The sequence below is a fragment of the Rhizobium rhizoryzae genome (assembly GCF_011046895.1).
Lineage (GTDB): Bacteria > Pseudomonadota > Alphaproteobacteria > Rhizobiales > Rhizobiaceae > Neorhizobium > Neorhizobium rhizoryzae.
The window spans coordinates 2,666,576-3,122,184 of record NZ_CP049250.1 but is presented as its reverse complement, the minus strand read 5'-3'; the positions used below and the strand labels follow the sequence as shown (position 1 = coordinate 3,122,184).

Genomic DNA, 455,609 nt, shown 5'->3' with positions numbered 1-455,609 from the left:
GGCGAAGAGGTGCGTGGAGTTCAGCGGTTTTCGGGTTCAGCGTCTGTGTTGCATTCTGGCTCATGAGTTTTCCTCCAAAAACGATTCTTTTGCCGCCTGTGCGGGCGGACTGTTTCGGAGAGGAAACAGGCGAAAATTTGTCTTGTCCAGAGTCAGAATAAAATTTGATATATTTTTTTAATTATTAATAATTCGTTATTTGTTGAAAGTGGCGTTAAGTATTGTCTCTTATTGCAGCGCAGCATTGCTGCTGCGTTGCATCAAACGTTGGCGTGATCGTCTTCAATAGTCAGTGTGCCATACCGCTTCTTCCAGGCACTGGCAGAGAAGGGCAGGAAGCAGAGATAGGCGGCGGCAGTCAGGGCCAGGATCTGCCAGGTGAAGCTCATCAGCAGGGCAACATAGACGACAACGCCCAGAAGGAGCGGCAGCATCAGGTCGCGTCTCACACGCGTTTCGGATTTGCCAGACCACACGGGGACACGGCTGACAAGCAGATAGCCTATCAGGAGAGTGTAGCCGGTCGCAACAATCGCGAATGACCGATCAAGATCGAGCCCGAGAAAGCCGAGATAGACCGGCAGCATGACAAGCATGGCTCCCATAGGTGCAGGCACGCCGACGAAAAATTCGGATTGCCATTTCGCCTTGAACTCACGCTCGGCCATCACGTTGAAACGTGCGAGCCGCAAGCCAGCCGCAATGGCGTAGATGAGCGCTGCGATCCAGCCGATCGAACCGACCTTGTCGAGAATGAACACGTAGAGAACCAGCGCGGGCGCAACGCCAAAGTTGATGATGTCGGCGAGCGAATCCATCTGTACGCCAAATTTTGACGTCGCCTTGAGCGCGCGCGCAACGCGACCATCAATTCCATCCAGAAAGGCTGCCAGCAGGACCATGGCGACGGCAAGTTCGAAGCGGCTTTCGAAAGCCAGCCGAATGCCGGTCAGACCTGCGCAGATGGCCAGTACGGTGATGAGGTTGGGCACCATCAACCGAAGCGGGATCTCGCGCAAGCGAGGGCCGCGCGCATCGTCGTTGTCCTGCTGGTCCGTTCTGGCTTGATCCTGCATGTCTTTTTCCCGGTGTCTCTCGATCAGTTGCGACGGCTGATCGTGGGGCCCTTGTTGGAATTGAACTCCGCAATTACGGTCTCGCCGCAAATGGTGCGCTGACCCAGTGAAACGCGTGGCTGGCCGCCTTCCGGCACGTAGATGTCGAGCCGCGAACCGAAGCGGATGAGGCCGAAGCGCTCACCGGCGTCCAGCGGCTCGTTCTGGTGCACGAAGCAAAGGATACGGCGCGCGACGAGGCCGGCAATCTGCACGACACCCAGCTTCCCGTGCTTGGTTTCGATCACCAGACCGTTGCGTTCGTTGTCCACGCTCGCCTTGTCCAGTTCTGCATTGACGAACTGACCGGGACGATAAACGATCTGCGACACGCGTCCGCGCGCTGGCGAGCGGTTCACATGGCAATCAAACACGTTCATGAATACGGAGATGCGCAGCATCGGCTCTGACCCAAGGTCGAGCTCGGCCGGAGGAACAACCATCTGTACCGAGGAGACGCGCCCATCCGCGGGGCTGACGATGATGTCGTCATCCTGTGGGATCACGCGCTCGGGATCCCGGAAGAAGTAGGCGCACCAGAGCGTCAGTACGAGGCCGATCCAGAACAGCGGCGCGGCAATGAGGCCGAGCAGCAGGGACGCCACGAAGAAGGCGATAACAAAGACATAGCCTTCCTTGTGAATCGGGACCAGCGTGTTGCGGATCGTGTCGAGCAGATTGACCAATGGTGTCTCCAGAATGTCGAGCTTCTTGATGCTTGGCTTAGCTGACTACAGGCAAACCGTTTTGGGGGCAATCCGGTTCCGGGATGGATGCATTCAGGAGATCCCGAGAAAGACGGTGAGTGAGCCCTCACCTTAGCTCGCGGGCTCGCGCCGCACCACAACGCCCATATCGTCACTTTCACGCACCTGACGAAGATGCTCTTCGGCTTGCGTTGCTTCCCGCTGCCTGTTCCACATGGAGGCGTAAAGACCGTTCTGCTCCAGAAGTGCAGCATGTGTGCCGCGTTCAGCGATCTCGCCGTGGCGCAAGACGATGATTTCATCAGCATTGATGACGGTTGAAAGCCGGTGTGCGATGACAAGCGTTGTCCGGTTCTGGGAAACGAGATCAAGCGCCGACTGGATTTCCTGTTCCGTGGTCGTATCGAGCGCAGAGGTAGCCTCATCGAGGATGAGGATTGGTGGCGCCTTGAGGATGGTCCGGGCGATTGCGACGCGCTGCTTTTCGCCGCCGGACAGCTTGAGGCCTCTCTCACCGACCATGGTTTTGAAACCGTCCGGCAGGCTGCGGATGAAGGTGCCGATTTGCGCAATTTCGGCGGCTTTCAGCACTTCGTCTTCGCTGGCGGAGATTCGTCCATAGCGAATGTTATAAGCAATCGTGTCATTGAACAGCACCGTATCCTGCGGAACCATCCCGATGACGGATCGAAGGCTGGTCTGGGTGATATCCCGCACATCCTGCCCGTCGATGGTGATTGCGCCCTGCTGAATATCGTAGAACCGGTAAAGCAGCCGCGAAATCGTGGATTTTCCGGCTCCTGATGGCCCGACAATGGCAACCGTCTTCCCAGCTGGGACCTCGAAGGAAATGCCCTTCAGGATGGGACGCTCGGGATCATAGGCAAAATGAACATTCTCGAAGCGAATGGCGCCCTGCGCAATCGCAAGCGGCTTCGCATCCGGCTTGTCGACAACTTCGGCCTTCACGTCCAGCAGATCGAACATCTGCTCGATATCCGTCAGGCCCTGTCTGATTTCGCGGTAAACGAAGCCGATGAAGTTCAGTGGCACCGATAGTTGAATGAGCAATGCATTCACGAACACGAAATCGCCGATTGTCTGTTCGCCGCGTTGAACGGCGAGGGCAGACATCACCATCATGATCGTCGTGCCAAGACCGAAAATCACGCCCTGGCCGAAGTTCAGCCAGCCGAGAGAGGTCCAGACCTGCGTGGCGGACTTCTCGTAGCGCGCCATGGAGGCGTCGAAACGCTCGGCTTCCATCTTCTCATTGCCGAAGTATTTGACGGTCTCGAAGTTCAGAAGCGAGTCGATTGCCTTGGTGTTGGCATCCGTATCACTCGCATTCATGGAGCGGCGGATGCTGATACGCCAGTCGCTGGCTTTCACGGTGAACCAGATATAGGCCCAGACGGTGATCGCTGTGATCGCCACGTAGGTGAAGCCGTAGCTGATCCAGAAAATGGCAGCCGTCAGGAGGAATTCGATCAGCGTTGGCGCCGAATTGAGGATGGTGAAGCGAACGATCGTTTCAATGCCCTTCGTGCCACGCTCGATGATGCGCGAAAGCCCGCCTGTCTTGCGTTCCAGATGAAAACGTAGAGAGAGCTGATGCATGTGCACGAAGGTGCGATAGGCTAACTGGCGCACCGCATATTGGCCAACGCTCGCGAACAGCGAATCGCGCAACTGGTTGAGGCCGAGCTGAATGATCCGCGTCAGATTATAGGCAATGACCAAAGCGACGGCGCCAAGCAGGAACATCGGCAGCACGCCGGCCATATCCAGCTTGCCGTTCAGGGCATCGGTGGCCCACTTGAAGAAGTAGGGAACCCCGATCAGGACGAGCTTCGCAACAATCAGAAAGACTGTCGCCCAGACGACGCGTGCTTTCAGATCGCTTCGGCCTGCTGGCCACATATAGGGCCAAAGGTTCACGATCGTTGCGAGCGGATTGCTGGCGTCCGCCGATACGGTCTTCTGTTTGTTCTGCATGACTGCCTCCGGAAGGAGGTTCTGTTTAAGGCCTGCTTGCGCTGACCGCAACGCAATTCAGGGATTCGCGGCACGCCAGTTCATCATAAATGAGAGCCGCAGAAGCGGCCCCAATCTCGTTTCAGGTCTTGTTCAGGCGCTGCCGATGCAGTTTTTCTGCTTCCGTTTCCGGCATGGCGTCCTTCGGGACGCCGAAGATCTGACCTGGCTGGATCACATCCGGGTTTGCGATCTGATCCTGGTTTGCCAGATAGATCGTCGTGTAGCGGACACCCTGGCCGTAGACGCGACGGGAAATCTGCCAAAGCGTATCCCCACGACGAATGATGACTGAGGCGGCCTCGCTCTGGGTCAAGGGCGCCTGCGCAATTGTCCTCGGCGCGCCCGCATCCTGATTGGTCGCAGGTGGGGTAGCCTGCGCTGTCGCAGGCGCAGATGGCAGGGTGGACGATGTAACGCGCGCGATCATTGCGCTCAGGGTCCCCAAGTTCTTGCGAATGGCTTCGACATCCTTCGGCAGCACTTCCAGAGCAGCCAGAGCATCCGCCGCTGCCTTGATTGTCGTATCGGCAATCGCTGCGGCGTTGGCGCTGACACCGGCAGGCAGGCGGTACTCCGTCAGCGACCGGAGTGAAATGGTCACGGCGGAACGCGCCGCGGCAACCTGCTCCATGCTCGGCGTTGCACCATTGGCATAGAGGTTCTGCAGCAGTTGGAAGGCCTTGGCCACTTCATTGCGCAGCTTGTCGAAGGCCCCGGCATCGATCGGCGTCAGGCTCGCCGCAGAATTCTGTTGTGTCGCAACTGCAGCCACCTGATCTCCTGCGGGACGATTGAACGGAACCTCGACGCGAACAATGATCTTGTCGTCTGCGCCGATCTGATCGACGGCAATCGTATGCTGACCGACCGTCAGTTCACGAACGCCATCGATGACGAAACTTCCGTCGCTGCCTGCGATCGTCTGGCCAATGACCTGTCCATCCGCATAGGCCTTGAGGCGCGAACCGGGCTTGGCGACGCCCGCGACGAAAAGCTTGCTCCCTTCCACCTCTACAGCACTGATCTGAAGATCAGCCTTGCCAGTATCCGACGACTTCGGCACCGCAGGTGCGACAGCCAGGGCACTCGCGTTTTGCTGTGCTGGAGCTGTTCCTGTTGCAGGCGCCGCGACCGTAGGCTGTTGCGGCTGGGGCTCGGTAGAGGGTTGGGCAACCGGAGCATTCATCACCTGCGGCACAGGTTTTGCGGGTTCGGCGGAGGCTTGCGCCGTGGATGCATCAGGCGCAGTCGTTGCAACACGGTCGGTCTTCGCAGGCGCTGTCGGCTTGGCGATAATGCGGCTGGCTTCGCCCGGTTTGGTGACCATGGCCAGCAATTCAGATTCCTTGCCCTGGGGAACCGAGACCGTCGCTATTTCTTCGGAGATTACCGTCTTGCCGTCGGGGCTCGTGGCTTTGAGAACCAGTTGGTGGTCGCCCGGAGAAAGCGGCTTGTCGAGAATGGCAACGAACTCGCCCGCCTTGTCGACTGTGGTCGTGGCAACCGTGTTCGCCTGATCCGTTACTTCCAGCTTGGAGCCTGGAGCCGCGCGACCTGCAATGACCGTGGAGCCATCGGGCTCGACACGAAGCACGTCGAAGGTCGGAATAATGACCGGAGCTTCGGCTTTCTGCGGTGCAGGCGAGGCTGGTGCCGCAGCGGGCTTTTCCGGTGCGGGCAGTACATCCTGCTTCGTCTCGGCTTGCGGCTTTGCACCCTTGTCAGCCGTTGCGGATTGTGACGCCGAAGTTTCCGGTGCGGCAGGTGTCGGCGCCTGCGTTGCCGGTGCTGCAGGAGTCATGGCTGTCGTCTGCGGCTTCTCATCGCCCGATAGCCGAGGCATGACGAAAAACACCATCAACAGGGTTGCGACAGCAAGAACAGCAAGAGCGAGCCAACCGGCACGATTATGGATCATCAAAACCTCTCCTGGCGTCACGGCGCCAACGGTTCCGGATTACAGTGTTCATTGAGAGTTAACAAGGATTCGCCGCCTTTTGCACTTGCTCACAGCTTGATTCCCCGTCACTTTTGACGACGGAGCCGTGAAGTTCGGCATCCGATACATGAAATACGGAGAACGCTGTGCCAATTCGATCCATTTGTGCTTATTGTGGCTCACAGCCGGGACGTGATCCGGCCTATGTCGCGGCAGGCAGAACGCTTGGCAAATCCATCGCCACACACGGTCTTAATCTCGTCTACGGCGGCGGAACAAAAGGTATCATGGGCGCGGTCGCATCTGGCGTTCTGTCCAATGGCGGAAAAGTCACCGGCATCATTCCGGAATTCCTGGTGGACATGGAGGCCACCCGCCACTCGCTTGGACAGCTCAACGAACTGATCATCACGAAGGATATGCACGAACGAAAACACAAGATGTTCGAGCGCGCCGATGCGTTTGTGACACTGCCTGGCGGGATAGGCACTCTGGAGGAGATCGTCGAGATCATGACCTGGGCGCAACTCGGTCGCCACGGCAAACCCATGGTCTTTGCCAATATCGGTGGATTCTGGGATCCTATGCTGGAACTGATCGATCACATGAAGCGTCAGGGCTTCATTCACAACGCCAATCTGGTGCAGCCACTCGTCATCGACAGGGTCGAGGATATCGTTCCTGCGATAGTGGATGCGTGGGGTGACGCATCGCCATCCGATGGTGACAAGGCAATCATGGATCGTCTCTGAGGGTGATCGACGGAGGGTCTGATTAGGGCCCAGGGATGCACGAAGCTCAATGGGCATAGCCCGGTGAAGTGCGGCTGAAGCATGTCGTAGCCAAAAGTCTGCAGCGGTTTTGCGAAAACGACATGCGATAAAACAAAGAGTTAAGGCGTCGGGAGTGAATCTGAAAGATCGCGACACCCTTTAACGGATGCGCCGTCAGAAGTCTGGCTTCTGGCGGCGCCCGGCTCCAGTTATCTACCCGGCCATCAATCTGTCATTCCGGGATCTTCCAATCTTCCCAGTTCGCTGACTTACGGTATTCCTCGACCTTGGCTCGGATGGCTGCCCAGTCTTCGGGGGTGAGTGTCCGTTCTGCGTTGTCATCCTTGTAAGGTTGACCGTTGCGATCCCGGTCGCGGGATTTGATGTCGTAGAATGACATATTCGTCCCGATCAATCGCGCCATATCCGCGTCCAGCGCGTCCTTCGTCTTGTTATAGGCTTTTTCCGCCTTGACCAGCTGCCAGATGGCATAGCCACCCCAGGCGATCCAGGAGACCGCGGAGGCGGCAGTAAAGATGGTGCTTGACAGCAGGCCTGAGAAGAAGCGGAAAGGCGCGGCTGCGCTGGCTGCTCGGCCCGCTGCCGCCGCTGCGGGACCGGCTCGGTTCAACCAAGTGGAATTAATCAGCACTTCTCCAAGGCCGGCCAATCCTTGTACTGCAAGAATGGAATCGGAGACGGTTCCGATACCCATCAGTGCGAGATCTACCGGGTTGCCGCCATCCTTCAGTGCCTTTGCGAACTGATAGATCTCCAGTGGTGCATAGCCGAAACCGGCGGCATTACCGACGACCTTCGCAGCGGTACCAAGATTCTTGGCCAGCGCCTTTCGGCTTGCATTGATGACGTCTGGCTCGCCCGGCAACATGGCCTCCATGTGGGGGATCAGTTTGCTCGCATAGGTGGATCCACCCTTCAACAAGGCCGAAAGACCACCCATGGCATGCATGACGCCAAGGCCGATCGTATCCCAGGTGGCATCTGGATTATGGTCGGCAAGCCAGGAGGTGCGCAAGGAGTTGACAATTGTGGTCGCGCCGCTGACGACCATTGACCGGTAACGCGAGATTTCGATTGAGGGAGGCGCCGACTTGATATTGGTTTCCGCCCAGGCTGTCAGGTTGGCCTTCAGTGTGTGAATGTCACCGCCCGGTTTGGTGAGCCCCCACACCGCGCCCAGCATGGTCGACATGTTGGCTGTGAAGGTTTTCGCTTCTTCGGGGTTGTCCTTGAAATACGATGCGGCCAAAGCTTGCGCGGATGGAGCAACGATTTTTGCAATCGCATCCAGCTTGCTCTGTCGGGTGAATATCTTCGGATCCGTGACCCCGTCTTCCAGACCTGTTCGGTTGCGCAACCCTGCGGCTACGCTCTTGCTCATCTTCTCGACGCTTTTGTCCCAGAATTCGGTGGCCATCGTCGATGGCGCCGCGCTAAAAACGGCTGCACTCCAGCCTCGGCCATTGTCGTCGTTTCCGAACAGTTTTTTCATGGCGGCTGCATCGCGCGCACTGAGGCCATCCGTTCCGGCGACAACCAGACTTTGGCCAGCGAGACCTGTCCCAATAGTAATGGCCGCGGAAATGTCGTTGACGGAATAGGTGCCAATTTCACGACCTTTGTAATTCGGGTCGGCAGTGGCATCGGCGTTCATCGTATTGATCGCGCTCGCCCCCATGACTAGGCCGCGAAGAGCCTGGACCATATCCTGCTTGGTAAAATCGCCGGTTGCAGCGGAAGGGGTGAATGTGAGGCGGTCCAGATAGGCATTCATCGCATCAGGCGATTGGGTTGTTCCCATGAATGTCATCAGCGGATCGATCTGGTTCATAACCGCATCCGTGAATGCCTTCCGGTGTGCAGCGGCATTGGCATCCGGTTTCCCGCCCGCCGTAGCGGCATCAGGGTATCTGAGATTTGCCATGATCTCGACGGTCGGACGGAAAAGGTTCTTTAAACCAACGCCTTCCTTCCAGGCGACATCTCTTTTCGCAACTTCGCGAAGGGTGTTAACGTCGACCGAGAGATTGCGGAATATGACGCTGTGAGGACTGATATTACTCGGATCGAGTTGCGGAAGTACACTTGGACCGAGGCCGCCGAATTCGCGCTTGACCTGTTCGTCGAAGATTTCCTTGAAAACATCCCCTGGGTTAGGTGCATTTGGAAGGATGTGGGTCGCAAAGAATTCCTTGTATTTTTCCTCCGCCTTCGTCATTCGCTCCTGGAAGCTCGCGCCTCCGATCAGTGGAATGTCCGTTGGCTCAAGGGTCTGCTGCATTCTGCCAAAGACGTCCTGTTCCGGCAGGATGGAGAGATAGGCACCGAGCGTAGTATTGTATTCCTCCATGATCGCTTTGGCATCCTTGCCGGCCTCCAATCCCTTTTTGAGCAAGCCGCCTTCCACGATGTCTCTGTCAAACGCTGCCAGGACCGCATCCAGTGTCGGCTTCATGGCTGCGTCTTTTTTCTTTCTTTGCTCGATCTGGTCCAGGGGATCGTCGTTCTCAAATGGCGTCAACTGGTTCCAGTTGAATCGCAGTTTGAAGGCATCCATGATCATCTTCACGTAGCCGGACTGAACATCCTTGTCTGATCCGAGGATGGCCAAAGCCTGCTTGAAGTCTTCGCCTATTTCCTTCTGGTTGTTGATACCATCGCGCCACTTGTCGGCTTCACCCTTGAAACCATCATATCTTGCTCTGGTGTAGAGCAGGTCCATGTACATGAGAGTCTTCTGCTCTGCGGTATACTTTTCCGGATTCCGGATCACATCCATCGTGGCGAAAGACATGTCTTTCGTACTGAGCTTCGTCGCCAGATATTGATGAACCTCTCCCATCAGACTGGAGCCCATCAGGTTTTGAATGAGGTCTCCTGCATTGTCGTAGCCCTTTGTATTGGCGGGCGGATCACCGGCCGCAGCCGTCGATGTCGTCGATGGTCCTTTGGCAGATGTCGTCGTCGAGCTACTATTGGTGTTCTGTTCCGGCGCTTCTGAAGACGCTCCCGATGAACTGATGGAATGTTGCGTGCGAGTGCCACCGCTTGCATCCGATGTGTTGAGCTTGACTTGCCCTTTGCTCCCCGGCGATGACGTCGAGCTCAGGCTGGTCGGTGCGGATCCACCAGTACGCGCGCCCGATGTCATGAGGGTGGGTGCGCCCGACAGTCTGGAGAGTGGCTGAGATGTGGGACTGCTTGGTACGCTTCCGGTAGATGATCGCTGCTGCGGTGCAGTCAACGGACCACCGCGAGGACTGACATCTTTGTTGTCTGACAATCCTGTTCGAGAGGGTATTATTGACGGTGCGCGGGTGTTTCCGGAGCTCCCGCCGGTGCCGGAACTCGTCCCGCTGGAAGGTCTCGACGTTTGACTCGAACCCGTCCCGGAACTGCTGCTGGTGCGGGGCGATGAACCCGAGCTTGTACCGGAAGAGCTGCCGCCGGATGACGTGGAGGAATTCGCAGGGCGTCGTTTGGACGGAGAACTGTCTGGCGAAACTTTTTTGACGGACCCTGTCTCGGTTTGAACTGGTCTGTCTGAGGTCTTATCGTCTTGATCAGAACTGGAAAAAGAACGAGTAGGTGCGCTGGAAATCGATGTTTTCACAGTAGGTTATCCCCTCGAAATATTTTATATCTTTAATTAACCGTAAATTTTAAGCAAATTTCACAAAATTGTCAATAATATCATATATTGTAGTTGTCTAAACTACAGGATGGAGCAGAGTATTTAATTGCAGCTAAAGTATTGTTTCCTTAAATTTCTGGTTAAATGGCTGAGAATAGGCTGTTCACGCCCCTGCGCAGTGGCAATTTTCCACAAATTCGATGTGTAAAAAATTTACGCTTTAGCTCGAGACGGGCGAGTCTCTGAGCGAACGGACGGCGTCGTCAGCTTTTCAGAGCAGGATGTTATCAAAGCCGAAATGCACGGTCGGAATCGTCGGCGATTCCGCAGTTTTGCCTATCGGGCTCGATAGTTCCGCAGCATGGAAAAACTGTAGAGTGCAAGGGCCGACCAGATGAGCACGAATGCGAAAAGCTTGACGGGGTTCATGGGTTCCTTGAAGACGAAGATCGCAATCAAGAACACAAAGGTGGGCGTCATGTACTGCATGATGCCAATCGTTGAAAGCCGGAGCAATTTCGCGGCGTTGGCATAGATCATCAACGGAATGGCGGTCGCCAACCCCGCTGCCGACAAGAGCCATGTGTCAGAGACCGTGCCATGCGTAAAATGGCCGGTTCCACTCATTTCGAGCCAGATGATGTACGGCAGGGCGAAGACCGTGAGGATGGCAACCTCAAGGAAGAAGCCTTGATTGGGGCCAACCGGCAACGTCTTGCGAAACAGCGCGTAGAAACCCCAGCTGATGCTCAAGGTCAGCGAAATCCAGGGCAGTCGACCGGCATCCCAGGTCAGGATTGCCACAGCGATCAGCGCAATGACAATGGCGGCTTTCTGCGCAGGCGCCAGTTTTTCTTTCAAAAGGGTGGAGCCCAGCATGATGCTGAAGAGCGGATTGATGAAGTAACCAAGCGCGGCTTCGATCGCATGGCCTGAAGCAACCGCGTAGACATAGGTGCACCAGTTCACCGTGATCAGGCAGGCGGTCACGAAGGCCATGGCCATGGTCTTGCCGGACGCGAAGGCTGCCTTCAGGTCGCCGAAGCGCCGTGTCACCAGAAGCACGAGGGCGGCCAGCGGAAGAGACCACACTACCCGGTGTGCCAATACTTCGAAAGGCGACAGATGAGACAGCATCTTGAGGTAGATGGGCATGAAGCCCCAGAGGCCATAGGCGGCAAAGGCATAGGCAAATCCCTTCGGGGTATCGCCGTTCAGGGCAGGAGTTGTTTCGCTGCTTGCCATTCTGCATGCCTTTCGTCGCCACAAGGCGGATGGTCTACGCCTGAACCACAGGCGTAACCAATTCATTTCGCTGAAGCTAACATTCCATTTGGTGAAGCGCCGAAACGCTATTCGGCGGCCAGCCGTCCGGCCATGTGCCGGTTCTTCATCAGCTTGTAGATGATGGAGTCGATCAGCGCCTGGAAGGAGGCATCGATGATGTTTTCCGAAACGCCGACCGTCCACCAGCGGGTTCCGTCCCCGTCCATGGACTCGATGAGAACGCGGGTAATCGCCTCGGTCCCGCCATTGAGAATGCGCACCTTGTAATCTACCAGTTCGAGTTCTTCGATCTCCCGGTTGAATTTGCCGAGATCCTTGCGCAACGCCAGGTCCAGCGCGTTGACCGGACCATCGCCCTCTGCCACCGACATGATGCGATGCCCATCGATGATCAGGCGAACGACAGCTTCGGACACAGTCTTCAACTGGCCGTTGGCGTCGAAGCGCCGTTCCACCATGACGCGGAAACCGTCGATATCGAAGAAATGCGGAATTGTGCCCAGAGTGCGCCTCGCCAGAAGCTCGAAGCTCGCATCTGCACCCTCATAGGCATAGCCTTGCGCCTCACGCTCCTTGACGATGGAAATCAAGGTATCCAGGCGCGGGTCATCCTTCGCAACGTCCAGCCCGATGCGCTTCAGCGCGTTGAGGAAGTTGGATTTGCCACCCTGGTCCGACACCATGACCTTGCGGAAATTGCCGACACTTTCCGGCACGACATGCTCGTAGGTACGGGGATCCTTGAGCAATGCGGAGGCATGAATGCCCGCCTTCGTTGCGAAGGCGGATGCGCCGACATAGGGTGCCTGGGCATAAGGTGAACGGTTCAGCAATTCATCGAAGGCGTGGGACAATCGCGTCAGGCCCGTCAGGCGTTCCGCATCGATCGCGGTCTCGAACCGGTCCGAATACACCTTTTTCAAGGCGAGGGTGGGGATGAGGGTGATGAGGTTTGCGTTGCCGCAGCGCTCACCGATGCCGTTCAGCGTTCCCTGGATCTGCCGCACGCCCGCCTCAACGGCCGCCAGTGAATTGGCAATGGCCTGCCCCGTATCGTCATGCGCATGGATGCCAAGCGAAGTCCCGGGAATGCCGGAGGCGATGACGGCGGAGACGATTCTGCGCACTTCGTCCGGCTGCGTGCCGCCATTGGTGTCGCAGAGCACCACCCAGCGTGCACCGGCCTCATAGGCGGACTTGGCGCAGGCAAGGGCGTAATCGGGGTTTGCCTTGTAGCCATCGAAGAAATGCTCGCAATCGATGAGCGATTCCCGCCCCGATGCGACCACCGCCTTCACGCTGTCCCGGATCGATTCGAGATTCTCTTCGTTCGTGCAGCCAAGCGCGACCGCGACATGATAGTCCCAGCTCTTTGCGACAAGACAGATCGCATCGGTTTTCGATTGCAAGAGGGCGGCGAGACCAGGATCGTTTGCGGCCGAGACCCCCGCACGTTTCGTCATTCCGAAAGCGGTGAATTTGGCCGCATGCGTTTGCTTGCGTGCGAAAAATGCGGTGTCAGTTGGATTGGCGCCGGGGTAGCCCCCTTCCACATAATCGATGCCGAATTCATCAAGCAGCTTCGAAATCGCGATCTTGTCCTCGACCGAGAAATCAATGCCGGGCGTCTGCTGCCCGTCACGCAGTGTCGTGTCGAAAAGATAGATGCGTTCCATGCTCATCAGTTGCGCCTCCCCGGGCCGCAAATCGTTCAATCAGAGGGCCCAAAACGGGCCGCAAACCGTATTCCTTAGTCCGTCTTGCCGGCAAAACGGTCCGTTGCCCGGATCAGTTGATCCAGAATTCCGGGCTCCAGGTAGGCGTGACCGGCTCCTTCGATGAGGTGAAAATCAGCCTTCGGCCAAGCCTTGTGCAGCGCCCAGGCATATCTGGCCGGGCAGGGCATGTCATAGCGGCCATGGATAATCACGCCCGGGATATCTTTCAGCTTGGAGGCATCGCGCAGAAGCTGCCCTTCCTCAAGCCAACCGGCATGAACGAAGTAGTGGTTTTCGATGCGCGCAAACGCCAGTGCATAGGCGTCTTCCTCGAAGGTGCCGGAATAGGTGGGGTTTGGCAGAAGCGTGATCGTCTCACCCTCCCAGATGCTCCAGGCGCGCGCGCAACGCAACTGCGCCTCGCGATCGTCGCCGACCAGACGGCGGCGATAGGCGACCATCATTTCGTGGCGCTCATCTTCGGGAATGGGTGCCTGAAAACGCTCCCACTTGTCGGGGAACATTTCAGATACGCCAAACTGATAGTACCAGTCGAGCTCGGCCTTGGTGAGTGTGTAGATGCCGCGCAAGACAAGTTCGGACACGCGGTCAGCATGGGTTTCCGCATAGGCTAGCGCTAGCGTCGATCCCCAGGAGCCGCCGAAGACCAGCCATTTTTCGACGCCCATCATCTCGCGTAACCGTTCGATATCGGCCACAAGATGCCAGGTCGTATTGTTTTCCAGGCTAGCATTCGGCGTGCTTTTGCCGCAGCCGCGCTGATCGAAGAGGATCACATCGTATAGCGCGGGATCGAAAAGGCGTCGCTGCGTCGGGCTGATCGTGCCACCGGGACCGCCATGCAGGAATACCGCAGGCTTTGCTCCCTTCGTCCCGACCCGCTCCCAGTAGACCCGGTGACCGTCGCCGGTCTCCAGGAAACCGGTCTCGAAAGGCTCGATCTCGGGATAAAACGTCCGCAACTCGTTCATGTCATGCATCCTTTGGCGGCCACTCGGCCGTATCGTGATCCGGGTGCTGGTAGCTATCCACCAGGCTCTCATCAAGGCTTTGTGCTACCGCGCGCTTCTCGAACAAATGGTCGATCCAGGGCAGGCGCTTGTCGTGGTTAACCTGAACTTCCGGTTCAAACAGCTCCGGTTGATCGAAAGCGCCAATCGCCAGCTCCACACCATCTGGATGATGGTAGGTCAGCGGCGTTCCGCACTTCGGGCAAAAACCACGCTTCACCTTGGCGGAAGAGCGAAACAGGCTGGGCTGCCCGCGCGTCCAGGTCAGATGCGCCTGATCAGCGGAAATCAAGGCCGCGAAAAAGCCGCCGAACGCTTTCTGGCACATGCGACAATGGCAGATGGACGGGCGACCAAGTTTCTCAGCCCGAAACCGCACTGCGCCGCATTGGCATCCGCCGGTAAATACGCCTTCCATCATGCCTCTCCTACCTCAAACGTACATAGGCAACCACGCCGATCGTGATCGCGGCAACCAGAACACCTTTTGCAATGAGCCCGTAAAGCAGCCATTTCGGCATTTTGGTATTCGGGTTCTCAGCCATCGGTCCGTCTTCCTCTCAGCGCTTCATGTCCCACGTGGTCACACGCTCGCCGGTATCCTTGGCCTTGCCATCCTTGAGCTGAATGCCCTTGGCGGCAAGTTCATCGCGAATGCGGTCGGCCTCGGCAAAATTCTTTGCCTTGAGAAGTTCGAGCCGCATTTCGACAAGTGCATCAATGCCCGCGGCAATGGCTTCGTCGACTTCCGTTGCCTTTGGCAGCAGCCCCAGCAGATTGGCAGAAGCCGCAAAGCGTGCCTTCGCATCTTCATCCGAATGCGAGGCCTGCGCCAGTGCATGGATGGCCTGGACGGCTGCGACGGTGTTCAGGTCATCCGCCAATGCATCCAGTACGTTTTCGCAAGGCTTGGCATTTCCGACCTCGACCACCGGCCATTTGGCCAGAAGGCGTTCTGCCTCTTCCAGCCGCTTGACGGAAAAGTCGATCGGCTCGCGGTAATGCGTCATCAGCATGGCAAGCCGCAGAACTTCGCCTGGCCATGTGCGGCCACCAAATTTCTCGGTTTCCAGCAACTCGTTCATCGTGACGAAATTGCCTTCCGACTTCGACATCTTGCGGCCTTCGACCTGCACGAAGCCATTGTGCATCCACACATTCGCCATCACATGCGTGCCGTGCGCGCAACGGGACTGGGCGATTTCATTTTCATGATGCGGGAAGATGAGGTCCAGTCCACCGCCGTGGATGTCGAAGGTCTCGCCCAGATAACGGGCACTCATGGCTGAGCATTCGATATGCCAGCCGGGACGGCCACGGCCCCAGGGGCTTGGCCAGCCGGGTTCGCTTTCGCTGGACGCCTTCCACAGCACGAAGTCGCCGGGATTTTTCTTGTGGGCATCGACCGCTATGCGTGCTCCTGCCTGCTGCTCATCCAGCGGACGCTTGGAAAGCTGGCCGTAATCGCTCATGGAGCGGGTATCAAAGAGAACCTCGCCCTCTGCCGCATAGGCGTGGCCGCGCTCGATCAGCTTCTCGATGATGCCGATCATCTGGGCAATGTTATCGGTTGCGCGCGGCTGGACGGTCGGTTCAAGGCAGCCGAGGGCAGTCACATCCGCCTGAAACTGCTTCTCGGTCCGTTCCGTCACCAGCCGGATCGCCTCGTTCAGATCGAGGCCCGGATGATCGCGCAGGGCACGCGCGTTGATCTTGTCATCCACGTCGGTGATGTTGCGGGCATAGGTCACCTGAGGCTCGCCATAGACATGACGAAGCAGACGAAACAGCACGTCGAATACGATGACGGGGCGCGCATTGCCGATATGCGCGAAATCATAAACGGTGGGGCCGCAGACATACATGCGCACATTGCTCGGGTCGATTGGCTGAAATTCAGCCTTCTCGCGGGTCAGCGTGTTGTAAAGCTTGAGCTTGAGGCTCATGGACAGTCTCTCCCGAATGAAATTCACCCACCGGCCGGAACCGGTTCCCTTGTCTTCTTGGAATTTCGAGAGACGAGAACGGCCAGGCCAGCGAAACGCTAGCGAATAATAATCCCGCAAATGATGCAGCAGTTGGCCTTGTTCATGGGGCAAAGCTTATGGCGCGACAGGCAGGGATGGTCAAGGGGGCGTCAAGGCGCAAACGTTCGCCGGATCCGATCCCGACAGAATATTCTTTCTAGCGGGCCGCAGGCGCGCGAGAGAAGCTCAAGGCTGAAGCGGGATCTTGTCCTTGGCGGGAAAAATACCGAGTACCAGTGCACATCCTGCAATGATAACCGCACCACCGATGAATTGCAGGATGGTGATGGGTTCATTGAGTGCGAAGGCTCCCACAAGCACCGCAATCACTGTGACCACGAACTCCACACTGATTGCGCGCGTGGCGCCAATGCTGCTGACGAGGCCGAAATACAGCACATAGGTGAGGGCGCTCATCACGCCGGCCTGAACGAGCAGATAGAGATAATCGATGGCGTGCGGCACGCCCGGAACCGGAACGAGAAACAGGAGCGGCAGCGCCATGACCCCGCCGAACAGGAAGGCGCCGATCGTCACTTCCCAAGGGCCGGTGTCGCTCAGGTAGCGGCTGGCATAATTGCTGCCAAAGGCCGCGCAGAAGGTGCTGAAGACCATCGCAACGCAGCCGAGAATGAAATTCCTGTCGACAGGCACCGCCGGAAAGCCGACGAGCATGATGATGCCAATGGTTCCCAGAGCAAGCCCGGCAACGCGCGAAGGCGTGATGAGCTCCGTTCCCCACACTCTTGCAATGACCATGGAGAACAGGGGTATCGTGGCGACGAAGATCGCCGCCATGGCGGTGCCGATCAGCGGCGTGGCGTAGGAAATGCCGATGAGCTGTCCGGCGACTGTTGTCGCACCGACAACGGCGAGCGGCCTCCAGCTCGCCGGGAACCGCAGCTTGCGTCCCATAACTCGCGAGATACCCAGCAGAAGCGCCCCCGCCAGCAGACAACGGAATGTTACCGATCCGACCCAGCCGAAGGCAGCAATGACATGCAGCAGCAGCAGGAAGGACAGACCCCATGCGACTGAAAGAAAAATGTAAATCAGGATGTCGCGAGGGCGCATGAGGACTGTCTGAAACGAGGCTGCCGGAGTTATTCCGGCAATTTATAATCTACGAATTTACCCTCGCGAACAACATAGAGACGGCCTGTTTCCGTCATGTCCGGCGCACAGAGCGGCAGGAGCTTTTCCGCGACTTCGGATGGGTGGGGAACGGTTTTTGGATCTTCACCTGGCATGGCCTGCGCCCGCATAGCTGTGCGGGTGGCTCCAGGATTGACGTTGTTGACGCAGAGCTTGGTATGCGAGGTTTCCGCCGCCCAGGTGCGCCCCAGCATTTCGACAGCCGCCTTGCTGGTGGCATAGGCACCCCAGAAAGCACGAGCATCATTGGCAACGCCAGAGGAAAGCAGCAGTGCACGCCCCGCATCCGACTTCAAAAGAAGCGGTTCGACCGAGCGAATGAGCCGCCATGTCGCAGTGACGTTGGTCAGCATGACCTTCTCGAAGACCTTTGCTTCGACATGGCCGAGTGGGGAAATGACGCCCAGAATACCGGCGTTGGCGACCAGAATGTCCAGCTTGCCCCAGCGTTCGAAAATCGAAGCGCCCAGCCGGTCGATTGCTTGCATGTCTGTGATGTCGAAGGGAACGAGGGTCGCCGTGCCGCCTGCCGCCTGAATGGCATCGTCCAGTTCTTCAAGGCCGCCCACCGTGCGTGCACAGGCAATCACATGCGCACCGGCTTTGGCGAGCGCCAGTGCCGTGAAATAGCCGATACCACGCGACGCGCCGGTGACCAGCGCGATCCTGCCCTTCAAGTCAATGCTCATATCCGTCCCACTATGAATGATCCGGCAGAGGCGATCCGCTCTGCCGGATTGTCTCAGCCGTTGCTGGCGAGAACCGAAACCTTCCGTCCCATCGTCTCGGCTGCTTTGTCAAGCAGGCGCGTCGGATAGTCGCCGGTAAAGTAGTGGTCGGTAAATTGCGGACGGGCCGGGTTACGGTCTTCACCGCCAACGGCACGATAGAGACCGTTGATGGAAAGGAACTGCAGGCTGTCTGCGCCGATATAGCGGCACATGGCTTCCACGCCGTCATATTGATTTGCCAGAAGCTTTTCCGCATCTGGCGTATCAATACCGTAGAAATCCGGATGGAAAATCATCGGGCTGGCAACACGCAAGTGCACTTCCTTGGCGCCCGCATCGCGGATCATCTGCACGATCTTCAGCGACGTCGTGCCGCGAACGATGGAATCATCCACCAGCACGACGCGCTTGCCTTCGATCATCGCCCGATTGGCCGAATGCTTCAGCTTCACGCCGAAGGCGCGGATCTGCTGCGTCGGTTCGATGAATGTACGGCCGACATAATGATTGCGGATGATGCCGTATTCGAATGGAATGCCGCTTTCCTGCGCATAGCCAAGGGCTGCTGGTGTGCCGCCATCCGGCACGGGCACCACGACATCAGCCTCGACCGGCGCTTCCTTGGCGAGATTGATGCCCATGTTCTTGCGGGCGACATAGACGCTGCGACCGCCGACGACCGAATCCGGACGGGCGAAATACACGTATTCGAACAGGCAGAGGCGTTCCGGCTGCGCTGTCGGAGACTTGCGCGAATCGATCTCGATCGAGCCATCCGGCTGGATTTCGCAAATGATGATCTCGCCGTTCTCGACGTCACGGACGTATTTCGCGCCGATGATATCGAGCGCACAGGTTTCCGAGCAGAAGATCGGCTTGCCGTCGAGTTCACCCATGACCAGCGGACGGATGCCCGTGGGGTCGCGTGCGGCAATCAGCTTCGTGCGGGTCAGCGCCAGCATCGAATAGCCGCCTTCCATCTGGCGGATGGCATCGATGAAGCGATCCGTTGTCGATGTATAGCGGGAGCGGGCGATGAGGTGCAGAACCACTTCCGTATCGGACGTGGACTGACAGATGGCGCCACCGGCTATCAACTGGCGACGCAGGGTAAGGCCATTGGTGAAATTGCCGTTATGGGCGACCGCAATGCCGCCGACTTCGAGTTCTGCAAACAGCGGTTGTACGTTGCGCAGAGCAACTTCGCCGGTCGTCGAATAGCGCGTGTGGCCAATCGCCATGTCGCCCGGCAGTTTCGCCAGCGTTGCGGGGTTGGTGTAGTGGTCTCCCACCAGACCCATATGCTTTTCAGTATGGAACTGTGTTCCATCGAAGCACACGATACCCGCTGCTTCCTGACCACGATGCTGCAAGGCATGCAGGCCGAGGGCTGTCAGTGTTGCTGCATCGGGATGACCGAGAATACCAAACACGCCGCATTCTTCATGCAGGGTGTCACCATCAAGATCATGGAATGCGTCATGCGAAACCGGCTGATTCATCTGCAGGTCCTTGCCAACTCAGAAAAAACTGAAAGAGGCCGGTAGGGTTCGCAAGGAACATCATCCGGCCTTCTGTCATGGGGTTGTAACACAAATGGAGGCTTTTGGCTTCCCTCGGTAGTCCAGGTTCGTCAATTATTTGTAACAGGTGCGTTCGGAGCTTCGTCAGACGGAGCCGCCTCATTACCCTTCGCCTCGCCACGTCCCAGGATGCGCGCGCGGATCTGAGGTTCGATATCCGTTGGCAGAACGGTCTCAAGCCGCGCAACGAGCGTATCCAGGAACGGCTTGGACTTGGCTTGCGTAACCCAGGCAGGTTGCGACCTGACATCGACCAGCCAGTTCCAGAAGGCGACGGCAACGACGAGCAGCAGAATGCCGCGCGCTGCCCCAAACAAGAAGCCGAGCGTGCGATCCAGCGCCCCGATCCGGCTGTCGATGATGAAATCGGCAATGCGTGTCGTAATGAAAGTGATGATGATCAGCGCAACGAGAAAGATGACGCCTGCGGACCCGGCAAGAGCGATACGGTCGTCGGCTGTATAATTCTTGGCATAGGGCAAGAGCAGCGGGTGCAGATAATAGGCTGCAGCGATGGAGCCGGCCCAGCTTGCGATGGACAGCACTTCGCGGGAAAAGCCGCGAACCATGGCGAGAACCGCCGAAAACAGCGTGACGCCAAGAACAATGCCGTCAAAAATCGTGATGGGCATAGATGATCTACTCCAAGACTGATCGGTCCCGCGGCGGGGATGCATGATGTGGCCTTAGCGGAACTCCGCAGAAAGGCAAGAATTTTGCGCACCTCTTACAACAGTGGCGACGCCGGGGGAAGATCAATCCTCATCTGTCTGCTTGCCGAGCTTGCGCGCGGAGCCTGCAATCTGCACCACGAGATCGGGTAGCCCCTCGATTTCGGTCAGGCCTTTGCGACCCTTCGGCAGTTCGGCAGAGGATGAAGGCAGTGTCGCGCGTGCAAAACCAAGCTTTTCCGCTTCCTTCAGACGTTGCGCGGTTTGTGAAACAGGACGCACCGCTCCCGAAAGGCTCACCTCACCGAAGAAGACCGAATCGACGGGCAAGGGCGTGCTGGCAAGCGACGATACGAGGGCCGCAGCCACGGCAACGTCCGCAGCCGGTTCGCTGATCCTGTATCCACCGGCCACGTTCAGATAGACATCGTGTTGTCCGAGCCGAACGCCACAATGCGCCTCCAGAACCGCCAGGATCATGGCGAGACGGGAGCCATCCCATCCGACCACTGCACGGCGCGCCGTGCCAAGCGACGTTGGCGCTACGAGGGCCTGAACCTCAACCAGAACTGGACGCGTTCCCTCCATTCCGGCAAACACAGCGGCTCCGGGGGCCTTGGTATTGCGTTCGCCCAGGAAAAGTTCGGATGGGTTTGTCACTTCCCGCAGGCCCTTATCGGACATTTCGAAGACGCCGATCTCGTCGGTCGGTCCGAAGCGGTTCTTCACCGTCCGCAGGATCCGGTAGTGGTGGCCGCGATCGCCTTCGAAATAGAGAACGGCGTCCACCATGTGCTCCACAACGCGCGGTCCGGCAATCTGACCCTCCTTGGTCACATGGCCCACCAGAACCATGGCGGCACCGGTCTGCTTGGCAAACCGGATCATGGCCTGAACACCCGTGCGCACCTGCGTCACCGTACCGGGTGCCGAATCGACAATGTCGCTCCACAGTGTCTGGATGGAATCGATGATGACGAGGTCTGGCCGCTTGCCCTCGGCAAGCGTGGCGAGGATATCTTCCACATTGGTTTCGGCAGCCAGAAGCACATCGGTGGACGCCGCCCCAAGGCGTTGCGCCCGAAGCCTCACCTGCGCCACGGCCTCTTCCCCCGAGACATAGATGATTCGGTGCCCGCGTCTGGAGAGGGCCGCAGCCGCCTGCATGAGCAGAGTAGATTTGCCGATGCCGGGATCGCCGCCGACCAGCACCGCAGATCCCCTCACGAAACCGCCGCCAGTCACGCGATCCAGCTCGCTGATGCCCGTTTGAACGCGAGGCGCTTCTTCGGTCTCCCCGGAAAGCGTTGTCAGCGCAACGGCACGGCCCTTCTTGGGTGTCTTGCCCGGACCCCCGCCGATGCCGCCGAGGGGATCATCCTCGATGATCGTGTTCCATTCGCCGCATCCATCGCACTTCCCGGCCCAGCGCGTGTGCACCGTGCCGCAGTTCTGGCAGACGAATTGGGTTTTTGCCTTGGCCATGACTATCCAATGCTTGAAGGCCTCGGAATTCACGGCCCATTTTGATCATGTTTTGTTCTCGTATCCTCTTGGCAACAAGTTTGCAAGAGGATCGGACAACTCAGACTTCGTCGCCGGTGTATCGACGCTCATAGCGCAGGCCGAAACCTGTCAGGAGTTCGTAGCCAATGGTGCCGCCTGCTTCTGCAACGTCATCCAGTGGCATGTTCGGCCCGACAAGTTCGACATAATCGCCGGTTCGCAGAGCTCCGCTGGGTAGATCCGTCGCATCGAAGACCGTCAGATCCATCGTGATACGCCCAAGGACCGGCAACTTGTACCCGTCAAACGCGGCGGCAGCACCGCCTGCTGTTCCGTTGCGCAAGGGAACGCCTGAGCCTGATAGCGAACGCATATAGCCGTCTGCATATCCAACGGAAGCAACAGCAAGCCGGCTGTCACGAAGAAGCCGGTGCGTACCGCCATAGCTCACTGTCTCGCCTGCTTTTGCATCCCGGATCTGCACAATGCGGGCCTCCGCCGTCGCCACGGTCCTTAGAGGTCGGTCCATCGCCAGCGAGGCCTTGCCTCCGTAAAGTGCTATTCCGGGTCGCGTGAGATCGAAGTGGTAACGTGGTCCGAGGAAAATTCCGGCCGACGCCGAGAGGCTTGATTCAACACCTTCGAAAGCAGCGCTAACCTGCTGGAAAAGATCAAGCTGGTTGCGTGTCGTCTCCGCATCGGCGGCATCGGCTGTGTGCAGGTGAGATAGCACGAGGACCGGATCGAAACTCGTCGGGCGAGAAACATCCTGCGCCAGGGCCATCGCGTCGTCAAAGGAAAGCCCGAGCCGGTTGAAGCCGGTATCTACCTGCACCGCGCAGGGATAGGCGCCCACCTCGGCAATCACCGACATCCAATGCGTCATCTGCTCTTCAGAGGCGAGAACGGGCACCAGGTCGTTCTCCAGAAACAGGCGCTCCTGTCCGGGCCAGATCCCTGATAAAACGAAGATCCTGGCATCGGGCGCATAGGCACGAAGTGTTGCGCCTTCGGAAGCGGCGGCCACGAAGAAGTCCCGCGCTCCGGCTTCGTAGAGTGTCAGACCGCAGTCTTCGATGCCGAGACCGTAGGCATCGGCCTTCACCACGGCGCCGGTTCTTGCGCGACCGGAGCGTTTGGAAAGCTCGACCCAGTTCTCGGCCAAAGCCGTCAGGTCGACGGTCAGGCGCACCGGCGCAATGTCAAACGGATCGGCTTCTTCGATCAGCGGCTCGGTGTCGGGCATTCTTGGATCCTTCTGCTACGTCCTGCGGACCCTATCACTTTTGTTCAAGACGATCATAACGAACACGTCTATTCTGCAGTCATGCACAATGTTTCGCAGCAGCAAGCCGCCGAGGCAACGCCCGTATCGGGAACGGAAAGAACACGCTTCTGGCGGGCAAGGCACTTTCGTGACATGGAATGCCTGACCGCCTCCTTCATCACGCATGAATTTTCTCCGCACTCGCATGATACGTTTTCGATCGGTGCCATAGAAAACGGGTGTCAGGTCGCCAAGATTCGGGGAGAGCGGGAAGCAACGGGTCCGGGCGCCTTGTACCTCATCAATCCCGGCGAGATTCATGACGGCCAGCCAGGCGGACCGGAGGGCTACCGCTACCGGATGATCTACCCGGATACGGCGCTTCTGGTCGATATCATAGAGGATATGACAGGGCGTGCCTTTCACGGATCTCCTAGTTTCTCCCGGCAGTTGCTGACAGATGCGCCACTGGCTGCAGCCTTCAATCGCGCTCATCGCGCCGTGGAAGAAGAGACAGGGCTTGCCGGAGAGCAGGGCATGTATGGGGTGCTCGCCAACATGTTCAAGAGACATGGCAGCGTCATCATCCATCTGCCGGATTACAGTGAACCCGTCGCCATGCGCCGGGTGCGAGACTACATCGCCCAGAATTTCGATCAGGATATCGGGCTTGAAGTCTTGGCCCGCATTGCCGGCCTCAGCCGCGCCCATATGATCCGCGCCTTCCGCAAGCAGTACTTCATTACACCGCATGCCTATCAGACCGATCTCCGGATCCGGCATGCGCGTCATTTGCTGCGAGAGGGAGCAACCCCGTCGGATACGGCCCTTGCCTGTGGATTTGCCGACCAGGCGCACCTGACCCGTCACTTCAAAGCCCGCACAGGCCTCACCCCAGCTGTCTTCAGGGCCGGTTGAACATCACTTTCGTTCAAGACCGATTGATACGTGATGGCTAAAGCCTCTTTCGAATGGAGGCATCGATGCATCATCAATCGCGCCGGGCAGAGTTTTCTGCAGGCATCAAATCAATTCTCCCTCTTGTGCTGGCTGCCCTGCCGATCGGCTTCGTATTCGGCACGGTCGCAAGCGGCAACGGGCTCTCTCCGCTCGAAACGACCTTGATGAGCGCACTCGTTTTCGCAGGCGGTTCGCAATTCGTCGCGATGGATCTGTGGCAGCATCCGGCGTCCTGGAGCGCGCTTGGCCTTGCCGCGCTTCTGGTCAATCTGCGCCATATCCTCATGGGCGCATCCTTCGCGCGGAGCCTCGGACTTTTCAGGATCTGGCAAAAAATACCGGCCTTGCTGGTGATGGCGGATGAAAACTGGGCACTGGCGGAAGCGCGTGCCAACAGGCAGGCTTTGACGCCAGCCTTCTATCTTGGTCTCGCGCTGCCCTTCTATCTGGGCTGGATCATGGCAAGTCTCAGTGGCGCCCTGTTTGGCACACTTCTGGGAGATCTTGCCGTCTATGGCCTGGACTTCGCATTCCCTGCCGTTTTCATCGTGCTGCTGATGGGCTTCTGGAAGGGTCGGCAGACGGGGCTGGTGCTCCTTGCCAGCGCCTCGGCCTCGCTTGTCGTTCACACGCTTGTTCCGGGTGCCTGGTATATCGCCGCCGGTGCATTGGCCGGATTGGCAGCGGCGCTCATGCCGGATCGCAGGGCGGAGGTGCGGGCATGACGCTCGAGCCATCGACCCTTGCCGCCATACTCGCCATGATGCTGGCGACTGTTTTCACCCGCTTGTTCGGCGCGTTTCTGATAGGCCGGATGAGCCTTTCAACCCGAACTGAAAAAGCGCTGAAAACGGTTCCGCCCGCTGTCTTGATGGCATTGGTTGCGCCAACAGCCTTGGCAACCGGCATCGCGGAATCCGTTGCCTGCGGTGTCACCGCCCTTGCAGCTCTCCGCCTGCCGTTTCTTCCAGCCGCAGGTGCAGGCGTCTTGACCGTTGCCGGTCTGAGAGCCGTCGGTCTATAGCGAAAACGCCCCGATGCTGATCGGGGCGCTCATCCTCGAGCATCAATGTTCTTCGTACTGGATGAAACTCGGGTCAGCCAGATCAGCAAAGCGCGTGAACTCGGACTGGAAGGCGAGCTTGACCGTGCCGGTCGGTCCGTGACGCTGCTTGGCAATGATCACGTCGGCCGTGCCCTTCACTTTCTCCATCTGTTGTTCCCACTCAGGGTATTTAGGGTCGCTGATGTCGCGTGGCTCCATGTTCTTCACATAGTATTCTTCGCGGAATACGAAGAGAACCACGTCGGCATCCTGCTCGATCGAGCCGGATTCACGGAGGTCTGAAAGCTGCGGACGTTTGTCTTCGCGGCTTTCCACCTGACGCGAGAGCTGCGAAAGCGCAATGATCGGCACATTCAGTTCCTTGCCGAGCGCTTTCAGGCCGGTCGTAATCTGCGTCACTTCCTGCACGCGGTTTTCGCCGGATTTGCCGGAGCCGGTCATCAGCTGGATATAGTCCACCACCAGAACATCAAGTCCACGCTGGCGCTTCAGGCGTCGGGCGCGAGCGGAAAGCTGCGCGATGGAAATACCACCGGTCTGGTCGATGAACAGCGGCACCTTCTGCATCATCTGGCTGCAGGCAACCAGCTTTTCGAAATCCGCCTCGGTGATGTCACCACGACGAATCTTCGAGGAGGAAACCTCGGTCTGTTCGGAGATGATACGCGTGGCCAGCTGTTCGGAGGACATTTCAAGCGAATAGAAGCCCACAACGCCGCCATTCTTGGCTTTGAAAGAGCCATCGGGAAGCACTTCCGGCTCATAGGCTGCCGCAATATTGTAGGCAATATTCGTGGCCAGAGAGGTTTTACCCATGCCGGGGCGTCCGGCGAGAACGATCAAGTCAGACCTTTGCAGCCCGCCCATCTTCGCATCCAGCGACATGATACCGGTTGAGATGCCGGACAAGTGGCCATCGCGCTCGAACGCGGTGCCAGCCATGTCGATGGCCTGGGCCACGGCATCGGAAAAGGTCTGGAATCCGCCATCGTAGCGACCCGTTTCCGCAAGCTCGAACAGGCGACGCTCGGTATCCTCGATCTGCGTCTGCGGCGGCATGTCGAGCGGCGCGTCATAGGCGATGTTCACCATGTCCTCGCCGATGGTGATCAGCGCGCGACGCAGAGCCAGATCGTAGATCGCGCGGCCATAGTCTTCCGCGTTGATGATGGTGACGGCTTCCCCGGCCAGACGACCGAGATATTGTGCCAGCGTCAGATCGCCGACCTTGGTTTCGGCGGGAAGAAAGGTCTTGATCGTCACCGGATGGGCGATCTTGCCCATGCGTATGATGTCGCCTGCAACCTCGAAAATCTTCCGGTGCAGCGGTTCATGGAAATGACCCGGCTTCAAAAAGTCGGAAACGCGATAATAGGCGTCATTATTGACCAGGATCGCGCCCAGCAGAGCCTGTTCTGCCTCAAGATTGCTTGGGGCTTCGCGGTAGTGAGGCTCGTTAGAGAGAGCGGGCGCAAGTTTGCGCGCGGCTTCGTTCATCGTTTCGATCCAATCATGATCATGTTCGGTATGCTGCCACTTTACCTGTCCCGGAGGGAGATAACAGACGCCAGCGCATAACTCACATCGATTCACAGCCCTCAACCGCCGAATGACGGAAAAGCGTGAGTGATGCGAGTTATCCGTTGACTGTGCTTTTCCCCGAATCAGGTCGCGGAGCCCGCATTATAGAGATCTCTTTTCCCCGGTGCAGATGCCGGTTGCATCTTTTGCAAAACTTGGTGAACGCGCGCATGGGACGTCTTTGATGTCTGTCAAATTTGCATAGCTGCGTCCTGACATGAATTATTGAATATCATTATGCTCTGACATACGTAGGCTATAAATTATTAGTAACCTAATCATCAGGGATCAATAACAATGTCGCGTCACACGATCAATGAGCGGTTGTTCGACGAGATGTCGGCCTTCAACAGGCGGCTGCGTGCGATGTTCGACATGCGAACGCGCGAGACGGGCCTGACATTGACGCGGGCGAGAGCGCTTTTTGCGCTGAGCCGACGGGGTCATCTTTCGCAAAAGGATCTGGCGCAGGAACTCGAAATCGAGACGCCAACACTGGTTCGCGTGCTTGACGGCATGGAGAAGCAGAACCTGATCGAACGACGCGCTGGTGAGGGTGACCGACGAGTCAAAGAGATCCATGTAACCGCGGAAGGAGAGATTGCCGGACGTGCGGTTCAGACCCTGGCGCGCGATCTGAGGGCACGGCTTGTGGAAAACATTTCGCCTGAGGATCTGGAAGTCACTCTGCGCGTTCTCTTGCAACTCAACCGGAACCTTGCCGTTTCGAGCGCCGAGGAGCAGCGTTTATGAGCAGTGTCAGTGCAACGATGGAACGTCAGGCGGACACGCCCGAACCCGTCAGCGAACCCTCGCCGACGCCGGTTGGCTTTCTGTCTTCCACCTTTCGTCCGCGCCAGCCTGTGCCGGTTGAAGAGCGACCGGTATGGTTGACGCTTGCCTATATCTTTTCTGGGCTTCTAATGTTCCTGACCCAGGGTCTGGGTATGAACATTGTTACCGCCAATATCTATCAGTTGCAGGGAACCTTCTCGGCAACAATTGCGGAAGTTGCCGCCCTGTCTGCGGCATACATGGCGCCCTATGCCAGCCTTTCGCTCGCGCTCTTCAAGATCCGTGTGCAGTACGGTCTGCGTCCCTTTGCCGAACTGAGCATCGCCGCCTTTGTTCTGGCCTCCTGCCTCAATCTTTTCGTGACTGACTTCCATTCGGCGCTCGTCGTCCGGTTTGTCAGCGGTATGGCGGCTGCTCCGCTGTCGTCTCTCGGCTTTCTCTACATTCTGGAAGCATTCCCTGTGCAGAAGAAGCTGACAGTCGGCCTCAGCATTGCCCTGACTGGAACCCTGCTCGCAGCGCCCGTTGCGCGGATCATTTCTCCGGTCCTGATGGATATTGATGGCTACCAGACGCTCTATACGATGGAGCTGGGCCTTGCCTTGCTGGCTCTGCCGCTGATTTTCGTTCTGCCTCTCACAGCGCCGCCTCGCGTCAAGGCAATCGAACGCATGGATGTCTTCACCTATATGCTTCTGGCAGTCGGTCTTGGCTCTTTCGCCGTCTTCTTCACGCTGGGTCGCTTCTATTGGTGGTTTGAGGCCCCATGGCTCGGCATCCTGCTGGCGACCAGCATTGCGACGCTGACGGTCTTTGCCATGATCGAACTGCGCCGGACCAATCCGTTGCTCGATCTGCGCTGGATCTTCTCCTGGCAGAATCTGCATCTGGCGGCCGTGTTGATCATCTTCCGCGCGGTCACGGCGGAACAATCCAGCACCATGGTCGGCTTCCTGCAGCAGCTTGGAATCCAGAACGACCAGATGGGTGTTCTCTTTGGCTACATCCTTCTTGCCTCGCTTGTCGGCGGTGCGGTCTGCGCCTTCCTGATGTCACGGCAATATCTGGGCACCGCCCACGTGATCGCGCTTGCCATGATTGCGATCGGCGCGTTCCTGGACAGCCAGTCGACGAACCTGACAAGGCCGGAGCAGTTCTATGTCAGCCAGTCCATGATCGCCTTCGGCGCAGCCATGTTCCTGCCTCCCGTCATGGCGCGTGGCTTTGCTTCGGCCATCCAGAAAGGGGCTCCCTATCTGGTGAATTTCATCGCGATCTTTCTGTTCACCCAGATCAGCGGTTCGGTCATCGCAACGGGTCTGCTCGGTACTTTCGTGACAATACGTGAGAAGTTTCACTCCAGCATGCTGGTTGAAAACATACTTCTCACCGACCCGGATGTTGCACAGAGAGTTGCCCAGCTGTCCGCGGGCTATTCTAAGGCGTTGACTGACAAGACGCTTCTGAACGCCGAGGGTTTGATGCTGCTTGGACAGCAGGTTTCGCGCGAAGCCTACATCCTCGCTTACAACGACACCTTCCTGCTGATCGGCATTGCCACATCGGCCGCACTCATCGGTCTCCTCATTCACCTCTCCTGGGATAGCGCGAAAGCGGCATTGGCCGTGCGGCGCATCGAGAAAACCTCCCAGGCAGAGGCAACAGTTCAATCTCAGGTATAAAGACATGTTGAAGAAACTATTTTCCCCAGTCACGCTCATTATCCTGCTCGTGGGCCTCGTTGGTCTTGGCCTCGTTCTTTACGCCTGGAGGCTCCCGCCGTTTACCAGCAGCGTGGAGATGACGGACAACGCTTATGTGCGCGGCTATGTGACAACGCTGAGCCCACAGGTCAGCGGTTATGTGGTCGAGGTTCCGATCAAGGACTACCAGAAGGTCAAGGCAGGCGATGTGCTGGCCAGGATCGATGACCGCATCTATCAGCAAAAGCTGGCGCAGGCGCAGGCAACTCTGGCCAGCCAAAAGGCCGCACTGGACAATTCCCACCAGCAGGAAGTTTCTGCCAAGGCAAACATCACCTCCAGCGAAGCATCCCTGACCAGTGCGAAGGCTGCCCTGACGCAGGCAAGTCTCGCAAGCGAGCGACAGCAGAATCTCAGCCGCAGTGGTGTCGGCACGACCAGTGTGCAGGAACAAGCGGAAGCAGCACTGGAAAAGGCGAGGGCTGGCGTGCAACAGGCAGAGGCTGCCCTTGAGGTTTCTCGTCAACAGCTGCAAACGATCGTTGTCAATCGCGGCTCGTTGGAAGCTGCCGTCTCGAGCGCGGAAGCAACCGTGGAACTTGCGAAGATCGACCTCGCCAACACCGAAATCCATGCACCGCGGGACGGACGCGTGGGTGAGGTCGGCGCGCGCATCGGCCAGTATGTCACGGCTGGTACTCAACTGATGGCCATTGTGCCGGATGACGTGTGGATCATCGCCAATTTCAAGGAAACCCAGCTGCAGGGCATGCAGGTCGGCCAGCCGGTCCAGATCACCGTCGATGCTCTCGGCCATCGTGAACTGCGCGGGACAATCGAGCGCTTTTCCCCGGCAGCGGCGTCCGAATTCGCTGTCATCAGGTCGGACAACGCGACAGGCAACTTCGTCAAGATCGCGCAACGTGTCGGTGTGCGCGTGAAACTGGATGCGGCCCAGCCTGCGGTCGAAGATCTTCAGCCCGGGCTATCCGTTGTTGTGCGTGTCGACAAGACCGAGCAACCGGTCAGAACCGCAGCGAACTGAAAAGACCCCTTACCATGACAACAAAAAACCCCGGTTCGCTGAACCGGGGTTTGTTGCGCCAGAAATGGCGAAAGCAATCAAGCTTCGTCTTCGTCGCGGTCTGCATCCGGATCGAAGAAGTCTTCCGGACGAAGCGCGTCTTCGTCAACGCCGTAGATGGCATCAGCGGAGGTGAGGCTTTCGCCCTTGGCCTGACGCTCGGCTTCTTCAGCGGAACGAGCAACGTTCAGTTCGACTTCCAGTTCGACTTCAGCATGCAGATGAAGCGTAACCTTGTGCAGGCCGATTTCCTTGATCGGGTTGTTCAGGTCGACCTGGTTACGGCCAACGTTGAAGCCGTTTGCAATCAGAACGTCAACGACGTCACGAGCAGCGACAGAACCGTACAGCTGACCGGTTTCGCCAGCGGCGCGAACAACGATGAAGCTCTTGCCTTCGAGGGCTTCAGCAACCTTCTGGGCTTCAGACTTGCGCTCAAGGTTACGGGCTTCCAGCGTTGCACGCTCGGCTTCGAAGCGCTTCTTGTTGGCTTCGTTGGCGCGCAGCGCCTTGCCCTGCGGCAGCAGGAAGTTACGAGCATAACCATCGCGAACCTTTACGGTTTCGCCCATCTGGCCAAGCTTGGCAATGCGTTCAAGAAGAATGACGTCCATCTTCGTGTCCTTTCGAGTTCAATTTCAGGAGTTGGTGTTGTCTGTGGGGCGGGCAGGCGTCAACGCGATTGTCCGCCGCGTATCGGAAAGTCCGACGATCACGATGGCGATCATCGGCAATAGCATCATGGTCGAGAGATAGGCCAGAACGAGCGCAGGCACGCGCCAGTCCTTGCCGCGCAGCCGGAAATGCAGGGAAGCAAACCCGGCCATCAGGAAGCCGGCGCCGAATGTGCCGCAGATCGTGGCGCCGATCATGGCCGGAACGCCGCCTGCAAACATCAGGACGATGCCGGCGAGGAAAACGAAGATCGCATTGCGGTTCATGCGCAGGGCAGACGGCATGTCCTCACGTGGGCGAAGCGCGCGGCCGCTGCGGGATACGATCCGGATGGCGAGATAGAAGGCGGTAAACAGCAAGGTCACCCAGATGCCGCCCTGGATCATCGGCAGCATCAGCACGATCAGAACCTTGGTCTGGGCAAGGCTTTCAGCGTTCGGTGCAAGGCCCGGGCTCTGCTGGTTGAAGCTCTCCGCCATCAGGTCGACCATGCGGTCCGTCAACTGCGGTCCGTAGCCGATGACCATGCCTAGAATGATGACCGCCGCCGTTACAAGCCCGCACAGATGCAACAGGATGTCCGAGATCGGGTACCAGGCCATCAGATGGTCAGGACCGCCAAGCTCAGAGGCAGGGCGAGCGAGATTGGCCAGATGTGAAAGCCAGCCAGCCGGGATCAGGGTGAAGATGGCCATGGCCAGTGCGAACATGGGTGTCACGAGAACCGCGCCCAGAATTGCGGCCGTGATAATGGCAATGATCGCCGTACGATTTCCCCAGCCGAGACCGGCCACGAGAACGGGAAGCGCGGAAGAAGCATAGAGAACAGACGCAAAAGACGGCTGCGCATTCGCGCCCATGACGAGCAGCGTTGCGGCAATACCGGCAATGATGCCGGTCGTCAGCACTGTCTGGTTCAATCCGTTCACGTCTCGCTGTCCTGCCGGTTCAAGCAGTTAGGGGAGGCACCTGAATCAAAGTCTCAGGTCGCGTGGTCCCCAACATGGGTTTTAGAGGTTCCGATCCACGCCCATCGCGGAAGGGAGACGCCGCCGAAGAGTTGAGCCCCGGCGGCGACTGTTTCAATTAGGAAACGACGTAAGGCAGCAGGCCGAGGAAGCGGGCGCGCTTGATGGCCTGGGCCAGCTCGCGCTGCTTCTTCTGGGAAACAGCTGTGATACGCGAAGGAACGATCTTGCCGCGTTCGGAAATGTAGCGCTGCAGAAGACGAACGTCCTTGTAGTCGATCCGCGGTGCATTTGCGCCCGAGAAGGGGCAGGTCTTGCGGCGGCGGTGGAACGGGCGGCGTGCCGGAGCAGAGGATGCGTCAGCCATTGGTAATTCTCCTTAAGCTCTCGAAATTACGCGCGGTCTTCGCGCGGTGCGCGCGGACCACGGTCACGGTCGCCATCACGCGGCGGACGCGGACCACGATCGCCGAAGTCACGGCGCGGGCCACGGTCATCGCCATCACGACGCGGACGATCGTCACGATCGCGCTTCTGCATCATGGCAGATGCACCTTCTTCGTGCTTTTCGACAGCAATGGTCATGTAACGAAGAACGTCTTCGTTGATGCGCATCTGACGCTCCATTTCGTGCACGGCAGCAGCCGGTGCATCGATGTCCATGAGCGCGTAGTGAGCCTTGCGGTTCTTCTTGATGCGGTACGTCAGGGACTTGAGGCCCCAGTTTTCAATGCGCCCGACCTTGCCGCCGTGAGCTTCGATAACACCCTTGTACTGTTCTACGAGGGCGTCAACCTGCTGAGCGGACATATCCTGCCGGGCAAGGAATACATGTTCGTAAAGAGCCATTGTAGCTTGCCTTTCTTGCGGTTGTCTTGGCCCGGTAATCGGCGGCTAAGCCTCAACGACTGGTCTTGGAAAGAGCAAAAGCCCAAGCAAGAAAAGCGTTACGATCGAGACGGTCGAGAGCGGAGACACGGGAGGCCGGAACCCTTGTGGTTCCAACGGTTCCATTTGTGAAACCGGCCCTCCGTTCAGCCACCAGCCAGAAGACCGGGCATTTCGAACAGGCGGGCTTATACGCTCATTTCGCGCGAATGCAAGCCGTCTGGGGAAATTACCGGTTTTGCCGGATCAGTTTATCCGCAGCATCGTCTGTCCGTCCTTGACGGCAAAGCTGAAGCTGGCGGTTGTCTTGCCGTCCAGCGTGATGGTGATGCGATCCTCGCTGCCCTTGATGGATGCGGTCAGGGTGTTTCCGGAAACTGCGATGTCCAGGTCATTTGCCGTGAGGCTTCCGAGTGCGATGGCAAGACCTGATGTGCTGCGAACGGTGTCCTGCCCGTCACCTCGACCAAACCCATACTCGATCAAGGGATCGGCGCCGGTAGCCTTGATGCTGACAGTGTCATTACCCAGGCCGCCGCGCGCAAAGATCCGGTTGCCTTCCAGAACCAGATTATCGTTGCCGTCCCCGGCATCCAGATTACGGATCGTGTCGGCTGCGACCTTCATCGTATCATCGCCAGCTCCGCCAAGGAGGTCGAGGGCGAGTTTTGCCTTGATCTGAATATCGTCCTTGCCATCGCCGCCGTCGATCGATCCGACAAAGGCACCTGCGGCCTTGATGCTGTCATCGCCGCTGACGGTGCGAATGTCCGAAATGGAGTCACTCTTGAGGATAAGGCTGTCATTGCCTGCACCTGCATCGATGTTGGTGATGCCGCGACCGGTGACCGTCAGCGTGTCGTCACCCTCACCACCGGTGCCAGCGGTGACATAGCCCAACTGTTTCTCCATGGTCGCCTTGTCCTGCGCTTCGGAGGAATTGAGAGTGATGATCTCGATGATTCGGGAGAGCGCACGCTGGCTGGCATTCGGCTCGTTATCGGCGGGTACGGCAGGCGGACGATTGCCTGCATATGTGGTGCTACTGGCGGCTTTTGGGGTTGAAAACAGCAGATCGATGTCGCGCGCTGCATTCGGGCTGCGAAAGAAGCCGCTGATCGTGCTCATGAATGCCTGCTCCCCGGACGAGATCGATACTGCAGCCTCATGACGCATTGCGCTGAGGTGCTTGCTTCAGCTTACAATCGGGGCTTGAGACGATCCAGCAACACCACGGGACTAGGTTAGCATTCAGTGAAACGGCAGCCACTGAGAAGGGCTGCCGCTTGGCTCAGCTTACATGCATATTTTCAGATCGGCATCGGATACTGACGGTGGATCTTGTTGATCTCCCGCAGGATCTCGTCGGACAATGTGACGTCAGCCGCACCGATATTGATCTTCAACTGCTCCATCGATGTTGCGCCGATGATTGCTGCCGCCATGAAAGGGCGGGTGAGGCAGAAGGCCAGTGCCAGTTGGGAAGGATCGATCCCGTGCCTGGCCGCCAGATCCACATAGGCCTGCGTTGCCGCCTGCTGATGCTGGACAAGACGCCCGCCGATATCGCCATTGATGGCGCCGCGTGAACCGACTGGCTTTTCACCGGAGAGATACTTGCCGGAAAGAATGCCGCCTGCGAGCGGCGAATAGGCCAGCAGGCCCACATCTTCATGATGGGAAAGCTCTGCGAGGTCCAGATCGAAATGTCTGCACAGCAGGCTGTACTCATTCTGGATAGTGGCAACGCGTGGCAGACCCTTCTCTTCGGCAAGCGAGAGGAATTTCTGCGTTCCCCAGGTCGTTTCGTTGGAGAGACCGATAGCGCGGATCTTGCCGGCCTTCACGCAGGCGTCCAGCACGTCCAGCTTTTCTTCGATCTCACCCAGCGTCTGCGATTTGTCCTGTTTGAAGGGATCGTAACCCCAGTTGGCACGGAAGTGATAGCTGCCACGATTCGGCCAGTGGATCTGGTAGAGATCAATGTAATCGGTCTTCAGGCGCTGAAGGCTTGCATCCACGGCATCCTGTATGGCTTGCGCCGTAATCGGTGCACCGCCGCGAATATAAGGGCGTCCCGCACCGGCGACCTTCGTTGCCAGAACGACCTTGTCTCTCTTGCCGGTCTTCTCGAACCAGTTGCCAATCATGCGCTCGGTATCGGCATAGGTCTCGGCAGAGAGGGGCGTGGTGGGATAGAGTTCGGCCGTGTCAAAGAAATTGACCTGATGGTCGAGCGCGTAGTCCATTTGCTCGAATGCTTCGGCTTCGCTGTTCTGCGAGCCCCAGGTCATCGTTCCGAGGCAGATTTCCGAAACGGAAATGTCGGTTCGTCCAAGTTTCTTGAATTTCATGAGGTGTATCCGTGGTGGGCATGATGGGAGGGCGGCTGCAATGTAGGCCGCTTCTCGGTCAACGCAAGACGCATCCCGAAAATGCAACTTCGAGAAAACCGTCTCGTCCATAGACGTTCATAAAGTGTGGCCTACCTGACCTTGAAGCCTAGTCTATTGGCCGAAAGTCTTGACTTGCTCGGCCAGAATGTGAATGGAAGGCAAAAATAGGGAAGGATACAGGCCCGATGAGCATCGCTTTCACATTCCCCGGTCAGGGCAGCCAGGCTGTCGGCATGGGCAAGGATCTCGCCGAAGCATTTCCGGAAGCGCGCGCCGTCTTTCAGGAAGTTGACGATGCGCTTGGTCAAAAACTCTCCGACATCATGTGGAATGGTCCCGAAGATCAGCTAACACTGACGGCCAATGCCCAGCCCGCATTGATGGCGGTTTCCATGGCTGTGATCCGTGTGCTGGAAGCCGGTGGCCTGAAGCTCGCCGACAAGATCTCCTATGTGGCTGGTCATTCGCTGGGCGAATACTCTGCCCTGGCGGCTGCCGGAACGTTTTCCATAGCCGACACCGCGCGCCTGCTGCGCATTCGCGGCGACGCGATGCAGTCTGCTGTGCCTGTGGGCGAGGGTGCCATGGCTGCCATCATCGGTCTCGAACACGCTGACGTTCAGGCGGCATGCGAAGAGGCGAAGGCGGCGGGGGTCTGCCAGATTGCCAATGATAATGGCGGCGGGCAGCTCGTGATTTCCGGCTCCAAGGCCGCGGTCGAGAAGGCCGCAGTTCTGGCAACCGAAAAGGGCGCAAAGCGGGCCATCATGCTGCCTGTCTCCGCGCCATTCCATTCCGATCTGATGGCGCCTGCCGCCACCGCCATGGCTCACGCCCTGGACAAGGTGGCCAAGCAGGATCCGGTCGTTCCGGTCGTCGCCAATGTGCGCGCCGCCCCTGTCACGCATGCGGACGAGATCGTCAAGCTGCTGGTGGCGCAGGTTACCGGACAGGTTCGTTGGCGCGAAACCGTTGAATGGTTTGGTGCGAACGGCGTGACGACATTGTACGAGCTGGGTTCCGGCAAGGTTCTGACCGGTCTGGCGCGTCGCATCGACAAGAACGTGACTGGCATTGCCGTCAACACACCTGCTGATATTGATGCGGCGCTGAAGACGCTGCTCGGCTGATCTCGAAGGATTACGAACATGTTTGATCTGACTGGCCGCAAGGCTCTTGTGACGGGTGCGACGGGCGGTATTGGCGAAGAGATCGCCCGTGCCCTTCATGCGCAGGGCGCCATCGTTGGTCTGCACGGAACGCGCGCCGAGAAGCTGGAAGCCCTGGCAGCCGAGCTTGGCGAGCGCGCCCATGTGTTCCCGGCAAATCTCGGCGACCGTGATGCCGTCAAGGCGCTCGGTGAAAAGGCCGAAGCCGAACTCGGCGGCGTCGACATTCTGGTGAATAATGCCGGCATCACCAAGGACGGCCTGTTCGTGCGTATGAGCGATGAGGACTGGGACAATGTCCTGGAAGTCAACCTGACCTCCACATTCCGTCTGACTCGCGAACTGACGCATCCCATGATGCGCCGCCGCTTCGGCCGCATCATCAATATCACGTCGGTCGTTGGCGTGACCGGAAATCCCGGTCAGGCGAACTATTGCGCGTCCAAGGCAGGGATGATTGGCCTTTCGAAGTCGCTGGCTCAGGAAATCGCCACCCGTAACGTAACGGTAAACTGCATTGCTCCCGGCTTTATCGAAAGTGCGATGACCGGAAAGCTTAATGACAAGCAGAAAGAAGCCATTCTGGGCGCAATCCCGATGAAGCGCATGGGCATCGGCGCCGACATCGCTACGGCTGTTGTTTACCTTGCCTCGAACGAAGCCGGATACGTAACGGGTCAGACCCTGCACGTAAACGGTGGCATGGCAATGATCTGAACAGCTTGCATTCCATTGCCTCTGCCCACAGTTTTGGCTGTTGGCGGCGGTAAAACCGGTCATTTTCTGGCTTTGCGGCGCGGTGAAACCGTGTTAATCGGGCCAATGACTGGCTACAGTCACCCCGAATGCGGACCTCCTCGGTGCGATTGACGCATGACTAGGTCGCAGTCTAGCTTCGGGTTGAGTGAGTTTGCCCAGGAGCCGTTCTGTAAAAGACGGCCATGGGTTCCAACAGGGTACGGCTGCCGTGACGGCGGTCCGAAAAGATAAAGGTCGAGGAAACCGACATGAGCGATATCGCAGAGCGCGTTAAGAAAATTGTCATTGATCATCTCGGCGTCGATGCCGACAAGGTTGTCGAAGGCGCGAGCTTCATCGACGATCTGGGCGCTGACTCCCTCGACACCGTCGAACTGGTCATGGCTTTCGAAGAAGAGTTCGGCGTTGAAATTCCGGATGACGCTGCTGACTCCATCCTGACCGTCGGCGATGCCGTGAAGTTCATCGAGAAGGCTCAGGCCTGATCTGAACTTAAGAGTTAGAGCACGCCTTGATGGCGGTCGCTCTTCAACGGCCCGGCATGTTCGGGCCGTTTCAGTCATATGACATCATCAATTCTTGGCGGGTGGGGCGCTGGCATGAGGCGTGTCGTTATCACCGGTACCGGTATGGTATCTCCTCTCGGCTGCGGTACGGAAATCAGCTGGTCCAGGCTGATTGCCGGTCAAAACGCAGCAAGGCTGGTTACGGAGTTTGAGGTCGAAGATCTCCCCGCAAAGATTGCCTGCCGCATTCCGACAGATCCTTCCATCGAAGGTGCCTTCAATCCGGATGACTGGATGGAGCCCAAGGAACAGCGCAAGGTCGATCCCTTCATTTTATACGGTGTAGCTGCTGCCGACATGGCGCTGGCAGATGCAGGTTGGCACCCGAAAACAGATGATGACCAGTGTGCAACTGGCGTTCTCATCGGTTCCGGCATTGGCGGCCTGGAAGGCATCGTGGAAGCAGGTTACACGCTGCGCGACAAAGGCCCTCGGCGCATCTCGCCATTCTTCATCCCGGGCCGTCTGATCAACCTCGTTTCCGGCCAGGTATCGATTAAGCACAAGCTGCGTGGTCCAAACCACGCCGTCGTCACCGCTTGCTCGACCGGCGCGCATGCCATCGGCGATGCAGCGCGGCTTATCGCTTTCGGTGATGCGGATGTCATGGTGGCTGGCGGTGCAGAATCGCCGATCTGCCGTATTTCGCTCGCAGGCTTCGCTGCCTGCAAGGCGCTCTCCACGCAGCACAATGACAATCCGCAGAAGGCTTCACGCCCCTATGATCGTGACCGCGACGGTTTCGTAATGGGTGAGGGCGCAGGTATCGTCGTGCTTGAAGAGCTGGAGCATGCCAAGGCGCGCGGCGCGAAGATTTATGCCGAAGTTGTCGGCTATGGCCTCTCTGGCGATGCTTTCCATATCACCGCACCTTCGGAAGATGGTGACGGGGCTTTCCGCTGCATGACGGCTGCCCTGAAGCGGGCAGGCATCAGCGCCTCCGAGCTCGATTACATCAATGCGCATGGGACATCGACCATGGCCGATACGATCGAGCTGGGCGCGGTGGAGCGGTTGGTGGGCGATGCGGCCTCCAAGATTTCCATGTCCTCGACCAAGTCGGCCGTCGGTCATTTGCTTGGTGCGGCCGGTGCAATCGAAGCCATTTTCTCGACGCTGGCGATCCGCGACAACATCGCGCCGCCGACTCTCAATCTGGATAACCCGGACGTGGAGACGGCTATCGATCTGGTGCCGCATGTCGCGCGCAAGCGCGAAATCAACGTGGCACTCTCCAACTCCTTCGGCTTCGGCGGCACGAACGCATCGCTGGTCCTGCGTCGCTACGAAGGCTGATTTCGAAGTGGGAGCCGCGTCGTGACCGACCGGTTCCCGCTTACAATCCCTGTTTTCGCCGCATTGCTTGGTCACAGACCGGCATTGTTGAGCTGATTTAAGGAGTAGCGGTGACCGATACGAACAGCACAAGCGAACCGAATTCGGCAGGCGGCAGCTCCGGCAGTGGCCCGTTCATGCCAAAATCGCCAAACGAGGCTCTGAAGCCGGAGCGGGTGCCCGAACCACCGCGCCGTTCCCGCAAGGCCCGAAGCCAGTTGGTCATCTTCCTGAATTTCCTGATGACCTTGATCGTCCTCGTCAGTGTTGTGGCCGTCGCCGCGTTCTACTACGTCATATCCGCTTATCAACAACCTGGACCGCTCACCACGAACACGCATTTCGTCGTGCCGGATGGTGCAGGTCTCGCCCAGATCTCGCAGATGTTGGAGCGCAATGGCATCGTCTCCGATGCCCGTGTCTTCCGGTATATGACGGCGAGCTATCTCCAGAAGGAGCAGACACTGAAGGCGGGCGAGTACGAGATCAAGGCAGGGATGTCGATGAAGGACATTGCCCTGCTGCTGGAATCCGGCAAGTCCATTCTCTATTCAGTCTCCATGCCCGAGGGGCTGACCGTTCAGCAGATGGTCAAGCGCCTGGCGGATGATCCAATCCTCGAAGGTCCGGTGCCGAATGAACTGCCGCCGGAAGGAAGCCTGCGTCCGGATACTTACAAGTTCTCTCGTGGTACGACCCGCGGCGAAATCCTGGCTCAGATGCGGGCAGCACAGGAAAAGCTAATCGATCAGATCTGGGCCAAGCGCGATCCGGATCTTCCTATCAAGACGAAGCAGGAATTCGTCACGCTCGCCTCAATCGTGGAAAAGGAGACCGGTAAGGACGATGAGCGCGCGCATGTCGCTTCGGTCTTTATGAACCGTTTGAACAAAGGCATGCGCCTGCAATCGGATCCGACGATCCTCTATGGCCTGTTTGGTGGCGCTGGGCGTCCTGCCGATCGGCCGATCATGCGATCTGATATCGACAAGCAAACGCCGTTCAATACCTATCAGATCAAGGGACTTCCTCCGACCCCGATCGCAAACCCCGGGCGGGCAGCACTGGAAGCTGTTGCCAATCCGTGGCGGACGAATGACCTGTATTTCGTTGCGGATGGAACCGGCGGACACGCTTTTGCGGCGACGCTCGACGAGCACAATGCCAATGTGCGGCGTTGGCGCAAGATCGAGGCCGAACGGGCCAACGCCTCGGGTGATACGCTCAATGGCGGTTCACCGGGCGGGGCCGATGCCGAGAAGCCGCCGAAGGGCAACTGACGCGGCATGCACATTACCAATTCCAGGCGTCGCTCCGGCGGCGCTTTTCTTTATCAACGTAGCCGGTTCCGGTTGCAGCATGAATTCTGAGGCCAGATGATGAATGTACAATCCATGACAGGGTTTGCCCGCTGCGAGGGCACCAGCGGTCGCTTTCGTTGGGTCTGGGAGTTGCGTTCTGTCAACGGTAAGGGGCTCGACTTCCGTCTTCGTCTGCCGCCAGGTTTCGAAGCGATGGAAAGTGAAATCAAGGCGCGTGCCTCGAAGCATCTGAGCCGTGGCAACATTCAGGCTACGCTATCCGTTTCCGTGGCGGAATCCAGAATGGAGGCCGTTCTCAACCGCGACGCGCTGGAGGCCGTTCTCAAACTTCGAGAAGAGTTGGGAGGTCTTGTTGATAACGCACCGCTCAAGCTCGATACCGTGCTTTCTATTCGTGGACTTGTTGATATTCGGGAAGCTGGCGAAGAACTAGCAGCACTCGAGATCAGGGATCGGGATATTCTCGCAGGTTTGGAGACGGCTCTGTCCGATCTGGTGTCCATGCGGATCCATGAGGGAAACGCGCTTGCCTTGGTTTTGCGTCAGCATTTGGAGACAATCGCGCGGCTGACGACGGTTATTGAGTTGGATCCCTCCCGTTCGCCGGAAGAGATCACCCGGCGCTTGGCAGCTCAAGTCGCAAGCCTCCTCGATGGCAATGGGGGGCTGGAGCGGGAGCGGCTTTACGCAGAGGTCGCGCTGCTTGCGACCAAGGCCGATCTACGGGAGGAGGTCGATCGGTTGAAGGCCCATGTCGGCGCAGTCGAGGAACTTTTGCAGAAAGGTGGCCCGGTCGGCCGCCGTCTCGATTTTCTTGCACAGGAATTTAACCGCGAGTCGAATACGATCTGTTCCAAATCGAACTCTTCCGCGGTAACCGCAGCCGGTATCGAGTTGAAAGTGGTGATCGACCAGTTTCGCGAACAGGTTCAGAATTTGGAGTAGCCAATGAGCCCGGTGTCTTCCGTGCCAACAAAAATCGCCCGGCGTGGCCTGATGCTGGTGCTGTCGTCACCATCGGGCGCTGGCAAATCCACAATTGCCAGCAACCTGCTGCGGGACGACCACAGCCTGGAAATCTCCGTCAGCGTCACGACGCGCGCGAAGCGCCCGAGCGAGATCGCAGGCAAGCACTATCATTTCATCTCCATCCCGCAGTTCGAACGCATGCGCGATAATGGCGAGCTTCTCGAATGGGCGGAAGTGCATGGAAACTATTACGGCACGCCCCGTGAACCTGTCGAAAAGGCCATGGCCGAGGGCCGTGACATGCTGTTCGATATCGACTGGCAGGGCGCGCTACAGCTTCAGGAAAAAATGAAGGCAGACATCGTCTCCATCTTTGTCCTGCCGCCCAGCATGACGGAACTCCAGTCGCGCCTGCATCGCCGCGCTGAGGATACCGAGGAGGTCATCCGTACACGCTTGGCAAATTCACGCGCCGAAATCGAGCACTGGCGCGAATATGACTATGTCATCGTCAATGATGATCTCGATGAGGCTTTCGGTCACGTGAACTGCATCGTGAATGCGGAGCGCGTTCGCCGCGATCGCCGCCATGGTCTCTTCGATTTCGTTCGGGAGCTGCTTGAGGAAGAGCCGGTGCTACCGCGCTGAGGTCCAGCTGAGTGCATCAATAGGCGCCGTGGCTTCTGCAACTAAAGCATGGCGCGCAAAAGTGTGCAGCGGTTTTGCGATGACGACATGCGATAAAACAAAGAGATAAAGCGTCAGGAGCGAATCTGAAAGATCGCGACACGCTTTCGAGCCTTTTTGTGCCATCAGAGAAGGTTGGCCAGCGCGACGAACTCGTGGACGGAGAGTGTCTCAGCACGGCGTGTCGGATCAATCTCGGCTCTTGCCAGAAGAACCTCGCCACCAAGGGGCTTCAGGCTCTGCCGCAGCATTTTCCGGCGCTGCCCAAAGGCGGCTTCCGTGACCTTTTCAAGCTTCTTCACGTCGCACGGAAGTGGATTCTGGTTCGGCACCAGGTGAACGACAGAAGAGGTCACCTTCGGCGGCGGTGTGAACGCTTGGGGCGGTACGTCGAAAGCCATACGAGCATCCGTGCGCCATCCGCACAACACGCCCAGGCGGCCGTAATGGTTATCATCTTCGCGTGCGACAATGCGCTGGCCCACTTCCTTCTGGAACATGAGCGTCAGCGATTCCCAGAAGGGTGGCCATTGATGCGGCAGCAGCCAGTTGATCAGCAACTGCGTTCCAACATTGTAGGGAAGATTGGCGATGATCTTGACCGGACCTTCGGGCGCTAGCGCTGCAAAATCCGTTTTCAGCGCATCCCCTTCGATGACCTCAAGCCGTCCCGGATAGAAGTCTGAAATCTCCGCAAGAGCGGGTAGGCAGCGGGAATCGCGCTCGACTGCAATGACCTTCTTCGCACCGAGAGACAGGATTGCGCGCGTGAGACCACCCGGACCGGGGCCGACCTCGAAGACAGTGACACCTTCCAGAGAGCCCGCAGTACGCACGATCTTCTGCGTGAGATTGAGATCCAGTAGAAAGTTCTGTCCAAGAGCCTTGCGCGCATCAAGCCCATGCCGGTTGATGACATCGCGCAGCGGCGGAAGCCCGTCCAATGTGCCCATCAGTTTTGCTGCGCCTCATGTGCGGCCAATCTGGATGCGAGTCTCAAAGCAGCAATCAGACTGGTGTCGCGCGCGATACCGGTGCCCGCAAGCGAGAAGGCAGTGCCGTGATCCGGAGACGTCCGAATGAAGGGCAGGCCAAGCGTCACGTTGACGGAATCGTCGAAGCCAAGAGCCTTAGCCGGTATGAGGGCCTGGTCGTGATACATGCACACCGCCACATCATAGCGGCTACGCGCATCATCGTGGAACATGGTATCGGCGGGCAGAGGGCCAAATGCATTGATACCGCGCGCGCGCACCTGCTCGATGGCTGGTGCAATGACATCGCGATCCTCGGTGCCCATGGCGCCGTCTTCGCCCGCATGCGGGTTCAAGCCTGCAACGGCTATCCGCGGAGAAGCAATGTTAAAGCGATAGCGCAGGTCGTGATACGCAATCGAGCATGTCTCGATGATTGCGTCGGCTGTCAGTCTACGTGGGACGTCCGCCAGCGGTATATGGATCGTGACGGGAATTGCCCGGAGCTTTGGCCCGGCCAGCATCATGACAGGTCTGCAATCCTTGCCGGTGGCGCGCTGCGCAAGATCGGCGAGAAATTCCGTGTGGCCCGGAAACTTGAAACCAGCCTCGTAGAGCACCGACTTCGCGATCGGATTGGTCACAACCGCGGCGGTGATACCCTGCATGGTGAGCGAGACTGCGTTTTCAATCGAGCTAATGATTGATCGGGCAGCAACGATATGGGGGCGTCCCGGCGCGATCACGCTGCCAATGGCCACCGGAAGAATCGGCAAAGCCTGATCAAAATGCTTCCAGGCGTCTTGTGCATCCGTCTCGCGGATCTGGATCTCTTCACCGAGCAGGCGCGCGCGTGCGGCAAGGGCTTCCGGGTCGCCGATATAGACAAAGGGATGCAGGCCCAGATCTTTGCGCTTCAGCCAAGCCGAGATTGCAATGTCCGGACCGATGCCGGCCGGATCGCCTTGCGTCAATGCCAGCGGACGTTCAACCAATTTCAGTCTCACGGATTTACGATCTGCGCCTTCTTGCGCAGTTCTTCAAGATACTTGGCGCTGTTGGGGTCTTCGCCGCCCTTCTTGGCCTTGCCGATGTCTTCCGCGCGGAACACGACTTCCGCCGCCGCATCATCCGAGACCTGACGCTGATTGCAGATGGCCAGGAATTCGACGCCCTTTTCAGTCACGCGGGTGCCTGTCGTACCATTGGCTGAGGCCTTCTCGATCAGCGGCTTCCACTCTTCCGGCAATTCCGGCTTCATCAGACGGCCCAGATCGCGCACCGAGACATCGCGCATGGTCTTTGCAAAATCTTTTGCCTGTGCGCAGCCCGGGAAGCTGGAGCGGGATTTTTCCGCCTCAGCCTTGCGCTGTGCAGTAATCTTTCCCTTTTTGGATTCCGGGATCACGAAAATGATCTGCTGGAGGAAATATTCCGTTGTGACCGGCTTTTCCTTGTTCTGCATCATGCGCTTGACCAGTTCGTCATTCGACATGCGGCCAGCGCCGTAACGCGCGTTGACAAGACGAGGCCAGCTCATCTGCACCGCGATAAAGGCTTTGAAATGCTCGACGCCGACACCGGCTTTATTGAGGATCTCGCTCATTTGCGCTGGCGTCAGCTTGTTGCTTGCGGCGAATTTTGCGAATGAACGATCCACGTCATCGGTGCTCACCGACATGCGAACGCGCGCAATCTCATCGCGCTTGAGAGCTTCTTCCACCAGTTCGTCACGGGCCATCTTCTGCAGATTGCCGGTTTTCCGCTGCAGTTTCAGGAACGCGACGCGCTTTGCCACATCAGACGATGTAATTGGAGTCTTGTTGACGACAGACACAACCTCGGTCGCTGCCGAGGCAGTCTGCGTCATGGGCTCAGCAACAAAGGATATGGCGAGCGCCGTTGTGGCAAGGGCAATCCGGCGCCATGCTACGCTTGCGAACATTTCTCATCCTCTTCCTGGCAGCGAGGCGGCATCGACGCCGCCTGTCCAATTAACGCGCTTTGTGTGTTCGATTGCACATTTCATGCGGCAAAACAATGACGTTCCGCACGCATGTCCAGGGTCGACCTCTATCGGGTGGTATCGCCACCGATATTGATGTCGCCCAGTGTGCGGAAGCTCAACCGAGCCGTGACCGTCCAGTCATTGGCATCCGTGCTGGCCGGCTTGTCCGTGTAGCCAACTGTGAAGATCGTGCACTCGTCCGCGTAGGTTACGCCGATACCACGCCGAATGACGCGATCATTGTTGAGATCCCACGTCGCTGAGGTGCCGAGTGACCAATTTTCGTTGATGCGGAAATTGGCGGCACTCTTCAGGTACTGGCTATCCGTGTTCAGACCATAATCAGGCTGCGCCTGTATGTTCGTATAGATCAATGATCCGCTCACCCGTGGAAGCGAATAGCTGATCGAGGCATCGGCACGGCGCAGTTCGAAGGACTTTTCGTCGAAACGACCCTGGCCCTGGAAACTGTAGCCCTGCGGAAGATCGATCGCAGCCATGGCAACGAAATCGGAAACATCCGATTCCAGGCCGGATTGCGCGCCAACATTGACGAGATCCGCTGTCGCGAACGAATTCAGGCCTGCGATCCGATAGGACTGACCAAAGATACCGCGAACGCCGATGCCATTGTCGAAGCTGCCGTTGTAGCGAATGCCGACATTGGCGCGCGTGCCGCCTTCGATACGGTCAAAGCCGGAAAACTTGTCCCGGTCGAACAACGAAGTCGCATCGAATACGAAGCTCTGGGCATCTTCATTGGGCAGGCGACCGGCGAGTTGCTCATCCGGACGTGCGAAGATCTGCGCCATCGGTTCGATGATGTGGCTGCTGCCCGCACCTTCGATCAGGATCGGGTAGCGTGCCTCAAGACCTGCCGTCAGCATGTAGCGCGTGCTCGCGCTGTCGCCTTCAAAACCACCGGCATAGGTCACGCCGTTGAAGCCAGGCGCAGCATCACCCGTGTGGCGCAACACATCACCGCGTGCAGCGAGAATCGGCGTCAGCAGAAGGCCTTCATCCGTTGTGAACGTCCGCTTCCATTCCGCCTCGCTGGAGAAGCGGCTGTAGCTGCCTTCCAGGCCACGGAAACGCGTTGACGTACCTTCGGTGTAGAAGTCGTCAAGGCGGCGCGACAAGTTTGTGAAGTTGGAGGTTACCTTCAACTCGCCACCCGCGACCGATTCCGGCGCGTAATAGAGATAGTCCAGAGACGGATAAACGATGGCCTGCTGCTTTTCAGCCGTACGGCGAGCATCCGTGTCCTGGATATCGAAATAGTAGTTGTGCAGGTCGAAGTAGTTCCGCTGCCCGACCCCTGTCAGGTAGATGTCGTTGGTAAACGGCGTTCCTGCAACATCGGTCAGCTTGTAGGTCTTCGAGAAGTTATTGTCCGTCTGGGCCATGACATTCCAGCCAAAAGCCCAGCGAGGATTGATCTCGAACCGTGCCTTCGATGCGACCATGGCACGCTGATCGGCACGTTCATCGCTCGTGCCCTTCACGAAGGCGCCCGGATCCTTCTGATCGATATAGGCGAAACGGAACGTATGGTCGCCGTTTTCAAAGCGGTTGCGAACCTCACCCTGCAGCAGAAGACCCTGCTTGGTGTAGTAGGTTGGGCTGATCGTCGCATCCATGCTCGGTGAGAAGACATGGTAGTAGGGAACGGTCAGACCCACGCCGAGTTTGTCGGTCACAGTGGCGCGCGGGAAGATGAAGCCTGACTTGCGCTCAACCGTTTCGTCGGGAACCGTTACGAAAGGAACATAGCCGATTGGCATGCCGAACAGTTCGAACTGGGCGTGCTCAAGCCGGATGGTGTGCGCCTTTCCGTCACGGATGACACGCTGCGCCTTCACCTGCCAAAGCGGGGCTTTGTCCGGGCGCTGGGCGCAGGGCAGACATGCCGTGTACACGCCGTTGTTCAGCACCATCTTGTCGTCGGGAAGTTGTTCGGCACTTTCCGCAACCAGGCGCGTATTATCGGTCGTTTCGACGCGAAGCGAGTTCACGAAGCCTTGGCCGAAGTTATCCGTCACGTCCATCGCATCGGCATAGACACGGGTTCCACCGGGCTCGATCAGCTCGATATTGCCCGTCGCCATTACGCGACCGGATTTCTGGTCGTATTCGACACGCTGCGCCACCATGCGGTAGCGATTGTAATAGATCTGAACGCCACCGACTGCCGTGACGCGCTGCGAATCCTGATTGTAGGTCAGTTCATTCGCGCGCAGGAGCATCTTTGCTCCATCGGCAACTGCGGGTGCGAGGGGTGAATCCTGCGCAGAAACAGGCAACGGGTAGGCAGCCGCAACACACGCAGCCGTGCTTGTCAGCAGGGCAGCGAAAAGCCGTCTGATATTCCCGCGGTCATTTACCGCCACTAGCCATCCTCCTGATGGAGCAGGATCGTTGCACCGAGCGCCAACGCAACAATCACTGGAATCCAGACTGCTACGAAAGGTGGCACGACACCGCTACTCCCAAATGCTTTCACAAGCACAGACACAACATAAAGCACGAAGCCGCAAACGATTCCACCCAGAATCACCGAGCGCGATTGCGCCATTCGGCTGAAACGAAGAGATACGGTTGCTGCAATGAGCGTCATTGCCACCAAGAGGAGCGGCAAGGACAAGAGCGAATGGAACTGAGTTTCCAGAGCCTTTGTAGAGATACCGAAGGATCGGGCAACCTCAATTTTTCGTAAAATGTTAAAGAAAGCAACGCTTTCGGGCTTTGACAGAGACTCCTGCAGAAACTCCTGTTTCAAGTTGGTCCGAACCTGCGCCGTTTCTTTTCGGGATGCCGGAGCATCGGTTCGGGTATCGAGAACGTTGTTAAGCTTCCAGTAACCATTTTCCAAGGTCGCCGAGTCTGCATCCTGCCGGAGCGTGATGCGACCATTCTTGTCAAAATGGAACACGACGACATTGAATAGACGCGTTCCGCCGTTGTCAAAGCTCTTGGCACCAATAACCGTATCGCTATCCCCATCAATCTGTCTCAGCCACGGCAGAAAGTTCGAAGGCTTCGATGCGTTGCTAGCCTTGCGCCAGTCTGTCTCCATGGAGGTGGCCAGATCCTGGCCCCAGGCGCCGAGGGGATTGATCACTGTCGTCGTCACGATACCGATCACGAAGGCGCCAGCAACGAAGGGCAGAACGAACTGCCAGACGGAAAGGCCTGCTGCGCGTGTGACCACGAGTTCCGAGCGCCTGTTCAGTGCAATCAGCGTTGTCATGCCGATGAAAAGGGTGAGAGTCGGAATGGTCTGCTGAAGGATAAGCGGCAGGCGAAGGGCACTCATCAGCAGGCCGCCGGTGACGCTGTAGCCAACGAAGCCGGACATGCGACGGCTCGTCTCGCTGAAATCGGCGAGAAAGATAATGCCGCAGACGCCGAGCAGGAACCAGACGGAAGTGATGATGTAGCGCTTGAAAAAGTAGCGGCTGAGGGTCGGCGCTGCAATCATTGCGAACCTCCCTGTGCCGAGTTGACGCTCGCCAGGCGACGGCGCGCCAGATCCGAAAGGCGACCCAGTGGCTGCGAAATGAAGCGCGGCATTGCAAGCTGCCTGTTGGTCACCAGCATGTAAGCGCATATCAGGCCGAAACCGATCGGAACGGCGTAGACGAGTGGAGTGACCGCGGGATTGTTCTTCGAAAGATTCGTCACATAGAACGAGAGCCATCGAAGGGTAAAGCAGAAGATGAGCGCCAGGACCATGGGATGAAGTCGTGCTCGACGGCTTGAGCGAGCGCCGCCTGCCACGACCAGTGAAATCAGGGCGAAGGCAACAGGCAAGAGCCAATCGGACATGCGCCTATGCAACTCCGAGCGGAAGCTGCCCGGCGAGAACAGGAAGGTTTTGTCTGTCGGGTCGGGTTTCAGCAGGAAGGACAGGCTTCTGTCACTGGCAAACACAGGTGCACCGTCAGTCGATTCGGTCATGGAGGACAAATCGAATGCATAGGACACGAACTTGACGATGGAGATGCGACCTTCCTTCGTCTTGCGGTGAACCTCACCATCGCGCATCGTGAGCGTCTTGCCGTCTTCGGCAATCGATCCCTCGCGGGCATAATAGATGAGATCCATGTTCGGATCGCGATAGTCGACCATGTAAATCCCGGTCAGAACACGACCGGAATGCCGCTCGGAGATCTGGACGTAAAGTCCGTCCTCAATGCTGCGGAACGTTTTTTCCTCAATGACCGAAGACAGAAGATCCGCATAGGCTGCGGCGACCATTTCGCGCGCTTTGACGCGCGCGGCGGGCTCGACGAAATTCGTGATCAGGAACGAGAATGCTGCCATGGTAATCGCAAGGATCATCACCGGACGATAGATGATCGACCGTGCAGAACCTGCGGCATCGATGACGGCAAGCTCCGAATCGTTGTTCATCGCATTCAGCGTTTGAGTGATGCCGATGACAATTGCGAAGGGCAGGACGACAGGGATGATCGTTGGCAGGATAAACGTTGCCAACGTCATGAACGAGCCCATGGACTGACCGGTATCAGTCACCAGATTGATGCGTCCCAACACCTGGATCGTCCAGATGATTGTCAGGACCGGCACCAATGTGACCAGAAACATCTGGAAAGCACGCCGGAAAATGTAGAGTTCGAGTATTTTCATACGGATCCGATACGCCAACATTTGCTGCGGCTTCATGCGCAGCCCAATGAAATTGAGCTACGCCTTAATCGGCTCTTACGCAATTTATGTGGTCAAGGCGACAGTTGCCTGCTCACAAAGCCGTTTTCGACCACCGATTTTTTTCTTTCTGTGTCTCGTAGTACACCGCGACCGCAGCATAGACCACACAGGAGGAAAGGAAGCCTAGCGTCACATCCGATAGATAGTGCCCGCCGAATGCGACCCTGAGATAGGGCGAGACAAGACACAGCATCAGGATGACTGGCCCGAAGATGACTCTCAAACGTGGCGGCAGCAGGACAATGAGACATGCCAGCCAGCCGGCACCGGCTGCCTCGCCGGATATAAAGGAGCAGTTTGACAAGCAGGATCCATCCAGCGTCCCGGCCGAAGCGAAGGCGTGGGTGCCGCCAAACAGATCTGTTTCGTAGGGGCGAGGCCGGCCCGATATGGTCTTCAGGATCAGGTTGACCAACAGATAGGGACCGAGGATCGAAGACAGAAGAGCGACCGAATAGCGTCGGGTTCTTGTCGCATCGTAGGTAGCTCCGTGATGCTGGAAATTGCGGATCATCAGCAGAATGATCACCATGGCCACAGCAATCGGAACATAGAAGTAGAATTTCCGGACAAAAATCAGGACTGGCTCCCGCGCCGCCGGAAAGTAGCCACATGTCCTTAAATCTGTACTTCCAAGTGCACACCCGCTCTCACGAAAGAACGCCTTGGCCGCCCACAGGTCGATCTGTGGGAACGCGTAGAACACGCCGAGCAATATCCACCAAAGCGCGAACAACGAAACGAACCAGGTCACAGGCCGACGAAACAACTCGACGGCTGCATCCTTAGATGACAGAGAGTTAGATTGTAAGATATACGCCACTTTCTATTTCCCGGCCCCGATCGCGGCCGACAATAGCCACGAGAACTGTCTTCTAGCAAGGGATAGAACCGTGCGGTAAACTACACCTGAACGATTCAGGGCTTGTCGCCGTGCGCCTGCACACCAAATGCCTGTCAAATCAATCCTGCCTCTTTAGTCTACGGAGAAGACATGTCTTCCAAACTCGATATCCGTTTTGCCTCCCGCACGGAGCGGGCCGATCTTGCAATCCTGTTCCAGGCCTCGGATGAGAAGCAGCCTTCAGGGGCAAGTGAAGCCGATCCTGCGGAGATCCTCGAAAGGGCTGCGGGTGTAGCGAAGTTTCATGGAAAATCGATGACGGTGCTGGATTTGATTGCTCCGCATCAATCACCCTTCGATCGCGTCTCTGTGATTGGCCTTGGCAAGACGCAGGCTCTGAGCGATCACGATTGGCTGCGTGCGGGAGGCAAGGCGGCGAGTCTCATCAAAAAAGCCGAGACAGTCGCGGTCTATCTTGATGCGCCGGGCACGGTTCCAACGCCCCGTCAGGTCGCGGACGTTGCGCTTGGAATGCTGCTTCGCGCCTATTCCTTCGACCGGTTCAAAACCAAGAAGGGCGATGATGAAGAAGGCGACGTGAAGACCGTCTCCGTCACCATCATCAGCGCAGTGTCGGATGAAGCCGCCGCATTGCTTGGCGACGTGCAAGCGGTAGCGGGTGGCGTCAATCTGGCGCGCGAACTCGTCAACCTTCCGCCGAATGTCCTTGGTCCCATAGAGTTCGCCGATCATGCGAAGGCACTGGTCACACTTGGTGTCGAGGTCGAAATTCTGACTGAAACCGAGATGAGGGCGCTCGGAATGGGTGCGCTGCTGGGCGTGGCCCAGGGTTCGGAGCGGCCGCCGCGACTGGCGGTCATGCAGTGGAAGGGCGGCAAGGCCTCAGACAAGCCGCTGGCCTTTGTCGGCAAGGGAGTGGTCTTCGATACGGGCGGCATATCCATCAAGCCAGCTGCCAACATGGAAGACATGAAAGGCGATATGGGCGGCGCGGCGGCGGTCATCGGCCTGATGCATACACTGGCGGCTCGCAAGGCAAAGGTTAATGCGGTCGGTATTCTGGGGCTGGTGGAAAACATGCCCGATGGCAAGGCCCAGCGCCCCGGCGACATTGTCACATCCATGTCGGGCCAGACCATCGAAATCATCAATACCGATGCCGAGGGGCGCCTCGTTCTTGCAGATGCTCTTTGGTACTGCAACGACCGCTTCAAGCCGAGATTCATGGTAAACCTTGCGACCCTGACTGGGGCTATTGTCGTCGCACTCGGCAATCTCCACGCAGGCCTGTTCTCCAATGACGATCCCTTGTCCGAAGGACTTCTTGCCGCTGGAGAGAAGACCGGTGAAAAGGTCTGGCGCATGCCGCTCGGCAAGGAATACGACAAGCTGATCGATTCCAAGTTCGCCGATATGAAAAACACCGGTGGCCGCTATGGCGGCTCAATCACCGCCGCCCAGTTCCTCAAGCGCTTCGTTGGAGAAACTCCCTGGGCGCATCTTGATGTTGCAGGTACGGCCATGGCATCTCCCTCGACCGAGATCAATCAGTCCTGGGGTTCCGGTTATGGCGTCCGCCTGCTCGATCAGTTGATCCGGGATCGTTACGAAGGCTGACCTATCGCATGACAGAGGTGCTTTTCTATCATCTGACCGAATCCAAGCTGGAGGATGCCCTTCCGGCCCTCCTGGAAAAGAGCGTGGAGCGGGGATGGCGTGTCATCGTCCAGACGGTCGGCAGGGATCGTGTGGACATGCTGGATCAGCACCTCTGGACGTTTCGAGAGGACAGTTTCCTGCCCCATGGCGCGGATGGGGATGCGTTTGAGCGCGATCAGCCTGTTCTGTTAACGGAGAGTTTGGCCAACGCCAACGCAGCAAGCGTGCGCTTCATCGTGGATGGAGCGCAGCCTCCTGAACTTGCGCCCTATGAGCGCGTGGTCTTCATGTTCGATGGCTACGACAATGCCCAACTGGAGGGGGCGCGAGAGCAGTGGAAGAGCCTGAAGGCTCAAGGCCATGCTCTGACCTATTGGCAGCAATCTCCGGAAGGCCGTTGGGTCAAAAAAGCCTGAGTTAATTCGTCCGGAAAGCAACTCTCCCTCGCTTGTGCGATGCGAAAGGTATTGCTAGCTGATGGGCGGGAGTTTTTGGTAATCCTAGTTGGAGCCGCTTAATGACGACAAATACCCGCAAGGCCGATCATCCTGTTTCAGACATTTTTCCAGCCCGCTGGTCGCCCCGTGCATTTACCGAGGCAACAATCAGTGAAAATGACCTTCAGACCATTCTGGAAGCAGCACGCTGGGCGCCCTCTGCCTTCAACGCGCAGCCTTGGCGTTTCATCTACACCCTGCGCGGCGATGCTGCATGGGATGCAATTCTCGGCGCTCTGCTGCCGTTCAACCAGACCTGGGCAAAGACTGCATCGGCTCTCGTGATCGTCGCCAGCGAAACGAAGATGGTACCTCCGGGCAAGACCGAAGCTGTCGATAACGGCAGCCACACGTTTGATGCCGGCGCCGCCTGGGGCTATCTCGCGCTGCAGGCGCATATCTCCGGTTTTGCCGCGCATGCCATGGCTGGCTTCGACAAGGACGCGATGGCAAAGGCTGTCAATCTGCCCGAAAATCATGTGCTGCACGCATCGGTCGCTATCGGCAAGCAGGGCGATGCGTCTCTGCTGCCCGAGGCATTGCAGGCGCGTGAAGTGCCAAGCCCGCGTCATCCGGTGGGCCAGATTGCCTTCCATGGCGGCTTCAAGAGCTGAACTTCCTCATAGGGAATAGAGTAACATTGAGGGTGCCTGATTGCGGCGCAATTACTTCAAGATGGCTGCCCTCGATGTACTCAAGTAGATACGCTTAGAATCTGGTTGAAAATTTCTATTTTTGCGATAGCCTGCTCTCAGCTTTTGGGAGAGTGGGATGAAGCCATTATTTCTACAGATTGTGCTAGCTTTAGTATTGGCACCTATTCAAGTACACGCTTCCCCAGGATGCAGGGGTGAACCAATAGGGGGTATAAAAGGTCTCAACTCCGCTATTGTTTTAGACGACGATACGATCCTTGGTACGTCCAAGCTGCATATTAACATCGATGGCTACGCTAAAGCATATCATCCTCTAAACGCCGCGGCAGGAGCCCTTATTCATCTTTGTAATGCGGGTGAAGTTAACCTGCCTACCGGTGATAAATATCACGGCTCCATCGATAATCGCACATGCACCGGCAAATTTATGCAGGATGTAGCTAAGATTGGATCTTCGAAATGGAAAGATCCATCGGTCGGTGTGGTTCGTTGGTACGGCATTTTAGGGGTTGATGCGGTTACCATCAACAGCAAGCTTGTAAAGGGAGTTGTTCCTGTCGAGCAAGCTGACGGTAGTGGTTTTTATGTATCGCCAACAAAACTGGCAGACGAAACCATTAAAGACGTCGCGGCGCAGCAACGCTACGTGCATCCCTTAAGAGTACCTGCGGCAGTGATCCCATCTAGTAAGGTCCTGACTAAGCATGGTGTCCTGATGGGATCCTTCGGAGTTGCCATTCGAACAGACACAAAGATTCCTGTTCCATTTGTTGTAGGCGATGCCGGCCCACGTATAGGCGAGGGTACTCCAGCGCTCGCTAGAGCTTTGGCGGGCTTGCCGATCACAGATAACATAACTCGCGCCAATCGTTTTGCAGGCCAAATGGACTCTGGTGTGATTTGGGTTTTCTTTGGCTCAAGCATCCCCCGGGTCAAGTATGAGGCAAATCAAGAGGCGGCGATGGTGAAGGCGACGCAAGCTGCATTCCTCAAGTGGGGCGGTCAAAAACGCCTTGAGGAATGCTTGAAATAGCTGACTTACGGTTGCCTTCACGGCTTCATGATCGTCTGTCGGAGGAAGCTGTAGCCCATGGCGGTACGTCGAGCCATTTCGGCGGAATTTCCGGCACCACCGTGCCCGCCTGAACCATATTCATGGAACAGAGGCTGATGTCCGGCCTCTTCCAGACGCTTTGCAACGCGTCGAGCATGGGAAGGGTGAACGCGGTCGTCATTGCTCGAGCTTTCGATATAGATCGGCGGGTAGCGTTTGACGGCAGCAGGCTGCACATTCTGGAGCGGAGAATAGTCGAGCAGGAAGGCTCTATCCTCCGGCTTGTCAGGATCGCCATATTCATCCATCCATGCCCGTCCTGCCGGGAACTCGTGAAAGCGCATCATGTCGAGGACCGGGACACGGCACCACACAGCGCCGAAATCATCAGGATAGCGCGTCAACATGACACCTGTCAGCAGGCCGCCATTGCTGCCGCCGGTGCAGGCAATGCGCGCTGGTTTCGAATAACCGCGCTTTACGAGATCTCGCGCGATGGCCACAAAGTCCTCGAAGGCCTTGTGTCTGCCCTCGCGCTTGGCAACGGTGTGCCAGTCAGGGCCGAGCTCGCTTCCGCCACGGATATAGGCTTGCACGTAGGCACCGCCCTGTTGAAGCCAACCACCGGTTACGCCGGAGTAGCCGGCGGAAAGGGGTACGCTGAACCCACCATACCCGTAAATGAGTACCGGAAGCTCGCCGTCTTCCCAGGTTTTCGGCAAGACCAGATGATAGGGAACCTGCGTGCCATCTTCGGAAGTCGCTTCCAGAAGGAGAGACTGCATGCCCTCCGCATCAAAATAGGCTGGAGCCGAGCGGCCATTCTTCAGGATAGGCAGTGAAGAGTGATCCGAAAGATCCAACTCGAAGCAGGTGGGGGGCGTGAGAAAGCCTCGCCCGGTGACCCATACACGGTCAGTTCCCAGATGAAGATCGGAGTATTGCGATGAGAATGATACGGCTTCGAATCCATCCGGCAAATCGATCCTGATCGGCTGTGCATTCGCATCGGTCAGATCGAGCACGAAAAGAGACGGCTGGAGCCGGTCTTCGATAACATAGACTATCCAGTCCCTCAGTAGTGCAAACTGGCTGATCGCGCTGCCTGGCTTTGGCTCGAACAGAATACGCCGGTTCTGATCCAGGGGCTCGCTCGAGAAAGGCGTGAGCTTCTGCAAGGCCAAGGTTCCGATCGCCAGTTGCTCATCGCTTTTCGCAAGCCAGACCAAGAAACCGCGATTGATGTCGAAATCCATGTCAACCGGCAGAGGCAGGCGTTTCAGGTCGGCAGGAGAGGGGCCGACGTGAACGCTGGATTTTCCGATCTGATGGTTGGCAACAAAAACATGGATCGACCGGGTCTCAGCTTGGCCAGTCATGTTGAACTCCGGATGCAGAACGAATGCATAGGCACTGACGTCAGCCTTCTCGCCCGCATAGAGCGGTGGCGCATCTTCGGGCCGGGTTCCGCGGGTCAGCCTGCGTCCAACGCGCGGCCATCCGGATTGGGTGGCCGAGTCCTCATCGATCGAGCCGAAATAGCAGATCTCGTCGGCATTCAGCCAGCTGGCATGGGAGCGGACAGCTGGCGTGTCGAAGCCGCCTTCGACGATGGCTCTGGTTTCCGTATCGAATTCCAGCAGCCTCGAAAGGTCGGAACCGCCGTCGGAAAGGCGGAGGAGAACTCGTGTCGGCCGGAGAGGGCAGGTGATTGCACCGCCGAAAATCCAGCGCTTGCCTTCGAGCTCGCAGAAGGCGTCGACATCGAATACGGTTTCCCAAGGCGCGTCCGGCGATGGCTCCAGATCTGCGGGCAGGCGACGCCACAGACCGAGCGGATTGGTAGCAGTGCGGTGAAAATCGAAATACCAATTGCCGCGCCGGCTTGGGATGATGAGTCGGTCTTCGCGCTCCATCAAGGCCTGGATTGCCTTGGCGGTCTCTTCCATGTGCGGCGTTGTCAGTACGCTGGCTGAGGCATCATTGCGGGCCTCCACGAAGGCAAGGGTTTCAGGATCCGTGTCCTGCTCCAGAAAGAGATCCTCTGCGACGGGCTTTTCCATGGTCAACTCCTGCAAATCACAGGCAGGACCATAGAGCATCGCAAGACAAAGTGAATCCCGTTGCGAATTGATCTTCCGTCCAAAAGACCGACCGGACGCCGAAATGCGCCCGGTCAGTTGGTCATTTTGAAATCAGCCTCTACCGGCGGCAACCATTGGAACGCTGCCCGACCGGGAGTTGCTGTTCGCGAACCCCTGTTGCGAGCCGTGGCCAGCTCGCTCCAGCTTGAACCGCGCAATCAGATTGGAGAGGTGGTAGGCATCGTCCGCCAGCTTGTTGGTGCTGGCGGTCGTTTCCTCCACCATCGCCGCATTGCGCTGGGTTACCTGGTCCATCTGGCCAAGCGCCTGGTTGATCTCCATCAGGCTGCTCGATTGCTCGTTGGAAGAGCTGGCGATGGAATGAACTTCCTCGTTGATGCTTTCCACATGCGTTCGGATCTGGGATAGAGCCTGACCCGTCGCTGTCACGAGACGAACTCCGGCACCCACTTCCTCGCCCGACTTGGTGATGAGCGCCTTGATATCCTTGGCCGCATTGGCGGAACGCTGGGCAAGTTCGCGCACTTCCTGCGCAACAACCGCAAAGCCCTTGCCCGCTTCGCCCGCGCGTGCCGCCTCGACGCCCGCGTTCAGAGCGAGGAGATTGGTCTGGAATGCAATCTCGTCGATAACATTGATGATCTGTCCGATCTGCCCGGAAGCGGCCTCGATTCGCTCCATCGCGGCAATGGCATCACCCACGACGACACTTGAATTCTCCGTGCTGACGCGAGCGTGATCGACTTTCTTGGCGGCATCACCAGCACGCTGCGTCGACTGACGAAGAGCCGATGTAATGACTTCCAGCGCGGACGAAGTTTCTTCAAGGGCTGCGGCCTGCTGTTCTGTGCGCTTCGCCAGATCGTCGGACGCATAGCGCAATTCGCCGGAGCCGGAATTGATCTGGTCAATGGAATAGCGAACCTCGGAAACGATGGCGCGCAGCGTGTCCATTGTGGAATTCACGTTCTGCTGCAATTCGAAGAAGGCCCCGCTGAACTTGCCCTGCATGCTCTCGGTCAGGTCACCGGTTGCAAGCGCGCTCATCACTCTGCGGGTTTCAGAGAGACCTGCTTCAATGTTGCCCACCAGTTCGTTCATTCCAGAAGCGAACGCATTGAGCTCCTTGAAATGATAGGTGATGGTCATACGGCGAGAGAAATCTCCCTCGATCGCCGCCTGAACCATATGGCCGATATCCTGGCGAAGTTCGTCGCATTTTTCGCCGAAAGCGGCTTCCTGCTCGGCAATCTGCTGAACCCGGATACCATTCTCCTTGAACACCTGAACAGCCTTGGCCATGTCGCCGATCTCGTTTTTCCGGTCGAGGTAGGGGATCTCGACCTTGAACTCCGCATTGGCCAGCTTGCGCATCAGCTTTGTGATCCGGTCGATAGGGCGGGATACTTCCCGCGACACGAAAATGGTGGCTCCGATACCAGCGATCATACCAACCAGGAGGACAAGCCCGTTCGAAATGAGGGATTTATTGAACTGGGTGGCACTTTCCGCATACATCCGTTTGGCTTCGTCGACATTGGCATCGCGAAACTCGTCGGCATAGTTGTCCATCAACTCGTAGCTTTTCACCATGTCGCCCGTAAGCAGCGATGCTGCGGCTTGCTTGTCGCCGGCGCGCGAGAGGCTGACGAGTCTGTCGTTAAGCTTGAGATATTCGTCGGCAGCAGCGGTAAACCCGGCGAAAGCCTTGCGTTCGACATCAAGCGAGATCATGGGCGCATAGGTCGCCATCCGGTCCTTCAGCTTCTTCACTTCCTTCGTCAAGGCAGCGTCAGCATCCTTCATCGCCTGCGGATCGGTTGTCAGGATGTGGCGTGTCTGCAGACCGCGCAGATTTGCGATGGAGATATTCAACCTGTTCGTAATGTCGACGCTTGGAACCGCATCGTGGGCAAGCCCATCAACATTCCCGAAGATGTTTCGCATGGTCGAAAGTGCGAAGCCGCCTTGCAGAAGCAGCAGGCAAAGAAGCAGCGCAAAGGCGGAGGTCAACGACGTTTTCAGCGAGATTGTCCGAAGCATGTATGTGTCCAGTTCAATCAGGGAAAGCGGTCCGCTCCATCATGGAGATTACGCACGAAACAACCGGGCGAGCGTTCATTCGCTCGACGCAAGACGCACAGACGCATCGCGCGATGCTGTGCAGGCACGCTGAATGCTGCGCGCACCAGGGGCACACGCCAATGATCAAATGTTATCGAAATGCGCTTTGAGCGCACAGTGCGCACCCTGCACGAGGCAATACCTTTCCGTGCATTCTGCGCAGCTTTCTAAACCATGATGTGTTCCAAGCTTTAAGATATTCCTAAAGCTGCAATAGGATTTCTACACACCTAAAAAACGCAATCGCAGTGTTCTGGCAATAATCGATGCCCCACGCAAGGAACGTGAAGCAGATCTGTAGTCATATTTAATCAATCCGCCAAAGCGTCATGAAGACAGAGCTTCTTCGTACTGAGAAGAAAGTTCGAGCCAGAGTTCTTCTGTTTCAGCAAGTTTTGCAGCAGCATCACTTCGCTGCTTTGCTTTCTCCGCCGCCTTGGCGGGTGATTTCTCGTAAAGCTTGGGATCTGCCAGTTCAACGTCCAGAGCCTGGATCAGCTTTTCAAGCTTCGCAGTCAGTGCTTCCGCTTCGTTGATGCGCTTCTTGAGCGGAGCGAGGGATGCGCGCTTTTCTGCGTTTGCTTTGCGCTGATCGGACTTGGAGACACTATCGTCAACACCCGTCGAAAGTTTCTCGTCCTTCTTGCGTGATGAAGCAACAACGATGGAGCGATAGTCTTCCAGATCGCCGTCGAAGGGCGCGACCGTTCCCCCGTTCACAAGCCACAAGCGATCCACCGTGGCCTCGATCAGATGGCGATCGTGTGAGATGAGGATCACAGCGCCGTTGTAATCATTCAGCGCTTCGATGAGCGCCCTGCGGCTATCGATATCCAGATGGTTCGTCGGCTCGTCGAGAATGAGAAGGTTTGGAGCGTGAAACGCGGCAAGCCCCATGAGCAGGCGAGCCTTTTCTCCGCCAGACAGATCCTTGGCGGCAGTGTCCATCTTCTCTGTTGCCAAGCCCATCTGGGCCACGCGGGCGCGAACCTTCGCTTCGGGCTGATCCGGCATCAGCCTGCGTACATGATCGGCAGGCGATTGTTCCGGTATCAGATCGTCCAACTGGTGCTGCGCGAAGAACCCGATCTTCAGGTTCGGGGCGACCCGCAGGTTGCCGGACTGCGCTTCCAGTCTTCCGGAAATAAACTTCGCGAAAGTGGACTTGCCGTTACCGTTCGACCCGAGAAGGGCAATGCGATCATCGTTGTCGATGCGCAGATTGATGCCCTTCAGAATCGGCTTGTCTGGCTCATAACCCACGACACCCTTGTCGATCGCGACAATGGGCGAAGACGGTTGCTTCTCAGGCTCCGGAAACGTGATCGGCTGAACGTGATCCTCGATGACCGCCGCGACAGTGCCCATGCGCTCCAGTGCCTTGATGCGGCTCTGGGCCTGACGCGCCTTCGTGGCCTTCGCCCGGAAACGGTCGATGAAGCTTTGCAGATGCTTGCGGGCGGCGTCATTTTTCGCCTTGGCCTTCATCTGTAGTTCGTCGTTTTCCGCTTTCTGTCGCTCGAAGCTGTCGTAGCCGCCGCGATAGAAGGTCAGCTTCTTCTGGTCGAGGTGGACAATGGCGTTCACGGCGTTGTTCAGAAGATCGCGGTCGTGGCTGATGATGACGACCGTATGCGGATAGCGCCGTACGTAATCTTCAAGCCAGAGCGTGCCTTCGAGATCGAGATAGTTCGTGGGCTCGTCCAGCAGCAAGAGATCCGGCTGCGAGAAGAGCACCGCTGCCAGGGCCACGCGCATGCGCCATCCGCCGGAAAATGATGAGGCCGGACGCGCCTGTGCTTCGGCGTCGAAACCGAGACCCGCCAGAATGCTGGCCGCGCGAGCTTCCGCAGAATGCGCATCGATGTCGACGAGGCGCATCTGGATTTCAGCTATCCGGTTCGGGTCCGTCGCAGCTTCCGCTTCCTTCAGAAGAGCCGTCCGTTCCTTGTCGGCTGCCAGAACGATTTCAATCAAAGGATCCTCGGTGCCGGGGGCCTCCTGTGCGACCTGACCGATCCGCGCATTCTTTGGGAGAGATACAGAGCCGCTTTCGGAGGCCATCTCGCCGGTGATGACGCGAAAGAGCGTGGACTTGCCCGCGCCATTGCGCCCGACAAGGCCGGCTTTCGTGCCGGTGGGAAGGCTGACGCTGGCGTGATCGAGAAGAAGGCGGCCTGCGACGCGTGCGGAAAGATCGGTAATCGTAATCATGGCCGCGGTTTTGGCCGAAGAATCAGGGGTTGGCAAGAGAATGAGTGGATCAGGTGCAGGCGAAGGAACGTTTGGCTGAGGCTTCGATTATCTTTGCAGATGAGACCGATCAAAAATGATGATTTGCAGGACGGTGCGCCAGGCGCTTGAATGCCGCACCAACCAGATGAGGGGACCAATGCCATGACCAGAATTCTCTACTCGCTCTGCGGTCGCGATGTGAGCAGGCCTTTCTCGCCGCACTGCTGGAAGATCGTCATGGCTCTGGAGCATAAGGGGCTTGAATATGTCGAGCGGCCGGTGCCGTTCACTGAAGTTCCCAAGCTGGAAAACGGGTTCTCCAAAACCGTGCCGGTTCTGCGCGACGGTGATCTCCTGATCCGCGACAGCTTCGATATTGCAGTTTATCTTGAAGATACCTATCCCAACCGTCCGACGCTGTTTGGCGGCGAGGGTGGCAAGGCACTGGCACGCTTCGTAGAAGGTTACTCGCAGATGCTGGTCCATCCGGTGCTTTCGCGCATTGCGATCAAGGATATCCACGACATGCTGGACGAGAAAGACCAGACCTATTTCCGCACCAGCCGTGAAGAGAGGTTGGGTCGCAAGCTGGAGGAGTTCGAAGCCGGTCGTCCGCAGGCGATAACCGATCTCACTGCGCAACTGGAGCCGATGCGGCATATGTTGAAGTTCCAGCCGTATCTGGGCGGAGAAACACCTCTGTTTGCGGACTATATCCTGTTTGGTGCGCTCCAGTGGTTGCGGATCACGACCGGCTCGCTTGCAATCTCGAGGGATCATTCGGTCGCTGAATGGTTCGAGCGGTGCCTGGACCTGCATGGCGCAAAGGGCAGGGCGGTCGCCTGAAGCTCAATCTTCTCAGCTCTGACGTATGACGGCTGCGTGAAATTGCCGGAACCCCCTTGTTTTCGCGATTCGGGGCGGCTAAACACCGCCCACTTATCCCTACAACTGAGGAATTTCAGGCAATGGCGATTGAACGCACCTTCTCCATGATCAAGCCGGACGCAACCAAGCGTAACCTGACGGGCGCTATCACCAAGGTTTTCGAAGAAAATGGCCTTCGCGTCATTGCTTCCAAGCGCGTCTGGATGAGCAAGCGCGAAGCTGAAGGCTTCTACGCTGTTCACAAGGAACGTCCTTTCTTCGGCGAACTCGTTGAAGGCATGACCTCCGGCCCGACGGTCGTTCAGGTTCTGGAAGGCGAAAACGCGATCCTCAAGAACCGCGAAATCATGGGTGCAACCAACCCGGCTCAGGCTGCTGAAGGCACCATCCGCAAGACCTTTGCTCTCTCCATCGGTGAGAACTCGGTTCACGGCTCTGACGCTCCGGAAACAGCCGCTCAGGAAATTGCTTACTGGTTCGCTGAAACCGAAATCGTCGGCTGATCAATCGATCCGAAAGCCAATTCTCAAGCCGTCCGGGAAACATCTCGGGCGGCTTTTTACGTGGTTTTCTTTCCGTCTCGCGCCCTTATATCCTCGCTGATATGATTGAAAAAGGAAATCGAGATGAAGGCTATTGCGTATCAAACTGCGGGTTCGCTGGATCGAGCAGATGCCCTGATGGATGTCGAGCTAGACACGCCCGCCGCCAGTGGCCGTGACCTGCTCGTCAAGGTAAAGGCCGTTTCTGTCAATCCTGTCGATACAAAGGTTCGCCGCCGGGCCTCCGCTGAAGACGGCCAATGGAAGGTTCTCGGTTGGGATGCTGCTGGCGAGGTGGTGGCCATAGGTGAAGGCGTCCAGGACTTTGTGGTGGGCGACCAAGTCTACTATGCAGGGGCATTGGATCGTCAGGGTGCCAATAGCGAATTTCATCTGGTCGATAAACGTATCGTGGGACGAAAGCCCTCCACGCTTTCCTATGCGGAGGCAGCTGCCCTGCCGCTGACAGCCATTACGGCGTGGGAAATGCTTTTCGACCGGCTCAAGGTCAGTACGCCGGTGCCAGGTGCTGCGCATTGCGCACTGATCATTGGTGGCGCGGGCGGTGTCGGCTCTATTGCGATCCAACTCCTGAGGGCAATGACGGATCTGACAGTCATTGCAACGGCATCACGTCCGGAAACCCAAGCCTGGGTAAAAGAGCTTGGAGCCCACCACGTCATCGACCACAGCCATCCGATTGCACCGCAAGTCGCGGAGCTCGATATCGGCCAACCGGCTTTTGTCTTTTCCACCACCGAAACGCAATTGCACGTCGCAGATATAGCGGACCTGCTTGCCCCACAGGGCCGCGTGGGGCTTATCGATGATCCTGCCGTGATGGATATAATGCCCTTCAAGCGAAAGTCGGCCTCCGTCCATTGGGAATTCATGTTTACACGCTCGATGAACGAGACCGCCGACATGGACGAGCAGGGCAAACTGCTCAACGAAGTCGCAGCCATGGTGGACGCAGGCAAAATCCGGACGACGCTGACCGAGGTCATCCGTCCGATCAATGCGGAAAACCTCAAAGCAGCGCATGCGGTTCTTGAAAGCGGAAAAGCGCGGGGCAAGCTGGTGCTTGAGGGCTTTTAAGCGGGCTGTCGCTCCCGGTCTTTCTCAGCGCAACTCGTCCAGCGCCGCCTCTATGCGAGGTCTGGCGCTCGCGGGAACGGGCAGGACAGGGCGAGGAGGTTCGGCTTCAAACAGACCGAGCAGCGAGCCGATCGCATACATGACGCGAAAGCTGCCAAATTCCTTGAACAGCGACCACAGAGGTTCGAACATAGCATTCAGCCGTTCTGCCTCGGCTCGGTCTCCTGCGATAGCCGCCTGCGTCAATGCCAGCGCAGGTTGGGGGAGCAGGCCCGCCACAACGCTATACCACGCTTCAGCACCGGCCAGCAGGCCATCGGCCGCACCCCAGTCTCCGCTGTAGCCGATGCTGAAGCCGGATGGAGCAAGGGCGCGCAAGCTTCTGATTTCGTCCGCGAAAGCGGTCTCACCCGGCAGCGGCATCTTGATCGCTGCGATGTTGGGAATTATCGCCAGCTTCTGGATGAGGTCGAGGCTGAACTGGAATCTGGTCGTCGTCGGGTTGTTGTAGATCACGATCGGCAGGCCGGTCGCATTCGATACAGAAACAAAATGCTGATAAACCTCTTCCTGTGTGAGGGGCGCGTAGGAGACCGGTGCCAGCAAAAGCGCATCGGCTCCCGCCGCCTCCGCATCTCGTGCCAATTGCTGTGCGTGATCCGTCCGCAAAGCTCCTACGCCCACAAGCAGCGGAACGCGCTCGCCAATGCTTTCCTTTGCAGCCTCAACCGCACGGCGTCTTTCTTCGCGTGAAAGGTAGGCATAGGCACCGGTGCTGCCGAGCAATCCAATGGACCCTACCTTCGCCTCCGCCAGTCGGTCCAGAACTCGGGCCAATGCAACGGCATCGACTTCTCCGTCTGCATTGGTCGGCGTAGTCGGAAATGCGGACAAACCTTCAAACATTGTGATGCATCGCTCCCCTTCATCTATGGATATGATGTATCGGGAAGCGTGTGACGAGACAAGATGATCTCGTCACCAGTCCCTAGGCCGGGCATCCCTGGACAGGCGAGAGATCGACGGCATCATTTGGCTTGAACACCTGTGGATTGAGGTCATAAGCCGGACCAACGACCAGGGAATTGGCCGGAAGAACACTCTGATCGATGGTCGCGACGAGATCGGTTTCCAGTGTCTGGCGAACCCTGCCATCTGAACCCGCTATCTCAACCCTGATGTGGTAGGCTTTGCCTTCCTTGACGCATTGGAGGTCGGGACTCTCCAGAACGATCTTCGTCATATTCGGATAGAGTGTTTGGCGAGCTACGAGGGGATCACCGCCGCGCGGGTTGTCGAAATAGGCCGTTGCAGTTCCCGGTCTCAAGGGCTGCTCCAGAGGCCGGAGAGTGACGACATAGTTCGCCTTCGAAAGCCTGTAGTTGAAAACGAAGATATGACCGCTGAACTCGGCAATCTTGTTTTCCGTTTCTCGCTGGCAAGCCGTTAGTGGAACGAGTGTGAGGCATAAGGCTACAACCTTTCTAATCATGCCGTATCTCCAGTCTTCTTGCGGCGATAATGGCGGTTGGCCTTGGTACGATTGCCGCAGACGGCCATGTCGCACCAGAAGCGGCTCTTGTTCTTGCTGCGGTCGAGGAAAAGCCAGCCGCAGTGGCCGCAGATCTTCAGACGTTGCGGATCAGGAAGGCTGAGGAGCCGCAGGGCTGAATGAACCGTTTCCGCTTCCAGCGAGCCGGCGGTGGGATTGCTGCGCAAAAGCTTTGATCCCTGATCCAGCAGATCGGCAAGTAAAAGCTGTGCATCGTTCGCTGTCGCGAGGCCGCGAAAATAGCGGTCAACTGCCTCGCGGAATGTCAGAAAGGTCTGCTCATTGCCGGATTGAACCGGCCGCAACTGCGCCCAGCGTTCCCGCTCTGCGGAAAGAACACAAGCAGCATTCGCAAAACTCGCCAATTGCTCCGGCACGGCGAAGCGATCCAAGCTGCGTGCGGGGTCCATGCGCAGAATGACGCTATTGGCAACATCCAGTGCCAAGGCGCCGCCGACAAAACGATGGGGTGTCCAGGAAAAGCTCATATCGGAAATATAACTGGCAAAAGACGTTTTACCAGTTATATTTCGAGCCTGGAGGACGGGCATGGACTACGCACTTCAACAGTTTGCAAACGCGGTGCCACTGTCCGCGCTCTATGCGCTCCTCGCATTTGGCTACGCCCTGTCGGTTGCACTCACCAAGCGGGCGGATTTAACCTACGGCGCGCTGTTTGCTTTTTCCGGTCATGCATTCCTGCTCGGGGCCCATGCCGGATGGAACATCCTGTTTCTGACATTCGCCGCCTCGCTGGCCGCCGGAGCCGTTCTTACGCTTGCACTCGTCGTGCCTCTGAGCGTTCTCATAGGTCACCGGATCGCAGCGCCACTCTCGGCAGTTTCTCCAAATGCCTTCACGGTCGCGTCGCTTGGGCTCTTGTTGGTGTTGATGGAGGGCGCGCGGCTTGCCTCCGGAACACAGGAACTCTGGCTGCCGCCTTTCCTCAACCAAGGCATCGCAATCATGCCAAACCTCGCGTCGCCCGTGACATCGACCGTTTTGCAACTGGTGAATACCGGCGCCGTGCTGATCCTTCTCGTATCAGCCGCCGTATTTGTGGCGCTGTCACGATGGGGTCGCAACTGGAGAGCCGTGTCGGAGGACCGGCTGGCGGCGGAACTGTGCGGCGTAAATTCCCGCGCGATGTTTACGCAAACCTACGTGTTGAGCGCTCTACTGGCGGGGCTGGGCGGCATTCTGGCCACCATGCACTACGGTACGATGGGCTTTGGTGCCGGATTGATTTTCGGATTGAAGATCGTTCTGATTTCCGCGGCGGGCGGGCATCTTCACCCGTGGCGTGCAGCTGTGGGTGCGGCTATCTTTGCCTTCGGTGAGACCTTCTGGAGTGCCTTTGCACCCATGGTGTGGCGAGATGCGGCCCTGATTTCCCTGCTCGCTTTGCTGCTGGTGATAACGCGCCAGCAAAAGCCTATGGCTTGAGCCACTTGTCGCGCGCGGCGTCATCGGCATCCTTTGCCGCGACCCAGTTGCCCGTGGAGCCATTTGCAAGGTGCTCCTTCTTCCAGAAGGGAGCTGCCGTCTTCAGAAAATCCATAACGAAATTCGCACCATCGAAGGCGGCCTGTCGATGAGATGCGGCGGCAATGACCAGTACGATGTTCTCGCCAGGAGCAATCTTGCCGTAACGATGGACGGCTGAGAGGCCGAGAAGGGAAAAGCGTGCGATCGCCAGTTCTGCGATGCGGGCCATTTCCGCTTCCGCCATGCCGGGATAGTGTTCCAGTTCAAGAGCGTTCAGACTTCCGCCTTCATCACGGCAGAGGCCAGTGAACGTCACGACGGCGCCAATGTCCTGTCGCCCTTCTGTCAACATCGCGATCTCGGTTTGCAGATCGAAATCTTCGCGCTGGACGCGGATGAAGGGCTTCAGAGCCACCATTTTCTTATCCACCCGTCATCGGTGGGAATATGCCGATTTCGCGCGCTCCGGTGATGGGTTCGTCGTGGTCGACATGTTCCTGATTGATGGCGAGGCGGATCACCTCCGGATACTGAAGTGCCGCTTCATATTCTTCGCCCAAGGTCTTCAGGTGATTCAGCAAATCCCGGCCAGTCACGACCGTCTCCGGAATGTCGATTTCCTCTTCCGGCTTGTCGATCCGCTCCCGAACCCAGGCAAAATAGACGAGCTTTACCTTCATTCTTCATCCACCACATGTCTGAGACCGGCGCGGAAATAATCATAGCCGGAGTAGATCGTGAGAATAGCCGCGATCCAAAGGAAGGCACGACCGATTTCGGTGGTGTAGGGCAGAACCTTGTCCCCGGCATCCCCTGCCAGCAGGAATGCGATGGAGACCATCTGCAAGGTGGTTTTCCACTTGGCAATGCGCGTCACAGGCACGGCGACCTTCAACGCGGCCAGATACTCTCGCAGGCCCGACACCAGAATTTCGCGGCAGAGTATGGTGATCGCCGCCCATAGTGACCAGCCCGCAATCGTGCCATCTGCTGCCATCAGCAACAGGACCGAAGCAACCAACAGTTTGTCGGCAATCGGATCCAGCATACGCCCGATGTTCGATGTCTGGTTCCAGATGCGCGCCAGATAGCCGTCGAGGTAGTCCGTGATGGATGCAACAACGAAGATTGCAAGAGCGGTCCAGCGTGCCACATCGGAGCTTTCGAGGCGCCCTTCGACGAAGAAGCACGCCACGACGACCGGTACGGCTACGATACGCGCATAGGTCAGAAGATTGGGAATGTTCAGTGCGCGCGATGCCATGGTCAACCTGTCAGTTGCAATTGCCTTTAAGTGATGCTTCGGGCTCGAAGCGTCAACTCAAAATTCTCGTGTCGTATCTGTCTTCTGCCGTTCAACTCGATCTGTTCTCGTGGAAATGATTGTAGATCTGCTTTGCCACCGACTCCGAGATTCCCTCCACCGTCATCAGATCGGTTATTCCGGCTCGGGAGACGGCTTTTGCGGTTCCGAAATGCTGGAGAAGAGCCCGCTTTCGCGAAGGGCCGATGCCCGAAATCTCATCGAGCGGGTTCTTCACCATCTCTTTCTTGCGCCGTGCCCTGTGAGAGCCGATTGCAAAACGGTGAGCCTCGTCCCGAAGTCGCTGGATGAAGTAGAGTACCGGATCCCGCGGCGGCAGTGAAAAATCGCTGCGGTCATCGGCGAAGAATCGTTCGCGCCCCGCATCGCGGTCCACACCCTTGGCAACGCCAATGGCCGTGACGACCTGCCTTATACCAAGCTCATCGAGAATCTTGCGCACCGCAGACATCTGTCCCTGGCCGCCGTCGATGAGGATGACATCCGGCCAGGCAGGAAAGCCCGCGTCGACGGCATCTTCTTGAGAAGGCAGAGCGCTGCGATCCGGTAGGCCTTCCTCCTTCAGGAGACGTGAGAATCGCCGCGTCATCACCTCGCGCATCATGCCGAAGTCATCGCCGGGGGTGATGTCCGTCGATTTGATATTGAACTTGCGGTACTGGCCTTTCATGAAGCCTTCCGGTCCGGCAACCACCATGCCACCCACGGCATTCGTGCCCATGATATGGGAGTTATCGTAGATCTCGATCCGGCGCGGCACATAGGGCAGGGCAAAGGTTTCCGCGAAACCCTTCAGCAGGCGCTCTTGCGATGCCGTTTCCGCAAGGCGGCGTCCATGGGCTTCGCGCGCATTGGCAAGCACATGGTCGCTGAGATCCTTTTTCTCGCCGCGCTGCGGCACGGAGATGGTGACCTTGTATCCGGCCTTCTCACTTAGCGCGTCCGCAAGCAGAGCCTGTTCCTCGATCGTCTCCGATAGAAGGATCTGACGCGGCACCGGCTTGTCGTCGTAAAACTGCGCCAAGAAGGCATTCAGAACTTCCGAGCCTTGGAGCTGCGGGTCCGCCTTGGGGAAATAGGCCTGATTGCCCCAGTTCTGGCCCGCCCGGAAGAAGAAGACCTGAATGCAGGTCAATCCGCCCTCATGATAGATCGCAAAGACATCGGCCTCTTCAACGCCTGCCGGGTTGATGCCCTGATGGCTTTGGACATGACTGAGCGACGCCAGCCGGTCGCGATAGACGGCGGCACGTTCGAAATCCAGATCGGCAGAGGCCTCCGCCATCTGGCTGGCGATGGTCGCCTTGACGCTCTGGCTCTTGCCGGACAGGAAGTCCTTCGCTTCCTGCACCAGAAGCCCGTAGTCCGAATCGCTGATCTCATACGTGCAGGGGCCGGAACAGCGCTTGATCTGAAACAGCAGACACGGACGGGTGCGGCTCTCAAAGACGCTGTCGGTGCAGGTTCTCAGCAAAAACGCACGCTGGAGGGAATTGATCGTGCGGCCGACCGCACTGGCAGAGGCAAAGGGCCCGAAGTAATTGCCCTTGCGAGCCCGAGCACCCCGATGCTTGTAGATGGCCGGTGCCCGATGATCGCCCGTGATCATGATGTAGGGAAAGCTTTTATCGTCGCGCAAGAGGACGTTGAAGCGAGGGCGCAGCCGCTTGATGAGGTTCGCTTCCAGAAGCAGGGCTTCGGTTTCCGTGCGAGTGGTGACGAATTCCATCTGCGTGGTTTCGCGCACCATCTTCGACAGACGGTTGGAATGAACCCGACCTTGCGCATAATTCGAGACACGCTTCTTCAGGCTGCGGGCCTTGCCCACATACAGCACATCGCCTGCTTCGTTGAACATGCGATAAACGCCCGGTGCGTTCGGCAAATGCTTCACGAACTCGGCAATAAGATCGGCGCCCTTGAGGCCCGACTCGTTCTTCCAGCCCTCGTTCCACTGGACGCCAGCCAGCGATGACGCCGCTTCCGCTTCCGGCTGGATTACGTCGTCTTCATCGTCATCTGATTCGTCGTAGAGAACGCCGCCGTCAGGCAGTTTCGTTCCATTCATTCAATGATCTCCGCCACATCAGGCGTTTCCCAGGCCAGATGCTGGCCACCATCCAAGGCTATCATTTGGCCCGTGATGGACGGAGTGTCAAAAAGAAAACGGATCGTGCGGCCGAATTCGTCCCGTGATGGACCCTGTTTCAGCGGCAGACCGGCAATCTGCTTTGCGAAATCTTCTTCCGCCTGACGTTCGCTCTTGAAGGAAGGGCCGGGACCGATGCCGTTGACGCGGATGCGCGGCGCATAGGCCTGTGCGAGCGTCTGGGTGGCGGTCCACAGTGCGGCCTTGGAGAGGGTATAGGAGTAGAACTGAGGCGTCAGCTTCCAGACACGCTGATCGATGATGTTGACGATGAGCCCGGTCTCGCCCTCCGGCAACTGTGCCAGAAGACCAGCCGAAAGAATGGACGGAGCCCGGACATGAATGGCAAAATGCTTGTCGAAGACATCCGGCTCGAAGCGATCCGGCTCATCCTTGAGAAAGATCGAGGCGCTATTCACCAGCCCGGTGAGGGGCCCGAGTTCCGCAGCCGCTCTCCCGATCAGCATTTCCGTCTGACGGTCATCCAGCAGATCGGCCTGCAGGGCCACAGCCTGACAACCCTCATTTCGAAGATTTGCGGCGAGCGCTTCCGCCTCGGCGAGCGACGCGTTCGCGTGGATCGCAATGGCATGTCCGTGACGGGCAAGATCTTCGCAAATTGCCCGGCCCATGCGCTTCGCGCCGCCGGTCACAAGTATGGTTTGTCTTTTGTTCACGCTGTCACTCGCATTTGAGGGAGTTTTCACTAAAGTTTTTCATGATTGAGCTTTACGGTTCGCGCCAATCAACAGATCGGGCGACAGGCCTGTTTTTGTTATACATGAATCTATTGATGTATTCACGTCGATGCGAATAATAGTTCTTATGAATAGCAAACGTATACGCTCTCTTATGGTTAACAAAGTGCATGTTGCCCTGAAGCAACATCCAGATTCAGCCATCGCTCTGCCACAATCAATTCACATTTCGGTACTTTCAATTCCTCATTTCCCCACCAATTTCACTGTCAACGCGACGGGAAACCAAAAGCCTGCTGGAAACAAAGGCAGCTTCTCCCTCACGGCAATGAAAAGGAGAATTAAGTATGCGTACTCTTATCGCGACCCTCATGGCATCTGCCGCTGGTCTCATCGCTGTTTCGGCCCATGCGGCTGATGCTGTCACCCAGATTCCGGAAGCACCTGCTGCCGTTGAAACTGCGGCACCTGTCAGCAACTGGTCTGGCTTCTACCTTGGTGGTTACGGCTCGTACGACATGGGCAAGTTCAAGGGTGGCTCCAGCCACACCGATGCTGACGGCGCAGGCGGCGGCGTATTCGGTGGTTACAACTGGCAGAGCGGTCAGATCGTTTACGGTGCTGAAGCAGACCTCGGCTATAACGGCCAGAAGGGCGCTGCAGGCAATGGCACCGTTGGCAAGGAAAAGCTCAACGGCTCTGTTCGTGCCCGCGTCGGTTACGACCTGAACCCCTTCATGATCTACGGTACGGCTGGTCTGGCCGCTGCTGACCATGAACTCTCGAACGCTCGCGGTACCGACAGCAACACGGCTCTCGGCTACACGGTCGGCGCCGGCGTTGAAACCATGGTAACGAACAACATCACCGCTCGCGTTGAGTATCGTTACACGGACTATCAGGACAAGGATTACAACCTCGGCGGCACGAACTTCTCGCGCGGCTTCGACGACCACTCGGTCAAGGTTGGTATCGGCGTCAAGTTCTGATCCGCGTATTCTGGATCAAGAAGCGGTCGGAGGGAAACCTTCGGCCGCTTTTTTTATGCTGGTGATCAGGCAGCAGGCTTCACAGTCGCAAATTCGGGGAACAGCTTCGAAAACTGGTCTGGCCAGGCAGCAAGCTTTGGCCTGCCATTCGCCCATTTGCCGGCAAAGCGCAGATCAAGATAGCCGATCAGCGCAGCAAGGGCGAAGTGACCGCCGTGCAGGGTGTCGCCGACGACAGGAAGGTTGGCCTCGAGATAATCCAGACCGCGTGTCACCTTGCTCCACTGCTTGTCGATCCACGACTGCTCGACCTTATCCTCGGGCCGGAACCGGCGTTCGTAGATGATGGCGAGCAGGCAATCCGTAATACCATCCGCCAGTGCTTCCAGCACTTCCGCGTCAGTTCGGGCTTGCGCCTCTGCCGGATAGAGCTTGCCGCCGGACTGGCGGTTGAAGAACTGCATGATGGCGACAGAATCATAGACAGGCTTTTGGCCATCGCGCAGCAGGACTGGGATCTTGCCCAGCGGATTGTTATCGATGAGTTCCGGCGGTTCGGCATTGGTGTCGACACGAACTTCTTCGACCCCGAGTGCAAGATGGCGCGCCGCCATGCGGCACTTCGCGGAGTAGGGGGAAGCTGGGGACACAAGCAGTTTCATGGCAGTTCCTTACAGTTTACTGTGCCGGCGGCACGGTGATGCGTTTGATCTTGCAGCCACCCCGGTCAACCTGCGTGCAGGGGCGGAAGCCCAGATCCTTGGTCATGCAGATCCGCACCTCCTCAAACTTGGAGGCTTCGCAATTAACGGCGATGGAGTCCGCGGTGAGGCCAGGATTGATCTCGGTGAATTTCTGCTCGATCACTTCGGCCGAGAAAGTCCCGGCGGTTGTGAGAGAAGTCAGATCCTGCGGCAGCTTGATCTTGTTGTAAGCGCTGCGGATTTTCTCCAGATAATCCTTTTGGGAAAGGCCCGTGCAGGTTCCATGCTTGCGCCATTGGTGCCCGATGAGGCCCATGGACGGCATGATGTCGAAATAGGGGCGCCCAACAGCATCCGGCACCGTTCGCGGTTCGGAACTGGCGCAGGATTGGGGGTAGCCGCTTTCATTCTGCGGCCAAAGCCCATGGACGATGAAGGAGAATTTCTTGTCGGTGCCGCATTGCTGCGGGCTCTTCTGTCCCCGCTCGCCTGAGCAGAAGGTGGGTGACCAGGACAGGGCCAGAACGTAGAAATCAAAGGCTCCGGCCTTGTCCTCCGCACGCGTCTGCGGTGCGATGGCGAACGTACTTGCGGCAAGGGCGGTGAGGGCAATCAGTTTTGAAAAAATAGAACGGAACATGAATCAAATCTCCGATGCACGGAGAAGATGTCCCGGCGTGCGTGCTGGGTCAAGCACCGTTCCGTCACGGCTGGCGACTAAGTGTCTATCCGTTCTTCCCCACGCAGCCAGAATGCGCGCGCAGATGCAAAGCGATCCTGAGCAAGCAGATCCTTCAGGGGAGGAAGAAGACGGTGCAGGTCATCTTTCAGCGTGAAGGGTGGATTGACGATGATGAGGCCCGAGCCAGACAGGCCGGTGCCATCACGGTCACTCTTCACTGAAAGCTCTGCGCAAAGCATCTTGGGAATGTCGAGCGCCTGCAATTCCTCATGGAAGCGCCGGATCGGCGCTCCTTTCTTTAGCGGATACCAAAGGCAGTAGGTGCCGCCGGAAAAACGACGATAGGCTGTTGCCAAGCCCTGAACCAGCCGTTCGTATTCTCCTTCGATCTCGAAAGGCGGATCGACGAGAACGATGCCGCGCTTTTCTTTCGGAGGGAGGTGGGCGCCCAGCGACAGCCAGCCATCCAACTCGGTAGCGCGGACCTGGAAGTCACCTTCGAAAAGACGTGCCAGACGGCGGTAATCATCCGGATGGAGTTCCATCGCCGCAAGCCGGTCCTGTGGGCGAAACAGGTTGCGCGCCAGGCGGGGAGAGCCTGGATAGTAAGTGAGGCCACCTTTGGGATTTTCGGCACGAACCGCGTCGAGATAGGGCTGCAGAAGGCCAGCAACCTGAGCGTCCAGATCGGCTTCCAGCAAGCGGCCGATACCATCCCGCCACTCGCCCGTCTTCTGCGCTTCTTCCGAAGATAGGTCGTAGAGCCCAATGCCGGCATGGGTATCCAGCACACGAAAAGCCTTGTCCTTCTTCTGCATGTGCCGGATCAAAAGAGCCAGGACTGCATGCTTGAGAACATCGGCAAAATTGCCTGCGTGATAGATGTGCCGGTAGTTCATTCCAAACCCTGCTGGATGATTTCAATAGATTTGATGCAACGCAAATGCCGCTTTCTGCGAGCCTTCGCATGTCCTATAGGAAAGACATGAACGTTGCGACCCCGATCACACTCAAAAATTCCACCGGACACACTGTCTGTCCGCATGACTGTCCCTCGGCCTGCGCGCTGGACGTTGATCTGACCGATGATGGCCGGATCGGACGCGTGCGCGGTGCCAACGCCAATAGCTACACGGCAGGCGTCATCTGCGCCAAGGTCGCTCGCTATGCGGAACGGCTCTATCACCCCGACCGCCTCATGACGCCGAAAAGACGTATAGGCGCAAAAGGTGACGGCAGCTGGCAAGAGATCTCCTGGGACGCTGCACTGGACGAGATTGCGGAAGCCTTCGTGAAAGCCGAAGCCCAGCACGGCAGCGAGGCAATCTGGCCTTATTTCTATGCCGGAACCATGGGGCAGGTGCAGCGCGATTCCATCGAACGTCTTCGGCACGCCAAGCGTTATTCCGGCTTCTTCGGTTCCATTTGCACCAACATGGCCTGGACAGGCTATGTGCTGGGAACAGGCGCTTTGCGTGGGCCCGATCCGCGCGAAATGGCGAAATCCGACTGCGTGGTGATCTGGGGCACGAACCCGGTGGCAACGCAGGTCAACGTGATGACCCATGCGGTGAAGGCGCGCAAGGAGCGGGGCGCGAAGATTGTCGTTATCGACATCTACGACAGCCCGACGATGAAGCAGGCGGATGTGAAGATCATCCTGAAGCCGGGTACGGATGCAGCACTTGCCTGCGCCGTCATGCACATTGCTTTCCGGGATGGTTACGCCGACCGTGACTACATGGCGAAATTTGCCGACGATCCCGCAGGATTGGAAGCGCATCTTCAGGCGAAGACGCCAGAATGGGCGTCTGCCATTACCGGGCTCTCGGTCGAAGAGATCGAGGCTTTCGCGCGTCTCGTCGGCACGACGAAGAAAACCTTCTTCCGCCTGGGCTATGGCTTTACGCGCCAGCGCAACGGAACCGTGTCGATGCACGCGGCGCTTTCGATCGCCACAGTGCTCGGCTCCTGGCAATACGAGGGCGGGGGTGCCTTCCATAACAATGGGGAACTCTTCCGGCTCGACAAGCGCGAACTGATGGGCACAGCCTATGTCGACCCCGATATCCGCATGCTGGACCAGTCGCAGATCGGTCGCGTTCTGACGGGCGATCCGGTTGCGCTGCGCCATCGTGGTCCGGTCACGGCTCTTCTCATCCAGAACACAAATCCGATGAACATCGCGCCGGAGCAGCGGTTGGTGCGGCAGGGTTTCCTGCGCAATGACCTGTTTGTCGCGGTCCATGAGCATTTCATGACAGACACCGCGCAGGTGGCCGATATCGTGTTGCCCGCGACGATGTTCGTTGAACATGATGATCTGTACCGCGCTGGCGGTCAGAACCATATCCTGCTCGGTCCGAAACTGGTGGAGCCACCGGCCACCGTGCGCACCAATCTTTTCGTCATCGAGGAACTCGCCAAGCGCCTTGGCGTGGATCACTATGCGGGCTTCGGTTTGAGCGAACGCGAACATATCGATCGCATGCTGCTGCCGAACGGCTACCCAGGTTACGATCAGTTGCTGGTCGACAAATGGATCGATTGTCAGCCGGGCTTCGAAGAGTCTCACTATCTGAATGGCTTTGGCTATCCCGATGGGAAGTTTCGCTTCAAGCCGGATTGGGCAAACGGTCCATCCCCCAACAAGACGCCAGCCAGCATCGGTCCGCTCGGACCCCACGCGGAACTTCCGACATTCCCCGATCAGGTCAATGTCATCGAACTGACCGATGACGAGCATCCTTTCCGGCTGGCCACGTCGCCTGCGCGCAACTTTCTGAACTCCACGTTTGCGGAGACAAAAACCTCGCGCGACAAGGAAGGGCGTCCAGAGGTCATGGTTCACCCGGATGATGCCGCCAGCCATGATCTTGAAGACGGCAGCATCGTTCGCATCGGCAACCGGCGCGGGGACCTGCGCATCCACGTCAAGATCGTTGCGACTGCCCGGCGCGGCGTTCTGATTGCCGAGGGGCTCTGGCCGAATGGTGCACATATGGATGGTGAGGGGATCAATGTCCTGACCGGGGCTGACCCGGTGGCACCCTATGGCGGTGCCGCCGTTCATGACAATCGGGTTTGGCTCAAGAAGGAAACGGCATGACGCAGCCAATACAACCCGAGGTGACCATCGTCGAGAAGAAGCTGCTTTCCGATAACTGGTATTTTCTCCACAAGGTCAGCTTTGACTATACGGGTCGCAACGGCAAGACGAGCAGGCTCGACCGCGAAGTCTATGATCGGGGCAATGGCGCAACGATCCTGCTCTATGATCCGAAGCGGGACCTGGTGGTTCTGGTCCGCCAGTTCCGCATGCCTGCCTATATGAACGAGACCGACGGATTGCTGATCGAAACCCCGGCCGGCCTTCTTGATGGCGAGCACCCGGAAGAAGCTATCCGCCGCGAAGCGATTGAAGAAACCGGCTATCAGGTGCGCGATGTGCGCTTTCTGTTCAAATGTTTCATGTCGCCCGGCGCCGTGACAGAACTCATTCACTTTTACGCCGCCATTATTGATGTGGAGGACAGGGTGAGTGAAGGAGGCGGTCTTGAGGAAGAGAACGAGGACATCGAGGTCCTGGAAATTCCGCTCTCGCAAGCTTTGACCATGGTGGAGAGTGGCGAGATCCTCGACGGCAAGACGATCATGCTGCTGCAATGGGCGCTCCTCAATCGCGATAGGCTTCGATAGGGTCAGGACGGAACGCAGATCGGAAAACTGCGTTAAACGGGGGCAATCCAGCGAAAGGATCCCCCGATGACCATGATCAAGACCCGGACCGGAACAGAACTCTACGTGAAGGATTGGGGGCAGGGTCGCCCGATCGTCCTGCTTCATGGCTGGCCGCTGACCTCAGACACCTGGGATGACTTCGCCATGGAAGCGGCCAATGCCGGCTTTCGCGCAATTTCCTATGATCGCCGCGGCTTCGGACGTTCTGAACAACCATGGACGGGTTACGACTACGATACCCTGTCCGACGATCTTGCAGATGTCATCGAAGGGCTTGGCCTTTCAGATGTGACGCTCGTCGGCTTTTCGATGGGTGGCGGGGAAGTGGCGCGCTACATGTCTCGCCATGGCGGGAAGGGCGTCGTCAAGGCGGCGCTCGTGGCTTCGGTCGTTCCCTTCATGCTGAAGACGGAAGACAATCCGGAAGGCACGTCCGAGGCAAAATTTGCTGAAATGACGGAAGGCATGAAGGAAGATCGCGCCCAATTCTTCCGCTCCTTCTTCAAAAGCTTTTACGGCGTGGGCGTCTTTACCGGATCGGTGAGCGACGCGGTGCTGGACTGGTCTTTCAATCAGGCCATGATGGCCGGCCTGAAGCCGACGCTCGCCTGCGCGGAGGCCTTCGCAACCACGGATTTCCGTCCAGATCTTGCACATTTCCGCGTGCCGACGCTGATCATTCATGGAACAGGTGATGAAACGGTCCCGATCGATGCATCTGGGCGTGCTGCTGCCGACGGTATCTCAGGTGCAGAACTGATTGAGTATGAAGGGGCGCCTCACGGGCTATTTGCATCCCACAAGCAGAGATTGACTGAAGATCTTCTAAATTTTCTAAAAAAATGAAGGAAATCGTGTCCCGATTAACCCATCCTTCGACATATATACTCTAATTTTAGTATATTGCCGCCCTGACCGCTATACATTATCGTAACATGTATAGCGGTTAGAGTTTGAGCTCTCTGGCACCCTGACACTGTAACGATCATTCAGGGTGTCAACCAACAGGGGGTCAACGCCTCAGGCATGTCAAATCGGTCATTCTGACAATGGCTTGGCACGCGCAAGACCGCCTTCTTGGATGGAGTGGGTCATGACGTACATAGCGAGCAATGTCGCCTTTGAAGTTGAAAGTCTGGCTTCGGACACGCCACAGGCGTCTGAAGTTATCAGTCACCTCAAATCATTGGCCCATCCAGTGAGACTGAAAATCGCATGCGCACTGATGGAAAACGAGTATTCGGTCGGCCAGCTTGAGCAACAGGTGAACGTCCATCAGCCAACCCTTTCGCAACAATTGACGGTTCTGCGCGAGGGCGGTCTCGTCGATACGCGGCTTGAAGGGAAGCAGATTTTCTACCGTATGAAGGAGGAGAAATCTGTGGCGCTCATCGTGGCATTGTCTCGGATATTTGCCTGAGCCGCGATCTGCCGCTGTGAGCAACTGGCTTCAGAGTAAACTCCGGAAGATCTCCGTCAAATGCTGATGATATATTGATCGGGACCGAATGCAGGTTCCCGGGGCTGGCCCTTCGAAAGAGCGATCTTCTGTAAGGCAAGTCTATAGGTTTTATGCTCGACGATCAGGACGCGATCTGCCAGAGACTGTGCGGTGTCATCGTGAAGAATGGGCACAGCCGCCTGCGCGATGATCGGTCCCTCATCCATACCTTCGGTCACTATGTGAACCGTGCAGCCCGCCACCTTCATGCCTGCCTCGATTGCACGTTGATGCGTGTGCAAACCCGGAAAGAGCGGCAACAGTGATGGATGGATATTCAGGATGCGCCCCTCATAAGGACGAATGAAGTCCGAAGAGAGCAGGCGCATGTAGCCCGCCAGACAGATCAGGTCCGGCTTCAACGTCGCGAGCGCCTCAAGCACCGCACCTTCATGCTCAGCCTTGGAACCGAAATCCTTGCGCTCGAAGGCAAAGGTCGGGATGCCGCGTGCTTCGGCTTTGGCGAGGCCACCTGCGTCCTTGCGATCCGAAATCACGCCGACGATCTCGGCAGGAAAATCGTCCGCCGCACAGGCATCGGCGAGCGCCAGCATGTTCGAACCGCCGCCCGAAATCAGGACAACAACGCGTTTGCGGATCTGCCTCATAGAGCAAGCGTTCCCTTGTAGATGGTTCCGGGAGCGCCCGCTTCCCGGGCAACCATCCGGCCAAGCGGTACCACCACTTCACCTTCACGATTGAGAACCTCTGTCACCGCCTGCGCATTTTCTGCCGAGACAACGGCGATCATGCCGACGCCACAGTTGAAGGTGCGCAGCATTTCGATGGCGACAACGCCGCCCGTTTTGGCAAGCCACGAGAAGACGGGCGGAACCGGGATGCTGTCGAGATCGATTTCTGCGGCCAGATGATCCGGCAGAACGCGTGGAATATTATCAGGGAAACCGCCGCCGGTAATATGTGCCAGGGCCTTGAGCGCATTCGTTTCGCGGATCGCTTTCAACAGTGGCTTTACGTAGATGCGGGTTGGTGTCAGCAGGGCTTCGCCAAGCGTCTTGCCGTCAGAGAACGGAGCCGGATCGCTCCATGAAAGGCCTGAGACGTCCACGATTTTGCGGACAAGCGAGAACCCGTTGGAGTGAACGCCGGACGAGGTCAGACCGAGAATGACATCGCCAGCCTGAAGATCGCCGGTCGGCAGCAACTGTCCGCGCTCGGCAGCCCCGACAGCAAACCCTGCCAGGTCATAGTCGCCATCGCGATACATGCCGGGCATTTCAGCGGTTTCACCGCCGATCAAGGCGCAACCAGCCTGACGGCAGCCGTCCGCAATGCCGAGAACGATTGCGGCACCCTGTTCCGGGTTTAGTTTGCCGGTCGCGAAATAATCCAGGAAAAACAGCGGTTCAGCGCCCTGCACGACAAGGTCGTTGACGCACATGGCCACGAGGTCAATGCCGACAGTATCGTGACGGTCGGCGTCGATTGCGATCTTCAGCTTGGTGCCGACGCCATCGTTGGCCGCAACGAGAACCGGGTCGGTGAAGCCTGCTGCTTTCAGATCAAACAGGCCGCCGAAGCCACCAATCTCGCCATCGGCACCCGGTCGACGCGTGGAGCGGACGGCGGGCTTGATCTTCTCGACCATGAGATTGCCCGCATCGATATCGACGCCGGCATCGCTGTAGGTAAGACCATTCTTGCCTGCTTCACTCATCATGCGTCTCCAATACGGGTTTGGCAGGTGCTGCAGCACTGACCCGGAGCGGCAGTCGTGCCTTGAGCGGAAACCTGCAATCTTGCTCAAAATCCCGGCCTCGCCACCGTGATGGCGGCGGTTCCATTCTTGCGGCTGGCCATGGCACGGAGTGCCGCCAGATGCAAGAGTTTGCCGGTGTTTGCCCCTGTTTTCGAACCTCCGCCGGCCAGATTTCCCCTTGGTGTAATCCGGCTTGACCTTGATGGCAGGTGCAGCCTATCCCACTTCATGAATGCAGTGCAGCAGGGAACCCTTTCATGGCCTATCACATCAGCGGTGCAAGCCTTCGGCGTTACGTGCTGTTCTGGCTTTGCGCGTTCGTCGCCTTCGTCATCTTTCTTCTGGCCTTCAGGACGATCCTGTTGCCCTTCGTGGCGGGTATGGCATTGGCCTATTTTCTCGATCCGGTTGCCGACTGGCTGGAGCGGCGAGGCCTCAGCCGACTGATGGCAACCATAGTCATTCTCATCAGCTTCATCCTGATGTTCGCGATCGCGCTGGTCGTCGTCGTGCCCCTCATCATCAGCCAGTTCAGCCAGTTCGCGCAGGTCTTGCCCGATTACGTCACGCAGCTGCAGCAACTGATCGCCAATCCCGAGAACTCTTACCTTCCGAAGTGGATGGTAACGCAGATCCAGAACGCCAAGCAGAATTTCTCCGGCTTGATGTCGGAAGGCGCGGGCTTCATCGGCGGATTGCTGAACCAGCTGTGGAATTCAGGCAAAACGCTGATCGACGTGATTTCGCTTCTCGTCGTCACCCCCGTCGTCGCATTCTATATCCTGCTGGATTGGGACCACATGGTTGAGAAAGTGGACAGCTGGGTTCCGCGGGATCAGGTCCATACCATCCGCCAACTGGCGCGAGAGATGGATGATGCCGTCTCCGGCTTCATTCGTGGGCAGGGTTCGCTCTGCCTCATTCTGGGCATCTATTATGCCGTTGGCCTTTCACTGGTCGGTCTGAACTTCGGCCTGCTGATCGGCTTCGTCGCGGGTATGATCAGTTTCATTCCCTACATCGGTTCGCTGGTCGGACTCATCCTGGCGGTGGGTGTAGCGCTCATGCAGTTCTGGCCGGATTACGGCTGGATCATCGCCACCATGGCCGTGTTCTTTTCCGGGCAGTTTATCGAAGGCAATATTCTTCAGCCAAAGCTCGTGGGGTCCAGCGTGGGCCTGCATCCGGTGTGGCTGATGTTTGCGCTTCTGGCCTTCGGTGCCATGTTCGGTTTCGTTGGCTTGCTGATTGCAGTGCCCGCCGCCGCAGTTGTTGGCGTGCTTGTGCGATTTGCGATCTCACGCTATCTTCAAAGCGACATATATTTCGGCCATTCGACTGCCCTGCCTTGGGATGAAAAGGCGGAAGTCGCAACAAAGGCCGTGCAAGAGCCCCAAATTTCGCATGACAGAGACGCTTGATAAGACAAGGCGCCAGCGCGCGGAGCAGCTTCCGCTGGCGCTGAGCCATGATGCCGCAATCGGCCGCGAGGATCTTCTCGTCGCGGAACCGGTGAGTGCTGCCGTTGCAATGATTGATGCATGGCCGCACTGGAATGCTCCGGTCGTGATTTTGACCGGGCCTGCCGGCTGCGGAAAGACGCATCTGGCCAATGTCTGGCGAGAGAAGGCCGGTGCAGAGATCATTCAGCCGAAAGCGGGCGCAGAAGCCGCAACGATCGCGGCGACAGGACCGGTTCTCTTCGAGGATGCGGACCGGGTTGCTTTCGACGACAACGAGCTGTTTCACGTCATCAACAGTGTCCGGGAAAACGGTCACAGCCTCCTGATGACCGCGCGGCTCTGGCCCATGTCATGGCCCGTCACCCTGCCTGATCTGCGCTCTCGCCTGAAGGCGGCCACGGTGGTTGAGATCGGCGAGCCGGACGAAGACCTGCTGGGACAGGTCATCATCAAGCTCTTTGCAGACCGTCAGCTGCACATCGATGATCGGATCGTGGCCTATATCGTGGCGCGTATGGAGCGCTCCATGCAGGCAGCACAAGGTGTTGTTGAGCGGCTGGATCATCTGGCTCTAGCCAGGGGCACGAGGATTACGCGCAATCTCGCGGCCGAAGTGCTGGAGAGTTTCTCGACGGACGATGCGGAAGATTGACTGTCATCTTTCCGTCGTTGAAAAGTTATAGGGCCGGGAGGAAGGGCCGGAACAGGCGTTGATTCCGGCTGACATGAACTACGCCATGCGGCGCAAGTCGTGTCGGGAAACTCCTGTTCAGACTTTGGGAAGGGTCGTCAATGGATCAGATGTCGGAAACCAATGTGCTGCCGCCTGTTGCGGAGGCACCGGGCATCGACCTGCTGAGCAGCCCTGAGAGGTTTATCAACCGAGAATTTTCGTGGTTGCAGTTCAATCGGCGTGTTCTCGAGGAAACCTTGAATACAGCCCATCCGCTTCTGGAACGGGTCCGTTTCCTGTCAATCTCTGCGGCCAATCTCGACGAGTTCTTCATGGTCCGCGTCGCGGGCCTGGAAGGGCAGGTGCGTCAGGGTATCGTCGTTCGCAGCCCTGATGGAAAGACTCCCGCGGAACAGCTCGAGGATATCCTGAAGGAAATCGACAATCTTCAGATGGAGCAGCAGGCGTCTCTCGCCGTTCTGCAACAATATCTGGCCAAGGAAGACATCCTGATCGTGCGGCCAGCCGCCCTGTCCGACGAGGACCGAAGCTGGCTGGCAACCGATTTCGAGGATAATCTTTTCCCGATCCTGACGCCGCTTTCCATTGATCCGGCCCATCCGTTCCCGTTCATCCCGAACCTCGGCTTCTCCATGGGCCTGCAGCTGGATAGCAAGAGTGGTCGCGAACCGATGACGGGCCTGCTGCGTCTGCCGCCGACGCTGGATCGGTTCATCCGTCTGCCGGATGAGGGGGCGACGATCCGCTACATCACTCTCGAAGATGTCGTGAGCATGTTCATCGACCGCCTGTTCCCGGGCTATGAGGTAAAAGGCGCCGGTACCTTCCGCATCATTCGCGACAGCGATATCGAAGTCGAGGAAGAGGCCGAAGATCTTGTCCGCTTCTTCGAGACGGCGCTGAAGCGCCGCCGCCGTGGCAAGGTTATCCGGATCGAAACGGATAGCGAAATGCCCGCATCGCTGCGCCAGTTCGTGGTGCAGGAGCTTGGCGTGCCGGATAACCGTATTGCCGTTCTGCCCGGATTGCTGGCGCTTAATACCCTGTCAGAAATCACCAAGGCACCACGTGATGATCTGCGGTTTGAGCCCTACAACGCCCGCTTCCCGGAGCGTGTGCGCGAACACGCGGGCGATTGCTTTGCCGCCATTCGCGAAAAGGACATGGTGGTTCATCACCCCTATGAAAGCTTCGATGTCGTCGTGCAGTTCCTGTTGCAGGCAGCGAGAGATCCGGACGTGCTTGCGATAAAGCAGACGCTGTATCGTACCTCGAACGACAGCCCGATTGTCCGCGCCCTGATCGATGCCGCCGAAATGGGCAAGTCCGTCACCGCGCTCGTCGAGCTCAAGGCGCGCTTTGATGAAGAGGCCAACATTCGCTGGGCGCGTGACCTGGAGCGTGCGGGTGTGCAGGTCGTGTTCGGTTTCATCGAATTGAAGACGCATGCGAAGATGTCAATGGTCGTGCGTCGCGAAGATGGCAAGCTGCGTACCTACTGCCACCTCGGCACCGGGAATTACCACCCGGTCACCGCCAAGATCTACACGGATCTTTCGTTCTTCACGTGCAATCCGAAGATTGCGCACGACATGGCCAATGTCTTCAATTTCATCACCGGCTATGGCGAGCCCGAAGAGAGCATGAAGCTGGCGGTTTCGCCCTATACATTGCGGCCCCGAATCCTGAAGCACATCGAGGAAGAGATCGTCCATGCCACTGAAGGACGTCCTGCGGCGATCTGGATGAAGATGAACTCGTTGGTCGATCCGGACATTATCGACGCGCTCTATCGCGCCAGCAGGGCAGGCGTCGAAGTGGATCTCGTGGTACGCGGCATCTGCTGCCTTCGGCCACAGGTCGAAGGTCTCTCGGAAAATATTCGCGTGAAATCGATTGTCGGTCGCTTCCTCGAGCACAGCCGCATCTTCTGTTTTGGCAATGGCCAGGGCCTGCCTTCTGAAAGGGCGCTCGTCTATATCGGGTCAGCCGACATGATGCCGCGCAATCTTGACCGAAGGGTCGAAACGCTGGTCCCGCTTCTTAACCCTACAGTGCATGAGCAAGTCCTTTCACAGATCATGCTGGGCAACCTGATTGACAACCAACAGAGCTACGAGATACTGCCCGACGGAACATCGCGCAGGATTGAAGCACGCAAAGGTGAGGAACCTTTCAACGCGCAACACTATTTCATGACCAATCCGAGCCTTTCGGGCCGGGGTGAAGCATTGAAGTCAAGCGCGCCAAAACTCATCGCGGGCATCATGTCCGGACGTAAGAAATAGGGCTTTATGGTACGATCTGATGCACAGGGGCGTCTCCCCGGAAGCGCTCCTGTTTCCGTGGTGGATATTGGGTCCAACTCTGTTCGCCTCGTGGTCTACGAAGGCTTGTCTCGCGCACCTGCCGTTCTCTTCAATGAGAAGGTTCTCTGCGGTCTCGGCAAGGGCATCGGCCTTACCGGAAAGATGGACGAACAGGCGGTTGAACGCGCGCTCAATGCGCTGCGTCGTTTTCGTGCGCTTTCGGATCAGGCGCAGGCAAAGCGTATTTTCATCCTGGCGACAGCTGCAGCCCGTGAAGCGAGCAATGGACCTGCGTTTATTGAAGAGGCGGAGCGCATCCTCAGCCATCCCGTCCAGGTGCTGTCCGGCGAAGAGGAAGCTCTCTACTCGGCCCTCGGTGTCATTAGCGGCTTTAGTGAAGTTGATGGAATTGTCGGCGATCTGGGCGGCGGTTCGCTGGAGCTCATAGACATCGAGGCCGGAAAGGTCGGCAAGGGCATCACCCTGCCGCTCGGTGGTCTGCGCCTTTCCGAAGTGTCCGGTGGATCGCTTGCGAAGGCACGCAGTCTTGCGAAAGGACATGTGAAGGATGCCGCCCTTCTCGCGAAAGGGGCAGGGCGCACCTTCTACGCTGTCGGAGGAACCTGGCGCAACATTGCCAAGCTGCACATGGAGATGACGCATTACCCACTGCACATGATGCAAGGGTATGAGTTGCGTTTCGACGAGATCCAGAACTTTCTTGAGCAGGTCGTGCTTTCGAAGGACAGCAAGGATCCGGCCTGGCAATCGGTTTCCAAAAACCGCAGGGCGCTTCTGCCATTTGGTGCAGTTGCGATGCAGGAAGTGCTGAGCGTCATGAAGCCGGCGCGCGTGATCTTCTCCGCTCAAGGCGTGCGCGAAGGCTATCTCTATGCCCAACTGCCCAAGGAGGAGCAGGCGGAGGATCCGCTTCTGATAGCTTCCGATCAGTTGGCCATCCTGCGCGCCCGTTCGCCGGAGCATGCACGCGAACTGGCGGAGTGGACCGGTCGTATGGTGCCCTCCTTCGGGATCGATGAAACGGAAGAGGAGAGCCGTTACCGGAGAGCTGCATGCCTTCTGGCGGATATCAGCTGGCGTGCTCATCCGGATTATCGCGGGCTTCAGGCTCTTAACCTGATCGCGCATTCGTCACTGGTGGGTATCACGCATCCGGGGCGCGCCTATCTCGCGTTGGCGAATTACTACCGCTTCGAAGGTCTGCATGACGATGGCGCAACGGAGCCTCTGGCGCAGATTGCCACGCCGCGATTGCTGGGCCTTGCCAAACTTCTGGGCGGGCTGCTTCGCGTGGTCTACCTCTTCTCGGCGTCCATGCCGGGCGTCGTCAACCACCTGTATTTCCGCAAATCCAATCAGCCGGATCTGGATCTGGAACTGGTCGTCCCCCACGAATACATCAACTTCGCGGGCGAGCGTCTGGATGGGCGTCTCCAGCAACTGGCGAAGCTGACGGGCCGTCGTCTCGCATTCGTCTTCGAATAGTCCGCGATTTCAGGCGGTTGGCTGTCTCAGCGCGAAGACGGTAAGGGGAGCATCATGACCTTTGATCGTATGCGCGCCGCAAGCATGGGCGGTCACATTGTCTGGAAGCTTCATGCGGCCCAACAGCTCGGCTGATATCAGAACAGGTTCTCCAAGGGTCTTGCAGAGGCCCTCTATGCGCGCCGTCGTATTCACGACATCGCCGAAATACGTGATTTTCTGGTGAAATAGACCGATTGCGGCGGTAACCACAGTGCCGCCATGGAGAGCCGCACAAATTTTCGGCGCCCTGCCAAACTGATGAATCCACCAGTCCTTATTGCTTTCCAATTCGCTCAGGATCGCGCAGAGACATGAGACGCAGCGCGCCCCGTCTATGCCCGCTTTCAAACGCCATGTGATGATGGCGCAATCGCCAACATAATCGTCTATCTCTCCATCATGAGCCCGCACATGTTCTGCAAAACTTGCGAAGATTTCTCCCAGAAATTCCTGCGCCCGCAGATCGCCGAACTCACGCGCGTAGCTCGTCGAACCGACGACATCGATAAAGAGAAAGATGCGTTCCTCTTTCAGAGGCTTTCTATAGCGACCCGTAATGAGGCTGGAAAACACCTCCCGGCCCAGCAACTGCCTGATCCGCAACAGTGTGATCCCCACGAAGAAGAAGGCCATCGTGTAGAGAAAGCTTGTCAGTCTGAGGATAAGGACATCGCGCCACTCGGCATCAGCAAGACCCAAAAGCTTCAAACTGGCGCCTGCGATGCCAAAACCCGTTCCCGTCAAAACCAGATAGGCAAGCAATGTGCTGCCGAAGTAGGCCGGTGTGGAAAGCTTCTGTATGCGTGCGTGAAGGCCTGGCAGTAGCCGGCCGGATTCGAAGAGAATGAGTGGAAGGCTGCACGCGAGAGCGTAGATCGCACCGATGTAGTAGGCTTTGCTGTCCGTAAACAGCACCATGTAAAGCACGCCTGTAAGCGCGACAAACAGGCAGAGCAGGATCCATCGCGAGAGGGGCATGACAGCCCTGCCGCTTGGCGTTGCGAGGCGCTTCCTTGTCGGTCTCTGCATGACTTCCGCCAAGTTTCCGGCTGCAGGTTTCAGATGATGGCCTTTACTATTCCTCACTCAAGGACAGATGAATGAGCCTCACGGAAACCCATGAACTCCGGTTCATGGTCCCAGCTCGACCGCCTCGACCCGCTTGTCTACGAAGCGAAGCGCAACCTCGCCCGAGATCAGCTTGAGAGCGGGATCCCCGAAGAGATCCTTGCGCCAGCCCTGGAGAGCAGGCACATCTGCTGATGCGCCATCGGTCGCAATCTTGTCGAGATCGTCACTGCTGGCGAGAACCTTGGCGGCAACGCCGTGCTTCTCCGAAACCAGCCGCAACAACACCTTCAATAGTTCTACGGCAGACTGTGCGCCTTCAGGAACATGCGTGTGCTTTGCGGCCTGTGGCATGTCCGATCGCGGCAGGCTCAAAGCCTCGTTGACCGCAGACAGGATCGAAGTGCCGGAGGAAGAGCGCTCCCAGCCTTTCGGGATCGTGCGCAATCGGCTCAGCGCATCCACGTCCTTTGGCTGTTGCTGGGCAATTTCGAAAATCGCGTCATCCTTGAGCACCCGGGAGCGAGGAACATTGCGGCTGCGCGCTTCGCGTTCTCTCCACGCGGCGACATATTTCAAAACCGCCAGTTCCTGCGGTTTGCGCAGACGCGATCGCAGACGCAGCCACGCATCATCCGGATGCATGTCGTAGGTTTCAGGCGATTCCAGAACCGCCATCTCCTCACTCACCCAGGTTGTACGACCTTCCGCTTCCAGCTTGTTCTTGAGGAAGAGATAGACATCACGCAGATGGGTTACATCGGCGAGTGCATAGTCCAGCTGCTTTTCCGAAAGAGGGCGCCTGCTCCAGTCCGTGAAACGAGACGACTTGTCGATCTGCACATTCTTGATCCGCTGTACGAGCTGGTCATAGGAGATCGAGTCGCCAAAGCCGCAGACCATTGCGGCGACCTGCGTGTCGAAAATGGGATGTGGTATCAGATTTCCGAGATGGTAGACGATTTCCAGATCCTGACGTGCGGCATGAAAGACCTTCACGACTTCCGGATTTGCCATCAGCTCGAAAAAAGGCTTGAGGTCCAAACCCTTGGCGAGTGGATCGACGATGACTTCAAGATCCGGGCCTGCCATTTGTATGAGGCACAGCTCTGGCCAGAAGGTCGTTTCACGCAGGAACTCCGTGTCAACGGTCACGAATTGCGAGCGGGCAAGTGTTCGGCAGGCTTCCTCAAGGGCAATTGTCGTATCGATCATCAGCTTCGTCGGCAGGAGTTGAGAATAAACGTTCTACCTTCCTTCTCCTTTCGTCAGCCAAAGTCAACAGAAGGACCGTTGCGATGGATCAACCCCCGGTATTATCCGCTGCTTTGTCGTCCAGACGGCAACAATGTACAAAATTCAGGTGACCCTAACGTAAGATGTCATTCCGCTCTTCTGATGCTCGATGATGTGGCAATGCAGGACCCAGTCACCCGGATTGTCGGCAACTAGCGATAGTTGTACCTTCTCGTCTGGCATGGCGAGATAGGTATCGGTGATCAGGGGCGGAACCTGTCTCATATTGGAAGCGACGACCTGGAAGTTCATTCCGTGCAGATGGATCGGATGGATGTGCGGCGTCAGGTTTTCCAGATTGAAGATATAGCTCTTGCCCAGTTTCAGCTCCGCAAGCGGCGCGGTCGGATCGACGCTGTCCCCAGGCCAAGGCACACGATTGATAGCCCAGAACGTATATCCAAGCGAGCCGCAGAAGGATTCCTTTGCGCCACCTTCTGCCGTAGCGCTGAGGATCAGCGGTATCTGCTCTGCATTCTTGAGATCAGGCTCCTGCCATGGATTGGCTGAGAGAGGTGGCAGCTCCTCGAGCCGGTGCTTGAGGCTTTGGCCGATGGCCTGGAAGGTCGCAACAGTTTTTGCGGTGGAAGGCCGAGTGTCCAAAAGCGACACGACACTGCCTTCGACATCCGGCATACGCATCGCAAGGTCGAGACGCTGACCGGGCCCGATGACCGCCGTTTCCAGTCGGAAGCGGTTTGGGACAGGCTGGCCGTCGATGGCAATCACATCGGCATCGGCACCGTCCAGCCGAAGCTGATAGATGCGCGTCACGTCACTCGCAACAAGCCGCAGTCGTACAATTCCGCCCGATGGCGCCTCATAGGCAGGCTGGACCTGCCAGTTCGCTCCCCTCACGGTGCCGAATGTGCCGTTTCGGGCAGCGTCGCGCGGCTTGAACTGCTCGATGAACTCTCCCTTTGCCCCAAGCCGCCAGTCCCGCAGATTGAGTGCGATTTCCGCATCGAATTGCGGGTCTTTCGGGTCCTCGACGATCAGCATTCCTGTCATGCCGCGACCCATCTGCGTCAGTGTATTGCAGTGGGGGTGGTACCAGAAGGTGCCTGCATCCGGTGCCGCAAACCGATAGTCGAAGCTGTCGCCCGTATAGACATAGGGTTGGGTCAGAAAGGGAACGCCATCCATCCGGTTCTCGATGCGCAGGCCATGCCAATGAATGGTCGTTGGTTCATTGAGACGGTTCATGAGCTTCGCGGAAAAGGGTTCACCCCGCTTTACGCGCAAAGTCGGCGGCATCAACGCATCCGGCTCGCCAAGGGAGCGGTAGGTCATGACGCCATCAGTCAGATGCTGACCGTCCAGCAGAGCTTTGGCGTTCACGGCCTCCAGTTCGATTTCATTGGCGGCGTTCGCTGTTCTGCTGGAAACTATCGCAGCACCCAGCCCCGTTCCATAGGCCGCGATGCCAAGCCCAGCTTTCAGCACGTTCCTGCGGTTCATCCGGATCATGGTGGCGCGTCCTGCTTCTTGTCGCCGCCTTTTAAACCTGAGTGCGCAAATCATCAATGAGCTGACGCGGGCAGAGTGACACAGTGCTCACGTCCGGGGTGGCCGGCCCTCGTCATCGGGTGTGCCAGCGAGCTTGTTGAAATAGGCCGACGTTCTCAGCAGGGCTCGAAAGCGACCCGGCCTTTGTTCTGGCGGAATGGCGGGCCGGGTTCTCATTCTCAGGAATGTATAGGCAAGGAACCCGGTGAAGATGAACGAGGTGTAGATGAAGAACACCTTGGGTCCGATGAACTGCAGCAGAAGCGATGCAAGCAGCGGCCCGATGGTCGCCCCGATAGACCAGAAGAAGAGAAGCCCTGCGGAAACCAGAGCGTGCTCGCCCGGCTTTGCGTGATCGTTCGCATGGGCCGAGCAAAGGGAGTAAAGCGGCATGGCAAAGGCACCATAGACGAAGATGCCGATGATGTTCGCGGTCTGGTCAAGGCCAGCGACGAATGAAAGGTATCCGCCTGTGAGGATCGTTCCGATCGTGGCCCAGATGATAACCTTTCGACGGTCCAGCCTGTCGGAATAAAGGCCGAGGGGATATTGCAGAACGACACCGCCGATGATGCCCGCGCTCATGAAGGTGGCAATCCCTGTGACGCTCATGCCGATATCCTGGGCGTAGATCGGTCCGATATTGCGGAAGGCCGCCATGGCGAGGCCCACCGCTATGACGCCGACCACGGATAGCGGCGAGATCCGCCAGACGGCGCGAATATCATAGTTGATCGCTTCCGGTGGAGAGGGGTGCGAGCGGTCTGCAACCGAGATGGGAACCAGTGACATTGCCATCGCAATTGCCACCAGCGAGAAGATGACCGGACCTTCGACGCCGATGGCAGGAATAAGATATTGGGCAAGCGTTACCGATGACAGATCGACCAGGCGATAGACGGAAAGAGTCCTGGCCCGATTGGCATTGGTGACCTTGGCATTGATCCAGCTTTCGATGACGGCGAAGAGACTGGCCACCGCAATGCCGATGATAAACCGCATCAGCATCCAGAAACCGGGCTCGATAAAGAGCGGCATGAGAATGCTGCAGCTTGCCGTGATGGCCGCCATGGCCGCGAAGCTGCGAATATGCCCGATGGATCGCAGGATGCGGGTCACATAGAGGCAACCGATGGCAAACCCGATGCTGTAGGCAGCACCGATCATTCCAATCGTTGATGGTGAAAAGCCCTCGGCGGACCCGCGAAGCGCAATATAGGTCCCTTGCAGGCCATTGCCGCCAATCAATATGCCGGCAGTGACGAGCAGGGGGATCAGCGGGCGTATGGTGGACATGGTTTGAGGCCATCTGCTGTGCTTGACGAGCGAGGGGCCATTCCCATGCGTCGTTCCACTGTTTTAGCCACGCCTTGAGGCGGAAGATAGTTCAGAGCTTAGATCGATCCATCACGGGAACTGATGATTGCGGCTCGATAAGTCTCATCTCAAAGGAACGGCTGACCGCTGAGAGCTTGAACAAAGGTCATGACCACAACCGCGATCGATACTAGAGCACCGCCGAGAATCATCCAGCGAGCGTGCTGCGCAACAAGACAATCCGCCAGCAGCCCCAGAATCGGCAGAGCCTGCATGATGTGCGTTGCGAAGAAGTGCGGAACGCGCAGATCGCCACCGGTTCGCGACCAGCCGAGCAGAAGAAGGCCGCCTGCATCGCTGCGAATTCCGCCTACCCAGTGACCGGGTCCGGCAATCTGGCCGCTCCCGAGAACGAATGCCGTAATCAAGGTCAGGATGCTGCCCAGAATCAATCCCCAGCCAGCCCCAAGCCGCAGGCCCGCCTGGACGGAGCGGTCCGGGCGACGAAGGATGTAAATTCCGATGACCAGGCTTGAGAGAACAAGCAGGGCGGCACCCACGCCCATCAGGCTATAGGCAAGGGCCTCCGTCGCCGTGGATGTGTTGAAATGGGAGGCGCGGCCACGCGCAGCCTGCAGCGTGATGTAGGCAATCTCACCGGTTGCTGTGGCGGCGGCGACCATGCATGCAAGCCAGACGCCACGGCCTTCACGGACACGTCTTTCGATCAGTGGCAGCAGCAAAAGCAGCGTTCCAAGCATAACGATGAGCGACGCCTGAAATTTGAGCGGCTTGATCCAGACACTGATCTCATTGATCAGCCGGTCGTCGATGACGAGGGCGACCAGACTGGGAACAGCGAGTCCCAGTTGCAGCCCGATGCTGACGATCAGCAAACGCCGTGTCTTGTCTGCCGAGCTCTGGATGTTGCGTGAGAGGGCAGGTGAAATGCTGTCGTCAAAGCCTATCGTCATCGGTCAGACCTTTCGGAGCGTCAGCGCCGCCTCGCTGGCGCGGGTGATGGAGAAGAGCAGAAGGCCGAGTGGACCGAACATGAAAGTGACAACAAGCAGAGGCCCCTGCAGCAGCCGGTTATAGCCACGCCTGTCGGCTTCGATAGCGATCCAGGTGCCCACGAAGAGATCGAAGGCAAGGTAGTGCACCCAGCCGGCCGTCAGCACCGCATCGCTCAGAAACAGAGCGCGGACTTCGGCAATCGAGCCGAACCCGCCATCTTCAACCCGAAAGAAATAGACGAAGACCAGGACCGCATAGGTGAGCGACAGCGCCCCGATCAAGCCTGACCGGATGAAAGCGACCAGTGCTGGCCATCGGGGCGCAAAAATGAGCAGCAGCCAGCCACCCAAAGCAACGCTGCTGGCAAGTGAAAATACGGTATCTACGTGCATGAGCGCCTCATCTTGACGGTGACAAGATTTAGCATGAGGCCAAACTTGGCAATGTCAAGATTATTTTGACACGCCCTGTGCTTCAGCGGTAAGAAGGTGGAATGGCGAGACAAAAAGCGTATCATCATGGGGATCTGCGGCAGGCGCTCATCGAGAATGGCCTAGCCCTGCTGGAGGAACTGGGGCTTGAGGAATTGTCATTGCGCAAGCTGGCGGCCCGGGTGGGCGTGTCTCATGCTGCGCCGGAGCATCATTTCCCAAGCCTGCGTCATTTATTGAACGCTCTGGCCGCGGAGGGCTTCAAGGCGTTCCGACTGTCAATGACAAGCGAGATGTCAACGGCCGCGCCCACTGCTGCCGAGCAACTCCGTGCTGCCCTGCGGGGTTACACGGCCTTTGCCGCGTCGAATCCTCATCTTTTCCGGCTGATGTTCAATAAGAACAGGCTGGATTGGGACGATCCGGTTCTCGGCGAAGCAGGGCAGGGCGCGCGCGATGTGCTGGCGGAAGTTTCCCGTTCTGTGGCTGAACGCCTGGGTCTGACAGGCGTCGAGGGCAGACTTTCCGTCGAACATCTAGTCTGGGCTCACGCCCATGGTTACGCACACCTTCTGATTGATCAGAAGATTGCGCGGGATAGCGCCTGCGCAGACCTTTCCCCGGTTCCGCCTCTGGATCTCGTGCAGTTTCTCCTGCCGGAGTAACCTCGTCTGAGTCGCGACCGCGCAGAGGATAAAGGCCCGCCTTTCTGCGTTGAATGGCACTTCTGCTTGACAAATCTGGCGCACCATGCGCTTTTCCGCCCGATTTTAAACGCTGGCCGGAATCTGTGTTTCGAGCTGGCTTACCCGATTCCAGGATTTTGAAATGCACCCTTATCGCAGCCACACCTGTGCCGCTCTCAGGAAGTCCGATGTCGGCGCGACCGTTCGCCTCTCCGGCTGGGTCCACCGTGTTCGTGACCACGGCGGCGTTCTGTTTATCGACCTTCGCGACCATTATGGCATGACCCAAGTGGTCGCCGATCCCGATAGCCCGGCCTTCAAGGTCGCCGAGACCGTTCGCGGCGAATGGGTCATTCGTATCGATGGCGTGGTCAAGGCCCGCACCGACGAAACCGTCAACAAGAACATGCCAACGGGCGAAATCGAGCTCTATGCCAAGGAGATCGAGGTTCTGTCGGCTGCCAAGGAACTGCCGCTGCCGGTCTTCGGTGAGCCGGAATACCCGGAAGATGTTCGCCTGAAGTATCGCTTCCTCGATCTGCGCCGCGAAACGCTGCACAAGAACATCGTCAAGCGGACCCAGATCATTGCGGCCATGCGGTCCGGTATGACGTCTTCCGGATTTGCCGAGTATTCGACGCCTATCCTCACGGCCTCTTCGCCTGAAGGTGCGCGAGACTTCCTGGTGCCGAGCCGTATTCACCCCGGCAAGTTCTTTGCCCTGCCGCAGGCGCCGCAACAGTACAAGCAGCTTCTGATGGTGGCTGGCTTCGACCGCTACTTCCAGATCGCGCCTTGCTTCCGCGATGAGGATCCGCGCGCAGACCGTCTGCCGGGCGAATTCTACCAGCTCGACGTCGAGATGAGCTTCGTCACCCAGGAAGATGTCTGGGGCACGATGGAGCCGATGATGACGGCGGTGTTCGAACAATTCGCCGAGGGCAAGCCTGTAACAAAGAACTGGCCACGCATTCCTTATGATGAAGCGATCCGCAAATACGGCTCTGACAAGCCGGATCTGCGCAACCCCATCACCATGCAGGCTGTCACCGAGCATTTCGCTGGCTCAGGCTTCAAGGTCTTCGCGAACATGATTGCGTCGAACCCGAAGGTCGAAGTCTGGGCAATTCCGGCGAAGACCGGCGGAAGCCGCGCTTTCTGCGACCGCATGAATGCCTGGGCGCAGGCGCAGGGCCAGCCGGGTCTCGGTTACATTTTCTGGAAGGAAGAGGACGGCAAGATCGCCGGTTCCGGTCCGCTCGCAAAGAACATCGGCGAAGAGCGCACCGAAGCAGTTCGCACGCAGCTTGGACTGGAAGCTGGTGACGCCTGCTTCTTCGTGGCGGGCGATCCTGCCAAGTTCTACAAGTTCGCTGGTGAAGCCCGCACGCGCGCAGGCGAGGAACTGAACCTCGTTGATCGCGATCGCTACGAGTTCTGCTGGATCGTCGACTTCCCGTTCTTCGAATACAACGAAGAAGACAAGAAGATCGATTTCGCTCACAACCCGTTCTCGATGCCGCAGGGCGGATTGGATGCTCTCGAAAACCAGGATCCTCTGACGATCAAGGCCTATCAGTACGATGCCGTCTGCAACGGCTTCGAGATCGCCTCGGGCTCGATCCGTAACCAGTCGCCGGATCTGATGGTCAAGGCCTTCGAACTGGTTGGTCTCTCCAAGGCCGACGTCGAAGAGCGCTTTGGCGGCATGTACCGCGCATTCCAGTATGGTGCGCCTCCACACGGTGGTTGTGCCTTCGGTATCGACCGCGTCGTCATGCTTCTGGTGGGCGCGAAGAACCTGCGCGAAATCACGCTGTTCCCGATGAATCAGCAGGCCCAGGATCTTCTGATGAATGCACCGTCGGAAGCAACCCCGACACAGCTTCGCGAGCTTTCGCTGCGCGTCATCCCGCCGCAGAAGAAAGACTGATCTTCAGGCTGATTATCGTCTTCAACGCCGCCGCTTGCAGAAAGCGGCGGCGTTTTTGTTTATCCGCCGATGGGTCCATCGCGAGGGAACCAAGTCACCATCCCGGTGTTGTCTGGCAGAACAAACACAGGGAGAATTGGAATGTTGAAGTCGATGATTGTCGCATCTGCGACCCTTTTCATGTCGACTGCGGCCTTTGCGCAATCCACCGTGATCGTATCCGAACCGCCTCCGCCAGGCGCGGTCGTCGTTCGCGAAATGCCCGCGCAGGTACGGACTTACGTCATGCAACAGAGCGTCCCGTCCGTTTCCTATCAAGGCGACGTTCTGGTCGGGCGCGTGCTGCCGCAGGATGTCGATGTGCATGTGGTCGATGGGTATAATGACTATGCCTACACAGTCGTGAACGAGCGCCGTGTGGTTGTCGATCCGGGCACGCGTCGTGTCATCCAGGTTCTTGATTGAACGAGAAGCTCCCGGCGTGAACCGAGTTGGGTTCACGCCGAGACAAACTTATATTTAATAAATCATAAATTTATTATGTAATGTGAGTAGTATTCGTATATCGAGAGCTGATTTGTATTTCGAATGAACTTAATCTCTTCAACGAAATCTCAACAGATTTAATACATAGTCATTGTATTAATCTGGGTTGGAGAGCTTATGGATTATCTTTACGTCACCAAGGGATCTGGAAACTGCATCAAACCTTATCTTGCAGCTTCCTATTGCGGGTATCAGCTGGATATCATCGAATTGAACCTCTTGGGTGGCGAGCATCGTTCGGATGCCTATCTGCGAATAAACAGCCGTGGACAGGTGCCTTACCTCGTCACCAAGAGTGGCGTTGGGATCGGTGAATCGAATGCGATGCTTTGGTTGATTGCAGACGGTTCCGACCTCATGCCGGATACGGCTGTCGAACGAGCCCGCAGTCTGCAGTGGATGTTCTTCGAGCAGTCCAAATTGGAGCCGTTCATTTCACCTGCCCGTTTTCTCACCTTCATTGCTCCGCAGCTTGGGCAGGGCAGGGAGGCCGATATTGCCGTCTGGTTGGAAAAAGCCAGAAGCGGCCTCTCTAGCCTGGAAGCTCATCTGGGTAACAGCAGCTTTATGCTGGGAGAGCGCTACGGAATCACGGACATCGCTGTCTTTGGCTATGTGCACGTGGCACACGAAGCAGGAATAGACATGGCCGAATTCCCAGCCGTTCAGCGGTGGATCGGCCGCGTTTCCTCCACGCCCCGGTTCCGACCGTTGGCCGAACTCTGCACCACTGCGCGCCCGTTCTCACAGGGCCTCGTCTGAATGAATATAGCGGGGAGGACGCTGGATGCCCAAGGTGAGTGTAGCGGAAAGAGTGACGCTTCAGCCCGAAGAGCAGCCCGTTGTCTGGCAGGGCGGCGATTTGCTGGATCGGCTTTCAACCGCGGTCTGGATTTTCGACATTGATGAAGGACGTGTTGTCTGGGGCAATGAGATGGCGCTGGAAATCTGGGCCGCCATCAACCTTGAGGAACTGCGCGCCCGGCGCATGAAAGACAATATGTCGCCCGCAGTGTCTCGCCGCCTGCTTCAGTATCAGACGGACTTCATCGACAAGGATGCCGTTTTCACCGAAATGTGGACGCTGTACCCGCGTGGCGTCCCACGCCCGCTACAGGTCCGCTTCAGTGGCTTCCGTCTGCCTGATGGACGCATGGCCATGCTCTGCGAGGGGCGGGACGAAATGAGCCTGGTGCCGGAGGCTATCCGTAGTGCCGACGTTCTCCTCCACACCCATCTCATGATCTCTCTGCATACGATTGAAGGGAGAACTCTTTATTGCAATCCGGCTGCCAGAGCTGATTTCGATATCCGGTATGGCTCGCTCAGTGATCGTTTCGTCAATCCGCAAGACTTTGAATCCCTGTTGCAACGATTGAATGGTGGTGGTGAGGCAAGGCTGATCGCTGAAGTCTACACAGCTCAGGGAAAGCGCTGGCATGAACTCATTGCGCGTTCCTGCTTCGACCCGGTGTCAGGCTCGCCCTCCCTCATCCTCAGCGAATCGGACGTCACCGAACTCAAGGAAGCTGAAGCGCTGGCGCAGAAGCTTGCGCATCATGACCCCCTGACGGGCCTGTTCAATCGACTGAGCCTGCCGATTCGCTTTGAGGAACTGACAACCAAGGCAGAGCTTACGGGTTCGCGCATCAGCCTGCTTTTCATTGATCTTGATCAGTTCAAGACAGTCAACGATACGCTGGGGCATCTCCAGGGAGATAACCTGCTGCGGGATGTCGCGGGTCGGCTGCGTGAAATCTGCAGCGAAGACGACATTGTCGTGCGTCTGGCAGGCGATGAATTCCTGTTCTTGCTATTTCAGCACAACGACATGCCATGCCGGGTGAAGTTGATCGCAGACCGGGTGCTGGACAAACTGGCGATTTCCGTCGAAAGCGACCGGCACCAGATCGTGGTGACGCCAAGCATCGGAATTGCACATTACCCCGATCACGGAACCGATATCCAGACGCTGATGCGCCGGGCAGATCTTGCCATGTACCAGGCGAAGGCCGCAGGCAGGAACCAGGTCTTCGTCTACAACGAAGCTCTCAGCCGGGCTCGAGAAGAGGAAATCGAACTGCTGACCGGCCTTCGCGACGGCCTTCGATATGGGCAGATCGTTCCGTTCTACCAACCTCGTGTCAGCGCCGTCGATGGAAGCATCATCGGTATGGAGGCGTTGGCACGATGGAAACATCCGAAGCTCGGGATGGTGCCACCGTCGACCTTTATACCTCTCGCGGAAAAGGCTGGCCTCATCAACCAGATCGGGACGATCGTTCTGGAACAGGCCGTCGAGCAGCGCGAGAAATGGATGCGCAATGGGATAGACCTGACGATTTCCGTCAACCTGTCCCTCCGTCAACTTTGCGAAACAGACTTCAGCGCCGTCGTCGAAGCCTGCCTCAACCGGCATTCCTGCCCACCGGAGCGCCTGGAGCTGGAATTGACCGAGACACTCTTCTCCGACAGTGATCCCATCATCCAAGAGAATCTCAACAGGATCAGAGAGCTGGGCGTCCGGATCGCGATCGACGATTTCGGGACTGGCTATTCCAATATCGCCCGACTGAACGAGCTGGCGGTCGATTGCATCAAGATCGACCGAAGTCTGGTCTCACAACTTCCAAAAAATGAGGAAATGGTCAGCCTCGTCATTGCGATGTGCAAACTCATGCAGGTGACGATTGTCGCAGAGGGTATCGAAAACGAAACCGTCGCTGAATGGGTGCGATCCCATGGCGTCCACGAACTGCAAGGTTACCTTTACGGAGCGCCGCTTCCGGCAGCTTGCGCGGAAAAACTCGCCCGCAACAGCAATCTGCGGTTTGCGGACATTTCGGTCGAGCAAGACCACTTTGTCGCTGCCGGGATTTAGAGAATTAAAAAATGGCGCCGATCAGCAATCGGCGCCAGTGAGGCTCGGAAGATTGCGTGACGCTCAATCGTTGGCTGAGATCGAAACGCCCAGCATGTCCGGGAGCGAGTTCGGAGCCGCCTGCGCTGCGCCAATGATCATGGGAAGCGGAACCGGATTGGCAGGTTCTGCCGTGATCGTGATGTTCTGCGGATTGTCGAGGTAGGCATTGACTGCGCTGGAAACAGCGTTCTGGAGCTTGGGCAGGTTCGCCTGGGCCATTGCCAGCGGCACCATTCCCTTGAGCATCATCGCCATTTGTTCGCCTGAAACATTCTGGCTCTTGCCTGCATAGTTCAGGGATCTCTTGGTGATACCGTCGTCCGAGAAGCTGATCTGCGCGCTGTTGAAGGTCAACTGCTGGAGAAGGCCAAGCATGGCAAGGCCCGCAGCCTGCTGGGCAGCTTCCTTGTTCGGGTTGGCTTCCATGGCCGCGGTCGTATCGCGCAGCGACTTGAGGAAGCTCGGCGTATAACCGGACAGGCTGAACGTCATATCGAGACGACCGATATTGGCGAAATCGAAGGCATATTCCGTAATGTCGATCGTTCCGGGGCCAACTTCCCATTCGCCTTCCATAGTGATCGTACCATCGATCTTGGTCAGGCCAAGGCTTTCAATGGTCGCCTTGGCATTGGCATCGTCAACGGTAGAGAGATCGACCTTCACGCCATCGACAGAGGCGCTGAAGCTCAGGCTGGAATTGTCGTCCGAGCGTTCGGTCGTCACTTTGGATTCTGCGACAGCAACGACCTGCTTCCCGTCAACTGTTACCTCAACCGGGCCGCTGTGCGCTTCGTCATAGACCATCAGGGAATCAATGGTGTCACCATTGGCATTGCCGGGAATGTAGAGGCCTGCGAAGTAGAGATCCTTTGCGGTGATCTTGGTCTTGTCTTCGCTGGCGTTGATGTTGGCGAACGTCATCTTTTCAACGGTGTAGCCGCCGCCCTTGGCATCTTTCACGCCGGTCAGTTGCACGTCGCCGATATTCAGACGCGAGCCACCCTTGGTATCGCCGACGGTCACACCCTTCAGGGTCACGTTGGAGCCGTTGATGTCAACGGACGCTGGAGTGATGTTGCCGGGCTGAAGATTGAAGCCGGCGGTCAACTTCTTCATGAGGTCGGCGCCGTCGAGGGCAAACGCAGGAGAACTGACAAGCCACAATGCAGCCCCGACGGAAAGAATTTGTTTGGAACGAATATGCAGCATCAAGCGATCCTCCAGCGGTCGGCATGGCAAACTGAACTCTGATTCCCGCCCTTTATATGCGCTCCGCTCAAAAGGTCCATGGGGCACACAGGACAGCGGTCGACCTATCGCTGCTTCGTGCTCATCCACAGGCCGATTGCATCGCTTTGTTGCCGGGAATCAGGGTTTCCGATAGTCAAGGGCCATGGGAAAAAATCTGACACCTCCGCCCGACGACGATGGCGGCGATAACATTCTGCCGGTGGACCTGAAGGCCGCCCTTGAGGAGCGTTATCTCGCCTACGCCTTGTCAACGATTATGCACCGCGCGCTTCCGGATGTGCGTGACGGCCTGAAGCCGGTGCATCGCCGCATTATCCATGCCATGAGCGAGATGGGGATCAGGCCCAATTCCGCATTCAAGAAGTGCGCCCGTATCGTCGGCGATGTGATCGGTAAGTTCCATCCGCATGGCGACCAGTCGGTCTATGATGCGCTGGTTCGCCTGGCGCAGGATTTTTCGCAGCGTTACCCCGTGGTCGACGGACAGGGGAACTTCGGCAATATCGATGGCGACAGCGCCGCTGCCTATCGATACACCGAAGCCCGCATGACCGAAGTAGCGGCTCTGCTGCTGGAAGGCGTCGATCAGGACGCCGTCGATTTTCGTGCCACCTACAACGAGGAAGACGAAGAGCCGACCGTTCTGCCGGGCGCTTTCCCAAACCTTCTGGCCAATGGCGCATCGGGAATCGCGGTGGGCATGGCAACATCCATACCCCCTCACAACGCACATGAACTCTGTGACGCGGCTCTGCATCTCATCAAGCATCCGGATGCGCCGGTTGAAAAGCTGGTCGAGTTCGTGCCAGGACCGGATTTCCCGACCGGGGGTGTCATCATTGATGGTCGGGAGTCGATCATTGATGCCTACAAGACTGGTCGCGGTGGTTTCCGCGTCCGTGCGAAATGGGAAACCGAGGATCTGGGCCGTGGCGGCTATCAGATCATCATTACGGAAATTCCATTTCAGGTTCAGAAGTCCAGGCTGATTGAAAAGATCGCGGAGCTTCTCATCGCCCGCAAGCTTCCGCTGCTGGAAGACGTGCGCGACGAATCGGCCGAGGACATCCGCGTCGTGCTGGTGCCAAAGAACCGCACCGTCGATGCGACGCTTCTCATGGAATCACTCTTCCGCCTGACGGAACTGGAAAGTCGGTTCCCGCTGAACATGAACGTGCTGTCCATGGGCAAGGTGCCCAAGGTGATGGCTTTGAACGAGGTTCTGCTGGAGTGGCTGCAGCACCGTAAGGAAGTCCTGATCCGCCGCTCGCGCTTCCGCCTGGCTGCCATTGAGCGTCGGCTGGAAATCCTCGGCGGTCTGTTGATCGCCTACCTCAATCTGGATGAAGTAATCCGCATCATCCGCGAGGAGGATGAGCCGAAGCCGGTGATGGTCGCCAAATGGCAACTGACCGATGTGCAAGTCGAAGCCATCCTGAACATGCGCCTGCGCAATCTGCGCAAGCTGGAGGAATTCGAGATCCGCAAGGAGTTCGATGAACTCACGAAGGAGAAGGCCGATATCGACGCCCTGCTTGCCTCCGACGACAAGCAGTGGAAAGTGATCGAGCATGAGATCCAGGATGTTCGCAAGAACTTTGCCAAGGGCAAGGGAAAGCCGTTTGCACGCCTGACTCAGTTTGCGGACGCGCCAGAGGCCGATATCGAAGCCATCCAGCAGGCCATGATCGAGAAGGAGCCGATTACGGTCGTCATTTCCCAGAAGGGCTGGATTCGTGCGCTGAAGGGTCATATCGGCGATACGTCCGGTCTGACGTTCAAGGAAGGTGATGGATTCAAGATCGCTTTCCCCGCGCAGACGACCGACAAGATCCTGCTCCTGACCACCGGAGGCAAGGCCTATACGCTGGGAGCCGACAAGCTGCCCGGTGGACGTGGCCATGGCGAACCGATCCGCATCATGGTCGATATGGAAAACGACCAGGATGTTCTGACGGCCTTCGTGCACGACCCATCGCGCAAGCTTCTGCTGGCCTCGACGGCTGGCAATGGGTTCATCGTGCCGGAAACCGAACTCGTGGCAAATACCCGCAAGGGCAAGCAGGTCATGAATGTTTCCATGCCTGACGAGGCAAAGCTGGTGATCACCGTGGCGGGTGATCATGTGGCGATCGTGGGAGAAAACCGGAAACTGCTGGTGTTCCCGATGGCGCAACTGCCGGAAATGAACCGCGGCAAGGGCGTGCGTCTGCAGCGCTACAAGGACGGCGGTATTTCCGACATCAAATGCTTTGCCATTGCTGAGGGTCTGACCTGGGAAGATAGTGCCGGGCGGGTGTTCTCCAAGAACAAGGACGAACTGCTTGAATGGCTCGGTGACCGTGCAACCGCTGGCCGCTCCGTGCCGAAGGGCTTCCCGCGTAGCGGAAAGTTCAGCGGCTGATCAAGGATAGGAGACGGTGTGATCGCGCAGTAAGCGTGCCGCACCGTCTGCATCGATCTCGCCGGGCGCGACAGCGCGAGCGAGCATGTTTAGTTATCATTTCCTAAATCATACCGTTCCCAGCCTCTCGGAGTCAGATGCTCCTGCGGCTGGTAGCGCGTCTTGTAATGCATCTTTGCAGAACCCTTTACCCAGTAGCCGAGATAGACGTGGGGCAGGCCCAACTGCCGGGTCCGATTGATGTGATCGAGAATGATGAAAGTGCCGAGTGATCGCTTCTCCATGTCCGGCTTGAAGAAAGAGTAGACCATGGAAAGGCCATCGCTCATCAGATCGGTCAGCGCCACGCCGATGAGTTCCCCTTGCGGCTTGTCTCCGATGCCTTGGCCCGGCACGCGACGGCGATACTCAACAAGGCGCGTGTTGACATGGGTGTCTTCCACCATGATCGCATAGTCGAGCGCCGACATATCCGACATGCCGCCGCGCTGATGGCGGCTATCGAGATATTCCCGGAAAAGGGTGAACTGTTCGGTAGAAGGTTGGGTCGGGACCATCGTCCCCACCAGATCGCGGTTCGCACCCAATACCTTGCGCATGGTTCGGTTTGGCTCGAACTCGTTCGCCAGAATCCGAACCGAAACACAGGCCCGGCATCCCTCGCAGGCCGGACGGTAGGCAATGTTCTGAGAGCGGCGAAACCCGCCCTGTGTCAAAAGGTCGTTCATCTCGGCGGCGCGAGGACCAACAAGGTGAGTGAAGACCTTGCGTTCCATCTCGCCCGCAAGATACGGGCAGGCTGCCGGTGCCGTCAGATAGAACTGAGGAGATGGCGTTGCCTGGGTATTCATGCGTAGAGCTTGACCTTTGCTAACATCCAGTCGGCACACATGCCTTCCGAGCCTGAATCAATAGCATGGCGCAACTTCCCAAAAGGTCAACAGAAGCCGCGCAACTTGACGCGATCAAACCGTTCGCACGACCACCGTTCCGAGCAGCATGTCGTGCACCAAACGTGAGCGATCCGTGAAAAGGCCAGCCAAGAGTATCAGCGGGGTGAGGATCGAGTTCAAGATCCAGAAGAGCACCATATGAACGACTGCCGTCAGGAAATCCAGGCGACGACCATCGACCCGCATCATCGCGATGCCTGCTGCCCGCATGCCGGGGCTCGCCTGCGAGCGACCACCAAGCGTCATGCCGAAATAAATCAGCGCGACGATGACGAAGAGAGCCGGATAGAGGAAGAAGCCAAGTCCGAGCGTGATGATGCCGAGGAAAAAGACCACGATCGCCGCCGGAATGCAGAGAAGCAGAACCAGCATGTAATCGATCACGAAGGCAAAGATCCGGCGAGACAGCACGCCGCGATAGGCGCGCCAATCTTCCGGTGCGGCAACGACAGTGCTGTTATCCAACGACATCAATAGTCTCCCTCAGTTCAGTAAATGAGATATGGGAAGCCTTGATGAACTCTACAATATGGCTTCGCTGAAGGGGACTTTAGCTCCGCGCCAGCTTTCTGGCGACCTCGATCGCGAAATACGTCAGGATCCCGTCACAGCCCGCGCGTTTGAAGCAGAGCAAGGTCTCCATCATAATGCGCTCGCCATCGATCCAGCCGTTCATAGCAGCGGCCTTGATCTGCGTATATTCACCGGAAACCTGATAGGCATAGGTCGGGAGGCCGAAGGCTTCCTTCATGCGCCAGCAGATATCGAGATAGGCAAGCCCGGGCTTCACCATCAGCATATCCGCGCCTTCTTCTACATCGAGTGCGGCGTCGCGCAGGGCCTCGGTGCCATTGGCCGGATTGATGTAATAGCTGTTCTTGTCGCCCTTCAGCAGACCGCCGGTGTTGATGGCCTCGCGGTAAGGGCCGTAAAAGCCGGACGAAAACTTGGTGGCGTAGGACATGATGCCGACATCCTGATGCCCTGCCGCATCGAGTGCGCGGCGAATGGCGCCAATCCGTCCATCCATCATTTCCGACGGCGCTATGATGTCGGCTCCGGCATCGGCCTGCATGATCGCTGCGCGGGACACCTGATCCACCGTCTCATCATTGATGATGACGCCGTCGCGAAGAATTCCATCATGTCCGTGGCTGGTGAAGGGATCGAGCGCCACATCCGTGATGATGCCGAGGTTCGGAACGGCCTGTTTGACGGCGCGGGTGAACTGATTGATGAGATTGTCCCGCTCAAGGATCTGCGAGCCTGTGGGATCCCGCTTTTCCATTTCGATGTCGGGGAAAGGGGCAACAGCCGGAATACCAAGCTCGGCTGCCTCGCGTAGCGCTTCCACCGCCTTGTCGACACTCATACGGTTGACACCCGGCATCGCCTTGATCGGATCAACGATGTTTGTCCCCGGTACGATGAAAATCGGCCAGATCAGATCATCGACCGTCACCCGGTTTTCTTGCGTCAGCCTGCGCGTCCAGTCCGCCTTTCGGTTGCGTCGCATGCGACGGTGGCCGGTGATCTCATCGACAAGATGCGTCTTGTTGCTCATGGCTGACCTCATTGCATTTCAATTATGGTGCATGGCCTACCATGTGAGCCGGTTGAAGGCGAGGGGCAGGGGAGCACGCTCTGGCATGGAGCACCCAACGCGGCTATTCTGCATGGATGGAGATTGATTCACCCGCCTCGCCGAAGCGCAGTATCGCTGAAATTCTATTTGTCGTGTTCCTGCGCGGCATCGCTGTTGTGTGCCTGTGGTTTGGTCTCCAGTATTGGAGCATGCTGGTCGGCTATTCCTTCGGTGGGCGTGCCAGGTTCGATCTCCTCACGCTGCCCTGGCGTGTTGCAGGCTCGGCACTGGCTGTCGTCTTTCCGGTTGCATCGCTCGGTCTATGGATGGCGACTTCCTGGGGGCCGGTGCTCTGGGTCATCGGTGCCGGTACGCAGATCCTCATGTATCAGGTCTGGCCCGAAATCTTTGGCCGTAATCTCGTTGTTCCGCTGCTCCATGGGCTTGTTGCTGCGCTGTATATCCTGTTCCGGATCGCACTTTGGGTGGAAGAAAAACGGAAGTTCGAGGAGCGGGTAAGGATTGATTTACCCTGATTTTCAAGCTTTTACGGCTGGATTTGGCTAAAAATTTAAACGTAAGCGACTGAATAAAAAGCAGAATTTATTATTCCGGTATGGGCGGGGCCAATCGGTCGGGCTGGGGAAAAGATGCGTTAGGGTTTCATTAGCCCTGTGTTTTAAGTCGAATTTTATGAGCATTCGATAGTGTCACTCACAAGGCGGGAAGAAAAACCAACACCGCCAAACAAAACAGTGAGGCAGACATGTTGAACAACCAGATCAAGCCGCAGGCAACTGCAGCAGCCGACAGTCATGAAGAAACTATTCGCAATCTTTACATGGAATCCCTGCACCTCGTCGAGCGCCTGCATCGCCGCCTGCTCGATGTGATCAAGGACGAGTTCGATCGTCAGGGACGCGACGATATCAATGCCGTCCAGGCGCTCCTCCTCTTCAACATCGGCAATTCCGAACTGACCGCCGGTGAACTTCGCTCTCGCGGCTACTATCTTGGCTCGAACGTATCCTACAACGTCAAGAAGCTGGTCGACCTCGGCTTTATCAACCACCAGCGTTCGCGTATCGACCGTCGCTCGGTTCGTATCAGCCTGACCAAAAGCGGACAGGAAATCGCAGAAGTTGTTGGCAAGCTCTACGAGCGCCACATCGGCTCCATCGAAAAGGTGGGCGGTATCGGCGAGCCTGAGTTCGTCCAGATGAACAAGCTGCTCCAGCGCCTCGATCGCTTCTGGAACGACACCATCGCCTATCGCATGTGATGAGGCAGTGCAGTCCGATCCACCGGACTGGCCTGCCACACCACAGACGACCTCCACTTCGAAAACCGGACGTGCCCAGCGCGTCCGGTTTCGTGCTTTCTGGGTCTATATGGTCACGAATTTTACACACCGCTGTGACCGAAACGCTCCTGACAAGAATTGGCCATATTGCTATGGGACCGCGAACAAGTGTTGTGGCGCAACCTGTCCTCCCTGTTTAGAGGCTCCCAGCGTCATGAAGAACGTGGATATTCGGGACAGCCTGATCTCCACGACGCTTTATTAACCATATCCGGTATAGGCATTGACGCTGTGCTGTCGGGTTAGATGGATTGAGTGATGTCGAACAAGAACAACTTCGAACTTATCTCGCGCAGATCGCTCCTGCGGTCGGCAGTCTCGCTTGGAGCCGCTGCGGTGGCTGCGCCGGTTCTGGCTCAGGACGCGCTTCAGGACATCATTTCCGCTCCTCGCCGCGGCGCATGGGACGATCAGTTCGACGCCAGCGCTGCTTCGCGCGCAACGGTCAATGTTGTTTCCAACAATCCCGTTCTCGGGTCACAGGCGCCGGGTTACATCCAGCAGGCGATTGGCGAATATCAGGGCATCGTCTCCAACGGTGGCTGGCCTCGGGTAACGCCCGGGCAGGCGGGATTGCGAATCGGTAATGCCGATCCGGCTGTGCAGCAGCTTCGTCAGCGCCTCATGATCTCTGGTGATCTGGCGCGCAACGCCGGTATGTCCACCTCGTTTGATTCCTATGTCGACAGCGCCGTCAAGCGTTTCCAGGTTCGCCATGGTCTGCCGGCGGACGGCGTCCTAGGTGAGTTCACGCTGAAGGCGTTGAACGTTCCGGCAGAAACGCGCCTCATGCAGCTTCAGACGAACCTTGTTCGCGTTCAGTCGATGGCGGGCGATCTCGGCATTCGCCATGTCATGGTGAACATTCCGGCGGCCTATATCGAGGCAGTCGAATCGGATCGCGTCGTTCTGCGCAATACGGCCATCGTCGGCCGTATCGACCGCCCGACCCATCTTGTGAATTCCAAGATCTACGAAGTCATTCTCAACCCTTACTGGACGGCTCCTCGCTCGATTGTCGAGAAGGATATCGTGCCGTTGATGCGTAAGGACCCGACCTACCTGAAGCGCAACAACATCCGTTTGTTCGACGGTAGGGGCCAGGAAGTCGCGCCGGAAACGGTTGACTGGAATGCGCCGAAAGCACCAAACCTGATGTTCCGTCAGGACCCGGGCAAGATCAACGCCATGGCCTCGACGAAAATCAACTTCCACAACAAGAACGGCGAGTACATGCATGACACCCCGCAGCAGGGGTTGTTCAACAAGCTGATGCGCTTTGAATCGTCCGGCTGCGTTCGTGTCCAGAACGTGCGAGATCTTGTGACCTGGCTGCTTCGCGATACGGCGCCGTGGAGCCGTCAGGAAATCGAGCGGGTTATCGCAACGGGCGAAAATACGCCGATCAAGCTGGCACAGGAAGTTCCGGTCTATTTTGTCTACATCACGGCATGGTCCGCAAGGGATGGTGTCGTTCAGTTCCGCGACGATATCTACCAGCGTGATGGTGCAACTGAACTTGCACTGCAGACCAAGACCGGTACCGAGCAAAATCCCGGCTCGATCGAACAGGACATGCTGCCGCAGCAGTAAACATTTGGATTTGTCAGACCCGGAAGGCCGACCTCCTCGCGAGGCCGGCCTTTTCATTTGTCGCCTCATCACTTTCATGATCGAGATTGGCTCTTGCATTCGAGACATCCATCTGATTTCCCGGATAGAGGGAATTTCAGGGGCAAGGGTCAGCATGAAGCCGCACGGAGCTGTTGCAGCGATCAAATCGGGCAAGCACTGGTTTGCGCCTTGTCTGTTGCTTATTGTTGCACTCGTCAGCCTTGCGACGCTCGTTCCCAAGATTGCAGCTGCGCAGACAAAAGCCATAGATCCGGCGCTGGAATGGGCGAAGACCGCCCAAAGAGCCGAGCAGGCCCTGCAATCGGGTGAGGCGTCGTCCGATGCTTTCGAAGTTCTTCGATCCGAACTGGCCACCCAGCGGGCAGACGCCGATGCGATCGTCGACGGGGCAGGGCTTTCCATACGATTGCTGGAGGCGCAACTGGCAACACTGGGGCCCGCTCCCGGCAAGGACGACAAGGAGCCGGATCTGGTTGCGGCACGGCGCAAGCAGTTAGGCGATGAACTGGCCAAGGCGCGTGAGCCGGTGATGAACGCCAAGCAGGCATCGGCCCGGGCAAACGTTCTGATCGAGGAAATCGACAGGCTTGTGCGTTCGCGGTCGGCGACCAGTCTTTTCGAACTCAGACCATCGCCGCTCTTCCCTTCAAGCTGGTCGGCCATGATGAGCGATTTCGATCGGCTGGATGCAAAGATAACCGACGACATCACCCGTTTGCGATCACCTTCGACCGAGCCGTTCGATTTTGTCGGCGATCGGCTCATTCCAGCCGCCTTGCTTTTGCTCGCAACCTTCCTTTTGCCAGTCGGCCTCGGCCACTTGCTGCTGGTCTATCTCGAACGTCGTATATCGGCGCCTGCGGGGTCTGTGCGGTTTGTCGGACAGGCTCTCGGCGTGCACGTGATCCGGCTGGTGTTCTCGCTGGTCGCCGCCAGTCTTGTCGTTATCGCGGCAGTTCTGCTGGAAGACGGCATCAAGTCAATCCAGAACACCTCCGGTGCAGCCATCGCGATTGCCATCGCATTTGTCATCGCAAACTCGATTGGCAATGTCCTCTACGCGCCTAGCCAGCCTGCGCTGCGTCTTATCCGGTTAAGCGATGGTCTTTCCCGCTCCTGCTATTGGCTCGGCATGGCGTTTGCCGGATCCATGGGGCTTGAGCTTCTGATGGAAGGACTGACAGAGGACTTCGCATTCTCGCCGGGTGGAAGTTCGGCCCTGCAAAGCGTCAGCATCGTGATCGGCTGCGTTATCCTTTTCGTCTTCGCAAACATCCTCCGGAAAGTTGCGCTGGAAGTAGCGACGGATGAGGATGATGACGCTCCCTTCGGTCCCGGCTTTTTCCGTATCGCCGGTCGAGCGGTGCAGGTTGTCGCGGTTCTATCCCTTATCGCTGCGGCGATTGGTTACGTGCCGCTGGCGCGCGCGGTGCTCGCACCCATCATGGGCAGTATCGCGATCTTCGGCCTGGCCTTCATCCTGCACTATGTGGTTATGCTGCCGGTGCGCGGCGCCTTGCGTGGCCAGCAATCATCGCTGGAACTGGCATCCATGGTCATTGCGGCGGTGATCGTCCTGGTCAGCCTGCCGCTTCTTGCAATCGTTTGGGGTGCGCGTGAAGCGGAACTCGCAGAGCTGTGGCGGCTCATTCAGAACGGCGTCGATCTCGGCGGTGCACGGCTGTCACCCAAAGTTCTTGTCGTTCTCATCGTCACCTTCCTCTTCGGCATGCTGCTGACACGCTGGGTCCAGCGGCTGACCGAGCGTTTGGTATTACCCAAGACCAGGATCGACAGTGGCGGGCGCAACGCAATTCGGACCGGGCTCGGTTATGTTGGCTTCATCGTCTCGGCGCTGATGGCGATTTCTGTCGCAGGGCTCAATCTTTCGAACCTCGCCATCATCGCGGGCGCACTTTCAGTCGGCGTCGGTTTTGGCATGCAGACCATCGTGTCGAACTTCGTGTCCGGCATCATCCTCCTGATCGAGCGACCGATCAAGGAGGGTGACTGGATCGAGGTATCGGGCTTTTCTGGAATTGTCCGGAAGATCGCGGTCCGCTCGACGCGGATCGAAACCTTCGACCGCCATGATGTCATCATCCCAAATGCCGACCTGATTGCCGGAACGGTCAAGAACATGACCTTGAGCTCGCGCGCAGGGCGCATGATCATTCCGATCAATGTTTCACGCCATGCGGATATCGACGGCATTCGCCAGATCCTGCTGGACACCGCGAAAGGCCATCCGGCCATCCTTGCACAGCCTGCGCCGCAGGTTTTTCTGCGAAACCTTGGCGCCAGCATGCTGAACTTCGAACTTCGGTGCTATCTGCGCGACGTCGGAACCGAAACAGGCGCGCGCTCCGATCTGCTGCTGACCCTCAACCGGACCTTCGCTGATCTGGGTGTGGACATGCAGTCTGCCTGAAGGCTTCCTGAGGGCTTTTATTCTCGGATAATCTTTGAGCAGCGGATGAGAATCATCAGATGCTTTTCAAGCCTGTCCGGAATTGATCCGCAAATGTCGCTGTCCGTATTGCGCTTGTGAAGGCAGACCGTTAAGACGCCATCGCATCAGTTGTTCCAGGAGCCCTGTCATGTCGCATAGAGATGCATTCTTCTCCCGCCCGCTTGCTGAATCCGATCCGGAAATTTTCGGTGCGATCGAGAAGGAGTTGGGTCGTCAACGTCACGAAATCGAATTGATCGCCTCGGAAAACATTGTTTCGCGCGCCGTTCTGGAAGCGCAGGGCTCGATCATGACGAACAAGTATGCCGAAGGCTATCCGGGCAAGCGCTACTACGGTGGCTGCCAGTTCGTTGATATCGCGGAAGAACTCGCCATCGAACGTGCCAAGAAGCTGTTCGGCGTCAACTTCGCCAACGTTCAGCCGAACTCCGGTTCGCAGATGAACCAGGCGGTGTTCCTCGCGCTGCTTCAGCCGGGTGATACCTTCATGGGTCTCGACCTGAATTCCGGCGGTCACTTGACCCACGGTTCGCCGGTCAACATGTCCGGCAAGTGGTTCAATGTCGTGTCTTACGGTGTTCGTGAAGAAGATCACCAGCTGGACATGGACGAAGTTGCCCGCAAGGCTGAAGAGCATAAGCCGAAGCTCATCATCGCCGGTGGTACCGCCTATTCCCGTATCTGGGACTGGAAGCGTTTCCGCGAAATCGCAGATTCCGTTGGCGCTTACCTGATGGTCGACATGGCGCATATCGCCGGTCTCGTGGCCGGTGGCGTTCATCCGTCGCCGTTCCCGCACTGCCATGTGGCCACAACGACGACGCACAAGTCTCTGCGCGGTCCGCGTGGCGGCATGATCCTGACGAATCATGAGGATCTGGCGAAGAAGTTCAATTCCGCCGTCTTCCCGGGTCTCCAGGGTGGTCCGCTGATGCACGTCATCGCTGCCAAGGCCGTTGCTTTCGGCGAGGCGCTTCAGCCGGAATTCAAGGATTATGCGGCGCAGGTCGTGAAGAACGCCAAGGCTCTGGCCGATACGCTGATCAAGCACAATCTCGATATCGTTTCCGGCGGCACAGACAACCATCTGATGCTGGTCGATCTTCGCAAGAAGAACGCCACCGGCAAGCGTGCAGAAGCAGCGCTTGGCCGCGCCTACATCACCTGCAACAAGAACGGTATTCCGTTCGACCCCGAGAAGCCTTTCGTGACATCCGGCGTTCGTCTTGGCACGCCGGCCGGTACCACGCGCGGCTTCAAGGAAGCAGAATTCACCGAAATCGGAAACCTGATTGTCGAAGTTCTCGACGGTCTGAAGGTTGCCAATTCGGATGAAGGCAATGCAGCCGTGGAAGAGGCAGTGCGCGGCAAGGTCGTCTCGCTGACGGAACGCTTCCCGATGTATCCGTATATGTAAGAGGCAACCGAGATGCGCTGCCCCTACTGCGGTTCCGAAGACACTCAGGTCAAGGATTCGCGCCCGGCGGAGGATTTCACCTCCATCCGTCGGCGGCGCATCTGCCCGGATTGCGGCGGTCGCTTCACGACATTCGAACGCGTACAACTGCGCGAACTGATGGTGGTGAAGAAGACCGGCCGCAAGGTTCCTTTTGATCGCAACAAGCTGGTGCGGTCGTTCCAGATCGCGCTTCGCAAGCGTCCTGTTGATGCCGATCGCATCGAGCGCGCCGTGTCGGGTATCGTCCGCCGCCTCGAAAGCTCTGGCGAGAGCGAAATCAGCTCCGAGCAGATTGGGCTTCAGGTTCTGGAAGCCTTGAAGAGCCTCGATGACGTAGCATTCGTGCGCTACGCGTCCGTCTACCGCGACTTCAGCCATGCGGATGACTTCGAAAAGGTCATCTCTGAAATCACAGCCAAGATCGGTCGTGATTCCACTGCGGAATCCTGATCCGTGTCCGCTTCGCCTGATGATGAGCGCTACATGGCGCAAGCCATCGCGCTGTCGCGAACGCACACCGGACAAACCGGTACCAACCCATCCGTCGGATGCCTTATCGTCAAGAATGGTGTGGTGATCGGGTCCGCTGTTACTGCAGTCGGTGGACGCCCTCATGCGGAAACACAGGCCCTGGCCATGGCCGGAGAGGCGGCAAGGGGTGCGGTGGCCTATGTCACCCTTGAGCCATGTTCTCATTATGGGCGCACACCCCCTTGCGCTAACGCGCTTGTCGAGGCGGGCATTGCGCGCGTTGTCGTCGGGTTGAAGGATCCTGATCCTCGCGTTTCCGGCAAGGGTCTTGCGATCTTGCAAAGTGCGGGCATCGAAGTGGTAACAGGTGTCTTGCAGGGTCAATCCTGTGATGCGCTTCGGGCCTACCTGATGCGGCAGATGAAGGCACGGCCCTATGTGACTCTGAAACTTGCGGTTTCCACCGATGGCATGATCGGTCGGAGAGGCGAGGGGCAGGTGGCTATTACCGGTCCCCTTTCTCGGCAGGAAGTGCACCGCATGCGTGCGGAAATGGACGGCATCCTGGTGGGGATAGGGACCGCCATCGCTGATGATCCGCAACTGGATGTCCGGATTGCAGGGCTGGAGCATCGCTCTCCGATCCGTATCGTGCTGGATCGTCATCTGCGGCTTCCGCTCGATGGTAAGCTGGTTGCAAGCGCGCAGCAAATTCCGGTGATCGCAGTTGGAGACCGGTTTGCCGAAACCGCACCGGCGTTGACCAACGCCGGTGTTGAAATTCTGGATGTGCCCGATTTGCCAACCCTGTTGACGCTGCTTGCCGATCGAGGCCTGTCCTCGGTTCTGGTCGAAGGTGGCGCTACGGTTGCCAAGGCATTTCTGGATGCCGGGCTCGTCGACCGTATCGTGCTCTTTGAAGGCCCGTCAGCGATTGGCGAAGGCGGGATTGAATCTCCGCTCACGCATGACGACATACCGCAGGATTACAAGCCGGTTCGCCGATTGAACTTCGGCCCAGACCAGTGTTGCGAATACGAGAGGAAATTTGAATGTTCACAGGCATCGTAACAGACGTCGGATCGGTTTCCGCCCTCACGCCGCTGGATGAAGGCATTCGGTTGCGCGTGACCACAAGTTACGATCCTCGCACCATCGATATCGGCGCCTCGATTGCGCATGCGGGCGTGTGCTTGACGGTAACGAAGCTATCGGAAACCGACAGCAACGAGCGTTGGTATGAAGTTGAGGCCTGGGAAGAGGCGCTACGTCTGACCACGATCTCTTCGTGGACAGTCGGGACACGCATCAATCTTGAGCGCGCCCTGAAAATTGGCGACGAGCTTGGTGGTCACATCGTCTCCGGCCACGTGGACGGAAAGGCCGAGATCCTATCCATCACGTCGGAAGGCGAGGCGGTGCGTATCCGTCTGAGGGCACCTCAGCAGTTCGCTCGCTTCGTCGCACCGAAGGGGTCCGTGGCGCTTGATGGAACCTCATTGACCGTGAATGCGGTTGACGGCACGGATTTCGATATTCTGCTGATACGCCACACACTCGAAGTCACCACCTGGGGCGATCGTAAAGCGGGCGATTTCGTCAATTTCGAGGTCGATACGATGGCGCGCTATGCAGCCCGTCTGGCGGAATTCCCGGCGAACAACTAACCTCTGGCCGTTCACCAAAACCGAGGAAAATGCGCTTCGGCATCCATTCGCGCGTTCCGCGCATGGCTGACCCGTGGAAAATCACTTGCCATTCGACGCGTGGCATGGTTTGACGCGCCCAACTCCCAACATCTTATTTCGCAGAATTGCGACCAGGACGACCATGACCGATTCACACAAGCCTCACCTGTTGATTGTCGAAGCGCGCTTTTACGACGATTTCGCCGACGCGCTTCTGGATGGCGCAGTCAGCGCCCTGCAAGAGGCTGGCGCCACGTACGATCTGATCACTGTGCCTGGCGCGCTCGAAATTCCGCCTGCAATTGCCATGGCGCTTGATGCCGCGGAGCAGGGTGGCGTCAATTATGATGGCTTCATCGCGCTCGGCATGGTCATCCGTGGTGAGACCTATCATTTCGACATCGTGGCGAACGAATCTTCCCGTGCGCTGATGGATCTTGCCGTGTCGGAGTCGCTGGCTATCGGCAATGGCATCCTGACCGTCGAGAATGATGAACAGGCCTGGGCACGTGTCCGCAAGTCGGACAAGGACAAGGGCGGTTTTGCTGCGCGTGCAGCTCTCACCATGATCGCGCTTCGTGAGAAACTGGGCGCCTGATCCATGTCTAAAGATCCTGCACAGCCTATCAAAACAGCAAACCAGCGCGGCGCCGCCCGTCTTGCTGCCGTTCAGGCCCTCTACCAGATGGATATTGGCGGCACTGGTGTCCTGGAAGTCGTTGCTGAATATGAAGAGCACCGTCTTGGTCAGGAACTCGATGGCGATACCTATCTGAAGGCGGACCCCTCTTGGTTTCGTGCGATCGTCGCCGGTGTCGTGCGCGATCAGTTGAAGATTGACCCGGTTATCGGTGCCGCGCTTCTGGATGGCTGGCCGTTGTCGCGCATTGATTCGACGCTCCGCGCGATCCTGCGCGCTGGCACGTTCGAAATCCTTGACCGGAAAGATGTCCCGGTCGCGGTCATCGTGACGGAATATGTCGAGATCGCACAGGCCTTCTTTGAAGGAGAAGAGCCCAAGATCGTCAATGCGGTTCTCGATCGCATTGCCAAGCAGGTTCGCGGCGAGAAGAAGTAGCAGGAACGGAAGCCATGGAAAACGCAGGCGGCACGGCACTGGACAGGCAGTTGGGTGCCGCCAAACGCAATGTTTTCCTGCTTGCGAGTGCGCAAGCGGTGCTCGGCTCGGCAGCCCCGCTTAGCATTTCCGTTGGCGCGTTGGCAGGCTACCAACTGCTCGGCGCTGACAAGTCTCTCGCGACGGCTCCGGTGACCGGCTTTAATGTCGGCACCGCACTCGGGGCCGTTGGTATCGCAATCCTGTCCCGCTTCCTTGGGCGCCAAGCCGCCTTCATGGTTGGAGCATTGTTGGGTGCCGTCGGTGGTGGTCTGGCGACCGCCGCACTCTTCCAAATGAATTTCTGGCTCTTCGCGATAGCGCTAATGCTGATTGGCATGAGCGGAGGCTTCACCCAGAAAATCCGTTTTGCAGCCGCAGATGCTTCCCCCTCTTACTTTAAGCCGAAGGCCATTTCGTGGATCTTGGGCGCTGGCATCGTGTCAGCAATCATCGGGCCGCAATTGGCAATCTGGGCGAAGGATATCTTCGCGCCGGTGACATTTGCCGGAACGTTTCTGGCTTTGCTGCCGCTTTGCGCAATCGCGCTCGTGATTCTGACCTTCCTGAAGCTGCCGCCCATGGCGAAAGCCGGAAGTGCGGACACGCCAGCGCGCCCGTTGATGGAGATCATTTCCAACCAGCGTTTCGCCACGGGAATGATTTGCGGCATAGGCTCCTATGCGCTCATGACCTTTGTGATGACCGGTGCGCCGCTGGCTATGGTTGTCGGCTGTGGCTTTCCGACGGAACTGGCTACGCTGGGCATCCAGTGGCACGTGATCGCCATGTTCGGTCCAAGCTTTTTCACCGGCATGATCATCGCGCGGGTTGGGGCTGAGAAGGTCGTTGCACTTGGTCTTTTCACGCTTATGGGCTGTGCTGTCATCGCGCACATGGGGATCGAACTCTGGAACTTCTGGGGCGCCCTGATCCTCCTCGGTATCGGGTGGAACTTCGGCTTCATCGGCTCCACGGCGATAGTTGCCTCCACTTACCGGCCACACGAGGCAGACAAGGTGCAGGGCTTTCACGATATCTTCCTGTTCGGAACGGTTGCACTGTCTTCTTTCTCATCCGGCAAGGTGTTCACCAATTATGGCTGGAGCTTCATGAACCTGTTCATCTGGCCGGTTTCCGTTCTCTGCCTCGTTCTGATCGTGCTGCTGCTGATCCGCCGGAGGCGCGCGGCACCTGTTTGACCAGGTAAAACTGACATTTGCTCAGTCTTCGGTGTGCAGCCGGATGCTCGCACCGTTTATTCCTTGACGCAATTTATTAACGAACGCACTCTCGCGTCTAACTGTCGGGCCTATGTCCTTGGGAGGGGATCTGTCTGATGGTTCTCGCCGGCACAATTCTTGTGGCCGGTCCATTGGGAGAGGAAATTCGTATGACAGTGATACTGGGAGTGATCGTCTGCGGGTTCTTGTCAGTGGCCTACGCTGTGTGGGCCACTCGGTCGGTTCTGGCGGCGGATCAGGGCAATCCCCGCATGCAGGAAATTGCCGGATATATTCGTGAAGGTGCGCAGGCTTACCTGACGCGTCAGTACATGACCATTGCCATTGTTGGCGTGGTCGTGACTTTGGGAACATGGTGGCTGCTGTCCGCGCTTGCGGCTATCGGCTTCGTCATCGGTGCTGTCCTGTCGGGGGCGGCAGGCTTTATCGGAATGCACGTCTCGGTTCGCGCCAATGTTCGCACGGCGCAAGCCTCGTCTCACAGCCTCGCGGCGGGTCTTGATATTGCCTTCAAGTCCGGCGCCATTACTGGAATGCTCGTGGCGGGCCTCGCCTTGCTGGGAGTGTCCATCTATTACGGTATCCTGACTTCCGGTCTCGGCCATGCGCCGGGTTCACGTGAAGTGATCGATGCTCTGGTTGCGCTTGGCTTTGGTGCCTCTCTCATCTCTATCTTCGCGCGCCTTGGCGGCGGCATTTTCACCAAGGGTGCCGATGTCGGGGGCGATCTCGTCGGCAAGGTCGAAGCGGGCATCCCGGAGGATGATCCGCGCAACCCGGCAACAATCGCTGACAACGTTGGGGACAATGTTGGCGATTGCGCTGGCATGGCGGCCGATCTTTTCGAAACCTACGCCGTCTCGGTCGTCGCAACCATGGTTCTGGCTGCCATCTTCTTTGCCGGCGCGCCCAACCTCGCTGCGATCATGGTCTATCCGCTGGCCATCTGCGCAGCCTGCATTCTCACATCGATCGTGGGAACATTCTTCGTCAAACTCGGTGCCAATGGCTCCATCATGGGCGCTCTTTACAAAGGCCTCATCGTAACAGGCGCTCTCTCCATCGTCGGCCTGGGTGCTGCAACGTCCTTCACGATAGGCTGGGGCGGTATCGGTACGGTTGCGGAGAAGCAGATAACCGGAACCAACCTGTTCTTCTGCGGTATCCTCGGTCTCGTCGTGACGGCTCTGATCGTGGTGATCACGGAGTACTACACGGGCACCAACAAGCGTCCGGTGAATTCCATCGCGCAGGCGTCGGTCACCGGCCACGGCACCAACGTGATCCAGGGCCTGGCAGTATCACTCGAATCGACGGCGCTTCCGGCCATCGTCATCGTCGGCGGCATCATCACCACCTACCAGCTTGGCGGCCTTTTCGGCACCGGCATTGCCGTTACGGCCATGCTTGGTCTTGCCGGAATGATCGTGGCACTCGATGCGTTCGGCCCGGTGACCGATAATGCTGGCGGGATCGCCGAAATGGCAGGACTTCCGCCGGAAGTGCGCAAATCCACCGATGCGCTCGACGCCGTCGGTAACACAACGAAGGCCGTGACCAAGGGGTACGCCATCGGCTCTGCCGGTCTCGGAGCGCTTGTGCTTTTTGCAGCCTATGCCAACGATCTGCAATACTTTGCAGCCAATGGTCAGAAATATCCGTACTTCGCGGATGTCGGTGCGATCTCCTTCAGTCTCGCCAACCCATACGTGGTTGCGGGCCTGATCTTCGGTGGTCTTATTCCCTACCTCTTCGGTGGGATGGCCATGACGGCCGTCGGAAAGGCAGGCAGCGCCGTTGTGGAAGAGGTGCGCAGGCAGTTCCGCGAAAAGCCGGGCATCATGCAGGGTACGGATCGCCCGGATTACGGACGAGCCGTCGATATGCTGACCAAGGCCGCAATCCGGGAAATGATCCTGCCTTCACTTCTGCCGGTTCTGGCGCCCATCATCGTCTACTTTGGCGTTCTCTTGATTTCGGGATCGAAGGCGTCGGCTTTTGCCGCACTCGGAGCGTCGCTGCTCGGCGTCATCATCAACGGACTTTTCGTCGCGATTTCCATGACCTCCGGTGGCGGTGCCTGGGACAATGCGAAGAAGAGCTTCGAGGATGGCTTCGTCGACAAGGATGGCACGCGCCATATGAAAGGATCGGATGCGCACAAGGCTTCCGTGACCGGCGATACCGTGGGTGACCCCTACAAGGACACGGCCGGCCCGGCAGTCAATCCGGCGATCAAGATCACCAATATCGTGGCCTTGCTGCTTTTGGCGATCCTCGCCGCATGAGTGACTGATCGATGATGAAAAGCCCGCGGCATCAGAAGATGCCGCGGGCTTTTGCCTGTGGAGTCGATTTCTGAGTTAGTTCCCGCCCAGTATGTTGCGAACGGCTGCGGCGCCGCTGCTGCCTGTGCCGCCGCCACCCGACAGAAGCTGCTGCAGGAATGTTAGGTCGCGACCGCCGGTCGGCGTTGTGCGGCTGATATTGTCGAACACCTTGCCATCCTGCAGCGTGTAGACCGCGCGTCGGGCAACGGTGCCTTCCTTGTTGAAATAGATGGCAACAATGGTCTGCTCTACCAGCTTCGGCTTCATGAAGGCAGCCGAGCGATGGCGCTTCTGCGAGATGTAATAGAAGACTTCGCCATCAAAGGTCGCGGTAGTGGAGGGCGTGCCCATGCTGAGCAGAACCTGTTCGCGGCTCGAACCCTCCGGAATGAGATCAAGCGAATCCTTGTCGAGAACATAGCCATTGTACATCGTCTGGCCGATGTCCATGCTGGTGCAGCCGGAAACGCCAAGCGCGAGTGCGACGGCGGCAACCGCAACTGTGCCCCTCAAATTCACGTCAGAACCAAACACGCGCTTCTTCAACACTTTGTCCTCATGTCTTCCTGCCGGTCAACGACAGCAAACCTGCTGCGATAGCATTGTGGCTATTCCGCGAAACCCGCAACGGCAATCGGCATTTTACAGCCATATTCTCGCGCGAAGCCTCGCCGATCGCGATCGCCATTGCAATTCGTGCCTGCTTCGGTAAACCACCTTTTGTTTCCATGCAACAAGGTGGCGCGCCTTCATTGGCTGCTTTGGCAGCAAAGAGTGTGATCACGTACAAAACATGATCGAGTCTCGAGCCCCATGATCTTCAATCTCTTCAAAAAGAAGAATAGCAACCGCGCAATTGTCGACCGCCAGTACGCAATATTGACATCTTCGGCCCGCATCCCCTTCTTCTATTCAGATCTGGATGTGCCGGATACCGTAATGGGTCGGTTCGAGATGCTGTCGCTGGTGATGATTCTCTTCTTCCGGCGAACATCCGGCTCAGGTCAGAGCGGCAAGGAACTGGCTCAGGAGATCATTGACGCGTTTTTTCAGGATATCGATCATTCCATCCGGGAGCTTGGTGTCGGCGATCAAAGCGTGCCCAAACGAATGAAGAAGTTTGCAGGCATGTTCTACGGTCGCGTCCAATCCTATGGGGAGGCTCTCCAGGCCGAGGATGGAGCGGCACTTGCCCAAGCATTGCGCCGGAACATCCACCCGGATATGAGTGAAGCACCTTCGATGGAAGGGCTGGCCGCCTGGGCGCTGAGGACGGAGAAGAGGCTGGCGGCGCTTTCGGACGATGATATTGCGCGGGGTGCCTTGCAGTTGCCCGTGCCAGGACAAGAGGACTTGCAGTGAAGACATCACCCGACGCCAGATCCAGACCGCCCTTTTCCTATGCGGTCAAGGTTGGGCATATTTCTGCCAATCCGGTGACAGTTCGAATTTCTGCAGACGAGCGTGAACGAGAAGGACTGGCGGAACTCTGGAAGGTTTCCTCCGTGGAAGAACTCAGCGCGGAAATGCAGATTGCCCGCTGGAAGAAGGATGGAGTCCGGGTTCGCGGCCACATCACTGCCCGTTTGACCCAGAGCTGCGTCGTGACGCTGGAGCCCGTCGAGAGCGTGGTATCGGAAGACTTCGAGCAGATCTTTGTGCCTGAAGGCTCCAAGCTTGCGCGTATGATGACAGGGGAAAGCGCTGAAATGGTACTGGACCCTGATGGTCCCGATCTGCCGGAGACATTCGAGGGCGACACGATTGATGCAGGCGCCACCGTTGCGGAAATGGTTGCCCTTGGCATTGATCCCTATCCTCGAAAAGCTGGCATCGAATTCGCCGATCATATCGAGTCGGATCCAACAGCGAAGGACGACAAGCCAAACCCGTTTGCCGTCCTGAAGGACTGGAAAAAGAAGGAATAGCGTTTGCATTCGCTTGCGAATGAGTTGTATGGGGCGAATGAACCAAGATTTTGGCCGCGACACAGCCAGGCCGGCGGCAGAAGGACCAGGAACGCGTGATCAGAATTTCTCTTGATGCCATGGGCGGTGATTTCGGTCCTGCCGTGGTCATTCCAGGTGCAGCCAAGGCTCTGGAGCGCCATCCGGACATGGTTTTCGTCATGTACGGACTTCAGCAGGAATGCGAGCCAATTCTCGCCAAATTCCCGAAGCTGAAGGAAAAGACGACATTCCATCATTGCGATGTCGCAATCACGATGGACGAAAAGCCAAGCGCGGCGCTGCGGCGTGGTCGCTACGTTTCAAGCATGTGGCGCTCCATTGAGGCCGTGAAGTCCGGTGAGGCCGATGCCGTTGTGTCTGCCGGGAATACCGGCGCGCTGATGGCCATGGCAAAATTTTGCCTCCGGACGATGGAGAATATCGAACGCCCTGCGATTGCCGGTATCTGGCCGACGCTGAAGGGCGAAAGCATCGTTCTCGACATTGGCGCCACCATCGGTGCTGACGCGCAGCAGTTGCTGGACTTCTCGTTGATGGGCGGCGCCATGGCGCGCGCGCTGTTTGAAATTGAGAAGCCCACCGTCGGTTTGCTGAATGTCGGCGTGGAAGAGGTCAAGGGACAGGAAGAGGTCAAGGAAGCCGGGCGCATGCTGCGTGAGGCCAATCTGTCGACAATTTCCTACCACGGTTTCGTTGAAGGCGACGATATCGGCCGCGGCGTCGTGGATGTGGTGGTGACGGAAGGTTTTACCGGAAACATCGCTCTCAAGACGGCGGAAGGCACAGCCAAGCAGATGGCTGAATTGCTTCGCTCGGCAATGTCCCGCACACTGATGTCGAAGATCGGTTATCTGCTTGCAAAGGGTGCCTTTGACCGGTTGCGCGAGAAGATGGACCCGCGCAAGGTCAATGGCGGCGTGTTCCTCGGCTTGAACGGCATCGTCATCAAAAGTCACGGCGGAACGGATGCCGAAGGTTATGCGGCTGCCATCGATGTCGGCTACGACATGGTGCGGAATGCGTTGAACCAGAAGATCGTACAGGATTTGAAAACATATCATGCCCGCCGCCTGCCTCCTGCAGGCCCGGAAGAAGCGGCGTGACCAAAGGAATTTGCATCAGATGATTCGCTCTGTCGTCCGCGGCTTTGGTTCCGCACTGCCCCAACGCGTCGTCACGAACAAGGAAATGGAAAGCCTTGTCGAAACCTCCGACGACTGGATTGTCCAGCGCACCGGAATTCGCCAGCGTTACATTGCAGGCGAGGGAGAAACCACAGCGTCTCTCGGGGAAGCCGCGGCACGGGACGCCCTGCAGCGCGCAGGCCTTACGCCAGACGACATCGACCTCGTTATCGTTGCGACGTCCACGCCGGACAACACGTTTCCGGCAACTGCCGTCAATATTCAGAATCGCCTTGGTATGACCAAGGGCTACGCCTTCGACGTACAGGCTGTCTGCACGGGCTTCGTCTATGCCATGGCCACCGCCGACGCGCATCTGCGGGCAGGGATGGCGAAGCGCGCCCTGGTCATCGGTGCGGAAACCTTCTCCCGCATTCTGGACTGGACGGATCGCACAACCTGCGTTCTCTTCGGTGATGGCGCCGGTGCGCTGGTCCTGGAAGCGCAGCAACAGGAAGGCAAGGTGTCAGATCGCGGCGTTCTGACGTCTCATCTGCGGTCTGACGGATCGCACAAGGAAAAGCTCTATGTCGACGGTGGGCCGTCGACGACGGGCACCGTCGGTCATTTGCGGATGGAGGGCCGGGAGGTCTTCAAACACGCCGTCGGCATGATTACGGATGTTATCGTCGCTGCTTTTGAGGCGACCGGGACAACGGCTGAAGATCTGAACTGGCTTGTGCCCCATCAGGCGAATCGCAGAATCATCGATGGCTCAGCGAAAAAGCTTGGCATCCCTCTCGAAAAGGTTGTGGTGACAGTCGATCTGCATGGCAATACGTCGGCGGCATCCATCCCACTGGCCCTGTCTGTGGCCGCCAGTGATGGCCGCATCAAGCAGGGCGATCTCGTGATGCTGGAGGCCATGGGCGGGGGCTTTACCTGGGGTGCTTTGCTGGTCCGTTGGTAGAAGCCGCAAGAGAGGCGCTTGACCCTAGGCATTAACGCACATAGTGTTTGAAAAAATTGATCAATACAGCTTCAGACGGGCGAGGATCATGGCTGGCAAAACAGTAACACGGGCAGATTTGGCAGAGTCGGTGTTTCGCAAGGTCGGCCTGTCCAGAACAGAATCCGCCGAGTTGGTGGAGACAGTGATCGACGAGATCTGCAACGCCATCGTACGGGGCGAGACGGTCAAGCTGTCTTCCTTCGCGACCTTCCAGGTTCGAGCCAAGAATGAGCGCATAGGTCGCAATCCGAAGACCGGGGAAGAGGTTCCAATTTCGCCCCGCCGGGTGATGACGTTCAAAGCATCGAACGTTTTGAAGCAGAGAATTCTGAAGTCTCACTTGTCACGCAAGGCGAAGCAGAAGCCTGCGAATCCAGCGTCTTGATCGCGCCAAAATCAAAACATTAAACTCTGTTGGTTCGCGACCACTGCACTTGATCCGATGATGCAGTGTCGCTGAAATGCATTATGACTGGATGCGTTGTCGTGATTCGGCACGACGGTTCCTCGGAGATATGTAAACGTGGATAAGAGCCCCGACGCGTTCCGCACGATCAGCGAAGTTGCGGATGATCTTGATCTTCCGCAGCACGTGTTGCGCTTCTGGGAAACCCGTTTTCCGCAAATCAAGCCCATGAAGAGGGGCGGCGGACGTCGCTACTACCGCCCGGAAGACATCGACCTCTTGAAGGGAATTCGCCATCTTCTCTACGATCATGGCTACACGATCAAGGGCGTCCAGAAGCTCCTGAAGTCCAACGGCAACAAGTTCGTAACAGCAATTGCCACGGGTGATATGGCAACCATGGAAGCCATCATGGCGGCCAACAGCGACCGGCATGAGGAGCCAAAGGGCCTCAGCCATGCAGATGAAGATCAATTGCTTGGCAAACCGAAAGCAAAACCCAGCGGTCGCTTCTTTGGCTTCGGTGGATCGAGTGATGACGAGGTCTCGATCGGCAAGAACTCAATTGGCAAGGAAGACCGTGCCTTACTGCAGGAAGCGCTTTTTGATCTGCTTGAATGCAAACGGCTACTTGATCAGGTTCGCTGATATCCAAGCGTGCATAAGAGGTTCCCAACCGGAATCGACAGTTTTCACAAGAGTGGCGAGTTACACTGTCGCTGGTCGCAACAAAGACAACTGAACGCGTCAACAAGGTCCGCCGTTTGATCGTCGCCGTTGGGTGTTATTTTTCGCCGTTAAGCGCGAACCTTGGCCATTAATGCCATATTGTGCTGGCGGGCGTCTGCTTCAGCCTTCTTTGCAGCCAGTGGCATGCAAATCGTGAACAACACCAAGCCAAATACGAAAATCCGTCCCTGAAGCGCCATATCGACCCCGTCCCAATGTCGTCTGGATCTTCATAGTAGATTAAAATTAATCGAAACTGAAACACTAAAATGCATGCAGTGTGATCAAACTTTGATTGTCAATGTTACACAACGATTTGATCAACGGTTTTATCCGTGTCTCAACAGCGGTTGGTGTAGCAATGTCTCTGCCGCCGGGAACGACGGTCGAGGATTCTGAGTAGCGTCAGACTTGCTTGTCGCCGGGGGACTTTCCATCTGAGCTTCTGGAGCGTTCTTCAACGCGTTCTGCGCCTTTACGAAGATCTGACCCCTTGAGGTTTTCCGTTCGCGTCTCTTCCGCTTTTGCGGATCGGTGCAATCCTGTTGCAGATTCGGTCGCAGTCGCTTTTGTCTTACCCTGGTCCGTCATGATGATCTCCTGTCTGTGGAAGCAAACCGGAGATGAAGCCGATTGTTCCCCCGGCATTGCGCAGGCAAACGTCTGTTCAGAAGTAAGAAGGCGAAGAGGATGAGAAAGCCAATGCTGGGGTAATGGCTTAAAAAGTTAAATGGTCGGGACGACTGGATTCGAACCAGCGACCCCTTGACCCCCAGTCAAGTGCGCTACCGGGCTGCGCTACGCCCCGACCCGCTTCCGAAGAAGCCTGATCTCCATACTGGCTTGCCGACTGCTTCGCAAGTCTAAACTGTCGAAATAACCAGTTCAGCGATAAAGTGGCGTCCGGCTGGCATTCATCAGAAGTTCCTGTTCGCTTGCGAAGGGACCAAGCAGCTTGAGCAGGCGATTTTCCTCCTGCGGATCAAGGCGATAGCGCTTGGCGAATTCGGCGACATTCCAGACTTTCCTCAGTCCGGATGTTTCGGTGAGATGCTGATCGACGTGCGTTGTCATGATTTCCCCCATCTGAATCTGACGCAACAACGATACTCGGCTCGACTTGTTCCAATGATCTATCCAAATGGTTGAAAAATAAAGTCCAAATTCAATGATGAGTGTAATAATACGCTAGCCGAGTTTTGGACCGCTCCGAGGAGACCTGCAGGGGGGGGAGCGATTCCAGCCACTAATCGTCGTTCGTTGAGTTCAGATTTTCCGGACGGGTTCCCTGATCAAGAGTTTGATCTCTCCATTGAATTCCCGGTCCAATGCCGGGATCGGCCTGTCCTCTCTCGAAGAAGACAATACCACGGCTTTCCAGAAACGCCCGAATCCGCTCTGACGCCTGAGGGTCCAGGTCACCACCGCCGCTTTCAGAGGCGATGATCTTGTGCGCTTCCACGCCGGTAAAGCCGGCAATGTCTTCCAGGGAAAGGTTTAGCGCTGCACGTGCAGCCCGCATTTGCTGAATGGTCATCATGCAAGATGAACTGGGGCAGGAGTGGGACTTTTCAAGCTATCCCGGCATTGGCAAGCGAACTTTGCCGTGTCCGTTTTTGCCAGTTGTTTTCGAGCGCGAAACAGCCCCAAATGATCCCGAAAAGCATATAGACATGTCGCCAGTGATCGAGATCGATGACATTTCCGATCAACGCGTGACCTGCGAGGACAATCCAGGCGACCATCAGGAAGGGCTGCCAAGGCCGCTCCCGCAGCAGCGAGCGGAAGCCGATGAAGAGTGTCGACCATAGCAGGATGAGATAGCACACGAAGCCCAGCCAACCGTAGGTCGTCAGGGTCTTGAGCCAAATGTTGTGCTCATCTTCGCCAAACATCTTGCCAAGTACCATGGGCCCCATGCCGAGGGGGCGTTCCATCGCCATCAGGAAGCCGATCTTGTGACGTTCGAAGCGACCCAGTCTTGCTCCGTCATACTCCTGAACGAGCTTGGCGCGGTTCATGAACAGGTCGGATACCTTCTTCGATTGCATCGCACCGGCAATCGCCATCATCAGAATAACGACTGCTGTCAGGCTCAGCGTGAAGATCTTCATCCGAAATGCCGCTGTGCGTTCCTTGAGAAGCATCACGACGATCAAGGCAATGGCAGCAAAAGCGAACAGACCCCAGGCTGCACGCGAAAAGGATAGAAAGATTCCAAGCGCCAGAATCAAAATGCCCGGAACGTAGAAAACAGCACGGCTTAAGCGGGTCGTGAGCAGCCGATACATCAGGTAGATTGCCGGTGCCACCAGATAGGGGCCGAAGACGTTGGGATCCTGAAAGGCACCCATGGCTCGGTCATAGCGTGTGAAAATTTCCGCACCGGGAAAGGCGTGGAAGTAGCCAAGGATGCCGAGGAGGGCGGTAATAACAGCGCCCGCCACCCAGGCCCTGAAGATCAGCAGAAGGCGATGGTGCCCGTCTTCGATGATGGCGGCATAAAATACCGAGGTAAGAGCCAGAAACGTTGAGACCGCCATGTAAAGCGGCGCCCCGGTCATGTCGTTCATGACGGTCAGCGAAAACATACCGCCGATATTGAACAAGAGCATCAGCACGAGCAGCGGAGCGACCGATCGCGAAATCTTGAGGCCGAGCAGAAACCAGATCGCAATCTGCACGGCCAGCATCACTTCGTAGGGAGCTGGCTCACGAATGACGAAGCCCGAGAGAAAAACACCAAAGGCAACCATGGCGGACCCGATGATGCGTAGGGCCGCCATTTGTGGGTTGAATGGCTTGGCAGAAACCGGGGCCTCGAACGCGACGCTCAATACGCATTCTCCGTGTTCAGCAGCCTGATGGGCGTCAGGAACAGGATCTTGAGGTCGAGCCAAAGCGACCAGTTCTCGATGTAGTCGAGATCAAAAGCGATGCGGGCCTTGATTTTTTCGTCGCTGTCGAGCTCCCCGCGCAGGCCATTGATCTGCGCCCAACCCGTTACGCCAGGCTTGACCCGGTGACGGGCGAAATAGCTTTCGACCACATCGACATATTTCCTGTCGCCGGTCTGGGCCTGGACCGCATGCGGTCGCGGCCCAACGAGGGAAAGTTCACCGCGCAGCACATTGAACAATTGCGGAAGTTCATCCAGCGACGACTTGCGAATAAAGCGCCCCACAGGTGTCACACGCGGATCGTGCTTCGTCACCGCCTTCTTCGCAGTCGGATCGCTCTGCTCGGTATACATGGAGCGGAACTTCAGGACGTTGATGACCTCATTGTTGAAACCATGGCGCTTCTGAATGAAGAGCGCGGGGCCCTTTGAGGTTGCTTTAACAGCAATGGCACAGCCGATCATGATCGGCCAGCACAGCAACAATGCGAGGCTTGAAAAGAAGATGTCGAAGGCGCGTTTTGAAACCGAGTCCCAGTCCCGAAGCGGTTTGTCGAAGATGTCGAGCATCGGCACGGCGCCGACGTGACTATAGGCGCGGGGACGGAAACGAAGCTGGTGTGCGTGTGCGGCGAGGCGAATATCGACCGGCAGAACCCAGAGCTTCTTCAGCAGTTGGAGGATTCTCTGTTCTGCGGATGCCGGTAGCGCGATGATCAACATGTCGATCCGCGCGAGGCGGGCAAAGGTAACCAACTCGCCGAATGTCCCAAGCTTTGGATAGCCGGCGACCAGATCCGGCGAGCGGGCGCTGCCACGATCATCAAAGATACCACAGATGCGGATGTCGTTTTCAGGCTGCGCTTCGAGCGCGCGCACAAGATCCTTCGCTGGCTGGCCGCCGCCAACGATCACAGCGCGACGCTCCATGATGCCGTTGCGTGCCCAATGCCGAATGGCAATCGCCATCAGATAGCGCACCGCAATCATGGCTGCAGTGCCAAACACCCACCACGCAAACGTATGCACATCAGGCGTGTAGGACAGCAGAAGCCAGTTCAAAAGCCCAACGGCACCCCAACCAAGGCTCCAGCAAATGACGACGCGGATGACCATGCGACGAGGCATTCGCAGTGAGGGAATTTGGTAGGTATCCGCAATTTGCAGGCTCAGTATCATCAGACCGGCTGCAAATACGGAAGTGAAGAACTGGATGATGAGCGATTCCAGATCCCGGTTGTCGCTGAGGTAATGGGCGAGAAGACTGATGAGGACAACGACCATGCCTTCCAGAAGTCGGAACTTGCCGATGAGCATGGATGGTGTGGTATTCGTGTCGCGAAACTGCTCGGCGATTTGCTGTGCAAAATCGTTCAACTGGGCTGGAGGCTCTTCCTGCCCGGTTTCAGATCGGCTTTGGATCTCGGAAACCTGTCGACGCAATGCCTCGACGTCGAATTCCTGCTTTCCTGCCGGCTCGCTCATTGCTCGGATCCCATTGATCGCAAACGCGCCCAGGCACCGCCTGTTTCATTCTGCGCATTGCCGAGCATTAGCAGCAAGATGCTAAGAAAGTTTTGAACCTTTGGTTAGAGTATCTTGATATAGCTCGAGCATGGAAGACGCCATCGCATCGGCTGAAAAGCGGGCGCGAAACTGTTCAGGCAGCGGCATTACCCGTTCTCGCCATCCGTTCTCGCTTCTTGATTCAACCATCAAGCGCGCCAGATCCTCTGCACTTCCGGGTATGGCAAGGGCGCGGCTCTGCTCGCCAAGAATTTCCGGAATGCCGCCGACCCTGCTGGCAAGCACAACTTTGCCGGCGGCGAGAGCCTCAAGAACGATATAGGGCATCGCTTCGGCACGGGATGGCACCACGACGATGTCCGCCATCGAAAATGCAGCCGCAGCCGGCATCGCATTGTCCATCGAGATGCGGTCCGACAGCCCTCTTCCACGGATGGTCCGGATATAGGTTTCCTTGTCGGGTCCGTCGCCGACCATTGCAGCGGACAGGCGTCGTCCGAGCATTTTCTCGGCCAGCTCGAACGCAGTGATGAAGACATCTGGACCTTTGAGATCCCGCATCATCCCGATGTACAGGAAATCTGCCCCGTTCGGCACAGTCGCAATCGGTTTAAACTCGGTGTCGTCGATCCCGTTATAGATTACTTTACCGGCGACACGGGGCCTGCCTACCTTCTGCTCGTAGACGCGCCGCTCGTAGTCACAGACGAAGACCAAGCCGTCGGTGAAGTACTCCTGCATGCGCTCCAACCACATGACCGCCTTGCCGGAAAGGCGCTTTTCATCATAGTGCAGACTGCCGCCGTGAGGCGAATAGAAGCGGGCTACGCGATACCTGTTGACCCGCAGGGCTGAGCCGATGAGACGGGCAAGGACGCCACCTTTGGCGCCATGTCCATGCAGAACATCCGGCTGCAAGCTCTTGATATGTTTGTAACTGTCATAAAGTGCGAGAAGATCTCCCGGCGACACTGACCGCTGGATGGGCAAGCGCATCAATCCCAGTGCCAGTTTTGGTTTGATCCGATCGAACAGGGCCTCCTCATGTGCTCCGCCTGTCGAACTGTCACAGAGGATGCCGATCTGATGACCAGCCTCCGAATGCGCGTCTACCAGATCGCGCACATGCCGAAAGATGCCGCCGACGGGCGACCTGAAGCAGTGAATGATGCGGAGCGGTCGTGACGCAGCCATATGATCAGAAGAGACGTTCTTTGACGTAGATAGTGTCTCCAGCCAGGATCGGCGCAGAGATGGTCGTCTTGCCAGTCAGGATCTGTCCGTTGATCTTGCGCGTGACGTCAATTTCGCGCTGGTTGCCGCGGGGCGTAAAGCCTCCGGCAATGGCAATGGCGTTCTGCGCCGTCATTCCAGGAACGTAAGAATATTGTCCGGGGCGACCAACTTCACCCATCACGAAAACCGGGCGATAGCGGTCGACTTCGATGGATACATCGGGATCGCGCAGATAGCCTTGCTTGAGTTTTGCCGCGATGGCTCCGGAAAGTCCGCTTAGTGTCTGGCCGCGTGCTGTTACCTGACCGACGAGCGGGAAGGAGATGTAACCGGCCTGGTCGACAGTGTAGGTGTTGGAGAGGCTAGGCTGCTCAAAAACGGTCACACGCAGGCGATCACCACTATCCAGGCGATAAGGCTGGATAGTGGCCTCGTGAAATGCCTTGGGCGCAGGTGCATAGGAGGTGCATCCGGCAAGCGTGGTTGCAGAAAGGGCTGCAAGCGCCAGAGCTACAACTGATTTAAAACGGGCGAACTCCATCCGCGCGAACTCCGCTGGAAGAAACTGATGGCCCGTTATGGAACTGTTAGGGTTAATGTCTGGTAAAAGTGTCCACGGCCAGCCCTGATTTGACGTAGATTCGTGCATTCGTATGAGCTTTCGAACGTTAACCGGACGCTTACCATAGTCCTTTACGCTCGCGCCCAAATGAAATCGTGGAGTGCGCAATGTCTGGCGTAAGCGGAAATCAGGACGCAGATATCGACATCGGCCAGTTGATGAGCGCGGTGTGGGAACGCCGCATGCGAATTCTGGCCACGACGATCCTGGCCGGTGGCATTGCTCTGGCAATTGCCGGCACCATGACGCCAGCCTACAAGGCTGAAACGCGCCTGCTGATCGAAACGCGAGAAAACTCCGTGGCAGGTCGCGAAACGCAAGGCGCCTCCGAACCGGTGCTCGATCAATACAATATCGTGAGCCAGGCGCAGATCCTGCAGTCAGCGGATCTCATCAAGGCGGTCGCAAGAGATCTGAAGCTGGCCGATCTCAAGGAGTTCGATCCGGAAGCGCATTCCTTCCTGTCCGGGCCACTCGTTGCGATAGGTATGAAGTCCAATCCGATGGACACGGCACCCGAGGAGAGGGTGCTGAAAGCATTCCGAGAGAAGTTGCAGGTCTACCCGGTCGAAGGCTCACGCATCATCGCAATCGAGTTTTCGTCGCAAGACCCCAAGCTGGCGGCTGCTGTGCCTAACCGGATGGCAGATCTTTATCTCTCCATGCAGAGCGGCGCGAAGATCGATACGCATACTGAGACCACTCGTTGGCTGGAGCCGGAAATCCAGGCTCTGCGAACAAAGGTTCAGGAGGCCGAAAAAAAGGTCGCGGATTATCGAACATCGGCTGGCCTGTTTCGCTCCTCGGATAACACCAGTTTCTCAGAGCGCCAGTTGAACGATATCTCCACTGAGATCGCAAGGGTGCGAACTGAGAAGGCAACCGCGGAAGCCAAGGCTCAGAACGTCAAGCGGGCGCTGGATGCTGGAACTGGCTACGATACGTTGAATGATGTCATCGCTTCGCCGATGATTCAGCGGCTGAAGGAAACCGAAGCAAACCTTCAGGCGCAGATTGCCGATCTTTCGATCTCCATGATGGACGGACATCCCCGCCTGCGTGGACTGAAGGCGCAATTGGCGGGAATTCGCCAACAGATCCAGGCTGAGACCCGAAAAATTCTTGCGGCAGCCGAAAGTGAAGCGCAGGTTGCAAACGCGCGTGAAGTTCAGTTGAATCAGCAACTGACCACGATTAAGGCGGATTCTGCCCGTGCAGGCGAAGAAGAGGTTGGCCTACGCGCCCTGGAGCGCGAAGCGGCGGCACAACGGCAGTTGCTTGAAAGCTATCTCTCCAGATACCGCGAAGCTGCATCGCGCGCAGATCGGGCGGCAACGCCAGCCGATGCTCGCGTGATTTCAACCGCTGTAGAGCCGTCCGAACCCTATTTCCCCAAGGTCGTGCCGATCACCATTGTCGTGGCGCTGGCCACACTCATATTGTATGCGCTTGGCATTGTCGTTGCGGCTCTCTTTAGCGGGCGCGGCCTTCGCCCTGCCGCAACCAGCAACGAAGACCTTGTTGTGGTTCGGTCGACAAAACCTGTCGATACTCATGCAAGGGTCGAATTGCCCGATACAGCAATAAATTCGGCACACGCTTCCTCTTTCGAACAGTCAGGCGAGCAGCCCCTTGTCGTCCGGAAAAAGACGACAACCGAGATTGAAGCGATCAACGAAAAGCCCGACGATACATCGGTGCGAACCTTCAGTGCTCTGGCCAAACTGCGCGCGCGCTCCGCCGTGGCGAAGGAGGACAGTGACGAGAAGGTAATCGTGACGCCCGCACCCCAGCCCTCAAAGTCTGTTTCTGACGCGGCAGATGCCGTTTCTATAGACGAGATGCGCACGGACCCCTTCCGGGAGCTCAAGGAGTCGCTGTCTTCAAAGTCTGGCGACGAGGTAGAGATTCAAGAAGCCGCGCGAGATGAGATGAGCGTTGCACCAACTGTTTCGAATTCGGTGGAGCCACCGAAGCAGGATCAGGAAGAACCTGTTGAGGTTTTGTCCCTGAGCGTTGAAAACGTTCGTGATCTGTTGACGCGCACAGGTCTCCCTATGGCAATCAGCGTATCGCCAACCGGCGACGATGGTTCCACGGCGACGGTGCTGCTGGCGCGCGAGATCGCAGAAATGGGTCGCAGTGTGGTGCTCATCGATATGTCAGGCTCCGCATGTCCGACCCGACTGATGGCACACAATGCCCAACTTCCCGGCATCACGGACCTTCTCTGTGGCACGACGCCGTTTGGTGAGACCATTCATCCCGATCGTCTGTCCGATGCTCACATCATCCCGCAGGGCGGCGCTGATCCCGCCCAGGCCATGCGCGGTGCTGACAGGCTGGGGATGATTTTCGATGCCCTGACCGGCGCCTATGACATTGTGATTATCGAATGCGGGCGGGCAGAGCCTCGCAGCCTCGCTCGGCTGACGAAGAACAACCCGATGCAGATCGTTCTGTCGCTGGCAGGCGCAGGAGACGAAATCATCGCAAGCCAACTCGAGGCATTCCGGAAGGCCGGTTACGGCGATGCACTTGCGATGACTGCGAGCGTGACCGACAACCCGGAAAATCGCGGGCGGCACGCGGCCTGATAATCCTGAGATCCAGAAATGATACGACTGGATCACATCGTACCGTTATAAAGCAGAGCCCGCTGGCGCGTGTAGTGTCAGCGGGTTTTCAGCCTTCTGGGGAGGCAATCTTTGAGGCTCTGATTCGCTGTAGCAGACGGTAGATGGTCTGACTGCGTTTCAGCCGCGATTTTAGGCGGATCTGCGCCTGCCTTGCGATGGCTGCCAGATGGCCTCGACCGGAAACCGGAACCATCAGATCATAGTGCACCGTTTCTACCGGGCACCAACTGCGTTTGTAGAGTTGATCACCCAGTCCAAAATCGAAAAGTTTCGCGCCCGTGCTGCAAGCATTTTCGATGACATGCCAGAACAGCAGTTCACCCGGGCTCGTTTCCGGCACGCGACTCTCATCAATCGAACCAAATTGGCAGATTATGTGATTGCCCTTACGCGTCAGGCCGCAGATTGCTGGGATTGCGCGGTCGCCACCCGCCGTTAGCTTGATTGCTGAAAGCCTTAAGGGATAGTTTTCTGCATCGGCGGGCTCATCAAGAAGCGCATGAAAAAAATGCTGTATGGAAGCGCTGGCAAAGACATCCGGCAATCCCTGGGACCGGAAGCGTTCGCGCTTTTGTTCAAAGAAAAGGTCGAGAAGTTCGTGTTGCTCACCTGCGTGCTCAGGCGTGCAGACCTCATACCCTCCAAGTTCGCTGATCCGCCGCGTCTGTTGGCGAAACTTCTTGCGCCTGCGCTTGGCGTTGATCTGCGCCAGGGTCTCGTCAAACGATCCGAGAAGCGGCAATTGGAAGGAATGGTTGACATGCTCTACGGCTGAAAGGCGGTGCAAGGGCAGTCTGGCACCCTGCCATTCCTTCGGGATCGCACGCATGTGCAAAACGTCAACGTGCTCAGACAAAGCGCTTTTGATCTGTGCGATACAGTGCACCAACGCCGATTCCGAGAAGTCGCAACCTGCGGCGAACAGGCCAGTGTTTATGTTGTTGAACGAACCGCCGGGAAAGCCAGCGGACCGAATGCCGTGGCTGGAGGTAACTGCAAGCGGTAAAACGAACAGGGGCTTTCCCATGTCAGAGCCCAACAGGAAGAGCGGCTTGTCGGCTTGCGTCGCATACCAGGCCTTGCACCACTCAATAGACTGGTGCGGACTGTTCCATGCGATCTGCTGCAGGTCCCGCCACGCATCCACAACCTGCTCGATTTCCTGATGAAGGCTTACGACCAGATCATGGTCTTTCGCTGCGTCCGCAGCGCAGTTGTCCTGATCTATCCGTGCCGTCACTGCGCTCATGGCAAATCCGTCCATCTGAAGGTGGCGGCCCAAGCTTTACCGGCAAACGCCGCATAAGCTGTTAGCACGAGAACGCCATCGATCAACTTTTAGACAGATGGTTAAGGCGCTCTAAAGCGATCCTCAAACATTTCTCGGCCCCGCCATCCAGCGGATAATCAGCATCGCGGGCAAGATCCAGATAACGCCTGTCAGCAGGAAATAGAGGAGGTGGACATACCAGGGCGCTGTGGAAAGGGTTAGCGTGGCGATGGTTGTCGCAACGATTGCATAGACCGATACAAGGACGATAATCAGGATCGTGCCAATGAACTTTTTGAGCCGCAGAGGCATTCGTCTGTCTCCTTGTTGAACCTCTCCCGTACCGCGACGGCATGCCGCAAAGGGCGAGGACTTGTTTTGCACCGAAGGGTAGGGCAAATCAACGCCCAATAACCATGTTGACGAATGTCAGGAGATCTCATGGCGACGTCGCAGACGACGGAAGTGATGCAGGCGCCAGTAGGGCGCGTCGAGACCAATCGAACCGCGCTGAGATGGTGGCTGAAAACGGTCATTGCAACGCTGTTCTGCCTCGTTCTGGTTGGCGGAGCAACCCGGCTGACGGATTCCGGTCTCTCGATCACTGAATGGAAACCCATTCACGGCGTCATTCCGCCCTTGAGCGTTGCAGACTGGGAGGAGGAGTTTCAGCTCTACAAGCAGATTCCCGAGTACCAGCAGATCAACAAGGGCATGGCGCTGGATGAGTTCAAGTCCATCTTCTGGTGGGAATGGGCTCACCGTTTGCTGGCCCGTGCGGTCGGACTGGTTTTCGGCCTGCCGCTCCTGTTTTTCTGGCTAAGCGGTCGTGTCGAAAAGCGCCTGCGTCTGCCGCTGGTTGGTCTTCTGGCCCTGGGCGGCTTTCAAGGTTTTGTCGGCTGGTGGATGGTGTCTTCCGGTCTATCAGTGCGAACCGATGTGTCGCAGTACCGGCTTGCTACCCATCTGACAATCGCCTGCATGATCTTCTCGGCCTGCGTATGGATCATGCGCGGCCTGACGCCGCAACAGGTAGACCGGCCACCAACTGCACATTCACATCTGGCTGCAGGCGGGTTGGCTTTTCTCGCTCTGTTCCAGATCTACCTGGGTGCACTGGTGGCAGGTCTCGACGCTGGCTTTACCTATAACACCTGGCCGTTGATGGATGGCGCGATCATCCCGCCTGACCTCTTCGTGCAGAACCCATGGTGGATCAACCTGTTTGAGAACCCGAAGACAGTGCAGTTCGTCCATCGCTGCGGCGCCTACGTGCTTCTCGCATTGACTCTGGTTCATATGATTCAGTCCATCCGACTGACACCCGGAACGACGCATGCGAAGGGTGCCATCGTTCTGTTCGGACTGGTCTGTCTTCAGGCCGCCATCGGCGTTACGACTTTGCTCCTGCATGTACCCATTGAGATGGGGCTTTTGCATCAGGCCGGCGGCCTCGTTGTGCTGGGCTATGCTATCACTCACTGGCGTGGCTTCTACGGCGAGTTCCCGAAGGATCAGGTTGTTTCAGCCTGATCCTTAACGTTCAGCCGAAGCGATAGGCGGAATAAGGCTTGCCGAGGAATTCGGTCGTGAATATCCGTTTTCCGGTATCGCTCCCGGCCGCACCCGCCGCGACAAAAAGCGGAACAAGATGATCGTGGTCCGGCACATGACAGGCGAGCGCATCAGGGTTCTTGTCCCAGTGCGACAAGCGAGCTGCCCTGTTTTCTGAATCTGTTTCCTCAATGACCTCGGCGAGCCAGGCGTCGAATCGCGAAGCTTGCGCGACATGTTCCGGATCCGCTTTCCGGAACATTGGCATGTTATGATAGGTCATTCCCGACGCGATGATCAGGACACCTTCATCACGTAGCGGCTCAAGCGCCTTGCCGATCTCCAGATGGCTTGGCGCATCCAGCGTATTCTTGAGTGAGATCATCGTGATCGGTACATCCGCCTTCGGATAGATCAGCATGAAGGGGATGAAGACGCCGTGATCAAACCCTCTGGCTTCATCTTCTGCTGATTCAATACCGGCATCTGAAAGCAGTTTACGAGCGCGCACGGCAAGTTCAGGAGATCCGGGGGCCGGATAGCTTAGTTGGTATGTATGGGCTGGAAAGTTGTAATAGTCGAACAGCATGCCGGGTTTGGAAGCGGTGCTCAGAGTTGGAACCGGCTCATTCTCCCAGTGACCCGATATAACCAGAACTGCCTTCGGGCGCCTGCCGACATCGTCCGCAAGATTGCGTAAGAAGGCACCGAGATCATCCCATGGTCCTTTTCCCTCATTGTTTTTAGGAAATTCCATGAATGGCCAGGGCCCACCGCCGTGCGGAATGAAATAAACTGGAAGTTTGTGCGACATCAGCGCCTCCGAAAGCTCTTATAGAAGGCGTATCAGTCGGCAAGATCATCGCATAGCTAGACGCATACCGACAATTCGTTCAGTAAAATTGAACAATAAAAAAGCTGCCACCTCGCGGCGACAGCTTTCTTCAAGTCAACAGCGAAAACTTATGCCGAGAGCATCAGATCCATGTTCTGGACCGCTGCTCCGGAGGCGCCTTTGCCAAGATTGTCGAGAAGCGCGACGAGATTGACATGCGCGCCGCCCGCTGTTCCAAACACGAACAGCTTCATCGTGTCCTGTCCGGCCAGTTCCTCGGCGTCGATACGGCCCAGCTTGCTGCTCTCTTCAAGCGGAACCACGCTGACAATGTTCTGGCCGACATAATGGTCTACCAGAGCGGCATGGATGCTTTCGACCGTTGCACCCTGTTTCAGGTCATCCAGGAAAAGCGGTACCTGAACGATCATTCCCTGTGGGAAACGTCCGACGGACGGCGAGAACAATGGCGCGCGGTCAAGCAGGCCGTGGATCTTCATCTCAGGCACATGCTTATGCTTGAGGGTCAGACCATAAAGGAAGTTATTGGCCGAAATGGCATCGTCGCGCGTCTGGTCTTCCATCTGGGCAATCATCTGCTTGCCACCGCCCGTATAGCCGGAAACGGCATTCACGCTCACAGGATAGCCGTCTGGCAGAAGACCTGCGGCCCGCAACGGACGAATGAGCGCAATCGCGCCGGTTGGATAGCAACCCGGATTGGCCACGAGCCGCGCGGACTGGATCTTGCTTCTCTGGGCGCTATCCATTTCGGCAAAGCCGTAGGCCCAGTCCTCGGCAACGCGATACGCCGTCGAGGTGTCGATGATCCGAACCTTGTTATTGCCGCTCAGCATCGCAACAGCCTCGCGAGATGCATCGTCAGGCAGGCAAAGGATGGCGATGTCCGCACTATTGAGCAGATCCTCGCGCATGGCAGCGTTGCGACGTTCCGCTTCGGGAATGGACAGGAGTTCCACGTCGCGGCGACCAGCCATGCGGGTGCGGATCTGCAGTCCCGTTGTGCCGTGTTCGCCGTCGATGAAGATTTTCGCGCTCATGTCCTTGTCCAGATTTTCAATGGGTTACGGGTGCAGGCGGAATCAGTTTAGCCGCCGGTTGATTCATTTTGTTAACGACCGTGCCAGTCGTTCGGCACGCAAACCCAGCATATACATGGCTACCGTCGCACCGGCAATGGCGGTGATATCCCCATGGTCGTAGGCAGGCGCCACTTCCACGATATCCGAGCCGCGAATGTCGAGCGGGCCGAGTTTCCGGAGAACCGATAGCATCTTTGCGGAAGAGGGGCCGCCTGCGACGGGCGTGCCGGTGCCAGGCGCAAACGCCGGGTCAAGGCAATCGATGTCAAAAGTGAGATAGCAGGGTGCTTCGCCGACATGGGAGACGATCATGTCTGCAATGGCCTGTGCACCCAGATCCTCGACTTCGTAGCCGTGGATGATCCGAATGCCGAAATCGTCCGGAGCTTCGGTTCTTATGCCAATCTGGATAGAGCGGGCAGGATCGATGACGCCCTCGCGGACGGCTCTGCACACAAACGAGCCATGATCGATGCGCTTTCCGTCATCATCCCACGTATCCTGATGCGCATCAAAATGCACGAGCGCCAGCGGGCCGTGTCTTGCAGCATGCGCTTTCAGCAAGGGCCAGGTCACGAAATGATCGCCACCCAGCGACATTAGATAGGCATTCGAGGAAAGGATGTGCGCCGCTTCCTGTTCGATGAGGGCAGGCGTCTCTTGATGATTCCCGTAGTCGAGGAGCACGTCGCCGTAATCGATGACTGCCATCTGCTCGAACAGATCCCGCGCAAACGGGTATTGGGGATCATTGTCGAAGATCGCGGATGCGCGACGGATCGCCTGCGGTCCAAAGCGGGCGCCCGGTCTGTTGGAAACAGCGGCGTCAAACGGAATGCCTAAAATGACTGCATCGACAGCCTCGAGACTTTTGGTGTACCGGCGTCGCATGAAGGACAGGGCGCCCGCATAGGTGGGATCGGTAGCGGCACCACGTATTGTTTTTGCCATAAAAGCGTTATCGATGGATTTCGAAGCCATGGGATCAATCCTTCACAAAGCCATAGGCGCGCTGCACAAGGGCGATCCGAACCTCATAACGTTCATACCAGTCCCTCCGGCCCTGTTCCTGCGCGGCAAGGTGGTCTACCACTTGTTTCCACGCGATGATGCTGGCCTCATCGATCCAGTAGGAATTGGCTATCCCAAATCCGTCAGCGCCGCGCACGCTCTCATAGCCGAGATAGCCCGGTTGCTGCTCGGCAAGATCCAGCATGGTCTGGGCCATGTCTGCGTATCCGCAATCACCAACAGTTCGATGAGAACTGAAAGCCACCACGAAATAGGGTGGCTTTGGCAGCGCTGCGAAACGATCTTTCGGTTCCGCTGACATAGTGATCTCCCGTTAGAAGCCTCGTTCAAAACGATGCCTGATGATGCCCAGATGGCTTCTCCGGACAAGCCTGATTATTGATGAAGCCATAACGAAAAAAGGCGGAGCCGAAGCCCCGCCTTTCCAATCCAGTATCCAGCAGAAGCGATTAGCGCTTCGAGAACTGGAACGAACGGCGGGCCTTAGCCTTACCGTACTTCTTACGCTCGACAACGCGGCTGTCGCGGGTCAGGAAGCCACCCTTCTTCAGAACCGAGCGCAGGCCTGGTTCGAAGTAGGTGAGAGCCTTAGAGATACCGTGACGAACGGCACCGGCCTGACCGGAAAGGCCACCGCCAGCAACGGTTGCGATAATGTCGAACTGGCCATTGCGGGCAGCTGCAACGATCGGCTGCTGCAGGATCATCTGCAGAACCGGACGTGCGAAGTATGCCGAATAGTCCTTGCCGTTGACAATGATCTTGCCGGAACCAGCCTTGACCCATACGCGGGCAACGGCGTTCTTGCGCTTGCCGGTAGCATAGGAACGGCCCTGTGCATCAACCTTGCGCTCACGTGCCGGAGCGGAAGCCTGACCAGCGACGCCGAGGTCCTTCAGGGAAGAAAGGTCAGCCATGCTTAGGCGCTCCTTGTGTTCTTGTTGCTGAGCTTGGCCACATCGAGCGTGACCGGCTGCTGTGCTTCATGCGGATGGTTGGAGCCAGCATAAACGCGCAGGTTCTTCATCTGGCGACGTCCGAGCGGGCCGCGCGGGATCATGCGCTCAACAGCCTTCTCGAGAACACGCTCAGGGAAGCGGCCTTCGATGATGGCGCGTGCAGTGCGCTCCTTGATGCCGCCCGGATAACCGGTGTGCCAGTAGTACTTCTTGTCGGAGTACTTCTTGCCGGTGAAGACGACCTTCTCAGCGTTGATGACGATGACGTTGTCGCCGTCGTCGACGTGAGGCGTGTAGGTAGCCTTATGCTTGCCGCGAAGATGGTTTGCGATGATGGTGGCGAGGCGTCCGACAACGAGGCCTTCGGCGTCGATCAGCACCCACTTCTTCTCCACCTCAGCGGGCTTCTGTACGAAGGTAGACATATGTGCTCTCTTCTTTTCATGATCCCGTAGCGAGGAAACCTCATCTCGGGCGTTTCTTGTTGCTTGGTTTTGACCCGCGAGCAGGCCAACAGGGCAGGAAAGTCACGCTTTCACGACCTGCGGCGGCTTATAGGGACAGATGCCGCTATCGTCAAGATAGCTGCAATTGGCGGTCTGGAAATAAAACGATAAAAATCAATGGCTTAGCATTGTGGTTCTATGATACCACAAAAATCAACCGAAACTGTTGCATGAGACCGTGGTTTATCGCCGACCAAAACATCCTTCGTCCAGAAAACTGTCGCAGTCCCCGGGGGAAGGGCGCATTTCGCACTGACGGACAGGGCAGTTGCGGACATCCTTGGTCGGAATGCTATCGGACTTTGCATACTCGCCACCGGCACAATAGCGGTCGCTCGAAACGTAGCGATCATAGAGCGTCATCCCCGTCCTTCCGGGGTAGCGGAAGATAACTGCGCCTTCGCGTGCAATACGCTCCTGTGCTGCGGCGCAGGTCATGGATGTCGAGTTATAGCGTGAGATAGCGGCCGCTGGCTGGCTGCTTGCGATGATGGAAAACGCGGCGCTTGCGGCAATCAAATAGTGACCTTGCATTTGATCTTTCCTTTTAAGCCTTGCGGAACCTAAATAGCGCAAACTGTTTCTCAGCCAAGAGCATGAACTGATGCTTTGGAGGATCACGCGATGGATCACAATTTCTATGACGACGGCTATCTGACGGACATCTTGAAATCCGTTAAATCAATCGCTCTCGTGGGGGCGTCTCCCAACCCTAGCCGACCCAGCCATGGCGTAATGGGCTTCTTGCTCTCCAAGGGGTACCACGTCATTCCCGTCAATCCGGGTCAGGCTGGCAAGATGATTCTTGGCCAGAAGGTGTATGGTCACCTGGGCGATATTCCCGAACGGATCGACATGATCGATGTGTTCCGTGCCTCGGAATATCTGGCTGAAGTTGTCGATGAAGCGCTTGCGCTTTCTCCGCGCCCAAAAGTCCTCTGGACCCAGTTGGGCGTGAGGGAAGAAAGTTCGGCGGTGCGGGCAGAGCAAGCTGGTGTGCAGGTTGTCATGGATCGGTGTCCGGCAATCGAATATCCTCGACTGCTCGGGCACCATCCAGTGCATTGAACCGACACGGGTCGAGAGGTTCGGGAGCGCTAGTCCACCAGCAAATCCGGCTGTACCCGAAGCGCGTTCATCTCGCCTGCGTTCACGCAGTATGCGGCAAAGTTTTCCGGTGCCTGATGCATGCCAAGGTCGTGTCGGCATTGCTCCTTCGACGCGCAGTGCGAGCAATTCGACTGCATCTCGCGGAACTGGTTCGGTGACAGAAGGCGCACCTCGACCGGATCGATATGCAGGGCCTGCATCAACCGTTCCATTTCTTCCGCGCCATTCGCGGCCAGGCGGTTCAGCTCCAGCAGCCGGTGACGGTCTATACCCAGATCTGCTGCAATTTCGCTCTGGAGCTCCGGTCCCAGCTCATCCAATTCCGATAAGGTTTGGAAACAGTTGCGAATATTTCCGTAGAGATGCGACAAGCGCGCTGCGAAACTTCCCGATGCTTCGTTCATAGCCATGCTGATGCCTCCTGACGATCCGGCTCGCAGTGTGGCACGTCTGTGAGCAGCCACCTTGATCCGGATCAAGTCCTTATCGGGGAAGCAGCAGTTCCGTCTGCAGCGTCGAACCGCGCAAAGAATTTCTCAATGCAGTCCGGTTTATGGCGTTTGGCGGTTTGTCGCCGGAGCATGGCGCTGTCTATAGTGTGCCTCAGTCAGCCGAACACGGCGGTATTCGTTCAAGGGAGGAACCACTATGACAACCGACAATCCGGGCTTTTCCACACTTGCAATTCATGCAGGCGCAAAGCCTGATCCGGCCACAGGCGCCCGAGTGACGCCTATCTACCAGACAGCGTCCTACGTCTTCGAAAGTGCCGATCATGCCGCGGCTCTTTTCGGACTGCAGCAGTTCGGAAACATCTATACGCGAATTATGAATCCCACTCAGGCGGTACTGGAGGAGAAGGTTGCTGCCTTGGAAGGCGGCACCGCGGCTCTTGCCGTCGCTTCGGGCCACGCAGCGCAGATGCTCGTTTTTCATACGATCATGAAGCCCGGGAGCAATTTTGTCGCTGCACGCCGTCTCTACGGAGGCTCCATCAACCAGTTCGGACACGCCTTCAAGAATTTTGGCTGGGACGTACGTTGGGCAGACCCTGCAGATCCGCAAACCTTCTCCGCGCAAGTCGACGAGAACACGCAGGCGATCTTTATCGAGAGTCTTGCCAATCCTGGCGGCACCTTTGTGGACATTGCGGCGATTGCAGAAGTCGCTCAGAAGCATGGCCTTCCATTGATCGTGGATAACACTATGGCTAGCCCCTATCTGGTTCGTCCCCTTGAGCACGGAGCCGATATCGTCGTGCATTCCCTGACCAAGTTCCTCGGCGGGCATGGCAATTCGATGGGTGGCATCATCGTGGACGGAGGCACCTTCGACTGGACCGCATCAGGACGTTATCCGATGTTGTCCGAGCCGCGGCCTGAATATGCCGGTGTCGTGCTGCATCAGACGTTCGGCAATTTCGCTTTTGCCATCGCTTGCCGCGTTCTTGGCCTGCGCGATCTTGGACCTGCGATTTCACCCTTCAACTGCTTCATGCTGCTGACCGGTATCGAGACGCTTCCGCTTCGTATGCAAAGGCATTGCGACAATGCCCTGGCGGTGGCGAAGTGGCTTAAAAAGCACGAGAAAGTTTCCTGGGTTTCCTATGCCGGACTGGAGGATGATGCGAATCATGGTCTGCAGCAACGCTATTCACCATCTGGCGCCGGCGCGGTCTTCACCTTCGGCCTGAAGGGCGGCTATGAGGCTGGCAAGACGTTTGTGGAAGGGTTGAAGCTTTTTTCGCATCTGGCCAATATCGGCGACACACGTTCGCTGGTCATTCACCCCGCTTCAACGACCCATCGACAATTGACGCCCGAACAGCAGACGGCTGCCGGGGCAGGGCCGGACGTCGTGCGCTTGTCGATTGGCATCGAGGATCTGAAGGATATCATCGCCGATCTCGAGCAGTCGCTCTCGAAGGTATGAGGATAAGATGAACGACGTCGTCCGCTTTGATATTGCATCCATTGAGCCGGAGGAGGGCGCGCCAGCGCCTGATCGGCTGATTTCCGGTGAGCCGCGGTTCCGGACATGGAATGTTGAAGAGGCGGATGGCGGCGTCTATGCCGGGATTTGGGAATCAACGCCCGGCAAATGGCGTATTCTTTATGACGAATGGGAGTATTTCCATATTCTTGAAGGCCATTCCGTCGTGACCCCAGATGGTGGCGCGCCCATTCATCTCAAGGCGGGCGACAGGCTGATCCTCAGACCAGGGTTCAAGGGAACCTGGGAAGTCATTGAAACGACTCGCAAGGACTACGTGATTCGACTGTGATCACCGCTGCTGCTGCCGTGCCTCTTTCAGCATCAGCGACAACGACGCCCCCAGAATAAGCAGTGCGCCCAGCCACAGATACCCGCTCGGCGCATAACCAAACACGACCCAGCCAGCGAGCACGTTGAGCGGCAACTTCAGGTCATCGAACGGCTGCACGTAAGCGGCGTCGGCAACGCTGTAAGCGAGCGTGAGTAGATATTGCCCGATAGCGGTCAAGAAGCCCGCCAGAACGAGTAGCCAAAGCGTTGAGGCCTGTGGCAGGGCAAAGCCGGTACCAAAGGCAAGAGCGGCATTGATGGGTGTCAGCAGCACGAACAACCAGATCGTGACGGTCTCGGCCGGTTCATGATGCGTCAGGTTCTTCATGATCAGGGATGAACCGCCCCAGAGCAGAGCAGCCAGAACGGGTAGGAGCGCGGTTGCTGAAAAGCTGTCTGCCCAAGGCTGTAGAATGATCATAGCGCCTGTAAAGCCGATTGCGGTTGCCGACCAACGGTGCAGACCAACAGTCTCGCCCAGAAACAGACGGGCGCCGATGATGACGAAGAACGGCGACGTCATGACAAGGGCAATCGCCTGCCAGATCGGGACAGTCACCAGACCGTAGGCCCAGGCCTGAACTCCCAGAGCGGCCAGGACGACGCGAAGCAGGTGACGGATCGGATGGCGCGTTCGCATTGCCCTGATCCCAAGCTTCATCAGCAAGGGCAAGGAGAAGGCTGTTGCAATGGCATATTGCCAGAACGCCATGGAGGAGGCTGGAAAGTGCAGTACCATGGCCAGCCATTGGGTCAGAACATTGATCGCTGCAAACACAATCCCTGCCAGGATCATGAAGAGCGCGCCCAGTATGGCAGGAGAGCGGATCAGGCTTTTCGGCTGGTGCGCGTTCATGGAGATATCCGTCGTTACTGCTGGCCGCAACTGTCGACCCCGGATCACACCGATAACAAGTCAACGGTTCGCCATCAAATGGAAAGCCCGGCACGATGGCCGGGCTTGGATCTTCAAAACAGCTGCGCTTCGGAAAACGCATGCTAAATAGCCTTAGCTGTTGACGGCGTCCTTCAGGCCCTTGCCGGCCGAGAACTTCGGAACGTTACGAGCCGGGATATCAACTTCAGCGCCGGTCGATGGATTACGGCCCTTCGAAGCTTCGCGGCGCGATACGGAAAAGCTACCGAAGCCTGCGAGACGAACATCGCCACCGTTCTTCAGTTCAGCCTGAACGGCATCGAGAACTGCGTCAACAGCCGATGCGGCGTCTGCCTTGGACAGACCAGCCTTTTCAGCAACGGCGGATACCAATTCGTTCTTGTTCATGTTTCCACCCCTTTCAATGGTTTCACACAAATGGACCTAGTCGGGGCAACGATTCATGCCGCCCTTCGCCCAACCAAAAGCTCTGCGATTGCCTGAAAAACAAGGGGCTCTCAGCAGTTTTCACAAAAAAGGCCGGTGAAATACCGGCCTTTTTCCACAAGAGGTGCATAATCTACACCCTATGATGCTCAATGAGCGACAGTCGCACCCGTATCGTCGCTGCCGTCAACAGCAGCAATGACCGTCGTTTCAACCGTTCCATCCCATTCAATCGGCTCCGGTTTGCGCAGGAGCGCATGCTCCAGAACCTCACCCATCCGCGATACAGGGATGATCTCCATGTTGTTCTTCACGTTGTCCGGGATATCCGCCAGATCCTTCGCGTTCTCTTCCGGGATCAGAACCTTCTTGATGCCACCGCGCAGTGCAGCGAGAAGCTTTTCCTTCAGACCACCGATGGGCAGAACCCGACCACGCAGGGTGACTTCCCCCGTCATGGCGACATCCTTGGAGATCGGAATTCCCGTCATGATGGACACGATGGCAGTTGCCATTGCGATACCAGCGGACGGACCGTCTTTTGGCGTTGCGCCTTCCGGAACGTGGACATGGATGTCCGATTTGTCGAAGAGCGGCGGCTTGATTCCGAAGTCGACAGCACGCGAACGGACATAGGATGCCGCCGCAGAAATCGATTCCTTCATCACGTCCTTCAGGTTGCCGGTTACGGTCATGCGACCCTTGCCCGGCATCATGACGCCTTCGATCGTCAGCAATTCGCCTCCGACCTCGGTCCAGGCAAGACCGGTGACGACCCCGACCTGATCTTCACGCTCAGCTTCACCGTGGCGGAACCGCGGAACGCCGAGATAATCGTGAATGTTCGCGGCGGTGACCTCGACGGTCTTCGTGTTGCCCTTTATGATCTCCGTCACGGCCTTACGTGCGAGTTTCATCAGTTCACGTTCGAAGTTACGGACACCGGCTTCACGGGTGTACTGCTGAATGATCGCGGTCAGGGCGTCGTCGCTGACGGAAAACTCTTCCGGCTTCAACGCGTGCTCCTTGATTGACTTCGGCAGAAGGTGGCGCTTCGCGATCTCGCGCTTCTCATCTTCCGTGTAACCGGCGATCCGGATGATCTCCATGCGGTCCATGAGCGGGGCAGGGATATTCAGCGTGTTCGCGGTCGTGATGAACATCACGTCAGAAAGGTCATATTCCACTTCCAGGTAGTGATCCATGAAGGTGGAGTTCTGAGCCGGATCGAGCACTTCGAGAAGAGCCGATGATGGATCGCCACGGAAGTCCATGCCCATCTTGTCGATCTCGTCGAGCAGGAAGAGCGGGTTCGACCGTTTTGCCTTCTTCATCGACTGCACGACCTTGCCGGGCATGGAGCCGATATAGGTGCGGCGGTGACCACGAATCTCGGCCTCATCCCGCACGCCGCCCAGCGCCATGCGCACATATTCGCGGCCGGTCGCCTTGGCGATCGACTGTGCGAGCGAGGTTTTGCCGACGCCCGGAGGACCTACGAGGCACAGGATTGGCCCCTTGATCTTGGTCGCGCGGGCCTGCACGGCGAGATACTCGACGATACGCTCCTTGACCTTGTCGAGACCAAAATGGTCCTGATCCAGGATCTTTTCCGCATTGTGCAGATCGATCTTGACCTTCGACTTCTTGTTCCACGGAATCGTCAGCAGCCAATCGAGGTAGTTGCGAACTACCGTCGCTTCCGCAGACATCGGGCTCATCTGGCGCAGCTTCTTCAGTTCAGCATCCGCCTTCTCGCGGGCCTCCTTGGAGAGCTTGGTTTTGTTGATGCGCTCTTCCAGTTCGGCCATCTCGTCACGGCCGTCTTCGCCGTCGCCGAGTTCCTTCTGGATCGCCTTCATCTGTTCGTTCAGGTAATATTCGCGCTGCGTCTTTTCCATCTGGCGCTTGACGCGCGAACGAATGCGCTTCTCGACCTGAAGCACCGAGATCTCGCCTTCCATGAAACCGAGCGCCTTTTCGAGACGCATCTTCACGCTCACCGTTTCCAGCATTTCCTGCTTCTCGGTGATCTTGATGGAGAGGTGGGATGCAACAGTGTCCGCCAATTTCGAATAATCTTCGATCTGGCTAGCCGCACCGACGACTTCCGGAGAAATCTTCTTGTTCAGCTTCACGTAGTTTTCGAATTCCGAAACCACAGAGCGTGCAAGGGCTTCGACTTCAACCGGATCCTCGACGGGTTCGCTGAGAACGGAGGCCTGCGCCTCATAAAATTCTTCCCGGGCGGTGTAATCCGAAATCTCTGCACGCGCCCGGCCCTCGACCAGAACCTTTACGGTGCCGTCGGGTAGCTTCAGCAGTTGCAGCACGTTCGCGACTGTACCAACCTTATGGATGGCGGAAGGATCCGGGTCGTCATCACCCGCATTGATCTGGGTGACGAGCATGATCTGCTTGTCAGAACCCATAACCTCTTCCAGTGCGCGAATGGATTTCTCGCGCCCGACGAACAGAGGTACGATCATGTGGGGGAAAACCACAATATCGCGCAGAGGCAGAACCGGATAAATACTTCCGTCCTGATGCGCCGACGCTGTATTCGTCATAACATTTCCTTTCACTCTTCCCGTTTCCGGGAGCCGTCCAGTTAAAGGCTGGACTTTCTGTCTTCTCCAAAGTGGAGGTTCCGGACGCAGTTTTCAAGCCTTGCACAGCTATCCGCGAGGCGGCTGTGGAAAGGTCGAGCATAGGGCCGGATGCTTACGCGTGACTGATTTCAGCATACAGAATCAGGAGCCAGCAGTGCCATGAAGTTCTGGCCAACGCTCCTGATCGTTCGGGCCGGTCAGGAAGCAACGCTCCGACACCTATCGCCCCACCCTCGACGGGATTGAACCCTGCGCGGGTGTTAAAGATAGCGAAGGGGCCAGCAGGCCCCCTCGCAAATCGAAGTAAGATCAGGCTGAGACGTTTGCCTTTTCTTCCTGACGGTCGGCGTAGATGTAAAGCGGACGCGCCGTACCGCGGACGACCTCTTCAGAGATAACGACCTCGCGAACGCCTTCCAGCGCAGGAAGTTCGAACATGGTGTCCAGCAGGATCTTTTCCATGATCGAGCGCAAACCGCGCGCCCCGGTCTTGCGAATGATGGCCCGACGAGCAATCTCGCGGAGCGCATCTTCGTGGAAGGTCAGTTCGACATCTTCCATCTCGAACAGACGCTGATACTGCTTTACCAGAGCGTTCTTCGGCTCGGACAGGATCTGGATCAGAGCATCCTCGTCCAGATCTTCCAGCGTCGCCAGAACCGGCAGACGGCCAATGAATTCCGGAATAAGGCCGAACTTCACCAGATCTTCTGGTTCCAGTTCGCGCAGAACCTCGCCTACGCGGCGGTCATCCGGCGCCTTCACGGTCGCAGCGAAACCGATAGAGGTCTTCTCGCCACGCGCCGAAATGATCTTGTCCAGGCCCGCAAATGCGCCGCCGCAGATGAAGAGAATGTTTGTCGTATCAACCTGCAGGAATTCCTGCTGAGGATGCTTGCGGCCGCCCTGAGGTGGAACGGATGCAACAGTGCCTTCCATGATCTTCAGGAGGGCCTGCTGAACGCCTTCGCCCGACACGTCTCGCGTTATCGACGGGTTGTCAGACTTGCGCGAAATCTTGTCGACTTCGTCGATATAGACGATTCCGCGCTGTGCCCGCTCGACATTGTAGTCGGCAGCTTGAAGCAGTTTCAGAATGATGTTTTCGACATCTTCACCAACATAGCCAGCTTCCGTCAACGTCGTTGCGTCAGCCATGGTGAATGGCACGTCGATGATTCGCGCGAGCGTCTGGGCGAGGTAGGTCTTGCCGCATCCGGTTGGGCCGACAAGCATGATGTTGGACTTCGCCAGTTCCACATCGCCGTTCTTTGAAGCGTGCGCCAGGCGCTTGTAGTGGTTGTGGACGGCTACGGACAGGATCTTTTTCGCCTGCTGCTGACCGATGACGTATTCATCCAGAACCTTGATGATGTCCTGCGGCGTCGGAACGCCATCACGGGACTTCACCATTGAGCTCTTGTTCTCTTCGCGGATGATATCCATGCACAGTTCAACGCATTCATCGCAGATGAACACGGTCGGTCCGGCAATCAGCTTGCGGACCTCGTGCTGGCTTTTGCCGCAGAAGGAACAATACAACGTGTTTTTCGAGTCGCCGCCGTTGCTGCCGCTGACCTTGCTCATATCACTTTCCTTCCAGCACACCGATCGCCTGTCCCCAGGCTCGGAGAGTTCCTATGCCGGTGGGCCGGCTCTCGTGCTAAGAGCCACGCCAACCCGTTTCTGGGGCACTCTACCGAACAGGAACTTAACGGTCCCTGATGCGGTGGCAACGCAACCCCTTCAATACCGCATGCTATGTCATAATAATTCAACACAGCATTAATAGATATTATTACCGCGTTCGTCGTCAGTTGAAACCCCGTTGCGGTCGAATACGGGGTAACACTTTGTCGACTACAGCTTTGCCTTAAGAGGCAGAGCCACCTTCCAGTTCCAGGCGCGTGGTGAGGATCTTGTCCACAACGCCCCATTCGAGCGCTTCGTCGCTATCCATGAAGTGGTCACGATCCAGCGTCTTTTCCACTTCTTCGTATGTACGGCCGGTATGCTTCACGTACACGTCGTTCAAACGCTTTTTCATCTTCAATATGTCGCGAGCATGGCGCTCGATGTCAGATGCCTGGCCCTGGAAGCCACCGGATGGCTGATGAACCATGATACGGGAGTTTGGCATGGCAAAACGCATGCCCTTCTCGCCAGCAGCCAACAGCAGCGAGCCCATAGACGCAGCCTGACCGATACAAAGCGTGGAAACAGCTGGCTTGATGAATTGCATCGTGTCGTAGATCGACATACCGGCGGTCACAACGCCACCCGGCGAGTTGATGTAGAGCGCAATTTCCTTTTTCGGGTTTTCCGCTTCCAGGAAGAGCAACTGCGCGCAGACCAGAGACGCCATATGATCTTCGACAGGGCCTGTCAGGAAGATGATCCGCTCTTTCAGCAAACGCGAGTAGATATCGTAGGAGCGCTCGCCGCGGTTGGTCTGCTCGACGACCATCGGCACCAAGGCCATAGCGGTATCAACTGGATTTCTCATGGTGTTCCTTTGTCTCATCCGGCGCCCGACGGCGTTTCCGCCCGGAATCGTCTCTGATTTGGTCTCATCCCTACATAGAGTGTGAAAGCCGGGTACTTCAAGACTCCGTACCGGATATCCTTAACTGCTTGTAGTTTTCACCTCTTCTATAGCGTGATCGTTAGCAAACAGATCACAACCGAAACGAGGTTTTAAGCTCTGCCCTGCATAAACTGCGGCAACAATCACGCAGGATGATGACTATGGATGCGATGACAGGCATGCTTCTGTGGGCAGCAGAAGCGCTTACGCTCGCGTTTTTACTGATCGCAGCATGGCTGCACAATCGAAGCCACACCGTCATGGGGCTGTGGGGACTCGGTTTTGCCTGTCATGGGATTGGCGTATGTCTCGTCGGCCTGCGTGGTATCATACCGGACTTCACGTCCATCGTTCTCGGCAACGAGCTGATTCTTCTCGGCATTGCCTGCTGGGGACTAGGCGTTTGCGTCTACGACGGAGTCAAGGTGCGGGTGTGGCTCCTCGTTCCTGCTTTGCTCTATCCGATTGTCGTATGCTTGCCGCAAATCTATCCGTACTTCTGGCTACGATCGGCGCTGATACAATGGGCTTCGGCCGCAGGATACCTGATACTTGCCTATCTCCTTCTCACTGGCCAGAGGCCAGTTCCTTACGTGCGGCGTGTGTTCGCGCTGGTCGCTTGTTGCCAGTCGCTGATCATGATCAACATGGGCGTCCAGGTTCTGGTCAGCAAGCCGGTCGCCTTCGCGCAGATGCCCAACCTGCTTATGTCTTCGGTGGGCAATATCATATGTCTGTTGGCGGGGCTGATGCTCGGGGCGAGAATGTTGATGGTGAAATCCGAGGAGCGACTTGAAAGAGCTGCTGTCACCGATCCTCTCACGGGCGTTTTGAACCGACGCGGCTTCCTGCAGCGCTTTGACATAGTGCGGCAACACGTTGCCAGCCAACGCACTCAACTCGCACTCATCCTGTTTGACCTCGATAATTTCAAACAGATCAACGACCAAAGCGGTCATATGACAGGTGATCGGGTGCTGGCCGAGTTTTGCGCCACCGCCCAATCGTGCATAGGTCTGCGAGGCGAGTTTGGGCGAATGGGCGGTGAGGAATTCGCCTGTGTCGTGCCAATTGGAAGTCGTGCGGAGGCAGTAGGCCTGGCGGAAGCGATTCGCCTGACCTTCATGAGACAGCAGATTGCAACGGAACAAGGGACTCTTCTATCTGCGACGGCCAGCGCAGGCATTGCAATTGCTGGCGGGCCGATTCCAATTATCCTGGACGAAATGCTGTCCCGCGCCGACAAGGCGCTCTATTTTGCCAAGAATGCCGGACGAAACCGGACTGCGCTGCACGATGGCCTGAATATTTCCTGCGTCACGAATCAACGCGGAGAGGACGCAAGATCCGGCAAACCACTTCAACTGAATACCGCAATATCGCTCTCTCACCGTACCGCAGGCGCTCAATGAAGGCCGTGTCAGACCAACTTTAGCAAGCTGCCAAGGAGAGGTGCCAACCCGGACTGTTGCTTTGCAGCAATGATTGTACTCTTATCCCGGCCGATTAACGGGAAGCTTTTTCACACATGCACTATCTTGTAACGGGTACGGCCGGGTTTATCGGTTTCCATCTTGCACGCCGTCTGTTGGAGGATGGGCATCGGGTGACCGGCTTCGATGGTTTGACACCCTATTATAATCTCAAGCTCAAGGAAGGTCGCCACGCCGCACTGGCGCAATTTCCGTCCTTCCGTCCGGTCATCGGCATGCTTGAGGATCGTGAAACGTTGTACAGTGCGTGCGACCACGGCCAACCTGATGTGATGATCCACCTCGCGGCCCAGGCCGGCGTTCGCTACAGCCTTGAAAACCCTCGCGCCTATTTGGATTCAAACCTGCTCGGATCCTGGAACGTCCTTGAACTCGCGCGAGAGGTGGGTGTTCGGCACCTCATGCTGGCTTCGACATCGTCGGTCTATGGCGCGAACGAATCAATCCCGTTTTCAGAAAGCGACAAGACTGACGAACCGCTGAGTTTCTACGCAGCGACAAAGAAAAGCATGGAACTGATGGCGCACACCTATGCGCATCTGCATCGCTTGCCGATCACCGCCTTCAGGTTCTTCACTGTCTACGGGCCGTGGGGGAGGCCTGATATGGCACTTTTCAAGTTCGTGAAGGCGATACTGGAAGACAGAGAAATCGAAATCTACGGGGAGGGGCGCATGAGTCGCGACTTCACTTACATCGACGATCTCGTCAGCGGTATAATCGATCTGTCGCACGTGGTTCCCGCGGAGGGGAATCGGGTTACGGCAAACGGGGTGCGGGACACTCTCTCGCATCAGGGGCCATTTCGGGTTGTTAATATCGGCGGTGGTCAGCCCGTCAGCGTCCTGGATTTCATTGAAACCATCGAATCCGTGCTGGGCATGAAGGCCAAGCGCAAAATGCTACCGATGCAGCAGGGGGATGTGCCGCGAACCTATGCGTCACCGGATCTGCTGGTGGCGTTGACAGGTAAAAAGCCTGAAATCGACCTGAATGCGGGCGTCGCCGCCTTCGTGGATTGGTACGTGACGCACAGTCGCGAATTACAGCTTTGAATGAGGTTCAAGTCTTTCCGACACGCGCGCGGCAGAACATGCCGCGCAGGGCGACAGCCGAAAGACTCGAAACAGACACCAGTACCTGGCGACCGCAAGAGATGACCTAAGACAAGGGGAATTAATGGTGGGCGATGAGAGACTCGAACTCCCGACATCTTCGGTGTAAACGAAGCGCTCTACCAACTGAGCTAATCGCCCTGACGTCCGCGGCTTGTGTCCGCTGCGTCGGTGGCCGTGATGTATTCAGATCCGAAAAAAACCGCAAGAGCGTTTGCGAAGTTTTTTTGATTTTTTTGGACGACGAGAGAGGCGGGTTTCTCAAAAGCCCTGAAACTGCGGGGTTTTAGCCTCAAAGTTTTTTTCGTCTTCCACAGGGGCTTATGCTGAAGAGGGGGCCTGTTGAAAAGAAACGAACATTCGTCACCGAATTGTCTTGAAACCTGCTTGACACCTCAGAACGAACGCCTTAGAGAGCCGGTCATCGACTGGCGCTGCCGGTTGGTGACGGGGGTTTCTCCCTTGTCTGGAAGAATGCGGGTGTAGCTCAGTCGGTTAGAGTGCCGGCCTGTCACGCCGGAGGTCGCGGGTTCGAGCCCCGTCACTCGCGCCATTCCAGTCAAAAACGAAACAATGCGCGGGTGTAGCTCAGTCGGTTAGAGTGCCGGCCTGTCACGCCGGAGGTCGCGGGTTCGAGCCCCGTCACTCGCGCCATTCTAATTCAAATTGCTTTGGAACAGTGCGGAACTCAAATGGGTTCCTCTGTTTCCCATTGGGCGGTATCCCACTCGTTTTCCTTCGATGCGACCCGGCGTCGCAAGGCCGTCGTTTTGTTCTCGAACGGACCTATCGCCCTCAGGTTTCGCTGATACGTTGCTTTCACGACAATGCCTCATTATCTGACGGTGATAAAAGGCCGATCTACAGGATTCTCAGGTCTCATCATTTGCGTCATCTTCCCTTGATGTTAACATGCAGATGGATTTGTACCATTTTGGTGCGGGAAGCTTGATTCAAAGGTCTTGCGCGCGGCTTCCGCCTGCGCTAGTCACGCCTTGTTGCAATGCACGTTCGCTTGCCGCGCATTCGCTTTTGTGCCGCCCGGCACCGCTTGGCAAGCAAGGATGGAATACGATGACTGAACTTCTCAGTTCCTATGTTCCGATCGCGATTTTTATTGGAATTGCCCTCGTGATCGGTCTGGCGCTTCTAATTGCTCCGTTCGCTGTTGCCTACAAGGCGCCGGATGCGGAAAAGCTGTCTGCCTACGAGTGCGGTTTCAATGCATTTGACGATGCCCGAATGAAGTTCGACATCCGATTCTATCTCGTGTCGATTCTGTTCATCATCTTTGACCTGGAAGTTGCTTTTCTGTTCCCTTGGGCTGTGTCCTTCGGAGAAATCGGCTGGTTTGGCTTCTGGTCCATGATGGTGTTCCTCGGCGTCCTGACCATCGGCTTTATCTATGAGTGGAAAAAAGGAGCGCTGGAATGGGAGTAGTCGATAACGGCACCACCCTGGTTGCGCCACAGGCGAAGGGTATCATTGATCCCCGGACCGGCAAGCCGGTCGGAAGCGACGATGCATTCTTCGGCGAGATCAATAACGAACTTGCCGATAAGGGTTTTCTGGTCACTTCGACTGACGAGCTGATCAACTGGGCGCGCACCGGCTCCCTGATGTGGATGACGTTTGGTCTTGCGTGCTGCGCTGTGGAAATGATGCAGCTTTCAATGCCTCGCTATGATGTCGAGCGCTTTGGTTTCGCGCCTCGTGCGTCGCCTCGTCAGTCTGACGTGATGATTGTGGCGGGCACCCTGACGAACAAGATGGCGCCTGCTCTGCGCAAGGTTTACGACCAGATGCCTGAGCCACGTTACGTCATTTCCATGGGATCGTGCGCTAACGGTGGCGGCTACTACCATTATTCCTATTCGGTGGTCCGTGGCTGCGATCGCGTCGTACCTGTTGATATCTATGTTCCCGGCTGTCCCCCCACAGCGGAGGCGCTGCTGTACGGCGTGCTTCTGCTGCAGAAGAAGATACGCCGGACCGGAACGATCGAGCGCTAAGGGCGAGGACTGAATATGAGTGAGGCCCTGAACGACTTCGCGGCTTATGTGAACGAGGCTCGACCTGGCTTGGTCGCGTCTTCGGCTATCGCATATGATGAGTTGACGCTCAACACGACACCGGAAAACCTGATCGCGCTGTTGACGTTCCTGCGTGACGATGTGCAGGCACGTTACGTCAACCTCGTAGATATCGCCGGCGTCGACTGGCCGAAGCGTGCGCGTCGCTTCGATGTCGTCTATCATCTGCTTTCGCCAAGCCAGAATGCGCGCATTCGCGTCAAGGTGCAGTGCGGAGAAGATGAAGCGGTCCCATCGGCATGCGCAGTCTACCCGGGTGCAGACTGGTTCGAGCGGGAAGCGTGGGATCTCTACGGCATTTTGTTTACAGGTCACCCGGATCTTCGTCGTATCCTGACCGATTACGGCTTCGAAGGTCATCCTCTCCGCAAGGATTTCCCGCTGACTGGCTTCGTCGAAGTTCGCTATGATGATGGTGCAAAGCGTGTCGTTTACGAGCCGGTGCAACTGCGCCAGGAGTTTCGTAATTTCGATTTCCTGAGTCCCTGGGAAGGTACGGACTACGTGCTTCCCGGCGACGAGAAGGCCAAGGTCTGATTCAGGCGGCGTCTCGGCGCCGCTTTAACAAGGAACGTCATCCCGCTGGCGCTTTTGAGCCGTCCAGCATGGAGTAGGCAGAAATGACTGAACACAACGTCCGCAATTTCAATATCAATTTCGGACCGCAGCATCCTGCGGCGCACGGCGTTCTGCGTCTGGTCCTTGAGCTGGATGGTGAAATCGTCGAGCGCGTCGATCCCCATATTGGCCTGCTTCATCGCGGCACGGAAAAGCTGATCGAGGCCAAGACCTATCTTCAGGCCCTGCCGTATTTCGATCGCCTCGACTACGTTGCTCCGATGAATCAGGAGCATGCCTACTGTCTCGCGGTTGAGAAGTTGCTCGGCATCCAAGTCCCGATCCGCGGTCAGCTCATCCGTGTCCTCTATTCCGAAATCGGTCGTATCCTGTCGCATCTGCTGAACGTGACGACGCAGGCCATGGACGTCGGTGCGCTTACGCCTCCGCTTTGGGGTTTCGAAGAGCGCGAAAAGCTCATGGTGTTTTATGAGCGCGCTTCCGGTGCTCGCATGCATGCGGCCTATTTTCGTCCGGGTGGCGTGCACCAGGATCTTCCTCAGGATCTTGTCGAAGACATCGGTAGATGGTGTGACGAGTTCCCGCGTGCCCTTCAGGATATCCATGGCCTGATCACCGACAACCGCATTTTCAAGCAGCGCAACGTCGATATCGGTGTTGTTTCGCTGGAAGATGCCTGGGCATGGGGCTTCTCGGGCGTCATGGTTCGCGGTTCCGGCGCGAAGTGGGATCTTCGCAAGTCGCAGCCGTACGAATGTTACGCCGATCTCGATTTCGATATCGCAATCGGCAAGAACGGTGACTGTTACGATCGTTACTTGATCCGCATGTTCGAGATGGAGCAGTCCTGCAAGATCATGAAGCAGTGCGTCGACCGCCTGCTCGGCGATGCAAAGACCGGTCCCGTATCGTCTATCGACGGCAAGGTTGTTCCACCGAAGCGCGGTGAGATGAAGCGCTCCATGGAAGCGCTGATCCATCACTTCAAGCTCTACACCGAAGGTTTCCATGTGCCGGAAGGCGAGGTGTATGCCGCAGTAGAGGCCCCGAAGGGTGAGTTTGGCGTTTATCTGGTTTCTGACGGAACGAATAAGCCGTACCGCTGCAAGATCCGCGCTCCGGGCTATGCACATCTGCAGGCAATGGATTTCCTGTGCCGTGGACATCAGCTTGCTGACGTTTCCGCGGTGCTCGGATCACTCGATATCGTGTTTGGAGAGGTTGACCGCTGATGAAATGCGTCGCCTTCGCAGCCGGATTGTTTATCCTGTCCAGCTTTGCAGCTGAAGCTCAGAGCTTTCAGACAGGGGCAGACACCGCGCGAGGTGCTGATGCGACCATGGCGGAACTCCTAGCCAAGGAATATGAAATCAAGTCGGCCGTACCCAATGGATCGAAGTTGATCGTATTCATGCAAAAGGGAAAATCCGGCTACGCCTGCGAATTCGTCAATGTGGCGAACACGCGGTGCGCATCCATCAATTGATAAGGCGTGAGAAGAAATGTCTGTTCGTCGACTAGCCGAAGATCAGTTTCAGCCGGCAGCTTTTGCCTTCACTGCGGACAACGCAGATTGGGCCGAAGCGACGATTCGCAAATATCCGGAAGGTCGCCAGCAATCAGCGGTGATTCCGTTATTGATGCGCGCCCAGGAGCAGGATGGCTGGGTGACGCGGGCAGCAATCGAGTTTATCGCCCAGAAACTGGCTATGCCCTACATTCGCGTGCTGGAAGTTGCGACCTTTTACACGCAGTTTCAGCTGAAGCCGATTGGCACGAAGGCTCACATCCAGGTTTGCGGTACAACGCCTTGCATGCTGAGAGGTTCCGAAGCCTTGATGGACGTGTGCAAGCGCAAGATCAATGCCGAGCCTTTCGAGCGCAACGCATCCGGCACCCTGTCCTGGGAAGAAGTCGAATGTCAGGGTGCGTGCGTCAATGCGCCGATGGTGATGATCTTCAAAGATGCTTATGAAGATCTTACGCCTGAGCGTCTTGAAGAGATTATCGATGAATTCGAAGCAGGTCGTGGCGCAGATGTCAGAACTGGTCCCCAGATCGACCGGCATTTGTCTGCACCCGAAGGTGGGTCGCTGACGCTCCTTGAGGAGACAAAGCCGGTCCGTACCAATCTGGAGGCTCAGGCTCCTGCAGAGGGTGCTTCCGTACCGCCTGCCGAGGCTGCTCGTCCGAAGGATACGGGTGCGGAAACCAATGCTGCGCTCAAGACACCGGTGACTGCGCCGGCAGAAGCGAAAGCGAATGCCGCGAAAGCTGAGACGCAGCCGCTTTCCGGGACAAAGGCTTCAGAGCCTGACCCCAAGGCTGTTGGGAGCACGGGCGAGGGCGCACCGGCTGAAGGCAGCAAGGTAGCGGGTACAGACGACAAGACATCCGGTGGCGACAAATAACTCTGCCGCATCGGTGAAACGCCGCATTCCGCGGTGAACAGGTATTCATAAAGCCGGCCTCGGGGCCGCGGACTGGTGGAACACATCATGTTGAAAGATCAGGATCGCATCTTTACCAACATTTACGGCCTCAAGGACAAGTCGCTGAAAGGCGCGATGAGCCGTGGCCACTGGGATGGTACGAAGCAGATCATTGAAAAAGGCCGCGACTGGATCATCAACGAGATGAAGGCGTCCGGTCTGCGTGGGCGCGGTGGCGCTGGCTTCCCGACCGGTCTGAAGTGGTCCTTCATGCCGAAGGAATCGGATGGCCGCCCTCATTATCTCGTGGTCAATGCTGACGAATCGGAGCCTGGTACCTGCAAGGATCGCGAGATCCTGCGCAATGACCCCCATACGTTGATCGAAGGCTGCGTGATTGCAGGCTTTGCGATGGGTGCTCATACCGCTTACATCTATGTGCGCGGTGAGTACATGCGTGAGCGCGAGGATCTGCAGAAGGCCATCGACGAATGCTACGATGCTGGCCTGCTCGGCGCCAACAACAAGTGTGGCTGGGATTTTGATGTCTACGTCCATCATGGCGCAGGCGCCTACATCTGCGGTGAAGAGACTGCACTTCTGGAAAGCCTTGAAGGCAAAAAGGGTCAGCCGCGCCTCAAGCCGCCGTTCCCGGCAAACATGGGTCTTTATGGCTGTCCGACGACGGTGAATAATGTCGAATCGATCGCCGTTGCCCCGACTATCCTTCGCCGTGGCGCTTCGTGGTTCTCGGCTATTGGTCGTCCCAACAATGTCGGCACAAAGCTGTTCATGGTTTCCGGCCACGTCAACAAGCCCTGCACCTTCGAGGAAGCCATGGGCCTATCCTTCCGTGAGCTGATCGAGCGCCATTGCGGCGGTATTCGCGGCGGCTGGGACAATTTGCTTGCTGTCATCCCCGGCGGTGCCTCGTGCCCGGTTGTCCGCGGCGAGGACATGGCCGATGCGATCATGGACTTTGACGGCATGCGCGAAGTGAAGTCGTCCTTCGGGACAGGCGGCATGATCGTGATGGATAAATCCACGGATATCATCAAGGCGATCTGGCGTATTGCTGCGTTCTTCAAACACGAAAGCTGCGGTCAGTGCACGCCTTGCCGGGAAGGCACCGGCTGGATGATGCGTGTTCTCGAGCGGATGGTGAAGGGGCAGGCGCAGAAGCGCGAGATCGATATGCTGTTCCAGGTGTCGAAGCAGATCGAGGGCCACACAATCTGTGCACTCGGCGATGCTGCGGCTTGGCCTATCCAGGGTCTGATCCGCAATTTCCGATCTGACATCGAGAAGCGGATCGATCAATACACGGCAAACGCTACCAGCCATGGCGCTGTCATGGAAGCTGCGGAGTAATCAATGGTCGGTGCGGGCAACGAAAATGGTAATTCTGATGCGAAGAAGAATTCTTCGCTCGGGTTCACTTTGCCTTTTTCCGACCATGCACCGGCGAGTCCCTTGGAGTTGATGACGGCTGCCACCGCCGCTGGTCTTGCGTTGAGCAACCAGTTCGCGGGCGCCTTTTTCGGCATCATGCAGGCCGCTATGGCGGCAACTGCAACTACCGAGCAACGGCAGGCAGAAGATGACAAGCTTTCTGGTGCGGTGAAGGACGCGGGTCGAACCGACGAAGTCAGGACAGTTGCGGTAGCGATGGATGTGGCTTCGGATGCATCGCAAGAGGTATCTCCGAGCACCAGCGCTCCCGCGGTAAAGCTTCAAGCAAAGTCAAAGCAGAAGGTTTCTGAGACGCAAGGTGCACCCAAGCCCGCCAAGGTAGGGCGTAGCAAGGCTACCGCTTCACCGGCTTCGGTCGGTGGGAGCAAGCGTCTCAGCAGCAGAACTGGAAAGCAGCCGGATGATCTTAAGGCAATTTCGGGTATCGGCCCGAAGTTGGAGGTATTGCTCAATGGCATGGGTGTCGTGCGCATTGAGGATATTGCAGCATGGACTGATAAGGAAGTAGAGCATTTCGACCGGGAGCTGGGACTTGACGGTCGGATTGCCAAGGACGATTGGATCGCGCAGGCAAAGGCGCTGCTGCGGTAACGGAATGTGTCACCAGCCTGAAAGGGCAGGGGACTGGAAACAGGACGTAAGTGACGATGGTTAAGCTCAAGGTTGACGGCAAAGAGATAGAGGTTCCCGATCACTTCACGCTTTTGCAAGCGTGCGAGGAGGCGGGTGCCGAAGTGCCGCGTTTCTGTTTCCATGAGCGCTTGTCGGTGGCGGGCAACTGCCGCATGTGCCTTATCGAGGTAAAGGGCGGACCGCCAAAGCCGGCTGCCTCCTGCGCCATGGGCGTGCGCGATATTCGCGGTGGTCCGAACGGCGAACTTCCTGAAGTCTTCACCAACACACCGATGGTGAAGAAGGCCCGGGAAGGGGTCATGGAATTCCTGCTCATCAATCATCCGCTTGATTGTCCGATCTGCGACCAGGGCGGCGAGTGTGATCTGCAGGATCAGGCAATGGCCTTCGGTATGGACGCTTCCCGCTATGCCGAAAACAAGCGGGCTGTTGAAGACAAATATATCGGCCCGCTCGTCAAGACGGTGATGAACCGCTGCATCCATTGCACGCGTTGCGTTCGTTTCACGACGGAAGTGGGTGGCATCTCCGAGCTAGGCCTGATCGGTCGCGGCGAAGACGCGGAAATCACGACCTATCTCGAGCATGCAATGACGTCCGAACTACAGGGCAATGTCATTGATCTCTGCCCGGTCGGTGCACTGACGTCACGTCCGTTCGCCTTCACGGCGCGTCCTTGGGAACTGGGCAAGACCGAATCGATTGATGTGATGGATGCTGTTGGCTCTGCAATCCGGGTCGATACGCGCGGTCGCGAAGTGATGCGCATCATGCCTCGCGTGAACGAGGAAGTGAATGAAGAATGGATCTCTGATAAAACCCGCTTCATCTGGGATGGTCTGAAGACCCAGCGTCTCGATCGTCCCTATGTCCGTCGCGACGGTCGCTTGCAGCCCACCACCTGGGCGGACGCTTTCCAGACGATCAAGACGGCGGTTTCGGCAACGACCGGTGCCCGTATCGGCGCGATCGCAGGTGATCTTGCGAGCGTTGAAGAAATGTACGCGCTCAAGCAACTCCTGAACGCACTTGGTTCGCAGAATCTCGATTGTCGTCAGGATGGTTCGAAGCTGGATCCGGCCTTTGGTCGTTCAAGCTACATCTTTAATCCGACCATCCAAGGTATTGAAAACGCTGACGCACTCCTGCTCATCGGCGCCAATCCCCGAGTGGAAGCTGCCGTTCTGAACGCCCGTATCCGTAAACGCTGGCGTCGCGGCAATTTCCCGATTGCTGTGATCGGCGAAGCGGCTGAGCTGCGTTACCCTTATGAGTATCTCGGTGCTGGTCCGGAAACCCTTGCCGAACTGGCCAACGGATCCCATGGATTCCTCGAGAAACTGCGCAACGCGAAAAAGCCCATGATTGTCGTGGGACCCGGCGCTCTGACGAGAGACGACGGAGCGAGCATCCTTGCTTCTGCCGCCTCGATCGCAAGTGCTGTTGGTGCAGTGAGCGAAGACTGGAATGGCTTCGGTGTGCTCCATACTGCCGCTTCGCGTGTTGGTGGACTGGATCTCGGTTTCGTTCCGGGCGCTAACGGTGCCAATGCCGCCACCATGCTGCGGTCGATGGACGTACTCTTCCTGTTGGGCGCTGACGAAATGGAGTTTTCCACAAAGCATGCCAAGTGCACCGTCTATATCGGTAGTCACGGCGATGCTGGCGCGCATGGCGCAGACGTGATCCTCCCCGGCGCTGCCTATACGGAAAAGTCCGGCACTTGGGTCAATCTCGAGGGGCGGGTGCAGATGGGTAATCGTGCGGGCTTTGCGCCTGGCGATGCTCGCGAAGAATGGGCCATCATCCGTGCGCTTTCGGACGTTCTCGGCAAGAAGCTACCCTTTGATTCGCTTTCGGCTCTTCGTCGCCAGCTGTATGTAGCGCACCCTCATTTCAACGCGCTGGACGAAATTGCTCCGGCTCCGAGCAATGAGATTGCAGAGCTTGCAAAAAAACCGGTGAGCTTGGGCAAGTCTGGGTTTGCGTCTTCGGTCAAAGACTTCTATCTCACGAACCCAATTGCACGTGCTTCGGCCGTGATGGCGGAATGTTCGGCACTGGCCCGCAACAATTTCAAGGCTGCGGCAGAGTAAAGGCTGGAAAACATGGACTCCTTCTTTTTGACTTACGTCTGGCCAGCGATTGTTATGATCGGCCAGTCCCTGTTGCTCCTCGTATGCCTGCTCGTGTTCATCGCCTATATCCTGCTGGCCGATCGCAAGATCTGGGCAGCGGTACAGTTGCGCCGTGGACCTAACGTGGTGGGCCCGTTCGGCCTTTTCCAGTCGTTTGCCGATCTTTTGAAGTTCGTATTCAAAGAGCCGATCATTCCGGCCGGCGCGAACAAAGGCGTGTTCCTGCTGGCGCCGCTCGTGTCGGTTACCCTTGCGCTCGCGACCTGGGCCGTCATCCCGTTCAACGAAAACTGGGTAATCGCCAATATCAACGTCGGCATCCTTTACGTCTTCGCCATTTCCTCGCTGGAAGTCTACGGCGTAATCATGTCTGGCTGGGCGTCCAACTCCAAATATCCCTTCCTTGGCGCACTGCGCTCTGCGGCGCAGATGGTATCTTATGAAGTCTCGATCGGCTTCGTGATCGTGACGGTTCTGCTGTGCGTCGGTTCTTTGAACCTGACGGACATTGTCCTTGCGCAAAAGACCGGCATAGGCACGGCAGTCGGATTGCCAGCCTCGTTCCTTGATTGGCACTGGCTCGTCCTGTTCCCGATGTTCGTGATCTTCTTCATTTCCGGCCTCGCTGAAACGAACCGCCCTCCGTTCGATCTACCGGAAGCAGAATCCGAACTCGTGGCCGGCTACATGGTGGAGTACTCCTCTGCGCCTTACATGATGTTGATGCTCGGCGAATACGCCGCCATCCTGCTGATCTGCTCGCTGACGACCATCCTGTTCCTGGGAGGCTGGCTCCCGCCGGTTGATGTCTGGTTCTTGAACTGGGTGCCGGGCATCGTGTGGTTCATCCTCAAGGGAACATTCGTCTTTTTCATGTTCGCAATGGTCAAGGCGTTTGTTCCGCGTTACCGCTACGACCAGCTGATGCGTCTGGGTTGGAAAGTCTTCCTGCCGCTCTCGCTCGCTATGGTCATCATCACTGCATTCGTACTGAAGCTTACCGCTGGCGCCTGATTGCGCCTGACCGGAAGCTCATTGGAGAATACAAATGGCAAGTCTGGCTCAGTCGATCAGCTCGCTTTTTCTGAAGGAATTCGTGTCGACCTTCTTCTTGTCGATGCGCTATTTTTTCAAGCAGAAGGCGACGATCAATTACCCCTTCGAAAAGGGTCCGGTCAGTCCGCGATTTCGGGGTGAGCATGCACTGCGTCGTTATCCAAACGGCGAAGAGCGGTGCATCGCCTGCAAGCTGTGCGAGGCAATCTGTCCCGCCCAGGCCATCACCATCGAGGCTGGCCCGCGTCGCAATGACGGGACGCGCCGAACAGTCCGTTATGACATCGACATGGTGAAGTGCATTTATTGCGGCTTCTGCCAGGAAGCATGCCCGGTTGACGCAATCGTCGAAGGTCCCAACTTCGAGTTCTCGACAGAGACGCGCGAAGAGCTCTATTTCGATAAGCAGCGTCTGCTCGATAACGGCGACCGATGGGAGCGCGAAATTGCGCGCAATATCTCCATCGACGCTCCTTATCGTTGAGCGTTTGAATTGTCGGCGTCCGCGAGGGCGCCGAGTAAACTGAAGACATTACCTACCTGGCTGGTCGTTCCGCCGGGTTTTGACAGTGGGGAGAAGGTTCCTCGCTGGGGAAGACGAAAAGGCACCACCATGGGTTTGCAGGCTGTTTTCTTCTATTTGTTCGCCTTTGTAGCGGTCGCATCGGCCTTCATGGTCATCTCGGCCAAGAATCCCGTTCATTCGGTGCTTTTCTTGATCCTGGTGTTCTTCAACGCGGCAGGGCTCTTCCTGCTGACGGGTGCTGAATTCCTGGCCATGATCTTGCTGGTCGTTTACATCGGTGCTGTGGCGGTGCTCTTCCTGTTCGTCGTCATGATGCTCGATATCGACTTTGCTGCCCTGCGCTCCGGAATTCTCCAGTACGCGCCGGTTGGAGCTCTGGTCGGGTTGATTGTTGCAGCAGAACTTATTGTTGTTGTTGGCGGGTCGGTGCTGACGCCCGAAGCGGCCAAGGCCATCACGATGCCGATCCCGTCGCCGGCAACACGCACGAACACTGCAGCACTCGGCGATGTTCTCTACACAAACTACGTCTACTTCTTCCAGGTGTCGGGTCTGGTACTGCTGGTCGCAATGATTGGTGCAATTGTCCTGACCCTGCGTCACCGCGAAAATATCAAGCGCCAGAACATTTCGCAGCAAGTTGCTCGTACGCCTGCGACAGCTATCGAAGTGGTCAAGGTCAAGACCGGCCAAGGCATCTAAGAGCGCGATCAAGGAACTGAGATATGGAAATCGGACTTTCCCATTACCTGACGGTCAGCGCGATACTCTTCACGCTTGGCGTCTTCGGCATCTTCCTCAATCGGAAGAACGTCATCATCATTCTGATGTCCGTCGAATTGATCCTGCTGTCGGTCAACCTCAACATGATCGCGTTCTCGTCGTTCCTCAACGACATCGTCGGTCAGGTTTTCGCACTCTTTATTCTGACCGTTGCAGCTGCGGAAGCTGCGATCGGTCTCGCGATACTCGTGGTCTTCTACCGCAATCGTGGTTCGATTGCTGTTGAAGACGTCAATATGATGAAGGGCTGATCGGGTTATGATCTACAAGGCTATTGTCTTTCTTCCCCTGATCGGCTTTCTGATTGCTGGCCTCTTTGGCCGCTCCATCGGTGCGAAGGCTTCTGAGTACGTCACAAGTGGTTTGATGATCGTTGCGGCGATCTTGTCCTGGATCGTATTCTTCAAGGTCGGGCTTGCTCATGGCGAAGGCCATGAAGTGATCAAGGTAACCGTCCTGCGTTGGATTCAGTCCGGCGGTCTTGATTTCGAATGGGCTTTCCGGATCGATACATTGACCGTGGTCATGTTCGTGGTCGTGAATTCTGTCTCGACACTCGTGCATATCTATTCCATTGGATATATGCACCACGATCCGCATCGGCCGCGTTTCTTCGCCTACCTCTCATTGTTCACCTTCGCGATGCTCATGCTGGTAACGTCTGACAACTTGGCTCAGATGTTCTTCGGTTGGGAAGGTGTTGGTCTGGCCTCTTACTTGCTGATCGGTTTCTGGTTCAAGAAGCCCTCTGCGTCTGCAGCCGCCATGAAGGCGTTCATCGTCAATCGCGTCGGCGACTTCGGTTTTGTGCTCGGTATTTCCGGTGTTTTCGTTCTATTCGGATCCATCAATTTCGAGACCATTTTTGCAACGGCGCCGACCTATCTTCCGGCTGCGGGCTCAGCAGATGCCAACCAGGCAGTCATCAACCTGTTCGGCATGCATCTGGATAAAGCACATGCACTGACAGGCGTCTGCCTGCTTCTGTTCATGGGCGCCATGGGTAAATCCGCGCAGTTTCTTCTGCACACATGGCTTCCGGACGCCATGGAGGGGCCGACCCCCGTGTCTGCGCTCATTCATGCGGCTACGATGGTCACCGCTGGCGTCTTCCTCGTTGCTCGTATGTCGCCGATCTTTGAACTGTCGCCAGATGCACTGACGGTTGTTACGATCATCGGCGCGATCACGGCATTCTTCGCGGCAACGGTCGGTCTCGTGCAGAATGACATCAAGCGTGTCATTGCCTATTCGACCTGCTCGCAGCTTGGCTACATGTTCGTTGCGCTGGGTGTCGGTGCCTATGGTGCTGCTGTCTTCCATCTGTTCACGCACGCCTTCTTCAAGGCCCTTCTCTTCTTGGGCGCCGGTTCCGTGATCCACGCTGTGGATGGCGAGCAGGACATGCGTTACATGGGCGGGCTGCGGAAGCATATTCCATACACATTCTGGGCCATGACGATCGGTACCCTTGCTCTGACAGGCGTGGGTATCCCGGGGACGATGATCGGTTTCGCCGGTTTCTTCTCCAAGGACGTCATCATTGAATCGGCCTATGCCTCGCATTCGGCTGTGTCCGGCTTCGCTTTCACACTGCTTGTTATTGCCGCGTTGTTCACGAGCTTCTATTCGTGGCGTCTGGCGTTTCTCACATTTTTCGGAAAGCCGCGGGCTTCCTCGGATGTCATGCACCATGTCCATGAGTCACCGCTTGTCATGCTTCTGCCCTTGGCCTTCTTGACGGTTGGTGCGGTCCTCGCAGGTGTCGTTTTCGAAGGGTACTTCTTCGGGCACGAGTACAACGAGTTCTGGAAGGGTGCCCTGTTCACACTGCCGACGAATGAAATTCTCGAAGAGTTTCACCATGTACCGCTTTGGGTGAAGTGGAGCCCATTCGTTGCCATGCTGACGGGTTTCGTTACCGCTTGGTTCATGTACATCAAGTCGCCGGAAACACCGAAGCGTCTGGCTGAGCAGCACAGGGTTCTCTATCAGTTCCTGCTGAACAAGTGGTACTTCGACGAACTTTATGACCTGCTCTTTGTCCGCTCTGCCAAGGCGCTTGGTCGTTTCCTCTGGAAGCGCGGCGACGTGGGTATCATCGATGCCTATGGACCTAACGGCATCGCGGCACGCGTCATGGATGTGACGCGCGGTGTTGTCCGGCTTCAGTCCGGTTATCTTTATCATTATGCGTTCGCCATGCTCATCGGCATTGCTGCGCTCGTCACCTGGATGATGCTCGGGAGTTCCCTCTAATGACCGATTGGCCGATTCTCTCAACGGTCACCTTTCTGCCGCTCGTTGGTGTCGTTCTCCTGCTCTTGACGCGGGAAGACGGTCCTCACGGCCGCCGGAATATCCTGAATGTTTCCCTCTGGACGACTGTCGTTACCTTTTTGGTGTCTCTGCTGATCTGGATCGGGTTCGACAACTCGAATCCGGGTTTCCAGATGGTAGAAAAGCATCAATGGCTCAACACCGGGATCGCCTATCATTTGGGTGTCGACGGCATATCAATGCTGTTCGTGATCCTCACAACGTTCCTCATGCCATTCTGTGTTCTGGCAAGCTGGGAATCTGTCGAGAAGCGTATCAAGGAATACATGATCGCCTTCCTGCTTCTGGAAGTCGTGATGATCGGCGTGTTCGTCTCGCTCGACATCGTCTTGTTCTACGTCTTCTTCGAAGCAACCCTGATCCCCATGTTCGTCATCATCGGTGTCTGGGGCGGGAAGGATCGCGTCTACGCATCCTATAAGTTCTTCCTCTACACGCTCCTCGGCTCAGTTCTGATGATGCTGGCCATCATGGCGATGTACTGGCAGGCCGGCACGACAGATATCACTGAACTCCTGAAGTTTGGCTTCCCGGCTGGAATGCAGACCTGGCTTTGGCTTGCTTGCTTTGCGGCCTTCGCTGTCAAGATGCCGATGTGGCCGGTGCATACCTGGCTGCCGGATGCGCACGTTCAGGCACCGACCGCCGGGTCTGTTATCCTGGCGGGTGTGATGCTGAAGCTCGGCGGTTACGGGTTCATCCGTTTCTCCCTGGCAATGTTCCCATTGGCCTCGGATTACTTCGCTCCCTTCGTGTTCACGCTGTCTGTTCTTGCCATCATCTACACGTCGCTCGTCGCAATGATGCAGGACGATATCAAGAAGTTGATCGCCTATTCGTCGGTCGCTCACATGGGATATGTCACCATGGGCATCTTTGCGGCCAACGCGCAGGGTGTGCAGGGAGCTATCTTCCAGATGCTGTCGCACGGTATCGTATCCGGCGCGCTCTTTCTCTGTGTCGGCGTCGTCTATGATCGTCTCCATACCCGTGAAATCGCGGCCTATGGCGGTCTGGTCAACAACATGCCGAAATACGCGGTTGCGTTCATGGTCTTCACCATGGCCAATGTCGGTCTTCCAGGCACTTCCGGCTTTGTCGGCGAATTCCTGACGATCATCGGTGTGTTCCGCGCGAATACATGGGTTGCGCTTTTTGCAGCGACGGGTGTGATCTTGTCGGCATCCTATGCTTTGTGGCTCTACCGTCGGGTGATCTTCGGTGCGCTGGAAAAGGAAAGCCTGAAGGGGCTGCTCGATCTGTCGACACGCGAGAAGATCATACTGTATCCGCTCGTTGTTCTGACGATCTTCTTCGGCGTCTATCCTGCACCGGTTTTCGATGCGACTGCCGCATCCGTCGATTTGCTGCTCAATAACTACTCCGCTGCCCTGCAGGCCGCGCAGAAACTTGCACTTGTCGTGCATTGACAAGGGGACACGATTTCAAATGACTGCTGAACTTCTCATTACGAGCCTGCAGATCTCGACGCCGGAACTGATCCTCGCGGTTGGTGCTCTTGCGTTGCTCATGATCGGTGTCTTCTCTGGTGACAAATCTGCTCCGACTGTGACGGGACTTGCCGTTGCAATCATGATCGCAGCCGGACTGTGGCTGGTCTTTTCTCCAATGCAGGGCGAAGCCTGGGGAGGCGCTTTCGTACTCGACTCCTTCAGTCGCTTCATGAAAGTCATCGCGCTGATCGGTTCGATCACGGCCATGATTATGACAGTCGGCAACGCGCGGTCGGAACAGCTGGATCGGTTCGAGTTTCCGGTGCTCCTGACGCTTGCAACGCTGGGAATGATGCTGCTCATCTCGGCCAACGACCTTATCGCTCTCTACCTTGGCCTCGAGTTGATGTCGCTTGCACTGTATGTTGTTGCTGCGATCAATCGTGACAGTCTCCGTTCAACGGAAGCTGGCTTGAAGTACTTCGTCCTTGGTGCCTTGTCCTCGGGCATGCTGCTTTATGGTATGTCGCTGGTCTATGGCTTCACGGGCAATACGGGCTTTGACAATATCGCGGCTGTTCTGACGGCAGAAACGCGGTCGCTTGGCGTTGTTTTCGGACTAGTGTTCATTCTGGCCGGACTTGCATTCAAGATTTCTGCGGTTCCCTTCCATATGTGGACGCCGGATGTGTATGAGGGCGCGCCAACACCGGTCACGGCGTTTTTCGCAGCTGGCCCCAAGGTTGCTGCGATGGCAATCTTCGTGCGGATCGTGACAGATGCATTCATGCCTGTTTTCGCGGATTGGCAACAGGTCGTGGTCTTCATCTCGATTGCGTCCATGCTTCTGGGATCTTTCGCGGCGATTGGTCAGAAGAACATCAAGCGCCTGATGGCCTACTCGTCGATCGGACACATGGGCTATGCTCTGGTAGGCCTGGCCTCCGGTTCTGAGACCGGCGTTTCTGGCGTCGCTCTTTACATGCTGATTTACATGGTCATGACGCTCGGTACTTTTGCCTGCATCATGTCGATGCGTCGGAAGGAAGGTGCGGCTCTCGAGAGCGTCGATGATCTGGCAGGCCTTTCCTCGACGAACCCCTTCATGGCGGTGGTTCTGACGGCTCTCATGTTCTCGCTGGCCGGTATTCCGCCCTTGGCAGGCTTCTTTGCAAAGTACTTTGTCTTTGTTGCCGCGATCGAGGCGAAGCTTTATGCGCTTGCCATTATCGGTGTCCTCTCCTCAGTTGTCGGCGCCTACTACTACCTTCGCATCGTTAAGGTCATGTGGTTCGACGCAGCAAACGGCGAGTTCGCTCGGACTGCCGGCGAACTGAGACTCGTCTTTGGCATTTCGGGTCTCTTCGTCACTGCCTATGTGCTGTTTGGCGGCCCGATCGGCCTTGCCGCAGAAGCTGCTGCGAAGGCGTTCTTCTAATGCGCAACGAACGAGGGGGATCTTACTCCCTCGAGAATTTCAGACACCTCGCACTTGGCGAGGTGTCTTCGACAAATACGGAATGTTTGACGCGGGCTCGTCAAGGCGAAGCCTCCGGACTTTGGATTACTGCCGAGCGCCAGACCGCAGGCCGAGGACGTCGTGGACGGGCATGGACCTCCGAAGTCGGTAATCTTTACGCAAGTCTCCTCCTGATTGATCCTTCACCACCTGAACTCCTGAGCTCGCTTCCGCTCGCCGTGTCACTGGCTGTTCACTGGACGCTGCGGAGAGTTTTGCCAGCGACCGCAGAAGCTGTTGAGATCAAGTGGCCGAATGACGTTCTTATAGGGCGCAAGAAATCATGCGGCATTCTCCTCGAAGCTGAAATTCTTCCCGATGGCCGCCGTGCCGTTGTCTGTGGCATCGGGATCAATATTCGTCATCGTCCCGAAACGGCACCTTATGGCGTGACTTCTTTGCAAGAGCAGGGCGCTACGAGTTCTGCTGGAGAGGTGTTTACGCATCTGTTCGATGAGATGATTCAGATCTTGAACATCTGGGATCACGGTCATGGCGTGGCTGAGGTAACTCGTTTCTGGCGGTCTGCTGCATGTGGGATAGGCACGATGATCCGCGTTAATTTGCCGGACCGGTCTTTGGATGGTGTGTTTGTCGGTATCGATGATGATGGACTTCTGATACTGGAGACCGAGAACCGCCTGCACCATATTGCTGCGGGCGATGTTTTTCTTCTTGAAACGGAATGAAAGTGTAATGGCGAAACAGGACGAACTGGTATTTCTGCCACTGGGCGGCGTGGGTGAGATTGGTATGAATCTAGCCCTTTATGGCTTTGGCCCGGCTGAGAAACGCCAGTGGATCATGGTGGATTGCGGAGTAACGTTCGCGGGCCCGGAATTGCCCGGAGTGGACCTGGTCCTGCCGGATATCTCCTTTCTCGCCAAGCAGCGTGAACGGTTGAAAGCAATCATTATCACGCACGCGCATGAGGACCATTACGGCGCGCTGAATGATCTATGGCCTGGTTTGAATGTGCCCGTCTATGCGTCTCCGTTCACCGCCGGCATGCTTGAGGCAAAGCGGGATTATGAAGGAACGCGGGCAGATATCCCGATTACCATCTTCAAGGCAGGTGACCGCGTCAACATCGGTCCGTTTGAAATCGAAGCGGTCGGCGTCAACCACTCGATTCCCGAGCCAATGTCGCTTGTGATCCGCACTCCGCTCGGCAACATTGTTCATACCGGTGACTGGAAAATTGATGCGGAGCCTTCGCTCGGGCCTCTCACTGACGAGAACCGTTTCCGCGCTATTGGTGATGAAGGCGTTCTCGCACTAATGTGCGATTCGACGAATGCAGTTCGTGATGGTGTCTCTCCCTCGGAAGAGGCTGTGTCTGAAGGTCTGCGTCAGGTTATCGAACAGGCAGAAGGCCGCGTCGCGATTACGACCTTTTCCTCCAATGTCGGGCGCATACGATCAATCGCCCAGGCTGCCGAGGCGGCGGGTCGTGAGGTTCTCCTGCTTGGCTCGTCGTTGAAGAGGGTGGTAAACGTTGCCCGCGACGTCGGGCTGATGGAAGGCATCAAGCCGTTCATCGCTGAGGATGAATACGGCTACATTCCGCGCGATAAAGTGGTCGTCATCCTGACCGGCAGCCAAGGCGAAGCGCGCGCGGCACTGGCCAAACTTTCCCGCGATGAGATGCGCCACGTGGCTTTGGCGGCCGGTGATACTGTCGTCTTTTCATCGAGAACGATTCCGGGCAACGAGAAGGCCATTCTCGAGATCATGAATGGCCTGATTGACCAGGGCATCAAGATTGTGACGGATTCTCAGGCGCTCGTTCATGTTTCCGGTCATCCGCGTCGCAACGAATTGCTGAAGATGTACGAGTGGATTCGCCCGCAGGTACTTGTACCCGTGCACGGCGAAGCAGCACATCTGACGGCCCAAGCAGATTTGGCGCGTGGTGCCGGGATCGAGATCGTGCCCCGTGTTCGAAACGGCAATATCTTGCGCCTTGCGCCCGGTGAGGTTCAAGTCATCGATGACGCACCTCATGGCCGGATTTTCAAGGACGGCAAGCTCATCGGCGATGTAGACGAAATGGGCATATCCGATCGCAAGAAGCTTGCTTATGTTGGCCATGTTGCAGTCAGTGTCTTGCTGGATGCGCGATATGATTTCATCGGCGATCCCGATGTCGTACCCTTCGGTCTTCCGGAATTTGACGACGAAGGCGAGGATATGGAGGACACGCTCTATGATGCTGTACTTGGAGCTGTTGAAAGCATCCCGCGCAGTCGTCGGAAGGATCTGGATACACTGAGAGAGGCGGTGCGCCGCTCCGTTCGTTCAGCAGCGAATAACGCTTGGGGCAAGAAACCTGTGGTCACTGTTTTCGTGAACCGGATAGCCTGACTAGCGCCAGCAAGCAGCGACGGCGACGCCCAGAAGGTTTGACTGGGCCTCGTAAATCGACCGAGATGTGCCGAATTGATTTTGGGGGCGGAGGAAATGGATGCTTGGTAGAGTGAACCATATCGCAATTGCCGTTCCGGACCTCAGTGTCGCGGCTGCCAGTTACCGTGACACGTTGGGTGCGCGAATCTCGCAGCCTCAGGCTCTTCCAGAGCATGGCGTGACCGTCGTGTTTGTGGAGTTGGATAACACGAAGATTGAACTGCTGGAGCCTCTTGGCGACGATTCACCAATTCGGTCTTTCCTGGAAAAAAATCCATCCGGTGGCATGCACCACATATGCTACGAGGTGCAGGATATCCTCGCATCGCGGGATCAATTGAGCCAAGCGGGCGCTCGGGTGCTTGGCTCCGGTGAACCGAAGATCGGCGCCCACGGCAAACCTGTACTGTTCCTGCATCCCAAGGATTTCCAGGGAACCTTGATCGAGCTCGAACAGGTCTAGGCGCAGACAGCCGACCACTAAGCGCGACAGGCTCATCTGCAGATGGACCGATTGACGCAGTGAACACTAAGCGGGGAAATGGTAAGTCTGCGGAGATGAGGCTATAAAAGCTCCGCTTCATTACGATCAAGCTCACTGGTTTGCGCCTGTGCAATCAAACAAATATGGATATGGTTGCGCGGAGACTAGCCTGCCTGCCGCAATCCGGGTGGGCAATTGCTTTAGGGATCAGGAGAGGCCCCGTGACTCAGTTTATGTCTGCCTTTGCAGTCTATTTCATTATCTGGTGGACTGTGCTGTTCATGGTGTTGCCAATCGGGCTGAGAACGCAGGCTGATGAAAACGAAGTGGTGCTTGGAACTGTTGAAAGCGCCCCGGCTCGATTTCGTGGCGCGCGCGTTGTTCTGCTGACCAGTGTCATTTCAGCAGCGATTTATGGCGCATGGTATGTCGCGTCGACATATTTTGGCTTCAGTATGAATTCTCTACCGCGCATCGTTCCGGATTTCGGTCGTACCTGACGGGAACGTCCTGCAGGTAGAAGCCCGCATTCAGTCGAGCTCTGACAGGAGAGAGGTGCGGGGCGCATAGTGCTCCGCGCTATAGAAAGGGCTGTAATAGCGCCAGAAACGACGGCAAGATCCGGTGTAGAGCGTATATTACGCACCGAATAAGCAAAAAAAAACAAGGCGAAAACGCCTTGTTCAAAGTTTCGCGTGATCTTCAACCGTTACCGGGGCTGCGTACGAGCGCGCCTAAGATCTGATCCTCCCAAGACTTGACCGCGATTGGCAAAGATTTGAACTCCCTGCCTCTTTTATGAGCCGAACCTAGCTTAACGTTTGAGCTTTGTCACTAGCCTTTTTGACAGTTTTGACACACTCCCATAATTTTTTTCCAATAACGCATATGTCATACTTTTCGTCACAGAACTGGCGCAATTGTGGCGCGGGTAGCTGCAAATCACCACTTTTCCGCTGTGTGTGAACGCGCCTTTGACCAGCGTGGCGGGTTCCAATTGACACGCTAAACCGCTATGTAGCCCTCAACTCTCTAGCTTTTTTCAATTGCTGATTCCTGTCGTTCGGGATCAGCTTACAACGACGGAAAACGCAATGCGTCTCTCCCGCTACTTTTTGCCGATCCTCAAGGAAAATCCCAAGGAGGCTGAAATTGTCTCGCATCGTCTCATGCTTCGTGCGGGGATGATCCGCCAGCAGAGCCAGGGCATTTACTCCTGGTTACCGCTCGGCAAGCGTGTGCTCGACAAGGTCAATGCTATCGTGCGGCAGGAACAGGATCGTGCCGGCGCAGTCGAGTTGCTGATGCCGACATTGCAGTCTGCGGAGTTGTGGCAGGAAAGCGGGCGCTACGATGCCTATGGCAAGGAAATGCTGCGGATCAAGGATCGTCAGGATCGGCCCATGCTCTATGGTCCGACGAATGAGGAAATGATCACCGACATCTTCCGTTCCTATGTCAAATCCTACAAGAACCTGCCGCTGAACCTTTATCATATTCAGCTGAAGTTTCGTGATGAAATCCGGCCACGGTTCGGCACGATGCGCTCCCGCGAATTCCTGATGAAGGACGCATATTCCTTCGATCTGACACGCGAAGGTGCGCTTCACTCCTATAACAAGATGTTCGTAGCTTACCTCCGTACGTTTGCCCGCCTGGGTGTGCGCGCCATTCCTATGCGCGCGGATACGGGCCCCATCGGCGGCAATCACAGCCACGAATTTATCATTCTCGCGGATACCGGCGAATCGGAAGTCTATTCGCACAAGAGCTTTATCGAGTTCGATATCCCTGGTGAGAATACTGATTTCGACGATGTCGCTGGATTGCAGGCCATCTTCGAAAAGTGGACATCCGCCTACGCAGCCACTTCAGAAATGCATGATGAAGCTGCATTCAACGCCATTCCGGAAGGGGACCGCCTGTCTGCCCGTGGTATCGAGGTTGGCCACATTTTCTATTTCGGAACCAAGTATTCCGAACCCATGGGTGCGAAAGTACAGGGGCCAGATGGCAAAGAGCATCTTGTCCACATGGGATCCTATGGCATTGGGCCGACGCGCCTTGTTCCTGCCATCATAGAAGCCTCGCATGACGAGAACGGAATCATCTGGCCTGCTTCGGTTTCGCCGTTTGACGCGATGGTCATTACCATGAAAGCGGGTGACGAAGCCTGTGATCGGGTCTGTGGACAACTGTACGACGGCCTGACCAATGCCGGTCTCGACGTCTTGTATGACGATACCGACGACCGCGCTGGAACCAAGTTCGCGACGGCGGATCTGATCGGCGTTCCAGTACAACTCATCGTTGGTCCGCGCTCCGCGGCCACGGGTGAGGTCGAGGTGAAGGACCGGAAAACGGGTGCTCGTGAAACGATGACAGTCGAAGCGGCACTGAATCGCCTGACCGCCTGAACCGCAACTTCAGGCAGACGGTCTCAGGGGCAGGAGAAATCATGGCGAAGGCCGAGGCGAACAAAGCAGTGCAACAGCAAGACGTTACTCCATCTGCTGGACCTTTTTCGGCCTTCGAGCGCATGGTTGCGTGGCGATACCTGCGTTCTCGGCGCAAGGAAACTGTCATATCGGTCATTGCGGGTTTTTCCTTTGTCGGCATCATGCTCGGCGTCGCGACGCTCATCATCGTCATGGCCGTGATGAACGGATTCCGCACCGAGCTGATCTCTCGCATCCTGGGCATTAACGGGCACATGATTGTTCAACCGGTAGACAAGCCTCTAACCGACTATGCGCAACTGGCGCAGAAATTTGCGGGCGTATCCGGCATCACTATGGCCCTTCCACTTGTCGAGGGGCAGACCCTGGCCTCGGGCCGGCAGGGGGCAGGTTCGGGAGCCCTCGTTCGCGGTATTCGAACGGAAGATCTCGAAAAGCTGAAAGAGGTCTCGACCAATATCCGCTCTGGCGATCTGACGGGATTTGCGACAGGAGACGGAGTTCTCGTTGGCTCGAGACTGGCAGCGTCCTTGGGCATCTCTGCCGGTGAACGAATTACGCTCGTCTCCCCCGAGGGTGACGTAACGCCTATGGGGATGACGCCGCGCGTCAAATCCTACCGTGTCTCAGGCGTCTTCGAGATCGGCATGTCCGAGTACGATGCTTCCATCATCTACATGCCTTTGGCCGAAGCGCAGGCCTATTTCAATGCTGACGGTATCGTGCAGTCGATCGAGCTTTTCCTGCAGGACCCGGACAAGGTTGATGAGCTTCGACCAAAGATCGAAGAAGCCGCAGGGCGGCAAGTGTTTCTGACCGACTGGCGCCAACGCAACCAGACATTCTTTTCGGCGCTGCAGGTGGAACGAAATGTCATGTTCATGATCCTGACACTTATCGTGTTGGTCGCTGCGCTCAATATCATTTCGGGCCTGATCATGCTGGTGAAGGACAAGGGACGCGATATTGCCATCCTGCGGACGATGGGCGCGAGTTCAGGTGCCGTGATGCGCATCTTCTTTATGACGGGTGCCGCGATCGGCATCGTTGGCACGATCGCAGGCGTCATTCTGGGCGTCGTGGTTTGTCTGAATATCGAGTCGATTCGGCAGTTCTTTTCCTGGGTCTCGGGCACGGTCCTGTTCGATCCGCAGCTCTATTTCCTTAGCCAGTTGCCAGCAGAAATGAGCTTCAGTGAAACCCTGTCTGTCGTTATCATGGCACTCGTTCTGTCTTTCCTTGCCACCATATTCCCCGCCTGGCGCGCCTCACGGCTCGATCCGGTTCAGGCATTGCGTTACGAATAGGATCGGAACATGGCGCGAAAGACCGTTCTCAAGCTTGCCGCAGTGGACCGTCAATACGGTCAGGGCGAGCAAGTTCTCTCGATCCTCAAAAACGCAGATTTCGAACTGCGTGCTGGAGAGATCGTGGCGCTTGTCGCACCGTCCGGAACCGGTAAGTCGACATTGCTGCATCTGGCAGGCCTTCTCGAACATCCGGATGGTGGCGAGATATACATCAACGGGGAAGCGTGTGGCGGATTGCCGGACGACAGGCGCACGGCTATTCGCCGGGGCGACATAGGATTCGTCTACCAGTTTCATCATCTTCTTCCGGAATTCTCGGCGCTTGAAAACATCATGATGCCGCAGTTGATTTCTGGGCTTTCGCGCAAGGAAGCCAAGGAAAGGGCCGCGCAGCTGCTGGACTATATGCGAATCGGCCACCGCGCCGATCATCGCCCCGCCGAGTTGTCCGGAGGTGAGCAGCAGCGTGTGGCGATTGCGCGTGCCGTCGCCAATGCACCATTGATTCTGCTTGCAGATGAGCCGACCGGAAACCTTGATCCGGAAACGGCTTCCTACGTCTTCGATGCCTTGGAAGCGCTCGTGCGGCAGTCCGGTCTTGCTGCCTTGATCGCAACACATAATCACGAACTCGCAGGCAGGATGGATCGGCGCGTCACCATTGAAGGTGGCAAGATCCGCGAGTTCTAATCGGTTTCCCAGCCGCTCTTTCAAATTTTGCCGTTACGCAACCTGCCTGCAATGCTAGGCGGGTTGATCGGATGCTGTATCCGTATGTGGCTATCCCGATTGATGATCAGGCGGCTCTCCATCACGCTCTCATAATTTATTCACTAAAAGCGTTCTGCGAATGTTCTGCTTATTGACGAAGGAACAAAAAAAGAACAAATTAAAAACATAACGGAAAGGGAGAGCGTGATGACTGACTTGCTCCGGGATGTTGCTGCATTTGCTTCGATGATGACCTTTCTCGCCAGCCTCTGCGTCATTGTCTTGTCCATGTAAGGACAGAACGCCGTTTTCCGGTTGATTGATCACTCCATTGCTGGACTTTGGTGACCGTTCCGTCGACAATTGGGAGGAGACTCTTTGAGGCAGAACGGCAGGTAAATGGCAGATCAGGTTCACGACACGGCGACAGCAGAAACGGCGGTATCGCCAGGTTTTGTTCATCTGCGTGTGCACTCGGCTTACTCTCTGCTGGAGGGAGCCCTGCCGCTCAAGAAAATTCTGGCCAAAGCGACCGCGGACAATCAGCCTGCGATCGCGATCACCGACACGAACAACCTTTTCGTGGCGCTGGAATTTGCCGAAAAGGCTACCGGTGACGGCATCCAACCTATCATCGGCTGCCAGATGTCCATCGATATGGAAGATCAGGGGGACGAAAAGCGGGGTGGCAACGGAGGCTTCGTCAAGCTTCCATCAATCGTACTGCTGGCGGCCAATGCGGTTGGCTATGAGCGGTTGGTCGACCTCGTTAGCCGCGCCTATCTCGGTGGTGAAGGGGGACATGCCGTTCACATCCGGATGTCGTGGCTCGAAGAGGGTGGCGCGGACGGTATCATCGCTCTGACCGGTTTCAGTTCCGGACCCATAGACCCACTGCTGAAAGAAGGGCACGTTTCCCAGGCTGAGCAACGATTGCTCCGGTTGAAGTCAGTGTTCGGCGATAGGCTCTATGTCGAGTTGCAGCGACACACGGGATATAGCAGGCTGCATGAGCGAAAGCTGGTGGACCTTGCTTACGCCCATGATCTTCCGCTGGTCGCGACCAACGAGGCGTTCTTCCCGTCCAAGACCGAGTACGATGCACACGATGCACTAATGGCGGTCGCCCATAACGCTATTGTCTCCGATGACACGCGCTTCCGCCTGACGCCGGACCACTGCCTGAAGAGCCGTGCTGAAATGCAGGCCTTGTTTGCGGATCTCCCCGAAGCGCTTGAAAATACGATCGAGATTGCCCGCCGCTGTTCTTTCGTTCTGAAAACGAGAAAGCCCATTCTTCCTCGCTTTACCGGCGGTGCCAGTGATGCGGAGGAGGCGGAGCGCGCAGAGGCGGCAGAACTGCGTCGCCAGTCCGTGGAGGGACTGGAAGGACGCATTGCGGCGCTCGGAATGGCAGCCGGTTATACGGAGCAGGATTATCGCGAACGCCTCGATTTCGAACTGTCGGTCATCGAGAGGATGAAGTTTCCGGGTTACTTCCTGATCGTTTCTGACTTCATCAAATGGGCAAAGCAACATGACATCCCGGTCGGACCGGGCCGAGGCTCGGGTGCAGGTTCGCTGGTGGCCTATGCGCTGACCATCACAGACGTGGACCCACTGCGATTCTCGCTGCTTTTCGAACGCTTCCTCAATCCGGAACGCGTTTCGATGCCCGATTTCGATATCGATTTCTGTCAGGATCGGCGCGAAGAGGTCATTCGCTACGTCCAGCAGAAGTATGGCCGCGAGCAGGTGGCGCAGATCATCACCTTCGGTTCGCTTCAAGCGCGCGCCGCATTGCGCGATGTCGGGCGTGTTCTCGAGATGCCGTACGGTCAGGTCGACAAGATCTGCAAGCTGGTGCCCAACAATCCAGCCAATCCGACACCGCTTTCGAAGGCCATTGAGGAAGAGCCGCGCCTGAGGGAAGAGGCTGAGAAGGAGCCGGTCGTTGGTCGGCTGCTGGATATCGCGCAGAAGATCGAAGGCCTCTATCGTCATGCGTCGACGCATGCCGCAGGTATTGTGATCGGCGACAGGCCGCTTTCAAAACTCGTGCCGATGTATCGCGATCCGCGTTCCGACATGCCGGTCACCCAGTTCAACATGAAATGGGTGGAGCAGGCCGGACTCGTAAAGTTCGACTTCCTTGGCTTGAAGACACTGACCGTCCTGAAGACTGCCGTGGATTTCGTCGCCAAACGCAACATCCATGTCGATCTGGCCACGATTCCGCTCGATGACAAGAAGACTTACGACATGCTGTCGCGCGGCGAAACCATCGGCGTGTTCCAGGTGGAAAGTGTCGGCATGCGCAAGGCACTGCTGGGCATGCGACCGGACTGTATCGAAGATATCATTGCTCTGGTGGCGCTTTACCGACCGGGACCGATGGAAAACATTCCCGTCTACAATGCGCGTAAACATGGCGAAGAAGAAATCGAATCCATCCACCCCAAGATCGACTTCCTGCTGAAGGAGACGCAAGGCGTTATCGTCTACCAGGAGCAGGTCATGCAGATCGCTCAGGTTCTGTCCGGTTACTCGCTTGGAGAGGCTGATCTGCTACGCCGCGCGATGGGCAAGAAGATCAAGGAGGAAATGGACAAGCAGCGCGAACGCTTTGTTCAGGGCGCCATCAAGAACGAGGTTTCCAAACCGCAGGCAGATCTTATCTTCGATCTTCTGGCCAAGTTCGCGAACTACGGCTTCAACAAGTCGCACGCTGCCGCCTATGCTATCGTCTCCTATCAAACGGCATATATGAAGGCTCATTATCCGGTCGAGTTTCTCGCCGCATCCATGACCTATGATATGGCCAATACGGAGAAGCTGAATGATTTCCGACAGGATGCTCAGCGCCTCGGCATCAAGGTTGTTCCGCCGTCCATTCAGACCTCGTTCCGAATGTTCGAGACGGGTGACAATTGCATCTTTTACTCGCTGGCTGCGATCAAGGGTGTCGGCGAGGCCGCTGTCGAACACATCGTCGCGGTACGTGGTGAGAAGCCGTTCAGCAGCCTGGAAGATTTCTGCCTGCGCATCGATCCCAAGCAGGTCAATCGGCGCGTTCTCGAAAGCCTGATCTTCGCTGGAGCGTTTGATTGTTTCGGCAAGGATCGTGCAGAGCTTGTCGGCGGTTTGGACCGGATCATTGGCTATGCGCAGCGGGCGGCTGAAGGCAAAACCAGCGGACAGCATGATATGTTCGGCGCTTCCTCTGCCGCCGGACCGGAGAAGCTCATTCTACCCGCGTTCGACCCTTGGACAGCGTCTGAAAAGCTGCTGCGCGAATATCAGGTGCTTGGATTTTATCTATCTGCACATCCGCTGGATACCTACGCGCAGGTGCTGGCAAAAATGCGCGTTCAAAATTTCGCGGAGTTCTCCGCTGCTGTGAAAGCCGGGGCAGGGGCTGGCAGGCTTGCAGGCACGGTCACCGCGCGGCAGGAACGCAAGACACGTACTGGCAACAAGATGGGGATCGTCACCTTTTCCGATGCAACTGGTCAGTTCGAAGCCGTGCTGTTTTCCGAAGCCTTGAACCAGTATCGCGATCTGCTGGAGCCTGGAAAATCGCTGGTGATTACGGTGCAGGCGGATGAGCGACCGGAAGGGATCGGGCTGCGCATCCAGACGGTTCAGTCGCTGGAGGAGATGTCGATCCAGATGCAGAAGGCGCTTCGCGTCTACGTCAAGGACTCAAGTCCCCTGAGATCGATCGTGAAGCACCTGAATGCGAGAGGAGACGGGCTTGTTTCCTTTGTGGTCGTCAAGGACGATGGCAAGCGGGAAATCGAGGTCGAACTGACGGAGAAATATCGCATCTCCCCGGAAATTGCCGCGGCGCTGAAAACTGCACCTGGTGTCCTGGATGTCGAACTCGTCGTTTAAAGCATGTCGCGCAAAAGTGTGCAGCGGTTTTGCGATAACGACATGCGATAATGCAAAGATCTAAAGCGTCAGGAGCGAATTTGAAAAATCGCGATACGCTTTAGCCCACGTCGAGAAACGCTGACACAGATCTTTCTGTGAAAGCGCCACTGGAGAAGCAGCTACATTATCCAGTGGCTCGGAGATCGCGTCAGCGCGTCAGTGTAATGAAGTCGGTTCCCTGGGGCGCGGTCTCGGGGCTAACACCGTTGTCTGTAATGGTGATTGATGTGCCCTCGGTGAGCATATCATTGATCTTGGTGCGGATCCGTGTTGGTATCTCGATGCGATCCAGAACGCTCTGGCCCGTTGCTTCAAGCACGGAGGCTTCCGGGGCAATGCCCAGCCTTTTGCGCGTGCCGTCGCTAAGCTCGTTTCGGAGTCCGATCGCCTGCCAGACGGCTTGACCGTTCTTCGGATCGATATCGGCTACGGTATAGAGGTATGTTCCAAGCTCGCGCTCCGGGTCCCGGATGGCAACCGGTGTCGAGAGCACTTCCTTGAAGCCTTGGCGGATGTAGAGCTGGCCTTGCGGAGCGGGTTCGCGACCAGCCGCTGCATATAGGGCTGCCAGCATCTCTTTCGATATCAGCGTGCCTTTGGAGGGCAGGTTCTTCCACCGTTTGAAGCCGGATATGGCACTGCGCGTCATTTCGCCTGCAAAGCCATCCGGTACCCCTGCATCAAAGCCGAGTTCGGTCAGCATCGTCTGAACATCTGCAACGAGTTCGCGGTCGCCTCGACGCGTAATCAATATTCGAAGCGGCTGGGACTCCTCCGGAGTCCGGACCAAGGGTTCTGGTTTGGGTACCAGAAGCGAACGGTCGGGATTGTTCATTGCCAGTTCGACGGGACCAGTAGTCTTTTTTGACGGACGCAGCGGCACATCCGAAAGGATCTGCACATCGGTTGTCGGCTGGAATAAGAACGGGTGCCTTACCACGACTGGTGCCACATCTTCATCAGCGATGATGACATGAGCCCCACGCTCGGTCATGGAGAAGAGGGTTTTGGCGAAGCCGGAAGGCAGCCGCACGCAGCCATGCGATGCCGGGTAGCTCGGCACCTTGCCTTCATGGAGGGCGATACCTGACCATGTCAGGCGCTGCATCCAGGGCATAGGCGCATTGGAGTAGATATTGGACTCGTGGTATTTTCGTTTCTCCAGGATCGAGAAAATACCCGTTGGCGTATCGTGGCCGGGCTTACCTGTAGAAACCTTCGAGGTCGCGATTATCTTGCCATCATCATAGACGGTCAGGCTCTGCTTTGCCCTGGACACAATGATCTGAATCGTTCGTCCATCCTCTGCCGCGAAGCTGAAACCCGCAAGGCTCGGAAGAATGGCAAGCGCCAGCGCCGCGCGTCCAAACATGACATACCTCATACGCGATACCAAAACGATACATTACGCCACGGAGTTTAATGAAGGTTTGAGTATATGCGAGCAGATGCCAGATTCTGACGCCCTCATGTTTTCGAGCGGGCAGGATATCAGAGACCTGGCCTCAACGCTGAGTGAAGTGCGCCAGAAGGAAGCGCTCGACATCCGACCAGTTCTGCGCAGAAAGCACCATGGGGTCTGGCTTCGGCGCGTGGTTATGCATCTCTGATTGCGGCATGAGATGAACCAGCAAACATTCGGGCACCGCTGCGGCAACGGAATGATGATTGTGAGCCATATCATCGATGAACGCGACAGGTAGATCACGGGTGCCGTGTATCTGGCGAAGAACAGGGCCTTTTGGGCTCTCCGTTGCGAGCAGAGGGTAGGTGAGATCGAGGCTATCCAGCAGGCGCCTGCGCATATGCGTATAGCGCGGCGGCATGGCTGTGAGAAAGACGACGTCGGCTTCTGCAGCGAGCCGGCTCAATGCCTGTACCGCATCGCCAAAGGGCCGTTGCCAGGCTTCCTGCGCCGCAAAGAAATCCTGGATCAACTGCGTCACATTATCGTCTGCCAGAGGACGATCGTCCAGCGTGGAAAGAATATTGCCATGCAGCCGATAGGAGCGGGGCACCAAACGGTGGCCCAAGCTGCCAAGGAAGCCTTCGAAAGGAGACAAAAATTCGAGGACAACATCGTCGACATCGCAAACGACAAGCGGACGGTCGCCAAGACGCAGATGGTCGATGTCAACGATTTCGCTCATTCGTGTTGCCCCGAATCAAGTCCTGGTCCGGAGTAATGTCGCCAAGCGGCAACGACATCCTCTGGCTTCCATTCCGAAACCTTGCAGAATTCGAGGAGCGTGGGTTCATGCGACATGACGAAGTCGAGGAGGCCTGCCAGGAAGCCGGGATCGTTCAGCGCACTGCGCAATTGCATTGGCTGCACCCCGGAAAGCGCCAGAAAGCGACCCAGCATATCCGGCTCATTGGCCAGCCACTGCAAAACGGCGGCCGCTGTTTCATCTGGCTTCGGGCTGTTTACAAATTCTGAACGCATCAACGATCCAGTTACCTTTTCTTCAACCAAATCCGCTTACTGTTCCGAAAGCCGGAGCATGGAATCGAGCGTTTGGAGCCTTATATCTCAATATAGGCGCGATCGCCCGAAATGAAGGATAGAAAGTATGCCCAAGCGGGTGATGATTGTTGAAGACAATGAGCTGAACATGAAGCTCTTCCGCGATCTGATCGAGGCTTCGGGGTATACGACGATCCAGACCCGCAATGGGATGGAGGCGCTGGATCTCGCGAGAAAGCACCGCCCCGATCTGATCCTCATGGATATCCAGCTCCCGGAAGTCTCGGGCCTTGAAGTCACCAAATGGCTTAAGGAGGACGATGAGCTTCACGTCATTCCGGTCGTTGCGGTCACGGCCTTCGCGATGAAGGGAGATGAGGAGCGCATCCGCCAGGGTGGATGCGAAGCCTACGTTTCCAAGCCTATTTCGGTGCCGAAGTTTCTCGAAACGATCAAGACCTATCTTGGGGACGCCTGAGGCGGGGAGGCGGACATGACAGCGCGTATTCTCGTAGTGGATGACATTCCGGCGAATGTGAAGCTGCTGGAAGCACGGCTGCTTGCCGAATACTTCGATGTATTGACGGCCGAGAATGGCTTCAAGGCGCTGGAGATTGTCGCCAACACTCATGTGGACGTTATTCTGCTCGACATCATGATGCCGGGTATGGACGGTTTTGAAGTGTGCGAGCGGCTGAAGGCCAATCCGAAGACCATGCACATTCCGGTGGTCATGGTGACGGCGCTTGACCAGCCAGCAGATCGTGTGCGTGGCCTGAAGGCCGGTGCCGATGATTTTCTCACCAAACCCGTCAACGATCTGCAACTCGTTGCGCGCGTCAAGAGTCTCGTACGTCTCAAGACGCTCAGCGACGAACTTCGCATCCGCGCCGATACCGCACGAACGATTGGTTTCGAGGATCTGACCCGGTTTGATGGTTTCGATATCAGCGGGCAGGTTCTGCTGGTGGACGGCCGTGGAAGCTCCCAGGAGCGCATAATCAGGGCGTTGAAGCCGGTAGCTGAAGTCACAGCCATGTCGGATCCACAGGCCGCGATTTTCGAGGCAGCCGAGTCTCCAGTCGATCTCGTGATCATCAACGACAATATCGAGGATTACGATCCCCTCCGGCTATGCTCGCAACTTCGCCTCCTGGAACGAACGCGCTTCCTGCCACTCCTGCTCATCACGGAAAGCGGACGTGAGGATCTTATTGTCAGGGCTCTGGACCTCGGGGTGAACGACTATCTGACGCGTCCCCTCGATCCGAACGAGCTGGTGGCGCGAACCCTGACACAGATCCGACGCAAGCGCTTCAATGACAAACTGCGATCGAGCGTTCGTCAGACGATCGAACTGGCGGTCACCGATGGCCTCACAGGCTTGCATAATCGCCGCTACCTCGACAATCATCTGAAGACGCTGTTCAATCGTGCCGCCGCCAGATCGCGCCCTCTGTCTGTATGCATCACCGATATCGACCGATTCAAAAGCGTGAACGACACTTACGGACACGATGCAGGGGATGAGATCCTGCGCGAATTTGCCCGGCGCATTCGCTCCACGGTTCGCGGGGCAGATCTTGCCTGTCGTTACGGAGGCGAAGAGTTTGTCGTCGTGATGCCGGATACGGACGCGCATTCAGCTGCCTCCATTGCAGAGCGCCTTCGTGGAATCATCGAGGCCGCTCCGTTTGCCCTTCCTTCGGGCGGTTCGCTGCAGATCACTGCGTCCTTGGGGATCGCGAGCTTTACTGCAGGCGTGGAGACACCCGAACAACTCCTGAAAAATGCTGATCGGGCCTTATACGAGGCAAAGAACAGCGGACGAAATCGGGTTGTTGCGGCGGCGGCATAGTAACTCAAACCCCTAATCAGGCGGTTGCCATGGGCCGATCGTGCGAGAGCAACGATATGATTCGGGCAATGTGAGATTACGGTGAATTGGCTTCAGCAACAGAAGGCGAATTCCGGACAGATTTTGAATTGCACTTGAAAGTAGAAGTCGTTGCTTCCAGTGACCGACGACCAAAATACGAGCATGAGTTATATTGATACCTGCTGCGCTTGAGTACTCTTAGTAAAGTGATCAAATATCAGCATTCAACCTCTTTTAGTTAGGTCTAGCTTTATTAACTTTCTCAACTAAGCTTGGTCATGTCTTAACTTCCAAGGCCGATTCTCGGTTTCGATCTTGCTGTTTTAACCATGTCACGCATCAATTGGCGCGCTAGTTAAGAATGGGTTGATTTCGTCCCGGTTTTACGCGAATTTGTTGTCAGCGGAATAAGTTCCTGATGGAACACAGAGATACCCCATGATGCTCAGGTCCGCCGCATCTCCTGGGTCGTGGGGTCGGTCGATCGGCGTGCAGTTTTGCGGTTCCTCGTGCCGCTTTGCATGCCGATCGGCCCCCTAAGGTCTAAGAACCTTTGGCAGCGGCCCAGGCTGCGTCTGCGCTTCCGCCATTCCCGCATCAAGCATCAACAGAAATCTGGCAAGCAAGCCGCTTGCGTGGCTTTACACGCCTATCGCCGTCTAAAGGAGCGTCAACCACACACCGTGATATTGGGGGACCGGTTGCAGGCGGTTGTCGACACGTGCACACAACAAAAAAGCGCGACACCGAGGTGCCGCGCTTTTTAAACGGAATTCAGATCAAATTACTTGATCTTGGTTTCCTTGAACTCGACATGCTTGCGAGCGATCGGGTCGTACTTCGTCTTCGTCATCTTGTCCGTGAACGTACGGCTGTTCTTCGTCGTCACGTAGAAGAAACCTGTATCGGCCGTCGACAGCAGCTTGATCTTGATGGTCGTAGCTTTCGCCATGGTCTTCCTGCCTCTAATAAAAAATCAAGCCGCGGACGCCTTCACTTGGTCCACGGCAAATTCTGGCGCGAAACTACAAATCGCGCCCGAAAAGTCAAGTCCGTTGACGGCTGAAAACCGTCCGAACGATGAATATCACCACATATAGGGCAAAGAAACCGGCAAGTGCCCACGCAAACCCGTTGTTGCCTGCCAAATCGATCGAAACTCCGACAGCCTGCGGTCCGGCGACTGTGCCGACTGCATAGCTGAAAACGAAGGCAGCATTGGCGGCAGCGAGATCAGATCCTGTGAGTCGAGATCCGAGGTGCGCAAGCCCGACTGTATAGAGGCCGGACACGCAGCCACCCCAGACCAGCAGCAGGCCTGCCATCAGCCACCAGTGATGGATAAGGTAAGGAAGTGCCAGAGCGCCTAGCAGGCCCGCCAGAGCCATCAGGAAGAGCATTGGTCTGCGGTCCTTGAGGCGGTCGGAAATCATGCCAAACGGGATCTGGAAGACCATGTTGCCAATTCCCATGATGGTCAGCAACTGTGCGGCGCTTGCTTCTGGCAGGCCTACACGGTTTGCGTAGACCGGGAAGAGTGACAATCCGCCCACTTCAACGGCACCGAAGACAAAGACGGCTGCTGTCGCCATGGGAACGAGAAAGACATAGCGCAGGAAATGTTGCTGCGGTTTCTCGTCAAGAACCGGATTTTCGCCGCGCGCAATATAGATCGGGATGAAGGCCAACATGATCGCCGCAGCGCCGACAGCGAAGGGAAGGATGCCTTCGCTGCCGATCTTCGAGAAGATCAGCGGCCCGATGGCAAAGCCAACGGCAAGTACGGTCGCATAGATACCGAGAACCAGTCCCCGCTTGCGGGGCGGTGCGGCGGCATTGATCCAGAACTCCGAAAGAATGAAGAGCGTTGTCGTGGCGCCGTGAAAGCCCACGCGCAGCGGAAACCACATCCAGAACTCTGTCGCGTAGTAGAACCCCAGCGCACTGACAGCGGCCAGCACCACGGCCCAGAGCATCGTTCTGGCAACGCCAAAATCATGGGCCAGCTTGGTGGTTATCGGAGCAGCGGCCATGGCTGCCACGCCGGCCATGGCCGAATTGAGCCCAATCAGTGTCGATGATATGCCGCGCTTTTCCAGGATGATGCTGAGCAGGGGCAGCCCTAGTCCGATCGCGATGCCAACGGCGCTGATCGCCGAGATCGCAGCAAACAGCGAAGGCCAGTGGATCTCTTCCGGGTGGCAGCTATCGCCGTCTCCCTGGCTGGGATTGTGCTTGTCCTTCGAATATGAATCCATCTGCCCGTCGCTTAGGTTTTACGCGCAAATTCGGCGCGGCCGAGGTCGATATAATCTGCAATCGACACGTGGTGAAGCGGTACCGGCAAAATCTTCAATGAAGAAGGCTTCCGTTCTGAGCAATCATGCAGCCTCATAACGTGCTTGCATGACTGCTGGATGTCAGGTGACCGCGAGTTTCGTCGATGTCTTCATTGTTAAAGATTGGGGCATCAGGATGTTCACGCTTTGACGACGTGTTACCAGTCAATCAATTGGGCCGCCTCGGCCGGGGTCGACACTCTCATCTTCTTTTCCGAAACCGTGCATTTTCAGCGCCCACTGCAGGCCGATCACGCCCCCCTTGATTGGCTGCATCATCAGCAGCGCCATAAGGATTGTGATTGGCGTCCAGATCGCCAGATGCGTCCAGACGGACAATTGCCAGACCATATCTGTCATCATGAATCCACCGACGGTCACGTGACCCACGATGAAGATGACGAGGTAAGGGGGCAGGTCATCGGCCCGCTGGTGGTGCAGATCTTCACCACAAGCAGAGCATTGCTCCACCGGCTTCAGAAACGCCTTGAACAGACGACCAGTGCCACATCTAGGACAGGTACAACGCAGTCCACGCATGATGGATTGACCCAGTTGCCGCTCAGGCTCCTGCGCGCCTCCAAACCGAACTGGCTTTACAGGAGTTGATAATGCTTGCTGCTCGGCCATTGCCTTCTCCTATACACGAATAGACCACGAACCAGATCTGACGCCGCTGGCGGCGCCAACCAATGTCAGTTGCGGCGCGGTGGTCTGGTCCCTGGTCGTTTTGGTGCTGAACGACTGCGCCGTCCAGATTTGTGGAACGAGCGAGTTGCTACGCCCATCTTCTGGCCTTCGCTCAGCATTTCGAAGCGCAGTGCGCCCGCAAGAGGTATCGCCTCTGCCAGACGCACGTCGACAGAATCGCCCAACTGGTAGCCAAGACCATGCCGTTCGCCGATGAGTGCCTGTCTGGCTTCATCATAGACAAAATAATCCGACCCCAGCGTGGATACCGGCACGAAGCCATCTGCACCATAGGTCGGCAGCGTGACAAATAGTCCCGCTTTCGTCACGCCAGAGACGCGGCCTTCGAACTCTTGGCCGACCCGCTCTGCTAGATGATGGGCAATCAGACGGTTAATCGTGTCGCGCTCGGCCGCCATGGCGCGTCGTTCGAAAGTGGAAATCTCTGCGGCAATGTCGTCGAGCTGCGTTTCTTCCTCAGGCGAAAGTCCGCCTTCGCCTAGACCCAAAGCGCGCACGAGGGCACGGTGAACAATAAGGTCCGCATAGCGGCGGATTGGCGAGGTGAAGTGCGCATACTTCATCAGGTTCAGGCCGAAGTGGCCAAGATTGTCAGGGCTGTAGACGGCCTGGCTCTGGCTGCGCAGAACCATCTCGTTGACCATCACCTGATGCGGCGTGTCTTCAGCCTTCGCGAGAATGCCGTTGAAGGAGTTTGCCCGCACCTGTCCGCCTTTCGCCATCGGGATGCCGAGCGTGGCCAGGAATTCCCGCAGGACCTCCTGCTTGGCAAGCGACGGCGCATCGTGCACACGATAGATCAGCGGCTGACGCTGCTTCTCCAGTGTTTCCGCAGCAGCGACGTTGGCCTGGATCATCATCTCTTCGATGAGTTTGTGCGCGTCCAGACGCTCCGGGATGACAACCTTGTCGACGGTGCCATCCGGCTTCAGCAGGATCTTGCGTTCCGGCATATCCAGTTCCAGCGGCTGGCGCCGGTCGCGGCCACGCTTCATGATCGCATAGGCATGCCAGAGCGGCTTCAGGATGGGATCCAGAAGCGGCCCGGATTTGTCGTCCGGTTTGCCGTCGATGGCCGCTTGCGCTTGGTTGTAGGAGAGCTTGGCGGCACTCTTCATCATGATGCGATGAAAGGTGTGGCCCGCCTTCTTGCCGTCCTTGGAGAAGACCATACGGACTGCGAGCGCCGGCCGATCTTCGCCCTCGCGCAGCGAGCAGAGGTTATTTGAAATGCGCTCCGGCAACATCGGCACGACGCGATCCGGGAAGTAGACCGAATTGCCACGTTTCAACGCTTCGCGGTCGAGTGGCGATCCCGTCCGGACATAATAGGACACATCCGCGATTGCGACCGTGACGATGACGCCATCCGGATTATCCGGCGATGGGTCGGGTTCAGCATAAACGGCGTCGTCATGGTCCTTGGCATCGGCCGGATCGATGGTGACCAGCGGCACATGCCGCCAGTCCTCCCGTTTCGTCATGCTGGCGGGCTTTGCGTCTCCCGCCTCATCCAGAACCTGCTTCGGAAAGACGTGCGGAATGCCATGCGAATAGATGGCAATCATCGAGATTGCCTTCTCGGACGCAACAGAGCCGATCACCGATAGTACCTTCGCACGGGTCAGTCCGAAGCGATTGCCACGCAGAACATCAGCCTCGATCAGATCGCCGTCCTTGGCATCGCCAAGATCACTGGCGGAAATCTGCATTTCCTCGCCGCGGCGATCAATCGGCATCAATCGCGCTCCACCCTCCGGCATCATGCGAATGACACCGAGGGAAGCATTACGGTGCTTGTCGATGATCTTGACGACGCGCGCCGTATAGGCGGGACCGGATCGATCCTTGTTCGGGAAGATCTTCGCAAGCACGCGGTCGCCAAGTCCGGCAGCGGGCGTCTTGCTCTTGCTGCGGTTATCGGAGGACTGCCGGATCAAAACCGCAGGCGCAACGCCACCATCATCTGGCCATTCGGCAGGCCGGGCAATCAGTTCGCCGTCCTTGCTGCGGGTCGTGATGTCCAGCACTGTCATGGGCGGCAGGCCACCCGGCCGCATCAGCGCCTTGCGGCTCTTCTGAAGAAGACCTTCGTCTTCCAGATCGCGCAGCACATCCTTGAGCTCGACGCGGGTATCACCCTTGAGACCGAAGGCCTTGGCGATTTCCCGCTTTGAGGCGCGGTCCGGGTTATCGGAAATGAATTGCAGCAGAATATCGCGGGGCGGAACAACGCCGTGGACGATCACATTGGGATCGCCCAGAGCGGCCTTTTCCGCGCGAAGGGCGGCTTTGCGGCCAACCGGAACGGGTTTTCTGTCTTCGCGCGGTTTCTTGCTCACGTGTCCGTCTTCTTTGCTTTCGTAGCTGCCTTCGGCTTGGCGGCAGATTTTGCCTTGGTTGCCGTCTTTTTCGGCTTGGCGTCAGCGGCTTCTGCTTTGGTCGCCTTGGTGGATTTCGTAGCCTTGCCCTTTGCGGCCGGTGCCTTGCCAGCCTTCTCGGTCAGAAGCGCAAGAGCCTCTTCAACGGTCACACTTTGCGGATCCTTGCCCTTTGGCAGTGTGGCATTGACCTTGCCCCAATTGATATAGGGACCGTAGCGTCCCTCGCGAACCGTCATGGCGCCACCGCTCGGATGATCGCCCAGTTCTTTCAGAGCTGCGGCGGCAGTCCGCCCGCGCCCTGCGCCCTTGCTCTGCTTCTCAGCGAGGACTGTCACAGCGCGGTTCAAGCCAATGCTGAACACATCCTCGATGCTTTCAAGGTTGGCATAGGTGCCATCATGCAGCAGGAAAGGCCCGTAGCGACCAAGGCCGGCCGAGATCATCTTGCTGGTTTCGGGGTGTTGGCCCACATCCCGCGGAAGATTGATAAGGGCCAGAGCCTTCTCGTGATCGATGTCTTCGGGCTTCCATCCGCGTGGCAGCGAAGACCGCTTCGCGTCTTTGCCGTCTCCGCGCTGAATGTAAGGTCCAAAACGACCGGATCGCAGGGTCAGTTCCTCGCCGGTCATCGGATCCTGGCCTAGCGCCTTTGGTTCGTTGAGGGCCGCAGCTTCCGCTTCAGCCCCGTCGGAGGACAGCTGACGGGTGTAGTTGCATTCAGGATAGTTGGAGCATCCGACGAAGGCACCGTACTTGCCGAGCTTCAGGGAAAGGTTACCCGTCCCACAGACCTGGCAGATGCGCGGATCGCTGCCATCTTCCCGCTTCGGGAAAACCAGGGGAGCCAGAGCTTCGTTCAGCGCGTCCAGAACATTGGTAACGCGAAGTTCCTTCGTATCTTCGATCTGGGCGAAGAAGGCGTCCCAGAACTCTCTGAGCACCTGCTTCCAGTTCAGTTCGCCAGCTGAAATCTTGTCGAGCTTCTCTTCCAGATCGGCGGTGAAATCGTATTCCACATACTTCGTGAAGAAATTCTCGAGGAAGGCAGTAACCAGCCGACCCTTGGAATGAGGGATCAGCTTGCGCTTTTCAATAACAATGTATTCGCGGTCGCTGAGCGTCTTCAGTGTCGCAGCGTAGGTCGAAGGACGCCCGATGCCCAACTCTTCCATCTTCTTGATCAGAGACGCTTCCGAGTAGCGTGGCGGCGGCTCCGTAAAGTGCTGGCTTGAATTGACCTTCGATTTGTCCAGCTTCTCCCGCGCATTGATTTCGGGGAGGCGGCCATCCTCGTCGTCCTCACCCGCGTCACCATCGTCGCGATGATCCATATAGGCAGCAAGAAATCCGTCGAAGCGGACAACAGAGCCGACAGCCCGCAAGCCCGCGCGGTCTGAGCCGTTTACGGCGTTAATCTCGACTGTCGTGCGTTCCATTTCGGCAGACGCCATCTGGCTGGCGATACCGCGCTTCCAGACGAGTTCGTAGAGGCGAAGCTGATCGCCATCCAGGAACTTGCGGACCTTGTCCGGCGAGCGATTGAAGTCGGTGGGACGAATGGCTTCGTGCGCTTCCTGCGCATTCTTGGCCTTCGTGGAATAGAAGCGCGCCTTTTCGGGCAGATAGCGCTCACCGAATTGATCGCCGATCGCGCGGCGGGCCGCATCGATCGCCTCCGGCGCCATCTGCACGCCATCGGTACGCATGTAGGTGATCAGACCGACTGTTTCACCGCCGATGTCCACGCCTTCGTAGAGCTTCTGTGCGACCTGCATGGTGCGCGAAGCAGAGAAACCGAGGTTCGAGGAGGCAGCCTGCTGCAGGGTAGAGGTCGTGAAGGGAGGGCCGGGATTGCGCTTGACGGGCTTTGCCTCGACCGATTCGACCGAATAGGCAGCGCCTTCCAAGAGCGCCTTCAGACGGCCAGCATCCTCACCGTTCTTGACGCCCTTGCTTTGTATCCGCTTCCCATCGGCAGAAACCAGCTTGGCTTCGAATTCATCGCCCCGCGGCGTCTTCAGAAGCGCGGAGATGTTCCAGTATTCTTCCGGAACGAAACGCTCGATTTCATTTTCCCGATCACAAACGAGACGCAAAGCAACGGATTGCACGCGGCCAGCAGAGCGAGCACCCGGAAGCTTGCGCCACAAAACCGGCGAAAGGTTGAAACCGACAAGATAATCCAGCGCACGACGGGCGAGGTAGGCATCCACCAGCGATATGTCGATATCGCGCGGGTTTGCCATTGCATCGAGCACGGCCTTCTTCGTGATGGCGTTGAACACCACGCGCTTGACTGGCTTATCGCCAATGACCTTCTTTTTCTTGAGAAGATCGAGAACGTGCCAGGAAATGGCCTCACCTTCGCGATCCGGGTCGGTCGCGAGAAAAAGTCCATCGGAGCCTTTCACGGCATCCGCAATATCTTTCATGCGCTTGGCGGATGCGCTGTCGACTTCCCAGGACATCTCGAAATCCTGATCGGGCAGGACGGAGCCGTCTTTCGCGGGCAAGTCACGGACGTGGCCAAAGGAAGCGAGAACCTTGAAGCCTGATCCAAGATACTTGTTGATTGTCTTGGCCTTGGCAGGGGATTCTACAACTACGACATTCATAACTTTTTTCTCTGAGAGGTGCGACAAAGCGAGAAAATAGCGCTTCGGCTTGAAACTGACCTCCCGACATGGAGGGCGTTTTGTCTGCGGTCAAGAGGGAGGCTGCATTTTTGCCTCTCGCGTCGATACAACCATAAGAGGATTAATGCGATATTGCAATCTTAGATGAGAAATGTCACATTGCGAGCGCGCTCAGGAATGCACACCCTGGACGTGCATTATTTTAAGTTATTTTAGCGAGGCCAAGATGGTTGAACCATCTTTAAAGCAAACCAATAATGAGGAGTGGCGATCCAACATCGCCTATGTTCGGCACATGCTGGGTCAATTGCGGCAGGTGGCCCACAAGGAGAATGCAGATATGCTCTGCTATCTCCTTGAAATGGCCTATGTCGAATCCGGCGATATGTTGTCCGGGCGACGCCCGCGGTCAGTTCTGCATCAGGAGAGAAACTAAACCGCCCGGATGCCGGTGAAGCCGTCCGGCTAGATCAAGTTCCAGCAGCACGAGGTAAACCGTCGCTGCTGGAATTTCCGTATGACGAATAATGTCGTCGATTTCGACAGGTGTGGGACCAAGAGCATTGGTGATCCGCATGCGATCACTGTCATCAAGGGGATGCATCAACGGCGACGCTCCATCTTCGCCTGGTTCTGCAATGGTAGAACCGTTGAAAAGATCCAGTTGTGAAATGGGAGCCAGCGCCTCCAGGACGTCCTGCGATGAGGTGGTGACAATGCCGCCATTTTTCAGAAGATCGTTGGTACCATGGCATCTTGGATCGAGCGGTGAGCCGGGCACCGCAAAGACCAGACGTCCAAAGTCGCCCGCCAGCCGAGCCGTGATCAGAGATCCGGAACGCTGGGCTGCTTCAACGACGACCACCCCAAGAGATATCCCTGCAATAAGCCGGTTACGGCGCGGAAAATCGCGGGCGCGGGGCTCCCATCCAAACGGCATCTCGCTCACGCACAATCCAACGCCGCCGGTAATATCTCCAAGCAGTGGAATATTCTCGGGCGGGTAGGGCTGATCAAGGCCGCCCGCCAGCACAGCAATGGTTCCCGTGTCCAGGCTCGCCCGGTGGGCGGCCGTATCGATGCCGCGCGCGAGACCCGAGGTAATCGTGTAACCGGCGCGACCGCAGTCTCGTGCGATCATCGCCGCGATTTTCGCTCCGCTGATCGAGGCGTTGCGTGAGCCGACGATGCCCACCGAAGGGCGGTTGGCTGCGGCAAAGTCTCCCTTCATCGCCAATAGGGGCGGGGCGGCGTCAATCTGGCGAAGTGCGAATGGGTAGTCCGGCTCTCCAATGCCCACAAGCCTGGCATTGAAACGAGCAGCTATCTCCAGTTCCTGCTCCGCCTGCTGGACGGTCGCCACGCGTATGGCACGTGCCGCGCCACCCCGGCGCGACATTTCAGGGATCGCAGCCAGAGCCGCGTCGGCGGAGCCGAAATGATTGATGAGGTCACGGAAGGTCGCAGGTCCCACATTGTCGCTACGAATCAGCCTGAGCCAGGCGGTCCGTTGAGCGTCCGTGAGTGCAACCCCCCTCCGATTTTCTTTGCCGGAGGACACAGAGGAACTTATCCCTTCTGGCCGATCTTGCTTTCTGTTCCGTTGATCAGACGCTCGATGTTGGCCTTATGCTTCCAATAGGTAATCAGGGTCATGATGGCCATGACCAGTGCAATTTTTGGTTCCCCGATGAGCCAGAGCACGACGGGGATAAGAAGTGTGGCGACGAGCGCCGATAGAGATGAATATTTGCTGAGCTTTGCGACTGTCAGCCATACAAATGCAAATACCAGAACCATTGCCGGTGCAATACCCAGCAGTGTGCCAATATAGGTTGCAACACCTTTTCCACCCTTGAAACCGAGCCAGACCGGAAAAAGATGGCCGAGGAAAGCCGCAAAGCCACCCAGCAACCCGGCTTCCTGACCCCAAAGGGCTGCGGCAAGAAGGGCAGCGACCGTAGCCTTCAATGCATCGAGCAGAAGCGTGGCGGCAGCCAGCTTCTTGTTGCCGGTGCGCAAGACGTTTGTGGCGCCGATATTGCCTGAACCGATGGAGCGGATGTCGCCGAGACCGGCCGCCTTCGTCAGGAGGAGCCCAAAGGGGATCGAGCCCAGCAGATAGCCAAAGGCAAGTGCGGCCAGCGCGATGGGAAGCGTGATTTGCCAGTTAAACAGCTCTGCCATGCTTAATTTCCTTACAGCGAGTGTACCAGACGGCCAGCGACATAAGTCGAGACAACCCGTCCGCTAATACGCGCATCCTCGAAGGGCGTGTTCTTGGAGCGGGACTGGATGGTGTCCTTCGTCACGATCCATGGTTCGTCAATGTCGATCAAGGCAATATCTGCCTTCGCGCCCGGTTTCAGCGTTCCAGCGTCTAGCCCGAAGATCTGGGCAGGCCTTGTGGACATGGCGTCGATGAGGCGCATCAGCGAAACCTGACCGGAGTGGTGGAGCCGCAAGGCGGCCGCCAGCATGGTTTCAAGCCCGATGGCACCATCCGCCGCATCTCCGAAAGGAAGACGCTTCGTGTCGACATCCTGAGGATCATGCGACGAGACGATGATATCGATCGTCCCATTCGCCAGAGCATCGACCATGGCCTGACGGTCGTCTTCCGTGCGCAGCGGCGGTGAAAGCTTGAAGAAAGTCCGATACTCGCCGATATCGTTTTCATTCAGCGACAGGTGATTGATCGACACGGCGCAGGTTGCGTTCGCGCCTCGATTGCGGGCGACACGGACTGCTTCGACAGATTCCGGCACCGAAATCTTCGCGGCATGATAGGCGGCCTTTGTGAGGGCAGCAATCCGCAGGTCACGCTCGAGCGGAATGAGTTCTGCTTCGCGCGGGGCGCCTGCAAGGCCGAGCCAGCTGGCAAACAGCCCTTCATTCATGACCCCGTTGACGGCGAGGTAGGGATCGCGGGCTTCGAGTGAAATGACAGCGCCGAACTCGCGCGCATAGGTCATGGCGCGGCGCAGAACCTGCGTATCGGCCAAGCCATGCCGGCCCTGGGTGAAGCTGACGGCGCCCGCCTGCTTCAACAGGCCGATCTCAGTCATCTCCTCGCCCTTCAACCCGCGTGTCAAAGCGGCAGCGGGGTGAATGTTGACGAGAGCCTTGTCGCGGGCCGTCTTGAGGACGAATTCGATGAGGGCGATATCGTCAAGAACCGGGTCCGTATCCGGCATCATGATGAAGCTCGTTACACCGCCCGCAGAGGCGGCACGGCTGGCGGAAAAGATGGTCTCCCGATGTTCCGCACCCGGTTCGCCAACAAAGACGCGCGCATCGACAAGACCCGGTGCCGCAACGAGCCCTTGGGCATCGCGGATCTCGGCACCGTCAGGATGTCCCTGATTGAGGGCATCTGCGCCAGACGCAAGAATACGACCGTCATCACCGATGATGATCGTGCCGACCTCGTCCAGATGCCGGGAAGGATCGATGATACGCGCGTTTTTCAGAACAAGCGGCTTCATGCGACCACTCCTTCGCTTCTCGGCCCCTGGTTCTGGGAAATCAGCAAGGCCTCCATCACAGCCATGCGGACGGCGACGCCCATCTCCACCTGGCTTTCAATCACGCTCTGCGGTCCATCGGCGACTTCCGAGGCAATTTCGACGCCGCGGTTCATCGGCCCCGGATGCATTACGAGCGCATCCTCCTTGGCGGCTTTCAGTTTCTCGGCGTCTAGGCCGTAGAAATGGAAGTATTCGCGAACCGACGGCACGAACGAACCGGACATGCGCTCGCGTTGAAGGCGCAGCATCATGACGACATCCGCATCCTTCAGACCCTCTTCCATGGAATGAAAGACTTCCACGCCCATTTGCGAAATGCCCGACGGCAGCAGAGTGGACGGCGCGACGACGCGTACGCGTGCGCCCATGGCATTCAGCAACAGAATATTGGAGCGGGCAACGCGCGAGTGCAGAACATCGCCGCAGATCGCGACGATGATGCGGGACAGCTTGCCCTTGGCCCGACGGATTGTCAGCGCGTCCAGAAGCGCCTGCGTCGGGTGCTCGTGTTGACCGTCACCGGCGTTGACGACCGAGCACGCCACTTTCTGCGCCAGAAGGGCAGCGGCACCCGCGGACGAATGGCGAACCACAAGCACGTCCGGCCGCATGGCATTCAGCGTCATCGCCGTATCGATCAGCGTCTCACCCTTCTTGACCGAAGAGTTGCCGACCGACATGTTCATGACATCTGCGCCCAGACGCTTGCCAGCGAGCTCAAAAGAGCTTTGCGTGCGTGTCGAAGCCTCGAAGAAAAGATTGATCTGGGTGAGCCCGCGAAGAGTCGAAGTTTTCTTCTCTCTTTGCCGACTGATCTTGACCGCCTCGTCGGCTTTGTCGAGAAGGAATGTAATGTCCTGCTCGGTCAGGCCCTTGATCCCGAGGAGATGGCGGTGGGGAAAGAAGACCACGATAACGTCCTCCGCTTGTTTACGCGGTCTATAGAGACAGCGAGGCGAGCGGGCAAGCGTGTGCTGCATCGAGTTTTTCTGATCCCCATGCAATTTGCCCAGCTTTCGTTTAAGAGCAGCTCATGAATCAGATGAACCGGACCGACGACAATCTCACCGACCTGAACCAGCCAAGCCTCTGGTCCGGTATCAATGCCTACCGCACAGACCCGTTGATCGTGGATCTGACCGCGGGATTGCACCGCGCGATCCGCGAGGAATTCGATGCGCTGGGCCGCTATGTGACCTCCCCCGAAGCGCAGGAACTTGCGCGGATGGCGAATGAAAATCCGCCAAAGCTGAAGACCCATGGTCCGAGAGGCGAACGGCAGGATACGGTGGAGTTTCATCCCGCCTGGCATGCCATGATGCGGCGTTCGATGAGCAGCGGTCTGCATTCCTCGCTGTGGGAGAACATTCCGGAATCGCGCAACAACCAGCACCGCGCTCGTGCTGCCCGGTTCTATCTGACCTCTCAGCTCGAATGTGGCCACTTGTGTCCGCTGACGATGACCAGCGCTTCTGTTGCTGCGATGATGGCGTCGCCTCGCGTTCAGAAGGAATGGGCGCCGCGTATCCTGTCGCGGAAATATGATTCGTCGAATCGTCCCGCGCAGCAGAAGACCGCGATCACCGTTGGCATGGGAATGACGGAGAAGCAGGGCGGTACGGATGTGCGCGCCAACCGCTCGATCGCCGAACGGGTGGGCGAGGGCGTCTATCGTCTTTCCGGTCACAAGTGGTTCATGTCCGCGCCGATGAGCGATGCCTTCGTTATGCTCGCGAAAACCAATGAGGGTATCGGTTGCTTCCTCGTTCCGCGTCTCCTGGAAGATGGTACGGCGAATGGGCTTCAATTCCAGAGGCTGAAGGATAAACTGGGCAATCGTTCCAATGCCTCTTCTGAGGTCGAGTTTCAGGATGCGTTCGGCTACCTGCTGGGTGAACCAGGCGGTGGGGTACGGACCATTCTCGACATGGTGACGCTCACGCGGCTGGATTGTGCTCTTGCGTCAGCTGGCATCATGCGGGCCTCGCTGGCAGAGGCTGTGCATCACTGCCGTGGTCGCAGCGTCTTTGGCAAGAACCTGATTGACCAGCCACTGATGACGCGTGTTCTCGCGGACATGGCGCTGGACGTCGCAGCCGCGACGGCGCTGGCCTATCGTCTGGCAGAAGCCTTCGATAAGGCTGGCAGCAACCCCGCCGATGCAGCCTTTGCCCGCGTCATGACGCCCGTCATCAAATACTGGTGCTGCAAGATCGCGCCTCCACTGATCTATGAAGCGATGGAATGCCTTGGTGGCAATGGCTACGTGGAGGAGCGTCCGCTTGCCCGCCACTATCGCGAGGCTCCGGTCAATGCGATCTGGGAAGGCTCCGGCAATGTCATGGCGCTGGATGTGCTGCGCGTGTTGAGCAGAGGCCGTGATCTGTTCGATTCGGTTCTGTCGGGCATCGAGCGGGATCTGGGTCCGAGCGGACGAAAGACGACGGACGTTCTGCGCGCCGCCATGGCGCTCGCGGAACGGGACGAGGGTGCGGCAAGGCTTCTGGTGGAGCAACTTGCGCTGGCGGCTGCTGCTGCGGAGCTTTTCAGGCTTGGTGCCGGCAAGATCGCAGACGCCTTCGTGGAAACCCGACTGGCCGGTGGATGGCGGGCTACCTATGGAATGCTCGATTCCCGCTTCGATGCCTCCTACATCGTCGATCTTCTGTATCCCGCCGCCAGCTGAGTTTCCAAAACTTTCGTCCACAGGACCACGCTCCGCGTTAACCATATCAAGTGGTTCTCGTTGCGCTTTGGGCCGCGCGCACTACGTTGAGGTTAACGATTTGTTAACCATCGCTGCGTGGTAAGGCTGTGTCTGGCAACCAATGCTATCAATACGGATTACTGTGTCTGGCTCTTTGCTTCTTTTCGAGTTGGGCGGTTGATCTGACGTTTCCTGCCATCGTGCTGAGCGTCATGGCGTTTCTGCGCTGGGCGGTTCTGTCGGCACCTTGGCTGAATTCAACGCGCTGGCAAACTGTGGAAGGAAACGCCGCATGAAGTGGTTTCTCATCCTCTGGGCTGGCCCGGTTGCATTCTTGGGTGCCTGGTACTGGCTATCCTACTACAACATCAGTTTCGGGTTCTTCATGCTGACCCGCGACACCCACGATCTGGTTTTCCAGATCTATGGGCAGATCTTGGGAATTGATCCGGCGCTTCTTCCCATGCTGGTGGTCCGTGCCGTTGCGGTGGACAGCCTGATCGTCCTTGCAATTCTGGCATTTCGTCGCCGCAAGCAGATTCACGCCTGGTGGATCAGGCGTTACGCCTCATCTTCCGATGCAGCTCTTTCCAAGGATACGAGTCTGTCCAAGGCGCCTTGAAGGATAAAGCTCGCGGCTGCCGAATCAATCCGTTCGGCCCGCTTCGCCCTGGAAACATCCATTTCCAGAAGCGCCCGCTCTGCGGCCACTGTGGATAGACGCTCATCCCAAAAGACGAACGGTATCTCTGTCTTGTCGCTCATGCTGCGGACGAAAGCTCTGGTCGCCTGAACACGCGGGCCCGACGAGCCATCCATATTGATAGGCAGGCCGATGATAAAGGCTGCCACCTTTTCCTTGTCTGCCCACGCCAGCAAGAGTTCCGCATCTTTTGTGAACTTCAAGCGCTTCAACACGGGCCGAGGGGACGAAAACCGCCTCCCGAGATCTGATACAGCAAGGCCGATGGTCTTCGTGCCAAGATCAAGACCGGCTACTGGTTGCCCCGGCAACAAACTGGCAGCCAATTCTTCGATCGTCATTGTTGCCACGGCTCATTCCTTCTCTCGGTCTATGCTCTTGAATTGATTGCGGCTGCTCTAGGTCAGCACGGGAAATAAAATCCGTCTGTTCCGTTGATGCGTATATTGTGTTGAATAACCTGCGCTTAACTGACGGTCCACACCCGGACCCTTTGATCTCAACTGCAAAATGGAGATTTATCATGAAGATCACCTGGCTTGGCCATTCGGCCTTCAGGCTCGAAACCGCCCATGCGAAGATTTTGATCGATCCATTCTTCAGCGGTAACCCATCCTTCGCAGACCAGGATCGCAAGGAAGCGGCTGCGGGCATCACGCACATTTTGCTGACGCACGGTCATGGAGATCACGTAGGGGATACCATCGCCCTGGCACAGGAAACCGGTGCCGTCGTGCTGGCAAATGCCGACCTCGCGGCATGGCTCGGTTCCAAAGGTGTCCAACGTCTCGAAATGGGAAACACCGGCGGTACAGTCAGCTTCGGCAGCTTCAGCGCGACGTTTACGCAGGCCCTGCATTCCTCCGCCCAGATCACGGAAGACGGGGTCTCCCATGCGCTTGGCAATGCCAACGGACTGATGCTGCATTTCGAAGAAGAGGCCTCGCTGCTGCACATGGGCGACACGGACATCTTCACCGATATGGGTCTGATCAACGAATTGCATCAGCCTGATATTGGTCTGGTGCCGATAGGCGACCGTTTCACGATGGGCGGTGCCGTGGCAGCGCTCGCCTGCCAGCGCTTTTTCGATTTCAAGCATGCCATCCCGTGCCACTACGGGTCTTTCCCGATCATTGACCAGACGCCGGAAAAGTTCGTGAAAGGCATGGAAGGCCTGAAGACGAGGGTAGAGACGCCCAAGGTTGGCGTTACGCTAAGCATCTGACCTTACGTAATCGGCGCGGGATCCTGGGCCAACCGCGCCGATTTCCGTCAGAACTCCGTCCGCCTTGCGGCTAAAACCGTTGCGAATGCCGGATATGGCCATTATAGCGGGAGGAAATTTCATCCGGAGAAGTTCCATGTCCGTCGATATCGCTACCGTCAAGCGCGTTGCGCGCCTATCCCGCATTGCCGTTTCCGAAGATGATCTGGAGCGGATGACGGGCGAATTGAATGGTATCCTTGGATTTGTTGAGCTGCTTTCCGAGGTGGATGTCAGCGGTGTGGAGCCCATGACTTCCGTCACGCCAATCACCATGCGCAAGCGCGCCGATGCGGTGACGGATGGTGATAAGGCCGCCGATATCGTGGCCAATGCCCCCAATTCAGATCAGAACTTTTTCCTCGTGCCAAAGGTCGTCGAGTAAGCGCGGACCATTACGCAGCACCGACCTTCAACGCAGCCTTAAGCCAAATTCGAGATCACGATGACCGAACTTACCAACCTTACCATTTCCGAAGCGCGCGCTAAACTGAAGGGCCGTGATATTACGGCGGTCGAATTGACGGACGCTTACCTGTCGGCCATCGACGCTGCCAACGGCGCCCTGAACGCCTACGTGACCGTAACGCCCGATAAGGCGCGCGAGATGGCGAAAGCTTCGGATGCGCGTCTGGCAGACGGAAAGGGCGCCCCTCTTGAGGGTATTCCGCTTGGCGTAAAGGATCTATTCGCAACGCGTGATATCCACACGCAGGCCTGCAGCCACATTCTCGATGGGTTCAAGCCGAAGTACGAATCGACCGTCACCCAGAACCTGTGGAATGATGGTGCCGTGATGCTCGGCAAGCTGAACATGGATGAATTCGCGATGGGTTCATCCAACGAAAGCTCCTATTACGGACCGGCGGTAAACCCGTGGAAGGCCCAGGGTTCGGATGAAAAGCTGGTGCCGGGCGGCTCTTCAGGCGGCTCCGCCGCTGCTGTTGCGGCGCATCTGTGTGCCGGTGCGACCGCAACCGACACCGGCGGCTCCATCCGCCAGCCTGCGGCCTTTACTGGCACGGTCGGCATCAAGCCTACCTATGGCCGTTGCTCCCGCTGGGGTATCGTTGCCTATGCCTCGTCGCTGGATCAGGCTGGTCCGATCGCGCGCGATGTGCGCGACGCAGCAATCCTGCTGAAGAGCATGGCGAGCGTCGACACCAAAGACACGACCTCTGTCGATTTGCCGGTGCCGGACTACGAAGCTTCACTTGGTCAGTCTGTCAAGGGCATGAAGATCGGCATTCCGAAGGAATATCGTATCGAGGGCATGCCAGAGGAAATCGAAAAGCTCTGGCAGCAGGGTGTGGAATGGCTGAAGGATGCCGGCGCTGAAGTCGTCGAAATTTCGCTGCCACACACCAAATACGCGCTTCCGGCCTATTACATCGTAGCGCCTGCCGAAGCGTCGTCCAACCTCGCGCGCTATGACGGTGTTCGCTACGGCCTTCGCGTCGACGGCAAGGACATTGCCGACATGTACGAGAAGAGCCGCGCTGCGGGCTTCGGCAAGGAAGTTCAGCGCCGCATCATGATCGGAACCTACGTTCTCTCGGCCGGTTATTACGACGCCTATTATCTGAAGGCGCAGAAGGTTCGCACTCTCATCAAGCGCGACTTCGAAGATGCGTTTCATGCGGGCGTCGATGCGATCCTGGCGCCTATCACGCCGTCTTCCGCCTTTGCCGTCGGTGACAAGGAACTCGCTGCGGATCCGGTCAAAATGTATCTGCAGGACGTGTTCACGGTCACTCTCAACATGGCCGGTTTGCCTGGCATTTCTGTCCCAGCTGGCCTTGATCAGAAGGGGTTGCCGCTGGGCCTTCAGATCATCGGCAAGCCGTTCGAAGAAGAAACCCTGTTCAAGACGGCGCATGTGATCGAACAGGCAGCCGGGAAATTCACCCCTGCCAAGTGGTGGTAAAACCTTTGAGTGCCAATAGGTGACTGCAGAAGGACCGGCTCATCCATTGGGCCGGTCCTTTTTTGTTGACCAGTTTCCAACAAAGATCGCGGTATCGCAGGCTAATCCCTTAGGCGGGCTTGGAAACACCGTCCGGCAATGATCTAATCGTGGCGACGTTCCGGGGATTTTCATGCATCATGTTCGCAATGCCCGTGAAGACGAGATTGATGCGCTGACAGGCATAGGTCTGCGAGCCTGGGCCCAGGCCATGGGCCCCATTGGCGGCACAGAGGCGATGCTGCAAAATGCATTACGTGCATTTGGAGACTTCGTTCGATCCTCCTGGGTTAAGATTACGGTGATCGAGGAGGGCGGCGTCCCTGCCGGATGGGCATCCCGCGAGGCGCTGGACGAACAGATAACCGATTTCTGGATCGACCCGGATCATCAGCGGCGAGGTTTGGGTTCCGAACTCCTCCAAGCCGTCGAGGAAGAAGTCCGCCAGCATGGTTTCGATGAAATCAAGCTGGAAACGCATGCGCACAATACGGATGCGGTCAGTTTCTTTGAAAAGAACGGTTATCGGGTAAACTGGCTGTCGATTGCCTATGCGCCGAAGCTTGATCAGGATGTGCAATCCGTTGGCATGTCCAAGCAACTGGTTGCTCCAGCACCAGAGGGTTACGGCGTCGAGTTTTAACCTCTAACGACCAGGTGCGAGGCCTCAAAGCTTGCACCGCTTCACCAATTGTTCTACCTGACATTCAACCCATTTGACCGCATGAAGAGCCTTTAAGATGACCCTTGTCGATACGCGCACGCCTGATCCGAAACGTCTGATTCCCGGTGCCACGGGTGATTGGGAAATCATCATCGGCATGGAAGTTCACGCGCAGGTTCTTTCACAGTCCAAACTGTTCTCCGGCGCTTCCACCGAGTTCGGCAAGGCGCCGAATTCCAATGTGTCGCTGGTGGATGCAGCCATGCCCGGCATGCTGCCCGTCATCAACGAAGAATGCGTGAAGCAGGCCGTGCGGACAGGTCTCGGCCTCAAGGCGCAGATCAACAACCGGTCGATTTTCGATCGCAAGAACTATTTTTATCCGGACCTGCCGCAGGGCTACCAGATTTCCCAGTTCAAGGATCCGATCGTCGGTGAAGGCAAGATCATCATTTCGCTGGGGCCAGATCGTCAGGGCAATTTCGAAGACATCGAGATCGGTATCGAGCGCCTGCACCTCGAGCAGGACGCGGGCAAATCCATGCACGACCAGCATCCGACCATGTCCTACGTGGATCTGAACCGTTCAGGCGTTGCCCTGATGGAAATCGTATCCAAGCCGGACATGCGCTCCTCGGATGAGGCGAAGGCCTACATGACGAAGCTTCGCTCTATCGTTCGCTATCTCGGCACCTGTGATGGCAACATGGACGAGGGCTCCATGCGTGCCGACGTGAACGTTTCCGTGCGCCGTCCCGGCGAAGCTTTTGGCACACGTTGCGAAATCAAGAACGTCAACTCCATCCGTTTCATCGGCCAGGCGATCGAATACGAAGCACGCCGCCAGATCGCAATTCTGGAAGACGGCGGCTCGATCGACCAGGAAACTCGCCTGTTCGATCCAGGCAAGGGTGAAACGCGCTCCATGCGCTCCAAGGAAGATGCGCATGATTACCGCTATTTCCCGGATCCGGATCTGCTGCCGTTGGAATTTGACGATGCTTTCGTTGAGGCACTGAAGAGCGATCTGCCGGAATTGCCGGATGACAAGAAGGCCCGATTTGTACGCGAACTGGGGCTTTCGGTTTATGACGCGTCCGTGCTCGTGTCCGAGAAGGCAATTGCCGATTATTTCGAGTCGGTTGCTGAAGGGCGTGATGGCAAGACGGCGGCGAACTGGGTTATTAACGACCTGCTGGGCGCCTTGAACAAAGCTGGCAAAGGCATTGAAGAGACTCCGGTTTCTCCTGCCCAGCTTGGTGGAATCATCGATCTCATCAAGGATGAGACCATTTCCGGCAAGATCGCCAAGGACCTGTTCGAAATCGTCTTCAACGAAGGCGGCGATCCTGCGGAAATCGTGGAAAGCCGCGGCATGAAGCAGGTGACGGATACCGGCGCCATCGAAAAGGCCGTCGACGATATCATCGCCGCAAACCCCGATCAGGTCGCCAAGGTCAAGGCCAAGCCAACGCTGGCCGGCTGGTTCGTGGGTCAGGTCATGAAGTCGACCGGTGGCAAGGCCAACCCGCAGGCCGTGCAGGCGCTGGTAAAGGCAAAGCTGGGCATCGAGGAGTAAGGCTTCGGCCTTTCTTCTCCGAGAGAGGGCTGTTCCATGTTTTTCATTCGCACAGCGGGCCCAAAGGACGTAGAGCCGGTGCGCAAGCTATTGGCGGAGACGTGGCACGCGACCTATGATCCCATCCACGGTCCGCTGAAGGTGGGCTCACTCGTCACTAGCTTGCATAGCGCAGAGGCGATCCTGAAGAGAATCAACCTGAAGGACGGCGAGTTTTTGGTTGCCGATGACGGAAAGCGGATTGGTGGCATGGGATTTGCCGCCATGTCGCCTACGATGACAAAGACCGCAGTCCTGCATCAGCTCTACGTGCATCCGACTTGCCAGAATGAAGGAATCGGGCGGGATCTCTTTGCGGAGCTGGAAACTTGTTTCCCGGATGCGGAAATTCTTCGCTTGGAAGTTGACGTAGCGAACGAACGCGCAATTTCCTTCTATACGCGACTAGGCTTCACGGAAGTTGACCGCACGAAGAACTGCGGTCAGGACAATAGTGGTATTGAAGCAATCATCATGGAGAAGCCGCTCGCGCATTAGGGAGGACTGCCATGACTGAGTTAAGCTTGCATATTCGAAGGGCCAGGGAAGAAGATCTCGCAAATCTGATAAAGCTCTTTGAAGAAGATGAGCATGGTGGCCATGGTGATACCAGCGACGAGCATGCATATGATGATTACGTCAAAGCATTTCACATAATTGACCAGTCGCTGAACGAGCAGCTTTACGTCGCCGAACAGGGCGGCGAGGTGGTCGCAAGCTTCCAAATGGCCTTCTTGCGAACGCTACGCGGTCGCGGAGGATTGAATGGTATCATCGAGGCTGTGCACACGCGCTCAGACAGACGCGGACAGGGGATCGGCTCCAAGCTTTTGGAGTTTGCCGTGAGCGAGGCGAAACGACGCGGTTGCCGGCTGGTGCAAATCACGCACCGAAGCGACCGTGACGGAACCCGGGCCTTCTACGAGAAGGCGGGTTTTTCGCCGGACTTCACAGGCTTCAGAATGCACTTCAAATAGCGCGTATCCACCCCCTAAAGGCTGGACATTCGCGGATCGAGATTGCATAAGCGAGGCAAGGAAACATTCCTTGTCTCTCGCGAGGACGCTGGAAAACTATGAAGAATCTTCTCCTTCAAATCTTCACCTGGTGGAATGGCCAGACGCTCGGCACACGCTTCTTTACGTGGCGCAACGGCAAGCGCGTGGGCGAGGATGAACTGGGTAATGTCTATTACGAAGGCGGTATGACGTCCTTCGGACTGCCTCGTCGCTGGGTCATCTACAAGGGTTACGCCGAAGCTTCGGCTATCCCGCCGGGTTGGCACGGCTGGATGCATTACCGGACCGATACGCCTCCTTCAAAGGAGAATTATGCAGCCCGTGAGTGGCAGAAGCCTCATCACGAGAACCTGACAGGGACGCCGTTTGCGTACAAGCCTACAGGCTCTATGGATGCGACAGGTCAGCGTCCGCGTGTCACCGGTGACTATGATGCATGGACACCGGGCTCCTGAGCGTCTTGCTCTATCTCACGCCACATTTTTGAACTATCGCCATTAGGTCTCGGCATTGATCGGGACCTAAAGCATGTTGCGCAAAAGTGCTCAGTGGTTTTGCGATAACGACGTGCGATAAAATAAAGAGATAAAGCGTCAGCAGCGAATCCTAAAGATCGCGACACGCTTTGGCAGTTTCTGAAGGTGGTTTCGCTCCCATGTCCCATAGATTCGTTCGTTCGCTGCTTCTGGGAATGACGCTCTGTCTGGTGATGGTTGCACCTGCTTCCGCGGCCCGTATCGAAAATCCGGTTGCCGAATTCTCGGGTATCGACAAAATTACTGGTCGTATTACTCGCTTTGATGTCTATGTGAACGAGACTGTCCAGTACGGTGCCTTGCAGGTAACGCCCAAAGCCTGTTTCTCACGCGATGATACGGAAGCACAAAAGGTAGACGGCTTTATTGAGGTCGATGAAATCACGCTTGATCGCAAGATAAGGCGGATCTTTACAGGATGGATGTTTGCCGACAGCCCTGGTCTTAATGCTGTTGAACATCCTATCTACGACGTCTGGCTGACAGGCTGTAAGCAGAAGTCAGATGTTCCGCCGCCCGCAAGCCCGACAAAGCCACCTGCGGCTGCCAAGCCATAAATACGCATCAAATTTGGCCGCAACCTGTATTGGGTTTCGAGGCGCCAATGCCTGGGGCTATCTTCCGTCACTGATCAGAAGGGGCGGTCAGGCAGTTCGACAGCTGCTTTCAGCAGTTCGAGATAATCCTGTTTCGGGATGTCGATCGCGCCAAACGTTTTCAAATGATCAGTCGTGAATTGCGTGTCCAGCAGTTGAAAATCGTTGGCACGCAGATGATTGACGAGATGAACAAGGCAGATCTTCGACGCATTCGTGCGCCGTGAGAACATGCTTTCTCCAAAGAATGCAGCACCCAGGGACACCCCATATAACCCGCCGACCAGTTGATCGCCGTCCCAGGCCTCAACACTGTGCGCATGCCCCATGGCATGAAGCTGTTTATAGAGTGAGCGGATTGTGGAGTTGATCCAGGTCGTCGCCCTGTCAGGTGCTGATTCGGCGCAGCCAGCCATCACGGCTTCGAATGCCGTGTTACGGCGAATTGAGAAAGCCTGCTGCCGAACGGCCTTGTGAAGGCTCTTCGATACATGGAAGGCATCCAGTGGAATGATGCCCCGCAGTTCCGGCTCGACCCAGAAGACTTCCGGGTCGTCCGCTGATTCGGCCATCGGAAAAAGACCGATGGAATAGGCACGCAGCAGAATTTCCGGCGTGATGGCTGGATAATATCTGCCGCGCCGACCTGCCATGACTACGCGCTTGGCTTGTCGCCAGCCAGATACTTTTCCAGCCAGTGGATATCGTAGTCACCGTTGGCGATATCCTGGTTGGAAACGAGATCCTGGAAAAGCGGCAGTGTCGTCTTGATACCGTCAACGACGAATTCGTCGAGCACGCGGCGCAGACGCATCATGCATTCGACGCGAGTCCGACCGTGGACGATGAGCTTGCCGATCAGGCTGTCATAGTAGGGAGGGATCTTGTAACCAGCATAGGCGCCCGAATCGACACGAACACCCAAGCCACCCGGCGCGTGGAAGTGTGTGATCGTTCCCGGTGACGGAACGAACGTACGCGGGTCTTCGGCGTTGATGCGGCACTCGATCGCGTGACCGGAAAAACTGATCTCGTCCTGGGTTACGGAAAGCCCGGCGCCAGAGGCAACGCGGATCTGCTCATGAACGAGATCGATGCCGGTGATGGCTTCCGTGATCGGATGCTCGACCTGAAGTCGCGTATTCATCTCGATGAAGTAGAATTCGCCATTCTCGTACAGGAACTCAATCGTACCGGCACCGCGGTACTTCATCTTCTTCATGGCATCAGCGCAGATCTGACCGATCTTCATGCGTTGATCAACATTCAGGGCAGGGGAATTTGCCTCTTCCCAAACCTTCTGGTGACGGCGCTGCAGCGAGCAATCGCGTTCTCCGAGGTGGATAGCATTGCCGGCCCCGTCGCCCACGACCTGGATCTCGATATGGCGAGGCTTGCCGAGATACTTCTCCATATAGACCGCATCATTGCCAAATGCGGCAGCCGCTTCCGAACGGGCCGTATTGAAGGCTTCCTCAAGATCGGCTTCGGTTTTGGCGACCTTCATGCCACGACCGCCGCCGCCAGCAGTAGCCTTGATCAGGACCGGGAAACCGATCTGCCGTGCGATTTCCAGAGCGTTGTCGGGCGTCACTTCGCCGTCAGAGCCTGGAACGACTGGAATGCCAAGCTCGACAGCCGTCTTCTTGGCCGTGATCTTGTCACCCATCAGGCGAATATGCTCAGCAGTGGGTCCAATGAAGGTAATGCCATGCGCTTCCAGTATATCCGCGAACTTGGCATTTTCCGACAGGAAGCCGTAACCGGGATGCACTGCATCCGCACCGGTGATCTCGCAAGCCGCAACGATCTGGTGGATGTTGAGATAGCTGTCACGTGATGGCGGTGGGCCGATACATACGCTTTCGTCTGCCAGACGCACATGCATTGCGTCAGCGTCAGCCGTGGAATGAACAGCGACGGTCGAAATGCCGAGTTCCTTGCATGCCCGCAGGACACGAAGGGCAATCTCGCCACGGTTGGCAATGAGGATCTTCGAAATCATGAGACCGCCTTATTCGATCACAACGAGCGGCTCGCCGTATTCGACAGGCTGCGCGTCATTGACGATGATTTCCGTCACCTTGCCCGAACGCGGTGCAGGGATCTGGTTCATGGTCTTCATGGCTTCGATGATGAGAAGCGTCTGGCCTTCCTTGACCGTTGCACCAACTTCAATGAAGGATCGTGCACCAGGGGCAGGTGAAAGATAAACCGTGCCGACCATTGGTGCAGTGACAGCCTTTGAACGATCTTTCGCAGGTTCAACGGCAGCGCCGGTTACGGGCGCAGCAGGTGCCGCGGCAGGCGCTGCGTAAAGTTGCGGGGCCGGTGCAGCAGCCTGGATGTACTGGGGCGCCTGAATGGTGCGAGATACGCGGATGCGCAGATCGTCCTGCTCGATTTCGATCTCTGTCAAATCGGTATCGTTGAGGATGTTCGCCAGATCGCGGATCAACCCCTTGTCGAAACCGTTCTTCTTCTCAGACATGGTCAACCTATGTGCTCTGTTGTTCTTAATTGGTGATATCGCGCAGCGCGCGCAATGCCAGAAGATAACCGCCCGGACCGAGGCCGCAGATCATGCCTTTGGCCGCTGGTGCGATCATCGATTTATGTCGGAATTCCTCGCGAGCATGGATGTTCGAAATATGCACTTCGATCACGGGGACCGATATGGCCCGGATGGCATCGTGAAGCGCGATCGACGTGTGGCCGTAAGCGCCAGGATTGATGACAACGCCCACTGCCCGATCGTCGGCTTCGTGAAGCCGGTCGACGAGGACGCCCTCATGATTGCTCTGAAAGCACTCGATCTCGAAGCCAAGCTCCCGACCGGCGGTGACGCACTCGCTCTCGATATCTTTGAGAGTCTTGCCGCCATAAATGCCAGGTTCTCGCTTGCCCAGCATATTCAGGTTCGGCCCGTTGAGGACAAAGATTGTCTTGCTCATGGAATTCCCACCATAAAACCAGCGAAACCTATAGACCGGCAGGCTGGCAAGGGAAAGCCCCCGGCCACGAAAGCCGTGAATAACCGGGGCCTAATGACTGAATATACTGATCTCACTGCGCGTTAAGCGACCGGTGAAGGGGCTGCAAGCAATCGATCAGCAGGTGGCTTTGCCGCAGGAGCGGATGTTGCTGATCTTGCTGGACAGTTCTTCATGTCCGACAGCACCAAACACAGCCTCGTTTCCGACGACATAGAATGGTGTGCCGGTAACGCCGAGATTATTTGCGAGTTCATAGGTCGCGCGGATCTGCTGGTCGTTTGGATTGTCCTTCATCGACTTCCGGATTGCGGATTCGCTGACACCCAGAGCTGCTGCGACAGCGATCGCGGTCTGTTCCGTTGCCCGCTGCTGCCCGCCGAGAAGCTGCTTGTGGAACTGCGGATACTTCTCCGGAGCTATGGCCTTGAAGGCGCTGGCAACGCGGTGGGCGGCCATGGAATCAGGACCGAGAATCGGGAATTCCTTCAGGATGAAACGCACCTTCTTGTCCGATGAGAGAATTGTTTCCATGTCGGTCAAAGCGCGCTTGCAGTAGGTGCAGTTGTAATCGAAAAACTCAACGATCGTCACATCACCGTTCGGATTGCCCAGGGTGATGTCGCTGGCTGTTGAAAAGATTGCCCTGCTGTTTGCCGCGATGCCTTCGGAGGCTTGAGAGGTGCGGGTATCCTGTTGCTTCTTTTCCAGCGCATCCTGCACTTCGAGCATGATCTCTGGGTTGGCGATCAGATATTCCCGGATAAAAGCCCCGAATTCCTTTTTCTGCTGGTCATCCAGAGCGTTTGCAGCAGTTCCAGTCGCGACAACGGTAGCGGAGGCCAGAAGCCCGGCGGTAAGCAACTTCAGAAAAGATTTCATGGCTATCCTCTATATCGCGCATCGCAAAAACTGATCGCGACTCAACCCTATCGATTGACGTCTGGGTGAATCATTTACGATCCTGTAGCGCTTCGGTGGTCTCGGGGTCTACTGGATCAAACGATCACAATTTTGGCAGACACTGATCAATTCATGATTGCCATCGCAACAGGTTGAGATCAATCACCTTTGACCAAAAATGCGCCGCAGCACTGCGCGCACATATTTCACTATTTTACCCCCGAAAAGCAAAACGGCCGCAACATGTGCGACCGCTTTACAAACCTTAATCCGAGATCAAAGGAAGCCGCGCTTCTGCCACCAGCCAGCACGCTTCGGTTTCGTGGGCTCGCCATCTGGCTCACTGTCGGATGGAGCGCTGGATGTCACCACCGGTTCCGATGAAGCGATGTTGGACGCACGGTTTGCCCGAATTGCTTTTTCGGCCGCACTTTCTTCCGATGACGAAGCCGCGTCTACAGCGGTTTCGACTGCTGGTTCCGGCTTTACGGCTTCTGGTTCTGCCACTTCAGCCTCGGCCGAGTTCGCTGCAGGCTGTTCCGTCACGGCGACAGTATCGGCAACGGCTTCGGTCTCCGATTTGCTGGAGGCCTTGGAACGACGCGTGCGACGCGGCTTGACCGGAGTTTCTTCCGTTTTCCCGGCTTCGTTTGAGTCTGCTGCTACAGCCTCTTCAGCATCGACCTGGAGTTCCTGCGTCGAACCGCCGTCGGAGAAGCCGGATACAGGGCTCAGATCATTGTCGTCTGTGCTCTCATCGGCAGGAGTACTGGCTTCAGTATCGTCTTCGCCGGAGTTTGCCTGCACGCCGTCCTCTTCGCCCTGACGATTGCGGCGACCGCCGCGCTTGCCACGACGACGACGCTTGCGCTTATTGCCTTCTTCGGTTTCCGACTGGGCCTGATCCGTCTGGCCTTCCGCAGAATCATCGTCTTCATCATCATCGCCGTCTTCGTCGGCGCCGGATGCATCACCCGAAGCTTGCTGCGAAGGATCGTTACGCTCGCCATTGCGATTGCGACGGCGGCGGCGACGCTTGCGCTTGCGATTGCCCTGCTCATCTTCCGAACGTACAGCCTGTGCGGAGTTTGCCGCAGCAGCCGGCGCCTCATCTTCGTCCTCGTCATCAGCTTCGATGATGACATCGTCTTCGTCTTCCTCAACGGGGAGGGCCGCAAACTGAACGAGGCTTTCGATTTTCACCGGGTTGGCAACAGGCTCACCTCGGTCGATTGCGAAGTGGCTTGCGCCGACCGCGCCATCCGCTTCAATGAAGATAGAGACGCCGAAGCGGTTTTCATAATCAACGACATTACCGCGTTTGTGGTTGAGCAGATAAAGCGCAATCTCAGGCGTCGTACGCACCGTGATATCGTGCGTGGTATTCTTGAGCAGGTATTCTTCGACACCGCGCAGAACATGCAGGGCAATCGAAGACTGCGACCGAACGTGACCTGTTCCGCCGCAGTGCGAGCAGACCTGAGTGGTCGACTCGAGCACACTGGCGCGAATACGCTGGCGCGACATTTCGAGCAGACCGAAATGCGAGATGCGGCCTACCTGAATGCGTGCGCGATCGTTCTTTAGGCAATCCTTCAGCTTCTTCTCGACAGAGCGGTTGTTCCGCTTCTCTTCCATGTCGATAAAGTCGATGACGATCAGACCCGCAAGGTCCCGGAGCCTCAACTGGCGAGCAACTTCCTCTGCTGCCTCCAGATTGGTCTGAAGTGCGGTCTCTTCGATCGAATGCTCGCGAGTCGAACGCCCGGAGTTGACGTCGATAGCGACCAGCGCTTCCGTCTGGTTGATGATGAGGTAGCCGCCCGACTTCAACGTAACCTGCGGCTGCAGCATCCGGTCGAGCTGTGCCTCGATGCCAGAGCGCGAGAAAATCGGATGCAGATCCCGATAGGGCTGAACCACTTTGGCATGGCTCGGCATCAGCATCTTCATGAAGTCTTTCGCTTCGCGATAGCCTTCCTCACCGGCAACGATGACCTCGGATATGTCCTTATTGTAGAGATCGCGAATGGAGCGCTTGATCAGCGATCCTTCCTCGTAAACCAGACAGGGAGCGATCGAGTTCAGCGTCAGCGTCCTGACATTCTCCCACAGACGCATCAGGTATTCGAAGTCACGCTTGATCTCGACGCGGGTGCGGTTTGCTCCAGCCGTACGAAGAATCACGCCCATGCCCAGCGGCACGTCCAACTCGCGCGCAATTTCCTTGAGGCGCTTGCGGTCCGTCGGATTGGTGATCTTGCGCGAAATGCCGCCACCACGTGCAGTGTTCGGCATCAATACCGAATAACGACCGGCAAGCGAGAGATAGGTCGTCAGAGCGGCGCCCTTGTTGCCACGCTCTTCCTTCGCAACCTGAACCAGCAGGATCTGGCGGCGTTTGATGACTTCCTGGATTCGGTATTGCTTGCGCGGCTTGCGGAATACGCGATCCGGCACCTCTTCCATGGCGTCTTCTGCACCAACGGACTCGATGACTTCTTTTTCATGGTCGTCGTCATCGTCATCATCGTCGTCGTTGGAACGGCGATCGACGACATCTTCAGACACGGAATCAGTATCGACCATCGCCGCCATCTCGTCCGGCGTGCTGTCGTCGTTTCCGTCCGTCGTGTCTGACGCGACGGCCGCCTCATCTACGGCAGCCTCAACCGGCTTCTTGCGGGCCCGGCTACGGCGCGGCTTGGCTTTTGGCTTTTCTTCCGCAACTGCCTCAGCAGCTACCTCTTCAGCGGAATTGTCGGCATTGGCAGGAGCCTCCGTCGCGTTGACAGGCTCGCTTGAGCTGTCATCAGCGCCAAGAGCGGCTTCTACCTGTTTGACAATTCCCACATCAGGTTGATCTGCCTTCGCGAGATCAATAACGGGCTCGACGTCGTGATCGTGATGGCGGGGATTATCTTCCATTTCCGCCTGAAGCAGTGCCTGACGGTCAGCAAGCGGGATTTGATAATAGTCTGGATGGATTTCCGCGAAAGCGAGAAAACCATGACGGTTGCCGCCATAGTCAACGAATGCGGCCTGAAGGGAAGGCTCAACGCGGGTCACCTTCGCCAGGTAAATGTTGCCGCGTATCTGCTTCTTGTGCTGCGACTCGAAATCGAACTCTTCAATCCGGTTTCCCCGGACGACTACGACGCGTGTTTCCTCCGCATGGGAGGCGTCGATAAGCATTTTGTCTGCCATTGAACATGTGCTCCTCGGCGCAGCCGCGCGTGCTTGAAGAGGCCTGTCCTCATGTCAGCACCTCCCTGCATCGCGAGTTTTGCGCCGGATAAAGATTTCCCGCTGATACGCTTTCGAGCGGCATCGCCACGACAAGCATCAGAACCTTCGTTCTTTTCAGCCTGCCTGGAGTATGCAAATCGTGCCGCAACATTAAAGACCAGTCGAGAATGACGTTATACAAGGTCCCTTGCGGAACCCGATGAATTTGCTCCCGATGAGCAGGATGGCGAGCCATCCGGTATTCGTCCGGCCATGCCGGAGTTGATGGTGTTTCAGGCCAAGTGTAGAGACGGCGGATGTCTTTGCTCCACGGCGCCAGAACATGACAGCTGGCTGCCTGCAACAGACTATCCCGTCGACACTTAAACCCTCACAAGCCTTGTATGTTTTATCCGTCACAATAGCAAGGGCAAAGCCGATCCTGCCTTATTATGGATCAAATTGACGGACTAAAGCGCAGTGACGCCGTATCGCTTTGGCATTGGGCGCCTTTGCCAGGGAAATTGAACAGCGGTGATTGCGTGTTGTACATTGAGAATCAGGTGCAGGGAGAGAAAGCGCGTTGAGACCGGTTTGGAGAAACTCCACAATATCTATGTGCCGACCGGCTGTCGGTGCTGGGAGCGCCTTCAGTCTTTTCTCGGGTTTGCTCATCGCGCTGTGTCTGCTTTGCCCCGTTTCAGTTCGAGCAACCGAAAAACCCGATGAACCACTGCTGGCATTCTCGGCGCGTATTGTTGGCGATGATGCGCGATCTCGTGTTGTCGTCGATTTCGACGACAAGCCGGAATTCTCCGTTCATTATGTTGCCTCGCCAGAACGCATCGTCATTGACTTGCCTACGACGGCATTCGGTTTTCCTGCTGAAGACCTTGCCGCGCGCGGGCTGTTCAAGGACATCCGTTACGGAACCATGGGCGAGGGCAGCGCGCGCATCGTCCTGACCGCTCAGCGTCCGGTGAAACTGGTTTCCGCCGAGGTTCAAAAGAATGAGGATCGAGGTTTCAGGCTGGTTCTTGATGCCGAGATCACGACAAAGGAGAAATTCGCAGAACTGGTCAGGACCCAGAGCTGGAAGAGTTCTGAGCTCAAACAGTCTGCCGTTATTGAAGGTTTGCCCGATGGTGCAATGTCGAAGGATGGCGTCTTTACAATTGCCATCGACGCCGGGCATGGTGGCATCGATGCAGGAGCCTCCGGTGCAGTTACGAAGACGCCAGAGAAGGACATAACGCTCGCTTTTGCCAAAATCCTCGTGGAGAAGCTGAACAAACAGACCGGCATCCGAGCGTTTCTGACCCGTAGCAATGATAGTTTTCTGTCACTTTCAGAGCGGGTTGTTCTGGCGCGGCAGGGCAAGGCGGATCTCTTCATCTCCCTTCACGCCGATACGCTGGGACAAAAGAACATTCGCGGCTCGACCGTTTACACGCTGTCCGATACGGCGTCGGACAAGATGGCTGCGGCGCTCGCCGCGCGTGAAAACCTTTCGGATCAGCTTGCCGGGTACTCGATTGAGGTACCGCAGCCCGAAATCGCCGATATCTTGCTGGATTTGACCCGCCGGGAAACCCAGGCATTTTCCATCTCCCTGGCAAACAGGGTGGTGAAATCCTTCGAGGGCCAGATCGGTCTCATCAATAATCCTCACCGCTTCGCAGGTTTTCAGGTACTGCGAGCGCCAGACATTCCATCGATCCTGCTCGAGCTTGGCTTTTTGTCCAACGAAGGAGATGAAAAGCTGCTGTTGAGTGAAGAGTGGCGGGACAAGCTGACCAGCCTTCTTGTTGATGCAGTCCTGAAATACCGGGGCGAGACTGTTGCGGGCGGCGGCTGATTGCGTCGGAGCAGATTACATTGTGGCCTGACTGCAACAGGCTCTCACTGGGTTGGCATTTCGGTCAAAGGATCGGGGTGAAGACGGGCAAGTCTTCGCAAGAGCCCTATTTTACTCACATTCCCGGCGTTACACAGTGACGCTTGGAATGGGTGACCAAACATGGTTTTTGACTGCTGACGCTTGCAGTCGGTGCAGGCCATGTGCGAAACGCGTGGAAACATGAGAGTCGGCCGGGACTGTGCCGAACGACCGAAGCGGTAGCTAGCGAATGATCAGATTACTTGGATATTTTTTCGGCCTGGCGTGCATCGCGTTCTTTGCGTTTGCTGCCGTCGCCGCCGTCTACCTGATGGGCGTATCCAAGGATCTTCCGAATTACGAGGTATTAGCCTCCTACGAGCCACCGGTCGCAACGCGCGTCCACGCAGGTAATGGAGCGCTGATGGCAGAGTATGCGCGAGAGAAGCGCCTCTTTCTGCCGATTCAGGCCATTCCGGACCGCGTCAAGGCGGCATTCATCGCTGCGGAAGACCAGAATTTCTACAAGCATCCCGGCGTTGACCCCTGGGGTCTCGCACGTGCGGTCGTCAACAATATCCAGAACATCGGATCCGGTCGGCGGCCTGAAGGCGCATCGACGATCACCCAGCAGGTTGCCAAAAACTTTCTGCTCTCAGCGGACCAAACGATTGATCGAAAGGTCAAGGAAGCGATCCTCTCCTTCCGCATCGAGCAGACCTACTCGAAGGACAAGATTCTCGAACTCTATCTCAATGAGATCTTCTTCGGGTTCAATTCCTATGGCATCGCAGGCGCGGCGCTGACCTATTTCAATAAATCCGTGACGGAGTTGACGATTGCGGAGGCGGCCTACCTTGGAGGGCTTCCCAAGGGACCTGCCAACTATAATCCATTCCGTCATGAAGAAGCTGCCATCACCCGCCGCAACTACGTGATCAGCCGCATGGCGGAAGACGGCTACATCACCGCCAGTGACGCCGAGCAGGCCAAGAAGCAGCCGCTCGGAGTGAACATGAACCGTGGTGGCGCGACGCTCGCTGCGTCCGAATACTTCTCGGAAGAAGTACGCCGCCAGATCATAGAAAAATACGGCGACAAGGCTCTTTATGAAGGCGGCTTGTCCGTTCGTACGTCGCTCGATCCGCAGTTGCAGATCATGGCCAGGGCTTCGTTGCAGAAGGGATTGGTCGATTACGACGAGCGCCGGGGTTATCGCGGTGCGATTGCAAAGATCGGCGTGTCCGGTGACTGGGGCCCGGAACTTGCCAAGGTTCCGGCTCTCCGCGATGTTCCGGAGTGGAAGCTGGCCGTCGTTACTGCAGTATCCGACAAGCAGGTCGATATCGGCCTTCAACCTGATCTGGTCGCCGGTAAAGTTGTCGAGGAACGCAAAAAGGGAACCATCCCTGCCGATCAGATGAAATGGGCCTTCCGCGATGCAAAGGGCGTCAAGAAGACGGCCAAGTCTCCGGTCGGTGTGGTCGAGGCGGGCGATGTCGTCTACGTCGAGCCGATCGAGAACAAGCCTGGTATCTTCGCGTTGAGGCAACCCCCGAAGGTCCAGGGCGGTATGGTGGTGATGGATCCGCATACGGGCCGCGTCCTGGCCATGGTGGGCGGCTTCTCCTACGGTCAGTCGGAGTTCAATCGCGCGACACAGGCGATGCGTCAGCCCGGTTCGTCATTCAAGCCCTTTGTCTATGCTGCCGCGCTGGACAATGGTTACACTCCATCCTCTGTCATTCTGGACGCCCCAATCGAAGTCACATCTGGTGGGCAGGTCTGGAGCCCGGATAACTACGGTGGCGAATCGGGTGGCCCGTCGACGCTGCGAGTCGGCATCGAGAAATCGCGTAACCAGATGACTGTGCGCCTCGCGCAGGACATGGGCATGGATCTGGTTGCGGAATATGCGCAGCGTTTCGGCATCTACGACAAGATGGCGCCGCTTCTGTCCATGTCGCTTGGTTCCGGTGAAACCACCGTTCTGCGTATGGTCTCGGCCTATTCGGTCATCGCGAATGGTGGCAAGCAGATCAAGCCCACCCTGGTTGACCGTATTCAGGATCGCTATGGCAAAACGATTTTCCGCCATGAGGAGCGGACCTGCGAAGGATGTAATTTCAATAGTTGGGCAAACCAGCCTGAGCCAACGCTGATCGATAACCGCGAGCAGGTTCTCGACCCGATGACGGCTTATCAGATCACATCGATGATGGAAGGTGTTGTCCAGCGTGGCACCGCCGCCGGTAAGATCCCGGTGAAGGATCGTCCGGTTGCGGGCAAGACCGGTACGACGAACGACGAAAAGGATGCCTGGTTTGTCGGCTTTACGCCGAACCTTGTTGCTGGCCTCTACATCGGCTTCGATACACCGACGCCGCTCGGTCGTGGCGGCACTGGCGGCAGCCTCTCGGCACCGATTTTCGGTGAATTCCTCGCTCAGGCTGCCAAGGTAACCCCGGCGACGAAATTCCAGGTTCCTGCTGGAATGCAGTTCATTGCTGTCAACAGAAAGACCGGCATGTTTGCGCTTGAGGGTGAGCCGGATACGATCGTCGAAGCTTTCAAGCCGGGAACAGGGCCTGCAGATACGCTGACGATCATTGGCGCCAATGCGCAGTTGCCTCCTGAGGAAATCCTCAAGACATCGCCGCAGGCACAGCAGGCTGTAACCTCCGGTTCCGGTGGCCTGTTCTGATCCAGCACAACGGCTGGGTCACGCGCCGACCTGATGGCAAGCTCATTGTGATGCTTTACAGATCTCGTCGGTGGAACTATTCAACCGTCAAATCCCGAAAGGACGAGAAGGCAGAGAATGCGCAACGAGACTTTGAATGTTATCGACGAAATCAAGCAGGCCATAAGCCTGCTGAGGAGGCATCTTTGACTGGGATCAGGCGGTAAGACGACTGGACTGGTTGAACAACAAGGCAGAAGATCCAACACTCTGGAACGACGCCAGCGAAGCGCAGAAGCTCATGCGCGAACGCCAGCAGTTGGACGACAGCATCAGCGGCGTAAAGTCTCTGGAGCAGCAACTGCGGGACAATATCGAGTTTATCGAGCTTGGCGAGGAAGAAGGCGACGAAACCGTCGTTCGCGACGCGGAAGATGCGTTGAAGGTTCTTCGGGCTGAAGCAACCCGCCGGCAGGTCGAAGCCATGCTCTCGGGCGAGGCGGACGGCAACGACACCTATGTTGAAGTTCACTCCGGCGCTGGTGGTACCGAATCGCAGGATTGGGCAAACATGCTCCTGCGCATGTATACCCGTTGGGCGGAGCGCTCGGGCTTCAAGGTGGAACTGCTGGAAGTCCATGACGGTGAAGAGGCGGGCATCAAATCTGCCACGATCCTGGTCAAGGGCCATAATGCCTATGGCTGGCTCAAAACCGAGTCCGGCGTTCACCGGCTTGTCCGCATTTCTCCTTATGACAGCAACGCACGTCGTCACACGTCATTCTCGTCGATCTGGGTTTATCCTGTGGTTGACGACTCGATCCAGATCGAAGTGAACGAAAGCGATTGCCGTATCGATACCTATCGCTCATCCGGTGCAGGCGGACAGCACGTCAATACGACGGATTCGGCCGTACGAATCACGCATATTCCAAGCGGTATCGTGGTTGCTTGCCAGCAGGAGCGTTCGCAGCACAAGAACCGCGCCAAGGCGTGGGATATGTTGCGCGCACGTCTGTATGAGGTCGAATTGAAGAAGCGGGAAGAGGCGGCAAACGCCGAAGCCGCATCGAAGACCGATATCGGATGGGGTCATCAGATCCGCTCGTATGTTCTCCAGCCCTATCAGTTGGTGAAAGATCTTCGGACCGGCGTGGAAAGCACGGCACCGGGCGATGTTCTGGATGGTGAACTGAACGAGTTCATGGAGGCGGCCCTTGCGCACCGGATCAACGGTGGTGCCGGAGCAGACGTGGCCGACATCGATTGAGATGCTGGATCGTTGATCCGTGATTAAAATGGGGCTGCGTGCAAGTTGCGCAGCCCTTTTTTGTATCCTGCGGGAATATTCAGTCTGAGAACTGCTCGGCCAGGATCCGCTCGGACCAGGAATGATCGGGATCGGACAGGATCCTCGCGGTCCGATCGCTGGATTGCGAAATGATAACTTTCAGGACGCTCTTGACCTCGGTATTATCTGCGACAGCGTTCACGGGTCGTTTGTCTGCTTCCAGAATATCGAGCTCAACGCAAACCTTGTTTGGCAAAAGCGCGCCGCGCCAGCGACGAGGGCGAAACGCACTCACCGGTGTCATGGCCAGCAAAGGGGCTTCCAGTGGGAGAATGGGTCCGTGAGCAGACAGATTATAGGCAGTGGAACCTGCTGGCGTCGCGATCATCAGCCCGTCACAAATCAGCTCCTCGAGGCGTGTATGCCCGTCGATCGTTACGCGCACCTTTGTCGCCTGGTAAGATTGCCGGAAGATGTAGACCTCATTGATGGCGAGTGCGACGGATTTGGATCCATCTGCATTGATGGTTTTCATCTGCAAAGGATGAAGGTCGTTTTCAACGGAAGCATTGATTCGCGCGTTGAGGCCATCGACACGGTAATCGTTCATCAGGAAGCCAACGGAACCACAATTCATGCCATAGATTCGTTTGCCGCTATTGATGGTCTGGTGAAGGGTCTGAAGCATGAATCCGTCGCCTCCCAGGGCAACGACGACATCGGCGTCGGACACGTCATGATTCCCGTAGAGCGATGTCAACTCGGCAAAGGCCGCCTGCGCCTCTGGTGCTGGAGAAGCCAGAAAGCAAATTTTGTAGCTGCTAGAAGACATTGGCTCTCCTCGTTCCTGGCACTTTGGTAGCCGATATCGGTCTCCAGGTACAAGGCCATGCTGAGGGTTGATGGTTCTCCCTCTCTTTTATCTCTTCTTCGTCTCGAAAATTGGATTTGGGGGTTTACACAGCGGCCAGATATGCTAGTTGGACACCCGCAAGTGCCCTTGTAGCTCAGTTGGTAGAGCACCTGATTTGTAATCAGGGGGTCGCGGGTTCGAACCCTGCCGGGGGCACCATTTTTCTTCTCATAGTCGCCGTTCACTATGGTAGCTCACAAGCTGCCTCTGCGTGAAAAAGCGAGAATTCAATCAAATTGAAGCAATTATTTCAGCGTCGATTAGACTCTTTCGACTAGGTTGAAAGCGTCGGGCGATGCGGTCGCATCACCACCGAAATGAATGCGGACCCGACCGAATCGATGCTGAGACGCAGTTAAGTCATCTTCAGCGCGGACATCCTCACGATTTTCAGCTGTCAGGCATGCAGGCCATTGTTCTTGCGTGAACGGCATCCCTCGTCGGTTCGGAACCATTGCCCGAAACTGCCAGATGAGGATCGACCCATGACGGCCGCAACCAAGAACGACGCTCTGGAAATCATCGCCTTCCGTTTGGGCGAACAAAACTTTTGCATCCGCACTACTGGCGTGCGTGAGATCCGCGGTTGGGGGCCATCGATGCCTATCCCGAACGCGCCTGAATTTGTGCTCGGTGTCATCAATTTGCGCGGCAACGTGATTCCCACCATTGATCTGGCGCGCCGACTTGGCATGACGCCAGCGGAACGCACGGAACGCAGCGCTATCGTCGTGGCTGAGGCTGGTCCAACGATTGTAGGCCTGGTCGTCGATCACGTGACAGACATGCTGACTGTGTCAGCTGACCAGTTGCAGCCGGTTCCCACCGTCCTGACCAGTTTCGACAGCCGCTACTGCGACGGGATCATCACCCACGACTCCGGAATGATCTGCTACCTCAATATCGAACGTCTGTTCGAGAACGACCAGATCCCTCAGGCAGCTTGAGTTGCTGCCTCTTCACACTCCGAGAAAACAAAACGGGCCTTCAAAAATGCGATTTCTCACTCTGATCGCTTCTTCCCTGCTGTTTGCCTCCTCGGCCCTGGCGTTGGACGCGCCGAAAGGGCCCGTGATCTTGACGGTAAAGGGCACTCTTGCTCATGCCAATGTCGGCGCGACAGCGCAGTTCGACCTTGAGATGCTGGAAAAACTGGACGGCCGTACAGGCAAAATGAAGACACCGTGGACGGAAGGAGAAACAAGTTTCTCGGGTCCGCTTCTTCGAGCGATCCTGAATGCTGCGGGAGCGACTGGCAGCAAACTTCAGGTGAAGGCCTTGAACGACTATTTCGCGGAGGTGCCCGTTGAAGATGCCGAGAAGCTGGATACGATTCTGGCGACGCGACAGAATGGCAAGGTGATGTCGATCCGAGAAAAGGGGCCTCTTTTCCTGATCTATCCGTTCGATAAGGATCCAGCACTTTACAACGAAAAGTATTTTTCCCGGTCTGTCTGGCAGATCAAGGAGATTGAGGTAAAGCCGTGACACCAGCAATGCCGTTCGGTGGCGAGGTCATTCGCCGCGCCAGCCGGACGACGGCGGCGCTTCAGATCTTCGCAGTGATCCTGCTGGGGATCCTCGTTTCCATCTACATCGATATCTCGAACCGGCAGGGTAATCTTAAAGACGCTGTCCGTGAAAACGCGATGTGGTCTGTCTACCAACTGGACCGTGAAGCGGACGAACTGTTCCATTCCCTGAAGGAAGTGCCTTTCGAAGGGTTGGAAGCCGCCGCGACGCGCGAACGGCTCGCCCTGCGTTTCGATATCGTCTACTCGCGCATGGACGTGTTGCGGAAGTCGAAGTTCGAGCAAGGCTTTTCAGCAGACAACGAGGTCAAGGCGAGGCTGGAACAGGTTCAGGGCATGATCATGCATCTGGACCCGGTCTTTAGCAAGTTGACGCAGGTTGACCCCGCGTCCGTGAATGCCCTCGAGCTCCTGGCGCAGGCCAGTGCATTGTCGGAAGCGACGGGTGCTCTGCTCGTTTACACGAATACGCTCACGAGCGAAGAGCGCGCCCAGAACCGGTTAGAAGTGGAGGCGCTGCAGCAGAAGGCCTTCCTGATCGTCGGTCTTTTGTCGATTTCTGTTCTGCTCCTCATCGTCGGGCTCAGACGTCAGTTGCGCGGTGTGCAGGCGGCAGGTGCGAGCCTTGAGGCTATGGCGCACGAATTGACAGTGTCATATCAGGCAGCTGAGGCGGGCAACCGCGCCAAATCACAGTTCATGGCGACCATGGGCCATGAGATTCGTACACCTCTCAATGCCATATTGGGCATGGTGGAACTGCTGGAACTGAACAAGCTCCCCGAGGATGCGCTGAGCCGTGTTAGAGCAATTCGCCGTTCCGGGGAGGCTCTGCTCGATATCATCAACGAGATCCTGGACTACGCTAAAATCGAGCACGGCAAGCTTGAGCTAGAGGAGCGTCCGGTCGATCTCGTCACGCTGGCGGAAAATTCGGCGGAAATGATGCGCGGACGCGCGACGGAAGCGGGAACGCGCATTTCTGTAGACCTTCCCCATCGTTGGCATGCGCGGCACGTCCTTGCGGATCCCACACGCCTGCGTCAGGTGATGTTGAACCTGATGAGCAATGCCGTGAAATTCACCAGCGAAGGTACCGTAACCTTGCGGATGCGGCAGCAGGTTCGCCAGAGTGGGGTTTGGTTGCGCGTTGAAGTTCAGGATACTGGCATCGGTATAGGCGAAGAAGGGCGTAAAAAGCTGTTTCGACCCTTCTCTCAGGTCGATGCCAGCATCAGCCGTCGCTACGGCGGCACCGGGCTGGGGCTGACCATCTGCAAGGAGATCATTGACCGCTTCGGTGGTCGGATCGGTGTGGATAGCGCACCTGGTTTCGGCAGCACCTTCTGGTTCGAGGTCCCGGTGCAGGCAACAGAGGCTCCGGCAACGGAACAGGATGTCGAAACGCCCAACGTATTCGCCAGGATTGCGCCTCTGAGGATCCTTCTGGCTGAAGACAACAAGATCAACCAGCAGGTTATCCTCGGCTACCTTGGTCATCTGGGACAGGCAGCGGCTGTCGCTGAAAATGGTCAGGTCGCACTGGAATTGGCATCCAGGCAGGATTTCGATCTTGTTCTGATGGATATGCAGATGCCGATCATGGACGGGATTGAAGCAACGCGTCGTCTTCGTGAGCCCGAGAGCCGGAACAGGAATGTGCCCATTATAGCGCTGACAGCAAATGCTTCGGAAGAAGATCGACGCCTGTGCAGGGACGCTGGCATGACTGGCTTCCAGGCAAAGCCAATTAGTCTCGCTGCCCTGCATGCCCTGTTGCAAGATGTAATTCCCATGTCCTCTACCGAGCCGGAACGCCCTGCTGTCGATACGATTTCAGACAACCATTCGCAGGAACCGAGAAGCGGTATCGCGGCTGTGGCCGACCGAAGGAAGGAAATTGAGGATATCCTGGGCGCAGATGCCTTTGAGGAGCTCATGGCAGCATTTTTTGATGATGCAGTCGATCTTCTGAATTCACTGAATGTCTCAATGCAGGACGGACGTAAGGAAAATTTTGACACGCTTCTGCATAATCTAAAGGGAGCTGCAGCCAATATCGGTCTGGAGGAGATTGCCATGCAGGCGCAAACTCTTCGCAAGAGGGAACTCACACTGTCCGACATTGATGAGCTTTCGCAACAAATTCGTGCCGCGCAGACTGCGCTGGCCGCCTGAGGAGAAAGACATGAACATTCTGGTGGTCGACGACAACAAGACCAATCTGGTTCTGCTAAAGAAACTTGTTGCGACCGTGGATGGATGCAAGGCAATTGGCTTCTCCAGTCCCGAAGAAGCGCTGCATGCAATGCCGGACTTGGACTTCGATATCGGAGTGATCGATTTTCAGATGCCTGTCTATAATGGCGTTGATCTCCTCGTCGAGATTCGCCGCTTCGATAAATATCGCGATAAGCCGTTCGTAGTAGTGACAGCCGATGGCGATACCGCCACCCGAATGACGGCGTTGAATGCTGGCGCGATTGATTTTCTGACGAAGCCGATCAACCCCCTCGAGTTTCAGGCGCGCATCCGTAATCTCGCGGCTCTGACCACAGCTCGAAATCAATTGGCAGATCGGGCGGAATGGCTGCGCACCGAAGTTGAAAAAGTCGTCAACGAACTGCGCGAGCGTGAGCAGGAAATAATTTATCGACTGACCTTGGCTGCTAGCTATAAAGATCCGGAGACGGCAATGCATACCCTGCGGGTGGGCGCGTATTCGGAAGCAATCGCCAAGGCCTATGGCCTGCCAGAGGAAATCTGCGCCGACATTCGCATGGCTGCTCCGATGCATGACATCGGCAAGGTGGGTATTCCGGATGCCGTACTTCTGAAACGAGGCATCTATACCGACATCGAGCGCGCGCAGATGCAGTGTCATACATCGATCGGTTCGAAGATATTGGGACATTCTCGCTCGAGCTTGCTTCAACTGGCCGCTGAGATCGCCGGGGCCCATCACGAACGTTGGGATGGGCAGGGGTATCCGCATCGGCTTTCCGGAGCCGAGATCCCTTTGGCAGGCCGAATCGTTGCAATTGCCGATAGCTTTGATGCGCTTACGACGGCTCGACCATATAAAGAGGCATGGACCATAGATAAGACGATCCGGCATATTCAGGATAGAGCTGGCAGTCAGTTTGATCCTCAATGTGTTCAGGCTTTCATTGATGCATTGCCGGATATCAGAAGAATCATGAACGCGCCGCACGAGCAAACCGAAGAACCGGGAGCTGCCGCCTGAACATCTGGTTATCTTAGCCAGGAATTAGAATTTGAAGTCGGTGTTTGGGTTGCAAGGCGCGTGGCTGATCCCGGAAATGGCTGCGCGCCAAATGATTTTGCAGAAACACCTTGATCGCGTTCATCGGCCTTGACCCACAGGTTCGTGCGAAAATTATGGGAACCTTTCCCGTGCTTGTGAGTTCTCACGGATCGGATGGCGGGCCGAATTCAATGACCTATAAAATTTTGATTGTCGAAGATCAGTTGCTGATCGCACTTCATATCGAGGATGCGGTAATGGCGCTCGGCCACGATGTGGTGGGAATAGCAGCGAATTCACAGGACGCGATGAAATACGCTCAGGATTGTGAAATCGCGCTCGTCGATGTGCAGTTGCAGGACGGAATAACCGGCCCGACCATTGGTGCTGCATTGGCGCAATCTGGCGCGACCGTCCTCTTCATGACCGCCAACCCGGATCTGCTGGGGGAGGGCGTGCCAGGAACACTCGGTGTCATTTCCAAGCCGATCTTCGATCTGGAGCTGGTAGGTGCCATCCAGTTCGCAGCGGATCTCCGGTCAGGGGGAGACGCGCTGGCGCCAGAACGCTTCAAGCGTTTCGAAAACTGATATTGCTGAGGGCTACCTTCGCTTGAGGAACTTTCCTGTTGCATAAAGTGCGATAGCGGCGGCGTTCGAAACATTGAGCGACTTGATGGCGCCAGGCATGTCAAGTCGGGCCAGCGCGGTCACCGTTTCACGGGTTTTCTGGCGCAATCCTTTTCCTTCAGAACCAAGCACAAGGGCAATCTTGTCTCCCGTGAAGGTCCCCTCGATTGGAGCTGGTCCCTCCGAGTCGAGTCCTATCGACTGGAAGCCGAGTTTATGAAGCTCACCAAGTGCATCCGCCAGATTGGTGACTTGGATGTAGGGAATAAGCTCCAGGGCCCCTGACGCAGACTTTGCAAGCACGCCCGATTCGGTCGGGCTGTGACGCTGGGTCGTGATCACCGCACCCGCATCGAATGCGACGGCTGAACGCATGATCGCCCCCACATTATGCGGATCAGTTACCTGATCGAGAACCAGAAGGAGAGGGCTGTCTTTCAGCGCTTCGAGCCGTCGAATGGGAAGCGCTCTGGTCTCAAGCATGACGCCCTGATGGATCGCTTCAGGCCCTAGGATGCGCTCGATGTCCGACGGAACGACGAATTCCACCGGAAACGACAGCGCTTCCGCTGGGCCGATATCGAGCCGGATGAATGCATTTTGCGTCACAAAGAGGCGCACCAGTTTGCGCGCCGGATTTTCAATGGCTGCGCGAACGGTATGAAGCCCATAAAGGTAGACCTGTTCCGCCTCGAGCTGCGGCGGAGACCAATCTGCGCCTGCCTTGCGGCGCTTGACGGGCGCTGGCGTCGGAATTTCGCCACGCTCTCTCTTGGAATCGCGAACTTGCCGACGCAGAGTGGCGTAGTGGCTGTCCCGGGCGGATTTGTCTTTGTTGTCGTTCTTGGTCATGCCCGCCTTATAACGACTGTGCATCCAAGGCGAAAGTCCGCCGTCATCCACAGGTCGAAGAGAAGTTTTGAAATTTCTCGAAATTTTCATTTGATGTCGTGTTGACAGCAGGCGAACTGGCAGTCATATACGCCGCCGTGACTGCAGCAAACGACGCGGTTCACAAGCTTGGTCTTCGGTCCAGACAGAATACTGGAGGGATGCCCGAGTGGTTAAAGGGGACGGACTGTAAATCCGTTGGCTCAGCCTACGTTGGTTCAAATCCAACTCCCTCCACCATTCTGATCTTTGACCGAACAAGCCCGCGGGTATAGCTCAATGGTAGAGCAGCAGCCTTCCAAGCTGAATACGCGGGTTCGATTCCCGCTACCCGCTCCAAATTCTACCAAGAAACATTCAGTTGATAGCGTCTGGCTGTTGCGCGTGGATACCTCCGGGACCTTTGCAATAATTATCTTGCGCATTGAACTGGAAAGCCTTAAACGGCGTCACCAAATCCGCACGCGCGGATGAACCATTCTTTTTGATCACAGGAAGCATCAATGGCAAAGAGCAAGTTTGAGCGTACCAAGCCGCATGTGAACATCGGCACGATTGGCCACGTTGACCATGGCAAGACGTCTCTGACGGCAGCGATCACGAAGTACTTCGGCGAGTTCAAGGCGTACGACCAGATCGACGCTGCTCCGGAAGAGAAGGCGCGTGGTATCACGATTTCGACGGCTCACGTTGAGTATGAGACGGCGAACCGTCACTACGCCCACGTTGACTGCCCCGGCCACGCCGACTACGTCAAGAACATGATCACGGGTGCAGCGCAGATGGACGGCGCGATCCTGGTTTGCTCCGCCGCTGACGGCCCGATGCCGCAGACGCGCGAGCACATCCTTCTGGCTCGCCAGGTTGGCGTTCCTGCGATCGTTGTGTTCCTGAACAAGGTCGACCAGGTTGACGACGCTGAACTTCTGGAACTCGTAGAGCTTGAAGTTCGTGAACTTCTGTCGTCCTACGACTTCCCGGGCGATGACATTCCGATCGTCAAGGGCTCTGCTCTTGCTGCTCTGGAAGATTCGAACAAGACGATCGGTGAAGACGCGATCCGCGAGCTGATGGCTCAGGTTGACGCCTACATCCCGACGCCAGAGCGTCCGATCGACCAGCCGTTCCTGATGCCGATCGAAGACGTGTTCTCGATCTCTGGCCGTGGTACGGTTGTGACGGGCCGCGTTGAGCGTGGTATCGTGAAGGTCGGTGAAGAAATCGAAATCGTTGGCATTCGTGCAACGACGAAGACGACCTGCACGGGCGTTGAAATGTTCCGCAAGCTGCTCGACCAGGGTCAGGCCGGCGACAACATCGGTGCTCTTCTGCGTGGCGTGAACCGTGACGGCGTTGAGCGCGGTCAGATCCTGTGCAAGCCTGGCTCTGTCAAGCCGCACAAGAAGTTCAAGGCAGAAGCCTACATCCTGACGAAGGAAGAAGGCGGCCGTCATACGCCGTTCTTCACGAACTACCGTCCGCAGTTCTACTTCCGCACGACGGACGTGACTGGCATCGTCACGCTTCCGGAAGGCACGGAAATGGTTATGCCTGGCGACAACGTAACCGTTGACGTTGAGCTGATCGTTCCGATCGCGATGGAAGAAAAGCTGCGCTTCGCGATCCGCGAAGGTGGCCGTACCGTCGGCGCCGGCATCGTCGCCTCGATCATCGAGTAATCAGACAAGGTGGGGGGACTTGATCTCCTCACCATGATCAATTGAAAAACCGGGTGGCCTGAAACGGTCGCCCGGTTTTTTCGTTTGAAGGCGGATATCCTAGGCCGCTTGGATGATTGCAGTCGCACGATTGGCCCAGTTGAGCGCTCTGACACTACCTTGCAGCGCCTTTGGCAATATTCAATTGACAGTATCCGAAGCTCATCCTACGCGAAGGCGCGGCCAGTGAGGATGATGGGGAAGCGTATGTCGGATTTGACTGTGGTTTTGACGAGTTGTCGTCGGCATGACTTGCTCGTGAAGACCCTCGATAGCTTTTTTGCTTCAAACGACTATCCGCTTCATGAGTTCATCGTCATTGAAGATTCGGACCAGGTTGAGGTCGAGAAAATAGCCGCTCGTTATCCCGGGCAGCCTCTCAGGTTTATTGTGAACGGCAATAACATCGGCCAGCACCGATCGATTGACAAAGCCTATGCTTGTGTGACGACACCTTACATTCTCCATCTTGAAGACGATTGGGAGTTTCCCAAGCCCGGCGTGGTACGGCAGGCCCTGGATGTTCTGAAGGCGGATGACGACCTGCTTCTCGTTTCTCTCAGGTCCGATAAGGACATGCCTGCGAACATTCGACGCCTGCCTATTTTCGGACAACCGGCAGCGCACCGAAAAGTCGGCCCACTGGCTCATCACGTTTGGTTCAGCTTTACTTTCAATCCTACGGTAAAGCGATTGTCCGACTACAAGCTTCTGCCGGGCGGCTATGCGGCGTTCAATAGCGAATCGGCTCTTAGTCTTCACTACAAGAATCAGGGCCGAATCATGGGGTGGCTGGTCGACGCGGGCGTTGACCACCTCGGTTGGGAGCGCAGTAACTACACACCTGTCGAGCAGAAGAGCTTTCTCACCCTTTTGGGAAAAGCGAATCGCTTTTTTTCAATGCGTACAATGCGAAAATGGAAAAATTCGATCACTCGTCGAGTCGACCATTTGCGACGCAAACAGCGCCTCAAGTAACCCCAATCAGGGTCCTTGAGCCTTGAGCGACCGCGTCCAAGGCCTCCACGGCAAAACTGGATCAACACGACGCATACATGCTGTGCCCTCCAGGAATTATCTCGACGAGAAAACCGGAATTTGTGAGGAAAATCACAAACCCACTTGCCAAGTCCAATCAGTCGTCTTAAAGGAGCGCCATGCTTTTCAAGGGCAACCTTGAAGAACGGGAATAGGGGTATAGCTCAGTTGGTAGAGCGGCGGTCTCCAAAACCGCAGGTCGGGGGTTCGAGCCCCTCTGCCCCTGCCACTCCCTTGATCGGCGCGCAATCATTCAGCAGGCGGATCGGGAGTTTCGTTACAAAGGCATTAATCGGATGCTGTTTTTCCACTTGTCAGATGGAAAGACGGTGTTTATGTAGGGTTCAAACAGACACGCGGTGCGTGGGGCTGAATAGTATCAGCTTTACGCGCCGTAATTGCGTGGGCAGACATGGCATCCAAAACAAATCCATTTACGTTTCTCCAGCAGGTGCGGGCTGAAACGGCAAAGGTTACATGGCCGTCGCGTCGTGAGACGATGATCTCCACGGCAATGGTCCTTGTCATGGTCATATTTGCTGCCCTGTTCTTTTTTGCGGCAGACCAATTGATTGGTTGGCTTATTGGCCTCGTGCTGTCTATCGGCGCTTGATTGAGTGGAGATGAAGATGGCGGCACGTTGGTACATCGTCCACGCTTATTCGAATTTTGAGAAGAAGGTTGCGGAATCGATCGAGGAGAAGGCTCGCCAGAAGGGGCTTGAGCATCTTTTCGAAAAGATCCTGGTGCCGACAGAGAAGGTCGTTGAGGTTCGTCGCGGTCGCAAGGTCGATAGCGAGCGGAAGTTCTTTCCGGGTTATGTGCTTGTCCGCGCCAACCTGACGGACGAAGCTTATCACCTGATCAAGAACACTCCTAAGGTGACGGGTTTCCTCGGATCGGATAATAAGCCGGTTCCGATTCCGGACCATGAAGCAGACCGTATCCTTGGTCAGGTCCAAGAAGGTGTTGAGCGGCCAAAGTCGTCCATCTCCTACGAGATTGGTGAGCAGGTTCGTGTTTCTGATGGTCCGTTCGCCTCGTTCAACGGTATCGTTCAGGATGTCGACGAAGAGCGGTCTCGCCTCAAGGTGGAGGTTTCCATCTTCGGTCGTGCGACGCCCGTCGAGTTGGAATACGGTCAGGTCGAAAAGGTCTGATCGAGAAGGGGAGGTTCTCCCCATGCGCGTGGGAGGAGGCGCCTTAGCCGGGCGACAAGTTCCTGACCACGCAACCGCAGCCGCCAGCATTCGCATGTTGGCATTGAGGGCCGGGTAACCGGTTCAATTGGAAAGGCAGAGAAATGGCTAAGAAAGTAGCAGGCCAGCTCAAGCTCCAGGTCAAGGCAGGATCGGCAAACCCGTCTCCGCCAATCGGCCCGGCACTTGGTCAGCGCGGCATCAACATCATGGAATTCTGCAAGGCATTCAATGCCGCTACGCAGGAAATGGAAAAGGGTATGCCGATCCCGGTCGTCATCACCTATTACCAGGACAAGTCCTTCACCTTCGCTATGAAGCAGCCGCCGGTTACGTACTGGCTGAAGAAGGAGGCAAAGATCCAATCCGGTTCCAAGACGCCTGGTAAGGGTGCGAAGGCCGGTACCATCACCAAGGCTCAGGTCCGCGCGATCGCTGAAGCCAAGATGAAGGATCTCAACGCGGCTGACGTTGAAGGCGCAATGCTGATGGTTGAGGGCTCTGCCCGCTCCATGGGCCTGGAAGTGGTGGCTTGATCATGGCTAAGGTAGCAAAGCGCATTCAGAAGGTTCGCGAAGGTATCGATCCTACCAAGTTGATCGCCCTCACCGACGCAATCTCTCTCGTCAAGGACCGTGCAACTGCAAAGTTCGACGAGACAATCGAAATTGCCATGAACCTTGGTGTTGACCCACGTCACGCTGACCAGATGGTTCGCGGTGTTGTCAATCTGCCGAACGGCACTGGTCGCGATGTTCGCGTTGCGGTTTTCGCTCGTGGCGCCAAGGCTGATGAAGCCAAGGCAGCCGGTGCGGACGTTGTTGGCGCTGAAGATCTCGTCGAGATCGTTCAGGGCGGCAAGATCGATTTCGATCGCTGCATTGCAACGCCGGACATGATGCCGCTCGTTGGCCGTCTCGGTAAGGTTCTCGGCCCGCGTGGCATGATGCCGAACCCGAAGGTCGGTACGGTAACCATGGACGTCGCAGGCGCAGTCAAGGCCTCCAAGGGTGGCGCAGTCGAGTTCCGCGTCGAGAAGGCTGGTATCATCCATGCCGGTATCGGCAAGGCTTCCTTCGACGCCAAGGCTCTGGAAGAAAACATCAAGGCGTTCGCTGATGCCGTCGTCAAGGCAAAGCCGGCCGGCGCCAAGGGCAACTACGTAAAGCGTGTTGCACTGTCCTCGACCATGGGTCCGGGCGTGCGCGTAGAGCCTTCGACGGTTCTCGCTTGATTTTAAGATGGTCGGCTTGTTGCTGACCGTCGCAAAGAATTTTCGGGCCTCCGGGCCCGGAAAATCCGGGGAAACCCGGAATTCCTGTCCGAGATTGCGGGTGGTTTCGACCTTAATCGTTTGACCTGCATGAGACGGGTAAGATCTGGATTATCGACAGGCGCGCGCGATGCGCCCCTGAGGGTTCCGGTTCGAACCTGATGTGCCTTGTGCCGTAACCATACCGGTTACGTGCGGGGGGACAGGATCCTCGAGCGCTGCTCGGGATCTTGCAATAAGGTCCCAAGTGGCAAAGGCAACCCGGCAGGTCCCGATCCTTTGATCGGTCCTGTCAACTGGAGACAGACAGTGGAAAGAGCGGAAAAACGCGAATTCGTCACGGAGCTGAACGAAGTCTTCAAGGCTTCTGGTTCGGTTGTCGTGGCCCACTATGCTGGTGTTACAGTTGCGCAAATGAACGACTTTCGTTCGAAGATGCGCGCAGCTGGCGGCACCGTCAAAGTCGCGAAGAACCGTCTGGCCAAGATCGCTCTTCAGGGCACGGAGTCCGAAGGGATGGTAGATCTCTTCAAGGGCCAGACGCTGATCGCATACAGCGCCGACCCGATTACGGCTCCGAAGGTCGTCATGGATTTCGCCAAGACCAACGACAAGCTCGTTGTTCTGGGTGGCGCCATGGGCTCGACCACGCTTAACGCGGAAGGCGTCAAGTCGCTTGCGACCCTGCCTTCGCTGGACGAACTGCGTGCAAAGCTGCTGGGTATGATTCAGACCCCGGCTACTCGCATTGCAGGTGTTGTTCAGGCACCGGCAGCACAGCTCGCCCGCGTTTTTGCGGCCTACGCAAAGAAGGACGAAGCCGCTTGAGGCGGTTTTTCGCTGTAACAAACAAACCAGTTCGAACCGAACACAAAAGGACTTAAGAAAATGGCTGATCTCGCTAAGATCGTTGAAGACCTCTCCGCTCTGACCGTTCTGGAAGCTGCTGAGCTTTCCAAGCTGCTGGAAGAGAAGTGGGGCGTTTCTGCAGCTGCTCCTGTAGCTGTTGCTGCTGCTGGCGGCGCTGCTGCTCCGGCTGCTGTTGAAGAAGAAAAGACTGAATTCGACGTAATCCTGGTTGACGCTGGCGCCAACAAGATCAACGTCATCAAGGAAGTTCGCGGCATCACCGGCCTCGGCCTCAAGGAAGCCAAGGACCTCGTCGAAGGCGCTCCGAAGGCTGTCAAGGAAGCCGTCTCCAAGGGCGAAGCTGCTGACATCAAGAAGAAGCTCGAAGACGCTGGCGCCAAGGTTGACGTCAAGTAATTTCGAAAAATCGGTAAGAGAGGGCGTCTTCGCCCTCTCTTATTGGCGTTTTCTGTGGACCTGATTACCCAAAAGCCGGTGAAACGGCTTTTGGGTAATGGGTTCTTCAAGAGGATGGTTTCCCTTCGCGGCGTACGGCAATCCGGCTGGCGGTTCGATAGGCGAAACGAGTTTGATCCACCCATTGATCTGACGGGGTCGACTGGCCAGCGAGACCCGTCCGTTGCAGGCCCGGATGCATATTTTTTGAAGGAGCGACGATGGCTCAGACCCTTTCGTTCAACGGTCGCAGGCGCGTACGCAAGTTTTTCGGAAAGATCCCCGAAGTCACTGAGATGCCCAACCTCATCGAGGTCCAGAAGGCATCCTACGATCAGTTCCTGATGGTCGAAGAGCCAGCAGGTGGGCGCCCCGATGAGGGGCTTAACGCCGTTTTCAAGTCCGTGTTCCCGATCACGGACTTTTCTGGCGCTTCAATGCTGGAGTTCGTCTCCTACGAATTCGAACCGCCGAAGTTCGACGTGGAAGAATGCCGTCAGCGTGACCTGACCTATGCTGCGCCGCTGAAGGTGACGCTGCGCCTGATCGTGTTTGATATTGATGAGGATACAGGCTCCAAGTCGATCAAGGACATCAAGGAACAGTCCGTCTATATGGGCGACATGCCCTTGATGACAGATAACGGTACGTTCATCGTGAACGGTACCGAGCGCGTCATCGTGTCCCAGATGCATCGTTCGCCAGGTGTGTTCTTTGACCACGACAAGGGCAAGAGCCACTCTTCCGGCAAGTTGCTTTTTGCTGCTCGCGTGATTCCTTACCGCGGTTCCTGGCTGGACATTGAGTTCGATGCCAAGGATATCGTCTATGCGCGTATCGACCGTCGTCGCAAGCTGCCGGTGACCTCGCTCTTGATGGCGCTTGGCATGGACGGTGAAGACATTCTTTCGACCTTCTACACCAAGTCTTCTTATCAGCGCGATGGTGACGGCTGGCGCATCCCGTTCCAGCCTGAGACGTTGAAGGGTGCCAAGACCCTCTCAGACCTTATCGACGCCGATACGGGCGAAGTTGTCGTCGAATCTGGCAAGAAGCTGACGCCGCGTTTGCTTCGTCAGTTGACCGACAAGGGTCTCAAGGCTCTCAAGGCTTCGAACGACGACCTCTATGGCAACTTCCTCGCTGAAGATATCGTCAACTACGAGACCGGTGAAATCTATCTCGAGGCCGGTGATGAGCTGGACGAGAAGAGCCTTGCGCTGATCTTGGATTCCGGCTTCGACGAAATCCCGGTCCTCGGCATCGACCATATCAATGTCGGCGCCTACATCCGCAACACGCTCTCGGCGGACAAGAACGAAAACCGCCAGGACGCGCTGTTTGACATCTATCGCGTCATGCGCCCGGGTGAACCACCGACCATGGAGTCGGCGGAAGCTATGTTCAATTCGCTCTTCTTCGATGCGGAGCGTTACGATCTGTCGGCCGTTGGTCGCGTCAAGATGAACATGCGTCTGGACTTGGATTGCCCGGATACCGTCCGCACGCTGCGCAAGGAAGACATTCTGGCCGTTGTCAAGATGCTTGTTGAGCTTCGCGACGGCAAGGGCGAGATCGACGACATCGACAACCTCGGTAACCGTCGAGTTCGCTCGGTCGGCGAGTTGATGGAAAACCAGTATCGTCTCGGCTTGCTGCGCATGGAACGTGCGATCAAGGAGCGCATGTCGTCGATCGAGATCGATACGGTCATGCCGCAGGATCTGATCAACGCGAAGCCTGCTGCCGCTGCCGTTCGCGAATTCTTCGGTTCCTCGCAGCTGTCGCAGTTCATGGACCAGGTAAATCCGCTTTCGGAAATTACCCACAAGCGTCGTCTCTCGGCTCTTGGTCCAGGTGGTCTTACACGTGAACGTGCGGGCTTCGAGGTTCGCGACGTTCATCCGACGCACTACGGCCGTATCTGCCCGATCGAAACGCCGGAAGGTCCGAACATCGGTCTGATCAACTCGCTCGCAACCTTCGCTCGCGTCAACAAGTACGGCTTCATTGAGAGCCCGTACCGCAAGATTGTCGATGGTAAGGTCACGAACGACGTTATCTATCTGTCGGCAATGGAAGAAGCGAAGTACTACGTCGCTCAGGCCAATGCGACACTGACATCGGACGGTGCTTTCTCGGACGAGTTCGTTGTCTGCCGTCACTCCGGTGAAGTTATGCTTGCCCCGCGCGACAACATCAACCTGATGGACGTTTCGCCGAAGCAGCTGGTTTCGGTCGCAGCGGCTCTCATTCCGTTCCTTGAAAACGACGACGCCAACCGTGCTCTCATGGGCTCGAACATGCAGCGTCAGGCCGTGCCGTTGGTACGAGCTGAAGCACCGTTTGTCGGAACCGGTATGGAACCTGTCGTTGCACGCGACTCCGGTGCTGCCATCGCGGCCCGCCGTGGTGGTGTGGTAGATCAGGTCGACGCAACGCGTATCGTTATTCGTGCGACCGAAGATCTGGATGCTGGCAAGTCAGGTGTGGATATCTATCGCCTCCAGAAGTTCCAACGCTCCAACCAGAACACCTGCGTCAACCAGCGTCCGCTGGTAACGGTCGGCGATGTGATCTCTCGCGGTGACATCATTGCGGATGGTCCGTCGACGGATCTTGGCGATCTGGCGTTGGGTCGCAACGCACTCGTCGCGTTCATGCCCTGGAACGGCTATAACTACGAAGACTCGATCCTGATGTCTGAACGCATCGTCTCTGACGACGTGTTCACATCGATCCATATCGAAGAATTCGAAGTCATGGCGCGTGACACGAAGCTCGGCCCGGAAGAAATCACGCGTGACATTCCGAACGTTTCGGAAGAAGCGCTGAAGAACCTCGACGAAGCTGGCATCGTTTACATCGGTGCGGAAGTTCAGCCTGGCGATATTCTCGTCGGCAAGATCACGCCGAAGGGCGAAAGCCCGATGACACCGGAAGAAAAGCTTCTTCGCGCCATCTTCGGTGAAAAGGCTTCCGACGTTCGCGATACTTCGATGCGCATGCCGCCTGGTACGTTCGGTACCGTCGTGGAAGTTCGAGTTTTCAACCGCCACGGCGTTGAAAAGGATGAACGTGCGATGGCGATCGAGCGTGAGGAAATCGAACGCCTCGCGAAGGACCGTGATGACGAGCAGGCGATCCTCGATCGTAACGTCTATGGTCGTTTGATCGACATGCTTCGTGGACAGGTGTCCGTCGCCGGTCCGAAGGGCTTCAAGAAGGGTGTCGAGCTTTCCAACGCGATCGTTTCGGAATATCCGCGTTCGCAGTGGTGGATGTTTGCGGTTGAGGACGAAAAGGTCCAGGCCGAGATCGAAGCTCTGCGTGGTCAGTACGACGAATCCAAGTCTCGCCTTGAACAGCGTTTCATGGATAAGGTCGAAAAGGTTCAGCGCGGCGACGAAATGCCTCCGGGCGTCATGAAGATGGTCAAGGTCTTCGTGGCCGTGAAGCGCAAGATCCAGCCAGGCGACAAGATGGCCGGCCGTCACGGAAACAAGGGTGTTGTATCCCGCATCGTTCCGGTTGAAGACATGCCGTTCCTGGAAGATGGTACGCATGTTGACATCTGCTTGAACCCGCTCGGCGTGCCGTCGCGCATGAACGTTGGTCAGATCCTGGAAACGCATCTGGCCTGGGCTTGCGCGGGCATGGGTAAGAAGATCGGCGAGATGCTCGAAGAGTATCGCAAGACGATGGACATTACCGAGCTTCGCAACGAGTTGACTGAGATCTATGCGAGTGAGTCGCATGACGAAGTCGCTCGTTTCGACGACGACTCGCTCGTCAAGCTCGCTGAAGAAGCCAAGCGCGGTGTTTCCATCGCGACGCCTGTTTTCGACGGCGCTCACGAGCCTGATGTTGCTGCGATGCTGAAGAAGGCGGGTCTCCATGAGTCGGGTCAGTCCGTCCTCTACGATGGACGTACCGGTGAGCCCTTCGACCGCAAGGTGACTGTCGGATACATGTACATGATCAAGTTGAACCACTTGGTCGATGACAAGATCCACGCTCGCTCGATTGGCCCTTACTCGCTTGTCACCCAGCAGCCGCTTGGTGGTAAGGCTCAGTTCGGTGGTCAGCGCTTCGGGGAAATGGAAGTCTGGGCTCTTGAAGCCTACGGCGCTGCCTACACCCTGCAGGAAATGCTGACGGTCAAGTCCGACGACGTTGCCGGCCGTACCAAGGTTTACGAAGCGATTGTCCGTGGTGACGACACCTTCGAAGCCGGTATTCCGGAAAGCTTCAACGTTCTCGTCAAGGAAATGCGTTCGCTCGGTCTGTCAGTGGAGCTTGAAAACTCCAAACTCGACGCGGCGGATGGTTCCGGTCAGCTTCCTGACGCGGCTGAATAATTAAAAACGAGGCGCGCGCCGCTTGCGCGCGCCATCCTCTACCTGCCGAGACGGTAGGAGAGGAAAATCGCCGCATTTTGCGGCTATGACCGTTTTTGGCGATGTGTGGCCGCCCCGGGTTCTACTGGTTGCACAAATCGCATATTGAGGGCTTAGGCCCCATAAGGAGATAGGCATGAACCAAGAGGTCATGAATCTTTTCAATCCGCAGGTTCCTGCGCAGCATTTCGACTCGATCCGTATCTCGATCGCGTCGCCCGAGAAGATTCTCTCCTGGTCCTACGGCGAAATCAAAAAGCCGGAGACCATCAACTATCGTACGTTCAAGCCGGAGCGCGACGGTCTGTTCTGCGCGCGCATCTTTGGTCCGATCAAGGACTATGAATGCCTGTGCGGCAAGTACAAGCGTATGAAGTACAAGGGCATCATCTGCGAAAAGTGCGGCGTCGAAGTCACGTTGTCGCGCGTTCGTCGCGAGCGCATGGGCCATATCGAGCTCGCCGCGCCTGTAGCTCACATCTGGTTCCTCAAGTCCCTGCCGTCACGCATCGCGACGCTGCTGGACATGACGCTGAAGGATGTCGAGCGCGTTCTGTATTTCGAAAACTATATCGTCACCGAGCCGGGTTTGACGGCTCTGAAGGAAAACCAGCTTCTTTCTGAAGAAGAATACATGCTGGCGATCGACGAATATGGCGAAGATCAGTTCACCGCCATGATTGGCGCTGAGGCGATCTACGAAATGCTCGCGTCGATGAACCTTGAGAAGCTGGCCGGCGACCTGCGTTCGGATCTGGCGGACACGACGTCCGATCTGAAGCAGAAGAAGCTTATGAAGCGCCTCAAGATTGTTGAGAACTTCATCGAGTCCGGCAATCGTCCTGAATGGATGATCATGAAGGTCGTACCGGTCATCCCGCCGGACCTGCGTCCGCTGGTTCCGCTGGATGGCGGTCGTTTTGCGACGTCTGATCTGAACGATCTTTATCGCCGCGTGATCAACCGTAATAACCGTCTGAAGCGCCTGATCGAACTGCGCGCACCGGGCATCATTATCCGTAACGAAAAGCGCATGCTGCAGGAATCTGTAGACGCGCTGTTCGACAACGGCCGTCGCGGCCGCGTGATCACTGGTGCGAACAAGCGTCCGTTGAAGTCGCTGTCCGACATGCTGAAGGGCAAGCAGGGCCGCTTCCGTCAGAACCTGCTCGGCAAGCGCGTCGATTACTCCGGCCGTTCTGTTATCGTGACAGGTCCGGAACTGAAGCTGCACCAGTGCGGTCTTCCGAAAAAGATGGCGCTCGAGCTGTTCAAGCCGTTCATCTACGCCCGTCTTGACGCGAAGGGTTATTCCTCCACCGTCAAGCAGGCCAAGAAGCTGGTTGAAAAGGAAAAGCCGGAAGTCTGGGATATCCTTGACGAGGTCATTCGCGAGCATCCGGTTCTCCTGAACCGCGCACCGACGCTTCACCGTCTTGGTATCCAGGCTTTCGAACCGATCCTGGTCGAAGGCAAGGCCATCCAGCTGCATCCGCTCGTCTGCACGGCCTTCAACGCCGACTTCGACGGTGACCAGATGGCTGTTCACGTACCGCTTTCGCTGGAAGCCCAGCTTGAAGCGCGCGTGCTCATGATGTCGACGAACAACATTCTGCATCCGGCAAACGGTGCGCCGATTATCGTTCCGTCACAGGACATGGTTCTCGGTCTGTACTATCTGTCGATCCAGAACCAGAATGAGCCGGGCGAGGGGATGGCCTTCTCCGACATGGGCGAACTGCATCATGCGTTGGAGAACAAGGTTGTAACCCTGCATGCCAAGATCCGGGGTCGGTTCAAGACCGTGGATGCGGATGGCAATCCGGTCTCGAAGATCTACGAAACCACACCCGGTCGCATGATCATCGGCGAACTTCTCCCGAAGAACGTCAACGTTCCTTTCGATATCTGCAATCAGGAAATGACCAAGAAGAACATCTCTAAGATGATCGATACGGTCTATCGCCATTGCGGTCAGAAGGACACGGTCATCTTCTGCGATCGCATCATGCAGCTCGGCTTTACCCATGCTTGCCGCGCAGGTATCTCGTTCGGCAAGGACGACATGATCATCCCGGAAACGAAGGCGAAGATCGTCGGCGATACCGAGACCCTGGTGAAGGAATACGAGCAGCAGTACAACGACGGTCTGATCACCCAGGGTGAGAAGTACAATAAGGTCGTTGATGCCTGGGGCAAGGCAACCGAAAAGGTTGCTGAAGACATGATGGCACGCATCAAGGCGGTGGAATTCGACCCGGAAACGGGCCGTCAGAAGCCGATGAATGCGATCTACATGATGTCGCACTCCGGTGCTCGTGGTTCTCCGAACCAGATGCGTCAGCTTGGCGGGATGCGTGGTCTGATGGCGAAGCCTTCTGGCGAAATCATCGAAACCCCGATCATTTCGAACTTCAAGGAAGGCCTAACCGTTAACGAGTACTTCAACTCGACTCACGGTGCTCGTAAGGGTCTCGCAGATACGGCTCTTAAGACCGCAAACTCCGGTTACCTGACCCGTCGTCTCGTTGACGTGGCACAGGACTGCATTGTCAACCTGGTTGACTGCGGAACCGACAAGGGCCTGACCATGACGGCAATCGTCGACGCCGGTCAGGTTGTTGCATCCCTGGGTGCTCGTATCCTGGGACGTACGGCGCTTGACGATATCGACAATCCGGTCACTGGTGAGAATCTGGTCAAGGCTGGCCAGATGATCCTCGAGCCTGACGTCATCGAAATCGAAAAGGCTGGTATCCAGTCCGTCCGTATCCGCTCTGCTCTGACCTGCGAAGTCCAGACAGGCGTGTGCTCGGTCTGCTACGGTCGAGATCTGGCGCGCGGTACGCCGGTCAACATGGGTGAGGCCGTCGGCGTTATCGCTGCACAGTCCATCGGTGAGCCAGGCACGCAGCTGACCATGCGTACGTTCCACCTTGGTGGTACGGCTAACGTGGTCGACCAGTCGTTCCTGGAAGCGTCCTACGAAGGTACGATCCAGATCAAGAACCGCAATGCTTTGCGCAACTCGGATGGCAACCTCGTTGCCATGGGCCGCAACATGGCAGTCACGATTTTGGACGAGCGTGGCGTGGAGCGTTCTTCGCAGCGCGTTGCCTACGGATCGAAGCTGTTCGTTGATGACGGCGACAAGGTGAAGCGCGGTCAGCGTTTGGCTGAGTGGGATCCATACACACGTCCGATGCTGACGGAAGTGTCTGGTACCATCCAGTTTGAAGATGTCGTTGACTCCATCTCCGTTTCGGAATCGACGGACGAATCCACGGGTATTACCAAGCGTCAGGTTATTGACTGGCGTTCTACCCCGCGTGGTACGGACCTCAAGCCTGCAATCGTTCTCAAGGACGCGAGCGGCAATATCCAGAAGCTATCGCGCGGCGGTGACGCACGCTACATGCTTTCGGTTGATGCCATTCTCTCGGTAGAACCGGGCCAGAAGGTAAGCCAAGGCGATGTTCTCGCTCGCGTACCGATGGAAAGCGCCAAGACAAAAGACATCACCGGTGGTCTGCCGCGTGTTGCCGAACTGTTCGAAGCGCGTCGTCCGAAGGATCATGCCATCATCGCTGAGATTGATGGTACGATCCGCCTCGGCCGCGACTACAAGAACAAGCGTCGCGTCATGATCGAACCTGCTGAGGACGGTGTAGAGCCAGTCGAATATCTGATCCCGAAGGGCAAGCCTTTCCACTTGCAGGACGGCGATTACATCGAGAAGGGCGACTACATCCTCGACGGCAATCCTGCGCCGCACGACATTCTGGCGATCAAGGGCGTGGAAGCTTTGGCTTCTTACCTCGTGAACGAAATCCAGGAAGTTTATCGTCTGCAGGGCGTTGTCATCAACGACAAGCACATCGAAGTGATCGTTCGCCAGATGCTTCAGAAGGTTGAGATCACGGATTCTGGTGACAGCCAGTACATCGTCGGCGACAACGTTGATCGCATCGAGCTTGATGAGGTTAACGAGCGTCTGGCGGAAGAGGGCAAGAAGCCAGCTTACGGCGATCCGGTTCTACTGGGTATCACGAAGGCTTCGCTTCAGACGCCGTCCTTCATCTCCGCGGCATCCTTCCAGGAAACCACAAAGGTTCTCACGGAAGCTGCCATCGCGGGCAAGATGGACACCCTGCAGGGCCTGAAGGAAAACGTTATCGTTGGTCGCCTGATCCCGGCTGGTACCGGCGGCACGATGACGCAGATCCGCCGTATCGCAACATCGCGTGACGAGATGATCCTTGATGAGCGTCGCAAGAGCACTGGTGCGGGTGTAGCAACACCGATGCTGCAGGAATTGTCGGGAGAGAACCTGCCGGCTGGTGAGTAATCAGGTTCGAGCGCCGGCGTTATCCGCCGGCACTCACGCCCATCGCATACATCCATTATCAAAATACAAAAGGCGCCCGGATATTCCAGGCGCCTTTTTTCATGATCGTTATTGTGAGTTCAGTCGAAACGAATGATCGACACTTCGCCTTCCAATGCACCCTGATAGGCAGAGGCGTGTGGCTCCTCGATCGGCTCTTCGGTGATGATACCGATTTGATCGAGATCGGCCTCCATAAATCCTTCTTCGGACAGAGCGTTCAGGGCTTCCCGTACTGCCGTATCATCGTCAGGGGCTCGGAGCAGGATGTGAAGTTCGATTCCTTCACTTTCCTTGGCCTCGTATCCTTTGCCGACAATGATGAAGACCATTGGCTTATCGGAATTGTTGTCGTTATCTGGTTCCGTGATCATGTGGCAAACCTCCAGCACGGGTCAATTGAGCGAGTCGTCTTCGCATTACAGTGATGAGTGGCTGATTACCACGGCCATTCGCATGTGTATTGGTTATTCACCTTAACGAATAAATTATCGGTTCTATTCGGGGATATTGGGCGCTCCAACCCGTGAATCCAGGGGCTTCCGGGGTAAATACCGATTTCGGCCTTGACGTCTACAGGGTAAAACAGTAAACGCCCCGCATCGGAAGCGATGTGAAGCTTACCCGTTGAGGACGACTCGTTCGCAACATGGCTTCAAGCAAGGTTCCATAACGCACGTTGAAGACACGAATTTGCACGCATGACGCAGGTGATGCGTCCTCTGCCTTGGGTGGTCAATCCGGAATTTCGGGTCGGCCACGTTTTGTGCATGTGGAAATGTGCGCGGGGCCGGACACGGTGTGAGATTGGCCCGCGAGGGTCTTGAAACAATTATTGTAAGGGATGGGTATATGCCTACCGTAAACCAGCTGATCCGCAAGCCTCGCCAGGCACAGGTTAAGCGCAACAAGGTTCCTGCTCTGCAGGAAAATCCACAGAAGCGTGGCGTTTGCACTCGCGTTTATACAACGACCCCGAAGAAGCCTAACTCGGCTCTGCGTAAGGTTGCCAAGATCCGTCTGACCAATGGCTTCGAAGTCATCGGCTACATCCCGGGTGAAGGCCATAACCTCCAGGAGCACTCTGTCGTCATGATCCGTGGCGGCCGCGTAAAGGACTTGCCAGGTGTGCGTTACCACATCATCCGCGGTGTTCTCGATACGCAGGGCGTGAAGAACCGCAAGCAGCGTCGCTCCAAGTACGGCGCGAAGCGTCCTAAGTAATCAATTCAGTCAGCGGCGCCACGCGAGGTCCTCCGCGTACTAGGGCGTTCAGCCAGATAAAGAGACAGAAGTATGTCAAGACGTCATAAAGCAGAAAAGCGTGAGATCAATCCGGATCCAAAGTTCGGCGATCTGGTTGTCACGAAGTTCATGAATGCCATCATGTTGCATGGCAAGAAGTCTGTTGCCGAAACCATCGTCTACGGTGCGTTCGATGCAGTCCAGGGAAAGTCGAAGCAGGAGCCCCTGCAGGTTTTCCATCAGGCGCTGGAGAATGTTGCTCCGCACGTAGAAGTTCGTTCGCGCCGCGTTGGTGGTGCAACGTATCAGGTTCCGGTTGACGTACGTCCCGAGCGCCGTCAGGCGCTGGCAATTCGCTGGCTGATCGCTGCTGCGCGCAAGCGCAATGAAACGACCATGGTTGACCGTCTGTCGGGCGAACTGCTCGACGCAGCAAACAACCGTGGTAGCGCCGTTAAGAAGCGTGAAGACACTCACAAGATGGCCGACGCGAACCGCGCGTTCTCGCATTACCGTTGGTAATCTTCATCCGATCGAAGTTCGAAAGGCAGTCCTATGGCTCGCGAGTATAAAATCGAAGACTACCGAAATTTCGGTATTATGGCGCACATCGACGCCGGCAAGACCACGACCACCGAGCGTATCCTGTATTACACCGGTAAGTCGCACAAGATCGGCGAAGTTCACGACGGCGCCGCGACCATGGACTGGATGGAGCAGGAGCAGGAGCGTGGTATCACCATCACGTCTGCAGCGACGACCACCTTCTGGAAGGGTCGTGATGGCAAGATGCGTCGGTTCAACATCATCGACACGCCCGGACACGTTGACTTCACGATCGAAGTAGAACGTTCTCTGCGCGTTCTCGACGGTGCGATCGCTCTCCTCGATGCCAACGCTGGCGTTGAGCCGCAGACGGAAACTGTTTGGCGTCAGGCTGAAAAGTACAACGTCCCGCGGATGATCTTCTGCAACAAGATGGACAAGACCGGCGCTGACTTCTATCGCTCGGTTGAAATGATCAAGACTCGTCTTGGCGCGACGGCAGTTGTCATGCAGCTCCCGATCGGTGCTGAAACCGAGTTCAAGGGCGTTGTCGACCTGATCGAGATGAATGCTCTCGTATGGCGCGACGAATCTCTCGGCGCTCAGTGGGACGTCGTTGAGATTCCGGACGATCTGAAGGACAAGGCTGCTGAATATCGCGAAAAGCTGATCGAGACTGTTGTCGAGATCGACGAAGAAGCGATGGAAGCCTACCTGAACGGCGAGATGCCTGACAACGACAAGATCCGCGAACTCGTTCGTCGCGGTACGATCGACGTCAAGTTCCATCCAATGTTCTGCGGTACCGCGTTCAAGAACAAGGGCGTTCAGCCTCTTCTCGACGCCGTTGTCGACTACCTTCCTTCGCCGCTCGACATTCCGGCGATCAAGGGCATCGACTTCAAGACGGAAGCTGAAATCGAGCGTCATGCAGATGACTCCGAGCCGCTTTCTATGCTTGCGTTCAAGATCATGAACGACCCCTTCGTCGGTTCGCTGACGTTTGCTCGTATTTACTCCGGCAAGCTCGAAAAGGGTTCGTCGGTTATCAACACGGTCAAGGACAAGCGTGAGCGTGTCGGTCGTATGCTCCAGATGCATTCGAACAGCCGCGAAGACATCGAAGAAGCCTTCGCGGGCGACATCGTTGCGCTTGCTGGTCTGAAGGAAACCACAACGGGTGATACGCTTTGCGATCCGTTGAAGCCGGTTATCCTTGAGCGCATGGAATTCCCCGAGCCGGTCATCCAGATCGCGATCGAGCCGAAGTCCAAGGGCGACCAGGAAAAGATGGGCCTGGCCCTGAACCGTCTGGCAGCAGAAGATCCGTCCTTCCGCGTCAAGACAGACCAGGAATCCGGTCAGACCATCATTGCAGGCATGGGCGAACTTCACCTCGACATCATCGTCGACCGTATGCGTCGCGAATTCAAGGTTGAAGCCAACGTTGGCGCTCCGCAGGTTGCTTACCGTGAAACCATCACGCGTCAGCACGAAGAAGATTACACGCACAAGAAGCAGTCCGGTGGTACCGGTCAGTTCGCGCGCGTCAAGATCGTCTTCGAACCGAACCCGGATGGCGAAGACTTCAAGTTCGAGTCGAAGATCGTCGGTGGTGCAGTTCCGAAGGAATACATCCCGGGCGTTCAGAAGGGTATCGAAAGCGTCCTGTCTTCTGGCCCATTGGCTGGCTTCCCGATGTTGGGCGTCAAGGCGACGCTCATCGACGGTGCCTTCCACGACGTTGACTCGTCGGTTCTCGCCTTCGAAATCGCTTCGCGTGCATGCTTCCGTGAAGCTGCCAAGAAGGCTGGTGCTCAGTTGCTTGAGCCGATGATGAAGGTGGAAGTTGTTACGCCTGAGGATTACGTCGGTGACGTTATCGGCGATCTGAACTCGCGTCGTGGTCAGATTCAGGGCCAGGAACAGCGCGGCATTGCGATCGTGATCAACGCGCATGTGCCGCTGGCGAACATGTTCAAGTACGTCGACAACCTGCGCTCCATGTCTCAGGGCCGCGCGCAGTATTCGATGGTCTTCGATCATTACGCACCTGTCCCGAGCAACGTGGCTCAGGAAATTCAGGCAAAGTACTCCGGTCAGAAGTGACCGGGGTAACCCTTTGAACGAAACAACTTAGGTATTACCCCCATATCTTGGGGCTATGATGGAGAGCCTGAAATGGCAAAGAGCAAGTTTGAGCGTACCAAGCCGCATGTGAACATCGGCACGATTGGCCACGTTGACCATGGCAAGACGTCTCTGACGGCAGCGATCACGAAGTACTTCGGCGAGTTCAAGGCGTACGACCAGATCGACGCTGCTCCGGAAGAGAAGGCGCGTGGTATCACGATTTCGACGGCTCACGTTGAGTATGAGACGGCGAACCGTCACTATGCGCACGTTGACTGCCCCGGCCACGCCGACTACGTCAAAAACATGATCACGGGTGCAGCGCAGATGGACGGCGCGATCCTGGTTTGCTCTGCCGCTGACGGCCCGATGCCGCAGACGCGCGAGCACATCCTTCTGGCTCGCCAGGTTGGCGTTCCTGCGATCGTTGTGTTCCTGAACAAGGTCGACCAGGTTGACGACGCTGAACTTCTGGAACTCGTAGAGCTTGAAGTTCGTGAACTTCTGTCGTCCTACGACTTCCCGGGCGATGACATTCCGATCGTCAAGGGCTCTGCTCTTGCTGCTCTGGAAGACTCGAACAAGACGATCGGTGAAGACGCGATCCGCGAGCTGATGGCTCAGGTTGACGCCTACATCCCGACGCCAGAGCGTCCGATCGACCAGCCGTTCCTGATGCCGATCGAAGACGTGTTCTCGATCTCTGGCCGTGGTACGGTTGTGACGGGCCGCGTTGAGCGTGGTATCGTGAAGGTCGGTGAAGAAATCGAAATCGTTGGCATTCGTGCAACGACGAAGACGACCTGCACGGGCGTTGAAATGTTCCGCAAGCTGCTGGACCAGGGCCAGGCTGGCGACAACATCGGTGCTCTTCTGCGTGGCGTGAACCGTGACGGCGTCGAGCGCGGTCAGATCCTGTGCAAGCCTGGCTCTGTCAAGCCGCACAAGAAGTTCAAGGCAGAAGCCTACATCCTGACGAAGGAAGAAGGCGGCCGTCATACGCCGTTCTTCACGAACTACCGTCCGCAGTTCTACTTCCGCACGACGGACGTGACGGGCATCGTCACGCTTCCGGAAGGCACGGAAATGGTTATGCCTGGCGACAACGTAACCGTTGACGTTGAGCTGATCGTTCCGATCGCGATGGAAGAAAAGCTGCGCTTCGCGATCCGCGAAGGCGGCCGTACCGTCGGCGCTGGCATCGTCGCTTCGATCATCGAGTAATCGATGATCCGGGGCAGCGATCCGAAAGCTGCCGACGTTGATAAAGATTGCAAAGTCGCGCAAGCGCGCTTTGCAGGTGGCGCCGGCGTTGTTGCTTCGATCATCGACTAATTCGATCAGCGAGTGATCATACCAGGCGAGGGGACTTGATCTCCTCGCTTGGAGGTTTGAAATAATCGTGTGCAAGCCCTCTTAGGGGCTTGCGTATGACTTTAAAATGTTGCAAATGGCGCGCGAGCGCGATTTCCGACCTGCTTCGTTTTTTGCAGGTCCAATAATCCAAAAGGTGGGCCCTTGGGCCCGAAGAGTGGATGATGATCAGTTTGGTCATCCTCGATCTTTGACACCGGTGGTCCGCCTTTAGATAGAAACGCCCCATGCTGCTTGTCAGTATTGGGTCAAGTTAGAACAAGGATAACGTCGAATGAACGGCCAAAATATCCGCATTCGCCTGAAGGCATTCGATCATCGTATTCTCGACGCTTCTACGCGCGAGATCGTGTCGACGGCGAAGCGCACCGGTGCTAGCGTCCGGGGCCCCGTTCCGCTTCCGACTCGCATCGAGAAGTTTACGGTAAACCGGTCCCCTCACATTGATAAGAAGAGCCGCGAGCAGTTCGAAATGCGCACTCATAAGCGCTTGCTCGATATCGTGGATCCCACCCCGCAGACGGTAGACGCGCTGATGAAGCTCGATCTCGCCGCAGGCGTAGACGTGGAAATCAAGCTCTGAGGTCTGCCCTCGGGCTGAGTGAGAAGGATTGAACCGATGCGTTCAGGTGTAATTGCACAGAAGGTCGGAATGACCCGCGTCTACAATGACGCTGGCGAGCATGTTCCAGTCACGGTTCTCCGTGTCGAGAACTGCCAGGTCGTTGCCCACCGCACAGACGAAAAGAATGGCTACACGGCTGTTCAGCTTGGTGCAGGCCAGGCGAAGGTAAAGAATACAAGCAAGGCTCTTCGTGGCCATTTTGCTGTAGCTCAGGTTGAGCCTAAGCAGAAGGTTGTCGAATTTCGCGTTGATGCAGACAATCTCATCGACGTTGGTGCTACGGTTTCCCCTAGCCACTTCACCGCAGGTCAGCTGGTCGATGTGACTGGTACGACGATCGGTAAGGGTTTTGCCGGTGCCATGAAGCGTCACAACTTCGGTGGTTTGCGCGCGACTCACGGTGTTTCCGTATCGCACCGTTCGCACGGTTCGACCGGTAACAACCAGGATCCGGGCAAGGTCTGGAAGGGCAAGCGCATGGCTGGTCATATGGGCCAGACTCGCGTAACGACCCAGAACCTGGAAGTCGTGTCTACCGATGAAGATCGCGGTCTGATCCTGGTCAAGGGTGCCGTTCCCGGCTCCAAGGGCGCCTGGATTATCGTCCGCGACGCCATCAAGTCGGCTGCGAAGTAAGGGAGCCTAATAACATGGAATTCAACGTCAAGACCCTCGAGGGTACGGACGCTGGCAAGGTCTCCCTTTCTGACGAGATCTTTGGCCTCGATCCGCGCCAGGATATCCTGGCACGTATGGTGCGTTGGCAGCTTGCAAAGAAGCAGCAGGGCACTCACAAGTCCAAGGGCCGTTCCGAGGTCGCTCGCACCGGTTCCAAGATGTACAAGCAGAAGGGTACGGGTCGCGCTCGTCACCATTCCGCTCGTGCTCCGCAGTTCCGTGGCGGTGGTAAGGCTCATGGTCCGGTTGTTCGCAGCCATGAACATGACCTGCCCAAGAAGGTTCGTGCATTGGCACTGCGTCACGCGCTCTCGGCGAAGCTGAAGGCAGAAGACCTGATCATCGTTGATCAGCTCGTTGCTTCTGAAGCTAAGACCAAGATCGTTGCTGGTACGCTGGCTTCTCTCGGCCTGACGAACGCTCTCGTTGTTGGCGGTGCTGAACTGGACAACAACTTCAAGCTCGCTGCTCAGAACATTCCGAACATCGACGTTCTGCCGGTTCAGGGCATCAACGTTTACGATATCCTGCGTCGTGGCAAGCTCGTGCTGTCCAAGGCTGCGGTTGAAGCTCTGGAGGAGCGGTTCAAATGACAGATCTTCGCCACTATGATGTGATCGTATCTCCTTCGATCACGGAAAAGTCGACGCTGCTCTCTGAACAGAACCAGGTCGTCTTCAACGTCGCCAAGGATGCGTCGAAGCCTGAAATCAAGGCTGCTGTCGAAGCTCTCTTTGGCGTCAAGGTTAAGGCCGTCAATACGCTCGTTCGCCTTGGCAAGACCAAGCGGTTCCGCGGCTTTATCGGTAAGCAGAAGGACGTCAAGAAGGCGATCGTCACGCTTGCCGACGGTCAGTCCATCGACGTTTCGACGGGCGTCTGAGGTAGGGAACAAGAACAATGGCATTGAAAAGCTTTAACCCGACGACCCCAAGCCAGCGTCAGCTGGTTATCGTCGACCGCTCTGGCCTCTGGAAGGGCAAGCCGGTCAAGGCGTTGACGGAAGGCCTCTCCAAGAGCGGCGGCCGTAACAACCTTGGTCGTATTACTGCTCGCTTCATCGGCGGCGGTCACAAGCGTACCTACCGTCTGGTAGACTTCAAGCGTCGCAAGTTCGACGTTGAAGGTACTGTCGAGCGTCTTGAGTACGACCCTAACCGCACCGCGTTCATCGCGCTGATCAGCTACGCCGACGGCGAGCAGGCCTACATCATTGCTCCGCAGCGTCTCGCTGTAGGCGATAAGGTCATTGCTTCCGACAAGGCTGTAGACGTGAAGCCCGGCAACACGATGCCGCTTCAGTACATCCCGGTTGGTTCCATTCTCCACAACGTTGAGATGAAGCCAGGCAAGGGCGGTCAGATCGCTCGTTCCGCTGGTACCTACGTCCAGCTCGTTGGTCGTGACCAAGGCATGGCGATCCTTCGCCTGAACTCGGGCGAGCAGCGCTTGGTGCATGGCACTTGCCTTGCGTCTGTTGGCGCGGTTTCCAACCCGGACCACGGCAACATCAACGACGGTAAGGCTGGTCGTACGCGTTGGCGCGGCAAGACCCCGCACAACCGAGGCGTTGTCATGAACCCTGTCGATCACCCGCACGGTGGTGGTGAAGGCCGTACCTCTGGTGGCCGTCATCCGGTTTCGCCTTGGGGCAAGCCGACGAAGGGCAAGCGCACTCGTTCGAACAAGTCCACGGACAAGTTCATCATGCGCTCGCGCCACTTGAAGAAGAAGTAAGAGAGGTAGTCAGGAATGGCTCGTTCAGTTTGGAAAGGCCCGTTTGTTGACGGCTATCTTCTCAAGAAGGCTGAGAAGGTTCGTGAAGGCGGCCGAAGCGAAGTAATCAAGATCTGGAGCCGTCGCTCCACGATTCTTCCTCAGTTCGTCGGTTTGACGTTCGGCGTCTACAACGGCAACAAGCATGTGCCGGTCAGTGTCAACGAAGACATGGTCGGTCACAAGTTTGGTGAATTCTCTCCGACCCGGACCTATTACGGTCACGGTGCGGACAAGAAGGCGAAGAGGAAGTAATCATGGCGAAGGCAAAGACCGAACGCCGGCTGAAGGACAACGAAGCGCAGGCTGTAGCCCGTACGCTTCGCGTCAGCCCGCAGAAGCTCAACCTTGTTGCTGCCATGATCCGTGGTAAGAAGGTCGAGCGCGCCCTGGCAGAACTCGAGTTCTCCCGCAAGCGCATCGCTGGCACCGTGAAGAAGACCCTGGAGTCTGCTATCGCGAACGCAGAAAACAACCACGACCTCGACGTCGACTCGCTCGTCGTTGCTGAGGCCTATGTTGGCAAGTCGATCGTCATGAAGCGTTTCCACGCTCGTGGTCGCGGTCGTGCTTCCCGCATTGAAAAACCCTACGCGCACCTCACGATCGTCGTGCGCGAAGTCGAGGAAAAAGGGGAGGCCGCATAATGGGTCAGAAAATCAATCCAATCGGCTTCCGCCTCGGCATCAACCGTACTTGGGATAGCCGTTGGTTCGCCGACAATGCGGAGTACGGCCAGCTTCTTCATGAAGACCTGAAGATCCGGGCCTACCTCATGTCGGAACTGAAGCAGGCCGGCATTGCAAAGGTGGTCATCGAGCGTCCGCACAAGAAGTGCCGGGTTACGATCCACTCTGCTCGTCCGGGTCTCATCATCGGCAAGAAGGGCGCTGACATCGAAAAGCTTCGCAAGAAGCTTTCCGACATGACATCGTCTGAAACGCACCTCAACATCGTTGAAGTTCGCAAGCCAGAAGTTGACGCAACACTCGTTGCGCAGTCGATTGCTCAGCAGCTTGAACGCCGCGTTGCTTTCCGTCGTGCTATGAAGCGTGCCGTTCAGTCGGCTATGCGTCTGGGCGCGGAAGGCATCAAGATCACCTGCGCAGGTCGTCTTGGTGGCGCTGAAATCGCTCGTACCGAATGGTACCGCGAAGGCCGCGTTCCGCTTCATACGCTGCGCGCAGACATCGACTACGGTACGGCGGAAGCTGAAACCGCGTTCGGTATCTGCGGCATCAAGGTCTGGATCTTCAAGGGCGAAATCCTTGAGCATGATCCGATGGCTTCTGAACGCCGTGCTCTCGAAGGTGATGCTCAGGGTCCGGCAAGCCGTGACCGCGATCGTCGTCGCGAGAACGCTTGATTAGCGCTGGCGAAAGATAAGTTCGAGGAATAAGAAAATGTTGCAGCCAAAGCGTACCAAGTATCGCAAGCAGTTCAAGGGTCGCATCAAGGGCGTTGCCAAGGGCGGTTTCGACCTGGCATTCGGCGAATTCGGCCTTAAGGCTCAGGAGCCTAACCGCGTGAATGCACGTGAGATCGAAGCGGCTCGCCGCGCGATCACTCGCTATATGAAGCGCGCAGGCCGTGTCTGGATCCGCGTTTTCCCTGACACTCCGGTCACTGCCAAGCCGACCGAAGTCCGTATGGGTAAGGGTAAGGGTTCTGTCGAGTACTGGGCTTGCAAGGTCAAGCCTGGGCGAATGATGTTCGAAATCGATGGTGTATCCGAGGATATTGCACGCGAGGCACTTCGTCTCGGCGCTGCCAAGCTCTCGGTTAAGACGCGCTTCGTACAGCGCATCGCAGAGTAAGGGGTTAGGCACATGAAAGCCGAAGAAGTTCGCGGCCTCACGGCCGACCAGCTCAAGGACAAGCTCGCAGACCTGAAGAAGGAGCAGTTCAACTTGCGCTTTCAGAAGGCGACGGGCCAGCTTGAGAAGTCCTCGCGCATCAACGAAGTTCGTAAGGACATCGCTCGCGTAAAAACCATTGCCCGCCAGAAGGCGGCAGAAGCAAAGGCCTAAGGGAAGAATAATATGCCGAAGCGCATTCTGCAGGGCGTCGTGGTCAGCGACAAGAACGAAAAGACCGTTGTGGTCCGGGTTGAGCGTCGTTTCGCTCACCCGCTGCTTCAGAAGACAGTTCGTCGTTCGAAGAAGTACAAGGCCCACGACGAAAACAATCAATACAAGGTCGGCGATGTCGTCTCCATTCAGGAGTGTGCGCCGATTTCCAAGGATAAGTGCTGGACGGTTATCGCCGCCCAGGCTTAATTTGCAGGAAACTACGGCAGGCCCTTGCGTCTGCCGTAGAATTCTGTATGAAGCAGCGCATTGGCGCAGGACGTCCGTACTCGCGGACGTTCTTTTGCTTTGAAGCGCAGGGAAGGTCCTGGTCAGGAAACCACCTTGGCAAGAACCCACCTCGCGCGAAAATAAGTATGTCATTGAGCTGGAATAGGGGGCGCATGCCCAACCGTTTCAGTCATTACGAGAAGGCGACCTGACATGATTCAGATGCAAACAAACCTCGACGTTGCCGATAATTCCGGCGCGCGTCGTGTCATGTGCATCAAGGTGCTGGGCGGCTCAAAGCGTAAGTATGCTTCCGTAGGCGACATTATCGTCGTCTCCATCAAGGAAGCTATTCCGCGCGGCCGCGTGAAGAAGGGCGACGTTATGAAAGCCGTCGTTGTTCGCACCGCAAAGGACATCCGCCGCCCGGACGGCAGCGTGATTCGCTTCGATAACAACGCAGCGGTCCTCATCGACAACAAGAAAGAGCCCATCGGCACCCGTATCTTCGGACCGGTTCCGCGCGAACTTCGCGCCAAGAACCATATGAAGATCATCTCGCTGGCTCCGGAAGTACTCTAAGGGAGCGGATAGCCATGCAGAAGATTCGTAAAGGCGACAACGTTGTCGTTATTGCCGGTAAGGACAAGGGCCGTACCGGTGAAGTAGTCCAGGTGCTGCCGAAGGAAGACCGTGCGGTGGTCCGTGGGATCAATATGGTAAAGCGCCATCAGCGCCAGACCCAGACCCAGGAAGCTGGCATCATCAACAAGGAAGCTTCGATCCATCTGTCGAACATCGCGATCGTCGCGAAGGACGGAAAGCCCACACGTGTTGGCTTTAGCGTTGTCGATGGCAAGAAGGTCCGTGTAGCCAAGCGTACGGGAGATGTGATCGATGGCTGAGAACAAGTACGAGCCCCGTCTGAAGACGGAGTACGTTTCTCGTATCCGTAAGGCGCTTCTGGAGCAGTTCTCCTACGCCAACGAGATGCAGATTCCGAAGATCGACAAGATCGTCATCAACATGGGTGTTGGTGAAGCGACTGCCGATTCGAAGAAGCCCACGATCGCTGCTGCCGATCTGGCTGCGATCGCCGGTCAGAAGCCGGTCATCACGCGTGCCCGCAATTCGATTGCAGGCTTCAAGGTGCGTGAAAACATGCCGATTGGCGCAAAGGTAACTCTGCGCGGCGCTCGCATGTACGAATTCCTGGATCGTCTGGTTAACATCGCGCTTCCGCGCGTTCGCGACTTCCGCGGTCTGAATCCGAAGAGCTTTGACGGCCGTGGCAACTTCGCCATGGGCATCAAAGAGCACATCGTGTTCCCTGAGATTAACTACGATAAGGTTGATCAGATGTGGGGCATGGACATCATCGTTTGCACGACGGCAAACACGGACGACGAAGCACGGGCTCTTCTGAAAGAGTTCAACTTCCCGTTCCGTCAGTAACCGTAACGACGAGCGTAGAAAAGGAACTCGATATGGCGAAGACAAGCGCAATCGAAAAGAACAAGCGCCGCCGCAAGACGGTCGCCAACCAGGCAGCGAAGCGCGCTGCTTTGAAGGCGATCATCATGAAACAGGACCTGCCGATCGAAGAGCGTTTCAAGGCTACCTTGAAGCTCGCTTCGTTGCCGCGCGATGGTTCCAAGACCCGCATCCGCAATCGCTGCGAAGTCACCGGTCGTCCGCGTGCCTTCTACCGGAAGCTCAAGATGTCCCGTATCGCCCTGCGCGAACTCGGTAATCTGGGCAAGGTTCCGGGCGTTGTGAAGTCCAGCTGGTAAGGAGACGGTTAACATGACCATGACTGATCCTCTGGGCGATATGCTCACACGTATCCGCAACGGCGCTGCCCGTCGCAAGTCTTCCGTTACGACGCCGGCTTCGAAGCTGCGCGTTCGCGTTCTCGACGTTCTGCAGGCTGAGGGTTATATCCGCGGCTACACGCAGGTCGATCACGGCGACGGCAAGTCCGAGATTGAAATCGAGCTGAAGTACTACGAAGGTGCTTCCGTAATTCGCGAAATTGGCCGCGTTTCCAAGCCTGGCCGGCGCGTTTACGTTTCGGTTAAGTCTATTCCGCAGGTCGCGAACGGCCTCGGCATCACCATCCTTTCCACTCCGAAGGGCGTGATGGCCGATCATCAGGCGCGCGAACAGAACGTAGGTGGTGAGGTTCTCTGCTCGGTCTTCTAAGGCCAGCAGGATCTCTAACGGACAGACAGGATTGAACTATGTCTCGTATCGGTAAAAAGCCCGTTCAGGTTCCCGCTGGTGTTACGGCCTCTGTCGAAGGACAGACGGTCACGGCAAAGGGTCCGAAGGGCGAGCTGATCTTCGTAGCAAATGACGAAGTAAAGCTTTCTTTCGAAAATAACGCAGTGTCTGTTGCTCCGGTAACCGACACGAAGGATGCTCGCGCAAAGTGGGGCATGTCCCGCACGATGATCGAGAACATCTTCAAGGGTGTGAAGGACGGTTTTGAGCGGAAGCTCGAAATCAACGGCGTTGGTTACCGCGCCGCCATGCAGGGCAAGAACCTGCAGCTCTCGCTCGGCTTCAGCCACGATGTGGTCTATGAGCCGCCGCAGGGTATCACTATTGCCGTGCCGAAGCCGACGGAAATCGTCGTCACTGGCATCAATAAGCAGCAGGTCGGTCAGGTTGCAGCGGAAATCCGCGAATACCGCGGTCCGGAGCCCTACAAGGGCAAGGGCGTCAAGTACGCTGAAGAACGGATCGTCCGCAAGGAAGGCAAGAAGAAGTAAGGTTGACGCGAAATGGCTAGCAGGAAAGAAGCACTTGCAAAGCGCGCGAGCCGTGTTCGTCGCCAGATTAAGGCGGTCGCTAACGGTCGCCCGCGTCTGTCGGTTCATCGCTCGTCGAAGAACATCTATGCCCAGATCATTGATGATGTGGCTGGTCGCACACTTGCTGCGGCTTCCACGCTCGATGGTGGCTTGCGTACGTCTCTGAAGACCGGCGCCGACACTGCTGCAGCTGCAGCAGTCGGTAAGCTCGTTGCCGAGCGTGCGGTTGCCGCGGGCGTCAAGGAAGTCGTATTCGATCGTGGTGCGTTCATCTACCACGGCCGTATCAAGGCTCTTGCGGACGCTGCTCGCGAAGGCGGTCTGGCGTTCTAATAAATGCGACGACCGGTCTTCACGGATCGGTCGTTTTGGCTTAAGAGGCCACTCATCACTGGCCGACCAGATTCCCTGACGGGCGTTTGGTCGGCTTTTCGAAGTCTGCCGTTTGTACCGGAAAAGAAAAAGGAACAGGAAAATGGCACAGGAAAAGAGAGGCTCGCGCGAAGAGCGTCAGAGCCGCGAAGAGCGCGACAGCGAGTTCGTTGATAAGCTGGTAGCTATCAACCGCGTTGCCAAAGTTGTTAAGGGTGGCCGTCGTTTCGGCTTTGCCGCCCTGGTCGTTGTCGGCGATCAGAAGGGCCGGGTTGGCTTTGGTCACGGCAAGGCTCGCGAAGTGCCGGAAGCGATCCGCAAGGCAACGGAAGCTGCCAAGCGCGATCTGATTTTCGTCCCGCTGCGCGACGGCCGTACATTGCATCACGATGTGAATGGTCGCCATGGCGCTGGTAAGGTTCTGCTTCGTTCGGCCAAGGCCGGTACCGGAATCATCGCTGGCGGTCCAATGCGTGCCGTTTTCGAAACGCTGGGCGTTCATGACGTTGTTGCAAAGTCGACTGGTTCGTCGAACCCTTACAACATGGTTCGCGCTACGTTCGACGCCTTGAAGCACCAGGTGCATCCGAAGGACATCGCAGCACAGCGCGGCATCAAGTATGCTACGCTTCAGGCTCGCCGTGCCGCTTCCGGCAATGCAGCGGAAGAATAAGGAGCTGTTTGATGGCTAACGAAACCAAGAAGACGGTTACGGTCGAGCAGATCGGTAGCCCCATTCGCCGGCCTTCCGTTCAGCGTCAGACGCTGATCGGTCTCGGCCTTAACAAGATGCACCGGGTTCGGACTCTGGAAGACACTCCATCAGTTCGTGGCATGATCCGGTCTGTCCAGCATCTCGTTCGCGTCGTCGACGAGAAGTGAGACGGGAGTAGGAACCATGAAACTTAACGAAATCAAAGACAACGAAGGCTCCAGCAAGGACCGTATTCGCGTAGGTCGCGGTATTGGTTCGGGCAAGGGCAAGACTGGTGGACGCGGCGTCAAGGGTCAGAAGGCTCGTTCTGGCGTTGCTATCAACGGTTTCGAAGGCGGTCAGATGCCAATCTACCGTCGTCTGCCGAAGCGTGGCTTCAACAACATCTTCTCGTCTGACTTTGTCATTGTATCGCTTGGCCGGATTCAGGCTGCGATCGATGCGAAGAAGCTGGACGCGTCCGCGACGATCGACGCTGCTTCCTTGAAGGCTGCTGGCGTGATCCGTCGTGAAAAGGATGGCGTTCGTATTCTCGCAGACGGCGAACTGAAGGCGAAGGTTTCGATCGAGGCTGCAGGCGCTTCCAAGGCGGCTGTAGAGAAGATTGAAAAGGCTGGCGGTTCCATCAAGCTTCCAGAAGCTGCTGCTGAATAATATGTCGATGAATCGCCCGGGGTGCTTCACACCGGGCGATTTTGCTCCCATATGTGGGCCTCACGAACCCGGCGGGACGCGGCGTTTAGCCGGGGTGTAACGGAAAATGGGGTGGGGCGTCGAGATTGGTTTCTGCACCTTCCATCTCCCGATTTTCTGAAATTGGAAATGAGACTGCTTTCTGCCTGGAGCCTGTTTGGCCGGCGGAACTGGTCAGGCGGAGATAGGCATGGCATCTGCAGCTGAGCAACTGGCCTCGAATCTGAACTTTTCTACTTTCTCGAAGGCAACGGACCTGAAGAAGCGCCTGTGGTTTACGCTGGCTGCGCTTCTTGTCTATCGTCTTGGGACACATATCCCACTTCCGGGCCTTAATCCGGAAGCCTATGCACAGGCATTCAAAGGACAGGCCGGGGGTATTCTTGGTCTGTTCAACATGTTTGCAGGCGGCGCCGTTCAGCGTATGGCGATCTTTGCCTTGGGCATCATGCCGTACATTTCTGCCTCCATCATAGTACAGCTGATGACGTCGGTTGTTCCGTCGCTCGAGAACCTCAAGAAGGAAGGCGAGCAGGGCCGGAAGATCATCAACCAGTACACGCGCTACGGTACTGTTCTGCTCGGAACGCTTCAAGCTTACGGCATTGCCGTCGGTCTTGAAGGCGGAAACGGTATCGTTCTGGATCCAGGTTGGTTTTTCCGAATTTCGACTGTGGTGACGCTGCTCGGGGGCACCATGTTCCTGATGTGGCTTGGCGAACAGATCACATCACGCGGGATTGGCAACGGCATTTCCTTGATCATCTTCGCCGGCATTGCTGCAGGCTTGCCGACTGCATTGGCGGGCACGCTTGAGCTGGGTCGTACAGGCGCGTTGTCCACAGCATTGATTCTCACTGTGGTGGTCGTCGCAATCGGTGTTATTGCTCTGATCGTGTTTGTGGAGCGTGCGCAGCGCCGCTTGCTTATCCAGTATCCGAAGCGTCAGGTCGGGAACCGCATGTTCCAGGGTGATACGTCGCACCTTCCTCTGAAGCTCAATACCTCTGGCGTCATTCCGGCAATTTTTGCATCGTCCCTGTTGCTTCTGCCTGCGACTGCGGCCGGCTTCGCTGGAAATACAAGCCTCCCGACCTGGGCAACGGCAATCATTGCCTCGCTCCAGCATGGTCAACCATTGTTCATGCTCTTCTATGGCTTGCTGATTGCCTTCTTTGCCTTTTTCTACACGGCAATCGTCTTCAATCCGAAAGACACGGCGGACAACCTCAAGAAGCATGGCGGCTTCATTCCGGGCATTCGTCCTGGCGAGCGGACCGCGGAATACATCGACTACGTCCTGACAAGAATCACGGTCGTCGGCGCGGTGTATCTCGTGTTCGTCTGCATTCTGCCTGAGACATTGATTGCACGGACCGGAATCCCATTAGCCCTTGGTGGTACTTCGCTTTTGATCGTTGTCAGTGTTACCCTTGATACGGTAGCACAGATTCAGGGTCACCTCATTGCTCAGCAATATGAGGGACTGATCAAGAAGTCCAAGTTGCGTGGAGGAAAGAGGGGACGATGAGACTGATCTTTTTGGGACCGCCGGGAGCGGGGAAGGGTACGCAGGCGAAGCGCCTGACGGACAAGTATGGCATCCCGCAGTTGTCCACAGGAGATATGCTTCGCGCAGCCGTTAAGGCTGAGTCGGACATTGGCAAGAAGGCGAAGGCGGTCATGGATGCGGGCGGGCTCGTATCGGATGACATCGTGAACCAGATCGTGTCCGAGCGTATCGAGGCTTCGGATTGCGCCAAGGGTTTCATCCTTGACGGCTATCCGCGCACGGTGCCTCAGGCGAAGGCGTTGGCGGAAAACCTTCGAGCGAAGAATATTTCGCTCGATGCTGTGATCGAACTGAAGGTCGATGAAGAGGCTCTTGTTCGCCGAATCGAATCGAGGGTTGCGGAAACGGTTGCTGCAGGTGGGACTGTGCGTTCCGACGACAATCCCGAGTCATTCCGTAAGCGTCTCGTGGAGTATCGTGAAAAGACTGCCCCGCTATCCGAGTACTATGCAGCTCAAGGGCAGTTGGTGGTCCTGGACGGTATGGCGGATATGGATGTCGTAACGAAGTCTATTGAAGACGTCCTGGAAAAGTCAGCCGCTTGACTGAGTGCAACGCTGTTTGTTGTTAAAGAATCTTGGCGGGGCCGGTTGCTTTTGGGCACCGATTCCGCTAAACACCGCGCCAACTCGCGACATTTGATAGCGATTGGCTCGGACTGCTATTTGGTCCGGTCTTGTCGCTATGACTATATCGGATGAGATTTGAACTGGCGGCCTTTTGAGGCTGCTCTCATGGAAGAAGCACCACTTGCCGGATGGCAACTGGAACGCAAGGAGAATAGGCGTGGCACGTATCGCTGGCGTCAACATCCCGACTGCGAAGCGCGTTGTTATTGCGCTGACCTACATTCACGGGATCGGCCCGAAGTTTGCGCAGGAAATCGTCGAGAAGGTCGGCATTGCTGCTGACCGTCGCGTACATCAGTTGACGGATGCTGAAGTTCTTCAGATCCGTGAAACGATCGACCGTGATTACCAGGTTGAGGGCGATCTTCGCCGCGAAACCGCTATGAACATCAAGCGTCTTATGGACCTTGGCTGCTATCGCGGTCTTCGTCATCGTCGCGGCCTGCCGGTGCGCGGTCAGCGTACCCATACCAATGCGCGCACGCGTAAAGGTCCGGCCAAGGCTATCGCTGGTAAGAAGAAGTAAGTTCGGTTAGATCCGGATTTTTGGAGGTTGGTGCCAGTGCATCGGCCTCCTTTTTGAGTTTGGGGTGAGTTTCACCCTGGTGGAGCCGCTGGTGTTACGGCGGTGACGAGATCAACGAAAGGAATACCATGGCCAAGGAAGCCACACGCGTCCGCCGTCGCGAACGCAAAAACATCACGTCTGGCGTTGCGCACGTCAACTCGACCTTCAACAACACCATGATCACGATCACGGACGCACAGGGCAATGCAATTGCCTGGTCGTCTGCTGGTGCAAAGGGTTTCAAGGGTTCGCGTAAGTCTACGCCGTTCGCCGCTCAGATTGCTGCCGAAGACTGCGCCAAGAAGGCCCAGGAACACGGCATGAAGTCTTTGGAAGTGGAAGTTTGCGGTCCCGGTTCTGGTCGCGAGTCTGCTCTGCGTGCACTCCAAGCTGCTGGTTTCATGATTACGTCGATCCGCGACGTAACGCCGATCCCGCACAATGGTTGCCGTCCGCGCAAGAAGCGCCGCGTCTAATGCGTGAAGGGAGGTCTGCAATGGTGGGCCTTCGTTAAGTTTGAGTGATGCCGCCTGACTTCGATTTGAGGTCTGGCGGCTTTGCCGTAACGCCGATGAGCTTGTTATCGGTGCTTCTCATGCTCGGTTGCCACGATTGGATAGTGGCAGCGAATGGAAGGTTTGAAACATATGATCCAGAAGAACTGGCAGGAACTGATCAAGCCGAACAAGGTGGAGTTTAGCTCCTCCGGCCGTACCAAGGTTACGCTGGTTGCGGAACCCTTGGAGCGGGGATTCGGTCTGACGCTCGGCAATGCGTTGCGTCGCGTGCTCTTGTCGTCGCTGCGCGGCGCTGCGGTCACCGCAGTCCAGATCGATGGTGTTCTGCACGAGTTTTCGTCTATTCCGGGCGTCCGCGAAGATGTCACGGATATCGTTCTGAACATCAAGGAAATTGCCATCAAGATGGATGGCGATGATTCCAAGCGCATGGTTGTGCGCAAGCAGGGTCCAGGTGTTGTCAAGGCTGGTGATATCCAGACGGTTGGCGATATCGAAATCCTCAATCCGGATCACGTTATCTGCACCCTCGATGACGGTGCGGAGATCCGCATGGAATTCACGGTCAACAACGGTAAGGGCTATGTTCCTGCCGAGCGTAACCGTGCAGAAGACGCGCCGATCGGTCTCATCCCGGTCGACAGTCTCTACTCGCCGGTCAAGAAGGTGTCCTACAAGGTGGAAAACACCCGCGAAGGACAGGTTCTGGACTACGATAAGCTGACGATGACGATTGAGACGAACGGCTCAGTCACGGGTGAAGACGCTGTCGCGTTCGCTGCCCGCATTCTTCAGGACCAGCTGTCTGTCTTCGTCAACTTCGACGAGCCGCAGAAGGAAGCTGAGGAAGAAGCCGTCACTGAACTTGCGTTCAATCCGGCGCTTCTCAAGAAGGTTGACGAATTGGAGCTTTCTGTCCGTTCGGCAAACTGCTTGAAGAACGACAACATCGTCTACATCGGCGATCTCATCCAGAAGACCGAGGCGGAAATGCTGCGCACGCCGAACTTCGGTCGCAAGTCGCTGAACGAGATCAAGGAAGTACTGGCATCCATGGGTCTCCATCTTGGTATGGAAGTTCCTGCCTGGCCGCCGGAAAACATCGAAGATCTCGCAAAGCGCTACGAAGATCAGTACTAACCCGCACGCATTTCCAGGTGGGGCCGATTGGGCGTCACCTGGTTCAATGGAATGCGAATTTAAACTGCAGGCAAATGCTTGCAAGTAAAGGAGACACGAGATGCGTCACCAAAATTCCGGCCGCAAGCTCAACCGCACCGCCAGCCACCGCAAGGCAATGTTTGCCAACATGGCTGCTTCGCTCATCACGCATGAGCAGATCGTAACGACCCTGCCGAAGGCAAAGGACCTTCGTCCGATCGTTGAAAAGCTGGTCACCCTCGGCAAGCGCGGCGACCTGCATGCGCGTCGCCAAGCGATTTCGCAGATCAAGGATCAGGACGCCGTTCGCAAGCTGTTCGACGCGATCGCAACCCGCTACGCTTCGCGCAACGGCGGTTACCTTCGCATCATGAAGGCTGGCTACCGTCAGGGCGACAATGCTCCGCTCGCAGTCATCGAATTCGTCGAGCGTGACGTCGATGCCAAGGGCGCTGCCGACAAGGCTCGCGTTGCCGCCGAAGCAGAAGCTGCTGAAGCCGCTTGATTTGATCCTCATAGGTCAGTCGTTAATTAAAAAACCGGTAGGGCGACCTACCGGTTTTTTCGTTTGGTGGGGTCCACCCTTCTTTATACGGTCTTTGGTTTCTCAACGGTCAGGGCACCGTGGGATCGCCGCTAACTGCCATTGGGCACTGTGCAGTCGCGTCTCGAACCATTTCACTTCGAAAGCGACTTGCACCGGCTCGTTTGTTCAAGTTTGTCGGACCGGTTGATTGTGTCGCTTGGGCCGTCTCCATTTTTGAAGCGGTTTGCGGACAATCCGATAGCCCAGCAGGACTGCCGCGATCGCAATATATGTGGCCGGTTCAAGTGTCAGACTTTTCCGAGCCAGCACGAAATGCAGAACCGCCCCTGCCAGGATGATGTAGCTCAGTTTGTGCAGTGTATTCCATCGTGGGCCCAAACTACGAATTGACCATCCATTCGAAGTGGCGGCTAAAGGTAGCAGCAGGATCAGGCACGCCATGCCGATTGTGATGTAGGGCCTTCGCACGATGTCAGCCCACACGGCATGAATATCAAGCCGAAGATCCAGCACGACATAGACGGTGAAGTGGAAGAGCACATAATAGAAGCCGAGGAGACCAAGCGCCCGCCGGTAGCGAAACCAGTTTATGCCGGTAAGGTCGCGCAAGGGAGTAACGACAAGCGCAGCAATCAAGAAACGCAGCGCCCAGATGCCCAGTAGGTGCTCCAATCCCTTGACCGGGTTGAAACCAAGACCACCGGTCATTGCCTGGTAAACATACCACGCGGCAGGCAATAGGCCCAAGAGGTAAAGGGCCCAGACGCTTGGACCGTGCAAGCGTCGTGGGAGGTCAGGAAAGGAAGGCATCAGTAGTTCGCCTTCAGGTCCATTCCGGCATAGAGGCTGGCAACTTCCTCCGCATAGCCGTTAAACGGCAGCGTTGGCCTGCGGTCAGGAAACAAGCCGCTTCCCTCTCCAATCCGCTGTTCTGTGGCCTGACTCCAGCGTGGATGGTCCACGGCCGGATTGACGTTGGAATAGAAGCCATACTCCTTGGCATTGGCATTCTTCCACGTTGTATCCGGCTGCTTGTCAACGAGCTTGATCTTGACGATCGACTTGATGCTCTTGAATCCATATTTCCATGGCACAACCAGCCGGATAGGGGCGCCATTTTGATTGGGCAAGGTCTCGCCATAAAGGCCCACGGCAAGAATGGTCAATGGATGAGCGGCCTCGTCAAGGCGCAGCCCTTCAATATAAGGCCAGGACAAAGGCTGTAAGAAGCCGCTCTGGCCGGGCATCTCGGAAGGGCGTACAATGGTTTCGAACGCGACGTATTTGGCACTGCCCTGTGGCTCCACCTGATCGAGCAGAGCCTTGAGCGGAAAGCCGATCCACGGAATAACCATCGACCATCCTTCGACGCAGCGCATTCGATAGGTCCGCTCCTCGAGCTGCATTTTCATCAGCTCTTCCAGACCGAAGGTTTTTGGCTTGTTGACAAGACCCTCCACCGCCACAGCCCAAGGTGTCGGCTTGAAGTCTCCCGAATTTTGAGCGGGATCGGACTTGTTGACGCCAAACTCGTAGAAATTGTTATAGGTCGTTACCGCCTCTTTCGGCGTCAATTTTTCATCCAGCTTGTAAGGCCCAGGCTTTGCCTGCAGTGGTGCAGCAGAGGCACTCACCGCCGTGCCGGAAAGCACGAGACCTGCTGCTGCGCCGCCGATAAATGTCCTACGGGACAAATAAACCCGCTGGGGCGTAATTTCGTTCGAGGAGATTTTGGGAGGGTGGTAGACACTCATGGCAGTTCTCTCTCAACACTATGTTGGATCTTTCTATCACTACGTAACGTGTTGGTGGAGAGTTTCAGGCCTCACGCAAATTAAATCGAGGGGAACATTTTCGTGTATGTCGGAGAGCCGGAGGCGTACCGCTTTGACCTGTGCTGATAGTGACAGCAAAATTCCTTTGGAGTAGGGATTAGACATAACAATTGGTCTGGCCGCCGACATGGATGGCAGATTTTGAATCGAGGATAACACCATGCCTGCTTACCGGTCCAGAACGACGACTCACGGCCGCAATATGGCGGGTGCGCGCGGTTTGTGGCGTGCTACCGGCGTGAAAGACAGTGATTTCGGCAAGCCAATCATTGCTGTCGTTAACTCCTTTACCCAGTTTGTGCCCGGCCACGTACACCTGAAGGATCTCGGCCAGCTGGTCGCGCGCGAAATTGAAGCAGCCGGCGGCATTGCCAAGGAATTCAACACGATCGCGGTAGATGACGGAATCGCGATGGGGCACGATGGCATGCTCTATTCACTGCCCTCGCGTGAAATCATTGCCGACAGCGTTGAATACATGGTGAATGCCCATTGTGCTGATGCCATGGTCTGCATTTCGAACTGCGACAAGATCACGCCCGGCATGCTGAATGCTGCAATGCGCCTCAATATCCCGGCCGTGTTTGTTTCCGGCGGTCCGATGGAAGCCGGTAAAGTCGTTCTGCATGGCAAGACAGTCGCGCTCGATCTGGTCGATGCGATGGTCGCTGCTGCAGATGACAAGATTTCGGATGAGGAAGTGGCCGTCATCGAGCGTTCGGCTTGTCCCACCTGCGGTTCCTGCTCCGGCATGTTCACCGCAAATTCCATGAACTGTTTGACTGAGGCCCTTGGTCTTTCGCTTCCCGGAAATGGTTCTACTCTCGCAACCCATTCTGATCGCAAGCGGCTGTTCGTCGAGGCCGGTCACCTGATCGTGGATCTCGCCCGCCGTTATTACGAGCAGGAAGACGAGGGCGTGCTGCCGCGCAACATTGCCACGAAACAGGCATTTGAAAATGCCATGGCACTCGACATCGCGATGGGCGGCTCGACGAACACCGTTCTGCATATCCTTGCCGCAGCCCACGAAGGCGGGGTCGATTTCACGATGGATGACATAGACCGCCTCTCGCGCAAGGTGCCCTGCCTCTCGAAGGTCGCACCCGCGAAGCAGGATGTCCATATGGAGGATGTCCATCGCGCAGGCGGCATCATGCGCATTCTGGGCGAGTTGGAGCGGGGCGGTCTGCTGAACACTGACTGCAAGACCGTCCACGAAGCAACGCTCGGTGACGCCATCAACCGGTGGGATATTACACGCACCAACTCCGAAACAGTTCGAACCTTCTTCAAGGCGGCTCCGGGCGGAGTGCCGACTCAAGTCGCGTTTTCGCAGTCTTCACGCTGGGATGATCTTGATACAGACAGCGAAAAGGGGGTTATCCGCTCGGTTGAAAGCCCATTCTCGAAGGATGGCGGCTTGGCGGTGCTTTACGGAAATATCGCGCTGGACGGCTGCATCGTCAAAACCGCTGGTGTCGATGAATCGATTCTCAAGTTCACCGGACCTGCCAAGGTTTACGAAAGCCAGGATGCGGCTGTTAAGTCGATTCTTGGCAACGAGGTTGTCGCGGGTGATGTCGTCGTCATTCGTTATGAGGGACCGAAGGGTGGACCAGGCATGCAGGAAATGCTGTACCCGACGAGCTACTTGAAGTCGAAAGGCCTGGGCAAGGCCTGCGCGCTCATCACCGATGGCCGCTTTTCGGGCGGTACCTCCGGTCTCTCGATCGGTCATGCTTCACCGGAAGCGGCAAACGGCGGGGCAATTGGGCTGGTGAAGAACGGCGATATGATCGAAATCGATATTCCGAACCGTACAATCAACCTGAAGATCACCGATAGCGAGCTGGCTGCTCGCCGTGCCGAGCAGGATAAACTGGGCTGGAAGCCGGTTGCTCCGCGCAAGCGTAACGTAACAACGGCATTGAAAGCCTATGCTGCTTTCGCATCCAGCGCAGACAAGGGCGCGGTCCGAATTCTTCCTGAATAATGAGGTGCAAGGCTAGCTAATCTTGAGAAAGGCGCTCGCTCAGGGGGCGCCTTTCTTGTTTGAATTTATAGTTGCAGCATAGCCTATAAATTCAGAATATATATCATATTTTGTATTCAGATCGTATTCATGAACTGAAAGTATTGTGTGCCACAGAAGATCAAACGATCTTCAAGTCTTGTTGTCCCCCATCTTCGCTTCTGAGGACTCATCCATGAAAAAGCTCGGCTTGGCACTTTGCCTGGCGTTCGCAGCATCTGCATTTGCAAGCATTTCTGCATCTGCCAGCGATTATGCGTTTCGACTTCACAACAGAGCCAATGGCTACACCATAAATGGCTTCTATACATACCAGAATGGCAAATGGAGCGAGAACTGGCTCGATTCGCGTATTAGGCCGGGCGAATACGCCAACATGGACTGGTTCAGCAATGAAGGAAATTGCGTCGTTCCATTCCGCGTGAGCTGGGATGGATACGGTGCTGACGACTTCAAGGTCGACTGGTGCAAGGGTGTCAGCAACATCTACATGAAAGATAAAGGCTTTAGCTGGGATTGATTCCCGGCCTAGGGCGACCGGGACCGCTGGTGACCGGTCCGCTCTTCCGGCATGAGATCAAACCCCGCTCTAAAGGGGCTTGATCAATCCCTTGTAGGCCTCGTTGAGTTGCTTCAATCGCTCCTCATACGCACTTCGCAAGCAAGCCGCATCGCTTCCACATGTCGTTCGCTTCTTCAGCCAAGTCGCTTGCTCATCCCGCACCAGATCCCGGTTCCCCATAGGCATCAAGCCGGTAAGAATTTCAAAAGTCGTGGCCATTTTGACGTCGAGATCGTTCAGGGCCCTGTCTTCGCAAATCGTCTTTTCGTCTGCCGCAAGCTCGCTCTTTGTGCAATCGAAGCTGGCAGCATGGCTTGTTTCTGGCAGCATGATGTTGCTTGCAAGGGTCGCCAGAACGGCCACCAGAAGCGTTGGTTTGACATGGGTCATCAGGTATCTCCGTCTTGAGCGGAAATTACGGATGAGCTGCAAAATGGTTCCACCGCGTGTCATCGAAAGCGGCTTTCGCATCATCTCTGTCGCAGCTTCTGGCATTTCCCAGCAGTGATCCTAAGTAACCAGCCACGATCATCTTTCACCTTGTTCGGCCATCTTTCATTTCTAACCTATCCAGCTACAAGGTCACCATTGCTTTGTTGAAGAGGAATCACATGCTCCACCTGCCGAAAACCCTATCCAGTATGTTGATAGCCTTGGCATTCCTGCAGCCACTACCCGTCATGGCGCAGGAGAAGACGCTTCCGCAAAGCCAGCAGCAAATGCAGCTATCTTTTGCGCCGCTTGTGAAGCAGACCGCAGGAGCGGTCGTCAACGTCTATGCTGAGCGTGTGGTGCAGCGGCTCAATCCCTTTGCCGGTGATCCGTTCTTCGAACGTTTCTTCAACCAGCGCATGCCGAACCGATCGGAGAAGCAGTCTTCGCTGGGGTCCGGGGTAATCGTTTCTCAGAACGGACTCGTCGTGACGAATACGCACGTCATTGAAGGCGCTGACGATATCAAGATCGCACTTCCGGACGGCCGTGAGTTCCCCTGCGAAGTCCTGCTGAAGGACGAAAGCATCGATCTGGCTGTCCTGAAGATCAAGGCGAATGAACAGTTCCCGGTTCTCGGCATAGGCAATTCGGACGCGGTAGAGGTCGGCGATCTGGTTCTGGCAATCGGAAATCCCTTTGGCGTTGGGCAGACCGTGACGAGCGGCATAGTCTCAGCACTTGCCCGTAATCAGGTGACCGACGGCGACGTCGGCTTCTTCATCCAGACGGATGCCTCGATCAATCCCGGCAATTCCGGGGGCGCCTTGATGAACATGAAAGGCGAACTGATCGGCATCAATACCGCGATCTTCTCCAGGGGCGGCGGTTCGAACGGCATTGGCTTTGCTATTCCCGCCAATCTCGTAAAGGTCTTCCTTCAGGCGGCAGAAGCCGGCAAGAAATCGTTCGAGCGTCCCTATGTTGGTGCAACGTTCCAGCCGGTTACCTCCGAAGTCGCGGAAGCACTCGGGTTGAAGACGGCGCGTGGCGCTTTGGTGGTTAGCGTGACTGAGGGTGGTCCCGCTGACAAGGCCGGCTTGAAGGCTGGCGAAGTGGTAACGGGCGTCAACGGCATCTCTGTCGAACACCCTGATGCGCTTTGGTATCGTCTGACGACAGCTGGCCTTGGCAATGCAACGAAGCTGACCGTGCAGCAGGGTGGCGCACAGCGTGAACTTAGCATGGTCATTGGTGCCGCTCCGGAAAGCGTGCCGCGCGATGTTCGCCTGATTGAGGGCAGAAATCCCTTTGCTGGGTTGCGGGTCGCCAATCTGTCGCCGCGTCTTGCGACGGAAGTGCGTCTGCCGACAGACAAGACGGGGGTTGTCGTCACGGAAGTCGTCAAAAATTCCCCCGGTGCGCGTCTTGGTTTCCAGGTGGGTGATATCATCGTATCAGTGAACGGCGATCCTGTGCCATCCACAAAGGCAATGGCAGCTCTGGTGGAAGACAATCCCGGCTTTTGGCGTGTAGAGATCGAGCGTGGCGGCCAGCGTATCCGTCAATTCTTCAGATGAGCGGCGATCTGTTCGCTCCCAGGATTCCGGAAGCCGTCGCCAATCGTCGGCCGCTCGCGGACAGGCTGCGCCCCACCTCCCTTGCGGAGGTGACGGGCCAGTCGCACCTCACGGGCGAAGATGGCGTCCTACGCCGGATGATCGCGTCGGGTTCGCTCGGATCGATGATCTTCTGGGGACCGCCCGGGACAGGAAAAACGACGGTCGCAAGATTGCTGTCAGGTGAAGCCGGTCTGGCGTTCGAGCAGATATCCGCCATTTTTTCGGGTGTGGCCGATCTCAAGAAAGTGTTCGAAACAGCACGGCTGCGCAGGCATGATGGGCGACAGACATTGCTGTTCGTCGATGAGATTCATCGCTTCAACCGGGCGCAGCAGGACAGCTTCCTGCCGGTCATGGAAGACGGCACGGTGATCCTTGTCGGCGCAACGACAGAAAACCCAAGTTTCGAATTGAACGCCGCTCTCCTGTCCAGGGCGCGGGTGCTGACCTTCCGTTCTCATGACGAGGAGAGCCTGAGCGAACTGCTGCTGCGCGCCGAGCAAGCCGAAGGCAAGCCGCTTCCGCTCGATGATAGCGCGCGCGGCGCACTTCTACGCATGGCGGATGGCGATGGACGTGCAGTCCTCACACTGGCGGAAGAAGTCTGGCGTGCGGCCCGGGCGAACGAGATCTTCGATGTCGACGGCTTGAGCGCCATCGTTCAAAGGCGAGCCCCGGTCTACGACAAAAGCCAGGACGGCCACTACAATCTGATCTCTGCCCTGCATAAATCCGTGCGCGGATCCGATCCCGATGCCGCGCTCTACTATCTTTGCCGAATGTTCGACGCGGGCGAGGATCCTCTTTACATTGGCCGCCGACTGGTTCGCATGGCGGTGGAAGACATCGGGCTGGCCGATCCGCAGGCATTGGTAGTCTGTAATGCGGCCAAGGATGCTTATGACTATCTCGGATCACCAGAGGGTGAGCTGGCTTTGGCACAGGCTTGCGTTTACCTAGCAACCGCTCCCAAGTCGAATGGTGTCTACACGGCCTATAAAGCGGCAATGCGCGCCGCCAAGGAGCACGGCTCTCTCGTGCCGCCAAAGCATATTCTCAATGCACCCACCAAGCTTATGAAGGGTGAGGGCTATGGCGACGGATACCGTTATGATCACGACGAGCCCGATGCCTTTTCCGGTCAGGATTACTTCCCGGAAAAGATGGGCAGAGTGACTTTCTACGATCCACCGGAACGCGGTTTCGAGCGCGAGATCCGCAAGCGGCTCGACTGGTGGGACAAGCTGAGGCGCGAACGAAACCCGCGTTAACCGCGGCTCTGCTTGGGCGCTGGAATGCTATTGGCAGGTGGCGCCACCATTTTCACGGAGGAATCTGCCAGTCCATGGTGGCCTTCCGCATCGACGATGAGATGCCACGTTCCGTCCTCCGGAACGACCAGTCGGATCGGCGATTTTTTCGCAACGCCTCCGATATACTTGAAGTCGAGACGCTCGTTGAAGCGCTGCCAGGCAGTGGCATTCATCAGCCGCACGTTGTTTACCGCACTCATTGTCACTTCGATCGTGGTGCCAGCGCGCTGCTGCTTAAGATCATAATGTGTGAAACGAAAACTCGGGCCTGCCATTTCCAACTCCAGAACAGTCTGCTGCCCGTAGTTAGAACGCAAAGTGTTAAAGTTCGGTAGGTCTGAATTCGTCTCTCCGGACGAGACTGAATATTATAATTTACAGTAAAGATATTATTTAATACGAGAATGAACGTGATAAAGGGACATCTTTTGAATATGATTTGCAATTAAAATACATTCTGTATTGTCAAAAAATTTTAATAAAACTGCAGCAGGTTTTATAGAATGCGAGTGAAAGTTCAAATTTTATGTGTTAGATCGCCGCCAACATCGAAGGCGGAGAGATTAGTCAGCCGCTCTGGCAATCTCAAACCCGGTGTTGAATGTATTACTGAGTAAACGCACTAAGTATCAAATCATAAGAAACGAATATCATGAGGAGAGGACGCAATGACGTCAGGCTCGAATGACAACTTTTATTTTGAAGACGAAAATCAGCAGATCAATGAATATGTAGAAGAAGACTACGGCGGTCCTCGTAAGATCCATCCTGAACAATATATGGAATCGCGCTCTCCCTCCATGTTCCACACCCCTTGGATCCCCATGTGTTACAGGGTCGATGTGCCTGCGCCGAAGAAGAAGGCTGCGTAATTTCATCTCGATCGTCGGTCGGGGGGGCTGTATGGACTTCCCAGTCGTCGCCCTGCGCGCTACTTGGCGAAGCATGCGCCATTCATCATGCTTCCTCCTATGCCTCATGCGTTTCGCTGCCCCCTTTGCGATGTTGGCGATTGCAGGGCAGACGCTTGCCGCCGATTTGCGCCGCGGCGAGCAGATCTTCAAGCAATGCGCGAGCTGCCATACGCTTCAGACGAACAGCAATGGCTTCGGGCCAACCTTGAACGGTGTCATTGGCAGAAATGCCGGCACAGTCCCGAACTTCCGATATTCCCCCGCAATGACGGAAGCGGGCGCGAAGGGTCTTGTCTGGGACGAGGCTGCGCTTTCAGAGTTCCTGCGAAGCCCGAAGAGCAAGGTGCCGGGCACCAGCATGCGCTTCTGGGGGTTCTGGTTTCGATCGGAAATCGATGATGTCGTGGCTTACATCGAGGCAAACCAGTGACGGTTTCGGGGTCTTTTTGTGCGTGGCGGCCTAAAGGCAGGTTTTCCGCAGGCCGCGTCTCCCTGGTTAAGGATGTGTTTATAGATTCGTGAAAAATGGAGAATGTATTGGCAAGGTCTGATGAATGAGGCTGGGGCAAAGGGAGGCCGCTTTCACAGACCGAGGATGTCCCGATGATCGCCCGCGCATCGGCCATACGTGGGCTGTGTATGGAGTTTACGAACATGATCAAGAAGCCGCTTGCCCTGGCCGTCATTGCCAGCCTTACTGCTCCGCTCGCCACGACCGCTTCCGCAGCAGACCTCACTTCATCCTATCAGGAACCGCCTGCCTATAACGAGCCTGCTGCACGCAGCGGCAACTGGGATGGCGCCTATGTTGGTGCGCATGGCGGTTTTGTTTCGCGCCGTTTGAACCCGTTCAAGGGCGGCAAGGGCGTTGCTGCTGGCGTTCAGGGTGGTTATCAGGCGGATGTCGGCGGCGTCGTTGTCGGCGGCGAAGGCGAATTGTCCTACCTCGGCGATGCAGACGTGAAGGTCAATGGTGGCAAGCTGGAAGAGCGTCATCGTCTGGGCCTGAAGGCGAAGGCAGGCGTTCCGCTCGATCAGACGCTCCTGTACGGTACGGCCGGGATGGCCATGACCAACTTCCGCGATAGCGGCGGCGTCTCGGGCCCGGATGGCTGGAAGGCAGGCTACATCGTTGGCGCTGGCATCGAGCAGAAGTTCAACGACAAGATCTCGGCCAAGGTAGAATACAATTACACCGGAACGCCGAATGTTCGCAGCTTTGCGGGTGGTGTTGCCTCCGAGCAGGATGTGCATGATCACACCGTCAAGGCTGGCGTGAACTACAAGTTCTAAGTCGCCCGACTGTCAGGAATTCCAATGGCTCTCTCGCAATTCGGGAGGGCCATTTTGTTTGAACTGCCCATGCAGCTCACTTTAGTGGTATTTCGCCTTGCCAATGCCATGTTTGGCGGGGCACTCGAAATGGGATACGGGCCGGGCCTGTCTGATTCGAGCGCACGTGCAGCTCATCGGATTGCAAAGCGGCACAATCCGGCCCGGCAATGAATGTGAAGACTGAAGGGCTTCGAGAGAAGCCGATGAAATTGAATTGACAAGGAGAGAGCGATGATCGACGCCAGAGGCGGCATTTCCGGTTTGCAGCCGCACATCACAGTTATCGGCGTCGGCGGTGGCGGCGGTAACGCGATCAACAACATGATTGCGGAAGAGCTGGCAGGCGTAGAATTCATCGCCGCCAACACGGATGCGCAGGTGCTGGCCACGTCCAAGGCGCAGCGCCGTATTCAGCTCGGTGCCCATGTGACCGAGGGTCTGGGCGCCGGCTCGCTGCCGGATGTCGGTCGTGCCGCTGCGGAAGAATCCATCGATGAGATCATGGATCATCTCTCCGGCTCCCATATGTGCTTTGTAACGGCAGGCATGGGCGGAGGAACCGGCACGGGTGCAGCTCCGGTCATCGCGCGGGCTGCCCGCTCTGCCGGTATCCTCACGGTCGGTGTCGTCACGAAGCCTTTCACCTTCGAAGGCAATCGCCGCATGAAGACGGCTGAAGCCGGGATCGAGGAACTGCGCCAGGCCGCTGACACGGTGATCGTGATCCCGAACCAGAACCTCTTCCGCATTGCAGACGCCAAGACCACCTTTGCCGATGCCTTCATGACTGCGGACCGCGTTCTCTTCGCAGGCGTGGGCTGCATTACGGATCTCATCGTCAAGGAAGGTCTGATCAACCTCGATTTCGCCGATGTGAAATCTGTCATGCGGGGCATGGGCCGTGCCATGATGGGTACGGGTGAGGCGGAAGGCCAGGGCCGCGCCATGCGCGCTGCGGAAGCCGCCATCGCAAACCCGCTGCTGGACGATATCTCCGTGCGCGGCGCGCGCGGCGTTCTCATCTCCATTTCCGGCGGTATGGATATGACGCTGTTCGAAGTGGATGAGGCCGCCAGCCGTATCCGCGATGAAGTGCAGGATGAGGCCGATATCGTGGTTGGCGCGATTTTCGACCGCAATCTTGATGGCCGTTTCCGCGTTTCCGTCGTGGCAACGGGTCTGGAAGGCCAGCCGCTCGCGGCTGAGTGATCGGCCTGAACCATTTGCCGGAAGTGACAGGCGGCGGGGCTGGAAACGGCTCCGCCGCTTTTTCATGACCGGTGACATGCGCTCTATGCAAACTCCCTCATGGACCTTATCCATTTCTCATCAAGTGGGTTGGGAGGAAGCCATGAGTCGCATTGAGGGGAAAATCGCGGTTATCACCGGTGGCACGCAAGGGCTGGGTGCCGCCATTGCCGAGCGCTTTGCCGCGGCAGGCGCAGGCGGCATCATCATTGTCGGGCGCGATGCGGAAAAGGGCCGGGGAGTGGCAGACCGCATTACCGGTGCGACCGGAGTTGCGGTGGAGGTGGTCGCTGCCGATCTTGCCGATATCGACGCTGTCCGTACTGTCATTTCAGCAGCCGACAAACGCTTCGGCAAGGTTGATATTCTCGTCAATGCGGCGGGGCTGACCGATCGTGGCAATATTCTCAACACGACGCCGGAACTGTTCGACCGCATGTTTGCGATCAATACCCGTGCGCCGTTCTTCCTGCTGCAGGATGCCGCCAGGCTGATGATCCGCGATGGCATCGAGGGCAGGGTGGTGAATATCGGCTCCATGTCCAGCCTCGCCGGTCAGCCCTTTCTTGCGCCCTATTCCGCCTCCAAGGGCGCACTGGCCACGCTGACCCGCAACGCGGCTTACGCGCTCATGCGTCACCGTATCCATGTCAACCAGTTGGATATTGGCTGGATGAACTCGGATCACGAGCGCAAGCTGATCCTCTCTGAAACCGGCGATCCGGATTTCATCGATCGTGCCGCAGCGACCAAACCCTTTGGCCGCATTCTCGACCCGAAGGAGGTGGCCCGCACGGTTCTCTGGATGGCATCCGAGGAAAGCGGCATGATGACTGGCGCTGTTATCCCCTTCGATCAGTCCGTCTATGGCGGCTATGATGATGCACCGGTGCCCAAGGAGAAATTGCAGGGGTAGCGGGCGGAACTGGCGCGACACCCAAGTATCTGCGCATCCACGGAAAATAATCACCACTTCTCGCAATGGATGTAACAACCAGAGTGGCATAGTGTGCTCGCGGGATCGGCTTGAACGGGTCGATTCTGGGGCCTCGAAAACCCCTCACACATCGGCTGGCATCCGCGATACGAGATGCCCCCTCGGCCATTCTTGAGTGGCTGAGTGCTTGTGATTGCCCTATAAGGCTCTCCCACCCTCTATGGCTGGGGAGGCCCCGACGTATGTCCAAGGTGCTTGCACCTAAAGGTCGGGGCGGTCGTATGTGTGCGATTTTTCGAACTCCCCGGCCGCCAGAGGCGCACGTTGCGCCTGCTGGTGTGCCGTTGTCCGTTCGGTTTGAACTCGCAACAGAGCAGGGCGGCTTGCCTCATGCAGGACTATAATGTCTGGGCCGATCTACTGGCCACGTTTCGCGCGTCTCCAGATGCCATCAAAGCCCTGTGGCTGCTTGTGCCGCCGGTATTTGTGCTGGGCTTGCTGGGGTTGGCGATCTGGACCCTGCGTCTTCGGATCAAGCTCACATTACCCACGCCACCCGCACGACAGGATCGCCAGCCGGCGCTCGTTCTCGATCACGCGGATTTCGAAGCGCTCACGCAAGCCCAGGGCCGTGAGCCGCAAATGCTCGCCGTGCCACCTGCCAGACTATCCAGTTTCGGGGACCCATCCTGATCATGCTGAGGCGGACAGTTCAGTTGCAGAACGCAAACTTGTATCCGTGGCTCACCCCCCTCTGTCCTGCCGGACATCTTCCCCTCAAGGGGGGAGATCGGCCAGACGTTACCGCTCGGCAGTCGCGTAAACTGGAGATTGCCTCTTGCGGATAACCAGAAGAGTGCGTTGGGCTTCGCCGCGAATCGATCTCCCCCCTTGAGGGGGAGATGTCCGGCAGGACAGAGGGGGGTGAAGCGGCACGTCGCGTGTCTTGCGGAGCGACTTACACAGCACTCTTAGCCAGCGCCTCTGCAGTACCGACCGGATTTTTCGCGATGACCCTCAAATAGGCCTGCGCCGTCTGGTCTGGCACTGAGCGGCCCTGTTCCCAATCCCGCAATGTGCCCAGCGGGATCTGATAGCGTTCGGCAAATTCTTCCTGGGTAAGCCTCAATGCGCGCCGCATGACTTTCACCTGCGGCCTGCGCTGCGCGGCCCGCAACTCTTCTTGCGTCATCGGCGGATTATCGGGGTCGGCAAGCGCATTGGCTTCCGCTTCCTCGTCGGTCATGGCCGCTAGGTAAGCCCAGTCGGTTTGATCCCGTTTATCGTTAGCCATTTTCGTACTCCCGGCGCTCTGCCCGTGTCGATCGTCGTGCAGAAACAAGGCGTATAATTTCGTCACATTCCGTATAAACGACTGTAAGAAAAATACGGTTGCCAATACCAACAATTCGCCGCCGGACTTCCCCGTAGTTCAGTGACCGCTCTTCCTTTTCAACGGCCCATGGATCGTTGAAATCCTGACATGCATCAGTGAAGCTCACTCTGTGCTTGGCGAGATTGCTTGCGGCTTTTGCATCATCCCATTCAAAATATAGCATTAGTAACTACGGGCTGCCAGTAGAAATTTAAACTGAAAATATGCGCGAGCGAGAAGCTCGATCTTGTTTTTTTACTAAATAAAAACGGCCCGGAGTTGCCTCCGAGCCGCTATTGCTACCGCAACTGAATGCAACTATCAAGAGCAACCGCTCGTGGCGCCGCACGTGTCGCACTTCTCGCAGGTGCCGTTGCGCACCATGGTGAAGTTCTGGCACTCGGTGCACATGTTGCCGGTATAGCCCTGTGCGATGGAGCGCATACGGCGTTCGGCTTCCACCTTCTTCGCTTCCGTTTTGGCTGTTGCCGCGTCGGCGGCTGCCTTGTCGGAGAAGAGGGCGGTCGCAGCCTGCTGGCCTTCATCGGCCACCGCTTCCTCGGCAATCTCTTCCGCCAGTTCCTTGGCGCGCTCTTCATAATCGCGCTTGAAGGAAACGACTTCCGAGGTCGAGATGGCAACCGTTGCTTCCAGCTTGCGGGCGGCAGAGCCTGCAAAGGCGGTTACGTTGCCAGCGCCGGAAGCCTTGGCCGGTGCCGCAGTGGCAGAACCCTTCGGTTCCGAACCAGCGCGGTCCAGGCTGCTGCTGGAAACCAGCGTTGGCTTGTGGCCACGGGTCCAGCCGGTGGAAACGAGGTTGGTCTTGCCTTCCTGAATGCCTTTGCCGAGTGCGGTGTTGGAGAAGTCCGACGTATCGACATGCGCCAGATCGTGACGGCCAAGATAGGACACGGCGAGTTCGCGGAACACGTAGTCGAGGATCGACGTGGCGTTCTTGATCGCGTCGTTGCCGGTCACGATGCCAGCCGGTTCGAACTTGGTGAAGGTGAAGGCCTCCACATATTCTTCCAGCGGCACGCCGTACTGCAGACCCAGCGAGATTGCGATGGCAAAGTTGTTCATCATCGCACGGAAAGCAGCGCCTTCCTTGTGCATATCGATGAAGATTTCGCCGATGCGACCGTCACCGAATTCGCCGGTGCGCAGATACACCTTGTGTCCGCCGACATTGGCCTTCTGGGTGTAACCCTGACGGCGGTTCGGCAGCTTCTCACGCTCGCGGGTGACACGTTCGATAACGCGCTCGATGATCTTCTCGGTCACCTGAACGGCCTGCGCCGCTGCCGGTGCCTGGATGAAGTCTTCGACTGCATCCTCATCATCCTCGTCTTCGATCAGCGAGGCGTTGAGCGGCTGGGACAGCTTGGAACCATCGCGATACAGCGCGTTGGCCTTCAGCGCCAGCTTCCAGGAGAGCATGTAGGCGCTACCGCAATCCTCGACGGTTGCCTCGTTCGGCATGTTGATCGTCTTGGAAATCGCCCCGGAAATGAAGGGCTGTGCAGCCGCCATCATGCGGATGTGGGATTCCACGGAGAGGTAACGCTTGCCGATCTTGCCGCAAGGATTGGCGCAATCGAACACCGGCAGATGCTCTGCCTTCAGGAACGGTGCGCCTTCCAGCGTCATTGCGCCGCAAACATGCACGTTTGCCGCTTCGATGTCCTTCTTCGCAAAGCCGAGATGCTCCAGAAGGTTGAAGCTCATGTCGGAAAGCTGCTCATCGGAAACCTTGAGGGTGTCCTTGAGGAAGTCCGCACCGAGCGTCCACTGGTTGAAGACGAACTTGATGTCGAAGGCAGCCTTCAGCGCACCGTTGACGGCTTCGATCTTCTCATCGGTGAAGCCCTTGGCACGCAGCGTCGAAGGGTTGACGCCCGGCGCCTGGTTGAGGTTGCCGTGGCCAACTGCATAGGCTTCGATTTCGGCAATCTGGCTTTCCGAGTAACCCAGCGTGCGCAGAGCTTCCGGAACGGCACCGTTGATGATCTTGAAGTAGCCGCCACCGGCCAGCTTCTTGAACTTCACCAGAGCAAAGTCCGGCTCGATACCGGTCGTATCGCAATCCATGACGAGGCCAATCGTGCCGGTCGGCGCGATGACGGTCGTCTGGGCATTGCGGTAGCCGTGCTTTTCACCAAGCTCCAGCGCCTTGTCCCAGGCAGCCTTGGCATGGGCAACCAGATCCTGATCCGGATTTTCCGAATGGGTCAGCGGAACCGGGTTGACGGACAGGCCCTCATAGCCGGTTGCTTCGCCATAGGCCGCACGACGATGGTTGCGCATGACGCGCAGCATGTTTTCGCGGTTCGGAGCAAAGCCGGGGAAGGGGCCGAGTTCGGAGGCGATTTCGGCGGACGTCGCATAGGCAACACCGGTCATGATCGCGGTCAGCGAACCGGCAATGGCACGGCCTTCAGCCGAGTCATACGGAATGCCGGAAGACATCAGCAGACCGCCGATGTTTGCGTAACCGAGGCCCAGCGTGCGGTACTGGTAGGAAAGTTCTGCAATCTGACGCGACGGGAACTGCGCCATCATCACGGAGATTTCGAGAACCACCGTCCATAGGCGGCAGGAATGTTCGTAGTCCGCGATGTTGATGCGCTTTGTCTTGGCATCCTTGAACTGCAGCAGGTTCAGAGAGGCGAGGTTGCACGCCGTATCATCCAGGAACATGTATTCCGAGCACGGGTTGGATGCGCGGATCGGGCCAGCCGCCGGGCAGGTGTGCCAGTCGTTCATGGTGGTGTTGAAGTGCAGGCCCGGATCGGCAGACGCCCAAGCCGCGTAGGAAATCTTCTCCCACAGATCACGCGCCTTCAGCGTCTTCATGACCTTGCCGTCCTTGCGGGCGGTGAGGTTCCAGGTGCCGTCGTTTTCAACAGCGCGCAGGAAGTCATCCTTCAGCGAAACGGAGTTGTTGGAGTTCTGGCCCGCAACCGTCAGATAGGCTTCCGAATCCCAGTCCGTGTCATAGGTCTTGAACTCAAGATCCTTGTAACCTTGGCGTGCGAACTGGATGACGCGCTTGACGTAGTTTTCCGGAACCTGATCCTTCTTGGCAGCGCGGATTTCGCGCTTCAGGGCAGGGTTCTTGGTCGGGTCGAAGCAATCGTCGCCGTCAGCCTCACAATTCACGCAGGCCTTCATGATGGCCTTCAGGTGCTTGGAGACGACCTTGGAGCCGGTCACGAGCGCCGCAACCTTCTGCTCTTCCTTCACCTTCCAGTCGATGTATTCCTCGATATCCGGATGATCGATGTCAACAACCACCATCTTGGCCGCGCGGCGTGTCGTGCCGCCGGACTTGATGGCACCCGCCGCACGGTCACCGATCTTAAGGAAGCTCATGAGGCCGGACGAGCGGCCGCCGCCCGAAAGCTTTTCGCCTTCGCCACGCAGATAGGAGAAGTTGGAACCGGTGCCGGAGCCATACTTGAACAGGCGTGCTTCACGAACCCACAGGTCCATGATGCCGCCTTCGTTGACGAGATCGTCCTCAACGGACTGGATGAAGCAGGCATGCGGCTGCGGGTGTTCGTAGGACGACTTCGACTTCGTCAGCTTGCCTGTGAAGGGATCGACATAAAAGTGGCCTTGACCCGGACCATCGATGCCATAGGCCCAGTGCAGGCCGGTGTTGAACCATTGCGGGGAGTTGGGGGCGACGCGCTGCGTGGCCAGCATGTAGGCCAGTTCATCACGGAATGCCGCTGCATCTTCTTCAGACGAGAAATAGCCGCCCTTCCAGCCCCAGTAAGTCCAGGTGCCTGCAAGGCGGTCGAAGACTTGGCGCGCATCGACTTCAGAACCGTAACGTTCGCCTTCCGGCAGTTCCTTCAGCGCCTTTTCGTCCGCCACCGAACGCCAAAGGAAGGAAGGAACGTCATTCTCTTCAACCTTCTTGAGGATCTTCGGCACGCCGGCCTTGCGGAAATACTTCTGCGCCAGAACGTCTGTCGCAACCTGGCTGAACTGTGCGGGCACATCAATATCCGCAAGACGGAACACGATGGAACCGTCCGGATTGCGGATCTCACTCGTGGCCTTGCGGAATTCGATTTCCGCATAGGCGCCAACGCCTGGCTTCGTGAAACGACGTTCAATGCGCATGTCTCTCGTCCTTGTTATGCGCCCCGCTCAGGCGCAGAAAGTCCCTGCGGCAGCCGTTGGGTCAACACCGGCAGCCGTGCCCTATCTCAGTCCGAATGGTAAATCATCCGTAGATGGTCGACCTGTATCTTGTGGCGAGTTTGGCTGCAAACACTAAATATAGCGTAAAAGCAGTTTTCCACCACCCCATGTCACGGAAGAAATCAGACGAAACGGCACAAAAATCCTGCCGGGGAAAACAGTGATGTTTTGCCCGTTTCATGCCTGCAGGATACAGGGTTTCGTTCTGTTAGAACCGGCCTCGTCATGCCCGGTTCAGTCGCCGCCGCAACATAGACGCTATCTTGTTCGAATGTGTGATTCCGTCAAGGTCTCGTTCGCAATGGATTTTTAACCACAAGATATTGTGGTGCTTGCCTGTGGAAACTGGGGACAAGCGAATCACTTAGTGAAGTCAACAACTTGCAGGCGGAAGTGCAAAAGCTGCACCGTAAGGCGAAAAATCACTTGACCGATACATGCCCTTGAAAATGGCGGGAAAACTGACAACCGCACAATTTTAACTTTCCTGGATTAGATTTTCGGAAAATTCGAATAGACGCGCCTGCTGACGCGTCTGTCTGCCGTCGGGGGTCTCTCGTGAATATCAAGAATTTCTCAATCCTGAAAAAGGTTGGCGTCGTCATGACGCTGATGAGCCTGTCTGCTGTCGTGATTGCTGGTGTGGGTGCGCAGGGGCTGAGCGTGCTGGGGTCTTCGCTGAAAAACACAGGCGCCCGTGAAGAGGTTGCGCGCGAGGCAATGGATCTGCGTGTTGATATCATCGCCATCAGCCGCATGACCTATCAGCTCGCCATGGCGCCGGAAAAGGCAGCGGATTTCGCAGCCGAGACTGAAAAGCGCGCAAAGGAAATGCTGGACCGTCTGCCGAAGATTGCAGCGACCGCAGACGCGGAAGAGCAGAAGCAGCTGGCAGATGTTCGCACATCACTCGCCTCTTATTTCGACAGCATCCGCGCGATGGTGAAGATCGCGGGCTCGGAGCAAGGCAAGAACCCCGCCGTGCTGCGCGCGGCTCTCGACAAGGCTCTCGACGGGCAAAAGGCCGTGACTGCGGCAGTAAAGGTCTACAGCACCTATTCCTCCAACACTCTGGCAACGGCACGCGCCGATGCGCTGGCGGACTCACGCATGACCATGACGATCCTGCTGGCGACTGCGCTCGTCTGCATTGGTCTCGGTATCGCCATCAGCTTCCTGGTGGCTCGACGCGGCATCTCGGCGCCAATCCGCAGCTTGACGGCGGTCATGACCGAAATGGCCAACGGCAATGTCCGCAATGTGGTGATTGATACGGACCGCGCAGACGAAATCGGCGAAATGGCGAGAGCGCTGGAGATCTTCCGGGCCAACGAATTGCACATGCGCGAAATGGAGGCGCAGGAGCAGGCGCTCAATCGCCAGAGCAAGGATTTGCAGCAATCGATCAGCGGCATTGTTGCCGCCGCCGCCGCTGGCGACTTCAGCCAGCGAATTACCAAGACCTACGAAGATGCCGACCTCACGCGCTTCGCCTCTGGTGTCAACGAACTGGTCGAGAATGTTGACCGTGGCATCAACGAGGTCCGTCGCGTTATCGCTGCCCTTGCCGATCAGGATCTGACCCAGGACATGCAGGGGCATTTCCAGGGTGCCTTTGCCGAACTCCAATCGAACGTCAATGCGACGATGGCCTCGCTGAGGTCGACCATGGACAATGTTCGTGCGGCAGCCGGGACGATCACCGATAGCTCTGGCGAGCTTTCCGCCGCATCGAACCAGCTAGCCCGCAGAACGGAACAGCAGGCCGCAGCTCTCGAAGAAACCGCCGCAGCGCTTGAGGAAATCACGACCACGGTCAAGACCTCTACCCAGCGCGCAAACGAGGCAACCCGAATGGTGGCCGCGACGAAGGAAAGCGCAGGTCGTTCCGGCGGCATCGTTCGCGACGCAATCGACGCGATGGAGCGTATCGAGCAGTCATCGCAGAAGATCAGCCAGATCATCTCGGTTATCGACGAGATCGCCTTCCAGACGAACCTGCTCGCGCTGAATGCCGGTGTGGAAGCAGCCCGTGCCGGTGAGGCGGGGCGCGGTTTTGCCGTTGTTGCTCAGGAGGTCCGTGAACTCGCGCAACGTTCGGCGAACGCCGCGAAGGAAATCAAATCCCTGATCAACAACTCTGCTCAGGAAGTGCAGGGCGGGGTGAAGCTGGTGCTCTCTACTGGCGAAGCGCTGAAGGAAATCGAGGATCTCGTTCATCACGTCAACGAACAGGTTTCCATGATCGCTCGTGCAGCGACGGAACAGTCGGCGGCCCTGGGAGAGATCAATACTTCCGTCAATCACATGGACCAGATGACCCAGCAGAACGCTGCCATGGTCGAGGAGACGACTGCCTCCAGTCAGGTACTCGCCAACGAAAGCAGGCAATTGACTGATCTGCTGTCGCACTTCCGTGTCAGCGGTTCGGCACAAGCCTATCGTTCCGCTGCGTGAGATACAAATACTGACGTAACGTGAGGTGCCGATACTTCTCGGCACCTCATTCACTATCTTTGGACCGGTTGTTCGGTAGCGGGTGCAATCTGGGTCTGGGCCGGAGGGTTGGTGATGGAGCCGGCTGCTGCTGGCGCCTGCTGGGATGACGCCGTTGATCCGGTAGGCATCTGGTCTGTCCCGAGCGGTTGGTCCGTCTTGGCACCGTTGGAAGCTGCTACACGCCATACCGTGTTACCCGCATCATCGGCGACCAGAAGCGCTCCGGTCCCGTCTATCCCCACGCCCACCGGCCTGCCTTTTGCATTATCCCCTGACAGAAACCCGGTGAGGAAGTCCTGGGCTTTGCCATTCGGTTTCCCGTTTTCGAACGGTACGTACACGACTTTATAGCCGTTGAAATGATCGCGGTTCCAGCTTCCGTGCTCTCCCACGAATGCTCCAGTGGTGTACGGAGGAGGCAAAGCAGAACCCATGGAGAATGTCAGGCCAAGAGCCGCCACGTGGCTGGAGAGGGCGTAATCCGGTGCTATGGCTTGCTTCACCATGTCCGGGCGCGGCGGGTGAACCCGTTTGTCGACGTGCTGTCCGTAGTAACTCCAAGGCCAGCCATAGAATCCGCCATCCTTGACGGACGTCATGTAGTCCGGAACCAGATTGGGCCCCAGTTCATCCCGCTCGTTGACAACGGTCCATAACTCGCCATTGGCCGGATTGATGCTCAGCCCATTGGGGTTGCGCAGGCCCGATGCAAAAACACGCGCTGCTCCGGTTAGACGGTCCACCTGCCAGATCGCGGCGCGGCCCTTCTCGGCTTCGATGCCGTTTTCAACAATGTTCGAATTGGACCCGACCGACACATAGAGCCATTTTCCGTCCGGGGAGGCGGCTAGATCCTTAGTCCAGTGATGATCAATCGGACCACCCGGCAGCGGCGTCAGCACGCGCGGCGTAGTACTGATTTGCGTATCGCCCGGTCGGTAAGGATAGGCGAGGATTGCATCTGTCGTCGCAACATAGAGGGTGTTGTCGAACCATGCCACGCCGAACGGGGAGTTGAGATCGGTCAGGAGATCGATCCGCTCGTCCACTTGGCCGTCGCGATTGGTATCGCGCAGGAGCGTGATCAGATTGCTCTTCTTCTTTGGCCCACCCGTGTCGCCATGGGCGATCGACATGATGAAGCCGCGTATGAAGTCTTTCGGTCTCGAGGTTGGCTCACCCGGTGGCGCTTTGCTCTGAACTACCAGTACATCGCCATTGGGGAGAGTATGCACGGTGCGCGGGTTCGCAAGGTCCTTGGCATAGGCGGTGACAGTGAAGCCATCTGGTGCCTTCGGCGCTTCTCCGTCCTTCCAGCCGATGACGGATGCAACTTTCAAATCCGGCAGAAGATATTGGCTCGGTTCCGGCAGGACAGGATTCGGCCCGATTTGCTGTGATACGTCAAAACTTGCATCGTCACCGTCGCTACAGGCAGCAAGCGCAAGCAAGGCCGTAGCAGCAAGGAGCGTCTTGGAAAATGGCGGGCGCATCATGCGATCACCTTCCATTCCCTGCGGCTGTGATGAGCCGTTGCAAGCCCGAACGTGATCAGGGCCACGACAGCCGTGACCGCTGAGAGAATGATTCCCATTGGGAACACGGCTGTCCAGCCATCGCCAGCATGGACGAAATTATTGAGGATGCCGAGGCTCCACATGATAAGAAATCCCACCGCCGCGGCGCCTCCGCCCATTTGATAGCGCGTGGAGGGACGAAGAAAATCGATCAGACCCAGAACGATGGCGATGCCACCAAACATCGCCCCCGCCAGAAGCAACCACGCGGAAAAATTCTGCCACATCAGGTTGCCGGTGCGCCAGAACAAGACGTCGGTAAAGAGCGTCAGAACGAAGCTGACAAACGGAAAGGGAAGAAAAAGACTGGATAGTCGGGTGCCTCTCCGAGGCAAACGCTGGGACGTGGTCATGGGGCGCACTCGTTCTGGGACTCGCATGCCCACTACGCACCAGTCACGAATTCGTTCCCTAAGAAAAAGACGACCCGGTCTATGCCGGGTCGCAAAGTCTGTCGATTTTCAGCCCTTGTGCCCCTTGGCAATCGGCTCCTGATAAGTGAAGCCCATGTCCCAAGGGAAGTAAATCCACGTGTCCTGGCTGACTTCGGTGATGAAGGTATCGACGGTCGGCACTCCCTTCGGCTTTGCATAAACGCAGGCGAAGTGTGCATTCGGCATCAGGGTGCGGACCTCCGAGGCAGTCTTGCCGGTATCCGTCAGGTCGTCCACGACGAGAACGCCTTTGCCGCCATCGACCATCAGGCTGGCATCAATACCTTTCAGCAGGTTCATTTCGCCCTGATTGACATAGTCATGGTAGGAGGCGACGCAAACGGTATCAATCAGGCGGATGTTCAGTTCGCGCGAAATGATCGCTGCGGGCACGAGGCCACCACGTGTGATGCAGACGATTGCGCGGAACTCCTGTCCTGATCCTGCCAGACGCCATGCAAGCGCGCGGGCATCACGGTGGAACTGGTCCCAGGAAACGGGGAAGGCTTTATCAGGAAGAGACATATGGTTCGCTCCGGGCGCGCTTGAGTTTGACAGGCGCCGAATGGGAACGGGCAGCCTGCGGAGCAACCGATAAAAGCTGCTCCGTTGGCCGTTGCTATTAGCTTTAATTCCTACAATTAGGCAAGATGGATGGAAGACGAGTTTATGTGGATCGAGTTCATCGCGAAAGAAGCGTAAACGCGGTCATCGAGGTCAGAAGAGAGCGCGTGACGCCGCCAAACAACATCTCCCACCAACGGGAATGTCCATAGCCCCCCATGATCAGCAGGTCGACGCTCTCGTCTGCAAGACGGGCCGTGATGGCTTCAGACGTGGAGGTTTGGCAGTTCTCTTCGGTGCGAATGCTCACCTTGACGCCATGCCGTGCAAGCGCAGTGGCGAGGTCGGCACCGGCCAGTTCCGGATTCTGACGTGGCATATCCGGCGGATCGACGGAAAAGATCTCAACGCTTTCCGCTTGTTGAAGAAACGGCAATGCATCGAATGCGGCACGAGCCGCCTCCTTCGATCCGTTCCAGGCGATGAGCGCGCGGCGGACGGGAAGCGAGCGGTTTGAACCATGCGGAAGAAGCAGAACAGGACGCCCACTTTCAAGGATGAAGGTCTCGAGGTCGGAGCTATTGTCTGCTTCCGCTTTGGCGTCATTCTGTCGAGCAACGATCAGGTCACAGGTGCGGGCAAGTTCGAGAACTGCTTCGGAGGAAGTTCCACCTGTCGAGACGTAAGATCTGAATTCGAAGGGGACGCCGGAGGATTCGGCGCGCTGGCGAAATGCCGCCTCAATCTTCCGGGTCTCTTCCTGCGCCGCTCGCTGCAAGGTCTCAATCGCTGTCGGATCCGGAATTTCCATCGGCGCGATCAGAGGGATTGTCGCGAGAGTCTCGGCTCGAAGTGCCATGATGTGCGCGGAAAACTGGCGCGCCAGCTGAATGGCAAACTCGGTGACGGGAGCGACGTTATGCTCGCTGTCCAGAACTGCAAGAATGGTCCGATAGCTCATTGTCTGATCTCCTCGGCAGGGTGGGATAGATGTATCCCACCATCATCAAAGGAGATGGTCCTTGCATTGAGATGGGTCAAGAAGCCTTTTGGGGGAGGTTCGACCTTGGGTCAGGCTTCGGGCCCTGGATTGCTGCCTGCACGTGCCGCATCGAGCCCGCGGATCATGTCAGAAATCGCGTTCGCGGCAGCGTCGAGCTTTGCTTCATCTCGCGCTCTGACAACGAGTTCCGTGGAGAAGCGCTGACCGTCATACTTGGGATAGGAGCCGATGCTCGTTTCTGGATGAGCCTTCTGGATTGCGCCAAGCAGTGTGCCGATATCTCCCTCTCCATAGGGGCACGGCAGCGAGCGCGTCAGCAAGTGCGACCCTTTTTGAAGCTCTGGCAGGATGTTATCCACCATGGCCTGAAATACCTGCGGCACCCCTGCCATCACATAGACGTTGTCCACGATGAAGCCCGGTGCGGTGGAGACGGGGTTCGCGATGTGACGCGCCCCCTTCGGCATACGCGCCATCCGCTGACGCGCCTCGGTGAACTCCATCTCCCGCCGCTTGTACATTTCCGCCAGCAGGCGCATTGCTTCAGCATCGTGTTCGCAAGTCAAACCGAATGCTGCCGACACGGCATCTGCCGTGATGTCGTCATGTGTCGGGCCAATGCCACCGGAGGTGAAGACATAGGTGTAACGCTTGCGCAGCGCATTGAGCGCTTCGACGATGGCGTCCTGCTCGTCTGCCACGATTCGCACTTCCTTGAGGTCAATGCCGGAAAGGAGAAGGACATCGGCAAGGTGACCAATGTTCTTGTCCTTCGTCCGCCCTGAAAGAAGCTCGTCGCCTATGGCCAGAATGGCCGCGGTTACGATCGTCGATGTCATTTTAGCCCTCGTGAAGTCTGCGACTGAATCATGATGTATGCGGATTCCCCTCGCGACAGAAGACGAATTCCAGCTTCCATTGTTACGAAATTATGATCACAACAGATCTTCCGTATTCGATTATTGAACAGTGCGTACCGCGCCTGGAGGCTGGAAGTTAGTATTTGCGCGGATAAGTATGCAGCTACCAGACGCGCTCCAATTGTTGGAGCCGAAACAGGAGGAATGAATGGCTAAGGTTCTCGTACTCTACCACTCGACGTATGGTCATATCGAAACCATGGCATATGCCGTTGCAGAGGGCGCAAGATCGGCCGGCGCCGAGGTGACCGTCCTGCGCGTGCCGGAACTGGTTCCGGAAGACGTCGCCAAGGCTTCTCACTACAAGATGGACCAACCAGCAGCAGTCGCCAAGGTTGACGATCTCACAGAGTACGACGCCATCATCGTTGGCGCAGGCACGCGTTTCGGCACGGTAGCTTCGCAGATGCGCAACTTCTGGGACCAGACCGGTGGTCTGTGGTTCCAGGGCAAGCTGGTAGGCAAGGTCGGATCGGTCTTCACATCCACAGCCACGCAGCATGGTGGCCAGGAGTCAACGATCCTGTCGTTCATCCCGACCTTTCTGCACCATGGCATGGTCGTCGCAGGGCTTCCCTATGCATTCCAGGGCCAGATGGGCGTCGAACAGGTCAAGGGTGGCTCACCTTATGGCGCATCCACGATTACGGATGGCGACGGTTCCCGTCAGCCCTCGGAAATCGAGCTGGAAGGCGCACGCTACCAAGGGGCGCATGTGGCCAAGATTGCGACGAAGCTCGCTGGCTGATTGACCGAGCAGTTCATGTGCAAGAGGGGCGCGGGATCATTAGTCCGCGCCCTTTGCCGTCTCAGGCGGCAGGAGAAAACGGGCGAAACAGCCTCAGGCGTGCGGGAGGTCTTCTTTGTTTCCCGCCTTTCCAGTCGACGACGAACTGAATGACATCCGCCGCAGCCTGCTGTGTGAGCGGTTTGGCGATGACGCCCAGAGCCCCGGCATCGCGCCCTTCGACAAGCATCGGATTTCCGGTTACGAAAATGACCGTCAGGCCGCGTCCGGTCAGCAGCCGGGCAAGCTCGGGGCCGGTCTCGCCATCGGCAAGCCGTACATCGACAAATGCTATGTCCGCTTCTCGGGCATAATTGAGCGCGACGGTCATATCTGGCGCGATGCCGATGACCTCGTGCCCGCTGCGCGAAATGGCCTCTTCCAGATCCATCGCGATCAGAAGGCTGTCCTCTACGATCAGAAAACGATGCTTCACTACTAAAACCTCTGTGATCCCGATAAGATAGGGTTGATCCCCACATCGGCAAGAAAGTATTTTAGTGGTGACTAAATAAATTGAAGACGTCGGAACCGATCAGTCTGGAAATATCGACCGGTACTCTCTGCGAACGATCTTGAGGCTACGGTCTGGCTGTATCTGGTAGGTTTCTTCCACGACACGCGTACCGTCGTAGAAGTCGTGGGAAAACGTGCTGCCAATCGGGGATCGCGTCAGTTTGGTTTGCGGCTGACCGTTGTAAGTTATGCTTCCCGGTATGGGCGCGATCTCTGTGCTTGCGCAGCCAGCAAGAAACAGGCTTCCAAGAATGGCGGCAGAAAGTGCTTTCATGGTCGTTGGGCTCCGGTCGCTCTTTCAACGGATATGGGACGCGACCAGCCAGTTGGGAAGCATATGCATCAATAGAAGTTCAACGCACGTCTTCAAATTTGCCCACGGATGGACTTGCATTTTTTGGCGAACGCCTTGATGAAGGCTGTGCACGCGGACGTGGCGAAACTGGTAGACGCAAGAGACTTAAAATCTCTCGGAGCAATCTGTGCGGGTTCGATCCCCGCCGTCCGCACCAAAATTATCGGTCATATTGATCCTTTTTGCTCCATCTCGCGTTGTTAATGAGGGAGGAGCCACAATGTCTTTTGCTTCGAAATGGATCATGGCGACGATGACTGTGTTGGGAACGGCGACCATGGCTCATTCTACCGCTGACCAATTGAACCAGTTCCGTTGGAACCACCGGATCCTGGTCATTTTCAGCGACCGATCTGACGATGCTAACTATGTGCAGCAGATGGGTGCTCTGAAAGGCACACAGAAATCGGTGGCAGAGCGAGATATGCTGATCATTTCAGTGGTCGCAGACGTCGCAGCCATCATCGACAAACCACAGTTGAAGCTCGACGCCGACAGTCTGAGAAAGCGGTTTGGCGCAGAGGGACGAGGCTTCCGCGCCGTCCTGATCGGGAAGGATGGCAGAGCGAAGTTGTCCAGCAACAGACCTATCACGCCTGCGGAACTGTCTTCCACGATTGACGCAATGCCGATGCGGCAGTCGGAAATGCGTTGACCTAGTTTTTCCAGAAAATGGGCAAAAACAGGACGAGAACCGTTAGCACCTCAAGACGTCCGAGCAGCATAAGGACAGAAAGGACGTTCAAAGCCGGGTCCGAGATCGTGGAGAAGTTTCCAGCCGGGCCGATCACGTGTCCGATCCCGGGTCCAACATTCGACAGGCAGGTGATAGACGCTGAAATCGCTGTCAGCAGGTCATACCCCAGAAGAGTCAGGATCAGCGAACCTGCAACCCATATCGCCATATAAAGACTGACGAAAAGAAAGATACCCTTTACGATATCGGGATCGACGGATTTCCGCCCGTAGCGAACTGGGTATATCGCATTCGGGTAAAGCAGTTTCTTCAAGCCGGTGTTGATCACGCTCATTATGATCAGCACTCTGTATGCCTTTATTCCGCCGGCAGTTGAACCGGAGCACCCGCCCAGGAATGTTGCAAATAAAGCCAGAGCAACAGCGAAAGGGCCCCACAATGTGTAGTCCTCGCTGGCGAATCCGGTTGTGGATAGTATTGACGAGATGTTGAAGAAAGAATGGGTCAACGCGACCGGTAAGGTCACGTCGTTGTGGACGTGATGGTAGACGCCCAGCAAGCCTGAAAAGACGCAAAGATAGCCAAGGAAGAAGCCCACCTGCGGATCGAAGAGCGTGTCTGTGCGGCGACGAACCGCAAAAAGAATCATAATGGAAAAGGGAAGGCTGCACACTGTCATGAAAACCGTGCCAACCCACATGAGTGGAAGACTCTGAAAATAGCCAAAAGAGGCGTCATGGGTTGAGAAGCCTCCAGTCGCAACTGTCGCCATAGCATGGTTCAAGGCGTCGAAATGCCCCATTCCTGTCATGTCGTAGGCAATGGTGCATGCCAGGGTCAGCCCGACATACACCGCCAAAAATGCGCGGGTAAACGTCGCCAGCTTGGCAAATGGCTTGTCACCGGTGTCGGACGATTCGAGTTTGAAAAAAGACATTCCGCCCACTCGGAGGAATGGGAGCACGAAAAGCCCGAGCGCAACAATCCCTATGCCGCCCATCCAATGCAGCAGGGAACGCCAGAAAAGGATGCCCGGAGCCGCGTTGTCCAGACCAGCGATAACGGTCGATCCGGTGGTAGTGATCGCCGATATCGATTCAAAAAGTGACTGGGAGAAGGTCAGCCCCAAAGGTGACAGATAAAGGGGAAGTGCGCCTACGAGAGAAAAAAGTGCCCAAAGCACGTTCACGATAAAAAATGCGAGGCGCTTGCTAACGACTGGTGTGGAGCCACGTGTTGCGAGCGTACATGCCAGGGAGAATGATCCGACCATGAAGCCACATGCTGCAAACAGCTGCCAGTCCCTGTTGCCATAATAAAGGTCGATGGCAGCAGGGAGAAACATCGCGGCGGCGAGATAAATGCCACATAGGCCAGCGATATACAGGGAAGCGCGAAGTTGGGTTGCGTTCAAGCGCCGGATCCTGCTGATTTGCCGTTGAAAAGAAGCTTTTGTGTCTCTGTCCAAGCTATGGCATAGCGGGGCCTTTCAGGAATTTCAACGGATGGATTGCAATGTTGAACGTGCATGTGGATGAAGCGATGGAGGCGATGCGGCAGATTTTTGCCGAGACGCCGCTCCAGATGAACGAGCATCTCAGCCGACGCTACAACGCAACCATTCTGTTGAAACGGGAAGATCTGTCGCCTGTCCGCTCCTATAAGATCAGGGGTGCCTTCAACTTTTTCAGGAAAGCGATTGCTACCGGGGGCACCGACAAGGTTTTCGTCTGCGCGTCCGCAGGCAATCACGCTCAGGGTTTTGCCTTCGTCTGCAGGCATTTCGGGGTCAAGGGCGTGGTCTTCATGCCGATTACAACTCCCCAGCAGAAGATAGACAAGACGCGAATGTTCGGCGGGGAGTTCATCACGATCAGGCTTATCGGCGATATCTTCGACCAATGTTATGCGGCAGCCAAGACCTATGTCGAAGAGATTGATGGAGCCATGGTTCCGCCGTTCGATCATTCCGACATTATCGAAGGCCAGGCGAGTGTTGCAGCGGAAATTGCGCAGCAGATGCCCGAAGGAATGAAACCAGATCTGATGGTTATGCCGGTCGGTGGCGGCGGACTATCGTCCGGCATAACCCAATACTTCGCGGGAGAACTGGCCGATGATGCCTTCATCATGGTCGAACCCGCAGGTGCGCCAAGCCTCAAGCGAAGCCTTGCGGCCGGGGAGGCGATCACCCTCTCGAAGGTCGATAACTTTGTGGATGGTGCAGCTGTCGCCCGCATCGGAGACCTGAACTTCGAAGCTCTCAAGAAGTTTCCGGCAGAGCAGGTCATCGTCGTTCCGGAAAACGCGATCTGCGTGACTATGATCGATATGCTGAACATCGAGGGCGTTGTTCTGGAACCGGCAGGCGCTCTTTCTCTGGCCGCTCTTGCTGCGATGGATCCGACACAGCTCGAAGGAAAAACGGTCGTTGCGATCGTTTCCGGCGGCAACTTCGACTTCGAACGCCTTCCGGATGTGAAAGAGCGCGCAATGCGTTACGCCGGACTAAAGAAATACTTCATCCTACGGCTTCCTCAGCGTCCGGGCGCACTGCGCGATTTCCTGAATCTACTAGGCCCCGACGATGATATCGCGCGCTTCGAATACCTGAAAAAGTCCGCGCGCAACTTTGGTTCCATCCTGATCGGCATCGAGACGACCGCATCTGAGAACTTTGTCGGTTTGATCGAGCGATTTGACGGTGCAGGGCTTGGCTTCGAAGACATCACAGAGAATGAAATTCTCGCAAACCTCATTATATGATGACAACGGCGCCTCGCAAACGGTGCCAACCTCGAAACGATACAAAGACTTGAGCAACGAAGGAAACACGGATGGCCTCAATCTTCTCAAAAATCGCAGGCATTTTTTCTGGCGGAGGTGAGGGGAGCAAGACGGCGTCCGTTGCAGCCGATCCGCAGGAGCACGCCGGTTGCACCATCTATGCGGAGCCGATCCGTGAAGGGTCGCAACTGCGCCTTGCCGGGAGAATTGAGAAGCAGGTTGAAGGCAGGACCCTCGTCAGAACCTTCGTGCGCGCGGACATGTTCACATCTCAGGAAGACGCTCTGGAATGCACCTTCCGGAAAGCACGCCAGATTATCGATCAGAACGGACCGTCCCTGTTTGCTGACGGAGCCGAGTCACGCACAACCTGAAATCGGCAAAACTCTTTGAATGCAGAAAAGGCCCGGACTGTCGGGCCTTTTCCGTTTGATCTATCGGGACGCGCGTATCAGGCTGCGACGGCCAGTTCCTTGGTGCGGCTTTCAGCAGCAGCCAGAGCCTTGGCAACAGCGTCTGGACCGAACGCGAGACCTTCGACATTCAGAACTTCCACATCCGTGATGCCAAGGAAGCCAAGAACCGTCTTCAGGTAAGGTACGGCGTGATTGAGCGGTGCTGCCGGACCTTCGGAATATACACCAGCCGAAGCCAGAACGATGTATGCCTTCTTGCCGGTCAGGTGGCCCTTCGGGCCTTCGGCAGAATAGCTGAAGGTGACACCGGCGCGAGCGACGTTGTCGATCCAGCTCTTCAGTCCGGAATAGATGTTGAAATTGATCAGCCCGGTTCCGATGACGATCTTGTCTGCAGCTTGAAGCTCGGCAACCAGCTCATCGGAAATCTTGATGGCAGCAGCTTCTTCGGCATTGCGGTCGGCTGGAGCCTTGCGGATGGCATTGGTTGTCACCGTGTCGAGGTGCGCAATCGGGGAGGCTGCGAGGTCACGGGTCACGATCTGCGCGCCTGAGTTCGCCGCCAAGGCAGAAGCAAGGTCTGTTGCCACCTTGGACGAGACGGATTCTGCGCCGCGGGGGCTCGAAGTAATGAGAAGTACGTTCGACATTGTTTAAATCCTGTTTGGATAGGCCAGCTTGGGTCCGGCTTTCGAGGCAACATACGGATGGACGCCCATCGAAAAAATGGCGATAATATCGAAGTCTTCTATCGATGAAATGGATGGGAAAATGGATGCTAATCCAACACTGGACCAGTTGCAGGTTTTTCTGACAGTCGCGCAGACTGGCAGCTTCTCTGCCGCATCCAAGCAACTCAACCGGGCCCAATCCGTCGTTAGCTACACGATCGCCAATCTTGAAAGCCAACTTGAGGTGAGCCTGTTCGAGCGAAACGGCTCCCGTCAGACCCGGTTGACGAAGGCTGGAGAAGCGTTGCTGACCGACGCCCGCAGGATCGTGTCGGATCTGAATGTGATGCGCTCTCGTGCCAAAACCCTGAAGGAGGGGCTGGAAGCTGAGGTCTCGCTTGCCATCAGCAATATGGTGCCCATCGAAGCTGTGGTGGATGCTCTTTCCGAATTTGGGCGGCGCTTTCCGTCCGTATCGATGAAGCTGACATCCGGTGAGCTGGGCATGGTCATGGATCTGGTCTCGACAAGCCGCGCGAGCCTCGGCGTTGGCGGGGCCTTGCTGAAGCAGGATGACAGCCTCGCAGTCGAAAAGATCGGCCATTCATTCATGGTTCCGGTCGCCTCTTCGCAGCACAAACTGGCGCAACTGGGACGAAGGCTCGACAGGCGTGATGTGCGCGAGGAAACCCAGCTCGTTGTGACCGATGCATCAGGCATTACACAGGGGCGCGACTTCAATGTCCTCTCCTACAAGACCTGGAGAGTGGGAGACATCGCCACAAAGCACCAACTCATTCGGGGTGGGCTTGGCTGGGGGGGGCTGCCTGCTTCGCTCATTCGCGAGGATCTCGCGACAGGTCGACTGATTCCTCTTCAAATTGATGCTTACGAGACGACAGAGTATCCGCTTTATGCCGTACACCGTCTGGCAGATCCGCCTGGACCGGCCGGAACCTGGCTCAAGGCAGCCTTGGCGGAACGTCTGGGGCGATGCCCCAATCGTAAGGATTTCGACGATCTCCTGCTGAGACCGCCAACTGAAAAGCTCTCCGTTGCGGCGGAATGACGGCTGATCTCTAAGATAGTGTTGGTAACGTCTCTGGAACTGACAGAAATACTGATCTGCCTCCTTTGTGGTCTCGTACTGAGATGATTGACCCAATGCCAAAGGAGGCACTTAGCGTGCCGTTTGAGATTATCGTTGTCGCCGGTCCGGACTTCATATCTGACGCCGCACGACAGGCGTGGGAGGATGCGCAGCTGAAGCTGATCGGGCCGCTAGGTGCAGAAGAGCTTGATGATACAGCAGCAGCACGATGCGGCGGTGTGTTGTTAGATCTTGGCCTCGATGCTGGCGTCCTTTACGCGCTTTCTGAAAGGCTGCTGCGGCTTTCCACGCCATTCCTGTTCGTGATCAATTCCAAGAATACTCCGAGCCGGGTGCAGCCATTTCTTCTGAACGAATGCGAAGAAGACATGCGAAACATTGTCGATGCGCTCGCGCTGGATGGAGTAGACGTCAGCACGCGCCCCTTGCACTGAGTTCAGTGCCAGAGGGCTCATGTTGAGCTCAATCTGTTTCTGATCATCTGATCTTCCTGGGTTTCGATTTATAGATTTTTCGTTCCCCTAATGAACCTTCGCCCTGATTGCGTGTTTCCTTCAAGAAGTGGTCGGCGATGGAAGACGATAGGATGCACGTCCCCGTTCGTTGCATGAAATTCATAGTCGTCCGAGTGACCACATCACTCGGTTAGAGACGCATACGCTACAAGGATTAGACAAGCCGGAAGTTCGTCGTCGGTCTGATGAAGAGGAGATAGATAATGCTACATCTGAAGCCGGAGCTCTCCCCGAATCTCATTCTCTCAAGCCTTCCTGCTGACGAACTTGAAGGACTTCTCGATGAGATGGAGCTCGTCGATCTACCGCATGGCGAAAAAGTTGCGCATGTGAATGAGCCGACGGATTACGTCTACTTTCCTGTTTCCGGGATAGGCTCCGTAGTCGTTGTCTCGCCAAGCGGCAAGCGGGTCGAAGCAGGCCTGATCGGGCGAGAAGGTTTTTTCCCGACCTGGGTTCTAGGCGGGGTAAAGGAAAACATCCACGAAATCACGATCCAGGTTCCCAGCAGAAGTTGGCGACTGGACCTGAAGAGCTTTGAACGCCTCATGAGCAAGTCCGAGGCGTTGAACCAGCTTGTGCATTCGTCCGCGATAGGTTTCCAGTTTCAGGTTTCGGCCACAGCATTGTCCAATGCCATCCATTCTGTCGAGGAGCGCCTGACGCGGTGGCTTCTCATGTGCCACGACCGGGTTGATGGCGACGAGCTGACCCTGACTCACGAGTTCATTGCCATCATGCTCGCCGTGCGCAGGCCAAGCGTAACAACATCCCTACATATGCTGGAGGGGCGCGGGTTCATCCGGTCCCAACGAGGGTTGATTACGATTCGTAACCGCGCTGCGATGGAGAAATTTGCTGCAGATGCGTACGGCATGGCGGAGCAGCATTTCGAGAGAATGGGGCAGTCCGTCCGCACGAAGAGCATTCGCACCCTCGTGCCGGGATGAGGATAGACAAATCAGATTGCCATATCTCTCTTGCTGGGTAGCTCTCCGATGAGACGCCGATATTCCTGTTCGGGCTTTCCGTAAGCGTCACCGGCAAAGCGCTCGAGTGCATTGCGATCTCGCACCGATATTCGGCCGCGCTCTGCGCGGATCAGTTTCTGTCCTTCCAGAATGTGGAGAGCGGTCGTGACGCTCGGTCTCCTGACGGCCAACATCAGGGATATGAATTCGTGTGTAAGGGAGATTTCGTTCCCATCGACCCTGTCGTGGCACATGAGCAGCCATCGTGCCAGCCGCTCATCAACGCTATGAACCGCGTTCGAAAGAGCCGTGAATGAAATCTGCGAGCTGAAGGCGTGGATGAAACGCGCGAGCAGGTTGGAAAAGACCGGGCAGATCGGCAGTAATTCCCCGAGCCGGAGCGAAGAGATGCGGACACCTTCACCGCCTACCTGCATGAGTACTTCGTGGATACTGATTGTCCCGCCAACCGCAGCCGTTGTTGGTGCAAAACCTTCACGACCAAACATTCCAGCTTCAGCCTGATGACCCTCAGGTGAAATGGTCACAACCGATCCGATACCCGAAAAGGGAAAATAGATGTAATCGACCACAGCATCCGTGTGCACAATCACATGACCTTTTTGCATCACGACTGGCTCAAGGAACGGCTTTATAAGATCGAGTTCCTGGCTCGGGAGAAGGTCGAGCAAACGATTGCGTAGCGGCTGATGCGAATATTCGGACATGGCTCTCGCGGCCTGCCTGAAGCGGAAGCTTCGACTGATCGCGCCCTTTGATTTCAGATGGTTACTCCCTATAGCACCCTCTGATTGCTGTGGTTTTTGGGTACGCTGGCAGACGGATCCGCAATAAGAAAGAGCCGCCGAACGCTGTCCGGCGGCTTCAAGGCTGTAAGCTGAGCTTCAGATCAGAGAATCAGTCTGAATTTTGCAAAACCTTCAGCGCCGTCGCCTGCATCTTCGATTTTTGCTCCTTTGACGGCGGCAGCATACTGCCGTCCCTTGGGACCGCTTTCGAAAACCGCACTCGTGCCAGGCAATGCCTTGAAGGTCCAGTTTGCATCCGCTGACGGATTGATGGATCCCTGCTCGATGATGTAGCGAACAATGACATCGCGATTGGTATCGGGTGCAACCAGAATGACCTTGTCGGCGGCAATTTCGGGAAACTTTCCGCCGCCGCCTGCACGGTAATTGTTGGTTGCGACCACGAACTTCTGCTTGGGATCGATCGGCTTGCCATCGAACTTCAGATCCACGATTCGTTGTGCATCTGGATTGACGAGCTTTCCGTCGCCGTCATAGCGCTGGGGCTGCGACAGGTCGATTTGGTAGGTTACGCCGTCGATGATGTCATAGTTGTAGCTCGGGAATTTGGGATTGAGCAGCGGCGCATCTTTGGTGCCGACCGGGATCTGGTTGAACATTCCGGCGCTCATTTCGAGCCAGTTCTTGACCTGCTCTCCGGTGATCAGGACCGCCTGAACAGTGTTTGGATAGAGATAGAGGTCGGCAACATTCTTGATGGCAATATCGCCAGCCGGAACGTCAGTGAAATAGTCCGGACCGCCGCGCCCACCTGCCTTGAACGGCGCCGCCGCAGAGAGGACCGGATAATCTTTGTACTGACCATCCTTCAGAAGGTTCTTCACATACCAGGTCTGGGCGATTGATACGATCTGGACCGAAGGATCGTCCGCAACGAGGGCGAAATACGAATAGAGTGGCGCCGAGGTCTTGCCGACGGGCCGGCGAACATAGGCAAGCGTAGCCTCATGTTCCGACTTCACGGCCGCGACGATCTCTGGCTTATCCGTTGCGTCCGCGATCACCTTGCGGTTCTCGTCGCGATGATAGATCGGGCGAGCCTCGGTTGTGAAATCGACCACCTTCCACTTGTTGCCGTCTCTTTCCAGCAAAAGGTCGATCAGGCCCATGTGGGAACCCCAGAAACCCGCCATGACGGCAGGCTTGCCCTGCAACGTTCCCTTCTTGATATCCGCACCCGGAACGCCTTCAAAATCTTTGGGACCCGGGAAGACGAGGTGCTGGTGGCCCGTGAAGATTGCGTCAATGCCCTCAACGCCTGCAAGATAGAGCGACGCGTTTTCCATCCGTTCGGACTGTCCGGTGCCGTCGATGCCGGAGTGCGAAAGAGCGATGATCACGTCCGCTCCCGCTTCTTTCATGACAGGCACCCAGGCCTTGGCCGCTTGTACGATGTCGCGTGTCTGGGCCTTGCCTTCCAGGTTCTTCGCGTCCCAGACCATGATCTGCGGAGGCACGAAACCGATAAAGCCAACCTTGACCGGGCTTGAATTGCCGGAGCCGTCCTTTATCTGCTTCTCAATGATGACATAGGGTTTGAAGAACAGATCGTCCTTCTTCGGGTCGGAGGCGAGCTGCCCCTTGGTGAGATTGGCGCAGACGATGGGAAATTTGGCGCCATTCAAGGTATTGAAAAGGAATTCAAGCCCGTAATTGAATTCATGATTACCGAGCGTTCCGCAATCATAGCCCAGGGCGTTCATCGCCTTCATGACAGGGTGCAGATCGCCTGCTTTCATCCCCTTTTCATAGGCCATGTAGTCGCCCATCGGGTTGCCTTGCAGCAAATCACCGTTGTCGATCAGCATTGAGTTGGATGCTTCGGCACGGACCTTGTCGATGAAGGTTGCTGTACGGGTCAGACCCAGCGTGTCGTTTGGCTTATCGGCATAATAATCGTAGGGCATGATATTCACGTGAATATCAGTGGTCTCCATGATGCGTAGATGCGCCTGATTGGCCTGCGCGCGCGCTGCGAAGGGATGCAGCATCACGAGTGCAGAACCAGCGGCGATGCCGCCCAGAAGCGATCGTCGCGTCACATTGGTTTGGGTGAACAGGAATGACATGGAGCTCTCCCTCAGTCGTTTGGCGGTGCGAGTGTAGGGTCAATGTCATGGCAACGCATCAGGAAAATGACGGATGTTTTCGCAATCCTTATCTTTCGAATATTCGTTAGGCTTGAGAGGACAAGCTGTCAGACTGGAGGCAACTGGCAATGTGGCCGCACTGCCTATCCTCGTCTGCGACCCAGTTGTCCCGCTGCATCCGGCATGGCTGATTTATGGAAATGCCTAAAATACGAAGCCACCTGCGCAGCGGTGTTCGACGTTTCCGCAAGATGAACCCCCATGCGACCAGAGCGATACCAGCGCACGGTCCCCTCGACCATACCCAACTCGCTGGTCCGAAGGCGAACTGTCGCGCCCGGTGTAGCGGAAACCCAGCTCTTGAGCGTCAGACAGAGGCCAGTGCGGGAAATATCCGCGACGCGTACCTCGACCACTTCATTGATGAAGTAGAGAAAGCCATTGAACTGGTATTTGAGGCGCTCATTTTTGCGATTATCATAATTTTTCTTTTCCATATCTTTTGATTTTCTTTTGAAAATGAAAGGTCTATGGAAGTAGGAACCGGCAATTTTTATTAAAAATCCCTCAATATTGTGCGATATATTAACGTATATAAGCGCAATGAAGCCATTTTAAACTTTCGATTTTGATAGATCTGCGAAATATAATATCGAAAGTTGTTATGATTTAGTGTTTTGTTGGTTAGTAAGATTTGGATATGCATCCGGCTGCTCGCCCTGTCACCACGCGGCAATCCTTGAGTCGATGTCGGGCGGGGGTAGGAGGCAACATCTGATCGGAAGCATGGTCTCAGGAGTGCGTTTACTGCAACACACTCGGAATCAGGGATCAAGCGCAGTCTGGAGCGCACAGCGAGATCCTAAAAAGCATGTCGCGCAAAAGTGTGCCGCGGTTTTGCGATAACGACATGCGATAACACAAAGACTTTAAGCGTCAGGGGCGAATCTGAAAGATTTCGCCACGCTTTAAGCATCAGCCATCTTGCAGGGATGCTGTGTCTCGCATGGTTTGAAGTCAGCGCTTGGGCCGGGCCGGCGTATGATAGAAGCGGAAGTAGGATGCCACTTTTGCCCAGGCATTGGATGACCGGTCGAACTGTACGCCGATGCGTACACCCTCTGACCAGGTCACGCTGCCTTCCAGCATTCCAAGCGCATCACAGGTAACGCGTATGCGAGACCCAGCGGAAGCGAAAAGCGGTCGATCCAGCTGAATTGCGAGGCCGGATGCCGAGAGGTTGATGACCTGACCCGAACGATCATGCCCGCCATAGCGTATCGTGGCGATGATACGGGTGCGATGACGCGCAGTGTGCCGTGCCTTGATAGCCTGATGAAGCAACATGAAACTGTCTCGTGGCGGGTCGATATTGGCACAATGTCAGACCAAGTCTTACCTCTTTGTTAGCGAGGTGATCGACCAATTAGGTATTTCTCGTGGACATGCATTAGAGGCCGACATTGGGTCGGTCGATGACCTCGCGAAGGGCGAAACTCGAATTGATCTTTACCACATGCGGTAGCGCCGAAAGCCAATCGCGGTGAATGCGTTCGTAGTCTTCCAGATCCTTCGCCGCAACCCGCAGAATGTAGTCGCAATCTCCGGACATCAGATAACAGACGAGCACATTCGGACAGAGTTTCACCGCTGCTTCGAACTCGTTCAGGGTTTTCGCGCCTTGGCCGGACAGTGATATGTGCACGATTGCCATCATCTTGTAATCCAACGCCTTGTTGGAGAGGCGGGCATGGTAGCCGCTGATGATGCCGTTCTTTTCCAGCAGATCCAGACGCCTGGAACAGGCCGACGCCGACAGCCCAACCTTCTGCGATAGTTCTGCATTCGACATGCGCCCGTTGGCCTGAAGAGCCTTGACGATGGCAAGATCTATTGCGTCCAACGCACTCATGTGAAGAATCCACGAAAAATGTGCTTAATCACGCACGAACCTACGACAACGGTAGGATTTTGAACTCATCTTCGCAAGGACATTGCGTGGTTTCTTTGTTGAAATTCCACCATCGCAGTCGGGAGCTGTGATGAATGGGAGCGAGATCAGATGCGTGTCGGTTGTCCGAAAGAAATCAAAAATCATGAGTACCGGGTTGGCCTTACGCCCGGCGCGGTCCGCGAATACATCGCCCATGGCCACGAGGTCATTATCGAGACCCAGGCAGGATCCGGAATTGGTGCGGATGATGGCCAATACATCGCTGCTGGTGCGCGGATCGCTGCAACCGCGCAGGAAGTATTCGAAAGATCGGATATGGTGGTGAAGGTCAAGGAGCCGCAGCCTAGCGAGTGGGCTCAACTGCGCGAGGGGCAGATCCTTTATACCTATCTCCATCTTGCACCGGATCCGGAACAGACGAAGGGCCTCGTGAATTCGGGTGTGACGGCCGTTGCCTATGAAACGGTGACAGATGATCGTGGCGGACTGCCGCTTCTCGCCCCGATGTCCGAGGTGGCAGGCCGCCTCGCAATTCAGGCCGGTGCGACCGCTCTACAGAAAGCCAACGGTGGACGGGGCGTTCTGCTGGGCGGCGTTCCGGGTGTTCTGCCGGGCAAGGTCGCGGTAATAGGTGGCGGGGTTGTTGGTCTGCATGCGGCGAGGATGGCTGTTGGCCTCGGCGCCGACGTAACAATTCTCGACCGTTCACTGGCTCGTTTGCGTCAGCTTGACGATCTGTTCTCTGGACGCATTCATACCCGTTACTCGACGATCGATGCTCTGGAGGAAGAGGTTTTTGCAGCTGACCTCGTCATCGGCGCTGTCCTTATTCCGGGTGCAGCGGCACCCAAACTTGTGACCCGTGAGATGCTGACGGGCATGAAGAAGGGGGCGGTTATCGTGGATGTGGCTATCGACCAGGGTGGCTGCTTCGAAAGCTCCCATGCGACCACCCATTCCGATCCCACCTACGAAGTCGACGGAATAGTCCATTACTGCGTCGCCAATATGCCTGGTGCTGTTCCGGTAACTTCTGCACACGCGCTTAACAATGCCACTCTCCACTACGGTCTCGCACTGGCGGATCGCGGCCTGAGAGCGATCGCAGAAGATCGGCACCTTCGAAACGGGCTGAATGTTCATCGAGGACGCGTGACTAACAAACCGGTGGCTGACGCACTTGGTTATGACGTGGCCTCGGCTGAGACCATCCTCAACGTAGCATAAAATAAACAAGCTACGTTTCAGCCGCCATGGTCAGGGGGAAAGCCATGGCGGCTGTTGATTTCATACCGTCTCAAACCATCAATGTTCTGACCTCACACCGGTCAAAGCGGACGAGATGGGTTCAGTCGCGTTTGCCGAATGCAAGCAATTCCGCATCCGACAGCGGTTCAACCCAGGCGTCACTGGTGGCAACAGGCGTAAAGCCCATCATCTGATAAAGAGGCAATGCGCGCGGGTGATCGAGCGTATTGGTGGTCACAGTCACCTTCCGCGGGCTGGTCTGCCACGCCGAATAGAGCGCTTGTAACAGAAACCATTTGCCGATCCCCAAGCCCAGCGCATGTTCGAACAGACCGAAGTAGGACAATTCGACGACATCGCCGTCGAGTTGGTTCAGTTCGTACATGCCTGCCGGTGCACCATTGACGTAAAGAACCGTAACGGAAACCTTCGGGTCACGCAGGATTGCCGACAGATCGGCGTCGCTCATGCGCAACCGCTTGTACCAGTGCCATCGCTTGCCGATCTGCCGATAAAGATAGCGGTAGTAATGGAGCGGGATATCCTGGGTACGGATCAGGGCCGTTTGCAGGTTGACCGGCATCGGCAGGCTTTGGCGCGGCGGGGCCGTCATCTCCAACCGCGTCACGTGAGCCCGAAGCGGACCGTGGACAGGCTTCTCCAGCGGCTCGGCGGGGCCGGTGACTACAGGCGTGTCATCGCGACCGCCCCATTCGGACCAGGAACCATCATAAAGCGCATTGTTGGTATGACCGAGTGATTCGAGTGCCAGGGTCACTACAGCGGCGGTCACGCCAGACCCGCAACTGGTCACAGCCGGCTTGGAAAGATCGACGCCTGCCTCCTCCATCATGGCGCGGAGCGTATCGAGATCCTTCAGATGGCCTTTATCGGAGAGGCTCGCAGCAGGAAGACTGCGCGCACCCGGCATGTGGCCTGATCGCATTCCCGCTCTTGGTTCTGCTTCCTCACCCGTGAAGCGTCCTGCGCCGCGCGCATCGATGATCTGGGCAGATCCATTGTCGACGATAGCTCGCATTTCGTCGAAAGTCGTGACGCGGCGTCCACGGAAGCGTGGTGTGAATGTCGCTGAAGCCGGATCCGGCGTCCCGCTCTCCAGAGGACGCCCGTCGACCTTCCAGCCGTCCAGTCCGCCATCGAGAACATAGACTTTTTCCACGCCCATAGCGCGCAGCATCCACCACACGCGCGGTGCCGAGAAGAAGCCCGGACCATCATAGACGACGATCACGTCCGTGTCGCTAATACCCAGGTTGCCGACTTCCTTTGCAAAAAACTCAGGTGAGGGCAGGGAGTGCGGCAGGCCGGTCGAGTGATCGGCAATAGCATCCTGATCAAAGAAAACACTGCCCGGGATATGACCCTGTACGAATTCTTCGGCACCATTGCGCTTGTGCATCGGCAGATACCAGGACGCGTCAATGGTCTTGAAGCCGGGAGATCCCAGCTGTTGCTCAACCCAATCGCCCGAAACCACGAAACGGCTTTTCTCGACACCCATGCTCAGTCTCCTCATTCATGCAAGGAGATGCTTATGCGCTTTGCTCCGGAACTCCGAAACGAATGCGGAAGCGTCTGTTCTCCTTACCCTTCTTCTCGATCTTGGCGATGTGAATTGCTCCGACCTCCTGGGTCTCGGAGACATGTGTGCCGCCGCAGGGTTGGCTGTCAACGCTGGAGTCTTTACCGATGCAAATCAGGCTTACCCGTCCCAGTCCGACCGGCGGCCGAACGTTCTTGGACTTCACTATACCGGGATTGGCCAGAAGTTCATCGTCCGTAATCCACCGCGTGAATACCGGGTGATTCTCTGTCACCAGGGTCATCAGTCTGGCTGTGATTTCGTCCTTGTCGATTGTTTCACTCATATCGAAATCGACACGGGATTCCTCTTCGCCAACCGCTGCCCCCGTAATCGGGTACTCACATACCACGGAAAGGAGGTGGCAGGCCGTATGCATGCGCATGAGCTTGTAGCGGCGCGCCCAATCAACATGCAGAACGAGGGTTTCTCCAACCTCCGGGCGCGGCTGTTCCTCCAGTGGGACATGCAGGATGATATCTTTTGTTTCACCATGCCGTGTCTGGCCGAGTTGGATTCGCGATCCATCCGCTCGTTCAAGGAAGCCTGTATCCCCCGGCTGGCCGCCGGAGGTTGCATAGAAGCAGGTCTGGTCCAGTTCGATCGCGCCATCCGGATGAATGGCTGTCACCGTTCCCTCTGCCGTGGCCAAATAGAAATCGTCACGGAAAAGGGCTTTGGTTGTCATGCTGCAGTCTCACTCATGCCTGTTCGAAGGGAACATTGATCTCGCGTTTTTGTACCAGCCACTGCGGTATCGGCAAGCCTTTCGACCGGAGAAAGTCCGGATTGAACAGCTTCGATTGATAGCGATTTCCGTAATCGCAGAGAATGGTCACAATGGTGTGGCCCGGGCCAAGCTCTTTCGCAAGGCGCACCGCTCCAGCGATATTGATGCCCGACGAACCGCCGAGGCAAAGGCCTTCCTGCTCCACGAGATCGAACACATAGGGCAGGGCTTCAGCATCACTGATCTGGTAGGAGAAGTCAGGCCGGAACCCTTCGAGATTGGCGGTGATGCGACCTTGGCCAATGCCTTCCGTGATGGAAGAGCCTTCTGATTTCAGTTCGCCTTCCGTGTAGAACTTGTAGAGAGCCGCACCATCCGGATCAGCGAGACCAATCTTGATGGAGGCATTCTTCTCCTTCAGGCCAATTCCGGTTCCGGCAAGTGTGCCGCCCGAACCGACCGCGCAGATGAAGCCGTCGACCTTTCCATCCGTCTGCTGCCAGATCTCCTGCGCAGTGGTGGCGATATGCGCTTCGCGATTTGCGACATTGTCGAACTGATTTGCCCAGATTGCGCCATTGGGCTCGGTTTTGGCCAGTTCAGCGGCCAAACGCCCGGATACCTTTACGTAGTTGTTCGGGTTCTTATAGGGAACAGCCGGCACTTCAACGAGCTCCGCCCCGAGAAGCTTCAAGGCGTCTTTCTTTTCCTGGCTTTGCGTCTCAGGGATGACAATGACTGTCCGATACCCGAGAGCCTTCGCTACAACCGTCAAACCGATACCGGTGTTGCCAGCAGTTCCCTCCACGATGACGCCGCCTGGACGAAGCAGGCCCTTCTTCTCGGCATCGCGAATGATGAACAACGCGGCCCTGTCCTTGACCGACTGCCCGGGATTGAGGAACTCCGCCTTCCCCAGGATCTCGCAACCGGTCGCGTCTGAAACGCCCTTGAGACGGATCAAAGGCGTGTTGCCGATTACACTGAGCACGGAAGGGTGGACGGTCATTACGGATCTCCAAAATGGGCTGGAATAAGGTGCTTTTTTCCATTGCCACCAAATTTCAGCAAGCAATACATTCCCGCAATTTGCATGTTTGGTGAAATTTCACACCCAAGTTTCATGGTGCGCGTTCTTTCACAACGAAAAAGGGGCGGCCAAGGCCACCCCTTTGTCATCTCGGGAAAAACTTATTAGCACTGAGTGCGGTTTACCGGGCTCGTGCTCGAACCTTCGGTTGGCGTGGCAGAAGGCGCTGCGCATGGGCTGTCCTGAACGGTCAGTTCGCCTGCAGGCTTTGTGCCGCTATCGCGATTAGTGCTGTAGGTCATGCCGGGGTCTACCACGGTGCCTGTGGCGCTGTTGGAGCCGTAGGTTCCAGCACGGGTGTTGTTGTCTGTGTTCATCATGGTCTGGTCATTGGGAGTGACCGCCGTCTGTGCAATCGCGCCAGTGGCAAGACCAAGGGAAATAACGGATACGCTAAGCAGTTTCGAAAGCATGAGCTTCCTCCTCGTTTTTTTGTTTCAGGCTTTTCCGTCGCCCGACAAAAGAACATTCGACCAGCAAACCCGTTCCCAAAAAAATTAACTAAGTTTTTGCGAATGCGAAGATGCCTGCTCGGTCAGATCCAGTCTCAACTGCACACCACGGGGAATGTAGAGCGGCTTTTGGCTCGCAAGCTGGATGCGCTGAAAGGTCTTTCGTCTCTCGTCTGCATCGCGCTGGCGAAGCGCCCTGGCGGTCGCAACAGCAGCCAACGCATTTTTGACGGCCTGTTCTGCACTGTTCATGCTCATCTCCATCAATGTTCTTCTTTTGTTCTAATTCAAGCGAACGCTGATGTCAACGAATCATCCTGAAGGCGGGACTTGGAGGAACGTTGCCCGAATTGGGATGTTTGAAGATCATTATGATCGAAAGGAGTACCTGACATGGCCTATAGCCCGAATGATCAAGGACCAGAACTGCCACGAACAACAGGTCGAAACAGACGAGCAGGCTTATGGCTAGGGTTCGTTGCCCTGCTTCTGATAGCGGGCATCATCTGGTCTCAGTCAAGCAGCGGCCCCGGAACCGACCCGTCAACAACGGCCTCTACGACGCAGACGACAATCCCGGCGCCCCAACCCGGAACCTCTGACAATGCAGGCCAGACGCCGACGCAAACCGCGCCAACTAGACAGTAAGAATAACTTCTGGAGAAAACGAAAATGCCCGCTTTTGAGGAGCGGGCATTTTGTTCAGCATAGCTGAGAAACTGGCTCCCCGGGCCGGATTCGAACCGGCGACCTATCGATTAACAGTCGAGTGCTCTACCGCTGAGCTACCAGGGAATACCGCGTTGCGGTGTGAGCGGCGTCATAACGAAGGTTGATGGTTTTGCCAAGCACGATTTCATGTGGCCGTCATAAATATTGCCACGCCACAGGCAATTCGTTTGGTTTAGGGATGAAATCGACACTGGAAGGCTTTAAACATGAAAATGCCCGCCGTTGAGGGGCGGGCATTTTGCATTCAGCTTGGCTGAGAAACTGGCTCCCCGGGCCGGATTCGAACCGGCGACCTATCGATTAACAGTCGAGTGCTCTACCGCTGAGCTACCAGGGAACACCGCTCGTCGCGGCGTGAGCGGGGTATTACCGATGACTGCACGATTTGCCAAGCGCTTTTTTAAAAAAAATGGATCTCGCTTGTCTTATCCACACCGGGTCACCATCTGCGGCCAGCAATGATAACGCAAAACAGACATGGGATTCGGAGCTTTCTTCGGTCGAATACGTTCAAAGGCGGCAAAGCACGGATACGCGCGGCCCCAAAAAGACGAGAACGCGAACCGAATGCCAACTGGTGAAGATTTGAAACAAGAAAACGCAGAAAGCAGATTTGGGATAGACCCGAGAACCGGCCGGCTTCATCTCGGTCGTTTCCACATGCCAATGCCGCGGTCGCGTGCAGGCCGCGTCTCAATTGGCGCCGGCCTTGTTGCGGGTGGCTGCCTGGGATTCCTGCCAATCCTGGGGTTCTGGATGGTGCCCCTTGGTCTCGTGGTCCTGTCGCACGATCTGGCCTTTGTGCGCCGCAGGAGACGTAGGTTTGCGGTCTGGTGGAGCCGGCGACGTCGAAACTAACGCCAGCCGGCCCACGGGCGCGTTGATTAACCGAGCATTGAGGCGAGGCCATTTCCGGCACGAAGGGCAAAGAATCCCAAAGCGCCGAAATAGAGTGTCGTGAAAGCAAGGAAGATGTAGCCGCCCAGGACAACCGCGCCGTCGCGCTGGATCATGCCAAGGGCCGTCAGCAGGATCGCAATGCCGGGCAGTGTGTTCGAAAAGGGAATGAGACCCAAGGGAAACATCAGCAGGAGACCCCCGGCGGCAATCGCCAGCGCGTTGATGCGGTTTGCAAATGCGGATCCCGTGAACGAGGCGAAGCGAGGCTTGATGTAGTTATCCAGTCTGGAAACGATTCTAACGCCTTTTCTCAGTGTCGGTACGAGTCGCGCTGTCTCCAGTTGCTTGTCCAGGATTCGCGCTGGAAGCCAAGGCAGGCGATTGAGGAAGACAGCAATGCCGATCAGGATGATAGCGGCTCCGAAAACGGTACTGACACCCGGAATGGAAACCGGGATCAGAAAGGGGAGAGAGGCGAGGGCACAGATGAGCAGAAGCCCTTGCTCGCCAACAGCATGCATCAATTGACGAAGCGTTACGGTCTCGCCCTCAATGCCATTTATGAGGGTCTCCAGTGTCAATGTCAGAGGCTGGTTCGTGTCGTTGAAGGCAGAATCAGTACGCAAAGTTCACTCCGGGCAGGTCCTGATGCAAAACCTGTCATAACAAACTTGTCGCCAGTCCCGAAGTGGGCGCAGACGCGCCTTCTTTCACGCTTCAGTGTGTATGGCGCCACCAGTCAACGGCACCGCATATCAGCACCATTCCCAAGGCCGCCAGAACATATGGATTTATGGCTGTTACGAATGTCAGGTAATGCATGACGATCTCCTCCAACGCATGCAGTCGTCCCGCCTTTGCTCCTCCAAAAGCCGAACACAGATATGCTATCAGAGTTGCATGCATTGTGCACGGGAAACCGCGCCGGGATCATCCGCGAGCCGAATTCAGGACTTGATGTCGATACCGGCCTCGATCGCAGCGGCAATAAAAGCGAGACGCGCGGCCTCCGCCGTCTTTTTACCCTTCATCGCCGCTTCGAAAACTATCAGAGCCTTGTCCAAAGCCTCACCGTCTTCGAGCGGCCAATCCTCGATCAGCGCCCAGGAGGCTTCCTGCAAAGTGGTGATTGTGCGGTACTGCCCAGGTCCATCAAGCGCAAGGGTAACGCCTTTGTTCCATTCCATCGTCTAATCGCCTTCGGGAAATTCGTCTCGATATGAGTATTCACCACGGGGTGCCTACGCAACCGCGGTCGTCAACTATGAATACTCTGAAGTTTGGAATGGAGGCCTCGCCCGGAATTGAACCGGGGTACAAGGATTTGCAGTCCTCTGCGTCACCACTCCGCCACGAGGCCATTCCGATGTGTTTTCTGAAGTGGTGACGGGCGTTTAGAACGGATTTAGATGGAGCGCAAGAGGGATACACCTCTGCATTGGCTTTTTTCACACATCATACGATAGGCGAGCGCCCCATAATGAACGGGACACCCGCCGATCAATCACCGGCATTGGCGGCGGGGACCATTGAGCGGCTGATAGGTATTGTCGGATGCGCGATAAGAGCGGTACTTGGACGCGCAGTATTCTACGTGCGAACCTCCATACGACCGCGCGGCAGGCTGCGAGGCGATAAGGCCCCCAATCAGTGCGCCAGCGGCCAAGCCACCAATGACCGCCCCTGCGTTACCGTGTCTGCGATCTCGGTAGTAGCCGTCCCGATAGTGACGGCGATCATCCCAATTCCGATAATGGCGACGCCCTTCCCAGCGGTCACCACCGCGATAATGGTGGCCGTTACCCCAGCGAGGATTGATTTGCGGGCAGTTGGTTCCATTGTTGCAACCGACCTTTACGATGCCTTCCGCGTTCTCCGCCTGAACTGCAGGTAAGGAAACCGGACCTGTCGGTCCGGCGAAAGCAGGAACTCCACTGAAGGCAGTCGTAAGAGAGATTGCAATGACCATCAGTTTTTTCATCTTAATCACCTCAAAATTCTGATCCTGTAAAGTAACGCTTCCGGTGTATTTCGGTTCCGCTTTGTGCTTCCAAAAAAGAAGACCCGCATGTTCTGCGGGTCGAGGAAAGGGAAGGGTGTTTTTTACTTTGTTAGGCGGCTCCTGCCGGATCACCGATCGGCAATAAAGCTGGGTTGAGCGGCGGATCGTTTGGATTTTTTGTATCGGCCGGATCTTGGGCCGGTGTCAGTGGCGGCTTTTCCTGAACACGATCAGGCACGCCCGGCGCCGGGGTAGGGCCTCTCGGAGAATCGACGGGATTGTCTGTCGGCAATGTCGTGGGCATCCTGGCCTCCTCTGTCTTTGTCGGTTGGGAAAATAACCCGTCGATAAAAGCTTTGTTCCCCCGAATTCGGCTGGTAAGTCGGTGGAATTGCGAGAGAGGGGCGCCAACGGTCTTGAAAGCTGTGCTGCTCGCCAGTAATACGGGGCCAGATATACGCTTTCACGAGGCGAGCCCGATGATTGATTTTGAAGCAGCGCGGACCAAGATGGTGGAAAACCAGATACGGACCACCGACGTCACGTCGCACTCCGTGTTGCGCGCATTTTACAATGTTCCGCGCGAAACCTTCGTGCCGGAAAAGTCGAGGGCGCTGGCCTATATTGATAACGACATCCAGATCGCGAATGGTCGTTACCTGATGGAGGCGTCTCCACTCGCCAAGCTCTTGCAGCTTGCAAAGGTCACCAAGGATGATGTCGTTCTGGAAATCGGCTGCGGGACAGGCTACGCGACCGCAATCCTCTCGCATATCGCTGGCACCGTCGTTGCGATCGAGAGCGATACGGAATTGAGCGCTGCGGCCACTGCAAACCTCGCGGCGTTGGGTTGCGATAATGCTGCGGTGGTGACAGGCGAGCTCGAAAAGGGTTACGCAGCCGAAGCGCCGTATGATCTCATCTTTATCAACGGCTCCGTTGAAGACGTTCCTGAAGCCTTGTTCTCCCAACTGCGGGATGGTGGTCGTCTTGTTGCAGTTCTCGGATACGGGAACGCCTCCACTGCAAGGGTTTTCCTCAAGGAGCATGGCGTCATTTCCGAAGCTTCGCATTTTAACACGTCGGTGAAGCCGTTGCCGGGCTTTCGAAAGTCCAAGGAATTTGTGTTCTGATCAGAATGGGCGGCCCTCGGGTCGCCCTTTTTGTTTCGGTCATGCCCTTACGGGGTGTGGCGGCTGACCAGCAGCTCCTCTGCCCGCTGATGTTGAGAGTCTTTAGCTTCTTCTGAACTGAAGCTCCTGTGTTTCCTTGAGAAACCTGTGCATCCGGTTGACCAATCGGTCTCCGGTAATTGTGACGCAGCATCCCCTCGCGTAGAATCAACCATGATTCGTTGCCTGCTAGCATATGTGTGATGCGGGGCTCGACTTTCAGATCGGGGATAAAAATGGCTCAGCCAAACGTCGCGCGTGAACCCTCCATGGAAGAGATCCTGGCATCCATCCGCCGGATCATCGAAAGCAATGATCCGATCAGCGAAAGCCAGTCGGTCAGGGGCGCGCAAGCTTCTTCTTATTTAGAAGATAGCGAAGAGTTCGATGTCGAGTCGGACTATGACGATGGCTACATGCCCCAGGTCCCTGCGAATGACCCGGGCATGTCCTATGCGGAACCTGTTCACGCCGAGCATTCGAGAGCGGTTATGGAAATGAGAGAAGTTGCGGCAGATCCGCCGCATGTTAGCGAAAAGTCACTATCTCTGGCAGATGTCGCAGCCAGGGTTCGTGCCGGGGCAGCACGACCCGCCGAGGCTGGAGCGGCAGTTCATTCAGCAGCCCCTCAACCCGAAATGCACCGTCCAGTTCCACAACCCGTGCAGCATCCCCCCTATGTGAATGCAGAGCGGGCGCGCCCCGTCCAGGTGCAGCCGATCGAGCAGCCTTCTGCTCAACGGGATCAGGTATACCGCGACGCTGCGAATGCTCAATCGCACGAAAATCGCGAGCAGACATTGCCGGCTCGCATCGAACAGGCCACCTCGCTGTTGTCTGAAGAGGCGGGTGCGCAGATTGCGCGGTCTTTCAACGATCTTGCTCAGGTTGTGAATGGTATCGAGCGCGAGACCGTTGAAGACATGGCGAAGGACATGCTGCGTCCCATGCTGCGTGAGTGGTTGGACGATAATTTGCCGACCTTGGTCGAGCGGCTTGTGCGCGAGGAAATCGAGCGCGTAGCGCGCGGCCCGCGGCGGTGAACGGATCCTGTCACCCTCAATAGCCGCCCTTGAGGCGGCTTTTTTATTGACTCGCATCTGGCAGTCCTATTTACAGCCAGCAACGAGAACTCCAGGTTTTGGTCCCAAAATGCTCGAAAAAACTTATGATTCCGCCTCTGTTGAACCGAAGATCGCAGCCGCATGGGATGATGCCGATGCGTTTCGCGCCGGTGCGAATGCAAAGCCGAATGCGGAAACCTTCACGATTGTCATTCCTCCGCCGAACGTGACGGGTTCCCTGCATATGGGCCATGCCCTGAACAACACGCTTCAGGATATCATGGTCCGTTTCGAGCGGATGCGCGGAAAAGACGTGCTTTGGCAGCCGGGGATGGACCATGCGGGTATCGCGACCCAGATGGTAGTGGAGCGTAAGCTTGCGGAAGCGCAGCAACCCGGTCGTCGGGCTCTTGGTCGCGAGGCCTTCATCGACAAGGTCTGGGAATGGAAGGCTGAATCGGGCGGATTGATCTTCAACCAGTTGAAGCGGCTTGGTGCGTCCTGCGATTGGTCACGCGAGCGGTTCACGATGGACGAGGGCTTGTCGAAGGCTGTGCTCGAGGTCTTTGTGACTCTCTACAAGCAGGGGCTAATCTATCGTGGCAAGCGCTTGGTCAACTGGGACCCGCAATTCGAAACCGCGATATCGGACATCGAAGTCGAGAACCGCGAAGTCGATGGCCATATGTGGCATTTCAAATATCCACTGGCCGGTGGGGAAACCTACACCTATGTGGAAAAGGATGCCGACGGCAATGTAACCTTCCAGGAAGAGCGCAATTACATCGCGATCGCGACAACGCGTCCGGAAACCATGCTTGGCGATGGTGCGGTGGCCGTTAATCCGTCAGATGAGCGTTACGCGCCAATCATCGGAAAACTCTGCGAAATTCCTGTTGGCCCCAAAGAGCATCGTCGCCTTATTCCAATCATCGCGGACGAATATCCGGATCCAGCCTTCGGGTCGGGCGCGGTCAAGATCACCGGGGCGCACGACTTCAACGACTACCAAGTCGCTCGCCGCAACAACATTCCGCTGTATCGTCTGATGGATACGCAGGCGCAGATGCGGCAGGACGGCGAGCCCTATGCTCGTTGCGCGGAGCAGGCGCTGGCGATCACGCGTTCTGGCCAGCTTCCGAGCGAGGCGGAGGTCGACGACATCAATCTTGTTCCGGAAGAATATCGTGGGCTGGATCGCTACGAGGCGCGCAAGCGGATCGTTGCTGCCATCAATGCGGACGGTCTTGCCGTCACGACCAAGGACGCAGAGGGCAACGATGTGCCCTATGTCGAGAACAAGAAGATCATGCAGCCATTCGGCGACCGCTCGAACGTCGTTATCGAGCCTATGCTGACGGACCAGTGGTTCGTGGATGCCAAGACCCTTGCCGAGCCCGCCATCGCTTCGGTTCGCGAAGGACGCACGAACTTCGTTCCGAAGAATTGGGACAAGACCTATTACGAGTGGATGGAGAACATTCAGCCCTGGTGCATTTCGCGCCAGCTCTGGTGGGGTCATCAGATCCCGGCCTGGTATGGACCGGATGGGCAGGTCTTCGTCGAGAAGACGGAAGAGGAAGCTCTGGACGCAGCCGTCCAGCACTATCTGGCGCATGAAGGACCGTGGAAGGCCTGGGTTCAGGAAAAGCTCGAAAACTTCGAACCTGGCGCGATCCTGACGCGTGACGAAGACGTTCTCGATACGTGGTTCTCGTCGGCGCTCTGGCCGTTCTCGACGCTCGGCTGGCCAGACCAGACTCCTGAGCTTGCGCGCTATTATCCCACCAGCGTGCTCGTCACCGGCTTTGACATCATCTTCTTCTGGGTCGCCCGCATGATGATGATGGGCCTGCACTTCATGAAGGATGAGGATGGCAATCCCGTCGAGCCGTTCCACACCGTCTATGTGCACGCGCTTGTGCGTGACAAGAACGGACAGAAGATGTCGAAGTCGAAGGGCAACGTCATCGATCCGCTTGAACTGATTGATGAATACGGAGCCGATGCGCTGCGTTTCACGCTGGCGATCATGGCGGCGCAGGGGCGCGACGTGAAGTTGGACCCGGCTCGCATAGCAGGATATCGCAACTTCGGCACCAAGCTGTGGAACGCAACCCGTTTCGCGGAAATGAACGGCGTCAAGCGCGATCCGAAATTCCTTCCGGAAGCCGCGACGCTGACGGTCAATCGTTGGATCCTGACGGAGCTTTCCTCCACGATCGCGGATGTAACGACTGCAGTCGAGACACAGCGCTTCAACGATGCTGCAGGCAGTCTTTACCGATTTGTCTGGAATCAGGTTTGCGACTGGTATCTCGAACTGCTGAAGCCAATTTTCTCTGGAACGGATGAGGCAGCCAAGCTCGAAGCCCAGGCTTGCGTGGCCTATGTGCTGGAAGAAACTTACAAGCTTCTGCATCCGTTCATGCCATTCATGACGGAAGAACTTTGGGCTCACACCAGCGAGCGTGACGGTCTGTTGTGTCACGCTGACTGGCCTGCTCCAAATTTCGCCGACGACGCGGCAGCTTCGGAAATCAACTGGCTGGTCGATCTTGTCACGGGTATCCGCTCGGCTCGTTCTGAGATGAACGTGCCACCATCGGCCAAGGCTCCCCTGATCGTGGTTGGTGCCTCTGCCTTGACGCAGGGCCGCTTGCAGAGGCATCAGGCAGCAATCGAGCGCCTGGCCCGTGTCGAAACCATTGAGCTTTCCGATACGGCACCGCGTGGAGCGGCGCAGGTCGTGATCGGCGAGGCAACGGCGTGTCTTCCGCTTGGAAGCCTGATTGATCTTGGAGCCGAGAAAACACGGATCGAGAAGGCGCTTGGGAAGGTGCAGGCCGATATTGATCGCGCTGAAAAGAAACTCGCCAATGAGAAGTTTGTCGCCAATGCCGATCCGGAAGTTGTGGCGGCCGAGCGCGAACGGTTGAGCGAAATGCAGTTGCAGCAGGCAAGCCTGAAGACAGCACTTCAGCGGATTGCCGAAGCAGGCTGATTCTTTTCAATATTGCTAAACTAAGGCCTCGGCGTTTCGCGCCGGGGCCTTTTGTTATCATTTCGACCAAACTGCCTGAAATTCGATCTGTTTTTGCGCCGTTTGCGCGAATTCACGTAATGTTGCTCGCGGGCAACATTCAGCTCATCGTGAGAACATTAGACTACAGAGATACGGAAATACATTCATTCATTAGAAAAATAATGCGACTGAGTAGGCGTTTTTGACTGCCCATTGCGAGCTTACGTAAATTTTTCTGCACATTCTTCACAATGGCCGGAATGTGTCGAAGTTGTGTTTTAATCTGCGACAATTAGGCTGTGTGATGGTCACTTACCTGGGAGTGGGAGAATTATGGTAAGAACTCATCTTGCAAAGGGCCTTCTGGCTGCGGCGGCGGTCAGTGCTCTTAACACGAGCGCTTTGGCGGGCGGCCTCGAGCGCGGCGGCTATAATATCGACCTGCTATACGATCGTTCATCCGTAGCAATCGAGTCGTCCGCAACTTATGTTGCTCCTCAGCGCAAGCTGAAAAATGTTCAGGACGTCGATCGCACAGATGGTCTCGGTTCGAATGGTTTGAACGGTGGCACAACCACTGCTGACGACTCGGAAAACTATTGGATCCCGCGCGTTGGCATCAAGGCCGCAATCGGCGATGCAGCAGACTGCATGTTCGATTATTCGCAGCCATGGGGTGCACATACGAAGCCAGGTCGCAACTGGCGCGGTGCCAACGAGAACATCGAAACAAAGGTCGAAAGCGATAATTACGCAGTTACCTGCTCGTACCGGTTCGATGCTGGTCCGGGTCAGTTGCGTGTCATCGGCGGCACGTTCTATCAGGAAGTCAGCGGCTTCAAGGAAAGACTCGTTGCGCCTGCCGGTTTCCCCGGCGTGGTCGGCAACGGTATCGGTCGTCTTGAGCTGAAAGATAGCGCGTGGGGCTGGCGCGCTGGTGTTGCCTACGAGATTCCCGAATACGCATTCCGGGCAAGCCTCGTTTACAACAGCGAAGTCAATCTCAACGACATTTCCGGGACCTTGAACCTGTCGCAGGTCAATGGCCGTATCCTGAACGTCTATGGCGCCCAGAAGATGCCAGACAGCCTTGAGCTCAAGGTGCAGTCCGGTATAGCCCCGGATTGGCTCGCCTTCGGTTCTGTGAAATGGACTGACTGGAGCCAGTTGCAGACAATCCCGTTCTGCGTCGTCGGCGTGCCGGTTTGCAACGGTGCAACGCAGATCACATCGCTTGAGCTTGGCTATCGTGATGGCTGGACCATCAGCGGTGGTGTTGGCCACAAGTTCAATGATCAGTGGAGCGGTGCAGTCAGCCTCACATGGGATCGCGGCACGAGCCAGGGCTTCGGGACGCAGACGGATACTTGGTCTGTTGGTGCCGCCGTTTCCTACGCGCCGACGCAGAATGTCGAACTCCGCCTCGCCGGTCTTCTTGGAGTCCTGACGTCCGGTTCATCCGGCCCGACAACCATCAACGGTGTCCGTTATGGCACCGATGCAGCCTACACTTTCGGCAACGACCTGGTTGCCGCCATCTCGACATCGGTCAAGGTCAAGTTCTGATCTGATCTGATGTGAGCTTCATGATGACGCCTCGGCTTTCGCAAGCCGGGGCGTTTTTTATTGGCTCCTCGGTTTATCCCTAACGTTAACGGTACAAGATCCTGAAAACGTCTCGGTAACGATGTTTCGACTGTCCGATTTTGTGACGATTCAGCAACAGATTTTTACGACGTTCGATTGTACATTCTTGAGCATCAACTTCTGTCCATTTCCCGCCACAAACGAGGCGCAGCGAGATAGGCAGAAAGAAAGCGGACCTGCGGGGGCGGGGCGCGTATCGGAGTAACATGGGCGATTTCTCGAAGGAAAATCCAAGTTTTCCAGCGAAGCGGGCGTTGTGCTCGACTTCAGGAGGGAATGGAATTCGGAGTTCGGCGGAAGCCGCAGTCTTGCCGAAAACGCATCTTATGCTTTCGATCGTTGCCCGTTTGCAAGGCAGGCGAGCTGATCCGGTCCAAGTGTCTTTGATGAGTGCACCGGAGCAAGTGTTCGGAGTAGGTGCATGACAATGGTGAGCAGCCGCGATTCTCTTCGTCATCGAGAAACATGTTCGTCGATCTTTGCCATGTCAGCTTCAATCATCGGCATGGTTAAGGAAGCGTAAAGATGCTGATGTTCTCCAAAGCTTCTTTTGGGCTGATGACGCTCGGGCTGGTTATGGCGTTCGCGCCTGCCCGCACTGCTGCCGCTTTCGATATCAGTTCCGGTGTGACCAAAGAGTCAGGTCCGTTTGACCTTTTCAAGTTCGGCTTCAAGGCCTACAAGAACGGCCAGAAAAAGGATGCTGTCGAAGCCTATCGCTATGCTGCGGAAAAGGGGCATACCGGATCACGATGGGCGCTCGCCAACATGTATGCCTTCGGCGACGGCGTTGCGAAGAACGATTATGAGGCCTTCAAGATCTACAACGAGATCGCCAGCCAGGGCATCGAGCCCGGCTCGGAAGATACCGGCTTTTTTGTCAACGCCCTGCTGGCTCTGGCGGACTACTATCGCCACGGTATTCCGGGGTCTCCGATCCGCACAGATCTGTCTCAGGCGCGTCAGCTTTATTTCCAGGTTGCTTCGACCTTTGGCGTGGCAGAGGCGCAGTTTCAGCTCGCCCAGATGATGCTGACGGGTGAGGGCGGCGCTCGCAACGTTCTGCAGGCAAAGAAGTGGCTGAATCAGGCGCGTAAAGGCGGGCATGCCGGCGCCATGTCTGTATTCGGCAACCTTCTGTTCCAGGAAGGTCAGTCGGTGCGCGGTCTCGCTTACATGACCGCCGCACTGGATCGTTGCGCCAAGAACGAATGTTCCTGGATGCAGCGATTGCAGGAAGATGCGTTTTCTCTGACAACCGAACAGGACCGCCGCAGCGCCATCGTGCTGGCCCAGCAGTTCGACGTGGAAGACGGCGGCGACTGAATTTTCGCCGCCCAACAGCCTGTTCTGTATCAGGCGAAGTTGAACGTCCCGACGACCGGCACGTGATCTGAAGGCTTTTCCCAAGCCCTGACCTGTTTCTCGATTGAGGTACTGACCAGTCGGTCGGCCGCTTCCGGTGAGAGAAGCAGATGATCGATGCGGATGCCGTTATTCTTCTGCCAGGCACCGGCCTGATAATCCCAGAACGTATAAAGTTTGGTCTGGTCTGTCGTTGCTCTGACAGCGTCGAGAAGCCCCAGATTCTCCAGCCGGCGAAACGAAGCGCGGGTTGCAGGCAGGAACAGCGCATCCGTTGCCCAGGCGGCGGGGTCGTAGCAATCGTGAGGCTCTGGAATCACGTTGTAGTCGCCGGCGAGAACCAGCGGCTCTTCCAGAAGCAGTCGGTTTGCCGCATGTAGCCGCAACCGCTCCATCCAGGCCAGCTTATAAGGATACTTGACCGGATCATCAGAAGGGTTGCCATTGGGAAGATAGATGGATGCAATCCGCACAACGCCGGACGGTACAGAAAACACAGCTTCGATGTAGCGAGACTGTTCGTCGCTATCGTCGCCCGGCAGGCCGCGAATCACATCTTCCGGCCTCAGCTTTGACAGAATGGCGACGCCGTTGAAGCCCTTTTGTCCATGAGTTTCGACGTGATAGCCGAGCGATTCGATGTCTGCTCTCGGGAACCCTTCATCGACCGACTTTATCTCCTGCAGGCAAACGATGTCGGGTGAGAAATCACTCAGCCACTGGCGCAGGTTTTCGATGCGGGCTTTGATCCCGTTTATGTTCCAGGTGGCGATCTTCATTATGGCTTTCCCGATTGCCCTGCTGTTTTAACCCAAGGAGCAATCAATGAAAGTAGAAATCGACGATCAATCTCAGATCGAGAAGCTCGTTCCACAGCCGCAACTCGCCACGGCATTAGGATTTTTGATCTGGAACGATTGACCCAGCAGGTTATCGACAAAGTCGATTTCCGATCCCGTCATGTAGACCAGCGAAAGACTGTCGATCAGCACTGTGGCGCCGTCTTTCGAAATCACGAGATCGTCTTCTCCCTGGGCGTCCACGACGTCAAATTTATAGGAGAAGCCGGAACAGCCGCCTCCTTCTACGGAGACACGCAATGCTTTCTTGCCGGCATCGGCAGATACGATCTCGGCAATGCGCCGGGCAGCGGATTGGGAAACGGTTACTGGGGCATCTGTCATGGTCTATTCTTGCCTTCTGGCCGGGTTCAAGGCCCGGAGATTGCTGCAATCGCTTTGCGTTGCTTCGCTGTATAGGTATGAAGGGTTGAAGGGCGCGTCAATGGTGCTTCGCGTCTGTATGTTATGCGCAAAACGGATGGATCATGTCAGTCGATACACGCATTCTTGGTTTTGGCAGCGGCGAACGGGCTATTTTCGCTTCCGATCCGTGGCAGAGCCGGGGGCGTCTCGTACCGGAGAATTCCAGTCTGACGCGGTCGGAATTCCAGCGGGACCGTGACCGTATCGTCCATACCACTGCCTTTCGCCGCCTGAAGCACAAGACGCAGGTCTTTATCGGGGTGGACGGCGATCACTACAGAACGCGGCTGACCCATACGATCGAAGTAGCGCAGATCGCGCGCGCACTCGCCAGGGCCTTGAAGATCGACGAGGATCTGGCTGAGGGCGTGGCGTTGGTTCACGATTTCGGTCATACGCCCTTTGGACACACTGGCGAGGACGCTCTGCACGAGGTTCTGCTGCCCTACGGCGGTTTTGATCACAATGCGCAATCGCTTCGCATCGTTACCAAGCTTGAAAGGCGCTACGCTGAATTCGACGGCATAAACCTGACGTGGGAAAGCCTCGAAGGCCTGGTGAAACACAACGGTCCCCTGATGGATCGTTCAGGAGCAGGTACACGCGGTCCCGTTCCGCAGCCCATTCTCGACTATTGCGAGATCAATGATCTCGAACTCGCAAGTTTCGCCAGTCTCGAGGCGCAGGTTGCGGCGATTGCCGACGACATTGCCTACAACACGCATGATATCGATGACGGACTGCGATCCGGCTATCTGACTTTCGACATGCTGGAGGATGTGCCCTTCCTTGCGGCGATGATGCGCGAGGTCAGGGCGAAGTATCCGAGCCTGGAGCCTGCCCGCTTCGCAAACGAAATCATGCGCCGACAGATCACGCACATGGTCGAAGACGTGATCGGTGTTGCGCAGCGGCGCCTTGAGGATCTGAAACCGCAAAGCGTACTCGACATCCGTGCCGCGGATCATGCCATTGCGACCTTCTCGGATGAAATGGCGGAAACGGACAAATCCATCAAGAAGCTGTTGTTCTCGCGCATATACCGGCATCCCGAAATCATGCGGATCCGGGCCGGGGCGGCGCAGATCGTCACAGATCTCTTCGGAGCCTACATGCAAGACCCATCAGAGATGCAGAGCCACTATTGGGTCAGTCATATAGCCGGGCTCAGCGAAGCAGCGCGCGCACGCCATGTGGGCGACTATCTGGCGGGGATGACCGACACTTATGCTGTGAAGGCCCATATGCGCCTGTTTGACCGCACCCCTGATTTGCGTTAGGCACCCCACCGAAACCAATTGATTGGCGGCCTTTCCGCCCTTTTTGCTGGGATGCAGCACCATGAACCTGTTCGCCGATTTTGAAGTTCGGATCAAAGAGGCACTTGAATCCATCGATCTCATTCGTGAAAAGCGCGAAAGTGTCGATTTCAATCGTCTGACTGTCGAGCCGCCGCGCGATCCAAGCCATGGCGATGTTGCGACGAATGCTGCCATGGTGCTCGCAAAGCCGCTGGGTACCAATCCTCGCGCGCTGGCAGATGTCATTGCAGAGCGCCTGAAGCAGGATGCTGATATCGTAGACGTAACGGTGGCCGGTCCCGGCTTCATCAATATTCGCTTGTCCTCCGCCTACTGGCAGCGACTGCTCGCCAGCATCATCCGTGATGGCGAAGGCTACGGGCGTTCGGCGGTCGGGGCAGGGCGCAAGGTCAACGTCGAATTCGTTTCGGCAAATCCTACCGGACCGATGCATGTGGGCCATTGCCGCGGCGCTGTCGTCGGTGATGCGCTGGCCAACCTCATGGCATTTGCAGGCTACGAGGTTACCAAGGAATACTACATCAACGATGCCGGCTCCCAGATTGATGTGCTGGCAAGGTCGGTCTTCCTTCGTTACCGCGAAGCATTGGGTGAAACGGTCGGTGAAATCCCTTCTGGCCTCTATCCCGGAGACTATCTTGTGCCGGTCGGCCAGGCGCTCGCCAAGGAATTTGGCACGAAGCTGCACAACATGCCGCAGGACGAGTGGATGCCGATCGTCAAGGATCGTGCCATCGACGCGATGATGGCGATGATCCGGGAGGATCTGGATGCTCTCAACGTCCATCATGACATCTTCTATTCGGAACGCGGTCTCCATGCCGATGGCGCGGCCCGTATCCGTCAGGCGATCAATGATCTGACATTCAAAGGGCATGTCTATCGTGGCACGCTTCCGCCGCCGAAGGGCCAGTTGCCGGAAGACTGGGAAGACCGCGAGCAGACGCTGTTCCGTTCGACGGATGTCGGCGATGATATCGACCGTCCGCTGATCAAGTCTGACGGAAGCTATACCTATTTCGCGGCGGACGTGGCCTATTTCAAAGACAAGTTCGACCGTGGCTACAACGAGATGATCTACGTGCTCGGTGCCGATCACGGTGGCTATGTAAAGCGTCTGGAAGCGCTGGCCCGTGCTGTGTCCGGCGGCTCGGCGAAGCTGACGGTTCTGCTGTGCCAGCTCGTGAAGCTCTTCCGCGACGGCGAGCCGGTAAAGATGTCCAAACGTTCGGGAGACTTCGTAACGCTACGTGAGGTGGTGGATGAAGTCGGCCGTGATCCTGTTCGCTTCATGATGTTGTACCGGAAGAACTCCGAGCCGCTGGATTTCGATTTCGCCAAGGTGACTGAGCAGTCCAAGGACAATCCGGTCTTCTACGTCCAGTACGCGCATGCTCGCTGCATGTCGGTTTTCCGCCAGGCCAGGGAAGCTTTTCCGGACCTCGACACCGAATCACTTGACCTCGCAGCCGCTGTTTCAGGGGTGTCTGACCCGGCCGAAATGCAGCTGATTGCCAAATTGGCGGAGTTTCCGCGCATAATTGAGGCTGCAGCGCTGGCTCAGGAGCCCCACCGGCTTGCTTTTTACCTCTATGATCTGGCAAGTTCCTTTCATGCGCACTGGAATAAGGGCAAAGATAACCCCGACTTACGGTTTGTTAAGGATAACGACCGAGAATCCAGTATCGCCAGACTTGGGTTGGTGCGCGCTGTCGCGTCCGTATTGAAGTCCGGGCTTGCCATTACTGGCACTGCTGCACCGGACGAAATGCGATAGTCACGCCACCATTTACCCATATTGCGCTGGCATGAGCATTGGTTAGCGTAGGTAAGTGGACAAGGGTATGGCAAACAATAACGTGGCTTATGGCCGTAGCGGCGCGCCTGACGTATTTGCGGATGATGATCCGCTTGCGGAATTGGCGCGCATTGCGGGCTATGATGAGCGGTCCCCCTTGCGACCTGTGGCGGAGCAACCGCCACGGCGAGAGCCGGCGTTCAATCTCGAAGATGAATTGCTTCGCGAGCTCGAGGATTATCAGGATACGCGTCCGTCGGTTTCTGCGGAGCCGGTTCTGTCGCGCCCGGCCGAGGCGCCTGTCGCTCGTTCCGAGCCACCCATGACGCCTTCCGCGGGCGCGGTTTCGGCGCGTGTGAGCGCGCCGGTGGCTGACCCGTTCAACGACGAGGAATTCGATACGCTCGATCGTCGCGATCCTATGTCGCGAGCTCATGTGGTCGATCAATTCGGAATGGCGCCAAGGCGTTCCGAGGCTTCGTCCTTGCGTGCGTTCGAGCCAGAGACTGTGCCGCGACCGGTTGCAGATATGGCTCCTGCTGTTGCTGCGCCTATGGATGTTGCAGGTCTAGATAACGATCTGATTTCCGAGCTTGAGACATCATTGACGCCGGTCGAGACGCGTCCGATCAAAGCGACGCGGCCCCCGGCACGGGCTTATGAGCCCGGCTTCCGGATGCCTTTGGCAAACTTCAATCCGGCCTCTGTGCCGCGTCACGAGCCTGCACCGGCAAGTGCTTTGCCCGATCTAGCGGAAGGATCGATTTCCGCTTCTGCTTCAACACCGGTCGACAGTTCGGTGTGGGAAGAAGAGCTGGCTCGTGTTGCTGCCTTCGCGATGGCGCCGCCGCAGGTCCCACGTCAGGCAGCCGTCGCGGAACTGCCGCAGGTTGAGGCTTTCCGCAACGAGGATCGTGCGGCCCAGGCACGTCTTTCCGCCGACCTGCCTCCCGTAAGCTCTATAGCGCCGCTCCCGGACTTTGCGGTCCTCGATGAACGCTTTTCCGACCAAGGTCGTGTGGGCAATCAGCAGAAAGAGCCTGCGCTCGGTTCTGATCTGGATGATGACTTCGAACTGGCCCTCGATGAGATCGAATTCGATCTTTCGGATCTGATGGATGAGCCGGATACTGCCGCAACTCCAGCTCGGCCGGTCCAGCCTGCCCCTGCGGTTCAACCGCGTGCGGAAGCGGTCGGCGCAACTCAGAATTCAGCGCCGAAACCTGAGCCGCAAGTGCCGTTTGCCGCTGCATTCGAACCGCGTCAGGAATTCCGTCCAGTGCCGTCCAGCGTTGCTGCGGTTCCAGCTTTCCTGGCAAACTCACGTTCTGCGGCTGCCATGGGTGTAGGTGCACCGGTTCAGAGCCAGCCGGTCTCGATTGATGCAGTGCAGCCGAATGGTCCCGTCCGTTCTGCTCCGCAGGCGGTTATCGATGAAGCGACTGGTGATGGAGAGGCTTTCGATCCCGCGCTGCTGGCCGATACGGATGAAATGCCGGAGACGGTTCCGGATCTCAACGTACCCGAGCTTCCAGTCCATGAACCGGAACAGCAGCCCGTTCAGCATTCGGAATTCGACATTGATCTTGATGCGGAGCTCGCTTCATTCCTGACGCAGGCAAATGCTGGACCGCAGCCGGTCTCCGTAGCGGCGCAGCGTGCGCGCAACGCCAGCTCCAGCATTTCAGTCGCAGCTACTCCTGACCCGAAATCCACGGCACGTCCTTCCGATGGTCTCGACGACTTTGAGCGTGCTTTGGAGGAAGATTTCCGTCGCAGCCTCCAGACACCTTTCCCGGCGCGGGCTGTGCGGGAGGAGGAGATGGATGATGATGCCATCTATATGGCACCCCGCAAACGGCTGAACTGGATGCTGCCGGCGTCAGCGGCAGGCTTCGTTGCGATCCTTGGTTTGTCCGGCTACGCGTTTTACGCAAGCCAAGGTGCGAAACTGACAGGTGACGGCGGGCCGGTGGTCATTGCTGCCGATACGCAACCGGTCAAGGTTGCGCCTGAAAATCCGGGTGGAAAGATCGTTCCGAACCAGGACAAGGCTGTCTATGACCGCGTCGCAACGGGTACGCTGGATGCGCCGAAGCAGCCTTCGCTGATTTCTTCCGACGAGCAGCCGGTAGATGTCGTTCAGAAGACTTTGGAAACCTTGCCAATGGAAGCCGAGGGCGAGGGCATTGAGTCCGCTTCGACGCCGGTCGGTGAAACAGAAGATGCACGTCTGCTGCCGCAGCAGGTAGCTGCTGCCACAGCCGGTCAGGATCAGCTGGCGGTGATGCCGCGCAAGGTCAAGACGATGGTTGTTCGTCCGGACGGCACACTTGTCGAGCAGATCAAGGAAGTGCCTGCAAAAGCGGGACAGGTTCCGGTGACGGCCGTCAAGACCGAGAAAGTTCCAGCGGCGCCGGCATTGGCTGAGCCGACCAAGACGGCGGCGACGTCTGCAAGCCAGCCTGTAGTTGCGCCGGTGTCAGCCGCCGCTACCACGCCTGCAGGTGCTGTTCCGACGACGACCGCGTCGACCCAGACCAACAAGACGCAGGCACCTATCCCGGGCGCGCGTCCTGCGGAGCAGCCGGTCAAGGTTGTTGCAGCTGTCACCGATCAGGGTGCAATCCGTGCCGCTGCTTCTCCTGCAGCCACGGCTGCTGCCGCTATTCCGCCAGCTGCTGCCCAGACAGGCGGCGCGGGTGGGTACTACCTTCAGGTCGCTTCGCTTCCGTCTGAAGCGGACGCCCAGAAGTCCTACAAGAACCTTTCGGCCAAGTTCGGCAATATTATTGCAGGTCGCGGCGTTGATATCGCCAAGGCCGAGATCGCAGGAAAGGGCACCTTCTATCGTGTTCGGATCCCTGCAGGCAGCTCCAAGGACGAAGCTGCCGCTCTGTGCGAAAAGCTTCGTGCTGCCGGTGGTAGCTGCCTGATTGCACGCTGATTACCCTCATCTTTCAAAGATTGAACGGGGCGGAAACGCCCCGTTTTCCGTCGGGGCATTGCCCGCTAACGTATTACATCCAGAACGGTCTCGAAAAGGAAAGAAGATGAGCAACTGCAAGGCAATGATCCTTGGATGCGCCGGCACGGAATTGTCTGCCGAGGAAATCGCGCTGTATCGCGATCAGCAGCCTTGGGGTTTCATTCTGTTTGCTCGCAATCTCAAGGACGAGGCTCAGATCCGCAATCTTGTCCAGTCAATGCGGGATGCAGTTGGACGTCAGGATGCCCCTGTGCTGATCGATCAGGAAGGCGGGCGCGTTCAGCGTATCCGCGCGCCGATGGCTGAAAACTATCCGTCGGGCTCGGTTCTCGGTGCGCTTTATGAGCAAGATAAGGCGCGGGGATTGCGCGCTGCATGGCTGATGTCGCGTCTCCATGCGTTCGATCTGACCAAGCTTGGCATCAACATCAACTGCCTGCCCGTTCTCGATGTTGTTGTGCCCGGAGGGACGCCCGCCATCGGGAATCGTTCTTACGGAGAAAACACGGCGACGGTGGCGGCTGTTGGTAAAGCCGCAGCCGACGGTCTGAAGGCTGGCGGCATGTTGCCGGTGATGAAGCACATGCCAGGCCATGGCCGTGCGATGGTAGACTCCCATCACGACCTGCCGGTGGTATCGGCATCTATCGATGAACTCGATGCGCACGATTTTCTGCCGTTTCGTCAGATGAAAGATGAGCTTATGGGCATGAGTGCTCATATTGTTTTCACGGCGATCGACCCCGAAAACCCCGCAACGACATCGCGCAAGGTCATTGATGAAGTTATTCGTGGGCGTATCGGCTTCGATGGTCTTCTTCTCTCGGACGATAGTTCGATGAACGCGCTGAAAGGCACACTGGGCGAGCGTGCTGCCAACATTATTTCCGGCGGCTGTGATATTGTCCTTCATTGCAACGGCGTCATGGAGGAAATGAAGCAGGTCGTCCGCGAGGTCCCGCTTCTATCCGGCAAGAGCTTGAAGAGGGCCGAAGCTGCACTGGCAGGTTTTTCCCCGGCAGACACATCCAGCGAGGCCGATTTGCGTGCCGAGTTCTGGTCGCTTATACCAGCAGCGTAAACCGTTCCGCTTTTCTGCTAGCATCGGCCAGCGGGAGGAGGGGCTTCTCCCACAGGCGCGAGTATAGCGATGGCCGTCGATAAGCATACCTCCATTCCGATGGACAAGCTTTGGCAGGATAGTGAGGCGCGAGGCGTCAGCGAGGCGGCGCTCGTAATCGACGTGGGCGGCTTCGAGGGGCCGCTCGACCTTCTGCTGCACCTGGCGCGCAATCAGAAGGTCGATCTTGCGCGCATTTCCGTCCTTGCGCTGGCAGAGCAATATCTGGAATTCGTCGAGAGTGCCCGTCGTGTTCGGATCGAACTTGCCGCGGACTATCTGGTGATGGCTGCCTGGCTCGCCTATCTCAAATCGAAACTGTTGATTCCCCAGCAGTCGAGGCAGGAGGATGGTCCTTCAGGGGAAGAGATGGCAGCGGTGCTCGCATTTCGTCTCAAGCGGCTGGAGGCCATGCGCGAGGCTGCAAGTCACCTCGTCAACCGGAACCGGCTGGGCAGAGATGTTTTTGCTCGCGGTGCGCCGGAGCATCTGCCGGACAGGGCAGGCAAGACGTTCGAGGCCGAACTTTACGATCTCCTTCATGCCTATGCCAATTTGCGACAACGCCAGGCAATCACGCAAGTCACAATAGAACGTCGCAAAGTCTGGTCGCTGGTGGAGGCGAGGGAACTGCTCACCTCAATGTTGGGTGAAATCGGCGACTGGACATCGCTTCAGGCTCATCTTGTTGAGTTCCTTCCCCCCAACGATCGCGTGACTGCGACTGCAAGTGCCTTCGCTGCATCGCTTGAACTGGTGCGTGAGGGGAAGCTGGAGATGAGGCAGGATTCGGTGTTCGGCAGTCTGTATCTGAGAAGTCCCCTTAACGCACGTCTCAAGGCTCAAATGAGGGAGAAGCCTGATGTCGATAACTGACGTCGAGATGGCCGGGAACGGATACGATAACGCAGAGGAAATCTCACGCCTTGAGCTGGAAGCGGAACGCACGGCTGAAGCGTTGATTTTCGCGTCGGCCGAGCCCGTCTCGGAAGCATACCTGCTCGAGCGGCTTCCCGGCACTGTTGATTTGCGCAGGGTGATGGCGAGATTGGTCCATCTCTACGCTGGCAGGGGCGTCAACCTCATTCGCGTCGAAGACCGTTGGGCATTTCGCACGGCTGCGGATCTGTCTTTCGTGATTCGCCGGGACGATACGGAATCGCGCAAACTCTCTCGTGCAGCGCTCGAGGTTTTGGCGATCATCGCCTATCATCAACCGGTCACTCGCGCTGAGATCGAGGAGATCCGTGGCGTGCAAACCTCTCGCGGAACCCTGGATGTTCTGATGGAAGCGGGATGGGTACGCTTTCGCGGTCGGCGTAGAACGCCCGGTCGTCCCGTCACCCTGGGCACCACGCCACGTTTTCTCGATCACTTTGGACTGGAAGAAATCCGCGATTTGCCAGGTATCGAGGAGTTGAAGGGCGCGGGGCTCTTGCAAGGAAGAATTCCGCCTGATTTTCGTGTACCGCTGCCATCGTCTGCTGATGAGTTGGCCGAGGACGAAGACCCGATTACCCAGCTGGATCTGGAGGAGCTCGGTCTCTTGACACCCGGTGGCACACCGGACGATTAGCGATTGAGAGAGCTGAGGTCACGGAAGGCATGCTGTTAAATACAGATGTAAAGCAACGAGGTGGCGGGGCTGCTCTGCGCAGGACTGCCGGGGTCACGTTTGCCGCAAGCCTGACCTTCGAAGAAATCCACCACCACTATAACGGCAAAGAAACGATTCGCGGCATAAGCCTCGAGGCGCGCCCGGGCGAGGTGCTGTGCCTGTTGGGACCATCAGGATCTGGCAAGACGACACTGCTGCGGATCGCGGCCGGTATCGAGTCGCAGACGCGCGGGCGTGTGTGCATCGACGGTCGCGAAATGGCAGGTCCTCAATGCTTTGTTCCGCCAGAAAAGCGCGGCGTTGGCCTGATGTTTCAGGACTACGCACTCTTCCCGCACCTTTCAGTGCTCGATAATGTCAAATTCGGGTTGACCGCGCTTCCTTCGTCGGAGGCATCAGCCGAGGCGATGGTGGCGCTTGAGCGGGTGGGTCTTGCGCACTATGCGCAAAAGTTTCCGCACGCGCTCTCTGGCGGCGAGCAGCAACGGGTCGCGTTGGCCCGTGCGCTCGCTCCCCGTCCTGGTGTTCTATTGATGGACGAACCTTTTAGCGGGCTTGATTCGCGGCTGAAGGATTCGATTCGGGCTGATACGCTTGATGTCCTGCGACAAAGCCGCGCAACAGCCATCGTCGTGACCCACGATGCGGAGGAAGCCATGAGAATGGCAGACCGCATTGCCCTGCTCAGTAACGGTCAGCTGGTCCAGCTCGGCAAGTCGCAGGATCTATACAGGAAACCACGATCACTGTTTGCGGCCGGTTTCTTCTCCGAGATCAATATTTTGACGGGACGAGTAACATCGGGTCGCGTTCAAACTCCGCTCGGAGCCTGTGATTCCGGTACAATTGCCGATGGTCAGGAGGTGGAGATCGCGGTGAGGATATCGTCGGTTTTCGTTCGCGCCGATGGACCCGGTGTGCCCGCTCGGATCATCACGCGCCGCTTTCTCGGGGTGGTCGAACTGTTGACGCTGGCCGTGGAGGGGCTTGATGAGCCGCTTCGCGCACGTATCCGTGCCGATCAACTTTCGGAAGGTCTGACTGACGTGGTTGTGAACGTTGCGCCAGAAGACATTTTGGTGTTTGAAAAACATTCCTAAACATCTTACATCGTTTAGACGCGCAATTACGGGAGTGAGTTATGGGTTCTTTTAGTGTGTGGCACTGGCTGATCGTTCTGGTCATCGTGCTGATCTTCTTCGGGCGCGGCAAGATTCCGGAATTGATGGGCGACGTCGCCAAGGGCATCAAGAGCTTCAAGCAGGGCATGTCCGAAGACGAGAACAAGGACGCGACGCCGACTGCGACGCCTGCCAAGACTGTCGATCACCAGCGCGAAGAAACAAAGTAAGTCGCCGGAACGCGTTCGCGTTCCGTGGCGGGAGTATAGCCCATGCTGGACATCGGCTGGACAGAACTGCTTGTCATTGCAGTTGTCTTGATCGTCGTGGTTGGCCCCAAGGATCTACCGCCTATGCTTAGGGCATTTGGCAAGATGACGTCCAACTTGCGAAAGATGGCCGGAGATTTTCGCACCCAGTTCGATGAAGCCTTGCGAGAGGCGGACATGGACGGTGTGCGGCAGACGATTGATGATGCCAAGCGGTTTCATCCCGCGAACGCAATACGCGAGGCGATCAATCCTCTGCGTGAAATGGGCAACGAGATTCGCAACGATCTGCAGAAAGCGACCGAGCTCCCTGGGGCGAACACGTCCGATGCTGCCACAGACTCTGTCGCGACGACGTCCGTCGATGATCTGATTCCGCCGCCTGCGTTTTCCCTGCCGGAAACCCCACCTCTCACGCCGCCGCCAGCCGCCTCTGTTACGTCTGCTCAGGCTTCCCCTGCAGTCGTTACGCCACAGCCGCAGGCCTCGGGTGGTGCTGCTGCGTCACCATCGACGCCGCCCGTGGCGTCTGCCTCGGGGACAGGCAATTCACCTGCGGTTTCTGGCGCAGGGCTGACAAAGGCACCGGCTGAAACGTCGTCCACGTCTTCGGTTCCTGCGCCAGAAGTTGCCAAGGCCCCAAGGTCGCGGAAACCATCGACACCAAAGCTGGTCGCACCAGCGGTACCCGCCGTCGTTTCCGGAGCCGGGGCGGATGAGGTGGCAGTCAAACGAACACGCACGCGAAAACCTGCTGCGGATGTGAGTGAGATTTCCTCCGAAAACTCGGTCACGACAAGAAAAACCGCATCGAAGAAATCTGTGGCTGTCGAAGGTGCGTCTGACGTCAAAACCGTCGCGCCTGGTGCACGCAAGAAAAAGACGTCTGCCTCCAAGGATCAAGCATGAGCGGCGATTACAACGATAAGCCTCAGCCGTTGATCGAGCATCTGATGGAGTTGCGCACGCGACTCATCTGGTCGCTCGCCGCCTTTTTCGTGGCGTTCCTGGTCTGCTTCTTCTTTGCAAAGCAACTCTTCAACCTGCTGGTCGTACCCTACAAGTGGGCGGTCCTCTGGGCTGGCCTCGATCTTTCCAAATCAGAGCTGATCTATACGGCGCCGCAAGAGTTCTTCTTCACGCAGGTGAAGGTGGCGATGTTCGGCGCACTGGTGATCGCGTTCCCGATCATTGCCTCGCAGTTGTACAAGTTTGTCGCACCTGGCCTCTACAAGAACGAGCGGGCGGCGTTCCTGCCGTTTCTCGTGGCTTCACCGCTCCTGTTCCTGCTTGGCGGTGCGCTCGTCTACTTCTTCTTCACGCCCATGGTCATGTGGTTCTTCCTGGCCATGCAGCAGGCGCCAGGCGAGGGGGATGTGGCCATCTCGCTGATGCCCAAGGTTTCGGAGTATCTCTCGCTGATCATGACGCTGGTCATGTCATTCGGACTTGTTTTCCAGCTGCCGGTTGTCACAACGCTGTTGGCTCGGGTCGGTTTGTTGACGAGCGATTGGCTGCGCGAGAAACGCAAGTTCGCAATCGTCATCGCGTTTGTTGTTGCGGCAGTTCTGACACCCCCGGATCCGCTGTCTCAGATCGGCCTTGCACTGCCGACGATCCTTCTCTACGAGATTTCCATCTATGCTGCTCGACTCGTCGAGAGGAAGCGCGAGGAGGAAACGGCCTTGGCTGATACCGAATCTGCTTCATCCGTCGCGACGTCCGAGAAGGCTTGAGGACAAGTTCCGGCATCGCAGCATTCTCGGCCGGATTGGAAACAGAACGGCCGGGACCGACGTCGCGGCCATAACCCGCAGATGATCTGGAACGACCATGCTCGATATCAAGTGGATTCGCGAAAACCCGGCAGCCCTCGATGAGGCGCTTCAAAAGCGGAGCGCCGAGCCGCAGGCGCAGGCAATATTAGCGCTTGACGAGACGCGCCGATCCGCGATCCAGAAGCTGCAGGATATGCAATCCCGACGCAACGCCGCCTCCAAGGAAATCGGCGCAGCGATGGCGCAGAAAAACACTGAGCTTGCCGAGCAGTTGAAGCAGGAGGTGGCCTCGCTCAAGGATACGATGCCGCTCGTCGAGCAGGAAGAGCGTGCAGCTGTTGCTGCGCTGGATGACGTGCTCTCCCGCATCCCGAACATTCCACTGGACGATGTGCCTGTCGGCAAGGATGAGTCCGATAACGTGGTAACACGGGTCGTCGGCCAGAAGCCGGGTTGGAACCATCCTGCACTGGAGCATTTCGAAATCGGCGAAGCTTTGGGCTACATGGATTTCGACCGTGCTGCCAAGCTTTCTGGCTCGCGATTTACGGTACTCACGAGCCAGTTGGCCCGTCTCGAACGCGCGCTCGGCCAGTTCATGCTGGATCTGCATACGCGCGAACACGGATATACCGAGGTTTCGTCCCCGCTGATGGTGCGGGATGAAGCCATGTACGGCACCGGCCAGCTGCCGAAATTCTCCGAGGATCTGTTCCGCACGACTGACGGGCGCTGGCTTATTCCCACAGCCGAAGTAACGCTGACAAATCTGGTCTCGGGCGAAATTCTTGATCAGGAAAAGCTTCCACTTCGGTTCACGGCATTGACGCCGTCGTTCCGCTCTGAGGCTGGATCTGCCGGACGTGACACGCGTGGCATGCTGCGCCAGCACCAGTTCTGGAAGTGCGAACTGGTTTCGATTACCGATGCCGAAAGCTCGATTGCCGAACATGAGCGGATGACCGCTTGTGCGGAAGAGGTGCTGAAGCGCCTCGGGCTGCATTTCCGCACGATTACGCTTTGCACGGGTGACATGGGCTTTGGCGCGCGCAAGACCTATGATCTGGAAGTCTGGTTGCCGGGCCAAGACACGTATCGTGAAATCTCGTCCTGCTCGGTCTGCGGTGATTTCCAGGCCCGTCGCATGAATTCCCGTTATCGCAGCAAGGATGACAAGAACCCCAAGTTTGTTCATACGCTGAATGGATCCGGCACGGCGGTTGGTCGCTGCCTCATCGCTGTTCTCGAGAACTATCTGAATGAAGATGGCTCCGTATCAATCCCGGACGTTCTTCTGCCTTACATGGGTGGGTTGACCCGTATCGAAAAGGGCGCCTGATCAATGAGGATCCTGCTCACCAATGATGACGGGATTCACGCAGAAGGACTGCGGGTGCTTGAGGGCATCGCCCGCAGTCTCTCGGACGATGTCTGGATCGTAGCGCCTGAGACTGATCAGAGCGGCCTTGCCCACTCGCTCACACTGTCCGACCCATTGCGTCTGCGGAAGATCTCCGACAAGCACTTTGCAGTCCGTGGAACGCCGACCGATTGCGTCATCATGGGCATCCGGCACGTGCTCAAGGGCAAGCCCGACCTCATTCTATCTGGCGTCAATGCTGGTTCGAATCTTGCGGATGATGTGACCTATTCCGGCACGATTGCAGCCGCAATCGAGGGAACGATCCAGGGTGTCCGTTCCATTGCGCTCAGTCAGGCCTACAGGCATGACGCAGAAGGGCGGTTCATTCCCTGGTCGGTGGCCGCGCATCACGGTGCGGATCTGGTGCGCAAGATTCTCCCGATTGCTTTGCCGGAGGGAACCTTCCTGAATGTCAATTTCCCCGCCTGCGCGGAAGGTGAAGTTGAGGGACTTGATGTGACGACCCAGGGCAAAACGGATTTCGCGCTGATTGTGGATGAGCGTCAGGATGGCCGCGGAAATCCTTACTTCTGGCTGCGATTCAGCGACCGGAAGGGCCGTTTCATGGAAGGGACCGACATCGCTGCAGTGCGTGCCAACCGTATTTCCGTTACGCCTTTGCAGCTTGATCTGACAGATCATGCCGCATTGAAGAATCTGTCCGCCGCTTTGGGAGTTTCTCGTTGAAGACAGCGATGATCGAGAGGGAAGGTTTTGCCTCTCTGGTCCTTCGCCTGAGGGCGCAAGGCGTAACAGACCTCGATCTTCTCACAGCCTGCGAACAGACGCCGCGCACCCAGTTTGTTCCCTCGCAATTCGTAAGCGAAGCCTATTCAAGCCGCTCCATTCCGATTGACTGCGGCTCCTTCATGGAGGGCGCTGATCAGGCGGTTCGCATTCTGTCCAAACTGCAGTTGAAGCCGGGTCATCGTGTCCTGGAGATTGGCACAGGCAGTGGCTATCTGACGGCGGTCATGGCGCGCATAGCCGAGCGTGTGTTCTCTGTGGATCGCTTCCGAACCTTGATCTCCGGCGCCCAGGAGCGGGTCGATTCGCTGGGTCTGCGCAACGCTATCGTGCGGCAGGCGGATGGCATGAATGGGATGCAGGGTGAAGGTACCTTCGATCGAATTATCGCAACCGCCGCCTTTAGCGCTGTACCCCGTTTTTATGCCGATCAGTTGGTTCATGGGGGATCAATGATTGCCCCTATGGTCATTGATGAAGAGAACTGCATGATGGTGCGCCTGACGAAAACCGGCAGCCGTTTTGAACGTGAAGACCTTTTTCCAGTCAGCTATCTCCCGCTGGTCCCGCATATCGCGTCATATCTGTAAGCTTCAGCTAATAAAATTTCCGCGTCAGGTAGGCCCTGCGAAACGATTGCTTATTCATGGTTAGCAAATTGCGAAAAAAGTGAATCGTTCGGACGCGCCTTAACCGGTCAGTAAGACTAACGCGCTTTAATGATACCTACATTTAGTACTGTCGTTGTGTAGGTCGGGTCATGCGTTTGAAGAGTTCGTCGAACATGAGAAAGTCAGCCGTACGCGTTGCCGTAGCGGCCTTTCTGGCGAGTGCAGCAACGGGATGCAGTTCCGACGCGTCTCGCTTTACGGGTATCTTTGATAAGGATAACCTGACAACGGCATCTATCCCGCAGCGTCAGGGCGGCGGTGCCTATGGTGCTCCTCCAATTCCTGCTGAGGATGTTGGTACAGGTGGCCGATATCAGTCCGCTGCTGTCGCGCCGGCGCGGGCGCCCGTTGCCAATCAGGGCTATCAAAACTCTGGGGCGTATCCGGTCGCGAGCGCATCTCCGGTCCGCGCTGTTTCTTCGGCGCCAATCCAGCGTGCGCAACTTGCCCCGCCGACGGCACAGCCTCTGCCGCCCGCTCGTGACATGCAGACCCGTCAGGAAGCCATGGCGCAGCCAATGCCGCCGCGGGTTTCGTCTGCTCCTGCAATGAAGGCGCAGGCTCCGGCTGTGATGAGCGATGCTGTGACAACTGGCTCCACGCCAGCAGCGAATGGCTGGTCTGTCGGCAACGCTCCGAAGGTCACACTTCGTCCGGGTGAAACTGCGGCGACGCTTTCCAAGCGTTACGGTGTTCCGGAGCAGGAAATCCTGAAGGCCAACAATGGCCGCCTGGTCCCTGGTCAGATCGTCGTAATCCCTACCTACGCCAATCGTAGCAACCCGGCAAAGATGGCGGCTGGCGCTATTGATCTGCCAAAGAACAGCCCGCAGCCAGGTCCTGCCGATCAGAGCCAGAAGGTTGCTGTGGTGCCTGGTGCCCCGCCGCTGCGTGACAAGGCTCAGGCCGAGGCAGGCAAGTTGACGCCGCCCGCATCGGGTGGTCAGCCAGGCGCCGGCTCCTACACCGTAAAAGCAGGAGACAGCCTCGCGAAGATCGCACGCGCCACCAATACGCCGATCGACCAGTTGAAGGCCATGAACGGCATTACGGATGGCAATCTCAAAGTTGGCCAGACGCTTAAGGTTGGTGGTTCCGGAGATGCGGTCAAGACTGCCTCCATCCCGAGTAAGCCAGCCGACAAGCCCATGGCGGCTGTTGCTGACAAGGCGGAAGCTGCTGCTGCAAAGGCCGAAGCTGCCCAGCCAAAGGCACAGGAAAAGCCCGCGGCTGCACAGACCGCCAGCCTGAGCGATGTTCAGAACAAGATGGACAATACGACGCCTGCGCCAAGCTCCACCGGTATCGGAAAATATCGTTGGCCGGTCACTGGTGCGGTGATCGCTTCATTCGGCCAGAACGTTAACGGTAGCCGCAATGACGGTATCGATATCTCGGTTCCGGAAGGCACGCCGATCAAGGCTGCGGAAAATGGCGTCGTTATCTACGCAGGTAACGGTCTCAAGCAGCTTGGTAATACAGTCCTGATCCGCCATGACGATGGCAAGGTGACGGTCTACGGTCACGCGTCGAACATCTCGGTGTCTCGTGGCCAGAAAATCCAGCGCGGCCAGACGATTGCAACGTCCGGCATGAGTGGTGATGCGAAGCGCCCGCAAGTCCACTTCGAAGTCCGGAAGGACGCAAGCCCCGTGAACCCTTCGACTTATCTCGAATAGAGTAGTGCGTTTCGAGAGCTTGGAAGCCCGGCCGTCCTGAGGGACAGGCCGGGTTTTCTGCGTTCAGGCGCGGTCGAGAGGCTTGCGCAGTCGCCCGGCGAGGTCCTGAATATATTGCCAGGCGACGCGACCGGAGCGCCCACCTCGTGTCGTTGCCCATTCCAGCGCTTCGGCGTGAAGAACATCCTGCGTGATGCCCAGTTCGAAATGCTCGGCATAGGCATCGATCATCGCGAGATAGTCGGTCTGGTTGCACTTGTGGAAGCCAAGCCAGAGACCGAACCGATCCGACAGTGAGACTTTTTCTTCGACTGCTTCGGATGGATTGATCGCCGTCGACTGCTCGTTCTCCATCATGTGGCGTGGCAGGAGGTGGCGTCGGTTCGATGTCGCATAGAACAGAACATTGTCGGGACGTCCTTCAATTCCCCCGTCAAGTGCTGCCTTCAGCGACTTGTAGGCGGTATCATCGTGGTCGAAGGACAGGTCGTCGCAGAAAACGATCACACGTTTTCCGCTTTCTTTCAGAAGATCGAGGAGAGCAGGCAGTGAGGCGATATCCTCGCGATGAACTTCGATCAGCTTCAAATCCGGGTCGATGCTTGCATTGATGTCGGCATGCACGGATTTTACCAGCGACGATTTGCCCATGCCACGTGCGCCCCAGAGAAGGACATTGTTCGCCGGGAAGCCCTCCGCGAAGCGTTGTGTGTTTTCGTGAAGAATATCCCGGACGTGATCAACGCCGCGTATGAGCTTGAGGGAAACCCGGTTCGGCTTGCGCACCGGATGAAGCCGCTGATTGACAGGCTGCCAGACGAAGCAATCCGCAGCCGACCAGTCATTGATAGCCGGAGGAGGTCCCGCAAGTCTTTCCAGCGCGTTTGCCAGTCGCGTGATTTCCGCGAGCAGAGCAGCAGCATTATCCACGGACATTTGATCCTCCAGGCGCGTTTTCTGGTCTTACAGAGCATGTTTTGCAGCGGGTTAGCATGGCGTTTTGCAGGCCGAAAGGGTATTAGCCCTGAATTCGGTACTCTGCGTGTCGGTCGATCTGTTGCTTTTGTGCCAAGGGTAACTATAGTCCGGCCGCTCGAAACGGGGTGCCTCGTTCCGAATTTCTGGGAGTCATAGATGTTCATTACTGAAGCATTCGCCCAAGCCCAGGGCGCTGCGCCCGCTGGATCCGCCTTCGGTTCCGGCCTCGAAATGCTTTTCCTTTTCGCACCCCTGATGGTGGTCTGGTATTTCTTCCTGATCCGCCCGCAGCGCGCGCAGATGAAGAAGCGGCAGGAAACGCTTTCGAACATTCGTCGCGGCGATCAGGTTGTCATGGGTGGCGGGATCTCCGGCAAAGTCACCAAGGTTGTTGATGACAACGAACTCGAAGTGGAAATCGCGGAAGGTGTGCGTGTGCGCGTGATGCGTTCCTACGTCGCTGAAGTCCGCGTCAAGGGCGAGCCGGTCAAGACTGAAGCCGCCTAATTCTATCCTATCCGGAACGAGGCGCGCCTCATGGCGCGCCCGTTCGTATGAAATCAGAGTGTCGAGAGTTCCATGCTTTACTTCTCCCGCTGGAAAACGCTTTTTATTTGGTTCGTCATCGCTGTCAGCGCGCTGATCGCGGTTCCGAACCTTTTCAGTAACGAGCAGTTGGCGAAACTACCGCACTGGTTTCCGACCAAGAAGGTCACACTCGGCCTCGACCTGCAGGGCGGGTCGCACATCATGCTCAAGATCGAGCGTGCGGATATCCTCAAAGAGCGTCTCGAGACGATCGTCGGCGATGTCAGAAACGTGCTTCGCGAAGGCAACATTCGCTACGCGGGCCTGAGTGGGACCGGCCAGCAGATCCAGGTGCGCTTGACGGATGTCGCGCAGTTGGATGCTGCCAAGACGGCGCTACAGCCACTGACCAACCCGGTGTCCGCTGGAAGTTTTGGTGGTACGATCACCGAAGTGACGCTTCAGGATGAAGGTAACGGACAGCTTCGACTGAACCTCACAGACGCTGGCATCGAGTACCGCATGTCGTCTGCCCTGACGCAGTCGATTGAGGTCGTTCGCCGCCGCGTTGACGAGTTGGGTACGACAGAGCCGCTCATTCAGCGTCAGGGAACCGATCGCATCATTGTGCAGGTGCCGGGCCTGCAGGATCCTCAGCGCCTGAAGGCGCTGCTGAACCAGACCGCCAAGCTTTCCTTCCACATGGTTGACACGTCCATGCCGGTCCAGGAGGCGCTGAATGGCCGCCCTCCGGCCGCCTCGCAGATCATGTATTCCACGGATGATCCGGCAGTTCCCTATCTGGTTGAGCGCCGTGCACTTGTGTCTGGTGAGAACCTTGTCGATGCGCAGGCGAGCTTCAACCAGCAGAACAATGAGCCTGTCGTTACATTCCGCTTCGACTCGCGCGGTGCGCAGCGTTTTGCGCAGGCAACACAGCAGAATGTCGGTCGTCCCTTTGCGATTGTTCTCGACGATCAGGTTATCTCTGCTCCCGTCATTCGTGAGCCAATTGTCGGCGGATCAGGCCAGATCTCCGGTAACTTCACGGTTCAGGGTGCAAACGATTTGGCCGTTCTTCTGCGCGCTGGCGCCTTGCCTGCGACGCTGACTGTGGTTGAAGAGCGCACGGTTGGTCCGGGTCTCGGTGCAGACTCCATCCGTGCGGGCGTCATCGCCAGCATCATCGGCGCCGCATCCGTCGCCTTCTTCATGTTTGCATTCTATGGCTTTTTCGGCTTTCTGGCCAACGTCGCGCTCGCGGTCAACATCGTGATGATCCTTGCGGTTCTGAGTATGATCGGCTCAACGCTGACGCTCCCTGGTATTGCCGGTATCGTCCTGACCATGGGCATGGCGGTCGATTCGAACGTTCTCATCTACGAGCGCATTCGTGAGGAAGTGAAAAGCGGGCGAGCAATAATTCCTGCCATCGATAGTGGCTTCCAGCGCGCATTCGCGACGATCATCGATGCCAACCTCACAACTCTGATCGCTGCGGTGGTGCTCTTCTATCTCGGCTCTGGTCCGGTCCGCGGATTTGCCGTCACGCTGGCCATCGGTATCATCACCACGGTCTTCACAGCCTTCACCTTCACGAGCTGGATGTTCTCTCTCTGGATCCGCCGGTCGAAGCCGAAGGCGCTGCCGAAGGGGATACGGACTGGCATTTTCGACGGGCGTGGCCTGCCATTCATGTCGATCCGCAAATACAACTTCGGCATTGCGGCTGCCCTGTCCATCGCATCGCTTCTTGCATTTGCGACGGTTGGCATGAACCTCGGCATCGACTTCAAGGGCGGTTCGATCATCGAACTCAAGGCAAAGCAGGGCGATGCCGACATCGGCGATATTCGCGCCCGGCTTGATCAGTTGAACCTCGGAGAGGTCCAGGCGCAGGGCTTTGGCGGTACGCAGGACGTTCTGGTGCGTGTACAGGCGCAAGAGGGTGGTGAGAATGCTGAGCAATCTGCGCTCGAACGCATTCGCAACGAGCTTGGCACTGATTACGAATTCCGTCGCGTGGAAGTCGTCGGTCCGGCTGTATCGGGTGAACTATCCTACAGCGCGACGCTGGGTGTTGGAATCGCGTTGCTTTTCATTCTGGTCTACATCTGGTTCCGCTTCGAGTGGCAGTTTGCGGTAGGTGCGATCGTTGCGACGATGCACGATGTGATCCTGACGATTGGCCTCTTCGTTCTGACGGGCATCGAGTTCAATCTCACCAGTATCGCGGCGATCCTGACCATTGTCGGTTACTCGTTGAACGATACTGTGGTGGTCTATGACCGGATGCGGGAAAACCTTCGTCGCTATAAGAAGATGCCGTTGACCGAACTCATCGACATTTCCATCAACCAGACGCTGTCCCGCACGGTCTTGACCGGCCTGACAACGATGATTGCACTTTCCGCATTGTATCTGTTTGGCGGCGAGGTCATTCGCTCCTTCACCTTCGCAATGCTCTTCGGCGTGGCAATCGGTACATTCTCGTCCATCTATATCGCTGCACCGATCCTGATTGCCTTCCGTCTGCGGCCCGATGCCTTCAACAAGGAGGCAGGCGACGAAAAGGGGAAGAAGCCCGATAGCGTAGCCAGCGGAAAGCCGAGCGTTTAAAAGTGGCAAGAAACGTCGAAATCCGTGATGCACATTTTCCTGGTCGAGCACCCATCGATGCCTATGGCAACGGTGGATTCCGCTTTGCGGACATGTCTCATCGCGGATCGCTTCTCTGTCTTCCCTCGGGCATCTATGGTTGGGAGATGACAGAAGGAGCGCCGCTGGATGTCTCTGTGTTTGATCGTGCTCTGGCAGAGGCGGCCGATTTTGAATTTTTGCTCATCGGCACCGGTAGCGACATCCGTCCGATCCCGGCGCCGTTGAAGGCTGCCTTGCGAGCCAGGGGAATTTCGTCTGATCCCATGGGAACTGGCGCGGCGGTTCGCACGTATAACATCATGCTCAGCGAATCGCGTCCGGTCGCTGCAGCCCTGATTGCAATCTGATTACTGCCTTTAACGCACGGTGCGCGAGACGATGAGCGATCCGCTGGAAATCTGCCTCACCAGTTTGCGCGATACCGATCGGGATCGATATCTGGCTTGTCTTCTGTCGCCCACAGAGAAGCGCGGTTTTCTCGCCGCCCTCTATGCCTTCAATGCGGAAACCGCGCGTATCCGCGAGCTTACAAAGCAGCCGCTGGCGGGCGAAATTCGACTGCAATGGTGGCGTGATCTCCTTGAAGGGGATGCGAAGGGAGATGCGGCTGCCAATCCTGTGGCCTCAGGGCTGCTGAAGGCAATCGAGGTGTTCGACCTTCCGCGCCAGCCTCTGCTGAATATGCTCGATGCGCGCATCTTCGACCTCTATGACGATCCGATGCCGGATCGGTCCTCCCTTGAGGGCTATGCTGGTGAAACCGCCTCGGCATTGTTGCAACTCGCGGCGATGATCCTCGACCGCGAGGCCGCAACCGGCATCAGCGAGATCGCGGGCCATGCCGGTGTCGCCCAGGCCATTTCCGGCATCCTGTTGCTGATGCCTATTCATCGGCGTCGGGGGCAGGTTTATCTTCCGCAAGATATCCTTCGCGCGACCGGGCTGGATAGGGATATGCTTCTGCAGGCCGAAGGCGGGGGAAAACTTGACAATGCGATTCGCGCCTTCGTTGCTCTTGGACATGAGCATTTGGACAAGGCGCGTTCGGCTGGTGCTATTCCGAAAAACCTGATGCCCGCCTTCCTTCCCGTTAGCATTGTGCCGTCGATTCTGGCTCAGGCCGACCGGAAAGCAGGAAGCGTCTTGACCGATTTCTCCCCTTCGCCTCAATGGCTGCGCCAGATCCGGATGCTCAGAGGCCTTATCCGCAATCGTATTTGATCGAAGGCTGCGAAGCAGTTTGATCCACACTCGCGCAAGCCAAGGGATTTATTTTCCGGAAGCATTAGCTGCAGCAAGCAGATCTGATTCAATTATGAGAGCGATACCGGCATGAGTCTGAGTTTGATCATTTGGAGTCTCGTCTGCCTGGCTCTGGTCGCCGTCGCCTATTACGTCACCCGAATGGCCAAGGACGACGAAGACAGCCTGCACGACACCGGGCTTGCTATCCTGGAATTTGGTCGGGCCTTTCCCAACGAGGCCATTCGCAGCTTGCATCAGACTGTGGACGGTAACGCCATCTTTGTCCGCACGCATGAGAACAAGGCCGGTATCATGCGCAACCACCGTCGGCATTTTTCATGTCACCTCATTGAACCAGGTAGCGCACGCGTCACGCCGCTTGCCACGGGCAGGGGCTTCGAGATCGAATTTCTCGATGCCCCCAGCCAGAACGGGACATTCACTTTTGCAACCACGGAAGACGCAGCCGAAGTGTCGCTCTGGTTGCTCGGTAACATGCTCGCGACCCCAAAAGCTGGTTCAAGCTTCGACGGAAACCTCGACTCTAGCACGATCTGACGCCGGGAGATTGACGCCGAGCCAGTGCGCGCAGTCCTGAAGCGCACGCCGCGCCATCAACTGTCGTTTCATGATCGTCTTGTCTTTGCCCCTGAAGCGCTTCACGCCTTCCGGTTTGACAATCGATCCGGGCTCGAGCTCGGGAAACAGACCGAAATTGATGTTCATCGGCTGGAAAGAGCGCTTGCCGGGCTCATCCTCGGAGACGAGGTGACCTCCGGTGATGTGGTTCAACAACGAGCCCAGAGCCGTCGTAGCAGGCGGCGTCGAGATCTCGTGACCTGTGCGCTCCGCTGCTGCGAAGCGGCCGGCAAGCAAACCAATTGCCGCACTCTCAACATAGCCTTCGCAGCCTGTTATCTGGCCCGCAAACCGCAGTGTCGGCCTGCTCTTCAGCCTCAACGTATAATCCAGCAATGTTGGCGAGTGGATATATGTGTTTCGGTGCAAGCCGCCAAGGCGGGCGAACTCCGCGTTCTGGAGGCCGGGAATCATGCGGAAGATCTCGGCCTGAGCACCATATTTCAGCTTCGTCTGGAAGCCGACCATGTTGTAGAGCGTGCCCAGTGCATTGTCCTGCCGAAGCTGTACGACGGCGTAGGCCTTCACTGTTGGATTATGTGCATTGGTCAGACCCATGGGCTTCATCGGGCCGTGACGCAGTGTCTCGCGGCCTCGCTCTGCCATCACCTCAATGGGCAGGCAGCCGTCGAAATAGGGGGTGCCTTCCCATTCCTTGAAGCCGACCGTATCGCCCGCAATCAAGGCGTCCACAAACGCATCATACTGCTCTTTGTCCAAGGGGCAGTTGATGTAGTCCTTGCCATTGCCGCCGGGCCCCACCTTGTCGTAGCGGGACTGATACCAGCAGATATCCATATCGATGGAATCACGATGAACGATCGGGGCGATCGCATCAAAGAAGGCCAGCGAATCCTTGCCGGTTTCAGCCTGGATTGCGGAGGCAAGCGACGCCGACGTGAGTGGTCCGGTCGCGAAGATCGTGAGGCCCCAGTCCGCAGGCGGCAGACCTGCAACCTCTTCACGCACCACCGTGATCAGTGGATGTTCCTCAATTGCCTTTGTTACGGCGTCAGAAAATCCGTCGCGATCCACGGCCAGGGCGCCACCGGCGGGAACCTGATGCTTGTCGGCGCAGGCCATGATGAGGCTGCCCGCCAGACGCATTTCGGCATGAATAACCCCTACCGCATTGGCGGTTGCGTCGTCCGAACGGAATGAGTTGGAGCAGACAAGTTCTGCCAGTCCATCGCCCTTGTGAGCGTCGGTTCCACGCACACCGCGCATTTCATGCAGGATGACGGGCACACCAGCCTGCGCCAGTTGCCACGAAGCTTCAGATCCGGCCAGCCCGCCGCCAACCACATGAACAGGAGAATGAGTGCTTTTTGTCATGCGCGCGTCATTATCATGAGATCCCCGGATCGCCAACTGGAAGCAGTGCACCTAGCCGGCGCCGCAGGGCGAATGATGACTGGCCCTTCTATCGGGAGATCAGTGCATCATCGAGTTCGGTCGCCCGAACATGTGCGGCTCTTGGGGCAAGGCGGTCGACGTAACTCTCGAAGACGCCTCGCTTTTCAATCGTGCCAAACTGAAGCCCCCACATGAGGTGAGAACCGACATAAACATCGGCCGCTGAGAAACTCGAGCCTGCAATGTATTCGCGTTGTGCAAGATGCGCCTCCAAGGCGTTGAGAACCGCATCATAGGAACCGTAGCCAACAGAGCCCTGTCGCTCGCTTGGGACGACAAATCCAAGGCTCTGGTTGGTGATTGCTGCTTCCAGCGGCCCGGCTGCAAAGAACAGCCAGCGATAATAGTCGGCTCGCTGGTCAGTGGGCGGCGCAAGCCTCGCTTCGGGAAAGGCATCGGCGAGATAGGCACATATTGCGGCACATTCCGTAACCACCGCATCCCCATGCTTCAACGCCGGAACTTTGCCCATTGGGTTGATTGCGCGATACGCATCCGCCTTCATCTCCGGCCCATAATTCATGACAACCACGTCGTACGACGTGCCGATTTCCTCCAGCATCCAGCGCGCAATGCGTCCGCGCGACATGGGATTGGTATACAGTGTAAGCGACGCCACAATGATCCTCCTCTGAGTGTTTCTGTTTTGTTCCAGGCTAAATCATTGTGCAGGGATTGCAAGCCACAGAAACAAAAACGGCGCGGTCAAAGCCGCGCCGTCGAGTTTCGAAAAGGTAGGCGACTTATGCGCCCATGGCCTTCTGCAGGTTCTCGTCAATCTTGTCGAGGAAGGCAGTGGTCGAGAGCCAAGGCTGATCCGGACCGATGAGGAGCGCCAGGTCCTTGGTCATGAAGCCGTCTTCGACAGTTGCGACGCAAACGCTTTCCAGCGTGGAGGCGAAGCGAGCCAGTTCGGCGTTGTCGTCCAGCTTTGCGCGGTGTGCGAGACCACGGGTCCAGGCGAAGATCGAAGCGATCGAGTTCGTGGAGGTTTCCTGGCCCTTCTGATGCTGGCGATAGTGACGCGTAACCGTACCGTGTGCGGCTTCTGCTTCAACCGTCTTGCCATCCGGCGTCAGGAGAACGGACGTCATAAGACCGAGCGAACCGAAGCCCTGGGCAACCGTGTCCGACTGCACATCGCCATCGTAGTTCTTGCACGCCCAGACGTAGCCACCGGACCACTTCAGCGCGGAGGCAACCATGTCGTCGATCAGGCGGTGCTCGTAGGTGATGCCGGCATCCTTGAACTGATCCTTGAATTCAGCTTCGTAGACTTCTTCGAAGATGTCCTTGAAACGACCGTCATAGGCCTTGAGGATCGTGTTCTTGGTGGACAGGTAAACAGGCCACTTGCGCATCAGGCCGTACATCATGGAGGCGCGCGCAAACTCGCGGATCGACTCATCCAGGTTGTACATGGCCATGGCAACGCCGGCGCCAGGAGCGTTGAACACTTCCTTCTCGATGACCGTGCCGTCTTCACCGACGAACTTGATTGTCAACTTGCCCTTGCCCGGGAACTTGAAGTCTGTGGCGCGGTACTGGTCACCGAAGGCATGACGACCAACGACGATCGGCTGTGTCCAGCCCGGAACGAGGCGCGGAACGTTCTTGCAGATGATCGGTTCGCGGAAAATAACGCCGCCGAGGATGTTGCGGATCGTGCCGTTCGGGCTCTTCCACATTTCCTTAAGGTTGAATTCCTTTACGCGTGCTTCGTCAGGGGTGATCGTGGCGCACTTGATGCCAACGCCATACTTCTTGATGGCATTTGCCGCATCAACAGTAACCTGGTCGTTCGTCGCATCGCGGTTTTCAACAGAGAGGTCGTAATAGTCGATGTCGAGGTCGAGATAGGGGTGGATCAGCTTGTCTTTGATAAGCTGCCAAATGATGCGCGTCATTTCATCGCCGTCGAGATCAGCGACTGGATTTGCGACCTTGATCTTCTTCATATACCTGCCTCTTTGTCTGCGGGAGACGGAAGTTCCCAACTGTGGTGAACGGGTCTGGTGCGCTATAGCATTGACGCGTCGCAGTGCAAAGCGCTGGCAAACGATTTGCCATTGCCAAAAGGTGGAAGAGGGCTACGGTGCGCCATCTTTCTGCTTTTAGGATTCTCTACTCATGCGCATGCTTCCGATCGTCCTGCTCGCCACCGGTTTGGCAACCAACGTCTTTGCGGCGGATGTCACGGATCCCGTGAAGCAGGTGATGGACATGACCAAGTTCAACTGGGAGAGCGTTGATCAGGAGTGGAAGTACATCTTCGACAAGGATCCGCTCTCGAAGCTCTACAGCAAGCGCTTCCAGGACGCTTACAAAGAGGCATCCAAGCATCCGGCCTATGATACGGAAAACAATCAGCCGGGAGATCCCTTTGGCTATGATGTCATCACGAATTCACAAGATGGCTGCCCGCTGCAGGACATCAAGATCACGCCGGCCGCACCACAAAACGGCGTGACGGAGGTCAAGGTTTCCTTCAAGATGTGGACCTGTATTGATGATGCCCAGATCAAGGACGGAATAAGCGAAGTCAGCTTTGACATCATTACGGAAAACGGCAAAACGGTGATCGACGACATCCATCGGATTGGCGATGGCGAGAAGGACTCACTCCTTGCAGAGATGCAGGCTATCGCCAAGGGTCAGTGATCTGCCGCTCATGGCGAGGCCGGTTAAAGCAAGCATGCGCTGGATGTGATCGGCCTTGGTTCCTGAAGGGTGTCTGTGGCGCCAGTTCAGGGGTAGTTTGCATGTATTATCTTCGATTTGCTTATGTCGCCGCATCGCTTCTCGGATTCGCGGCCGCAGCCTCAGCCAACGAGCCGCTCGATCCGGTCAAGGCGGTGATGGAAGTCGCTGTCAAAGGGAAGGGGGAATACTTCGATCCCAATTCGCTCATGGCCCTCTACAGTCTTGCTTTCACGCGCGACATGGTCGCGGCCATGCTGAAGACCAAGGAAAAAGACGGCGAAATGCTGCTGGATTACGATCCGGTGATCGGCGGTCAGGACAATTGCCAGCTGAAGAATGTGACCTACAAGCAAGGCCAGCAGAAGGGCAAGAAAGTCACCGTCCGCGTGGAGTTTTCCGCCATGGGCTGCTTCGGCGATAAATCCGTTCGCCGCGTCGATTTCGATCTCGTGCAAGAGGGATATGCCGTCCCCACGCAATGGTATTTCGTTGATGACATTCGCCACGTCGAGAAGGACGGAAAGACCACGATGTCGCTTCGCCAGCAGTTAAAGGAAATGGCGGCCAACTAATCGAATCGCGTTTGTTTGAATCGTTGCCTTTGATTTTCCGGCGTTCTTGTGCCAGTGAACGCCTGAAAATCAACACGGCAAGGTTACCATGGCAGGCACAAACAGCGAGCGCGAACTTCTGGCAGAAGGCCCGGCTATCATCCTCGTTGAGCCTCAATTGGGCGAAAACATCGGCATGGTCGCGCGTGCCATGGCGAATTTTGGCCTGGCTGAGCTTCGCCTCGTTAATCCTCGCGACGGATGGCCAAGCGAGAAGGCGCAAGCCGCCGCTGCCAAGGCTGACCATGTCATCGAAGGTACGAAGGTTTACGAGACGCTGGATGAGGCGGTATCCGACCTCAACTTTGTGTTTGCGACGACCGCTCGCCAGCGGGACGGATTCAAGCATGTCCGTTCGCCGGTCACTGCGGCCAGCATGTTGCGGGAGCGGTTCAATGCGGCGGAAAAGACCGGCATCCTGTTTGGTCGCGAGCGCTGGGGCCTGACCAATGAAGAGGTGGCGCTGGCCGACGAGATCGTTACGTTTCCGGTCAACCCGGCCTTCGCTTCCCTTAACATCGCCCAGGCCGTTCTTCTGATGTCCTATGAGTGGATGAAAAGCGGGATGGAGGATATCGCCGCCACGCCATTTCAGGTGGTTGATCAGAAGCCTGCGACCAAGCAGCAGCTGTTTGGCTTCTTCAACCAGATCGAAGAAGCACTGGATGCGCGCAATTACTTTCATCCGCCCACAAAAGTGCCAAAGATGATCGACAACCTTCGCGCTGTCCTGTCGCGCCCCGGCTTTACAGAGCCGGAAATCAGCGTCCTTCGTGGCGTGATCACATCGCTTGATCAGTTCCAGCGCCGTTGGCCGAAAGGGAAAAAACCGGTCGATACCGGAGAGGGGAAGGCGGATGATGGAGCAGACGGCTGACCTCAAGCCAGTCCTGGTTTTTGATTCAGGCATCGGCGGTTTGACGGTTTTGCGCGAAGCGCGGGTCTTGATGCCAGAGCGTGGTTTCATTTACGTCGCAGATGACGCCGGATTTCCCTATGGCGGCTGGGAAGAGGGTGCTCTCAAGGAGCGTATTCTCAGCCTCTTCGCAAAATTATTGTCTCAGTATGAGCCGGAAATCTGCATCATTGCGTGCAACACAGCCTTTACGCTGGCAGGCGCCAATCTGCGAACTGCCTTCCCCCAAATGACATTTGTTGGAACCGTGCCCGCCATCAAGCCCGCAGCAGAGCGCACGCGCTCCGGCCTGGTGACGGTTCTGGCAACACCGGGAACCGTCCGGCGAGCTTATACTCGTGACCTGATCCAATCTTTCGCCAGCCAGTGTCACGTTCGGCTGGTCGGTTCCGAAAATCTGGCGCGGCTTTCGGAAGCCTACATTCGCGGCGAACCGGTCTCCGACGATGATGTCAGGGCAGAGATCGCTCCATGCTTTATCGAGAAGGATGGTGCCAAGACGGATATTGTCGTGCTGGCCTGCACACACTACCCCTTCATGGCCAATGTCTTTCGCAGACTTGCTCCTTGGCCGGTTGATTGGCTGGATCCAGCGGAGGCGATTGCCCGGCAAGCAAGGCGACTCGTTCCTGTGTCTCCACATCACGAACACCCGTCCGGCTTTGACTTTGCCTATTTCACATCCGGAAACCCCGGCTTTGCCACGCAGCGGCTTATGCAAGGCTTTGGTCTCAGCGTGCTGTGACGTTTAAGCGTTGCGCATTCGCAACAGAGACGCGATCTCGCATTCAATTTTGAGATGTAGTTCTTGCCGTCCGATCCGGGCTGTGAGAGTGTTTGGGCGTCCGCAACTCAAACAGGAGGCGATAATGACGACTATGTCCGTGCTTGTACGCCTTTCTGGTGGAAAAGCCCCGACCGCGCATACGATTCCGATGCGACGTCCAGGCTATATGGCTGGCTTTATTCACTAAAGCTTTTAAGTCTGCCTTTTGGCTTTCACCCAAACATCCGACGCTCAAGCAGTGAGTCAGCGCGTATTCGTTGCTGGCTGATGCGATCCGGCGTCCTTTCATCATTGTAGGATCTGGCTGTTGAGAGACACCAGAATAAAACGCTATGCGCAAATTGCACTCTGAGGTTGCTGAGCCTGTGGGTTTGGCAGTAAGCAAACTGTTCTATCAATTCGGGCTGTGGGCTGTCTTGTTGGCCCTGCTGAAAGCTGTGGTAACCCAAAGGCAGAAAACAAATGATCTTGCCCAGCTTTCTGATCGCATGCTCAAGGATATCGGTGCTTCGGTCGACGAAGATCATCTGCGCCCGAGAAAGTTCTCGTTGTGGGATATCCGTTTTTGATGGCAACAATCAAGGAAGATCTCGCCCGCTCGATGCGGGCGAGACAAAAACTCATACCGGTTCGTCTGCGCGGCAATACACACGGATACGATGGCCATCCGGGTCTTCTGCGGTAAAGGTCCGGCCGAAATCCATGCCTTCCGGGCGTTGAAGAATGGAAACATCCTTTGCCTGCCATGCGGCACAAATATCATCGACCTCTTGGTCTGTGTCGCACATCAGAACGATCTCTGAACTGCCGGCTTGACCGGATGTGGCAGGAGCGACATTTGCCGCTTTCCAGAGGCCGATCTTGAAGCCGCCAGCATAAACGAACATGGCAAAGGTTGGCGACTTTTCAACCGGTGGCCGATCGAGCAGCGCTTCGTAGAATCTGCTGCTGGCGTCGACATCACGAACGTGAAGCAGGACGAAACTTGCAGGCCGCATGATGGGATCTCCTTCGTTTCTGATGAAGGAGACCTACCAGCGCTCACTGACAGATTTTGTCAGTAGTCAGATCGCTTCGCCGATGGTTTGCATGTCACGCCATGTCCTCAAAAGCGCATTCTTTCGCTTCGGATAGCGTTCTTCCATGGCAGTAATGCGAATGATCCGGTCGGTTCGAAAATGGCGAAAGTCATTCCGCAGCTCGCACCACGCGGCAATGACACGGACCTGATCGAAAAAGCCAAGTGCAAAGGGCCAGATCTTCCGGTCGCTCGGCTCGCCTGACGCATCCTGATAGGATAACAACAGCTTGCGCTCCCTGCGAATAGCTGTTCGAATGAGCGTGATATCTTCGGCGCGATCATCCGTCACGACCGTGGGTCCTACAAGCAGAAGCGTGCTATCCAGCTGATCCTTCAGATCTTTCGGCAAAACTGCGGAGATGCGAGCAAGGGCATTGTCTGCGGCGGTACTCAGGCTTCCTCCCGTGCGCCGCGCTACCCAGCGCATGCCGAGCACAAGCGCCTCCAACTCGTCTTCGGAGAACATGAGAGGTGGCAGCAGAAACCCTGGCTTCAGCACATAGCCAATACCCGGTTCACCCTGGATATCGGCGCCTTGCGCACGCAATGTCGCAATGTCTCGATAAAGCGTCCGCAGGGAAACGTCGAGTTCCAGTGCGAGCGCTTCACCGCTGACGGGCAGGCGATGACGTCTCAGCATTTGGACAAGATCGAGAAGTCGATCAGTTCTGGCCACCTCGATACTCCAATAGTATGCTGACAATATTTGGCATGATAGCCGGTTGGAGCGATGTAGAGGAAGCGAAAATCTGCTCCCCATTTTTAGTCGTATCCCTCATTGCTCTGGACATGGATACTGGTCTCCTGCAGCCTGATTCCTGCAGTTGGAGGTGGTGTCATGTCTTTGGAAAACTGGCTGGCTTTCGTCGCAACCGCTGCGGTGGTTCTGGCCATTCCCGGCCCGACAATCTTGCTGGTGATTTCGTACTCGCTGACCCATGGCCGTAAGGTTGCTGGAGCGACAGTTGCAGGCGTGGCCCTAGGCGATTTCACAGCCATGACAGCATCTTTGCTGGGCCTTGGTGCGCTTCTGACAACCTATGCAAGCCTTTTTTCCGTCTTGAAATGGGTTGGTGCCGCTTACCTTATCTTTCTGGGAATCAAGCTCTGGCGTGCGCCGGTGCAGACAGCCGAAATCGATAATGCCGAGGCAGAAGCAGGTCTTAGACCCATGCGCATCTTTCTGCACACCTATACGGTCACTGCCCTGAACCCCAAAAGTATCATCTTTTTCGTGGCCTTCCTCCCGCAATTTCTCGACGTGAATCAGCCGTTTCTGGCGCAGATGGTAATCTTTGAAGTCACGTTCCTGGTTTTGGCAACGCTGAATGCCGGACTTTATGGGCTGCTGGCCTCAACCGCCAGAAACACGATCCGCAGCCCTCGCGTTCAGCGGGCAGTCAACCGGACTGGCGGAACTCTGTTGATCGGCGCCGGTTTTCTGGCGGCTGGCATGCGGCGAGCTGCTACCTAGGTTTTGTTAAAGAGAATTCTCTGTTGATCTCCGGGCTTTGAGCGGGATGCGAGTCGAATTGTCTGGTAAGGGTATTTCGATGTGCCTTGAGTCCGGCGCAGTCTTCAGCAGTTGATTGAGGTGAGTAGCGTGCAGGTAGGCATCGATATGGGAACTCTGTCCGGCGGACAGCCGGCCAAGCTCGATATCGAGGAGCTTCTGGCAACTCGTTTGCTTGTTCAGGGCAATTCCGGTTCCGGTAAGTCGCATTTGTTGCGGCGTCTCCTGGAACAGTCAGCTCCATGGGTCCAGCAGGTCATCATCGATCCAGAAGGTGATTTCGTCACTCTCGCCGATAAATACGGCCACATCGTCGTTGATGGCGAACGGACCGAAGCTGAGCTTGTCGGGATCGCGACACGTATCCGTCAGCACCGGGTGTCCTGCGTGCTGACGTTGGAAGGCTTGGATCTTGAAGAGCAGATGCGGGCAGCTGGCGCATTTCTCAACGGCCTCTTCGATGCTGATCGCGAATACTGGTATCCGGTTCTCGTTGTGGTGGATGAGGCGCAGATGTTCGCGCCGTCCGTCGGTGGCGATGTTTCGGAAGATGCCAGAAAGATGTCACTCGGCGCCATGACGAACCTGATGTGTCGCGGTCGAAAGCGCGGTTTGGCCGGGGTTATCGCGACTCAGCGCTTGGCCAAACTGGCCAAGAACGTGGCAGCTGAAGCCTCGAACTTCCTGATGGGGCGTACCTTCCTCGATATCGATATGGCACGCGCTGCCGACCTTCTGGGCATGGACCGGCGTCAAGCTGAAATGTTCCGAGACCTCAAACGCGGTAACTTCGTCGCCCTCGGTCCCGCACTTTCCCGCAGACCGCTGCCAATCGTCATCGGCTCCGTTGAGACGTCGGCGCGCTCCTCGTCCCCGAAGTTGATGCCCTTGCCGGATGCGCCGCAGGATGTGGAGGACCTGATCTTCACGCCCGATCCGGAAGAGTTCACCCGTCCTATCGTGCGGCGCACGCCGCCTGCACCGCGCCCAACGACGGATATTCTGGCTGAGCTATCCCGTTCGCCTCAGGCGGCCATGCCTGCCCCGGCAGAACCCGCCAAGCCCGCACAGCCGGAATTGACGGCGGAGCAGCGTGAGGAGCGGATTGCTGCCGTTCTCTCTGAGATCATTGACGATCCACAGGCGGCCTATCGCACCGATTCAGCTCTCTACCAGGACTTTCTGGTGCGTGCTCGCATGCGCCGCCTGCCCGGTACGCCCATGTCGATGAGTGAGTTTCGCAGACGGGTTGCCATCTCTCGCGCCGGTGTCGATGAAGAGACAGCGGCAACACCTGGCTGGCAGACGGCACTTGAGTTGTCAGCTCGTGTGTCAGACGATCTTCAAGGGGTCTTCCTGCTGATGGCCAAGGCTGCGCTGATTGGAGAGCCCTGTCCATCCGACATGCGTATTGCAAAGGCCTATGGAACGCATTCGGCGCGGCGTGCGCGGCGGCTTCTCGGTTATTTTGAGGAGCAGAATCTGATCGTCGTTCATGCAGATTTCTCGGGCAAGCGCATCGTGGCCTTTCCGGATCTCGACGTTCAGACCGCGCCCGGTGCCGCGGATGCGACCGATGATGAACCTGCCGCGGTCGATCGCTTCGCCGCGGAGTGAGAGAGACCCCTGAGGTCTCTCTCAAAAGTGGCGTCAAGCTGCGTGTTCTTCCCAGACCTTGACCAGTTCGACGATGGTTTTCACCGACGTTTCCATGTCCTGAACACTGACCCATTCCAGCGGGGAGTGATAGGCATGCCCGCCGGTGAAAATGTTAGGGCAGGGCAGGCCCATAAACGAAAGGCGTGATCCGTCTGTTCCGCCGCGGATGCTGGCAAGCTTCGGCGTCAGACCGACACGATTTGTCGCCTCGACAAGGTTTTCAACCACATCCGGATACTGGTCGAGAACGACCTTCATGTTTCGATATTGCTGCTTGACCGTGAATGTGAAGCTGGAGCCGGGATAGGACTTCAGAACATCCTCTGCAATGGAGCGAAGAAGGTCTTCCTTTTCGATCAGACCAGATTCTTCGAAATCCCTAATGATGAAACTGATACGGGCACTTTCCATGGCGCCGGAAATGCCAACCGGGTGAATGAAGCCCTGTCGTCCTTCGGTGGTCTCAGGTGTCTGATCCTGCGGCAGATTGGCAACGATGCGGCTGGCGATCTTTATGGCATTTTCCATCCGATTCTTTGCGGTGCCGGGATGCATCGCGACGCCGGTGATTTCGATTGTCACACCGTCGGCAGAGAAGGTCTCATTCTCGATTTCGCCGACTGTCGAGCCGTCCAGCGTATAACCAAACTTCGCCCCAAGCTTCTTGAGATCCACCTTGTCGGCACCGCGCCCGATTTCCTCGTCGGTCGTAAACAGGATCTTGACGGCTCCGCGCGGTATTTCAGGATGCTGAAGCAAATATTGTGCGGCCGTCATGATCTCGGCAATGCCTGCCTTGTCGTCAGCGCCGAGAAGCGTGGTGCCATCGGTCGTCACGATGTCATGGCCGATCTGGTTCCTGAGTTCCGGATGCTCGCTGACCTGAATGACCTGAGAAGTGTCACCCACCAAACGGATGTCTCCACCCTGATAGTTGCGCACGATCTGGGGCTTGACGTTGGTGCCCGTAAAATCCGGCGCCGTATCCATGTGGGAGCAGAAGCAGATAACGGGCACCTCTTTGCTGCTCGTCGCAGGGATGGTTGCATAGACATTGCCGTGCTCATCAAGGTGAGCGTCATCTAGGCCCAGTTCTCTGAGTTCTCGCTCCAGCAGTCGTCCCAGATTCTTCTGCTTCTCCGTGGAGGGTTGCGAACTGGACGTTGCGTCCGATTGGGTATCGATCACGACGTAACGCAGGAAGCGATCGAGGACGGTATGGTGTGTGGCAGTCATGGCAGGGCATCCGATTCGAATGTTCAGGATAAAAAAGCACTTGCGCATGAGTGCTCAAAAATCGGCTACCTGCAAACAAAAACCGCGCCGGTGAGGGCGCGGTTCGGAGTTTTGAGCGCACCGGATGTCAGTGCTTTGCTTCGATTTCCGGCTTCGTGTTCCGTGTTGCCCACAGGGAGCCCAGGATACCGGCGGCCAGGATGCCGATGGTGACTGTAAGCGAGACGACCGGCGGGATCTTGGCAAGGCCCAGCATATCCGCGAGGAAGATCTTGGAGCCAATGAAGATCAGGACGACCGACAAAGCATACTTGAGGTAGGCAAACCGGTGGATCAGTGCAGACAGTGCGAAGTACAAAGCACGCAGGCCGAGGATCGCGAAGATGTTCGACGTGTAGACAATGTACGGGTCAGTCGTGATCGCGAAAATTGCCGGGATCGAGTCGACCGCGAAGATAACGTCTGCCAGTTCAACCATCACAAGCGCAAGGAACAGCGGCGTGATGAAGGTCTTGAGTTTGCCCGTAGCAGGGTCGGTCTCACGCACGAGGAACTTCTCGTTGCGCAGTCCGTCGGTCACCGGCAACTTCCTGCGCAGGAACTTCAGGACCGGGTTCGACGCGACATCATATTCCTGATCGGCGGTCAAAAGCATCTTGATGCCCGTGATGATCAGGAAGGCTGCGAAGAGATAGAGAACCCAGCTGTAGTTTTCGACAATGGCCGCACCGGCGGCAATCATCACGCCGCGGAGTACGATAACGCCGAGAATACCCCAGAGAAGAACTCGGTGCTGATAGGCGCGAGGAATGGAGAAGTAGCCAAATATCATCGCTATGACGAAGATATTATCCATGGCCAGGCTTTTTTCGACCACAAATCCGGTCAGATATTCAAGGCCTGCCTGCTCGCCGCTCTGGAACCAGATCCAGCCGCCGAAGGCGAGGCCGAGCGCAATATAAAAAGCAGAAAGCGCGAAGCTTTCCTTGATGCCGATTTCGCGGCTATCCTTGTGGAGAACACCCAGGTCGAGGGCGAGTAGAACGAGGACGACTGCAACGAAGGTAAGCCACATCCAGAGCGGCTTGCCCAATAGATCGATGAAGAGAAAATCCATGACGGGTTATCCGAAGCCGGATCAAGTTGACTCTCTAGCACCGACATCACGGGTCGATCCGGCAATACACGTCAGAGGGGCCCGGTGCTGTGGACGTACATGGTTTTTCTCTCGCCAAGCTTCAAGAGTGAAAATCAAAAAATAATCACCTCGATTTCACTTTAGTGAATGCTTTATTTATAGTTGTGTATCGCGCGTGCGTTGCTGAGGGGAGGAAGCGGTTGACATTTCTTCATCAGCCCCCTAAAGACCGGGCCAACACGGGGTGGCAACGCCCGGTGTTTCATTGACATGTCCCGTGGCTGTCTCCGGACGCTCTGTGAGAAGCCTGTCAGAGCCATCGCAAGATGTTGCTCTTAGGAGGGCGTGTTTCCTCTGGTCCGGTCTGGCGACAGACCGGTCTGTTTACGTTGGAAGGAAATACGATGAGCAAGCGCGCGTCGTCCAAGTACAAAATCGATCGCCGTATGGGCGAAAACATCTGGGGTCGTCCGAAGTCCCCGGTTAACCGTCGCGAATACGGTCCTGGCCAGCACGGTCAGCGCCGCAAGGGCAAGCTGTCCGACTTCGGTGTTCAGCTCCGCGCCAAGCAGAAGCTCAAGGGTTACTACGGTGACCTTCGCGAGAAGCAGTTCCGTTCGATCTACGACGAAGCCAACCGTCGCAAGGGCGATACCGGTGAAAACCTGATCGGCCTGCTCGAGTCGCGCCTCGACGCGATCGTTTATCGCGCAAAGTTCGTTCCGACCATCTGGGCTGCTCGTCAGTTCGTCAACCATGGTCACGTGACCGTCAACGGCGTTCGCGTCAACATCGGTTCCTACCGTTGCAAGGCCGGCGACGTTATTGAAGTTCGCCAGAAGTCCAAGCAGCTTGTTACGGTTCTCGAAGCCGTTCAGCTCGCAGAGCGTGACGTTCCGGACTACATCGAAGTTGATCACAACAAGATGGTTGCCACCTACGTTCGCGTTCCGACCCTGTCCGACGTTCCTTACGCAGTGATCATGGAACCGAACCTCGTCGTCGAATTCTATTCGCGCTAATAGCTACGAAAAAGGCGGCCATGGGCCGCCTTTTTTGCAGGATGAATTGAAGCCGCCCCTTACGAGGCGGCTTTTTTCTTGGGCTTCAGGGGCATGTCCTGCGGGCTCACGGTATTGGCGGTATCTGTCGGCTGCGCTGTCGCGACCGGCGCCTCCTTTGGCCCTTCTCCCATACGATTCCAGGCATCCAGTCCCGCGATCTTGTAGGCTTCCGCAAGCGTTGGGTAATTGAACGTGTTCTCGACAAAGTACTCGACGGTGCCTTTGAGGTTCAAAACGGCCTGTCCGATGTGAACCAGTTCGGTCGCGCCTTCGCCGACGATGTGAACGCCCAGCAGGCGGCGTGTCTTCAGTGAGAAGATCATCTTCAGCATGCCGGTATCGAGGCCCATGATGTGACCGCGAGAGGTTTCGCGGAAATGGGCAATGCCGGTCTCATAGGGAATGCCGCGCTGAAGAACTTCTTCTTCGGAAAGCCCGCAGGTGGAAATTTCCGGCACCGCATAAATGCCGTAGGGAAAATATTGTGGTGGCTCGCTGGCGGGTACGCCAACCGCGTGCCGCGCCGCGATTCGACCCTGCTCCATCGAGGTGGATGCAAGACTCGGAAAGCCGACGACATCACCCGCCGCATAGATGTGCGGAACGGAAGTCTGGAATGTTTCGGGATCAACCTTCAGCCGACCCCTGTTGTCGGCCTCCAGCCCAGCTGCGGCCAGGTTCAGCGTGTCCGTCGCTCCAACGCGCCCCGCTGCGAAGAGAACCATTTCCGCCTGGAGACTGCGACCGCTTTTCAGTGTGACGCGGCATTTTCCGCCATTCGGTTCGCGCTCGACCGATTCGACTGTTTGGCCGAAAATGAGCTTCATGTTGCGGTCGCGCAGCTGGTAGGTAAAGTCTTCGACAATTTCCTTGTCGATGAAATCCAGCATTGTCTCACGGGGCTCAACGACCGTGACCTGCGTATCGAGAGCGCTGAATATGGTGGCGTATTCGATCCCGATAACGCCTGCACCAACGACAATCAGTGACCGCGGGACCCGCTTGATCTCCAAAAGTTCGTCGCTGTCGAGGACAGCTTCGTCATCGAAGGGAATGTGGGGAGGGCGGTAGGGACGGGTACCGACGGCGAGCAGAACCGATGCCGTCGTGACGCGAAGCATCTCGCCATCACTCTTGGCGATTTCAAGCGTGTGCGAATCGACGAACTGAGCCCGTCCACGCATCTGTTGAACCCTGTTCCGGGCAAACTGATGCTCGAGCACCTCAACTTCATGGTCGAGCGTTATCAGCAGGCGGCGGCGCAAGTCTTCCGCGCTGATTTCCTGTTTGACCCGATAGGCGCGCCCGTAGAAGCCACGCTCCCGCCAGCCGGTCAAATTCAGCGCCGTCTCGCGAAGCGTCTTGGAGGGGATCGTTCCAGTGTGCACCGACACACCACCGACGCGCCGTCCCTGCTCGACAACAAGCACCCGCTTTTCCAGCTTGGCAGCCTGAATTGCAGCTCTTCTGCCTGCAGGTCCACTACCGATGACGACCAGATCGTATTGATACATGATGAGCCTCGTTGCGTGTTGCGGTCTCTATTGCACCGCAACATCCGTATTACGTCAAATATAACCTGCAATTCTAACCAATTCCTGACGCGCTTGGTTTCCGACAAGTCAGTGGGAGCCGCGAGCGGAGCGGCTTCGCACAAACAATGTGCATTGCACAAACTTGTCCATATTTTAGCTTGACACAATAAAGACATGATACCACAAATGAACCAATCCAAGAATTGGTTCACACAATGGTCCAGAACATCCCGCCGCCAGACAATGCAAATTACGCGCTCGAAAAGCTGCGTGAACTGTTGCGTGACGGGAAGGTGGCCGCCGATGGGAAGCTGCCAACCGAACGCAACCTTTCGGAAATGCTGGGTGTCGGAAGACGAGCGATCCGTCGGGCACTGGAGGTTCTGGAGGCGGAAGGCGAGGTTTGGCGCAGGCAGGGATCAGGTACATTTGTTGGTCAAAGGCCTGGCAACTGGTCTGGAAACGTCGATGCCATCGTAGCCGGAACGGACTTCATGGAAATCATGGAGGTTCGCCTGCGGATCGAGCCGCAACTGGCGCAACTGGCGGCCATGCGCGCGAAACCCGCTGAATTGGTTCGCATGCGTGAGTTGGCTCGAAAGATTCGCGAGAGCGAAGACGCGGACGCCCGCGAGCTCTGGGATGGCGCGTTGCATCGCCAGATTGCTCAAAGCGCCCGCAACCAGCTTTTTCTGACCATTTTCGACGTGATGAACCACGTTCGTCAGGACGAAGCCTGGCAGACCATTCGCGAGCGCGCCCGGTCAGGCACAGCAATCACCATGGCCTATGCGCAGCATGAAGACATCATCGAAGCGATTGCAGCGCGTGATCCGGCGCGCGCGGGAGAAACGATGCGTCAGCATTTGTTGATGCTGCAGGAGCGCCTCATCCGTGAAACCTCGCTTGACCACGAGCCTGCTGACATAGGCCAGCAGGCTTCCTGAGACATTCAAACCGGCGGCAACAAGCCGGAAGATCCGAACCAATTGAACCAATCGATCAGAGGAGAATGATCATGAACCAGATCTTGCGCCTGACTACGGCTCTGGCCTTCGGCGTCTTGACTGCACTGCCGGCTGCAGCCGTCGAACTGAAAATCGGTTTGCAGGACGATGCGGACGTGCTCGACCCGGCACAGTCGCGAAGCTTTGTCGGCCGTATTGTTTATACTGCCATGTGCGACAAGCTCGTTGACGTCTCTCCGGACCTGAAGATCATTCCGCAGCTGGCAACCGACTGGGCATGGTCAGAAGGCGGCAAGGTGCTGACCATGAAACTGCGTGAAGGCGTGAAGTTTCATGACGACACCCCGCTGGATGCGGCGGCCGTCGTGACCACGATTGAACGTAACCTGACGATGGCGGAATCGCGCCGCAAGAGCGAGCTTGCTTCTGTCGAGAAAGTTGAGGCCGCAGGTCCGCTCGAAGTCAAGTTCACGCTGAAGCAGCCGGATGCGACGCTCCTGGCGCAGTTGTCCGACCGCGCAGGCATGATTGTCTCGCCGAAGGCTGCGAAGGAATTGGGCGCCAATTTTGGATCCAAGCCGGTCTGCGCCGGACCTTTCAAATTCGTGGAGCGGGTGCAGCAGGATCGCATCGTTCTGGAGAAGTTCAAGGACTACTGGAACAAGGACAATGTCTTCATCGACAAGGTGACCTACACGCCCATTCCGGATTCCACGGTGCGGCTGGCCAATCTACAGTCCGGCGATCTGGATTTCATCGAGCGTTTGGCGCCCACGGATGCGGCTGCCGTCAAGGGTGATTCCAAGCTCACCTATGCGGATGTCGTCAACATCGGCAACATGTCGATCTACGTGAACGTTGGGAACGGCGCGCGTGCCAACAACCCGATGGGCAAGGACAAGCGCCTGCGTCAGGCGTTTTCGCTGGCCATGGATCGTGAAGCGCTGATGCAGATCGTATTCGAAGGCACGGCTGTTGCGGGCAACCAGCCGTTCCCGCCAAGCAGTGCCTGGTTCAACAAGGCCGTTCCTGTTCCGCAGCGCGACGTTGCAAAGGCAAGGGCCTTGATCAAGGAAGCAGGCTTTGACCGTGTACCCGTCGAGATCCAGATCCCGAACAATCCGGTCGTTCAGCAGACGATGCAGATCATCCAGTCCATGGTGGCGGAAGCCGGGTTTGACGTGACCTTGAAGTCGACCGAATTCGCGACGCTGCTGGATGAACAGACGCGGGGCAACTACCAGCTCAGCCGTTCCGACTGGTCGGGCCGCGTCGATCCGGATGGCAACATCCACCAGTTCGTCACCTGCAAGGGTGGCCTTAACGACACGAAGTACTGCAATGCGGAAGTCGACAAGTTGTTGAACGAAGCGCGTGCCTCGACCGACGAGAAGGTACGCAAGCAGAAGTATGATGCTGCAGCCGTCATCCTGAACGACGAGCAGCCAATGATCTACCTCGGTCACCAGTCCTGGATCTGGGCCATGAAGAAGAATGTCACCGGTTTCACCCCCTCGCCGGATGGCATGATTCGTCTTGTTGGCCTGAAGAAGGGCAGCTGAGGTAAGCAGGCGCCGCGGAGTTCAGCCTGCGGCGCCACTTTTCAATCCGCGTGGTTGTGCCTTCGGCCAGCCATCGAGCCCCATAGGGATGGTGCAAATGCCCGTCTATATTGGAAAGCGTCTGCTGGTCGCCATCCCGACCTTGCTGATCATCTCCATTTTCGTTTTCTCGCTTCAAAAGCTGCTTCCCGGTGATCCCATCATGGCCATGGCCGGTGAGGAGCGTGATCCAGCGGTGCTTGAGCAGCTTCGGGAGAAGTATCACCTCAACGACCCGATCCCCCTGCAATATGTTCGCTGGCTCGGTGGCGTTGCCCAGGGTGATCTCGGCGTTTCGCTGCGCACCAACCAGCCGGTCCTGGAACTGATTGGGCAGAAGCTGCCCGTCACGATCCAGCTCGCCATCATGTCGATGTTCTTCGCCGTCATCATCGGCGTGCCGATGGGCATATTGGCTGCGGTGAAAAAGAATACGATTCTCGATTACATCGCCAATCTAGTGGCCCTATCGGGGTTGTCCGTTCCCAACTTCTGGCTGGGCATCATGTTGATCCTGCTGATTTCGGTCAACCTCGGCTGGCTTCCAGCCTCCGGGTTCGAATCCATTTTCGTGGATCCGGTGCGATCGATCCAGACGATGCTGATGCCATCCTTCGTGCTTGGGACCGGGCTCGCGGCAACGCTGATGCGCCATACCCGTTCCGCAATGCTAGGTGTTTTGTCGTCTGATTACATTCGTACTGCCCGTGCCAAAGGCCTTTCGCCACGCGAAGTGATCCTGTCCCATAGCTTCCGCAATGCTTTGCTTCCGGTTGTCACGCTGAGCGCACTGCTTTTCGGTGAGCTGCTGGCCGGAGCTGTTTTGACGGAGCAGATTTTCACGATTCCGGGATTTGGAAAGCTGATTGTCGATGCCGTCTTCAACCGGGACTACGCTGTTGTGCAGGGCGTCGTCATGTGCACGGCTGTGGGTTTCATCGTCATGAATCTCGCCGCTGACATCCTCTACGTGCTGCTGAATCCAAGACTGAGGGCAACGCTATGAGCGCCGTCTCGCAGACCGCTGTTCCTGCCAAACGCGAAAGCAGCCGTGCCTGGCGCAAGCTGAAGGCCAACCGCAGCTCCGTTGCTGGCTTCATCATCATTATCTTCTTCGTGGCTTTGGCTGCCCTGGCACCGGTTTTGCCAATTCCGGATCCCGTCGCAACCAGTTGGTCGGCCATCCGCAAGGCACCATCCGCTGCTCATTGGCTTGGCACGGATGATCTGGGCCGTGATATTCTTTCTCGCATGATCTGGGGCGCGCAGGCGTCACTCATGGCCGGGGTGTTTTCCGTCGCCATCGCAGTGGTAATCGGAGTGCCGTTCGGAATTCTCGCTGGTTATTTTGGCGGTTGGGTAGATCTCATCATATCGCGCATCACAGAAGCCTTGCTTGCCATGCCGTTTCTCATAATGGCGATTGCGCTTGCAGCCTTTCTCGGCCCAAGCCTTACCAATGCAATGATTGCCATTGGCCTGAGCGCAATGCCGATCTTCGTCCGGCTGACGCGTGGGCAGGTTCTGGCTGTGAAGCAGGAAGATTTCGTCGAGGGCGCACGGTCAGTGGGCCTCGGCCATCTCGATATCATGCTGCGTTACATTTTGCCGAATGTCACAGCACCGATCATCGTGCAGGCCACCTTGACGGTCGCGACGGCGATCATTGCCGAAGCCTCGCTCTCCTTCCTGGGGCTCGGTCAGCAGCCGCCTGCCGCCAGCTGGGGCTCCATGCTGAACGTTGCGAAGAACTTCCTGACACAAGCCCCTTGGATGGCCATGTGGCCGGGCATCGCAATCTTCCTCGTCGTCATCGGTTTCAATCTCCTGGGTGATGGTCTGCGCGATGCGCTGGACCCCCGCGAAAATTAAGTCTGAAAGGCATTGTTGATGAGTGACTTCACGACGCGTCCTGAAATTCTCGGCACTTTCGGTGTCGTGACCTCGACCCACTGGATTGCTTCCGCCGTCGGCATGAGCATTCTGGAAAAGGGCGGAAACGCATTCGACGCAGCCGTTGCCACCGCCTTCGTGCTTCAGGTGGTAGAGCCGCATCTGTGTGGTCCGGGCGGCGATATGCCGGCGATCATTTATTCGAAGAAGACCGACAAGGTTGAAGTGATTTGTGCGCAAGGGCCCGCACCTGCCGCTGCCACGATTGAACACTACACCGCTGAAGGTTTGAAACTCATTCCAGGCGATGGCCTGCTGGCAACCGTCATTCCGGGCGCGTTCGATGGCTGGATGCTCATGCTGCGCGATTATGGCAGCATGTCCGTTCGCGAGGTGCTCGAGCCTGCGATCTATTACGCAGAACATGGGCATCCCGTGCTGCCGCGTGTTTCGGCAACCATCAAGGGATTGGCGGACTTCTTTGCGAAGGAATGGCCAACCTCGTTCGAGACCTGGCTGCCGGGTGGATCTGCACCGGAGCCGCATTCCAACTTCCGCAATCCGGTTCTCGCCGAAACCTGGAAGCGCATCATTTCGGAATCCGAGGCTGCCGCCGGTAGCCGCGAGGACAAGGTTCAGGCCGCGCGTGATGCCTTCTATCGCGGGTTCGTGGCCGAATCGATCGACCGCTACCTGCAGACGGCAGAGGTGATGGATGCGAGCGGCCAGCGCCATAAGGCGGTGCTGACAGCTGACGATATGGCGGGATATTCGGCAACGATCGAAGCGCCGCAGACCTTCGACTATAATGATTGGACCGTTGCCAAGACGCCCGCATGGGGGCAGGGGCCAGTCTTGCTCCAGTCCCTTGCCTTGCTGAAGGGATTTGATCTTCAGTCGATGGACCCAACCGGTCCAGACTTCGTGCACTACGTGGTGGAAGCAATGAAGCTCGCTTACGCCGATCGCGAAGTCTATTACGGCGATCCGGAATTCGGCCAGATACCGACCGAGTTTCTTCTGTCAGAAAGCTATAACACTGAGCGACGTAAGCTCATTTCTGACACGGCTTCCATGGAACTGAGGCCCGGTCTTGTTCCCGGCTACGAGAACCAGCGCGATGCGACAATGGCCATGCTGGCGGAATTTTCCGGCAAGGGCGCGGTTTACGAGCCGACCATGGCGCATTTGTCTGAGAAGAAGGGCGATACCGTCCATATCGATGTCATTGATCGCTGGGGCAATATGGTCTCGACCACGCCTTCCGGTGGATGGCTGCAATCTTCGCCGGTCGTGCCCGGCCTCGGCTTCCCGCTGAACTCGCGCGCACAGATGTTCTGGCTGAAAGATGGCCTGCCGACATCGCTGGCGCCCGGCAAGCGCCCCCGCACCACATTGACGCCCTCACTCGCGCTCTATCAGGGCAAGCCGACGCTCGCCTTCGGAACCCCGGGTGGCGACCAGCAGGATCAGTGGCAATTGCCCTTCTTCCTGCGTTACGCGCATCACGGCAAAAACCTTCAGGCCGCAATCGATGCGCCGCTGTTCCATACGACCCATTTTCCGGGCTCGTTCTATCCGCGAACATCGGAGCCGGGGCACATCATGGTGGAAGCAGGCTTCGGGGAGGCGACGATTGCTGAGCTTCGCCGTCGCGGCCATCAGGTGACTGTGGCCGAGAACTGGACGGTCGGTCGTTTGACGGCTGCGCGCCGTGACGCGGATGGCCTGCTGCGAGCGGCAGCGACACCGCGATTGATGCAAGCTTATGCTGTGGGGCGTTGACCATGACCTATTCTATCGTTGCAAGGGATCCTGAGACCGGACATCTGGGCATCGCTGTTGCCAGCCGATTCTTCGCCGTTGGTTGCGCCGTGCCCTACATTCGGGGCGGCATTGGCGCTGTGGCAACGCAGGCCTTCGTCAGCCCGCTTTACGGCACCGACGGCCTGAAAATGCTGGGCGAGGGCAAGTCTCCCGATGAGATCATTCGGCTCGTGACGGAGCGCGATGACGGCGCAGAGCAGCGCCAGATGCACCTGATCGACGCATCGGGCCGGAACGCAGCGTTCACCGGTTCCAAATGCATAGATTGGGCAGGCCATCTAGTTGAGAACAATGTCTCTGTGGCTGGAAACATGCTGGTAGGCCCTCAAGTCATCGAAGAGACGCTGCGAGCTTACCAGGAAAGTTCGAATTTGCCCTTCGCGGAAAGGCTGCTTGCCGCGATGGAAGCGGGCGAGGCGGCAGGCGGCGACAAGCGTGGCAAGCAATCCGCTGCTCTCGTCATCTACCGCGATCAGGATTATGCCTGGTTGAACATTCGCGCCGATGATCATGGCGACCCCCTTGCCGAATTGCGCAGGCTTTATGCTGTCGCGCAGGAACGATACATCCATGTGGCGGAGACGATGCCGACGCGCAGCAACCCGCATGGGATGATTGATCGTACCGTCATCGACCAGAAGATCGCCGCCCTTGAAGCAGAACGCGCCGCTGCTGGCCGCGCATCTGCATCCTTTTCTACACCGTGGATGCCCAAATGACCGCAGAACCCATTCTTTCGGTTCGCAACCTGACAACTGCATTTCGTGTCGATAGCGAGTGGAAGCCTGTCGTTCGGAATGTGTCCTTTGATATCAGGCCCGGCGAGACACTGGCTATCGTCGGCGAATCCGGTTCGGGCAAGAGCGTCACATCGCTCTCTATCATGCGGCTTCTGGCAAAGGACGCGAGCCGCATTGAAGGTCAGGTGATGCTCAACGGACGGGATCTGTTGAGCCTGTCCGAAAAAGAGATGCGAGCAGTCCGTGGCAATGAAGTCTCCATGATCTTTCAGGAGCCGATGACATCGCTGAACCCGATCTTCACGATCGGACGGCAGATCTCGGAGGTGCTGACGCGCCACAAGGGAATGTCAGCCACTGACGCCCGTGCCGAGACCATCCGCATGCTGGAAAAGGTGCGCATTCCGAATGCCGCTTCCCGCTTCGACGAGTACCCGCACCAGTTTTCCGGTGGTATGCGTCAGCGAGTGATGATTGCCATGGCATTGGCCTCACGGCCGAAACTGCTCATCGCCGATGAACCAACGACGGCACTTGATGTCACGATACAGGGGCAGATCCTGGACCTCATCAAGACGCTGCAGGAGGAAGAGGGCATGTCTGTTCTCTTCATCACGCACGATATGGGTGTGGTTGCTGAGATTGCTGACCGCACCGTTGTGATGTTCCGCGGCGATGCGGTGGAAAGCGGCGCGACCGAGCAGATCTTTCATCGGGGGCAGCATCCCTATACCCGCGCTCTTCTTTCTGCGGTGCCGAGACTAGGTTCGATGGAAGGGCAGGCGGTGCCGCTACGGTTCCCGATTGTCGATACGGTCACCGGTATCACGACTGAGCCGCAGCCAAGCAGGACGATGCTCGAACGGGATGCTCCGATCCTGAAGGTCGAGAACCTCGTAACCCGCTTTCCGGTCCGCTCAGGCCTGTTCAGTCGCCAAACCGGCTCGATCCATGCTGTCGAGAATGTTTCCTTCGACTTGAAGCAGGGTGAGACCTTGGCGCTTGTCGGTGAATCTGGCTGTGGCAAGTCGACCACAGGACGCTCGGTTATGCGGTTGATAGAACCGACCTCCGGTGACATTCAACTGGACGGTCAGAATGTACGGGAGCTTGGCTCGTCGCAATTACAGCGCATGCGCAAAAGCATCCAGATGATCTTTCAGGATCCGTTCTCAAGCCTCAATCCGCGCATGTCGGTTGGTCAGGCGATCGCTGAGCCATTTCTCAAGCATGGGATGGGTAATGCGGCTCAGGCGAAGCAGAAGACGGCAGATCTTCTCGAGCGAGTAGGCCTTTCAGCGTCCATGATGAACCGTTATCCCCATGAATTCTCTGGCGGACAGCGTCAGCGAATTGCCATCGCCCGTGCCCTTTCACTCGATCCGAAGGTGATCGTTGCAGACGAGTCCGTTTCTGCTCTGGACGTCTCGATCAAGGCGCAGGTCTGCAACCTGCTTCTGGATCTGCAGGAGCAACTTGACCTCGCCTTCCTGTTCATCAGCCACGATATGGCCGTCGTCGAACGGGTCAGCCACCGGGTCGCCGTCATGTATCTCGGCGAAATCGTTGAGATCGGCCCACGCGCTGCCGTCTTTGAAAATCCGCAGCATCCGTACACGCGCAAACTTATGTCAGCGGTTCCCGTGCCGGATCCTTCGAGGCGTGGTATTCGGCGCGGTCTGATGGAGGACGAATTGAAGAGTCCGGTACGACCTATGGGCTATCAGCCGCCCAGACGGGAATATCGCGAAGTGTCCGCGGGCCACATCGTTCAGGTGGCGTGACGAGGGCGGTCAGATCAGGCGCAGGCCCTTGAAGCTCACATGGCCGTCCTTGCCGATGATAATGTGATCATGCACGGTGATCCCCAGCGGCTTTGCCGTCTGGATGATCGTGTTGGTCATGTCGATATCGGCCCGTGACGGTGTCGGATCGCCTGAGGGGTGATTGTGGACAAGGATGATGGCCGTGGCCGACAGTTCCAGCGCCCGACGCACCACTTCGCGAGGGTAGACGGGCGTGTGGTCCACCGTGCCTCGTCCCTGTATTTCGTCGGCTATCAATGTGTTGCGCTTGTCGAGGAACAGTATGCGGAACTGCTCTCGTGATTCGTAGGCCATCGCGGCATGGCAGTAATCAATAACGGAGGACCAGGAACCCAGCACCTGCTTGTCGCGCAACTCGCTTTTCAGGATCCGCTGACCCACAGAGGCGATGAGCTTCAGATCCAGCGCAACCGCTTCGCCCACACCCTTAACCTCTTGAAGAAGCTGGGCTGATGCGCCAAACACCCCAGCCAGATTGCCGAAGCGGTCAATCAGCGACTTGGCAATCGGCTTGGTGTCCCGTCGTGGTATCAACCGGAACAGCAGCAATTCAAGGATCTCGTAATCGGCAAGTGCGGTATCGCCATTCTCCCGATATCTGGCCCGCAGCCGTTCTCGATGACCATGATAGTGAGCCGACTTATCACCTTCCTTGCCAAATGGGGCAGAGCGTTTCAGACCGGCTGCCTTTGGTGCCTGTTCCGCGAAGAAGCTTCGCTCATCCACGAACAGATCGTTCGCTTCCTCTTCGGTTTCCGGGAAACCCTGTTGCGTGGATGGAGGCACGGAGGATTGCGTCATCGATTCCCTTTCACAGAGGCGGCAGCCCTGGACGATCCAACCCGCCAGGCGAGAGGGTAAAGATTTCGCAGCCTGTCGCAGTGACGCCGACTGCGTGTTCGTATTGTGCAGACAGTGAGCGATCGCGTGTCACCGCTGTCCAGCCGTCGGAAAGAACCTTCACATGCGGCTTGCCCAGGTTGATCATGGGCTCAATGGTGAAAATCATGCCTTCGCGCAATTCCGGACCTTCGTCCGCGCGACCATAATGAAGGATGTTCGGGCTGTCGTGAAACAGGCGACCCACCCCGTGGCCACAGAAATCGCGAACGACCGAGCAGCGTTCTGCCTCGGCGAATGTCTGGATCGCTTCGCCGATCGCTCCGGTTCGCACACCTGGCCTGACGACGGAAATCCCGCGCATCAGGCATTCGTAGGTCACTTCCATCAGGCGCTCGGCTGCGCGCTTCACCTGACCGACCGGATACATGCGGCTGGAATCGCCATGCCAGCCATCCACGATGTAGGTCACATCGATGTTGACGATATCACCCTCGCGCAGTGGCTTGTCTTCCGGCATGCCATGGCAGACGACGTGATTGATCGATGTACAGACGGAGTATTTGTAACCGCGATAATTCAGCGTTGCGGGCAGGGCGCCATGATCTGCTCCGAACTCGAAGACGAAGCGGTCGATTTCGTTCGTCGTGACGCCAGGCTTCACGATTGATGCCAGTTCATCAAGGCATCGCGCTGTCAGTTGACAAGCCTTGCGCATGCCGTCGAAGTCCGTTGCGGTGTCATACAGCCGAATTGCGCCCGTGTTCTTCTTTGGCGCTGATGCTGCGTCGATATAGGTAACCATGGATTCACTTTCGTCTCGCTCGCACCGGTTTTAATCAGGCTGCTCGCTTTCGTCTATCGGGATCAACCTTTCGGCAAAAATTCCTTGAGGGGAAATCGCGCAACTCACTGCATAGGCTTCGACTCCGTGACGCCGCGCCTCACGGAATGCAGCCCCATACTTCGGGTCCAGATCGTCGCAAATTCTGAGGCTCGCGCAATCGCTCCTTTGGATGACGTAAAGCATGACCCCGCGATGTCCGGATTGGACGACGGATACCAGCTCATTGAGGTGCTTGGCCCCGCGTTCCGTGACCGAATCGGGAAATTCAGCAAGTCCAGGTTTGCGCATGAAATGCACATTCTTGACCTCGATATAGGCGTCCGGCTTGCCTTCTTCCCGCAGCAAAAGGTCGATGCGGGAATTGATGCCGTAACGCTGCTCCCGCTTGAGGACTGGCGTGGCGGACAGTTCCGGGAACAACCCGCCAAGTACCGCTTCTTCTGCGATCCGGTTCGGCATTGCCGTGTTGATGCCAACAAGTGTGCCATCCGCGCGCACCAGCTCCAGCATGTGGCGGTATTTGCGGGTAGGGCTGTCGTGCAGAGACAACCAGATTTCCGAACCGGGCGTCGTCAGTCCGCGCATGGAGCCGGTATTAGGGCAGGAGCCTGTAATCACCTCACCATCGGCTAACTCCGCATCGAATAGAAAACGTTTGTAGCGGCGGATCAACCGCGCCGAGACGAGAGGCGTTGAAAACTTCATGTGCGAATGAGCTAGCTCCGCACCCTGACATAGGTGCCGGGCGCATCGCACAAGGGTTGAAGCTTGCTTCCGCCAGGAATACGGGCGGGCACGCGCTTGTCGCTTTGCTTCTCGATCCATTGCTGCCAGTGCGGCCACCAGGATCCAGCCGACTCCGTGGCCGTCTTCATCCAGTGATCCAGCGAACCTTCCACCGGTCCATTCGTCCAGTACTGGTACTTGTGCTTGGCCGGCGGGTTGACGACACCTGCAATATGGCCTGAGCCGCTCAGCACGAACGTCACGTCGCCGCCGAAGAACTGGCATCCCAGAAAAACGGAACGGGCCGGTGCAATGTGATCTTCCTTCGCGGCGAGGCTATAGACCGGGATTTTGACGTCTCCGAGCGTAATCTTCTTGCCGCCAAGTACCATTTCGCCCTTGCTCAACCTGTTCTCCAGATAGCAGTTCCGCAGATAGAAGGCGTGGTTGGCAGCAGTCATGCGCGTTGAATCGGAGTTCCAGTACAAAAGGTCGAAAGCTGTCGGCTCCTGCCCCTTCAGGTAGTTTGAAACGACATAGGGCCAGATCAATTCCGATGCGCGCAGCATGTTGAAGGCAGCCGCCATCTTCGACCCGGCAAGATAACCGGTCGTGTTCATCTGCTGTTCGAGTGCCTCGATCTGCTCGTTGTCCACGAAGACCTTCAACTCTCCGGCATGGGTGAAATCCACCTGTGTCGTGAAGAACGTGACTGAGCGAATGCGCCTGTTCCGGGCCTTGGCATGTTGCGCCAGCGCGGCGGCAAGCAGGGTCCCACCGACGCAATAGCCGATCGCATTTACTTCCTTCTCGCCGGTCGCATCCTCAATCGTCTTGAGCCCGAAATCGATTCCATCGCGGATATAATCTTCCCAGGCAAGTCGAGCGTGACGTTCTTCCGGGTTCACCCACGATACGACGAAAACCGTATGGCCCTGATCGACGCACCACTTGATGAAGCTCTTCTCCGCGCCAAGGTCGAGGATGTAAAACTTGTTGATCCACGGCGGTACGATCAGCAGTGGCCGCTTCAGAACGGTTTCCGTCGATGCTTGATATTGGATGATCTCGCAGATCTCGCTGCGTGCGACGACCTTGCCGGGCGTGATGGCCACATTCTCGCCAAGCCGGAATTTGCTTTGATCCGTCTGGCGCAGGCGCAGTTCACCACGGCCTGCTGCCACATCTTCCGCGAGAATCCGCATGCCTTGGACGAGGTTCGCACCATTGCTGGCAACGGTCTGGCGAAACACCTCCGGATTGGTCAGGGCAAAGTTGGCGGGAGAGATCGCGGCGGTCAGTTGTTTGACGTAAAAAAGCGCCTTCTTCTGGGTGTGTTCATCCAGTCCGTCAGCGTTCTCCACAAGCTTTTCAGCCCAGGTCGCGGTGACTTGATAGATCTGTCGCATGAGCGAGAAGAACGGATTCTTGCGCCAGTCTTCGTCGGAAAATCGCTTGTCTTTCGGCAGGTCGTCCGGGTCTGCCGCTGCCTCGCCTGTCGCAATGCGCTGCAGCGTGTTCATCCAGATGCCCATATAGGATGACAGCAGGAGGGACTGCGCATCGAGCGTGCGCTGAGGCTCGGACATCCAGTATTCTATGACTTTCGAGAGCGTCTTGACCATTTCGGCGACCGGATCGATCGGGTCGATCACCTCGCCGCGTTCGCGCGGACCGATCCATTCTGTCGCCGCCTTGCCGAAATTTTCGACGGCGCGCGCCAGATTCAGCGCCATGGCCTGCGGGTCCTTGACGAGATAGGCCTCCATCGCCTTGGCATCGAACGCGGCGGATTCTCCCCCCGCACGGCTATAATGGCCGTCGCTCCCCATCGTGTCCTCGCTCCCCTTGTGAACCCATCAGGGTTCCAGCCTGCTTTTTGGTTTTTACATTGTGCCCGAAAACGAATACAAGTTCCAGCGATTGCGGCCCGGATGGGCTTAGCCAAAGGTGAAAGACAGGGTTGCAGAAATGGTTGTACAGGCGGGTTTGGTTCGTCATCTATCGATGCTGGTTTGCGTCGTGGCGATTCCCATGGGCCTTGCCGGTTGCAATAGTTTTGCGCTGGACGATGGTATCCCCAACACCTCACCTCCTGCTGTCGTCGTTGGCCCCCAGAACGCGCCGCGGCCTGCGTCGCTGACCCTGAAGTCGACCGGCACCTATCCAACCTTCGGCAAACCTTTGACGGCCGCCAACACCCAGATCGATGATCAGCAGTACACCTCTGCCGAAACACAATTGAGTTCGTTGGCCAAGGCCAAGGCACGCGGCGCGATATCCGAAGCGGAATATCAGCGCCGGGTCAATGCGTTGCGCAAGCTTTCAGAAGATCAGACCTCGAGCGCAACGGCGCCGGCCACCAATTAAAGCTTGCCTTTGGGCGTTTTTCGCATCAAAGCATCTTGCTGCCGGGATGCAAACTGCCTTGCGTCGCGGCGCTGTTTTTAACGCCTTGACGAGGTTCGCTATGGAAGAGTTCCATAAAGTCCGCAGACTGCCGCCCTACGTTTTCGAACAGGTAAACCGTTTGAAGGCGAGCGCGCGAGCGGCGGGCGCGGATATCGTTGACCTCGGCATGGGCAATCCCGATTTGCCGACGAACCAGTTCATCGTCGACAAGCTGATCGAAACCGTTCAAAGACCAGACACGCACGGCTACTCTTCTTCAAAGGGCATCCCCGGTCTGCGTCGCGCGCAGGCTGCCTATTACGCTCGCCGTTTCGGCGTAAAGCTGAACCCTGATACGCAGGTGGTTGCGACTCTCGGTTCCAAGGAAGGCTTTGCCAACATGGCGCAGGCCATCACGGCGCCTGGTGATGTCGTACTGTGCCCGAACCCATCTTATCCGATCCATGCATTCGGCTTCCTGATGGTCGGCGGCGTGATCCGCTCTATCCCGGTTGAACCCAATGAAGAATTCTTCCGTGCGCTTGAGCGTGCGGTTGCCCACTCGATTCCGAAGCCGATAGCGATGATTCTTTGCTATCCGTCGAACCCGACCGCGACCGTGGTCGAACTCGACTTCTACAAGGATGTCGTCGCCTTCGCGAAGAAGCATGGTGTGTTCGTCCTGTCCGATCTGGCCTACTCTGAAATTTATTTCGATGGGAAGCCAACGCCTTCGGTCCTGCAGGTTCCGGGTGCGATGGATGTAGCCGTGGAATTTACGTCCATGTCCAAGACCTTTTCCATGGCAGGCTGGCGCATGGGCTTTGCGGTCGGCAATGATCGTCTGATTTCCGCTCTGACACGCGTTAAATCCTATCTTGATTACGGTGCATTCACCCCGATCCAGGTTGCGGCGACGGCTGCGTTGAACGACCCGGATCTCGACCAGCACATTGACGAGGTTCGTCAAACCTACAAGCGTCGACGCGATGTCATGGTCGAAAGCTTCGGACGTGCTGGCTGGGATGTGCCGCCACCTGCGGCATCCATGTTTGCCTGGGTGCCGGTGCCGGAAAAGTTCCGTCATCTTGGCTCCCTTGAGTTCTCGAAACTGTTGATCGAGAAGGCCGACGTCGCAGTTGCTCCGGGCATCGGCTTCGGCGAGCATGGTGACGAATATGTCCGTATCGCTCTTGTCGAAAACGAACATCGCATTCGCCAGGCTGCCCGCAACATCAAGCGGTTCCTCGGAACCGCGGATGAGACATTGCACAATGTCATTTCGCTGAACGCGCACCGTTGATTTTAATCACAGAACTGGGCGGCGTTCTGCCGCCCGAGCCACATCAATAGGAAATCTGAATATGGCAGACGCCCTCAAAATCGGTATTGCGGGTCTGGGCACCGTTGGCGCTTCGCTTGCGCGCATTTTGACAACGCGCGCAAACGAGCTGGCAATAACGTGTGGGCGTGCCATCGAGATTACAGCTGTCACAGCGCGCGATCGTTCACGCGATCGTGGCGTCGACCTCTCTCGCGCGGAGTGGTTTGGCAGCCCCGAAGAAATGGCTCAGAAGGCGGATATCGACGTATTCGTTGAGCTTATGGGCGGCGCCGAGGGCGCGGCGGATCGATCCGTTCGTGCAGCTCTATCCCGCGGCCTGCATGTCGTGACCGCGAACAAGGCGCTGCTCGCGCGCTGCGGTGTGGAACTTGCCGCGATTGCAGAAGAAAAAGGTGTGCTGCTCAACTTCGAGGCAGCGGTCGCCGGTGGTATCCCCGTCATCAAGGCTTTGCGTGAATCCCTGACCGGAAACACGATTTCCCGTATCTACGGCATCATGAACGGCACCTGCAATTACATCCTGACACGGATGGAGAAGGAAGGCCTCTCGTTCGAGGCCTGCTTGAAGGAAGCTCAGCGACTTGGTTATGCGGAAGCCGATCCGACGTTCGATATTGAGGGCAACGATACGGCGCACAAGCTGGCGATCCTGACGACGCTGGCTTTCGGAACGCAGATCGCTGCCGATCAGATCTATCTCGAAGGTATCTCGAATATCTCGATCGAAGACATCCACGCCGCAGCCGATCTTGGCTATCGGATCAAACTGCTTGGCGTTGCACAGCGCACCGAGAGCGGTATCGAGCAGCGCGTGCATCCGACCATGGTGCCGCATGACTCGGTCATTGCCCAGGTGGACGGTGTGACAAACGCCGTAGCGATCGAATCCGATATCCTCGGCGAACTTCTTATGGTCGGTCCCGGCGCGGGCGGCAATGCGACTGCGTCCGCCGTGCTGGGCGATATCGCAGATATTGCTAAAAGCCGTCCCGGCGCGCAACGCGTGCCGGTTCTCGGAAAGCCTGCTGCATCTCTGGAAGCCTATCAGCAAGCTCAGATGCAGAGCCACGAGGGTGGTTACTTCATTCGTTTGACCGTTCTGGATCGTGCGGGTGTTTTCGCCAACGTGGCAACTCAGATGGCGCAGAACGGGATCTCACTGGAATCGATCGTACAGCGCGCGAACGGTGGTTCAGCCTCCGATGCAAAGACAATCATCCTCGTTACGCATGCCACAACGGAAGATTCGGTTCGCAAGGCAGTGGCTGGCATAAAGGGTGGGAATTATCTTTCGGGTGAGCCACAGGTGATCCGGATTGAGCGGCCGAAGCCGCTCTGATTTGGCTATCCTGTTAATCCGATAGCCATCAACTTTAAACAGGTTTACACTCCCTCACAGGTTCACCAGTGAGGGAGGCGCTTGTGATGTCCAAGGTAATCTCGTTTCGAAGACAGCATGGCAGCGATGAGTCCGATCTCTCATCCGTCCGTGTCAGTGCTTTTGATAGCCTGACGGGTAGATCTGGCGCGACTGACGGGTCTGATGGAAAGGTCGATCACCATTGGGGCGTGGCTCTTGCATTGGCAACCTGGCCAATCTGCCTGGGCGCCGGTGCGGTTTTGATGGCCCTTGATTGACGTGTGCAGGTGAGTTTGAAAGAGAATCACCTGCACAAACAATGTTTAAATGCTGTAGAAGCGGTCTGACTTCAACAAAGTTTCGGGCCGATGTTAGAACCTGCAGATCCAGTTTCCCGCGCATTTCTAGGCGTTGAACAATCCGCCACTGGCAATCGTTGGGTCTCGCGCCTTGATCAGGCGGCACAGAACCGCGCGTTGGCTATTGCGCAGCTCCACGGCATTCCCGAGCTGATCGCGCGCGTGCTCGCCGGCCGGGGTGTGCAACCGGACGAAGCTCCGGCGTTCCTCGACCCAACGATTCGCCGCCTGATGCCGGAGCCTTACAGTCTGGCGGATTGCGAGAAGGCGGCAAATCGCATTGCTGACGCCGTCGAGCGTCGTCAGAGGGTCGCAATCTTCGGCGACTATGATGTGGACGGCGCAGCGTCCTCCGCTTTGTTGTCGCGCTTTCTCCATCACTTCGGGATCCACGACCATATCTATATTCCTGATCGAATCTTCGAAGGGTACGGACCGAATCCAACCGCCATACGGCAATTGATTGCCGACGGGGCGGATCTGATCGTTACGGTGGATTGCGGCTCGACGAGCCACGACGCTCTGGCCGCTGCTGCCGAAGAGCACTGCGACGTAGTCGTCATCGACCACCATCAGATGGGCCCGCAACTGCCTCCCTGTCTGGCACTGGTCAATCCGAATCGTAACGATGATTTGTCGGGGCAGGGGCATCTCTGCGCGGCCGGTGTCGTTTTCATCGTGCTTGTCGCAACTGCGCGGATCTTGCGTGAACGAGGCCATGAGCAAGCAAAGACGCTGGACCTGCTCGGATTTCTGGATCTCGTCGCGCTTGCGACAGTCTGCGATGTGGTTCCGCTCAAGGGATTGAACCGCGCCTACGTCGTCAAAGGCTTGCTTACCGCTCGCCACATGGGCAATGCGGGCCTGGCGGCGTTGTTTCGCAAGGCTGGGCTCGGGGGGCCTGTCACGCCCTACCATCTCGGATTTCTGATCGGTCCCAGAATCAATGCGGGCGGTCGAATCGGGGATGCCGCATTGGGGAGCAGGCTGCTGACATTGAATGACAGTGCCGAGGCTGAGGATATCGCTGCGCAGCTTGACGAGCTCAACCGTGAACGGCAAGCCATGGAAGCCGAAATGTTGCTGGAGGCCGAGGCCGAGGTGATTGCGGAATACGGGACAGGCGAAAACGCCGCCGTCATCGTCACCGCTCGCCAGAACTGGCATCCGGGAATCGTCGGTCTTCTCGCAGCCCGTTTGAAGGAGAAGTTCAAGCGTCCTGCATTCGCCATCGCGTTTGACGCATCCGGGCGCGGCTCTGGATCTGGACGGTCCATTCCGGGGTTCGACCTGGGGAAAATGGTGCGCGGCGCTGTAGAGGAAGGTCTGCTGGTCAAGGGCGGCGGTCACGCCATGGCGGCGGGGCTGACGGTCCAGCAGGAGAATCTCGGCAAACTGCGCGCTTATTTCGAAGCCATCGCAGAGAATGTCGTGCCGTCATTGGTGGCAAATCATGTCCTGAAAATCGATGGAGCGCTTGCTGCTTCGGGAGCCACGCTTGCGCTGATTGATCAACTGGAGCAGGCCGGGCCTTTCGGATCAGGGCACAGCCAGCCGATCTTTGCCATTCCCGCCCATCGCATCGTCGATTCCCGCCAAATTGGAACATCGCATGTGAAGGTGTCTCTTCAGGCAATGGACGGTTCGCGGCTTGAAGGCATCGCATTTCGGTCTGCGGATACGCCACTCGGGCAGCTCTTGCTGGCTTCCCGCGGCAGCCAGTTGCATGTAGCGGGTAGCCTGAGTGCCGATCAATGGCAGGGTAGCCGCCGCGTTCAACTGCGCATCATCGATGCTGCGAAGGCGACCTGATCGGCAAACATTTGTCATAGATAAGGTGAAGAGGGTGGCACGCCCTAGGGGAATCGAACCCCTCTTTCCAGAATGAAAATCTGGCGTCCTAACCGATAGACGAAGGGCGCGTGCTGTGGCGCCCTTATATGGACGAGGCGTTTGATGCGCAAGTGGAAAATGAGTGAGAAGAGCAATAAAATCCACAAAAATCCGGATAGAAATCGCATGCGGAAACGACATCGTTAAAGATGAATGCCACCGACGTAACTATCTGAACTAAGGGACTTTTTTGAAGTAAGTGGCACGCCCTAGGGGAATCGAACCCCTCTTTCCAGAATGAAAATCTGGCGTCCTAACCGATAGACGAAGGGCGCGTGCTGTGGGGGCCGTTATAGCCACGATTTCGAACTTCGCAAGAGGAAAAATCCGGTCCACCGAGAGTTTTTCACAGGACGAAATCGGGACATCAGATTCAGCAAATTGAATGGGTACTAACCCCGCTCGGGATGCGCTGAAGCTCGATCAAAATCAATGCTTCTGAACGAAATGTCGCGCTCGAACGATTTGGGAAGGCTGTATTGTCTGTCTATAGTATGGGAGGTGATGGCACGCCCTAGGGGAATCGAACCCCTCTTTCCAGAATGAAAATCTGGCGTCCTAACCGATAGACGAAGGGCGCGTGCTGTGGCGCCCTTATATGGGTGCGTTGCAGGAAGCGCAAGTGCCTTTTTCACAAAACTGACAAAAAATACGACCGTAACTGAATGGGGTAAAACGCAATGATATCAGGGATTAACCTGAAGGTGTGCGGTTCTACCAAAGGCCGTTCTTGTCTGGGGTTCCTGAGCCCGGTATTGGCTGAGCGACCCCGCTGTTGCGTGCGCTGAACACGCTGCCGGCCATGGGGTTGATGTTTTTGACAGGGGCATAAGCCGGAACGCCCTGAGCTTCGGCAACCTTCGCATTTGCAATTGCGAAGATGCTGTTTTGTCCAGCTTGCACCGCAGTTGGCTGCTGAATGACATTGGCCAGGCTGTTCTGTGGTGCTTGCGCTGGGGGCTGTTGGGTCGACAATTCAGCCTGTTTCGGCGCTGGGGTTTGCGGCAGAGCCGCCCGCGTTGAGCTGGGCTTTGCGCTTGCCTGTTTCGCCGGTGGCGGCTGCTTGGAAACGAGTGGATCAGTATAGGCGGCACTTTTTGTCGGCGATGCCAGGGAGGAGGCAGGTGTGTGGGGTAGTCCACGTGTCTCTGGTTCCGCAGAGGCGACTGCCTGTTCGGTTGGTGCCTTCGCCATCAGGCTCGTGCAGCTGTTCAGCATCGAGCAAGCCAGCAAGGCCCCGCCGATGACGAAACCGCGTCGAACGCCGGGTGTGAATGATGTGTCTGACTTTGACATGTGCGACTATCGACCCTGTCTGTTGTTCGGATCGATCTTGCATGCGCAATCCTGCGTGAGGCTTGGCGGGCGCAGCGGTATGCGGCGCCCGCCAATCGAGGCTGTAGGATACCCTCCGACGTTTACCAGCTCCCGGTATTCTGCATCGAGACCCAAGGTTCGGCGGGTGCGAGCGCGGGACCCTTTTGAAGCAACTCGAAGGAGATCCCGTCGGGCGACTTCACGAACGCCATGTTTCCGTCGCGCGGCGGCCTGTTGATGGTGATGCCTTGGTCCATTAGCTGCTGGCAGAATTCGTAGATATTGTCGACTTCGTAGGCCAGATGGCCAAAATTCCGTCCGCCCTGATAATCTTCCGTATCCCAGTTATAGGTCAGTTCAAGTAGAGGAGCTTTTACGGAGGTGCCAGACTCAACGTCTTCCGGTGCAGCAAGGAAGATCAGCGTAAAGCGTCCTTTTTCATTTTCGATTCGTCTGACTTCCGTGAGGCCGAAGATTCGAGTGTAGAAATCAAGTGACGCATCGAGGTCCTTGATGCGGACCATGGTGTGCAGATAGCGCATGGATCGCCTAGCCTTTCAGTCTTAATGTGCATGGATGGAAATTTCCTGTCACGATATGGGCGCTGGACAGCTTCAGACAAGGCGATTTCGCGATAAAAGGCCGGGAAAATGAAGAAGTGAGGACTTGCGCTGGACGAACCGCTCAATGTTAACTTATCTTCTAAGAATCAGTTAACCGTGACTCCGTAGACGCGTAAACCAGGGGCTGACAGAATGGCGGATAGAATGTCATCGAAAGGCATTGCCAGTTTCGAGGATCTGGCAGTAGATCCGGTTGAACTGATCGAAATCACCGGCGTCGTGAAATGGTTCGATGTTGCCAAAGGTTTTGGTTTCATCATACCGGATAATGGAATGCAGGACGTGCTGTTGCATGTGACATGCCTGCGTCGGGATGGTTTCCAGACCATCCTGGAAGGAACGCGGATCGTAGCGTTGATCCAGAAGCGTGATCGAGGCTACCAGGCGTTTCGGATCCTTTCCATGGATCAGTCGACCGCAGTCCATCCGTCACAACTTCCACCTATTCGCACGCACGTTCAGGTCACGCCGACCAGCGGGCTGGAGCGTGCACTGGTGAAGTGGTTCAATCGTACCAAGGGCTTTGGCTTCCTGACGCGCGGTGAGGGCACGGAAGATATATTTATCCACATGGAGACCCTTCGGCGATTTGGGCTCACCGAGCTGCGTCCGGGACAGGTTGTTCTGGTCCGATACGGAGATGGTGACAAAGGTCTCATGGCTGCTGAAGTTCATCCGGACGGTCCCTCCATCGTATCGCGGGCACATTGATGTTTGAATACGTATTGAAGTTTACGAGCGCCTTATTGGCGCTCTTTCTGTTTTCGGTGATGCCTTCCTCGGCGCAAGTGAAGTTCCCAACCGAGCAGCTGACGATTCAAACGGCGTCAGGCCCCCAGGTCTTTACAGTTGAGATTGCAGTCGACGGGGCCCAGCGACAGCAAGGCTTGATGTTCCGCGAAAAGATGGCTGCCGATGCAGGCATGTTGTTCGACTTCGGCTCCTCGAGAGAGGTCGCAATGTGGATGAAGAATACGCTCATCCCCCTGGATATGCTGTTCATTGACGACAAAGGAATCGTCCGGAAGATCCATGAGGGAGCCAAACCACATGATGAGACTCCGTTGTCGTCGGGCGGTCCTGTCAAGTATGTGCTGGAATTGAATGGCGGAGCGGTGAGGGCGCGGAACATCGCGGTTGGTAACAAGGTTCTCAGTCCGCAAATTGGAAAAGCGAGATAAGTAAGCCGATTTGCATCGAAGCGCTCGGCGCCAGTTCATGCCAGTTTTGGCGCCTTGCTTATGTTGCGGATGGCAATCTGAAAATGCCGTTGTGAATTTGAGAGAGAAAGTGAAATTTGCTGTTGCGGACACGGGGTGAAGCGTGTATCTCGCACACATCGGCGGAACGGAGTGTAGCGCAGTCTGGTAGCGCATCTGGTTTGGGACCAGAGGGTCGGGAGTTCGAATCTCTCCACTCCGACCACCGTCTTAAAGCGACGGTTAAGCTTCCTCCAGTAGATGCGGGATCAAGCCATCTTATGGTGGACGGAACCTGCAGCTGGATTTAGAATTTCCACGTATTGTGAAGAATCAATGCGTGAAAGGGAGCTTCGAAGATATGACCGCCAAGATCTTTCGTCCTGCAAAAACGGCAATGCAATCTGGCAAGGCGAAGACTCATCTTTGGGTTCTTGAATTCGATCAGGAAGAGCCACGCAGCATCGACCCGATCCTTGGCTACACCTCATCCTCAGACATGCAGCAACAGGTTCGCTTGACATTCGAATCGATGGAGCAGGCTGTCTCCTACGCAGAGCGTAACGGTATTGAGTATCGCGTGTTGCCGCCGAAAGAGGCGACGCGGCAGATCGTGTCCTATTCCGACAACTTTCGTTTCAACCGGATCCAGCCCTGGACGCACTGACTTGCGCAGGGCCGTGGCCCCTTAGCTCAACTGGATAGAGCAACTGCCTTCTAAGCAGTAGGTCGCAGGTTCGAGTCCTGCAGGGGTCGCCAGTATTTTCCATAACTTAATTGACGTGTCGTTTGATATGAGATCTCCATCGAAGGATTGAGAAGTTCATTCCGCGCTGGGAATTGATGCCATATCGCAAACCATTGAAAAGCCCGCTTGCGCATCGCAGGCGGGCATTTTTGTTGAACATTGCAGCGATAAACGGGGATTTTTTCCGGTTCCTCCGTTATCAAGCTTCCTCGTTTAGCGGCAGACTTTGGTGACCTTGGTCACGCGTTCGCCGTGGCGCATGGTCGTCACCTTCTTGGTCATGCAGTCGTGTGATCTACGCTCTTCACGAACCATTCGGGCATGTGGACCTCGGTGAGCGCGGTCCCAACCGCGGTGCATACCGGGGCCGTCATATGTCCGGATCGTCACGCTATCGGCATAGGAAGCAGCGGGCATAGCGATAACGGAAGAGAGTGTAAGTGCCGCGGCGAGGATCAGTTTATTCATGGGTTTCGTCTCCGGTTCTGATGCCAGCCTAACGCCGCATAGATCTTTCAGTTCCGGATAATGTCTCGGTTTTGGTGTCAGGTGTCGGGCATCCGGGATGCCGACGAATGAGTGGCTTCGTGCGACGCGTGTCTTTTGGCTGAGACCTGAAGCTCCACGAGACTTGCTTTTGACGGCCCAAGAGCCGTCAAAATCGTATTGCTGTTTGATGTAAATCAAGCAGAGTTGGAAAAGTTATTAAATTCCGTCGCGCCAGCGAAAATAGGCAATGCTGCCAGCACCCAGGGCCGCGGCCAGAACCAAGCCGGAAATGATCATACTATTCTCCTCCAAGAATGATCGAAAAAACGCCGCGCTCCTCAACGCGGCGATGTGTCACAGCAACACAATGCCGCTGCTTTGACAACCCTTGGATGATCGATTGGTTCAGAAACCTAGATTTTGTGGGTATTTGCGGTCGCGAAGTTTTATCCTCGGCGCGAAGGTCCGGCTGTGAACCAGAAGGTGACTGGAATTTTTCGGATCTCAGGCGTATGGCCACGGGCAGCCCTATGAAGCGGCTCTACGTCGGGCAGGGACGATTCAGGAGAAGCCAGTGTCGATTGCCGAGATCTCATTGTTCAGCGCCTTGCTCGCCGGGGCGCTGTCGTTTCTGTCGCCCTGCGTGCTTCCGCTCGTTCCGCCCTATCTTTGCTATATGGCAGGGATTTCCGTTGAGCAGTTCCGCAATGGCACCCAGACCCAGGCGGTTGAAGCGCGCCGTTCTGTTCTCATTACCGCGCTGTTCTTCACTCTGGGTTTCGGCAGCGTGTTCGTAGCTCTAGGGGCGGGCGCTTCATCTATTGGCATGGTGTTGAGACAACACCTGGATCTTTTGTCCAAGATTGGTGGCCTGATCATCATCGTAATGGGCCTTAACTTTCTAGGCGTGTTTCGAATCGGCCTGCTTGCGCGCGAGGCGCGTTTCCAGTCAGGCGGGCAGCCGGCCACGCTTTCGGGTGCGTACATCATGGGCCTGGCATTCGCGTTTGGCTGGACACCCTGCATCGGTCCCGTGTTGGGCGCGATCCTTGGTGTTGCGGCCTCTCGCGAAACCGTGTCAGACGGAGCCCTTCTGCTTGCCGTTTATTCCCTTGGTCTGGCGGTGCCGTTCTGGATTGCAGCTGCATTTTCCGGCGCGTTCATGCGTTTTCTCGCGCGCTTCCGCCGTCATCTGGGAATGGTCGAAAAAGTTATGGGCGCTCTGCTGGTTGTGACTGGCGTGGCATTTATGCTCGGCTTCATTAGCGATATTGCAATTTGGTTTCAGCAAAGCTTCCCAATCCTCATGAAGATCGGATAGACCGGTCACGCATACTCATGTTCTGCCGGGAATGAGTCGATTGGCTGCCACGCTCGCATTGTTGATTCCGTTCTTCGGCTTGATTGCAATCGGCTTTGTGGCGGCGCGCCTGAGTAGGCTGAACGCCGATGCTCTGGGCTGGATGAACATTTTCATCGTCTATGCGGCGCTTCCTGCCTTGTTCTTCAAGCTGGTCTCGCGAACGCCGATGGCGGATCTGACGCGGGTCGACTTCATTTTCACGCAGTTGACGACGGTCTACACTGTCTTTCTCCTGATGCTGTTGATCGCCACCGTTTGGCGGCGGGCGACATTGGCAGAAGGCGTGATCCAGGCCTTCGGTGCCGCCTATGGAAACATCGGCTATATGGGGCCCGGCCTGGCTTTGCTCGTCCTGGGGGATGCTGCCGCCGTTCCAGTAGCGCTCATTGTCTGCTTCGAAAACGCGGTCCATTTTGTGGTGGCACCGGCCTTGATGGCAATTGCGAAGGGGGACGCGCGTCCACCGCTCGCGGTCGCGCTTGATGTGGCGAAACGCGTCTCAATGCATCCATTCATTGTGTCAACCGCCTGCGGCTTTGTTTTCGCCGCCTTTCAAATACCCATTGCGGCACCTCTTCAGCAGCTCATTGATTATCTCGCGCAAGCTGCCGCACCATGCGCACTGTTTGCCATGGGAGTGACGTTGGCGTTGCGCCCGCTGAAGCGCATTCCGGTGGAGATCGGCTATATCACCGCAGTAAAGCTGCTTGTTTTGCCGACAGTCATGTATCTGTCGCTATCCTGGATCGGCGGGTTCGACCGAAACTGGATCTATGCTGCCGTGCTGCTCGCCGCGCTGCCGACAGCCACGAACGTCTTTGTCATCAGTCAGCACTACAATGTCTGGCAGGAAAGGGCGTCGGCAACAGTCCTGATCACGACGCTATTGTCGGTCCTGACTTTGCCGGTCGTGCTCTACCTTATTTCATCCGGCTTTTTGACGGTTGAATGGACGCCTTAAACTCTCAGCCAGATCCTTGAAGCTCCGCCCGGGCTCAATTCCTTCGCGCATCAGAATATTGCGCAGGGGACCGGAAGCCGTCAAAAGATGCAGACCAGCGGCACGGGCCACCTGCATTGGCAGGAAATCCGACAGCAGGGAGCGGTTCAGGAGATCGACGCCGAACGTGCGTGTCATGACATCGGCGCGGCGCTGGCGGTTGAAACGATCCCCGGCATCAGCGGTAATCGCAGCCTTCGTCGGAGAACTCAGAAGCTTCACCAGTTCCATGACATCGCGCAGTGAAAGGTTGAGGCCCTGCGCGCCAATCGGGGGAAATGCATGTGCGGCTTCGCCAATGAGTGCGACACGGCCTTTACCAAAACGTTCCGCCATGAGGCTGGAAAGCGGCCAGGCTTCTGGCGCTCCTTCAACGGAAACCTGTCCAAGCATGGATTGCATGCGCGTCTCGACAGCCAGAGAGAGTTCTGCCAGCGGCAACGCAAGAAGTCTCTCCGCCTCTTGCGGCTTGACGACCCAGACGAGGCTGGAACGCTTGCCTGGCAGAGGAACCTGTGTGAATGGCCCGGTCTCGGTATGAAACTCCGTGGAAACATTGTTGTGAGGCTGTTCGTGGGAGAAGTTGAGCACGACTGCCGTCTGGGGATAGGCCCACCGTCGGGTCGAAATCCCGGCGAGTTCGCGTACGCGCGATCCCCGACCGTCTGCTGCCACGACGAACTCGGCGGAGAGATTGCTCCCATTATTCAGTGAAAGCGCGACCGAGTCGTTTCCAATACTCAGGGTGTCGAGGCTCGCGTCGATGCGTTGCAGATTGGGCTCAGAAGCGATAGCAGATCTCAGTACCGTCATAAGGTCCTGATTAGGGATATTGTAGCCAAAGGCGTAGAGACCTACATCAGCCGCCCGGAACTGGGCCGGCGGCGCACGCAGTAGCCGCTTGGTGCCGTCCAGGATCTGCATCGTGCTGAGAGCCGCAGCGCTGTCCTGAAGTGTCTCCCAAATGCCTAGACCGTCGATGAAGCGAATGGACTGATCCATCAGCGCAGTCGTTCGATGATCCTGTCGTTCAAAGACAGGCGCGATCAGCGCCACTTTGCGTCCGGCGCGGGCAAGCGCCAATGCCGCTATAGAACCAGCCAGACCTTCACCTACAACTGCGATCTCGAAGTCCTGCATGTCACGTCTTCTTTTCGTTTTGACCTGCGTGCTATTTAAGCAAACTCCGCAAACTTATCCATGGGCTGCCCGGGATAAGGTTGCAAAGCGCGCCGATTGGCCGCATATCGTCAAATCGCGAAATATGTTGGTCGGAGTGGGGCGTGATCAGGCGAATTTTCAACTACCGCAAAGTGCCCTATGCCGAGATCCGTGCCTTCTCCGTGCATGTGTTGACGGCCTCCGGCTCATTTCTGGCGTTCCTCGGCGTTGTCGCTGCCGCAGAGCATCGGTTTGTTGATATGTGGTGGTGGCTGGGCCTTGCCCTTCTGATTGACGGGATCGACGGCCCCATTGCCCGGAAGGTCCGCGTGAAAGAAGTCCTGCCAAACTGGTCCGGTGACACGCTCGACAACATCATCGATTACGTGACCTATGTGCTTCTGCCTGCATTTGCGCTGTATCAAAGTGGTATGATCGGCGAAACCTGGTCCTTCGTCGCCGCAGGAATGATTGTCGTATCGAGCGCCATTTATTACGCCGACATGGGCATGAAGACGGATGAGTATTTCTTCTCCGGATTCCCGGTGGTCTGGAACATGGTCATCCTCACGCTCTTCGTCATTAAGCCGTCGGAGACTGCGGCTCTTCTGGTCGTCATGGCGGCCGTGATCCTGACCTTCCTTCCAATCAACTTCCTGCATCCCGTGCGCGTGAAGAGACTGAGGCCGCTAAACCTCGGGATTTTTCTGCTCTGGTGCGCGCTGAGCGGCTATTCGCTGCTTCTGCAATTCGAGTCGCCCCCATGGCTTGTCTGGAGCGTGGTGCTGACCGGGATCTATCTCTTCTGCATTGGCGGCATCCTGCAGCTTTTCCCCAGCCTCGGGAAAAGCAGTTAAGTGTTCGCTTAAGCACGTCTTTTCTGTTGTGCGCAGCAACAAAACTTGTATCAATTGAGGGCCGTCCAGCATCGCTGGAAAACTTGCGGCACGTCGCTGTGATAATCGCCTCGGAAGAAGGCGGCATGGCTGAACGTGTGAGGGGATACGAGTGACTGAAACAATCGACAAGGAAGCGGTGCCGCTTCTTCAGGTTCGAGGCTTGACGAAATATTTCGGCAGCTTCGCCGCAAACAACGGCATTGATCTGACGATAGCGCCCGGCGAAATTCATGCGCTTCTTGGTGAGAACGGCGCGGGCAAATCCACGCTCGTCAAAATGCTCTTCGGCGTTTTGCAGCCAAGCGCAGGCGAGATCGTCTGGACCGGCAAGCCACAAACAGTCACATCACCCGGCCATGCGCGTTCGCTTGGTATCGGCATGGTGTTCCAGCATTTTTCGCTGTTTGAAGCACTGACGGTTGCCGAGAATATTGCGCTATCGCTCGATCCAAAGATTCCCCTTGCCAAAATTGCGGAAGAAGCTGCGGCGCTTTCCCGCGCCTACGGCCTGCCGCTGGATCCGAGCTCGCATGTCGCCGATCTTTCCGTTGGCGAGCGCCAGCGTATCGAGATCGTTCGCGCGCTTCTGCAAAATCCCAAGCTTATCATTCTGGATGAGCCAACCTCGGTCCTGACGCCGCAGGAGGCGGACAAGCTTTTCGAGACACTCTTCAAGTTGAAGGCTGAAGGACGGTCCGTACTCTACATCAGCCACCGCCTTGAGGAGGTTCAGCGCATCTGCGATCGCGCAACCGTTCTGCGCCATGGCAAGGTTACGGGTGCCTGCGATCCGCGTCAGGAAACGCCGGCATCGCTCGCCCGCATGATGGTGGGGTCGGAGGTTGCCGCTGTTCATCGCGCCGATGCAAATGCTCTCGGAGCCACGCTGGTCGATGTTCGCCGCCTGAATGTGCCTGCACGAACGCCGTTTGCCGTGACGCTGAAGGATGTTTCCCTTCGTGTTCGCGCAGGTGAGGTTCTGGCGATTGCCGGCGTTGCTGGTAACGGCCAAGGCGAGTTGTTTGATGCGCTTTCGGGCGAATATCCGGTTGCCGACGCGGAGACGATCCGCATGCGTGACAAGCCGGTGGGGCGCCTTGGCATCAATGGCCGCCGTATGCTTGGGGCAGGCTTCGTTCCTGAAGAACGCCATGGCCATGCAGCCGTTTCGGATATGTCCCTGTCCGACAATCTTCTACTGTCGCGAAGCCAGTCCGACCGGACGGCATTTCTTGCTGGCGGCTTTGCCTCGGTCATCCGGCATGAGACAATTCGTTCCGCTGCAAAGCGCATCTGCGATATGATGGATGTGCGCAAAAGCGGCGACGACCCGGCGGCAGCTTCCTTGTCTGGTGGCAATCTCCAGAAATTCATCATCGGTCGTGAGCTGGATCGCCAGCCGTCGATCCTCATCGTCAATCAACCCACCTGGGGCGTCGATGCCGGTGCGGCAAGCCGTATCCGCCAAGCCTTAATCGATCTCGCGCGGTCTGGTTCTGCCGTCGTGGTCATCAGTCAGGATCTGGACGAAATCTTTGAAGTTGCGAACAATATTGCGGTTATCTCCGAAGGTCGGCTTTCGCAGCCTTTCCCTGCGGGCGAGCTGACTCTGGAAAAGATCGGCCTCCTCATGGGCGGTATCCATGATTCGACACATGGCGGGGAGACTGCCCATGCGCATTGAGCTTGAAAAGCGCGCCAGCGCTTCCGCCCTGTTCCAGATCGTCTCTCCACTGCTGGCGCTGGCTCTTACGCTTCTGTTCGGCGCACTGATGTTCTGGATGCTGGGCAAGAATCCGGGTCATGCACTGTATGCGTTTTTCATCGAGCCGCTGCTGGAAGTCTGGTCCTTGCATGAACTGGCCATCAAGGCAGCACCTCTCATCCTGATCGCCGTCGGATTGTCGGTCTGCTACCGGTCCAATAACTGGAATATCGGCGCGGAAGGCCAGTTCACCATCGGTGCAATTGTCGGTTCCATCCTGCCGGTTCTTGTGCCGCAGTGGCATTCGCCGCTAGTTTTGCCTTTGATGCTGATCATGGGAGCGATCGGCGGCGCATTGTTCGCTGCAATTCCCGCTCTTCTCAAGACGCGTTTCAACACGAATGAAATCCTGGTCAGCCTCATGCTGGTCTACATCGCCCAGCTGTTTCTGGACTGGCTGGTGCGCGGTCCGTGGCGTGATCCGAAAGGCTTCAACTTTCCGCAGACAATCAGCTTCGCCAAGGAAGCCGTATTGCCGGAACTGCTCGAAAGTGGTCGCGCTCATTGGGCCATCGTCTTCGCGCTTATCGCTGCAGTCGGCGTCTGGTTCATGATGCGTTACATGCTGAAGGGCTTTGAAGTAACCGTGCTGGGACGCTCCGAACGGGCAGGGCGCTTTGCGGGCTTTTCGTCCCGTCGAATGGTGTGGTTCTCGATGATGCTCTCCGGTGCCTTCGCCGGACTTGCCGGAATCTCGGAAGTCTCCGGATCGATCAATCACCTCCAGCCAAGCATTTCTCCGGGCTATGGCTTTACGGCCATCATCGTTGCATTCCTGGGGCGCTTGAACCCGCTTGGCATCATCGTGTCCGGCTTCATTCTTGCGCTTACCTATCTCGGCGGTGAGGCGGCACAGCTATCCATCGGCGTGTCCGACAAGGTAACACGCGTCTTCCAGGGGCTGCTGCTGTTCTTTGTCCTGTCCTGCGATACGCTGATTCTGTATCGCATCCGCATCATTTTTAGCTCGGATCGGGCTGCCGCTGAGGGGAGGTCGTGATCCATGATTGAGGCTATCCTTCTCACCATCATCACCGCTGCAACACCACTGGTCATTGCCGCGATCGGCGAACTCGTGACGGAACGCGCCGGCGTACTCAATCTCGGCGTCGAGGGCATGATGATCATGGGCGCGGTCTGCGCCTTTGCCGGATCCTATCTCACAGGTTCCCCGCTGCTCGGCGTGTTGTGCGGGATTCTTGGCGGTGCTCTGTTTTCGCTGCTCTTCGGCTTCCTCACGCTCACGCTCGTGACCAATCAGGTCGCTACAGGTCTCGCCCTGACGATTCTCGGTCTTGGGCTCTCTGGCCAGATCGGCGAATCCTTCGTGGGGATACCGGGCGTGAAATTGCAGCCAATCGTGTTCCCGGTTCTGTCGGATATTCCCTTCGTCGGGCCGCTGCTGTTCAAGCAGGACATTACCTTCTACCTCAGCATCGCTCTCATTATCGGTGTGAACTGGTTTCTGTTCAAAAGCCGCACCGGCCTCAAGATGCGTGCGATTGGCGATAACCATGGTTCCGCTCATGCGCTTGGCATCAACGTCATTCGCACACGCTACCTCGCGGTCATGTTCGGTGGCGCCTGCGCGGGTCTCGCCGGTGCGCAGCTTTCTCTCGTCTATACGCCGCAATGGGTGGAGAATATGTCCGCCGGTCGCGGTTGGATTGCTCTGGCGCTCGTGGTCTTCGCCTCATGGCGGCCGTGGCGCGTCTTTGCAGGCGGCTATATTTTCGGCGCTGTCGGCATCCTTCAGTTGCATGCACAGGCGTTCGGCATTGGCGTGCCGTCGCAGTTTTTGTCCATGCTGCCTTACGCAGTCACTATTGTCGTGCTGATCATCATCTCGCATAATCGCCGCACGACGCTCATCAATACGCCAGCATCGCTTGGGAAACCTTTCGTTCCCGATCGGTGAAACGGTAACCGTACAACGAAGCTTCATGCCAAACAGGGGTTGAATATGAAGAAGCTCATTATCGCACTTGCCGCAACGGCAGCCGCACTCGGCGGTCTGTCCAGTGGCGCCCAGGCTCAGGAAAAGACCAAGGTCTGCTTCGTCTATGTCGGCACCAAGACAGATGGCGGCTGGACCCAGGCGCATGACATCGGCCGTCAGCAATTGCAGAAGTCCTTTGGCGACAAGATCGAAACGCCATACCTGGAAAGCGTTCCGGAAGGTCCGGATGCCGAGCGCGCGATCGAACGTATGGCCCGTTCCGGCTGTGCGATGATCTTCACGACGTCTTTCGGCTTCATGGACGCGACCGTGAAGGTTGCCGAGAAGTTTCCGAAGGTAAAGTTCGAGCATGCGACCGGCTTCAAGGCTGCACCGAACCTCGCAACCTATAACTCGCGCTTCTACGAAGGCCGTTATATTCAGGGCCAGATCGCTGCCAAGATGTCCAAGAAGGGCGTCGCAGGCTACATCGCTTCCTTCCCGATCCCGGAAGTGGTGATGGGCATCAACGCTTTCGAGCTTGGCGCGAAGTCGGTCAACCCGAACTTCAAGCTGAAGGTCGTCTGGGCCAACACCTGGTTCGATCCAGGCAAGGAAGCCGATGCCGCAAAGGCTCTGATCGATCAGGGCGTTGATATTCTGACGCAGCACACGGATACGACTGCTCCCATGCAGGTTGCTGCCGAACGCGGCATCATGGCATTCGGTCAGGCGTCTGACATGATCGCTGCCGGTCCGAAGACACAGCTAACTGCAATCGTCGACACCTGGGGCGCCTACTACATCAAGCGCACCAAGGCTCTTCTGGATGGAACCTGGAAGTCGGAGCAGATCTGGGATGGCCTGAAAGACGGCATCTTGACCATGGCGCCCTACACCAACATGCCGGACGATGTGAAGGCAATGGCGGAAGAGACGGAAGCCAAGATCAAGTCTGGCGAACTGCATCCCTTCACCGGCCCGATCAACAAGCAGGACGGCTCTGCCTGGCTGAAGGCTGGCGAAAAGGCTGATGACGGCACGCTGCTGGGCATGAACTTCTACATCGAAGGCGTTGACGACAAGCTTCCGAAGTAAGCTTTGTCAGAACGTTGATTTGATGAGCCGCTTGCCTTCATGGCAGGCGGCTTTTTCGTTTCGACATATTTCGAAACAGAACTTGAAGCAGCCCAACACTGACGTTCTTGGCCTGTTAATCGAAACGCTGCTAAAAGCGGCTCGAATTTACATGGAGAGTCGTATGGCCCGCACCTGTCTCGCTGTCATTCTCGCCGCTGGCGATAGCACGCGCATGAAGTCATCAATGTCCAAGGTGCTGCATCCGATCGCCGGATTACCGATGATCTCGCATGTCATGCGAGCGGTAAGGGATGCGGAGATCAAGGATGCCGTGCTGGTGCTGGGCCGCGATGCGGATGCGGTGGCAAAAGCTGGGGCAGTCGAGGGAATGGCGGTCTCCACCGTCCTGCAGACAGAGCGCAAGGGCACAGGTCATGCCGTCCTGATGGCGCGGGATGCCATCGCCAAGGGTTTCGACGAAGTACTTGTGACCTATGGTGATGTTCCGCTGGTTCGATCGGAAACTTTCCAGAACGCACGGTCACTTCTGAGCTCAGGCGCCGATCTTGTCGTGATCGGCTTTGAGGCTGCCGATCCCACAGGATATGGTCGGCTTCTTGTCGAAGATGGTCAGCTTGTCGCGATTCGCGAACATAAAGACGCGACGGAGGAGGAGCGTAAAGTCACCCGTTGCAACAGCGGCCTGATGGTCATTAACGGGGCCAGGGCGCTTGGCTGGCTGGAGAAGATCGACAACAAGAATGCCAAAGGCGAGTATTATCTGACGGATCTTGTTGAGATCGCCCGAGCCGACGGAGCGAAGGTCGTGGCAGTGGATGCGCCGGAAGCAGAACTGGCCGGCTGCAACACGAGGGCGGAACTGGCGTTGCTGGAAGCCAGCTGGCAGAACCGCCGCCGTCACGAAATTATGCTGTCGGGCGTCTCGATGATTGCGCCGGAAACCGTCTTCCTCGCCTTCGATACGGTGCTCCAACAGGACGTTCTGGTAGAGCCGAATGTCGTTTTCGGTCCCGGCGTTACCGTGGAAAGCGGCGCTGTCATCCACGCCTTCTCGCATCTGGAGGGAGCTCACGTAGCGTCAGGTGCGACGGTCGGTCCTTTTGCACGCCTGCGACCCGGTGCAGATCTTGGACCGGATTCGAAGGTTGGCAATTTCTGCGAAGTGAAGAAGGCGACAATCGGCGAGGGTGCGAAGGTTAACCACCTGACCTACATCGGTGACGCATCTATCGGCGCTGGTTCGAACATCGGCGCGGGAACGATTACCTGCAATTACGATGGCATAAACAAGCACGAGACACGCATTGGCGAGAACGCGTTTATTGGCTCGAATTCGGCACTCGTCGCGCCGGTCTCGATCGGCAATGGCGCCTATGTGGCATCTGGCAGCGTCATCACTGAAAACGTGCCGGATGATGCGCTTGCCTTCGGACGCGCAAGGCAGGAAGTGAAGCCTGACCGCGCAAAGCAGGTGCGCGAGCGCGCGCTTGCGTTCAAGGCCGCGAAGAAGGCAGGTCAGTAACACTTTGTCGGTTACTGTAAGAAATTGAATTTGACCGGCGCTCTCATTGCGCCTTGCGTGCAGTGCGATAGAGATTGCGCGCTCGCAGTTATCGGAAGAGGTTTTCATGTGCGGAATTGTTGGCATCGTTGGCAAGGAGCCCGTTGCAGAGCGTTTGGTTGATGCGCTGCGGCGGCTGGAATATCGCGGCTATGATTCCGCAGGTGTTGCCACGATCCACGATGGCGCGATGGATCGCCGCCGCGCAGAAGGCAAGCTTTTCAATCTTGAGAAGAAACTTGCCGGGGAACCGCTGCCCGGCACCATCGGTATTGCCCACACGCGCTGGGCGACGCATGGCGTTCCAAACGAAACCAATGCCCATCCGCATTTCGTTGAAGGCGTGGCGGTCGTCCACAACGGCATCATCGAGAACTTTTCAGAACTGCGCGATGAACTGACGGCAGAAGGTGCCGTTTTCACCAGCCAGACGGATACCGAGGTTGTCGCGCATCTTCTGGCAAAGTTCACACGTGAGGGGATGGGGCATCGCGATGCGATGCTGGCCATGTTGAACCGCGTTACCGGCGCTTATGCGCTGGTTGTGATGTTTCAGGATGATCCGGGTACGATCCTCTCGGCGCGCTTTGGCCCTCCGCTTGCGGTTGGCCATGGTCGCGGCGAAATGTTCCTGGGCTCGGATGCCATCGCGCTCGCACCATTCACAAACCAGATCACCTATCTGGTCGATGGCGATTGTGCGGTTCTGACCGCCAATGGCGTGACGATCACCGATTTTGCGGGCAAGCCGGTCGAGCGCCCGATCCAGATCTCGCAAGCGGCTGCCCTGATGGTGGACAAGGGTAACCACCGCCACTTCATGGAAAAGGAAATCTACGAGCAGCCGGAGATCATTTCTCACGCGCTCAGCCACTATGTCGATTTCGCCTCCGGCTCCATCAAACAGAAGGCCGAGGCGATCGACTTTGCAAAGCTCCGCAGCCTTGCCATCTCTGCCTGCGGCACCGCCTATCTGTCCGGTCTCGTCGGCAAGTACTGGTTCGAACGCTATGCGCGCTTGCCGGTGGAAATCGATGTGGCATCGGAATTCCGCTATCGCGATATTCCGCTGTCGAAAGATCAGGCCGCGCTCTTCATCTCCCAATCGGGGGAAACCGCCGACACGCTTGCCTCTCTGCGCTACTGCAAGGAAGAAGGCCTGCCGATTGGCGCCGTCGTCAATGTGAAGGAATCGACGATTGCGCGTGAAGCAGACGCAATTTTCCCGATTCTCGCCGGGCCGGAAATCGGCGTGGCTTCGACGAAAGCCTTCACCTGCCAGCTCGCCGTACTGGCCGCGCTTTCAATTCAGGCGGGCCGCGCAAGAGGCATCTTGACCGAGGCGCAGGAAAAGGAGCTTGTTCGCCATCTCATCGAGATGCCGCGCATCATGAGCAAGGTGCTGAACCTCATCCAGCCACAAATCGAGCAGCTTTCGCGGGATCTCTCGCGCTTCAAGGATGTGCTCTATCTGGGCCGCGGCACCAGCTATCCGCTGGCGATGGAAGGCGCTCTGAAGCTCAAGGAAATCTCCTATATCCATGCGGAAGGTTATGCCGCTGGAGAGTTGAAGCACGGCCCGATCGCCCTGATCGACGAGCACATGCCGGTGATCGTTATCGCTCCACATGACCGCTTCTTCGAAAAGACGGTTTCAAACATGCAGGAGGTCGCAGCACGCGGCGGCAAGATCATCTTCATCACCGATGAAAAGGGCGCTGCTGCATCAAAACTCGCCACCATGGCAACGATCGTGCTGCCGAACGTGGATGAAGTCATCGCCCCGATGATATTCGCCCTGCCTATCCAGTTGCTCGCCTATCACACGGCCGTCTTCATGGGCACCGATGTCGACCAGCCCCGCAATCTGGCAAAATCGGTCACCGTCGAGTGACCGGGAGCAAGGTTTCAGCCTTGCCAAATATTAATCGATACGCACTTGCGAGGCGGGGAGAGGTCCGGCATTGTCCGGGTTCACCCGCCTTCAACGGCAGTGCAGCATGATTCTTGGAAGTAGTGGATGGAAAGCCCGGAACGCATAACGCTCGCCGGTCGGCTTCGGAATAACTTCCTGACCGGTCTGATCATTTGTGCGCCATTGGCCATCACGATCTGGCTGACCTTTGCTTTCATCGATTGGGCAGACAGCTGGGTAACACCCTACATTCCACAGCGTTACAATCCTCAGTACTATTTCGACATCACCATTCCGGGCCTTGGCCTGCTCATCGCGATGATTCTGATCACCGTGATCGGGTTTCTGGTCAAAAACCTCATTGGTCGGTCGATCGTCAATTTTGGCGAGTCGATCCTGAACCGCACGCCCTTGGTGCGTACGCTCTATAAGAGCCTGAAGCAGATTTTCGAAACTGTGCTCAAGGATCAGTCGACCTCGTTCAAGAAGGTCGGTCTTGTTGAGTTCCCTTCACCTGGAACCTGGGCGCTGGTCTTCATCGCGACGGAAGCGCAAGGCGAACTGGCACATCGCTTTAACGAAATGGGACAGGAAATGATTGCTGTGTTCCTGCCACCGACGCCTGTACCAACCGCGGGTTTCCTGATGTTCGTGCCGAAGGAAAAGTTGATCATTCTGGACATGTCGCCTGAAGATGCGGCCAAGCTGCTGATTTCCGGGGGGCTTATCGCGCCGGAGTGGACGCCAAGGCCAGTCGTGAACTGAGCGTAAGCTTCATCGGACTGTCATCAATCGCTCATAGATACAATCGGCGATCACACCATGTTCAACTTTGCGCCAGATCGACAGGCGCAGCGCAGGGCAGACATGGGTTCTCCACCTCAAAGGATTGTTCTCATGAAGTCTCCATCCACGTTTGCACGCCGTTGCGCCAGCCTTGCACTGGCAGCCTCTGTATTTGCGATGCCATTCGCAGTCCATGCTGAAGGCTCGGTATCAGCAGCCGGTATCACCATTTCCACCAAGGGTCTCGTCGCCGTTGGTCGTATCCCCGCGAACCAGAAAGACAAGTTCAACGAAACCTTCGGGTCGGGTTCGGGTATGGCGATTGATCCGACCGCATGGAAGAAGGACGGAGATGCTTATACCGGAGCGCTCTGGCTGCTTCCGGATCGTGGCTACAACGTCGAAGGGACCACGGATTACAATGACCGCCTGAACCGGATCGAATTCCGCCTGACCCCCGCAGCCGGCGCCGTACCTGCCGAGAAGCAGCAGAAGGGTCTGGAGGCAAAACTCGCTGATACAATCCTTCTGACGGACGATCAGGGGAAGAACATGACGGGGCTTGATCCTGAATCCGGAACGCGCCCGGCATCCGGCAAGCTACCGCTTCTCCCGCAGGCGCGCATGGGCAAGATTGCACTCGATCCTGAAGCGATTGTTCGTCTGAAGGATGGCTCATTCCTGATCAGTGATGAATATGGTCCCTACATCTACCACTTCACCGCAGATGGTAAGATGGTCTCGGCTATGCAGCCGCCGAAAGCACTGTTGCCGATGCGCAAGGGCGAGGTGAACTTCTCTTCCAATAACGTCGATGCAGACGGCAAGAAGCCTGATCCCAAGGATCCGGACACCGGGCGCCAGAACAACCAGGGCCTCGAAGGCATGTCGATGACTCCGGACGGTAAGTTCGTGATTGCTGTTCTTCAGTCTGCGGCACGTCAGGATGGTGGCGATTCCGGCCAGACCCGCATGAATACGCGTGCGTTGGTGTATGATGCCGCTGACATCGACAATCTAAAACTGCTGCACGAATACGTCGTGCCGCTACCCACCTTTGATAACAAGGGTAAAGTGGCCGTTGCCGCGCAGAGTGAAATCGTCGCCCTGTCCGACAAGGCCTTCCTCATGCTGGCCCGTGACAGCAATAACGGTCAGGGACTGAAGGGCGATACGTCGGTGTACCGCAAGATCGTTGCCGTCGATCTGTCTAACGCAACGGACATTGCCAACACCAGTTTTGATGCTGACAAGCCGGTGGCTCCCAAGGGCGTTGTCGATGCTTCGGTCAAGCCTGCCACGCTCACGCCTTTCATCGATCTGAACGACAGTGCTGAGCTCGATCGCTTCGGGCTGCACAATGGCGCCCCGAACGATAAGAACAATCTTTCGGAAAAATGGGAAGCGATGAGCATCGCAAGCGCGCTCGATGCCAATGCGCCGGATGATTACTTCCTGTTCGTTGCCAACGACAACGACTTCCTGACACAGGACGGTTATCAGGTCGGTGCCGCCTACAAGGCTGCAGATGGCGCGGACGTCGATACCATGTTCCAGGTCTTCCGCGTCACACTTCCGGGCGTGAAGCATTAATATCAACTGAGACAGGAGGGGATTGCCCGTCCTGTCTCTTGCTCTCGCAACAGTTACGGATCTCAGGAGCTGACGGAAACAACCACGGTTCCCATCGGGAAACTGATTGCTCCGAAAGTGCCAACTGCCTTATCGACGCCGGATGGGACGGAGAGAGTGTTTCCGGGTGGATTGGACGCATCGATAGTGAGGGTTTCTTGTCCTGCGACTTTGTCGCCCTTCCAGAACTGAATGTTCAGCGTTGCTACCCCTCCACTTACATTCTCTACAAGTAACCGATAGGCGCTGATAACCGAAGTTGGGGTGACAGGCACCTCGAATGAAGAGGCGCCTGCCTGAAAGTCGGAAACGGAAAAATTAACCTGAAAGCCATTTGACATAATTCAATCCTCAAGTTTGACGACTTAAGGTACTTCTTGAGGTTGAATTTATTATGAACAACACGCCATGATAATTGCCGCTATCCAGCCCGCAGATATCGGATCGCCTCATCGCGCCGATGCAGGTAGAGCAGAACGCGAAGCGCTTGCCCGCGCTCACTCGTCAGTTCCGGATCTCGTTCCAGGATGTAGGTCGCATCCTTGCGGGCGATTTCCAGCAGGTCGCCATGGGCCTCAAGGCTTGCGATACGAAAGCCGGGTGTGCCGGATTGCCGCGTTCCCAGCAATTCGCCTTCGCCACGAAGTTTTAGATCCTCCTCCGCGATCAAGAACCCATCTTCGCTGTCTCGCAAAATGGAAAGGCGCGCCCGACCAGTTTCGCTAAGCGGTCCCTTGTAGAGCAAAATACAGGTTGAAGCCTCGTCGCCACGACCAACGCGCCCGCGCAACTGATGCAGTTGCGCAAGGCCGAACCGTTCCGCATGCTCGATGACCATGATCGTTGCATCGGGAACGTCGACGCCAACTTCGACAACGGTCGTTGCGACAAGCATTCGCAGTTCCCCGGCCTTGAAGGCCGCCATAACCGCATCCTTTTCCGGACCGGTCATCCGCCCATGAACAAGACCCACCTTGGGACCCAGTGCCTTTGCAAGAACCGCGTGTCGCTCTTCTGCCGACATCAGTTCGGAAAGATCCGATTCCTCAACGAGAGGGCAGATCCAATACGCTTTCTTGCCGTCGGCGATGGCGGCGCGCAAACGTGCTACGATCTCGTCTGTCCGCTCCGTCGGCACCGTCACGGTCTGGATCGGCTTGCGACCCGCTGGCTTCTCCGTCAGTTTGGAGACATCCATGTCGCCGAAGGCTGCGAGTACCAGTGTGCGCGGGATTGGTGTTGCTGTCATGACGAGAAGATGCGGGTTGGCGCCTTTGGCCGTTAGCCGCAAACGCTGGTGAACACCAAAGCGGTGCTGCTCGTCCACCACTGCCAGCATGAGGTCGTGATAGATAATGGCGTCCTGAAACAGCGCATGGGTGCCGATGATGATCTGCGCCTCCCCGGAGGCAATCCGGCTCAGAACCTCGTCGCGCTCCTTGCCCTTTACCCGTCCAGTCAGAACCTCCACCTTCAGCCCGACCGCCGCACCGAAGCGGGAAATCGTCGCATGGTGTTGCCGGGCAAGAATTTCGGTCGGCGCCATCAGCACAGCCTGTCCGCCTGCCTCGACGACGTCAGCCATGGCCATAAGCGCCACAAGCGTCTTGCCCGCGCCGACATCGCCCTGCACCAGCCGCAACATGCGCTCCGGCTTTTCCATGTCCTGCAGAATTTCGGAGATTGCCGTCTGCTGGCTGTTCGTCAGCGAAAAGGGCAGGGTCTTGCGGATGGCTTCCCGCAAACTACCCTGTACCTTGATCGGTCGGCCCGCCGCCTTGCGCATGCGCTGACGAACAAGCGCCAGAGAAACCTGGCCCGCCAGAAATTCATCATAGGCCAGACGGCGGCGCGCAGGCGTCTGAGGGTCGAGATCGGCTGCATCCCGAGGATCGTGCAGGCGGCGGAAGGCATCCGCGGTCGAGGGCAAGCCCTGTTTCTGCTGAAGCGGAATATCCATCCATTCCGGCAGGTTGGGCAGACGTGCAAGCGACCCCTCTACGGCCCTGCGAATGACTTTTGGAACCAGACCGGCCGTCATGGGATAGACCGGCTCTACCAGGGGCATATCGGCCGCTTCGGATGCCTTCACCATCAGGTCCGGATGCACCATGGAGGCACGGCCATTGAACCAGTCCACCTTGCCGCTGACGAGGATCTCTTCGTCGATGGGGAGGGCTTTTTCGAGCCAGTTGCCTTTCACCTTAAAGAAGGTCAGCGCCAATTCGCCGGTCTCATCGCGCAGGAACACGCGATACGGCATGTTGCTCTTGCCCGGTGGAGGCGGCTGATGCCGGTCGACATGGCCCTGCACAGTCACGATCACGCCTTCCGGTGCCAACGCAATGCCCGGGCGGTTTCTGCGATCAATCAACGACGAGGGGGCGTGGAAGAGGATATCCACCACGCGGCAGTCATCCGCATCCTCGCGGTTGGTGACGCGGGCAAGCAGTTCTGCCAGTTTTGGGCCGATGCCGGGCAGGCTTGAGACGGACGCAAAGAGCGGATCGAGAAGGGCTGGACGCATGGCCGGGAAAATGCGCTGGAAAATGCATGTTTGGCAAGGCTGACAAGCAGAAGTTTTCGGCCTATATGACGCGTACAAACAGGGTACACGCTCATGACAGGACTGTCGCGCAGCAGCGCTGATCTCGATCCCCGCCGTCGTCGCATTCTTTATCGGTGCTGGCACCGTGGGATTCGCGAAATGGATCTCGTGTTCGGACAATTTGCCGAAAATGAAATCGCCTCTCTTTCGGATCAGGAACTCGATGAATTCGAGACGATCATGGCCGAAGAGGATCAGGATCTGAACCGTTGGATCACCGGTGCCGATCCCGTACCTGCGCATCTGCAAACGCCGATGTTCGAGCGACTTTGCAAATACCGGCCTGACTTCGATATCGTGACGATTGCCTCCCTCGCTGAGAAGCACGGTCCGCGTTCATGATTTCTGGCTTCGATGCGAAAAAACTGGCCGCTTCGGCGGCAGGGTTCACTGTTGCCAACGTGCAGGCGGGCATGGAGCCTGTCCTGCTGGCGGAAATGGCCCGGGCAGGGCAGCCGGTTGCCTATGTCATGTCGGACGGCCACCGGATGGCGGACCTCGAGCAGATGCTCGGCTTTGTTGCGCCAGACATCCCGGTGCTGACGCTACCCGCCTGGGACTGCCTGCCTTATGACCGTGTTTCGCCGAGCGCTGATACCTCGGCAAGACGTCTCGCCGCTCTCTCTGGCCTGATTGCCCACGCGCGCAAACCGCATCCGGCAATCGTGCTGGTGACCGTCAATGCGATGATGCAGAAAATTGCGCCAGCCGACGTGATTGAAAGCCTCGCCTTCTCGGCCAAGCCCGGCAATACGATCCGCATGGATGACATCGCGGCCCGGTTGGAGCGAAACGGCTTCGACCGTGTGCCGACCGTGCGCGAAGTCGGCGAGTTTGCCGTTCGCGGCGGCATCCTCGATGTCTTCGTTCCCGGAAGCGAGGAGCCGGTTCGACTGGACTTCTTCGGCGACACATTGGAAACCATTCGCACCTTCGACCCGGCCAGCCAGCGAACGACGGGTCAGGCCCGCGCGCTCGATCTGAACCCGATGAGCGAGGTGACGCTGACGCCGGAAACCATCAGCCGTTTCCGCAAGTCATATCTCTCCACATTCGGCGCGGCAACGCGTGACGATGCGCTTTATCAGGCGGTGTCTGAAGGCCGCCGCTATGCGGGCATGGAGCATTGGCTTCCCCTGTTTTATGAGAAGCTGGAAACAGCATTCGATTATCTTTCCGGTTTCCGTATCGTCACCGACCATACGGCGCGTGAAGCTGCGCTGGAGCGTTCAAAGCTCATTCTGGATTATTATGAGGCGCGCCAGTCGTCCGGCACCGGCGGCAAGGGCGGCGCCGCACAGTCGGCTCCTTACAAGCCTCTGTCGCCCGGCCAGCTTTATCTGGAGGGCAAAGGCTTCGGCGCGCTGCTGGATGCCGTCCACGCCATTCGCCTGACGCCGTTCAATGAGCACGAGGGCGAGAGCCGCAAGATCGTGACGGTCGATGCCCATGCCGGTCCGCGGTGGGCGAAGGCGCAGGCAGAAGCCGAGCAGCAGTCGCGTGACGAACGGACAAACGTGTTCGATCTCGTCGTGAAGCACATTGCCGACAAACGCGCCGAGGGCTCGAAAGTACTGATCACCGGTTGGTCCGCCGGTTCGCTGGATCGGCTTCTCCAGGTGCTGGACGAGCATGGCCTGAAGCGCATCAAGCAGATCGAGAAACTTGCCGATCTCCGCAGGCTGGACAAGGGCGAGGCGGCTTCCGCCGTCCTCAGTCTCGAAGCAGGCTTTGAAACCGGCGATCTCGTCATCATCGGCGAGCAGGATATTTTGGGCGACCGTATGGTTCGCCGTTCCAAGCGCCGCAAGCGTGGCGCGGACTTCATCTCGGAAGTCGCAGGCCTCGATGAAGGCTCTCTGGTCGTTCATGCCGAACACGGCATCGGGCGCTTTGTCGGCCTCATCACGATTGAGGCCGCGGGCGCGCCCCGTGCCTGCCTTGAGCTTCACTATGCCGATCAGGCCAAGCTCTTCCTCCCGGTCGAAAATATCGACCTCCTGTCGCGTTATGGATCTGACGCTGCGGAAGCCCAGCTCGATAAACTGGGCGGTGGTGCCTGGCAGGCTCGCAAGGCCAAGCTCAAGAAGCGCCTGCTGGACATGGCCGATGCGCTGATCAAGCTCGCAGCCACGCGCATCACGCGCCGAGCACCGGTCTTGGAAACGCCTGAAGGGCTGTACGACGAATTCGCCGCACGCTTCCCCTATGATGAGACGGAAGATCAGGCGAATGCCATCGATTCCGTGCGGGAGGATCTGGCCGCCGGTCGCCCGATGGATCGCCTCGTCTGTGGTGACGTCGGCTTCGGCAAGACGGAAGTGGCGCTCCGTGCTGCATTCTTCGCCGCCATGAATGGCGCGCAGGTGGCCGTCGTCGTGCCGACCACCTTGCTCGCCCGGCAGCATTTCAAGACGTTCCGCGAGCGCTTCCGCGGCCTGCCAATCCGGGTGGAACAGGCATCGCGCCTCGTGACCACAAAGGAGATGAACCAGACGAAGAAGGATCTGTCCGAGGGCAAGGTCGATATCGTCGTCGGCACCCATGCGCTGCTCGGCACCGGCATCAAGTTCGCCAATCTCGGTCTGCTCATCATCGACGAGGAGCAGCATTTCGGCGTCAAGCACAAGGAAAAGCTGAAGGAGCTGAAGAGCGACGTTCACGTTCTGACGCTGTCCGCGACGCCAATCCCGCGCACACTGCAACTGGCCATGACCGGCGTTCGCGAGCTCTCGCTGATCACCACACCGCCGGTGGATCGCATGGCGGTTCGCACCTTCATCTCGCCGTTTGATCCTTTGGTCATCCGCGAAACTCTGATGCGCGAGCATTATCGCGGTGGACAAAGTTTCTATGTCTGCCCGCGTCTGGCGGACTTGCCGGATATTCAGGCCTTCCTGCAATCGGATGTGCCTGAATTGAAGGTGGCGATTGCTCATGGGCAGATGCCAGCGGGCGAGTTGGAAGACATCATGAACGCGTTCTACGACGGCAAATATGATGTTCTTCTGTCGACAACCATCGTCGAATCCGGCCTGGACGTTCCGACGGCCAATACGCTGATCGTTCACCGCGCCGATATGTTTGGTCTCGCGCAGCTCTACCAGTTGCGTGGACGCGTTGGCCGTTCAAAGGTCCGCGCTTTTGCGCTGTTCACATTGCCGGTCAACAAGCAGTTGACGACCACCGCAGAGCGCCGCCTCAAGGTTCTGCAGTCGCTCGATACGCTGGGCGCGGGCTTCCAACTGGCCAGCCACGACCTCGATATTCGCGGTGCAGGAAATCTTCTGGGCGAAGAGCAGTCTGGTCACATCAAGGAAGTCGGCTTCGAGCTTTACCAGCAGATGCTGGAAGAAGCGGTGGCCGAGGTGAAGGGCGAAGACGAGATTCTGGACACAGGTTGGTCGCCACAGATCTCTGTCGGCATCACGGTCATGATCCCGGAAAACTATGTGCCGGATCTACACCTGCGCATGGGTCTTTATCGTCGTCTTGGTGAGTTGACCGAGTTGAAGGAAATCGATGGCTTCGGCGCCGAGATGGTGGACCGTTTCGGGCCCATGCCAGTCGAGGTGCAGAACCTGCTGAAGGTCGTCTTCATCAAGTCGCTCTGCCGTACGGCCAATGTCGAAAAGCTGGAAGCTGGTCCGAAGGGCGTCGTCCTGCAGTTCCGCGACAAGCAATTCCCCAATCCGGCTGGACTGGTGGGCTATATCGCGAAACAGGGCAGCATGGCGAAGATCCGGCCGGATCACAGCGTGTTCCTCAACCGCGATCTACCGACACCGGAAAAGCGCCTCAGCACGGCAGCGCAGATCATGGTTCAACTCGCGGATCTGGCAAAGCAGGCATGAATGCGTAAAGCGGTCAGGCCGGGTTGTCCGGCTTGACCGCCAGAGCCGCCTCGCTTTGTCCTGCGACCGGCGGCGGCAGGCTGGTACCTCGCTTGCGTTCACGAATGAGCGTCAAAAGCCCGGAACCGACGATGAGGGCGATACCCACCGCCATCCAGCGGTCAACCGAATCGCCAAACACAAAGTAGCCGAGCAGGATTGCCCATAGCATCTGGCTGTACTGGATCGGGGTCACGATCGCCGCCGGCGCGTAGTAGGATGCAATCATCAGAAGCACGGTACCAACAGCCGCCAGCAGTCCGAAGGCTGTCAGCAGAACAAAGTCCCAAGCCGTTGGCATCATCAGGGTAGGCAGCATCAGCACCGCGCAGATGATGAGACTGCCGAGAATTCCGGCGCCGTACATCGAGATGTTTTTCTCGCTTGGACCCAGCTTGCGGTAGATGATGACGGAGACGGCACCGGTGAAGCCTGAAGCGAGTGCCGTCAGGTGACCGAAAGACAGTTCTCGAAATCCGGGTCGCAAGACGACGAGTACGCCGATAAAGCCGATAATCACGGCTGCCCAGCGCTTTGCTCCCACCCGCTCCTTCAAGAAAATGACCGACATGATCGTCGCGAACGACGGCAGGAGGAAGATCAGACAGAATGCTTCCGCCATGGAGAGTTCGGTGAAGGCGATGATACTGCCGACAGTACCGATCGTGGCGCAGACAAAGCGTAGCAGCCAGAGCGGGCGGTTGGTGGTGCGCACCATGTCGCTCCATCGGTCGCCCTTTTTCAGCAGGAACGGGACCGCCGCAAAGCCAACCACCGTTCCAATGAAGCCTGCCTGAAAGGCCGGAACGCGTCCTTCGACGAGTTTCACGGCAGCATCGCTGAAGGAGTAGGCTGCAAAGCAAAGAAAGGCGATGAAAATGCCTTTGAGGGTCGTATCTTGACTGGACAAGGGAGCGATTCCGGCAGGTGTTGTCCTGCCGGATTAGGCTTCTCTTACAAAGGCGTCAATTCAAGTTCGCGCGGGCTTCTGCTTTTGCTTTCGCAATGTCCACGAATGCGTTGGCCAGCACATCCGGCGTTTGAGCCCCACTCACCGCGTATTGCTGCTCGATGATGAAGAAGGGAACCCCGTTGACGCCCATCTTCTGCGCGGCCTCGATCTCGCCAAGAACAGTGTCGATGTCGGCATTCGAATTCAGCAATGCTGCAACAACATCATGCTGGAGGCCGGACTGAACAGCGATGTTCAGCAGAACATGTGTATCGCCGATATTGCGGCCTTCCTCGAAGTTCGCCTTGAACAGAGCCGTCACGACACGGTCCTGCACATCGCGACCCTCCATTGAGGCCCAATGGATCAAGCGATGCGCATTCAATGTGTTGGGTCCGACTTTGATCGCTTCGAAATTGAAGTTGATTCCAACGTCACGGCCGAGTTCTGTCAGCATATCGTGAGCGCGCTTGACGGCTTCCGCACCGCCCAGCTTTTTCTCAAGCGCGGCCTTCTGGTCAACGCCCTCGGCGGGGTAGTCAGGATTCAGGCGGTAGGGACGCCAGTTGATGTCGATCTGCACCTGATCTTGCACTTCAGCAATCGCGAGTTCGAGACGCGCCTTGCCAAGATAGCACCATGGGCAAACCACATCGGATACAAGGTCAATGGTCAGCTGTTCCATAAGGGCCATCCGTCAGTTGGTTCGTTCGTTACTTACTTCTGCGCCCGCACATCCCACCAGGTAGGAAGCTGGTAGCCATAAAGCGGAAGTTTGTCGCTATGCTCTATGTACTTCCAGCGCGCAACCCATTGTTCCGGAATGTGATAGAGCGGCACAAGATAATTGCCGGCAAGCAGCAAGCGGTCGTAAGCCCGTACCGCAGTTTCAAAATCTTCGCGGGAGCGAGCGTTCAGCATGGCCTGGATGATGCGGTCGACATCTGGATCGGCCAAACCGGCAAAGTTGAAACTGCCTTGGCGGTCCTTGGAATCACTTCCCCACCGGCCAATCTGCTCGATGCCGGGCGAAAGCGAGGAGGGGTAGGATTTCATGATGATGTCGTAATCAAAGTTGCCGGAACGACTCTGATACTGCGCATCATCGACCGTGCGGATCGACAGATCGACCCCGATCATCTTCAGCGTTCTCTGGAAGGAAATGGCGACTTTTTCCTGGTCCTGATTCTGGGTCATGATCTCGAAGGCCATTGGCACGCCGGACTCATTCACCATCTTGCCACCCTTGATGGTGTAGCCGCCCTTCTTCAGGGTTTCTACCACATCACGCAGCACCTTCCGGTCGCCACCGGAGCCATCCGTTGCAGGAAACTCGGTCTTGCCATCAAGGATGTTCTTCGGGATCTTCTTCACTGCGTCGCCGAGCAGCGCCAGTTCTTTCTGATCCGCTGGTTCTCCCAGGGAGGACAGGCTGGAATTCTGCCAATAGCTCTGCGTACGCGTATAAGCGCCGTCAAACAGGTTGCGATTGGCCCATTCGAAATCAAATGCCGTCGCCAGAGCCTTTCGAACATGCTCGTTCTGGAAGGCAGGGCGCCGAAGATTGAAGACGAAGCCGAGCATGCCGGAGGGAACATTCGGCTTGAACACGTCCTTGATGACATCGCCGCTGCTCACTGCCGGAAAGTCGTAGGCACGTGACCAGTGAGTCGGATTGCCTTCCAGGTAGACGTCGATTGCACCCTTCTTGAATGCCTCGAACAGGGTGTTTTCCTGAAGGAAATATTCGACCGACAACTCATCGTAATTGTCGAACCCGACCTTGGAAGGGACGTCCTTGCCCCAGTAATTCGGATCTCTTTCATAAACGATCTTCTGGCCGGGATTGACTGTCTTCACCTTGTAGGGACCGGAACCCGTCAGAATCGTCAACGAGGATTGATCAAACGTTGCAGGGTTTATGATGTGCTTTGGCAGGATGGGAGTGCCAGAGGCGAGGATAAGCGGAAACTCCCTGTCCGCCAGCTTGTTGAACGTGAAGCGCACGCTTCGCTCGCCAATTTTTTCCATTTTCTCGACGGGATTGAGGCGGGCATTGAAAGGCGTGCGGCCCTTGTCCCGCAGGACCTCCATGCTGAAAATGACGTCTTCCGGCGTGACCGGCTGCCCATCGGACCATTTCGCCTTCGGATTCAGATTGAACTGGATATAGGTCCGCGCCTCATCCCATTCGACACTTTCCGCCAGCAACCCATAGAGCGTGAAAGGCTCATCGGACGAACGAACCATCAGGCTCTCGTAAACAAGGTTGCCGAAGATGTTGTCCCACATCCCCCGCGCGGTTGTACGGATGCTCTTCAGATTGAACGGATTGAGACTATCGTACGTGCCGACGACGCCATAAGCGATCTTGCCGCCCTTTTTGACAGATGGATTGACGTATGGGAAATTCTTGAAGTCGGCTGGTAGCGCAGGATTTCCGTGCATTGCAATGCCATGGACAGGTTCCGCACGGGCGGCCCCTGCCAAGGCAAGCAAAATAAAGGAAAGCGTGGTCAAACGGCGCATGGTCTTACGTCCTGTCAAAGTCGATTCGCTGCGAGCCTAGCCTATAGCTCGCAATGACTTCAATCGGCGGACCTAAAAGATCAATATGCCGTGTAGTTTCGCAAAACTAATGCTGGATATCCGCCGCCACGCGATGTAACAGGGGTGCAAATCGGGTGGGTCATTCAAATGCCTCATTTGAACGACAGTGGAGCGACACCGCACCCGGCATGAAGCGGCACAGCTGCTTCTCACAACCGCTTTCAGGAGACGGATCTCGGTATGATGCTTAAGGCAAACAAGGTTCTGCGGACTGCCATGTCCGCCCTCGCACTTTCATTCGGCGCAGCGCCAGTAGCAGCACTGGCGCAAGATGGTGCCGCACCGGCTGGCGCTCCGCCACTTGGCTGGTTCAAGACCTGCGACAAGCAGGACGACAGCGATGTCTGCGCCGTCCAGAACGTTCTCCTCTCGCAGAACGGCCAGCTGATCACGGCTGTCGGCCTCATCACCGTCGAGGGTAAGGTCAACCGCAAGATCCTTCAGGTCTCCGTTCCGTCCGCTCGCCTCATTCAGCCTGGCGTCGTGATGCAGATCGATGGCGGCAAGGGCCAGAAGCTCGATTACGTACTCTGCATCCCGGACCGTTGCACGGCTGAAGTGGTTCTGACCGACGCCATGATCGCGAGCCTGAAGAAGGGCAGCGAAGTCGTATTTACGTCCATCAATTTCCGTCGCGCTCCGAATCCGATCAAGGTCGCACTGAGCGGCTTTACCGGTGCATTCGATGGTGCGCCGATCTCGCAGTCGCAACTGGCAGAGAGCCAGCGCAATCTGCAGGAAAGCATGCAGAAGAAGGCAGAAGAAGCGCGTAAGAAGCTTGAGGACGCCCAGAACGCTGCCAAGACCGGCCAGTAAGGCCGGTCCATACAAGTTTATCCGAAAAAGGGGATGCCATCCGGCATCCCCTTTTTGATTCTACGCTGTGCGTATCAGTGCGCCATCATGGCCTTGGGCTTGAATTGACCGGTCGGCGCGACCTCGAATACCTGTTCGACCTGCGGATTCTTCAAGGGAACGCCGCTGTCGTCGTGGACAAGATTTTGCTCCGAGACGTAGGCCACATAGGCTGTCTCGTCGTTTTCTGCCAGCAAATGGTAGAATGGCTGATCCTTGTGCGGACGAATTTCAGCCGGGATCGCATTCCACCACTCTTCGGTATTCGCGAATTCGGGATCCACGTCGAACACAACTCCCCGGAACGGAAAGACCTTGTGACGGACGACTTCCCCGATCGTAAACTTTGCGCTGCGTTGTTTCATGGTTCAGACTTCCTTTCCCAGTAGATGTGGGAATTCATAAATCTGACATCAAGACCTGAATCTTTCTTCAACGTGTCCCGGAGGCATGAGGCCGTCGCTGAGGCAGTGTCGCAAGAACGACGCCTCCGGTGACAAGAACGATTCCAATGGCGTGATAGGTGTGGAATTCTTCGCCCAGGAAAAGCACGGCCATGATGATGGATATCGGAGGCATCAGATAAAGCGTGATACCCGCTTTTGCGGCTCCGAAGACGCGCACGGCGTGCTGGAAGCAATAGAACGCAGCCAACGAAGCGAAAGCGATGATGCCAGCAAGCTTGAGCCACGCGATCCTGGTGTGAGGCAACAGCCCGCCCGATAGATAGTCAATGATCGCGAGTGGGAACAGGCAAGCCGCACCCGACAGAGCGAGCAGGAAGAACAAGGATAATGGGCCGACTTCGGTAGCCGCGGGTTTCCGAAGCAGCAGTGAATAGAGTGCAAAGGCAATCGCTGCGACCAGAATTCCAAAATCGCCGACATTGAACGTGAGACGGAGCAGGGCTCCGAGATCGCCGTGAAGTACGATAGCGGCGACTCCGGCGAAGGCTATGATCATGCCAAGTATCTCTCGCACCATCAGCTTTCGGCTCTGAAATAGCCATTGGAACAGGATGATGAAGAGTGATGACGTCGTGTAGATCAAGGTGGCATTCGATGCGGATGTCGCTGTGAGCGCCCAGTAAACAACGCCACCGCAGATGCCCATGCCGAGAATGCCAAGCATCAACCAATAACCGGTATGCCTGCGCACAAACGCAATGCCCGCCGATCGGTCATGCCATACAAAAGGAAGGATCAGCAGAGCCGCGCCGAACCAGCGGATGAACGCGGTAATGAACGGGCCGATTTCACCCAGAATTCCGCGCCCGAAGATGATGTTGCTGGAAAAGAAAACCGGAGCAAGGAGAAAAAGGACCCAATCGGAGGTCGCGGGAGGCCGTGTCGTAGCTGTGGGGGTCATTGAATGCGCCGGGAACTGACTGTCTGGCGCTGCCCAACCGATTTAAGTGACCAAGAATGCAAGCGCTCGGAGAGGTAAAGGGTCGCTGCGGGCAGCGACCCTTCATAATCATTATGCAGAGTAGTACATGTCAAACTCGACCGGATGCGGCGTCATTTCGAAACGCATGACTTCCTGCATCTTCAGTTCGATGTAAGCGTCGATCTGGTCGTCATCGAACACGCCGCCGGCGGTCAGGAACTTGCGATCCTTGTCCAGGCTTTCGAGCGCTTCACGCAACGAACCGCAAACCGTTGGGATCTTCTTCAACTCCTTCGGCGGCAGGTCATACAGGTCCTTGTCCATGGCCTTGCCAGGATGGATCTTGTTCTTGATACCGTCGAGGCCGGCCATCAACATTGCAGCGAAGCCGAGATACGGGTTCTGAGCCGGATCCGGGAAACGAACTTCTACGCGCTTGGACTTGGGGCCTGTTCCGAATGGAATACGGCAGGAAGCAGAGCGGTTGCGAGCCGAGTAGGCCAGCAAGACCGGCGCTTCATAGCCTGGAACCAGACGCTTGTAGGAGTTGGTTGTCGGGTTGGTGAAGGCGTTGATTGCCTTGGCATGCTTGATGATGCCACCGATGTAGTACAAGCAGCTCTCGGAAAGACCGGCATACTCGTCGCCAGCAAAGGTTGGCTTGCCGTCTTTCCAGATCGACTGGTGTACGTGCATGCCCGAACCGTTATCGCCATAGATTGGCTTTGGCATGAAGGTAGCGGTCTTGCCATAAGCATTGGCGACCTGATGCACGACATACTTGTAGATCTGCATCTTGTCGGCATTGCGAACCAGCGTATCGAACTTCACGCCAAGCTCATGCTGCGCAGCCGCTACTTCGTGGTGATGCTTTTCTACGACGACGCCCATTTCGGCGAGAACCGTCAGCATTTCGGAGCGCATGTCCTGAAGGCTGTCGACCGGCGGAACCGGGAAGTAGCCGCCCTTGACGCGCGGGCGATGGCCAAGGTTGCCGGTCTCGTAATCTGTGTCGTCGTTGGATGGCAGTTCCGAGGAATCGAGCTTGAAGCCCGTATTGTATGGATCAGCCTTGTACTTCACATCATCGAAGATGAAGAATTCCGGCTCAGGTCCGACGAAAACCGTGTCGCCGATGCCAGACGCCTTGAGGTATGCCTCGGCCTTCTTGGCTGTGCCGCGTGGGTCGCGGTTATAGGCTTCGCCGGAAACCGGATCCAGAATGTCGCAGATCACGACCATGGTGGACTGGGCGAAGAAGGGGTCCATGTGTACTGTTGCCGGATCGGGCATCAGTACCATGTCGGATTCGTTGATTGCTTTCCAGCCGCCAATGGAGGAACCATCGAACATGACGCCATCGGCGAACATGTCCTCGTCGACGGCTACGACGTCCATCGTGACGTGATGCAGCTTACCCTTGGGGTCGGTAAAGCGCAGGTCCACGAACTTGACGTCATTCTCCTTGATCTGCTTCATGATGTCGCTTGCGGTCGTCATGGAATCTCCCATTAATCAATATGTTAGTCGTTTGCCCGGCTCTAGTCGGCCGGGTTTGTCAGATTGCGTCTACACCAGTTTCGCCGGTGCGGATGCGAACAACTTCTTCAACGTTGGAGACGAAGATCTTGCCATCGCCAATGCGTCCAGTTTGAGCCGCGTTGCGGATCGCATCGATCACCGCATCCACGTTTTCATCAGCCAGCACCACTTCCACCTTAACCTTCGGAAGGAAGTCAACAACATACTCAGCGCCGCGATAAAGCTCGGTATGCCCCTTCTGGCGACCGAAACCCTTCGCTTCCGTTACTGTAATGCCCTGCAGCCCGACCTCTTGAAGCGCTTCTTTGACTTCGTCCAGTTTGAAAGGCTTGATGATCGCTTCAATCTTCTTCATGAGAAAATAACTCTCCGCTTCTCCCTCGAAAACGGGTGATGCCCGTTTGCCCAACTAGATGCACGTAGCGTGCCAACCGCATGGAGCGGCAAAGAATTTTTGGTTCCGGATCTAGAACCCTCCTCCTGCTTGATTGCAGGCTATGGTTTCACGATGCACAATGCAAGGGGAAGCTGGTGAGAGAGGGTTAGTCCGAAAGTGCACACGAAAGTCGCATTTAAGCGAGTTTAAAAAATATGCAAAAGCACAAAAAATCATCTTAAATTGGGACCTCGTTTGACGTTCAAGAATGAAAACTTGGGGAAATGCTCAAAGATGCTGCGTGATGAGACAATCCTGTTCACGACCGAGGAGGCTGCAGCCGCTGATGCGGATTCGGTAGGGCGTGGAATTGAGATCGCTGCTCTTATGGAACGGGCGGGTTATGCCGTGGCTGCATCCGCACTTCGGCACTTTCCAGAGGCTCGGAAGATCGCAGTTCTTTGTGGCCCGGGTAACAATGGCGGCGATGGTTATGTCGCTGCCAAGGTTCTCGCTAGCCATGGATGCAATGTCGCCGTTTTTTCCTGGGGAAGGTCGAGCGTTGAGGGGGCGGCGAGAGATGCACGAGAGCGGTGCCCGCTGCCGATAGAACCCATTTCCGCCTACGCTCCTGAACGAGATGATCTGGTCATCGATGCCTTGTTTGGTGCTGGATTGACACGACCTTTGCCCGAGCCTGTCCAGACCCTGATCGAGGCTGTGAAGCTTGCCGATGCGTCGGTCCTGGCGGTTGATCTTCCAACCGGCATCTGCGGGAATCAAGGGCGCATGCGGGGTGCGGCGTTCGATGCCGATGTCACCGTCACATTCGAGGCTCGCAAGCCGGGACATCTGTTGATGCCGGGCCGCGCATTCTGCGGCACAGTGGAGGTCGCGTCGATCGGCATGCCAAGACGGATCGTCGAGCAACATGCCCGATCAGTCTCGGTCAACAATCCGAAAGCCTGGCAAATCGAATACCCCTTGATTGAAGCCAATACGCATAAGTACCGTCGCGGGCATCTGGCCGTATTTTCCGGGGGACGCAGCCATACCGGAGCCGCACGTCTCGCCGCTGCCGCAGGCCTTCATGCCGGGGCAGGGCTCGTCACGGTGGGCGTTCCGCCGGATGCACTCGATGTCGCTGCCGCATCGCTGACCGCGGTCATGGTCCGGTCTGTCAGTTCGCGACTGGACGTGGAGCAGTGGCTCTCCGAGGCCAAGATCCACGCCTGCGTTATCGGCCCTGGATTTGGTGTCGGAGAGACGATTCGGGACTACATCGAAGTCCTGGCTGCCAAGCCCTGCGTTATCGATGCCGACGCAATCACGTCCTTCTCGTCTAATCCCGGGCAGCTGTTCGCGACATTCAAGAACATCGGAAGTCCATATATTCTGACGCCTCATGAAGGCGAGTTCGCACGGCTGTTTCCGGATCTGGCTCGAAATGACAGCCTGGGCAAGATAGAGCGTGCCAGACTTGCTGCCGCCCGCTCAGGCGCAGTCGTCATCGACAAGGGACCGGACACGGTAATCGCCGCACCCGATGGACGTTGTCTGATCAATGAGAATGCGCCGCCCTGGCTGGCGACTGCGGGATCCGGAGATGTGCTGGCCGGTATTGCAGGCGCGCATTTGGCGCAGGGAATGCCCGCCTATGAGGCCGCCGCCGCGGCAGTCTGGCTTCATGCGCAAGCGGCGCAACACGCGAAAAGAGGCATGACGGCAGAGGACCTTGTCACGGCAATTCCATCCGCGCTCGAAAGCCTCAATCCCCTTTGAGCTTGTCGAAAAGCCGACGGGCACCGTTGGGTGCGTTGACTTTACCCCCTGTGATGAAGAAAGCGAAGACGTCCCGAGGGGTCTTCGCGGCCTTCCGGTTTGGGGCGTTCAGCGACAGATCGTCCGGCGTGCCGCCCTCGGCGTAGACCGAGATGCGGTCTGCCCATCGTTCGAGCTCAGGTTCCGGATAGCAGGTTTTCACATCATCGGAACCGCGCTGCAGGCGCAGATAGACGAAGTCCGACGTCACATCCGCAAACATCGGGTATTCCTCATGGTCAGCACACACTGCTGCTACGTCGTACTTTGCCAGAAGATCCACGAACGCCTCGCAACAGAAACTCGCGTGACGCGGTTCCACGACGTGGCGAAGAGGCAGGCCGTTGAGCGACTTTGGAAGGAGTTGCAGGAAGCCTTCGAAATCAGCGGGATCGAAAGCTTTCGTTGCCATGAATTGCCAGAGAATAGGCCCGAGATGAGGCCCAAGTTCGGCAATTCCCTGGTTCAGAAACTTGTCGATGGACGGGCCAGCCTCTGCCAACACCTTCCGGTTCGTGCAGTAGCGGCTGGCCTTCAACGAAAAGACAAAATGATCTGGAACCTCTGAGGCCCATTTTGCAAAGGTCTCCGGCTTCTGGCTTGAATAGTAGGTGCCATTCACCTCGATCGCCGTCAGTTCGCGGCTGGCGAACTCCAACTGCCGTTTCTTGGCCAGCTTTTCCGGATAAAACGTTCCTTCCCAAGGCTCAAACGTCCAGCCACCGATCCCGGTGCGGATTTTGCCGGTAGCTGCGCGTTGAGCTGTCATCTCGCCGTCCCCCTCAGTTCCGTCTGCTACTCTGCCGCTTCGGCCTTGACCTTACGCTGCGGTCTGCGCGTCAAAAGCTCCTTCAGGAATTGCCCGGTGTAGCTGCGCTTTTCCTTGACGATGTCTTCCGGAGGGCCGCAAGCCACAATTTCACCGCCACCGGTTCCGCCTTCGGGGCCGATGTCGATGATCCAGTCGGCAGTCTTGATGACTTCAAGGTTGTGCTCGATCACCACGACGGAATTGCCCTGGTTGACGAGTTCATGCAGCATTTCCAGTAGTTTGGCGACATCATGGAAGTGAAGCCCGGTCGTCGGTTCATCCAGTATGTAAAGTGTGCGGCCCGTGGAGCGCTTTGAAAGCTCTTTGGCCAGTTTTACGCGCTGCGCCTCGCCGCCCGAGAGCGTATTTGCCTGCTGACCAACCTTGATATAGCCGAGACCTACATCGAAAAGCGCCTGCAGCTTGTCACGGACCGCGGGCACGGCGGAGAAGAACTCGACGCCTTCCTCGACCGTCATGTCCAGAACGTCGGCAATCGACTTGCCCTTGAACAGCACGTCGAGTGTCTCTCGGTTGTAGCGCTTGCCATGGCAAACATCACAGGTCACGTACACATCTGGAAGGAAGTGCATTTCGATCTTGATGACGCCATCGCCCTGGCAGGCTTCGCATCGCCCGCCCTTGACGTTGAAGGAGAAGCGTCCCGGCTGATAGCCGCGCGCCTTTGCTTCCGGCAGGCCTGCGAACCAATCTCGGATCGGTGTGAAAGCACCGGTATAGGTGGCCGGGTTCGAACGCGGCGTGCGCCCGATCGGCGATTGGTCGATGTCGATGACCTTGTCGATGAACTCGAAACCATCGATGCGGTCGTGTTCCGCTGGAATCTCGCGAGCGCCCATAACTCTACGTGCAGCGGATTTGTAAAGCGTTTCGATGAGGAAGGTCGATTTGCCACCGCCGGAAACACCGGTCACGGCTGTAAACACGCCAAGCGGCACAGAAGCGGTGACGTTTTTCAGGTTGTTGCCCCGTGCGCCGACGACCTTGATCTCCTTGCCCTTCTTGGGCTTGCGTCGTTCTGCCGGAACCGCGACTCCAAGCTCGCCCGATAGATATTTGCCGGTGAGCGAGTTCGGGTTATCCATGATTTGCTGTGGCGTGCCTTCAGCAACCACCTTGCCGCCATGAATGCCGGCTGCCGGACCGATGTCGACAACGAAGTCGGCTGTCAGAATGGCGTCCTCGTCATGCTCGACAACCAGCACCGTATTGCCGATATCCCGAAGATGCTTCAGCGTTTCCAGCAATCGGGCGTTGTCGCGCTGATGCAATCCGATCGAGGGCTCGTCAAGCACGTAGAGAACACCCGTCAGGCCGGAACCGATCTGCGATGCGAGGCGGATACGCTGGCTTTCACCGCCGGAAAGCGTGCCGGAATTTCGCGAAAGGCTGAGATAGTCCAGCCCCACATCGTTGAGAAAGCGCAGCCGGTCGCGAATTTCCTTCAAGATACGAACAGCAATCTCGTTCTGTTTGGCATTGAGACGCGCGGGAAGATCCTCGAACCAGTCACGCGCTTTACGGATCGACATATCGGTCACCTGTCCGATATGCAGCTTGTCGATCTTGACCGCCAGGGCCTCCGGCTTCAGACGGAAACCGCCACAGGCCGGGCAGGGCGCCGCAGACATGTAGCGCTCGATTTCCTCGCGCGCCCAGGCGCTGTCTGTTTCTTTCCAGCGGCGTTCGAGGTTGGGAACGATGCCTTCGAAGGTCTTGGTCGTCTTGTAGGATCGCGCTCCATCCGCATATTGGAACTCGATCTTCTCCTCGGTCCCATGGAGGATTGCCTTCTGCGCCTTGTCCGATAGCTTCGACCACCGGTCGGAGAGCTTGAACCCGAAAACTTTGCCTAGTCCCTCAAGGGTCTGATTGTAATAGGGCGAAGAGGATTTCGCCCAGGGCGCAATCGCGCCATCCTTCAGCGTCCTGTCGGGCTCTGGAACGATCAGGTGCTCGTCCACCTTCTGCTGCGCACCAAGGCCATCACAGGTCGGGCAGGCGCCGAACGGATTGTTGAACGAGAAAAGGCGAGGTTCGATTTCCGGAATCGTAAAACCGGAGACCGGGCAGGCGAATTTCTCGGAAAACAGAACACGCTCATGCGTTTCATTGAGCGATTTATTCGCAGATCCCCCGGCTGCGGTTTCTTCCGGTGGCAAAGGCTTGTCGGCGAATTCAGCGATGGCAAGACCATCCGCCAGCTTCAGGCAAGTCTCCAGACTGTCGGCCAAACGGGCGCCGATGTCGTTGCGCACCACGACACGATCCACCACAACATCGATATCGTGCTTGTACTTCTTGTCGAGCGCCGGCACCTCGGCAATCTCATAGAACTGGCCGTCAACCTTGACGCGCTGGAAGCCCTTTTTCATCAGGTCCGCCAGCTCCTTTTTATACTCGCCCTTGCGTCCGCGCACCATTGGAGCAAGAATATAGAGGCGCGTCCCATCCCCAAGAGCGAGCACACGGTCTACCATCTGACTTACGGTCTGGCTTTCGATCGGCAGGCCGGTTGCCGGAGAGTACGGGACCCCGACGCGCGCAAACAGCAGACGCATGTAGTCATAGATCTCGGTCACCGTGCCGACGGTGGAGCGCGGGTTTTTCGACGTCGTCTTCTGTTCGATCGAGATGGCAGGAGATAGTCCGTCGATCTGGTCGACGTCCGGCTTCTGCATCATTTCCAGGAACTGGCGCGCATAGGCCGAAAGGCTCTCGACATAGCGGCGCTGACCTTCTGCATAGATGGTATCGAAAGCGAGCGAGGATTTGCCCGAACCCGAAAGGCCGGTCATCACGATCAGGCTGTTGCGCGGCAGATCGAGATCTACACCCTTGAGGTTATGCTCGCGGGCACCGCGAATGGAAATCGTCTTGAGTTCGCTCATCGTCTCTTGGCTCTGTGGGAGGTCTGGCCTCTTATCTAGTGATCTCATCGCTACTGTCGAGGCACTTTGGCATAAGTTCATATCTCGTACGCTGGCTACGTGTGATCCCGTTGACAGGATCATAACCAAATACTAGAACAAATAAAGAACAAATTTGGTTGTGGATTAAATGTATCAACATCGCGCCGATTGGGCGGATGCTTTAAGGTATTGCGCAAGCGAAATAGGAGATGCCGTTCGACCGGCAGACAAGGTGTTAAGATGGCAGGTAGCGTCAACAAGGTCATTCTGATTGGGAATGTTGGTGCCGATCCAGAAATTCGTCGCACGCAGGACGGTCGCCCGATCGCCAATCTGCGAATCGCAACCTCGGAAAGCTGGCGTGACCGCAATAGCGGCGAGCGTCGGGAAAAGACCGAGTGGCACACTGTCGTCGTCTTCAATGAGGGCCTCTGCAAGGTCGTCGAACAGTATGTGAAGAAGGGCGCCAAGCTCTACATCGAAGGCGCGCTTCAGACCCGCAAATGGCAGGACCAGAACGGCAACGACCGCTATTCGACGGAAGTCGTTCTGCAGGGCTTCAACTCCACGCTGACCATGCTTGATGGTCGCGGTGAGGGCGGTGCTGCCGGCGGTGGCTTTGGCGGCGGCCGAGGATCCTCCGGTGGTGGTGATTTTGGCGGCGGCTATGGTGACGATTACGATCGTGCGCCATCCACTTCAAGCTCAGGCTCCGGACGCGGCGGTCAGTCCTCCGGTGGCGGCGGTGGCTTCGCCCGTGATCTGGATGATGACATCCCGTTCTGAGAATAATAATCGAAAGGCGGCCGAGGTTCTCGGTCGCCTTGATTGTTTGGCCCGTCTGACCAGCTTCACCTGATCTGGTCGTGCCTCAGGTGTTGAATGCCGATTTGATACCGTCGACCACGAACTGTACGGACAGCGCAGCGAGCAACACGCCCAGCAAACGGGTGAGCAGCGCGCGCCCTGTGACGCCGAGATAGCGGTCAAGTTTTTCAGCAACGATCAGCGCCAGCAGCACAAGCAGCATGACAAAGGCAAGCATGCCAATCAGCAGCGCACGGTCCAGAGGCGCTGCAAAGGAACCTGCCAGAAGCACGGTTGCAGAAATTGCGCCGGGCCCGGCAATGAGCGGCAGGGCCAGCGGGAAAACGGCGATGTGCTGAACATGATCGATGGAAATGGCGGCCTTGGACGTCTCTTCCTTCCGCTCATTGCGCTTCTGGAAAATCATTTCGAATGAAATCCAGAACAGCAGCAGGCCGCCGGCAATACGGAAGGCGCCCATGGAGATGCCGAGTATCGAAAGGATGCCTGCACCGAAAATGGCGAACGTCGCCAGGATCCCGAAGGCAATGATCGTGCCGCGAATAGCAACCTGACGCCGTTGTATCGCATCAAGTCCCGCAGTCAGTCCGAGGAAGATCGGTGCAAGACCGGGCGGGTCGAGTGTAACCAGCAGGGTTGTGAAGGCACTCATGATATTATCGGCAGATGCCATGGTTCCCCCGTCCGCTACTCTTTATGCTCTACGCCCCGTTTAGGCGAAATGTACGCGTCGCGGAAGCGGTCTACCAGCAGATAATTGGCGCATGCTCACCGATTAACGCGTTCATCTTGTGCATTTCATGTTTGGCTTGCGCATCCATGAGGGCAAACACTATGGTCAGCTTGCCAGATAGGCCAAAAGCCTGTTCAAAACCTGCCGCAAAATTGGCGTTTGAACTGTGCATGGTCTATACACACAAGACTGATTCCGAACAGAGATCGTACCCGATTTGACTGACCAGAGCACACCCGGCGGCGGAAAGCTGCCTCCAGGCATCGAACCCATTTCCATCATGGAAGAGATGCAGCGTTCCTATCTCGACTACGCGATGAGCGTAATCGTGAGCCGGGCGCTGCCCGATGTGCGTGATGGCTTGAAGCCTGTTCATCGTCGCATTCTTTACGGCATGTCCGAACTCGGCATCGACTGGAACAAGAAATACGTCAAATGCGCCCGCGTGACCGGGGACGTGATGGGTAAATACCATCCGCACGGCAATGCCGCGATCTATGACGCATTGGCGCGCATGGCGCAGGACTGGTCGTTGCGGCTGCCACTGATTGATGGCCAGGGGAATTTCGGCTCCATCGATGGCGATCCACCGGCGGCCGAACGCTACACGGAATGCCGTCTTCAGAAGGCCGCCCATTCGCTGTTGGACGATCTCGACAAGGAAACTGTCGATTTCCGCGATAACTATGACGGTACGCTGTCGGAACCTGTCGTCGTTCCTGCGAAGTTTCCGAACCTGCTCGTCAACGGTGCAGGTGGTATCGCGGTCGGTATGGCGACCAACATTCCGCCGCATAATCTGAGCGAAGTCATTGATGGCTGTATTGCGCTGATCGATAATCCGGCGATCGAACTCCTTGATCTGATGCAGATCATTCCGGGTCCGGACTTTCCGACCGGTGCGTTGATCCTTGGCCGGTCCGGTATCCGTTCGGCCTATGAGACGGGTCGTGGTTCGGTCATCATGCGCGGCCGGGCAACGATTGAGCCGATGCGCGGCGATCGCGAGCAGATCATCATTACCGAAGTTCCCTATCAGGTGAACAAGTCGGCAATGATCGAAAAGATGGCCGAACTCGTGCGCGAAAAGCGCATTGAGGGCATCTCGGACCTTCGTGATGAGTCGGACCGTCAGGGCTACCGTGTCGTCGTCGAGCTGAAGCGTGATGCGAATGCCGAAGTCATTCTGAACCAGCTGTATCGCTACACGCCGCTTCAGACATCGTTCGGCTGCAACATGGTTGCGTTGAATGGCGGCAAGCCGGAGCAGTTGACTTTGCTCGACATGCTGCGGGCATTCGTCAGCTTCCGCGAGGAAGTCGTCAGCCGCCGCACCAAGTATCTGCTTCGCAAGGCGCGCGATCGTGCCCATGTGTTGGTTGGCCTTGCCATTTCCGTTGCCAACATTGATGAGATCATCAATCTCATCCGTCGTGCTCCCGATCCGCAGACCGCGCGCGAGCAATTGATGGAGCGCCGCTGGCCCGCCAAGGATGTGGATGCGTTGATCCGCCTGATCGACGATCCGCGCCATCGCATCAACGAAGACGGTACCTACAATCTGTCGGAAGAGCAGGCCCGCGCGATTCTTGAACTGCGCCTTGCCCGCCTGACGGCACTCGGACGCGATGAAATCGCGGACGAATTGAACAAGATTGGTGCCGAGATCAGTGATTATCTCGATATTCTCTCCTCGCGTCTGCGCATCCAGCAGATCGTCAAGGATGAACTGACCGCAGTCCGTGACGAGTTCGGCACCCCGCGCCGAACGGAGATCATGGAAGGCGGCCCGGACATGGACGATGAAGATCTCATCGCCCGGGAAGACATGGTCGTCACCGTTTCGCATCTCGGCTATATCAAGCGCGTGCCGCTGACGACCTACCGCGCCCAGCGTCGCGGTGGCAAAGGCCGTTCGGGCATGGCGACTCGCGATGAGGATTTCGTCACGCGCCTGTTCGTTGCCAATACGCACACGCCGGTACTCTTCTTCTCGTCCCGCGGTATCGTCTACAAGGAAAAGGTCTGGCGGCTCCCCATTGGCACGCCGCAGTCCCGTGGCAAGGCGCTCATCAATATGCTGCCGCTGGAGCCAGGCGAACGCATCACGACCATCATGCCATTGCCGGAGGACGAGGACAGCTGGGCAAACCTCGACGTCATGTTCTCGACAACGCGCGGGACCGTGCGTCGAAACAAGCTGTCCGATTTCATCCAGGTCAATCGCAACGGGAAGATCGCGATGAAGCTCGAGGAAGAGGGCGATGAAATCCTCTCCGTCGAGACCTGCTCTCCGCCGAATGCGGACCTCGGTCTGCCGGGCGATGACGTCCTGCTGACGACGGCCCTTGGCCAGTGCATCCGTTTCCCTGTGGAAGACGTGCGTGTCTTTGCCGGACGCAATTCCATCGGTGTCCGTGGCATTACGCTGGCAGAAGGCGACCGTCTGATTTCGATGACGATCGTCGGGCACGTCGCGGCAGAACCATGGGAGCGTGCGGCATATCTCAAGCGTTCGGCTGCGGAACGTCGTGCCGCAGGTGTCGACGAAGATGATATCGCGCTCGTCGGCGAGGAAGTGACCGAGGAAGGGCAGCTTTCGGATGAGCGTTACGAATATCTGAAAGCGCATGAACAGTTCGTTCTGACGATCTCGGAGCGTGGTTTCGGCAAGCGTTCGTCGTCCTACGATTTCCGGACATCCGGTCGTGGCGGCAAGGGGATCCGCGCAACGGATACCTCGAAGACGAACGAAATTGGCGAACTCGTTGCGGCCTTCCCGGTCGAGGACAAGGATCAGCTGATGCTCGTGTCGAACGGTGGCCAGCTCATCCGCGTTCCGGTCGATGGCATCCGCATTGCCAGCCGCGCTACCAAGGGCGTGACAATCTTCTCGACGGCGAAGGACGAGAAGGTGGTGTCGGTCGAGCGTATCAGCGAACCGGAAGGCGACGAGGCGGGCAATTTGCCTGAGGAAATCGCTGCTGAAACCGGTGACCTTGGCGCCGCACCGTCAGACAGTTCAGGCGAAGGTTCAACTACCGAGTAAGAGCCGACACCATAAAACAAAAAGAAGCCGCATCGATCTCATCGGTGCGGCTTTTTCGTTTGATAAAGACCACAGCCTCCCGAGATGCGCCTGTTGCGTTGGGAAACAAGAGAGTGCGGCAAATTGGCAAAGTCTCTGAAAACGCGACAGGAATTTTTCGAATCTTATAGACGACTCATTGACTCCACTTTCATGACACAATACTGGACAAATCGAGACAAGTTTTAGGCGCGACGTTTGCCTGGTGGTCCTTCCGATCCCGCGAACGCGCCTTTGCTTCCTCTCAGGGGTTCAGGAGAGTGTGATGGAAATTGAGAGAAATTTGGCCTCGTTGCGGCCGTTGATGTCTGGTGCTGCGGCAACAGCTGGTCTGGCAATGTCGATTGCCGGTTTGCCTGTCGTCGCCAACGCCCAGCAGGCGGCAACAAATGCGCGCACAGGTTCCGCTGCGGCAACTGATGACGAAACGGTGTTGAACCGCGTAACAGTCAGCGGCCAGGGTGGCAAGGGTCCCAATACCAACGAACGTACGACGGGCATTTCTCGGCTGTCGGCCTCTATCAAGGAAACGCCAAAGACGATCAATGTCGTGCCGGCGCAGATCATCGAAGAGCAGCGCGCCACGACGCTGGAGCAGGCACTGCGCAACGTTCCTGGCATCACGCTTTCCACGGGCGAAGGCAATGGCGGACAAAACGGCAGCCAGTTCCGTATCCGCGGTTTCCAGGCACGCAGCGATATCTATGTCGACGGCCTGCGCGATTTCGGCGTCTATTCCCGCGATACGTTCAACACGGAAGATGTTCAGGTCTTCAAAGGTCCATCTGGTGATAATTTCGGCGCTGGAAACACGGGCGGCCTGATCAACCAGAGCAGCAAAAAGGCTCGTCTCGAAAACTTCACGAAGGTCGACCAGTCCGTCGGGACAGGACCGACCTACCGCACGACCGTCGACACAAATTACCAGATCAATGATACGACGGCGATCCGCTTCAACGGCGTCTACCACAAGCAGGATGTCGCAGACCGCGATAACGTGACCTCGGATCGTCGTGGCTTCGGCGTCGATTTCGGCATGGGTATCGGCACCGAGACGGAATGGCATCTGAGCTACAGCTATTTGCATGGCGATGGTGTTCCGGACTACGGGCAGCCGATGGTGCAGGGCTCGAATGGCATCTATCTTCCAGCCGCGGAGTATGGCTTCGATCCGTCGATCTCCTATGTGCGCTCGACCAACAAGGACGTCACCAACAACCATATGCTGGGGTCATCCTTCCGTTCGGAACTGACGGACTGGTTGACAATCACGAACGACACGCGGTTGACGATCTATGATCGTGATTTCGGTGGAACGGTTCCAGGCTCGTGCTCTGCGGCTTGCGCAACAAACTTCTTCCGTGGAAATCGTGCTGCGACCTATACGCTGGGTGCAGGTGGTGGTCTGACCTACGATCAGGAAGGTTGGGCGATCCAGAACGTCACGGCAGCACAGATGGAGTTTGAAACGGGGTCCGTTCGCCATAAGGCCGTTGTGGGTCTCGATGTCAGCTTCCAGAACGACGAACGCGTCAACGGTTCCTGGCCGACCTGGACGAACCGCAATATCGAGTCCCTGTTCAATCCGCGCTACTATTACAATTTCTCGCCGGTCTTTGATTATGCCGGAAAGCGTACGCTTGATGCGACGAATGTCGGCTTCTTCGTCAGCGATCGCGCCTATCTTACTGATGAGTTCTCGGTTCTCGGCGGTTTGCGCATCGATTACTTCAAGACAGAGCTGGAGCAGAGCGGCGCCTCCGCTTCGCAGAGCGATACGGCATATAATCCATCTGCTGGTGTCGTCTGGGAGCCGAACAAGAATCTGTCGCTCTACGCATCCTTCGCTCGTACCCATAAGCCGGTCTCCACCGATATTGCGGCTCTGACAGGCAATGCCGCAGAACTGCCGTCGAGCAGCTCTCCGCTGTCGCCGGAGCGTTCGGACACGTGGGAAATTGGCGGAAAGGTTGATCTTCTGGATGGCAAGCTCGGTTTGACGGGCGCGATCTTCCAGGTCGACAAGGACAATTCCTACAACGAAGTGACCGGTCTTCCAGCCGGTGCAGGCGACGCGGCAACCGGTCGCCGGGTTCGCGGTTTCGAAGCTGGCCTCAGCGGTGAGGTGACAGACAAGTGGTCCGTCTTCGCCAATTACGCCTTCCTGGACGGTGAGATCACCGAGTCTGCTACGGTTGCGCAGATCGGTAATGAAGCGCCAAACGTGTCCAAGCATAACTTCAACCTGTGGACCACCTATACGATTGCAGAAGAGATTTCGGCTGCTCTTCCAGGCAAGCTCAAGGTCGGCGGCGGCTTCCTCTATGCAAGCTCCTACTGGCTGGACACGGCAAACACCCAGAAGATCCCGAACGCCTTCTCGCTGGATGCTCTGGTGTCCTACGAAACCGATAAATTCCGCGTCTCCCTCAATGGCTATAACCTGACGGATCACCAGAATTATCAGTCGGGGCAGGGCGGTCGCGCCGTTCCGTCGTCGGGCCGGACGTTCATGCTGACCGTCGGCACCACCTTCTGATCATCGGACAGAGACAACAATATGCGATGCGCTGCCTGACGGTGGCGCATCGTCTTTGCATGACAGGATGAAATACCATGTTGCTTCAGGTCCCAGATGTCCTGACGAAGGAAGAATTGAACCATTGCCGCGCCGTTCTTGAGGGTTCGCAATGGGTCGATGGAAAGGTCACTGCTGGTGATCAGGCGGCGAAAGCCAAGAACAATCTGCAGATCCCCGTCGAGAGCGAAGAGGCGCGTGCGCTGGGCGAACTGGTTCTCAATGCGCTGGGCAGAAACCCGACCTTCAACTCTGCCGCCTTGCCGCTTCGCGTTCTCCCCCCGATGTTCAATCGCTATGACGTCGGTATGACTTTCGGAGCGCATGTGGATAATTCCATTCGCACCATCCCCGGTTCCGGCGGAATGCGGATGCGCGCTGACGTATCCACGACGATTTTTCTGACCGATCCGGATGAATATGATGGCGGTGAACTCGTCATCGAAGACACGTTCGGCACCCACGCGGTCAAACTTCCAGCCGGCCATATGGTCGTCTATCCCTCGTCCAGCCTTCACCGGGTCGTGCCGATCACGCGCGGCAGTCGCTGGGGATGCTTCTTCTGGACCCAGTCCATGGTGAAGGATGATGGTCTGCGCGCGATGCTCTATGACCTGGACGTCTCGATTATCCAGACGCGCCAGCAACTTGGTGATGACAATCCGGCCGTGCTTGGTCTGGTCAATCATTACCATAATCTTCTACGGCGCTGGGCGGAACTGTGACGGCAGAGAGTCATGAGACGCTGGTAGAGGTGCAACTCGCGCTCGCACAGGTGCATCTAGATCGCCAGGAATATGAAAGTGCGCTGGATCTGCTGCGTGCGGCGGCGCGGGCCAAAGACGCGCGTGCCATCAATATGCTGGGTCGGGCCTATGAGCGAGGCTGGGGTGTGCCTCCAGACTGCTCAACTGCCGCAGCCTATTACCAAGAAGCGGCGGATCTGGGCGACGTCTGGGCGAAGTTCAATCTGGCCGATCTCTTCCTGCGTGGGGATGGCGTGGAGCGGGATGAAGCCGCAGCCTACGCCCTTTACGCGGATGCAGCCCGGCAAGGGCATGCAAAGTCCCTCAACATGCTTGGGCTACTCCACGAAGATGGTCGCACAGTCGCGCCGGATGAAAACATTGCGCTTGAATTCTATCGCGCGGGTGCCGCGCAAGGCGATTGCTGGGCGCACCTGAATGCAGCCAGAATTCTGGTGGCGAAGGGCAGCCATGATGGTGCATTCGATCTTATCGAAAGGTCGGTATCATTCGGCTTTCCGGATTTCTGGCAACAACTGCAAGCAGCACTTTCGTGTTTCAAAGGCGCACGTGCGGATGCACTAAAGGCACGTCTTGATATGCTGCTGGCAGAGAAGGTGCTGCGGTGATGGCTGTTCCGGACGATACCGTTTCACTGCTTGATTATGAGCGCCACTTTCGCGCACGGATCGATCCGGCAATCGGGTCCTACATCAATGGCCCTGCTGGAGACGGACAGACGAAACGCGCGAACCGCGAGGCTTTCGAGCGTCATCGTCTGATGCCCAGCGTCTTGGCAGACATGCGCGGCGCTTCCGCGAAATCAGTCCTCCTCGGTGCGGAGATGGCCTATCCCATCCTTCTGGCTCCGACTGCCTATCATCAGCTTGTGCACCCGCAAGGAGAGCTGGCGACTGTTGAGGCGGCAGGCCTGACCAGAACAGTGATGACGGTCAGCCTGCTTTCAAGTGTCAGGCTGGAAGCGATCGCAAAACGGTCGATAACGCCGCTTTGGTTTCAGCTCTATCTTCAGCGGAGACGAGAGGAAACGCTGTCACTGGTCCGGCGGGCGGAAGAAGCCGGTTACCGCGCTCTCGTCGTCACGGTAGATGCGCCGGTCAATGGAATGCGGAATGCGCAGGCGAGGGCTGGCTTCAAACTTCCGATGCAGATCCGACCGGTCAATCTGGATGGGCTGGAAGGCTCCGCTCCGGTTCGGGCTGTCAATGGCAGCCCCGTGTTTCAAGGCATGCTCGATGAAGCGGCTCGATGGGAGGATATTGCGTGGCTGAGGGATAATTGTCGCCTACCGCTCATCTTGAAAGGCATCCTCAATCCGCACGATGCGCTACGTGCCGTCGAAGTCGGCGTCGATGCTCTCGTAGTGTCCAACCACGGCGGTCGTATACTGGATGGCCTGCCCGCCAGCCTTGATGTCTTGCCGCTGATTGCTGACCGGCTCGATGGACGAGTTCCACTCATCCTTGATGGTGGCATTCGTCGCGGGACGGATATCGTCAAGGCTCTGGCTCTCGGGGCATCGGCCGTCATGGTGGGTGAGCCGGTCCTGCACGCCCTCCACATTGGCGGTATGCCGGGGGTTGCTCACATGCTGACTGTTCTGCAGACAGAGTTCGAAGTGGCGATGGCTCTTCTCGGCAAAGCTTCGCTTGCCGAAATCAATCGTTCGATGCTCTTCTAACCTCATATGGATGAGTCGAGGAAAAACCAGTGGTCGATATTCGCGTGAAGACGAGAGAAACCGGAGCGACGTCTGTCTTGGGCGTGCGGGGGCGCGCAAGCTTGCGAACGGTGACCGGCGGCGAACTCGAGGTGGTCGCTGGCGTTTCGGAGGCTGGCTTCAATCCGCTTGATCTTCTGTATTCTTCGCTCGCGGCCTGTCTGGTGCTCAGCGTCAAGGGGGCAGTGATCAAGCTGCAAATGCTGGATCGGTTTGTGAGCGTCGAAGCAATCGTCACCGGAGAGAAGGCGCATGATGAGCCTTCCCGCGTCGAAAGTATCACAGCCACACTGAATATCTCAGGTGACTATGATGAAAGCCAGCGCCACGAAATCGCGACGCTGGCGAAACATCTTTGCACGATCAGCAATACGCTTGCCGCCGCTCCACCCATTCAGTTGCAGGTCAATTCGGCAGCATAAACATTTTAGCGACTGCCAATCGATTTTGCTTAATCCTCATCGGGAATGAGGCTGTCGATACCCAGCAGCGTGAGCTCGTTGACGACTTTTCCAACACCTGGTACGCGCTTGACATGCGCCACGAGCTTGCGTGCGGTCTGCGCGTCATCGACCTCGCCCTCAATGGTCACAGTGGTCCCGTCGGCGCGAATGTCGATGGTTTCCATGGCAACAAGGTCGAGCTCTTCGATTGCATCACTGACCCGCTCTTCCAGATCGTCGCTCAGCTCCATTCCTTTTGTGGCCGGAGTGGTGCGATCGGTGACACCTTCTTCCAGACCGGTTTCATCGGCACTATCCACCTGGAAGCCTTTGTTGCGCTCGCGGTCGAAATTCGCAGCCGTATCGCCATAGGCGGCGTTGCCAACAGGCGGTGCGGTCGCACCGGCCTGATCCGCATAGGGCCAACCGTCGTCGATGTTGCGGGTGTCGTAATCGCGGTAATCTTCCTCGCGGGAAATGTCGTTGACCGATTTCTTGGCGGGCATGATGAGACCTCCTGAGTTTGCTCAGCCGCACAACGTACAGAAGGCGTTATGGTTCTCATTCTTCAGCGGACAGAATGCTTTTCCCATTTCTTCAGCAGCCGGTCCCGTTTGAGACGGGAAAGTTTCCGGATCCAGAATATGCCGTCCAGCTGGTCAATTTCGTGCTGGATACAGGTGGCGAGAAACCCCTCCGCATGATCCGTGAAAATCTGTCCTTCGAGATCCTGATAGCGGAATTCGATGCGGGAGGGCCTTTCCACATCGTCCGTCATGCCGGGCATGGACACGCTTCCCTCCGTGAAACGCTGGAGATCGCCGGAAGCTGAAACAATTTCGGGATTGATATGGATGTACAGCGGCTGGTCAGGCGCAAGCTGAATGACCGAAACGCGCTGATCCACCCCGATATGCGCAGCCGTGATTCCGACGCCCGGTGCTGCTCTCATCGTATCCAGCAGGTCGTCGCACAGGTTCTTCAACTGGGCGTCAAAAGAGCTAACGCGGGCACAGGGCCGCGAAAGCAGCGGGTCGGGGTAACGAAGAATCGTGCGTACAGCCATCGTATCTACAAATTGGTCTTTGTTAATCTGCGGTCGATATCTGTTAGCACGTCCAATGCATGACGGGCAGGCTTTCCGGCAAAGATCATCATTATGCCAGCTTCGCCTATCCATTTGTTGACAATCAACTTTTCGCAGCCATTCTGCCGACTCGGGCGGATCCACTTCGGCACAGGCGTTTGGTACAAGGAGCGGCAATGACGGAACTTGACGAGAGCCGCGCGAAACCGCAAACCGATGACGTAGACGAGGATATCTACGCGGAGAACGGCTCGATCCGCTCCGACTTCCTGGCCATGGTTGGTGCGGCGATTGCGGACCGCGATTTGCTGTTCCTCCGGCAGAATGTCGCTTCCCTGCATGAATCCGAGCTGGGTGACCTGCTGGAGTCCATCCTGCCGGATCAGCGTCTGGCGCTTGTCAAACTGCTCGGCAACGATTTCGACCTGACGGCTCTGACGGAAGTCGATGAGGCGATCCGCCTCGAAATCGTCGATCAGATGCCGAACGAGCAGATCGCTGCTGCCATCGGCGAACTGGATTCTGACGACGCCGTCTACATCCTGGAGGATCTCGATCAGGAGGATCGGGAAGAGATCCTAGCCCAACTGCCATTCACCGAACGCGTACGTCTGCGCCGCGCGCTGGACTATCCGGAAAGTTCCGCCGGTCGTCGAATGCAGACGGAATTTGTGGCAGTGCCTCCGTTCTGGACCGTTGGCCAGACCATCGACTACATGCGGGATGAAGAAGATCTGCCGGAAAGTTTCACGCAGATCTTCGTGATCGATCCCACATTCAAGCTTCTCGGCATCGTGGATCTTGACCGCATCTTGCGCACCAAGCGTCAGGTGAAGATCGAAACCATCATGCGGGAAACCAACTATCCAATTCCCGCCGATATGGACCAGGAAGAGGCGGCCCAACTGTTCGAACAGTACGACCTTCTATCCGCCGCCGTTGTGGATGAAAACGGTCGCCTCGTCGGTATTCTAACGATCGACGATGTCGTCGACGTCATTCAGGAGGAAGCCGAGGAAGACATCATGCGCCTTGGCGGCGTGGGTGACGAAGAACTGTCGGACACCATTCCGGAAACGTCGCGCTCCCGCGTTCCGTGGCTGCTGGTGAACTTGCTGACAGCCCTGCTGGCCGCCTCGGTTATCTCTCTGTTTGAGGCGACGATCGAGCAGATTGTCGCGCTCGCTGTACTGATGCCAATCGTTGCAGGCATGGGTGGCAATGCCGGTTCTCAAACGATGACGGTGACGGTACGCGCGCTCGCAACACGCAATCTCGATATCTACAATGCATGGCGCGTGGTTCGACGCGAGGCGGGTGTGGGCCTGCTGAACGGTATTATCTTCGGTATCCTGATCGGCATCGCCGCTGGCTTATGGTTCCAGGATGTGAACATCGGCGGCATCATCGCGGCTGCCATGCTGATCAACATGATGGCCGCTGCGCTCGCCGGCATCATGATTCCGCTGCTGCTTGACAAGGTTGGCGCCGATCCCGCCGTTGCATCCGCTGTCTTCGTAACCACAGTGACCGATGTGACCGGATTCTTTTCCTTCCTCGGTCTTGCGACCTGGTGGTTTGCGATCAGTTGAATCCAGCCAGTCAGACCGTCGCACCCGAAATTGACTTGCACGTAAAAGTCAATTATTTTGAGGGCTTCATACGGGATACTGGCGTGAATAAGTATTATACCATCACTGAGCTGACGCGGGAATTCGGAGTTTCCACCCGAACCTTGCGCTTCTACGAAGACGAGGGTCTTATCCACCCCGAGCGCCGTGGGCGGACCCGGCTGTTTCGTGCCGCAGACAGGCGGCTGATCCAGGAGATCCTGCGCGGTCGCCGTATTGGCTTCACGATTGCGGAAATACGGGAAATCATCCAGGTCTACAAGGAGCCGCCAGGCGAGATAGGCCAGTTGAAGCTTCTGATGAAGCGCGTGGATGTCAAACGCGACGAGCTTCGCCAGAAACGCAAGGATATCGACGATACGCTGAGCGAGCTGGATAACGTTGAAGAGGCATGCCTCACGCGTCTCGCAGAAATTGGCGTTGGAACCTGATCGAGGCCGGGGCTAGAGCGGAATTTGACCTGATTGGATCAATTCTGTTGGCCCAAACCGGTTGTTCCACGAGGAGAAGGGCGCGTGGCGTAGCCGTAGCATACGCCCAAGCCCTTCGACAAAGTGGACGGCCGGTTTCGGCCAACCCTCTGGGCAGCATGTATTTTCGCCATTACCTTCGGCTTTCGCCTCGGACGTATATCCCGATATGCCCATCGGCAAAATCCTTGGTCCTGACGAAAATCCATTGCTGCAGAATGATTCAATCAGGTCGAACTCCGCTCTAAAGCGCTTTAGCCTCCGCCCGCTAGCCGTTACCGCGATTGGATCGAACATTCCTGAACGATCTTGTTCACCCGCTCATCACCTTCCAGATTGATCTCGCCGCGGTAAAGCGGCTGAAGCAGGGATTGACCACCCAAGGCCCGCGCTGTGCAGCCGCAGAAGCGTTCGCACAGACCTGCATCATTGCCCTGAGCCTCGCAGGAGGGACGGCAATCCCGCTCATAGCCGGACACCAGATCGGGTGCAGGCGGCGGGATGACCAGCGACGCAAGGTAGACGCAGGCAATCAGGATCGGCTGATGCAACAGGTAGAAGAGAAGGCTGTGACGCCCGGCCTTTGTCAGAAGGTTAGGCTTCTGCTGCAAGCGTTCGACATATGCAAAGACCCCATGGCGCAGACAAAGACCGGCAGCGGCTACTCCGAATAGAACGGCGGAAAACCACGGAAAAAGGGGCACGTAGTCATTCGAGCGCGGAATGGCCTCTGCGAAGCCGATCCATGCGAGCCAACGGGAATCAAAAAGCGGGAAGCTCAGAACACCGGGCTGAACCCAATTGTCGGCTATCATTCCACCGAGCAGCAGGACCGCTACAAGGCCGGTGATGAGAGGCGGAAGCCGCAGGAAGGCCAGGGCGATCAGGCTGGATACGGCGATGTTGTGGAGAATGCCGAAAAAGATCCATTGATCCGGCAAGGCAATATAGGTCCCGACGCTGATCAAAAGCGCAGCACCCGCCACCATGCCAAGACGCTTGATGAAGGATTGCCAGCGGATGCCATTGCTGTGCGCCAGAACAAGGCTGAAGCCCACCAGGAACAGAAAGGTGGAGGCGATGCCTCGGGCATAAATCTTCAGCCAGCCGTGCGTCGCGGTGCCCGCTTCAAGGTAGTGGAAGAACTCCAGATCCCACGTGAAGTGATAGGTTGCCATGGCAATGAGGGCGACGCCGCGCAGGGTATCGATAAACGGCAGCCGGGGCACGCGCTGAATGGTCACGTTGGTCGATGAATGGCTCAACTCTTTGCATATCCTTGCGTATTACGGGGCCGGGTGGTCCATGAGCGCACGGCGCGCCTCCGAGAAGAACTGACGCCGCATGAGTACCACGATCACGAACAGCGTGGATGCCATGAACATATAGGGCCCGATAAACCAACCGAGATACCCGATTGACAGGAAAATTGTGCGCAGCCCGGCATTGAAGTGCCGCGCAGCGATAATGTTCATCCTGATTACATTTTCTGCAATGCGCTCGACCTCGTTGCGCGGCATTGAAGTGTCGCTCGCCATTGGCAAGGTGCCGAACAAGATGGTGCAGTAGTTGAAGAGGCGATAGGACCAACCGAACTTGAAGAAGGAATAACCGAAGAGCGCGGTTAGACCCACGACCTTGGATTCGAAGGCGGCACGCCCGGAATATTCGACAAAGGCAAGATCGCGAAACACCGCATCGACACGATCGGTCGCACCCAGCAATGCGAAGCAACCACCGATCGCAAAGATGGATGTTGATGCGAAGAAAGCGGTTCCGTTCTGCAGCCCTGCCATGATCTGTGTATCGATCATCTTCAAGTCGCGTTTCAGCGAATTGTAGATCCAGTCCCGGCGTCGCTCCGCCATGACCTGGTTCAGGCTCTTGCGCGGCAGAACCGGGTCGCCGCTGGTCAGCCACGAGTATCCAACCCAAAGTGCCACGAACAGAAGAAGTGCGATGATGTCGACCGATGTCATGAGGCGCCCTGCCGATAGGAATTGCGATTTCTATGCGCCACTTCTGGATTCGGCTCAAGCCGCCTCCGCGGCTGGCTGCCCAGAGGAGACCTGATGTCGGGATTAACCAATAGTGAATGGATTAAATTTCGCACTTGCGAAAAGCTTCGGAGATTAATAAATCCTAAAAATCGATCCCGGCGCCGCAATTCTTGTGCGCCAACTGAGGAAATCATGGAAGACAGCGTCGTTAAGTCCTGCTGGGGTGTCACCTTCAAGGCCCTCTGCGGTTTCGCAGGTATTCTCGCAATCGCTTATCTTGTCGGTTCATTCTGAGCCAAAATCCGGTGGGAGGTCTCTCGCCGGAAATGCCCCTAATTATATATAGACATGTCGCTGCAAGGACTGGACTTGGCTTCCAGTCCGGCTAGTTTGTCGCATCCTGACGAGATCGATGTGGGAACGATAGCAGCATGTTTTTATCAGTATTTGATGTCTTTAAAATTGGTGTTGGTCCGTCGAGTTCACATACGATGGGCCCTATGTCGGCAGCCAATCGGTTTCTGGACCTGATCGTATCCAATGAATGGCCGCGTCCGGCTGGTGCACAAGTTTCCGCCATCAAGGCAAGCCTGCATGGCTCGCTGGCCTTCACCGGCATCGGTCACGGAACGGGCAGGGCGGTGATCCTGGGCCTGATGGGTGAAGCGCCCAACACTGTCGATCCGGACCGGATGGACGATGTCATCGAGCAGGTCGAGCGCAGTGGCAGGATTACGCCGCCGGGCCATCCCGGCTATGATTTCCAGCCGGCGACGGATCTGATCTTCGACAAGAAGCAGCCTTTGCCCGGTCATGCGAACGGGATGAGCTTTTCGGCCTTCGACAAGGACGGTCGTCTTCTCCTGAAGCGGATCTATTATTCTATTGGTGGCGGGTTCGTCGTGACCGATACGGAACTCGAGGCGATGCGCGGGCAAAAAAATGCACCAGCAGCCAAGGTTCCCTATCCCTTCTCCACGGCGAAACAGATGCTGGAAATGGCGCGGGCGTCCGGCCTCAGCATTGCTGATATGAAGCGTGCCAATGAATTGACGCGCATAAGCGAAGAGGAACTGGATCGCGGACTGGATGAAATCTGGTCTGCCATGAGCGGCTGTATCGATAGGGGCCTCAAGGTAGAAGGCATCATGCCAGGCGGGCTTAAGGTCCGCCGTCGCGCCAAGTCCATTTTTGAAAAGCTGACGAATGACGCTCGCAGCAACCGGTTGAACCCGGTTCTCGCGAACGATTGGCTGAGCGTCTATGCCATGGCGGTCAACGAGGAAAATGCCGGTGGCGGGCGTGTGGTCACCGCTCCGACCAATGGCGCAGCCGGTGTCATCCCGGCCAGCATCCGCTACTTTTTGCATTTCCATGACGATGCAACGATCAAGGATGTGCGAACCTTCCTGCTGACCGCAGCAGCCGTGGGCGGCATCATCAAGCACAACGCGTCGATTTCGGGAGCTGAAGTCGGCTGTCAGGGCGAAGTTGGCTCAGCCGCGGCCATGGCGGCAGCGGGTCTTGCAGCGGTGATGGACGGAACGCCAGAGCAGATCGAGAATGCCGCCGAAATTGCGCTCGAGCATCATCTGGGGATGACGTGTGACCCAGTGGCCGGCTTGGTGCAGGTTCCCTGCATCGAGCGCAATGCCCTCGGGGCCGTGAAAGCCGTGACGGCAGCGTCGCTCGCCATCAAGGGCGACGGCTCGCACTTTGTCCCGCTCGATGCAGCCATCGAAACGATGCGTCAGACCGGACACGATATGAGCGAGAAGTACAAGGAAACCTCGACAGGCGGCCTCGCCGTCAATGTCGTCGAATGTTGATCACAGGAATTTAGGATTGGACTGTGAAGGACCCTCTTGACCCGAACGGCAAGAGGGTCTTTTAGCATTCTATGGCTCTTCATTTGATCAAGCTTTGCGTTGGCGCCGACTCCCTTCAGGATCTGAGGGAATGGGTAGCCGAACGTTCTTTGACGGCTATTGCTGCCGGACTTCAACCCCACTCGACGCATACGACACGCATGGTGCCAAAACGCGCCGAGGAACTACTCGATGGCGGCTCGCTCTATTGGGTCATCAAGGGGCAGGTCACAGCACGTCAACCTCTGCTGGATATCGTGACCTTCACCGGGGGAGATGGCATCGGCCGATGCAACCTCGTGCTGGGGCCGGAGATCATCGAAACGGTCCCACAGCCGAAGCGTCCGTTCCAGGGCTGGCGTTATCTGACGCAGGAGGATGCTCCGCGAGATCTGGGTGCGATTGGCGATGATGTCGCATCCATGCCCGAAGATCTGCGTCGGGAACTGGCAGAACTCGGATTGCTCTGAAAGCGAAAAGGGCGCATTCGCTGCGCCCTCATTGAATTATCTGAGCCGCAGACGCAGCGGTGATCGACCGCTCCTTGCCGCCAGATGCAGATGGATATTGGCTCTTGGCTGTGTATGGCGCCAGGCCCGGGCTCCATGGGAGAGAAGAAGCGACACGAGATCGCGTGTTTTCTCCTTCGGTCGACCGATGCCCATTCCCATACCGGCCAGCCGCATGGCGGCCTCGTGCAGAGGATGAAGCGCGCCCCCACGGTGTTTCGACTTCGAGCCTGTCGGCAAATCAAAGTCGAGATTGTTCTCATTCGTTGCCATAGTGACCTCGTAACGCAATACAAGCGAGGATCTGTTTCCATCCGAAACGCAGATGGTATCGGGAGGCAAACTGCCTCCCTTGGTCATTTCACTGTTGTGCAGCCCAGCAGGCAACGCCCTTCTTTTTCAAGCTGTTGCATGCATTCACGGCCGCCTTCTGGTCGTCGAAACCGCCGAAACGCGCACGGTACACCTGACCGCCATTTGCATCGACCGGAATAGCGAATGGCTTTGCGGAGCGAAGCGCACCACCAACCTTTGCCTGTGCAGTTTCAAGCATTTCCAGTGCGGAGTCCTTGTTAGGGGACACGCCGATCTGGATAACCCAACCCGAAGGTTGCGATGCTGCAGCTCGGGCCATTTCAGCGACCGGCCGTGTCGAAGCAGTCGTCAACGAGTCCGTTGGATCCTTCACGCGGGCTGTCGGCATGTATTCCGGAGCAGGCGTGGGTATAACAGAGGGTGGCGTATCCAGTGCAGCGGTTACGGCCGCAGCGGCACCATTGGCCTTCGGTTCAGACGAATAGGCAGAGGCGCCCGGAAGTTTTTCTTCGGCATAGCGGGCGGTCGGACGCGGCGCGCCAGCAGGAAGATTGACTGCAACCTGTTGTGTCGCAGCGGCAACCGGCGAAGGCTGTGGAGCAATCGGTGTCGGAACGGAGGCCGCCACAGGTGGGGCCGGAGTGCGAACCTGTGCTATCAGGTTGCTGGCATTGCCCTGAGAGGCTTGCGGCAGATAGGTCGCAACGAGCTTGCGCATCTGGCCATCACGGGCTGCCGTGCTGGTGCCGCCAAGAACGACTGCAACGATGGAACGACCGTTCAGCTGAGCGGACGTGACGAGGTTGAAACCTGCAGCACGGGTGTAGCCCGTCTTGATCCCATCCACGCCCGCAACGCTGCCGACCAGTCGGTTATGATTGCCGATAACCTGCTTCCCGAACTTGAATGTGCGGGTCGAGAAGTAGCTGTAGTACTGCGGAAAATGTTGACGCAAGGCGATACCGAGACGAGCCTGATCACGTGCAGTCGTCATTTGCGCCGTGTTCGGCAGGCCATTCGCATTTCGGTAGGTCGTGCGGGTCATGCCGAGCGCACGCGCCTTGTTGGTCATCATGAGTGCAAAGCGGGCTTCGTTGCCACCGATGAATTCGCCCAGCGCAGTGGCAATGTCGTTTGCCGAGCGGGTCACAAGGGCTTGGATCGCTTGCTCTACAGTCACTGAGCCACCGGCACGAACTCCGAGTTTGGATGGCGGTTCAGATGCCGCCTTTGCTGATACCGGCACCGGTGAATCGAGCGTGAAGCGACCAGCCTCCAAGGCCTCGAACGTCAGGTACAGCGTCATCATCTTGGTAAGCGACGCCGGATAGCGCAGCGAATCCGGATCGTCCGAATAGAGCACCTTACCGGTTTTGGCATCCACCACGATACCTGCATATTTCGGATTGGCGTGTGCCGTGTGCCCGCCAAGCAAGACGAACAAGGCTACGACGAAAACGAGGCCGACGATCTTCTGGAAAATCGAGGCGCCACCCTTGGGGAAGGATGTCGTGTTGATGTAATTCAGCACGTTTGCACTCACTCACTGCAATTCATGTTATCGGGTCCGGCTGCCCCCGCAGCACCGTTCTCATCACTTTAGGGGCTTAGCCTTACCAAGTGGTTTATGATGAACAGACGTTTACAAACTCTGTTCGACTTTTCACGGATTGTCGGATTTTTGGCCGGTTAGCCTGTTTGCGACAAAGGCTCCAATAGCGGCATCAATATGGTCCCACTCGGCTAAACGTGTGGATGAGAAGCGATAAAGGATACTCAACCCGTTTCCGGCGTGAATGTCCCGCTGACAATCAGCGCTGCTGGCCTCCTGTCCGCGTTGGGGCAGAAGGCACCGCACCACATAGTCCGGCTTTCCTGGACGGTGGGCGGACAGAAGAACTTCGTCGCCATAGCCGCTATCGGCTTTCAGATGATGCAGTGTGAGGCCATGGCCGAAGTCTGAGGAATCGCCGGACAAGAGCCGCTGATAGATCGGCTCAAATCGTCCGGACATGTCGCGGGACATGGTGGCTTCAGAAACTTCGATGAAAATCAGGTCGGTGGACTTGTCGGCGGCATCGAAGCGATCCTTCTCTGCGACCGAATATCCCTGCATTTCAGGCCAGGTGAGATAGAGGTTCAAACCCGCAGCCGTACCGGACGTCCGTTGCTCGGCCAGCCTGATCATGTTGGCCGGCACCGAAATGATGTCCGAGCCAATGGCAATGTTGAATTCCTGCGTGCTGTCCGTATGCCCGCCGGAGGCCATTCGCTGACCAAGCCAGTGACCTGCCGCCGTAATGAGCCCGGCGATGAGGACCAGCGCTGCGAGAGCTGATAGCAATTTGATGGCAAGCCGATTGGAGATGATTGGCTCAAAGCCTTCATCGGTATCATTCGTATGAGAAGCCATTATCGCACACCATGTTCCGGAAGCGCCAAACTAGCTGCGCATCATTGTCCGAAGCATTCGCGTTTATGGTTAACCAATCATGAAACAAAAAAAGGCGCCGCCCACGGGGAGTGGAGCGACGCCTTTGGCTTCACGGGGATGAAGCTTATTTTCTGACGCTGGCCACCGCGTTGGCGCGGCCATCCTGCAATTTCACCCATGCGCCTGGATCATCGACGGCCTGACGCTTGAGATAGGTGTATTCGGTTTCGGACCACAGCATGACCTTGTTGCGCATATTGTCGAGAACGAAGTCGCCGCGATCGGTCCGGACCGTCAGCACGGCGTGGCCTTCGCCATTCGGCTGCAGAACAACGGTGATCAAGAGATCCGAAGGGCTGATGCCCTGATTGATCAGAAGCTTTCGCTTCAGCAGAACGAAGTCTTCACAATCACCGACTGTCCGCGGATAGGCCCAACGTTCCTCGACGCCGTAAATCTCCTGGTCGGTCATGGGGGTGATCGTGGAGTTGACGGTGAAATTCACATCGAGAATTTTTCTCCAGCGATCTTCCGTCAGAACCAGCGGACCACGGTCACCGTCTGTCGGAACACATTCGCTGCGATAGGTCTGGCAAAATTCATAATGGCCGATGGGTGGATTGGCTTTGCCGGTCACCTGCATCTGTGCAGTGCTTGCGGCGTTGGCATTGCCTGCACTGAGGGCTGCTGCGACGATGGCCAGGCCTGCGGCGATCTTCTTGATGTGAAACATTTTGTTCTCCCCGTTTCGATGAGGGGAATGTCTCACACGCATCTTCAAACTGTGCCAAAATCGACAGTAAAATCAGATGCTTAATTGAATTGAATGCATCTAAAATTGAGCGCTGATTTGATCAAAATGCAATTCGAATCTAAATCGGTTTTGACCCAAATTTCATTCAAATTATGCGCAAGTTTGAGGATAATTCGATAGATGATCAGCTAAATGGTTGAGAAAGCTTCGGTCTGTCCGGATCGTATGAAGCCGTATTGACCTGCTGGGGCCGGGAATGGCGAGCGAGTGGAGGTGATCAACGCGGGGTTCGCGTCCGAAATCTGGCTGCTCGAGCAAGAAATTGGATGCGGAAACGACTTGTAGATGGACGTTGAGGCTGAGATTCGCGTCAAAAAACCGCGTCTTTTTCGTACATTTTTTTCTCCGCAAACCCTGTTCGCCACAAAATATGGTGGAGCATTGGTTAAATCCGGTACGCATCGAACCGCATTTCAGGCAACGGACCTCTCCGGTGCCAGGAATCAAAAACCCGGCGCGATGGCCGGGTTCAATCTGGGGCGACTGTGAGCTGTTCCTAGAGGAAGTCGCGCAAGCTTTCGCGCGTTTGCACCATCGCAAATTCGATCGCGACACCTTCGGCGAAATGGCGAACGATGCGTCCACGCATATTGTTGAGGAAAACGGGGGTGCCCACGGGTGGGCGAACATCGCAATCCACCGCGGCACCGGACAGCGAGAGGTCGACGAGACGGCAAGGATAGCTCGTACCATCCTCAAGCCGCAGTTCGGCGCGCGTGATACGTGGTGAGAGGCGGTCATGACGTCGGTCTTCCGGCAGGCCGAGCTCGTGCCGGTTTGCCAGCCATGTCAGCTGCGCGGCCAGCTTTTCCCGCTTGCGATCCGTGGCCGTGATCGACATCACAAAGCCGGTATCTGTCAGTTGCAATGCCTGGCCTTCCAACCGGCCAAGATGATCGATGTAGGCAATGATCCGTTCGCCGACGCGCGGAGCGCCGATGCATTCCAGCATGACATCGCCGGGCGACATTTCAGAGGCAAGGCAGGGATATTCCTCGCGCGACGCAAGCATAAGACGACCGCTCATGTTCACCGTCACTCTTTGGAAGGTACGGGGAGGAGCGGGCTTCTGTGTTTGTGCTGCTGGCTGGAATGAGAACATTGCACTCTTTCGTCCGTCATCTACCAGACATGCTTACTCTCAGCCGGTTAACATTGGGTCAATTGGACGTCAGAGGTTGTAATGACTGCTCAGCTTAGATGGAAAAGCCGCCTGATGAAGCTCTGGCTGCTGCCGTCTCTGGCGAATTCCGTGGATGTGGCCGGCACGGTTCCGGGCGGGAAGGCCGGCTGCCATGTTTTGAGCACGAGACTGCCTGGATCAATGGGATAGGAGGGATGCGCGTCTTCTCCCAATACGATGGAGCCCAGCAAGCGGTCACATGCTCCCTCCGCTGAACGCAAGGGAAGCAGAAGCATCTCCAGCCGCACGTGACGTCCGTCTTGGGTGGCGTTCACGCTGCAGTGGATCGCGGTCTCTGATCTGAAGGCGGACAAGGTGGCTTCAACGACCTGATCACGGGACCGCGGGTTCCACAACGTCTCAAAATCGTGGTCTCGCAGCTCCTCGCCGAAAAGTTCGCAGACCCGCGTGCCTGCCAAACGAAACACAAGATCGAGATCCTGCCAGCCCAACATGATGAGATCGGGCAGGCGGGAGCGGATTGCCGTGGGATCAAGTTGGGTCCGGAGTGGCGCTTTGTTCGCACGGCGCAGGCTGTACCAATAGCTCAACACTTCGTTACTGCGGTTGCTCAACATCTGCACGTTGTGTTCCATTCTGTGTCGTATCAGGCGTCATGCCTGTCATTTCTCTGCTACGGAGCGAAAAGCATGCCACTCCAACGGGTTGGCGCCGTGCAAGGGCGGCAAATCCCGCAATCGTTGCTCGCTCATGGAGTTGCGATCTGCTAATAGATTTCGGCAGAGGAACCCGACCCACATGGAAAAACCGCCCGAAACGCCCTGGGGAGCCCCCCCGCCAGAGGAAGAGACCCCCGCGCAGCGAGGCATTCACCGCGATCGTGGTATGAATGAAGATCATCGCCGCGACTCGCAGCGCCGCGAACCGGCGATCAACCTGCCGGGACCATTGCTCGCAATTCTCGGACTTCTAATTATTCTTTTCGTCCTGGATGCTTACGTGCTGTCCGACGAGATGCGAGCATACTTCCTGTTCGAGCTTGCCTTTACTCCGCTACGGTATGTGTTTCCGCTATCGGGGCAGGGGCTGGAGTGGCTTTGGACTCCGGTCACCTATTCTTTCCTGCACGGAAGCGTCGAGCATCTGGCCTTTAACGGTCTTTGGCTCGCAGCCTTTGGTGCGCCGGTCTTTCGTCGCATCGGCTTCAAGCGGTTCATGGTTTTCTGGGCCTTGTCGGCTGCCTGTTCCGCTTTTTTCCACGCGGCGCTGAACTGGGGGCAGGAGACGATCCTAATCGGCGCATCGGGTGTGATTTCCGCATTGATGGGCGCCGCATGTCGGTTCGCGTTTCCCGCCAGTGGCACCGGCATGTTTGGACGCGATGTTCATCTCCTGCCGCGCCAGGGAATTGTCGGCGCAATGCGCAACAGAACGGTTTTCATTTTTACCATCCTCTGGTTCCTCGGAAACGTGCTGATCGCCCTGGGCATTCCGCTCGTGGGCGGGGATGATTCCGCCATCGCCTGGGACGCGCATATCGGCGGTTTCCTCTTTGGCTACCTGCTGTTTTCGGCCTTCGATCCGGGCGTCGCCGCAAGGCCTGACAGAGGCTGATACCAAATGTCGATGATAGGGACCGATTGCGCCGGAGCGATTTTGGTTTGCGGCGAGAAGAAAACCACAGTCGGACCTGAAGGTCCGGCGCGGATTTTCGACGACGTCCGAAGAGCAAAAGCGCCCGGTCCTCTGGATGGGCCGGATTTCCTCCACCGACTTTGTCGCAATCCTCGACCGATGCAGGAGCATCGCTCTCCGGTATGCTCCTCCTCGGATGAAGGTCTCCGGTCCCACGCTATCGGTTCATATCATCGACATTTGGTATGAGGCCTGCGCTGCTTGCAATCCGTTCTATTGAGGAGCACCATCGTAAGACTTTCGAAACGCTTGGAGGAGCGAATCGAAGGTTTCGAAGAGCTGATCAATAGGAGGAATTGATGTCTATCTCCGTGAAGCACATGCTCGATAGAAAAGGCCGGGATGTCGTGACCGTGTCACGCGATGCGACCATTGAGGAGGTCGCAAAGATCCTGGAGCAGAAACGCATCGGCGCAATTGTCGTCACCAGTCTCGAAGACCGGATTGCCGGGATTTTCACGGAGCGTGACCTTGTCCGTTGCGTTGCGAAAGAGGGTCCGGCGGCTCTTTCCAATCCGGTTTCATCGGCAATGACTACGTCTGTGACGCGCTGCCGGGAAGAAACCACCTTGAACGAACTCATGGAAATCATGAGCAGTGGCCGCTTCCGTCACGTACCTGTGGAAAGCGGCGGCAAGCTTGCCGGCATCATTTCCATTGGCGACGTCGTCAAGGCGCGCATTCAGGAAGTTGAGGCCGAGGCCGAGCATATCCGGGCCTATATCGCCAGCTGAACACACACCAGCCGCCCGGTGGGGCGGCTGCCTTTTGTCAGGGAAGAGTGAATATCTCCTGCATCCGCTTCAGTTCGGTAATGCGGCTTTGGGCCTCCTGATAGCCGCGGTCGATCGCTTCACCGGCCCGGTGAAATTCGGAAAGACCTATATCGCTGAGGCGTGGATGAAGCGCGAGATCGGGCGGGTCTCCCGCCAGGCGCGCGCGTGAGATTCGCTCCTGAATGATGTTGAATGCCTGCACCATCGTGCCGGTCATGCCAATTCGCGCTTCCTGAACCTTTGTGTGCTGGCCCTGATGAACAGGCTGGACACTCGCATTGTGTTTGACGACGGCGGATCGGCCGAAAATATCATAGTTCAGATTGATAGCGACCACGAGCGGTTGCTCATAGGCCCGGCAAACAGATGTCGGCACGGGATTGACCAGTGCTCCGTCCACAAGCGTGCGGTTGTTGCATTTCACCGGCTCGAAAATGCCGGGAAGGGCGTAGGATGCGCGAAGGCCGGTGATCAGCGAGCCACTTGTAATCCAGACTTCGTGACCACTGTGAAGTTCGGTCGCGACGGCCACGAACGGACGATCAAGGTCTTCGATAGCGACGTCTTCGAGATGCTCCTGCATGCGTTTCGTCAGCCGCATGCCACCCAGCAAGCCGCCGCCGCCAATGGTCAGATCCAGCAGGCCGGCGATGCGCCGCATGGTAAGCGAGCGCGCGAAGTTTTCGAGTTCATCAAGCTTGCCGGCGAGATAGCAACCGCCCACCAGCGCACCGATGGAAGTGCCGGCAACCATGCCGACCTCGATGCCTGCCTCTTCCAGCGCGCGTAGGACACCGATATGCGCCCAGCCTCTGGCGGCACCGCCGCCCAGTGCCAGAGCAAGCTTCGGCTTTTTGGGTTTGTGTTCGGGAGTATGAGGCGGCTTGTTGCCGCCGCCATTTGCATCTGCTCCGGATGTCGGAGCCTCACCGCGATTCCAGTTCCAGTTCAGCATCTGATCCCGCCCTTCAGGCTATGTAAGCCAGACTACCATTGAACGCAGACACTGGTTTAGAATCAGTTCATGTCCGTCAGACTTGCCGAAAAACGAAGCAGTTGCCTAATCGGTTCCCTTGTCCGAATAGATCGCGTCCGGATCGAAATGACGATGCTCATCAACGATCCTTACCTTTGCTTCGCCGTCCACAAGTTCGACAGCGCGATAGAAGCATGAGCGACGTCCGGTGTGGCAGCTGGCATCATGTCCGGCCACTTGCACCTTCAGCCACACGGCATCCTGATCGCAATCGGTCAAAAGCTCGACCACGCTCTGAAGATTGCCGGATGTTTCGCCCTTCTTCCAGATTTTTGCGCGCGAACGGCTGTAATAGTGCGCGATTCCGGTCTCGATAGTGAGAGCCAGCGCCTCGCTGTTCATGTGGGCAACCATCAGAAGTTCACCATCGCGATGGTCTGTCACGATGGCAGTTACCAGACCATGGTCGTCAAAGCGCGGCGTGAAAACACCGTTGCCCTCGAGTTGCGTTTTGTCGGAGGGTGCCGGTTCAAACTGGATGGTCATGAAACTCTCTGTAAGCCTGTATCAGCGACGGATCATGCTGAGGAAACGGGCCTGTTCCTGAGCCTTTTCCTTGAATTCGCCGGTAAATGTCGTCGTAAGCGTGGTCGAGCCCTGCTTCTGGATGCCGCGCATGGCCATGCACATGTGCTCCGCCTCGATCATCACCGCAACGCCGCGCGGTGCCAGACCGGACTGAATCGCCTGAGCAACCTGTGCGGTCATATTCTCCTGGGTCTGCAATCGGCGGCCGAACACCTCCACAAGGCGGGCTATCTTCGAGAGCCCCAGAACACGCCCCTTCGGCAGGTAAGCCACGTGAGCCTTGCCGATAATTGGCACCATGTGGTGCTCGCAATGGGAATAGAACGGAATGTCCTTTACGAGGACCATGTCGTCATAGCCGCCGACCTCCTCGAAGGTACGGCCAAGAATTTCCTCCGGTGACTGGTCGTAACCACCGAACAGTTCACGATAGGATTTGGCGACGCGCTTCGGCGTGTCGATCAGGCCCTCGCGGGACGGATCGTCGCCGGCCCAGCGCAGTAGAACCCGCACCGCATCCTCGGCCTCTTGCTGTGTCGGGCGAGGTTGCTTCTGCCCCGCAGGGAAATTCTTCACGACTGAATCCATGTTCATATCTCCCGTGCGGTTCAAGGCCGCACCTGCCGAAGTTCTTTGAACTGCAATGACGTTCAAAGCAGGCTACGCGTTATCTGACCTGTCGGATCCCTTTTTACAAGATACGAGTTACTCTCGATTGAAGACTTGGCGAAACATGTTTCTTGAACCGATCGTTTCCGTCATCATATAGAGCATGAGACTATGGACGACCAGTCGGCGGGCTGAAGCACACACTGTCCACTGGCAAGCGACGCAGGTAGCGTCAGGATTCTTCGGCATGGACGATATTTACAACAGTCGAATTCTTGAACTGGCAGGCAACATCCAGCGTGCCGGTACGCTCGATGATGCAGATGCGACCAGCGAGAAGCACTCGAAGCTCTGCGGCTCGAAGGTGCGCGTCTTCCTGAAGGTGCGCAATGGGATCGTGACCGACTTTGCACATCAGGTGCGCGCCTGCGCTTTGGGACAGGCGTCTTCATCGGCCATGGCGCGGGTGGTCGTTGGTGCCTCTGTTGACGAAATTCGTCAGGCACGTCGGGACATGCTGGCCATGCTGAAGGAAGGTGGTGAAGGACCCGTCGGTCGTTTTGAGGAAATGCGCGTTCTGAAACCCGTGAAGGACTACAAGGCCCGACATGCCTCGACCATGTTGACCTTCGATGCCGTGGTAGACTGTCTCGATCAGATTGAAGCCAAAGCGCAGCCGCAGGCGGTCTGACGCATGTGCCAGCACTGTTCTGGTCTGCATGATGACGAGGATGAAAAGCCGCGGAGAAGAGGTCGGAACTGGTCCGGTCCTTTTCGCAAAACGCCGGATCGTCTTGTCGGAATGGGCCTGATCCGCCTCTATCAATTGACGCTCTCCGGCTTCATCGGAAATTCCTGTCGTCACATCCCCACATGTTCTGAGTTCGGCTATGAGGCTGTCGCGCGTCACGGTCTCTGGTTCGGGGCCTGGATGACGGCCTATCGTTTCGCCCGTTGCGGGCCATTTGGTTCGTCCGGGCTGGATCCCGTACCGGAGAACCGGCCTCAACACCAGCGATGGTGGACACCCTGGCGATATGCAGCCGCCTCAAAGGGCGAAGATTCAGCGCAGTAATCTTTACGTTCTGCGAGTTTTTTTCTATGACGCGCAGATTCATCGCTGCATCCGCGCAGCGCAATTCACCACCCGCATTCGTTGGCGGGACTGGTTCAAGGAGAAAACCATGTCTGTTTCCCTCACATTCCCTGATGGCTCTGTCCGTTCGTATGAAGCCGGTGCGACCGGGCTTGCGGTCGCTGAGTCGATTTCGAAGTCGCTGGCCAAGAAGGCCATCGCCATTGCGATCGACGGCGAAGTCCGCGACCTGTCGGACCCTGTTTCCGATGGCAAGATCGAGATCATTACCCGCACAGATCCGCGCGCTCTGGAACTCATTCGCCATGATGCTGCGCACGTGATGGCGGAAGCCGTCCAGGAGCTTTGGCCCGGCACGCAGGTCACGATCGGTCCGGTGATCGAGAACGGCTTCTACTACGACTTCAAGCGCGTTCACCCAGACACCAAGGAAGACTGGCCCTTCACGCCCGACGATCTGCCGAAGATCGAAAAGAAAATGAAGGAGATCATTGGTCGCAACAAACCCTTCACCAAGGAAGTCTGGTCGCGCCAGAAGACCAAGGATGTGTTTGCTGCCAAGGGTGAGAGCTTCAAGGTCGAGCTCGTTGATGCGATCCCGGAAGATCAGGACGTCAAGATCTATGCTCAGGGCGACTGGTTCGACCTTTGCCGTGGTCCGCACATGGCCTCGACCGGACAGATTGGGACGGCCTTCAAGCTCATGAAGGTGGCCGGTGCCTATTGGCGCGGTGATTCCACCCGTCCGATGCTGACCCGTATCTACGGCACAGCCTGGGCAGAGCAGGAGCAACTGGATCAGTACCTGCACGTACTTGCGGAAGCCGAGAAGCGCGATCACCGCAAGCTTGGCCGCGAGATGGATCTGTTCCATTTTCAGGAAGAAGGTCCGGGCGTCGTGTTCTGGCATGGCAAGGGCTGGCGCATGTTCCAGACCCTGACCGCCTACATGCGCCGCCGTCTGGCCAACACCTATGAAGAGGTCAACGCGCCGCAGGTTCTCGATGCCTCGCTATGGGAAACCTCCGGTCACTGGGGCTGGTATCAGGAAAACATGTTCGCCGTGAAATCGGCTTACGCGTTTACCCATCCGGATGACAAGGAAGCCGATAATCGCGTCTTCGCCTTGAAGCCGATGAACTGCCCGGGTCACGTCCAGATCTTCAAGCATGGCTTGAAGTCTTACCGTGAAATGCCTGTTCGCCTTGCGGAATTTGGTCTCGTTCATCGCTACGAAGCATCCGGCGCATTGCATGGGTTGATGCGCGTTCGCGGCTTCACGCAGGACGATGCCCATGTATTCTGCACGGAAGAGCAGATGGCAGCCGAATGCCTGCGCATCAATGATCTCATCCTGTCGGTCTATGAGGACTTCGGCTTCAAGGAAGTCGTGGTGAAGCTCTCCACCCGTCCGGAAAAGCGCGTGGGATCCGATGAGCTTTGGGACCGCGCGGAATCGGTCATGATGGATGTTCTAAAGACGATCGAAGAGCAGTCTGGAGGACGCATCAAAACCGGAATATTGCCAGGTGAGGGCGCATTTTACGGGCCGAAGTTCGAGTACACTCTCAAGGACGCAATTGGCCGTGACTGGCAGTGCGGAACGACGCAGGTGGACTTCAACCTGCCAGAGCGCTTCGGTGCGTTCTACATCGATGCGAACTCGGAAAAGACCCAGCCTGTCATGATCCACCGCGCCATCTGCGGCTCGATGGAGCGCTTCCTCGGGATCCTGATCGAGAACTTCGCCGGGCATATGCCGCTGTGGTTCGCACCGCTTCAGGTGGTCGTCGCAACGATCACCTCCGATGCGGATGATTATGGCCGCGAGGTTGCCCAGCAGCTGCGCGATGCGGGCCTGATTGTGGAAGAGGACTTCCGCAACGAGAAGATCAACTACAAGATCCGCGAGCATTCGGTCACGAAGGTTCCGGTCATCATTGTCTGTGGTCGTCAGGAAGCCGAAAACCGCTCAGTCAACATCCGCCGTCTGGGTTCGCAGGCACAGACACCGATGTCGCTGGAAGATGCCGTTGCATCGCTTTCGGAAGAAGCAACGCCGCCGGATGTCAAGCGGCGTCAGGCAGCACGCAAGATGGCTGCCGAGTAAAACAAATAACCCCGGTGGAGCGATCCACCGGGGTTTTTTTGTTTCAAGCGATCACGGTGATCAATCCTGACCGACGACGGACGCCTGTTGTTCCTTCATGGAAACTTCGATATCCGCGTTCTTGCCGGACTGAACGGTGAACTCTCGTTGATAGATCTTGTCCTTGTTGCGAGCGACGGCGGTATATTCGCCCTCCGCCAGCACCATGGTTGTGAAAGCGCTGACGCTTTCACTCACCACGTCGCCACCGGCAGTCAGCACAGACCATGCGGTATCAGCCACGGCTTCGCCGCCGTGCTGAGAAACAAGCTTGAGGGTAATCTGCGCCGCCTTGTGCTGCAGCGTCGCCTCGGTCAGTTTGCCTGCCTCGACCTGAAGGTCAGCCCGAACGCTCGCGTTGATATCGCCATATTCTGAAACAATGTGATAGGTGCCGGTATTCAGCCGGATGATCGTGTTCGGCTTCACATTGGCCATCACAAGCGCACGCTCGCCGTCTTCGCGCACCTCCGCGGAATAGATCGAGAACTTCAGCTTGTTGGCCTGTATCCGTTGATCAGTGCCCGCAACGGCATTCAACACAAGACCGCCTGCATCAAGAACAAACGATAGCTTTTTGACGTCACCATTTTCCGGAACACTCAGTCGCTTTGTGATACCAGCGCGTCCGAATGCGACGTTGACGAAATAATCACCTGGCGCCAGTTGAAGATGAGCTTCGCCGCCTTCCGAGGAGGCAACAAGCTGAAGCTTGCCATCCGGGCCGGCGCTCGGGCTGAATACACGCCAGTTGAGCCCGGTCTGGAGAGATGTTCCATCTGCCGTCAACTTCGCTTCCAGCGTCACATCGCGCAGGGCGGGAACCTTACGGGCAGATGGCGCTGTAAAAGCATTCAGTTTCGGCATCTTTGGCGTGCCTTCCAACTGCTTGAAAGGCTGGAATGCGTCCTGAGCATGAGCGGATGGCGCCAGGGCAAGCGCCGCCAGCAGCGCCATCGAGAGCGAGACCTTCCGAGAAACTGCGTTCATAGTGGTTGCTGACCGTTGACTCTTGAATTCCGAAACGTCACTTCAAAACCAACCTAGCGGCAATTTCAAGATCCCTCCATTCACAGAGTCGTCGGATGCCCATTCAGAAGCCACTCTTCGATTATCTCAGTACGCGTCGATCCATTCCTGCGTTCCAGATGACGGAACCGGGCCCGGACCGGACCGAGCTGGAGCAGATCCTGACGCTCACCTCACGCGTTCCTGATCACGGCAAGCTCGCTCCCTGGCGTTTCATCGTTTATCGGGGACAGGCGAGGGCAGAACTTGGCGAGCAGCTTCTGTCTATTGCGCTGAAGAAGAACCCCGAAATGACCGAAGAAGCCCGGCAGATCGAGCGGTCGCGCTTGACGCGTTCTCCAGTCGTCATTGCTGTGGTCAGCACTGCGGCGGAGCACGTCAAGATCCCGGTCTGGGAACAGGAATTGTCTGCTGGCGCCGTCTGCCTCAATCTGTTCATGGCTGCCAATGCCCATGGTTATGCCGCCAATTGGCTGAGCGAATGGGTCGCCTATGACGCCGATGCCAAGACCGTTCTTGGCGTGAAGCCGGAAGAAAAAATCGCTGGTCTGGTTTACATCGGCTCCACGACGTTCCCGCAAACCGACCGTCCGCGCCCTGAACTCAAGGACATTGTCAGCTGGGTTGGTGAGGGAAGCGAGTAATGTTTTATACCACCGATCTCAACCAGCATGGTCTTGCGCACGACCCGTTCAAGGCCATTGTAGCGCCGCGACCCATCGGGTGGATCGGTACGAAGGGCAGGGATGGTTCGCTGAACCTCTCGCCCTATTCGTTTTTCAACATCGTCTCGGACAATCCAAAGATAGTGATGTTCTCATCCAGTACGCCGAAACACAGTAGCCGGAACGCCGAAGAGACGGGCGTCTTCACCGCAAGCCTCGTCAGCCGCAATCTCGTCGAACCGATGAACGCATCCTCTGCGCCGGTGCCCTATGGTGTCAACGAATTCGATCTCGCTGGACTGACGCCGAAACTTGGTGAGCTGGTGGACGCTCCATACGTGGCCGAGGCCTATGCTGCGCTCGAATGCAAGGTGACGGAGGTCCTTCGACCGAAGGGCTTGAATGAAACCATGTCCGAGTCGGTTATTGTGTTCGGTCAGGTAGTCGGAATCCATCTCAGTGAGATCATTGTTCGAGATGGTCGCATTGATATGGCCTTGGCCAAGCCAGTTGCTCGCATGGGCTACATGGATTACGCGGATGGCGGCAGCGATGTTTTTCAACTGCAACGGCCGACTCGATAGAAACCTTTGAGTATTAGTAGGGTCTGATGCGATAGTGCAGGCTGTTTTGCCTGAGAGCGACCAATTCTGTCTTGCTACGCGCGAAGGGGTTGCTCTGAAGACCCACACATACGCTGGGAATTGATTATATTCGAAGGCTGTTCGCCTCTTTTCACGATCCTTGAGGCGTATGGTGAACCGATCGTAAACTATTTCTGACTAGCTTGGCCTCATGGACGAATGGAGAGCGTAGAGTCGCTCCGGCGTTTGAGGTAGGTCAGTTGATTATCCAGGCTTTTTTGCGATGGGCGGAAACAGCAGGCGCGGCAGATCGCGCCAAGGCAGCGCGCGCCTTGGCCAAGGCCTACTTCCGTCTCCGTCCGGATGATCCGCAAAAGCAGGCGGCCTTGCATGCCATGATTCACCTGCTGGATGACCCTTCGTCAGCCGTTCGCTTCGCGCTTTCCGAGAGCCTTGCTGAAGAGCCGTCAGCACCACGCGCCGTGGTGCTGGCACTTGCTGAGGACCAGCCGGATATCGCATGTCCTGTCATTACGTTTTCACCGGTACTGACGGATATGGATCTAGTCGACATTGCAGGTCGAGGATCCAGCATGACCCGCGGTTTAATTGCGACCCGTCCTGAACTGGGCCGCGGCGTCGCGGCAGCAATTGCCGAGATTGGTGATACGGCTGAGGCCGTCATCCTGTTGGAAAACGATTCGGCCGATCTCTCCCGATACGTACTCAAGCGGCTGGCAGAGCGCCACGCCCGCAGTTGCGAGGTGCGGAACCTGCTTCTGGACCGCGAGGATCTCCCCGCGGAAGCGCGCGATGTTCTCGTCCGCGAAATCAGCCGCGCATTGGCCGGTTCGCTGCTGGTGCAGGCGACGTTGAGTGCACCGCGCATTGCATACCTGACTGAAGAGGCGGCTACGCTCGCCACGCTACGTCTCGTCGGAAACGCTCTGTCGGATGAAATTCCGCTGCTGGTGCAGACGATGCGTGAGGATGGGCGCCTCACCTCGGCTTTTCTCATGCACGCGCTCTGCTCGGGACGGATTGAATTCTTTGCTGCTGCCATGACGGACCTTTCGGGCCTGGACGATCGTCGCGTTCGCTCCATTATGGCAACCGGCCGAAAGCATGCGATCCGCGCTCTCTACGAATCCTGCGGTTTGTCTCGTGAAATCTCGGAAGTCTTTGTCGAGGCGACCATGCTCTGGCGCGAGAAACTGCGGGAGGTGCAAGGCAGCGGCGAGGGAATCTTCGACGCATTGATCGAACGGTATCCGCGCACGGTTGATACCTACACCACCATCAACGAGCTTCTCGACATCGTCGAGTCACTGCAGCGCCAGGAATACAGGGATATGGCCCGCGCTTACGCTGAGCAGACTGCCTACGCTGCCTAGCGCAGTCGCTGGGCGACCCAGGAATACCCACTTTCCACAATCCGTACCGGTCCCTTGATCAGGCTCTCGACGTTATCTCGCGTCGGCAGGATAGTCTTTACACGGTCCATGGCCTTGGCGGCCATCGACTGTTCCTCCTGCCTTGTTTCCTCCGGTGTCGGTGCAGGGGCGTCTGGTGTGTCGGTAGATTTCGGTGCGGTCGGGGATGCGCTCGCCACGGTCGGATCCTGGCAAACGGCAATGACGACGGGGTAGGAAACATTGGCGAACCGGCCTAATTCCTTTTCAGAAACTGCATTGCATAGTTCGACGCTGGGCCAGCGTTGATTAAGCGTTGCCACATATTGGCAGTCCGTGGCGCTGTCGTCGCAGCCAAGTATTGTCATGATGACCATCGCGGTGCGCATATGAACTTCCTTGCATATGATCTTGTAAGAACGTTAAGACGCAGCATAGCGACTTTGTGAAGGCAGGCAGGACAGGCAATGCAGGATTTGGTCATTCAACGAGAAGCGCCTCGGCAGCCGGGTGTGCTGAGATTGCTGGAATTGTCCGACGCCTATGCCGCATCGCTCTACCCTGCCGAAAGCAATCATATGCTGCCGATCGAGGAACTGGAAGCGGATACGGTTTCCTTCTTCGTGGCGCGACGGGGTGATGAGATTCTCGGTTGCGCGTCCCTTGTCCGGCATGACGATGGCACGGCAGAAATCAAGCGCATGTTCGTTGACGGATCGGCACGAGGATTGAAACTCGGCAAGCGGCTGCTTGATCAGCTCGAAAGCGAGGCCCGGAGCTTTGCCATTTCGATCATCCGTCTCGAAACCGGAATCTACCAGCCAGAGGCGATTGGCCTCTATCGGAATGCCGGATACGAGGAGATTCCGCCATTCGGTGGCTACAAGCTTGATCCACTCAGCCTGTTTATGGAGAAGCGCCTTCGTTAATGGGGGCCGGATCGGCCTTGAGGCGTTTGGGAGGCTCCGGGACGGTCGGGGTCTCTACTGCATCAGCGCTTGATGAAAGCTCGATCTCACGCATCCATTCACGCCAGATCGCAACGAGCAGCGCCATCAGAACCGGGCCGATGAACAGGCCGAGAAAGCCGAGCGTCTTCACACCGCCCACGAGGCCGAAAAAGGTCGGCAGGAACGGAAGCTTGATAGGGCCGCCGACCAGGCGCGGGCGTATCGTCTTGTCGACGATGAAGAGCTCGACCGAGCCCCAGACAAACAAGGCAACGCCTGCGAAAAGCGATCCGCTGGCAACGAGATAGATCGATACGAGCGTGAACGACAAGGGCGCGCCGCCGGGGATCAAAGCCATGATGCCGGTCAAAACGCCGAGTGTTACGTGGGACGGAACGCCGGCGATCCAGTAGGCAATGCCAAGAATGATGCCTTCACCGATGGCGATCAGCGTCATGCCGGTCACGGTAGAGCTTATGGTAGCCGGGACCACCCGCGATATGCGCTCCCACCGCGAGGGGAGGATGCGCTCGCCGAGCAAATCCATCTGGCGCGCGAAAGCCGCACCGTCACGATAGACGAAGAACAGGGCGATCAGCATGAACAGCAGCGTCAGAAGCAGGTGAAACGCGCCATCCCCGGCAGCGATCACCGCACGGTAGATGTTGCCGATATTGGCGCCGCTGACCAGTTGAACCAGTTGGCCAATGGCGCCCGGTTCGCCTATGTGGCGCTCCCATTGCGTTGAAAGCCATTCACCAGCGACCGGCAGTTCCACGATCCATTGTGGCGGCGCAGACCCGACCCGGTTGATCTGGAGTGCCCATCCAATCCAGTCCCGCAATTCACCGATCGCATAGGTCAGGGCGATGCTGATGGGGATGATGATGAAACTTAAAACGCAGATAATGGCGATGGTCGCGCCGATGGTCGTGTTGCCGCCGACGCGACGCAACAGATCGCGATAGAGCGGCCAACTCGCAAAACCGATGACGAGGGCCGCGAGAACAGGGATGACGAAGCCGTGGAAGAAGTAGATCCCGGCAAAGACTATGAGAATGAGAAGCCATCGCGCAGCCGATATGGGCGGAATGAGCGCTATGCGCATTGGCGCGACGGGCCCCAGCCAGCGCGGTTCCGTCCTCGGTCTGTCATTCTCACGCACGATTGACTGCCATCCTGTTTGCGTCTCTCGTTTGTCTCCAGGCGCACCTGACGAGAGCTAAGATTAGAGATATTGAAGATTCAAGCTTGCCGTAAAGCGCAGATGCGCTAGAAATATGGGTAACGTCAACTCAGCTTTACAATACATGCCCCCATCGTCACGCCGCTTCCTCCTGCGGGAGCGTACGTCAGATCGCCATGCAGCGGTTGACGCTGCCGTAGGCTCATTTCGTACATTGGTACATTACAAGGCCTATTTGCAAGGTCTGCATGCCTTTCGCAGGCCCTTGGATGACCAAATGTTATCATGCCGTTTCCCCGTTGAATTCGGAACCTGGCGTCCTCAGGCCATAAGCCCTCTTATTGTCGCGGATATGAACGATCTCGCCCTCGCGCCGAAAAAGCCCGCGGATCCAATTTCCTTAACCGCCGATCTGGAAAGCCTGCTGGGTACGCTCTACGTACTGGAGGGCTCGACGCTGGGCGCGCGCGTTTTGTACCGCAGGGCAAATGAGCTCGGACTGAGCGGTACGCACGGGGCAAGGCATCTTCAGGGTCAAGCCGCATCGGATGGATTTTCCCGTTTCCTTCAGATCCTCGATGCCGCACCCGATGTCGATATGAACAAGGTAATAGGGGCTTCAGACCTGGCCTTCCAATGGGCAGAGACGGCCTTCAAGGACAATGTGAATGAATGAAGCGCCAAAGGTCGATCTGACAAATTGCGACCGGGAACCGATCCACATACCCGGAAGCATCCAGGCGCATGGCGCTCTCATCGTTTGCGATGGTACCGGCGGCGACGTTCTTGCTTACTCCGCTAATACTGCAGACATGCTGGGTATCCTGGCACCGGTCGAAGGCAGTCGGCTTGAGGACGCTGTGGGGCCGGATGTAGCGCACACGCTGCGCAATGCACTGGCGACAAGTGATGACCCCAGCCGCCCAGCGTTGCGAATGGGACTCGAGCTTCCTGGCGGATTGTTCGATGCAGCGGTTCACAGGACGCCTCAGGGTGCGTTCATGGAGTTCGAGCCGCACGCCAAATATTCTGACCAACCTCTCGAGACCGCACGAATGCTCATCAGCCGTGTGCGATCGATTGGAGGCATCGATGAACTCGTCGACAAGTCGGTTCGCCTGATATTTGCGATGCTGGCCTATGATCGTGTCATGATCTACCGGTTTGAACATGATGGTTCCGGCAAGGTCGTCAGCGAGCATAAGCGCCGCGATCTCGAGAGCTTCAAGGGACAGTATTTTCCAGCGAGCGACATCCCGAAGCAGGCTCGTATCCTGTATCTGAAGAACACCATACGCATTATTTCCGACGCGCAGGACGAGCGCATTCCAATTGTGTCGAATGGTCGCGCATCGGACGAACCGCTGGATCTGTCCTTCGCTCACTTGCGAAGCGTATCGCCCATCCACTGCGAATATCTCCGCAACATGGGCGTGGCGGCGTCCATGTCGATCTCCATCGTCGTTGACGGGGAGCTGTGGGGACTTGTCGCCTGCCATCACTATTCGCCCAAGTCTCTGGCCATGCAGCAGCGGGTGGCCGCAGAAATGTTTGGCGAGTTTTTATCACTGCATCTGAGCGCCCTGAAACAGAAACAAATTCTGGACACAGCCAACCGTGCGCGCCGTTCGCTGGATCGCTTCCTTCAGGCCGCTTCCCAGAGCGCCGACATCACGCAATTGCTGCGCGATTCCCTGCCTGAATTCGCGCATATCATGCCGAGCGACGGTGTTGGGCTGTGGCTTGAGGGTGGTTGGACGAGCATGGGATCTGTGCCGCCGCTGCCGGATATTGCCAAGATTGCGGAACTGGTCGGAACAGCCTCCGGTGGACGTATCTGGGGGACGGATCAACTGGCGCTGCATTTACCGGAGGCCGCATCCTACGCCTCTGCCGCCTGCGGTGTTCTGGCCATACCCCTGTCGCAAAGACCGAAGGACTACCTCTTCTTCTTCCGCAAAGAGCTAGTCCAGACGCTGAACTGGGCCGGAAATCCCGAGAAATCCTACGAGATAGGACCGCTGGGCGATCGACTGACTCCGCGCAAAAGCTTCGCGATCTGGAAGGAAACGGTTCACCTGAAGGCTCAACGCTGGACGGAGGAAGAGTGGGAGATCGCAGAAGCCATACGCGCTGTGCTGGTCGAGGTCGTTCTGCATCACAATGAACTGCTTGCGGATGAGCGTGGCAAAGCGGATGTGCGCCAGCGCATGCTGAATGAGGAATTGAATCACCGCGTCAAGAATATCCTGGCGGTCATCAAGGCGCTTGTCGGTCATCCGGTCCGGGAAGGGCGTGACATTGGCGAGTATGTTTCGACTCTGAAGGGGCGAATTCAAGCCTTGTCTTTCGCGCATGATCAGGTTGTGCGCGGAGCAGACGGGGGATCTCTGAAGGAATTGCTTGAGGCTGAACTCAAGCCCTATAGTGGCGAACATCGTACCATCTTGATGAAAGGTGGCGAATTCTGGCTGGATAGCCGCGCCTTCTCCGTCATGGCACTCGTGCTCCATGAA

At 57.0% G+C, this 455,609-nt stretch carries 430 protein-coding genes, 17 tRNA genes and 3 pseudogenes (2 of these 450 running past the window's edge); 262 read left to right on the top strand and 188 right to left on the bottom strand.

Annotation, left to right across the window (positions count from 1 at the left end; translation table 11 throughout):
• From G6N80_RS23515 to G6N80_RS20915, 5 genes are all read right to left on the bottom strand, one after another.
• Window positions 1-64: the beginning of a hypothetical protein gene (locus G6N80_RS23515; protein WP_280139159.1), read on the bottom strand. The gene continues 68 nt to the left of window position 1, outside the view; the window shows 64 of its 132 coding nt (coding positions 1-64); the start codon lies at window positions 62-64; the stop codon falls past the left edge of the window.
• Between the two features lie 196 nt (window positions 65-260).
• Entirely contained in the window at window positions 261-1,076 is an 816-nt protein-coding gene (gene pssA, locus G6N80_RS20930) for a CDP-diacylglycerol--serine O-phosphatidyltransferase (protein WP_062552754.1), read from the bottom strand.
• Between the two features lie 23 nt (window positions 1,077-1,099).
• Window positions 1,100-1,801: a phosphatidylserine decarboxylase gene (locus G6N80_RS20925; protein ID WP_062552753.1), complete on the bottom strand. Its 702-nt coding sequence runs from the start codon at window positions 1,799-1,801 to the stop codon at window positions 1,100-1,102.
• Window positions 1,802-1,933: 132 nt separating this feature from the next.
• Entirely contained in the window at window positions 1,934-3,820 is a 1,887-nt protein-coding gene (locus G6N80_RS20920) for an ABCB family ABC transporter ATP-binding protein/permease (RefSeq protein WP_165136515.1), read from the bottom strand.
• 121 nt (window positions 3,821-3,941) lie between these two features.
• On the bottom strand, window positions 3,942-5,780 hold the full coding sequence (locus tag G6N80_RS20915) for an Ig-like domain-containing protein (RefSeq protein ID WP_165136513.1): 1,839 nt from the start codon (window positions 5,778-5,780) through the stop codon (window positions 3,942-3,944).
• Between the two features lie 167 nt (window positions 5,781-5,947).
• Here G6N80_RS20915 and G6N80_RS20910 point away from each other — a divergent pair, with 167 nt between their 5' ends.
• Entirely contained in the window at window positions 5,948-6,553 is a 606-nt protein-coding gene (locus tag G6N80_RS20910; protein ID WP_165136511.1) for an LOG family protein, read from the top strand.
• A gap of 253 nt (window positions 6,554-6,806) precedes the next feature.
• Here the strand turns inward: G6N80_RS20910 and G6N80_RS20905 are convergent, their stop codons facing one another.
• The 12 genes from G6N80_RS20905 to alr all read right to left on the bottom strand — a co-directional run bounded on the left by G6N80_RS20905 (window position 6,807) and on the right by alr (window position 23,184).
• Window positions 6,807-9,746 carry a hypothetical protein gene (locus G6N80_RS20905; RefSeq protein WP_165136509.1) on the bottom strand — a complete coding sequence of 980 codons (2,940 nt, stop codon included), beginning with the start codon at window positions 9,744-9,746 and terminating at the stop codon, window positions 6,807-6,809.
• Window positions 9,747-10,565: 819 nt separating this feature from the next.
• The gene (gene rarD, locus G6N80_RS20900) at window positions 10,566-11,474 is read right to left on the bottom strand and encodes an EamA family transporter RarD (RefSeq protein WP_165136506.1); all 909 of its coding nucleotides are present in this window, start codon (window positions 11,472-11,474) and stop codon (window positions 10,566-10,568) included.
• A gap of 107 nt (window positions 11,475-11,581) precedes the next feature.
• On the bottom strand, window positions 11,582-13,198 hold the full coding sequence (cimA, locus tag G6N80_RS20895; protein WP_165136503.1) for a citramalate synthase: 1,617 nt from the start codon (window positions 13,196-13,198) through the stop codon (window positions 11,582-11,584).
• Window positions 13,199-13,266: 68 nt separating this feature from the next.
• Window positions 13,267-14,226, bottom strand: a complete 960-nt coding sequence (gene pip, locus G6N80_RS20890; protein ID WP_165136500.1) for a prolyl aminopeptidase — start codon at window positions 14,224-14,226, stop codon at window positions 13,267-13,269.
• 1 nt (window position 14,227) lies between these two features.
• Entirely contained in the window at window positions 14,228-14,686 is a 459-nt protein-coding gene (locus G6N80_RS20885) for a GFA family protein (RefSeq protein ID WP_062552745.1), read from the bottom strand.
• 139 nt (window positions 14,687-14,825) lie between these two features.
• Window positions 14,826-16,211: a cysteine--tRNA ligase gene (cysS, locus tag G6N80_RS20880; protein ID WP_183898009.1), complete on the bottom strand. Its 1,386-nt coding sequence runs from the start codon at window positions 16,209-16,211 to the stop codon at window positions 14,826-14,828.
• Between the two features lie 267 nt (window positions 16,212-16,478).
• Complete coding sequence (locus tag G6N80_RS20875; RefSeq protein ID WP_165136497.1) at window positions 16,479-17,366, bottom strand: DMT family transporter; 888 nt, start codon at window positions 17,364-17,366, stop codon at window positions 16,479-16,481.
• A 29-nt stretch (window positions 17,367-17,395) separates the two neighbouring features.
• The gene (locus G6N80_RS20870; protein ID WP_062552741.1) at window positions 17,396-18,136 is read right to left on the bottom strand and encodes an SDR family NAD(P)-dependent oxidoreductase; all 741 of its coding nucleotides are present in this window, start codon (window positions 18,134-18,136) and stop codon (window positions 17,396-17,398) included.
• Window positions 18,137-18,189: 53 nt separating this feature from the next.
• The gene (gene purF, locus G6N80_RS20865; protein WP_062552740.1) at window positions 18,190-19,680 is read right to left on the bottom strand and encodes an amidophosphoribosyltransferase; all 1,491 of its coding nucleotides are present in this window, start codon (window positions 19,678-19,680) and stop codon (window positions 18,190-18,192) included.
• Window positions 19,681-19,811: 131 nt separating this feature from the next.
• A complete protein-coding gene (locus tag G6N80_RS20860) occupies window positions 19,812-20,393 on the bottom strand; it encodes a CvpA family protein (RefSeq protein WP_165136494.1) in 582 nt (193 codons plus the stop codon).
• Window positions 20,394-20,516: 123 nt separating this feature from the next.
• Window positions 20,517-21,917 carry a DNA repair protein RadA gene (gene radA / locus G6N80_RS20855; protein ID WP_062553210.1) on the bottom strand — a complete coding sequence of 467 codons (1,401 nt, stop codon included), beginning with the start codon at window positions 21,915-21,917 and terminating at the stop codon, window positions 20,517-20,519.
• A 100-nt stretch (window positions 21,918-22,017) separates the two neighbouring features.
• A complete protein-coding gene (alr, locus tag G6N80_RS20850; protein ID WP_062552738.1) occupies window positions 22,018-23,184 on the bottom strand; it encodes an alanine racemase in 1,167 nt (388 codons plus the stop codon).
• An 81-nt stretch (window positions 23,185-23,265) separates the two neighbouring features.
• On the opposite strand from alr, the gene G6N80_RS20845 reads away from it, so the two are divergent.
• The 3 genes from G6N80_RS20845 (at window position 23,266) to G6N80_RS20835 (ending at window position 25,189) form a co-directional block, all read left to right on the top strand.
• The gene (locus tag G6N80_RS20845; RefSeq protein ID WP_165136491.1) at window positions 23,266-24,123 is read left to right on the top strand and encodes an AraC family transcriptional regulator; all 858 of its coding nucleotides are present in this window, start codon (window positions 23,266-23,268) and stop codon (window positions 24,121-24,123) included.
• Between the two features lie 65 nt (window positions 24,124-24,188).
• Entirely contained in the window at window positions 24,189-24,890 is a 702-nt protein-coding gene (locus G6N80_RS20840; protein WP_165136488.1) for an AzlC family ABC transporter permease, read from the top strand.
• Entirely contained in the window at window positions 24,887-25,189 is a 303-nt protein-coding gene (locus tag G6N80_RS20835; RefSeq protein WP_165136486.1) for an AzlD family protein, read from the top strand. The genes G6N80_RS20840 and G6N80_RS20835 overlap by 4 nt, the downstream gene beginning before the upstream one ends.
• 42 nt (window positions 25,190-25,231) lie before the next feature.
• Here the strand turns inward: G6N80_RS20835 and G6N80_RS20830 are convergent, their stop codons facing one another.
• The gene (locus G6N80_RS20830; protein ID WP_062552734.1) at window positions 25,232-26,728 is read right to left on the bottom strand and encodes a replicative DNA helicase; all 1,497 of its coding nucleotides are present in this window, start codon (window positions 26,726-26,728) and stop codon (window positions 25,232-25,234) included.
• 381 nt (window positions 26,729-27,109) lie between these two features.
• Between G6N80_RS20830 and G6N80_RS20825 the strand changes: the two genes are divergently transcribed.
• From G6N80_RS20825 to G6N80_RS20815, 3 genes are read left to right on the top strand one after another with little or no spacing between them, the layout of a single operon-like run.
• Window positions 27,110-27,565 carry a MarR family winged helix-turn-helix transcriptional regulator gene (locus G6N80_RS20825; protein ID WP_165136483.1) on the top strand — a complete coding sequence of 152 codons (456 nt, stop codon included), beginning with the start codon at window positions 27,110-27,112 and terminating at the stop codon, window positions 27,563-27,565.
• Window positions 27,562-29,289: an MFS transporter gene (locus G6N80_RS20820; RefSeq protein WP_246251444.1), complete on the top strand. Its 1,728-nt coding sequence runs from the start codon at window positions 27,562-27,564 to the stop codon at window positions 29,287-29,289. The genes G6N80_RS20825 and G6N80_RS20820 overlap by 4 nt, the downstream gene beginning before the upstream one ends.
• Window positions 29,290-29,293: 4 nt before the next feature.
• On the top strand, window positions 29,294-30,355 hold the full coding sequence (locus tag G6N80_RS20815; RefSeq protein WP_062552732.1) for an HlyD family secretion protein: 1,062 nt from the start codon (window positions 29,294-29,296) through the stop codon (window positions 30,353-30,355).
• Between the two features lie 77 nt (window positions 30,356-30,432).
• Here G6N80_RS20815 and rplI read toward each other — a convergent pair whose 3' ends face one another.
• The 6 genes from rplI to G6N80_RS20785 form a co-directional block, all read right to left on the bottom strand.
• The gene (gene rplI / locus G6N80_RS20810; RefSeq protein ID WP_062552731.1) at window positions 30,433-31,008 is read right to left on the bottom strand and encodes a 50S ribosomal protein L9; all 576 of its coding nucleotides are present in this window, start codon (window positions 31,006-31,008) and stop codon (window positions 30,433-30,435) included.
• A 24-nt stretch (window positions 31,009-31,032) separates the two neighbouring features.
• Window positions 31,033-31,998, bottom strand: coding sequence for a DUF2232 domain-containing protein (locus tag G6N80_RS20805; RefSeq protein ID WP_165136480.1), 966 nt, complete (start codon window positions 31,996-31,998; stop codon window positions 31,033-31,035).
• 157 nt (window positions 31,999-32,155) lie between these two features.
• On the bottom strand, window positions 32,156-32,404 hold the full coding sequence (gene rpsR, locus G6N80_RS20800; RefSeq protein WP_062552730.1) for a 30S ribosomal protein S18: 249 nt from the start codon (window positions 32,402-32,404) through the stop codon (window positions 32,156-32,158).
• 26 nt (window positions 32,405-32,430) lie between these two features.
• Complete coding sequence (rpsF, locus tag G6N80_RS20795) at window positions 32,431-32,886, bottom strand: 30S ribosomal protein S6 (RefSeq protein ID WP_062552729.1); 456 nt, start codon at window positions 32,884-32,886, stop codon at window positions 32,431-32,433.
• 285 nt (window positions 32,887-33,171) lie between these two features.
• On the bottom strand, window positions 33,172-34,053 hold the full coding sequence (locus G6N80_RS20790; protein ID WP_165136477.1) for an RTX toxin: 882 nt from the start codon (window positions 34,051-34,053) through the stop codon (window positions 33,172-33,174).
• 182 nt (window positions 34,054-34,235) lie between these two features.
• Window positions 34,236-35,279, bottom strand: a complete 1,044-nt coding sequence (locus G6N80_RS20785; RefSeq protein WP_062552727.1) for an aldo/keto reductase — start codon at window positions 35,277-35,279, stop codon at window positions 34,236-34,238.
• A gap of 227 nt (window positions 35,280-35,506) precedes the next feature.
• Between G6N80_RS20785 and fabD the strand changes: the two genes are divergently transcribed.
• The 7 genes from fabD to gmk all read left to right on the top strand — a co-directional run bounded on the left by fabD (window position 35,507) and on the right by gmk (window position 42,089).
• Complete coding sequence (gene fabD / locus G6N80_RS20780) at window positions 35,507-36,451, top strand: ACP S-malonyltransferase (RefSeq protein ID WP_165136474.1); 945 nt, start codon at window positions 35,507-35,509, stop codon at window positions 36,449-36,451.
• An 18-nt stretch (window positions 36,452-36,469) separates the two neighbouring features.
• Complete coding sequence (gene fabG / locus G6N80_RS20775) at window positions 36,470-37,207, top strand: 3-oxoacyl-[acyl-carrier-protein] reductase (RefSeq protein ID WP_062552725.1); 738 nt, start codon at window positions 36,470-36,472, stop codon at window positions 37,205-37,207.
• Window positions 37,208-37,497: 290 nt separating this feature from the next.
• Complete coding sequence (locus G6N80_RS20770; RefSeq protein WP_003502080.1) at window positions 37,498-37,734, top strand: acyl carrier protein; 237 nt, start codon at window positions 37,498-37,500, stop codon at window positions 37,732-37,734.
• A 114-nt stretch (window positions 37,735-37,848) separates the two neighbouring features.
• Entirely contained in the window at window positions 37,849-39,111 is a 1,263-nt protein-coding gene (fabF, locus tag G6N80_RS20765) for a beta-ketoacyl-ACP synthase II (RefSeq protein ID WP_062553207.1), read from the top strand.
• 110 nt (window positions 39,112-39,221) lie between these two features.
• The gene (mltG, locus tag G6N80_RS20760; RefSeq protein ID WP_425503897.1) at window positions 39,222-40,430 is read left to right on the top strand and encodes an endolytic transglycosylase MltG; all 1,209 of its coding nucleotides are present in this window, start codon (window positions 39,222-39,224) and stop codon (window positions 40,428-40,430) included.
• Between the two features lie 99 nt (window positions 40,431-40,529).
• On the top strand, window positions 40,530-41,417 hold the full coding sequence (locus tag G6N80_RS20755) for a YicC/YloC family endoribonuclease (protein ID WP_165137217.1): 888 nt from the start codon (window positions 40,530-40,532) through the stop codon (window positions 41,415-41,417).
• A gap of 3 nt (window positions 41,418-41,420) precedes the next feature.
• Window positions 41,421-42,089, top strand: a complete 669-nt coding sequence (gene gmk / locus G6N80_RS20750; RefSeq protein WP_062552723.1) for a guanylate kinase — start codon at window positions 41,421-41,423, stop codon at window positions 42,087-42,089.
• A gap of 164 nt (window positions 42,090-42,253) precedes the next feature.
• Here the strand turns inward: gmk and rsmA are convergent, their stop codons facing one another.
• From rsmA to G6N80_RS20715, 7 genes are all read right to left on the bottom strand, one after another.
• Window positions 42,254-43,081 carry a 16S rRNA (adenine(1518)-N(6)/adenine(1519)-N(6))-dimethyltransferase RsmA gene (gene rsmA, locus G6N80_RS20745; protein WP_165136471.1) on the bottom strand — a complete coding sequence of 276 codons (828 nt, stop codon included), beginning with the start codon at window positions 43,079-43,081 and terminating at the stop codon, window positions 42,254-42,256.
• Window positions 43,081-44,103: a 4-hydroxythreonine-4-phosphate dehydrogenase PdxA gene (pdxA, locus tag G6N80_RS20740; RefSeq protein WP_165137214.1), complete on the bottom strand. Its 1,023-nt coding sequence runs from the start codon at window positions 44,101-44,103 to the stop codon at window positions 43,081-43,083. Before pdxA ends, rsmA begins: the two co-directional genes overlap by 1 nt.
• A 2-nt stretch (window positions 44,104-44,105) precedes the next feature.
• Window positions 44,106-45,047, bottom strand: coding sequence for a SurA N-terminal domain-containing protein (locus tag G6N80_RS20735; RefSeq protein ID WP_062552721.1), 942 nt, complete (start codon window positions 45,045-45,047; stop codon window positions 44,106-44,108).
• 128 nt (window positions 45,048-45,175) lie between these two features.
• Window positions 45,176-47,500, bottom strand: a complete 2,325-nt coding sequence (locus G6N80_RS20730; RefSeq protein WP_062552720.1) for an LPS-assembly protein LptD — start codon at window positions 47,498-47,500, stop codon at window positions 45,176-45,178.
• A complete protein-coding gene (gene lptG / locus G6N80_RS20725) occupies window positions 47,500-48,591 on the bottom strand; it encodes an LPS export ABC transporter permease LptG (protein ID WP_062552719.1) in 1,092 nt (363 codons plus the stop codon). The genes G6N80_RS20730 and lptG overlap by 1 nt, the downstream gene beginning before the upstream one ends.
• Window positions 48,588-49,763, bottom strand: a complete 1,176-nt coding sequence (gene lptF, locus G6N80_RS20720) for an LPS export ABC transporter permease LptF (RefSeq protein ID WP_062553204.1) — start codon at window positions 49,761-49,763, stop codon at window positions 48,588-48,590. Before lptF ends, lptG begins: the two co-directional genes overlap by 4 nt.
• A 112-nt stretch (window positions 49,764-49,875) precedes the next feature.
• On the bottom strand, window positions 49,876-50,667 hold the full coding sequence (locus G6N80_RS20715; RefSeq protein WP_246251443.1) for a phosphatase PAP2 family protein: 792 nt from the start codon (window positions 50,665-50,667) through the stop codon (window positions 49,876-49,878).
• A 171-nt stretch (window positions 50,668-50,838) separates the two neighbouring features.
• Between G6N80_RS20715 and G6N80_RS20710 the strand changes: the two genes are divergently transcribed.
• The 4 genes from G6N80_RS20710 (at window position 50,839) to G6N80_RS20695 (ending at window position 54,554) form a co-directional block, all read left to right on the top strand.
• Window positions 50,839-52,326, top strand: a complete 1,488-nt coding sequence (locus tag G6N80_RS20710) for a leucyl aminopeptidase (RefSeq protein WP_165136468.1) — start codon at window positions 50,839-50,841, stop codon at window positions 52,324-52,326.
• 8 nt (window positions 52,327-52,334) lie between these two features.
• Window positions 52,335-52,784, top strand: coding sequence for a DNA polymerase III subunit chi (locus G6N80_RS20705; protein ID WP_165136465.1), 450 nt, complete (start codon window positions 52,335-52,337; stop codon window positions 52,782-52,784).
• A gap of 101 nt (window positions 52,785-52,885) precedes the next feature.
• A complete protein-coding gene (locus G6N80_RS20700) occupies window positions 52,886-53,479 on the top strand; it encodes a nitroreductase family protein (RefSeq protein ID WP_165136462.1) in 594 nt (197 codons plus the stop codon).
• Window positions 53,480-53,636: 157 nt separating this feature from the next.
• On the top strand, window positions 53,637-54,554 hold the full coding sequence (locus G6N80_RS20695) for a hypothetical protein (RefSeq protein WP_165136459.1): 918 nt from the start codon (window positions 53,637-53,639) through the stop codon (window positions 54,552-54,554).
• Between the two features lie 17 nt (window positions 54,555-54,571).
• Here the strand turns inward: G6N80_RS20695 and G6N80_RS20690 are convergent, their stop codons facing one another.
• The 3 genes from G6N80_RS20690 to G6N80_RS20680 all read right to left on the bottom strand — a co-directional run bounded on the left by G6N80_RS20690 (window position 54,572) and on the right by G6N80_RS20680 (window position 61,018).
• The gene (locus G6N80_RS20690) at window positions 54,572-56,638 is read right to left on the bottom strand and encodes a prolyl oligopeptidase family serine peptidase (RefSeq protein WP_165136456.1); all 2,067 of its coding nucleotides are present in this window, start codon (window positions 56,636-56,638) and stop codon (window positions 54,572-54,574) included.
• 132 nt (window positions 56,639-56,770) lie between these two features.
• On the bottom strand, window positions 56,771-58,723 hold the full coding sequence (locus G6N80_RS20685; protein ID WP_082547007.1) for a HAMP domain-containing methyl-accepting chemotaxis protein: 1,953 nt from the start codon (window positions 58,721-58,723) through the stop codon (window positions 56,771-56,773).
• Window positions 58,724-59,131: 408 nt separating this feature from the next.
• Window positions 59,132-61,018, bottom strand: coding sequence for an ABC-F family ATP-binding cassette domain-containing protein (locus G6N80_RS20680; protein ID WP_165136453.1), 1,887 nt, complete (start codon window positions 61,016-61,018; stop codon window positions 59,132-59,134).
• A gap of 183 nt (window positions 61,019-61,201) precedes the next feature.
• On the opposite strand from G6N80_RS20680, the gene G6N80_RS20675 reads away from it, so the two are divergent.
• From G6N80_RS20675 to G6N80_RS20665, 3 genes are all read left to right on the top strand, one after another.
• Window positions 61,202-61,885 (top strand): glutathione S-transferase family protein, encoded by a 684-nt coding sequence (locus G6N80_RS20675; protein ID WP_165136450.1) that lies wholly within the window; start codon window positions 61,202-61,204, stop codon window positions 61,883-61,885.
• A 122-nt stretch (window positions 61,886-62,007) separates the two neighbouring features.
• The gene (gene ndk, locus G6N80_RS20670; RefSeq protein ID WP_062552712.1) at window positions 62,008-62,430 is read left to right on the top strand and encodes a nucleoside-diphosphate kinase; all 423 of its coding nucleotides are present in this window, start codon (window positions 62,008-62,010) and stop codon (window positions 62,428-62,430) included.
• 123 nt (window positions 62,431-62,553) lie between these two features.
• Complete coding sequence (locus tag G6N80_RS20665; protein WP_165136447.1) at window positions 62,554-63,567, top strand: zinc-binding alcohol dehydrogenase family protein; 1,014 nt, start codon at window positions 62,554-62,556, stop codon at window positions 63,565-63,567.
• 24 nt (window positions 63,568-63,591) lie between these two features.
• Here the strand turns inward: G6N80_RS20665 and G6N80_RS20660 are convergent, their stop codons facing one another.
• The 3 genes from G6N80_RS20660 to G6N80_RS20650 form a co-directional block, all read right to left on the bottom strand.
• Window positions 63,592-64,473 (bottom strand): dihydrodipicolinate synthase family protein, encoded by an 882-nt coding sequence (locus tag G6N80_RS20660; protein WP_165136444.1) that lies wholly within the window; start codon window positions 64,471-64,473, stop codon window positions 63,592-63,594.
• An 82-nt stretch (window positions 64,474-64,555) separates the two neighbouring features.
• Complete coding sequence (locus G6N80_RS20655; RefSeq protein ID WP_165136441.1) at window positions 64,556-65,059, bottom strand: hypothetical protein; 504 nt, start codon at window positions 65,057-65,059, stop codon at window positions 64,556-64,558.
• Complete coding sequence (locus G6N80_RS20650; protein ID WP_165136438.1) at window positions 65,056-65,607, bottom strand: CGNR zinc finger domain-containing protein; 552 nt, start codon at window positions 65,605-65,607, stop codon at window positions 65,056-65,058. The genes G6N80_RS20655 and G6N80_RS20650 overlap by 4 nt, the downstream gene beginning before the upstream one ends.
• A gap of 61 nt (window positions 65,608-65,668) precedes the next feature.
• On the opposite strand from G6N80_RS20650, the gene G6N80_RS20645 reads away from it, so the two are divergent.
• Window positions 65,669-66,565, top strand: a complete 897-nt coding sequence (locus G6N80_RS20645) for a branched-chain amino acid ABC transporter permease (RefSeq protein ID WP_165136435.1) — start codon at window positions 65,669-65,671, stop codon at window positions 66,563-66,565.
• On the opposite strand, the gene G6N80_RS20640 is transcribed toward G6N80_RS20645, so the two are convergent.
• The 5 genes from G6N80_RS20640 to G6N80_RS20620 all read right to left on the bottom strand — a co-directional run bounded on the left by G6N80_RS20640 (window position 66,555) and on the right by G6N80_RS20620 (window position 70,712).
• Window positions 66,555-67,025 carry a molybdenum cofactor biosynthesis protein MoaE gene (locus G6N80_RS20640; RefSeq protein WP_210300724.1) on the bottom strand — a complete coding sequence of 157 codons (471 nt, stop codon included), beginning with the start codon at window positions 67,023-67,025 and terminating at the stop codon, window positions 66,555-66,557. The two genes, G6N80_RS20645 and G6N80_RS20640, sit on opposite strands and share 11 nt — an antisense overlap.
• A gap of 4 nt (window positions 67,026-67,029) precedes the next feature.
• Window positions 67,030-67,287, bottom strand: a complete 258-nt coding sequence (moaD, locus tag G6N80_RS20635) for a molybdopterin converting factor subunit 1 (RefSeq protein ID WP_165136432.1) — start codon at window positions 67,285-67,287, stop codon at window positions 67,030-67,032.
• Window positions 67,284-67,871 carry a CDP-diacylglycerol--glycerol-3-phosphate 3-phosphatidyltransferase gene (gene pgsA, locus G6N80_RS20630; protein ID WP_062552706.1) on the bottom strand — a complete coding sequence of 196 codons (588 nt, stop codon included), beginning with the start codon at window positions 67,869-67,871 and terminating at the stop codon, window positions 67,284-67,286. Before pgsA ends, moaD begins: the two co-directional genes overlap by 4 nt.
• 91 nt (window positions 67,872-67,962) lie before the next feature.
• Complete coding sequence (gene uvrC, locus G6N80_RS20625) at window positions 67,963-69,999, bottom strand: excinuclease ABC subunit UvrC (RefSeq protein ID WP_165136429.1); 2,037 nt, start codon at window positions 69,997-69,999, stop codon at window positions 67,963-67,965.
• The gene (locus tag G6N80_RS20620; protein WP_062553198.1) at window positions 69,996-70,712 is read right to left on the bottom strand and encodes an SDR family oxidoreductase; all 717 of its coding nucleotides are present in this window, start codon (window positions 70,710-70,712) and stop codon (window positions 69,996-69,998) included. The genes uvrC and G6N80_RS20620 overlap by 4 nt, the downstream gene beginning before the upstream one ends.
• 413 nt (window positions 70,713-71,125) lie before the next feature.
• On the opposite strand from G6N80_RS20620, the gene G6N80_RS20615 reads away from it, so the two are divergent.
• Window positions 71,126-71,767, top strand: a complete 642-nt coding sequence (locus G6N80_RS20615; protein WP_062552704.1) for an outer membrane protein — start codon at window positions 71,126-71,128, stop codon at window positions 71,765-71,767.
• A gap of 65 nt (window positions 71,768-71,832) precedes the next feature.
• On the opposite strand, the gene G6N80_RS20610 is transcribed toward G6N80_RS20615, so the two are convergent.
• From G6N80_RS20610 to G6N80_RS20600, 3 genes are all read right to left on the bottom strand, one after another.
• Window positions 71,833-72,429 (bottom strand): glutathione S-transferase family protein, encoded by a 597-nt coding sequence (locus G6N80_RS20610; RefSeq protein WP_062552703.1) that lies wholly within the window; start codon window positions 72,427-72,429, stop codon window positions 71,833-71,835.
• Window positions 72,430-72,445: 16 nt separating this feature from the next.
• A complete protein-coding gene (locus tag G6N80_RS20605) occupies window positions 72,446-73,111 on the bottom strand; it encodes a ribonuclease T2 family protein (RefSeq protein ID WP_165136426.1) in 666 nt (221 codons plus the stop codon).
• 77 nt (window positions 73,112-73,188) lie between these two features.
• Window positions 73,189-74,052, bottom strand: a complete 864-nt coding sequence (locus G6N80_RS20600) for a 23S rRNA (adenine(2030)-N(6))-methyltransferase RlmJ (protein WP_165136423.1) — start codon at window positions 74,050-74,052, stop codon at window positions 73,189-73,191.
• Between the two features lie 86 nt (window positions 74,053-74,138).
• On the opposite strand from G6N80_RS20600, the gene G6N80_RS20595 reads away from it, so the two are divergent.
• From G6N80_RS20595 to G6N80_RS20580, 4 genes are all read left to right on the top strand, one after another.
• Complete coding sequence (locus G6N80_RS20595; protein WP_165136420.1) at window positions 74,139-76,262, top strand: molybdopterin-containing oxidoreductase family protein; 2,124 nt, start codon at window positions 74,139-74,141, stop codon at window positions 76,260-76,262.
• Complete coding sequence (locus G6N80_RS20590; RefSeq protein ID WP_165136417.1) at window positions 76,259-76,852, top strand: NUDIX domain-containing protein; 594 nt, start codon at window positions 76,259-76,261, stop codon at window positions 76,850-76,852. The genes G6N80_RS20595 and G6N80_RS20590 overlap by 4 nt, the downstream gene beginning before the upstream one ends.
• A gap of 66 nt (window positions 76,853-76,918) precedes the next feature.
• A complete protein-coding gene (locus G6N80_RS20585) occupies window positions 76,919-77,740 on the top strand; it encodes an alpha/beta fold hydrolase (RefSeq protein ID WP_062552699.1) in 822 nt (273 codons plus the stop codon).
• Window positions 77,741-77,987: 247 nt separating this feature from the next.
• Window positions 77,988-78,314: an ArsR/SmtB family transcription factor gene (locus tag G6N80_RS20580; RefSeq protein WP_165136414.1), complete on the top strand. Its 327-nt coding sequence runs from the start codon at window positions 77,988-77,990 to the stop codon at window positions 78,312-78,314.
• A 56-nt stretch (window positions 78,315-78,370) separates the two neighbouring features.
• On the opposite strand, the gene purN is transcribed toward G6N80_RS20580, so the two are convergent.
• Together purN and purM are read right to left on the bottom strand one after the other, a co-directional pair.
• A complete protein-coding gene (gene purN, locus G6N80_RS20575; RefSeq protein ID WP_165136411.1) occupies window positions 78,371-79,003 on the bottom strand; it encodes a phosphoribosylglycinamide formyltransferase in 633 nt (210 codons plus the stop codon).
• On the bottom strand, window positions 79,000-80,073 hold the full coding sequence (gene purM, locus G6N80_RS20570) for a phosphoribosylformylglycinamidine cyclo-ligase (RefSeq protein ID WP_165136408.1): 1,074 nt from the start codon (window positions 80,071-80,073) through the stop codon (window positions 79,000-79,002). Before purM ends, purN begins: the two co-directional genes overlap by 4 nt.
• A 299-nt stretch (window positions 80,074-80,372) precedes the next feature.
• On the opposite strand from purM, the gene G6N80_RS20565 reads away from it, so the two are divergent.
• The 4 genes from G6N80_RS20565 (at window position 80,373) to ppx (ending at window position 86,087) form a co-directional block, all read left to right on the top strand.
• A complete protein-coding gene (locus G6N80_RS20565) occupies window positions 80,373-81,536 on the top strand; it encodes an AI-2E family transporter (protein WP_165136405.1) in 1,164 nt (387 codons plus the stop codon).
• Entirely contained in the window at window positions 81,520-82,230 is a 711-nt protein-coding gene (gene hdaA, locus G6N80_RS20560; RefSeq protein WP_165136402.1) for a DnaA regulatory inactivator HdaA, read from the top strand. The genes G6N80_RS20565 and hdaA overlap by 17 nt, the downstream gene beginning before the upstream one ends.
• Window positions 82,231-82,379: 149 nt before the next feature.
• Window positions 82,380-84,560 carry an RNA degradosome polyphosphate kinase gene (locus tag G6N80_RS20555; protein WP_244484645.1) on the top strand — a complete coding sequence of 727 codons (2,181 nt, stop codon included), beginning with the start codon at window positions 82,380-82,382 and terminating at the stop codon, window positions 84,558-84,560.
• A 6-nt stretch (window positions 84,561-84,566) separates the two neighbouring features.
• The gene (ppx, locus tag G6N80_RS20550) at window positions 84,567-86,087 is read left to right on the top strand and encodes an exopolyphosphatase (protein ID WP_062552693.1); all 1,521 of its coding nucleotides are present in this window, start codon (window positions 84,567-84,569) and stop codon (window positions 86,085-86,087) included.
• Window positions 86,088-86,096: 9 nt separating this feature from the next.
• Here the strand turns inward: ppx and G6N80_RS20545 are convergent, their stop codons facing one another.
• From G6N80_RS20545 to G6N80_RS20520, 6 genes are all read right to left on the bottom strand, one after another.
• Window positions 86,097-87,158, bottom strand: coding sequence for an adenylate/guanylate cyclase domain-containing protein (locus G6N80_RS20545; protein ID WP_246251442.1), 1,062 nt, complete (start codon window positions 87,156-87,158; stop codon window positions 86,097-86,099).
• A 102-nt stretch (window positions 87,159-87,260) separates the two neighbouring features.
• On the bottom strand, window positions 87,261-88,412 hold the full coding sequence (rnd, locus tag G6N80_RS20540; protein WP_165136399.1) for a ribonuclease D: 1,152 nt from the start codon (window positions 88,410-88,412) through the stop codon (window positions 87,261-87,263).
• A gap of 144 nt (window positions 88,413-88,556) precedes the next feature.
• Window positions 88,557-89,963 carry a multicopper oxidase family protein gene (locus G6N80_RS20535; RefSeq protein WP_165136396.1) on the bottom strand — a complete coding sequence of 469 codons (1,407 nt, stop codon included), beginning with the start codon at window positions 89,961-89,963 and terminating at the stop codon, window positions 88,557-88,559.
• An 87-nt stretch (window positions 89,964-90,050) separates the two neighbouring features.
• Window positions 90,051-91,298 (bottom strand): MFS transporter, encoded by a 1,248-nt coding sequence (locus G6N80_RS20530; protein WP_165136393.1) that lies wholly within the window; start codon window positions 91,296-91,298, stop codon window positions 90,051-90,053.
• A 149-nt stretch (window positions 91,299-91,447) separates the two neighbouring features.
• Entirely contained in the window at window positions 91,448-92,293 is an 846-nt protein-coding gene (locus tag G6N80_RS20525; RefSeq protein ID WP_165136390.1) for a hypothetical protein, read from the bottom strand.
• Between the two features lie 3 nt (window positions 92,294-92,296).
• Window positions 92,297-92,728, bottom strand: coding sequence for an ABA4-like family protein (locus tag G6N80_RS20520; protein ID WP_165136387.1), 432 nt, complete (start codon window positions 92,726-92,728; stop codon window positions 92,297-92,299).
• Window positions 92,729-92,829: 101 nt separating this feature from the next.
• On the opposite strand from G6N80_RS20520, the gene G6N80_RS20515 reads away from it, so the two are divergent.
• The 5 genes from G6N80_RS20515 to G6N80_RS20495 all read left to right on the top strand — a co-directional run bounded on the left by G6N80_RS20515 (window position 92,830) and on the right by G6N80_RS20495 (window position 98,813).
• Window positions 92,830-93,432 carry a TetR/AcrR family transcriptional regulator gene (locus tag G6N80_RS20515; protein WP_062552686.1) on the top strand — a complete coding sequence of 201 codons (603 nt, stop codon included), beginning with the start codon at window positions 92,830-92,832 and terminating at the stop codon, window positions 93,430-93,432.
• 163 nt (window positions 93,433-93,595) lie between these two features.
• Window positions 93,596-95,386, top strand: a complete 1,791-nt coding sequence (gene aspS, locus G6N80_RS20510) for an aspartate--tRNA ligase (RefSeq protein WP_062552685.1) — start codon at window positions 93,596-93,598, stop codon at window positions 95,384-95,386.
• 141 nt (window positions 95,387-95,527) lie between these two features.
• On the top strand, window positions 95,528-95,851 hold the full coding sequence (locus G6N80_RS20505; protein ID WP_062552684.1) for a DUF1236 domain-containing protein: 324 nt from the start codon (window positions 95,528-95,530) through the stop codon (window positions 95,849-95,851).
• Window positions 95,852-96,049: 198 nt separating this feature from the next.
• On the top strand, window positions 96,050-96,694 hold the full coding sequence (locus G6N80_RS20500) for a glutathione S-transferase family protein (protein WP_062552683.1): 645 nt from the start codon (window positions 96,050-96,052) through the stop codon (window positions 96,692-96,694).
• 25 nt (window positions 96,695-96,719) lie between these two features.
• Window positions 96,720-98,813 (top strand): putative bifunctional diguanylate cyclase/phosphodiesterase, encoded by a 2,094-nt coding sequence (locus G6N80_RS20495; RefSeq protein ID WP_165136384.1) that lies wholly within the window; start codon window positions 96,720-96,722, stop codon window positions 98,811-98,813.
• A 63-nt stretch (window positions 98,814-98,876) separates the two neighbouring features.
• Here the strand turns inward: G6N80_RS20495 and G6N80_RS20490 are convergent, their stop codons facing one another.
• A complete protein-coding gene (locus G6N80_RS20490; RefSeq protein ID WP_062552681.1) occupies window positions 98,877-100,067 on the bottom strand; it encodes a hypothetical protein in 1,191 nt (396 codons plus the stop codon).
• A gap of 184 nt (window positions 100,068-100,251) precedes the next feature.
• Here G6N80_RS20490 and parC point away from each other — a divergent pair, with 184 nt between their 5' ends.
• Window positions 100,252-102,513 (top strand): DNA topoisomerase IV subunit A, encoded by a 2,262-nt coding sequence (parC, locus tag G6N80_RS20485; RefSeq protein ID WP_165136381.1) that lies wholly within the window; start codon window positions 100,252-100,254, stop codon window positions 102,511-102,513.
• Between the two features lie 89 nt (window positions 102,514-102,602).
• Here parC and G6N80_RS20480 read toward each other — a convergent pair whose 3' ends face one another.
• The 3 genes from G6N80_RS20480 to hemB all read right to left on the bottom strand — a co-directional run bounded on the left by G6N80_RS20480 (window position 102,603) and on the right by hemB (window position 105,030).
• Complete coding sequence (locus G6N80_RS20480) at window positions 102,603-103,364, bottom strand: arginyltransferase (RefSeq protein ID WP_062552679.1); 762 nt, start codon at window positions 103,362-103,364, stop codon at window positions 102,603-102,605.
• A gap of 114 nt (window positions 103,365-103,478) precedes the next feature.
• Window positions 103,479-103,937 (bottom strand): RDD family protein, encoded by a 459-nt coding sequence (locus G6N80_RS20475; RefSeq protein WP_062552678.1) that lies wholly within the window; start codon window positions 103,935-103,937, stop codon window positions 103,479-103,481.
• Between the two features lie 79 nt (window positions 103,938-104,016).
• Window positions 104,017-105,030 (bottom strand): porphobilinogen synthase, encoded by a 1,014-nt coding sequence (hemB, locus tag G6N80_RS20470; RefSeq protein WP_165136378.1) that lies wholly within the window; start codon window positions 105,028-105,030, stop codon window positions 104,017-104,019.
• 116 nt (window positions 105,031-105,146) lie between these two features.
• Here hemB and G6N80_RS20465 point away from each other — a divergent pair, with 116 nt between their 5' ends.
• The 12 genes from G6N80_RS20465 to G6N80_RS20410 all read left to right on the top strand — a co-directional run bounded on the left by G6N80_RS20465 (window position 105,147) and on the right by G6N80_RS20410 (window position 118,789).
• Window positions 105,147-105,587 carry a DUF6163 family protein gene (locus G6N80_RS20465; protein ID WP_062552676.1) on the top strand — a complete coding sequence of 147 codons (441 nt, stop codon included), beginning with the start codon at window positions 105,147-105,149 and terminating at the stop codon, window positions 105,585-105,587.
• A 233-nt stretch (window positions 105,588-105,820) separates the two neighbouring features.
• Window positions 105,821-106,333 (top strand): transcriptional regulator LdtR, encoded by a 513-nt coding sequence (ldtR, locus tag G6N80_RS20460; protein ID WP_183898020.1) that lies wholly within the window; start codon window positions 105,821-105,823, stop codon window positions 106,331-106,333.
• A gap of 339 nt (window positions 106,334-106,672) precedes the next feature.
• Complete coding sequence (locus tag G6N80_RS20455) at window positions 106,673-108,007, top strand: L,D-transpeptidase family protein (RefSeq protein WP_062552674.1); 1,335 nt, start codon at window positions 106,673-106,675, stop codon at window positions 108,005-108,007.
• 154 nt (window positions 108,008-108,161) lie between these two features.
• Window positions 108,162-110,480 (top strand): DUF3772 domain-containing protein, encoded by a 2,319-nt coding sequence (locus G6N80_RS20450; protein WP_165136375.1) that lies wholly within the window; start codon window positions 108,162-108,164, stop codon window positions 110,478-110,480.
• A gap of 169 nt (window positions 110,481-110,649) precedes the next feature.
• Window positions 110,650-111,939 (top strand): serine hydroxymethyltransferase, encoded by a 1,290-nt coding sequence (gene glyA, locus G6N80_RS20445; protein ID WP_062552672.1) that lies wholly within the window; start codon window positions 110,650-110,652, stop codon window positions 111,937-111,939.
• Window positions 111,940-111,951: 12 nt separating this feature from the next.
• Window positions 111,952-112,431, top strand: a complete 480-nt coding sequence (gene nrdR, locus G6N80_RS20440; protein WP_062552671.1) for a transcriptional regulator NrdR — start codon at window positions 111,952-111,954, stop codon at window positions 112,429-112,431.
• Window positions 112,432-112,434: 3 nt separating this feature from the next.
• Window positions 112,435-113,523, top strand: a complete 1,089-nt coding sequence (gene ribD / locus G6N80_RS20435) for a bifunctional diaminohydroxyphosphoribosylaminopyrimidine deaminase/5-amino-6-(5-phosphoribosylamino)uracil reductase RibD (protein WP_165136373.1) — start codon at window positions 112,435-112,437, stop codon at window positions 113,521-113,523.
• Window positions 113,505-114,119 (top strand): riboflavin synthase, encoded by a 615-nt coding sequence (locus tag G6N80_RS20430; protein ID WP_062552669.1) that lies wholly within the window; start codon window positions 113,505-113,507, stop codon window positions 114,117-114,119. Before ribD ends, G6N80_RS20430 begins: the two co-directional genes overlap by 19 nt.
• Window positions 114,120-114,282: 163 nt before the next feature.
• Window positions 114,283-114,738, top strand: a complete 456-nt coding sequence (gene ribH, locus G6N80_RS20425; RefSeq protein WP_062552668.1) for a 6,7-dimethyl-8-ribityllumazine synthase — start codon at window positions 114,283-114,285, stop codon at window positions 114,736-114,738.
• Window positions 114,739-114,741: 3 nt separating this feature from the next.
• Window positions 114,742-115,218, top strand: a complete 477-nt coding sequence (nusB, locus tag G6N80_RS20420; RefSeq protein ID WP_062552667.1) for a transcription antitermination factor NusB — start codon at window positions 114,742-114,744, stop codon at window positions 115,216-115,218.
• 14 nt (window positions 115,219-115,232) lie between these two features.
• Window positions 115,233-116,459 (top strand): MFS transporter, encoded by a 1,227-nt coding sequence (locus G6N80_RS20415; RefSeq protein WP_165136370.1) that lies wholly within the window; start codon window positions 115,233-115,235, stop codon window positions 116,457-116,459.
• Window positions 116,460-116,650: 191 nt separating this feature from the next.
• Entirely contained in the window at window positions 116,651-118,789 is a 2,139-nt protein-coding gene (locus tag G6N80_RS20410; RefSeq protein ID WP_062553195.1) for a sodium-translocating pyrophosphatase, read from the top strand.
• Between the two features lie 75 nt (window positions 118,790-118,864).
• Here the strand turns inward: G6N80_RS20410 and G6N80_RS20405 are convergent, their stop codons facing one another.
• Window positions 118,865-119,377, bottom strand: coding sequence for an outer membrane protein assembly factor BamE (locus G6N80_RS20405; RefSeq protein WP_082547003.1), 513 nt, complete (start codon window positions 119,375-119,377; stop codon window positions 118,865-118,867).
• Window positions 119,378-119,644: 267 nt separating this feature from the next.
• Between G6N80_RS20405 and G6N80_RS20395 the strand changes: the two genes are divergently transcribed.
• The 6 genes from G6N80_RS20395 (at window position 119,645) to G6N80_RS20370 (ending at window position 123,991) form a co-directional block, all read left to right on the top strand.
• Complete coding sequence (locus G6N80_RS20395; protein ID WP_062552664.1) at window positions 119,645-120,193, top strand: ubiquinol-cytochrome C chaperone family protein; 549 nt, start codon at window positions 119,645-119,647, stop codon at window positions 120,191-120,193.
• The gene (locus tag G6N80_RS20390; protein WP_165136367.1) at window positions 120,190-120,759 is read left to right on the top strand and encodes a YceD family protein; all 570 of its coding nucleotides are present in this window, start codon (window positions 120,190-120,192) and stop codon (window positions 120,757-120,759) included. The genes G6N80_RS20395 and G6N80_RS20390 overlap by 4 nt, the downstream gene beginning before the upstream one ends.
• A gap of 95 nt (window positions 120,760-120,854) precedes the next feature.
• Window positions 120,855-121,904, top strand: a complete 1,050-nt coding sequence (gene plsX, locus G6N80_RS20385; RefSeq protein WP_062553194.1) for a phosphate acyltransferase PlsX — start codon at window positions 120,855-120,857, stop codon at window positions 121,902-121,904.
• Between the two features lie 19 nt (window positions 121,905-121,923).
• The gene (locus tag G6N80_RS20380) at window positions 121,924-122,895 is read left to right on the top strand and encodes a beta-ketoacyl-ACP synthase III (RefSeq protein WP_165136364.1); all 972 of its coding nucleotides are present in this window, start codon (window positions 121,924-121,926) and stop codon (window positions 122,893-122,895) included.
• An 88-nt stretch (window positions 122,896-122,983) separates the two neighbouring features.
• Entirely contained in the window at window positions 122,984-123,322 is a 339-nt protein-coding gene (locus G6N80_RS20375) for an integration host factor subunit alpha (RefSeq protein WP_062552662.1), read from the top strand.
• A 138-nt stretch (window positions 123,323-123,460) separates the two neighbouring features.
• The gene (locus tag G6N80_RS20370; protein ID WP_165136361.1) at window positions 123,461-123,991 is read left to right on the top strand and encodes a MerR family transcriptional regulator; all 531 of its coding nucleotides are present in this window, start codon (window positions 123,461-123,463) and stop codon (window positions 123,989-123,991) included.
• A gap of 486 nt (window positions 123,992-124,477) precedes the next feature.
• Here the strand turns inward: G6N80_RS20370 and G6N80_RS20365 are convergent, their stop codons facing one another.
• The 8 genes and pseudogenes from G6N80_RS20365 to G6N80_RS20330 all read right to left on the bottom strand — a co-directional run bounded on the left by G6N80_RS20365 (window position 124,478) and on the right by G6N80_RS20330 (window position 130,275).
• A complete protein-coding gene (locus tag G6N80_RS20365) occupies window positions 124,478-124,663 on the bottom strand; it encodes a hypothetical protein (protein ID WP_165136358.1) in 186 nt (61 codons plus the stop codon).
• 140 nt (window positions 124,664-124,803) lie between these two features.
• Window positions 124,804-124,880 (bottom strand) — tRNA-Pro (locus G6N80_RS20360).
• Between the two features lie 77 nt (window positions 124,881-124,957).
• Window positions 124,958-125,146, bottom strand: coding sequence for a hypothetical protein (locus G6N80_RS20355; RefSeq protein WP_062553192.1), 189 nt, complete (start codon window positions 125,144-125,146; stop codon window positions 124,958-124,960).
• 172 nt (window positions 125,147-125,318) lie between these two features.
• The gene (locus tag G6N80_RS20350) at window positions 125,319-125,612 is read right to left on the bottom strand and encodes a helix-turn-helix domain-containing protein (RefSeq protein WP_206531709.1); all 294 of its coding nucleotides are present in this window, start codon (window positions 125,610-125,612) and stop codon (window positions 125,319-125,321) included.
• A 31-nt stretch (window positions 125,613-125,643) separates the two neighbouring features.
• Window positions 125,644-126,858: an O-antigen ligase family protein gene (locus G6N80_RS20345; RefSeq protein WP_165137208.1), complete on the bottom strand. Its 1,215-nt coding sequence runs from the start codon at window positions 126,856-126,858 to the stop codon at window positions 125,644-125,646.
• 47 nt (window positions 126,859-126,905) lie between these two features.
• Window positions 126,906-128,456 carry an undecaprenyl-phosphate glucose phosphotransferase gene (locus G6N80_RS20340; RefSeq protein WP_165136352.1) on the bottom strand — a complete coding sequence of 517 codons (1,551 nt, stop codon included), beginning with the start codon at window positions 128,454-128,456 and terminating at the stop codon, window positions 126,906-126,908.
• Between the two features lie 285 nt (window positions 128,457-128,741).
• A pseudogene (locus tag G6N80_RS20335) lies at window positions 128,742-129,692 on the bottom strand (glycosyltransferase family 4 protein); the annotation flags it as partial.
• Window positions 129,693-129,696: 4 nt separating this feature from the next.
• Window positions 129,697-130,275: a polysaccharide biosynthesis/export family protein gene (locus G6N80_RS20330; RefSeq protein ID WP_062552657.1), complete on the bottom strand. Its 579-nt coding sequence runs from the start codon at window positions 130,273-130,275 to the stop codon at window positions 129,697-129,699.
• A 188-nt stretch (window positions 130,276-130,463) separates the two neighbouring features.
• Here G6N80_RS20330 and G6N80_RS20325 point away from each other — a divergent pair, with 188 nt between their 5' ends.
• Complete coding sequence (locus tag G6N80_RS20325; RefSeq protein WP_165136349.1) at window positions 130,464-132,953, top strand: exopolysaccharide transport family protein; 2,490 nt, start codon at window positions 130,464-130,466, stop codon at window positions 132,951-132,953.
• Between the two features lie 88 nt (window positions 132,954-133,041).
• Here G6N80_RS20325 and G6N80_RS20320 read toward each other — a convergent pair whose 3' ends face one another.
• Both G6N80_RS20320 and G6N80_RS20315 read right to left on the bottom strand, forming a co-directional pair.
• Window positions 133,042-134,244 (bottom strand): GNAT family N-acetyltransferase, encoded by a 1,203-nt coding sequence (locus G6N80_RS20320; RefSeq protein WP_165136346.1) that lies wholly within the window; start codon window positions 134,242-134,244, stop codon window positions 133,042-133,044.
• 123 nt (window positions 134,245-134,367) lie between these two features.
• Complete coding sequence (locus tag G6N80_RS20315) at window positions 134,368-134,577, bottom strand: DUF2842 domain-containing protein (protein WP_062552654.1); 210 nt, start codon at window positions 134,575-134,577, stop codon at window positions 134,368-134,370.
• A gap of 129 nt (window positions 134,578-134,706) precedes the next feature.
• Between G6N80_RS20315 and G6N80_RS20310 the strand changes: the two genes are divergently transcribed.
• Window positions 134,707-135,798: a COX15/CtaA family protein gene (locus G6N80_RS20310; RefSeq protein WP_062552653.1), complete on the top strand. Its 1,092-nt coding sequence runs from the start codon at window positions 134,707-134,709 to the stop codon at window positions 135,796-135,798.
• Window positions 135,799-135,808: 10 nt separating this feature from the next.
• Here the strand turns inward: G6N80_RS20310 and G6N80_RS20305 are convergent, their stop codons facing one another.
• From G6N80_RS20305 to G6N80_RS20275, 7 genes are all read right to left on the bottom strand, one after another.
• On the bottom strand, window positions 135,809-136,633 hold the full coding sequence (locus G6N80_RS20305; protein ID WP_062552652.1) for a DODA-type extradiol aromatic ring-opening family dioxygenase: 825 nt from the start codon (window positions 136,631-136,633) through the stop codon (window positions 135,809-135,811).
• Window positions 136,634-136,782: 149 nt separating this feature from the next.
• Window positions 136,783-137,715 (bottom strand): N-acetyl-gamma-glutamyl-phosphate reductase, encoded by a 933-nt coding sequence (gene argC / locus G6N80_RS20300; protein WP_062552651.1) that lies wholly within the window; start codon window positions 137,713-137,715, stop codon window positions 136,783-136,785.
• 63 nt (window positions 137,716-137,778) lie between these two features.
• The gene (speB, locus tag G6N80_RS20295) at window positions 137,779-138,738 is read right to left on the bottom strand and encodes an agmatinase (RefSeq protein WP_165136343.1); all 960 of its coding nucleotides are present in this window, start codon (window positions 138,736-138,738) and stop codon (window positions 137,779-137,781) included.
• A gap of 4 nt (window positions 138,739-138,742) precedes the next feature.
• Window positions 138,743-139,090 carry an antibiotic biosynthesis monooxygenase family protein gene (locus tag G6N80_RS20290; protein WP_062552649.1) on the bottom strand — a complete coding sequence of 116 codons (348 nt, stop codon included), beginning with the start codon at window positions 139,088-139,090 and terminating at the stop codon, window positions 138,743-138,745.
• A 148-nt stretch (window positions 139,091-139,238) separates the two neighbouring features.
• Entirely contained in the window at window positions 139,239-139,706 is a 468-nt protein-coding gene (gene rpsI / locus G6N80_RS20285) for a 30S ribosomal protein S9 (RefSeq protein ID WP_062552648.1), read from the bottom strand.
• A gap of 2 nt (window positions 139,707-139,708) precedes the next feature.
• Window positions 139,709-140,173 (bottom strand): 50S ribosomal protein L13, encoded by a 465-nt coding sequence (gene rplM / locus G6N80_RS20280; RefSeq protein ID WP_062552647.1) that lies wholly within the window; start codon window positions 140,171-140,173, stop codon window positions 139,709-139,711.
• Window positions 140,174-140,437: 264 nt separating this feature from the next.
• Window positions 140,438-140,788: a hypothetical protein gene (locus G6N80_RS20275; protein ID WP_165136340.1), complete on the bottom strand. Its 351-nt coding sequence runs from the start codon at window positions 140,786-140,788 to the stop codon at window positions 140,438-140,440.
• Window positions 140,789-140,878: 90 nt separating this feature from the next.
• Between G6N80_RS20275 and G6N80_RS20270 the strand changes: the two genes are divergently transcribed.
• Complete coding sequence (locus G6N80_RS20270; protein WP_165136337.1) at window positions 140,879-141,322, top strand: CoA-binding protein; 444 nt, start codon at window positions 140,879-140,881, stop codon at window positions 141,320-141,322.
• A gap of 29 nt (window positions 141,323-141,351) precedes the next feature.
• Here G6N80_RS20270 and G6N80_RS20265 read toward each other — a convergent pair whose 3' ends face one another.
• Window positions 141,352-141,774, bottom strand: a complete 423-nt coding sequence (locus G6N80_RS20265) for a DUF6455 family protein (RefSeq protein WP_165136334.1) — start codon at window positions 141,772-141,774, stop codon at window positions 141,352-141,354.
• A gap of 238 nt (window positions 141,775-142,012) precedes the next feature.
• Between G6N80_RS20265 and G6N80_RS20260 the strand changes: the two genes are divergently transcribed.
• Together G6N80_RS20260 and G6N80_RS20255 are read left to right on the top strand one after the other, a co-directional pair.
• Window positions 142,013-143,296: an O-acetylhomoserine aminocarboxypropyltransferase gene (locus G6N80_RS20260; protein WP_062552643.1), complete on the top strand. Its 1,284-nt coding sequence runs from the start codon at window positions 142,013-142,015 to the stop codon at window positions 143,294-143,296.
• Between the two features lie 7 nt (window positions 143,297-143,303).
• Window positions 143,304-143,648, top strand: a complete 345-nt coding sequence (locus tag G6N80_RS20255; RefSeq protein WP_165136331.1) for a cupin domain-containing protein — start codon at window positions 143,304-143,306, stop codon at window positions 143,646-143,648.
• Here G6N80_RS20255 and G6N80_RS20250 read toward each other — a convergent pair whose 3' ends face one another.
• From G6N80_RS20250 to clpP, 5 genes are all read right to left on the bottom strand, one after another.
• Window positions 143,649-144,545: a DMT family transporter gene (locus G6N80_RS20250; RefSeq protein ID WP_062552641.1), complete on the bottom strand. Its 897-nt coding sequence runs from the start codon at window positions 144,543-144,545 to the stop codon at window positions 143,649-143,651.
• Between the two features lie 153 nt (window positions 144,546-144,698).
• Window positions 144,699-144,974, bottom strand: coding sequence for a DNA-binding protein HupB (gene hupB, locus G6N80_RS20245; protein WP_062552640.1), 276 nt, complete (start codon window positions 144,972-144,974; stop codon window positions 144,699-144,701).
• A gap of 188 nt (window positions 144,975-145,162) precedes the next feature.
• Entirely contained in the window at window positions 145,163-147,583 is a 2,421-nt protein-coding gene (lon, locus tag G6N80_RS20240) for an endopeptidase La (protein ID WP_165136328.1), read from the bottom strand.
• 351 nt (window positions 147,584-147,934) lie between these two features.
• Window positions 147,935-149,212 (bottom strand): ATP-dependent Clp protease ATP-binding subunit ClpX, encoded by a 1,278-nt coding sequence (gene clpX / locus G6N80_RS20235; protein WP_062552638.1) that lies wholly within the window; start codon window positions 149,210-149,212, stop codon window positions 147,935-147,937.
• A gap of 286 nt (window positions 149,213-149,498) precedes the next feature.
• Entirely contained in the window at window positions 149,499-150,131 is a 633-nt protein-coding gene (gene clpP, locus G6N80_RS20230) for an ATP-dependent Clp endopeptidase proteolytic subunit ClpP (protein WP_062552637.1), read from the bottom strand.
• 242 nt (window positions 150,132-150,373) lie between these two features.
• Here clpP and G6N80_RS20225 point away from each other — a divergent pair, with 242 nt between their 5' ends.
• The gene (locus tag G6N80_RS20225) at window positions 150,374-151,624 is read left to right on the top strand and encodes a GGDEF domain-containing protein (RefSeq protein ID WP_165136325.1); all 1,251 of its coding nucleotides are present in this window, start codon (window positions 150,374-150,376) and stop codon (window positions 151,622-151,624) included.
• 116 nt (window positions 151,625-151,740) lie between these two features.
• Entirely contained in the window at window positions 151,741-152,760 is a 1,020-nt protein-coding gene (locus G6N80_RS20220; RefSeq protein WP_165136322.1) for an NAD-dependent epimerase, read from the top strand.
• 125 nt (window positions 152,761-152,885) lie between these two features.
• On the opposite strand, the gene G6N80_RS20215 is transcribed toward G6N80_RS20220, so the two are convergent.
• Window positions 152,886-152,961, bottom strand: a tRNA-Val gene (locus tag G6N80_RS20215).
• A gap of 335 nt (window positions 152,962-153,296) precedes the next feature.
• Here G6N80_RS20215 and G6N80_RS20210 point away from each other — a divergent pair.
• From G6N80_RS20210 to dnaE, 26 genes and pseudogenes are all read left to right on the top strand, one after another.
• Window positions 153,297-153,373, top strand: a tRNA-Asp gene (locus tag G6N80_RS20210).
• A 24-nt stretch (window positions 153,374-153,397) separates the two neighbouring features.
• A tRNA-Asp gene (locus G6N80_RS20205) sits at window positions 153,398-153,474 on the top strand.
• A gap of 420 nt (window positions 153,475-153,894) precedes the next feature.
• Window positions 153,895-154,260 (top strand): NADH-quinone oxidoreductase subunit A, encoded by a 366-nt coding sequence (locus G6N80_RS20200; protein WP_062552634.1) that lies wholly within the window; start codon window positions 153,895-153,897, stop codon window positions 154,258-154,260.
• A complete protein-coding gene (locus tag G6N80_RS20195) occupies window positions 154,251-154,832 on the top strand; it encodes a NuoB/complex I 20 kDa subunit family protein (RefSeq protein WP_062552633.1) in 582 nt (193 codons plus the stop codon). Before G6N80_RS20200 ends, G6N80_RS20195 begins: the two co-directional genes overlap by 10 nt.
• Window positions 154,833-154,847: 15 nt before the next feature.
• Window positions 154,848-155,450: an NADH-quinone oxidoreductase subunit C gene (locus G6N80_RS20190; protein WP_165136319.1), complete on the top strand. Its 603-nt coding sequence runs from the start codon at window positions 154,848-154,850 to the stop codon at window positions 155,448-155,450.
• A gap of 83 nt (window positions 155,451-155,533) precedes the next feature.
• Complete coding sequence (locus tag G6N80_RS20185; protein WP_062552631.1) at window positions 155,534-156,724, top strand: NADH-quinone oxidoreductase subunit D; 1,191 nt, start codon at window positions 155,534-155,536, stop codon at window positions 156,722-156,724.
• Window positions 156,724-156,978 (top strand): hypothetical protein, encoded by a 255-nt coding sequence (locus G6N80_RS20180; protein ID WP_062552630.1) that lies wholly within the window; start codon window positions 156,724-156,726, stop codon window positions 156,976-156,978. Before G6N80_RS20185 ends, G6N80_RS20180 begins: the two co-directional genes overlap by 1 nt.
• A 16-nt stretch (window positions 156,979-156,994) precedes the next feature.
• Window positions 156,995-157,894: pseudogene (gene nuoE, locus G6N80_RS20175) on the top strand (NADH-quinone oxidoreductase subunit NuoE); the annotation flags it as partial.
• Window positions 157,895-157,990: 96 nt separating this feature from the next.
• Complete coding sequence (gene nuoF, locus G6N80_RS20170; RefSeq protein WP_062552629.1) at window positions 157,991-159,295, top strand: NADH-quinone oxidoreductase subunit NuoF; 1,305 nt, start codon at window positions 157,991-157,993, stop codon at window positions 159,293-159,295.
• 111 nt (window positions 159,296-159,406) lie between these two features.
• Window positions 159,407-159,988, top strand: coding sequence for a hypothetical protein (locus tag G6N80_RS20165; protein WP_165136313.1), 582 nt, complete (start codon window positions 159,407-159,409; stop codon window positions 159,986-159,988).
• Between the two features lie 56 nt (window positions 159,989-160,044).
• Entirely contained in the window at window positions 160,045-162,126 is a 2,082-nt protein-coding gene (gene nuoG / locus G6N80_RS20160; RefSeq protein WP_165136310.1) for an NADH-quinone oxidoreductase subunit NuoG, read from the top strand.
• A gap of 12 nt (window positions 162,127-162,138) precedes the next feature.
• Window positions 162,139-163,182 (top strand): NADH-quinone oxidoreductase subunit NuoH, encoded by a 1,044-nt coding sequence (gene nuoH / locus G6N80_RS20155; RefSeq protein ID WP_062552626.1) that lies wholly within the window; start codon window positions 162,139-162,141, stop codon window positions 163,180-163,182.
• A 34-nt stretch (window positions 163,183-163,216) separates the two neighbouring features.
• Window positions 163,217-163,708, top strand: coding sequence for an NADH-quinone oxidoreductase subunit NuoI (gene nuoI / locus G6N80_RS20150; protein WP_062552625.1), 492 nt, complete (start codon window positions 163,217-163,219; stop codon window positions 163,706-163,708).
• 129 nt (window positions 163,709-163,837) lie between these two features.
• Window positions 163,838-164,452: an NADH-quinone oxidoreductase subunit J gene (locus G6N80_RS20145; RefSeq protein ID WP_165136307.1), complete on the top strand. Its 615-nt coding sequence runs from the start codon at window positions 163,838-163,840 to the stop codon at window positions 164,450-164,452.
• A gap of 23 nt (window positions 164,453-164,475) precedes the next feature.
• A complete protein-coding gene (nuoK, locus tag G6N80_RS20140) occupies window positions 164,476-164,784 on the top strand; it encodes an NADH-quinone oxidoreductase subunit NuoK (RefSeq protein WP_062552623.1) in 309 nt (102 codons plus the stop codon).
• A 7-nt stretch (window positions 164,785-164,791) separates the two neighbouring features.
• The gene (nuoL, locus tag G6N80_RS20135; protein ID WP_165136304.1) at window positions 164,792-166,792 is read left to right on the top strand and encodes an NADH-quinone oxidoreductase subunit L; all 2,001 of its coding nucleotides are present in this window, start codon (window positions 164,792-164,794) and stop codon (window positions 166,790-166,792) included.
• Window positions 166,792-168,303, top strand: coding sequence for an NADH-quinone oxidoreductase subunit M (locus G6N80_RS20130; RefSeq protein ID WP_062552621.1), 1,512 nt, complete (start codon window positions 166,792-166,794; stop codon window positions 168,301-168,303). Before nuoL ends, G6N80_RS20130 begins: the two co-directional genes overlap by 1 nt.
• 19 nt (window positions 168,304-168,322) lie before the next feature.
• Window positions 168,323-169,765 (top strand): NADH-quinone oxidoreductase subunit NuoN, encoded by a 1,443-nt coding sequence (gene nuoN / locus G6N80_RS20125; protein WP_062552620.1) that lies wholly within the window; start codon window positions 168,323-168,325, stop codon window positions 169,763-169,765.
• Complete coding sequence (locus tag G6N80_RS20120) at window positions 169,765-170,535, top strand: biotin--[acetyl-CoA-carboxylase] ligase (RefSeq protein WP_165136301.1); 771 nt, start codon at window positions 169,765-169,767, stop codon at window positions 170,533-170,535. Before nuoN ends, G6N80_RS20120 begins: the two co-directional genes overlap by 1 nt.
• Before the next feature lie 7 nt (window positions 170,536-170,542).
• Window positions 170,543-172,213 (top strand): ribonuclease J, encoded by a 1,671-nt coding sequence (locus G6N80_RS20115; RefSeq protein WP_165136298.1) that lies wholly within the window; start codon window positions 170,543-170,545, stop codon window positions 172,211-172,213.
• Between the two features lie 100 nt (window positions 172,214-172,313).
• Window positions 172,314-172,718 (top strand): methylmalonyl-CoA epimerase, encoded by a 405-nt coding sequence (gene mce / locus G6N80_RS20110; protein ID WP_165136295.1) that lies wholly within the window; start codon window positions 172,314-172,316, stop codon window positions 172,716-172,718.
• A gap of 254 nt (window positions 172,719-172,972) precedes the next feature.
• Window positions 172,973-173,239 carry a DUF1467 family protein gene (locus tag G6N80_RS20105; RefSeq protein ID WP_062552616.1) on the top strand — a complete coding sequence of 89 codons (267 nt, stop codon included), beginning with the start codon at window positions 172,973-172,975 and terminating at the stop codon, window positions 173,237-173,239.
• 594 nt (window positions 173,240-173,833) lie between these two features.
• Window positions 173,834-175,156, top strand: a complete 1,323-nt coding sequence (gene proS / locus G6N80_RS20100) for a proline--tRNA ligase (RefSeq protein WP_062552615.1) — start codon at window positions 173,834-173,836, stop codon at window positions 175,154-175,156.
• Window positions 175,157-175,197: 41 nt separating this feature from the next.
• Window positions 175,198-176,505, top strand: coding sequence for a lipoprotein-releasing ABC transporter permease subunit (locus tag G6N80_RS20095; RefSeq protein ID WP_165136292.1), 1,308 nt, complete (start codon window positions 175,198-175,200; stop codon window positions 176,503-176,505).
• A gap of 9 nt (window positions 176,506-176,514) precedes the next feature.
• Window positions 176,515-177,198, top strand: a complete 684-nt coding sequence (locus G6N80_RS20090; RefSeq protein WP_062552613.1) for an ABC transporter ATP-binding protein — start codon at window positions 176,515-176,517, stop codon at window positions 177,196-177,198.
• Between the two features lie 420 nt (window positions 177,199-177,618).
• Window positions 177,619-181,116 carry a DNA polymerase III subunit alpha gene (gene dnaE, locus G6N80_RS20085; RefSeq protein ID WP_062552612.1) on the top strand — a complete coding sequence of 1,166 codons (3,498 nt, stop codon included), beginning with the start codon at window positions 177,619-177,621 and terminating at the stop codon, window positions 181,114-181,116.
• A 190-nt stretch (window positions 181,117-181,306) separates the two neighbouring features.
• Here the strand turns inward: dnaE and G6N80_RS20080 are convergent, their stop codons facing one another.
• The 3 genes from G6N80_RS20080 to G6N80_RS20070 form a co-directional block, all read right to left on the bottom strand.
• Window positions 181,307-182,530 (bottom strand): L,D-transpeptidase family protein, encoded by a 1,224-nt coding sequence (locus G6N80_RS20080; RefSeq protein WP_165136289.1) that lies wholly within the window; start codon window positions 182,528-182,530, stop codon window positions 181,307-181,309.
• 133 nt (window positions 182,531-182,663) lie between these two features.
• The gene (locus G6N80_RS20075) at window positions 182,664-183,308 is read right to left on the bottom strand and encodes a hypothetical protein (protein ID WP_062552610.1); all 645 of its coding nucleotides are present in this window, start codon (window positions 183,306-183,308) and stop codon (window positions 182,664-182,666) included.
• The gene (locus G6N80_RS20070) at window positions 183,305-183,604 is read right to left on the bottom strand and encodes a DUF3572 domain-containing protein (protein WP_165136286.1); all 300 of its coding nucleotides are present in this window, start codon (window positions 183,602-183,604) and stop codon (window positions 183,305-183,307) included. The genes G6N80_RS20075 and G6N80_RS20070 overlap by 4 nt, the downstream gene beginning before the upstream one ends.
• A 127-nt stretch (window positions 183,605-183,731) precedes the next feature.
• Between G6N80_RS20070 and G6N80_RS20065 the strand changes: the two genes are divergently transcribed.
• Complete coding sequence (locus G6N80_RS20065) at window positions 183,732-184,103, top strand: response regulator (protein WP_062552608.1); 372 nt, start codon at window positions 183,732-183,734, stop codon at window positions 184,101-184,103.
• Window positions 184,104-184,118: 15 nt separating this feature from the next.
• On the top strand, window positions 184,119-185,483 hold the full coding sequence (locus tag G6N80_RS20060) for a PleD family two-component system response regulator (RefSeq protein ID WP_165136283.1): 1,365 nt from the start codon (window positions 184,119-184,121) through the stop codon (window positions 185,481-185,483).
• A gap of 805 nt (window positions 185,484-186,288) precedes the next feature.
• Here the strand turns inward: G6N80_RS20060 and rpmG are convergent.
• The 9 genes from rpmG to G6N80_RS20010 form a co-directional block, all read right to left on the bottom strand.
• A complete protein-coding gene (gene rpmG, locus G6N80_RS20055; protein WP_062552606.1) occupies window positions 186,289-186,456 on the bottom strand; it encodes a 50S ribosomal protein L33 in 168 nt (55 codons plus the stop codon).
• Between the two features lie 94 nt (window positions 186,457-186,550).
• Window positions 186,551-187,762 (bottom strand): MFS transporter, encoded by a 1,212-nt coding sequence (locus tag G6N80_RS20050; RefSeq protein ID WP_165136280.1) that lies wholly within the window; start codon window positions 187,760-187,762, stop codon window positions 186,551-186,553.
• A 246-nt stretch (window positions 187,763-188,008) separates the two neighbouring features.
• The gene (locus G6N80_RS20045; RefSeq protein ID WP_062552605.1) at window positions 188,009-188,473 is read right to left on the bottom strand and encodes a DUF983 domain-containing protein; all 465 of its coding nucleotides are present in this window, start codon (window positions 188,471-188,473) and stop codon (window positions 188,009-188,011) included.
• 65 nt (window positions 188,474-188,538) lie between these two features.
• On the bottom strand, window positions 188,539-190,818 hold the full coding sequence (gene rnr / locus G6N80_RS20040; RefSeq protein WP_210300768.1) for a ribonuclease R: 2,280 nt from the start codon (window positions 190,816-190,818) through the stop codon (window positions 188,539-188,541).
• A gap of 74 nt (window positions 190,819-190,892) precedes the next feature.
• Complete coding sequence (gene topA / locus G6N80_RS20035) at window positions 190,893-193,553, bottom strand: type I DNA topoisomerase (protein WP_165136274.1); 2,661 nt, start codon at window positions 193,551-193,553, stop codon at window positions 190,893-190,895.
• 430 nt (window positions 193,554-193,983) lie between these two features.
• Window positions 193,984-195,135 carry a DNA-processing protein DprA gene (dprA, locus tag G6N80_RS20025; protein ID WP_165136271.1) on the bottom strand — a complete coding sequence of 384 codons (1,152 nt, stop codon included), beginning with the start codon at window positions 195,133-195,135 and terminating at the stop codon, window positions 193,984-193,986.
• Window positions 195,136-195,143: 8 nt separating this feature from the next.
• Window positions 195,144-195,761 (bottom strand): glycerol-3-phosphate 1-O-acyltransferase PlsY, encoded by a 618-nt coding sequence (gene plsY, locus G6N80_RS20020; RefSeq protein ID WP_062552601.1) that lies wholly within the window; start codon window positions 195,759-195,761, stop codon window positions 195,144-195,146.
• A gap of 11 nt (window positions 195,762-195,772) precedes the next feature.
• Window positions 195,773-197,062, bottom strand: coding sequence for a dihydroorotase (locus tag G6N80_RS20015; protein ID WP_165136268.1), 1,290 nt, complete (start codon window positions 197,060-197,062; stop codon window positions 195,773-195,775).
• Entirely contained in the window at window positions 197,059-198,015 is a 957-nt protein-coding gene (locus G6N80_RS20010; RefSeq protein ID WP_062552599.1) for an aspartate carbamoyltransferase catalytic subunit, read from the bottom strand. The genes G6N80_RS20015 and G6N80_RS20010 overlap by 4 nt, the downstream gene beginning before the upstream one ends.
• Before the next feature lie 122 nt (window positions 198,016-198,137).
• On the opposite strand from G6N80_RS20010, the gene G6N80_RS20005 reads away from it, so the two are divergent.
• Window positions 198,138-199,790 (top strand): acyl-CoA dehydrogenase family protein, encoded by a 1,653-nt coding sequence (locus G6N80_RS20005; protein ID WP_165136265.1) that lies wholly within the window; start codon window positions 198,138-198,140, stop codon window positions 199,788-199,790.
• Window positions 199,791-200,103: 313 nt separating this feature from the next.
• Entirely contained in the window at window positions 200,104-200,433 is a 330-nt protein-coding gene (locus tag G6N80_RS20000; RefSeq protein ID WP_165136262.1) for a DUF6105 family protein, read from the top strand.
• Here G6N80_RS20000 and ruvX read toward each other — a convergent pair.
• Entirely contained in the window at window positions 200,373-200,864 is a 492-nt protein-coding gene (ruvX, locus tag G6N80_RS19995; protein WP_165136259.1) for a Holliday junction resolvase RuvX, read from the bottom strand. The two genes, G6N80_RS20000 and ruvX, sit on opposite strands and share 61 nt — an antisense overlap.
• Before the next feature lie 173 nt (window positions 200,865-201,037).
• On the opposite strand from ruvX, the gene G6N80_RS19990 reads away from it, so the two are divergent.
• From G6N80_RS19990 to G6N80_RS19950, 9 genes are all read left to right on the top strand, one after another.
• A complete protein-coding gene (locus G6N80_RS19990) occupies window positions 201,038-201,742 on the top strand; it encodes a metal-dependent hydrolase (RefSeq protein ID WP_165136256.1) in 705 nt (234 codons plus the stop codon).
• A 136-nt stretch (window positions 201,743-201,878) separates the two neighbouring features.
• Entirely contained in the window at window positions 201,879-202,166 is a 288-nt protein-coding gene (gene gatC / locus G6N80_RS19985; protein ID WP_062552594.1) for an Asp-tRNA(Asn)/Glu-tRNA(Gln) amidotransferase subunit GatC, read from the top strand.
• A 60-nt stretch (window positions 202,167-202,226) separates the two neighbouring features.
• Entirely contained in the window at window positions 202,227-203,708 is a 1,482-nt protein-coding gene (gene gatA / locus G6N80_RS19980) for an Asp-tRNA(Asn)/Glu-tRNA(Gln) amidotransferase subunit GatA (RefSeq protein ID WP_165136253.1), read from the top strand.
• 172 nt (window positions 203,709-203,880) lie between these two features.
• The gene (locus G6N80_RS19975) at window positions 203,881-204,390 is read left to right on the top strand and encodes a GNAT family N-acetyltransferase (RefSeq protein WP_062552592.1); all 510 of its coding nucleotides are present in this window, start codon (window positions 203,881-203,883) and stop codon (window positions 204,388-204,390) included.
• 97 nt (window positions 204,391-204,487) lie between these two features.
• Window positions 204,488-205,990, top strand: coding sequence for an Asp-tRNA(Asn)/Glu-tRNA(Gln) amidotransferase subunit GatB (gene gatB / locus G6N80_RS19970; protein WP_062552591.1), 1,503 nt, complete (start codon window positions 204,488-204,490; stop codon window positions 205,988-205,990).
• A gap of 36 nt (window positions 205,991-206,026) precedes the next feature.
• Window positions 206,027-206,527 carry a GNAT family N-acetyltransferase gene (locus G6N80_RS19965; RefSeq protein ID WP_165136250.1) on the top strand — a complete coding sequence of 167 codons (501 nt, stop codon included), beginning with the start codon at window positions 206,027-206,029 and terminating at the stop codon, window positions 206,525-206,527.
• 11 nt (window positions 206,528-206,538) lie between these two features.
• Window positions 206,539-207,006: a GNAT family N-acetyltransferase gene (locus G6N80_RS19960; protein ID WP_165136247.1), complete on the top strand. Its 468-nt coding sequence runs from the start codon at window positions 206,539-206,541 to the stop codon at window positions 207,004-207,006.
• A 98-nt stretch (window positions 207,007-207,104) separates the two neighbouring features.
• A complete protein-coding gene (locus G6N80_RS19955) occupies window positions 207,105-207,503 on the top strand; it encodes an NADH:ubiquinone oxidoreductase subunit NDUFA12 (RefSeq protein ID WP_062552588.1) in 399 nt (132 codons plus the stop codon).
• Between the two features lie 236 nt (window positions 207,504-207,739).
• Entirely contained in the window at window positions 207,740-208,141 is a 402-nt protein-coding gene (locus G6N80_RS19950) for a DUF2155 domain-containing protein (RefSeq protein ID WP_244484641.1), read from the top strand.
• 74 nt (window positions 208,142-208,215) lie between these two features.
• Here G6N80_RS19950 and aat read toward each other — a convergent pair whose 3' ends face one another.
• The 7 genes from aat to G6N80_RS19915 form a co-directional block, all read right to left on the bottom strand.
• Window positions 208,216-208,833 carry a leucyl/phenylalanyl-tRNA--protein transferase gene (gene aat, locus G6N80_RS19945; RefSeq protein WP_062552586.1) on the bottom strand — a complete coding sequence of 206 codons (618 nt, stop codon included), beginning with the start codon at window positions 208,831-208,833 and terminating at the stop codon, window positions 208,216-208,218.
• Between the two features lie 2 nt (window positions 208,834-208,835).
• Entirely contained in the window at window positions 208,836-210,185 is a 1,350-nt protein-coding gene (gene accC, locus G6N80_RS19940) for an acetyl-CoA carboxylase biotin carboxylase subunit (RefSeq protein ID WP_062552585.1), read from the bottom strand.
• 9 nt (window positions 210,186-210,194) lie between these two features.
• Window positions 210,195-210,671 carry an acetyl-CoA carboxylase biotin carboxyl carrier protein gene (accB, locus tag G6N80_RS19935; RefSeq protein ID WP_062552584.1) on the bottom strand — a complete coding sequence of 159 codons (477 nt, stop codon included), beginning with the start codon at window positions 210,669-210,671 and terminating at the stop codon, window positions 210,195-210,197.
• Between the two features lie 25 nt (window positions 210,672-210,696).
• On the bottom strand, window positions 210,697-211,134 hold the full coding sequence (gene aroQ, locus G6N80_RS19930; RefSeq protein ID WP_062552583.1) for a type II 3-dehydroquinate dehydratase: 438 nt from the start codon (window positions 211,132-211,134) through the stop codon (window positions 210,697-210,699).
• 156 nt (window positions 211,135-211,290) lie between these two features.
• Window positions 211,291-212,055, bottom strand: a complete 765-nt coding sequence (locus G6N80_RS19925) for a DsbA family protein (RefSeq protein WP_165136244.1) — start codon at window positions 212,053-212,055, stop codon at window positions 211,291-211,293.
• 297 nt (window positions 212,056-212,352) lie between these two features.
• Window positions 212,353-215,283 (bottom strand): Rne/Rng family ribonuclease, encoded by a 2,931-nt coding sequence (locus tag G6N80_RS19920; RefSeq protein WP_165136241.1) that lies wholly within the window; start codon window positions 215,281-215,283, stop codon window positions 212,353-212,355.
• A gap of 49 nt (window positions 215,284-215,332) precedes the next feature.
• The gene (locus G6N80_RS19915; protein ID WP_156378993.1) at window positions 215,333-215,668 is read right to left on the bottom strand and encodes a hypothetical protein; all 336 of its coding nucleotides are present in this window, start codon (window positions 215,666-215,668) and stop codon (window positions 215,333-215,335) included.
• 252 nt (window positions 215,669-215,920) lie between these two features.
• On the opposite strand from G6N80_RS19915, the gene G6N80_RS19910 reads away from it, so the two are divergent.
• The 3 genes from G6N80_RS19910 to prfB all read left to right on the top strand — a co-directional run bounded on the left by G6N80_RS19910 (window position 215,921) and on the right by prfB (window position 221,136).
• A complete protein-coding gene (locus tag G6N80_RS19910; RefSeq protein ID WP_165136238.1) occupies window positions 215,921-217,162 on the top strand; it encodes an N-acetylmuramoyl-L-alanine amidase in 1,242 nt (413 codons plus the stop codon).
• Between the two features lie 271 nt (window positions 217,163-217,433).
• Window positions 217,434-219,887, top strand: a complete 2,454-nt coding sequence (locus G6N80_RS19905) for a penicillin-binding protein 1A (RefSeq protein WP_062552580.1) — start codon at window positions 217,434-217,436, stop codon at window positions 219,885-219,887.
• 117 nt (window positions 219,888-220,004) lie between these two features.
• Window positions 220,005-221,136, top strand: a protein-coding gene (prfB, locus tag G6N80_RS19900; RefSeq protein ID WP_156378992.1) for a peptide chain release factor 2 whose coding sequence is annotated in 2 segments (ribosomal slippage) — window positions 220,005-220,073 and window positions 220,075-221,136 — 1,131 coding nt in all. Because the reading frame shifts where the segments join, the coding sequence is not laid out codon by codon here.
• Window positions 221,137-221,215: 79 nt separating this feature from the next.
• On the opposite strand, the gene G6N80_RS19895 is transcribed toward prfB, so the two are convergent.
• The gene (locus G6N80_RS19895; protein WP_062552578.1) at window positions 221,216-221,989 is read right to left on the bottom strand and encodes an NAD kinase; all 774 of its coding nucleotides are present in this window, start codon (window positions 221,987-221,989) and stop codon (window positions 221,216-221,218) included.
• Window positions 221,990-222,153: 164 nt separating this feature from the next.
• Here G6N80_RS19895 and G6N80_RS19890 point away from each other — a divergent pair.
• From G6N80_RS19890 to G6N80_RS19865, 6 genes are all read left to right on the top strand, one after another.
• Window positions 222,154-222,229: transfer RNA gene (locus G6N80_RS19890), tRNA-Thr, on the top strand.
• 326 nt (window positions 222,230-222,555) lie between these two features.
• Entirely contained in the window at window positions 222,556-223,017 is a 462-nt protein-coding gene (locus tag G6N80_RS19885) for a chemotaxis protein CheW (RefSeq protein ID WP_062552577.1), read from the top strand.
• 46 nt (window positions 223,018-223,063) lie between these two features.
• Window positions 223,064-223,558 carry a putative pterin-binding protein gene (locus G6N80_RS19880; protein WP_165136235.1) on the top strand — a complete coding sequence of 165 codons (495 nt, stop codon included), beginning with the start codon at window positions 223,064-223,066 and terminating at the stop codon, window positions 223,556-223,558.
• Entirely contained in the window at window positions 223,555-225,780 is a 2,226-nt protein-coding gene (locus G6N80_RS19875) for an ATP-binding protein (protein WP_165136232.1), read from the top strand. The genes G6N80_RS19880 and G6N80_RS19875 overlap by 4 nt, the downstream gene beginning before the upstream one ends.
• 10 nt (window positions 225,781-225,790) lie before the next feature.
• A complete protein-coding gene (locus tag G6N80_RS19870; protein WP_062553188.1) occupies window positions 225,791-226,849 on the top strand; it encodes an HD-GYP domain-containing protein in 1,059 nt (352 codons plus the stop codon).
• Between the two features lie 110 nt (window positions 226,850-226,959).
• Window positions 226,960-227,460, top strand: a complete 501-nt coding sequence (locus G6N80_RS19865) for a response regulator (protein ID WP_206531708.1) — start codon at window positions 226,960-226,962, stop codon at window positions 227,458-227,460.
• A gap of 12 nt (window positions 227,461-227,472) precedes the next feature.
• Here G6N80_RS19865 and G6N80_RS19860 read toward each other — a convergent pair whose 3' ends face one another.
• A complete protein-coding gene (locus G6N80_RS19860) occupies window positions 227,473-228,351 on the bottom strand; it encodes a TrmH family RNA methyltransferase (RefSeq protein ID WP_165136229.1) in 879 nt (292 codons plus the stop codon).
• A 194-nt stretch (window positions 228,352-228,545) separates the two neighbouring features.
• Here G6N80_RS19860 and G6N80_RS19855 point away from each other — a divergent pair.
• The 13 genes from G6N80_RS19855 to rpoC all read left to right on the top strand — a co-directional run bounded on the left by G6N80_RS19855 (window position 228,546) and on the right by rpoC (window position 243,671).
• Window positions 228,546-228,630: transfer RNA gene (locus tag G6N80_RS19855), tRNA-Tyr, on the top strand.
• Between the two features lie 25 nt (window positions 228,631-228,655).
• Window positions 228,656-228,729, top strand: a tRNA-Gly gene (locus G6N80_RS19850).
• A gap of 164 nt (window positions 228,730-228,893) precedes the next feature.
• A complete protein-coding gene (gene tuf / locus G6N80_RS19845) occupies window positions 228,894-230,069 on the top strand; it encodes an elongation factor Tu (protein ID WP_137136476.1) in 1,176 nt (391 codons plus the stop codon).
• 246 nt (window positions 230,070-230,315) lie between these two features.
• On the top strand, window positions 230,316-231,086 hold the full coding sequence (locus G6N80_RS19840) for a glycosyltransferase (RefSeq protein WP_062553862.1): 771 nt from the start codon (window positions 230,316-230,318) through the stop codon (window positions 231,084-231,086).
• 213 nt (window positions 231,087-231,299) lie between these two features.
• Window positions 231,300-231,375: transfer RNA gene (locus G6N80_RS19835), tRNA-Trp, on the top strand.
• Between the two features lie 183 nt (window positions 231,376-231,558).
• Entirely contained in the window at window positions 231,559-231,759 is a 201-nt protein-coding gene (gene secE / locus G6N80_RS19830) for a preprotein translocase subunit SecE (RefSeq protein ID WP_062553863.1), read from the top strand.
• Between the two features lie 16 nt (window positions 231,760-231,775).
• Window positions 231,776-232,306: a transcription termination/antitermination protein NusG gene (gene nusG / locus G6N80_RS19825; RefSeq protein ID WP_062553864.1), complete on the top strand. Its 531-nt coding sequence runs from the start codon at window positions 231,776-231,778 to the stop codon at window positions 232,304-232,306.
• Between the two features lie 143 nt (window positions 232,307-232,449).
• Window positions 232,450-232,881 carry a 50S ribosomal protein L11 gene (gene rplK / locus G6N80_RS19820; protein ID WP_062553865.1) on the top strand — a complete coding sequence of 144 codons (432 nt, stop codon included), beginning with the start codon at window positions 232,450-232,452 and terminating at the stop codon, window positions 232,879-232,881.
• Between the two features lie 2 nt (window positions 232,882-232,883).
• Entirely contained in the window at window positions 232,884-233,579 is a 696-nt protein-coding gene (gene rplA, locus G6N80_RS19815; RefSeq protein ID WP_165136226.1) for a 50S ribosomal protein L1, read from the top strand.
• A 348-nt stretch (window positions 233,580-233,927) separates the two neighbouring features.
• The gene (gene rplJ / locus G6N80_RS19810) at window positions 233,928-234,446 is read left to right on the top strand and encodes a 50S ribosomal protein L10 (RefSeq protein ID WP_062553867.1); all 519 of its coding nucleotides are present in this window, start codon (window positions 233,928-233,930) and stop codon (window positions 234,444-234,446) included.
• 60 nt (window positions 234,447-234,506) lie between these two features.
• On the top strand, window positions 234,507-234,884 hold the full coding sequence (gene rplL, locus G6N80_RS19805; RefSeq protein ID WP_062553868.1) for a 50S ribosomal protein L7/L12: 378 nt from the start codon (window positions 234,507-234,509) through the stop codon (window positions 234,882-234,884).
• Window positions 234,885-235,144: 260 nt separating this feature from the next.
• Complete coding sequence (gene rpoB / locus G6N80_RS19800; RefSeq protein ID WP_062553869.1) at window positions 235,145-239,284, top strand: DNA-directed RNA polymerase subunit beta; 4,140 nt, start codon at window positions 235,145-235,147, stop codon at window positions 239,282-239,284.
• A gap of 175 nt (window positions 239,285-239,459) precedes the next feature.
• Window positions 239,460-243,671, top strand: a complete 4,212-nt coding sequence (gene rpoC, locus G6N80_RS19795) for a DNA-directed RNA polymerase subunit beta' (RefSeq protein ID WP_062553870.1) — start codon at window positions 239,460-239,462, stop codon at window positions 243,669-243,671.
• Between the two features lie 119 nt (window positions 243,672-243,790).
• On the opposite strand, the gene G6N80_RS19790 is transcribed toward rpoC, so the two are convergent.
• The gene (locus G6N80_RS19790; protein WP_062553871.1) at window positions 243,791-244,084 is read right to left on the bottom strand and encodes a hypothetical protein; all 294 of its coding nucleotides are present in this window, start codon (window positions 244,082-244,084) and stop codon (window positions 243,791-243,793) included.
• 478 nt (window positions 244,085-244,562) lie between these two features.
• On the opposite strand from G6N80_RS19790, the gene rpsL reads away from it, so the two are divergent.
• From rpsL to rplQ, 31 genes are all read left to right on the top strand, one after another.
• A complete protein-coding gene (gene rpsL / locus G6N80_RS19785) occupies window positions 244,563-244,934 on the top strand; it encodes a 30S ribosomal protein S12 (protein WP_003507760.1) in 372 nt (123 codons plus the stop codon).
• Window positions 244,935-245,006: 72 nt separating this feature from the next.
• Complete coding sequence (gene rpsG, locus G6N80_RS19780; protein WP_062553872.1) at window positions 245,007-245,477, top strand: 30S ribosomal protein S7; 471 nt, start codon at window positions 245,007-245,009, stop codon at window positions 245,475-245,477.
• A gap of 33 nt (window positions 245,478-245,510) precedes the next feature.
• Window positions 245,511-247,610, top strand: coding sequence for an elongation factor G (gene fusA / locus G6N80_RS19775; RefSeq protein WP_165136223.1), 2,100 nt, complete (start codon window positions 245,511-245,513; stop codon window positions 247,608-247,610).
• 72 nt (window positions 247,611-247,682) lie between these two features.
• Window positions 247,683-248,858 (top strand): elongation factor Tu, encoded by a 1,176-nt coding sequence (tuf, locus tag G6N80_RS19770; RefSeq protein ID WP_137136476.1) that lies wholly within the window; start codon window positions 247,683-247,685, stop codon window positions 248,856-248,858.
• A 424-nt stretch (window positions 248,859-249,282) separates the two neighbouring features.
• Complete coding sequence (rpsJ, locus tag G6N80_RS19765) at window positions 249,283-249,591, top strand: 30S ribosomal protein S10 (protein ID WP_003547547.1); 309 nt, start codon at window positions 249,283-249,285, stop codon at window positions 249,589-249,591.
• A 36-nt stretch (window positions 249,592-249,627) separates the two neighbouring features.
• Window positions 249,628-250,269 (top strand): 50S ribosomal protein L3, encoded by a 642-nt coding sequence (gene rplC / locus G6N80_RS19760; protein ID WP_062554723.1) that lies wholly within the window; start codon window positions 249,628-249,630, stop codon window positions 250,267-250,269.
• Between the two features lie 14 nt (window positions 250,270-250,283).
• Window positions 250,284-250,904, top strand: coding sequence for a 50S ribosomal protein L4 (rplD, locus tag G6N80_RS19755; RefSeq protein ID WP_062554722.1), 621 nt, complete (start codon window positions 250,284-250,286; stop codon window positions 250,902-250,904).
• Entirely contained in the window at window positions 250,901-251,194 is a 294-nt protein-coding gene (locus G6N80_RS19750) for a 50S ribosomal protein L23 (protein ID WP_062554721.1), read from the top strand. The genes rplD and G6N80_RS19750 overlap by 4 nt, the downstream gene beginning before the upstream one ends.
• A 17-nt stretch (window positions 251,195-251,211) precedes the next feature.
• Window positions 251,212-252,048 (top strand): 50S ribosomal protein L2, encoded by an 837-nt coding sequence (gene rplB, locus G6N80_RS19745; protein WP_062554720.1) that lies wholly within the window; start codon window positions 251,212-251,214, stop codon window positions 252,046-252,048.
• Window positions 252,049-252,063: 15 nt separating this feature from the next.
• Complete coding sequence (gene rpsS / locus G6N80_RS19740; protein WP_062554719.1) at window positions 252,064-252,342, top strand: 30S ribosomal protein S19; 279 nt, start codon at window positions 252,064-252,066, stop codon at window positions 252,340-252,342.
• Between the two features lie 2 nt (window positions 252,343-252,344).
• Window positions 252,345-252,734 carry a 50S ribosomal protein L22 gene (gene rplV, locus G6N80_RS19735; protein WP_062554718.1) on the top strand — a complete coding sequence of 130 codons (390 nt, stop codon included), beginning with the start codon at window positions 252,345-252,347 and terminating at the stop codon, window positions 252,732-252,734.
• Entirely contained in the window at window positions 252,734-253,453 is a 720-nt protein-coding gene (gene rpsC, locus G6N80_RS19730) for a 30S ribosomal protein S3 (RefSeq protein ID WP_062554717.1), read from the top strand. The genes rplV and rpsC overlap by 1 nt, the downstream gene beginning before the upstream one ends.
• A gap of 37 nt (window positions 253,454-253,490) precedes the next feature.
• On the top strand, window positions 253,491-253,904 hold the full coding sequence (gene rplP / locus G6N80_RS19725) for a 50S ribosomal protein L16 (RefSeq protein ID WP_062554716.1): 414 nt from the start codon (window positions 253,491-253,493) through the stop codon (window positions 253,902-253,904).
• A gap of 12 nt (window positions 253,905-253,916) precedes the next feature.
• Entirely contained in the window at window positions 253,917-254,117 is a 201-nt protein-coding gene (gene rpmC, locus G6N80_RS19720) for a 50S ribosomal protein L29 (RefSeq protein ID WP_007531673.1), read from the top strand.
• 12 nt (window positions 254,118-254,129) lie between these two features.
• Window positions 254,130-254,366, top strand: coding sequence for a 30S ribosomal protein S17 (gene rpsQ, locus G6N80_RS19715; protein WP_062554715.1), 237 nt, complete (start codon window positions 254,130-254,132; stop codon window positions 254,364-254,366).
• 234 nt (window positions 254,367-254,600) lie between these two features.
• Window positions 254,601-254,969 (top strand): 50S ribosomal protein L14, encoded by a 369-nt coding sequence (gene rplN / locus G6N80_RS19710; RefSeq protein ID WP_018328276.1) that lies wholly within the window; start codon window positions 254,601-254,603, stop codon window positions 254,967-254,969.
• 14 nt (window positions 254,970-254,983) lie between these two features.
• Window positions 254,984-255,292, top strand: coding sequence for a 50S ribosomal protein L24 (gene rplX / locus G6N80_RS19705; protein WP_062554714.1), 309 nt, complete (start codon window positions 254,984-254,986; stop codon window positions 255,290-255,292).
• Window positions 255,285-255,842, top strand: coding sequence for a 50S ribosomal protein L5 (gene rplE, locus G6N80_RS19700; protein WP_062554713.1), 558 nt, complete (start codon window positions 255,285-255,287; stop codon window positions 255,840-255,842). The genes rplX and rplE overlap by 8 nt, the downstream gene beginning before the upstream one ends.
• Window positions 255,843-255,874: 32 nt before the next feature.
• A complete protein-coding gene (rpsN, locus tag G6N80_RS19695) occupies window positions 255,875-256,180 on the top strand; it encodes a 30S ribosomal protein S14 (RefSeq protein WP_062554712.1) in 306 nt (101 codons plus the stop codon).
• Window positions 256,181-256,193: 13 nt separating this feature from the next.
• Complete coding sequence (rpsH, locus tag G6N80_RS19690; RefSeq protein WP_062554711.1) at window positions 256,194-256,592, top strand: 30S ribosomal protein S8; 399 nt, start codon at window positions 256,194-256,196, stop codon at window positions 256,590-256,592.
• A gap of 38 nt (window positions 256,593-256,630) precedes the next feature.
• Complete coding sequence (gene rplF / locus G6N80_RS19685; protein ID WP_062554710.1) at window positions 256,631-257,164, top strand: 50S ribosomal protein L6; 534 nt, start codon at window positions 256,631-256,633, stop codon at window positions 257,162-257,164.
• Between the two features lie 12 nt (window positions 257,165-257,176).
• Entirely contained in the window at window positions 257,177-257,539 is a 363-nt protein-coding gene (gene rplR, locus G6N80_RS19680; RefSeq protein WP_062554709.1) for a 50S ribosomal protein L18, read from the top strand.
• A 142-nt stretch (window positions 257,540-257,681) separates the two neighbouring features.
• Window positions 257,682-258,251, top strand: a complete 570-nt coding sequence (gene rpsE / locus G6N80_RS19675; protein ID WP_062554708.1) for a 30S ribosomal protein S5 — start codon at window positions 257,682-257,684, stop codon at window positions 258,249-258,251.
• 11 nt (window positions 258,252-258,262) lie between these two features.
• Window positions 258,263-258,460: a 50S ribosomal protein L30 gene (gene rpmD / locus G6N80_RS19670; protein ID WP_062554707.1), complete on the top strand. Its 198-nt coding sequence runs from the start codon at window positions 258,263-258,265 to the stop codon at window positions 258,458-258,460.
• Window positions 258,461-258,476: 16 nt separating this feature from the next.
• Window positions 258,477-258,947 carry a 50S ribosomal protein L15 gene (gene rplO / locus G6N80_RS19665; RefSeq protein ID WP_165136220.1) on the top strand — a complete coding sequence of 157 codons (471 nt, stop codon included), beginning with the start codon at window positions 258,477-258,479 and terminating at the stop codon, window positions 258,945-258,947.
• A gap of 229 nt (window positions 258,948-259,176) precedes the next feature.
• Entirely contained in the window at window positions 259,177-260,517 is a 1,341-nt protein-coding gene (secY, locus tag G6N80_RS19660; protein WP_062554705.1) for a preprotein translocase subunit SecY, read from the top strand.
• Window positions 260,514-261,104: an adenylate kinase gene (locus tag G6N80_RS19655; protein ID WP_062554704.1), complete on the top strand. Its 591-nt coding sequence runs from the start codon at window positions 260,514-260,516 to the stop codon at window positions 261,102-261,104. The genes secY and G6N80_RS19655 overlap by 4 nt, the downstream gene beginning before the upstream one ends.
• Window positions 261,105-261,345: 241 nt before the next feature.
• Entirely contained in the window at window positions 261,346-261,714 is a 369-nt protein-coding gene (gene rpsM / locus G6N80_RS19650; RefSeq protein ID WP_062554703.1) for a 30S ribosomal protein S13, read from the top strand.
• A 128-nt stretch (window positions 261,715-261,842) separates the two neighbouring features.
• The gene (gene rpsK, locus G6N80_RS19645; protein ID WP_007766864.1) at window positions 261,843-262,232 is read left to right on the top strand and encodes a 30S ribosomal protein S11; all 390 of its coding nucleotides are present in this window, start codon (window positions 261,843-261,845) and stop codon (window positions 262,230-262,232) included.
• A 171-nt stretch (window positions 262,233-262,403) separates the two neighbouring features.
• A complete protein-coding gene (locus G6N80_RS19640) occupies window positions 262,404-263,414 on the top strand; it encodes a DNA-directed RNA polymerase subunit alpha (protein WP_062554820.1) in 1,011 nt (336 codons plus the stop codon).
• 100 nt (window positions 263,415-263,514) lie between these two features.
• Window positions 263,515-263,940 (top strand): 50S ribosomal protein L17, encoded by a 426-nt coding sequence (gene rplQ, locus G6N80_RS19635; protein WP_062554702.1) that lies wholly within the window; start codon window positions 263,515-263,517, stop codon window positions 263,938-263,940.
• A 207-nt stretch (window positions 263,941-264,147) separates the two neighbouring features.
• Here rplQ and msrQ read toward each other — a convergent pair whose 3' ends face one another.
• Window positions 264,148-264,792 carry a protein-methionine-sulfoxide reductase heme-binding subunit MsrQ gene (gene msrQ / locus G6N80_RS19630; RefSeq protein WP_062554701.1) on the bottom strand — a complete coding sequence of 215 codons (645 nt, stop codon included), beginning with the start codon at window positions 264,790-264,792 and terminating at the stop codon, window positions 264,148-264,150.
• Complete coding sequence (gene msrP, locus G6N80_RS19625; protein WP_062554700.1) at window positions 264,792-265,736, bottom strand: protein-methionine-sulfoxide reductase catalytic subunit MsrP; 945 nt, start codon at window positions 265,734-265,736, stop codon at window positions 264,792-264,794. Before msrP ends, msrQ begins: the two co-directional genes overlap by 1 nt.
• 241 nt (window positions 265,737-265,977) lie before the next feature.
• Between msrP and ilvD the strand changes: the two genes are divergently transcribed.
• Complete coding sequence (gene ilvD, locus G6N80_RS19620; protein ID WP_062554699.1) at window positions 265,978-267,813, top strand: dihydroxy-acid dehydratase; 1,836 nt, start codon at window positions 265,978-265,980, stop codon at window positions 267,811-267,813.
• A gap of 214 nt (window positions 267,814-268,027) precedes the next feature.
• Window positions 268,028-268,372 (top strand): hypothetical protein, encoded by a 345-nt coding sequence (locus G6N80_RS19615; RefSeq protein WP_062554698.1) that lies wholly within the window; start codon window positions 268,028-268,030, stop codon window positions 268,370-268,372.
• A gap of 69 nt (window positions 268,373-268,441) precedes the next feature.
• Here G6N80_RS19615 and G6N80_RS19610 read toward each other — a convergent pair whose 3' ends face one another.
• Window positions 268,442-268,804: a lysozyme inhibitor LprI family protein gene (locus tag G6N80_RS19610; RefSeq protein ID WP_165136217.1), complete on the bottom strand. Its 363-nt coding sequence runs from the start codon at window positions 268,802-268,804 to the stop codon at window positions 268,442-268,444.
• A gap of 221 nt (window positions 268,805-269,025) precedes the next feature.
• On the opposite strand from G6N80_RS19610, the gene G6N80_RS19605 reads away from it, so the two are divergent.
• On the top strand, window positions 269,026-270,426 hold the full coding sequence (locus G6N80_RS19605) for a DegQ family serine endoprotease (protein ID WP_165136214.1): 1,401 nt from the start codon (window positions 269,026-269,028) through the stop codon (window positions 270,424-270,426).
• The gene (locus G6N80_RS19600; RefSeq protein ID WP_062554695.1) at window positions 270,423-271,739 is read left to right on the top strand and encodes a replication-associated recombination protein A; all 1,317 of its coding nucleotides are present in this window, start codon (window positions 270,423-270,425) and stop codon (window positions 271,737-271,739) included. Before G6N80_RS19605 ends, G6N80_RS19600 begins: the two co-directional genes overlap by 4 nt.
• On the opposite strand, the gene G6N80_RS19595 is transcribed toward G6N80_RS19600, so the two are convergent.
• Window positions 271,736-272,056 (bottom strand): DUF1883 domain-containing protein, encoded by a 321-nt coding sequence (locus G6N80_RS19595; RefSeq protein ID WP_062554694.1) that lies wholly within the window; start codon window positions 272,054-272,056, stop codon window positions 271,736-271,738. The genes G6N80_RS19600 and G6N80_RS19595 overlap by 4 nt on opposite strands.
• A 393-nt stretch (window positions 272,057-272,449) precedes the next feature.
• Between G6N80_RS19595 and G6N80_RS19590 the strand changes: the two genes are divergently transcribed.
• The 6 genes from G6N80_RS19590 (at window position 272,450) to G6N80_RS19565 (ending at window position 276,908) form a co-directional block, all read left to right on the top strand.
• On the top strand, window positions 272,450-272,653 hold the full coding sequence (locus G6N80_RS19590; protein ID WP_156379167.1) for a hypothetical protein: 204 nt from the start codon (window positions 272,450-272,452) through the stop codon (window positions 272,651-272,653).
• A gap of 31 nt (window positions 272,654-272,684) precedes the next feature.
• Complete coding sequence (locus G6N80_RS19585; RefSeq protein WP_206531707.1) at window positions 272,685-273,125, top strand: c-type cytochrome; 441 nt, start codon at window positions 272,685-272,687, stop codon at window positions 273,123-273,125.
• Between the two features lie 224 nt (window positions 273,126-273,349).
• A complete protein-coding gene (locus G6N80_RS19580; RefSeq protein ID WP_165136208.1) occupies window positions 273,350-273,988 on the top strand; it encodes an outer membrane protein in 639 nt (212 codons plus the stop codon).
• 273 nt (window positions 273,989-274,261) lie between these two features.
• Window positions 274,262-275,239 (top strand): cell division protein FtsZ, encoded by a 978-nt coding sequence (ftsZ, locus tag G6N80_RS19575; RefSeq protein WP_062554690.1) that lies wholly within the window; start codon window positions 274,262-274,264, stop codon window positions 275,237-275,239.
• Between the two features lie 142 nt (window positions 275,240-275,381).
• The gene (locus G6N80_RS19570) at window positions 275,382-276,194 is read left to right on the top strand and encodes an SDR family oxidoreductase (RefSeq protein ID WP_165136205.1); all 813 of its coding nucleotides are present in this window, start codon (window positions 275,382-275,384) and stop codon (window positions 276,192-276,194) included.
• A 411-nt stretch (window positions 276,195-276,605) separates the two neighbouring features.
• A complete protein-coding gene (locus tag G6N80_RS19565) occupies window positions 276,606-276,908 on the top strand; it encodes a hypothetical protein (protein WP_165136202.1) in 303 nt (100 codons plus the stop codon).
• Between the two features lie 265 nt (window positions 276,909-277,173).
• On the opposite strand, the gene G6N80_RS19560 is transcribed toward G6N80_RS19565, so the two are convergent.
• The 3 genes from G6N80_RS19560 to G6N80_RS19550 form a co-directional block, all read right to left on the bottom strand.
• On the bottom strand, window positions 277,174-277,509 hold the full coding sequence (locus tag G6N80_RS19560; protein ID WP_165136199.1) for a helix-turn-helix domain-containing protein: 336 nt from the start codon (window positions 277,507-277,509) through the stop codon (window positions 277,174-277,176).
• Complete coding sequence (locus tag G6N80_RS19555) at window positions 277,502-277,774, bottom strand: BrnT family toxin (RefSeq protein WP_165136196.1); 273 nt, start codon at window positions 277,772-277,774, stop codon at window positions 277,502-277,504. The genes G6N80_RS19560 and G6N80_RS19555 overlap by 8 nt, the downstream gene beginning before the upstream one ends.
• A 137-nt stretch (window positions 277,775-277,911) precedes the next feature.
• Window positions 277,912-281,727: a vitamin B12-dependent ribonucleotide reductase gene (locus tag G6N80_RS19550; RefSeq protein ID WP_165136193.1), complete on the bottom strand. Its 3,816-nt coding sequence runs from the start codon at window positions 281,725-281,727 to the stop codon at window positions 277,912-277,914.
• Window positions 281,728-282,366: 639 nt separating this feature from the next.
• Here G6N80_RS19550 and G6N80_RS19545 point away from each other — a divergent pair.
• Window positions 282,367-284,265: a methyl-accepting chemotaxis protein gene (locus G6N80_RS19545; protein WP_165136190.1), complete on the top strand. Its 1,899-nt coding sequence runs from the start codon at window positions 282,367-282,369 to the stop codon at window positions 284,263-284,265.
• Between the two features lie 53 nt (window positions 284,266-284,318).
• On the opposite strand, the gene G6N80_RS19540 is transcribed toward G6N80_RS19545, so the two are convergent.
• From G6N80_RS19540 to G6N80_RS19520, 5 genes are all read right to left on the bottom strand, one after another.
• Window positions 284,319-285,803, bottom strand: coding sequence for a PQQ-dependent sugar dehydrogenase (locus G6N80_RS19540; protein WP_165136187.1), 1,485 nt, complete (start codon window positions 285,801-285,803; stop codon window positions 284,319-284,321).
• Window positions 285,800-286,237, bottom strand: a complete 438-nt coding sequence (locus tag G6N80_RS19535) for a DUF2231 domain-containing protein (RefSeq protein WP_165136184.1) — start codon at window positions 286,235-286,237, stop codon at window positions 285,800-285,802. Before G6N80_RS19535 ends, G6N80_RS19540 begins: the two co-directional genes overlap by 4 nt.
• A 108-nt stretch (window positions 286,238-286,345) precedes the next feature.
• The gene (gpt, locus tag G6N80_RS19530; RefSeq protein ID WP_165136181.1) at window positions 286,346-286,843 is read right to left on the bottom strand and encodes a xanthine phosphoribosyltransferase; all 498 of its coding nucleotides are present in this window, start codon (window positions 286,841-286,843) and stop codon (window positions 286,346-286,348) included.
• Between the two features lie 157 nt (window positions 286,844-287,000).
• Window positions 287,001-287,843 carry a universal stress protein gene (locus tag G6N80_RS19525; protein ID WP_062554681.1) on the bottom strand — a complete coding sequence of 281 codons (843 nt, stop codon included), beginning with the start codon at window positions 287,841-287,843 and terminating at the stop codon, window positions 287,001-287,003.
• Window positions 287,844-287,953: 110 nt separating this feature from the next.
• A complete protein-coding gene (locus tag G6N80_RS19520; RefSeq protein WP_165136179.1) occupies window positions 287,954-288,724 on the bottom strand; it encodes a competence/damage-inducible protein A in 771 nt (256 codons plus the stop codon).
• A 229-nt stretch (window positions 288,725-288,953) separates the two neighbouring features.
• On the opposite strand from G6N80_RS19520, the gene wrbA reads away from it, so the two are divergent.
• Window positions 288,954-289,553 (top strand): NAD(P)H:quinone oxidoreductase type IV, encoded by a 600-nt coding sequence (gene wrbA, locus G6N80_RS19515; RefSeq protein ID WP_062554679.1) that lies wholly within the window; start codon window positions 288,954-288,956, stop codon window positions 289,551-289,553.
• 61 nt (window positions 289,554-289,614) lie between these two features.
• On the opposite strand, the gene G6N80_RS19510 is transcribed toward wrbA, so the two are convergent.
• On the bottom strand, window positions 289,615-290,028 hold the full coding sequence (locus G6N80_RS19510) for a response regulator (protein ID WP_244484726.1): 414 nt from the start codon (window positions 290,026-290,028) through the stop codon (window positions 289,615-289,617).
• 99 nt (window positions 290,029-290,127) lie between these two features.
• On the bottom strand, window positions 290,128-290,382 hold the full coding sequence (locus G6N80_RS19505; protein WP_062554678.1) for a putative periplasmic lipoprotein: 255 nt from the start codon (window positions 290,380-290,382) through the stop codon (window positions 290,128-290,130).
• A gap of 153 nt (window positions 290,383-290,535) precedes the next feature.
• On the opposite strand from G6N80_RS19505, the gene G6N80_RS19500 reads away from it, so the two are divergent.
• Together G6N80_RS19500 and G6N80_RS19495 are read left to right on the top strand one after the other, a co-directional pair.
• Window positions 290,536-290,620 (top strand) — tRNA-Leu (locus tag G6N80_RS19500).
• Between the two features lie 63 nt (window positions 290,621-290,683).
• Window positions 290,684-291,118: a DUF4174 domain-containing protein gene (locus G6N80_RS19495; RefSeq protein ID WP_165136177.1), complete on the top strand. Its 435-nt coding sequence runs from the start codon at window positions 290,684-290,686 to the stop codon at window positions 291,116-291,118.
• Window position 291,119: 1 nt separating this feature from the next.
• Here G6N80_RS19495 and G6N80_RS19490 read toward each other — a convergent pair whose 3' ends face one another.
• Complete coding sequence (locus tag G6N80_RS19490) at window positions 291,120-292,574, bottom strand: TrkH family potassium uptake protein (protein WP_165136175.1); 1,455 nt, start codon at window positions 292,572-292,574, stop codon at window positions 291,120-291,122.
• 101 nt (window positions 292,575-292,675) lie between these two features.
• Here G6N80_RS19490 and ilvA point away from each other — a divergent pair, with 101 nt between their 5' ends.
• Together ilvA and G6N80_RS19480 are read left to right on the top strand one after the other, a co-directional pair.
• Window positions 292,676-293,926 (top strand): threonine ammonia-lyase, encoded by a 1,251-nt coding sequence (gene ilvA, locus G6N80_RS19485; RefSeq protein WP_165136173.1) that lies wholly within the window; start codon window positions 292,676-292,678, stop codon window positions 293,924-293,926.
• Between the two features lie 71 nt (window positions 293,927-293,997).
• On the top strand, window positions 293,998-294,321 hold the full coding sequence (locus G6N80_RS19480; protein WP_062554674.1) for an HlyU family transcriptional regulator: 324 nt from the start codon (window positions 293,998-294,000) through the stop codon (window positions 294,319-294,321).
• 77 nt (window positions 294,322-294,398) lie between these two features.
• On the opposite strand, the gene G6N80_RS19475 is transcribed toward G6N80_RS19480, so the two are convergent.
• Window positions 294,399-295,013 carry an FMN-dependent NADH-azoreductase gene (locus G6N80_RS19475; protein WP_062554673.1) on the bottom strand — a complete coding sequence of 205 codons (615 nt, stop codon included), beginning with the start codon at window positions 295,011-295,013 and terminating at the stop codon, window positions 294,399-294,401.
• A gap of 121 nt (window positions 295,014-295,134) precedes the next feature.
• Between G6N80_RS19475 and G6N80_RS19470 the strand changes: the two genes are divergently transcribed.
• From G6N80_RS19470 to G6N80_RS19460, 3 genes are all read left to right on the top strand, one after another.
• Window positions 295,135-296,103 (top strand): LysR family transcriptional regulator, encoded by a 969-nt coding sequence (locus tag G6N80_RS19470; protein WP_165136171.1) that lies wholly within the window; start codon window positions 295,135-295,137, stop codon window positions 296,101-296,103.
• 116 nt (window positions 296,104-296,219) lie between these two features.
• Window positions 296,220-296,579 carry a hypothetical protein gene (locus tag G6N80_RS19465; RefSeq protein WP_156379166.1) on the top strand — a complete coding sequence of 120 codons (360 nt, stop codon included), beginning with the start codon at window positions 296,220-296,222 and terminating at the stop codon, window positions 296,577-296,579.
• 284 nt (window positions 296,580-296,863) lie between these two features.
• On the top strand, window positions 296,864-297,610 hold the full coding sequence (locus G6N80_RS19460) for a Crp/Fnr family transcriptional regulator (protein ID WP_062554671.1): 747 nt from the start codon (window positions 296,864-296,866) through the stop codon (window positions 297,608-297,610).
• An 11-nt stretch (window positions 297,611-297,621) separates the two neighbouring features.
• On the opposite strand, the gene G6N80_RS19455 is transcribed toward G6N80_RS19460, so the two are convergent.
• From G6N80_RS19455 to G6N80_RS19435, 5 genes are all read right to left on the bottom strand, one after another.
• A complete protein-coding gene (locus G6N80_RS19455) occupies window positions 297,622-298,359 on the bottom strand; it encodes a Crp/Fnr family transcriptional regulator (protein WP_062554670.1) in 738 nt (245 codons plus the stop codon).
• A 182-nt stretch (window positions 298,360-298,541) separates the two neighbouring features.
• Window positions 298,542-300,530: a bifunctional 2',3'-cyclic-nucleotide 2'-phosphodiesterase/3'-nucleotidase gene (locus G6N80_RS19450; protein WP_062554669.1), complete on the bottom strand. Its 1,989-nt coding sequence runs from the start codon at window positions 300,528-300,530 to the stop codon at window positions 298,542-298,544.
• Between the two features lie 164 nt (window positions 300,531-300,694).
• The gene (locus G6N80_RS19445; RefSeq protein ID WP_165136169.1) at window positions 300,695-301,048 is read right to left on the bottom strand and encodes a PilZ domain-containing protein; all 354 of its coding nucleotides are present in this window, start codon (window positions 301,046-301,048) and stop codon (window positions 300,695-300,697) included.
• Between the two features lie 520 nt (window positions 301,049-301,568).
• Complete coding sequence (locus tag G6N80_RS19440) at window positions 301,569-301,898, bottom strand: PilZ domain-containing protein (protein ID WP_165136167.1); 330 nt, start codon at window positions 301,896-301,898, stop codon at window positions 301,569-301,571.
• A 103-nt stretch (window positions 301,899-302,001) separates the two neighbouring features.
• Entirely contained in the window at window positions 302,002-302,463 is a 462-nt protein-coding gene (locus G6N80_RS19435) for an Lrp/AsnC family transcriptional regulator (protein WP_062554666.1), read from the bottom strand.
• Window positions 302,464-302,613: 150 nt separating this feature from the next.
• Between G6N80_RS19435 and ald the strand changes: the two genes are divergently transcribed.
• Window positions 302,614-303,732 carry an alanine dehydrogenase gene (gene ald, locus G6N80_RS19430; protein ID WP_165136164.1) on the top strand — a complete coding sequence of 373 codons (1,119 nt, stop codon included), beginning with the start codon at window positions 302,614-302,616 and terminating at the stop codon, window positions 303,730-303,732.
• 121 nt (window positions 303,733-303,853) lie between these two features.
• Here ald and sseA read toward each other — a convergent pair whose 3' ends face one another.
• The 7 genes from sseA to G6N80_RS19395 form a co-directional block, all read right to left on the bottom strand.
• Window positions 303,854-305,275 carry a 3-mercaptopyruvate sulfurtransferase gene (gene sseA / locus G6N80_RS19425; RefSeq protein WP_165136161.1) on the bottom strand — a complete coding sequence of 474 codons (1,422 nt, stop codon included), beginning with the start codon at window positions 305,273-305,275 and terminating at the stop codon, window positions 303,854-303,856.
• A 31-nt stretch (window positions 305,276-305,306) separates the two neighbouring features.
• Entirely contained in the window at window positions 305,307-306,044 is a 738-nt protein-coding gene (locus G6N80_RS19420) for an alanyl-tRNA editing protein (protein ID WP_062554663.1), read from the bottom strand.
• Window positions 306,045-306,057: 13 nt separating this feature from the next.
• A complete protein-coding gene (locus G6N80_RS19415) occupies window positions 306,058-307,095 on the bottom strand; it encodes a cysteine synthase A (RefSeq protein WP_165136158.1) in 1,038 nt (345 codons plus the stop codon).
• A 185-nt stretch (window positions 307,096-307,280) separates the two neighbouring features.
• Window positions 307,281-307,589: a hypothetical protein gene (locus G6N80_RS19410; RefSeq protein ID WP_062554661.1), complete on the bottom strand. Its 309-nt coding sequence runs from the start codon at window positions 307,587-307,589 to the stop codon at window positions 307,281-307,283.
• A gap of 84 nt (window positions 307,590-307,673) precedes the next feature.
• Entirely contained in the window at window positions 307,674-307,880 is a 207-nt protein-coding gene (locus G6N80_RS19405; protein ID WP_062554660.1) for a hypothetical protein, read from the bottom strand.
• 468 nt (window positions 307,881-308,348) lie between these two features.
• A tRNA-Asn gene (locus tag G6N80_RS19400) sits at window positions 308,349-308,423 on the bottom strand.
• A 199-nt stretch (window positions 308,424-308,622) separates the two neighbouring features.
• Window positions 308,623-308,697: transfer RNA gene (locus tag G6N80_RS19395), tRNA-Asn, on the bottom strand.
• A 230-nt stretch (window positions 308,698-308,927) separates the two neighbouring features.
• Between G6N80_RS19395 and G6N80_RS23370 the strand changes: the two genes are divergently transcribed.
• The gene (locus G6N80_RS23370; RefSeq protein ID WP_082547186.1) at window positions 308,928-309,218 is read left to right on the top strand and encodes a hypothetical protein; all 291 of its coding nucleotides are present in this window, start codon (window positions 308,928-308,930) and stop codon (window positions 309,216-309,218) included.
• Window positions 309,219-309,244: 26 nt separating this feature from the next.
• Here the strand turns inward: G6N80_RS23370 and G6N80_RS19385 are convergent, their stop codons facing one another.
• From G6N80_RS19385 to G6N80_RS19365, 5 genes are all read right to left on the bottom strand, one after another.
• Window positions 309,245-309,886, bottom strand: coding sequence for an exopolysaccharide biosynthesis protein (locus tag G6N80_RS19385; RefSeq protein WP_062554659.1), 642 nt, complete (start codon window positions 309,884-309,886; stop codon window positions 309,245-309,247).
• Between the two features lie 321 nt (window positions 309,887-310,207).
• A complete protein-coding gene (locus G6N80_RS19380) occupies window positions 310,208-310,447 on the bottom strand; it encodes a DUF982 domain-containing protein (RefSeq protein ID WP_062554658.1) in 240 nt (79 codons plus the stop codon).
• A 99-nt stretch (window positions 310,448-310,546) separates the two neighbouring features.
• A tRNA-Cys gene (locus G6N80_RS19375) sits at window positions 310,547-310,620 on the bottom strand.
• A gap of 144 nt (window positions 310,621-310,764) precedes the next feature.
• Entirely contained in the window at window positions 310,765-311,241 is a 477-nt protein-coding gene (locus G6N80_RS19370) for a BA14K family protein (protein WP_165136155.1), read from the bottom strand.
• Window positions 311,242-311,371: 130 nt separating this feature from the next.
• A complete protein-coding gene (locus G6N80_RS19365; protein ID WP_062554656.1) occupies window positions 311,372-311,566 on the bottom strand; it encodes a hypothetical protein in 195 nt (64 codons plus the stop codon).
• A 175-nt stretch (window positions 311,567-311,741) separates the two neighbouring features.
• Here G6N80_RS19365 and G6N80_RS19360 point away from each other — a divergent pair, with 175 nt between their 5' ends.
• The 5 genes from G6N80_RS19360 (at window position 311,742) to exoR (ending at window position 319,496) form a co-directional block, all read left to right on the top strand.
• On the top strand, window positions 311,742-312,395 hold the full coding sequence (locus G6N80_RS19360; RefSeq protein WP_062554655.1) for a protein-L-isoaspartate O-methyltransferase family protein: 654 nt from the start codon (window positions 311,742-311,744) through the stop codon (window positions 312,393-312,395).
• Between the two features lie 275 nt (window positions 312,396-312,670).
• A complete protein-coding gene (locus G6N80_RS19355; RefSeq protein ID WP_165136152.1) occupies window positions 312,671-313,477 on the top strand; it encodes a PopZ family protein in 807 nt (268 codons plus the stop codon).
• A 109-nt stretch (window positions 313,478-313,586) separates the two neighbouring features.
• Window positions 313,587-316,502: a valine--tRNA ligase gene (locus G6N80_RS19350; RefSeq protein WP_062554653.1), complete on the top strand. Its 2,916-nt coding sequence runs from the start codon at window positions 313,587-313,589 to the stop codon at window positions 316,500-316,502.
• A gap of 354 nt (window positions 316,503-316,856) precedes the next feature.
• Window positions 316,857-318,089, top strand: coding sequence for an OmpP1/FadL family transporter (locus G6N80_RS19345; RefSeq protein WP_165136149.1), 1,233 nt, complete (start codon window positions 316,857-316,859; stop codon window positions 318,087-318,089).
• A 612-nt stretch (window positions 318,090-318,701) separates the two neighbouring features.
• Window positions 318,702-319,496 (top strand): exopolysaccharide production regulator ExoR, encoded by a 795-nt coding sequence (exoR, locus tag G6N80_RS19340; RefSeq protein WP_156379194.1) that lies wholly within the window; start codon window positions 318,702-318,704, stop codon window positions 319,494-319,496.
• 29 nt (window positions 319,497-319,525) lie between these two features.
• Here the strand turns inward: exoR and xth are convergent, their stop codons facing one another.
• Complete coding sequence (gene xth / locus G6N80_RS19335; protein WP_165136146.1) at window positions 319,526-320,314, bottom strand: exodeoxyribonuclease III; 789 nt, start codon at window positions 320,312-320,314, stop codon at window positions 319,526-319,528.
• 72 nt (window positions 320,315-320,386) lie between these two features.
• Entirely contained in the window at window positions 320,387-320,719 is a 333-nt protein-coding gene (erpA, locus tag G6N80_RS19330; protein ID WP_062554649.1) for an iron-sulfur cluster insertion protein ErpA, read from the bottom strand.
• Between the two features lie 143 nt (window positions 320,720-320,862).
• Between erpA and G6N80_RS19325 the strand changes: the two genes are divergently transcribed.
• From G6N80_RS19325 to G6N80_RS19260, 14 genes and pseudogenes are all read left to right on the top strand, one after another.
• Window positions 320,863-322,080: a deoxyguanosinetriphosphate triphosphohydrolase gene (locus tag G6N80_RS19325; RefSeq protein WP_062554648.1), complete on the top strand. Its 1,218-nt coding sequence runs from the start codon at window positions 320,863-320,865 to the stop codon at window positions 322,078-322,080.
• A 61-nt stretch (window positions 322,081-322,141) separates the two neighbouring features.
• Complete coding sequence (argS, locus tag G6N80_RS19320) at window positions 322,142-323,899, top strand: arginine--tRNA ligase (protein ID WP_062554647.1); 1,758 nt, start codon at window positions 322,142-322,144, stop codon at window positions 323,897-323,899.
• 67 nt (window positions 323,900-323,966) lie between these two features.
• Window positions 323,967-326,867 (top strand): SPOR domain-containing protein, encoded by a 2,901-nt coding sequence (locus tag G6N80_RS19315; RefSeq protein WP_165136143.1) that lies wholly within the window; start codon window positions 323,967-323,969, stop codon window positions 326,865-326,867.
• A 106-nt stretch (window positions 326,868-326,973) separates the two neighbouring features.
• Window positions 326,974-327,990, top strand: coding sequence for a beta-N-acetylhexosaminidase (nagZ, locus tag G6N80_RS19310; RefSeq protein WP_062554645.1), 1,017 nt, complete (start codon window positions 326,974-326,976; stop codon window positions 327,988-327,990).
• Window positions 327,991-328,089: 99 nt separating this feature from the next.
• Complete coding sequence (locus G6N80_RS19305) at window positions 328,090-328,905, top strand: segregation and condensation protein A (RefSeq protein WP_165137205.1); 816 nt, start codon at window positions 328,090-328,092, stop codon at window positions 328,903-328,905.
• Between the two features lie 7 nt (window positions 328,906-328,912).
• Complete coding sequence (gene scpB / locus G6N80_RS19300; protein WP_244484740.1) at window positions 328,913-329,605, top strand: SMC-Scp complex subunit ScpB; 693 nt, start codon at window positions 328,913-328,915, stop codon at window positions 329,603-329,605.
• 29 nt (window positions 329,606-329,634) lie between these two features.
• Window positions 329,635-330,747, top strand: coding sequence for an ABC transporter ATP-binding protein (locus tag G6N80_RS19295; protein ID WP_165136137.1), 1,113 nt, complete (start codon window positions 329,635-329,637; stop codon window positions 330,745-330,747).
• A gap of 41 nt (window positions 330,748-330,788) precedes the next feature.
• On the top strand, window positions 330,789-330,998 hold the full coding sequence (locus G6N80_RS19290) for a twin-arginine translocase TatA/TatE family subunit (RefSeq protein ID WP_062554642.1): 210 nt from the start codon (window positions 330,789-330,791) through the stop codon (window positions 330,996-330,998).
• Between the two features lie 42 nt (window positions 330,999-331,040).
• Window positions 331,041-331,634: pseudogene (tatB, locus tag G6N80_RS23365) on the top strand (Sec-independent protein translocase protein TatB); the annotation flags it as partial.
• Between the two features lie 308 nt (window positions 331,635-331,942).
• Window positions 331,943-332,773: a twin-arginine translocase subunit TatC gene (gene tatC, locus G6N80_RS19280; RefSeq protein ID WP_062554641.1), complete on the top strand. Its 831-nt coding sequence runs from the start codon at window positions 331,943-331,945 to the stop codon at window positions 332,771-332,773.
• 97 nt (window positions 332,774-332,870) lie between these two features.
• Window positions 332,871-334,154 (top strand): serine--tRNA ligase, encoded by a 1,284-nt coding sequence (gene serS, locus G6N80_RS19275; protein ID WP_165136131.1) that lies wholly within the window; start codon window positions 332,871-332,873, stop codon window positions 334,152-334,154.
• A gap of 3 nt (window positions 334,155-334,157) precedes the next feature.
• The gene (surE, locus tag G6N80_RS19270; protein WP_165136128.1) at window positions 334,158-334,925 is read left to right on the top strand and encodes a 5'/3'-nucleotidase SurE; all 768 of its coding nucleotides are present in this window, start codon (window positions 334,158-334,160) and stop codon (window positions 334,923-334,925) included.
• Between the two features lie 8 nt (window positions 334,926-334,933).
• A complete protein-coding gene (locus G6N80_RS19265) occupies window positions 334,934-335,575 on the top strand; it encodes a protein-L-isoaspartate(D-aspartate) O-methyltransferase (protein ID WP_062554638.1) in 642 nt (213 codons plus the stop codon).
• 194 nt (window positions 335,576-335,769) lie between these two features.
• The gene (locus tag G6N80_RS19260) at window positions 335,770-337,335 is read left to right on the top strand and encodes a peptidoglycan DD-metalloendopeptidase family protein (protein ID WP_246251441.1); all 1,566 of its coding nucleotides are present in this window, start codon (window positions 335,770-335,772) and stop codon (window positions 337,333-337,335) included.
• Between the two features lie 63 nt (window positions 337,336-337,398).
• Here the strand turns inward: G6N80_RS19260 and G6N80_RS19255 are convergent, their stop codons facing one another.
• The gene (locus G6N80_RS19255) at window positions 337,399-338,271 is read right to left on the bottom strand and encodes an ATP-binding protein (protein WP_165136122.1); all 873 of its coding nucleotides are present in this window, start codon (window positions 338,269-338,271) and stop codon (window positions 337,399-337,401) included.
• Between the two features lie 198 nt (window positions 338,272-338,469).
• Here G6N80_RS19255 and yajC point away from each other — a divergent pair, with 198 nt between their 5' ends.
• The 5 genes from yajC to G6N80_RS19230 all read left to right on the top strand — a co-directional run bounded on the left by yajC (window position 338,470) and on the right by G6N80_RS19230 (window position 343,305).
• A complete protein-coding gene (yajC, locus tag G6N80_RS19250) occupies window positions 338,470-338,820 on the top strand; it encodes a preprotein translocase subunit YajC (protein WP_062554635.1) in 351 nt (116 codons plus the stop codon).
• Window positions 338,821-338,892: 72 nt separating this feature from the next.
• Complete coding sequence (gene secDF / locus G6N80_RS19245; RefSeq protein ID WP_062554634.1) at window positions 338,893-341,460, top strand: protein translocase subunit SecDF; 2,568 nt, start codon at window positions 338,893-338,895, stop codon at window positions 341,458-341,460.
• Between the two features lie 2 nt (window positions 341,461-341,462).
• Entirely contained in the window at window positions 341,463-341,849 is a 387-nt protein-coding gene (locus tag G6N80_RS19240) for an Mth938-like domain-containing protein (protein WP_062554633.1), read from the top strand.
• 31 nt (window positions 341,850-341,880) lie between these two features.
• The gene (locus G6N80_RS19235; protein ID WP_165136119.1) at window positions 341,881-342,723 is read left to right on the top strand and encodes a phytoene/squalene synthase family protein; all 843 of its coding nucleotides are present in this window, start codon (window positions 341,881-341,883) and stop codon (window positions 342,721-342,723) included.
• Between the two features lie 117 nt (window positions 342,724-342,840).
• Window positions 342,841-343,305: a hypothetical protein gene (locus G6N80_RS19230; RefSeq protein ID WP_165137202.1), complete on the top strand. Its 465-nt coding sequence runs from the start codon at window positions 342,841-342,843 to the stop codon at window positions 343,303-343,305.
• Here G6N80_RS19230 and trmFO read toward each other — a convergent pair.
• The 3 genes from trmFO to G6N80_RS19215 all read right to left on the bottom strand — a co-directional run bounded on the left by trmFO (window position 343,267) and on the right by G6N80_RS19215 (window position 346,760).
• Window positions 343,267-344,721, bottom strand: a complete 1,455-nt coding sequence (trmFO, locus tag G6N80_RS19225; RefSeq protein WP_165136116.1) for a methylenetetrahydrofolate--tRNA-(uracil(54)-C(5))-methyltransferase (FADH(2)-oxidizing) TrmFO — start codon at window positions 344,719-344,721, stop codon at window positions 343,267-343,269. The genes G6N80_RS19230 and trmFO overlap by 39 nt on opposite strands.
• A gap of 88 nt (window positions 344,722-344,809) precedes the next feature.
• Window positions 344,810-345,421, bottom strand: a complete 612-nt coding sequence (locus G6N80_RS19220; protein WP_206531706.1) for a glutathione S-transferase family protein — start codon at window positions 345,419-345,421, stop codon at window positions 344,810-344,812.
• Between the two features lie 124 nt (window positions 345,422-345,545).
• On the bottom strand, window positions 345,546-346,760 hold the full coding sequence (locus G6N80_RS19215) for an NADP-dependent isocitrate dehydrogenase (protein WP_062554629.1): 1,215 nt from the start codon (window positions 346,758-346,760) through the stop codon (window positions 345,546-345,548).
• A gap of 172 nt (window positions 346,761-346,932) precedes the next feature.
• On the opposite strand from G6N80_RS19215, the gene G6N80_RS19210 reads away from it, so the two are divergent.
• The 5 genes from G6N80_RS19210 (at window position 346,933) to G6N80_RS19190 (ending at window position 350,388) form a co-directional block, all read left to right on the top strand.
• Window positions 346,933-347,463, top strand: a complete 531-nt coding sequence (locus tag G6N80_RS19210) for a hypothetical protein (protein WP_062554628.1) — start codon at window positions 346,933-346,935, stop codon at window positions 347,461-347,463.
• A gap of 101 nt (window positions 347,464-347,564) precedes the next feature.
• The gene (locus G6N80_RS19205) at window positions 347,565-348,077 is read left to right on the top strand and encodes a hypothetical protein (protein ID WP_062554627.1); all 513 of its coding nucleotides are present in this window, start codon (window positions 347,565-347,567) and stop codon (window positions 348,075-348,077) included.
• Window positions 348,078-348,165: 88 nt separating this feature from the next.
• Entirely contained in the window at window positions 348,166-348,993 is an 828-nt protein-coding gene (locus G6N80_RS19200) for an RNA methyltransferase (protein ID WP_062554626.1), read from the top strand.
• Entirely contained in the window at window positions 348,974-349,777 is an 804-nt protein-coding gene (gene murI, locus G6N80_RS19195) for a glutamate racemase (protein WP_165136113.1), read from the top strand. The genes G6N80_RS19200 and murI overlap by 20 nt, the downstream gene beginning before the upstream one ends.
• A 374-nt stretch (window positions 349,778-350,151) precedes the next feature.
• Entirely contained in the window at window positions 350,152-350,388 is a 237-nt protein-coding gene (locus G6N80_RS19190) for a YjiS-like domain-containing protein (protein WP_062554624.1), read from the top strand.
• A 51-nt stretch (window positions 350,389-350,439) separates the two neighbouring features.
• Here G6N80_RS19190 and G6N80_RS19185 read toward each other — a convergent pair whose 3' ends face one another.
• Entirely contained in the window at window positions 350,440-350,817 is a 378-nt protein-coding gene (locus G6N80_RS19185) for a VOC family protein (RefSeq protein WP_165136110.1), read from the bottom strand.
• Window positions 350,818-350,883: 66 nt separating this feature from the next.
• On the bottom strand, window positions 350,884-351,576 hold the full coding sequence (locus G6N80_RS19180; RefSeq protein WP_062554622.1) for a helix-turn-helix transcriptional regulator: 693 nt from the start codon (window positions 351,574-351,576) through the stop codon (window positions 350,884-350,886).
• A 162-nt stretch (window positions 351,577-351,738) separates the two neighbouring features.
• On the opposite strand from G6N80_RS19180, the gene G6N80_RS19175 reads away from it, so the two are divergent.
• Both G6N80_RS19175 and G6N80_RS19170 read left to right on the top strand, forming a co-directional pair.
• On the top strand, window positions 351,739-352,374 hold the full coding sequence (locus tag G6N80_RS19175; RefSeq protein ID WP_165136107.1) for a LysE family translocator: 636 nt from the start codon (window positions 351,739-351,741) through the stop codon (window positions 352,372-352,374).
• 129 nt (window positions 352,375-352,503) lie between these two features.
• Window positions 352,504-354,030: a helicase HerA domain-containing protein gene (locus G6N80_RS19170; protein ID WP_062554620.1), complete on the top strand. Its 1,527-nt coding sequence runs from the start codon at window positions 352,504-352,506 to the stop codon at window positions 354,028-354,030.
• 33 nt (window positions 354,031-354,063) lie between these two features.
• Here G6N80_RS19170 and pepT read toward each other — a convergent pair whose 3' ends face one another.
• Together pepT and G6N80_RS19160 are read right to left on the bottom strand one after the other, a co-directional pair.
• On the bottom strand, window positions 354,064-355,308 hold the full coding sequence (gene pepT / locus G6N80_RS19165) for a peptidase T (RefSeq protein WP_165136104.1): 1,245 nt from the start codon (window positions 355,306-355,308) through the stop codon (window positions 354,064-354,066).
• A 127-nt stretch (window positions 355,309-355,435) separates the two neighbouring features.
• Window positions 355,436-356,425 (bottom strand): TerC family protein, encoded by a 990-nt coding sequence (locus G6N80_RS19160; protein WP_062554619.1) that lies wholly within the window; start codon window positions 356,423-356,425, stop codon window positions 355,436-355,438.
• A 425-nt stretch (window positions 356,426-356,850) separates the two neighbouring features.
• On the opposite strand from G6N80_RS19160, the gene rpsD reads away from it, so the two are divergent.
• On the top strand, window positions 356,851-357,468 hold the full coding sequence (gene rpsD, locus G6N80_RS19155; RefSeq protein ID WP_062554618.1) for a 30S ribosomal protein S4: 618 nt from the start codon (window positions 356,851-356,853) through the stop codon (window positions 357,466-357,468).
• A 59-nt stretch (window positions 357,469-357,527) separates the two neighbouring features.
• Here rpsD and sthA read toward each other — a convergent pair whose 3' ends face one another.
• A complete protein-coding gene (gene sthA, locus G6N80_RS19150; RefSeq protein ID WP_165136101.1) occupies window positions 357,528-359,024 on the bottom strand; it encodes a Si-specific NAD(P)(+) transhydrogenase in 1,497 nt (498 codons plus the stop codon).
• 236 nt (window positions 359,025-359,260) lie between these two features.
• Between sthA and G6N80_RS19145 the strand changes: the two genes are divergently transcribed.
• The 7 genes from G6N80_RS19145 (at window position 359,261) to G6N80_RS19115 (ending at window position 367,858) form a co-directional block, all read left to right on the top strand.
• Window positions 359,261-359,992 (top strand): FadR/GntR family transcriptional regulator, encoded by a 732-nt coding sequence (locus G6N80_RS19145; protein WP_062554616.1) that lies wholly within the window; start codon window positions 359,261-359,263, stop codon window positions 359,990-359,992.
• 71 nt (window positions 359,993-360,063) lie between these two features.
• Window positions 360,064-361,575 (top strand): ABC transporter substrate-binding protein, encoded by a 1,512-nt coding sequence (locus tag G6N80_RS19140; protein WP_165136098.1) that lies wholly within the window; start codon window positions 360,064-360,066, stop codon window positions 361,573-361,575.
• 97 nt (window positions 361,576-361,672) lie between these two features.
• A complete protein-coding gene (locus tag G6N80_RS19135) occupies window positions 361,673-362,620 on the top strand; it encodes an ABC transporter permease (RefSeq protein WP_062554615.1) in 948 nt (315 codons plus the stop codon).
• On the top strand, window positions 362,617-363,486 hold the full coding sequence (locus G6N80_RS19130; protein ID WP_062554614.1) for an ABC transporter permease: 870 nt from the start codon (window positions 362,617-362,619) through the stop codon (window positions 363,484-363,486). The genes G6N80_RS19135 and G6N80_RS19130 overlap by 4 nt, the downstream gene beginning before the upstream one ends.
• Window positions 363,487-363,504: 18 nt before the next feature.
• Window positions 363,505-365,292, top strand: a complete 1,788-nt coding sequence (locus G6N80_RS19125) for a gamma-glutamyltransferase family protein (RefSeq protein WP_062554613.1) — start codon at window positions 363,505-363,507, stop codon at window positions 365,290-365,292.
• A 2-nt stretch (window positions 365,293-365,294) separates the two neighbouring features.
• A complete protein-coding gene (locus tag G6N80_RS19120; RefSeq protein WP_165136095.1) occupies window positions 365,295-366,053 on the top strand; it encodes a DUF1028 domain-containing protein in 759 nt (252 codons plus the stop codon).
• On the top strand, window positions 366,050-367,858 hold the full coding sequence (locus tag G6N80_RS19115) for an ABC transporter ATP-binding protein (protein ID WP_165136092.1): 1,809 nt from the start codon (window positions 366,050-366,052) through the stop codon (window positions 367,856-367,858). Before G6N80_RS19120 ends, G6N80_RS19115 begins: the two co-directional genes overlap by 4 nt.
• 9 nt (window positions 367,859-367,867) lie before the next feature.
• Here the strand turns inward: G6N80_RS19115 and radC are convergent, their stop codons facing one another.
• Genes radC through G6N80_RS19095 form a run of 4 tightly spaced genes read right to left on the bottom strand, consistent with a single transcriptional unit; the run spans window position 367,868 to window position 372,145 of the window.
• Window positions 367,868-368,701 carry a RadC family protein gene (radC, locus tag G6N80_RS19110; RefSeq protein ID WP_165136089.1) on the bottom strand — a complete coding sequence of 278 codons (834 nt, stop codon included), beginning with the start codon at window positions 368,699-368,701 and terminating at the stop codon, window positions 367,868-367,870.
• A gap of 10 nt (window positions 368,702-368,711) precedes the next feature.
• Entirely contained in the window at window positions 368,712-369,545 is an 834-nt protein-coding gene (map, locus tag G6N80_RS19105; protein ID WP_165136086.1) for a type I methionyl aminopeptidase, read from the bottom strand.
• A gap of 30 nt (window positions 369,546-369,575) precedes the next feature.
• On the bottom strand, window positions 369,576-370,292 hold the full coding sequence (gene sfsA, locus G6N80_RS19100) for a DNA/RNA nuclease SfsA (protein WP_165136084.1): 717 nt from the start codon (window positions 370,290-370,292) through the stop codon (window positions 369,576-369,578).
• A gap of 11 nt (window positions 370,293-370,303) precedes the next feature.
• On the bottom strand, window positions 370,304-372,145 hold the full coding sequence (locus G6N80_RS19095) for a PHA/PHB synthase family protein (RefSeq protein WP_165136082.1): 1,842 nt from the start codon (window positions 372,143-372,145) through the stop codon (window positions 370,304-370,306).
• A 139-nt stretch (window positions 372,146-372,284) separates the two neighbouring features.
• Between G6N80_RS19095 and G6N80_RS19090 the strand changes: the two genes are divergently transcribed.
• The 5 genes from G6N80_RS19090 to recJ all read left to right on the top strand — a co-directional run bounded on the left by G6N80_RS19090 (window position 372,285) and on the right by recJ (window position 377,580).
• A complete protein-coding gene (locus G6N80_RS19090) occupies window positions 372,285-372,683 on the top strand; it encodes an SHOCT domain-containing protein (RefSeq protein WP_062554606.1) in 399 nt (132 codons plus the stop codon).
• Between the two features lie 100 nt (window positions 372,684-372,783).
• Complete coding sequence (locus G6N80_RS19085) at window positions 372,784-374,007, top strand: LL-diaminopimelate aminotransferase (protein WP_062554605.1); 1,224 nt, start codon at window positions 372,784-372,786, stop codon at window positions 374,005-374,007.
• A 61-nt stretch (window positions 374,008-374,068) separates the two neighbouring features.
• The gene (locus G6N80_RS19080; protein ID WP_165136080.1) at window positions 374,069-375,388 is read left to right on the top strand and encodes a homoserine dehydrogenase; all 1,320 of its coding nucleotides are present in this window, start codon (window positions 374,069-374,071) and stop codon (window positions 375,386-375,388) included.
• A gap of 86 nt (window positions 375,389-375,474) precedes the next feature.
• Window positions 375,475-375,687, top strand: a complete 213-nt coding sequence (locus G6N80_RS19075; protein ID WP_165136078.1) for a hypothetical protein — start codon at window positions 375,475-375,477, stop codon at window positions 375,685-375,687.
• 90 nt (window positions 375,688-375,777) lie between these two features.
• Window positions 375,778-377,580, top strand: coding sequence for a single-stranded-DNA-specific exonuclease RecJ (gene recJ, locus G6N80_RS19070; RefSeq protein ID WP_062554602.1), 1,803 nt, complete (start codon window positions 375,778-375,780; stop codon window positions 377,578-377,580).
• A gap of 35 nt (window positions 377,581-377,615) precedes the next feature.
• On the opposite strand, the gene G6N80_RS19065 is transcribed toward recJ, so the two are convergent.
• From G6N80_RS19065 to gloA, 5 genes are all read right to left on the bottom strand, one after another.
• Window positions 377,616-377,690, bottom strand: a tRNA-Glu gene (locus G6N80_RS19065).
• Between the two features lie 171 nt (window positions 377,691-377,861).
• Window positions 377,862-377,936, bottom strand: a tRNA-Glu gene (locus tag G6N80_RS19060).
• Window positions 377,937-378,166: 230 nt separating this feature from the next.
• A tRNA-Glu gene (locus G6N80_RS19055) sits at window positions 378,167-378,241 on the bottom strand.
• Window positions 378,242-378,375: 134 nt separating this feature from the next.
• The gene (locus tag G6N80_RS19050; RefSeq protein WP_062554601.1) at window positions 378,376-378,957 is read right to left on the bottom strand and encodes a hypothetical protein; all 582 of its coding nucleotides are present in this window, start codon (window positions 378,955-378,957) and stop codon (window positions 378,376-378,378) included.
• 122 nt (window positions 378,958-379,079) lie between these two features.
• Window positions 379,080-379,520, bottom strand: coding sequence for a lactoylglutathione lyase (gloA, locus tag G6N80_RS19045; RefSeq protein WP_165136076.1), 441 nt, complete (start codon window positions 379,518-379,520; stop codon window positions 379,080-379,082).
• Window positions 379,521-379,733: 213 nt separating this feature from the next.
• Between gloA and G6N80_RS19040 the strand changes: the two genes are divergently transcribed.
• From G6N80_RS19040 to G6N80_RS19020, 5 genes are all read left to right on the top strand, one after another.
• Window positions 379,734-380,312 (top strand): cold-shock protein, encoded by a 579-nt coding sequence (locus G6N80_RS19040; protein ID WP_062554599.1) that lies wholly within the window; start codon window positions 379,734-379,736, stop codon window positions 380,310-380,312.
• Window positions 380,312-380,782 carry a DUF192 domain-containing protein gene (locus tag G6N80_RS19035; protein ID WP_165136074.1) on the top strand — a complete coding sequence of 157 codons (471 nt, stop codon included), beginning with the start codon at window positions 380,312-380,314 and terminating at the stop codon, window positions 380,780-380,782. The genes G6N80_RS19040 and G6N80_RS19035 overlap by 1 nt, the downstream gene beginning before the upstream one ends.
• A 167-nt stretch (window positions 380,783-380,949) precedes the next feature.
• A tRNA-Pro gene (locus G6N80_RS19030) sits at window positions 380,950-381,026 on the top strand.
• A 135-nt stretch (window positions 381,027-381,161) separates the two neighbouring features.
• Entirely contained in the window at window positions 381,162-381,467 is a 306-nt protein-coding gene (locus G6N80_RS19025; protein WP_062554809.1) for an ETC complex I subunit, read from the top strand.
• A gap of 15 nt (window positions 381,468-381,482) precedes the next feature.
• A tRNA-Arg gene (locus tag G6N80_RS19020) sits at window positions 381,483-381,559 on the top strand.
• A 202-nt stretch (window positions 381,560-381,761) separates the two neighbouring features.
• On the opposite strand, the gene G6N80_RS19015 is transcribed toward G6N80_RS19020, so the two are convergent.
• A complete protein-coding gene (locus tag G6N80_RS19015) occupies window positions 381,762-382,016 on the bottom strand; it encodes a hypothetical protein (RefSeq protein ID WP_062554547.1) in 255 nt (84 codons plus the stop codon).
• Between the two features lie 595 nt (window positions 382,017-382,611).
• On the opposite strand from G6N80_RS19015, the gene G6N80_RS19010 reads away from it, so the two are divergent.
• Window positions 382,612-383,358, top strand: coding sequence for a cytochrome c biogenesis CcdA family protein (locus G6N80_RS19010; protein ID WP_165136072.1), 747 nt, complete (start codon window positions 382,612-382,614; stop codon window positions 383,356-383,358).
• 40 nt (window positions 383,359-383,398) lie between these two features.
• On the top strand, window positions 383,399-384,361 hold the full coding sequence (locus tag G6N80_RS19005; protein WP_165136070.1) for an AEC family transporter: 963 nt from the start codon (window positions 383,399-383,401) through the stop codon (window positions 384,359-384,361).
• Here the strand turns inward: G6N80_RS19005 and G6N80_RS19000 are convergent.
• Window positions 384,326-385,540, bottom strand: a complete 1,215-nt coding sequence (locus G6N80_RS19000) for a UbiH/UbiF family hydroxylase (protein WP_165136068.1) — start codon at window positions 385,538-385,540, stop codon at window positions 384,326-384,328. The genes G6N80_RS19005 and G6N80_RS19000 overlap by 36 nt on opposite strands.
• Before the next feature lie 143 nt (window positions 385,541-385,683).
• Between G6N80_RS19000 and pcsA the strand changes: the two genes are divergently transcribed.
• The 9 genes from pcsA to G6N80_RS18955 all read left to right on the top strand — a co-directional run bounded on the left by pcsA (window position 385,684) and on the right by G6N80_RS18955 (window position 397,120).
• Window positions 385,684-386,418, top strand: coding sequence for a phosphatidylcholine synthase (gene pcsA / locus G6N80_RS18995; protein ID WP_062554543.1), 735 nt, complete (start codon window positions 385,684-385,686; stop codon window positions 386,416-386,418).
• 163 nt (window positions 386,419-386,581) lie between these two features.
• Window positions 386,582-388,144: an ABC transporter ATP-binding protein gene (locus G6N80_RS18990; protein WP_165137196.1), complete on the top strand. Its 1,563-nt coding sequence runs from the start codon at window positions 386,582-386,584 to the stop codon at window positions 388,142-388,144.
• A complete protein-coding gene (locus G6N80_RS18985; protein WP_062554542.1) occupies window positions 388,134-389,225 on the top strand; it encodes an ABC transporter permease in 1,092 nt (363 codons plus the stop codon). The genes G6N80_RS18990 and G6N80_RS18985 overlap by 11 nt, the downstream gene beginning before the upstream one ends.
• Before the next feature lie 3 nt (window positions 389,226-389,228).
• Window positions 389,229-390,143 (top strand): ABC transporter permease, encoded by a 915-nt coding sequence (locus tag G6N80_RS18980; protein ID WP_165136066.1) that lies wholly within the window; start codon window positions 389,229-389,231, stop codon window positions 390,141-390,143.
• Window positions 390,144-390,188: 45 nt separating this feature from the next.
• Window positions 390,189-391,262 (top strand): BMP family ABC transporter substrate-binding protein, encoded by a 1,074-nt coding sequence (locus G6N80_RS18975; protein WP_062554540.1) that lies wholly within the window; start codon window positions 390,189-390,191, stop codon window positions 391,260-391,262.
• A gap of 163 nt (window positions 391,263-391,425) precedes the next feature.
• On the top strand, window positions 391,426-392,787 hold the full coding sequence (glmU, locus tag G6N80_RS18970; protein WP_165136064.1) for a bifunctional UDP-N-acetylglucosamine diphosphorylase/glucosamine-1-phosphate N-acetyltransferase GlmU: 1,362 nt from the start codon (window positions 391,426-391,428) through the stop codon (window positions 392,785-392,787).
• A gap of 106 nt (window positions 392,788-392,893) precedes the next feature.
• Window positions 392,894-394,720, top strand: coding sequence for a glutamine--fructose-6-phosphate transaminase (isomerizing) (glmS, locus tag G6N80_RS18965; protein ID WP_165136062.1), 1,827 nt, complete (start codon window positions 392,894-392,896; stop codon window positions 394,718-394,720).
• A gap of 126 nt (window positions 394,721-394,846) precedes the next feature.
• On the top strand, window positions 394,847-395,506 hold the full coding sequence (locus G6N80_RS18960; protein WP_062554537.1) for a DUF502 domain-containing protein: 660 nt from the start codon (window positions 394,847-394,849) through the stop codon (window positions 395,504-395,506).
• Between the two features lie 132 nt (window positions 395,507-395,638).
• Complete coding sequence (locus G6N80_RS18955) at window positions 395,639-397,120, top strand: esterase-like activity of phytase family protein (RefSeq protein ID WP_165136060.1); 1,482 nt, start codon at window positions 395,639-395,641, stop codon at window positions 397,118-397,120.
• Between the two features lie 62 nt (window positions 397,121-397,182).
• Here the strand turns inward: G6N80_RS18955 and G6N80_RS18950 are convergent, their stop codons facing one another.
• Window positions 397,183-397,500, bottom strand: a complete 318-nt coding sequence (locus G6N80_RS18950; RefSeq protein ID WP_165136058.1) for a hypothetical protein — start codon at window positions 397,498-397,500, stop codon at window positions 397,183-397,185.
• Window positions 397,501-397,580: 80 nt separating this feature from the next.
• Window positions 397,581-399,686, bottom strand: coding sequence for an ATP-dependent DNA helicase RecG (gene recG / locus G6N80_RS18945; RefSeq protein WP_062554534.1), 2,106 nt, complete (start codon window positions 399,684-399,686; stop codon window positions 397,581-397,583).
• Between the two features lie 93 nt (window positions 399,687-399,779).
• Here recG and G6N80_RS18940 point away from each other — a divergent pair, with 93 nt between their 5' ends.
• On the top strand, window positions 399,780-400,109 hold the full coding sequence (locus G6N80_RS18940; protein ID WP_062554533.1) for a succinate dehydrogenase assembly factor 2: 330 nt from the start codon (window positions 399,780-399,782) through the stop codon (window positions 400,107-400,109).
• A complete protein-coding gene (mfd, locus tag G6N80_RS18935; protein ID WP_165136056.1) occupies window positions 400,106-403,621 on the top strand; it encodes a transcription-repair coupling factor in 3,516 nt (1,171 codons plus the stop codon). The genes G6N80_RS18940 and mfd overlap by 4 nt, the downstream gene beginning before the upstream one ends.
• A 13-nt stretch (window positions 403,622-403,634) precedes the next feature.
• On the opposite strand, the gene G6N80_RS18930 is transcribed toward mfd, so the two are convergent.
• Genes G6N80_RS18930 through G6N80_RS18920 form a run of 3 tightly spaced genes read right to left on the bottom strand, consistent with a single transcriptional unit; the run spans window position 403,635 to window position 407,141 of the window.
• Entirely contained in the window at window positions 403,635-404,570 is a 936-nt protein-coding gene (locus tag G6N80_RS18930; protein WP_062554531.1) for a DMT family transporter, read from the bottom strand.
• Between the two features lie 55 nt (window positions 404,571-404,625).
• The gene (locus G6N80_RS18925; protein WP_165136054.1) at window positions 404,626-405,297 is read right to left on the bottom strand and encodes a DsbA family oxidoreductase; all 672 of its coding nucleotides are present in this window, start codon (window positions 405,295-405,297) and stop codon (window positions 404,626-404,628) included.
• 32 nt (window positions 405,298-405,329) lie between these two features.
• Window positions 405,330-407,141, bottom strand: a complete 1,812-nt coding sequence (locus tag G6N80_RS18920; RefSeq protein WP_165136052.1) for an extracellular solute-binding protein — start codon at window positions 407,139-407,141, stop codon at window positions 405,330-405,332.
• A gap of 261 nt (window positions 407,142-407,402) precedes the next feature.
• Between G6N80_RS18920 and G6N80_RS18915 the strand changes: the two genes are divergently transcribed.
• On the top strand, window positions 407,403-408,038 hold the full coding sequence (locus tag G6N80_RS18915; protein WP_062554529.1) for an invasion associated locus B family protein: 636 nt from the start codon (window positions 407,403-407,405) through the stop codon (window positions 408,036-408,038).
• Window positions 408,039-408,112: 74 nt separating this feature from the next.
• Here the strand turns inward: G6N80_RS18915 and hspQ are convergent, their stop codons facing one another.
• The 4 genes from hspQ to G6N80_RS18895 all read right to left on the bottom strand — a co-directional run bounded on the left by hspQ (window position 408,113) and on the right by G6N80_RS18895 (window position 411,363).
• Window positions 408,113-408,442, bottom strand: a complete 330-nt coding sequence (gene hspQ / locus G6N80_RS18910) for a heat shock protein HspQ (RefSeq protein ID WP_062554528.1) — start codon at window positions 408,440-408,442, stop codon at window positions 408,113-408,115.
• 67 nt (window positions 408,443-408,509) lie between these two features.
• Window positions 408,510-409,445, bottom strand: a complete 936-nt coding sequence (locus G6N80_RS18905) for a DMT family transporter (RefSeq protein ID WP_165136050.1) — start codon at window positions 409,443-409,445, stop codon at window positions 408,510-408,512.
• Between the two features lie 111 nt (window positions 409,446-409,556).
• Window positions 409,557-410,966, bottom strand: a complete 1,410-nt coding sequence (gene glnA / locus G6N80_RS18900; RefSeq protein WP_062554526.1) for a type I glutamate--ammonia ligase — start codon at window positions 410,964-410,966, stop codon at window positions 409,557-409,559.
• Window positions 410,967-411,024: 58 nt separating this feature from the next.
• A complete protein-coding gene (locus G6N80_RS18895; RefSeq protein ID WP_062554525.1) occupies window positions 411,025-411,363 on the bottom strand; it encodes a P-II family nitrogen regulator in 339 nt (112 codons plus the stop codon).
• Window positions 411,364-411,678: 315 nt separating this feature from the next.
• Here G6N80_RS18895 and G6N80_RS18890 point away from each other — a divergent pair, with 315 nt between their 5' ends.
• Window positions 411,679-413,166 carry an NAD(P)H-hydrate dehydratase gene (locus G6N80_RS18890; RefSeq protein ID WP_165136047.1) on the top strand — a complete coding sequence of 496 codons (1,488 nt, stop codon included), beginning with the start codon at window positions 411,679-411,681 and terminating at the stop codon, window positions 413,164-413,166.
• On the opposite strand, the gene G6N80_RS18885 is transcribed toward G6N80_RS18890, so the two are convergent.
• A complete protein-coding gene (locus tag G6N80_RS18885; RefSeq protein ID WP_062554523.1) occupies window positions 413,153-413,974 on the bottom strand; it encodes a DUF72 domain-containing protein in 822 nt (273 codons plus the stop codon). The genes G6N80_RS18890 and G6N80_RS18885 overlap by 14 nt on opposite strands.
• A 26-nt stretch (window positions 413,975-414,000) precedes the next feature.
• Complete coding sequence (gene uvrA, locus G6N80_RS18880; protein WP_165136044.1) at window positions 414,001-416,928, bottom strand: excinuclease ABC subunit UvrA; 2,928 nt, start codon at window positions 416,926-416,928, stop codon at window positions 414,001-414,003.
• 261 nt (window positions 416,929-417,189) lie between these two features.
• Between uvrA and G6N80_RS18875 the strand changes: the two genes are divergently transcribed.
• On the top strand, window positions 417,190-417,735 hold the full coding sequence (locus G6N80_RS18875; protein WP_165136041.1) for a single-stranded DNA-binding protein: 546 nt from the start codon (window positions 417,190-417,192) through the stop codon (window positions 417,733-417,735).
• 85 nt (window positions 417,736-417,820) lie between these two features.
• On the opposite strand, the gene G6N80_RS18870 is transcribed toward G6N80_RS18875, so the two are convergent.
• On the bottom strand, window positions 417,821-418,450 hold the full coding sequence (locus G6N80_RS18870) for a MarC family protein (RefSeq protein ID WP_062554520.1): 630 nt from the start codon (window positions 418,448-418,450) through the stop codon (window positions 417,821-417,823).
• Window positions 418,451-418,727: 277 nt separating this feature from the next.
• Here G6N80_RS18870 and gyrA point away from each other — a divergent pair, with 277 nt between their 5' ends.
• The 6 genes from gyrA (at window position 418,728) to G6N80_RS18840 (ending at window position 427,085) form a co-directional block, all read left to right on the top strand.
• Window positions 418,728-421,559 (top strand): DNA gyrase subunit A, encoded by a 2,832-nt coding sequence (gene gyrA, locus G6N80_RS18865; RefSeq protein ID WP_062554519.1) that lies wholly within the window; start codon window positions 418,728-418,730, stop codon window positions 421,557-421,559.
• A gap of 304 nt (window positions 421,560-421,863) precedes the next feature.
• A complete protein-coding gene (locus G6N80_RS18860) occupies window positions 421,864-424,137 on the top strand; it encodes a TonB-dependent receptor (protein ID WP_062554518.1) in 2,274 nt (757 codons plus the stop codon).
• Between the two features lie 77 nt (window positions 424,138-424,214).
• Window positions 424,215-424,901 carry a Fe2+-dependent dioxygenase gene (locus G6N80_RS18855; RefSeq protein ID WP_165136038.1) on the top strand — a complete coding sequence of 229 codons (687 nt, stop codon included), beginning with the start codon at window positions 424,215-424,217 and terminating at the stop codon, window positions 424,899-424,901.
• The gene (locus G6N80_RS18850; protein WP_165136035.1) at window positions 424,898-425,551 is read left to right on the top strand and encodes a tetratricopeptide repeat protein; all 654 of its coding nucleotides are present in this window, start codon (window positions 424,898-424,900) and stop codon (window positions 425,549-425,551) included. Before G6N80_RS18855 ends, G6N80_RS18850 begins: the two co-directional genes overlap by 4 nt.
• Complete coding sequence (locus G6N80_RS18845) at window positions 425,551-426,624, top strand: alpha-hydroxy acid oxidase (RefSeq protein ID WP_165136032.1); 1,074 nt, start codon at window positions 425,551-425,553, stop codon at window positions 426,622-426,624. The genes G6N80_RS18850 and G6N80_RS18845 overlap by 1 nt, the downstream gene beginning before the upstream one ends.
• 29 nt (window positions 426,625-426,653) lie before the next feature.
• Window positions 426,654-427,085, top strand: a complete 432-nt coding sequence (locus G6N80_RS18840; protein ID WP_165136029.1) for an OsmC family protein — start codon at window positions 426,654-426,656, stop codon at window positions 427,083-427,085.
• 29 nt (window positions 427,086-427,114) lie between these two features.
• On the opposite strand, the gene G6N80_RS18835 is transcribed toward G6N80_RS18840, so the two are convergent.
• Complete coding sequence (locus G6N80_RS18835) at window positions 427,115-427,612, bottom strand: BON domain-containing protein (protein ID WP_062554513.1); 498 nt, start codon at window positions 427,610-427,612, stop codon at window positions 427,115-427,117.
• Between the two features lie 62 nt (window positions 427,613-427,674).
• Window positions 427,675-428,172: a peptide deformylase gene (locus tag G6N80_RS18830; RefSeq protein WP_165136026.1), complete on the bottom strand. Its 498-nt coding sequence runs from the start codon at window positions 428,170-428,172 to the stop codon at window positions 427,675-427,677.
• A gap of 197 nt (window positions 428,173-428,369) precedes the next feature.
• Here G6N80_RS18830 and mgtE point away from each other — a divergent pair, with 197 nt between their 5' ends.
• Window positions 428,370-429,785 (top strand): magnesium transporter, encoded by a 1,416-nt coding sequence (mgtE, locus tag G6N80_RS18825; RefSeq protein ID WP_062554806.1) that lies wholly within the window; start codon window positions 428,370-428,372, stop codon window positions 429,783-429,785.
• An 83-nt stretch (window positions 429,786-429,868) separates the two neighbouring features.
• Window positions 429,869-430,255 (top strand): MerR family transcriptional regulator, encoded by a 387-nt coding sequence (locus G6N80_RS18820; RefSeq protein ID WP_062554511.1) that lies wholly within the window; start codon window positions 429,869-429,871, stop codon window positions 430,253-430,255.
• A 314-nt stretch (window positions 430,256-430,569) separates the two neighbouring features.
• Here G6N80_RS18820 and G6N80_RS18815 read toward each other — a convergent pair whose 3' ends face one another.
• Entirely contained in the window at window positions 430,570-431,559 is a 990-nt protein-coding gene (locus G6N80_RS18815; protein WP_246251440.1) for an acetyltransferase domain-containing protein, read from the bottom strand.
• A gap of 21 nt (window positions 431,560-431,580) precedes the next feature.
• Entirely contained in the window at window positions 431,581-432,273 is a 693-nt protein-coding gene (locus tag G6N80_RS18810) for a DUF599 domain-containing protein (RefSeq protein WP_062554509.1), read from the bottom strand.
• Between the two features lie 452 nt (window positions 432,274-432,725).
• Here G6N80_RS18810 and G6N80_RS18805 point away from each other — a divergent pair, with 452 nt between their 5' ends.
• Window positions 432,726-434,123, top strand: a complete 1,398-nt coding sequence (locus tag G6N80_RS18805) for an L-serine ammonia-lyase (protein WP_165136023.1) — start codon at window positions 432,726-432,728, stop codon at window positions 434,121-434,123.
• Between the two features lie 71 nt (window positions 434,124-434,194).
• Window positions 434,195-434,632 carry a DUF1489 family protein gene (locus G6N80_RS18800; RefSeq protein WP_165136020.1) on the top strand — a complete coding sequence of 146 codons (438 nt, stop codon included), beginning with the start codon at window positions 434,195-434,197 and terminating at the stop codon, window positions 434,630-434,632.
• Window positions 434,633-434,668: 36 nt separating this feature from the next.
• Here G6N80_RS18800 and G6N80_RS18795 read toward each other — a convergent pair whose 3' ends face one another.
• The 4 genes from G6N80_RS18795 to G6N80_RS18780 form a co-directional block, all read right to left on the bottom strand.
• Complete coding sequence (locus G6N80_RS18795; protein WP_062554506.1) at window positions 434,669-434,944, bottom strand: hypothetical protein; 276 nt, start codon at window positions 434,942-434,944, stop codon at window positions 434,669-434,671.
• A gap of 88 nt (window positions 434,945-435,032) precedes the next feature.
• Window positions 435,033-436,529 (bottom strand): SPOR domain-containing protein, encoded by a 1,497-nt coding sequence (locus tag G6N80_RS18790; protein ID WP_162249574.1) that lies wholly within the window; start codon window positions 436,527-436,529, stop codon window positions 435,033-435,035.
• A gap of 120 nt (window positions 436,530-436,649) precedes the next feature.
• The gene (locus tag G6N80_RS18785) at window positions 436,650-437,399 is read right to left on the bottom strand and encodes a hypothetical protein (protein ID WP_062554505.1); all 750 of its coding nucleotides are present in this window, start codon (window positions 437,397-437,399) and stop codon (window positions 436,650-436,652) included.
• A 145-nt stretch (window positions 437,400-437,544) separates the two neighbouring features.
• Window positions 437,545-438,153 (bottom strand): transglutaminase-like cysteine peptidase, encoded by a 609-nt coding sequence (locus G6N80_RS18780; RefSeq protein WP_165136017.1) that lies wholly within the window; start codon window positions 438,151-438,153, stop codon window positions 437,545-437,547.
• A 366-nt stretch (window positions 438,154-438,519) separates the two neighbouring features.
• Here G6N80_RS18780 and G6N80_RS18775 point away from each other — a divergent pair, with 366 nt between their 5' ends.
• Window positions 438,520-438,723 carry a hypothetical protein gene (locus G6N80_RS18775; RefSeq protein ID WP_165136014.1) on the top strand — a complete coding sequence of 68 codons (204 nt, stop codon included), beginning with the start codon at window positions 438,520-438,522 and terminating at the stop codon, window positions 438,721-438,723.
• A gap of 7 nt (window positions 438,724-438,730) precedes the next feature.
• Here G6N80_RS18775 and G6N80_RS18770 read toward each other — a convergent pair whose 3' ends face one another.
• Window positions 438,731-439,336: a PilZ domain-containing protein gene (locus tag G6N80_RS18770; protein WP_062554503.1), complete on the bottom strand. Its 606-nt coding sequence runs from the start codon at window positions 439,334-439,336 to the stop codon at window positions 438,731-438,733.
• An 89-nt stretch (window positions 439,337-439,425) separates the two neighbouring features.
• Entirely contained in the window at window positions 439,426-440,013 is a 588-nt protein-coding gene (locus tag G6N80_RS18765; protein ID WP_165136011.1) for a PAS domain-containing protein, read from the bottom strand.
• A gap of 250 nt (window positions 440,014-440,263) precedes the next feature.
• Between G6N80_RS18765 and G6N80_RS18760 the strand changes: the two genes are divergently transcribed.
• Both G6N80_RS18760 and G6N80_RS18755 read left to right on the top strand, forming a co-directional pair.
• Complete coding sequence (locus tag G6N80_RS18760; protein ID WP_062554804.1) at window positions 440,264-440,992, top strand: rhomboid family intramembrane serine protease; 729 nt, start codon at window positions 440,264-440,266, stop codon at window positions 440,990-440,992.
• A 380-nt stretch (window positions 440,993-441,372) separates the two neighbouring features.
• Window positions 441,373-441,807 carry a CBS domain-containing protein gene (locus G6N80_RS18755; protein WP_062554501.1) on the top strand — a complete coding sequence of 145 codons (435 nt, stop codon included), beginning with the start codon at window positions 441,373-441,375 and terminating at the stop codon, window positions 441,805-441,807.
• A 37-nt stretch (window positions 441,808-441,844) separates the two neighbouring features.
• Here G6N80_RS18755 and G6N80_RS18750 read toward each other — a convergent pair whose 3' ends face one another.
• The 3 genes from G6N80_RS18750 to folE form a co-directional block, all read right to left on the bottom strand.
• The gene (locus G6N80_RS18750) at window positions 441,845-442,804 is read right to left on the bottom strand and encodes a patatin-like phospholipase family protein (protein WP_062554500.1); all 960 of its coding nucleotides are present in this window, start codon (window positions 442,802-442,804) and stop codon (window positions 441,845-441,847) included.
• Window positions 442,805-442,909: 105 nt separating this feature from the next.
• On the bottom strand, window positions 442,910-443,371 hold the full coding sequence (hisI, locus tag G6N80_RS18745; protein WP_062554499.1) for a phosphoribosyl-AMP cyclohydrolase: 462 nt from the start codon (window positions 443,369-443,371) through the stop codon (window positions 442,910-442,912).
• 21 nt (window positions 443,372-443,392) lie between these two features.
• On the bottom strand, window positions 443,393-444,001 hold the full coding sequence (folE, locus tag G6N80_RS18740) for a GTP cyclohydrolase I FolE (RefSeq protein WP_062554498.1): 609 nt from the start codon (window positions 443,999-444,001) through the stop codon (window positions 443,393-443,395).
• A 268-nt stretch (window positions 444,002-444,269) separates the two neighbouring features.
• Between folE and G6N80_RS18735 the strand changes: the two genes are divergently transcribed.
• The 3 genes from G6N80_RS18735 (at window position 444,270) to thrS (ending at window position 447,228) form a co-directional block, all read left to right on the top strand.
• Window positions 444,270-444,713 carry an iron-sulfur cluster assembly scaffold protein gene (locus G6N80_RS18735; RefSeq protein ID WP_165136008.1) on the top strand — a complete coding sequence of 148 codons (444 nt, stop codon included), beginning with the start codon at window positions 444,270-444,272 and terminating at the stop codon, window positions 444,711-444,713.
• A gap of 3 nt (window positions 444,714-444,716) precedes the next feature.
• On the top strand, window positions 444,717-445,097 hold the full coding sequence (gene yidD, locus G6N80_RS18730; RefSeq protein WP_165136005.1) for a membrane protein insertion efficiency factor YidD: 381 nt from the start codon (window positions 444,717-444,719) through the stop codon (window positions 445,095-445,097).
• Between the two features lie 109 nt (window positions 445,098-445,206).
• On the top strand, window positions 445,207-447,228 hold the full coding sequence (gene thrS / locus G6N80_RS18725) for a threonine--tRNA ligase (RefSeq protein ID WP_062554494.1): 2,022 nt from the start codon (window positions 445,207-445,209) through the stop codon (window positions 447,226-447,228).
• A gap of 60 nt (window positions 447,229-447,288) precedes the next feature.
• Here thrS and G6N80_RS18720 read toward each other — a convergent pair whose 3' ends face one another.
• Window positions 447,289-448,224: a hypothetical protein gene (locus G6N80_RS18720; RefSeq protein ID WP_376748585.1), complete on the bottom strand. Its 936-nt coding sequence runs from the start codon at window positions 448,222-448,224 to the stop codon at window positions 447,289-447,291.
• A 128-nt stretch (window positions 448,225-448,352) separates the two neighbouring features.
• Between G6N80_RS18720 and G6N80_RS18715 the strand changes: the two genes are divergently transcribed.
• From G6N80_RS18715 to G6N80_RS18705, 3 genes are all read left to right on the top strand, one after another.
• A complete protein-coding gene (locus G6N80_RS18715) occupies window positions 448,353-448,940 on the top strand; it encodes a nitroreductase family protein (RefSeq protein ID WP_165136002.1) in 588 nt (195 codons plus the stop codon).
• Entirely contained in the window at window positions 448,940-449,545 is a 606-nt protein-coding gene (locus G6N80_RS18710; RefSeq protein ID WP_165135999.1) for a flavin reductase family protein, read from the top strand. The genes G6N80_RS18715 and G6N80_RS18710 overlap by 1 nt, the downstream gene beginning before the upstream one ends.
• Window positions 449,546-449,805: 260 nt before the next feature.
• On the top strand, window positions 449,806-450,939 hold the full coding sequence (locus tag G6N80_RS18705; RefSeq protein WP_165135997.1) for a DUF2336 domain-containing protein: 1,134 nt from the start codon (window positions 449,806-449,808) through the stop codon (window positions 450,937-450,939).
• On the opposite strand, the gene G6N80_RS18700 is transcribed toward G6N80_RS18705, so the two are convergent.
• Complete coding sequence (locus G6N80_RS18700; RefSeq protein WP_062554489.1) at window positions 450,936-451,346, bottom strand: hypothetical protein; 411 nt, start codon at window positions 451,344-451,346, stop codon at window positions 450,936-450,938. The two genes, G6N80_RS18705 and G6N80_RS18700, sit on opposite strands and share 4 nt — an antisense overlap.
• 78 nt (window positions 451,347-451,424) lie before the next feature.
• On the opposite strand from G6N80_RS18700, the gene G6N80_RS18695 reads away from it, so the two are divergent.
• Window positions 451,425-451,886, top strand: a complete 462-nt coding sequence (locus G6N80_RS18695) for a GNAT family N-acetyltransferase (RefSeq protein ID WP_165135994.1) — start codon at window positions 451,425-451,427, stop codon at window positions 451,884-451,886.
• Here G6N80_RS18695 and G6N80_RS18690 read toward each other — a convergent pair.
• A complete protein-coding gene (locus tag G6N80_RS18690) occupies window positions 451,864-453,015 on the bottom strand; it encodes an AI-2E family transporter (protein WP_082547167.1) in 1,152 nt (383 codons plus the stop codon). The two genes, G6N80_RS18695 and G6N80_RS18690, sit on opposite strands and share 23 nt — an antisense overlap.
• A gap of 355 nt (window positions 453,016-453,370) precedes the next feature.
• On the opposite strand from G6N80_RS18690, the gene G6N80_RS18685 reads away from it, so the two are divergent.
• On the top strand, window positions 453,371-453,769 hold the full coding sequence (locus tag G6N80_RS18685; protein WP_062554486.1) for a biliverdin-producing heme oxygenase: 399 nt from the start codon (window positions 453,371-453,373) through the stop codon (window positions 453,767-453,769).
• Window positions 453,762-455,609: the 5' portion of an HWE histidine kinase domain-containing protein gene (locus G6N80_RS18680; RefSeq protein ID WP_165135991.1), read on the top strand. 705 nt of this gene lie beyond the right edge of the window; the window shows 1,848 of its 2,553 coding nt (coding positions 1-1,848); its start codon is at window positions 453,762-453,764; the stop codon falls past the right edge of the window. The genes G6N80_RS18685 and G6N80_RS18680 overlap by 8 nt, the downstream gene beginning before the upstream one ends.

What these genes read in the sequence shown, in the direction of transcription:
- pssA (WP_062552754.1), bottom strand. Translation starts at nt 1,076, where the DNA reads ATGCAGGATCAAGCCAGAACGGACCAGCAGGACAACGACGATGCGCGC.
- G6N80_RS20920 (WP_165136515.1), bottom strand. Translation starts at nt 3,820, where the DNA reads ATGCAGAACAAACAGAAGACCGTATCGGCGGACGCCAGCAATCCGCTC.
- G6N80_RS20915 (WP_165136513.1), bottom strand. Translation starts at nt 5,780, where the DNA reads ATGATCCATAATCGTGCCGGTTGGCTCGCTCTTGCTGTTCTTGCTGTC.
- G6N80_RS20905 (WP_165136509.1), bottom strand. Translation starts at nt 9,746, where the DNA reads ATGACATCGGGCGCGCGTACTGGTGGATCCGCACCGACCAGCCTGAGC.
- rarD (WP_165136506.1), bottom strand. Translation starts at nt 11,474, where the DNA reads ATGGCAAGCAGCGAAACAACTCCTGCCCTGAACGGCGATACCCCGAAG.
- cimA (WP_165136503.1), bottom strand. Translation starts at nt 13,198, where the DNA reads ATGAGCATGGAACGCATCTATCTTTTCGACACGACACTGCGTGACGGG.
- pip (WP_165136500.1), bottom strand. Translation starts at nt 14,226, where the DNA reads ATGAACGAGTTGCGGACGTTTTATCCCGAGATCGAGCCTTTCGAGACC.
- G6N80_RS20885 (WP_062552745.1), bottom strand. Translation starts at nt 14,686, where the DNA reads ATGATGGAAGGCGTATTTACCGGCGGATGCCAATGCGGCGCAGTGCGG.
- cysS (WP_183898009.1), bottom strand. Translation starts at nt 16,211, where the DNA reads ATGAGCCTCAAGCTCAAGCTTTACAACACGCTGACCCGCGAGAAGGCT.
- G6N80_RS20875 (WP_165136497.1), bottom strand. Translation starts at nt 17,366, where the DNA reads ATGCGCCCTCGCGACATCCTGATTTACATTTTTCTTTCAGTCGCATGG.
- G6N80_RS20870 (WP_062552741.1), bottom strand. Translation starts at nt 18,136, where the DNA reads ATGAGCATTGACTTGAAGGGCAGGATCGCGCTGGTCACCGGCGCGTCG.
- purF (WP_062552740.1), bottom strand. Translation starts at nt 19,680, where the DNA reads ATGAATCAGCCGGTTTCGCATGACGCATTCCATGATCTTGATGGTGAC.
- G6N80_RS20860 (WP_165136494.1), bottom strand. Translation starts at nt 20,393, where the DNA reads ATGCCCATCACGATTTTTGACGGCATTGTTCTTGGCGTCACGCTGTTT.
- radA (WP_062553210.1), bottom strand. Translation starts at nt 21,917, where the DNA reads ATGGCCAAGGCAAAAACCCAATTCGTCTGCCAGAACTGCGGCACGGTG.
- alr (WP_062552738.1), bottom strand. Translation starts at nt 23,184, where the DNA reads ATGCCCGACACCGAGCCGCTGATCGAAGAAGCCGATCCGTTTGACATT.
- G6N80_RS20845 (WP_165136491.1), top strand. Translation starts at nt 23,266, where the DNA reads ATGCACAATGTTTCGCAGCAGCAAGCCGCCGAGGCAACGCCCGTATCG.
- G6N80_RS20840 (WP_165136488.1), top strand. Translation starts at nt 24,189, where the DNA reads ATGCATCATCAATCGCGCCGGGCAGAGTTTTCTGCAGGCATCAAATCA.
- G6N80_RS20835 (WP_165136486.1), top strand. Translation starts at nt 24,887, where the DNA reads ATGACGCTCGAGCCATCGACCCTTGCCGCCATACTCGCCATGATGCTG.
- G6N80_RS20830 (WP_062552734.1), bottom strand. Translation starts at nt 26,728, where the DNA reads ATGAACGAAGCCGCGCGCAAACTTGCGCCCGCTCTCTCTAACGAGCCT.
- G6N80_RS20825 (WP_165136483.1), top strand. Translation starts at nt 27,110, where the DNA reads ATGTCGCGTCACACGATCAATGAGCGGTTGTTCGACGAGATGTCGGCC.
- G6N80_RS20820 (WP_246251444.1), top strand. Translation starts at nt 27,562, where the DNA reads ATGAGCAGTGTCAGTGCAACGATGGAACGTCAGGCGGACACGCCCGAA.
- G6N80_RS20815 (WP_062552732.1), top strand. Translation starts at nt 29,294, where the DNA reads ATGTTGAAGAAACTATTTTCCCCAGTCACGCTCATTATCCTGCTCGTG.
- rplI (WP_062552731.1), bottom strand. Translation starts at nt 31,008, where the DNA reads ATGGACGTCATTCTTCTTGAACGCATTGCCAAGCTTGGCCAGATGGGC.
- rpsR (WP_062552730.1), bottom strand. Translation starts at nt 32,404, where the DNA reads ATGGCTGACGCATCCTCTGCTCCGGCACGCCGCCCGTTCCACCGCCGC.
- rpsF (WP_062552729.1), bottom strand. Translation starts at nt 32,886, where the DNA reads ATGGCTCTTTACGAACATGTATTCCTTGCCCGGCAGGATATGTCCGCT.
- G6N80_RS20790 (WP_165136477.1), bottom strand. Translation starts at nt 34,053, where the DNA reads ATGAGCACGATCAGCGGCTTCTTTCGCAGCCCGAATGCAGCGCGCGAC.
- G6N80_RS20785 (WP_062552727.1), bottom strand. Translation starts at nt 35,279, where the DNA reads ATGAAATTCAAGAAACTTGGACGAACCGACATTTCCGTTTCGGAAATC.
- fabD (WP_165136474.1), top strand. Translation starts at nt 35,507, where the DNA reads ATGAGCATCGCTTTCACATTCCCCGGTCAGGGCAGCCAGGCTGTCGGC.
- fabG (WP_062552725.1), top strand. Translation starts at nt 36,470, where the DNA reads ATGTTTGATCTGACTGGCCGCAAGGCTCTTGTGACGGGTGCGACGGGC.
- G6N80_RS20770 (WP_003502080.1), top strand. Translation starts at nt 37,498, where the DNA reads ATGAGCGATATCGCAGAGCGCGTTAAGAAAATTGTCATTGATCATCTC.
- fabF (WP_062553207.1), top strand. Translation starts at nt 37,849, where the DNA reads ATGAGGCGTGTCGTTATCACCGGTACCGGTATGGTATCTCCTCTCGGC.
- G6N80_RS20755 (WP_165137217.1), top strand. Translation starts at nt 40,530, where the DNA reads ATGAATGTACAATCCATGACAGGGTTTGCCCGCTGCGAGGGCACCAGC.
- gmk (WP_062552723.1), top strand. Translation starts at nt 41,421, where the DNA reads ATGAGCCCGGTGTCTTCCGTGCCAACAAAAATCGCCCGGCGTGGCCTG.
- rsmA (WP_165136471.1), bottom strand. Translation starts at nt 43,081, where the DNA reads ATGGGCACATTGGACGGGCTTCCGCCGCTGCGCGATGTCATCAACCGG.
- G6N80_RS20735 (WP_062552721.1), bottom strand. Translation starts at nt 45,047, where the DNA reads ATGTTCGCAAGCGTAGCATGGCGCCGGATTGCCCTTGCCACAACGGCG.
- lptG (WP_062552719.1), bottom strand. Translation starts at nt 48,591, where the DNA reads ATGATTGCAGCGCCGACCCTCAGCCGCTACTTTTTCAAGCGCTACATC.
- lptF (WP_062553204.1), bottom strand. Translation starts at nt 49,763, where the DNA reads ATGAAAATACTCGAACTCTACATTTTCCGGCGTGCTTTCCAGATGTTT.
- G6N80_RS20710 (WP_165136468.1), top strand. Translation starts at nt 50,839, where the DNA reads ATGTCTTCCAAACTCGATATCCGTTTTGCCTCCCGCACGGAGCGGGCC.
- G6N80_RS20705 (WP_165136465.1), top strand. Translation starts at nt 52,335, where the DNA reads ATGACAGAGGTGCTTTTCTATCATCTGACCGAATCCAAGCTGGAGGAT.
- G6N80_RS20700 (WP_165136462.1), top strand. Translation starts at nt 52,886, where the DNA reads ATGACGACAAATACCCGCAAGGCCGATCATCCTGTTTCAGACATTTTT.
- G6N80_RS20695 (WP_165136459.1), top strand. Translation starts at nt 53,637, where the DNA reads ATGAAGCCATTATTTCTACAGATTGTGCTAGCTTTAGTATTGGCACCT.
- G6N80_RS20690 (WP_165136456.1), bottom strand. Translation starts at nt 56,638, where the DNA reads ATGGAAAAGCCCGTCGCAGAGGATCTCTTTCTGGAGCAGGACACGGAT.
- G6N80_RS20685 (WP_082547007.1), bottom strand. Translation starts at nt 58,723, where the DNA reads ATGCTTCGGACAATCTCGCTGAAAACGTCGTTGACCTCCGCCTTTGCG.
- G6N80_RS20680 (WP_165136453.1), bottom strand. Translation starts at nt 61,018, where the DNA reads ATGATTACGATTACCGATCTTTCCGCACGCGTCGCAGGCCGCCTTCTT.
- G6N80_RS20675 (WP_165136450.1), top strand. Translation starts at nt 61,202, where the DNA reads ATGACCAGAATTCTCTACTCGCTCTGCGGTCGCGATGTGAGCAGGCCT.
- ndk (WP_062552712.1), top strand. Translation starts at nt 62,008, where the DNA reads ATGGCGATTGAACGCACCTTCTCCATGATCAAGCCGGACGCAACCAAG.
- G6N80_RS20665 (WP_165136447.1), top strand. Translation starts at nt 62,554, where the DNA reads ATGAAGGCTATTGCGTATCAAACTGCGGGTTCGCTGGATCGAGCAGAT.
- G6N80_RS20660 (WP_165136444.1), bottom strand. Translation starts at nt 64,473, where the DNA reads ATGTTTGAAGGTTTGTCCGCATTTCCGACTACGCCGACCAATGCAGAC.
- G6N80_RS20655 (WP_165136441.1), bottom strand. Translation starts at nt 65,059, where the DNA reads ATGATTAGAAAGGTTGTAGCCTTATGCCTCACACTCGTTCCACTAACG.
- G6N80_RS20650 (WP_165136438.1), bottom strand. Translation starts at nt 65,607, where the DNA reads ATGAGCTTTTCCTGGACACCCCATCGTTTTGTCGGCGGCGCCTTGGCA.
- G6N80_RS20645 (WP_165136435.1), top strand. Translation starts at nt 65,669, where the DNA reads ATGGACTACGCACTTCAACAGTTTGCAAACGCGGTGCCACTGTCCGCG.
- G6N80_RS20640 (WP_210300724.1), bottom strand. Translation starts at nt 67,025, where the DNA reads ATGGTGGCTCTGAAGCCCTTCATCCGCGTCCAGCGCGAAGATTTCGAT.
- moaD (WP_165136432.1), bottom strand. Translation starts at nt 67,287, where the DNA reads ATGAAGGTAAAGCTCGTCTATTTTGCCTGGGTTCGGGAGCGGATCGAC.
- pgsA (WP_062552706.1), bottom strand. Translation starts at nt 67,871, where the DNA reads ATGGCATCGCGCGCACTGAACATTCCCAATCTTCTGACCTATGCGCGT.
- uvrC (WP_165136429.1), bottom strand. Translation starts at nt 69,999, where the DNA reads ATGAATGGAACGAAACTGCCTGACGGCGGCGTTCTCTACGACGAATCA.
- G6N80_RS20620 (WP_062553198.1), bottom strand. Translation starts at nt 70,712, where the DNA reads ATGGGCCGGGCAATTTGCGAAGATCTTGCCCGTCACGGACATGCCATT.
- G6N80_RS20615 (WP_062552704.1), top strand. Translation starts at nt 71,126, where the DNA reads ATGCGTACTCTTATCGCGACCCTCATGGCATCTGCCGCTGGTCTCATC.
- G6N80_RS20610 (WP_062552703.1), bottom strand. Translation starts at nt 72,429, where the DNA reads ATGAAACTGCTTGTGTCCCCAGCTTCCCCCTACTCCGCGAAGTGCCGC.
- G6N80_RS20605 (WP_165136426.1), bottom strand. Translation starts at nt 73,111, where the DNA reads ATGTTCCGTTCTATTTTTTCAAAACTGATTGCCCTCACCGCCCTTGCC.
- G6N80_RS20600 (WP_165136423.1), bottom strand. Translation starts at nt 74,052, where the DNA reads ATGAACTACCGGCACATCTATCACGCAGGCAATTTTGCCGATGTTCTC.
- G6N80_RS20595 (WP_165136420.1), top strand. Translation starts at nt 74,139, where the DNA reads ATGAACGTTGCGACCCCGATCACACTCAAAAATTCCACCGGACACACT.
- G6N80_RS20590 (WP_165136417.1), top strand. Translation starts at nt 76,259, where the DNA reads ATGACGCAGCCAATACAACCCGAGGTGACCATCGTCGAGAAGAAGCTG.
- G6N80_RS20585 (WP_062552699.1), top strand. Translation starts at nt 76,919, where the DNA reads ATGACCATGATCAAGACCCGGACCGGAACAGAACTCTACGTGAAGGAT.
- G6N80_RS20580 (WP_165136414.1), top strand. Translation starts at nt 77,988, where the DNA reads ATGACGTACATAGCGAGCAATGTCGCCTTTGAAGTTGAAAGTCTGGCT.
- purN (WP_165136411.1), bottom strand. Translation starts at nt 79,003, where the DNA reads ATGAGGCAGATCCGCAAACGCGTTGTTGTCCTGATTTCGGGCGGCGGT.
- purM (WP_165136408.1), bottom strand. Translation starts at nt 80,073, where the DNA reads ATGAGTGAAGCAGGCAAGAATGGTCTTACCTACAGCGATGCCGGCGTC.
- G6N80_RS20565 (WP_165136405.1), top strand. Translation starts at nt 80,373, where the DNA reads ATGGCCTATCACATCAGCGGTGCAAGCCTTCGGCGTTACGTGCTGTTC.
- hdaA (WP_165136402.1), top strand. Translation starts at nt 81,520, where the DNA reads ATGACAGAGACGCTTGATAAGACAAGGCGCCAGCGCGCGGAGCAGCTT.
- G6N80_RS20555 (WP_244484645.1), top strand. Translation starts at nt 82,380, where the DNA reads ATGTCGGAAACCAATGTGCTGCCGCCTGTTGCGGAGGCACCGGGCATC.
- ppx (WP_062552693.1), top strand. Translation starts at nt 84,567, where the DNA reads ATGGTACGATCTGATGCACAGGGGCGTCTCCCCGGAAGCGCTCCTGTT.
- G6N80_RS20545 (WP_246251442.1), bottom strand. Translation starts at nt 87,158, where the DNA reads ATGCAGAGACCGACAAGGAAGCGCCTCGCAACGCCAAGCGGCAGGGCT.
- rnd (WP_165136399.1), bottom strand. Translation starts at nt 88,412, where the DNA reads ATGATCGATACGACAATTGCCCTTGAGGAAGCCTGCCGAACACTTGCC.
- G6N80_RS20535 (WP_165136396.1), bottom strand. Translation starts at nt 89,963, where the DNA reads ATGATCCGGATGAACCGCAGGAACGTGCTGAAAGCTGGGCTTGGCATC.
- G6N80_RS20530 (WP_165136393.1), bottom strand. Translation starts at nt 91,298, where the DNA reads ATGTCCACCATACGCCCGCTGATCCCCCTGCTCGTCACTGCCGGCATA.
- G6N80_RS20525 (WP_165136390.1), bottom strand. Translation starts at nt 92,293, where the DNA reads ATGACGATAGGCTTTGACGACAGCATTTCACCTGCCCTCTCACGCAAC.
- G6N80_RS20520 (WP_165136387.1), bottom strand. Translation starts at nt 92,728, where the DNA reads ATGCACGTAGATACCGTATTTTCACTTGCCAGCAGCGTTGCTTTGGGT.
- G6N80_RS20515 (WP_062552686.1), top strand. Translation starts at nt 92,830, where the DNA reads ATGGCGAGACAAAAAGCGTATCATCATGGGGATCTGCGGCAGGCGCTC.
- aspS (WP_062552685.1), top strand. Translation starts at nt 93,596, where the DNA reads ATGCACCCTTATCGCAGCCACACCTGTGCCGCTCTCAGGAAGTCCGAT.
- G6N80_RS20505 (WP_062552684.1), top strand. Translation starts at nt 95,528, where the DNA reads ATGTTGAAGTCGATGATTGTCGCATCTGCGACCCTTTTCATGTCGACT.
- G6N80_RS20500 (WP_062552683.1), top strand. Translation starts at nt 96,050, where the DNA reads ATGGATTATCTTTACGTCACCAAGGGATCTGGAAACTGCATCAAACCT.
- G6N80_RS20495 (WP_165136384.1), top strand. Translation starts at nt 96,720, where the DNA reads ATGCCCAAGGTGAGTGTAGCGGAAAGAGTGACGCTTCAGCCCGAAGAG.
- G6N80_RS20490 (WP_062552681.1), bottom strand. Translation starts at nt 100,067, where the DNA reads ATGCTGCATATTCGTTCCAAACAAATTCTTTCCGTCGGGGCTGCATTG.
- parC (WP_165136381.1), top strand. Translation starts at nt 100,252, where the DNA reads ATGGGAAAAAATCTGACACCTCCGCCCGACGACGATGGCGGCGATAAC.
- G6N80_RS20480 (WP_062552679.1), bottom strand. Translation starts at nt 103,364, where the DNA reads ATGAATACCCAGGCAACGCCATCTCCTCAGTTCTATCTGACGGCACCG.
- G6N80_RS20475 (WP_062552678.1), bottom strand. Translation starts at nt 103,937, where the DNA reads ATGTCGTTGGATAACAGCACTGTCGTTGCCGCACCGGAAGATTGGCGC.
- hemB (WP_165136378.1), bottom strand. Translation starts at nt 105,030, where the DNA reads ATGAGCAACAAGACGCATCTTGTCGATGAGATCACCGGCCACCGTCGC.
- G6N80_RS20465 (WP_062552676.1), top strand. Translation starts at nt 105,147, where the DNA reads ATGGAGATTGATTCACCCGCCTCGCCGAAGCGCAGTATCGCTGAAATT.
- G6N80_RS20455 (WP_062552674.1), top strand. Translation starts at nt 106,673, where the DNA reads ATGTCGAACAAGAACAACTTCGAACTTATCTCGCGCAGATCGCTCCTG.
- G6N80_RS20450 (WP_165136375.1), top strand. Translation starts at nt 108,162, where the DNA reads ATGAAGCCGCACGGAGCTGTTGCAGCGATCAAATCGGGCAAGCACTGG.
- glyA (WP_062552672.1), top strand. Translation starts at nt 110,650, where the DNA reads ATGTCGCATAGAGATGCATTCTTCTCCCGCCCGCTTGCTGAATCCGAT.
- nrdR (WP_062552671.1), top strand. Translation starts at nt 111,952, where the DNA reads ATGCGCTGCCCCTACTGCGGTTCCGAAGACACTCAGGTCAAGGATTCG.
- G6N80_RS20430 (WP_062552669.1), top strand. Translation starts at nt 113,505, where the DNA reads ATGTTCACAGGCATCGTAACAGACGTCGGATCGGTTTCCGCCCTCACG.
- ribH (WP_062552668.1), top strand. Translation starts at nt 114,283, where the DNA reads ATGACCGATTCACACAAGCCTCACCTGTTGATTGTCGAAGCGCGCTTT.
- nusB (WP_062552667.1), top strand. Translation starts at nt 114,742, where the DNA reads ATGTCTAAAGATCCTGCACAGCCTATCAAAACAGCAAACCAGCGCGGC.
- G6N80_RS20415 (WP_165136370.1), top strand. Translation starts at nt 115,233, where the DNA reads ATGGAAAACGCAGGCGGCACGGCACTGGACAGGCAGTTGGGTGCCGCC.
- G6N80_RS20410 (WP_062553195.1), top strand. Translation starts at nt 116,651, where the DNA reads ATGACAGTGATACTGGGAGTGATCGTCTGCGGGTTCTTGTCAGTGGCC.
- G6N80_RS20395 (WP_062552664.1), top strand. Translation starts at nt 119,645, where the DNA reads ATGATCTTCAATCTCTTCAAAAAGAAGAATAGCAACCGCGCAATTGTC.
- G6N80_RS20380 (WP_165136364.1), top strand. Translation starts at nt 121,924, where the DNA reads ATGATTCGCTCTGTCGTCCGCGGCTTTGGTTCCGCACTGCCCCAACGC.
- G6N80_RS20375 (WP_062552662.1), top strand. Translation starts at nt 122,984, where the DNA reads ATGGCTGGCAAAACAGTAACACGGGCAGATTTGGCAGAGTCGGTGTTT.
- G6N80_RS20365 (WP_165136358.1), bottom strand. Translation starts at nt 124,663, where the DNA reads ATGACGGACCAGGGTAAGACAAAAGCGACTGCGACCGAATCTGCAACA.
- G6N80_RS20355 (WP_062553192.1), bottom strand. Translation starts at nt 125,146, where the DNA reads ATGACAACGCACGTCGATCAGCATCTCACCGAAACATCCGGACTGAGG.
- G6N80_RS20350 (WP_206531709.1), bottom strand. Translation starts at nt 125,612, where the DNA reads ATGATGACCATTCAGCAAATGCGGGCTGCACGTGCAGCGCTAAACCTT.
- G6N80_RS20345 (WP_165137208.1), bottom strand. Translation starts at nt 126,858, where the DNA reads ATGGCGGCCCTACGCATCATCGGGTCCGCCATGGTTGCCTTTGGTGTT.
- G6N80_RS20340 (WP_165136352.1), bottom strand. Translation starts at nt 128,456, where the DNA reads ATGAGCGAGCCGGCAGGAAAGCAGGAATTCGACGTCGAGGCATTGCGT.
- G6N80_RS20330 (WP_062552657.1), bottom strand. Translation starts at nt 130,275, where the DNA reads ATGGAGTTCGCCCGTTTTAAATCAGTTGTAGCTCTGGCGCTTGCAGCC.
- G6N80_RS20325 (WP_165136349.1), top strand. Translation starts at nt 130,464, where the DNA reads ATGTCTGGCGTAAGCGGAAATCAGGACGCAGATATCGACATCGGCCAG.
- G6N80_RS20320 (WP_165136346.1), bottom strand. Translation starts at nt 134,244, where the DNA reads ATGAGCGCAGTGACGGCACGGATAGATCAGGACAACTGCGCTGCGGAC.
- G6N80_RS20315 (WP_062552654.1), bottom strand. Translation starts at nt 134,577, where the DNA reads ATGCCTCTGCGGCTCAAAAAGTTCATTGGCACGATCCTGATTATCGTC.
- G6N80_RS20310 (WP_062552653.1), top strand. Translation starts at nt 134,707, where the DNA reads ATGGCGACGTCGCAGACGACGGAAGTGATGCAGGCGCCAGTAGGGCGC.
- G6N80_RS20305 (WP_062552652.1), bottom strand. Translation starts at nt 136,633, where the DNA reads ATGTCGCACAAACTTCCAGTTTATTTCATTCCGCACGGCGGTGGGCCC.
- argC (WP_062552651.1), bottom strand. Translation starts at nt 137,715, where the DNA reads ATGAGCGCGAAAATCTTCATCGACGGCGAACACGGCACAACGGGACTG.
- speB (WP_165136343.1), bottom strand. Translation starts at nt 138,738, where the DNA reads ATGGCTTCGAAATCCATCGATAACGCTTTTATGGCAAAAACAATACGT.
- G6N80_RS20290 (WP_062552649.1), bottom strand. Translation starts at nt 139,090, where the DNA reads ATGTCAGCGGAACCGAAAGATCGTTTCGCAGCGCTGCCAAAGCCACCC.
- rpsI (WP_062552648.1), bottom strand. Translation starts at nt 139,706, where the DNA reads ATGGCTGACCTTTCTTCCCTGAAGGACCTCGGCGTCGCTGGTCAGGCT.
- rplM (WP_062552647.1), bottom strand. Translation starts at nt 140,173, where the DNA reads ATGTCTACCTTCGTACAGAAGCCCGCTGAGGTGGAGAAGAAGTGGGTG.
- G6N80_RS20275 (WP_165136340.1), bottom strand. Translation starts at nt 140,788, where the DNA reads ATGCAAGGTCACTATTTGATTGCCGCAAGCGCCGCGTTTTCCATCATC.
- G6N80_RS20270 (WP_165136337.1), top strand. Translation starts at nt 140,879, where the DNA reads ATGGATCACAATTTCTATGACGACGGCTATCTGACGGACATCTTGAAA.
- G6N80_RS20265 (WP_165136334.1), bottom strand. Translation starts at nt 141,774, where the DNA reads ATGGCTATGAACGAAGCATCGGGAAGTTTCGCAGCGCGCTTGTCGCAT.
- G6N80_RS20260 (WP_062552643.1), top strand. Translation starts at nt 142,013, where the DNA reads ATGACAACCGACAATCCGGGCTTTTCCACACTTGCAATTCATGCAGGC.
- G6N80_RS20255 (WP_165136331.1), top strand. Translation starts at nt 143,304, where the DNA reads ATGAACGACGTCGTCCGCTTTGATATTGCATCCATTGAGCCGGAGGAG.
- G6N80_RS20250 (WP_062552641.1), bottom strand. Translation starts at nt 144,545, where the DNA reads ATGAACGCGCACCAGCCGAAAAGCCTGATCCGCTCTCCTGCCATACTG.
- hupB (WP_062552640.1), bottom strand. Translation starts at nt 144,974, where the DNA reads ATGAACAAGAACGAATTGGTATCCGCCGTTGCTGAAAAGGCTGGTCTG.
- lon (WP_165136328.1), bottom strand. Translation starts at nt 147,583, where the DNA reads ATGACGAATACAGCGTCGGCGCATCAGGACGGAAGTATTTATCCGGTT.
- clpX (WP_062552638.1), bottom strand. Translation starts at nt 149,212, where the DNA reads ATGAGCAAGGTCAGCGGCAGCAACGGCGGCGACTCGAAAAACACGTTG.
- clpP (WP_062552637.1), bottom strand. Translation starts at nt 150,131, where the DNA reads ATGAGAAATCCAGTTGATACCGCTATGGCCTTGGTGCCGATGGTCGTC.
- G6N80_RS20225 (WP_165136325.1), top strand. Translation starts at nt 150,374, where the DNA reads ATGGATGCGATGACAGGCATGCTTCTGTGGGCAGCAGAAGCGCTTACG.
- G6N80_RS20220 (WP_165136322.1), top strand. Translation starts at nt 151,741, where the DNA reads ATGCACTATCTTGTAACGGGTACGGCCGGGTTTATCGGTTTCCATCTT.
- G6N80_RS20200 (WP_062552634.1), top strand. Translation starts at nt 153,895, where the DNA reads ATGACTGAACTTCTCAGTTCCTATGTTCCGATCGCGATTTTTATTGGA.
- G6N80_RS20195 (WP_062552633.1), top strand. Translation starts at nt 154,251, where the DNA reads ATGGGAGTAGTCGATAACGGCACCACCCTGGTTGCGCCACAGGCGAAG.
- G6N80_RS20190 (WP_165136319.1), top strand. Translation starts at nt 154,848, where the DNA reads ATGAGTGAGGCCCTGAACGACTTCGCGGCTTATGTGAACGAGGCTCGA.
- G6N80_RS20185 (WP_062552631.1), top strand. Translation starts at nt 155,534, where the DNA reads ATGACTGAACACAACGTCCGCAATTTCAATATCAATTTCGGACCGCAG.
- G6N80_RS20180 (WP_062552630.1), top strand. Translation starts at nt 156,724, where the DNA reads ATGAAATGCGTCGCCTTCGCAGCCGGATTGTTTATCCTGTCCAGCTTT.
- nuoF (WP_062552629.1), top strand. Translation starts at nt 157,991, where the DNA reads ATGTTGAAAGATCAGGATCGCATCTTTACCAACATTTACGGCCTCAAG.
- G6N80_RS20165 (WP_165136313.1), top strand. Translation starts at nt 159,407, where the DNA reads ATGACGGCTGCCACCGCCGCTGGTCTTGCGTTGAGCAACCAGTTCGCG.
- nuoG (WP_165136310.1), top strand. Translation starts at nt 160,045, where the DNA reads ATGGTTAAGCTCAAGGTTGACGGCAAAGAGATAGAGGTTCCCGATCAC.
- nuoH (WP_062552626.1), top strand. Translation starts at nt 162,139, where the DNA reads ATGGACTCCTTCTTTTTGACTTACGTCTGGCCAGCGATTGTTATGATC.
- nuoI (WP_062552625.1), top strand. Translation starts at nt 163,217, where the DNA reads ATGGCAAGTCTGGCTCAGTCGATCAGCTCGCTTTTTCTGAAGGAATTC.
- G6N80_RS20145 (WP_165136307.1), top strand. Translation starts at nt 163,838, where the DNA reads ATGGGTTTGCAGGCTGTTTTCTTCTATTTGTTCGCCTTTGTAGCGGTC.
- nuoK (WP_062552623.1), top strand. Translation starts at nt 164,476, where the DNA reads ATGGAAATCGGACTTTCCCATTACCTGACGGTCAGCGCGATACTCTTC.
- nuoL (WP_165136304.1), top strand. Translation starts at nt 164,792, where the DNA reads ATGATCTACAAGGCTATTGTCTTTCTTCCCCTGATCGGCTTTCTGATT.
- G6N80_RS20130 (WP_062552621.1), top strand. Translation starts at nt 166,792, where the DNA reads ATGACCGATTGGCCGATTCTCTCAACGGTCACCTTTCTGCCGCTCGTT.
- nuoN (WP_062552620.1), top strand. Translation starts at nt 168,323, where the DNA reads ATGACTGCTGAACTTCTCATTACGAGCCTGCAGATCTCGACGCCGGAA.
- G6N80_RS20120 (WP_165136301.1), top strand. Translation starts at nt 169,765, where the DNA reads ATGCGCAACGAACGAGGGGGATCTTACTCCCTCGAGAATTTCAGACAC.
- G6N80_RS20115 (WP_165136298.1), top strand. Translation starts at nt 170,543, where the DNA reads ATGGCGAAACAGGACGAACTGGTATTTCTGCCACTGGGCGGCGTGGGT.
- mce (WP_165136295.1), top strand. Translation starts at nt 172,314, where the DNA reads ATGCTTGGTAGAGTGAACCATATCGCAATTGCCGTTCCGGACCTCAGT.
- G6N80_RS20105 (WP_062552616.1), top strand. Translation starts at nt 172,973, where the DNA reads ATGTCTGCCTTTGCAGTCTATTTCATTATCTGGTGGACTGTGCTGTTC.
- proS (WP_062552615.1), top strand. Translation starts at nt 173,834, where the DNA reads ATGCGTCTCTCCCGCTACTTTTTGCCGATCCTCAAGGAAAATCCCAAG.
- G6N80_RS20095 (WP_165136292.1), top strand. Translation starts at nt 175,198, where the DNA reads ATGGCGAAGGCCGAGGCGAACAAAGCAGTGCAACAGCAAGACGTTACT.
- G6N80_RS20090 (WP_062552613.1), top strand. Translation starts at nt 176,515, where the DNA reads ATGGCGCGAAAGACCGTTCTCAAGCTTGCCGCAGTGGACCGTCAATAC.
- dnaE (WP_062552612.1), top strand. Translation starts at nt 177,619, where the DNA reads ATGGCAGATCAGGTTCACGACACGGCGACAGCAGAAACGGCGGTATCG.
- G6N80_RS20080 (WP_165136289.1), bottom strand. Translation starts at nt 182,530, where the DNA reads ATGTTTGGACGCGCGGCGCTGGCGCTTGCCATTCTTCCGAGCCTTGCG.
- G6N80_RS20075 (WP_062552610.1), bottom strand. Translation starts at nt 183,308, where the DNA reads ATGAGCGAAATCGTTGACATCGACCATCTGCGTCTTGGCGACCGTCCG.
- G6N80_RS20070 (WP_165136286.1), bottom strand. Translation starts at nt 183,604, where the DNA reads ATGCGTTCAGAATTTGTAAACAGCCCGAAGCCAGATGAAACAGCGGCC.
- G6N80_RS20065 (WP_062552608.1), top strand. Translation starts at nt 183,732, where the DNA reads ATGCCCAAGCGGGTGATGATTGTTGAAGACAATGAGCTGAACATGAAG.
- G6N80_RS20060 (WP_165136283.1), top strand. Translation starts at nt 184,119, where the DNA reads ATGACAGCGCGTATTCTCGTAGTGGATGACATTCCGGCGAATGTGAAG.
- rpmG (WP_062552606.1), bottom strand. Translation starts at nt 186,456, where the DNA reads ATGGCGAAAGCTACGACCATCAAGATCAAGCTGCTGTCGACGGCCGAT.
- G6N80_RS20050 (WP_165136280.1), bottom strand. Translation starts at nt 187,762, where the DNA reads ATGGATTCATATTCGAAGGACAAGCACAATCCCAGCCAGGGAGACGGC.
- G6N80_RS20045 (WP_062552605.1), bottom strand. Translation starts at nt 188,473, where the DNA reads ATGGCCGAGCAGCAAGCATTATCAACTCCTGTAAAGCCAGTTCGGTTT.
- topA (WP_165136274.1), bottom strand. Translation starts at nt 193,553, where the DNA reads ATGAATGTCGTAGTTGTAGAATCCCCTGCCAAGGCCAAGACAATCAAC.
- plsY (WP_062552601.1), bottom strand. Translation starts at nt 195,761, where the DNA reads ATGGCAGAGCTGTTTAACTGGCAAATCACGCTTCCCATCGCGCTGGCC.
- G6N80_RS20015 (WP_165136268.1), bottom strand. Translation starts at nt 197,062, where the DNA reads ATGAAGCCGCTTGTTCTGAAAAACGCGCGTATCATCGATCCTTCCCGG.
- G6N80_RS20005 (WP_165136265.1), top strand. Translation starts at nt 198,138, where the DNA reads ATGAATCAGATGAACCGGACCGACGACAATCTCACCGACCTGAACCAG.
- G6N80_RS20000 (WP_165136262.1), top strand. Translation starts at nt 200,104, where the DNA reads ATGAAGTGGTTTCTCATCCTCTGGGCTGGCCCGGTTGCATTCTTGGGT.
- G6N80_RS19990 (WP_165136256.1), top strand. Translation starts at nt 201,038, where the DNA reads ATGAAGATCACCTGGCTTGGCCATTCGGCCTTCAGGCTCGAAACCGCC.
- gatC (WP_062552594.1), top strand. Translation starts at nt 201,879, where the DNA reads ATGTCCGTCGATATCGCTACCGTCAAGCGCGTTGCGCGCCTATCCCGC.
- gatA (WP_165136253.1), top strand. Translation starts at nt 202,227, where the DNA reads ATGACCGAACTTACCAACCTTACCATTTCCGAAGCGCGCGCTAAACTG.
- G6N80_RS19975 (WP_062552592.1), top strand. Translation starts at nt 203,881, where the DNA reads ATGCATCATGTTCGCAATGCCCGTGAAGACGAGATTGATGCGCTGACA.
- gatB (WP_062552591.1), top strand. Translation starts at nt 204,488, where the DNA reads ATGACCCTTGTCGATACGCGCACGCCTGATCCGAAACGTCTGATTCCC.
- G6N80_RS19965 (WP_165136250.1), top strand. Translation starts at nt 206,027, where the DNA reads ATGTTTTTCATTCGCACAGCGGGCCCAAAGGACGTAGAGCCGGTGCGC.
- G6N80_RS19960 (WP_165136247.1), top strand. Translation starts at nt 206,539, where the DNA reads ATGACTGAGTTAAGCTTGCATATTCGAAGGGCCAGGGAAGAAGATCTC.
- G6N80_RS19955 (WP_062552588.1), top strand. Translation starts at nt 207,105, where the DNA reads ATGAAGAATCTTCTCCTTCAAATCTTCACCTGGTGGAATGGCCAGACG.
- G6N80_RS19950 (WP_244484641.1), top strand. Translation starts at nt 207,740, where the DNA reads ATGACGCTCTGTCTGGTGATGGTTGCACCTGCTTCCGCGGCCCGTATC.
- aat (WP_062552586.1), bottom strand. Translation starts at nt 208,833, where the DNA reads ATGGCAGGTCGGCGCGGCAGATATTATCCAGCCATCACGCCGGAAATT.
- accC (WP_062552585.1), bottom strand. Translation starts at nt 210,185, where the DNA reads ATGATTTCGAAGATCCTCATTGCCAACCGTGGCGAGATTGCCCTTCGT.
- accB (WP_062552584.1), bottom strand. Translation starts at nt 210,671, where the DNA reads ATGTCTGAGAAGAAGAACGGTTTCGACAAGGGGTTGATCCGCGATCTG.
- aroQ (WP_062552583.1), bottom strand. Translation starts at nt 211,134, where the DNA reads ATGAGCAAGACAATCTTTGTCCTCAACGGGCCGAACCTGAATATGCTG.
- G6N80_RS19925 (WP_165136244.1), bottom strand. Translation starts at nt 212,055, where the DNA reads ATGAAATCTTTTCTGAAGTTGCTTACCGCCGGGCTTCTGGCCTCCGCT.
- G6N80_RS19920 (WP_165136241.1), bottom strand. Translation starts at nt 215,283, where the DNA reads ATGGCAGACAAAATGCTTATCGACGCCTCCCATGCGGAGGAAACACGC.
- G6N80_RS19910 (WP_165136238.1), top strand. Translation starts at nt 215,921, where the DNA reads ATGTGCCGACCGGCTGTCGGTGCTGGGAGCGCCTTCAGTCTTTTCTCG.
- G6N80_RS19905 (WP_062552580.1), top strand. Translation starts at nt 217,434, where the DNA reads ATGATCAGATTACTTGGATATTTTTTCGGCCTGGCGTGCATCGCGTTC.
- G6N80_RS19895 (WP_062552578.1), bottom strand. Translation starts at nt 221,989, where the DNA reads ATGTCTTCTAGCAGCTACAAAATTTGCTTTCTGGCTTCTCCAGCACCA.
- G6N80_RS19885 (WP_062552577.1), top strand. Translation starts at nt 222,556, where the DNA reads ATGACGGCCGCAACCAAGAACGACGCTCTGGAAATCATCGCCTTCCGT.
- G6N80_RS19880 (WP_165136235.1), top strand. Translation starts at nt 223,064, where the DNA reads ATGCGATTTCTCACTCTGATCGCTTCTTCCCTGCTGTTTGCCTCCTCG.
- G6N80_RS19870 (WP_062553188.1), top strand. Translation starts at nt 225,791, where the DNA reads ATGAACATTCTGGTGGTCGACGACAACAAGACCAATCTGGTTCTGCTA.
- G6N80_RS19860 (WP_165136229.1), bottom strand. Translation starts at nt 228,351, where the DNA reads ATGACCAAGAACGACAACAAAGACAAATCCGCCCGGGACAGCCACTAC.
- tuf (WP_137136476.1), top strand. Translation starts at nt 228,894, where the DNA reads ATGGCAAAGAGCAAGTTTGAGCGTACCAAGCCGCATGTGAACATCGGC.
- G6N80_RS19840 (WP_062553862.1), top strand. Translation starts at nt 230,316, where the DNA reads ATGTCGGATTTGACTGTGGTTTTGACGAGTTGTCGTCGGCATGACTTG.
- secE (WP_062553863.1), top strand. Translation starts at nt 231,559, where the DNA reads ATGGCATCCAAAACAAATCCATTTACGTTTCTCCAGCAGGTGCGGGCT.
- nusG (WP_062553864.1), top strand. Translation starts at nt 231,776, where the DNA reads ATGGCGGCACGTTGGTACATCGTCCACGCTTATTCGAATTTTGAGAAG.
- rplK (WP_062553865.1), top strand. Translation starts at nt 232,450, where the DNA reads ATGGCTAAGAAAGTAGCAGGCCAGCTCAAGCTCCAGGTCAAGGCAGGA.
- rplA (WP_165136226.1), top strand. Translation starts at nt 232,884, where the DNA reads ATGGCTAAGGTAGCAAAGCGCATTCAGAAGGTTCGCGAAGGTATCGAT.
- rplL (WP_062553868.1), top strand. Translation starts at nt 234,507, where the DNA reads ATGGCTGATCTCGCTAAGATCGTTGAAGACCTCTCCGCTCTGACCGTT.
- rpoB (WP_062553869.1), top strand. Translation starts at nt 235,145, where the DNA reads ATGGCTCAGACCCTTTCGTTCAACGGTCGCAGGCGCGTACGCAAGTTT.
- rpoC (WP_062553870.1), top strand. Translation starts at nt 239,460, where the DNA reads ATGAACCAAGAGGTCATGAATCTTTTCAATCCGCAGGTTCCTGCGCAG.
- G6N80_RS19790 (WP_062553871.1), bottom strand. Translation starts at nt 244,084, where the DNA reads ATGATCACGGAACCAGATAACGACAACAATTCCGATAAGCCAATGGTC.
- rpsL (WP_003507760.1), top strand. Translation starts at nt 244,563, where the DNA reads ATGCCTACCGTAAACCAGCTGATCCGCAAGCCTCGCCAGGCACAGGTT.
- rpsG (WP_062553872.1), top strand. Translation starts at nt 245,007, where the DNA reads ATGTCAAGACGTCATAAAGCAGAAAAGCGTGAGATCAATCCGGATCCA.
- fusA (WP_165136223.1), top strand. Translation starts at nt 245,511, where the DNA reads ATGGCTCGCGAGTATAAAATCGAAGACTACCGAAATTTCGGTATTATG.
- tuf (WP_137136476.1), top strand. Translation starts at nt 247,683, where the DNA reads ATGGCAAAGAGCAAGTTTGAGCGTACCAAGCCGCATGTGAACATCGGC.
- rpsJ (WP_003547547.1), top strand. Translation starts at nt 249,283, where the DNA reads ATGAACGGCCAAAATATCCGCATTCGCCTGAAGGCATTCGATCATCGT.
- rplC (WP_062554723.1), top strand. Translation starts at nt 249,628, where the DNA reads ATGCGTTCAGGTGTAATTGCACAGAAGGTCGGAATGACCCGCGTCTAC.
- rplD (WP_062554722.1), top strand. Translation starts at nt 250,284, where the DNA reads ATGGAATTCAACGTCAAGACCCTCGAGGGTACGGACGCTGGCAAGGTC.
- G6N80_RS19750 (WP_062554721.1), top strand. Translation starts at nt 250,901, where the DNA reads ATGACAGATCTTCGCCACTATGATGTGATCGTATCTCCTTCGATCACG.
- rplB (WP_062554720.1), top strand. Translation starts at nt 251,212, where the DNA reads ATGGCATTGAAAAGCTTTAACCCGACGACCCCAAGCCAGCGTCAGCTG.
- rpsS (WP_062554719.1), top strand. Translation starts at nt 252,064, where the DNA reads ATGGCTCGTTCAGTTTGGAAAGGCCCGTTTGTTGACGGCTATCTTCTC.
- rplV (WP_062554718.1), top strand. Translation starts at nt 252,345, where the DNA reads ATGGCGAAGGCAAAGACCGAACGCCGGCTGAAGGACAACGAAGCGCAG.
- rpsC (WP_062554717.1), top strand. Translation starts at nt 252,734, where the DNA reads ATGGGTCAGAAAATCAATCCAATCGGCTTCCGCCTCGGCATCAACCGT.
- rplP (WP_062554716.1), top strand. Translation starts at nt 253,491, where the DNA reads ATGTTGCAGCCAAAGCGTACCAAGTATCGCAAGCAGTTCAAGGGTCGC.
- rpmC (WP_007531673.1), top strand. Translation starts at nt 253,917, where the DNA reads ATGAAAGCCGAAGAAGTTCGCGGCCTCACGGCCGACCAGCTCAAGGAC.
- rpsQ (WP_062554715.1), top strand. Translation starts at nt 254,130, where the DNA reads ATGCCGAAGCGCATTCTGCAGGGCGTCGTGGTCAGCGACAAGAACGAA.
- rplN (WP_018328276.1), top strand. Translation starts at nt 254,601, where the DNA reads ATGATTCAGATGCAAACAAACCTCGACGTTGCCGATAATTCCGGCGCG.
- rplX (WP_062554714.1), top strand. Translation starts at nt 254,984, where the DNA reads ATGCAGAAGATTCGTAAAGGCGACAACGTTGTCGTTATTGCCGGTAAG.
- rplE (WP_062554713.1), top strand. Translation starts at nt 255,285, where the DNA reads ATGGCTGAGAACAAGTACGAGCCCCGTCTGAAGACGGAGTACGTTTCT.
- rpsN (WP_062554712.1), top strand. Translation starts at nt 255,875, where the DNA reads ATGGCGAAGACAAGCGCAATCGAAAAGAACAAGCGCCGCCGCAAGACG.
- rpsH (WP_062554711.1), top strand. Translation starts at nt 256,194, where the DNA reads ATGACCATGACTGATCCTCTGGGCGATATGCTCACACGTATCCGCAAC.
- rplF (WP_062554710.1), top strand. Translation starts at nt 256,631, where the DNA reads ATGTCTCGTATCGGTAAAAAGCCCGTTCAGGTTCCCGCTGGTGTTACG.
- rplR (WP_062554709.1), top strand. Translation starts at nt 257,177, where the DNA reads ATGGCTAGCAGGAAAGAAGCACTTGCAAAGCGCGCGAGCCGTGTTCGT.
- rpsE (WP_062554708.1), top strand. Translation starts at nt 257,682, where the DNA reads ATGGCACAGGAAAAGAGAGGCTCGCGCGAAGAGCGTCAGAGCCGCGAA.
- rpmD (WP_062554707.1), top strand. Translation starts at nt 258,263, where the DNA reads ATGGCTAACGAAACCAAGAAGACGGTTACGGTCGAGCAGATCGGTAGC.
- rplO (WP_165136220.1), top strand. Translation starts at nt 258,477, where the DNA reads ATGAAACTTAACGAAATCAAAGACAACGAAGGCTCCAGCAAGGACCGT.
- secY (WP_062554705.1), top strand. Translation starts at nt 259,177, where the DNA reads ATGGCATCTGCAGCTGAGCAACTGGCCTCGAATCTGAACTTTTCTACT.
- G6N80_RS19655 (WP_062554704.1), top strand. Translation starts at nt 260,514, where the DNA reads ATGAGACTGATCTTTTTGGGACCGCCGGGAGCGGGGAAGGGTACGCAG.
- rpsK (WP_007766864.1), top strand. Translation starts at nt 261,843, where the DNA reads ATGGCCAAGGAAGCCACACGCGTCCGCCGTCGCGAACGCAAAAACATC.
- G6N80_RS19640 (WP_062554820.1), top strand. Translation starts at nt 262,404, where the DNA reads ATGATCCAGAAGAACTGGCAGGAACTGATCAAGCCGAACAAGGTGGAG.
- rplQ (WP_062554702.1), top strand. Translation starts at nt 263,515, where the DNA reads ATGCGTCACCAAAATTCCGGCCGCAAGCTCAACCGCACCGCCAGCCAC.
- msrQ (WP_062554701.1), bottom strand. Translation starts at nt 264,792, where the DNA reads ATGCCTTCCTTTCCTGACCTCCCACGACGCTTGCACGGTCCAAGCGTC.
- msrP (WP_062554700.1), bottom strand. Translation starts at nt 265,736, where the DNA reads ATGAGTGTCTACCACCCTCCCAAAATCTCCTCGAACGAAATTACGCCC.
- ilvD (WP_062554699.1), top strand. Translation starts at nt 265,978, where the DNA reads ATGCCTGCTTACCGGTCCAGAACGACGACTCACGGCCGCAATATGGCG.
- G6N80_RS19615 (WP_062554698.1), top strand. Translation starts at nt 268,028, where the DNA reads ATGAAAAAGCTCGGCTTGGCACTTTGCCTGGCGTTCGCAGCATCTGCA.
- G6N80_RS19610 (WP_165136217.1), bottom strand. Translation starts at nt 268,804, where the DNA reads ATGACCCATGTCAAACCAACGCTTCTGGTGGCCGTTCTGGCGACCCTT.
- G6N80_RS19605 (WP_165136214.1), top strand. Translation starts at nt 269,026, where the DNA reads ATGCTCCACCTGCCGAAAACCCTATCCAGTATGTTGATAGCCTTGGCA.
- G6N80_RS19600 (WP_062554695.1), top strand. Translation starts at nt 270,423, where the DNA reads ATGAGCGGCGATCTGTTCGCTCCCAGGATTCCGGAAGCCGTCGCCAAT.
- G6N80_RS19595 (WP_062554694.1), bottom strand. Translation starts at nt 272,056, where the DNA reads ATGGCAGGCCCGAGTTTTCGTTTCACACATTATGATCTTAAGCAGCAG.
- G6N80_RS19590 (WP_156379167.1), top strand. Translation starts at nt 272,450, where the DNA reads ATGACGTCAGGCTCGAATGACAACTTTTATTTTGAAGACGAAAATCAG.
- G6N80_RS19585 (WP_206531707.1), top strand. Translation starts at nt 272,685, where the DNA reads ATGGACTTCCCAGTCGTCGCCCTGCGCGCTACTTGGCGAAGCATGCGC.
- G6N80_RS19580 (WP_165136208.1), top strand. Translation starts at nt 273,350, where the DNA reads ATGATCAAGAAGCCGCTTGCCCTGGCCGTCATTGCCAGCCTTACTGCT.
- ftsZ (WP_062554690.1), top strand. Translation starts at nt 274,262, where the DNA reads ATGATCGACGCCAGAGGCGGCATTTCCGGTTTGCAGCCGCACATCACA.
- G6N80_RS19570 (WP_165136205.1), top strand. Translation starts at nt 275,382, where the DNA reads ATGAGTCGCATTGAGGGGAAAATCGCGGTTATCACCGGTGGCACGCAA.
- G6N80_RS19565 (WP_165136202.1), top strand. Translation starts at nt 276,606, where the DNA reads ATGCAGGACTATAATGTCTGGGCCGATCTACTGGCCACGTTTCGCGCG.
- G6N80_RS19560 (WP_165136199.1), bottom strand. Translation starts at nt 277,509, where the DNA reads ATGGCTAACGATAAACGGGATCAAACCGACTGGGCTTACCTAGCGGCC.
- G6N80_RS19555 (WP_165136196.1), bottom strand. Translation starts at nt 277,774, where the DNA reads ATGCTATATTTTGAATGGGATGATGCAAAAGCCGCAAGCAATCTCGCC.
- G6N80_RS19550 (WP_165136193.1), bottom strand. Translation starts at nt 281,727, where the DNA reads ATGCGCATTGAACGTCGTTTCACGAAGCCAGGCGTTGGCGCCTATGCG.
- G6N80_RS19540 (WP_165136187.1), bottom strand. Translation starts at nt 285,803, where the DNA reads ATGATGCGCCCGCCATTTTCCAAGACGCTCCTTGCTGCTACGGCCTTG.
- G6N80_RS19535 (WP_165136184.1), bottom strand. Translation starts at nt 286,237, where the DNA reads ATGACCACGTCCCAGCGTTTGCCTCGGAGAGGCACCCGACTATCCAGT.
- gpt (WP_165136181.1), bottom strand. Translation starts at nt 286,843, where the DNA reads ATGTCTCTTCCTGATAAAGCCTTCCCCGTTTCCTGGGACCAGTTCCAC.
- G6N80_RS19525 (WP_062554681.1), bottom strand. Translation starts at nt 287,843, where the DNA reads ATGAGCTATCGGACCATTCTTGCAGTTCTGGACAGCGAGCATAACGTC.
- G6N80_RS19520 (WP_165136179.1), bottom strand. Translation starts at nt 288,724, where the DNA reads ATGACATCGACGATCGTAACCGCGGCCATTCTGGCCATAGGCGACGAG.
- wrbA (WP_062554679.1), top strand. Translation starts at nt 288,954, where the DNA reads ATGGCTAAGGTTCTCGTACTCTACCACTCGACGTATGGTCATATCGAA.
- G6N80_RS19505 (WP_062554678.1), bottom strand. Translation starts at nt 290,382, where the DNA reads ATGAAAGCACTTTCTGCCGCCATTCTTGGAAGCCTGTTTCTTGCTGGC.
- G6N80_RS19495 (WP_165136177.1), top strand. Translation starts at nt 290,684, where the DNA reads ATGTCTTTTGCTTCGAAATGGATCATGGCGACGATGACTGTGTTGGGA.
- ilvA (WP_165136173.1), top strand. Translation starts at nt 292,676, where the DNA reads ATGTTGAACGTGCATGTGGATGAAGCGATGGAGGCGATGCGGCAGATT.
- G6N80_RS19480 (WP_062554674.1), top strand. Translation starts at nt 293,998, where the DNA reads ATGGCCTCAATCTTCTCAAAAATCGCAGGCATTTTTTCTGGCGGAGGT.
- G6N80_RS19475 (WP_062554673.1), bottom strand. Translation starts at nt 295,013, where the DNA reads ATGTCGAACGTACTTCTCATTACTTCGAGCCCCCGCGGCGCAGAATCC.
- G6N80_RS19470 (WP_165136171.1), top strand. Translation starts at nt 295,135, where the DNA reads ATGGATGCTAATCCAACACTGGACCAGTTGCAGGTTTTTCTGACAGTC.
- G6N80_RS19460 (WP_062554671.1), top strand. Translation starts at nt 296,864, where the DNA reads ATGCTACATCTGAAGCCGGAGCTCTCCCCGAATCTCATTCTCTCAAGC.
- G6N80_RS19455 (WP_062554670.1), bottom strand. Translation starts at nt 298,359, where the DNA reads ATGTCCGAATATTCGCATCAGCCGCTACGCAATCGTTTGCTCGACCTT.
- G6N80_RS19450 (WP_062554669.1), bottom strand. Translation starts at nt 300,530, where the DNA reads ATGTCATTCCTGTTCACCCAAACCAATGTGACGCGACGATCGCTTCTG.
- G6N80_RS19445 (WP_165136169.1), bottom strand. Translation starts at nt 301,048, where the DNA reads ATGGAAAAGAAAAATTATGATAATCGCAAAAATGAGCGCCTCAAATAC.
- G6N80_RS19440 (WP_165136167.1), bottom strand. Translation starts at nt 301,898, where the DNA reads ATGTTGCTTCATCAGGCTATCAAGGCACGGCACACTGCGCGTCATCGC.
- G6N80_RS19435 (WP_062554666.1), bottom strand. Translation starts at nt 302,463, where the DNA reads ATGAGTGCGTTGGACGCAATAGATCTTGCCATCGTCAAGGCTCTTCAG.
- ald (WP_165136164.1), top strand. Translation starts at nt 302,614, where the DNA reads ATGCGTGTCGGTTGTCCGAAAGAAATCAAAAATCATGAGTACCGGGTT.
- sseA (WP_165136161.1), bottom strand. Translation starts at nt 305,275, where the DNA reads ATGGGTGTCGAGAAAAGCCGTTTCGTGGTTTCGGGCGATTGGGTTGAG.
- G6N80_RS19420 (WP_062554663.1), bottom strand. Translation starts at nt 306,044, where the DNA reads ATGACAACCAAAGCCCTTTTCCGTGACGATTTCTATTTGGCCACGGCA.
- G6N80_RS19415 (WP_165136158.1), bottom strand. Translation starts at nt 307,095, where the DNA reads ATGACCGTCCACCCTTCCGTGCTCAGTGTAATCGGCAACACGCCTTTG.
- G6N80_RS19410 (WP_062554661.1), bottom strand. Translation starts at nt 307,589, where the DNA reads ATGCTTTCGAAACTGCTTAGCGTATCCGTTATTTCCCTTGGTCTTGCC.
- G6N80_RS19405 (WP_062554660.1), bottom strand. Translation starts at nt 307,880, where the DNA reads ATGAACAGTGCAGAACAGGCCGTCAAAAATGCGTTGGCTGCTGTTGCG.
- G6N80_RS23370 (WP_082547186.1), top strand. Translation starts at nt 308,928, where the DNA reads ATGCCAACTGGTGAAGATTTGAAACAAGAAAACGCAGAAAGCAGATTT.
- G6N80_RS19380 (WP_062554658.1), bottom strand. Translation starts at nt 310,447, where the DNA reads ATGGAATGGAACAAAGGCGTTACCCTTGCGCTTGATGGACCTGGGCAG.
- G6N80_RS19370 (WP_165136155.1), bottom strand. Translation starts at nt 311,241, where the DNA reads ATGAAAAAACTGATGGTCATTGCAATCTCTCTTACGACTGCCTTCAGT.
- G6N80_RS19365 (WP_062554656.1), bottom strand. Translation starts at nt 311,566, where the DNA reads ATGCCCACGACATTGCCGACAGACAATCCCGTCGATTCTCCGAGAGGC.
- G6N80_RS19360 (WP_062554655.1), top strand. Translation starts at nt 311,742, where the DNA reads ATGATTGATTTTGAAGCAGCGCGGACCAAGATGGTGGAAAACCAGATA.
- G6N80_RS19355 (WP_165136152.1), top strand. Translation starts at nt 312,671, where the DNA reads ATGGCTCAGCCAAACGTCGCGCGTGAACCCTCCATGGAAGAGATCCTG.
- G6N80_RS19350 (WP_062554653.1), top strand. Translation starts at nt 313,587, where the DNA reads ATGCTCGAAAAAACTTATGATTCCGCCTCTGTTGAACCGAAGATCGCA.
- G6N80_RS19345 (WP_165136149.1), top strand. Translation starts at nt 316,857, where the DNA reads ATGGTAAGAACTCATCTTGCAAAGGGCCTTCTGGCTGCGGCGGCGGTC.
- exoR (WP_156379194.1), top strand. Translation starts at nt 318,702, where the DNA reads ATGTTCTCCAAAGCTTCTTTTGGGCTGATGACGCTCGGGCTGGTTATG.
- xth (WP_165136146.1), bottom strand. Translation starts at nt 320,314, where the DNA reads ATGAAGATCGCCACCTGGAACATAAACGGGATCAAAGCCCGCATCGAA.
- erpA (WP_062554649.1), bottom strand. Translation starts at nt 320,719, where the DNA reads ATGACAGATGCCCCAGTAACCGTTTCCCAATCCGCTGCCCGGCGCATT.
- G6N80_RS19325 (WP_062554648.1), top strand. Translation starts at nt 320,863, where the DNA reads ATGTCAGTCGATACACGCATTCTTGGTTTTGGCAGCGGCGAACGGGCT.
- argS (WP_062554647.1), top strand. Translation starts at nt 322,142, where the DNA reads ATGAACCTGTTCGCCGATTTTGAAGTTCGGATCAAAGAGGCACTTGAA.
- G6N80_RS19315 (WP_165136143.1), top strand. Translation starts at nt 323,967, where the DNA reads ATGGCAAACAATAACGTGGCTTATGGCCGTAGCGGCGCGCCTGACGTA.
- nagZ (WP_062554645.1), top strand. Translation starts at nt 326,974, where the DNA reads ATGAGCAACTGCAAGGCAATGATCCTTGGATGCGCCGGCACGGAATTG.
- G6N80_RS19305 (WP_165137205.1), top strand. Translation starts at nt 328,090, where the DNA reads ATGGACAAGCTTTGGCAGGATAGTGAGGCGCGAGGCGTCAGCGAGGCG.
- scpB (WP_244484740.1), top strand. Translation starts at nt 328,913, where the DNA reads ATGGCCGGGAACGGATACGATAACGCAGAGGAAATCTCACGCCTTGAG.
- G6N80_RS19295 (WP_165136137.1), top strand. Translation starts at nt 329,635, where the DNA reads ATGCTGTTAAATACAGATGTAAAGCAACGAGGTGGCGGGGCTGCTCTG.
- G6N80_RS19290 (WP_062554642.1), top strand. Translation starts at nt 330,789, where the DNA reads ATGGGTTCTTTTAGTGTGTGGCACTGGCTGATCGTTCTGGTCATCGTG.
- tatC (WP_062554641.1), top strand. Translation starts at nt 331,943, where the DNA reads ATGAGCGGCGATTACAACGATAAGCCTCAGCCGTTGATCGAGCATCTG.
- serS (WP_165136131.1), top strand. Translation starts at nt 332,871, where the DNA reads ATGCTCGATATCAAGTGGATTCGCGAAAACCCGGCAGCCCTCGATGAG.
- surE (WP_165136128.1), top strand. Translation starts at nt 334,158, where the DNA reads ATGAGGATCCTGCTCACCAATGATGACGGGATTCACGCAGAAGGACTG.
- G6N80_RS19265 (WP_062554638.1), top strand. Translation starts at nt 334,934, where the DNA reads ATGATCGAGAGGGAAGGTTTTGCCTCTCTGGTCCTTCGCCTGAGGGCG.
- G6N80_RS19260 (WP_246251441.1), top strand. Translation starts at nt 335,770, where the DNA reads ATGAGAAAGTCAGCCGTACGCGTTGCCGTAGCGGCCTTTCTGGCGAGT.
- G6N80_RS19255 (WP_165136122.1), bottom strand. Translation starts at nt 338,271, where the DNA reads ATGTCCGTGGATAATGCTGCTGCTCTGCTCGCGGAAATCACGCGACTG.
- yajC (WP_062554635.1), top strand. Translation starts at nt 338,470, where the DNA reads ATGTTCATTACTGAAGCATTCGCCCAAGCCCAGGGCGCTGCGCCCGCT.
- secDF (WP_062554634.1), top strand. Translation starts at nt 338,893, where the DNA reads ATGCTTTACTTCTCCCGCTGGAAAACGCTTTTTATTTGGTTCGTCATC.
- G6N80_RS19235 (WP_165136119.1), top strand. Translation starts at nt 341,881, where the DNA reads ATGAGCGATCCGCTGGAAATCTGCCTCACCAGTTTGCGCGATACCGAT.
- trmFO (WP_165136116.1), bottom strand. Translation starts at nt 344,721, where the DNA reads ATGACAAAAAGCACTCATTCTCCTGTTCATGTGGTTGGCGGCGGGCTG.
- G6N80_RS19215 (WP_062554629.1), bottom strand. Translation starts at nt 346,760, where the DNA reads ATGAAGAAGATCAAGGTCGCAAATCCAGTCGCTGATCTCGACGGCGAT.
- G6N80_RS19210 (WP_062554628.1), top strand. Translation starts at nt 346,933, where the DNA reads ATGCGCATGCTTCCGATCGTCCTGCTCGCCACCGGTTTGGCAACCAAC.
- G6N80_RS19205 (WP_062554627.1), top strand. Translation starts at nt 347,565, where the DNA reads ATGTATTATCTTCGATTTGCTTATGTCGCCGCATCGCTTCTCGGATTC.
- G6N80_RS19200 (WP_062554626.1), top strand. Translation starts at nt 348,166, where the DNA reads ATGGCAGGCACAAACAGCGAGCGCGAACTTCTGGCAGAAGGCCCGGCT.
- murI (WP_165136113.1), top strand. Translation starts at nt 348,974, where the DNA reads ATGATGGAGCAGACGGCTGACCTCAAGCCAGTCCTGGTTTTTGATTCA.
- G6N80_RS19190 (WP_062554624.1), top strand. Translation starts at nt 350,152, where the DNA reads ATGCGCAAATTGCACTCTGAGGTTGCTGAGCCTGTGGGTTTGGCAGTA.
- G6N80_RS19185 (WP_165136110.1), bottom strand. Translation starts at nt 350,817, where the DNA reads ATGCGGCCTGCAAGTTTCGTCCTGCTTCACGTTCGTGATGTCGACGCC.
- G6N80_RS19175 (WP_165136107.1), top strand. Translation starts at nt 351,739, where the DNA reads ATGTCTTTGGAAAACTGGCTGGCTTTCGTCGCAACCGCTGCGGTGGTT.
- pepT (WP_165136104.1), bottom strand. Translation starts at nt 355,308, where the DNA reads ATGACTGCCACACACCATACCGTCCTCGATCGCTTCCTGCGTTACGTC.
- G6N80_RS19160 (WP_062554619.1), bottom strand. Translation starts at nt 356,425, where the DNA reads ATGGATTTTCTCTTCATCGATCTATTGGGCAAGCCGCTCTGGATGTGG.
- rpsD (WP_062554618.1), top strand. Translation starts at nt 356,851, where the DNA reads ATGAGCAAGCGCGCGTCGTCCAAGTACAAAATCGATCGCCGTATGGGC.
- sthA (WP_165136101.1), bottom strand. Translation starts at nt 359,024, where the DNA reads ATGTATCAATACGATCTGGTCGTCATCGGTAGTGGACCTGCAGGCAGA.
- G6N80_RS19145 (WP_062554616.1), top strand. Translation starts at nt 359,261, where the DNA reads ATGGTCCAGAACATCCCGCCGCCAGACAATGCAAATTACGCGCTCGAA.
- G6N80_RS19140 (WP_165136098.1), top strand. Translation starts at nt 360,064, where the DNA reads ATGAACCAGATCTTGCGCCTGACTACGGCTCTGGCCTTCGGCGTCTTG.
- G6N80_RS19135 (WP_062554615.1), top strand. Translation starts at nt 361,673, where the DNA reads ATGCCCGTCTATATTGGAAAGCGTCTGCTGGTCGCCATCCCGACCTTG.
- G6N80_RS19130 (WP_062554614.1), top strand. Translation starts at nt 362,617, where the DNA reads ATGAGCGCCGTCTCGCAGACCGCTGTTCCTGCCAAACGCGAAAGCAGC.
- G6N80_RS19125 (WP_062554613.1), top strand. Translation starts at nt 363,505, where the DNA reads ATGAGTGACTTCACGACGCGTCCTGAAATTCTCGGCACTTTCGGTGTC.
- G6N80_RS19120 (WP_165136095.1), top strand. Translation starts at nt 365,295, where the DNA reads ATGACCTATTCTATCGTTGCAAGGGATCCTGAGACCGGACATCTGGGC.
- G6N80_RS19115 (WP_165136092.1), top strand. Translation starts at nt 366,050, where the DNA reads ATGACCGCAGAACCCATTCTTTCGGTTCGCAACCTGACAACTGCATTT.
- radC (WP_165136089.1), bottom strand. Translation starts at nt 368,701, where the DNA reads ATGACGCAATCCTCCGTGCCTCCATCCACGCAACAGGGTTTCCCGGAA.
- map (WP_165136086.1), bottom strand. Translation starts at nt 369,545, where the DNA reads ATGGTTACCTATATCGACGCAGCATCAGCGCCAAAGAAGAACACGGGC.
- sfsA (WP_165136084.1), bottom strand. Translation starts at nt 370,292, where the DNA reads ATGAAGTTTTCAACGCCTCTCGTCTCGGCGCGGTTGATCCGCCGCTAC.
- G6N80_RS19095 (WP_165136082.1), bottom strand. Translation starts at nt 372,145, where the DNA reads ATGGGGAGCGACGGCCATTATAGCCGTGCGGGGGGAGAATCCGCCGCG.
- G6N80_RS19090 (WP_062554606.1), top strand. Translation starts at nt 372,285, where the DNA reads ATGGTTGTACAGGCGGGTTTGGTTCGTCATCTATCGATGCTGGTTTGC.
- G6N80_RS19085 (WP_062554605.1), top strand. Translation starts at nt 372,784, where the DNA reads ATGGAAGAGTTCCATAAAGTCCGCAGACTGCCGCCCTACGTTTTCGAA.
- G6N80_RS19080 (WP_165136080.1), top strand. Translation starts at nt 374,069, where the DNA reads ATGGCAGACGCCCTCAAAATCGGTATTGCGGGTCTGGGCACCGTTGGC.
- G6N80_RS19075 (WP_165136078.1), top strand. Translation starts at nt 375,475, where the DNA reads ATGTCCAAGGTAATCTCGTTTCGAAGACAGCATGGCAGCGATGAGTCC.
- recJ (WP_062554602.1), top strand. Translation starts at nt 375,778, where the DNA reads ATGTTAGAACCTGCAGATCCAGTTTCCCGCGCATTTCTAGGCGTTGAA.
- G6N80_RS19050 (WP_062554601.1), bottom strand. Translation starts at nt 378,957, where the DNA reads ATGTCAAAGTCAGACACATCATTCACACCCGGCGTTCGACGCGGTTTC.
- gloA (WP_165136076.1), bottom strand. Translation starts at nt 379,520, where the DNA reads ATGCGCTATCTGCACACCATGGTCCGCATCAAGGACCTCGATGCGTCA.
- G6N80_RS19040 (WP_062554599.1), top strand. Translation starts at nt 379,734, where the DNA reads ATGGCGGATAGAATGTCATCGAAAGGCATTGCCAGTTTCGAGGATCTG.
- G6N80_RS19035 (WP_165136074.1), top strand. Translation starts at nt 380,312, where the DNA reads ATGTTTGAATACGTATTGAAGTTTACGAGCGCCTTATTGGCGCTCTTT.
- G6N80_RS19025 (WP_062554809.1), top strand. Translation starts at nt 381,162, where the DNA reads ATGACCGCCAAGATCTTTCGTCCTGCAAAAACGGCAATGCAATCTGGC.
- G6N80_RS19015 (WP_062554547.1), bottom strand. Translation starts at nt 382,016, where the DNA reads ATGAATAAACTGATCCTCGCCGCGGCACTTACACTCTCTTCCGTTATC.
- G6N80_RS19000 (WP_165136068.1), bottom strand. Translation starts at nt 385,540, where the DNA reads ATGCAGGACTTCGAGATCGCAGTTGTAGGTGAAGGTCTGGCTGGTTCT.
- G6N80_RS18985 (WP_062554542.1), top strand. Translation starts at nt 388,134, where the DNA reads ATGCGCATTGAGCTTGAAAAGCGCGCCAGCGCTTCCGCCCTGTTCCAG.
- G6N80_RS18980 (WP_165136066.1), top strand. Translation starts at nt 389,229, where the DNA reads ATGATTGAGGCTATCCTTCTCACCATCATCACCGCTGCAACACCACTG.
- G6N80_RS18975 (WP_062554540.1), top strand. Translation starts at nt 390,189, where the DNA reads ATGAAGAAGCTCATTATCGCACTTGCCGCAACGGCAGCCGCACTCGGC.
- glmU (WP_165136064.1), top strand. Translation starts at nt 391,426, where the DNA reads ATGGCCCGCACCTGTCTCGCTGTCATTCTCGCCGCTGGCGATAGCACG.
- glmS (WP_165136062.1), top strand. Translation starts at nt 392,894, where the DNA reads ATGTGCGGAATTGTTGGCATCGTTGGCAAGGAGCCCGTTGCAGAGCGT.
- G6N80_RS18960 (WP_062554537.1), top strand. Translation starts at nt 394,847, where the DNA reads ATGGAAAGCCCGGAACGCATAACGCTCGCCGGTCGGCTTCGGAATAAC.
- G6N80_RS18955 (WP_165136060.1), top strand. Translation starts at nt 395,639, where the DNA reads ATGAAGTCTCCATCCACGTTTGCACGCCGTTGCGCCAGCCTTGCACTG.
- G6N80_RS18950 (WP_165136058.1), bottom strand. Translation starts at nt 397,500, where the DNA reads ATGTCAAATGGCTTTCAGGTTAATTTTTCCGTTTCCGACTTTCAGGCA.
- recG (WP_062554534.1), bottom strand. Translation starts at nt 399,686, where the DNA reads ATGCGTCCAGCCCTTCTCGATCCGCTCTTTGCGTCCGTCTCAAGCCTG.
- G6N80_RS18940 (WP_062554533.1), top strand. Translation starts at nt 399,780, where the DNA reads ATGACAGGACTGTCGCGCAGCAGCGCTGATCTCGATCCCCGCCGTCGT.
- mfd (WP_165136056.1), top strand. Translation starts at nt 400,106, where the DNA reads ATGATTTCTGGCTTCGATGCGAAAAAACTGGCCGCTTCGGCGGCAGGG.
- G6N80_RS18925 (WP_165136054.1), bottom strand. Translation starts at nt 405,297, where the DNA reads ATGGAACAGCTGACCATTGACCTTGTATCCGATGTGGTTTGCCCATGG.
- G6N80_RS18920 (WP_165136052.1), bottom strand. Translation starts at nt 407,141, where the DNA reads ATGCGCCGTTTGACCACGCTTTCCTTTATTTTGCTTGCCTTGGCAGGG.
- G6N80_RS18915 (WP_062554529.1), top strand. Translation starts at nt 407,403, where the DNA reads ATGATGCTTAAGGCAAACAAGGTTCTGCGGACTGCCATGTCCGCCCTC.
- hspQ (WP_062554528.1), bottom strand. Translation starts at nt 408,442, where the DNA reads ATGAAACAACGCAGCGCAAAGTTTACGATCGGGGAAGTCGTCCGTCAC.
- G6N80_RS18905 (WP_165136050.1), bottom strand. Translation starts at nt 409,445, where the DNA reads ATGACCCCCACAGCTACGACACGGCCTCCCGCGACCTCCGATTGGGTC.
- glnA (WP_062554526.1), bottom strand. Translation starts at nt 410,966, where the DNA reads ATGACGACCGCAAGCGACATCATGAAGCAGATCAAGGAGAATGACGTC.
- G6N80_RS18895 (WP_062554525.1), bottom strand. Translation starts at nt 411,363, where the DNA reads ATGAAGAAGATTGAAGCGATCATCAAGCCTTTCAAACTGGACGAAGTC.
- G6N80_RS18890 (WP_165136047.1), top strand. Translation starts at nt 411,679, where the DNA reads ATGCTGCGTGATGAGACAATCCTGTTCACGACCGAGGAGGCTGCAGCC.
- G6N80_RS18885 (WP_062554523.1), bottom strand. Translation starts at nt 413,974, where the DNA reads ATGACAGCTCAACGCGCAGCTACCGGCAAAATCCGCACCGGGATCGGT.
- uvrA (WP_165136044.1), bottom strand. Translation starts at nt 416,928, where the DNA reads ATGAGCGAACTCAAGACGATTTCCATTCGCGGTGCCCGCGAGCATAAC.
- G6N80_RS18875 (WP_165136041.1), top strand. Translation starts at nt 417,190, where the DNA reads ATGGCAGGTAGCGTCAACAAGGTCATTCTGATTGGGAATGTTGGTGCC.
- G6N80_RS18870 (WP_062554520.1), bottom strand. Translation starts at nt 418,450, where the DNA reads ATGGCATCTGCCGATAATATCATGAGTGCCTTCACAACCCTGCTGGTT.
- G6N80_RS18860 (WP_062554518.1), top strand. Translation starts at nt 421,864, where the DNA reads ATGGAAATTGAGAGAAATTTGGCCTCGTTGCGGCCGTTGATGTCTGGT.
- G6N80_RS18855 (WP_165136038.1), top strand. Translation starts at nt 424,215, where the DNA reads ATGTTGCTTCAGGTCCCAGATGTCCTGACGAAGGAAGAATTGAACCAT.
- G6N80_RS18845 (WP_165136032.1), top strand. Translation starts at nt 425,551, where the DNA reads ATGGCTGTTCCGGACGATACCGTTTCACTGCTTGATTATGAGCGCCAC.
- G6N80_RS18835 (WP_062554513.1), bottom strand. Translation starts at nt 427,612, where the DNA reads ATGCCCGCCAAGAAATCGGTCAACGACATTTCCCGCGAGGAAGATTAC.
- G6N80_RS18830 (WP_165136026.1), bottom strand. Translation starts at nt 428,172, where the DNA reads ATGGCTGTACGCACGATTCTTCGTTACCCCGACCCGCTGCTTTCGCGG.
- mgtE (WP_062554806.1), top strand. Translation starts at nt 428,370, where the DNA reads ATGACGGAACTTGACGAGAGCCGCGCGAAACCGCAAACCGATGACGTA.
- G6N80_RS18810 (WP_062554509.1), bottom strand. Translation starts at nt 432,273, where the DNA reads ATGACATCGGTCGACATCATCGCACTTCTTCTGTTCGTGGCACTTTGG.
- G6N80_RS18805 (WP_165136023.1), top strand. Translation starts at nt 432,726, where the DNA reads ATGTTTTTATCAGTATTTGATGTCTTTAAAATTGGTGTTGGTCCGTCG.
- G6N80_RS18800 (WP_165136020.1), top strand. Translation starts at nt 434,195, where the DNA reads ATGGCTCTTCATTTGATCAAGCTTTGCGTTGGCGCCGACTCCCTTCAG.
- G6N80_RS18795 (WP_062554506.1), bottom strand. Translation starts at nt 434,944, where the DNA reads ATGGCAACGAATGAGAACAATCTCGACTTTGATTTGCCGACAGGCTCG.
- G6N80_RS18785 (WP_062554505.1), bottom strand. Translation starts at nt 437,399, where the DNA reads ATGGCTTCTCATACGAATGATACCGATGAAGGCTTTGAGCCAATCATC.
- G6N80_RS18780 (WP_165136017.1), bottom strand. Translation starts at nt 438,153, where the DNA reads ATGTTTCACATCAAGAAGATCGCCGCAGGCCTGGCCATCGTCGCAGCA.
- G6N80_RS18775 (WP_165136014.1), top strand. Translation starts at nt 438,520, where the DNA reads ATGGACGTTGAGGCTGAGATTCGCGTCAAAAAACCGCGTCTTTTTCGT.
- G6N80_RS18770 (WP_062554503.1), bottom strand. Translation starts at nt 439,336, where the DNA reads ATGTTCTCATTCCAGCCAGCAGCACAAACACAGAAGCCCGCTCCTCCC.
- G6N80_RS18765 (WP_165136011.1), bottom strand. Translation starts at nt 440,013, where the DNA reads ATGGAACACAACGTGCAGATGTTGAGCAACCGCAGTAACGAAGTGTTG.
- G6N80_RS18760 (WP_062554804.1), top strand. Translation starts at nt 440,264, where the DNA reads ATGAATGAAGATCATCGCCGCGACTCGCAGCGCCGCGAACCGGCGATC.
- G6N80_RS18755 (WP_062554501.1), top strand. Translation starts at nt 441,373, where the DNA reads ATGTCTATCTCCGTGAAGCACATGCTCGATAGAAAAGGCCGGGATGTC.
- G6N80_RS18750 (WP_062554500.1), bottom strand. Translation starts at nt 442,804, where the DNA reads ATGCTGAACTGGAACTGGAATCGCGGTGAGGCTCCGACATCCGGAGCA.
- hisI (WP_062554499.1), bottom strand. Translation starts at nt 443,371, where the DNA reads ATGACCATCCAGTTTGAACCGGCACCCTCCGACAAAACGCAACTCGAG.
- folE (WP_062554498.1), bottom strand. Translation starts at nt 444,001, where the DNA reads ATGGATTCAGTCGTGAAGAATTTCCCTGCGGGGCAGAAGCAACCTCGC.
- G6N80_RS18735 (WP_165136008.1), top strand. Translation starts at nt 444,270, where the DNA reads ATGGACGATATTTACAACAGTCGAATTCTTGAACTGGCAGGCAACATC.
- yidD (WP_165136005.1), top strand. Translation starts at nt 444,717, where the DNA reads ATGTGCCAGCACTGTTCTGGTCTGCATGATGACGAGGATGAAAAGCCG.
- thrS (WP_062554494.1), top strand. Translation starts at nt 445,207, where the DNA reads ATGTCTGTTTCCCTCACATTCCCTGATGGCTCTGTCCGTTCGTATGAA.
- G6N80_RS18720 (WP_376748585.1), bottom strand. Translation starts at nt 448,224, where the DNA reads ATGGCGCTGCTGGCGGCGCTTGCCCTGGCGCCATCCGCTCATGCTCAG.
- G6N80_RS18715 (WP_165136002.1), top strand. Translation starts at nt 448,353, where the DNA reads ATGCCCATTCAGAAGCCACTCTTCGATTATCTCAGTACGCGTCGATCC.
- G6N80_RS18710 (WP_165135999.1), top strand. Translation starts at nt 448,940, where the DNA reads ATGTTTTATACCACCGATCTCAACCAGCATGGTCTTGCGCACGACCCG.
- G6N80_RS18700 (WP_062554489.1), bottom strand. Translation starts at nt 451,346, where the DNA reads ATGCGCACCGCGATGGTCATCATGACAATACTTGGCTGCGACGACAGC.
- G6N80_RS18695 (WP_165135994.1), top strand. Translation starts at nt 451,425, where the DNA reads ATGCAGGATTTGGTCATTCAACGAGAAGCGCCTCGGCAGCCGGGTGTG.
- G6N80_RS18690 (WP_082547167.1), bottom strand. Translation starts at nt 453,015, where the DNA reads ATGCGCATAGCGCTCATTCCGCCCATATCGGCTGCGCGATGGCTTCTC.
- G6N80_RS18685 (WP_062554486.1), top strand. Translation starts at nt 453,371, where the DNA reads ATGTTATCATGCCGTTTCCCCGTTGAATTCGGAACCTGGCGTCCTCAG.